Origin of the sequence: Arthrobacter sp. PAMC 25486, assembly GCF_000785535.1 — a bacterium.
In the GTDB taxonomy this organism is placed as follows: Bacteria; Actinomycetota; Actinomycetes; order Actinomycetales; family Micrococcaceae; genus Specibacter.
The window spans coordinates 1-461,373 of sequence record NZ_CP007595.1 but is presented as its reverse complement, the minus strand read 5'-3'; the positions used below and the strand labels follow the sequence as shown (position 1 = coordinate 461,373).

The following is a 461,373-nucleotide window of genomic DNA, read 5'->3' as shown; positions in this document are numbered from 1 at the left end:
GGGGTGCAGTGGCGCACCTGGATCGGAGTGTTCCTGCTGGCTGCAACGTCGGGCTTTGTCCTGGCCATCGGGGTCTCCGTGGCGGAGACAGGTGTTGTGCTGGGCGGGGAGTTCCTGTCGGGGCTTGCGGGCATGGCCGGGATGATCCTCATGTTCAGTGCGGTCAGTGCCATGGGTGTGCTCAGCAGTGTTGCGGCGTTGACAGTTTCGTTGCAGCAGCGCTCCTACGCGCTGTGGCAATTACTCGGCGCACGACCCTCCGCTGTGGCGAGTGTGGTCATGGCCCAGCTGCTGCCGGTGTCCGTGCTGGGGTCGCTGCTCGGCGTGGCTGGAGCACGGCCTGTTGCCGGATCACTGTTCTTCTGGGGTTTCCCGGCAGACTCCACCCTGTACGGCATCCCAACCAGCTTTGGACTGCCCACAGTGGCAGGCACCCTGCTGGCCGTCTGCGCACTGGTCTTGTGGGGCGGATGGCGGGCTGCCCGGCGGGCTGCGGCCACCCCTCCGCTGGAGGTGCTGCGAGAGGCCGAACCGCGGCGCAAGAAGATGGGCTGGCCCCGCTGGGTGCTGGCTGCAGGCGCTGCGGCTGGCGTCTACGGCATCTGCGCCGAGCTGTTCGTCCCGGACCTTACCCCTTCCATCACACCGCTGATCGCCCCGGTGATGGCCGCCGTCGTGCTTTTCCTTGGGCCATTCCTATACCCGCTGGTGCTGGCTGCCTGGACGGCGCTGCTGCCGGGGCGGGCGTCGTCGGCGTGGTTTCTGGCCAGGCACCAGGCACGGCATCGGCTCAGCTATGGCACGGCCGCCATCACGCCGCTTTTTGTGGGGATCAGCCTCACCGGCGGCCTGTTCACGGCCGTGGCGACCCAATTTGGCACCGCTGAGCAGGTGGAAACGGAGCAGGTGGTGATCCTGCTGGGCGGACCCATTCTGCTTGCGGCCGTGGCGTCGGCCATTGTGGTGTTCATGAGCAACCGCAGACGGGGCAGGGAGCTGGGGTTGCTCCAGGCGTCGGGGGCCACCCACGGTACGATCATTCGAACATCGGTGTTCGAAGCCCTCATTTACGTGGTGACCGCTTGCCTGCTGGCGCTCGCCGTCATTGTGTCCAGCGGGGTGGTCATTGCGGCGGGGCTGGCCGTCTCCACACCGGGTTCCGTGCCGCACTTTGCTTTCGGCGCTGGCTTGGTTGTGGCGGGGCTGGGCGGATCGTTGGTCCTCGTGGCGACCGTGCTGCCCACCGTTGCCGGACTGCGCAGGGACGTCATGCGGATGGTCGGGGCGGATTGACTGTCCTGTGGGGATCCGCAGTACCTGTTTTCCCAGAATGGCTCGAATCTGGGAAAATCTCCCCATGGCCGGCCTCGTTTGCCAGCAATCCTGAACACGTTGGACCTGCAGATACCACCACGCACACGAGCGCCGTCTGGCGCTGCGAAGTGCATGCGTGCAACCATGCCACGTGTAGCTCCAGACGCTCAATGGCGTCTAGTCATATTTGTGGCAGCGATGGCGGGTTAAGCAGGCAGATCGAGGGGAGCGGGCCCCTGTCAGTCCGCAGCCACTGAGGCCTATCCCGCAGCGGCAGCACCGATGGGGAAAATGAGCAGGCTGCCGGATGCTGTGGCAACGGTGCGCCCTGCGTTGTCCAGCACCTCCCCTTCAGCAAAGGACACCCGCCGGCCGGGCTTGGTGACCCGACCTGTGCAGCGCAGCGGACCGCTGGCTGCCGTGACCGGACGCAAATAGTTGACCTTGATTTCAATGGACGTGTATCCCATTCCCGCCGGCAGCAAGGTGTGTGTGGCACAGCCCAGGGCAGAATCCAGCAATGTGCACACCAAGCCCCCGTGGACGGCACCGATCGGGTTGTAGTGCGACTCGTTGGGCTGGCAGCTAAAGGTCACAGTACCGGGTTCGACCTCCACGAGGTCCATATCGAAATGCCCGGCAATGGGCGCGCCCGGCACTTCGCGGGCGGCCATCTTGCGCAGGTAGTCGATGCCGGACAGAGTGGGCAGGACCGCCATTGCCGCCTTCGTGTCCTCCCACCGGACAAGCATTTCCCGTTCGGCCATGTCAGTGCCTGTTGATTGCCATTTCTCCATCGGATGCCACCTTTGTTCCCGAGACCCGGGCGCTGCCGGCGCCTGCTTGCATGATGGCAGCAAGCTTATGCCACGGTGCCCTGCCGCTGTGGCTCCGTTACCGCCCCAGCAGGTCCCTCTTGATCTCGGCCTTGAGTACCTTGCCCACCTTGGACCGGGGCAGATCTGTCCACACCTCGATGACCTTGGGTGTTTTGACACTGCCCAGCTCACGCTTCACAAACAGCCGGAGCGCCTCAACATCCACCGGCACAGCAGGATCAATTTGCACCACGGCGGTCACCTGCTCACCCCACTTCGCATCGGGCAGTCCGATCACGGCGCAGTCTCGCACGCCCGGATACCGCATGATGGATTGTTCCACCTCGGCGGAGTACACGTTGAAACCGCCCGTGATGATCATGTCCTTGGCCCGGTCCACAATGAACAGGTACCCTTCCCCGTCGAGATAGCCAATGTCGCCCGTGTGGTGCCAGCCGAACCTGTTCACATCCGCCGTGGCCGCTGCGTCCTTGTAGTAGCCGGCCATGACCAAGGAACTCCGCACCACAATCTCACCGCGCTCCCCCTGCCCCAGCGCCCGCCCGGCGTCGTCCATCACGGCGACCGTGACAAGAGGTGCGGCGCGGCCAGCGGAGGCCAGGCGGGCCACGGCGATGGACCCGTCGGGCAGGAAGTGTTCCGCCGGGGACATCGTGGAAATCATCATGGGCGCCTCGGTCTGCCCAAACAGCTGCGCCATCATGGGACCGATCCGGTGCAGCGCCTCCTCCAGCCTGGAGACGGACATGGGTGCCGCGCCGTACCAGAAGCACTGCAGTGAAGACAGATCCCGGACGTCAAGGTCCGCCAGCCCGAGCAGCATGTAGATCAGCGTGGGCGGCAGGAACGTGTGCGTCACGCGGTGCCGTTCAAGCAGCACGGCAAATTCGGCGATGTCAGGCTGGGGCATGATGACGATCTCCCCGCCGCGCGCCAGGATCGGGAAGCACAGCACCCCGGCAGCATGCGTCAACGGGGCCAGCGCAAGGTACACGGGCCACCCCTCAAACGGATAGCTCATGAGCACGATGGCCGTCATGGTCTCCAGGTTGCGGGTGGTCAACATGACACCCTTGGGCTTCCCGGTGGTTCCACCGGTGCCGACGATCATGGCAAGGTCGCCAACGGGTTCCCGCTGCGCCGCTTCGTTCGGCACGCCTCCCTCGGGCGCATTGCCCTGCAGCACGACGCCGGGATCCCCGGCGTGCGAGGTACCGCCACCGTCCGCGGGGCTGCTTTGGGAGTCGCCGGCGGGGAGCCAGTCCTCGAAGGAGCAAGCGTCTGCTCCGCCCGCCTCCGACCCGTCGGCACCTGCTTCCGCCCGTCCGGCATCGGGCCTCCCCAGCGTGATTCTCAGCCGCGGCCTCGTTGCGGGCGCCTTCTTTGGTGCGGACGTCTACCTCCCCTACCTCCTGACCGTCCGATACGGCTTCCCGCCACTGGCAGCGGGGTTGTCGGTGACAGTCTCCGGAACGACCTGGGCGGGCGGGTCATGGCTACAGAGTCACATTAGGTGCCAGCCTGTCCCACGTGCGCAGTGTGCAGTGCGGCGCGCTTTGTCTGTCAGTGGCGATCACGGCGGCGGGCGCCACAGCGTTCCTTGCCCTGCCGCCCGCCGTCGGGATGGGCGGTTGGGGCGTCGCCGGGTTCGGCATGGAGCTGATGTCTCCGCGCACGAGTGTCTCAACGCTGGAGTACACCACCGTTGAGAACCAGGAGTTCAACAGTTCCGCGCTCAGCATCTTCGACTCCATTGGCGCGTCGATTTCGCTCACGGCCACAGCCATCGTGTTCAGCGCCCTCGACGAACTCGGCGGCTCCTAGCCGTTCGCCGTGTGTTTTGCACTCACTGCATTACCAGCCTTGGCCGCGTTGGCCCTGGCCCGGCGCATCCGCCAGCCACAGCAGCCCAGCTCCAGTGCAGGGACCCTCCAATTCGATCCGCTTGCCCCCCGTTCCAGATCAAACTAATGGGCCACAGGGGGTTCAAGGACGCTGAACTTGCAGTACTTGAAGCCATGGCCCGCAACCCCGGGGCAACTATCAGCGAGGTCACCCGGCGGACCAGGCTCGCCCAGAGCCTATTTGCCCGCATCACCCGTGTGATGGCCGACGCCGTCGTCGTCACCATGACCTCTGACGGCCGTGACCCCCCGGATGGTCCGCGCCGGACTCGATCCCAGGACCGCGCCCGGACCATCCAACGCGCGGGCGACAGCATCTCTGATGCCCCTGCCACGCACACGGCCGCGCTTACCCCCGATGGACGGGTCGAGCTCGAGCACCACCTCGGCGAAGCGGGGCCCTCGCTCCGCATGAACGCGGACCGCACGGATCGTCAGAAGGGCCTGGCTCCACAAGACGAGTAGGCTCCACGCGCCCATCCCCCGCGCGAAATTCTGGGAGTGCGGTGACCGCAAGGCCCCCAGAGTTGGGTCGTTTCGGGGCTATAGTGGCCACAGAGGGGATGTGGTCATGGCCAGTCGAAGCAGGTCCGGAATGCCCGTTGAACAACCGGTCGAGGCAGAATCAGCTGCTGCGCTGGGGGTTGAACGCAGAGCGGTGGACAAATTTTCACTGCGCAGGGCCGAACTTGCCGCGGCTGCCCTGGCGACCCTGTCGGAGTTCGGGTACGCACGCACCAGCCTGCGTGAAATTGCCCAGGGATCCGGCTTCTCGCACGGCGTTTTCCACTACTACTTTCGTGACAAGGTAGAACTGATCACGTACTGCGTGCGCGAGTACAAGATCGCCTGCATCGCGCACTATGAAGAAATTGCCGTAAATGCAAGCTCCGCCGAGCAGGTGCGGCTGGACTTTGCCGCGGCCCTGGCAGCGTCTGCCCGTGACGACACAGCCATGCACAGGCTCTGGTACGACCTGCGCAACCAAAGCATGTTTGGAAACGACTTCCAGGCCGATGTCGCCGAAGTGGACGGCAGCCTTGAGCAGATGATCTGGCGCATTGTCACTGCGTACGCAGCGTTCTCCCATGCCGAAGTGGCACTCTCCAGGAGCGCCGTGTACGCCGTGTTCGACGGGATGTTCCAACAGGCCCTCCTCGGCATCCACACCGGAAACAACGACGCCGTCGCGGCCCTGCAGGAAGGTGTCTGGCAGGTTCTGCCGCGGCTGCTTGACGGGTTCGCCCCCCCCCCCCCCCCGGCCGGCTGACCGCCGCAGAGCTGCCCGATCGACGGGCGCATCCATTCGTTGACGACCTTCCGCAGAGCCACTTAGCCTGAGGGTACAAAAGGCAACGGAAGGAGCCTCCTCCCATGCGCAAGTTGGTCTACTTCATTTCACTCACGCTCGACGGCTTCATTGCGGGACCGGGCGACGAAGTCGATTTCTTCAACGGATCCGCGGACTACATGCAGCGCATGATGGCTGACTACACTGACCTCCTTCCCCATCAGGCACGGGAACACCTGGGACTCGCAGACGCGCCACTCACCCGCTTCGACACAGTCGTGATGGGCCGGCGGACCTATGATCCGGCACTTCAATTGGGGGTCGCCAGCCCGTACTCCCACCTGCGCCAGATCGTTTTTTCCCGCAGCCTTGCCTCCACAAATCCGCAGGTGTTGGTCACGGACTCCGATCCGGTTGCCACCATTCGCGGGTTCAAGGGGGAAGACTCACGCTTGGACATTTATCTGGCGGGTGGCGGGCAACTCGCGGCCGTCCTGCTTTCTGAAATCGACGAGCTCATCATCAAGCGGTACCCCGTTGTCATTGGTTCCGGCGTGCCCGCCTTTGACCGGAAGTTCGCGCCGGCCCACTTCTCCGTGGTCGAGAACGTAGTTTTCGAGTCGGGGAATTCAATCACCAGATTCAAGCCGCTGGCCCAGGCCGGACCAGCAGGAAATTCACCAGGAGAAATGGCATGAAACTGACGTTGACGGAGTTTGTGAGCTTGGACGGGGTGTCGCAGGGCCCGGGGTCGCCCGAGGAGGACACCAGCGGCGGATTCACCCGGGGCGGGTGGTTCGTCCCGCACATGGACCAGGACTTCATCGACCAAGCCGCCGAATGGCTCGGCCAGGCAGATGCCCTCCTGCTGGGCCGGCGCACCTACGACGCGTTCGCCAGGGACTGGCCGCAGATCACCGATCCCCATGATCCGTTCACCGCCCGCATGAACAGCCTGCCGAAATACGTCGCCTCCACCAGACTGACGGCGGGCCCGTGGAAACCAACCACCATCCTGACCGGTGACACGGCGGCCGCGATTGCCGAGCTCAAGGCGGGCCCCGGCCGGGAGATCCAAATCCACGGCAGCGCCCGGCTGGCCCAATCGCTTTTTGCCGTCGGGCTGATCGACGAACTCCGGCTCGTGGTGGCCCCCGTCATCGTGGGCAGCGGCCGCCGCTTGTTCCCCGACGGCAGCACGCCCACCGGCCTGCGCCTGGTCTCCAGCCGCACCACCCCCGGCGGGCTGGCAATCCACAGCTACCAGGTCACCGGAAACCCAGATTTTGCCACGTACACCGGCGCCGCTGACGTTTCTTCATCCTGAAGCACGACGGCGTTGGGCGCCTGGGCCAGCGGAAGGCATGTCACGCCGTCGGACTTTGGGCAGACGGGTGGTACAGGACTCGGCACTCACCCAGGCCCGACGGCGGATTGGGGTCCAACCGCTGCGGTGGATCTTCGACCTGGTCCGCGGCACCCGCACGCACCATCATTGACACGGTCTTCGGGCCAGCCAGTATCGGGGAAACCACCTACACCCCGCGCCTGCTGCGCGGCATGATCATCCTGGCGGACAGGAGTTTCGCCTCAGTCGGGCTGCTGCATCAGATCCGCGATGTGGGCGCAGAATTCCTGGTGCGGGTGATCGGCGCGAGAATCAACCTGCAGCAAGGCAGCATGCTGCGTTCAAGGACCGGTCAACTCACACCGTCGCACTGAGCACGGCCAAGACCTGATCTTCCTCGGACCAACAGTCGAGTCCCGCCATCCGAAGCCATCGGGGTGGCGTGCCCTGGCCGGGATCATCGGTGCACACGTGGTGGACAGGTTGCTGCCCGAACGCGGGACGCGCACCGGCCCACGGACCGTGAAGCGGGGCAATTCCAGGTACCAGGCCCGGGCGAGCAAGCCCCACGGGCCAACGTTCAAGGGCGCGGTTGTGCGTCGAGATCGTGGACACCGGGACCGGGTTGACACCTTTGGCCGCGGCTTAACTGAACGGCGTTGAGACTAGCGGGTGGCCTTCGGGCACCGCAGCCGACCCATAAACCACGGCTACCGTGCCCGGGTGATCAGTCCGCCCGTGCCTGCTGCGGCCGAGGAGGAGAGGACATCCGCGGTGCTGAGTATCATCTCCTGCATGGCCAGCGCGGCTCGCGTCAACGTCACGTCCTTGCGGTGCGCAAGGCTGATCGAGCGCGTGAGTCGCGGGGCGGTGAGCCTGACCGAACGCAGTCCCGGGCGGTCGACCATGACCATGGCCGGAACCACCGCGACGCCCAGCCCGCGCTCCACGCAACGAAGCACGGCATCCATTTCCGCGCCTTCGAGGACCACCCTGGCGGCGAGTCCTGCGTCATGGAAGGCCTGCATCGTCGTGGCGCGCAGATCGTAGCTTTCATGGAACGTGATTTGCGGAAGCGCTGCAAGCTCCGCAAGGGTCAGGGACGCCACGCCATGCAGCAACGGACTGTCCTTCGCCGCGATAACCACAAGTTCCTCGGTGAGCAGCGGAGCACGCTGGAAGCTGGCCGAGGAAGCGGAACTGTCCTCCGAGGTCGTGACGAGCGCCAGGTCCAGGGCGCCGCCGGCCAGTTCATCAAGCAGGCCGCGCGACCCCTGCTCCGTCAGGTGCAGGTCGATTCCGGGGTATGCAGCGTGGAACGAGGTCAGCACGTCTGCAACGAGGCTGATGCACAGCGTCGGAGTGGCACCGAGCCGTACCCGCCCCTTCCGCAAGCCGGCCAGTTCCTGCATCTCGTAGCGGACGTTGTCGGCGTCGGCGAGCATGCGCCTGGCCAGTGGAAGTAGTGATTCGCCAGCGTCAGTGAGTGTGATGTTGCCCCGGGCCCGGTGGAAAAGCTCGGCGCCAAGATCCACTTCCAGTGTGGAAATTTGTCGGCTGAGCGATGGCTGGGCCAAGTGCAATTGTGCGGCGGCACGCGTGAAATGGCCGATGCGTGCTACTTCCACGAAGCTGCGGAGTTGTTCCAGGTTCATGTTGATAGCATATATGCATCGAGATGAGTCGAAGGATTCATTAGACTAATCGTGGCCATGTTCCTAGTGTTGAAACATGAGGACAACGAACCCGAACGAACAGCAAATCTCCACCACCGTCCTGGTCATCGGCACCGGCGGATCGGGCCTGCGGGCCGCAATCGAGCTGGCGGAAATGGGGGTCGACGTGCTCGCGGTCGGCAAGCGACCGCGCAACGACGCCCATACATCGCTCGCGGCCGGAGGCATCAACGCCGCCCTGGGCACCATGGACAAGGAAGATACCTGGCAGCAGCATGCCGCGGACACCATCAAGGAAAGTTACATGCTGGCCAACCCCCACACGGTGGCGATTGTCGCCCGCGGCGCTGCCCAGGGGATCCACGACCTTGAGCGCTACGGCATGGGATTCGCCCGCGAAGAGGACGGGCGCATTTCCCAGCGCTTCTTCGGTGCCCACACCTTCCGCCGCACCGCCTTTGCCGGAGACTACACGGGCCTGGAAATTCAGCGCAGCCTGGTGAACCGGGCCGAACAGCTGAAGCTGCCGATCCTCGACTCTGTCTACATCACCCGGTTACTCGTGCGCGACAACCAGGTTTTCGGTGCCTACGGCTTCGACATCAACACAGGCAAGCGCTACCTCATCCACGCGGACTCAGTCATCCTGGCCGCCGGCGGACACACCCGCATCTGGCGCCGCACCTCCTCGCGCCGAGACGAAAACACCGGGGATGCATTCCGCCTCGCCGTCGACGCGGGGGCCCGGTTGCGCGACCCGGAACTGGTGCAGTTCCACCCTTCCGGCATCATCCAACCGGAAAGCGCTGCAGGCACCTTGATCTCCGAGGCGGCCCGCGGCGAAGGCGGCATCCTGCGCAATGCACTCGGGGAACGGTTCATGGAACGCTACGACCCGATCCGCAAGGAACTCTCCACCCGCGATAGGGTGGCGCTGGCCGCCTACACCGAGATCAAGGAAGGCCGCGGGACACAGAACGGCGGCGTCTGGCTTGATATCTCGCACCTGCCGCGCGAAACCATCATGGAGCGCCTGCCTCGCGTCTATCAGACCATGCTTGAAGTGCAGATGCTCGACGTCACCGTCGAACCCATCGAAATCGCACCCACAGCGCACTACTCCATGGGCGGGGTCTGGGTCCGTCCGGAGGACCACAGCACCGATGTCAACGGACTCTATGCCATTGGCGAGGCTTCCAGTGGCCTCCACGGAGCCAACCGCCTGGGTGGCAACTCGTTGATTGAACTGTTGGTCTTCGGCCGCATCGTTGCGCAGGCCGCTGCCAAGTACTCGGCTTCCCTGGAATCCCAGCCGCGCTCTGCGGAGGCCATCACCGGGGCCCGGGCCGAGATCGATGACCTGCTGGCCGCGGACGGGCAGGAAAATGTTCGCGAACTGCAGCGTGCCATCCGCAATATGATGACCGACCATGCAGGCGTGGTGCGGGACGAAGAAGGCCTGTTGGCAGGTCTGGCGAAGCTTGGAGACATCGAAGGACGCATGGAATCCGTAGGGATCCATCCCGACATTGCCGGCTACCAAGACCTTGCCCATGCCTTTGACCTGAAGGGTTCGGCGTTGGCCGCCCGGGCCACCCTCGAGGCGGCTCTTGAACGCAGGGAGACCCGTGGATGCCACAACCGCTCTGACTATCCGCAGATGGATGATTCACTGCGGGTGAATTTGGTGTGGTCGCCAAGTGAGGGTGTGGTGCGCGAAGAGATCCCGGAGATCCCTGCGGAGATCTCTGAATTGATCAAGGAAGTCTCGTCGGCCGGCAAACTGGTCGAATAGCACCAGACGGATCGTTGGATGCCGTGTCTTCCGCTATTAACCGGATGGAGGCATGGCATCGAACAGGTCTGGCACCTTGGCCATCAGGCTCCGGAGAACTTCCAACGCCTCGGAAGCATCTTCTGCCGGGGCGAGGGATTTTGGGATGCAGGGTAATCTCCCGCGTTTCGAAGCCGTCGCATCCAAGCGAAATCGCGTAGTACATCACCGGGCCGTGGCACGAGCTGGGCGTGGAGTGCTTCTCCCACGGCAAGGTGCCCGCCACGCTGCATTCCTCGGATTCCTTGATTGACAAGAACGGCATCAAAAATCTTATGCATTGCATCGTATGAGGTCTGGAACGACGTCAACGGACTGACGGGGAGAATAATCTGGGCTGCGTTCATTTGTTCCGTTGCGATTTCTACAAGTCGGTCTGCCCAGCCGCGATTTACGGGAACACGTTGAAGCTTGCCGATGGTTAGCATTGCGTCTATTTACTGGCACATGGGCGCCACCCAGAGCCGGTTGCGCACGGTTATACCTCGGAGGGCGATCGGCTCAAAGTGGGAAGGCGTCGCGGGGCAGGGCTTCTTGTCTGTTGCAGGCCGCTTGTAGCGCCAGCACGCAATCGGCGCCGAGGATACCCCTGTACCCCCAAAGAAAGCGCGGGCCTTTGCTTTCCGCACGCACAAACGGCGCCTCCCTGCTGCGGTGCGCAGCTGGGAGGCGCCGTTGTTTCACGTTCCTGGGCGGCAGGCGGCCTCGCCGCATCACATGTGGACGGCGGCTTCACCCGTGGAAACGGCTGTGTGATCGCGGCCGCGGTACATCAGCGCCGTCACGATGGCACCAACCACCAAGAGGACGGCACAGGCAAGGTAGGCCCCCGAGTAGCCGCTCACAAGGGACTCAAGCCGGCCCTCACCACCGTCGAGCGCGGTAATGGTGGCCCCGGCAACGAGTGTGTTGAGCACGGCGAGGCCAATGGAGCCACCGAGTTGCTGAGAAGCGTTGACGGCCGCCGATGCGGCACCGGCGTGGTGGCGATCAACACCCAACGTGCCGACGCTCATGGCAGAGGAAATAATGGCACCGAGGCCGATGGCGACGATGAACATGGGCACGGCCACGTGGAGGGCGTAGCTGCTGTCGGCTTTGGCAGCCATGAGCAGGACGGAACCGATGGCGGAAACCATCATTCCGGCTGGCACCAGCAGCTTGGCGCCCAGCTTGGGCATGAGCACCGATGTGGAAATGATGGCGGAGATCATGATCCCCAGGCACAGTGGCAGCACGGCCAGCCCTGTCTGCAGCGGGGTGAAACCGAGCACGATCTGCAGGTAGTACACCAGGTACAAGTTCACGCCGAAGATCACTGCACCAGCTACAAAGATGGCCAGCATGGACGCGCCGCGGTCACGGTGAACCACGATCGGCAGGGGCAGCAACGGGGACTTTCCCTTGCGTTGCAACAGGACAAAGACGACGAGGAGCAGAACGCCAAGGGTCAGAAACCCCCAGGTGCCAACGGCAGCAAATCCGTGCTCTTCAGCATTCGCGAAACCGAACACCACGGAGAAGAAGCCCAGGGTGGCGAAAATCGCGCCGGGAACATCCAGTTTGACCCCGCGCTCCCGCATGGTCGGTGCGATGGCAATCAAGCCGATAACGAAGGCGACTGCGGCGAAGGCAATGTTCACGTAGAGGGTCCAGCGCCAGGTCATGAATTCCGTGAGGACGCCGCCCAGCAGAAGCCCGACGGCACCACCGGCACCGGCGAGTGCACCGTAGATGCCAAAGGCTTTGCCACGTTCGGCCGGATCGGTAAACGTGGTGGTGAGCAGCGACAGTGCGGCCGGGGCCAGCAGTGCTGCGAAAATGCCCTGCAGCACGCGGGCCGCCAGCAGGACTGCGAAGGTCGGTGCGGCGCCACCCAGTGCCGAGGCGACTGCGAAGCCGACCAAGCCAATGAGGAAGATCTGCTTGCGGCCCATGAGGTCCGCAATGCGGCCACCCAGGAGCAGCAGACCACCAAAGGCAAGTGCGTAGGAGGTGATCACCCACGGACGGAGCGTGTCCGAGAAGTTCAGTTCAAGCTGGGCACTGGGCAGTGCGACATTCATGATGGTGGCGTCGAGGACCACCATCAGCTGGGACATGCCGATGGCGAGCATCGACCACCAGCGCAGGGTGGTCCGCTGGGGATCCGGCGCGGCTAGTTTGGATTGCTTGGCCTTTTTCGTTTGCGTTGTAGTGCTCATATACCTTTTGCTTCTTGCGAGTAACGAAGCCGTCCGTGCGGAACAGCTATTCCCCATAGACTACCTCACACGGAACAGCTGTTCCGCGTGCCGAGTTTCACGTTACACTGGAGCTGATATCAAATAGACGATGCCCTCCCACCGAAAGCAAGCACTGCATGACACAGCTGCCGCATCTTGACACCCAGGCGAGCTCCACCAGTCACCCGCGTGAGGAATCCGGCGTCGACCACGCCAGTGCCCCGTCTCAGGATTTCGCCACCGACTTCGCCGGCGCACGTGACGAACAGTTGCGCCAAACGGCCCATGAACTCTTCGCTGCGAACGGGCTGGGCGTGCCTCTGGCTGACGTCGCCAAGGCGGCAGGCGTGGGCGTCGCCACCCTGTACCGACGATACAAGGACAAGGACATCTTGATCCTGGACGTTTACCGCCAACACATGGCTGCCGGTGAACGTTTTGCCCTCACAGCCAACGGCTACGAGGACTCCTGGGCGGGCATCGAGTACTTCCTGCGCCGCTCCACTGACCAGCTCCTGCGCGACCGCGGGATGCGTGAGCTGGTGCTGGGCGGCTACATCGGCGGTGCCGGCTGGGCCCGGGGCTCCACTCACAAGGAACTCATCGCCGCCCTTGACGAGATGGAGGCCAAGGTCACCGCCCAGCTGAAGGTCCTCGTGGCCAGCGCCAAGGCCGCGAAGTCGGTGCGCGAAGACTTCGAGCACCATGACCTGCTGCTCATCTCCGCCATGGCCCAAGCCGCCCTGCCGGTGGACCATCGGGGAGCCACGGCCGTGGGCCAGCGCGCCCTGCAACTTCTCATCGAGGGCATCCGTCCGGCCCCGGAACAGCCCCTGTAGACAGGATCCAGTCCGGCCGCGGATGCGCTGCAGGGCCGGCTCTGGACGCCCCGAATCTAGGTCGCGCCCAAGTACGCCAGGGCGGCTACAACGTGGGCTTGAACGCCCATCGAGAGAGTTGGATCTAGCACCGGCGCGAGGTACGGGGAATGATTCGCCGGAATGTCCTGGGCAACCGTGCCGCGTGCTTCCGCCGCACGGTAGGCCTCCGGTTCACACCCGCCCAGAAGCCAGTAAGTATAGGGAACCCCAAAGGCGTCGGGGATCCGGCTGAAGTCTTCTGATGCAGTCTGCCGCGATGCCTGCTCCACCGCGGCCGCGCCGAAGTGGCGCGTGAACGCTGCCGTGACCCTGTCCGTGGCCTTGGCGTCGTTGTTTGTGAGCGGAAATTGGTCATAAAACTCGAACTCGGGCCCCCTGGGCGACCCGGCGGCGGCGCATTCACCCGTGACGATCCGCTCAATGGCGGCCAGCACTCTTGTCCGCAGCTGGTTGTCGTAGCTGTGGATGTTCAACAACAGCACGGCCCTGTCCGGGATGATGTTGGACTTGCTCCCGGCGTTCAGGGCGCCCACGGTCATGACGGCAAACTCCCCCGGCTTGGTTTCGCGCGAGACAGTGGTCTGCAGCTTGATCACTATCGAGGCGGCCAGCACCACCGGATCCACCGACATGTGCGTCATCGATCCGTGCGAACCCTTCCCGTGTACCGTGACCTTGAGCGAGTCCCCGCGGACAAGACCGGCCCGGCTGTGGTGGCCGCAACCCCCGCCGGGAGCGGCATCACATGCTGTCCAAGAGCGACGTCGGGCCGTGGCACCTTGGCGACCAATCCGCCGTCGACCATGGTCTGGGAACCTCCGCCCAGTTCCTCGGCCGTCTGGAACAGGGTAACGAAGGTGCCAGACCAGCCGTCCCGGCCCTGGGCCATGAGCCGGGCCGCGCCGAGCAGGGCCGTGACATGCACGTCTTGACGTCCTCCTCTCCCTGAAGGAAGAGGATTCCCTTGGTGGCGGTCGTGGTTAGACGGCGTCCATCAGTTGGGTGGTTACTGTTTCTTCGAGAATTGCTTCGGCGAGCCGGAGTCTGATGTTCCCTCCACAGTCGTTTAGGCTCTCCACAAGTCCTGCGGCGAGCATGAAGTTCAATGCAGCGTTGTAGTCCCTGTCCAGGCGGGCCCCGCACTCCGGGCAGGTCCAGGCCCGGCTGTCCGGCGCCTTCCTGCCGGTTTTGATCCCCCAGACGGAGCAGGTCTGACTGGTGGGTTCCCATTGGCTGATCCCGATAATGGCGCACCCATACTTCTCTCCAGCGTGGGTGAGATCGTGGATGAAGGCGCCCCAGCCGGCGTCGTGGATGGATTTCGCGAGCCTGATGCGGGCCAGGCCTTTGATGTTGAGTGTTTCGACGGCAACCGTTTGGTTTTCGCGGGCCAGTGGTACTGCGATCTTGCGGGTGAAGTCTTGGCGGTCATCACGGATCTTCGCATGAACCCTGGCAACCTTGACACGGGATTTCGCCCGGTTCCTGGAGCCCTTCACACGGCGTGAGAGTTCCCTTTGAGCCCAGGCGAGTTTCCGTTGGGCCTTGCGGTAGAACCGGGGTGCCGGGAATTTCGCCCGTGTCCCGTCACTGTAGGTGATGGCGGCGAAATCGGTCAGTCCAAGGTCCAGCCCCGCCGTGCGCTCGGCCTCGTCAGTACTGGTGCTGGCAATCATAGTGCTGGGGTCCGGGTCCACGACGAAGGAAGCATAGTAGCGGCCGTCAGCTTCACGGATCAAAGTGACCGAGGTCGGTGCCGCCGGCACGACCCGGAAATACGCCAGGTGCAGCTCCCCAATCTTAGGCAGGGTCAGCAATGCTTTTCCGGTGTTGACTTGGCGCAGGCTGTACCGGGCACTGGTGGTGAAACGGGCAGAGCCCGAGGAGGACTTCTTCCGGAACCGGGGAGGGGAAACCCTGGAGCCCTTGCCAGTCACGGAAGAGAAGAAATTCTTGTACGCGGTGTCCAGGTCGCGAACTGCCTGCTGGAGCGGAATGCACGAGACCTCGTTGAGCCATTCCCGTTCCGGGGTGCGCTTGGAAGCAGTCAGTGCGGCGCTGACCACCCTTGATGACAGGTGCGTGCAGGTCTCGGCGTAGTGGGTCTTTCGCAGGGCCAGAGCATCGTTGAAAGCCACGCGCACACAACCAAAAAGACGGGCAATAGCCGCTTGTTGAACTGTGTCCGGGTACACCCGGTAACGATAACGAAGCATACATTCAGTCAAGCACCAGGGTCTGACACTATCCGACGCACACAGACCGGTCGACCGGTCGTGACAGTGTTTTCCTGCTCCACACGCACCTGGTGTTCGTAACCAAACACAGCCACCGCGGGTTGAACGCCAACCACCTGGTGCCCTTGGAGAAAATCCTACGGGGCGTGTGTGCCGACTTTAAGGTGGAGCTCATCGATTTCAACGGCGAAGGAGACCATGTTCACCTGCTCGTGCACTTCCCACCCAAGGTCTCCCCGGCCAAACTCGTCAACTCCCTCAAGGACATCTCATCCAGAGGACTCCGCCAAGAATTCCCCGACCTCGTTCAGCACTACCGGAGGGCCCAAAAACTCTGGTCAGCATCCTACTTCGCAGGATCAATCGGAGGCGCACCCCTGGACACCGTGAAGATATTTATTGAAAACCACAACAGGCCCACACACTATAAGCGATTCACCCCGGCCGTAAAGGACGGCGCCCCCTCGCCAACCAGGTGGCCGCAAGCGTGCATGACACCGTCCACCTCTGAGGCATACGGCAGGCCCGTGCCCTCTGTGACGGGCAGGGCATCCATGTCGGCGCGGGATAGGCCCGTCGGGCCGTCGCCATTGACCAAGACACCGACGACGCCGGTGCCGCCAATGTGCTGGACGGAATAGCCGCAAACCGCCAGCTTGTCAGCGACAAGCTTTGATGTCTCGTGCTCCTGGAAAGCCAGCGCGGGATGCCGGTGCAGCTGCTTGTACGTCTCCATCAGCCCGTCCAGCTCGGGGTCGAGGCCCGCCAGGACGGTGTCAACGATGCTCATGAGTTCACTCTTCCTCGACGGATCCAACACCAGTGCCTGCCCAAACCGGCCGCGCACCCCTGATCAGCCTCAGCTGAACGCAACAACTGATGGCCTGGGTGGGGCCAGGTCTACGGGTAGCCTTGCTGGAAAGTGCCACGCGCTTTTCCACAGCGAACGAAAGCAGACCCATGCCCCACTTCGACCTCGTCATCATCGGCACAGGATCAGGCAACTCCATCCCGGGCCCGGAATTCGATCATTGGAACATAGCCATCGTGGAGGACGGCCTGTTTGGCGGCACCTGCCTGAATGTTGGCTGCATCCCCACCAAGATGTTCGTCCACCCGGCGGAACTGGCCGACGCCGCCCGGCACGGAAGTGCGCTGGGCATTAACGCACAGCTGAATTCGGTGGACTGGCCGGGCATCCGGGACAGGATCTTTGGCCGCATCGACGCCATCGAGGACGGCGGTCGGAAATACCGGGAGGGTCCCGAATGCCCCAACATCACGGTCTTTGCCGGGCGCGGGCGGTTTACCGGGCACAAGGCCCTGCACATTGACCTGCACGACGGCGGCACCTCCGAAGTGACGGCCGACAGGTTTGTCCTTGCCGCGGGTTCCCATGCCGTGGTCCCCGACATTCCCGGCCTCGCCAGCGGTCCGGACGCGGCCGGCACCGCCGCCGCCGCCGCCGCCTTCCACACCTCGGACACGATCATGCGCCTGGAGCAGCTGCCCACCAGCATCGTCATTCTGGGCGGCGGATACATCGCCGCGGAATTCGCACACGTATTTTCTTCCTTTGGCGTGCACGTCACCCAGATTGCCCGCGGGAAGCGGCTGCTCAAGTCGCAGGACGCCGACGTCTCCGCCCAATTCACGAAGGAGGCCGCGGCGCGCTACACAGTCCTGCTCGAGACCAAGGTGACAGGCGTGGCAAACACGGCGGACGGCGTCGAACTTCAGCTATACGGGCCGGGCGGGCCGCACACCCTCCAGGCAAATGTGCTGCTGGTCGCCACAGGCCGCAAGCCCAATGGTGCGAGCCTGGACGTTGAGAAGACCGGGGTGCGTCTGGACGGCCATGGCCGGGTGGTGGTCGATGCACACCAGCAAACGGACGTCGAGGGCATTTACGCACTGGGCGACATCTCCTCCAAGTTCCAGCTCAAGCACGTGGCGAACCACGAGGCCAAGGTGGTCAAACACAACCTGGCGCACCCGGAAGCACCCCGCCGCTCCGACCACCGCTTTGTGCCGGCCGCGGTGTTCACCGATCCGCAGATCGCCTCCGTCGGTATCACCGAGGACCACGCGGTGAAGGCGGACATCCCGTATGCCGTAAAGGTGCAGCAGTATGCCGACATTGCGGCCGGCTGGGCGCGCGAGGACAGCGGCCACTTCCTGAAGGTGCTGGCCGATCCCGCCACGGGCCTGCTGCTGGGCGCCCATGTGATCGGGCCGGAGGCGGCCACCGTCATCCAGCCGCTGATTCAGGCCATGCACTTCGGCCAGAAGGCCCAAGACGTGGCCAGGAATCAGTACTGGATCCACCCGGCACTCTCCGAGCTGGTCGAAAACGCGCTGCTGGGTTTGCCTGAACCGCGGCGGGCCGGGTGACGGATTCACTATGGCCGTGAACGGCGCCGGTTCTGCCCCGACTTAGGCAGGGGCCAAAGGCTCGACGATCGATCCCTCAGCGGGAATCCCGGTGTGCCCGGCTTTCCCTGCCGGGGAGTTCCTGGAGCCACGGGACCACTCGCGGAACTCCTGGAACGCAACGCGCAGGCCCCGGGCCACGGAGAGATCGGCGCTGTCCATGGCTTGGAGGTGCACATGGGGCTGGGTCGAGTTGCCGGAGTTGCCACACTCCGCCAGCTGGGCTCCGGCCACGACCGTCTCCCCCACACCCACCCGCAGCGACCCGGCCCGCAGGTGGACCAGCGCAACGAACGCCCCGCTCTCTTTGAGGACTCCGGTGCCATTGAGCTCAAGAATCACGTAATTGCCGGCAACAGCCGCGACACCCTGGTGCAACCGTCCTGCCTGTCCGAGCATGTAAGCCACCAGCGCCAGCTGGGACCTGCGCGCCGAATGGTCGCTCTCGCCGTCGTGCGCCGCGACAACGACACCGTCGGCTGGTGCGAGTATTGCCCGTCCGAAGGAAAAGAACCGCTCCGGCGGCTCGGTGGCAAGCAGCGTCCGCCAGTCACGCAGGGGTGCGCTCCAGTGTGCGTTGTCCACGCCCACAAAGTCAATGGCCCAGCTGCTGCCCAGCAATTCCGTGCCGTGGCTCGGAACTCTCCGCAACGGACTGTTTTGGACCAGCCATTTCCCCGTGAATGGCAACGCCAGCAGGACGGCAGCGCTCACCTGCCCCCGGCAATCTTCCTGCTGCGCTGCTCCTGCGCCTTGGGCCCGTACGGATAAACGCCCACGCGCGGCTCGCTGACCCGAGTGAGCTGCTCGATTTCCCTGGCGGTCAGCACCAAGTCCGCCGCGCCAAGGTTGTCCGCCAGCTGTTCGGTGGTCCGCGCCCCAAGGAGCACCGACGTCACCGCCGGCCGTCCGGCCACCCAGGCCAGCGCCACTTGCGATGCACTGACACCCCGGGCAGCGGCAATGTCCGCAACGGCCCCCACCACGTCCCAGGTATGCGGATTCGCGTTTCGTTCCGTCCATGCCTCCATGCCGCGCTGCGGGTTTTCGCCCAGGCGGGTGGCACCAGCCGGAGCCTCGTCCCGCTTGTACTTGCCGCTCAGCCAGCCCCCTGCCAGTGGCGACCACGGCAGCAGCCCCAGCCCTGCGTCGAGTGAGGCGGGCACAATTTCCAGTTCGATTTCCCGCACCAATAGGCTGTACTGCGGCTGCAGCGTCACCGGCAGGTGCCACCCGTGGGCACGGGCCAGGTGCACGGCCTTCGTCAGCTGCCAGCCCAGGAAATTGGAGAAGCCGTAGTAGCCGATCTTGCCGCTCGTCACCGCATCATGCAGAAAGCGCAGCGTTTCCTCGATGGGTGTGATGGGATCCCAAGCATGCATTTGGTACAGGTCGATCTGTTCCACGCCGAGCCTTCGCAGGGAATCATCCAAGGCGCGGGTCAGATGCTTGCGGGACGTCCCGACGTCGTTCGGGTGGATTCCCATGGGAAAGCGGCCCTTGCTGGCAAGCACGACGGCGTCCCTCGCCCCGGGCCGGCTGGCGAACCAGCGCCCGATGATCTCCTCGGAGGCGCCCGCCGTGTAGACGTCGGCGGTGTCGATGAAGTTGCCGCCGGCGCCCACATAATTCTCCAGGATGGTGTGGGAGGTTCCCTCATCCGCCTCCGCGCCGAAGGTCATGGTGCCCAGTGCGTAATTCGACACGATCGTGCCGCTGTTGCCCAAAGTCCGGTATTCCATGGTGCTTCCTCAATTCCTGTTGTGTCTTTTGATCCCCCGCGTCCAACACCGCCCGGAGGCCGGCGGTTACTGCCGAGCTGTTCGCCAGCTGTGCTCGGGTTCGTAGCCGAGCAGGCGCCGGGCCTTGTCGATGCCGAGCAGGGTTTCGTGTTCGCCCAGTTCCCGGCGCACCTCGACGCTGGGAAAAACCTCGGCGGCGAGGCTGGTGCTGGAACGCGACATGACAGTGTCGGCGTTGGCGATGATGTACGCCTCGAACCCTGGGCGGCCATGTTCCAGCGCACATGCCACCGCCTGCGCGCCGTCGCGCCCGTCAATGTAGCCCCACAGGTTCCACTTGCGGGCGAGCGGGTCGGCGTCGTAGTCCGGGAACGCCGCATAGTCGGCCTCATCCATGACATTGGAGAACCGCAGCGCTGAAATGGACAGCTCAGGGTCCCAGCGCACCAGTTCCCGCGCCAGTGTTTCCTCCAGGTGTTTCACGAGCGAGTACGTGCTCTCGGGCCGCGCCGGGTACCCCTCATCGACGGGCAGGTAGGGAGGGGCGGCGTCGAACGGCAGTCCCAGCACCGTCTCACTGGAGGCGTAGACCACCTTCTTTATCCCTGCCCGACGCGCCGCCTGGAACACGTTATAGGTGGAGAGCATGTTGTTCTCAAAGGTCGCGGCGTCCGGCACCAGGCCAGGTGCGGGAATGGCGCCTAGATGCACGACGGCATCGATTCCGCTGTGTCGATCGTCCAGGCCGAGGAGCACGTCAAGGACCTGCCCGTAATTGCGCAGGTCCACGATTGCCAGGTTGGGGCTCCGCTCCCCTGCCCGGTCCAGGTTCAGCACCTTATGCCCGTCAGCTTCCAGCCGCCTCACCACATGGCGTCCCAGTTTGCCACTGCCGCCTGTTACTGCAATTCTCATGCGATCTCCCTCATTGCGATTGCTGCATCAGCTCCACTCTAGAACTCTGCAGTTGGCATGCGCGAGGATAAAACGTTCTAAGGCGCTGAACCGGCGGCAGTTTACGGTTGGCCGGTGGCGCCAACAATCGGGCCTCACACCTCCATGAACATCACGGCACCGGGGAACATTGCGTTGATGGCTCTCACCTCGGCGTTCTCTTCCAAGGGGGTACCGCCGGGATCCTTGAGCACCTCAACGGTTACCCGACTCGGAGAATCACGGTGGCCAACAGCCTGCAGGGTCGTTCGTTTTTGCACGGCAAGACCGTTGACGCTTTGGGGCTCATCGGCCATGAATTGCCTGACAATCTTCATTTGAATTTCTGAGAGTTCCGTCCAGGACCTCTCGACCTCTTCAACAATGAAGAGCTGGCTCTGACCGCCCAGCGTTGCGATCAGATCATGCAGGCCCTGCACGGCGGGGTCGGGCGCCTTCGCGATGCTCACACTGAAATGTGAGGAGTCAACGGAGATGTGCCCCCGGCAAACACGTCCTCGTTGGCTGCCAGGTATTCACTGACCTTGGTGCCAGCCATATCCAGTTCAATGCCGATCTCACCGGTATATGCAGTGTCGGTGTAGAGCATGATGTCGCCGGGTTCTTCATTTACAGAATGGCCTGCGGCTGTTCCGTCTGCTGTCATTTCGCACCTGCTCCCGTCTATGAAGATGGTGGGCTTCTCCTTGGATTGTGGATCAATGCCAGGCGCTTGTCCACACCGAGGTTCCGGCGTCTTGGTACAAATTCCCTACATGAGCCCTGCCAGCCGCTGCACCCCCGCCTGTATCTGCGGGATGGAGGCGGCACTGTAGGACAGGCGGATGAAAGGTGCCGGAGGCTCGTCAACGTAGTAATGCTTCCCGTCGCCGATCATGACCCCGGCACTGTTGGCTGCAGCTGTGAGCGCGGTGGAATCCGTACCCTCGGGTAGTTTTACCCAGAGGTGAATTCCGGCTGTGGGGATGGTTGCGACGCGGGAACCATACAGCGCCACGTTGACTTCGGCAACCATGGCTTCCCGGCGTTCCAGCAGCCCGGTGCGCAGGCGTTTCAGGTGCCGCGGCCAGGCTGCGGAGCTGAGTAGGGCCAACGCGATTTCCTGTGTCAGCGGCGGAACGCACATGTCGTCGGCACTGCGGGCAGTGCGAAGGCGCTCTCCTGCCGGACCCCGTGCGGCCAGGGCACCCACACGCAAGCCCGGTGCGGCCGGCTTGCTCAAGGTGGCGATGGTGACCACGTGCCCGTCAGGGTCCTGCATGAAAAGCTGCGGCGGAGCGCTGCCCTCCAGTGTGAGGTTTCGGGCCCAGTCGTCTTCGATGATGAAGGCGCCGTAGCGTTTGGCCAGGGCCAGCACCGCCACGCGCCGTTCGGGGCTGAGCACGGCTCCCGTCGGATTGGCACAGCCGGGCTGCAGGTAGATCAATTTCGCACGGGTGCGTTCCAGCGCGTCGGCCAGCTGCTCAGGGATAATGCCGTCGGCGTCGGCCTGCACCGCGGCCAGGTTCAGGCCGGCGGCCTGCGCGGCAATCGCCGCCCCGGGGTAGCTGGGACTTTCAGTGATCAACGTGGATCCGGGGTCAGCCAGGGTTCGCATGGCAAACGCCAGCGACTGCTGCCCGCCGGGCATGATGAGCACCTCATCCGCTTCGGCGCCCAGCTCGGCGGCAAAGGCGGCCCGCAAGTCAGGCAGCCCCATGGGCGGCGCCATGGTCCAGGCGCGGTGGCTCTTGGCACAGCGGGATCCGATGGTGCGCAGCTCATCAAAAGGCTGCAGCTCAGGGGCCAGATAGCCCCAGGAAAGTTGCACGTGCCCGGCCGTACCGGCGGCGCCGAGACGCCCGGCCTTCCCGGGGTCCACGCGTGAGCGGCCCAAGGCTGAGGACTGCCATGCATAATCTGGTTCCGGCATTCCTGAGGGGCCGTCCGGTTCGTCGCGGCCGGCCACGAAGGTGCCGCGCCCGGGTTCGGGCCGTAGCACTCCCAAGGCCGTCAGGGAAGCAATGGCTGCGGAAATCGTCGCGGCGCTGGCGCTGTGCGATTTGGACAACTCCCTGGCGGACGGGAACTTCGCCCCCACGCGCATCACGGCGGCCTGCTGTTTTAGTTTCTGCGCGATCTCACTTGCCCTGTTATTGCTCACAACGGCAATCCTAGATAGCGTTACCGACTTTGTCGCCTAAGTGTTACTGAACGTTGCAGGATACCTAACCAACCTCCGATTCTCTTGGCCGCCGGTTCGAGTCCGGCCCGGGGCACAACAGGCCTCTGACCTGCGGTTATACCTCGCAGGTCAGAGCTATTTAGGGCCAGCTCCCCCTTAGCTCCCCCAATTCGTCAAAATTTTCCTCAAATTCCACTCCCCCTTTTCAAAAGGACCAGCTCCCCTTTTTCGCTCCAAGACAGGCATTTGCGGCGACATCCCAGACGATTGCCGGGCCGCTCAGGCGGTCAAAGTACGTATTCGGCTCCGCTGCCGCCGGCCGGTCGACGAGACGCTTCGTTGACCTGAATTTCTGAGACGCTAGGGTGTTGCAGTTAGGGCACGCCGCGCATTAATTCGGGCGGGGTATACGCGAATCAGGCGAACGCGGAAGCACACGGATTGTTATTGCTGGGAATTTTGGTGGCCACTGGACCGGTGATGGACCGGCTTGCCGGACAGCTTCAATCGACAGTCTAAACAGAGCCCGCCTCTGGACACCTGCCATGATAAAGTCGAAACTGTGAATTACTTATTCTTCGTCTACTGGGGCTAACACCAGTCTGTTCCTTGTGATTTTTCCGAGGCTGCGGGCTGGTTTTTCATGCCATCCGTCACCGGCATTTCTGTCATGTGTGGCGTCCCAGCAGATCTGAGCGCATTTCCCGCTCCACATCGCGCCCATTACTTCTAACAATGGGTTTTTCTAAGCGAGCGGTTGCGCCTCCCTTTCGGAGGAATAATGACCATCACAATTACCTTGCCTGCACGCGCCCGCGCGCAGCTCATAGCTTCGACTATTCATGTTGTCCGTGGCGGGCGTAAGATCCTGACCAACGTTGACCTCACCATCACACCAGGAACCAGAGTGGGGATCGTAGGGGAGAACGGCCGAGGAAAATCAACCCTGCTTCACATCCTTGCCGAGATACTGACCCCTGACTCCGGCACAGTGCTACGCATTGGCACGCTCGGCATAGCCGAACAAGAAATGCCCACCGATGACTGCCGCACGGTCGGGGATCTCATCACCGAGCAACTTGCCGATTCCCGTGCTGCGCTGCGCGCATTTGATCTTGGCGCAGACGCCTTGGCGGCCCAGTCACCAGGCGCGGAGGAGATATTTGCCGAAGCCCTGAATGCGGCCGAAACGCTTGATGCCTGGGACGCGGATCGCCGGGTTGACGTCGCGCTCGAATCATTGGGAGCCGTCACCGACAGGGCGAAGCTGCTGTCTGAACTATCCGTGGGTCAGCGCTATCGCGTCAGGCTTGCCTGCCTGTTGGGCGCTGAAGATGATTTCCTTCTTCTGGACGAACCGACGAACCACCTCGATCAGCAGGGGCTGGACTATCTCACCGAGCAGCTGCGTGGCAGCCAAGGGGGAATCGTCGTCGTGAGCCACGACCGGGCACTCTTGACAGATGTTGCCACCCACATCCTGGACCTTGACCCGAGCCGAGACGGGATTCCGCGCCTCTACGGCGGAGGGTATTCGGGGTACACGGAAGGACGCAAAGCAGAGCGGGAACGGTGGGTCGATGAGTACGAACAGCAACAGGCCGAACATTCCCGACTGACCCAAGATCTGGCAACCGCTCAGAACCGGCTCGTGTCGGGATGGCGGCCACCCAAGGGAACAGGAAAACACCAGCGACAAACCCGCGCCCCAAGTCTTGTTCGTTCCGTCCACCGACGGCGCGATGACCTTGAAAATCACAGAATCACCGCTCCTGAGCCACCGCTTGAATTTCGCATGCCAGAACTTTCCGCGCGGCCTGGTGTCACACTGATCCAAGCGGTGGAGGTGGCAGTCGACGGGCGAATGCACTCAGTGACGACCCTCATCCTTGAGTCGGGCAGCAAGTTTGTGGTCTCAGGGCCGAACGGTGCCGGAAAATCAACCTTCCTTAGCGTGTTGGCCGGAACCCTTGCACCTTCCACGGGAGAAATCCACCATGCCCGTGGCGTAAGAATCGCCTACCTGTCACAGGAGTCACCTACCGCAACAACGATGCGGGCCCGCGACGCATTCAACACCCACCTCGCAACATTTACCAGCGCCGGAACGGTCAAAGAAGGCGAAATGATTTCCCTCAAGTCGCTCGGGATTCTATCCTCGGCCGATCTTAACCGTCCGGTGCGGGAACTATCCATGGGCCAACAGCGCCGTCTCGATCTTGCGATGGCACTGGCAACCAAACCCCATGTGCTGTTGCTCGATGAACCCAGCAACCACCTGTCCATCTCGCTTGTTGATGAACTCACCGAGGGACTGCACGCGACGAAGGCCGCCGTAATCGTCGCGACCCACGACCGTCAACTTCGCCGCGACCTTGCAAGCTGGCAGCACATCAACTTGGCAAACCCCAAAGAAGACTGGTCTGGAAGCTCAACCTTCGAAGGGCGCGCCTCATGAATACGTCACCACATCAAAAACCCGCGTCTGTATCAAAATGGCGGGCCTTGGCCCCGCTCCATCATCGTGACTACCGCCTGCTACTGGGAGCGGTGGGATTGTCACTTTTCGGAACCGGCATGTGGACCATTGTCATGGTTTTCCAGGTACTCTCGATCGACAACTCGACCACGGCACTATCAATGGTCGCGGCCTGCCTCAGCGGTGGCCTCTTCTCGTTCGCCCTGGTCGGAGGTGTCACCGCCGACCGCTTCTCGAAACGGACCATCATCATCACGGTCCAGGCAACGAACTTGGCGGCCGTGGCGATGGTGACCCTCTTAGCGTTCAGTGGCGGTATCCAGCTTTGGCACATGGCTCTTGCCTCAGCGATGCTCGGGGCTGGGAGCGCGTTCTTCTACCCGGCCTACAGTGCCTTTCTGCCCACCATCTTGCCCACAGAAGAACTCTTGGCGGCCAACGGGTTGGAAGGCGCACTCAGACCCACTATGCAGCAAGGAATCGGGCCTGCGACCGGAGGAATGATCGTGGGAGCATTTCTTCCGATGCACGGCGCACTGATTGTCGCCATGCTCTATGCGCTGGCACTGAGCCTGGTCGTCTGCATACGTCCTGACCCGAGAAACCCCAAAAAGCTAGATCCAGTCTCAGGACAACACGGCATCTTTGCGGATCTACGTGAAGGAATTTCCTTTACGGTGAAAACGAGATGGTTACTCTGGACCCTGGCCTTTGCATGCCTCATGACGTTGATCATCATGGGTCCCATCGAAGTGCTGATTCCCTTCATTGCACGAGACAACTTCGGCAATGGCGAGCAGGTTTTCGGGCTTCTCCTCACTGCGTTCGGGGTGGGAGGGGCGGTTGGATCACTGGTTGTTTCTTCCCTGCGGATGCCGCGCCGCTACCTGAGTGCCATGGTGCTGGGCTGGGGTGTCGGGACCATCCCACTAGCATTCCTGGGTATCACTACATCGTTCTGGGTGATGGCTGCTGCCCTGTTTATTGTCGGATTCAGCTCAGGTGCAGGAATGGTCATCTGGGGAACTCTTCTGCAACAGCGGGTTCCTGCAACCATGATTGGCCGGGTCGCGAGCCTGGACTTTTTCATTACGATCGCGCTGATGCCACTATCGATCGCTCTGGTCGGTCCCATCGCAATGATGGTACCTACCGCCGTCATCTTCGCCGTAGCAGGGACAACACCCGTATTGATCGCGGTACTTGCTGTTCTCGCCGGGAGAATGCGACGAGACGAAATGAAGCATCCCCTCGATTCCACAACGGAGAGCCAAGACCCCATCGAGTCGGTAAGTCAGGAGCACGAATAACCCCTCACAAGTGCAGGTGTGGATCACGTGGGCGTGGGAGCCCACTAAGGATGCTCCCACGCCCACGATGGGCAGGCAGGAGGCATTCCCTCCGCTGCGCTCCCGCTGCCAAGAATGGTATGTTCCGAATCGAGGTGAACCGTTCAAAGACACGTTCGCCAAAAAACTGTCCCAGTGGAGGTCCCCAAACGGTCACGAACCTGCCGTTCCGTAGCGATCTTTCTAAGACTGCGAGTTGGGGCACCAAATGGCGGCGCTACCGCATCTCTTCACGGTGCACAGCGAGTGCGCCACGGAGCAGGTTGTCGCGCGTTGCGGAGTTCGTGCAACTCCGCGGATCATTGCTTGAATGCGTCGATGTGTGCCCCGTGTGATGCGCTCCTGAGATCGACGCGAGTGGTGTTCTGTCCTCGACTAACGAACGCGACTTCCTGTTCCTCGGTGAACATGCCGCCGTCGCTGCCCGCAAAGGGCACAGGGCAGCGCACTGGCTCCGGGTGCGCCGCCGCGATGAGTCACGCGGTGTGGGCGCCCATAGGCTGGCCCACGAGGTCCACCGGATGAGGCCCTGCCAAAGCAATGATCTCCACAACATTGTTCACAAGTGTCCTACATGATGTGGACATTTAGGACGGTTGCGTGAACTGTGCTTCGAACTCTGCGCTCGGCGCGATCGGCGTGATGACATCAACCAATACGCCGTTGGGGTCTGCGGTAATGAAATGTCTCTGGCCAAAGTCCTCATCGCGTAGTGGCGTGATTATCGGTAGGCCTGCGGCAATGAATTTGGCGTATGTGGCGTCGACGTCATCAACTTCAAAGTTGAGCAGTAGGCCGGAAGCAGTTCCTCGGTGCGACTCGGGCACGGTCTCGTGCTGGCCATCCAAGACGGCCAAGGCATGTTCTTCACGTTGCAGGTGGATATACCAGCCGCTTGAAAACAGCTGTTCAAAGCCGAAATGTTGCTGGTAGAACGCAGCGGTGGCAGCCACATTTTCGGTCATGATTACGGGATAGGAGCTCGAAATGATTTGCATGCAAGAAAACTAACATACAGACTGTATGTATGCAAAAGATTCAAGCTCAAACAAACGCCCAGCGCAGCGCTCAGACCCGACGGGCGCTGGTTGTCGCAGCACGGTCGCTTTTCGTTGAGAAAGGGTTTGCCTCCACAACCACACCAGAGCTGGTTGAGCGTGCGGGACTGACCCGAGGTGCGCTCTATCACCACTTCAGGGATAAGGGTGAAGTCCTACATTCAGTGCTCGAGGAGGAGGCCCGCGAGGTCGCAGAGGAGATAGAGAAAGCTGCGCCGACCAACGCAAGCCCTGTCGATGCTTTACGAGGCGGTAGCGTCGCCTACCTAAACGCGATGGCTTTTCCAGGACGGACTCGCCTCCTGCTGATCGAAGGTCCGGCAGCACTTGGTGCCGCTAGGATGGCCGCAATAGATGAGGGACATGCTGCTGCATCACTGCGCGCAGGACTCGAAGAGGCAATGCCCGGCCACCATGTCGCCGCCCTAACGAACTTGTTGTCGGCGTCATTCGATCGGGCCGCGTTGGATATTGAGGGCGGAGGCGAAAAAGATGCGATCCGAGCAGCGATGCTTTTCCTCATTGACAGGGTAGTGACTTCCCCCTCATGACGAGACTCGGAGCAACAGGGCTTTGCGGTGGATAGACATTCTGGGAAGTCTTTCTAAAAGCCGTGGCAGTTCTGTCCCAGCGAGGGTTGGCCTGTGGAACGTACGGATTTCCCGCGCCGTGACGAAAAACGCGGGCAGGCGTAGGGCATCATGGACTGATGGATCCAATCACGATTGCACGCTCTTATGTCGAGGAAATGCATGCCGGAGCGGAAGCATCAATCCTGGGCGGCAGCGCAGCCTTGGGCAGATCAACTCCAACATCGGATCTCGACATAGCCATCCTCTATCGAGCTGGCGGCGCGAACTACGCGGAGACCCTCCGGTATCGCGGATGGATCGTAGAAGCTTTCATTCACACCCCCGAGAGTCTGGCCTTCTGGTACGAGAAGGAAAGATCCATACGCTGTGCCGTAATCGGCGACATCTGTGCGAGAGGACTGTTGCTGACCGACAACGGGGCCGGCAAGCAATGGCAGGATGAGGCGCGCCTCTACATGCGACAGGGGCCCATGCCGTTGACCGACGCCGAACGAGACCTCCGCCGTTACGACCTCAGCTGTTCAATGGATGACCTCCTGGGATCCGGCTCTCCAGCCGAAACGTTCGCCACTGCTTCGGACGTGTTCCGCCAAACCGCCGAACTTCTATTGCTCCGTCACCAAAAATGGTTGGGCAACGGCAAATGGGTGGTTCGGCGCCTGGAACAGCTGCCCAAAGACGAGGCCGCATTGGGGCTCTTGGCCTGGGCCGCTTCCAAGGACAACGACCCCCAGAAGCTGGCCGGGATCGCTCGAGATGTACTCGACCAAAATGGCGGCTACGCCATGGAGGGCTTCTTGCGGGGTGCCCGCTAGAGGTTCCCGTTACGGGCGCTCTAGCTCAGTGCAGAGGACTTTGGACACCCAGTGCAGTCGCCTTCGGAAAATGACAACCGGCTGACGGGACACTTCTTACAGGACGAAGCAGCAAAGAATCTGCCAGTTGATTTGCAGCAAGTAGGCTTGAAACATGCCTAACTTTGATGCAGTGATTTTCGACTGGAGCGGCACACTGGTGCACGATCCCAGTAACGAAGAGCGTGTTGCTTTAGCGTTCGCAAAGCTCGGTCGCACAGAACCCCATGGGATAGATCGCATTTGTGAATCCCTGCGCCGCTGGGAGACAGATCCTGAGGTCGTCGCCGCTCAAGTTGGTTCTGATACAAGTACCAGCAGATATTACGCAGCAGAGTCTTTGCATTTCCAACGGGCTGGGCTGGACCAGGAACTTGCAGAGGTCCTATTGCATGCCGATGAGTGGCCGGAAAGTCGGCCACTGTATCCCGATGCACTAGCCACACTCCGAACCTTGAAGAAGCAAGGATGTCGAATTCAAGTCCTCAGTGACATTCACTTCGACATTCGTCCTCTTCTGGAGGATCAAGGAGCAGGCGAATTCATAGACGACTACGTGTTGTCGTTTGAGCACGGCATACAGAAACCGGAAGCTGAGATTTTCGAGCTTGCGCTTGCTCGGCTAGAAGTGGCTCCCAATCGTGCCCTGATGGTGGGCGACCGCGCCACGCATGATGGTGCGGCTACGGAGAGTGGCATCACGAGTTTGCTCCTTCCACGTATTAGAACGCCAGACAATCGCAACCTCTCGATCGTAAACTTGCTAGTCGGCTGAACCTTCCCGGTTAGCGTTCCCTACGAACACCTGCCGCTGGCATGGCATCTATCGACAAGCCGCACCCTGCTGGGTACACGTCTCAGCGATGCCCTGGTGTTCGATTCTTCCGTTTCCGCGGCGCACCAAAATGAGGCTCACGGTCGCCGCCGTAGCAATTGCTGCAGCCATGACCCTGCAACTGACCTGAGCAGGGTGTGAACGCCAAGCGATGCCGCCTCACAAGGTAGACGGTGTACGAGGGGTCTTGACCTGACCCCCTCCAGACCACGTCCAGTCCAACAGTCGTCCTCTCTACCGCGATAGACTCCATCTGTGGACACCAAAGCGCAACTGACCCAGTCAGCAAAGTTTCGTGCGGACTTGCCCAGTATTTGTTGCTTGTTGCTCGGGCTCGGGGCCCTCACGGCCTTCTTCAACGGATGGATCCTGGTCATTGGTTCGCACGTTGTCCGCACTTGGATCGTCAGTTGCGTGCTACTTGTAGCCTCGCTGGTACTCCTGTGGGTCCGCGCCAAGAAACGTCGAGGTGAAAGCGCGAATGGTGGAGTATGGGGATGGTCGCGTTCCTTCGTCATTTTTTTGCTGGTCGCCGCCGTTGGGGTGGGCAGCGCAATGGGGGCGTTTTTCGATATGGGTACACATGACTTCATGCTTGATCCCCGTGGCCCGGACGGCTGCCAGCTCGTCGTGCGGGAGTCTGCTTTCCTCATGGCAGGCGGGGGTGAGGTATATACGGTTGGTACTGCCGGTATAGGCCAGCTGGCGGGTGAATGGGGCACCGACGATGGATACCGACCAATCGAAGCCGGTTCCTACACCCTGAAATGGAATGCCGATGGCGGAGAACTCACCGTCTATGAGGCTTTTGGCTTCAGGTCGCGCCAGGAAAATACACCGCAACATACCGTCGAATTCGGAGAAGTCACCTTTTCAGGAACTACCGGAGCGGGTCGAGTCGAGCAACAACCAATCAAATGCCGCTGACATCTGAAGTCTTCCGCTCGGCAACTAAGTCTGCAGCAATCGTCAAGCGTCCCTTCTGATACCAAAAGAGCGGATTGGATCCTTGGACTGTCCCGCTTAGGGTTCCCCTTACGGGCTCACCAAGGCTGTGCAGACGAGCACTGAAAATGACACCCCTTGCGGGAAGCTGCGACAGTTCAAAAGGTCTGAAGTGCATCCACTGGTTCCCGCTGCGGACCGGCCTGGGGTGGCTTCTATTGGCAAGCCGCAGTTCAGTGGGTACCTGGCTCCACGCGCCCCTATCGTACGATTTTTTCCGTTTTGGGTCAGTCGTTCGCCGAAGCCACGGGCTTTGCCGAGCATCCGTGGGTGATGGTCCGCCACAGGGCGGCCCACGTGCACATGGTCGCCTTCCGCGTGGGCGATTCGAGCGAGGTCTGGCATGGCCGCAACGACCGCCGGGCAGCGCAGAGCGCCTGCACGCGGCTGGAGCTCGAGCACGGGCTAGAGCAGGCTCCGCGGCGACGGGTTGAGCCGAAACTTTCGGTGATTGCCGAGCGTGAACAGGCCAGAGCCCAGGAGTTGGCCCTGGTGTCACACCGGGCGCTGTGCAAGAGGCTGAGCGCATCGCGGCGAAAAAGCTTCTAGAGGCACATTTGAGGATTCACCGGGCGAGTTTCCCGTATCCGCCCATGACATGGGTGCCGGGTCAGGAAACGCAACCCGTACGACGTGATTTCAAGCAGCCAGAGATTCACCGGGACCAAGGAATCGAACGGCAGGCGGGAGCTGGTACTTCCAAATGGGAGAATTCTTGATCGCTCTTTCACCGCTGGTCGCCCACGAACCTTCATACAGTTTTAGACTTTGAATGGCTCCAGAACCCTATTCACACAAGGGTAAGTCGGCCGGTATTTCCATGGTTTCAAGAACCTTACCCGTAGCAGTTTCGATCATCACGGCGTGGTTCTTCGGCCAGGACGGATCCACATTGACTTTGTAATCGACGTTCTCTGGTGCAACGGCCTCCGCTGTCCCGTCCGATGTCCTGCGCATGGCATCAAAGATCCGGCCCGTCTCCGAAACTACCGTCACGGTCTCCTGGGGCAATTCGGATACATTGCCGTCAACTGGGGTCGAATTCCAGATGGTCTCGAATCCCCCTGAGCAGTTTTCACCCGGTGAAGAGGTGATGCCCTCTGCAGCTTCAGCTGATGCATTTGCCTGTGCCGAGCAACCAGTCAGTGCCATCATGACCACTACTGCAGTCATTGCCAGAATATTTTTCAAGTTCATTTCCCCCACTTTTACGCCCAGACAGTTTCAAAACCGAGCCTACCAAGACCTCAGCTTACCTAGTGGCAACGATGATTAATAGCAATTGTGTTCGGTGATGGTTCCATTTTTGACAGTCCGGGGCAGTCTCACTTTGCAAGCGGCGTGCATGATTTCCCTTTTGGTCCTGGCCGTCCATAACCATTCCAATCATGGTCAGTTTCCACTTCAGATAGAATCCTTCGATGGGGACAGACGAGAAGAACTACCTGCCGGTCAGGTCACGAGTGTATTTGGCCAGCTTCGTTTCTCTGTTGCTCGGCTTCGGGGTGGTCGTTGGGTTCTTCAACGGATGGATCCTGGTAGTTGGCTTGCATGTCATGCGCGCCTGGATACTAAGCAGTGCCCTTTTGCTGGCTTCGCTGGTGCTCTGGGTCCTTTGGATCGTCCGTGGCAGCAGGAGGCCAGGCCCGAGAAGGGATGAGGGGTGCTGGGGACTGATGCGATCCGTTGCCTTCTTTATGCTGGTTAGCGTTGTTGGGACGGGCAGCGCGATGGCGGCGTTTTTCGATTGGGGTATGAGTAACTACATCCTGGATCCCCATGGACCGGACGGCTGTCGAGCGGTCGTACGGGAGCAGGCAACGTGGGGTGGTAATCAAGGGGAGGCCTACGCCGTCGGCATCATCGGAGTCGGCAGGTCGGCAGGAAAATGGCATACCTATGATCTACCTCGGCCAATCAATGCGGGCGACTACACACTGGTGTGGACTGCATCCGGCGGAGAGCTTACCATCGCCGACGCTTATGTTTTCAGGACACGTACGCAAAACATCGCAAGGCACAAGGCGTTGCAGCCGCTCATCGATAGTGGAGAATTCAGCATCGACAATTTGTACGATCCGGAACCATTTGATCGGAAACCGGTCAACTGCCGCTGATGCCGAGGTGGATTGGCTCGCGAACCAAGACTCCTGTGGGACAGTCCGATCCACGCACCACTCGAAATCCGGGCTCGCAGTGTTGGCTTTTGGGGCCATATCTTCGGCTAGCCCGGGTGCAGTTCCCGCCAGATTCCCCCTCCAGCCCGACATGATCCATCGCCAAGGATTGCAGAAATGTCCGGTAAGGGTCCCTGCTACGGACAGAGTCGGTTGTGCAGGGCACTTCTGACAAAAAGGTAAGTGAACACGACTTCTGACATTTGTGCACTCGACTCTTGAAAATGACAGTGTTCCTCTTGGGCGGGATAGTCAGTGTCGAGATCGGCTCCTGAGTGGCTGATCAATACTGAGATGGCAGACACCAGAACAACTCATGGAGTTCCCGTTACGGGTCGAGCCAAGTTGAATTGAGTGTATTGCCACGTTTGCGTCGTTGCCGGACATGAGTATTCTGACGAACGATTTCGCTGGGTATAGCTTGGACTTACGGGGGAAGAATGGACAACGAAACGGATGCAAGGCTTGAAACTGCATTGCGAGATGCAGATCCGGCCACCGGATGGACACTAAAGTCGGATGCGCTCGACAATGCTCTCAAGGAACTACGCTCGACGAGGATTGGTCAACCCATTCCACCACGAGCGAGAAATCGTAGAGGCTGGATTGCATTAGTCGTTGCAGGAGTCGTTGCCCTGGCGGGCGTTGGAGTGGCTTCTCCGGCCGCGGCCGGGTTCCTGAATTTCCTTGCCCAGACGAGCGAAATACCCCCGTCCCAGCCTTCCGCTTCTGGGACACCATCCTCCGCTTCTGAATTCATCCCTGGATCAGAGCTCATTCGCCCTCTTGCGCCAGACTATGCAGACTTTGCACGGACAAAATATGGTGATCTTCCACTGCCGTCTGGCTACGACGAAGCCCTGGTAAAGTCAGAATCCGCCGAGCTCGAAGCCGAGAGTTACCGCCGTTACAGCGGCGGAAATGACGTCATCACGCAGGACATCGCATCCACGGTTCGCTACGAAGGCGTAGTTCGTTGCCTATGGCTAAATGATTGGTTGGACAGCTATTCAGCCAACGTAGTCGATGCCCAGGCCGCCGCTGTCACTGTTTTGGAGGACTCACTTACTTGGCCTGCCACCGTTGCTACCGACGGTGGCGGGGCTGTTGATCACCTAGCCTTGATCGTCCGTGCTGCGGCCGACGGTGACTTGACGTCTGTGCAGACCGGCGTCAGCACTATGGAGTGCGCAACGCTGACCGAAGGCATCACGCGATGATGCCCACGTCGACAACGAATGTCTCCAAGACGGAGTTCCCGACTGTCATTGAAGGTGGGTTCGACGACAGTATCAGGATGCTTTCACCGGCTCTGTTTGGATACTTCCTTCGCCGGGTCGACACAGCAGATGACGCGGCGGATTGTCTCTCTGAGACTTTCATGGTCCTTTGGAGGCAGAGAGACGGGCTACCTGAATCGCCGGATGGACTTCGCGCTTGGAGCTTCGGCATCGCCAAAGGTGTGCTCTCCAACTACCGGCGGGGCAAAATCCGCCAAGGAGCCCTCTCCGAGAAACTGCGGGAAGGAATGGTCCATATGCCCGTAGTCATCGAGCCAGACGATCAGGATATCTTGGCAGTCCTGAATACATTACGGGCGCGAGATCGAGAGCTTGTCATACTCATTGTTTTGGACGGCTTCGGAGTTGCAGAAGCAGGGAAACACCTCGGGCTATCCGCCACAGCTGCACGGAGCCGCTATGCACGAGCCCGTGCCCGACTTCGTACCCTCATCGGGGACCCCTACGGAACGGACAAACGTTAAGCAACCTGAAGCCGACGTTTCCGGTTTCGACAGCCTGAATGTCACAATATGGGGTCGTTACGTCGCTGTGGCTGCTACCTACACTAGCTAGTCAGCATCGGTTGTCATTACTGTTCCGCAAAGGGTTCCCCTGCTGACAGGCTTGGACGCGCATACACCCGTCATCTGAAAATGACTCCCGGCGCATAAGTTGGAGACAATAGCTTCATGCGCCTCTATCTGTCTTCGTACCAGCTTGGTGACCATCCCGAAACGTTTACGGGCCTGGTCCAAGGCAAAAGGTGCGGGTGGGTCATCATGAACGCTTTCGACGGAGTTGATCCTGCGATGCGGCGTATCGAGACCGAATTCCAGCTTTTGAATCTCGCGAAAATTGGACTCACGGCATATGAGCTCGACCTCCGGGAGCACGACGCCGAGAGCCTTTTTGTGGCGTTTGGCCAACCGGACTTCGTCTGGGTTCGGGGAGGCAACGTCTTCACCCTACGGGCTGCTCTGGCCCGATCGGGAGCCGACTCGCTCATTGTGGATCGCCTCAGAGCGGACGCCCTGGTCTACGCCGGTTTCAGTGCTGGGGGTTGCGTCCTCGCACCGAGCTTGTTGGGCCTCGAAGAGTGCGACCCAACAGATGATGCACTCTCCATGTACGGAACCGTCGAGTTTGACGGTCTCCACATTCTGGATCGGCCCTTCATTCCCCATCTGGGATCTTCGGATCACCCGGAGAACAAGATCCTGACCCAGGTGGCTGCTGCTTACGCCCGACAGGGCGAGCCCTATTGGGCGCTTCGTGACGGTCAGGCGTTGGTGGTAGATGGCGGCAGCATTGCGCTTCTCTGAGAGACCAACAGGCTGAGAATGTCCCATAGAGGGCTGGCGGACACCGAACCGATCATTCCAAACTGCGAAGAACCTCCCCTAACGAGCTGAACTGAAAGCGCCGCAATCATGGCCGAGTATCAGCCGCCAGCCACCTCCGCCAGGTACGCCATCACGGAAAAGACGGGTACCGCCTCGACTCGCGGCTGAGGGGTAAAATAGTGAGAACGGTTGGCAGCATACGCCGCCTCGAGGTAAAACGCTGACAAGCCTGTTTTTACGGCATCGGGCGCCCAAACCAAAACAGTATCGGGAACGAAAAGCATGCGCTCCCCCTTTACTCCCCCTTTTCAACCAAGAACTATGGCAAAGCACGAGATGCCACGAACTTCGAAAACTATGAAGTACCGCAGAAACACGCGAATTTTGGCGGTCGACGACAACCGACAAAATCCAGATGGCTAGATTCTCTTGGCCGCCGGTTCGAGTCCGGCCCGGGGCACCAAATGTGGCTCTGACCTGCGGTTTTGCTGTTTCGGCCGGGTGCGTCGAGGGACCAAATCACGTTTTACTCACGTTTTTGATAGAAAAAGTACCCGAAAAAAGATGCGCCGGGGCGCCCGAACCCGGCACAAATCATGACCGAAATTTCCCCTGACAGCCTTACAATACCTGTTGACGACTGCCAAAAATGCTCAATGTGCCCCAAGCTTGGCCAGCTGCCGACGAACCCGATTATTTGACCCTCCGATCGCCGTATTCTCGGCCCTGAGCACCGTCGGCTAGCCACGAACTTCCTTTGAGACTGCAAGCAGCCCGGCGCGGCAGATTCGATCATCCAGCTCTGGCAATTCGGCAATACTTCCGTGAACCACCAGCCCAACGCTGGGCTGCAGCGGGTGCATTCCAACGCAATTGCCATCCGGCCGGCCAGACTATCAACTCCTCCCGCAAGAAGACCGTCAACAGGGCATTTGTGGCGCCGTCATCCACTCACCCATGCAGAACAAACTTCCCATCCGGACCTTCAGCGAAATCCCTAGACCCAGCCGCAGAGAATACACTCACTGACCACGGCGACTCAGTATAAAAAGGGCTGAGATGCCAGTCCGAGAATCGATGGGTCAGGGTCAAGCCCGACCCGGCCGCTGCTTTATCCTGGTCCACGGGGCCGCCCTGAACGCCTGTGGTGGTTCCAACGACAAAAATACCGCCAGCCTCCAGCATTTCCACACCCCGGATAAAGGTTTCACGCAGTTCATTCGGTGAAAGAAAGGACGGGACGTTCCCTGACATGAGTACAACGTCGTAAACCTGCGGAAGGCCGTTTAGAGACAGAGTCTCAGGCGTGAGATCGACAGAAGCCATACGGCGAAACCACGACGGGTCATAGAGCTCACCGGCAACATCGAGGACTTCAGGTGTGGGATCAATTCCGTAGGCCGTGTGGCCTCGGGCGCGCAATCCATTGACTGCATTGCCGATTCCGCATCCGATATCAAGGACACGGGAACATCTCCTGCTAATCATGTCAACGAAACGTACGTCGACTTTCATGTCCGTTCCGGCAACTACATGTTGCCGCATCTTCGCTGCATATCCCTCGTAGTCGCGGCCTGTGTTCATCGCCCCAGTCTGCCACGAAACGTACATTGGTTTGAGTAATCGCTGACACGAAGTCGAAAGCTACCCGCTTCGTTGTGTGCCACAAGGGAACGCCCTGCGGCTGTGACACCGTGGGGATGCCCTTCGATGTGCCACCGTCTCGGCGACCGGCCATGTGCCCACCGTTGATGCGAGGATACTCACGGTCGTCGCCGGAGCCTGCCGCGACCACCAACAGTTGAGGTTCGATTACCTGGCACGCGACGGTGTCGCCAGCAGGCGAGTTGTTGAACCGCACCGGCTCGTCTGCACAAGCCGGCGCTGGTACCTGCTTGCATGGGACAGTGACCGGAAAGACTGGCGCACGTTCCGAGCCGACTGCGTCCGTGTTCCCTTGCCGACCGGCCCAGGGTTTACCCCACGCGGACCTCCCGAGGACGCAGCGAACCACGTCTTGCGCGGGGTCGACTTGCTGGCATGGAAGCATGAGGGCCGTATCCAGTTCCACGGTCAGGTGCAGGAAATAGCCGACCTCGTTCCATCGTTGACAGGATTGCTGCACCCAGTCGATGAGCACGCCTTCATCCTGGAGACGGGGAGTGACTCCTTACACGATCTTGTCCGCTATCTCACGAACCTCAATACGTCATTCAAGCTGCTTGACCCGCCGGAACTTCGTACCCTGCTGCGTAAACTCGCCGAACACTACACCGCAGCAGCAATCGAACCAAGGCAGCTCCAGGATAAGCGAGCACAGACGGGCGTTGAGGAAGGCAATGCCGAGATTCTTCGACACTTCACGAGAAGCGCCCCGCAAACGGAACCATGTAGCGGACACTATCGCGCGAAAATCATGTTCCATGGTCGTGGGGGACGTCCTTCATTTCGCATCCGTCGCTTGGTCATCACAAGAATGAAGGATGCGGTGCTGTCCGGGAGGGGCGTGGCGGTAAGAGATGACCCGGCAGTGGCTAGGATGATCATGGACACCCCAGTGACTAGAGACGTCAGGTCTGCAGCTAATTGCCAGACGAGCACGGTGGGCGTTGACAAGGCTCCGAAGCTGGCAGTGGGCCTCCGGGCTTACTGTTGCAGCAGCAATCCCGATAGCTGAACGGGTGTATCCGTTACCGACATCTTCGGTGATGGACTGAGCAGACAATGCTGTAATCGAGCTGGGTCAGTAACCTACTGCCGGCTTCTGCTCGATGTAGTTGATGATGAAGAAGCCGTCGAAGGGCACCAGCTCCACGTACCAGCGGGTTGGCTTGGCCAGCCCGGCCCAGTCCGTTGGATCTGCCGGCGTGCCGGGGGCCGGACGGTAGATGGCATCAAATTTCAGGAACGTGCCGTTCACTGTGGCACTGGAAGAGATTTCCTTGAGCAGTTCAAAACGCCCTTGAACCCCTTGACCGTCATTATTGGCGGCTACGGCATTGCGCAGGGTCTGGGCGGTGAGCTCCTGCTGCCCGGCGTAGTAGTCCTGCCAAGCAACATCGGTATGCGTGGTGAAGATTGTTTGCGCGTAGGCAATCCGGCCTTGTTCGGCCAGCCCCTCCACACATGCGTCTGCCACGGTGTCCGCCGTGTCGGCCCAGCCCCTGAGTACGTCCGTTCCCGCATTCACCCATGAGCTGTAGGAATTCAAGACGCTGGCGATTGATTCTGCCGGCGTGCCTTGCGGGATCCTTTCGGCCTTGACCGTGTCTGGAGGCAGGATCGGGCAGCTGGCGTCAAGGACTGATTCCGGGGATTGGCTTGCGGTGGGCAGCGGTGGCTGCGTGTGTGGCGTGCATCCGCCCAGTCCGCCCACCAGCACAAGTCCGAGCACCGCCGTCGTAATTGTCCTGCAAAATCTGCCCATGACATTCCCCCAATACTGTGCCGACCGGTTTGGTCGACGCGAACCAGTCTAATGTCCGGCGTCAGCAGTACGTGACGCGAACCGTCGGCGCCGAACGTGGGGTTTTAGACGCTGAATGTCGCATCCCCAACCGCCAGGACTCGTCACGCTCACCGCTTCCCGGGGAGCCTTGAGCGGGACTCCTGCCACTGGAAGTGGACTATTTCCCGGTGCGGATCAGTTGCCGCACAGGTTCTTCTTCATGGCGTAGTTGGTTAGCTGCACTCCGCCCATCACAGGATGTTGTTGTGCCTCGACGATGAATCCGTAGCGCTCGAAGAAGGGTCGGGCTGTGATGCTGACATTGGCGGTCAGTTCTGTCAGGTGCTCGGCGCGCGCGTGGGACTCCACGTGGCCGAGCAGTTGCCGTGCCACCCCGAGTCGTAGGTAGCCAGGGGCCACGAACATCATGTCAATATACCCTTGCGGGTCTACGTCGGAGAAGCCTGCTGGCTGTCCATCCACGGTCGCCACGTAACTGTTCCGCGCGTGCATCGCGGCGTGCCAGGTGGCTAGTTCTCGCGCTTCTGGCCGTGCCCACGCCCGAATCTGTTCCGGCGAGTAATCGGCGGCAGCTGTTTCGGTCACCGCGGCAAGGAAGTTCACCAATGTGTCTGCAGCATCTGCGAGACGGTAAGGCCGAATGGCAAATACTTGCACACTGGTGTTTGTTTTCAAGTCCACAGAACTACCATCCCACCTCTGCTGATCGCGACCGAACTGCGTTTGTCGCGGCCCGTAGCCGAAGCTCACCGGCACGTCGACAGCGGTCGCGGTGAATCAGCTGAGTTCAAACGCGACGACCCCAACCTCATCTTCATCGGAAAGTTCGGGGTAGTGGGTCCGCAGGCCACGCCGAAACTCCTCTGCGGACGTTCCCGGCGCGAGACACGCCTGTTCTGCCGTCATCTTATCCAGTCGGTAATGGCGAACGCTAGTGACCAGTCCTTTCAACGTGCGATGCTCCGCATCGTCCTCGAACGCGAATATGTGGGGTCCGGGAACCACCGGATCATCAAATCGAACCGTCGTAGTTTTGGTTCCACTTGCGACGGTGTCGTAGTAACGCTTGTTGAATCTCAATATTCGCTGGGAATCCGCGTCCGGAAAGAAGTATGTGTCCGGGAGCATCTTTCGAATCGGCCGCATCCTTGGACCGCTTTCACCAGGTACGGCAACCATTACGTCCGGGTGAAGATCCAACATCGCCTGCCGGCATCTTCCGCACGGCGGTATGAGTCCACGCCCTCCGTCGCCCGCAGCCGCCATGGTCATCAACGGTCCAGCACCTGTTGTCGCCGCCAGCCCCATCACTACGAATTCCGCGCATGGTCCACCAGTGAAATGGTATACATTCACGGACCGATGAATAACCCCGTTCGTATCCATCGCTGCCGCCGCGACCGTGTGATTCTTATCGGCACCAAGTGTCGAGGCAAGTTCTTCAGCTGCTTCGATGACTCGCAGCTCTGACTCAAATGGATTCATGGGCTCAGTCTGCCTTATCGGCCATATCAGTCAAGACACCAGTTGGACAGGCGCGAAGACGGACCAGGCGGAGAACGATGACACCGAAATTCGAACGGACTGTCCCGTCAGCCGGTCCTCTACCGGATGAACCAGGCGCTGACCTGCATTTTTCATTTTGCAGCTCACGGAGCGTCCGGTGGACCCGTCCGGTAACTCTTCCGATGAGGGGGTACCATACGGCACGGTTCTAGCACTGACTGAATCGCGTTCCTGCCAACCCATTTTGAGTTCGCAGTTTGACCCCTCACGGCGATCGCAGTTCTTACCGCCTGTGCTGCATTGACGCTCCTGCGAACGGACCCCCACTAGGCACCTCGGCGAAATTTGGCAGACTCACGTCACGTTTTACTCACGTTTTTCAACGATAGCCCACGCCAACCATTGGGATGTCAACAGGTACCCACTGACCCATGGCGCCCTGGGACCATGCGGCTTTTGACGGTCAACAGCGACGATAGGCATGAGTCTCCTGAGTTTCTCGTGGCCCTGGGCCCACCTCCCGTCCGTGGCACACGGACGCCATCCACCGGCGCCCACCCCCGATCATGCCCGCCGTGAATTCGAGTACGCACTTGTTGGACCGAATTGGCCCATTATGAGCGTTTTCCGTCGAACAACTGCGTACTCGAATTCAAAGAGGATAGATAGGGGCCAGCCTGGGGCAGCCGGAGTGACTACGAAAAGACGACGAGACCGTAGACGGCGAAGACGGCCAGGTGGGCAGCGCCGTGCATCGCCGTGAGCTTCTTGGTGGCGAAGGTGGTGACGGAGAGCAGCAGGGTGACACCGAGCAGGAGCAGGTTGGACGGGGACTCCGCCAGCGTGACGGTTTGGCCCGTGAACAGCCCGATCAGCAGCACCGCCGGGATGGTCAGCCCCACCGTGGAGACCAGGGCTCCGTGGCAGAGGTTGCCGACGCGCTGCGCTTCACCCGCCAGCGCCGCACGCAGCGTGGTGATGGTTTCCGGGAGGAACACGATCATGGCGATCAGGATTCCGGAGAGCGCAATGGGGGCGCCGGCACGGCCCAGGCCGTCATCCAGGAGGGTGGCCATGTCATGGGCGAGCAGCACGATCGGCAGCACCGTGATGACAAGGACGCCCAGGCGCAGCAGCACCTCGGTGCGGTGCTCGGCAAGAATCGCGGTGATGGGCTGGCGCGGAGCGGGGGCATCGACACCTGAGGAGGCTCCGCCGTCGGACTTTTCAGCGGGGGCAAACAGACGGGGATCAACCTCGGTGAAGTCGCCGGCCTGGGCGCCCATCTGGCGGATCAGGAAGAAGGCGTACAACCCGAGGGAGAGCACGATGATCGGGATTTCCTGACCTGTTGTGTAGGACCCGTCAACGCCGATCAGCGCCGGAAGGGCAAAGGCCAGGGAGGTCAACACGATGATCATGGCCAGGTAGGCGGATGTGCCGGTCCGGTTATGGCGCAGGCTGCCGTGCTTGAGGCCGCCGACTAGTAGGGAGAGCCCGATGACACCGTTGAGGATGATCATGGAGACGGCCATGACCGAATCCCGCGCAATGGTGGCGTGCTCGCCGGGGCCCAGCATGACAGCGGAGATCAGCACCACCTCGATCAACACAATCGAGAGCGTCAGGACCAGTGAACCGTAGGGGTCGCCGAGGCGGCGGGCAAGGTGTTCGGCCTCGTGCACCACGCCGAAGGCGCAGACGAGAATGACGGCGATGATGACGGCAAGGGCGCCGATCAGCAAGGGTGTGGGCACCGGGGGTTCCAGGAGCGGCGCGGCGAGCATGAGCGCGGCGACAGCACCCCAGCCCACAAGAATCCGGATGATGGCAGTGCGTGTGAAAATTGAGCGTGTGGTTGAGGAGACCATGGGGACAACCTGTTCCACGGGGTCGTCCCCGTGTCGCATGAACAAACGGGCCGTCCCGTCCGTGAATCTGAGCAATGAGGCGTCCGGGGCTTTGGCCGCGGCGGCTGCCTCCACCCAGAATATGCCACGGGGCATTGGGAGGCCAGTCTGCGGCCGTTGGCGCCAACGGCGGCACCGGCGATGTCCGACGTCGCACTCGGGGACATTGTTACGCGGAACTCCATCCCAGGTCACGCGAAAGTCCCGCTGCCAAGGACTGCGCTGCTACCGTGAGCCCAGAAACTCCCCCACAACAGCTTTGGAGTCACTGTGCCTTACAACCCCGCGATGCAAAAAGTTTCCCTGGCCGACGCACCCGTCGAAGTCTTTGGCAGGATCAGCAAGAAAACCGCTGTGCTCGACGGCGTATCCGTCACCGAAGTGACGTTCGGCGTCGGGGCCAAGTGGTCGGAAGACCTGAAGAACTACGCCGGAACAGAGCTGTGCGACCTCCCCCATGTTTCCGTGGTCACCGCCGGCACGCTGGCCGTGGAGATGAAGGATGGCGGCTATGAGGAATTCCGCGCCGGCGATGTCATGCTGCTCCCGCCAACGCACGAGGCTTGGTCCGTCGGCGAGACCGCCTGTACGTTCATCGAGTTCTCACGCGGCAACGACTACTACGCCTGATTACGCCAGCGGGCCGCCGGCAGCATCCGCGGGCTAAAATCAATGGGCAGCCCCAACGGTCCCGGGAAAGTCCGGCTTCAACACTGACGCATGAAAGATCAACCATGATTCCTGAACGTATGAACGTAGAGTCGTTCAACCTTGACCACCGCACCGTTTCGGCACCTTATGTTCGCGTTGCGGACCGCAAGCAGCTGCCTCTGGGCGATGTCATTACCAAATATGACGTGCGCTTCACCCAGCCCAACGTGGCCCACCTGGACATGAAGTCCATCCATTCGCTGGAGCACCTATTTGCCGAGCACTCGCGAAACCACTCGCACGCCGTCATTGACTTCTCCCCCATGGGCTGCCAGACCGGGTACTACCTGATCCTGCAGAGCGAGCCGGACCTGCCCGCCGTAATGGCGTTGATCGAGGCCACGCTCACCGACGTGCTGGAGGCCACCGAGGTGCCTGCCGCCAATGAGATCCAGTGCGGCTGGGGCGAAAGCCACTCCTTGGCCGGCGCCCAGGGTGTGGCCCGGACCTTCCTGGCCCAGCGCTCCGAGTGGGAGCAGGTCACCGCGTGAGCACCGCCATCTCCAGCACCTCCGCATCCAACACCGCCGCCGCCGCGGTTGCCGCACCCGCCATGACCGCCGTGGAGGTCGTCATCATTGCGGCCATGGCGGAGGAAATCGCCCCCTTCCTGGCACGCGCCGATGCGGTCGCCGAGCCGGTTCCGGTGGGCAATTCCGTCCACCGGATGGGCCTGCTCAACGGCCACAACACCTTGTTCGTCCAGGGCGGCATTGGCCTGGTGAACGCGTCCGGCGCCGCGACCTCCGCACTGCTCTTTGCCAGCCGCAGGAACGACGGCGGCCGCACTCCGCTGGTGATCAGCGCCGGAACCGCCGGCGGTCTCGGCGACGCCGTCCGCGTAGGTGACGTGGTCATCGGCACCGACACCATCAACGCCGATGCCGACGCACAGGCCTTCGGCTACCAGCGCGGCCAGGTCCCGGGCATGCCCGTGTCCTATCCCGTGCCGGAGTTCCTGTTGGCTGCCAGCTTCGTTGACGTGACTGGTGCGAACCTTGTGGACACGGTGCACCGCGGGCTCATGGTGTCCAGCTATTCCTTCGTGGACCGGGACCGCGCCGTGGTCATCAAGGGCCATTTTGACCAGGTCCTGTCCACGGACATGGAATCCTCGGCCATCGCGGCGACCAGCCACGCCCACAAGGCCCCATTCCTGGCAATCCGCGGCATCTCCGATCTTTGCGGCCCCGCCGCCGAGGCGGACTTTGCCACGCACGTGGACGACGCCGCCGAACGCTCGGCGGAAATCACCGTAGCCGTGATCGACTCCTGGTTCGCAGCCGGTTCACCGCGCATGGACGCAGCGTCCGCCTACGCATAGCACGTAGCGGGCCCGGCGCTGGCCCTAGGGAGTGTCCGGCGCGGGGCCCGTCATGAGCACGATGACCCTGGCAACTTCGTCAATGAACTCCCGGGTTGGCTCGCGGTGGGAGGGTTCGGTCAGCACCCGCTGCACCAGGGCTTCGGTGATGCCGCCGATCAGGATCAAGCTGCTCAGCCCCTTGGGTGCCGACTCGACGAGTCCGGCATCGGCGAAGGCATCAAAGGCGGTGTCGACGGCGACCGCGAGACGCCGGATGGTCGCCCGGCGCTGTTGTTCCAACGCCGCCGAAACGCCGACCGCCTCGATTTCCATGACCCGCGCCTTCCGTTCGTCCGCCAGCATCGGCCCCAGCGCCGCGGACACCAGGCTTCGCACTGCCGTGAACAGGTCCGGCGCATGCTCAATGCCGCCGCCGTTGATGGTCGCCAAGACTTCATCGTTAAGTTCAAGGTAGAGGCGCGTCAACAGTTCCTCATGGTCGGCATACAGTTCGTAAAAGGACCGGGTGGATACCTTGGCCAGCTTGCACACGGTCTGCACCGTAGTGGAACCGTAGCCCAGGGTGCCATGGAGTTCGAGGGCCGCCTCGAGCAGGCGCCGCCGCCGCTGCTCATCACGGGCATTGCGTGCGGTGCCGTGCCACAGGCCTGAGCCGGCTTGGGAGTGCGCTGGTGAGTCCGCCGTCATGCGCGCTGGTCCTTTCGTCAACAAATCATTGAAAACGCATATTTTCAGTGTAATACTGCTCACATGTCATATCTAGTGAAGCCTGAACACCTCGCCGCTGCGGTGACCGGCGACATTGCCGTCAATGAATCCCTGCCCCGCACCGCCGTCATCGGCGCCGGATCCTCCGGGATCACCGCCGCCAAGGCCCTTTACGCTGCCGGTGTGCCGTTCGACTGCTTTGAACGCGGCAGCGCCATCGGCGGCAACTGGCTCTTTGCCAACCCCAACGGCCAGTCGGCGTGCTATGACACGCTGGAGATCAACACCTCCGGCCCTCGCATGGCGTTCTCCGACTTCCCCATGCCCAGCGACTACCCGCCCTATCCCCGGCATGACCTGGTGCATGCCTACTTTGAAAAGTACGTGGACCATTTCGGCTTCCGGCACAAGATCACCTTCAACACCACGGTGGAGGACGTCAGCCGTGATTCCGGAGGCGGCTGGCTCGTGCGCACCAGCGGCCCCGGCGGTGAACGCACGGAGAAGTACGCTGCCGTCCTGGTCGCCAATGGGCACCACTGGGATCCCAAATGGCCGGAGCCCGCCTATCCCGGCACCTTTGATGGCGAACAAATCCATGCCCACAACTACAACTCGGGAGACCAGCTCGAGGGGAGGGACGTCGTCGTGGTCGGCGCGGGAAATTCCGCGATGGACATCGCCGTCGAAGGGTCTTTCCGGGCCAAGAGTGTGGCGCTCTCGATCCGCCATGGGCAGTGGGTGCTGCGCAAGTCACTGCTTGGCAAACCCAGCGACCAGGTCGCCCTGCCCGGCTGGATGCCGTGGTGGGTGACGGGGCTGCGGCTGCGGATCGGGGCCCTCACCTCGGGCAGCCTGCGCAGGTACGGGCTGCCAACGCCGCCGCACAAGCCGGGGCAGTCGCACCCTGTGCAGTCCGACCAAATCCGCACCCGCATCGCCGCCGGGAAGATCGCCGTGCATCCGGGCATTGAGCGTTTCGACGGCGACTCCGTGGTATTTCTGGACGGCTCACGTGCTCCGGCGGACCTGATCGTGTGGGCCACCGGCTACAAGGTGAGCTTCCCGTTCCTGGACCCCGCGCTGGTCTCGGCCGCGAACAACGACCTGCCCCTCTGGAAGCGCACCGTCCACCCCGAGCTGCCCGGACTGTTCTTCATCGGGCTGGCGCAACCCGTGGGCGCCGTGATGCCCGTGGCCGAGGCGCAATCCGCCTGGGTCGCCGAGATGCTCACCGGCCGCTATGCCCTCCCGGCCGGCGCCGAGATCCGGGCGCAGCTGACCCGCGACCATGAACGCAACAAGAAGCAGTTCTACGCCTCTCCCCGGCACACCATGGAAGTGGATTTTGACCACTACCTTTGGGACCTCGGACGCGAACGACGGCGGGGCCAACAGCGGGCGGCCACCGGCGGCACCGCGTTCCCCCGGCACAGGGACGAGCCGCGGAGTGAAGGCGACGGGAGCAAGGCATGAACGCCCCAGTGAATCTCAAGGGGAAGGTCGCCGCCGTCACTGGAGGCGCCAATGGTATCGGCCGGGAGATCGCGCGGGCCCTCGCCCAGGCGGGCGCCAAGGTGGCGATCGGGGATCTCGACGGTGAAGCGGCACGGTTGACGGCGGAAGCGCTCACGGCGGCAGGGCTCGATGGTGCGGTGTTCGGCGTCGAACTTGATGTCACGAGCAGCTCCTCCTTTGCCGGATTCCTGGCAACAGCGGAAGCCCGGCTGGGCCCGGTTGATGTCCTGGTGAACAACGCGGGCGTCATGTGGGTGGGGCCGTTCGATGCAGAACCAGAGGCAGCGGCCGAACGCCAGATCACTGTCAATCTGCTGGGCGTCATCAGGGGCGTGAAGCTCGCCGCCCCGGCGATGGTGGCACGGGGTTCGGGCCACATCATCACCATCGCTTCGGCGTCGTCGATACTGACAACGCCCGGCGAGGCGAGCTACTCGGCGGGCAAGCACGGCGTTCTTGGCTATCTCAAGGCGGTCCGTGAGGAACTGCACCGCTCCCCCGTTCAGCTGTCGGTGATCATGCCCGCCGTGGTGGACACCGCACTGGCCGCCGGGACGGGAACGGGTGCCGCCAAGCTGCTGCAACCGGCAGACATCGCGGCGGCGGTACTGGCCACGATTGACCGGCCGCGTTTTGAGGTCACGATCCCCGCCTACATCGGGCCACTTATGCGGTTCATCAACGTGCTGCCTGGGCAGGTGCGCGATCTGCTGATGCGCCAGCTCGTACCAAACCAGGTCCGCGAGGTGGACCGCGGAGCCCGCGCCACGTACGAGGCGCAGTTCGGCGAGCCCGACTAGGACCAGCGGTGCGGAGACGCTCCACACCCAACACGGTTGGCAGCAAGGCTTAACCGACTAGGAATTCCTTAGTGCATCGATCAATTCCTGTTTGCGTTGGCGCGAATACCCCTTGAGGCCGATTTCCCGTGCCTTCCCGCGGAGCTGAGCAACAGTCCATTCCTCGTAGGGGCTGGACTTGCCACCCTTGCGGCCCACAGTCGCACGCCCTGCTTTGGCGGCAGCGTTGGATATCCGGGCGGCTTTTTGCTGGGAGGCCCCGTCGTCACGCAGCGCCTGGTACAGCTCGGGATCTTTTATACTGGGGTTCTTTTTCTCTGGCATGTCCGGACTCCCCTTCATCATCGGCACCCAATCGGTGCCTGAATCGCTACTGGTGGGTATTCAACGCTAGAGGCGTGGCAGCCCAGAAGCAAGGGAAGACCCCTCCAGCCACGGTTTCCGTCCACCATCCGCAAGCTGGGCTCCAGTGACAAAATTGGAGTGACATCCCGCACAAATGCGCTGCTCCTGCGACGATCTGAGTGCAAGACCATTAAAAGTCCTCTTGTGACTTTTCCGTGGGTGGGTTCACCGTTGCACCGTCACGTCTTCAAACCTTTTCGCTCAGCTGGCGGGCTGTTGTGGCGATCCATCGCTGAGATACCGGACACCGGCCCTGTTTCCTTGTGCGGGGTGCGGGAAACTCGTACGGGAGGGTGTGTGCTTCGTCGAGAATGACCCTGGGCCGTAGCGTGTGGCTTCTTGTTTCGCCGAGAATGGCCCGGAGCCGCGATATGCCACCAAGGTTGCGCCCTTCTCACGAGCCTGCACCATTTTCGACGAAACACGGTCAGAATGCTGCGAGTGTGGCCCATTCTCGGCATGTGTTTCCAGCTCAACCTCGGCGGAGCCGCTGGGATCGGATGATCTGGCCTGTCAAACACTGTCGCTAAGACCAGGACGGGGTGCCCTGCGCCCCTGCCGAAACCAGCCAAGGCAAAAACAGCCAGGGCGACAGCGGCTTGAACGCTGCCAGCCGGGATGGTGGGTCCCAGGCTGAAGCACCCACGAAAGAGCCACAAGAGCCACAAAAAGGACTTGAAAAACGCGGCAGCTGCGGCGGATGATGATGCGTCGAACTCGCGCGTGTTTGTCATCGCGGCCCGAACGAGCTTCGCTGTCAGCGGGTGCAGGCACATTCTCATTGGCGACATCGCCATACAGCCGACCTTCGGAGAAGCGAAGCAGGCTGACCGGGGCGGCGTCCTGGCAACGCTGACCAGGAACACCTGCGGGTGGGAGCCATTGACTGCGGTGATGTCACTCAGCGTCAAGGTTTCCGCCACGACGGCGTACAGCACCGGCTAGGCTCGGGCTCAGGCTCAGGCTCAGGCTCAGGCTCAGGCTCAGGCTCAGGCCCGGGCCCGGGCCGAAGCTAGCTGCCTTCCGCCGTCCGCCGATGCGCCGGCCCCTGCGAAGCGGAGGGGCCCTCCGTCGCAGGATCCGGCGCGGCACGGTCATGCTTCGGTTGTTCCTGCGGCGTCTGCTCCTGCACAACCGGCTCCTGCACTGCACGGTCAGGGGTCGAGCGTCCTTGTGGCCCTGGATGCGAACCATTCACGTCCGGATCCACCACGTCCGCTTCGTGCAGTTTCTCCTGCGAAGCTGCTGCATCGTTGGCGGCCTGAGAGCGCTGCCGCTCCGCCTCAAGCTTCAATCGCTCGGCTTCCACCGCGGCCTGCTCAGCGTCCGCGGCTGTCCGATCGGCCGCCACATGCCGTTCACGGGCATCGAGCGCAACTGCCTTCCCCTCGTCGCGCAGCTTCGCGGCATGCCCGCGCTCCTCCTCTTTCTGCTCTTCAACCAAGCGGCGGCGCCGTTTGGTACCGACTGCCAGCAGTAGGCCAATGACGGCCAAAATGACGACGATCGCGACAATTACCCAAATCAAAGCCGTGCTGTCCATGAAAACCCATCTCCTATCGTTGCCGTCAAAACAGTGCACACGAGCCGACGCTGATCACGCTGCACACCTGATAGCGGGGCACTTCCCATCATGCACCGTTAGCACGCAATTGCACAGCATCTTGAGGCAACACAGCACCCGATGTAAAGACAGGCCGCATGCTATGAGGATGGCCGCGACGAAAGCAATGGGCGCCCACTGCAAACCCTGCGGCATCGCCGGCAACCGGGACCAGGTAGCCGCGGTCAACATTGCCAAGCGCGTCATCACAGGACAAACAACCCTAAAAGTTGACCGGCTTACCGGACGCAAACGCATCAAGACAGCCATCCGCACTCCGGGCAAGCGGGCCCCACCGGATAAGAACGCACTAACACCCAAACGGACCAGACATAAACGTGTCAAGAGCTCCGCTGCGGCAACCATGACAACGGTCAAAACAGTAACGAACTAGAAACTTCGCCCTGCACCTCAAGCGTCGGTGTGGGACACGAACCAGCCAACAGGCACTCGTGAATAACCGACCCCTACCTCTGCTGCCCGGTACCAGAGGTAGGGGTCGGTAGACGCTTCACTTTCCGTCGGGCCAAGTCGTTCACATGCCAACAAACGAATTTGAGGAGGCCGTTGACAATCACGTGGTTTGCGGGGAGCACAACTACCTGGTGATCATGTGCGCGGAAGCTGTGCCGTGGCGCTGCAACCGTTCCATGTCCTGCGGTCCGTCGCTCGCGTTGACCACACCAACCTCAGCGATCCGCCCGAGCTGGCCGACCTGGACAAGAACTAGGCATAAACGTCGTGAAGTCGGCAAGAATTTGGCCGCATCAACTGTCGTCGCGCCGTCTTACCCGCGGGTATAGGTAAAGTCCACCAACAAGTCCGAGCGCGAAGACTAAGGCAACCACCGCGCTGCTGAGGCCTCCCACTACTATGTAGAAAATCAATGTCGTGGAACCGGCGATCAATACCCCAACCAGCACCAATACAGCCTTTAATATGCAATGGCCGGCAGCGACCACTTTCTCCTTTTGACGCAGCCTAAATAATTTGCGGTGCAGAGTCACGGGCACCAGCATCAGGCAAGTCGTTACAGCCGCTAAAACAACCAGGGCCAGGTAAATGGTGACGGCGGTGGAGTCCAGTTCAGCAAAGCGGCTCTGGAACGGAAGCGTCAACAAGAATCCTGCAATAATTTGAACGCCGGTTTGCAAGACGCGCAGTTCCTGCAAGATGTCATCCCAGTTGCGATCATGCTGTTCGTTCCTTGTCTCATTGCGACCGGTTGACGCACTGCCGGCTTCTTGCCCGCCAGCTTCGTGGGATTCCATGGTTGCTACTTTCCGTTGATGCTTCCCCAAACAGGCCGCCAGCATGCAAATGTCAGACTTTTTTCAGGGCACTGCCTTTATGCATGGCCACGTGCTCGGTTTTGTCGCTCTTGATTTCATATTGTGGTTCCTCAGTGCTGCACCGACGCATGTGGCCCTTGTAGTCAACGTCGCTCGTGTGGACTTTGGTGATTTTGCCTTCCACATACCCGGCTTCGGAATTCCAGCGCACGTGGTCCCCAACGGAGAATTCATGTGACATCTTGCTACTCCTTTCCTTCGCTCTCCCACCAACTGTCCCGGGCGGCGGCGGGAGGATGGCGGACTGTTTACTTCTTGGCCCTTGCGGCAGCGGTCTTTTCAGTTTCCGCACCTTCGTGGCTCAATGTTCCCTCGCTGTTTTCCAGATGGGCACGCAAGAACCACTGGAAAAGTTCCAGCTTGGCTGTTTGGCCGATCAGCATGTCTTCAGTAATCGGGTCAAGCGCCCCTGTTGCTGCGAGGGCGTCCCGGTGGCTTGAGACGACGCCATCGTAAACGATGTCCAATGCTGCCAGGTGCTCCGTGGTCGAGGCACGTCCCACAGCGTAGTCATCCCAGGCGCGTTCCCGGACCAAGGCCCCGGGCAGGCCATTGGGGGACATACCCAGTGTGGCAATGCGCTCGGCGGTTTCGTCAATCATGGCCCGGACAAGTTCAATTTGAGGATCCAGCATTTCATGGACCCCAATGAAATCGCGGCCCACGACGTTCCAGTGGGCGTGCTTCAACGTGAGCTGCAGGTCATTCAATGCATAAAGCCTGCCTTGCAGGATGACTGCTACTCGGCGCCCAGCCTTGAGTGACAGGCCAGGAACAGTATATTTGTTGGCGGAAGTTTTCTTGGAAGCCATTAGAACTCCTCTTCAATCAAAACGGTCGATCTTCAACGACCGTCGTAGATTCACCGTAACGAGTCAAACACCGGAATTCTAGTCTGGGCTCGGGCGGAACCGGCCGATGGCCCTGAAATTCCTGCCCTCGCCCCAATCTGACAAAAATGCAGCTGCTACACCGTCGGCCGCTACTTTCAAGGTGCCACGACGGCTGGCCCGTGGATTATCCGGACGCATGACTTCTGCCACTCAAGGAAGCGGTAGGTGCCCTCTGATTTGCGGTTCTAGCGGACGACATTTTTGTCCATGGTGCGGTTGGCTGCGGGCCAGCGGCAGCCGGTTAATGAGGTGGTGTCGGTACCGTTGCCTGCACACTGAACTGGTGCTGGCATGCAGCCCGCGCAAGGCATACGGTCAAAATACGGCGTAGCTGGTTCCATGCAGTGCCGACCGGGTCGATGCGAAGAACCATGTCCTTGCTGCGGGATTGTGGCCGTGCCCGGCTGACCGGTTTGTGGTCCCGCGGCCTCTGAAGGGAAGTGGTGCCATGCTGTACAACGACGAACGCTATCTCTCCACCCATGTGCTGGTGATCGGCACCGGGGGCGCCGGTTTGCGCGCCTGCATTGAGCTCGCGGAAGCAGGGCTGGACGTGTTGGCCGTGGGCAAGCGGCGCAAACACGACGCGCACACCACCTTGGCGGCTGGCGGCATCAATGCGCCCTGGGCACCATGGATCCGCAGGATTCCTGGCAGCAGCACGCCGCCGACACGTTCAAGGAGTCTATTCTGCTGGCCGACCCGTGAGTGGTGGAAACCGTGGCTCGGGGCGTGCCACAAGGCCTTGCGGATTTGGAACGCTGGGGTTGCCCGTTCGCCCGGGACGCTGACGGTAGGATCAGCCAGCGTTTCTTCGGCGCCCACACTTACCGCCGCACAGCCTTTGCCGGGGACTACACCGGGCTTGAAGTCCAACGGGCCTTGCTCCGGCGTGCCACTGAACTTCACCTGAACATCGTGGACACCATCTATGTCACCCGCCTACTGGTCCACGAGGGGCGCGTGTTCGGGTCTTACGGCTTTGACGTGACCAATGGCAGCCGCGTGAACATCCACGCGGCTGCAGTAATCCTCGCTGCTGGTGGGCACACTCGGATCTGGCGGCGCACCTCCTCGCGAAGGGATAAAAATACCGGGACACCTTTCGTCTTGCTGGCCTGGCCGGGGCGAGGCTGCGAGATGCGGAGCTGGTCCGATTTCATCCCTCCGGAATTCTGGAACCCGAGGACATGGCAGGAACGCTGGTTTCGGAGGCCGCCCGCGGTGAGGGCGGCATCTTGCGCAACGTCAACGGCTAACTCATCATGAGCAACTATGATCCGGATCGCATGGAACTCTCCACCCGGGACCGGGAGGCCTTGGCTGCCTTCACGGAGATCGTGGAAGGCCGCGGTACACCCAAAGGCGGCGTGTACCTGGATGTTTCCCATCTACCGCGAGAAACTATTCTGGCAAAGCGGCCGCGCGTGTATCGGACCATGCTGGACCTGCAAATGCTGGACATCACTACCATCCCCTTGGAAGTCGCGCCGACAGCGCACTACTCCATGGGCGGTGTCTGAGTGGAACCGGGGCGGGCAACCCTGGCGCCTTTTGCGCGTCCCGGTCAAGGAACAGAAGAAATTCGTGTCAGCGGCGTCCAGATCCCGAACAGCCTGTTGCAGCGGGACGCTGGAGACCTCGTTCAGCAACTCCCGTTCCGGCGTTCACTTGGAGGCCGTCCAAGCAGCACCCACATCCTTGCTGGACAGGTGCGTGCCAGTGTCTGCGTAGTGGGCTTTGCTTAGGGCCAGGGCATCGTTGAAAGCCACCCGGACACAACCAAAAAGAAAGACGGGCAATGGCCGCTTGTTGGCCTGAGTCCGGGTACACCCGATAACGGTAACGGCGCATGCCTCCAGTCAATCACCAGGGTCTGACATTATCCGACGAAAACTAACCGGGCGTCACCGTCTCCAGGTGCCGCTCACACGGCCAATGCTTGACAACAGATGCAGTGTCCGTGCTTTCCGCGACCGGCACCCAGCCCGGATGGCAGAAATACTGCCGGATCAATCGTCACTCAAAGTCTGGCAGGAATTGTGGTGACACTGTCAACACGCCAGTTCAGTCGTAACTATGGGCTGCAATGCCACAGACACCTTGAAAAACACTCAGCCAGTGACGGGATCGACGGTGTAGCGTAGCCACACGACACTGTCCCCAAGGTCTTCCACACTGGAGAGATGAAGGGCAACCGGGCTGACGGAACTGTACGGTTCACGGGCGGTAAAGAAGCGCGGGGCGTCCGGGTCGCCGTTGGCGATCGGGGCCAGCACCATGCTGACCTCGTCCACGAGGCCGTTTTGTAGGAAGGACCAGTTGATGGTTCCGCCGCCGCCCACCATGAGCCGCTTGATGCCCAGCCCATGAAGCTTGGACAGCATGAGCTCATAGTCGACTTGTTCGCCGCCGGCCATGATGTAGGAGATGCGTTTACGGCGCAGAAAGTCCTTGTAGGCGTTGCTTGCCTGATCCGTGAGCACCTCAAGGAAGTGGGCGGGCACGCCCCCATACCCGAACGTGTTGTCTTCCCAGGCCAGCTCGCCGCGCGGGTCGATTGAAACGTAGTACATGCCCGCTTCAGGTTCGGCTAGGAAGTCCCCGGCAGGGACGTCCGCGGCCTGCTCGTCCAGGCCTGGTTTGTTGTAGTGGGTGATGTTGTCTTCCGTGGACGTCTTGCCGTTGAGGTAGGCGTCAATATTGAGCACCTGCCGTTCCGGGGTCAGCGCAAGATCCTGGTAGTGCTGGCTGCCCGCTTCGAACGCCGGCAGGTCCATGCCATTGATGTTTCCATCAAGAGCGGTGTGAGTATGGATGATGACATACGGGCGGCTCACTTGAGCTTCTTTCCTGGAGTGTCAACAGTTGTGTCTCTGGTCGCTATATGGATACTGGTGGCGTCTGGGAGGTCCCGCAGCGCTTCCAGGTCGTAGCTGAAACGCCCCATCCGCACCAGCCCGGGCCACCGTCCGGGACTGCCATAGAAAAGAACAAATCCCTGTGTGGGTGCGTAATAGCCAATTTCCCCTGGCTGGGGAGCATCGGCATCCGGCACGCCATGCAGGGTCAGGGACCGGCCCAGAGACGCCACCTTCTCCACGTTGTTGAAATCATTAAAGATGAGATCCAGGGGAAGCATCCCGGCCAGTTCGCCCGCCACGGGATGGTCATACAGTTCTGCCTCAACATGGATGCCGTCAATGCTCAGTGCAATCTTCATGCGGTTCCTTAGGATTAGTGGTCGGTGGATTCCTGCGCCTTGATCGAGGAACGCGGGGCACCGTATTCGGTGGCCGCCCACGACGCCAGCAGCTGCAACGCCTGCTCGGAGGCGGATCCCGGTTCGGCCGCGTAGATGGTCAGTGTCAGGCCGGGCTCGGCTGCCATCTCCAGTCCTTCGTAGGCGAGGGTGACCTCGCCGACAACGGGATGATGAAAGGTTTTTGAGCCCGTGCCGTGATGGCGGACATTGTGCGCACCCCACCGGCGCCGAAACTCCTCAGAGCGGGTGGACAGTTCCCCGATAAGGTCGTGGAGTTCCTTGTTATGGGGGTCCCGGGCCGCTTCGGTGCGCAGGATGGCCACATTCACCTCCGCGAACAACTCCCAGTCCGGGTAGAAATCGTGTGCCCGCTCCTCAAGAAAGGTATGCCGGGCAATGTTCGGCGACTGGCCCGGCATGTCATAGACGTCCTTATAGAAGGCGCGTGCCAAATTGTTGGCGGCCAGCAGGTCCATGCGCCCGTTGCGCACAAAGGCAGGTCCGGCCGTCACGGCGTCGAGTGTCCACTGCAGGCTTGGGTGTGCCACCCATGTTTTGGTATTGCGGCGCCGGGGCGGCCTGGCGACCGGGCTTGCGGCGTGGGCGAGGTCGAACAGGTGTGCGCGTTCGGCGTCATCAAGGCGGAGCGCCTTGGCAATGCTGTCCAGGACTTCGGGTGAGGCACCGCTGATGGCACCGCGCTCCATGCGGGTGTAGTACTCGATGCTCACCCCGGCCAGGGTCGCCACCTCGTTGCGGCGCAGCCCCTTGACCCGCCGGTTGGTGCCTGCCGGAAGGCCGACCTGCTCCGGATTAACCAGGGCACGGCGTGAAATCAGAAATTCACGCACTTCAGCTCGATTGTTCATACCCTCCACAGTAGCCACGGACCGCCCGGACTGGGAGTCCCTGCCGGTACCCCTCACAACAGGGACTCCCCCACTGTCCGCAGCGGGTGTTAACTGGATGAACGACAGCCAGCCGCACCCCGCCTGTGGACGTGCACTGCCCCAACCACCAGGAAGAACCCCCGTACCTTGACTTCAGAATCTGCGCCGAACGGCCAGGGCTGCGTGCGCATCTTGGACGCTGCAGCAGAGAAGGGTCCCCGCCGGACGCAGGCGGTGCCGCTCAAGCAGGAAATCCGCGCAGCCCCCGTGGGGCGCCACCTGCCGTTGCCTGCACTGTTGGTCATGGCCCTGATGGGCTTCATCCTTATAGCCACCGAAACTATGCCGGCCGGACTTCTGCCGCACATTGCGGCCGGCCTGAACATTGCCGAAGGTACGGCTGGGCAGTTGGTGAGCGCCTATGCCTTGGGCACCGTCGTGCTCACGATCCCGGCCATTGCGCTCACCCGCGGCATGCGACGCAAACCAGTCTTCCTGGTCGGAATTCTGGGATTCCTGCTCGCCAACACCATAGCGGCATTCTCGGCTGACATCGTACTGACCTTGGCCGTCCGCTTTGCCGCAGGCGCGTTCTCGGGGCTGTTGTGGGGGATGCTGGCCGGGTACGCGCGCCGCATCACGGCCCCGGAACTTGCCGGCCGGGCCCTGGCCATCGCATCCATCGGCACGCCGCTGGGGTTGGCGCTCGGGACTCCGCTCGGTTCCTGGCTCGGCTCCACCTTCGACTGGCGTTGGTCATTTTGGGCACTCACCGGAATGGCAATTCTCACTGCCATTCTGGCCTGGCTGCTCGTCCCCGACGCCCCCGGCCAGCGGGCCGAGTCCCAAATCCCCATGCTCAAGGTCTTCGCCATCCCGGGTGTGTCAGTGATTCTCCTGGTGATCTTTGCCTGGATGCTCGCGCACAACACCGTCTACACCTATATCGCCGCCTACCTGCGCTCGGCCAATATTCCTCTGGGCGTCGATGTGGCTCTGGTGGTGTTTGGCGCATCAGCCTTGATCGGCATCTGGATTACCGGCGCACTCATCGACCGTGCCCCCTGGCTCCTTGTGCTGGTGAGCCTGTCAGTGTTCCTGACGGCCGGTGTGGTCTTCTTCGCCGGCGCACACTCCCTTGTCGCCGTGCTGATCGCCCTGGTCCTGTGGGGGGTTGCCTTCGGCGGTGCAGCGCCGCAGCTGCAGACGGCTATCAGCGAGGCCAGCGGTGAGAATGCCGACGTAGCGAATTCCCTGCTCGGCGTCGCCTTCAATGTCGCCATCTTCGCCGCCGGCGTCCTCGGGGCCGTGCTGATCACCAGCTTCGACGGCATGGTCCTGCCCCTCCTCATGATCGGCCTCGCCGCCACGGCCCTGATCATCGCCTTTACCGCACGCCGCGCTGCCTTCCCCGTCCATCGCTAACCCGACCCCACCTCAGGAGAACCATGTTCACCGTCAAGGCCTATGCCGCCCCCTCAGCCACCGAAGCACTCTTCCCCACCACCCTTGAACGCCGTCCCGTCGGTGCCCTTGACGTTCTCATCAACGTCAAGTTTGCCGGGATCTGCCACTCCGACATCCACACCGTCTGAGGCGATCGGGGCCAGCAAAGCTACCCCCTGCCCCCCGGCCACGAAATCGCTGGCATCGTCACCGAGGTCGGCACGGCCGTCACCAAGCACGCGGTTGGCGACCGGGTCGGCGTCGGCTGCATGGTGAACTCCTGCCGAGAATGCATCCACTGCCAGGCAGGTGAGGAACAGTACTGCCTGGCCGGCATCACCACCTTCTCCCCTCTCAACCATTGGGGCGCCGGACCGGGAAAGAAGGTCGCTATTGTTGGCCTCGGCGGGCTCGGCCACATGGCCGTGAAGATCGCCCACGCCATGGGCGCCGAGGTCACCATCCTGTCCCAAACCCTCAAGAAGCACGACGACGGACTCAAGCTGGGTGCCGACCATTTCCAGGCCACCAACGACCCGGAAACCTTCACCAGTCTGGCCGGCAGCTTCGACCTGATCATCAACACCGTCAGTGCCGCGATCGACATCAACGCCTACCTGCGACTGCTCACCCTCAACGGCGCACTCGTCAACGTCGGCGCCCCGGCGGAACCACTCCCTGTCCAGGCGTTTTCCCTCATCACCGGACGGCGGTCCTTCGCCGGTTCCCTGATCGGTGGCATCCTCGAAACCCAAGACATGCTCACCTTCTGCGCCGACCACGGCATCGGCTCAGAAATCGAAGTCATCCGGGCCGAACAAATCAACGACGCCTACGAACGTGTACTGGCCTCCGACGTCCGCTACCGCTTCGTCATCGACACCGCCACCCTCTAAGAACGCCACCTTCCAAAGCAGGGCAACCCGAACCCCGCCAGCCAACGCAACACCGCCTACAGAAGGGAATACACCATGCGGGGAAAGCTCTTCCTGGCCGCGCCACTGGCAGCACTGGTGGCTCTGGCCGGCTGCACAACACCCACCAGGGCAGAGTCGGGACCCACCAGGGCAGAGACGGGGACAGGGACCCTGCCACCACAGATACAAGGGGCCACCACTGCCTCCGACACTGCTCCGGCACCCGCGGCAGCCACTCCGGAACCTGCCGTTTCCCCTGACGAAGACGTACTCGTCCGCTTCACCGCCGGAGAAACAACCGTTGACGTGACCATCACTCCCGACAATCCCACCGCCAAGGACTTCCTGATCCTGCTTCCGCTGACCGTGCCTGTGCCTGTGCCTGTGGAGGAATTTGCGGGCATGGAGAAACTGGCCCATCTCCCCCGCGATCTCGAAACAGCAGGATCCCCCGGTTCCGGCCCCGAGAATGGATTCCTCATCTACTACATCCCGTGGGGAAACCTCGGCTTCCACTACACCACGGACGGCATCGGATACTCGGACCAAATCATCCATCTGGGCATCTACAACGCCACCACCGAACCACCAACCCAGCTTGAAGGCGACAATATCACCGTACACATCGTCAAATAGGCACGCCGCCCGGCCCGCGGACAGCGCGAAGCCCTGTTGCCGATCCTGGATGAGCTGAATATGCCACTGCGGTGAGAATCACCACGAGAATCGGGAGAAAAACAGCCTTGGGCTGGGAAGATTGAAGGGCAGCATTTACCACTGGAGGCCCCCATGAACACCCTGATCCAAAAATTTCTTGCCCTGTTTTCCACTTCCCGGGACGAACTCTCGGACTCTTCAGAGGCCAGGCCCGAACCAGGCGGGATGCCGCTGGCCAGTGCCACCTACTTGCGCGAGTTTGCTCAGCGGCTTGGGCTTGAAGTGGACGATCTCTCGCCCGCCGAACAGGCGGAATTGAAAAGCCGGCTGGATGAGTCGATGGACTTCCGGGAGAACAACTACGGTTTCCTGTACCACGAGGTCTACCGGCTTGGACATGGTTACTCCCTGGCCGACGCCAATCGCGTCAGCGCACGGATCAACGAAATCAGTGAAGAGCAGGCTGCCAGCGCCTACTTGGATTACCGCGAGAACGCTGTGGCGGCCGAAGCCTTGATGGCGGCTGGTGCGCTGCTGCAGAAGGAAGGCGAAGCGGTCGCAGCCCAACGTTTGTTCGGCCTGGCTGATGCCAGGCGCCACCGCAGTTCACGACTGGCCGTCAGAGTGGAGAACGCACTGGTCATCGAAACTGCCCAGAATGACGACTCGGCTGTGGCGGGCCAACCCCACTCAGTGACAGACAGCGCCGCCGACGAACAGGTCCCTGAGGCCGGGCTGGAGGGGCTCATGGAGGACGCGGGTGAGGCCGATGCCGCGGCTGAGACTGCAGCTGAGACCGACAAGCCGGCCCAGTAGGACCGCATGGGGCCGAGCTACGGAAAACAGGCGTGACGAGGCCGGCGACCCCGAGCGCGACGGCCGTTGCAGGAGGCACTGGCAGCTGCGGGAGGTCCCGCCGCCGCGCCTGGACTATCCTGAAGACGGCTGGCACCATGGAGACCGATGTGTCGGCGTCACAACCACAGCAGCGGGCCTGCCCTGACGGTGCCCAGGATGGAATAATTTTGGCACTGCGAGTCCTCGTCCCCACGGCCCGGTTCGCAGAGGAGATCAGCGGCCCGGGCATTGCACCCATCGTGTGGCACCTCAACGACGACCCCGCAGAGGCCCCCGCCGCGGACGTCCTGGTCACCGAACGGCCGCGTGAATTTGCCCGCCGCGCCCGGGTGGCCAACATTCCGGGCCTGCGCCACGTGCACCTGCTGTCGATCGGCTGCGAATGGGTCCTGGAGCATCTGCCGGCCGACGTGACGCTCAGCAATTCCCGCGGCGCGGTGGAGGATTCCACCGCCGAGCTTGGCATGGCCCTCATCCTTGCAGCGCTCAGGGAGCTGCCGGACGCGGTACGGCAACAGAGTCGGCACGAGTGGGCGCCACTCTGGACGACCTCCCTGCACGGTTCGGTGGTGCTTGTACTGGGACACGGCGGGGTGGGCAAGGAACTCCTCGCACGGTTGGAGCCCTTCCGTCCTGCCGCCCTGATTCCCGTTGCCAGCCGGGCGCGGGCGCTGAAAAACGGCGGCCAGGTCCACGGACCGGAGGAACTGCCGGGTCTTCTTCCGACGGCGGATGTGGTGGTGGTGACGCTCCCCCATGACAACTCCACCAGACACCTGGTGGATGCCGCCTTCCTGGCACACATGAAGGACGGGGCACTGCTGGTCAACATTGGGCGTGGGCCTGTGGTTGACACCGCCGCACTCCTGGCAGAGCTGGGAACTGGGCGGCTGCGGGCTGCCCTGGATGTCACGGACCCGGAACCGCTGCCCTCCGACCACCCTTTGTGGGATGCCCCCGGCGCCCTCATCACTCCCCACATGGCGGGCAACACGGCCGAATTCCTCCGCCTGGCGACGGAACTGACGGTCACCCAGCTGGGCCGGATGTCCCGGGGAGAGGCGCCGCTTCATCTAGTTCAGTGAGGCGGGTCGATGTCGTCGGCCACCCACCGGCCGCCGTCCCAGAGCACGTTGGCGGCCAGCGGCAGCTGGTGTGAGGCGCTCTCCACAATGTGCATAAGATATCCAGCCGTGTTGGGGAAGGCAACCAGGTCTCCGGCAGCCACGCCCCCGGGAAATTCGAAACGGCGGCGCAGCAGCAATTCTTCCTCGATGCAGTAGGCACCCACCAGGAATGCACTGTCGAAGGTTCTCTCCCGTTGCGGGTGCGTGGCGTGGACGAGGACCGGATCAACCAGGAAGTCTGCCGAGGTGGAGCGGCATTGTGTGCGGTTCATGTGCAACCCCACCAGCGGGACACCGTCGCTGCGGTGCTTGCTGAAGGCAACCTCGGCCAGCGTGAGTCCACAACCGTCCAGCAGCGACCGCCCCGGCTCGCAGCGCAGCTGAATCTGCGCCGCACGCAACGCGGAGGCGATGGAGGATTGCCCTGATTCGGGCTTGGTGGTGAGTATGTGATCCAGCCACTCCGCTCGAACAAGTTCCTGATGGTAGGGGTACACGCCAGCTGCCGGCGGGCCGCCGACGGCGCCGAGCCGATCTGACTTCCACGTGAGCGACTCATCCCCTGCCGGCAGGTGTTCCAACGCCGACCAGAATTGCCCCCATTCGCTCGCGCTGTCCAGATACGACATGGGGATTCCGCCACCCATGTCCACAAAACTGGGATCTTGGCCCAGCGTGCGCAACTGTTCAATGAGGCTCAGTGCCTCCGAGATCCCGAGGGCGCGGGATCCGGCGTCGTAGCCGTTGAGGTGGAAGTGAATACCCGCCACCTTGACACGGTGTTTCAGCCCCTCATCCCGCAGGACTGCCAACCATTGGGTGCTTGGGAGCCCGAAGCGTGTGGGCGGAATTGACGGGTGGGCCACGGCCAGCCGCAGGGCCGCCACGAGGGGCGGTTGCCGCTCACCAGATATCTCAAGGGCGTCACGCAGCTCATTCTCATTGTCGAAGCTGATGGTCACGTGGGACTCAATGGCCAGCCGCAGCAGCGCCCGGGATTTAACGGCAGCCGTGACGATGATCCGTTCCGGGGGCACACCCCGCTCAAGGCTTTGGCGCAGTTCATTGAGGCTGGCCACGTCGACGCCGCAGTCCTCGCGGACGGCCTGGTCGATCGCCCCCAATGTCTTGTTCGCCTTGCGGGCAAAATAGATTTCAAAGTCAATCCCGTGCGCGTCTGCCGCGGCGCGCAGCTGCGCAACGTTGCGCCCCATGGCGCTGAAGTCATGCAGGTTCACAGGGGAACCGTGGACATCAATGAGCTCCCGGCACAGGGCAGGGTTGGTCAGCAGTTCCTCCATCCACGGCTCAAGCCGGGCGGTCAACGGGGCGGTGCCATGCATCGTCTGGCGCATCTTTACTCCATGTGTCGGGGTGGTCGGTGGCAAGGGTGGCGATTCGCTGAGCCCACAGGAGGTGTTCCCCGTGCAATGCACGGTTGAGGGTGTCATGGCCCAGGGTGGGGCCCTCGGTGGGGCGTCCCACGACCGCCAGTGACTCGGTCCGGGAGCCGTTGCTGGCCAGGGCGGTGCCGTCCGGGTCTGCCAGCAGGCCCCGGTCGCCCCGCCGGATCGAGACGTGCCCGGCGTGCAGCAGCCCGGCAAAAAGGTCACTGCTGGGGCGGCCTTCCGGTGCTGGTGCACGAAGCACGCCGGGACCCGGGGTCACTGCGTCGATCAGGACGGCATCAGGAGGCGGGCTCTCCCCTGCTGCTGCAACGGTGAGCAGGCCGTCGTCAAAGAGTGCCAACAACTTGCGGGCCGTGAGTTCCGGAGGACCGAAGGCGAACCGTTCGAGGTTGCCTGCCACGCGGGCAAAGCGCCGATTCTCTCGGGTGCTCCGCGGCAGCCGGTCCATCGCGGTGACCAGCTCTGTATAAAGGCCCGACCACACCCTCGCCCATAGCCACCCCGTGGTGACAGGAGCCTTGTGGTGGTTCACCGCAAGGCTGTTCCGCAGATTATCTGCGGCGCCGCATGGCCTCGCCGGTGCGGCGGGCCCGCACTCGGCGTCCGCCGAGAGTCCGGTCACTGCGGTGCGCCACAGTGACAGGGCACCCACGGTTGCGCCCATGAGCCGGGCACAGTCCTGGGCACAGCAGAGCAGGACCACCCACAATCCCGCCAGCCGGGCGCCGTCGGGCAGGTCCTTGCGGACCTGGCGCCCCCACTGGCGCAGCTGTGGTTTGTACCGCTCCAGGCAGGCGGCAATCTCAGGCGGGACGGCTTCGCTCTTGGGGTCCAGGAGCAGGCCGCTGCGGGAGGAGAGAGTGATGCGCCGCGGCTCACGGCCGCTGGGCAGGTAGCGCACCCCTGTGCCTTCCGCGCCGTCGTTGGTGCAGTGCTGCCAGGAGCCTCCGCGGCCTTCCGTAAGGAGCAGCACCACATCGTAGGCCGTCAGCGCGGCGCCGCGAATCCACACGTTGGACCGCGTAGGGACGCCCTCCGTTGTGAGTGCAGAGTAGTCGCCGATCAGCGGGTGCGTATTCAGTGACCCGGGCAGCGGTTGCCAGGGCGCCGCATCGCCCAGCCCGTGTCCGGTTGCCACCAGCACCTCATCATAGTGCTGCTGTCCGAAGGGGCCGCTCACCAGCCACTGTGACCCGTGGCGTTCGACGCCGGTGACAACGAAAGGTGCATGGGCCACAGCAAAGTTCCCGCGCTGGCACAGCAGTTGGAACTGCTCCCGCAGGTAGCGGCCCACCACGGCGCGCGGCGGGTACTTTTCCCCCGACATTTCCGGGGCCGCGCGGGCCGCCCATCCGGCGAAGCTCTCCGCGCTGAGGGTCGAGGACGCGTCCACGATGCCTGCGTTCACATTCAAGCGCAGGACGTGGGGTTGGTCCGCCCGCCACACACTGCCGGACCCGGGCGGGAGGGGGTCGTAGACGTCAACCCGGATGGGGATGGCTGGGCCGGAGCCGAGGAGGTCGTGGAGTGCGAGCAGGGCGAAAAGGCTCTTGGGTCCCCCGCCAATCACGGCTACCCGGATCACGGGTGCGGGACTTCAACCGGATCAGCGGTGAAGCCCGGTTCCGGATCCGCACCCAGGGTGGCGCGAACCCAGTCATCGTCATAGACGGTCGGCAGGTACGGCACGCCGGTGTCATGGACCATGAAGGCGATACGGGCCCCGGAATCAAGGTCTGGCAGCAGCTTTCCCATGGCCGCGACGATGGCCCCCGTGGAGGCGCCGGCCAGAATGCCCTCACGGCGCGCCAGCAACCTGCACCCGTGCACCATCTCGATTTCCTCGATCTGGAACACCAAGTCGGGCTGTGCCGCGGCGGCAAGTTCCGGCAGCACGCCCGCGCCGAGTCCGGGAAGCCTGCGCGTACCGGACGCTCCGCCAAAGAGAACGGAACCGACGGAATCCACGGCCACTATTTTGGTGTCCAGGCCGTGCGCCCGAATGTACTGCTGGCAGCCAAGAAGGGTGCCGGTGGTGCTGGTGGCAATGAACAGATAATCCAGGTCCCCGCCGGAACCGGCCATGATTTCAGGCATGGTGGATGCAAAGTGCGCCCGCGGGTTGGCCGGGGACCCGTACTGGTTGGTGGTCACGGATCCGGGGTGCTCCGCCAACAGATCCTGGACGCGGCGGCGGCGTGCGGCGAGCTTGTTGCCGTCGGCGGGCGTGGCCACAAGCTCCACCGTCGCGCCGTACACCCGCATGAGGTTCAGGGCCAGCGGATTGGCGTTCTCATCGACAACTGCCGTGAAACGTAGGCCGCGCACCACACACTGCCGGGCCAGGGCAATGCCCAAATTACCGGAGGTCGATTCAACGATCATGCCTCCGGTGTGAAGCCTGCCTGAATCAAGCAAATCCTCAATCAGCCCCCTGGCGGTGCGTTCCTTGGTGCTGCCGGAGAGCTGGAGCAGATCCAGCTTGGCGTAGATGTGGGCCGCGTGTGGTGCAAAGAGGCGGCTGAGCTTCACCGTCGGCGTCACAAACGGAGTGAGCGTTCCCGAACTGTGCAACATCGTTTCTCCATTCCTGCCCTGGTGGCGCGCCACACCCGAAAGCAGCCAACGCCTGGACATTGGACAGCCTTGGAGCGTTTGAACGGCCCACTGGCAAACCGGCATTTTTCTGACGTCTGGCCAGTCTAGGGGCACCCGGTCCACAGCGGCACGGCACCGAGGGTGAATTTGCCGATTTTTTTTCGTGCAGACTGCGTGGCCCTGCCGAATGCGGGTCTGAAGTACGACGACGGCTGGTGCCGGGCGCGCGAAAGGCACCTCCCGCCGTCGTACTTCATACCCGGCGGACGCGGACATAACCGCCCGCACCCCTATGACGTGCCCCACATGTCCATGGGCGCCGCCCGCCACAAGGACTATGGTTGATGGCGGTGCCCGCCGACGCGTGCCTCATGGCCGGTGGCCCGAGGAACGGCAAGGATGGCACCCACGCATCGCTCCGCTTCACCGGTTCACCGGTCCACAGGAAGAAGTTCATGACTCTCGCCCGCCCCTTGGCCAACAGACTATTTCCGGCCGCAACGGCCCTGGCCGCCGCCCTGGTTCTCGCCGGCTGCACCCCCGGCACAACGACGTCGGACTCCTCCGACACTGCCGGCACTCCTGTGACCGGGGGAACCTTGGTCTATGCCTCCGGCGACGCCGAACCCAGTTGCCTGGATCCGCACGTTGGCGGCAACTATCCGCAGGCGCTCGTTGCCTCGCAATTCCTGGAAACCCTGTACACCAAAGACGCGGACGGCACACTGATTCCTTGGCTGGCTGAGGGCTCCACCGTCTCCGACGACGGGCTGACCCGCACCGTGAAGATCCGCCAAGGGATCAGCTTCACGGACGGCACTGCCCTGGATGCCGAGGCGGTCAAGGCCAACTTTGAGCACCTGCTGGATCCGGCAACCGCTTCCTCCACGGGTTACCTGGCATTGGGCAAGATCGCCTCCATGAAGGCCGTGGATGCCGCCACGCTGGAACTGGCGCTGAAGACCCCGGACAACTCGCTGCTCGAGTCCTTCTCCATGCCCTGGGTGGCCATCGAATCCCCCGCGGCGCTCAAGCGGACGCAGGCGGAAAACTGTGCCGCTCCCGTGGGCACCGGCCCCTTCAAGGTCGAGTCCTGGAAGAAACAGGATTCGGTCAACCTGGTCCGCAACGCCGCTTACGCAAGCCCCGACCCGGCGGCCGCACACGCCGGCACCGCCTACCTGGATGCCATCACCTGGCGCTTCATCCCCGAGGCCGCAACGCGCATTGCGGCGCTGCAGGCCGGTGAGGTGCAGGTTATCGACAACGCCCAGCCGGACGCCATTGCGGCTGCCGCCAAGAACTCCGCCATCAAGCACCTGGACGCGCCACGCCCCGGCGCCTCAAACCGGGTTGAGCTGAACTCCTCCAAGGCGCCGTTCAACGACGCCAAGGTCCGCGAAGCCTTCATCCATGCCGTGAACATCGATGCCAGCATCGACTCCCTGTTCTTCGGCACGGCACCGCGCTCTTACTCGCCGCTGTCCAGTGTGGAGCCGCTGGCGTACTCCGACGAATCCCTCTTTGACTACGATCCGGCCAAGGCCGGCGAGCTGCTGGACGCGGCAGGCTGGAAGGAACGCGACGCGGAGGGTTACCGCGTCAAGGACGGCACCCGGCTCTCCCTCTCCTTCCCGGTGAGCACCAGCCAGTCGATCCCTGCCGAGCAGTCGATCTTCGAGCAGATGCAGGCCACTGCCAAGGAATCAGGCATCGAGATCAAGATCAATCTGTTGGACATCTCCAGCTGGTACGGGGAGCTGGCCAAGAACGATTACAACCTCGTGTCCGCCCCGTACACGAAGGTGGGCCCCAGTGTCCTGTCCATCCTCTTCCACTCCGATTCGACGATTCCCGCCCCGTCCGGTTATTTCGCCAACCTGTCCCAGGTCAAGAATCCGGCCCTTGACGCACTGCTCGACAAGGCCGGCTCGACCTCTGATGAGGCCGAGCGCAAGGACCTCTACACGCAGGCGCAGAAGCTGGTGCTCGAGGGCCACTACCTGCTGCCGCTCTACGACCAGCAGAACCACTTCCTGTACTCGGAGAAGCTGCAAAATGTGGGTGCCACCAGCGCCGTCGCAACCCCGCTGTTCACCGACACCTGGCTGGCCAACTAGGACCGGCACACGCATCCCGCGCGCATGAGCACATCCACAGCCGCCGTCCGGTCGCCCCGCAAGATCGGGGCGCCCGTGCGCTGGCTGCTGGGAAAAATCGGCGGCGGCATCTTTGTGCTGTGGGCGGTTGCCACGGCCATCTTCTTTGGCATCCGGATGATTCCCGGGGACCCGGCGCAGGCCATCATGGGCGGCCCGGGCTCCCAGGCGTCGGCCGAGGCCCTGGCCGCGGCCCGCACCGAGTACGGCCTGGACCAGCCACTGTACCTGCAGTACTTTGGGCAGCTGCGCAGGCTGGCCACCGGCGACCTGGGCACCTCGTACTCACTGAAAACCCCCGTGGCCGACGTGCTCGGCGAGCTGCTTCCGCCAACACTGATCCTGGCCGGGCTTGCACTACTGGTGGCCTGGGCCATGGCGCTGGGCCTGGGCATCCTGTCCACCCGCAGCGGCGTCCTCGGTTCCGCGGTGGCTTCCGGGTTGGAAATCGTCTCGGCCGCCGTGCCGCACTTTTGGCTGGCCAGCGTGCTGATCATGGTCTTTTCCACCATGCTGGGCTGGCTCCCACCGGTGAGCACGAATACCCCGGCCGGCCTGGTGCTGCCGGTCATCACCCTGGCCCTCCCGCTGGCCGGGTTCTTGGGCCAGGTCATGCGCGACACCATGGAGACGGCCCAGCGTTCCGCTTTTGCCCTCTCGGCCCGCGCCCGCGGCGAATCGGAGGTCGGCGTCCTGCTGCGCCATTCGCTGCGGCACGCCGCGCTGCCGGGCATTGCACTGTCGGGGTGGGCGCTTGGCTCGCTGCTCTCCGGAGCGGTGGTGGTGGAATCCATCTTTGCCCGCCCCGGCCTGGGCCGTACGTTGCTCTCCGCCGTGACGGCCCGCGACATCCCCTTGGTCACCGGCGTCGCCCTCGTTTCAGCCGCCGCTTATGTGGTGATCATGGCGTTCTCCGACCTTGCCGAACGCCTCGTCGACCCGCGGATCGGCACCCCGTGACCGCCCCCATGGCTTCCCTGCCGGCGGGAGATCCCGTGTTGGCCCCCAAGAAATCCCGTGCACGACGGCGGGACGTCGCCTTGGTCGGGCGGCTCGCCGCGCGCGTGCCGCTGATTGCTGCCGCGGCCGTGCTGCTCTTTTTTGTTCTGGCAGCCATCGCACCGAACCTGCTGGCGCCGATTGACCCGCTGGCCATCAACCCCGCCGCTGCGTTCTCCGCCCCGGGTGCCGGTCACCTGCTGGGCACCGATGAATCGGGGCGCGACATTTATTCGCGCATCATCCACGGCGCCCGGCCCTCGCTGCTCATCGGAGCTGCGGCCACGGCGATTGGCCTGGGCCTGGCGCTGCTGCTGGGCACCATTGCCGGTTTTGGCGGGCGGTGGCTGGACTTTGGTGTGGGCCGCATCCTGGAGGTGCTTTTTGCCCTGCCCGGACTGTTGCTCGCCCTGGTGTTCATCGCCCTGGCCGGGCCCGGGGTGGCAACGACTGTCATTGCGGTGGGCCTGACCACGGCACCTGGCTATGCCCGGGTGATCCGGGCGCAGATCATCGCCCTGCGCACCTCCCCCATGGTCGAGGCCGCCACGGTGCTGGGGCGCAGCCGCCTGCACATTCTCCGGATCCACATCCTGCCCAACGCGCTGGGACCCATTGCGGTGCTGGCTACCCTGGGTCTGGGGCAGGCCATTCTCTGGGCGGCGTCGCTGAGCTTTCTGGGGCTCGGTTCGCCTCCACCGGCCCCGGAATGGGGCACCATGCTCTCAACCGGCCGGACTTACCTGGCCCTGGCCTGGTGGATGACCTTCTTCCCGGGCCTGGCGATCGTGCTGGTGGCCGCCGCCGCCACAGTGCTCTCGCGTTCTTTTAAGTCCGGGGGCAGCCGATGAACCCCATCGAGCCCATCCTGCGGGTGGAGGCGCTGAATGTCTCCTTTGGCGGGAGCCGCGTGGTCCGCGACGTTTCCTTTACCGTGCACCCCGGGGAATGTCTGGCCCTGGTGGGTGAATCAGGGTCGGGCAAGTCGGTGACCGCCAGGGCCCTAATCGGCCTGGCCGGGGCCGGCTCCCTGGTGCACGCCGACGCCTTGGACGTTGCCGGCCACGACGGCCAAAGGCTGTCACAGCGCGGCTGGCGCGCCGTCCGCGGCAAGAGAGTGGGGTTCATCCTGCAGGATGCCTTGACGTCTTTGGATCCGCTGCGCACCGTCGGCAAGGAAATCGATGATGCGCTGCGTCTGCACTCGGCAGGCTCCGGGGCGGAACGCGCTGCCCGCGTCATCGAATTGTTGGCGGCCGTGGGGCTGGATGACCCGGCACAGCGCGCTTCCCAGCGCTCGGGTGAACTTTCCGGCGGCATGCGACAGCGAGCCCTCATCGCCTCGGCCATCGCCCTGGCGCCGGCATTAATCATTGCCGACGAGCCCGCCACGGCACTGGACGCGACGATCGCAGCGCAGGTCATGGACCTGCTCGGCGGTTTGCGGCGAACGGGTTCGGGAATGCTCCTGATCAGCCACGACCTTGCCGCCGTGGCGAGTGTCGCCGACACGATTGCCGTCATGCAGGATGGGCGCATCGTGGAACGCGGCCCGCGCGAGCAGGTCCTTGCCGACCCTCAACACCCCTACACACGTGCCCTGCTCGCGGCCGTTCCCGCCGGCAAGCCCCGCTTCGCCCGGCTCTCCCCCACGCCGGACACCCCAGCACCTGCTGCGTCGTCACCTGCACCTGCACCTGGCATTGCAGGACGGCAGAACGTCTCAGCGCGAGAAACGGCAGCAGCGGTTGGTGAGGCGGTGGCAGCGGGTGGTGGGCCGGACGCCGTCGTGCGTCCTTTGCTGAGTGCCCACGGACTCGCCAAAAGTTTCGCTGTGGCCAAGTCAGCCGATTTCCAGGCCGTGCGCAATGTCAGCTTCGAGCTGCTGCCCGGGCGCACCCTGGGTGTGGTGGGTGAATCAGGTTCGGGAAAAACCACCACGGCCCGCATGGCGCTGGGCCTACTGGCGCCCGACGCGGGAACCGTTGAGCTGTTCGGTGAACCGTGGAGCCGGGTTCCTGAAGCTCAACGCCGCAGCCGCCGGTCGGCACTGGGGGCCATTTACCAGGACCCGCTGTCGTCCTTCGATCCGCGGCTGTCCGCCGGTTCCCTGCTGGCCGATGCGCTGAGCCGCGGCGCCACGCGCAAGCCACGCGCTTATGTTGAGCAGATCAAGGACTTACTGGCGATGGTTGGCCTGGAATCCGGCGTGGCAGAACGCAGTCCCGCCACACTCTCAGGCGGCCAGCGCCAACGCTTGGCCATTGCCCGGGCTCTGGCCCCGAACCCGCGGGTGCTGATCTGCGACGAGCCCGTTTCCGCGCTGGACGTCTCCATCCAGGCGCAGATCCTTGACCTGTTGGATGAGCTGCAGCAACGGCTCGGGCTGGGCTACCTGTTCATCTCGCACGACCTCTCAGTGATCCGGCACATGAGTGACGAGGTGTTGGTCATGCGTGCCGGGGCAGTTGTTGAATCAGGCCCAACCGAGCAGGTGTTCACCCATCCGCAGCACGACTACACCCGTTCCCTGCTGGCGGCGGCGCCTGCGCCTCTGCGCGGACGCTGACTGAGGCGTTGGCCGAACTTTCCTTCCGATGCCGAAGGGTGCATGGGCTACGGGGCCGCCCGGCATCCCGACGCTAAGAGACCGTCGCGTTCTCAATGGTCTGGATGGAACGGCTGGCCAGCCGCGGAATGATCTGGGCGGCTCCAATGCGCTCGATGTGCTCGTACCCGCGATGGGCGGCAAAACCGGCGGTATCTCTGTATCGTTCAAGGATCACGATCTGCGCAGGGTCCTCGACGCCCTGAAAGAAATCGTAGGAGAGATTTGCTTCTTCTGCGCGGGTTGCGGCGGCCATCTCGCCCAGCAGCGCCAGGACCGTGTCGGTTTCCCCGGGCTTCACCATGTAGCGGACAACAACCTGAAAAAATGTCTCTGTCATGAACGCATACCTTGTTTTTGAATTGTGTGGAGTGACGCATTCTAGAACAACCCTAACCGGCGGCAACCGAATGCATCACTCAGGCCGCAGGATGGATAGGCACCCCTGCCGTCCCAGGCATGGCAGGCGCCACTGTTGGCCCCAGCGTCATTCAAGGCCCTGGCCTCCGCCATGCTCTTGCCTCGAGCCCAGGATGATCCGCACGTTCTCGTCCGTGGTCTGCTCGAAGTCCTGATATGCCTGACCCACCGATCGAAAAGGAGCAGGAAGCCGCAAGCAGACCAGCTCGTCCACCAGCGCCTCGATTTCCCTGCAGGTATCTCGACTCCCTACGGGCACAGCAACATTGATGCGGGCGGGAAGTTGAGACTGCACGGCGGCGACTGCTGCCCGCATGGTCGCGCCCGTTGCCAGTCCGTCATCAACGAGAATGACCACACGGCCGGCAATGGGGACCGCTGGGCGAGCTGCCCGATAGCTTTGCTCGCGCCTGTGCAATTCGGCGAGCTCCTCGTTCGCAGCACGCGCGAACATGGCTTCGGCTTGTCGCCGGGATCCCAACATGTCCAGCACATTCTCGTTGCAAACCATCTCGATGTGTCCGGAGACGACCGCCAACGCTCCCATCGCAACCTCCGGATGGGAAGGAACTCCAATTTTGCGGACGACGACGATATCCAGTCGCGAGTGAAGCGCCCGGGCGACTTCAGCGGCCACGGGAACTCCACCGCGTGGCAACCCCAGCACCACGACCCCCTGCCGGCCTCGGTAATGTTGCAGCTCCCGGGCCAGCAGCTGACCAGCCTGTTGACGATTCAGATATCGCTTCATGTCACCACCTCACGGTTCCCCCGGCGGACGGTCCCAACGGCTCAACGTTGGCCTGCACAACCAGCCGATCTGTCTCATCGGGACATTCCCCAACTGATCACTTCAATGGGCCCGTCCCCGCCTGAGGCAGATGGCGACCATCTGACCCTCCCTGAACCGGCCAAGACGTCCGCCAGCATCGGCCGTCAGCCAAATTTTACGCCCGTGGCAACACCTAAACCCGAAACGCCCTGTCACCAGAGGTCTTCGTTGAAATGTGCCCGAGGTGGTCCTTGAAGCAGATTTGCGCCCTTGCAAACACTGGGCACCCGAGAAAACCTGCCGATCCTCGGTCGAATACGTCGCGACGCCAGCCCTCGCCCCTGCAATGCATTTGATTCGATTCGATTCGAGACACAGTCCTGCGCCGTCCATCGGCGGAGCGCCCGCTTTCATTTCTCTCCGGTTAAACCCTCCCACCACCGCCGCAAGAGGGATAAGCCCATCGTGATTTCGTATCAAGTCAACTTCCCGGTGGTATTGCCATGAGGGAACAAGGTCCGCCCTGTCAGCATGTTAATGGAATTCATTCGGGGGCAGACAGGTTAACCAATTCTGTGCTGACCTGCCAGAGCCGGGAAGCGGCGGCCTGGTCGTAGCTCCGGTCAGATGATTTTCTGGCCCTGGAGTTGGCAAAATAGCATCCCGTCACCTGCTCCAGTTCGGGGGCTGAAGCGACATGGATTGACGTTGCCGCGCCTCTGCGGGGTGTTTTCATGAGCGGCCGCATCAACGGGACAAACAGGCGTTGGATGGTTCCGGGGTCCTCCGCGCCGAACCTGGTATTGACCACGCCGGGGTGCAGGGCATTGGCGGTAACCCTGCTGCCCTGCAGCTTTCTGGATAATTCGTAGGTGAAGAGAACGTTGGCAAGTTTCGATTGGTTGTACGCCCGAGCGCCGGAATAATCGTACTCTCCCTGGAGGTCGTCAAAGTCGATCCTCCCGATGGCCTGAACGTTTGAGGATACCGCGACGACGCGTGCGGGCGCGCTGGCCCTCAGCCTGTCCAGCAGCAGGTTGGTGAGCAGGAACGGCGCCAGGTAATTCAGGGCGAACGTGTATTCCAACCCGTCCGGGCTCAGGTGCCGAGTCTCCCAGCAGCCGCCCACGTTGTTGATTAGCACGTCGAGCCGGGGAAGGTCTTGGAGTATTTCCCCGGCCAGGCGCCGCACCTCTGACTGGGAGGACATGTCCGCGATGAATGCTTCCACTTGCCCTCCGCCGGCGGCACGGATCTCCCGGACCGCGTCTTGGAGGCGGCCTGGGTCCCGCCCCGTGATGGCAACATGGGCACCCCTTTTGGCCAGGCCGACGGCGGTCGCCCTGCCGATTCCTCCGGTCCCGCCAGTGATAAGCACCGTTTTTCCGGCCATCAACATGCTGCGTGGCTCGTTCATGTCCGTGTTCCTCAGGAGTTCGCAGTGCTGTCTGAAACCGTGGTTAAGCGAGTTTTGCTTCTGTGGCACCGGCCGGCGGGTCGAACGGCCCCTGGTCCAGGCGGAACGGCGGATACTTGTCCGTCATGAGCGCCATGTAGGCCATGGTGCGAAGCGCCCAACGGTTGATGCCCATAAGCAGATTGAACACGCCGACGCGGTACACGCCCGTGAAAAGCAGAATAACTGCGGCAACCAGGACCAGTATGCCAACCAGCGAGAAGCCGGAGGCCGAGGAGGAAGCCCATGCGCCGCCTGTCAGCAGCGAGACGATCAGCAGTTGCGGCAGGGCAAAGAGCCAGGATTTCAGCAGGACCTTCCAGTGGGACAGGTGCTCGGGATATTCGACGTCGAAGCCTGCCGGGTAAGCGGTGTGGGCCAGGGTGAACGGCGGGTACTTGTCAGTTCCCAGCACACCGTAGGCGTAAAACGACACCCGCCAGTTCCAGCGCAGCACGCCGACCGTGAATTGGAACCAGGGTGCCGGATATCTGCCCGTGAACAGGATAGCCACGCCGGCGGCCACGGTCACGACCAGGAAGGCAACCCAGAGGACGACCAGAACGGCGTAGTGGGGAATGGCAAGGAGCCATTTGACAAGCCACTTCCACCGGGACAGCCCCGGGTCAAGCTGCCCGGTCAGCTGTGCCGGCATGTCCGAGCCGTCATGGCCGGCTTGCTGCGGCGCCCCGGCGGCAATGCCACGGCCAAGGCCGGCGGCTCCCAGCAGGATCAAAACGATCCCGACGCCGATCCCAGCCAGTGCCGCAGGGATCGACTGAGAGGACCCCAGCTCCCCCAGGGACGCGGCGCCGAGGAGGACGCCGACGATGAGCACGAACAGGTGCACCCCTGACATTCGTCCCGCGGGCGGACCGGCGTTGGAGGGCGTTTCAAACGGTATCGAAGTTGACATGGCTTTCTACTTTCACGAGGTGGTGCTTGATGGTGTCCTGGCACGGTGGCCTGTTGCCTGATGGGTGTCCTGGCACGGTGCCCTGTTGTTTGGTGCGTGCGGCGGGAAACCGGCTAGTGGGATGCCGGCATGGTGATGGCGATCTTTCCCCGCACCTTCCCGGCTTCGAGGTATCGCATGGCCTGCGCTGCCTGTGCCAACGGAAAAGTCCTGTCCAGGCACGGCTTGACCTTGCCGGCGTCGATGAATTCTGTGATCTGTGCAAGGTCCGCGGAGTGCTGCTTTGCCGCGAACATGGTCAGTCGTTGGGAGATGAAGGGTGAGAGTGCCACTGCGTGCAGCTGCCGGCCCATGCCGGTGAGGTTGCCGCCATGTTCGCCGCCTCCGACGACGGCGGTGCCGGATGCCGTCAGTGCTCGGCGGAGACGGGAAAGGGCCGGGCTGCCGGCGAAGTCAAGAATGAGGTCGTAGCGGCGGCTGCCGTCGGCGAAGTCGTCCAGGGTGTAGTCGATGGCACGGTCAGCCCCAAGGGAAAGCACCAGTTCCATTTTTGCTGTGCTGCACTCGGCGGTGACGTCGGCGCCAAACGCCTTGGCCAGCTGGATGGCGTAGCTTCCCACACCGCCAGAGGCTCCGGTGATCAACACTTTCTGTCCGGACTGGATCCGCCCCACATCACGCAGGCCCTGCAAGGCCGTGACAGCCGAAACGGGGACCACAGCCGCCTGTTCAAAGGTCAGTCCTGCTGGTTTCAGGGCGAGTTTGTCTTCCTTGGCCGTGGCGTAGTTGGCGAAGGAGCCCCTGCCGAATCCGAAGACCTCCTCCCCCACTTGAAACCGGGTCACGGACCCGCCCACGGCGACCACCGTCCCGGCCAGATCCAACCCGGACACCGGATTGTGCGGCCTGCGAAGCCCCAGGAACAGTCTCATCACATACGGGCGGCCGGTCATCAGGTGCCAGGTTCCCCTGTCGAGTCCGGCCGCACGGACCCTCACCAGCACTTCGTCGTCCTTGACAAGTGGCAGGCTGACCTGCGCCAGCCGCAGCACGCCTGCGTCACCGTAGCGGTCCCGGACGATGGCGGACATCACTTCAGGGCCTGTGGCGTCCGGCTGGCCACCGCCTGCCTGTTTGTTGCGTTTGTGTGTGCTTGCCATGACGTCTTCCCTTGCTTGCTGTGTTCTCGAAAACCCTGCCTTACTTAGTAAGAAAGCGTATCTTACGTCGTACGAAAATGCGATAGTCTGGGGCCATGACAGCGGAAGAAATTAGTGAAGAGGTTCAGGACCGTGTTCCACTGAGCCGCGAACGGGTGCTCCAATGTGCTGTCACGATCGCGGACGAGGCCGGAATCGCGGGGCTGACAATGCGTTCCCTGGCCCAAGCCCTGGGCGTCAAGCCCATGTCGCTTTACTACTACGTCGCCAACAAGGGCGAGATCCTTGATGCCATCATTGACATGGTCTTCAACGAGATCGATCCACCCTCAAGTGGGGGCGATTGGCAACGCGAAATGCGGCGCCGGGCCAACGCCATCCGCAAAGCGCTGCGCCGCCACCCCTGGGCCATCGGCCTGCTGGAGTCCCGCACCTCCCCCGGGCCTGCCACCCTCCGCCACCATGACGCGACCCTTGGCGTGTTGAGGAATGCAGGATTTTCCGTTGCCCTGACCGCGCATGCCTACGCCCTGCTTGACAGCTTCATTTACGGATTCGCCCTTCAGGAAGCAGCCCTGCCCTTCAGCGGTGCGGACACGGCGTCGGCTGTGGCCGAACCGATCGTGGAGTTGTTTTCCGCCGGCGACTATCCCCACCTCGTTGAGATCGCTGCCGAGCACGTGCTCAAGCCCGGCTACAACTTCGGCGACGAATTCGACATTGGCTTGAACGTCATCTTGTCGGCCCTGGCGCTATGGCTTCCACCGGCACCCAGGGCCAACATCGACGGGATGGACCCGCGGTAAGTTTCAGTGCGAGCCGCAATGGTTGTGCAGGCAGGAGAGGTGTTCCGATGGCGCGTGTGGTGATTGCAAGCAAACTGTGCGTACCAAAGTTGCGGCTCGGGCTGGTGCCGCGGCCACGGCTCGTTGAACTTCTGCACCGCGGCACCACGTCAAAATTGATTCTGTTGTCCGCACCTGCCGGGTTCGGCAAGACAACACTGCTGGCCGAATGGCTCGACAGGACATTCGATAAGAGCCATGCCGTTGCATGGCTCTCCCTCGACCCGGGAGACAATGAACCTGCAGCATTCTGGCCCGCCATGGTGGCGGCGCTCCAAACCTCGGTCCCCACCGTCGGCCAGGCTGCACTGGAGCTGTCCGCAAGCCGTCCTTTCCAGACGGAGCTTGTCCTGACCACCCTGTTAAATGAGCTCATGGAAATACCACACGACGTCGTGCTGGTGCTGGACGACTACCATCTGGTCGACAGCAGGGAGGTCGGCGACGGGATGGCGTTGCTGCTGGGGCATCTCCCGTCAAAACTGCACCTGGTGATCAGCACCCGCGCCGACCCCGCGCTGCCGCTGGCACGTTGGAGGGTGCGCGGCGAGCTGGTGGAGATCCGTGCAGCGCAGCTGCGATTTACGCCAGTTGAAACCGCCGCCTACTTCAACGGCACAACAGGGCTGGACCTCACTGAAAACGAGGTCGCTGCCGTGGAACAGCGGACGGAAGGGTGGGCAGCCGCCCTCCAGCTTGCCGCCCTTTCCCTGCAGGGACGGGACGACGCCGCAGAATTCATCGCCCGGTTTACCGGCAACGACAGATACGTCCTTGACTACCTGGTGCAGGAAGTCCTCCAGCAGCAAGCTGGGCCCGTCCGCGAATTCCTTTTGCTCACATCAATTCTTGACCGGCTCACCGGGCCGCTCTGTGACGCAGTGACCGGCCGCGACGACGGGAGCCACAGCCTCATCGCCCTGGAGCACGCCAACCTCTTCACCGTGCCGCTGGACGACGGGCGCGAATGGTACCGATACCACCGCCTCTTCGCCGACATGCTGCGGGCACGACTGCTCAGCGAGCAGCCAGGGCAGATTCCGCAGCTTCATCAGCATGCCAGCCGCTGGTATGAGGACCGCGGCATGCTGCCGGAGGCTGTCGGGCATGCCATGGCCGCCGGAGACTTTGAGCGTACGGCGCACCTCATGGAGCTTGCCGCACCCTGGATCCGGCGCGAACGGCTGGACTCGATGATGCTCGGCTGGCTTAAGGAGCTCCCCGACAGCGCCATCCGCAATAGCCCCGTGCTGAGCACCTTTTACGGATTCATGCTCATGACGGACGGTGATCTTAACAGCGTCGAACCACGCCTCAAGGATGCTGAACGAGCGATGGCCGCAATACCCGAAGGGGAGGCTTCTCCCTGGGCTGACATTGAAGAGTTCCATACATTGCCTGCCACCATCGCCATCTACCGCGCCGCACTCGCACAAGCCCGGGGCGATGTGGCCGGCACCCTAAGTCATGCCCGGCACGCCCGGCAGCTGTCCGGCCCCGCCGACCATCTCGCGCGCGGTGCGGCGGCCGGGTTTCTGGGCATGGCCGCGTGGGCGGAAGGGGACATTCCGGGTGCACTGCAGGAGTTCACGCAGGCGGTGGCAAGCCTGCACTCGGCAGGCAACACGGTCGACGAGCTCAGCAGCACCGTGGTCCTCGCCGACATGTGGCTCGCGGCCGGCCGGCCGGGCAAGGCGCGCCAGCTCATGCAGGCCGCGTTGCAACGTTCACAGGCTCACGGGACGGCGGTTGCGCGGGCAAGCGCAGAGCTGCACGTTGCCCTGGGCGAGATTGACTGCGAAACCGGAGACTTCAACAATGCCAGAAGCCACCTTGACGCCGCCGCACTCCTGCTGAAGGGCGTTCCGGCGAACGAGAGCCGCTTCCGCTGGTTTGCGGCAAAGGGGCTCCTCGCCCATTGTGAGGGGGAACTTGAGCAGGCCATCGAGTGCTTCGAGCAGTCTGAACCGCTCTACCAAAGGGGGTTCTTCCCGGAAGTGCGCCCCATCGCGGCAATGAAGGCCCGGGTTTTGATCGCACAGGGCAAGCTGTTGGAGGCGGGAGACTGGGCCCGGGAACAAGGTGACCCGATCATGGATGGTGCCCGCTACCTGGACGAGTTCAACCAACTCACCCTGGTCCGGCTGCTCCTTGCGCAGGACAGCGAAACGCAGCAACGCCCGCATCCCGGCACTGGCACTGGCACTGGCACTTGGACGGCTGGCACTGCCACTGCGACTGGCGCCCATGCTGCTTCACTGCTGGAGCGGCTGGCCGAAGCTGCCAAGGGCTCCGGACGCGCCGGCAGCCTGATGGAAATCCGCATGCTGCAAGCCCTCGTGCACGCAGCCCAAGGACGCAAGGCTCAGGCCCTCGAAACACTTGGCATGGCATTCACCGGAGCACCCGAACCCGGGGAATACAGGCAGCTCTTCCGCAACGAAGGCACCCCGATGACGGAGCTGCTGCACCACGCCACACAGCACGGCGTCGCCGTCGACCATGCCCGGCGCTTGCTCCGTCCCCGTCCCCCTGCCCAACTACAAGGGGACGGTTCAAGCCCACGTTTGGGACCGGCGTCGTCCGGTGAAATGTTGAGTGAACGGGAGATGCAGGTGCTCAGGCTGCTGGCCAGTGACTTGAGCGGGCCTCAAATCGCGCGCGAGCTCTTCATCTCCTACAACACCCTGCGCACCCACACCAAGCACATCTTTACCAAGCTCGGCGTCACCGACCGGCGCAGCGCCGTCCGAATGTCACGCGACCTCGGCATGTCGTGACCCTCCCCGCTGCCCAACCTCACCCTGACAACCACATCATTGGGTGAGGCGTGATCACCCACACCGCGCCTACCTTTGAGTTATCCCGCGGCACCCGCCACGAACACTCAAGACGTAGGAGTCATCATGTCCATCACCACAACAACCCTCACCCGCACAGCCGGGTTGTCCGCCGTCGCAGCGGGCCTGCTGTTCATCGGCATCCAGATCAACCACCCACACCTGGACGCCACCTTCGCCACCACCGCCGAGTACACGATCCGCCAATCCCTGAAGATTGCCATGGCCGTCCTCTCGCTCATCGGCATCACCGGCATGTACCTCCCCCACGTGAAAAAGATGGGCGTTCTCGGACTCCTCGGATACCTCGTGTTCGGCACCGGCTACCTGATCATGATGAGCGTGGAAGTCATCGGCGCAGTGGTCATTCCAACCCTGGCCACCAGGGCCCCGGCCTACGTCAATGACGTCTTTGCCGTCGCAACCGGGGGTCATGCGTCTGGCGACATCGGCCACTTTCAGCTTCTCAACGCGGCATCCGGGCTGACGTACATCGCCGGCGGCGTCCTCTTCGGCATCGCACTGTTCCGCGCCGGGGTCCTCGCCCGATGGGCTTCAGCCGTCCTGGCCCTTGGCACCGCCGCAACCATCGCCATCCCCCTGCTGCCCATGGTCAACGAGCGGCTGTTTGCCTTGCCCACCGGCGTCGCCCTGATCGGCCTTGGATCCTCGCTCTGGCGCAAGCAACACACAGCGTCCGCTACCGCACGCCGTGAGGCTGGCATGACGCTGGGATCAGGCGTAAAGTGATCCAGCTCGGCCCGATCCGCACCGACAGGATGGGACGGTGGGTGCCGTTCGCGCTCAGCGCAGTCATCCTGATCCCAACAGTGGCCGGCACGCTGCGATTGGTGGAGCTGTCCAGCGGCCCCCAACTCAAACCCGAAGATTCGCGCCTGACGGCGTCACCAGTCCCCGTCGTCGTTCATATCAGCAGAGCGATTCCCTACGCCGTCATTGGTGCATACCAGTTTTCCCCCTGGCTGCGGCGGCGCCACCCGAAATGGCACAGAATGGCCGGGCGCGCCCTGCTGCCACTGGGCTTGGCAGTAGCATTCACGGCCCTCTGGATGACACTGTTCTACGCCGGCCAGTCCGGAACCGGAGCCCCGCACTACGCATTCAGGCTCATGCTTGGTTCGGGCATGGTCGCCAGCATCCTGCTCGGATTCACAGCGCTCCGCCATGGGGATGTGGCACACCACCTGGCATGGATGACACGCGCCTGCGCACTCGCCCTTGGCGCCGGTACCCAGGTGTTCACACAAGGCTTTGGGAACACGGTCTTCGGCACCAGCGGACTCACCACCACGCTCATGATGGGCGCGGGTTGGGCCATACACCTGGCCACCGCTGAGTTCATCATCCGCCGCAGCCGCAAACATCTTCCGGCGGAGTCGAGGCCGTCATGATTCCGCCACATATCCGTAGCAGGCCTGCCGGCTACCGGGTTCGCGTCAATGGTCACCTTGACGCCCATTGGTCCGCCTGGTTTGGCGACCTCATGCTGGTCCATGAAAGCGACGGAACGACAACCCTGAGCGGCGTGGCCCCGGACCAAGCAGCACTGCACGGACTTCTCTCGAAGATCCGCGACCTCGGCATCACCCTGCTCTCAGTGGAGGCGGCTTGCCCATCAGCGAACAATGCCGGGACAGGGACGGATCAAACCGGTCCGGGAAAAACACTGTAGGCACCTCCCCGGATGTTCACCCAGTGCTGGCAACTGCAGTGAGGCGCCGAACCAGACAAAGAACAAGGGCCCCAAGAGTCCCCCGATGATGGTGAACAGCTGCCGGGCCAGCCGGCGGGGCTCCCCCAAAGCGGCAACGGCCAGTCCAAAGGAAAATCCGGCGGGCATGATCGACGCATGGCTCCACACAGCCAACCCGGCGAGGGCAAACAGGACGACCAGCTACAGCCGTAGCTTCAGGGCGAACTTCCGCTTTTCAGACGCTCTGTGGAGGCGCTGCTGAACACCCCTGCGTTCGCCTTCCCGCAAGACCAAATGGACGACGGCAGCCCCCGCCAGCACATCAATCTGGGGTTCGCAGCCGCCCAGCGCGGTCATTTCCCGACGGACCGTGTTTCCGGGGGAATAGCGGGGCCGGCGAGACCGTTGAATAGCGCATGACAACCATCGGAATCATCGGAGCAGGACATATTGGATCCCAGATCGCACGCAAGGCCGTGGACCTGGGATACGACGTGGTCATCAGCAATTCACGCGGGCCAGAAACCCTCGCGGACCTGGTGGCCGAACTCGGACCGCAGGCGCGTGCCGCCACCGCGGCCGAGGCAGGGGCGGCGGGCGACTTCGCAGTGGTCACGATCCCGTTGAAGAACTACAAGGCGCTTCCCGCGGAGGCATTGGCGGGCAAGGTCGTGATCGACACGATCAACTACTACTGGGAACGTGACGGGCATGTCGCAGCATTGGACGCCGGCGAGGCCACCACCTCCGGGTTGGTGCAGGAGCACCTGGCAGGATCGAAAATCGCCAAGGGCTTCAACCACGTTCGTGCGGCGGACATTACCACCGCAGGTTCCCCGGCCGGCACCGAGAACCGCAGGGCGCTGGCCACCGCCAGCGACCACAAGGACGCCTCGGCGCTTGTCGCCCGGCTCTACGACGAGTTCGGCTTCGACACCGTGGACATCGGCCCGCTGGCTGAAAGCTGGCGGGTTGAACGCGACCGCCCCGCCTACGTGGTGCCGCAGAACCTGGAAGAACTGCAAGAGAACCTTACCAAGGCTCCGCGGACCATCTGACGGGCCGCCACCCGGAGGCGTTGCTTGACAACAAAAGGGGAGGCTGCCACGACGGGACCGTGACGACCTCCCGAATTCAGGCCGCCTGCAGTCCAGGGGCCGGGGTGCCTGGGTGACTGGTGTTTAACGGCTGTCTGAGAGGTCCGCTTGCCCGGGAGAATCAATTTTTTGGTGCCAGAGAGCCGATCTTGGCCGCCATGTTCTTCCCGGAATCTGCTGTCGGTAACCGTTTTCGGGTCCGCAGGACGCACCTGCGGACCTGTAGGGCCGCTCCAACGGTCTTCGAGGGCCGGGCAGCGCACTCCCGCCCCTAATACCGGGACTCCAACCGGCGTTGAGGGGACGATTCGGCTGATTCCGAGCAGGCCAAACCGGGCGATGTTCACCGCTGCGGCCAACAACGAGAAATCGGCGTCCACCTTGGTCCGGCCGCGGTCCCTCGCCCGCTGCCCGCCGTGCTTTCGCCGCATCAGCGGCCCGGTCTTTCGTTCCACCTTCGGGCGGGTGGCCCGGTATTCGGCCCGCCACCCCGACTCCCGTTGGGTGGTCCGGGCCCGGACCAGTCCATCCTCGTGGGGGCTGATGGTGATGCTCCGTCCGGACTTCGCGGTGGTGTGGGGCGTTGCCAGCGGGCAGCTCGCGCACGCGGCACCGAAGGATGCGGTGCCGCCGTCCTTGGACGGGCGGACCCGCATGGTGATGTTCGCCGGGCAAGTCGCCACGGAAGCACCGGCACGATCCGCCGTTGCGGCACCATCATCCATGCCGGTATAGCCACGGTTGAGCGGAACCGCCGGAGTGTTTTCAGGGGCAGGAATCTCGGGAACTTCGCGGTTCTCCACGGCATCGAGGCTGGCCAGCTCCTCGGCAAGCAGCTCCTTGGCGCGTTCCGCATCCCCGGTGTTCCCGGCGGTGACATCGGTCGCCGTGATGATCTCGGAATCCGGGTTCATCGCCACATGACCCTTGTAGCCATCAAAGCCAAGAGCCGAGGTCTTGTGCCCATGCGTCGCCTCGGGATCCACGGTGGAAATCACCCGGTCCTTCGCCACTCGCCGGGCAATACGGTACACCCCCGCGACGCAATCAAGATCCTGGCCCACCAACGTTGCCGGCAACTCCCCCGGCCTGGGATACAGCCTTGTCGAGCTTCAGGCCCTCCAACACGGTAAGGGCCGCCATTGCGTCTTTTGCCAGCGCATCCACCAGTTCCTTGTGGGCCTCGGCGCCATCCCACGCGGAGACCGGCTTCCCGGCACCCGCGTAATCATCGTCGCGGGTGAGTGCAGCCCGCAGCTTGGCGTCCAACTCCTTGTCGGCGAGACGCAGCAGGCCCCGGATCCCCGAGCGCAACAGCGTCACGGTGTCCATCGTGGCGACCGCGCCATACAAGGGCGTCTAATCCAGGACCCGCTTGCGGCCCACCAGCCCGGCGGACGTCGCCGCCGCCAAGGTGACCTTGAAGATCCGGTCCGGGGCCGCCGATGCCGCCAACCGGTCCCGCATGTCAACCAGTACCGTACGCACGAACCCCGGGCAGCCAAGAACAGGCCACCGGCGGCGTACTTCTGGCGGGTGTCAAAGATGAAGCGGTCCACCGCCGCCCGGTCCGAGCAGCCCACGATGCGCTGCAGGACCATCACGAGCACCACGATTATCGGCGGCACCGAGCGTCGGTCCACATTCGTACATAGGTCCTCACAGAAAGTTGCCGTGGTGCGCAGCAAGTCGCGCTGAACCTGTGTCAGTCCCAGCGTCATCGCTCACTCCCTTGTTCCCCGTCAAACCACGTCCCACCACAATTTTCCCAAGCATGCGTCTCGTGTCTGAGGACCGCCACGCCATCCAATGAAAAATACCAGGCACGCTAGACCCACTCCACGCGGGACAGCCGCCAGGGTGCGTCCGGCCCCTCAGGGACTACGGAACGACGGTCGTCATCCACTGCCTGATCTGGCTCCAATCGAAGAGTAGATTCCCACGACTCAACACCGGGTCCATGCGAGCGACCACTAGGTCCAGGAGTTGCAGCTCCATGGACATGGTGAAGTCGTGGGCGACGGCTGCAGCCTGTTCCGAGGTCTTCCTACCGTCGATTTGGGCATAGAGGTGGATTCCTTTGCTCCCACTGAAGACAAGCAGACAATTGAGGCCAAGCTGGCCCAGGGCTTCCCGAGCGATTCGTGCGACCGCCGCCCACTCGGCCACGCCAGCTCCTTCGCCCGGGTCCAGCACCAATCACTCCGGGTTCTGGGATGGGCCCTGCCGCCAACAGTCCCTTGCGGCACATGCATTTCAAGACTGGACAACTGCGCCAACCACATAAGGGTCCTGGCATCGTTAACAACTGGATAAATATTGTCGTGTTCCCGGCGGTGCATGATGTGGCCCTGCACTCCATTCCGGCGTTCCGGGCCCCAAACCGTCGTCTTACCGGCAAGGCTCCTTGATGGCGGTCTTCGATGAAGGGACGAAAGACACTGTCCGGGCTGGCGGATGGCTGTCACGATAAAGACACCATTCATGGTTGGCAGCAGCGACGTCTCGTTCGTGCCATACGACCGGACTGGCACGAAAGGCAATGTGCACGATGGTTCAAACCAACAAGTTATCGAGTGGCTGTGGAGAAGTGGCGCCCCCGTGGTGCCACCAGTGCGAAACGGACCAGTTCCTGCTCATCGAGTCTGTGGCACCGTGCTCACGCGGCATTGCAGGAGTCGTGGGTCTGGGCTATTCCTGCCTGGAATGCGAAGGTTTCGCTGCCCACTGTGTGAGAGTCATTGACGTGGGGGATGCATTGTCGCTCATGGTGAGAGCGATGAGGCGATGAGACAGTGTCGAAACAATGAAGAAGAGCGGACACTGACGCAGGGACTCGGCGCGTACAGCCTGATTCTGCCAATACTGGCTAGTGTCAGGGCAAGAGAACTGCCCTTGTGGTGGGCGTCAGCGGTGGGCTTGATGGCCACGCTTTCAGACTCGAGCAGACTTGGATGAGGCAGATGTCCCCAATATCGTCCCAAGCCGCACCGTGGTGCCAGGTTCTCCCCACACCGTATTCTGGTGATCATCGCCGCTGTCATGCGTCTGTTCACCGGCTGACACCAGTGGGCACTCCTGGACCTGACCATGGGAGTCAACAGGTGTAGCCATTTATGTACTCCTGCTCCGGGACGAATATCCGCTGTTTAGACTGAACCAAGTGCCAGACGAACCGGCCGATGCAGATCACCAATGACGGGAACAATCCATGGGCAACCATTTTGAACGGTATGCCGAGGTAGCGGAAATTTTGGCGCGACATGGTTTCGGCTCCCTGGCCGCAAGGGTTGGTCTGGGACGATTGCATCTGGGCTCCGGACCTTGGCAGCCTGAAGATCTCACGAATCCTGAGCGGTTGAGGCGCGCGCTGGAAGAACTCGGACCGACCTTTATTAAACTCGGCCAAGTGCTGTCCACACGGCCAGACATCCTTCCACCGGACTTCCTCACAGAGCTGTCCAAACTTCAGAGCGAGGCGCCGCAGGTGCCGGCACATGTCATCCGTTCCCTCATCGAGCAGGAACTCGGGGCAACGCCCGAAGAGCTCTTCAGCACCTTCAGCGACGTTCCCCTGGCAAGTGCCTCGATTGGCCAGGCACACGCAGCAACACTGCATGACGGCACCGCCGTCGTGGTCAAGGTTCGACGACCAGGCGTCGTGGCCCAGGTTCAGGAGGACCTGGAGATCCTCCAAAACCTCGCCCACCAGGCTGGCCGCAACTGGGCTGCGGTGGCAGATTACAACCTTGAGTCCATTGCCACCAGGTTTGCTGCAACACTTCGCGCCGAACTCGACTACCTGCAGGAAGGCGCCAACGCGGAACGCTTCGCCAAGAATTTTGCCAATGATCCAAGCATCCATATTCCGAGAATCTTCTGGCCCACGACCACATCCCGGGTACTGACCATTGAACGAATCCATGGATTGAAGATCAACGACGCCGAAGTCCTGGCCATGCCTGCCGGCGACAGAAATCGCCTGGCGGACCTGGCAGCCAAGGCTGCCGTCAAAATGATCTTTGAGGACGGCTTCTTCCACGCAGACCCACACCCGGGAAATCTGTTTGTTGAATCAACTTCACGAATAGGCCTGATCGATTTTGGCATGGTGGGCGAAGTTGGCAATGAACTCCGCGGCCACCTCGGGAACCTATTGTTGGCATTCAGCTTCGACGACCCAGACAGAATCGCCCGGGCACTGCTGGAGCTCGCCGTCAACCGCCCAACCTCGGATCGTAACCATCTACGGCAAGACGTCTTGCACTTCATGGAGCAATATCAAGGACGTCAACTGGGCCAAATCGAAATCTCACCCCTGATCAGACAAATATTGGCCATTCTGCGCAATCACCATCTTCAGCTACCCAGCGAAATGGCGATGCTGACGAAAATGATCTTCATGACCGAAGGAATGGGCGCTCGATTGAATCCGGACTTCAATCTCGGCACAGTGATCAAGTCCTATGCCAGCAAGTTGGCCTTCAAAAGGGCGATTCCCCGCAATCTCCTACGCAACCTCTCCCAATGGGGTTTGGACGCCGCAGACCTGGGTGCCAATCTTCCCGATAAGGTACGACGACTACTTGACCTTCTGGACGACGGCGTCGAGGTCCACTTGCGTTCAGAGGAATTGGTGCCTTTGGTGGCCCGAGCTGAACGAATCGGCAACCGCCTCGTTGCCGGGATGATAGTTGCAGCATTTGTTCGAGGGATCGGAGAGCTTACAGCCGCAGACAGGGAACGGCTGCAGACATGGCAAAACGCCCTGGTTGCCGGCGGCGCTGGTGTTGTTGCTGCATTGGGCGGCTACTTGGCGTGGACCGCGCGGCGTAGCGCCGGGGGTAACCGTTAGTGCCGCTTTGGCTCCTGCCGCTGCCAGCGTCCTGGTCTCGGCCCCAGAGTTCGGGTCCTTGTACCCTGTTTCATGGGGCCCCTGAGCCATAGCGTCATGGGTATGACAAATACAAACGTGGTACCAAAACCAGAGATTCTTAACCTCCAGCAATGTTGGCACCTCCTTCAGCAAACGTCGATTGGACGCTTGGCGCTCACCGTCGAGGGTCGTCCTGATGTGTTCCCGGTTAACTACAAGGTGGATCAAGAGACAATCTTCTTCCGCACAGGGGGCGGAACCAAGTTCAGCTCCTTGGAGGGCGGCACCAACGTTGCATTTGAGGCCGACGCCGTGAGTGCGGAATTCGGCACCGCATGGAGCGTTGTCGTCAAGGGCCGCGCCGTGGTGGCGACCTCCACGAACACCAATCTCGACACCATCAGCGGGGCCCTCTTTCCCTGGCAAGGCGTCGAGCAGGAGCACTTGATCCGTATTGTTCCCGAAACGGTGACGGGTAGGCGTTACACGTTAACGGCTTCCATGTCGTGGCGGACACCCCTTAGGGAGGCAATCCGTGCCGGACTCGAATAGAGTCCGACCGGCTTTCCGAATAGCAGTTCCGGAACCTTGAACCGGTCATCGCCCCAGGCTGAGGCTACGGCGGGAAGAGCATGATCCGGGTCGACTCGGGCACCGTGGGCGTGCGCGGCAGGTCTTTGGACTCTATCGGCACCGCTCCAACCGATCTAGGATCGGTGCCATGACGAACAAATCAGCCACTGCCCCAACGGAGGAACTACCTGTCCACGAGTGCTGGGCGTTGCTTCGCGGCGTCTCCGTCGGACGGCTGGCACTCTGGGTCACGGACCATCCGGACATCTTCCCCATCAACTACGCAGTTGATCACGGCACCCTCGTCTTTCGCACCGGTCCGGGAACGAAACTTGATGCAGCGCTGGGCGAAACCCCGGTGGCTTTGGAAGCCGACGGAGTAGACGCCAGCAGTGGCGTTGCCTGGAGTGTTGTTGTGAAAGGCAGTACCGCGATTATCAACTCAACGCAGGAGGTTCTCGACAGTTTTTCAATCATGCTCTTCCCCTGGCACTCAGGCAGTAAGAACACATTTATCCGTATTACTCCGACGTCGATCACGGGTCGCAAGTTCACCGTGGCCGCGCCGGCCGAGTGGTGGACGGCCCAAGCGAATGCCCCCCACACTTCACCTGAATAAAATTCTCCGCAGCCCGGCTCCACCACAAACACGCATTCCCCTCTGAAAGGCCCTAAAGCCATGGAACAAATCACCATTATCGGCAGCGGAAATATGGCCCGCTCCATTGCCGTTCGCATGCTCCAAGCCAGGCATTCAGTGCAGATTTTGGGACGCAACGGGGGAAAGACCCGTGAACTCGTCGAGTTCCTCGGAGCCGGAGCCCAAGGCGGCGGAGAGGGGGCTGTCATTGAAGGAGGAATTGTCTTCCTGGCGGTCCCTTTTGAGGAGGCCAAGAAATCGGTGCTCTTCTATGGCGAAGCATTGGCAGGCAGGGTCAGCGTGGACATCAGCAACCCCGTCGACCTGGCCACCTTCGACAAGCTCTTGACCCCCGCTGGAAGTTCAGCAGCCGAGCAGACCGCCCTCCATGCAAGCCCTGAGGCGCTCGTGGTCAAGGCTTTCAACACCTGCCTGGCCAAGCCCTTGGAAGCCGGGACTGTGGCAGGGATACCGTTGGACGTGTTCATCGCCGGCGACTCCGAACAGGCAAAGGTCAAGGTAAGTGCCGTTGTTGCAGCCTCGGGGCTGCGCCCCATCGATGTGGGACCGCTCCGAAGGGCGCGCGAACTCGAGGCCATGATGCTGCTGGTCATGGGTCTGCAAGTCAGCCCCGCACACGAGAACTTCAACTGGGACACGTCATTGAACCTCCTCCCCTAAAGGGCACTTGCCCGGGGACCCAGCAGGTGAACCAGAAATTGTTCGCGGGCACGCTTTTGCGCAGGGCCGCATCACCTCTCATGCTGCTTGCCTTGGACCCGGCCGGACCCGCTGCCGTCCCGCGGGGCGCTTGCATGATCAGCGCCTTGCCCCATGGGCAGCAGCGCGGGCAGGAACACCCGCCGTCCCCTGGCACCATTCGAATGCCGCCCGCTCACCGCTGAAAATTTGCTTTGATGGCTTCAAAGGACTTTCGGCCCTTGTTGGTCCACGACGCGTAAGAGAGACTGACAGGACTGGTGCACCATAGGCAAGGGATGGGTAGTGCCTTGCGAGATCCCCAGGCAGGAACCACGATCACGGACGGAGAATGAGGACTATGGATCGGCTGGTTACCCCCGATGAAGTAACGACACCAACCCCTGTGGAGTCGATCACCGTCTTCATCCTCGACGATCACGAACTCGTCAGGCGGGGACTGAAAGAGCTGCTCGAGGGCGAGGGGTTCAGAGTCATCGGCTCCACCGGTTCCGCGCTGGCAGCGACCAGGCGCATTCCAGCCTTGCATCCAGACGTTTCAGTGTTGGACGCGCGCCTGCCCGATGGAACGGGGATTGAGGTCTGCCGTGATGTCCGGTCCGTGGATCCGTCCCTGCGGTGCCTGATACTCACCAGCTACGACGACGAGCAGGCCTTGCGTGGTGCTGTGCTTGCCGGAGCTTCCGGCTATGTGCTGAAGGAGATCGATGGCACGGACCTGCTGACGTCCCTGCGTCGCACTGCCAAGGGCGAATCACTTTTCAGTCCCGATGTTATGGAGAAGGTGGTTCAAGGCCTGGCCGAACCTGAACGGGCAGATCCACGGATCGCTGCCCTGACCCCGCAGGAGGGCCGCGTACTAAAACTTATTGGGCGCGGCTTGACCAATCGGGACATCGGCCGTGAGATGTTTCTGGCAGAGAAGACTGTGAAGAACTACGTATCCTCACTCCTGGCCAAGCTGGGTTTTGAACGCCGCACGCAAGCCGCCATTTTCATTACGGATACAACTTGGAAAACGCCTCCGGAGCATCATTGAGCAGCTGCCGCGGGAACACACCAGGCCAGGCGGGTCCCGGTGTGTGCAGTGCTCTCTATCTCAAAGGTTCCATGGAGAATTTCTGCCCGCTGTTTCATGTTCAGCAGCCCGCTTTGACGATCCGGATCGCCCACACCGACTCCGTCGTCGTCAATAATGACCGTCACGTTGTCCGCCGTCACCTCAACGGAAACGTCGATTGCCCCCGCGTCGGAATGCCGAACGGCGTTGCTCAACCCCTCGGTCAATACTGCCAGTAGATGTTTGGCCGTCTCCTCGGAGATTGCAGAGTCTATGGGGCCGGCCAAATTCAACCGGGGAGCGAAGGCGAGTGGCTTGGCAGCATTGCGAACTGCGCGCAAGATCAAGTCGCTGAGCAGCTCTGTTTCACCGGAGCTGACCCGCAACGAGTAAATGGTGTTCCGCAGATCCCGAATGGTCTCGTCAAGCTCCGTGGTGACGGCCCTGATCCGCCCTGACGCCGTCTTGTCCGTGATGAATCGCTGTAGGCTCTGAACGCTCAGGCCAGCCGCAAAGAGACGCTGGATGACGACGTCGTGCAAGTCCCTTGCAATACGATCCCGGTCGGTGAATACCATGATCTGTTCACGCAACCTGTGCGTCCGGGCCAGTTCCAGGGCCAAAGCCACGTGGGAGCCAAACACGGCGCTCATCTCCACGACAATCTTTGAATAGGTGCCTGAACCTTGACTCCGCGCCAAGATCAACAGGCCCTGATTCGTTCCTTGGGGGCCCAACGCAATCACAACGATGGGGCCAAAAGCCTTCCCGTCCTCATCGCCGAGCAGGTCAGTGGCGTCATCGAATACCGTCGGGACCCCCGTTCTCAAAACCTCCGAGATCGCCGGTGAATCCAAGGCCAACGAGCGGCCCGCCAGCAGCGGTGCCCGCTCCCCGGCCGCCGCTGCAACATACAATTCAGGTCGCGTGTCAGAAGAAACCCCGATCATGGTCAGGGCTGAGTCCGACTCCGCCAACGCAGTGGCCGCAATCATGTCCAGGCTGCTTTCAGTGATATTGCGTTCGTCATCCATCATTTTGCCAGTGACATCCATGCAGGCTTCCAGCCAGCGCGAACGTCGTCTGGCATCCTCAAACAAACGGGCATTTTCAATGGCGACGCCTGCGGCAGCAGCCAGGGCCACTGCCAGTTCCTCATCCTCCGTTGTGAAGTCCTCACCGCCTGCCTTTTCGGTCAGATAAAGGTTCCCAAAGACCTTGCCTCTCACCCTTACGGGAACACCGAGAAAGGTCACCATGGATGGATGGTGTTCCGGAAACCCATAGGAAGCGGGGTGCTCGTGCAAATCGTGCAGGCGCAACGGGTGCGGGTCACTTGTCAGCAGTCCCAGGACGCCGTGCCCCGTGGGCAACGGGCCAATCTTGCGAATGAGTTCTTCATCGATTCCAACGGTAATGAAATGACTCAGTGATTGGTCGTCGCCGATAACTCCCAACGCTGCGTAGCGGGCGTCCAGAAGTGTGCAGGCGGATTTCACCACCCTCTCAAGAACCGCATCCAGGCTGAGGTCTTCTGCTACGGAAACCACGGCGGCCAGTAAGCCGCGTATCCGTTCCTGTGTGGAGAGCAATTCGCCCGCCCGATCTACAAACTCCTTGAGCAAATCCTCAATCCGAGTACCTTCCGCGGCCGGCAACAACGGCACGTCCGTCCCCGCATCAGATTCCGTCACCAGATCCACCTTCGAACGAACTTGGGCCGCTGTGGCAATGGCCCAAAGACACGCAGCCAATGTTGACAGACTACGCCCGTTGCCAGGAGGACGTCTGTGACGGGGCAACCAAGGTCCACCAACCCAAGCACGGCAGGTGGGGACTTTGTACGCTGCATCTCCAAGACCCTAGGGACTACAGTCATACCATGACGAACAAGACGACAGCTTCAGCGGCCACACCGGATGTCCCGGACATTGAAACTCTGTCAAAGGATCAATGCTGGGAATTGCTGCGTGGACGGGTCGTCGGGCGCTTGGCTGTCGTCGTTGAGGATCATCCTGACATTTTTCCCATCAATTACGCGGTGGACAATGAATCACTCGTCTTCCGAACCGCCGAAGGCACCAAACTGTACGGCTCGACGAACAACACACCGGTCGCCTTCGAAATTGATGGCTATGACCCTAAAACAGAGCAGGCCTGGAGCGTTGTCCTGCGAGGCAGTGTTCTGGCGATTTGGTCTGAAACCGAACTTGCCGAGGCGCAAAGCCTGATACTGCAGCCGTGGCAGGGCGGCCCCAAGAACCACCTGATGCGTATCCTCCCCCTGAACCTCAGCGGGAGAAGATTTCACGTCACAAGACCCGATATTTGGACGACTCCCTTGGCGGATGCACGGCGCGCCTCCTTTGAGTGAGTGAATGGGCCATCTCGGTGTCACTGTCCTCCCACACGATCTGTGCTTGGAGGCAAAAACGCATTGCGACCGCTGATCTGGCCAGCGGTGTCGTCCACATGATCCTGCTGGATCAGGACAACGGGACAGGGAACCAGCAGAAGCAGGCCTTGTAGGACCGACGCCTTGGGCGCGTGTTGCACAACTCCCCTGCCACGGTTTCCAACCACGAGCATCTCAGCACCCTTTCCTGCATCGATCAAGGCCCGCGCCGGCACATCGCAGTGCTCGAATCGCTCGTCCATTGTGAGGCCTATATGACGGGCGCGCAGACAGGCGACAGCTGTCTCCAGGGTCATACGTCCCGCGGTCTCATCCTGTTCGGCGCTTGTCGCTTGGGCGGCGGTGAAGCAGGCGGCCATGGACTGTGAGGAACCATCAATAGCCACGACGACGCCGGCCCTCACGGCCTTCTGGGGAGTTGGAATGACAGCCACGGGGCATCGCCCGATCGTGGCGAGCTGCATGTTGACCGCACCGAATCCTTCTCCGTGCACATCGGCAGTCCTGTCCGTGCCGACCACCACCATGGCGGAACCTGAATAAAGTTCAGCCAGTACATGGGCAGGTTCGCCAAAATGAAGGCTGGTCCGCACCTCCACGGTCGGCGCAAACTCACGCGCCCGGCTGGCTTCGTTGTTCAGCAAGCCCCGAGAGCATCCCGCACACTTTGGCATTCAATGCGCCCGGGCGAGACCAGGTAGTCCGGGACGGCGTAAACCAACAGCAGGGACAGCGTTTGCCGCGGGGCCCGGAGTGCGGCCCACTCGAGGGCAGCCCTGCTACGGGGTGAGCCATCCACCCCCACCACAATCCGCGGTGCTACAACCATGGGTCTTCGCCGTTTCTACGTTCGGGCCACAGTCAGTTGGTCCGGACAATCCCGTAGGAATCTGCCTGTCCCTGTTCCGTACCGGCTGGAAGAGGGGCCGTGACGCCGACGGGGGTTCCCAGCGGGACGACGGGCGGATCTTGTACTGCCTTCGCTGACGCGGTTTCGCGGGCCAGGAAAGCGCCCAGCTCGCTGATGGTGCTCATCAGCGGCGCAGGGAAGACAACTGTGGTGTTCTTGTCAACGCCGAACTCCACCAGACTTTGAAGGTTTCTCAGTTGGAGGGCCAGGGGGGTGGGCCATCATGGCGTCCGACGCGTCGCCGAGCGCCGCTGCTGCCAACGACTCACCCAAAGCAGCAATGATCTTCGCCCTCTTTTCCCGCTCGGCTTCCGCCTGCCGGGGCCTGGCACGCTTCATGCTGTCAGGAAGTTGAATGTCCTTGAGTTCGACCAACGTCACTTCAACACCCGATTCCAAGGTGGTTACATCCAGAATTTCCCTGATCCCTGATCCCTGAGTTGATGGCATCCGTTTCGGCGAGTGTTTCATCGAGGGTGTGTTGGCCAACTACTTTTCTGAGCGTGGTCTGGGCTATCTGGTCGATCGCGGCGTAGACGTTTTCAATGGCCCCAACTGACTTCACAGCATCCATCAAACGAAAATAGGCGACGGCTGAAATGTCCACGCTGACGTTGTCCCTGGGACTGGATGGGCATGGTGATGATGCGCATCGAGACTTTGTGCAGCCTGTCTATCACCGGGATGATCACTGCCAGGCCAGGCGGCTTGATGCCTGTGACACGGCCCAGCCGGAAGACGACGCCGGATTCATACTGGTTCACCACGTGGATGGCCAACAGGGCAGCGAGAAGTAGCAGTACGACGGTAACTACAATGATGACAACGAGGAGTGTCATGGCGTGTCCTTAGCGATGAATAAGGCTCGTGAAGAATCATGAGGCTACGTCCAACGGTAAGGCTGGCTGTTCTCTGAGTGGAGAATCCAAAGACCCCAATTCAACCCCATTCCCGTGCGTCGACCCCGTCCATGTCGACAATGACGGCACCTTAGCCGGCGGCTGGAACCGTTCTTCCCGGGGACGGAGACTGGTGGTGGAGTTTCACGGTGACCTGAGCGGACGTGACACGCTGAACCGGGCCGCGCGGCGTTGAATGTGGGGGGCGCGGCCCCGCCGGCGCACTGTTGGGGATTGCTGGACGGGGCGGGAGAAGAACCACTGCTTGGCGAATTCGACCAGCACCAGATACACCACGGTCATGGCCAGGAGGGCCAGGAAGAAGGGCACCGGCAACGGGTCAAAGCCCAGGACTCCTGCCAAGGGGGAAAGCGGAAGGTAGATGCCCAGGGCGACCACGCCCAGTGATGCCCAGAGCAGCCCGGCCGACGGGCGGCTGCGGAAAAACGGCACGCGGCGGGTCCTGATGGCGAAAATGATCAGGGTCTGTGTGGCGATGGATTCAATGAACCAGCCGGCCCGAAATTCGCCCGGTGCAGCATTGAACACGAACAGCATCAAGCCAAAGGTGGCAAAGTCAAAAACGGAGCTGATGGGACCAAACAACAGCATGAACCGCCGGATGAAGGCGATGTCCCAATGCGACGGGGCCAGCAGCAGCTCCTTGTCGACCCGGTCACCGGGGATGGCCAGCTGTCCGGTGTCATAAAGCAGGTTGTTGAGCAGGATCTGGCCCGGCAGCATGGGCAGGAAGCTCAACACGACGGAGGCCGCGGCTGCGCTGAACATGTTGCCAAAATTGCTTGAGGTTCCCATCAGGACGTACTTGATGGTGTTGGCAAAGATCCGCCTCCCCTCACGCACCCCCTCCGCCAGGACACCCAGGTCCTTGTCCATCAGGACGATGTCCGCGGCGTCCTTGGCCACGTCGGTGGCGCTGTCCACGGAGATGCCGACGTCGGCCTGGTGCAGTGCCAAGGCATCGTTGACGCCGTCGCCCAGAAAGGCGACGGCGCGGCCTTGTTGGCGCAGCAGTCTGATGATGCGGGCCTTTTGTTCGGGTGACACGCGGGCAAAGATGCTCGCCTCCCTCGCAGCGGCACCAAGTTCGGGGTCCGTCAGGGCCCCGACCTGGATCCCGGTGAGGGTCCCGCCCGAGACCAGACCAAGGTCCCTGCACACTTTTTCGGCAACCTTGGCGTTGTCGCCGGTGGCGATTTTGACGGCAATGCCCAGGCTGGCCAAATCAATCAGGGATTCCTTGGCGTTGGCCTTGGGCTTGTCAAGGAAGATCAGGAACCCGGCCAGTGACAGCTCACGCTCATCGGCCGGCCCAACCGCGGTCATTCCCCCGGCGGCACGGGTTGCGACGGCGATGACCCGGGCTCCGGCGTCGTACTGTTCATCGAGCTGGGCCTGCGCCTGCGGCGGCACATCGCTGCAGAGCCGCAGCACGTCCTCCGGCGAACCCTTGGTGACGAGGCTCCGGGTTCCGGCACGGTCGGCCACCAGGACACTGGTCATCCGTCGCTGGTGGTCAAAGGGAATGATGCCCAAGCGTTTTTGGCTGCCGGGCTCAAAATCCTGGGCCAGCTGCGATTCCCAGAGCGCAGCGTCCAGGGGGTTCTGGCCGACGGTGGACACTGTGCCGTGTGAGTAGTCGGCCTCCGTTGATACCAGCCCCAAGGCAAACAGCTCGGCCTCGGAAGTCCCGGACTGAACGGGCAGCGCCGCCGTAAAGCTGATGCGGCCCTCCGTCAGCGTCCCGGTCTTGTCGGTGACCAGCACGTCCATGTCGCCCAGGTCCTCGATGCAGATCAGGCGCTTGACCAGCACCTTCCGCTTGGCCAGCGCCCGGGTGCCGGCGGCCAGGCAGGTGCTGACGACGGCGGGCAGCAGCTGGGGCGTGATGCCGACGGCTATGGCGAGGGAAAAGAGCAGGGAGTCGATCAGGGGCCTGCCCAGCAGCAGGTTGGCGATGAAAATCAAGGTGGTCAGGACGACCGCCACCTGCAGAAGCAGGAACGAGAATCGCTTCAGGCCCAGCTGAAATTCGGTTTGCGGCTGGTGCTCACCCAGTCCCAGGGCGATCCGGCCAAACTCGGCCCGGCCGCCGGTGGCCACGACGACGCCTGTGCAGCTGCCGGTTTGGACGATGGTCCCCATGAAAAGACAGCAACCCAAGTCCCCCAATGACGCGTCCCCGACGATTGGTGCCGGTTCCTTCTCCACTGGCAGCGACTCCCCCGTGAGAATGCTTTCGTCGCACAACAGGTTTTCGCTGTTGAGCAGCCTGATATCCGCCGGAACGATGGCACCCAGGGCCAACCGGACCACGTCACCGGGCACGAGATTCACGACGTCGATCTGGCGCGCGTTGCCATCCCGGAGGACAACGACGGTGTGCGTGACGCGTGAATGCAGTGCTTCGGCGGCCAGTTCGGCCCGAAATTCATTGCTGAACCCCAAACCGATGCTCACCACCAAAATGACGCCAATGACAATCGAATTTGTGGCGTCCCCAAGGAACAGGGACAATCCAGCCGTGATTATCAAAAGAATCAATATCGGGCTGCGAAGCTGCCGCCCCAGAACCGACCAAGGGTTGGCTTTGTGTGTTCGCAGGGCGTTGGGCCCCACCACTGTCAGCCGCCGTACGGCCTCCTCGCCGCTAAGACCTTGTTCCGTGGACTGAAGATTCTCCAGCACCAGCCCACCAGCCCGGTGGGCTGAATCAACCATGGACAACGGGGCTGCGCTGGCTGCCTCAGACGTTGTCGGCAGGCTCACAGGCAACCTCACGCTCAGAATCGCCACCGGCCGGCGCCTGCGAACCACTGTGGACCACGAGAACGGGACAGTTCGCGTGTTCTGTACAGGCCGAACTGACTGACCCCAGCAGCAGCCCTGTGAACCCGCCATGCCCGCGGGAGCCGACAATGAGCATCTGCGCGGATTTTCCCGCTTCCAGCAGAACTTGTGCCGGACGGCCCCGATCCACCTGGCTGCTGAGGCCGGCCGGGAGCTGGTCGCCAAAAGCTTCGGCCAGCGCATCCTGCAAGATTTTCTGCGCATCGGCTTCGGGATCCCACTCCGCAGCCGCATAGGGCCCAAGGGAGGTTTCAAAATGCCACGCAGTGACAGCAACGATGGTCGCATCAAGTGCGGGCGCCAAAGTTTTCGCCCAATTCAGGGCCAGCACGGACTCAGGGGATCCGTCGACCCCGACCACAATGTGCGAATCTTCGCGGGTTGTCTGGTCTTCCATGCGTTCAACCGTCCTTCATTTTCTTTGCAGCCACGATGCCCTCTCAGTTAAGGGCACGGGGTGCCACCGGTACCGTTTGGGCTCCAGACGGTCCTTCCATCTCAATGATCGGGGCCGGACGCGCAGGCTGCACAGGGTCCAAGGTCCCTAACTGCCAGGGCTGCATCGTGCCACTCTTGAGGGAACGGACGTAGACTACCTGCGTCAGTGAGTCAGTCACTTGGGCTCGCAGGGGACCAACGAGGACACGGAGTCAACCTTGAAGAACCGGCTCAATCAAGTCAGCACCAAAGCTCAAAACAATGCCGACGCTGTAGATGCCGAACCCATACTGGGGCCGTACGAGCTTGAGCTCCTCAACCGATATTGGGATGCTGCCAACTACCTGACAGTGGCGCAGATCTACCTGCAGGAGAATGCCCTGCTGCAGTCCCCCCTTGGAGCGGAACAAATCAAGCCGCGCTTGCTCGGCCATTGGGGAACCAGCCCCGGACTGTCCTTGATCTACGTCCATTTGAACCGGCTCATTCGCAATACCGGAGCCAAAATACTGTTCGTGGCCGGCCCCGGCCATGGCGGCCCGGCCGTGATTGCAAATCTCTATCTGGAGGGGACCTACTCTGAAATCTATCCCCGCGTCAGCCAGGACCCTGAGGGGCTTCGGCGCTTGATCCGCCAGTTCTCCACCCCCGGCGGCATCCCCAGCCATGTCGGTCCGCCGACCCCCGGGTCCATCCACGAAGGCGGGGAACTGGGCTATTCGCTGGCACATGCCGCGGGAGCAGCCATGGACAACCCGGAGCTCATCGTGGCCTGCGTGGTTGGCGACGGGGAAGCCGAAACCGGCCCCCTGGAGGGTGCATGGAAGGCTCCTGCCTTCCTCAACCCAGGCCGGGACGGAGCCGTCCTTCCGATACTTCACCTCAACGGCTACAAGATCTCCGGCCCCACAGTGCTTGGCCGCCAGTCCGACGAGCAGGTCATGGCGCTGCTGCGCGCACACGGCTGGGACCCCGTCGTCGTCTCCGGCAACGACCCCGCGCTGGTGCACCCCCAACTGGCAGAGGCTGTGGAGAACGCCCACGCCCGTATTCTCCAGATCCAGGAGCAGGCGCGCCGATGCGGCATCACCGGCCCCGCTCACTGGCCGGCGATTATCCTGCGCACGCCCAAAGGCTGGACCGGCCCCGGTGTTGTCGACGGAATTCAGGTGGAAGGCACGTTCCGCGCCCACCAGGTCCCACTGGCAGGTGTCCGTGAAAATCCCGCCCACCTGGCCCAGTTGGAGGCCTGGCTGCGCTCCTACAAGCCCGAAACACTCTTTGATGCTGCCGGCCGGCTGGTGCCGGAACTGGCTGCCCTCGCCCCGCAAGGTGACTTGCGCATGGGCGCCAACCCCTGGGCCAACGGCGGCGCGGACACGGCCCCGCTGCCTCTGCGCCCCCTTGAAAACTATGCCCTTGACGTGCCCGTTCCGGGGTCCCTCAAGCACGAGACCACCAGGCCCCTGGGTGAAATGCTCCGGGACATCTACACGGACACCTCCCACGATCCCCGTTTCCGGCTGTTCAGCCCTGACGAGACCAACAGCAACAGGCTGGGCGCCGTCTTCGAAGTCACCGACAGGTGCCAAATGGAGGCCATCCGGGACGGTGATGACCATCTGTCCCCCGACGGGCGCGTCATGGAAGTCCTCTCCGAACACCTCTGCCAGGGCTGGCTCGAAGGCTACGTCCTGACGGGGCGGCACGGGCTGTTCGCCACCTATGAGGCGTTTGCCATGGTCAGCGCCTCCATGACCATCCAACATGCCAAATGGCTCCAGCACGCCCGCGAACTGGCGTGGCGAACCCCCGTGCCCAGTCTCAACATCTTGCTCACCTCAACCTGTTGGCGCAATGACCACAACGGCTTCAGCCATCAGGGACCGGGCCTGATCGACACCGTCCTCTCACTCTCGGGTTCCGTCATCCGCGTCTACCTGCCACCGGATTCCAACACCTTGCTGGCCGCAGCCGAACATGTCCTGCTCAGCAAGGACTACGTGAATTTGGTGGTCGTGGACAAGCAGGCCCACCCCCAGTATTTGAACCTCGACGACGCCCGCAAGCATGCGGCTGCCGGTGCCTCGATCTGGCATTGGGCAGGAAATAACGACACACCCAGCGAAGAGATCACCCACAGGAGCGCCTTGTCCGGCACCGATTCCTCCATCACCACCCCTGACGAGCCGGCGGGGGCAACCGAACCGGACATTGTCATGGCCTGCGCCGGCGACGTCCCAACAGAGGAGACTTTGGCCGCCGCGTGGCTGCTCCAGCATCATGTCCCAGGGCTGCGGGTGCGCGTGGTCAACGTCATGGATCTGCTCGTGCTGCCGCCACGCGACACGCACCCCCACGGGCTCTCCGACGTCGACTTTGAAAAGCTCTTCACCGATGGCGGCGAGGTGATTGTGGCCTGGCATGGATATGCCCGGGCCTTCCACCAGCTGCTGCACGGCCGCCCGAACCCGGGCAGGTTCCACGTCCGTGGCTACAACGAGCAAGGCTCCACAACCACCCCGTTCGACATGGTGGTCCTGAACAGGATGAGCCGATACCACCTCGCTTTGGAGGCCCTGAACCGGGTGATCGGCCACTTTGACGGCGCACAGGAATTGGCGGACCACTGCCAGCAGATGCTTGCCAATCATGAGAGCTACATTCACGAGCACCTGGAAGACCTGCCGGAAATTCGCGACTGGGTCTGGACGCCGCCGGAGGACCGCAGGAATGCGCCATGACCACCGAGCACGGACCCGTCACCATCCTCGTGGGTGTCGACGGACCAGAGTCGTCCATTGAGGCCTGCTTCAAGCAGCATGGTTGGCGAACCCGCTCAACGCGCGCGTGACGGCCTTGACATGCTGGAACTACCCCAGCGCCTATGCAGTGCCCTACGCGTTAGATGGCTTCGATTTCAAGGGGGCTGCGCAAAAAATCCTCGACACTGCCGTTGAGAAAGTGTTCGGCCTGGACTGGCCCAGGACTCTCACGACCCAGCTTGTTCAGGGACCAGCCCGGCCACCACTGATTGAAGCCAGCAGGGATGCGGCGCTGCTGGCTCTTGGCCGGCGGGGCATGGGTGGTTTCCGGGGGCTGCTGATGGGTTCCGCCAGCACAGTCTGCACAGCCCACGCCCATTGCCCGGTGGTCGTAGTCCACGCGCCAAGGTGGGAGAACACCAGACATAGGCTGCCAGCGGCCGCCCCGCCCTTCACGGACAAGCTGGTGCAAGGGCCCGCCTGCTAGTTTGGGCCCATGAGTAACTTAACAGGGTCCCACGACAATGAACCGCACACGGCCAACATTGCGGGGCGCCTGAACTGGCTTCGGGCCGGAGTCCTCGGCGCCAACGACGGCATCGTCTCGGTTGCAGCCACCGTCGTCGGAGTGGCCGGCGTGACCAACGCGCCCACCCCGATTCTTGTGGCAGGCATTGCCGCCCTGGTGGGTGGCGCCGTGTCCATGGCATTGGGCGAATATGTCTCCGTCAGCAGTCAACGCGACAGCCAGCGGGCACTGATAGAAAAGGAACGCCAGGAGCTGGCCGAGGACCCGGAAGCGGAATTGGCCGAGCTCACCGGTCTGTACCTGGCCAAGGGGCTGAGCGCAGCAACGGCGGAGCAGGTGGCACTCGAGCTGACCGGCCACGACGCCCTGGCCGCCCATCTCTCCGCCGAACTGAACATCAACGAGCACGACGAGGCCAATCCATGGCAGGCCGCCTACGCCTCGGCGGCCGCATTCACCATCGGAGCCATACTGCCGCTGATCGCCATCCTGCTGCCGCCCGCCGGATTCCGGATCCCGGTGACGTTCGCCGCCGTCCTGCTGGCCCTTGCCCTCACCGGCACACTGAGCGCCGCCATCGGGGGCAGCTCGAAGACCACCTCGGCGACACGCCTTGTCATCGGCGGCGCCCTGGCCCTCGCAGCAACCTACGGCATTGGCCGCGCGCTTGGGGCAACCGGGATCATTTAGTGGCCTTCGGGCTGAGCGCCAGCTTCGGGCTCGGCTTGACCGCGTCCCTTGCGGCCTCAACGTCCATGGCACTGATCGCCAGGTTTGTACGGGCACCGTTGGGTCCTGCCTGTCAACTCAAACCGACCTGCGCAAGCTCCGCTGCTCTCGGCCTCTCCCTGATGCGGTGACCGGCGCGTGCACGGCTGATCCTGCCATGACGAAAAGCGGCCGGTACAGCAAGTACGCGAAGACCGATCCTGCACTGGCAAGTGCCGCCATGCCACCAAACTGGGCGACTGATGCGTCGGGGTCCCCGTTGAGCAGCATGCTAAACGCCATTCCGGCAACCGACCAAGCGAGCAGTACATATGCGCCAAGGATCCCGTACGCCGGTTTGCGGGCCCACAGGTAACGTCGAAGCAGGCCTACGCCAACGCACAATGCTGCCGGAGCAACGATACCCAAGTCGTAGAATTTGACCACCCAAAAAGTCACTGGTGTGTCTAGGTAGGCGGCGCCGGCCGGTTGCTCACTCATCGCATCAACCAGCGACCGCAGGTGCAGCCCAACCACGACAAACACCGCTATGACCACTAGCAAAATGCCGCTGCCCCGCCCGAGACGTCCGGACATCGGCGGCAGATTGCCGGGCACAATCTGGGTCCAACCAAGTAGCACCACAGCCGCAGAGACCAGAAACATGGCCAGCAGCAAGGGGAAGTACCGTTCAACGTTGCCTGGCAGCTTCAGGTATTCATTACCCAGGATCAGCTGAGAATAGGTGTACATCGCAAACAGTGCCGGTGCGAGAGCCAGCACGGGAGCGGCAGGATGGTTGCGCCATGCCAAGACGCCAACCACCACGCACACAGGGACGACGACGGCCAGTGCCGCCAGATCCCCGCCACGGATCTGGTTAAGACCCGAACTCGAGGTCCTGAAATGGATCTGATTCAGGATGAGCGGGCCCAAGATGGCATAGCTGACAACCAGTGCTGCGAGCAGCCCGAGGCCAGCGGCCAGACAACGATTGGTTCTCATTCCTTGAACATACGCCTGGGATTTTCCATGGGCCAGGGCCGAACGTCCCGCCCCGTGCGGGACGTTCGGCCCTTGCGGAAAGGACCAGGGCCAGCAAGCCTTGAAGCAGCACCCTGCCACCCTTCATCCGCAAGAAAGGCACTCAAGATGAGCATCGTCGTCGTCTATGAATCCATGTTTGGCAACACCCGCAGAATCGCGTTGGCCATCGCTGAGGGACTTGCACCCTTCGGCGTGGTGGTCACGGCAAATGTCAACGACAAGCTCGCCGAAGAAGCCGCACGTTCCGCCAACTTGGTGGTTCTCGGCGGCCCCACGCATGTGCATGGCATGACAAGGCCCGCCTCACGCGAAGAAGCAACAACCTGGGCGAACGACACATCAAGGAACCTCACGCTGGAACCCTCGGCGCCAGGAACGGGGGTGCGCGAATGGATCAAGGACCTTGAACTGGTTCCTGCCCTCTGTGCTGCCTTCGACACCCGAAGGGACATGGCGCGCATCCTCTCGGGAGCAGCATCAGGGCACATCGAGCACGCGCTCACGAAACGGGGCTCGCGCGCCGTCATTTCGGCGGAGAGCTTCCTGGTGTCCAAGGACAACACCCTTGACGACGGCGAACTGGCCCGGGCCCGCACCTGGGGCACGAGCGTGGGCAAAGCCATGGAAACGTTCATCCACCACTGAGCCGTGCTGGGACACACCACCCGCACACGGCCCGCCTGCCAGTAGAGTCGGCAGCAATGGTGGATGCCAAAACAGGAATCGCCGGAATCAGATAAGGAGCCAACCATGGGTGCACAGCAGACTTTCGTGATTGTTGGGGCCGGTCTTGCTGGTGCAAAAGCTGCGGAAGCACTGCGGTCCGAAGGGTTCAACGGGCGCATCCTGCTGTTCGGGGCGGAACCTGAGCGGCCCTATGAACGGCCGCCCCTGTCCAAGAGCTTTCTGCAGGGCACCTCTGAAAGGGCAAAGATCTACGTCCATCCGAAGCAGTGGTACGCGGATCATGACATTGAACTTCACACCAGCACCAAGGTCACAGCCATCGATCGCGCTCAGCGGGAAATTCAGTTGGGCAACGGAAATCGCCTCGCCTACGACAAGCTCCTGCTGACCACAGGCGCCTCCCCGCGTGAGCTGCCCGACGCCGGACCCCACAGCGTGTACTACCTCCGCAGGGTCGAGGACTCCATCCAGCTCCGCTTTGCCTTCACCCAAGCCAAACGCGTGGTCATCATCGGCGGCGGGTGGATTGGACTGGAAGTTGCCGCCGCGGCCCGCGCGGCCAACGTCGAGGTGGTCCTTTTGGAGCGCGGTGACGTCCCCCTAATGCGTATTCTTGGAAGGGAAACTGCCGCGGTTTTCGCCCGTCTCCACCGGGCTCATGGCGTGGATCTGCGGACAAGCACCCACCTCCGGCGCATCATCTCCAATGCTGACGGCAGGGCGACGGGCGTGCAGCTCAACGATGGCACACGGGTGGATGCGGATCTGGTGGTCGTTGGCGTCGGGGCACTGCCGAACACCTCCCTAGCCGAGGACGCAGGCCTTCATGTGGACAACGGCATCACCGTCGATGAGCACCTGCGCACCTCGGATCCGGATATTTTCGCAGCCGGTGACGTCGCCAACGCCTTCCATCCCATGCTGGGCCGGCACCTCCGCATGGAGCACTGGTTTAACGCATTCAGCCAGCCGGCCGTCGCCGCCAGGTCCATGCTGGGCCTGGCTGCCAGCTATGACGAGGTGCCGTACTTTTACAGCGACCAGTATGAGCTCGGCATGGAGTATTCCGGTTTTGTGGAGTCCGGCGGTTATGACCAGGTCATTGTCCGCGGCAACATGGACACCCTTGAGTTCGTTGCCTTCTGGCTCAAGGACCTCCAGGTCCTCGCGGGCATGAACGTTAATGTTTGGGATGTCACCGAGGTGATCAAGGACTTGGTGCGTTCGGGCCTGAAGGTCGACGGCGTGAAGCTCGCCGATGCGTCCATCCCCCTGGCCGAGGTTCTCGCCGACGCGAAGAATGCCGAGCCGAAGAATGCAGGCGCAGAGAATACAGTACCCACCCCGTTAGGCAGTGGGCAGGACCAGCCCCGATAGCCTTTCGCCACGCAGGTATCGGCGCAGGTTTGCGGTAAAGCGCTCCGTGTTGCGGGCGTTTTCCTGGCGTGTGTCGGCAGCCGCGTGGGGGCTGATCAGCACGTTGGGCATCGACCGCAGTGCACTGTCGCCCGGCAGCTGTGCGGCGGAATACGCGTCCAACAGAACCGCTGCCGGCTGTCCTTGTTCAAGCCCTTCGATGAGTGCCTGCCCGTCGAGAACCCCGCCGTGCCCCACATTGACCAGGATGGCGTCGTGCCGCATCTTGCGGATCGCCCCCGTGCCGAGCAAGCCTGTCGTTTGTTCGTTCTGCGGCAGGGCCAGCACGACGGCGTGGGAGACCGGGAGCATGTCCCCCAAAAAACGTGCTGGACGGAGCTCGTCCACATGGGGTGCTTGGCCATTTCCGGTCCGGGTCATGGCCATGACCCTCATGCCGAAGGCTTTGCCCAGGCGTGCGACTTCGGCACCGACGCGGCCCAGTCCCACGACGAGAAGCGTCTGGCCGGCAAGTTCTGACGGGCGGTCGGTTCCCGGCGATGCGCAGGTGCCGGGCTTGGCTTTTTGGCCTTGCTTGGCGAACGTAAGCAGGCCAAGCATGGCGAATTCGGCCAGCGCCGCGGCATGACTCCCCCCGGGTCCGGTGAGCTGGATTCGTTCGCGTGTTTCGTCGCTGAGATCAGCGTTCTGCAGCCGCTCAAGCTCGTCCTGATTTGTGGCGTGGACCCAGCGCAGTCCCGCATTGCCGTCCAGCAGCTCCTTCAATTGCGCGGGCGTGCCGGCCGGAATTCCAAAGATGACCTCCGCCTGTACCAGCATCCGCCTTAGCGCCGCCGGATCCAAGGGCCGGTCATGGCGAACATCAATGGTGCTGTCCACGTTCTTGATGGCACCGATCACGTGTTTATCCGCCGGGACGCCGACAACCACGGATATCCGCCGATCCGGTGATGACTGCTCGTGGGTGGTCATGGCTTCATCGTAGGTCACGGCACCAAACACACAAGTTTTCACGTTCGCAACGTTTCATGGTGCATTCAGCCAATGGTGTCTACAGTGGGGGCATGCCCGTCAACAGTGTTGGAGCACGGCAAAAGGCACTACGTTCCTCCGTGGTGCTGCACGCAGGGATGGCTGTTTCCGGACTGGTCATGCTCCTTTTCCTGCTGGCCCACATGTACGGCAACTTGAAGATCTTCGAAGGCCAGCAGGCGTTCGACGGTTATTCGGAGTATTTGCGTGAGATCGGTGAGCCGTTGCTGCCACACAGTGGGGCGCTGTGGATCATCCGCGTGGCCCTGCTGCTGAGCGTTGGCATCCATATATATGCGGCATTTACGCTGTGGTTTCGATCGCGGGCAGCAACACGCGGCAAAGGCGCGTGGCGTTATGAGAGTACAAAGAACCGCCGCGGCGTCCAGCGCAGCTACGCCTCCTTCACGCTGCGGTGGGGCGGCATCGTCATCGGCTTGTTCGTCGTTTACCACATCCTGCACCTGACTGCCGATGTCATCGCACCCGGCGGGACGTCGTCGAGCCCGTACCAGCGCATGGTCAACGGCTTCTCCATCGGGTGGGTGGTGCTCTCCTATGCCGTGGCACTGATCGCCCTCGGCTTCCATTTGCGCCACGGGGTGTGGAGCGCGTTCGCTTCCCTGGGCGCCAACACCTCTGTTGCGCGCAGGCGTGTCCTCAACGTGACGGCCACCGTGGTCGCCGCGATACTACTGGTGGGATTCCTCATTCCGCCGCTGGTGATTCTGGTGGGGTGGGTGCAGTGACGACAGGGCTGTTTACCGTTGGGGAGCCCATCCGGGACACCAAGGCGCCGGCCGGACCGGTCCAGGACCGCTGGGAGGCGCGCCGCTTCGGCGCCAAGCTGATCAACCCGGCGAACCGCCGCAAACTCTCCATCATCGTCGTCGGCACTGGATTGGCAGGGGCCTCGGCGGCGGCAACGCTCGGCGAGGCCGGCTACCAAGTCACGAGTTTTTGTTACCAGGACAGCGCCCGGCGCGCCCACAGCATTGCAGCACAGGGCGGCATCAATGCCGCCAAGAACTATCGCAATGATGGCGACAGCGTCCGCCGACTCTTTTACGACACCGTCAAGGGCGGTGACTACCGTTCGCGGGAATCCAACGTCTACCGCCTGGCGGAGGTCAGCTCCGCCATCATTGACCAGTGCGTGGCCCAGGGCGTCCCCTTCGCCCGCGACTATGGCGGGCTGCTGGATACGCGCTCCTTTGGCGGGGTCCAGGTTTCCCGCACGTTCTACGCGCGGGGCCAAACCGGCCAGCAGCTGCTGCTGGGCGCCTACCAGGCGCTCGAGCGCCAAGCCGCGGCCGGCACGGTGGAGGTCAACACCCGCCATGAAATGCTTGACCTGATTGTCATCGACGGCAAGGCCCGCGGAGTTGTTGTCCGTGACATGGTGACCGGAACGCTGGAGACCCACCTGGCCGACGCCGTCGTGCTGGCAAGCGGGGGCTACGGCAACGTTTACCATCTCTCCACCAACGCGATGGGGTGCAACACGACGGCGATCTGGCGGGCCCACCGCAGGGGCGCCTTCTTCGCGAACCCGTGCTTCACCCAAATCCACCCGACCTGCATCCCCGCCAGCGGCGAGCACCAGTCGAAATTGACGCTCATGAGCGAATCCCTGCGCAACGACGGCCGCATCTGGGTGCCGGCCACGGCCGGGGACACCCGCAATCCCAGGGACATCCCCGAGACGGAACGCGACTACTATTTGGAGCGCGCGTATCCGTCCTTCGGCAATCTCGTTCCCCGCGACGTTGCCTCCCGGGCCGCTAAAAACCAGTGCGACGCCGGACGGGGCGTGGGCCCCGGCGGCCGGGGCGTGTACCTGGACCTGGGCGACGCCATCGCCCGCCTGGGCCGTTCTTCGATCGAGGAGAAGTACGGCAACCTGCTGGACATGTACCAGAAAATCACCGACGAAGACCCCTACCAGGTGCCCATGCGCATCTACCCGGCCGTGCATTACACCATGGGCGGGCTGTGGGTCGACTACGATTTGGCGAGCTCCATCCCCGGGCTGTTCGTCATCGGGGAGGCAAACTTTTCCGACCACGGGGCGAACCGGCTCGGCGCCAGCGCCCTGATGCAGGGCCTGGCGGACGGCTACTTCATCCTGCCCAACACCATCGGCGACTATCTGGCGAAAACCCAGCCCTCCGGCGTCGTGGATGAATCCCATCCCGAGGTGGTGGCAACCATGGAGGAAGTCCGCGAACGCATCAACACGCTCCTGTCGATCAACGGTGAACGCACCGTTGATTCCTTCCACAAGGAACTGGGCGCCATCGTCTGGGAATACTGCGGGATGGAGCGCAATGCCGAGGGGCTCGTGCACGCCGTGGCGCTCATCCGGGCGCTCCGCGAGGAGTTCTGGAGCAACCTCAAGGTCACCGGCAGCAACGAGGAGCTGAACCAGAGCCTTGAGCGTGCCGGTCGCGTGGCAGACTTTTTTGGGCTGGCCGAACTTATGTGCATCGATGCGCTGCACCGCGGGGAATCCTGCGGCAGCCATTTCCGCACGGAGAGCCAGACCGGGGACGGCGAGGCGTTGCGTGACGACGACGCGTTCGCCTACGTCGCGGCCTGGGAGTTCGACGGCGAGAACGCCCCGCCCAGGCTGCACAGGGAACACCTTGACTACGAGTTCGTGGAGTTGACGCAGAGGAGTTACAAATGAAAATCACCCTGCGCATTTGGCGCCAGCACAACGTCCACTCCCCCGGCAGCATGGTCAGTTACGACGTCGACGGCATCAGCGCCGACATGTCGTTTTTGGAAATGCTGGACGTCCTGAACGAACGGCTCACTATCACCGGGGAAGATCCCGTCGCCTTCGACCACGACTGCCGGGAGGGCATCTGCGGCATGTGTTCACTGGCGATCGACGGCGTGGCCCACGGCCCGGAGGGGCTCACCACCACCTGTCAGCTGTACATGCGCCACTTCAGCGACGGTGACACCATCGACGTCGAACCGTGGCATGCCGAGTCATTCCCGGTCGTGCGGGACTTGATTGTGGACCGCAGCGCATTGGACCGCATCATCCAAGCAGGCGGCTACATCAGCGCGCCGACCGGTGCAGCCCCCGAGGCATCCGCCACACTCGTGCGCAAAGACGCAGCAGACAGGGCTTTCGATGCGGCCACCTGCATTGGTTGCGGCGCCTGTGTCGCCGCATGCCCCAACGGTTCCGCCATGCTTTTCACTGGGGCCAAAGCCACCCATTTGGGCGCACTGCCCCAAGGCCAGCCCGAGCGGGGCTCCCGGGCACTGGCCATGGTTGCCGCGCACGACGCCGAAGGCTTTGGCGGCTGCACGCAGATTGGCGAATGCACGGCCGTGTGCCCGGTCGGCATCCCACTGGACATGATCTCGCGGTTGAATGCCGACGTGCTTTCCGCACTGGGCGACCCGGGACTCTGAACTGCTTCCTGGATTCCGGCCTTTTAAGGGCCAAGGAGGGATACGCTCAGGACAACGGACGCTGTACGTGGCCCGGATCCGCGGGCGGGATCTTGTGACAGGGGCATGCCAAGGCGAACAAGCGCCTTCAGCTACTCGATCGGGCTGCTGCTGTTAGGGGTGAGCGCCCTGGTGGCGCTCGTGTTCACCCCCGCTGGCGGGCAGGACCGCACCGGGGCGGGTCTCGCCGAGTACGGAAGGTAGGAACCATGGATACAAGGATTGCCACCACGGCCGATGGGATCATGAGCCGCCCCGTCGTGACCGTTCCGCCCGGACTGGAGGTCGGCGCAATCGCCGGCCTCATACGCAAGCACCGGATCAGCGGCATTCCCGTCGTGGATCCGGAGGACCATGTGCTGGGGTTAATCAGCGAATACGACCTGCTGGCCAAGACCGGGGGCACCGCGGCGGAGATCATGACCACTGCCGTGATCAGCGTCAGCCCCGACACAGCCATCTCCGACGTCCGCCAGCTGCTGGTAAGCCAGCATATCGGCCGGCTGCCGGTATTGTCCGGCGGGCGCCTGGCCGGCATCATCAGCCGCGGCGACCTGGTGGCGCTGCTCGCCACCGAGTGGGTATGCGGCGTCTGCGGCGAACCTGCCCGCGGTGAGAGTCCACCGGCCAGCTGTCCAAAATGCGGCGGGGACACTGCCGGGTTCACGCTGCAGGAACAGCCCCCTGGGCCGTGAATGCCGCCACCGCGCCGCCCGCGGATGGACGCGCCGGATGCAGGCGGAAAAGCGCACCGGCGCGAACTCAGTACACAGCACACTTGGAGGAGAGCGCATGGCGGAGCGACGGAAACCTGCAGCGACGCGAGGGAAGGAGCCGGCAGCGGCGCAGAAGTTTGGGAACTCCGGGCTTTCCCCCGCGGACGACCCCCCTGAACGCCTTCTGTGCTATTACGCCGACATGGTCCTGATCCGCAAATTCGAGCTCATCGCCGACCAGATGTACAAACGCGCCAAGATCGGCGGCTATTGCCACTTGAACCTGGGCGAGGAGGCCACCGTCGTCGGGCTGATGGCAGCGTTGCGGCCCACCGATTATTTGTTTACCAACTACCGCGACCACGGATACGCCCTGATGCGCGGACTGGAACCGGGCCGGGTGATGGCCGAGCTCTTCGGCAAGTCAACAGGAGTGTCCAAGGGCCGGGGCGGATCAATGCATATGTTTGACACCGGGGCCCGGCTGATGGGTGGTTACGGCATTGTCGGGGGCCAGATTCCGCCCGCCACCGGCGCAGCCCTGGCCCTGACCTACCGCGGCGGGCCAGGGCCGGACGCCGAGGTCGTGATGTGCCAGATGGGCGACGGCACCACCAACATCGGCGCGTTCCACGAATCACTGAACCTGGCCGCCGTCTGGCACCTGCCCATCGTGTACGTGGTCGTCAACAACCGTTTGGGCATGGGAACCACCGTCGAGGCCGCCGCCGGTGAGCCGGAACTGTACAAACGCGGCAGTTCGTACAGGATCCCCGGTGAGCGCGTTGACGGAACCGATCCGGTGGCGGTGCGCGAGGGCGCCCAGCGTGCCCTGGACCGTGCGCGGCTGGAACGCGAGCCCGCACTGCTGGAAGTCATGAGCTACCGCTTGCGGGGGCACTCGGTGGTAGACCCGGCACGTTACCGCTCCGCGGCCGACGTCGAAACCGCGCAGGCCGCGGATCCTGTCCCCCTGCTGCGCCGGCACCTGCTGGATACAGGCCTGCTGGACGAGGCCCAGGCACAGGGCATTGAGGCCGACGCCGGCAAAAAGGTCGCCGCCGCCGTCGCCTTCGCCGACTCAAGCCCCGATCCCGCCCCGGGCCAGCTCTTCGACTACGCCTACGCCAGCCCGGTCGCAAACGCCGCCCACGCCCTGCCCGGAGACCCCGCGGTGGCGGTCCCATGACCAGTGAACCCAGCGCCGGTAATCCCATGCCCATCAGTCCCGCCGAGGGAAGTCCCAACCCCAGCGTAGGATCCACCATGCCCGTCATCACGTACCGCCAGGCGCTCAATGATGCCCTCCGGGCCGAGCTGACCCGGGACGACAACGTCATCCTGCTGGGCGAGGAAATCGGGATCTTTGAGGGCTCCTACAAGATCACCGCGGGCCTTCTGGCCGAATTCGGCCCCGAACGGGTGCGCGATACTCCGATCGCCGAGGAAGGTTTTGTTGGCGCCGCCATCGGTGCCGCCATGTTGGGGATGCGTCCGGTGGTGGAAATCATGACGCTGAACTTCAGTTTGATTGCGATGGACCAGATCATTAACCATGCTGCCAAAATCTATGGCATGTTCGGCGGCCAGACGCCCGTCCCGCTGGTAATCCGGATGCCTGGCGGCGGTGGCCAGCAGCTGGCCGCCACCCACTCACAGAATCTTGAGGTCTGGTTCGCGCATGTCCCAGGTTTGAAGGTCGTTGCTCCCTCCACCCCGGCCGATGCCAAGGCGCTGTTGCTCGCGGCAATCCGGGACAACGATCCGGTGATCTTCCTGGAAAACCTATCCCTTTACAACACCAAGGGCGAGGTGCCCGACGGCGAACACGTCGCCGAACTCGGCAAAGCCGCCGTGGCGCGGAAAGGGACCGACCTGACCGTGATTACCTACTCCCGCGCGACAACGGTGGCCCTGGAAGTGGCACGCCAGCTGGCGGAAGAAGGCATCTCCATCGAAGTAGTGGACCTGCGCAGCCTCCGCCCGCTGGACCGGGAAACGGTCTGCGCTTCCGTCCGCAAGACCAGCAGGGCCGTAGTCCTCGAAGACGACTGGCTCAGCTACGGTGTCGGCGCAGAAATCTCCGCCACCCTCATGGAGGGGGCCTTCGACTACCTGGACGCGCCGGTCCGCCGGGTGGCAGCGGCAGAAGTTCCCCTGCCCTATGCCAAACCCCTGGAACTCGCAGCGCTGCCCGATGCAAACGACCTAATCAAAGTCATCCGCGAGCTACTCGACGCCAGCCGCTTCAGCCCGGCAGCAACCGACCCCATTGCCCCCGCCACCCGATAGGAAGATTCCATGCCCGAAGTAGTCATGCCCAGGCTTTCCGACACGATGGAGGAGGGCGTGCTCAGCCGTTGGCTCAAGAAGGAAGGGGACGCGGTCCGGCAAGGGGACGTGCTCGGCGAGATCGACACCGACAAGGCCACGATGGAGTTGGAAAGCTTCGACGACGGCATCTTGGAAAAGCTGCTGGTCCAGGAGGGCACCACGGTGGCGATCGGCCAGCCCCTGGCGGTGATCGGCGACGGCCACAGCACCGCCCGCCCGGAACCCGCGGCTCCCGCACCGGACAGCATCATCCCTTCGGCTCAGGAGGTCACCTCCCCGGCCGCTTCGAAACCCGTCCCTGCGACGACCGGCGTCCAGCCGGGTGCCGGCTCGCGGCGGCTGCTGAGCTCCCCCCTGGCTCGGCGAGAGGCTGCCCGGCATGGACTAGACCCGGCAACGATCACCGGCACCGGCCCGGGTGGGCGGATTGTGCGCGCGGATGTGTCAGCGGCCATAGCCGCGGCGGAAGTGGACCGGTCACGCCTTGCAGGGCAAGCGCAGCCGACAGACCAGGGCACACAGCCGGTCAGGCCGCCGTCGTCCGTCCCAGATTCGGTGGAGGTCCCGCTGACCCAGGTGCGCAGGGTGACCGCGCGCCGGCTCACAGAAAGCGCGGCCGCACCGCACTTCTACCTGACCGTTGTAGTTGGCGTCGACGCAATGTTCCAATTCCGGAGCGAAGTCAACGAACGGTTCGCGGACCAAGGTATCAAGGTCAGCGTCACAGACTTGGTGGTACGGGCGTGCGCCGTCACACTCAGGTCACACCCGCAGGTGAACTCATCGTGGGCCGGAGACAGGATCCTGGCGCACCGGCGGATCAACATCGGTGTGGCGGTGGCCTTGAACGAAGGCCTGATTGTCCCCGTGGTCACCGGCGCCGATGCCAAGAGCCTGGACCAGATTGCCGCTGAAACCCGGTCCCTGGCGGAAAAGGCCCGCGCCGGGACACTGACCCTGCAGGAATTCAGCGGCGGAACCTTCACCATCAGTAATCTGGGAATGTTTGGCATCGATAACTTCACGGCGGTCATCAACCCGCCCGAGGCCGCCATCCTCGCTGTGGGGGCGGCCACCGAGGAGCCGTTCGTCGAGGACGGGGAGCTGCGCAGCCGGCGCATCCTGAAGATCACCATGACCTCCGACCACAGGGTACTTGACGGGGCCACCGCCGCGGCGTTCCTCAGCGACCTGAAGCGACGGCTGGAGGATCCGCTGCGGATTGTCATCTGAGCTGTGGAATCGCACTGCTTTCCCTGAAGTACGCGGACAGTTTGTCGCCTCATAGCGAGGCCTCCGGGAAGCTGACGGCGGTGTCTCATTTAGAAACCTCCGCAAAAGATTGTGGTTTCGCCAGGTGTTTCCAGGGCGTTTCACCGGCCCGGCCTCTTCGGCCATAGAGAGCTTCCCGAGCTCGTCTGTAAGACACAGGATGTTGCCTCGGAGCTGTGCTGTGCAAGTGCGGCCGGAATGGTGCCAGGTGTTGCGGATGCAATGGGCATCAGGTCATTATTCATCGCCTGTCCCTTTCAGGGGCGGGTGTTCCTCCGCGTGGCCTTTGCGATGCTCCCGACGGACCATCTGCGGACGCCGAGGAGGGAACGACCTTCGCATCCAGGGTCGTACATTTATCTCACTGCTTTGTTCTGGCATCGTCAAGGGCTAAGGCATAGGGCCTGGCCGTGGGGAACAACGAGCCAACCGGATAGGCCATGCCGGTTGCCTTCCCTTGGGGGTAAACTGGCGGCACAGAAGCTGGCCACAGTTTTTACACTTGGTGATCGAGGAGTCGATGGCTGCCTACCCTGTTGAGGGTCGTCCCGATTGGCGAAGAGCCGGGAAACGTCGCTGGCTTACCCGCCATTGGCGTCGGCGCTTCCTTGTCGCGACCGGAACCAACCCGGTTGACCGGTGCCGCCAAGTTACCGCTGGCGACGGGCAAACGCAACACCGGACACCGCAACGGCGCAGTCCCTGGCTTGGCGATCGCTTGGGCGGGATCTGGGCCACCGGGTCTGACGCGCCGCCGCAAGCGGTCAGCTGGCGTTGGGTTCCTAATCTACCCGACACCAGAGAACTCCACCGCGTCGGCGTCCACGCCGCGGCCGATCTGACGCTGCCACACGCACGCCAGCCGCGTGTCCCACGCGGATCAGTCACACAGGGGGCTGCGAGTCCTTTGCCGCCATGAGTGTGACTTTTTCACCACCGGTCCGGCTTGCACCGGCATTGTGACCGCCCAACGGTCCCCCAGTGCCGGTTCGCCGGCCTATCCCGCCACCATTCGTGAACCACCGCGGGCGATACACACACACCCTCGGCCCACTTGGCACGATGCGGACAGGGATGTCACTCCTCGACAGAACGAAAACTCCTCCAGTACGCGAAAGGTATGAACATGAACCCCAATCAGTCCAATACCACGGAACCAAATAGCCCCGATCAGTACGCGGCACTGGGCGCACTGGCCGCCCAGCTGCGCGTTGACTCCATCCGGTGCAGCACCCGGGCCGGATCCGGCCACCCCACCTCGTCGCTGTCCGCAGCGGACCTCATGTCCGTCCTCCTGTCCCGGCACCTGCGCTACGACTGGGACCAGCCGTCACTGGCCACCAATGACCACCTCATATTCTCCAAGGGACATGCGTCCCCACTGCTGTACTCCATGTACCGGGCCGTCGGGGTGATCGGGGAGGACGAACTGGTCAACACCTACCGACAGTTTGGCAGCCGGCTCCAAGGCCACCCCACACCAATCCTTCCCTGGGTGGACGTGGCCACCGGATCACTGGGACAGGGACTGCCGGATGCAGTCGGAGTGGCCCTGGCCGGCAAATATCTCGACAAACTTCCCTTCCACACTTGGGTGCTGTGCGGGGACAGCGAAATGGCCGAGGGTTCTATGTGGGAGGCCCTGGACAAGGCCGCTTACTACAAGTTGGGCAACCTCACCGCCATCATCGACGTCAACCGACTGGGACAGGACGGACCCACCGAATTCGAATGGGACATGAACAGATACGCCCAACGGGTGAAGGCCTTCGGCGCCCACGCCATCATCATCGACGGACACGACCTCACCGCCATCGACGACGCCCTCACCCGGGCGCGCTCCAACCCTGAGCAGCCCACGGTCATTCTGGCCAAAACCATCAAGGGCAAAGGTGTGCCCGAGGTCGAGAACAAAAACGGCTGGCACGGCAAGGCCATTCCAGCGGACATCGCCGAACTTGCCATAGCCGCCCTCGGCGGACCCACCGGCCTGCAGACCACCAGCCCCCTCCCAGACCCCGGGACCCCTGCAATCAGCCCCAACCCCCACGCCGACATCACACTGCCCCGTTGGGAGATTGGGGAGAAGGTCGCCACCCGGGCAGCCTTCGGCGCCGCCATCACCGCCCTGGCCGCCCGGCCCGACGTCGTGGTCCTTGACGGTGAAGTTGGAAACTCGACCCACGCCGGCGAATTCAAGGACGCCGCACCGGAGCGCTTCTTTGAAATGTTCATCTCCGAACAGCAACTCATCGCCTCCACCATCGGGATCTCGGTCCGAGGCTATGTCGCCTTCGCGTCCAGCTTCGCCGCGTTCCTGATCTCCCGCCCCTTCGACTTCATCCGCATGGCAGGAGTGTCCGAGGTCAGCATCAGGCTCGTCGGCACCCACGCCGGCGTTGAAATCGGCCAGGACGGCCCCTCCCAAATGGCACTCGAGGATATCGCCGCCATGCGGGCCGTGCACACCTCCACGGTGTTGTACGCCGCCGATGCGCCCTCCACCGCCCAACTCATCCGCACCATGTCCGACACCTCCGGGATCTCCTATCTACGCGCGACCCGCGGAGCGTATCCGGTGCTCTACGGACCCGATGAACAGTTCCCCATCGGCGGGTGCAAAGTCCATCACGCCGGGCCCGACGACGGCGTGGCACTCATCGGAGCAGGGGTGACCGTGCACGAATGCCTTACCGCCGCCCGGCAACTCGCCGAGGCCGGCATCAACGCCCGCGTCATCGACCTCTACTCCATCAAACCCCTCGACGCGCACACCCTGCGCCGGACCTGTCTGGACACCGGCGGTCGGATCGTCATCGCCGAAGACCACTACCCCCAAGGTGGCATCGGCGCCGCCGTACTCGAAGCACTCGCCAGCCCGGACACGCCGGAGCTGCACATCAAGCACCTTGCCGTCAAAGGGCTCCCCACCTCCGGCACCCCGGCCGAACTCCTCGACGCCGCAGGCATCTCCGCCCGCCACATCACGGCCGCCGCCCGGGAACTGCTCCAAGGAAATCCCTGACTTACTCGGCATGCCTATCGTCGGGTCCCGACACAGGGAGCACAGTGCCTGTAGCGGAGAGGAAATCTAGGTTCGTTAGGTCATGATGGGCGGAAGCTGACCCTTATGTCCCTGACCCGGGTATCCCACCCAACGCAGCGCTATCCCGGCAGATGATGATGATCTCCAACAACAAAGCACCGGCCGCCAGCGGGGGCCCACAGGTCACGGCCGGACTGGCCGGCAGCTCGCACCTTCAAGGTCCGGGGCTGTGAACCCGAGACTGTGCGTCCTGCCCCGCCCCATGCGCGGGGAGGGGAACCGATGAAATAGTATGGGCGAGCCTGGTTGTCGGTGCGCAGATTCCTTATGCCTATCAGGTTCTGCTTGGCGATCGTCGCCCACCCGTTGTCGATGACGATCACACTGTGGTGTGTGGCTGTCGGCTTCTGCGCAGTGGTGCCGTACTTCACCCATTCTCAAGATGTGAGCGGGGCGTTTACGTGGTGCAGTATGTTCCGTGGCGAGGCGATCAACGCCCTGGCCACGGGATGAGCGGTCCGCATTCCATTGGACATGATCTCGCGGTTGAATGCCGATGTGCTTTCCGCACTGGGCGACCCGGGACTCTGAATTGCTTCCTGGATTCCGGCCTTTTAATGTCCAAGACGGGATACGCTCAGGAGCATGGACGCTTCACCGAACGGCCAGCACGAACCCGCAGCGGACAGTGGCGCGGGCGGGCGCAGGGCGAGTTTTCGGGATGAGCTCGACAGCACGCGGTACACCGTGGTGGACGAGGACTGGGCCGGAGGTGTTCCCGCGCAGTACGGTGTTTCCCCGAGGGTCAGGATCGGGCAGGGCAAGTGGTTCAACCTGCTCTGGCTCATACCCATCGGACTGCTGCTGCTGATTGTGGGCATTGCCGTCGCCAAGGGCATCCGCGAACTGCCTGCCGTGCAGGACTTCATGCTCCGCTACCCTGGCACCTCGGAGCAGCCTGACAACGCACCCGTCGGATTCCCCGCATGGCTGGGCTGGCAGCACTTCCTGAACCTGTTCCTGATGATCTTCATCATCCGCTCAGGGCTGACCATCCTCTCCGACCACCCCCGCCTGTACTGGACCAGACACTCAACGCCTGGCAAGGAGTGGTTCCGCATCCAAAAGCCGGTCCCCACGGACCCGCTGTACACCGCGAAGCAGGATTCCATCACACTGCCCAACGGCGTGGGCCTGCCCGGCCGCCGCCACTCCATCGGCCTGGCCCGGTGGTGGCACCTGGGCATCGACACGCTGTGGCTGCTCAACGGCATCATCTTTTACATCCTGATCTTCTCCACCGGCCAATGGATGCGGCTGGTGCCGTTGAGCTGGGACGTCTTCCCCAACTCCCTCTCGGTTGCCATCCAGTACCTGTCCCTGGACTGGCCACTGGAAACCGGCTGGGTCAACTACAATGGCTTGCAGCTACTGGCGTATTTCATCACCGTGTTCATCGCCGCCCCCGCAGCCCTCATCACAGGGTTGGGGATGTCTCCAGCACTTTCCACCCGGTTCCGTGCCATCAGCACCGTCTTCAGCATCCAGGTCGCCCGCTCATTGCACTTCATGGTGCTCTGCTGGTTCGTCCTGTTCATCGTCATCCATGTGACACTCGTGCTGACCACAGGGGCCCTGCGCAATCTCAACCACATGTACGCAGCCCAAGACGCCGAGTCGTGGACGGGTTTCTGGATTTTCGCAGCCTCCATGGTCGTCGTGATCGTCGGCTGGGTGGCGGCCACTCCCTTCACCTACAGGCATCCGCGTGTTGTCCAGAAGGTTGGCTTCGCCCTGATCGGCCCGGCCCAGCGCCTTTTCGAGCACATTGATTCCAAGCCCGGCCAGTACACGGAGAAGGATATTTCCCCGTACTTCTGGCATAACGGAAAATACCCTGAAACCGAGGAATACAAGCAGCTTGAAACCGGCAACTTCGACGCTTACAAACTGCGCATCAACGGCCAGGTGGAAAATCCGGTGGAGCTGGACATGGAACAACTGCGGGCGCTCCCCCACCATGAGCAGATCACCCAGCACTTCTGCATCCAGGGCTGGTCGGGTGTCGCAAAATGGGGTGGCGTCTCCATGCAGACGATCCTCGACATCGCCAAGCCCAGGCCGGAGGCCAAATGGGTGATCTTCTACTCCTTCGCCGCTGGCCCGGACGGAGGAATCTACTACGACGCCCAGCCCATTGAGCAGATGAGCTACAAGCTGACCATGCTGGCGTACGACATGAACGACGAAACGCTCTCGTTCGGCCACGGCGCACCGCTTCGGCTCCGCAACGAGACCCAGCTCGGATTCAAACTCGTCAAGTGGATCAAGGGCATCGAGTTTGTTGAGGACTTCGACGACGTCGGCGGAGGACTGGGCGGCTACAACAACGATCACGAGTTCTTCGGCTACCGCCAATCGATTTAAGTCGGTGAATGCAGCCGCGGGCCGGCCCGCAACCGTCGCCTGCTCAAGGCCACGCTTGGAAAGTCACGGGCTGCCGATCATGGGCCATTGTGGGAAACTTCCCTGCAGCTCCTTAATAGCCTAGTGTCGTGAAAGTGCTGACTCCTGACACCGACATGCCCCAGTTTCCCGTCTTCGGTGAACCGTCCGACGGTTATGTCCGGGTTCGCGGTGCCCGTGAAAACAACCTCAGGAATGTCGACGTTGATGTTCCCCGTGACGCGATTGTCGCCTTTACCGGCATCTCAGGCAGCGGGAAATCGTCTCTGGCTTTCGGGACCATCTTTGCCGAAGCCCAACGCCGATATTTCGAGTCGGTCGCACCGTATGCCCGCAGGCTGATCCAGCAGGGCAACAACCCCCGGGTGGAAGCGATCACAGGCCTGCCGCCTGCAGTTGCCTTGCAGCAGCGCCGTGGCATGCCGAGCACCCGCTCCTCGGTGGGCACCGTGACGACGTTGTCAAACTCCCTGCGCATGCTCTTCTCCCGTGCCGGGCGCTACCCGGAGGGTGCGGGCATCCTGTATTCGGATTCCTTCTCACCCAACACGGTCGCCGGGGCCTGTCCGGAATGCCACGGCCTGGGCACCTCCCACACTGTCAGTGAACAGTTGCTCGTGCCGGATCCGCTTCTCACCATCCGGGAAGGCGCGGTCGCGGCATGGCCGGGCGCCTGGCAGGGCAAAAATTTGCGGGACATCCTCATCCAGCTTGGCTACGACGTCGACATGCCCTGGAACCAGCTGCCCCGGGAGCAGCGGGACTGGATCCTCTATACCGAGGAACAGCCGGTCGTGGATGTCACTCCGCAACGGGACCGCGTGGAAAAACCCTACAAGGGCAGGTTCTGGAGCGCGCGCAGCCACGTCCTGCACACCCTCGCCAATTCCAAGAGCCAGCCGATGCGGGAACGCGCACTGGCCTTCATGCATTCCGGGCCCTGCCCCAGCTGTGGCGGCAGCGGACTAAAACCCGACGCCTTGGCCGTGACTGTCGGGGGACGAAACATTGCCGCGATGAATGTGCTGTCCCTGACAGACCTTGCGGCCGTGCTGCGGGACCTCGGCGCCGCCCACCACGAGGCTGAAGGAACCAGCGAGGCTGTCGCGGCAGCCATTGCCAAGGACCTGCTCCAGCGGGTGTCGGTGCTGCTGGATCTTGGACTCGGCTATTTGAGCCTGGGCCGCGCCACCCCCACCCTCTCCCCCGGTGAGATGCAGCGGCTGCGGATTGCCACACAATTGCGGTCGGGACTTTTCGGGGTCATTTATGTGCTGGATGAGCCGTCAGCCGGCCTGCACCCCGCAGACGCAGAACCGCTGCTGGAGGTGTTGGAACAGCTGAAGTCTTCGGGCAACTCCGTGTTTGTCGTCGAGCACAACATGGACGTGGTGCGACGCGCGGACTGGTTGGTTGATGTGGGCCCCCAGGCCGGCGAGAACGGCGGGCGGGTGCTTTACAGCGGACCGGTGGCGGGCTTGGCGCAGGTGGAGGAGTCCGTGACCCGTCCCTTCCTGTTCGGGGCGAAGCCGCCGTCCGCAACATTCCCGTCCGGCGCATCAGGCGCGTCCGGCGTTGCCGACGGGGGCAGGGACCCGGCCCGCCGCCGTCGGGCTTCCCCAGGCTGGGTGCGGATGGAAGGCATCAGCCTGCACAACCTGACGAATGTTGCTGCCGACGTGCCGCTGGGGATCCTGACCGCGGTCACCGGAGTTTCCGGGTCCGGCAAGTCAACCCTGCTCCAGGTGCTGGCCAAGGCGGCAGGGACCCAAGTGCACACGGCCGATCCGGCGTCGTTGCCGGCGGATGGCGAGGTGACAGCTGTGGAGCCCCAGGAAAGGACGGGCGGTCCGGTTGTGAGCAAAATGGCCGGGATCGATCCCGTGGACCGGCTGGTTCAAGTCGACCAGCGTCCCATTGGCCGCACACCACGGTCCAATTTAGCAACGTATACCGGGCTGTTTGACTCCGTGCGCCGCGAATTCGCGGCAACGGCCGGCGCCCGGGCCCGCGGATTCGGCGCAGGACGGTTCTCCTTCAACGTCGCCGGCGGACGGTGTGAAAGCTGCCTGGGAGAAGGATCAGTGGCAGTTGAGCTGCTGTTTCTGCCCGGCAGCTACGGTCCCTGCCCGGTCTGCCATGGCTCCCGATTCAACGACGAAACCCTCGCGGTGGAATACCACGGGCGCAACATCGCCCAGGTTCTGGCGCTGAGCGTGGATGCGGCAGCAGGGTTCCTGGCCGAGATTCCGGCAGCCGCGCGCAGCCTGGCAACCCTGCGTGAGGTGGGGCTCGGCTACCTGCGTCTAGGCCAGCCCGCGACCGAACTGTCCGGAGGGGAGGCCCAACGCATCAAATTGGCGACCGAACTTCAGCGGGCCCGCCGCGGCCACACCCTTTACCTTTTGGACGAACCAACCACCGGCCTTCACCCCGCGGACGTGCGCCTGTTGTTGCACCAGCTCAACCGCCTCGTGGAAGCCGGAAACACGGTGGTGGTGGTCGAACATGACATGGACGTCGCTGCTGCCGCAGATTGGGTCATTGACATGGGCCCTTCCGGCGGGTCCGACGGCGGCCGCATCATGGCCGCTGGCACACCCGAACACGTGGCGTCGGTCAGCGGAAGCCGAACCGCCCCGTACCTCTCGAGGGCACTGACCCGGTCGGACGGAACTCGCCCGGCAAAACAAGTCCCTTAAAGCCGTTCTACGTAGGTGCGCCTCAGCCATCCAGTGCGGCTGTGAGTGCAGGACCCGCCGGCTCCGCAACATCGGCGATGACGACGGCGGCTGGCAGGCGCGCTCGAGGGGAGGGACGTCGTCGTGGATCAGTAAAACTTGCCACTGCGGCGAGTATCACCAACCCGCCTCTGGAGAAAGGCCGCCTGAGACTGGGTGGGACTAGAACTGTTAGGACGGAGCTTTTGGTAGCGGGTGGTGTGGGACGATCCGGTGTGTAACCTCGCAACATCGTGGACAACGAATCTCCTAACTTCGTAGGCGATGAGTCTCATGGCTTCGTCCCACACCCGCTACCGAAAGCCGCGTCTAAACACCTGAGCGAGCAAGCCGTCACAGGGATGTTGAAACTGGTCACTGAAGCCACTAAACGCAATTGCCCCGATGCCCTTGTGGATCCAGCTGATGCACAGCAATACGTTCTGGAGGAAGGTCCCTGCCTGACCCCATGGGTTACTTGCGAGACCGTGCTGGTTGACGTCGTCGGCCTAGACCCTCGCTGGACCCACAGGTCTGCAAGAGTTGGCGCACTTGAGACAATCGCTTCCATCACAATTTTTATGACGTCAGCTCTGCACTGTTGCGCCGGATCCGGTGAGCTTCCGGGGTCCCACTAGAAGCTCCTTGGTATTTCTGGTGATGCTGGCGTCAGCGGCGCACACGTGCCAGTGCAGACTGACCCCGTCTACCCGATCCTTCAAACATCAGCTAACAGCTCACGGGCCGGACTCAGCCATCCTGTCGCCGTCAGTGTCTCCGTGGGTGACACAACACCACCAGTTTCAAGACCGGTGATGGTGTCACGAGCACACAGGGCAAGCATCTAAAAGGGGCAGCCGGTATGTGGACCTGCTGCCCCTTTTCTTCTCGGGGTCCTGTGGGCCGAGCCGGACATCCTGTGTGTTTACGCTCCTCCGGTCGTCGAAGCGCCGCCCTCTGTGTCATCGGTGTGGATTTCAGTTGTGTCTTCCGTCAGGGGGACCCTGGCGTCGGCCAGCCTGTCCTTGGCCGTTCCCTTGGCTTGGTCAAGCTTGCCTTCCAGCACCTGGGACTTGTCATCGGTGGCCTTGCCAACGGTTTCCTTGATCTTCCCTGTTACCTTGTCCTTGGCTGCATCAAATTTGTCTGCGACACCCATGGCATTCCTCCTGTTATGTTTGCTTTTTCTTCTCCCGCCGAGTCTTCACCGGCGGGGAGTGCCACATGACTGGCACGCGTGGGGCGTCATTCCTTGGCGGGGCCAGCGTCCTCAACATACGTTTTGCCTTCTTCATCAGTCAGGATACGAAAATCCGACTGCGGCGTGTTCGCTCCGGCGTCCGCGGACCGCTTGGTGGGAGGCTCGTCAATGGCTGAGCGCTCCGCGTCTCCCAACACGGCGCCGAGACCTTGGGAGTCCTGCGTGCTCTCCCCCGCTGGAATGTTTTCCCCATGGCCGCGTGAATTCTCCGCTTCCACCGCGGTGCTTTGGCCCTGGCCCATGTTGGCGAACGTGTGCACTCCGGCATGCTGCCAGCTGACATGGACCTTGGCAGAGCCATCATCAGGCGTCTGTACCACGGTCTCAATTTCCTGCTCCGGCGCACCCATCTCCCGCAGCTTCTGCTGGTAGGAGCCCACCAATTCTTCCAAGGACTCCGCGGTCCATTCCCCGGGCCTCATGCGGGTGGAAATTTCTACAGGTTCAGTACTGTCATTCATGTCATCATCCTCTGTTTTGTTCAAGGGAGCCGCCTCGCGCTGCTCCCTTCCCAACTACGATTTGCGTAAAGCCTTGATAAGCTCGGACTTGCGCTTTTTTGAGTATCCCATGAGCCCGATTTTTTTGGCTTCGTCCTTGAGCTCGGGCACGGTCCAGTCTTCATAATCACGTGATTTGCCGCCCTTTCGCCCCACAACCGATCGTCCGTTCTTGGCAGCGGCGTTGGAGATTCTGGCCGCCTTCTGGACCGACGCCCCGTCATCACGGAGGGCTTCGTACATCTCTGGATCCTTCAGGCTGGGGTTGTCCATCTTGGGCATGGTGCGGTTCCTCTCCGTGCAGGGCCGAAACGGGACTAGATGGCGCCAGGCGGCAGGTACGGCGGTGCCCCAACTTCCGGCTCAGGAGCAGGGTCAGTCCGGGCCCGATCTTCCGCATTTGCCTGGACAATCCAATTCGCGGCTGTCTTGATCTTCTCAAGAGCGGATTGTTCCTGCAGCAGATTCTTGCTCAACAATTCAACAGTCCCTGCTGCCCCCAGCGCCTTGGCCTGGGTGATGAGGTTTTCGTAGACCGCCATCTCATGGTGTTCGGCCTCCAATAACGCTGCCAACACGACCGCGTCGACGAGAATCTCGTCCGTTTTCACAATGAACGACTTGGCGTCCTTGGCCAACCCCTTGGTGGCTGGCGAAGGCATCTGGTTAACTTCCTGCCCCAGCGACGCAAAACACCGTTTCAGGTTCTCAATCTGCTGGCGCGTTTCATGGGCATGTTCCCGAAAAATTTCTCTCAGTTCGCTGCGCATGGCTTTCTTTTCCATGTACTCGAGCATTTCGAGGGAATCATATTCCATGGTCAAAGCAGAACCCAGCTTGTAGCTGAAGATTTCTTCTGGAGTTGTGAAGTGTTCAAACATGGTTTTTCCTCCGCATTCGCGTTGGTACACGTAGTGCAACATTCCAGTGACGCAACGATGCCTCAGGCACCGCCACAGCTGGCACCGCCAGGGCTCCATGGGCCGATGGCTGCATCCGCCACTCCGACTCTAACGAGGACCAGTGGAAATATCTACACCCTCTGCGGTGGGCTGGCGGCGGCCCAGCGGCATCACTCGCCCAACGCGGTTGCCAATGCCATGGACGCGTCGTAGCAATCTCGCTAGCATGAGAAATACCCCGGAACTTGAGCAGATAAGTGCGGCGCACGTTCCACCGAAATGGGCCCGCGAGCAGAACTCATTGATGAGAGGGAACACACATGAACGAACAACAGCCCACCGAACCACAGCCAGTGGTTCCGGGACCAGTCCCGGGGACTCCGCAACCCGATTTCCCGGCGGATCCCACCGAACCAGCTGTCCCCAGTGAGCCTCCGACGCCTGTACCGGAGCCCAACACGCCCGGGCATCCGGATCCCTTCTTCCCAACGCCTCCTCCGGTTATTTAATCATCATCAACGACTGCCCCCGGAACCGCGCTGGGTCCCGGGGACAATTGTGTACGCTCAAGTACGTAAAACAAGCCAGCAGATTCCAGTGAATAGCGGCCTGATTGCGGATCAGCCCTGCGGAGGGCCCTGAGCGTTGCCACGGTGGCAGCGAAAGCCTGAACCGACCCCGGCTTCCTGCAACAGGCGCTGCAGGGAGCCGGGGTCTCGCTCATGACGTTCCGCACGTCGAGACTGTGGGGTTGAACGACGATCCTTCGCTTTCCAACGTCATCGAGGATCATGCGGATCAAATCCTGCTCGACGTCCCAGGCCCCTTCCACCCGTTCATTGTGCAAGGGTGCTAGCTAAATCTCAGCGCCACGCATGCTGTAGCGCACCTAGCACGCCAACCGTCCGGAGACGTAGCCCTCAGATTGTGACAGTGCCAAGTTGCGAACAAGGGCTAGGGCTGACATCCCCGCCAGGCCTGCCTCACCAAGGAAAATCATGGTTTCAGGCCTTCGACGTTGGATCCAAGGCGTGCTCATTTTTCAAACTCACTCGGCCCCGTGAACGCTAGTCCAATTCACGCCCTCCGGCGGCAATGCGCTTCACCAACCCTGTGCCCGATGCGGGCGTCGCCAATCATCACGGCTGCAGTCTCCGGCCTGAACGCACTGGTGCGCACTTCCAACTACTGCTGCAGCCGCCGCCGAGCAATACTGAACGACAGGCAATACGTCAACCGCTCCCACGGGAACGCCGAGGAGCCCGCTTTGACACACTATTTAGGGAATTCCTAGCCCGCCAACAAACAACCGCCCAAGTTCTCAACGACAAGCATCTTGGTATTTCATATGAATATTCTCTTTGCCGTGGAAAAGACAGCAGCAGCCCTTGTCACCGGGTCTGCATCGATCGTCGCGGAGGCCGCACATTCCTAGACCGACACGGCAACCTGATCTTCCTTATGGTTGCAGCTCGGAAGTCTGCAAAGCCCAACGACGCCGCACACCCCACGGGCCATGGCATGGCAGCCTTCGTATGATCGATGTTTGCCGCGTTTGATTTGTTCATGGCAGGCGCTGCCGAATCCATCATGCACGCGATCCAGCAACTCTTTTCCCCTGAACCAGCCGCGGACTTTGCCATGGCGTATATGGTGCTGGCACTAGCGTTTCTGCTCGAGCGGGCCACCTTCGCCCCAGCCTTGCGCCAAGTTCGTCCGGCAGCCCCGAAACAAGCCCGCCCTGACCTTGACCAAGTATTGAACAGTTCCAACACCACCATGAGGTCCGCTTTCGCCGGCAGTGTGGCACACCAACCCTCCGGCTCGGGCATACCCAACTCCATCGGCTCCAGGGCATTGGGGCTGCTGTTGGGGGCTCATCGCCGTCATCCTCATCCCAAAGAACAGGCGCTTCCTGGTTGGCCAGGCCGCCACGGCCGAACGCTGGCAGTCCGTGGCGCAGCAGCTCGTGGACCGTACGGAAAGCGTCCGCCTGGCCTACCTGCACCTGGAGTTTGCCGGACCAAACAGACTGTACCTGACGGCCATCTTCGACCTTGCCGGGGACAGCATCGAATCGGAAGTGGCCGTCAGGCTGCGCGCCATAGAGCGGCGCATTGCAAGCCACGAGTGCGTTCAAGAGGCACTCCTGACGCTCGCCACCGCGGTGGGCCTTCGCTGGGTTTCCAAGCCTTTTCTACGGTGCGCACAATCCGTCACGTCCGCCCGGACCCGGCCGCCTAGACCTCAGCCGGGTGCTGCTCCAAAGCAACAACGGCCTTGCGGGCCAACCGTTGGGTTACCACTTGGATGACGGCACCCGTTACGGCCGTGACCAGGGCGAACACGAGCACTCCCGGCAAAGGGTTTCGGAGGTCATCTGCCTTCTTGGGTGGTTCATGCCCGGCGCCTTTTCGCCACCCTACTTCCAGGGCCTTGCGGGCGGCGGCACCGGCTGCCACACTGGCGCCGAGGCTCAGTAATTTTATGAGTATTTTCATTGCAGGGTCTCCAAAATCTCGCAGGAACTTTAAGTATCGCCCCTCTCCACCGTGACCAACAGGGTGGGCTTCCGCAAGCGGCTGTCAGTGGTTACAGTGAGAGCAACGGGCCGCGGACTAAACGGTGGACATGCCCCATGGACCGGCGCCGAGACGGCGAAACTGCTTCTACAGCGGTCTCCGGCCCCGGAGAGGGGCACTGCACCCGTTACCAGGGCTACAGGCCGAGGCTCCGGGCACGAAACTTCCGAATGAGCGCATCAAAGCAATAACTAAGGAGATCATCATGAACAGCGACGAAGCCACCAATCCGGAACATCGCCGGGAACCAGCCGAGGCCGGCTACGGTTCACCGACCCCGGAACAAGAGATTCCCGAGGGTGCTGCAACCAATCCTGGCTCCCCCGACCCCACCCTTGGCCAAGAAGACGATGAAGCAGCGCTGAACGACGACAAGAGTTTAGGGGCACCTGACCGAAACTTTTTCGAGAATGAAGACGCGGGCAGCGATGGCGAACCAGGTGCCGGGCGTCTGGGCGGCACGGACGATCAGCTGCGCGAGGAACTCTCCCGCTCGGATGCCGAGGCGGCTCCGGTAGGCCCCGCCGATGCGACACCGCATGAAGCGCCATCCACGGAAGCCCCTCTGGAGGAAGGAAACTCCGGTCCCACGAGATCGGAGCGTGAGTCGTTTTCCTCTGAGTCGGACGAAGACGCCTCCGGTGCCCCGGCGTAACCTCCCATGAGGAGCGGCCCGTCCAGATGCTGCCTACGCCGCCCTGGCCGACCTACTCAATTTCTCGCGGGTCGTAATTTGATCCTCCGCATATCGCAGGAGGTGTTTCCATGATGGACGCCCCCCATCTAGGCCCGAGCCACTACCGCCCCTGGACCGGACGCCCCCGCCGGGTCCGGCGACCGCAGCCATGGAGGCCCCCATGAACCTCAACTATTCGACCTGGTCGGGTGCCCTGAACTGCGGAAGTACCTCTACGGCGGCCCCCTCCGGGGTGAACTATTCTCAAGGTGGACAAGCCGGTCAGTGTTGGCTCGCGCCAACTGACGGCTACGCCAGCACAGTGGTGTCGTACTGCCTGCACATCGCAGCAACCTGCCCTCGTTCAAACTACGCAATGACACGCGCATTAACATAGGAATACCTGGCAATGGCAGGGGTGTTGTGAAGCCATTCGGAGGCTTCGCGGATGGCAGAGGTAACGGCCATCAGGTGACATTGTGCCGGAACGTTGAGAGCGTGCCAGCGAGAGTGCCGCCACCACCGTGCCCTGCCCTGCCAGGTAGGGAAATCCTTGGCGGTGAACCCGGCCCCGGCGGCCCTGCCAACGGAGGCATTGACCTCCGAGTCGGCGATGGGCTGCCAGTTTGCGGCGGCCGGACATCACTGGGCTGCTGAGCGCAGGTGCATGACGCGGGGTGTGGGACATGGAGTCGACGTAGCCCCCGGCAAGTCGTCGGACAAATGCAGGTCCCACGCACCTACCGACCGCGGAACACCAACCGCAATTCCCAACCTGGCGCATGCACATGGCGCCGTTGCAGCGTGGTGGTGCCAAAGGACCCGTTTTCATCGGCATACGCCGCTCCTGCCACCCGCAGCCCGGCCCGGTCCATCAATCGGACGGCTGCGACCAACGCACAGCGTCTCGGATCCCGCTGCTGCTTGAGATCACGCGTGACTATCCTGCGCAGGGCGGGCAGGCTCTGGGCGAATGCTAGGGACCGGATGAACTTTTCGCCGTCCCGCAGTGCCCGTCAGCACCACGATCCGAGCCAGCAGTGCAGTGGACGTCACGCGCCACCCGATGCAGCTGCCCTGCCATTGGGTCCCCCTCCTGCTTTGGGTAGTCCCGCGCACCTCATGCGATCCTTTGCAGTTGCTAAGGCTGTGGCATGAACCGCTCCCAGACGCGGTGTTTTGCCAGCAACCTTGCCAGGCCCTCGACCACTTCCCCGGGGTAGCCGTGCACTATTCCAGGAGCGGCGGCGTCCACGCCGGCTGCCGCCAGCACTTCCCCAGCGCTGCCCCACCCGCCGATGGCCTTGGCATGCCGGAAGGCCTCTGCTACCAGCACTGCCACCCTCGGGTCCGGGCCGGTCCGTTCTTCCGTTGCCAGCACGACGGCGTCAAACTCCACCGAGCGGGCGGTTGCGTAACTCCTCTGTACAGCTTCGCCGGTTCCGGCCAGTGTGCCGGCGATTGGCGCGACGATCAAAGCCAACATGCCGGCAGCGGTGATGGCCTCGCGGGCCTGCAACACCTGCTCGGGATCACTGGCGGGGTCCGTCACAATGCCGATGACCCGGCCCTCTACCGGCCAGCTGTGGCCCAGCTGCGACACTGCCGGGCTGGGGGTCTGATCGGTGGGAGGTTCCGCCGCTTCCGGCACCGGCAATCCCAGTTCCTCTGCAACGGTCCGACACAGCTGGGCATCAATGTTGGCCAGGGCGGCCAGCTGCCGCTCGCGGATTGTTTGTTCGTAGCACTTGCCCAGTTCGAAAGCGTAGGCTCCGGCGACGTGCCCTTGTTCAGTGGCCGTCAGGCTCCGGTAGAACAAGGTTGCCTGGGAAAAATGGTCGCTGAACGTCGCCGGGTTGGCCCGCTCCTTGGTCCCGGCCTCCACTGCCTGGGGAAAGTCAATGAAGGCGGAGGAGTCCAGTCCGGCGCTGAAGGGACAGCCGCCGTCCAGCGAGTTTGGCTTGTACGGAGCGACGCCTGCGTAATCTGCGCTTTGGTGCATGCCATCACGCAACATGTCATTGACCGGTGCGTGCGGCCGGTTGATGGGCAGCTGGCCAAAATTGGGTCCCCCCAAACGGCTGATTTGGGTGTCCAGGTAGGAAAACAACCGTCCCTGCAGCAGCGGATCGTTGCTGACATCAATGCCGGGGACCAAATGTCCGGGGTGGAAGGCCACCTGTTCCGTCTCGGCAAAGTAGTTCTTCGGATTGGCGGTGAGCGTCATGCGACCCAGCATCTGCACGGGCGCCAGCTCTTCGGGCACAAACTTGGTGGGATCCAACAAGTCAATTCCTTGATACATTTCGTCCTCGACGTCGGGGAAGACCTGCACACCCAACTCCCAGGACGGGAAATGACCCGCCTCAATGGCGTCTGCCAGGTCACGCCGGTGGAAATCGGGGTCCACACCGTTCACTAGCTGCGCTTCTTCCCACACGAGCGAGTGCACGCCCAAGGCGGGCTTCCAATGGAACTTGACCAACGCCGTCGAGCCTGCATCGTTAATCAGACGGAAAGTATGAACGCCAAAGCCCTCCATCATGCGGAAGGAGCGGGGAATGCCGCGGTCGGCCATGAACCAGAGTGTGTGGGCCTGGGCCTCGGTGTGCAGGGACACAAAGTCCCAAAACGTGTCGTGGGCGCTTTGTGCCTGGGGGATCTCCCGGTCCGGGTGCGGCTTGGCCGCGTGGACCACGTCCGGAAACTTGATGGCATCCTGGATGAAGAATACCGGGATGTTGTTGCCGACCAGATCGAAGGTTCCTTCCTCGGTGTAGAACTTCACGGCGAAACCGCGCGTGTCCCGCACAGCGTCGGCAGAGCCGCGAGACCCCACCACTGTCGAGAAGCGAACAAACACCGGCGTCTCCACCTCGGGGGCCAGAAACCCCGCCCGGGTCAGTCCGGAGCCGGTCCCGTAGGACTGGAAGACGCCATGGGCGCCCGCACCGCGCGCGTGCACCACACGCTCCGGGATGCGCTCATGATCAAAATGGGTGATCTTCTCCCGCAGGTGGTGATCTTGGAGGAGGATGGGGCCACGCCGCCCCGCCTTAAGCGAATGGTCCGTATCCTGCAGCCTCGCCCCTTGGGCCGTGGTCAGGTAGTCGCCGCTCTGGCTCCGTGACCCCTCCGGCTCGCCGGTAGGCGTCCCCGTGGGGGAAACCAGTTCCGGCCCGTGCTGGTCGGGCTTCGGCGGCAGAGGCTTGCGCGGCTCGGTTGGCTCCGCAAACGACGGTGGTTCGGCGGACGGTGCCCCGGGAACGGGCGGGCTGGGATGTGCCATGGTTCCTCCCACAGGATGAAGTGGATTGCGTTGACACTTCCAACCTTGGACGCGTCAGCGGGAATGGTCAAGGGTTTGTTGGGCCGTGAAAGCCGGAGGATCGCCGCCGTGGAGGGGTGTGCGGGAATAAAAGTTCGCCGAGGTGGGCGCGGTTGGGTGCAGCAGGGTGCCCGCAGGAATGACGACAGCATGTACCGTGGTTTCCGCCGTGCATCCCGGCTGAATTGGAGACGTCAGTGTTGACCTTCGGCATGGAGGAAGAGTTTGTCGTTCTGGATCCCGCAACTTTGGCCCCGGTCCAGGTGGCCCCGGCGACCCAGCGTCGACTTCTGGCGGCCGGCTACGCTGCTGCCGTGGTCCATCGGGACATTCTTTCAGTCCCGAATTGAGTTTGCCGCCCCCGTTTTCCAGACCGGGGACGCTGCCGCAGCCGCTCTCGACGCATTTCGGGCCGCCCTGCTGGCCGCCGCCACGGAACACGGCGTGTTGGTCGCCGGAACGGGGACGCCGTTCCAGAAATCACCGGCACCCATCGTGACCGAGGGCCTCCCTTCATGCAGCATTGCGGGCCACGTGGGGCGCTCAGCGGTGAGCATGAAATCAATGGCCTGCACGTCCATACGGGCATTCCCGACCAGGAGAGCGGCGTCCACGCCTTGAACGCCGACCGCCGCTGGCTGCCGACCCTGTTGGCCATTTCCGCCAATTCCCCGTTCTGGTGCGGCAGCGACACCGGGTTCGCCAGCTGGCGCGCCATCCATTCAAGGCGCTGGACGACGGCGGGATGCCCACCCTGGTTTGCTGACGCGGCGGACTACCGTGCCCGGGTTGCAGCACTCATGGGGATCTGATGCGCGCCGGCCCCCGGCGCCATTGCGTGGTACGCACGGCTGTCCGAACACCAGCCCACTCTCGAGTTCCGCGTCGCCGACGCACAGCTCGAGCCGTCGAGATCGGTCCTGCTGGCTCTTCTGTGCCGGGCTTTGGTGGCCGGGCCTATGGCTCCGGCACCAAAACAAATAGCCACCCCGCACCCGGATTTTCTCGAGGCGGCCCTGTGGCATGCAGCCCGGTACGGGCTCGGTGCACAGCTGATCCACCCCGTGCGGCAAACCCTTGTGCCGCCCTCCAAGGTGGTTGCGGCACTGCTGGAGTTCACGGCTCCGACCTTGGATGCGGCCGGGGATCGCCGGGCCGTGACAGCCATGGTCCAGGGCTTGCTGGCAGTGGGGACTGGAGCCGGGCAACAGCGCGGGAGCTACGCCGACGGCGGCCGCGCCTCCCTCGCGAAGCTTATTGTGCAGCGCACTCCCAGCTGACCTGACCGGGTCTTGACAGGCGCGATTCGTGACCGTCGCGGCATCGCTGGGTCCAGGCATACACTTGCCCCGGCGGTGACAGCTGACGTGGGTGAGGAGTCATTGACGGGGCAAGGTCCGTGCGCTGCTGGCTCCCGGCCGGCGTTAGGTTGAGGACGTGGCCGGGCCGGCGGGTGTGGCACCCCCTTCATCGGTCCAGTCCTGACCCGCTTCGTCATTGAGCGCAGGATCCGATTCAACATCCTGCGCATCCTTGGACGGCACCGTTGCTGGTCCGTTCTGCATTCCTCCATTAATCACAGAACCGGTGCCGACTCCATTGCCGGCACTGTCGGCGTTATTGGCGTTGTCTCCGCTATTGGCGTTGTCTCCGTTGCCGGAGGCTTCGTGTGATTCCTTGTCCTGCATCTCTTGCTCCTTTTCTGGGGCCGCTGCCGCATCCGTCTCGCGATTCGCGGTCCCACACGTTGAAACGTCATGCTGGTGCCCCGGCCGGGCACTATCTACTATTTCTTGGCCTTGCCCGCAGCGCCCTTCTCCGTGGGCGCAGCGGTGTTGCTCAACACCCCTGCGTCATTTTCCAGATGGGCCCGCATGAACCACTGGAAGAGCTCCAGTTTGGCGGTGTGGCCAATCAGCATGTCTTCCGTCACCGGGTCCAGCTCGCCGGTGGCCGCAATGGCATCCCGGTGGCTTGAGACGACGCCGTCATACACACGGTCCAACGCCGCCAAATGCTCCAGCGTAGCTGCCCGCCCCAGACTGTAATCGTCCCAACTGCGATCTCTCACCAACGCTCCGGGGAGACCATTGGGAGAGCGGCCCAGCGTGGCGATGCGTTCTGCCGTCTCGTCGATCATCCCCCGGACAAGCTCAATTTGCGGGTCCAGCATCGTGTGAACACCAATGAAATCACGGCCCACCACGTTCCAGTGTGCATGCTTGAGCGTCAATTGAAGGTCATTGAGGGCATGGAGCCTGTCCTGCAGGATGGTTGCCACCTGGTGCCCTTCCTTGATGGAAAGCCCGGGAACAGTAAAATTTGCTGTGGAAGTCTTCTTGGTAGCCATGGGAACTCCTCTCGAAATCGGTCGATCTGCAACGACCGTCGTATCCTCCACGCTAACGATCAGACCACGACCGCGCCAGTCCCCCTGCACCCTGAACGCGCCCAGACGGGCGCCGGAGCCCGCCAGGGCAGGGTTCCGGAGCCTTTCCCAAGACCTGTTTCCAAGTGCAAAAATGCTGCAGACAGTCTCACCATCGCCGCCCTAACCATCATGTACGTTGCTGTCTCCATGCTTGGAATCAGGCACGAGCCGGCCCCGGAGAGCATTGAGTATCCGCTGCATATCCAGCGCCACGGCGCCCCCGGGGGCTAGTGCCGCAACATCAGATGACTGGGTCGCAGCGACCGCTTCCGTGAGCGCGGACAAGGACTTATCCGCGCCAGTGAATGTTTCCGGCCCGACAGTCCCCTCGTCCCACGCACGCAGTACAGCTGCTGTCGCCGACAGACACCGCTCCATGGGCTCCCGGAGTCCGTCCCTGAGCCAGAGGTCCAGCGGCCCCTCCCAGATCGCGCCGGCCAGGACCTCCGTCAGATCCCGAACGTAGAACGTAATGCTTTCCAGGACAGCCAAATCCTCATAACTGTCGGCGAGGACCCGGTGGCGCGAACGGCGGTAGGCCCGGGGATTGGCACGCTGGCTTTCCGCCGCCTCGTTGACCGATCGGCGAACCTCAACAACAGCGTCATCCAGCACATGCCGACGGCCCGCCCAATCTTCATGAGAAGGCGGCCATTGTTCAATGAGCGCTGCAGCGGCATCGTCGAGTTGGTCGATGAGTGTACCCCGGGCCCGGGCAATTCTGGCTTGGGCGGCATCCAGGACCACCGGAGGGAAGATCGACACATTGACGACCAAACCCACCAGTACGCCAAGCGCCATTTGCAGGCCGTATCCCAAGGAAAACGCATCGGCGTTGTTGCCGCCGATGATCAGAACCAGCAGCGTGGCCACTGGAACGTAGTCACTTCCAGCGCCCAGACGCGGCAGTCCGGCCAGCAACACTCCGGCTCCCACCGCAAGGGAAATTGACAGAACGTTGGGGGTCCCCAAGAGTAAAACCCCTGCCGCAAGCGCGACTCCCAGCAGAATGCCGACGAGTGTTTGCAGGCCCGTCCGCACCGATCCCATGAACGTTGGATACATGCTGACCAACACGCCCAGCGGCGCGTAATAGGGGTAGTCGTCCGCCGTCCCGGGCATGAGCGGGGCCAGCAGCCACGCTATGCCCACCGCCAAGGCAGCCTTGAGGGCGAGCAACACGCGTTGGCCGGTCACAGTGGACTTCACCCATGTCTTGCAGATTTCCACTATGCTCCCGCTTTCTGATGCCGCCATCGGCTGGTATCTCCCCCCCCAATGGTGTCGTCCACCTGCCTGAACCCGCCGACACGCACGGCTGCTGCGGTTGGAAAGAATTCGCAATTGGCAGGTTTCCGCGTGGTTCAAGGGATTCGCGCTGCCCCTGCTACAACAAATCAAGCACCTTTTGGCGATTTTGGCCATGAATGTGGTTAGGCTGTGGTCATCGGTCATTGCAGATCGATGACCGTATTTTCCGGAAAGCAGTTCCCGGATTCTCACCGTATAAATTCACCAATCTTTTCCAAGGAGGAATCATGGGTTTCATCGGATGGATCGTTTTGGGTCTCATTGTCGGAGTCATTGTCAAGGCAGTCATGCCGGGCAGGGTGGGCGGCGGCTGGATCACCAGTCTCATCCTGGGCGTGGTCGGTGCCATAGTTGGCGGGTGGATTGGAGATCTGCTCTTTGGCGGCGGCAAAATGGAATTTTGGAACCTCGGTTCCTGGATCCTCGCACTCGTGGGCGGTTTTGTCGTTGCCGGCGTTTATGGCGCAATTACCGGTCGCAACAAGTCCGCCGCATAGCCTGCACTGATCCAGCGCTGCCGGCATCCTTAGTCGTTGTCCGCAGCGCTGTTGATCCCTTCTGGCGCCAACCAGCCAAGTGGTGCTGTGCTGTGCTGTTCTGCACGTTCCCGGGCAGGCCGTTGATCGACTGATACCGACGTCATGTAGAGCCGGGACAGCACACCGTGAACCCGAGGCTGCATGTTGGTGCCCTGAACTCCGTTTTACAGAAGGAGAACATCATGAAAGCCAAACTATCTTTTCTTCTCGGCGCTGCAGCCGGATACATTCTGGGTGCCCGCGCAGGTCGAAGCAGCTACGAGAGAATCAAGGCCTCCGCGAAGTCGGCATGGGCCGCAGAGCCCATACAGGAAACCGTTGCCGCCGTGCAGGACAAGTTCAAGAAGCAGACCGGAAGTGCCGTGCACAAACTGGTCGACCAAGTCATCCCCTCCGCCAAGTCAGATACTGCCGGAGGGACGCCTGCGGACGGTCCCAATTCCACCGGCGCCAGCCCGCTGGACATCGTCCCGGAAGTGTCTGACGAATTTCCTGACGCTGCCCTGGACGGCGGCGAGTCGCAGCACTGGAGGGAGAAGCACAGGTCGCGGCGCGACCAGCCGAGAACTGAAGGATGAAGCTGGCCCGCTGCCACATTCCTTGCCAGCAGTATCAATCAGAAGCCCGTACGGGGAGCCGTTGAAAGGAATCCATGATGACAATCGATGACCAGTACACTTTTCAGAATCCCGTCACCCGGTACCCGAGCATCAGCCCACCAGTCCAAGACCAGCCCGAACCGGGTTTGGACCGGGACTTGGAGCCGCGCACGGATCGCGGTGAGGAGTCCTACCGCGGCACCGGCCGCCTGGCCGGACGCAAGGCGCTCATCACGGGGGCGGACTCAGGCATTGGTGCCGCAGTTGCCATTGCCTTCGCCAGGGAGGGGGCAGACGTGGCACTGTCATACCTGCCTGTTGAAGAACCCGACGCCGAGAGAATCTCGGCAATCATCCGGGACTGCGGTCAAAAGGCCGTCCCGCTGCCCGGCGATATCTCCGAAGCGCATCAGGCCCGCAAGCTGGTGGCGGACGCCGTCGAACAACTGGGAGGCCTGGACATCATCGTCAACAACGCCGGGCGGCAAATCGCCGTTGAGAAACTTGAGGACCTCAGCGACGAACAGTTCGAGGAGACCTTCAAAACCAACATCTTCGCGATGTTCTGGATTACCAAGGCAGCCCTGCCCCATCTCGCCCCCGGATCGACCATCATCAACACCACATCGATCCAGGCCTACAATCCGTCCGCCACGTTGATTGACTACGCATCCACCAAAGCAGCCATCAACAACTTCTCCAAGGGACTGGCCCAACAACTGGCACCACGGGGCATCCGCGTCAATGCTGTGGCCCCCGGGCCCATCTGGACCCCGCTGCAGGTCAGTGATGGCCAGCCCAAGGACGCCCTGCCCACGTTCGGCAAGAACACTCCCCTGGGCCGTGCCGGGCAACCGACGGAGCTGGCTCCCGCCTACGTTTTTCTCGCCTCCCCCGAGTCCAGCTATGTGACGGGCGAAACCCTCAACGTCAACGGCGGAACACCCTCACCCTAGGGCTCCTGCCGTGACGTACTGGAGCACCTCCGCACCCAGCTGCGGGCGTGCTCCAGGCACAGTGGCCCAAGAATCCCACCCAACAGATCAACGAGGAAGCTGCGACGATGAGCGAGGGATTGCAGTGAACACCCCCAGCCCGGCCCACCTGGACGAAGCTGCCTTGGCCTTAGCTGCTTCGATCTCGCGCAGTGCGACGAGACTCAACTAGAGTGCTCGCGAAATCCGATGCGTGCCTCATCTCGCGAGCACTTTAGTTGAGTCTCGTCGATCTGTTGTGTCAGTGGACGCCCGTCGATAGACTTGGAACGCGCTTACGCAGACGCAATCGTCGCAAGAAATGCTAGGACATGACTGGAAACAGCGGGCCCAAAGAGTCAGTGAAGCGGGCAGGCAGCGCGAACAGTCCCGAAACCACCAAGTCAGAAACAGATCACTACACCGAAGGTGACTATTCTGCAGCCGGGATACCAGACCCGGAGCCTGAGGCGGAGACCGAATCAGAGTACCCCGCGCACAGCTAAGAAGAGAACTATTTTTCGGCCACAGGGTGGAGCGCGAAAATGGCAGGACTGACAGGAGAAACGATGGCTCCGGATACTGACTTGGATCGATTCCTTGAGGGTCTTGACTATCCGATGTTCATCGTCACCGTGGCGTCGGAAACGGATTCTGGTCCGGCGTCCCGCTCAGGGTGCCTGGTCGGTTTCGTCACGCAGTGCAGCATCGATCCGCCACGACTCCTAGTGCTAATCTCCAAAAACAACCACACCTATCAGCTGGCGTCCGGCGCCCAGACCATGGGCGTGCATGTGGTGGGTTCGGGCCAGCGTGGGCTCGCGGAGTTGTTCGGTGGAGAAAGCGGGGACGACATCGACAAGTTCGCGGCGTGCAATTGGTTCGCCGGTTCCGGTGGGGTGCCACTGCTCGCCGACTGTCGGCGACGAATGATCGCTGACGTGCTTGACCGGGTCGATCTCGGCGACCATGTCGGCTTCATTATCACTCCGACAGAAGTCCAGAGTGAGGCCGATGCGGCCCCCTTGTATTATTCCCAGATCCGCGGTTTGCAGGCGGGACACGCTGCCTGAGGAGCGCCCAGGATCCGGGTATGAGGGAGCTAGGGTGTGTTTCCAAATGGTGGTCCCGTCTTTTTGAGATGATTTTCAAGTGAACTCTCGTTATTCCCCGCTCATCGATGCGCAGTGGGAACTAATTGCCCCATGTATGCCCAAAACCACTGGCAAGGCCCGTCGCTCAATGACCACCGCCTGATGACGATGGGAATTATTTACCGGTACCGGGCCGGGAGTCCTTGGCGGCGTGGGCCTGAGTACGCTTGCAACAATATCCCCATGACAGCTCGCCTATACGACCTCTCTTCCTCATGGACGCTTCCCACCAGTCAGCAGGAAGTCTGGGATGTCATTGCCTGTCCCAGTATGGCTATCCCAATATGGCTTGGCCGGATTGGTGGCCTGGCTGCTCGTTGGACGAACCATTGGAACGGGCACCCCTACGCTGGCGCATCAGCCGCGGCTGCACTTCTCGCAACGACCACCACGTTGAATTTCAAGGCGTCGCTCGGATACACACTGTCCGTCTCCTACCACCCAACTCTTGTCGGCAGCCCGAATGAAACCATCTTCGAGGCCGGCAGCGAAATGGAAGGCGAAGCCCGGGGCATCCTCTCATCAACCAACAACGGCCAACCCCAAGTGGACGGTGAATGGCGTGTACGGCCCACGCGCCGCTGGATGACATTCGCCAGCCCGATAGCAAGCCCGGCATTCACCTACGCCGACACCGCACGAATGTGACGCGGCGAGCGGGGCCTCAAGGATTACTTGGCACGGAAGACCGCGCAGAAATCTTTGGGAAAGTCAGGCCCACCTATGGTCAGCCGAATCGGACAGACTTAGCATGAATTACACAGCGAATCACCGCAACTCTTGAAGCATGCCGATGGGTTCCGGACATGAAAGGCCGCCAGCAACACCAAAAAAAGCTACACCACCACGGCTTGCAATGTGACCACGGAGCAGGCCGGCGGCAGGGCAACGGCCGCATCGTCAATGACCGGAAGATCCGCCACGAAGCCCGGAACGCCAACCGTCAACTCGGCGTCAGTGACCACCCTGAGCTGCACAGCATCAAGTCCTGGCTCGAGACCAAGCGCGGTCGGCCCATCACCATCGTGGAACTGCCAACCCTGCGCGGGGACGACCTCTGCGGAATATTTGTTTCCAACAAACATCTCGACGTCGTCGTCCATGCCCACCCCGCTCAACCTGGCACCAGCAGCAGATCATCCTACACGAATTTGCCCACCTGATCCTGAACCACCAACTCACTGCCACATCCATGGACCTCGTGCAGCTACCTCGCTGCCCCGGAAACCCTGTTGAAGGTACTCGGCCGCACCAGCTTTGACGACGAGGCCGAAGCAGCCGCAGAATACTTAGCTGACCTTCTCACGGCCCGCATCCGCCCCCATATCCAGGACCCGCAGGATGACCAATCAGGCTTCAACAAGGTCTTTGGGTAATGGACTACGTTCCGGCCGAAATGTTATGGCTGCTCACCATCATCAGGATCCCCACGCTCCTGAACAGTGAACGTGCCTCAGTCCTGCGCGCCACATTCCTCGCCGCCGTCGCCTGCACCTTGTTCATCCCCGCCGTCTACAACGCGGCAGATCCCATCCTCGGCGGCCGCAACCACGCGGGCGTGGTCCTGGTCGTGACGGTCATGGCCGGCTTTTTGGCAATTCCACACCGCTACTATCCTGGCTACTTGTAACGATGAAGCACGACGGCGGCGCCACCTCATGCGCGGACGCCTGACTGCCGCCGTAACTGGGACATGCGTTGTTACGGGAATTTCCGTCAGCCACGTCGAGGTCACCAACCAGAATCTGCCGCTGGTCTATGGCGATCAGCCTGGCATGTATTTGTTCCCCTGGATGGGAACGGCATTCATCATCGCAGGTCAACATCGTGTCAACACTTAAAACACGAAAACCCCTGAATTATCAGGATGTTTGTCGTGGAAGTGTGCCCGAGGTGGGACTTGAACCCACACATCTTTCGATACTGCATTTTGAGTGCAGCGCGTCTGCCATTCCGCCACTCGGGCCCTTGCTAAAAGTGTCATAAACAACACCGTTACAAAGATCACGCTCCCGTTCCTGAATCTCTTCTGAACGAGTGCGCGGAACTACTCTACATGCATATAGGCTGTTTTGTAGAACCGAAGCCCACGAAGGGCTAAAAAATTACATGATGTGGTGTAACTCACCTCTCACAAGGAGTCTTTGTGTCTGAACAAACGGAATCAACCCCCATCTCCCCCGCACGCCGTGTCATTGTTGCCGAGGATGAGACCCTAATCCGCCTGGACATCATGGAAATCCTCCGCGGCGAGGGCTACGACGTCGTCGGCGAGGCTGACAACGGCGAAAAGGCCGTACAGCTCGCCAAGGAGCTCAAGCCCGACCTGGTCCTCATGGACGTCAAGATGCCGGTCATGGACGGCATCACGGCCGCCGAGCACATCGTCAAGGCACGCATCGCTCCCGTCGTGCTGCTGACCGCGTTCAGCCAGAAAGAACTCGTGGAGCGCGCCCGCGACGCCGGCGCCATGGCCTACGTGGTCAAGCCTTTCACCCCCGCGGACCTGATCCCGGCCCTGGAAATTGCACTCTCACGCCACGAGGAAATCAAGGCACTCGAGGACGAAGTCTCCGACCTCCAGGAGCAGTTCGCCACCCGCAAGCTCGTCGAGCGCGCCAAGTCCCTGCTCACCACCAAGATGGGCCTGACCGAGCCCGAGGCCTTCCGCTGGATCCAGAAGACCTCCATGGACCGCCGCCTGAGCATGCGCGAGGTCGCCGAGACCATCATTAACCAGGTCAACTAGACCCGGCAGGGGCGGCCTTCGAACGTCCGCCAAGCGAAAATGCCACCGATCGCGCTTTCCGATCCCGGGGTTCCGGGCTCCGAAGGCGGGATGGGTGTCATTTCCCGTTAACTGGCCAACCAAGTACGACGGCGGCACCCACCGAACGCATTAAGGGCGGATTCTAGGAGTCGTTGCAACACGACTGGTGGTTAGGCTGTCAATAGTACGTCGCGTAGGCGCTCGGCTGGTGTATTCCAGTCGAGCGTTTTGCGTGGGCGGGCGTTGAGTTCCTGGGCGACGTGTTCGAGGTCTTCGGGACTGTAGACGGACAGGTCGGTGCCTTTGGGGAAGTATTGACGCAGGAGACCGTTGGTGTTTTCGTTGGATCCGCGTTGCCAGGGGCTGTGGGGGTCGCAGAAGTAGACGTCCATGCCGGTGGCGATGCTGAAGGCCTTGTGCTTGGCCATTTCCACGCCTTGGTCCCAGGTCAGGGACCCGCGCAGGTGGGCTGGCAGGGTGCTCATGGTCTGGATGAGCCCGTCACGGACGGATTCGGCGCCGTGGTCCCCGGGCAGGTGTACCAGCATGACGTAGCGGGTACTGCGCTCGACCAGGGTCGCGATCGCTGACTGGTTGTGGGCGCCGGTGATCAAGTCCCCTTCCCAATGTCCGGGCACGGCACGGTCCTCAACCTCTGCCGGGCGCTCGGAAATGTTGATCATCGGGTCCCGGAACCTCGATGTGCGTTGTTCCGGGTTTTTACGGGTTATTCGGCGGGTCCGCCCGCTTCTAAGTGCCGCGGATACCTCACGACGAAGCTCGCCGCGGGGTTGGAAGTAAAGGGCTTGATAGATCGTTTCGTGGCACACGCGCATGTCCTGGTCGTCGGGGAAGGTCAGAACAAGCTTGTGCGATATTTGCTCCGGTGACCAGCGCTGGCGCAGGCCTTCTTTAATGAAGGACTTCAGCCGCGGGCTTTGCGAGATTTTTGATGGTTTAGGTCGTGGTCGCCGAACCACGGATTTACGGTGTGCATCATAGGGTCGATAGCCACTGATCGGACTGCTGTTGCGCTTGATCTCCCTGCTGATCGAGGAGGGGCTTTTCTGTAAGGCGGTGGCTATTGTTCGGTGTGATGCCCCTGTGGAGAGCATGTCGTAAATGACCTCCCGATCGGCCAAGCACAGATACCGGCTGTCAATGACGCGGTCAAGTTGCTGCAACGTCGCTCGAGGGCGGCCGGAGGCGTTAGTGCGAGAAGTCATTTCCTTGTTATAGTCCACAGCCCGGCCATTGGGATAAACACGGCCGTTTTTTGTTCTGTGGATCCCGGCATCCCACTCCTGCGCGGTGGTGGAGTGAATGCCCAACCGTACGGTTGCTTCATAGCGTGTGAGCCCCTCGGAGCGAAGCCGCAGGAAATCCTCCCGGCTGGGCTGTTCGGACCGCTTACGAGCCAGTCCTGCCCGCCGCACCCACTGATAACAGGTATTCCGATTCAGACCCAGAACCTTGGCCGCTTCAGTCACACTGCCAACCGTCGCGAGCAGATCGAAGAACTCTTGCTGCTGCTCCGGGGAAGTCTTCACCTGCCGAACTGACGTTCCTGCAGCCTTCCTTGCCTGATAGGCCCACTGATCACAAGTGCCCCTATTCAAGACCAGCTTCGCCGCAGCCAAGGCGACGCTACCGGTATCTGCGAGCAGATCGAAGAACTCTTGCTTCTGCGCCGGCGAATACTTAGGCCCTCCCGATGGCTTCTGATTCCCACGGGCTTCTTTCGGTAAAACGTACTTTTCCGTTAAAGACGACACGGTCGTTGCAACTCCCAAAATAATTAGGTGTTGCAACGACCGCTAGAACTCGCCAAGCGAAAGGTGGGTGCCGCCGTCGTACTTTAACGCCCAAAGAAAACTGACCCGCAGGAAACGGCGAAAATTTCAGCGAAAGCGTGACTTTTCGTCGTTGTCTGCGGGTCAGCTGAAACAAAGGCTAGTCAGTCGGCCAGGGACCGATCTTTTCCTTGCCTGAACGGTCGCCGGCCTTGCCCAGGTCGGCGAGGTCTCCCACCTTGTGGACCTTGACCAGGTTCGTGGAACCTGCCTGTCCGGGAGGGGAACCGGCTGCGATGACAACCAGGTCGCCTTCGGTGACGACGCCCTTTTCCAGGAGCGCCATGTCAACCTGCTCGGTCATGGCGTCCGTGTGGGCGACCATGGGGACCAGGACGGGCTCGATGCCCCAGGCCAGGGCCAGCTGGTTGCGCACGCGCTCATCCGGGGTGAAGGCGAAGACCTGCTTCGACGGGCGCAGACGCGACAGACGGTGGGCCGAGTCGCCGGACTGCGTGAACGTGGCAATGTACTTGGCGTCCAGCTGGTTGGCGATCTGCACGGCAGCTGCCGTGATGACGCCGCCGCGGGTGCGGGGCTCGTTGGTGAGCTTCGGGATCAGCTTCATGCCGGCTTCGGCCTCTGCTGCCTCGATGATGCGGGCCATGACCTTGACCGTCTCGATCGGGAACGCACCAACGCTGGTCTCGCCGGAGAGCATGACTGCATCCGCGCCGTCGAGCACAGCATTGGCACAGTCGGAAGCCTCTGCGCGGGTGGGGCGCGGGCTCTCGATCATGGACTCGAGGACCTGGGTGGCCACGATGACGGGCTTGGCCCAGCGGCGTGCCATCTCAACACACTGCTTCTGCACCAGCGGGACATCTTCCAGGGGAAGCTCCACGCCCAAGTCGCCGCGGGCAACCATGATGGCGTCAAAGGCGTCAACGATGGCTTCCAGGTTGGCAACAGCCTGCGGCTTTTCGATTTTGGCGATGACCGGCACACGGCGGCCTTCTTCGTCCATGATCTCGTGGACGCGCTGGATGTCGGCAGCGTCACGCACGAAGGAAAGAGCTACGAGGTCCACGCCGCACTCAAGTGCCCAGCGCAGGTCGTCCTCATCCTTTTCGCTCAAGGCCGGAACGTTGACGGCAACGCCGGGCAGGTTGATGCCCTTGTTGTTGGAAACCTTGCCCGGAACGGTCACTTCGGTGACGACCTTGACGGCGTCAACGGCGGTTGCCCGTACGGAGACCTTGCCATCGTCGATCAGCATGATGTCGCCGACCTTGACATCCTCGGTCAGTGACTTCAAGGTGGTGGAGCAGATGTCCTTGGTGCCGGGGACGTCTTCGGTGGTGATGGTGAAGACATCGCCCACGGCCAGGTCGTAGCCCTCGCCATTGGCGAAGCGGCCCAGGCGGATCTTGGGACCCTGCAGGTCGGCCATGATGGCGACCGGCTTGCCCAGTGCCTCGGCGGCCTTGCGCACGTTCTCGTACGTGTTTTGGTGCACGGTGTAGTCGCCGTGGCTCATGTTCATGCGGGCTACGTTGACGCCCGCCTCCAGTACCGCAAGTGTGTTTTCATAGCTGGCAATAGCCGGCCCGAAAGTCGCAACAATCTTTGCGCGTCTCAATGTACCTACCTCATGTGTGGTTTTCAGCAGAAATCTTTGGTGCCCTCAGACAGCCTATCGTCTCGGGGCTAGACACTGATAGCCGAATCAGTGGGTGAGACGGGTGCGGGTAAAAATGTCTCGCCCATGAGGAACTTGTCCACGGCCGCCGCGCAGGCCCGGCCTTCCGCGATGGCCCACACAATCAACGACTGTCCGCGCCCGGCATCGCCCGCTGCAAAGACTCCTTCCCGGTCCGTCATGTAGTATCCGTCACGGTTAATATTGTTGCGTCCATCGAGGCCGACGGGCAGCTGGTGCGTCAGTTCCGCCGTCGCCGGGCCAGTGAAGCCCAGCGCCAGGAACACGAGGTCGGTGGGAATGATCCGCTCGGTCCCCTCCTTCGGCACCCTGCGACCGTCAACATACTCGGTTTCGGCAATCTTCAGACCCGTCAGCACCCCGTCCCCACCCATGAATTCAACCGTGGACGCCAGGTAGGTGCGTTCGCCGCCCTCCTCATGGGCGCTGGCAACCTCAAAAAGATTCGGAAACATGGGCCACGGCTGGTTGGTGGTCCGCTGCACCGGCGGCTGCTGGCCGATGGCCAGCGTTGTCACGGAGGCCGCCTGCTGGCGGTGCGCCGTGCCCAGGCAGTCGGCGCCAGTGTCCCCGCCCCCGAGGATCACAACATGCTTGCCGCGCGCATCAATCTGCCCCGGCACCTGGTCCCCCGCCACCACCTTGTTGGCCTGCACCAGGTAGTCCATGGCGACGTGCACGCCTTTCAGTGCCCGTCCCGGGATGGGCAGGTCCCGCGGCACCGTTGCCCCCGTGCAAATGACGACGGCGTCATAGCGCCTGCGCAGTTCCTCCCACCCGATGTCGCGGCCCACCTCGATGCCGGTGCGGAAACGGGTGCCCTCAGCCCTCATCTGGTCGACGCGGCGGTCCACGCTGTCCTTCTCCAGCTTGAAATCGGGGATGCCGTAGCGCAGCAGCCCGCCGATCCGGTCGTCGCGTTCGTACACGGCCACGGTGTGCCCGGTCCGGGAGAGCTGTTGGGCTGCTGCCAGACCTGCCGGGCCTGAACCCACGACGGCGACCGTCTTGCCTGTGAGCCGCGCCGGCGGCAGCGGGTGGACCCAGTCCTGGTTGAAGGCCTCATCAATGATGGAAACCTCCACCTGTTTGATGGTGACTGCGGGCTGGTTGATGCCCAGCACACAGGCGCTTTCACACGGAGCCGGGCACAGCCGGCCGGTGAACTCCGGGAAATTGTTCGTTGAGTGCAGGCGCTCGATGGCCTCCTGGCCCTTGTCGCGCCAGGCGAGATCGTTCCATTCGGGGATCAAGTTGCCCAGCGGGCAGCCCTGGTGGCAGAACGCCACGCCGCAGTCCATGCAGCGTCCGGCTTGGGACTTCAGCACGCCCTTTTCCTGTGCCTCGTAAACTTCCTTCCAGTCCATGATGCGCACCGGCACCGGGCGCCGGGCCTGGGTGATGCGTTCCCTGTTGTTCAAAAAGCCGTGTGGATCAGCCACCGGTGACCTCCAAAATTTTCTGCCAGACGGTTGCCCCGTCCGGGTCCTCGCCCAGCTCGGCAGCTGCCAAGCGGGTTTCCAAAACTGCCGCATAGTCGCGGGGAAGAACCTTCGTGAAACGGGCCAGCGCTGAAGGCAAGTCGCCCAGCAGGGCCGCCGCCACCGCGGAGCCCGTCTCCTCCAGGTGGCGGCGCAAAAGCGAGCCGACAATATCCTCATCAACGCCGTCGAGCATCAACAGGGACAACTCACCGGACTCCAGCGCACCCTTGTTCAGTTGCCGCGGGTCCAGGTCCAGGACGTAGGCCGTGCCGCCTGACATGCCGGCGGCAAAGTTGCGCCCCGCGGGCCCCAGGACGAGCGCCCGGCCGCCTGTCATGTATTCGCAGCCGTGGTCGCCGATGCCCTCAACGACGGCCGTGGCGCCTGAGTTGCGGACCAGGAAGCGCTCCCCCACGAGCCCGTTGAGGAACATTTCCCCGCTTGTGGCGCCGTAGCCGATCACGTTTCCGGCGATGACGTTGGCTGCGGCGTTGAGGCTGCTGCTGCGGTCCGGGCGCACCGTGATGCGGCCGCCGGAGAGGCCCTTGCCCACGTAGTCGTTGGCGTCGCCGAGCAGGCGCAGCGTGATGCCGGCCGGCAGGAAGGCGCCCAGGGACTGGCCGGCTTGGCCCGTCAGGGTCACGTCGATGGTGTCCGGGCCGAGCACGTCGATGCCGAACGTTTTCGTCACCCGCCAGCCGAGCATGGTGCCCACCGACCTGTCCGTGTTGACCACGGGGACGCTGATGCGGACCGGCTGGCGGCCGTTGAGCGCCTCGGCCGCCATGGTGATCAACTGCTGGTCAAAGTGGGCTTCCAGCTCGTGGTTTTGGCTGACCAGGTGCCGCAGCGGCGCGTCTGCCGGCACGCCGGCGTCGGAGAGAATGGGGCCCAGATCCAGGCCCTCCGTCTTCCAATGGTTGATGGCGGCCGCCAGCTCCATCACCTCCACATGCCCCACGGCTTCCTCGAGGCTGCGGAAGCCGAGCCTGGCCAGGATCTCGCGCACCTCCTGCGCCAGGAACTCAAAGAAGTTGACCACGAATTCGGGCTTGCCGGTGAAGCGGCTGCGCAGTTCGGGATTCTGCGTGGCCACACCCACGGGGCAGGTGTCCAGGTGGCACACACGCATCATGACGCAGCCGGAAACCACCAGCGGCGCCGTGGCGAAACCGTATTCCTCGGCGCCGAGCAGGGCGGCGATGACCACGTCGCGGCCCGTCTTCAGCTGCCCATCAACCTGCACCACCACACGGTCGCGCAGCCCGTTCAGGCGCAGCGTCTGCTGGGTTTCGGCCAGGCCGAGCTCCCACGGCATGCCCGCATGCTTGAGCGAGTTCAGCGGGCTGGCGCCGGTTCCGCCGTCGTGCCCTGAAACAAGCACGACGTCGGCCTTGGCCTTGGTCACTCCCGCCGCCACCGTGCCGATCCCCATTTCGGACACGAGCTTGACGTGGACGCGGGCCTCGGGGTTGGCGCGCTTGCAGTCGTGGATGAGCTGGGCCAGGTCCTCGATGGAGTAGATGTCGTGGTGCGGGGGCGGGGAAATCAGGCCGACGCCGGGGGTGGAGTGCCGTGTCTCGGCGATCCACGGGTAGACCTTTTTGGCCATGAGCTGGCCGCCTTCCCCCGGCTTGGCGCCCTGGGCCATCTTGATCTGGATGTCCGTGGCGTTGCTCAGGTAGAGGCTGGTGACGCCGAAGCGGCCCGAGGCCACCTGCTTGATGGCGCTGCGCCGCTCCGGGTCAAGGAGGCGCTCAACGTCTTCGCCGCCTTCGCCCGTGTTGGATTTGGCACCGAGGCGGTTCATGGCAATGGCGAGGGTTTGGTGGGCTTCGGCCGAGATGGAACCGTAGCTCATGGCGCCCGTGGAGAAGCGCTTGACGATGCTGCTGACCGGTTCCACTTCTTCCAGCGGGATAGGCTGGCGGTCCTTGAAGCCCAGCAGGCCGCGGAAGGTGTTCAGCTTTTCGGACTGGTCGTTGACGCCGTCGCTGTATTTTTTGAAGATGTCGTAGCGGCGTTCCCGGGTGGCGTGCTGCAGGCGGAACACGGTGTCCGGGTTGAACAGGTGCGGCTCGCCGTCGCGGCGCCACTGGTATTCCCCGCCGCCCAGAAGCGGGCGGTGCGGGACGTCGACGCCGTCGACCGGGTAGGCATTTTGGTGCCTTGCCGCGACCTCCGCCGCGATGACATCCAGGCCTACGCCGCCCAACTGGGAGACGGTGCCGGAGAAATAATCGTTGATGAACTCCTGCGACAGGCCCAGTGCCTCGAAGGTCTGCGCACCGCAATAGGAGGCCACGGTGGAGATGCCCATCTTCGACATGATTTTCAAGACACCCTTGCCCAGGCCCTTGATCAGGTTGCGGACGGCCTCCTCAGCGGTGACACCGGTGACGTCGCCGGTGCGGATCAGTTCCTCCACGGATTCCATGGCCAGGTAGGGGTTCACGGCGGCAGCCCCGTAGCCTACCAGGACGGCCACGTGGTGGACTTCACGGACGTCGCCCGCCTCCACGACGAGGGAAACCTTGGTGCGGTTGGCGCTGCGCAACAGGTGGTGGTGCACGGCGCTGAGCAGCAGCAGGGACGGGATGGGCGCCCAGCTGGCTGAGGAGTCCCTGTCCGAAAGCACAATGTATTGCACCCCTCGGTTGATGGCGCCGGATACCTGCTCGCAGATTTCGGTGAGCCGGGCACGCAAGGCGGGCTGTCCGCCGTCGAGCTTGTACAAACCGCGCACCTTCATGGAGATGTGCTCGCGGCCAAAACCGTCCTCCTGCGCGGCGGATTCCATGTTGGCGATCTTGGCGAGGTCGTCGTTGTCGATCACGGGGAAGGTCAGTGCCAGCTGCGGGGCGCGGACCTTGCGGCGCGAGAGCAGGTTGCCTTGGGGACCGATCGTGGTGTTGAGGGAGGTGACGAGTTCCTCGCGAATGGCGTCCAGCGGGGGGTTGGTGACCTGGGCGAACTGCTGGACAAAGTAGTCGAAGAGCAAGCGCGGGCGCTTGGAGAGGACGGCCACCGGGGTGTCGGTGCCCATGGCCCCGAGCGGTTCGGCACCGGTTTTCGCCATGGGGCCGAGCAGGACTTTCAGCTCCTCGGTGGTGTAGCCGAAGGTGCGCTGGCGGTGCACGACGGAGGCCGTCGTGTGCACGATATGCTCACGCTCGGGCAGCTCGGCGAGGCGGAGGGTGTTCTCCTGGGCCCAGTCCGCGTAGGGGTTGGCGGCCGCTGCCTGCGCCTTGATGTCGGCATCGCTGACGAGCACGCCCTTGTCGGTGTCGACGAGGAACATGGTCCCGGGCGCCACGCGGCCCTTCTTGACGATGGACTCCGGGGCCAGGTCAAGGACGCCCACCTCGGAGGCGAGCACCACCAGTCCGTCGTCGGTGACCCAGTAGCGGGCGGGGCGCAGGCCGTTGCGGTCAAGGGTGGCGCCGACCAGCGTGCCGTCCGTGAAGGACACGGCGGCCGGCCCGTCCCAGGGCTCCATCATGAGCGAGTGGTATTCGTAGAACGCCTTGCGGGCCGGGTCCATGGTGGCGTGGTTTTCCCAGGCCTCGGGGATCATCATCATGATGGCCTCGGTCATGGGGCGCCCTGACAGCCAGAGCAGTTCGGCGACCTCATCGAAGGAGGCGGAGTCCGATGCGCCGGGCGTGCAGATCGGGAAGAGTTCCTCGGGTGTGTCACCCAACAGCGGGTGCACCATGGTGGACTGGCGGGCGCGCATCCAGTTGCGGTTGCCCTTGACGGTGTTGATTTCGCCGTTGTGGGCGATGGTGCGGAACGGCTGTGCGAGGGGCCACGAGGGGAAGGTGTTGGTGGAGAAACGCGAATGCACCACGGCCAGCTTCGTGGCGAAGCGGTCATCCGAGAGGTCCGGGTAGAACGGTTCAAGCTGGGCAGTTGTCACCATGCCCTTGTAGACGATGGTTTTGGAAGACAATGAAGGGAAGTAGACGCCCAGCTTCTGTTGTGCCCGCTTGCGCAGGCGGAAGGCCTTGCGGTCCAGTTCGTTGGCCTCCTGGTGCTGCAATGGCGCTGTGGAGTCTTCCAACGCGACGAACAGCTGGCTGAAATGGGGCATGCAGGCTGCGGCGCTGGCACCGACAAGACCGTCGGTGATGGGCACTTCACGCCAGCCCAGGACGGTCAGCCCTTCGCTGGCTGCCAGGGATTCCAGCCCGGCCCTGGCAGCTGCCAGTTCCTGCGGGTTTGTCGGCAGGAATGCCGTTCCGACGGCGTAGTTACCCTGCTCGGGCAGCTCGATTCCCGCAACCTCACGGAAGAAGGCATCGGGAATCTGCGTGAGGATGCCGGCTCCGTCGCCGGTTCCCTCATCGGCGCCGACGGCGCCGCGGTGTTCCAGCCTGCGCAGTGCGGTCAGTGCCTGCTCCACAATGTCGTGCCCTGCCGTGCCGCGGAGGGTGGCGACGATGGCCAGCCCGCAGGCATCCTTTTCATTCTCAGGGCGGTACAGCCCTGCCGGCCCGGGCATCGCTGCGAAGCGGGTGAATGGCGAGGTGGCCGGTGGCTGGTGGGAAACACGTGCGAGGTGAGTCATTCCGTGTATGTCCTTCCCCTAGATAAGTGATGGTGGGGACGACGCTGGCCCGTGCGTTGGGGAGTGGCTCCCGCCCAACGATGTAGTTGAACACATGGTTCGCAGTGCATCTGCACAATGAACGCCAGCCTCTTGGGACCAACGTTTCTGCGCGGCGGTTTTTACTATATAGCGGCAAAATGAGGCGAAATATACATATCTCATATTTTGACACTATATGCAGGATCAGTACTATTTGAGTTCGAGCGACACTGTTCCCGGAGCCGTTCGCGTGGCAGGATCGCCTCGGTGGACGCGCATCGTGGGAGCCTGTGGGTGTCACTGGCGCATTGAGCCTCGAACTCGCAGTTGATGTCCTCTAATGGCGGCTTGAGAGCATCAACTGCGAGTTCGAGGCGGGTGGTTGAGCGCGACCTAGCCTGGAGCTGCTGGGCGTGTCACGACAGGAGCGGCGGCAAGGTTCCGGCCTGGATCAGTGCATACAAAAGGCGGCCCCGGGGTTCCGGGACCGCCTAATGTCAGTTCACTCGTGTCTGTGCAACGTCCGCTCACGCAGGCCATTGCGTGCCAAACTACTTGTCCTTTGTCGAACTGCTGTCGGTCTGTCCCGACTTCACCGATGCGGAATCAGCGCCAGCTTCGCTCGAGGAGGACTTCGCGGCGTCCGTTGCGGACGGTTCCCCAGCGGCACGCTCCGCTGCACGGCGCCCGGTTGGAACGGCGTCGTGCTTGGCCGTAGCATCCTCGGCAGCAGAAGCCTCGGCCGGCTCGGTCGCAACGGCACCTTCCTTGGCCGCGTCACCCTTGGCATCGGATACCCTGGCCGCACCTGTGGCAACCAGCTCAGCGGCAGGCTCGTGGCCGGGCAGGTAGACGGAGTCGTCGGACTTGCCGCGGCGCAGCATGCCGATCACGATGAACAGGACCAGGGCCACCACGAACACCAGGATGCTGGTCCAGACGTTGAGGCGGGCGGTGATGCCGAAGAAGGTGATCTGCTCGGCGGAATCGATGCGGAGCATTTCGATCCAGACGCGGCCGGCGGTGTAGATCATGGCGTAGAGCAGGAAGAGTCGGCCGCTGCGCAGGCGCAACTTGCGGTCGATCAGCAGCAGCGCCACAACACCCAGGACATTCCAGATGCATTCGTACAGGAAGGTGGGGTGGAACAGTGTGTCGGGGCTGAAGCCGGAGGGCACAAATTCGGGAGCAACGCTCAGGCCCCAGGGCAGGGTGGTGGGGCCGCCGAACAGTTCCTGGTTGAAGTAGTTGCCCCAGCGGCCTATGGCCTGGGCCAGCAGGATGCCGGGAGCAGCAGCGTCAATGAACGCTGAAATCTTCACGTTGGCACGCCGGCAGCCGATCCAGGCACCGACCACGCCCAGCACCACGGCACCCCAGATGCCGAGACCGCCGAGCCAGATTTGCGGGATCAGGGAGAGGTCGCCGGTGCCGTCAAAGCCGGGGCCGAAATACGCGTCCGGAGAAGAGAACACGTGGTACAGCCGGCCGCCGATGATGCCGAAGGGGATGGCCCAGATGGCGATGTCCCAGATGGAGCCTTCGGGCCCGCCGCGGCGATTCCAGCGCCGGTCGGTCAGCCAAAGCGCGGCGACGATGCCCAGCAGAATGCACAACGCGTAGGCGTGGATGCGCAGGGGGCCAATGTCAAAACCGGACCAGGCGGGTGCCGGGATGGCCGCCGCCACGCTGCCGGCCAGGCCGTGGGGTGCAAGTGTGGAGATCACTGGGCTGCTTCCGTGTTGGAATTGGAGGGCGCGTCGAACCCTGAGCTGAGTTCCTTCGTCAATGCGCCCACTGCGGGCACACCGCCGTCGCGCAGGGCTGCCACGAGGGCGGTGCCCACAATGACACCGTCTGCGTAGGCGGCAATTTCACGGACGTGTTCCGGACGGGAAACTCCCAGGCCCACGCAGGCACGCTCGGCGCCCGCATTGTGCGCAGCAGCCACAACAGCCTCCGCCGCGCTGGAGACGGTGGTGCGGGCGCCGGTGACACCCATGATCGAGACGGCGTAGACAAAGCCCCGCGTTGCCTCCACCGTCATGGCGACACGTTCGGACGTGGACGACGGCGCCACAAGGAACACCCGGTCCAGACCGTATTTGTCGGAGGCGGCATACCATTCCGCCGCCTCGTCCGGGATCAGGTCCGGGGTGATGAGTCCCGCGCCGCCGGCCTCGGCCAGGCGGCGGGAGAATTCGTCAACGCCCATGCGCATGACGGGGTTCCAATAGGTCATGACCATGACGGCAGCATCGGTTTCGGCCGTGATGGCGGCAACAATGTCGAAGACATCCGAGACGTGGAAGCCATTGGCCAGGGCCGCCGTGGTGGCGGCCTGGATGACGGCGCCGTCCATGACGGGATCCGAGTAAGGGATGCCGATCTCGATGATGTCGGCGCCGTTGCGGGCCACCGCGATGGCCGCGTCAATCGAGCCCTGCTTATCGGGGAAGCCTGCCGGCAGGTACGCGATGAGCGCCTTGCGCCCGGCAGCCTTGGCCCGGTCGATGGCGGCGGCCGACTTGCTCACGATGGCGCCGGTGTTGGTGGTCTCACTCATTGCTGGCGTCCTCTGCGTTGATATTTGCGCTCTCCGCAGCGGCCATGGGGTCTGCTCCGGCGCCGTGGGCTGCACCCTTGGCGGTCCGGGTGGAGAGCATCGTACCCTTGACGTTGCCGTTTTCATCCAGCATGCCGAACCAGTCGGCTGCCGTTTGGACGTCCTTGTCGCCGCGGCCGGAGAGGTTCACGATGATCACAATGTCCGACGGCGTGGCCTCACCTTCCGTGAGCCGCTGGCCGACCTTGAGGGCCCCCGCCAATGCGTGGGAGGACTCAATGGCCGGGATGATGCCTTCGGTGCGGCAGAGCAGCTTGAAGGCGTCCATCGCTTCGGTGTCCGTGATGGGCTCGTACGTGACACGGCCGATGTCGTTCAGGTAGGAGTGTTCGGGGCCGACGCCCGGGTAGTCCAGGCCGGCGGAGATGGAGTGGGACTCGATGGTCTGGCCGTCGTCATCCTGCATCAGGTAGGAGCGTGCCCCGTGCAGCACGCCGGGGCGGCCCAGCGTGATGGTGGCGGCATGGCGGCCGGTGTCGACGCCGTCGCCGCCTGCCTCAAATCCGTAGATTTTCACGGATGGGTCATCCAGGAAGCCGTGGAACAGGCCGATGGCGTTGGAGCCGCCGCCAATGCAGGCGCAGACGGCGTCGGGGAGCCGCCCGATCTGCTCGATGATCTGGCCGCGGGCCTCTTCGCCGATCACTTCGTGGAAGAAGCGCACCATGGCCGGGAACGGGTGGGCGCCGGCTGCGGTGCCGAGCAGGTAGTGGGTGTTGTCAACGTTGGCGACCCAGTCGCGCAGGGCGTCGTTGATCGCGTCTTTGAGCGTCTGTGAACCGTTCGTCACAGGCACCACTGTGGCACCCAGCAGCTGCATGCGCGCTACGTTCAGCGCCTGGCGCCGGCAGTCCTCAGCACCCATGTACACAACGCATTCCAGGCCCAGAAGGGCGGCGGCCGTGGCGCTGGCGACGCCGTGCTGGCCGGCACCGGTCTCGGCAATCACGCGGGTCTTGCCCATGCGCTTGGCCAGGAGGGCCTGGCCCAGAACGTTGTTGATCTTGTGCGAACCGGTGTGGTTCAGGTCCTCACGCTTAAGGAACACGCGGGCCCCGCCGGCGTGCTCGCTGAAGCGTTTGGCCTCGGTCAGCAGCGACGGCCGGCCCGAGTAGTTCTTGTTCAATTCGGCGATCTCGGCAAGAAATTCCGGATCGATCTTGGCCTTTTCAAAGGTGTCTTCAAGTTCATCCAGGGCGGCGATGAGCGATTCAGGCATCCAGCGTCCGCCGTAGCTGCCAAAGTACGGTCCTGGCGCGTGGCGCAGCGAATGCTCCGCGGCCGGGTCTGCAGGGGCATGGCCCTGCAGGAAAGCTGTTGCCGGATCCACCATGTCGGCGGGATCTTGTGTCGAAGCTGCTGGCATGTCAGCCATCAGTTCCACCGTCCTGTTCCTTGGATAGTTGTGCACTAATAATCAATCGGCGGCAGGACCCGCCAGGGTCCCGCCGCCTCCGCACTGCGCCACTGTGCAAAAGTTTCCCGACGCTGCCCGTGCGGGCCGTCTAGCGTGTGCTGATGGCCAGCGCCCCGGCAGCCTTGAATGCACCGATCCGCTCGCGCGGGGTGGCGTCCTTGACCAGAGCCTCCCCCACCAAAATGGCGTGGGCACCGTGTGCGCTGTAATGCTCGACGTCGGACACGTCGCGGACACCTGACTCGGCCACCACCACGGGACCTGCCGGGATATTGCCGGCAAGCGTGGCAAACACGCCGCGGTCCACGTCAAGTGTCTTCAGGTTGCGGACGTTGATGCCAATGATCTTGGCACCGACCGCCACGGCCCGCTCGATCTCTTCAGCGGTGTGCGTCTCCACCACGGCGTTCATGCCGAGCTGGTGGGTCAACGCCAGGTAGCCGGTCAAATCCTCGTCGGTCAGCGCAGCCACGATGAGCAGCACCAGGTCGGCGCCGTGGGCGCGGGCTTCCCAGATCATGTAGGGGTCGCAGGTGAAGTCCTTGCGCAGCACGGGGATGTCCACGGCTGCGCGCACAGCGTCCAGGTCGGCGAGGGAGCCGCCGAAGCGGCGCTCCTCGGTGAGGACACTGATGACGGAGGCTCCGCCGTCGCGGTATTGCTGTGCGAGCTCGGCAGGGTCGGCGATGCCGGCCAGCTCACCCTTGGACGGGCTGCGGCGTTTAACCTCCGCGATGACCTGCAGCTCGGGTCGCTGCGCCGACGGTCCGTCCAGCGCGGCCCAGGCATCGAGTGCCGGGGCCACGTGCGTGATTCGTTCCTGGAGGTCTGCCAGGCTCACCAATTGCTGGCGGGCCGCCAGGTCCTGACGGACACCGTCAATAATCTCCTGCAAAACGCTCACTGTCAGTGGCCGTTGCTCTTCAGCTTGCTTCCGCCGACGCCGTAGCCCGCCATTTTCAGGACGGGGCCCAGGATGACGCCAACAGCAATGACGCCGACACCGATCCAGAACAGCAGGGTTGCGCTCTCGCCCATGAGGAAGGCGACGCAGCCAATGAGCACACCAATCAGCATGACGGCGACGCTTGTCCACGCTGCCGGGCTGTTTCCGTGCCCCAGCTCAATGCTGTGGTCAATGGGTTCCTGCACGGATACTGAGGCAGCCGTCTTGTTGCTCATGGTAAATCTCCCTATTTTAACGCGGATACTAAAATTACATTCTGCCATTACTTGCCCGTGGAAGCCGAAAGCGGCGCACTCCGCGGACTCGTGCCCCACTCAGGCGGTGGGGTCCTCGCCCCGGCTGAGCTGGTCCCAGCTGTCAATCTCGTCCACGGGACCCGACGATTCCGCCTGCGGAGTGGTCTTGGCCGCATCATATTTGGTGCGCACATTCCAGGAGCGGCCAAACCACAGGATCAGCAGGGCGGCCAGGGCCAGCACTGCTGCGGCGGCAACGGCCAGCACCGGAAAAATGGTGGTGGTGGCATCCGAGGACTGGCCGTCGATCCCTGTCGCCAAGCCCACCTCCGCTGCCGCAGCACCCACCGGATCAGCCAGTACGCCAAGTACGACGGCGATGATCCCCGCCGCGCTCAGGAAGACTATGGTGCTGGTGATGATGCGCGCGATTTTCCCGGCGATGCTCGTGGCCAGGGCTCCTGCCAGGGCCACCAGTGCCAGGGCGGAGACGGCCACGGCAGCCTTGCTGCCGGGAATGTTCAGGTCGCTCTGGACCACCTCGCTGGGGCCGATGGCCACGTGGATCCAGGTCTGGGTAGTGGTGCCAAAAACTGCTAGTGCGGCCAGCACTGCCAGCAGCATCAGCGACGACTTGCGCCGCCATTTTGGCGTGGTGATGGCGCTGCTGTGGGGACGTTCTGTGCTCATGATTGCGTTCCTGCGTTCTGTCCAGGGACTGTGTCCTCGAGTGCGCGCAGGGAAGCTGCCGCATACACGGCCCGCAAGGGTGCGGCCGCCTTGTTCACGGTTTCTTCCGCTTCGGTCTCATTCACCGAGTCGGCGACGATTCCGCCACCGGCCTGCACATAGGCCTTGCCGTCGCGCAGCAGTGCCGAGCGGATGGCGATGGCCATGTCCATGTCACCGGCGAAGTCGAGGTAGCCCACGACCCCACCGTAGATGCCGCGGCGGTGCGGTTCCAGTTCATCCAGCAGGCGCAGCGCCCTGGGCTTGGGTGCACCGGACAGTGTCCCGGCCGGGAACGTTGCTGCAAGGACGTCGTAGGCGTTCTTGCCGGGGCTGAGGGTGCCAACCACTGTGGAGACCAGGTGCATGATGTGGCTGAAGCGCTCCACCTCCATGAACTGGGTGACGTCCACGGTGCCCGGCGCGCACACCTTGGAGAGGTCGTTGCGGGACAGGTCAACGAGCATCAGGTGCTCGGAGCGTTCCTTCTCATCGGCGAGCAGATCCTTCGCCAGCCATTTGTCGTCCTCCGTGGTGGCCCCGCGCGGACGGGATCCGGCGATGGGGTGCGTGATAACTTCCTGCCCAAGCACGCTCACGAGTGCTTCCGGGGAAGAACCCACAATCGAATACGGTTGGCCCTGGCCGTCCTCAAAGCTGTACAGGTACATATACGGGCTGGGGTTCGTGTTGCGCAGTACGCGGTACACGTCCAGGGCTGAGGCCTCACACACCATTTCAAAGCGGCGGGAGACCACCACCTGGAACACCTCACCGTCAACGATGGCTTCCTTGGCAAGATCAAGGGCCTTCAGGTATTCATTGCGGTCCCAGCGTTCCTGGACGCTGTCGGCAAAGCTGGCGGCAGGAACGTCCAGCACGGACATGGGCTGGGCCACCGGCGCGCTCAGCTGGGCCAGCATGGCCTGGACGCGGGCGACGGCGTCATGCCAGGCACCGTCCACGTTCTCATCCGTGCCGTTCGCGTTGATGGCGTTGGCGATCAACAGCACGGTGCCTTCGTTGTTGTCGTGGACGGCCATGTCGGCCACCAGATTCAACGCCAGCTCGGGCAGGTGCAGGTCATCCAGCGGCGGGGTGGGTAACTTCTCCCAATGCCGCACCGCTTCCCAGCCAACAAAGCCCACCAGGCCGGAAGTGAACGGCGGCAGTCCCTCAAAGCGTTCCGTGGCGAGCAACTTCAGAGTCGCCTCCATGGCATCCACCGGGTTACCTGCCAAGGGCACGCCCACGGGAGGCTCCCCCTGCCAGAACGCCCCGCCGTCGTGCGTGGTCAAGGTGGCACTGGAGCGCACACCGATGAAGGAATAGCGCGACCAGACGCCGCCCACGGCAGCCGACTCCATCAAGAAGGTGCCTGGCGCGCCGGCCGCGAGGGAACGGTAGAGGCCGATGGGGGTTTGTGCGTCGGCGAGGACCTTCAGGTGGACGGGGACGACCCGGCGGGTGCGGGCCAGTTCCCGGAACTCTGCCAGGGAGGGGCTGATGACACCTAGATCTTGCATGAATTGTTTGGCTTTCTTCTTATCAGTTACGAGGAACAGCGGCGGCTGTGCAGGCGAATTATGCGCCGCGGCTGCCCACGACGGCGTTCAGCGCCCGGGCATCAAAGCACGTGTGTGTGCCGGTGTGGCAGGGGGCGCCCACCTGGTCGACGTTGATCAGCAGGGCGTCACCGTCGCAGTCCAGGGCCACGGACTTCACATACTGGAAGTGCCCCGAGGTGTCGCCCTTGCGCCAGTATTCCTGGCGGGAGCGTGAGTAGAACGTCACCCGGCCGGAGGACAGTGTGCGGCGCAGGGCCTCGTTGTCCATCCAGCCGAGCATGAGCACTTCGCGGCTGTCGAATTGCTGGATGACCGCCGCCACGAGCCCGGCGTCGTCATGCTTGAGCATTGCGGCAACCTCGGCGGGCAACTCGAAGGCGGCATGGCTGGTGGCATCTGCGGATGTTTTCTGGGGGTCTGGACTTTGCTGCATCAAGGCCAATTCTAGTGCCACCGACGCCCGAAACGGGCCATCCTGACCGTTGCGTGGACGTCCGGGGCAAGGTATTGCGGAACAAGCCGTGCCAAAGTGGTGGTTCATGCTGCCGTCCGCAGCGAATACATGCTAATTTCACAAGTGATGCAATTTGTAGAACCTTCCCGTGAAGTCCTCGCCGAGACCCTGCTGGCCGCAGGGCCGGGAGCCCCCACGTTATGTGAAGGTTGGCGCACCCAAGAGCTGGCCGCGCACCTAGTCCTGCGCGAACACAACCCGCGCGTCGGCCTCGGCATGGTGCTCAAGCCCTGGAAGAAGGCGACCGACAAGGCCATCGCCGAACTCGCGGCTGCCTCCAGCACACCCGAAGCATTTGCGGCACTGGTGCAGAAGTTCCGGGCAGGTCCCCCCAAGCTCTCCCCGTTCGCGGTGAAGGCCATTGACCACAATGCGAACCTGACCGAGTTCTTTGTCCACACCGAAGATGTACGTCGCGCCCGGGACCGCTGGGCGCCACGGTCCCTCGACGCCAGCTACTCCGACGCGCTGTGGGCTGAACTGCTCAAGCGGGCAGCGTTCCTGTACCGCAGCGTGGACCTCGGCCTTGTTTTGGTCAACCCTTCCGGCCCGCGGCATGTGGCCAAACGGGCCCCGGTGTCTGTGGCCATCATCGGCGATCCCGGCGAGCTGCTGCTCCATGCCAGCGGTCGCACCGGTGAAGCCCTGGTGTCCTTCGAGGGCCAGCCGGACGCCGTCGCACTTCTGCAGACAGCCGACATAGGCCTGTAGCCCTCGCCTCGTTAAACATCTATGACGCAGTTGTTGCAGTGGAAAGCGCTTTCTGGGGCGATTTTCATGCAACAACTGCGTCATAGATCCGGAGAGCCACCCGTGAACATCAAATGGTGCGGTTACCGGACCTCGTAGCCTGCTTCGCGGATGGCCTTCTTGACGTCGGCGATGGCGCTGTCCGGGCCAAAGTGGAACACGGATGCGGCCAGCACGGCATTGGCACCGGCGGCAACAGCCGGCGGGAAGTGCTCGGGTTTCCCGGCGCCCCCCGAGGCAATGATCGGGATGTGGACGGCGGCACGAACGAGGCGAATGAGCTCCAGGTCGAAGCCCTCCTTGGTGCCGTCGGCGTCGATCGAGTTCAGCAGGATTTCGCCCACACCGCGGTCGGCCGCCTCCTTCGCCCACTCGATGGCGTCGAGGCCGGTACCCTTGCGCCCGCCGTGGGTTGTCACTTCAAAGCCCGACGGCGTGATCCCGTCCTGGGTGCGCCGCGCGTCTACGCTGAGCACCAGGACTTGGGAGCCGAACCGGCGGGTGATCTCATCGATCACGGACGGGCGGGCAATGGCTGCTGTGTTGATGGAGGCCTTGTCGGCACCGAAACGCAGCAGCTTGTCGACGTCGGAGACCTCGCGCACTCCCCCGCCCACCGTCAGCGGGATGAAGATTTGCTCGGCGGCGCGGGAGACGACATCGAAGGTTGTTTCCCGGTTGCCGGAGGATGCGGTGACGTCAAGGAACGTCAGCTCATCTGCACCGGCACGGTCGTACCGCTGGGCCAGCTCAACTGGATCTCCGGCGTCGCGCAGGTTTTGGAACTTGACGCCCTTGACCACGCGGCCGTTGTCAACGTCAAGGCAGGGAATGACTCGGATGGCAACACTCATGGCAGATACCTTCTTAAGCGAAAAATGATGGGCACTGCCGGACGCTGGATTAGATGCGGCAGGCGTGGATGTTGCTGACCAGGATGGCGCGGGCGCCAAGTTCATAGAGTTCGTCCATGATCCGGTTCGTGTCCTTGGCCAACACCATGGAGCGCACGGCCACCCAGTCGGTGTCGCGCAGCGGTGAGACGGTGGGTGATTCCAGGCCGGGGGTCAGCGCGGTGGCCTGGTCCATGAGCGTCTTGGGAACGTCGTAATCCAAAAGGACGTACTGGCGTGCCACCAAAACGCTGTGCAAGCGGCGGATCAGCACCTCGACGCCGGGGGGCGGGGTGACGCCGCGTCGGCCAATCAGCAACGCCTCCGAGCTCAGGATGGGCTCGCCGAAGATTTCCATGCCGGCGGCCTTGAGCGTGCTGCCGGTTTCCACGACGTCGGCGATGGCGTCTGCCACACCGAGACGGACGGAGGATTCAACCGCACCGTCGAGTCGGACCACCTGGGCGTTGATGCCCAATTCGGCGAGGTATTCGCGGAGCAGTCCGTCGTAGCTGGTGGCAAGGCGCTTGCCCTCCAATTCGGCGGCACTGGAGAAGTCACCCACCGGACCGGCAAAGCGGAAGGTGGATTTGGCGAAGCCCAAGGGCAGAAGTTCCTCGGCGTCGACCTGGGCGTCCATCAGCAGGTCGCGGCCGGTGATGCCCACATCAAGAGTGCCGGCACCGACGTAGACGGCGATGTCGCGGGGACGCAGGAAGAAGAATTCAACGTTGTTCTCGGGGTCAACCATGACCAATTCGCGGGAGTCGCGACGCTGGCGATAGCCAGCCTCCGCCAACATTGCAGAGGCGGATTCTGACAGGGAGCCCTTGTTCGGGACGGCAACACGCAGCATATTAGTAAGTCTTTCAGGTTGTTTCAAGCAAAGGTCCAGGCGTTGTGGGCAACGCCTTTTCAGGGTTGGTCAAGCAGCCACGGCAGGTGGCTAGAGATGCTTGTAAACGTCCTGAAGGGTCAAACCTTTTGCGATCATCATGACCTGCAGGTGGTAGAACAGCTGGGAAATCTCTTCGGCACAGGCCTCGTCCGATTCATATTCGGCGGCCATCCACACCTCAGCGGCTTCCTCAACCACTTTCTTGCCGATACCGTGGACGCCGGAATCAAGTTCGGCGACGGTACGTGAGCCAGCGGGCCGCGCTGCGGCTTTCGCACTGAGCTCATCAAAAAGGGAATCGAAGGTCTTCACGCAGTCCACCTTACTGGTTGGCGAGCGGGATCGCGGATTTTGAGACGATGCGTGTCCAACATGTGAACACATGGTGTGGTTGAACACCCTGCGCTCGTGCTGGTCTACATTTGGCAAGGTCCCGCCCATTCCTGCCGAGATGTAAGATGAGCCCTGTGCGTGCCGGCTTGAGAGGGCGTCATGTCACACCTCGGCAGTAGTGGAGGGCGTCATGTCACACCTCGGCAGTAGTGGAGGGCGTCATGTCATATCTCGGCAGTAGTGGCTAGACGCCCAGGCCGGCCAGTGTCAGGGCGGTTGCCACGGCGGCCGTGATGGCCTCGTGCCCCTTGTCCTCCACCGATCCGGGGAGCCCTGCACGGTCCAGACCCTGCTCCTCGGTGTCGCAGGTCAGCACGCCAAAGCCGACGGGGACCCCGGTACGCACGCTGACATCCGTCAGGCCCATGGTGGCGGCCTGGCAGACGTAGTCAAAGTGCGGAGTGCCGCCCCGGATGACCACGCCCAGCGCCACGACCACGTCAAAGGAAGCAGCCAGCCGTGCGGCTGCAACGGGCAGTTCAAAACTGCCGGGCACGCGCACCACAACAGGGACCGCAATGCCGGCATCGGCGGCCCCGCGCAGGGCCCCGGCCAGCAGCCCGTCCATGATTTCGGTGTGCCAGCTGGCGGCAACGATCGCCACCTTCAAGGAGGCAGCCTGTGCTTGGCCGGCCGCGTCAAAGCCTATGGTTGGTGCTCCGTGTCCGCTCATGATGAAAGTCCTTCCGGGCTGGTGTTGGTGGGGGTTTTGCTGGGTGTGCTGATGGTGAGCGCATGGTGCATGCGGTCCCGCTTGGTCTTCAAATAACGCAAATTCTCGGCCCGGGCGGCAATCTTTGTGGGCACCACCTCGAGCACCTCGATGCCGTGGCGTGAGAGGTCCGCCTGCTTCAGCGGATTGTTGCTCAGCAGCGCAATGCGGGTGAGTCCCAGCGCCTGCAAAATACCCGCCGCGGCCGCGTAATCACGGGCGTCAACGGGCAGCCCCAGCTGTTCGTTGGCCTCCACCGTGTCCGCACCGGACTCCTGCAGGCTGTAGGCGCGTATCTTGTTCGCCAGCCCGATGCCGCGCCCTTCATGTCCGCGCAGGTACACCAGGGTGCCGCCGCGCCGGTGAATATGCTCAAGGGCGTAGTCCAGCTGTTCGCCACAATCGCAGCGGTACGAGCCGAAAACATCCCCTGTGAGGCATTCCGAGTGCAGCCTGACAAGAGGCACGACGGCGGCCCTTGGCTTGGCGACGGCCGTGTCACCTTCCGGCCACTCACCGGGGGCGCTGAGGCTCAGGTGCTCGGCGCCTGTGGCCGAATCGATCCAGGCCTGGGCGGTGAAGGTGCCGAATCGGGTCGGCAGCGAAACCTGCGGCCCGCCGCTCACCGACGCTGCCGTCGCGTTCATTGCGACACCTCCCCGACAACCTCAGACACGCCCATGTGGGCAATGAGGTCGGCGATGGAGATGAGTACCAGCCCGTTGGCGTTGGCAAAGTCACGCAGCCCGTGCAGGCGCACCATTTCCCCGCTGTCGTCAACAACTTCGGCGATGACGGCCACGGGTTCGCACCCGGCCAGCCGGCACAAGTCCACGGATGCTTCGGTGTGCCCCGGGCGCTGCCGCACTCCCCCGGCCACAGCGCGCAGGGGGAACATGTGCCCGGGCCGGGTGACGGCGTCGTGCATGGAAGTAGGGTTAGCCAACACCTTGGCCGTCAGCGACCTGTCGGTGGCGCTGATCCCGGTGGTGACGCCGTGCGCGGCATCGCAGCTGACGGTGTAGGCGGTGCCCTTGGCGTCCTGGTTGTGCAAGACCATGGGCGGCAGGGCCAGGCGGTCGGCGTGGGTGTCGTCCATGGGGATGCAGATGACGCCGGAGCTGTGCCGGATGGTCCAACCCATGAGCGCGGGGGTGCTGTGCTGGGCGGCGAAGATGATGTCGCCCTCGTTTTCGCGGTTCTCGTCGTCAACCACCAGCACGGCCTCGCCGCGGGCGATCGCGGCAATGGCCAGCGGGACGGGATCCAACAATGTCAGCGGGTTCATGCCGCGCCTCCGGTGGTGAATTCGAGCAGGCGCCTGGCGTATTTTGCCAGGACATCCACTTCAAGGTTGACGCTCCCGCCCGCTGCCTTCTCGCCGAGTCCGGTGTTGACCAGGGTGACGGGGATGAGTCCCACCTCGAACCATTGTTCGGTGTCAGTGGCGGGGCTGACGGCGGTGACCGTCAGTGAGACGCCGTCGACGGCGATGGAACCCTTCTCCGCAATATACTGCGACAAGTCGCGGGGCACGGCAAAGCGCAGGGTGTCCCAGGCGCCCTGATTTTCCCGGCGCACCAGGGTGCCCACGCCGTCCACGTGGCCCTGGACAACATGCCCGTCCAGGCGCCCGCCGGCCAGCACACAGCGTTCAAGGTTGACGGTGTCGCCGGCGGCGAGGGCGCCGGTGGTGGTGCGCAGCAGGGTTTCGCCCATGACGTCCACGGAGACGGTTCCGGCAGCCAGTTCGACGGCGCTAAGGCACACGCCGTTGATGGCGATCGAGCCGCCCAGATCCAGCCCGTCAAGAATATCTCCGGCTTCGAGGACAAGCCGTGCGGTGTCTGATGCGGGCTGTTTTTTCAGGCTCAGTATGGTGCCGCGTCCTGCAACAATTCCAGTAAACATCTAGAGTCCTTCTGGTGCGGCCTTGGCCGGCATGAGCGTGAGCTTCAGGTCCGGGCCCAGAATCTGTACGGGACCGGTGGTGGTGGCGTCCCATTCCCAGCGCTGGGCCTGTTCGAGGGTGCCGATGCCAAGGTCGGTTAGGGCGGGAATGCCGGAGCCCAGCAGGGTCGGGGCCAGGTACACGACGAGCTCGTCGACCAGTCCCCGGGCCAGGAATGCGGCGTTGATCGTGGCGCCGCCTTCAATCATGAGGTGGCCCACGCCGCGGCTTTTCAATTCATTGACGACGGCGAGAGGGTCGTGCGTGCGCAGGGCCAGGAAGTCGTCGTCCCCCAGCCGGTCGGGGCTGCTGGGTGTGGCGGAGGTGCCCTTAACCGCAGCATCTTCAGGGATGTCACGCAGGCCCATGACGACGCGCAGCGGCTGTTTGGCCGAATCGCTGCCGTCCGCGGCACGTGCCGTCAGTCGTGGGTTGTCTGCAATGACGGTTCCGGTGCCCACCACGATCGCATCAACCCGTGCCCGCAGTTCGTGGGAGTCCTGGCGGGATTCCAGCGACGTGATCCACTGGCTTGTGCCGTCGACGGCGGCGATCCGCCCGTCAACTGTTTGGGCCAGCCGTGCGGTGATGAATGGGCGGTTTTCCCGCACGGCCACAAACCACTGCCGGTTGAGGTCTTCCGCCGCGGCGTCCATGAGGCCCATCCGGACGTTGATGCCTTCGTTGTGCAGGATTTCGGCACCGCCGGCCGCGGGCTGGTGCGGGTCGCGCACGGCGAACACCACATTGCCGATCCCGGCATCCAGGATGGCCTGCGTGCAGGGTCCGGTCAACCCAAAGTGGCTGCAGGGTTCAAGGGTGACGATGAGTGTTGCCGCCGAGAGGTCCCGTTTGACGCCGGTGCCCAGGAGCCGGTTGATGACGTCCGTTTCAGCATGGGCCGTGCCGGCTCCCCGGTGGTAGCCGATGGCCAGGAAGGTGCCGTCGGCGTCGATGATCACAGCGCCCACGAGCGGGTTGGCGCCCCTGACACCTTGGCGTGCGGCCGAGAGCGCTGTTTCCATGCCAAGGATCTCGGCATCGCTGAAAACCTCGGGCTCGTTGTTCATGGCCTCGGGGAACAGTTCACTGAAATTCATGGTTTGGCCTCTCTGTTGCTCACTGTGATGTCGGGAAAAGTGGTGTCCACGGACACTAGCCGGTCCTGGAGATCCTGGTTGTGCCGTACACGCCACCAGACAAAGAATCCGATCAGCGTGAAGGCCCCGTAGAAGACGTACATGAAAGCAGAGGCGTAATATCCTGCGCTGAACAGCAGCGGCACCCCGACAAGGTCCACTGCCACCCAGATCAGCCAGAACTCAACCCAACCCTTGGCCATGCCATAGGTGGCAAGCAGGGAACCCATGAAGATCCAGGCATCCGCCCAGACCGGTTCGTAGGAGCCCATTGCCGTGAAGATCGGGGTGAGTATGGCTGTGCCGGCGATCATCGCGCCCACCAGAAGCCAGCGTACGCGAACCCCGGCCCAGCGGGGCTCAACGGCATCGCCCACGTGGGTGTCGGCGTCGTTATTCCCGTGGCGGGTCTGGTTCCAGCGGTGCCAGCCGTAGACGGAGACGGCGATGAACATGATTTGACGCCCGGCCTGGCCCAACAGGTTGACATGCTCGGGCGAGCCGAAGACCGAGCCCATGAAGACCGTGAACAACAGGAGGTTGCCGATAATGCCGACCGGCCAGGCCCAGATTTTACGGCGCATGCCGCCGAGGGCGCTGGCGAGCCCAAAAAGATTGCCTATGACTTCACGCCAGAGGAGGAATCCACCGCCGGCGAATTCAAGCTTGGCGTCAAAGAGCCATCGCAGAAAGTCCATCGTTACCTATACCCTTTCGAGACCGCGATGGCTCCGGGGGTAACGTTCAGCGAGGCGCGCAGGGTGCAAGGATGCGCGGCGTTCATGCATGCCACCACACCCCTGACCTGACGGCCAAAGCTGTTCGTGCTTCTCCCATCCAGACTTTAACTGTCGGTTCCGGAATTTCACCAGATCAACCGTGCGCTGCCAGCTGTTTCCAGTGGGCTGCGCGCGGGTCGCGGACTATAACCGCCGGTTCGGAATTACACCGACCCCGGAGCACGTGATATTTCTGTTGCGCGCCCGCGATTGCGGGCGACTTCTATAATTATGGCACCTTTTCGGTGCCGCCTTGCTACTAGTGGAAGCGTGGGGGCGCCGGTTTCATTCCCGGCGCACCAACGGTTCCCCACTCCCCCTGAATTCGAGTACGCAGTTATTGGACGAAAAACGTCTCGGAAAGCGCCATCCGGTCCAACTACTGCGTACTCGAAAATTGGGTGTTGGCGAGGGGCTAGCCGAAGGCGAGCTGGCCCTTGGCGCGCAGTGCATCGATGGCCTCGGCCGGTGATGGCATGCCATAGACCGCCGAGCCAGCCACGAACACGTTCGCCCCTGCCTCTGCCGCACGGGTGATGGTCTCCTCGGTGATGCCGCCGTCGACTTGGATGGCAACGTTGACGCCGCTGCCCTCGATGGCCGCCCGGGCGCGCCGGATCTTCGGCAGTGTGATGTCAAGGAATGCCTGCCCGCCAAAGCCCGGCTCAACCGTCATGATGAGCAGCATGTCCAGTTCGGGGAGCATGTCCAAATAAGGTTCGACGGCGGTTGCCGGACGCAGCGCCATGCCTGCCTTGGCACCCCTGGCACGCAATTCCCTAGCCAGCTTGATGGGCGCGTCGGAGGCTTCCACATGGAAGGTGACCGAGGCGAGTCCGGCGTCGGCGTAGAGCGGCGCCCATCGGTCGACGTCGGAAATCATCAGGTGGGCATCCAACGGCACGGGGCTGATCTGCTGGATCCGCTCCACCACCGGCAGCCCAATGGTCAGGTTTGGCACGAAATGGTTGTCCATGACGTCGACGTGCACGGCATCGGCGTTGGCAATCCTGGCCAGTTCCGCTTCAAGGTTGACGAAATCGGCGGAGAGGATGCTGGGGTTGATGCAGCATGCAATGGCTTGGCTCACGTAAGTTACCTCATCATTTTCTGGTGGGATTCTTCTGCTGGGAACCGCTGCCGGCGGCAGGGCCGGCAACCGGCGGGGGTTAGTTTTTGCGAATCAGGGCCAGGAACATGGCGTCGCTTTGGTGGATGTGCGGCCACAGCTGGGCCATCATCCGGTGAGACGGCACGGCCGAGGTGGCATTTCCGGCCCCCAAAGCGCCGCTGATGCTGACAGCGTCAAGGGCTGCGCCGGCGTCGAGCAGTTCCAGGTCATCACGCTTGCGCATCACGTCCTCGACGACGGCGATGGTCTCGGCCACATGTGGTGAGCACGTCACGTAGGCGACGACGCCGCCGGGCTTGACGGCGGCCAGGGCGGAGTTGAGCAGTTCCCGCTGCAACGGACCGAGCTCGGCAACGTCCGAGAGCTTGCGGCGCCAGCGTGATTCCGGCCGGCGGCGCAGGGCCCCCAAACCTGTGCAGGGCGCGTCAACCAGCACCCGGTCGAAGGCTTCGGGATGTTCCTTGCCAATGTCGCGGCCATCGCCCGTGCGCACGGTCCAGCTGTCTGCTGGGACGGCGGCCAGTGCCTGGGAGACCAGCTTGGCGCGGTGGGGTGCGGGCTCGTTGGCCAGCAGCCACGCTTCCTGTTCGGCGGCCAGGGCGGCCAGCAGTGCGGCCTTTCCACCGGGTCCGGCGCACAGATCAAGCCAGCGTTCCTCGCCGTCGGGCTTCTCCGAGGAAATCATCACGGCCGCCAGCGCGCGGGCCACCAGCTGGGAGCCGGCATCCTGCACACGGACGGTGCCGTCCCGGACACTGTCCAGACGGCCCACATCGCCGCCGGAGGACAGTGCGGAATCGGCCACGAGTTCCCCCGGCGTGAAGCCGGCTTCCAATGCTTCGGCCAGGTTGCCCACACCGGGCAGCGCCACGAGGTTCACCACCGGGGCGGCGTTGTCGGCCTCCAGGAGTGCGGTGATCTCGCTGACGTCGCGGCCGTGGGCCACCAGGGCCTGGCGCAGGGAGCGCACAATCCATTCCGGATGGGCGTGCGTGATGGAGGCGATCTTGACCTCGTCAGTGAGTCCGTCGGTCAGTTCTGCCAGCCACTGCGGCAGTTCCTTCGCGGCAACCTTTCGCAGCACGGCATTGACCAGGCCGGACGGCCCGGCACCGATGACGGCACGGGCCAGTCCCACCGTCTGGTCAAGGGCGGCGTGGGTGGGCACGCGCATGGCCACGAGTTGGTGCACGCCGATGCGCAGGGCATCCAAAATGGCGGGGTCAAGTTCGCTGAGGGGACGGTCGACGCACTTGGCCAAGATGGCGTCGTACGTGCCTTGGGCGCGCAAGGCGCCGTAGGTCAGTTCCGTGGCGAAGCCGGCGTCACGGCGGTCAAGGCCGTGTTTGCGGATGCGCGTGGGCAGGACCAGGTTTGCGTAGGCATCATCGGCCGATACGGCGCGCAGCACCTCAAAAGCCACCAGGCGTGCGGGATCTGCGACGCGAGTTCGCTGCCCCGGCGCCGTTTCCGTCCTGTTGCGGCCCGTGCTGCGATTGCGTTCGCGTCCGGCGTCGTCACGACGCCGGACACCTCCTGAGCCTTGTCCCGCACCTGAGTTGAGGTGGCTCGAACGTCCGCCTTGCTCGCTGGTCATTCAAACACCACATCTTCCTTGTTGGCCAGGCCACGGGCCCAGTCTGTTGCTTTCATCATCTTCTTGCCGGCGGGTTGCACCTCCACCAGCTCCACAGCGTGCGAACCGGTTCCCACCAGCACCGCCTTGCCCTCAACCCGCAGTTGTGCAGGAGCCAAGTCAGTAACATCGGCGCGCATCGCAACCGGGCCCAGCTTGAACCGCTGGCCTCCCAGCATGGTCCAGGCCCCTGGCTCGGTGGTCACGCCCCGGACGCGGCGGTTGATGGCCAGTGCGGGATCGCCCCATTGGACATGGCCGTCCTCCAGCGTCAGTTTCGGCGCCAGCGTGATCTCACCTTGTTGCGGAACACCGGAGATTTGGCCTGCCGCGATGCCGTCAATGGTTTGTGCCAGCAGTACGGCGCCGCTGTGGGAGAGCCGCTGAAGCAGCACCTCACTGGTGTCGGACGCTGCAATGGACTCGGTCATGGTGCCGTACACGGGTCCGGTGTCGAGTCCCTTTTCCAGCAGGAACGTGGATGCCCCTGTGACTTCATCGCCGTTGATGATCGAGTGCTGGACAGGCGCCGCGCCGCGCCAGGCTGGCAGCAGGGAGAAGTGCAGATTGATCCAGCCGTGGGCGGGAATGCTCAGGGCGCTTTCCGGGATGAGTGCACCATAGGCGACGATGGCCGCCACGTCGGGGCCGGCTGCGGAGATGGCTGCGGCAGCTCCGGCGTCGATCTTGTCTGCCTTGATGACGGGCAAGCCGAGCTCCTCTGCCCTGGCGGCAACGGGCGACGGCGTCAGGACCCTTTTGCGGCCAAGCGGCGCATCCGGGCGGGTCAGGACGGCGACGATTTCATGTCCGGCAGCGCGCAGGGCCTCCAGTGACGGCAACGCAACAGCAGGTGTTCCGGCAAAGAGGACCCTCACTGGGCGGCACCGGCACCGAACGCCGAGCCGACGCTCAGGGACCGTTTGGCGACGGTTTGGGCGGTGACGTCATGGTAGTTGGCCATGCGGATGGCACGCAGGGCATCCTTGCGGTCCTCGCCCTCCAAGCGGTCAACGTAGAGTTTGCCGTTGAGATGGTCCGTTTCGTGCTGGAAGCATCTGGCCAGGGTGCCGGTGGCCTCGATGTCGATAGTTGCCCCGTGCATGTCGACGCCGGTCAACCGCACCCAGCGGTGCCGCGGGACCGTGTAGCCCAGCCCGGGGACCGACAGGCAGCCCTCGGGCTCGCCCGGGGCAAAATCGTCGCTGGCCACAAGAATCGGGTTGATCACATGGCCTTCTTCACCGTCGATGGAGTAGGTGAAGATGCGCTTGTTGACACCAATTTGGGGGGCCGCCAGCCCGGCGCCGCGCACGTCATGCATGGTTTCAGCCATGTCCGCCACAAGTTTGGCCAGTTCAGGGCCGAAGGTTGTCACTTCGTCGGCAACTGTCCGAAGGACCGGGTCGCCAATGATGCGAATGCTCAGGATGGCCATGGGTTGGCACCTCACTTTGGAATTGACGTGGACCAGTTCCGGTCCACTGACTGCTGGCGCCTTCCAGTCTAGTTGGACGGCTGGCGTGTGGGAGGCGCAATGTCCAGCAATGGCGTCCCGGCTTCGGCTGCCTCCAATGAGGTTTGCCACACACGCCGCAGCGAAGCGAACTTAAACCAGTGTGACTTGAGGACTTCAGGGTTGGCCCGCAACGTGCGAACCTCCGTTTCACCGATCGCCACACCGAGCAGGATGGGGTCCTGACCGAATTTCCACGGCTCCCATGTCCCGGCGGCCTCATCAACCACGGACTCTTCGGCCTTCATGCCGGCCACCAGCTGCATGACGACCTTGGCGTCCAGTGACTTCACCTGGCCGTTGCGGTCTGTGCCCTTGGTTTTGTAGTCGATGATGCACAGCTTGCCGCCAATGGTTGCCACCAGGTCAAGGGTTCCGGCATAGCCCAATGTCTCGTTCCAGACGGTAACCTCGGGTACCAACGGCTTGACGTCGTAGTCTTCCCACCACTGGTCAAAGCGCAGGGCAAAGTTTTCCTCACCGTTCTCGGCCAGGGCCTCGCGGGCCTCGGCCAGTTGATGCGGGCGCTCGAGGGCGCGCAGGGCTACTTGTTCACAGTATTGGTGGACCCTGTCGCCGCGGGCGGCTGCGGCGTCCCGGAACTGCTCGGCGGCGTTGGAGCTGTCACGGACCACCGTGCGCAATTGCCCGGGATTGCCCACGGCAGCGCCAAGATCAGGGTGCTTCGTCACTGCGGTTGCGGCCATGTAGCCGATCCACCCGTCGAGCGTATTGGCTTGCTGGCCGATGATGGTGGTGATGGAGGGGACTTTGGGCGGGTCCTGCAGGGAGCGGGCGTACATGCGCCCCAAGTCTGTGCTGTGGGCCAAGGCTGGTGCTGTCATGCCTCTACTATTCCACTGACCGCAGACACTTCCCAGCGCACTCGCCGCCACCTGTGGATAACCGGGCAGCATCGAGGCCGCCGCAGAGCCGCCCGGAGCCGCCGCCGCGTGATAAAAGCCGGTGTTTGCGGTTAAAGCCGGCGTTCTACCGCCGGCTTTAACCGCAAACCCCGGCCCTTTTCGGATCCAGGTCCCGGTCCGGTCCGGGCCGGTCCGAACCCCGTCCCTTGAACCTGCGCACCAATGGCGCACGACCATGCGCAGCTCTCCTGTAGTGGCGCACAGTTACGGCACAATCGTGCGCAGAAATAGTGCGGCCTTCGCAGGAGAGAGCCAGGAACGCAAAAAGCCCCCGCGTCGGCAGGGGCTGAAACTATGTGGGCGATACTGGGATCGAACCAGTGACCTCTTCCGTGTCAGGGAAGCGCGCTACCGCTGCGCCAATCGCCCAAAGCCGCCCCACACGTTCATGGGGCCGGCTGAGGATTGAACAAAGCTGCCGAAACGCGAGGGTTTCGGCAGCTTGTCATACATGCGAGCGGTTGACGAGATTCGAACTCGCGACATCCACCTTGGCAAGGTGGTGCTCTACCAGCTGAGCTACAACCGCATGTTACTGCTGCACTACACTAACTTATTTGCATCAGTTCAACGAACCGCCAGGTTCATTGCGTGGGCGATACTGGGATCGAACCAGTGACCTCTTCCGTGTCAGGGAAGCGCGCTACCGCTGCGCCAATCGCCCAAATGCATCTCGCCACAATATACAGCAAAATACTTTGGTTCAGCCAAATGGAGGTGGGAACGGGATTCGAACCCGTGTGCACGGATTTGCAGTCCGTTGCCTCGCCTCTCGGCCACCCCACCGTGAAAACTGAACGGTGTCCTACGAGCGGTTGACGAGATTCGAACTCGCGACATCCACCTTGGCAAGGTGGTGCTCTACCAGCTGAGCTACAACCGCATAAGCATCATTTCCTGCCGTTTGCGTTTCCGCTTCGGTAGTCCGTGTTGCTGCGGTGAAAACATTACCCGAGCCCTTTCCTAAACACCAAATCGTAAGCTCCCCCGCCAGCCTGCCCGGAGCCCGAATCGACTCCGTTCGTTGAATTGGCGCGGAAGTTGGCCACAATATTCGAATTACAGGCATGTCATTTAGGGCCCGTTTTGACCCTTTTTGGGGCTTTTCGGCGAAAACGAGTTCTGAGGTGCTCGTCACATTTATCCTTTAATGTCCGACGCCGGACACCCACCAACGGCGTTTTCGCCCCACTGGCGCCACTCCCCTTAGGCGACGGGAGCAGCGGGTGGTGCACCTTCGTACGTGGCCGCCATCCGACGTGGGGCATTCGAACACGGGAAATTATGCGAGTGGGAAACTTTGGGCTATTGTTTTGAACGCACCAAGGAAGGCGCACGATCCGCCCGCGGATACGTGGACTTCATTATTTGGGCGATTGGCGCAGTGGTAGCGCGTTCCGTTCACACCGGAGAGGTCACTGGTTCGAACCCAGTATCGCCCACCCAGAGAAAAGCCCCCTGACCAGCACAAACGCTGGCCGGGGGGCTTTTTCGTGCCTGGAATCAGAGGGCAGAACAGGCGGTGCGCACCAGGCGTGCATCAAACCCGCCAGTTGTTTCGCAATAGTCATTGACAATGTGAGTCGGGGCACTATGCTAAGAAAAGTTGGGGCAGCAATGGCCCCAGGGACGAAGGGAGGTGCCTGTTGTCTATTTTTGACGATATTAAGGGCAAGGCCGAAGGACTCATCAACGGCAAGGAAGATGCCATCAAGGGTGGCATTGAAAAAGTCGGTGACGTCATCGACAGCAAGACCGGAGACAAGTTCAAGGGCCAGGTCGACCAGGCCCAGAAGGCTGCTTCCGACTTTGTCGATGGTGCGAACAAAGTGCCTTAAGCCCTTCGCCCTGTAATTGGCGTCAAGAAAGGCGTCGGTCCCGTCGAGAGACGGTTCCGACGCCTTTTCGCTTTAATAACTTTTCGAGCCGGCGCCAGAGTCTGCAACGGGTATTGGATCATTGGGGTGGTTGGACCCCAATCCCGCTTCCGGACGCAGGGATCCCGGACCCCCAAGCGGAAGGCTTGATTATTGGCCCTCGCTGACGCCCGTCCCGCGGTTATCCCACGGGTGCTGGCACAGCGGTTTCCTGTGCCTCACGGGCCAGCGCTGTCAGGCGCGAGACAGCTCGGAAGTACTTCTTCTGGTAGCCGCCCGTCATCATTTCAGGGGTGAACAGCTGGTCAAGGGGTGCGCCGCTGGCAAGGATCGGCACGTCCTTGTCGTAAAGGCGGTCGGCCAGCACCACAAACCGCAGCGCAACAGACTGTTCGGTAATGGTGTGCACATTGCGCCACACAACAGCATCGATCCCGTCCAGCAGCTGCCTGTATCTGGAGGGATGCACACCGGCCAGATGGTCCACGAGGGTGGCGAAGTCGTCAACTGCCACGGTCCGGCCGGCAAAGTCTCGGCGCATGCGTGCGTCCAGATCGCTTGCGGCCACCGGTTCCGGAGGAGTGGGCAGGCCGCGGTGGCGGAAGTCCTCACCATCGATGTGCAGGATTTCAAATTGGTCAGCCAATACCTGGATTTCGCGCTGGAAGTCAACGGCAGCGAAACGTCCATCACCCAAGGCCCCCGGCAGGGTGTTGGAGGTGGCAGCCAACTTCACTCCGGCGTCGGCCAATTCCCGCATCAATCGGGACATCAGCACCGTGTCTCCCGGATCATCCAGTTCAAATTCGTCAATGCAGACCAGCTTGTAGCTGCTGAGCGCCTCAACGGTTTTGCGGAACGACAGGGCGCCCACCAGGTTGGTGTATTCCACGAAGGTGCCGATGGCCTTGGGTCCCTCAACCTGGTGCCACAGGGAGGAGAGCAGGTGCGTCTTGCCGACACCAAATCCGCCGTCAAGGTAAATCCCGGCGCGTTTGTCCGCACCGTTGGATTTGGCCTTGCCGCCAAACAATTTCCGCAGCCCGCCCGCCGGCTTCTTCTTGGCCGCACCGTTGGCAAATCCCTGCAGCAGGGTCACAGCCTCCGACTGGGACGGCTGCGAGGGATCCGGGCGGTAGGTGTCGAAGGAGACCTCGCCAAATCGGGGCGACGGGACAAAACCCTTCAACAGTTCTTCCACCGATACTGCCGGGCGGCGGGTGGAAAGTTGTTCAACGTTTACCAAGGCAGATTTTCCGATCATGGACGAAAGTTCATCGGGCCAGTGGCGTAGCGCCCACAACCCACGCCTACAAGAATACCCACGGCATATTGCGTTTCGTTAACGCCCGGGAAGTTAAGCGCACCCCAACTCGTTACGCTCATAGACAGGAATAGCGGCCGAACCCACTTTTGCGTCCGGCACGCTAATCTGCACCTCACGGCTACGGAACGGCCCCAGATTTTCCTGGGGAGGCCCCGGCCCGAGCAGTTTATTCAGAAAGGGGCATCATGCCTGTTGCAGTTGAATCAAATGAAAAGTTCGCGGCCTACGCACACCCGGAGCGCCTGGTATCCACCGCGTGGCTGGCCGAGGCTTTGGCAGGCGGCGCCACCCAGGACGGGCGCCTCGTAGTGGTTGAGTCCGATGAGGATGTGCTCCTCTACGAAACCGGGCACATTCCCGGGGCAGTCAAGATTGACTGGCACACTGACCTGAACGACGACGTCACCCGCGACTACATCGACGGCGCGGCTTTCGCGTTGCTCGCCCAGGCCAAGGGCATCTCCCGAGACTCCACGGTCGTTGTTTACGGCGACAAATCCAACTGGTGGGCTGCGTACGCGCTCTGGGTGTTCACCTTGTTCGGGCACGAGGACGTCCGCCTGCTCGACGGAGGCCGCGACAAGTGGATTGCCGAGGGTCGCGAGCTGACCACCGACGCCACCGATACCACCCCGTCCGCCGGCTACCCGGTGGTGGAGCGCAACGACGCCCCCATCCGGGCCTACAAGGACGACGTCCTGGCCCACCTGGGCAAGCCGTTGATCGACGTGCGTTCCACCGAGGAATACACGGGCGAACGCACCCACATGCCCGCCTACCCGCAGGAAGGCACGCTGCGAGGCGGCCACATTCCCACGGCGGCATCCATTCCGTGGGCCCGGGCGGCTGCCGACGACGGCACGTACCGTTCACGTGAAGAACTCGAAGCGCTCTACCTTGACGAAGCCGGACTCGTTCCCGGCGACGACGTCGTTGCGTACTGCCGCATCGGCGAACGCTCCAGTCACACCTGGTTCGCACTGAAGTTCCTGCTGGGCTTTGAAACTGTGCGCAACTACGACGGCTCCTGGACCGAATGGGGCAATGCTGTGCGCGTCCCGATCGCCGTTGGCTCCGAGCGCGGCGCACTGCCCACCTCAAACTAATCCCCAGCCTCTCCCCGTTGTTGGGTCGCTAGCGACCCAACAACGGGGCCCCTCGAGGCTGTGGGCCCAAACACTCGAGCCGTTCCTCGGGCGCGTGGGCCCCTACATATGGACTCGTCGCGGCGTGTGGGCCCTACAGTTAACCTGCGGGCAGGAAAGCCTGTCTGTTTCGCACCCATGAGAAAAGAATCGTACGCTTTAGGTGATGACTACTTCACAAGCACTCCCCCCAGCATTGGCTGAGATCGTCAACGATTTCAAGGAACTGGAAGAACGCGACCGCCTGACACTGCTGCTCGATTTCTCCCGGACGCTGCCTCCGCTGCCGGAACGGCTCAGCAACCACCCCGAATTACTCGAGCAGGTACTGGAATGCCAGTCGCCGCTGTTCCTGACGGTTGAGTCGGAAAAGACCGACGACGGCGACATCATCCGCCTGTACTTCCAGGCACCGCCCGAGGCACCCACCACCCGCGGCTTTGCCTCCGTACTCTTTGAGGGCCTGGACGGGCTGACCGCCGAGGAAATCATGGCCGTGCCGGACGACATGCCCGAACAGTTGGGCCTCACGCGCGCCATCTCGCCCCTGCGCATGCGCGGCATGTCCGCCATGCTGGGGCGCATCAAGCGCAAAATTGCCAACGGCGTCCGCCCCGCGGCATAGCTTCCACCGTGGCGAAGAAATCTGCGGCCGGGGCCGGAACCCCAGCAACTGTTGCACTCACCAAGGCCGGCATCGCCTTCGTGGGCCACGCCTATGAGCACGACCCCGCCACCACGAATTTCGGCATGGAGGCCGCAATAGTCCTGGGTCTCGAGCCGGGGCGGGTGTTCAAGACGCTCATGACCGATGTTGGCGGGACCCTGGCGGTGGCCATCGTCCCCGTCAGCGGCACCCTTGACCTCAAAGCACTGGCCCACGCACTAGGCCACAAAAAGGCCGCCATGGCGGATCCCGCGTTGGCGCAGCGACGCAGCGGCTATGTCCTGGGCGGCATTTCTCCCGTGGGGCAGCGCCAGCACTCCCCCACAGTCCTGGACGAATCGGCCCTTGCCCACGACAGCATCTTCGTCTCCGGCGGCCGCCGCGGTTTCGACATCGAGCTGGCCCCTGCAGACCTGATCACCATCACGAACGCCACAACGGCCCCCATCGGCCACCCGTCCGCTTAACAAACGGATACGCAGAAAAGGGCGCAAATCACCGCGAAATCGCATTTTTCGCCGTTTTCTTGGGCCACGCCGGCAGGGTTCCCTGGCCGAGGTACGAGGTTAGGGTGCCGGTGGGGGTGTCAGTTCGCATTCGCTTGGCCGCACGCGCCAGGCCTTAGTGGCGGGGCAGGCTGTGGCGCCCCAGACGCGGGCGCAGCCATGTTTCAACCACGTTTTCCCAGCGGTCGGGGTCCACGTTCCATTCCTTCGTGTGCCGGGCCTTGCTGAACGGTTCAAAGGTGACCATTTCCGGGTTGCGGCGGGCAAGTTCGGCGGTTGGTTCGTACGGTACAAAGTCGTCGTCGATGCTGTGCAGGATCAACGACGGCGTCCGCAGCTCGACTGCCCGGCTCACCCAGTCCATGGCCTTGAAATCGACGGGAGCGGCCAGCCCCGTGATGCGCCGCCCCAGTGGATGGCTGAGCATGAGTTCGCCGTATTTGCCCACATAGTTGGGGATCCTGTTGAGCTGTGCCTGGTGGGCCAGCACATCGACCCAGTTGATGACGGGGGCGTCGAGCACCATGGCCAGCACGTGCTTCCTGTTCCGGGCCAGGTCGGCGGCTTGCAGGCTGATGGCACCGCCCATGGAGTAGCCAAATAACACCACATCCTTGGCGCCGTGGGCGATGGCGTAGTCGATGGCCACTTCGACGTCGGCCCACTCGGTGACCCCGAGCCCATACCTGCCGTCGGGCGCATCGGGGGCATCGCCGTCGTTCCTGTAGGAGATCAGCAGCGCGTTCATGCCAAGCCGGTGCGCGGTGGGAACGGCGCGCAGACCCTCATTGCGCCGGGCGCCGCGCCCGTGCACCATGATGGCCCAGGTGGCGCAGGGATTTAGCACAGGAATGTACCAGGCGGGTGCCGGACCGCCGGGAAGGGACAGCTCCACCTCCGAGAAATCCAGGCCCAGCTGGCCCGGATCTGAGTACAGGCTGCCCGACCACCAGCCAGCAGTTGCCGTGCGCAGCTCGCCGCCATGGACGGAGAGAACTTCGCGGGTGACGCTGCCTTCGCGGGGCACATAGGAGAGGATCCGCCCGATGACGGCGTGGGCGCTGCTGTCGTTAAAGTAGAGCCCATACGTGCCGTCGATGATGGTGTCCGGCGTTGCCTCCAGCACCACCTGCAGCGCGGGTCCGTCGGCAATGACCGCCAGGATGGCGACGTCGTCGACCCGGTGTTTCTCGGGGGTGACGACCCGCCGCGCAAAGAATGCGGCAAGCCCCGAGGTGGCGGTGACCACCACGGCGGCGCAGGTGCCCGCTGCTGCGGCGCCCAGGGCACCCCACTTGAGCCATGAACGTGACTGCGTTTCTGAGGAAGCCATGCCCCCATTCTGCCCACGGTGCCGGGCCGCGTCGAGCGGCTCACCGGGCGTTTGCGTAACTTTCTTCGCACAACTTGGTCAACGGCAATGGTTTCTGGTGCAGGGGAGCCTATGCTGGTGCCATGAGCGAGGCGATCATTATCCTGACCGAAGAACCATTAACCTCCGTCGATGTCGGTAACATCACCGATTTATACGGGCCGGGTGACGACGTTGAGCTGGTGCTGCTTGTTCCATCGGACACCAAACGTAATTTGTTTGTGGATGTCATCGACCAGCTGACCATGCTTGATTTGCCCGGTGCACTGCGCGAATTCCGCGAACAGCCCGACGCCCAGGCCCGCCTCCTTGAAGCCCAAGACATACTGGCGCTTTCCCTGGCGGCCCTGGCCGAAGGTGGCGCGCGTGCCTCAGGCGCTGTTGCCGAGGGCGACGCCGTTGCCTCCCTCGTGGCCAAGGTCACCGACACCGGGGCCCGGCAGGCGGTGGTGGTCACGCGCCCGCATGCCGTCGCGGACACCTTCCGCCAGGACTGGGCGCACCAGGCACAGCGCAAACTGGGACTGCCGGTTTTGCATCTGTACTCGGATTCGGGATTTATTGGCGACTCCTGAGCGTTGTGCAATATATGAACTCTCCTGAATTTTCCCCTGCCGTAACCAAGACCGACGACGAATGGCGCGAAGAACTCAGTCCGGCCGAATATCAGGTACTTCGCCAGGCGGGCACCGAGCGCCCCTTCACGGGCGAGTACTGGGACTCCATGCAGGAAGGCGTGTACGCGTGCCGTGCCTGCGGCGCCGAACTGTTCACATCCAAGGAGAAGTTCTCCTCACACTGCGGCTGGCCGTCCTTCTTTGCACCCCTGGCAGATGGCACCGTGAGGTACCTGCACGACAAGTCCCTCGGCATGGAACGCATTGAGGTGCGCTGCACAGCCTGCGATTCCCACCTGGGCCACCTGTTCAAGGGCGAAGGCTACGACACCCCCACGGATGAACGCTTCTGCATCAACTCAGTCTCGCTGACGTTGAAGGAAGCCTGACCTTAAGCCTGCGGGAAGGCCCACGCCAGCTGGCGCCCACGCGGCCCACAAGCCTCCGAGCATGAGAGTTACTTATGCTCGGAGGCTTTTCTCATTAGTCCTACTCTTCCATTGCTACGCTCACAGGAAGGCCGTGAGGCACAGCCGCGGAAGGAAACGAACTATGAACATCACCATCGAAAACACCGACCAGGGCACCACCTTTGACTACTCCACTTTGACACTGGATCCGACCTGGCTCGGGCTCAAGCACGCGGCCACAGAGCTGCAGTCGATGCAGGCGAAGGACGGCTCCGTTCCCGAAACTGGCGACCACGCAGCGGCGGCTCAGCTCATCGACGACATCAAGGCCTCCATCGCGGAGCTTGCCCCGCACTTCCCCCACGATGCCCGCTACCTGGAACTGCTGGGCGCCGACTTCAGCAAGTGGGTGGACGCCGGGCTGGGCGTGCCGGACTTCCTTGACTCGCTGCTAGCCTTCCACCCGCAGGAGCACCGCATCAACGGCCTCGGTCACCTGGTGGTGTTCCCCATGTACACCCAAAACGGCTCCACCTCCCGCCTCGTGGAGGCGGTCCTGGTGGAGGTGATCTGGCCCGAATTCATTGGCGAACTCGAGGCCGAACACTACTCCAACAAACTCTTCGTGCCCCTGCGCTTCCTTGACTTCACGCCGGGCTACAACACCAACTCGGCCGTACTGTTCCCGGAAAGTGTTGCCGTCCGCGAAACTCCCAGCTTCACGTGGGGTGCCATCTTCCAGGACAGGGAAGCCGCCCGCTTCCGTCGCGTGGTCCGGGAGGCAGCTGCGGTGACGCGGCTCGATTTGCCGTCGGACGCCGTCGCACTTCTGGAAGACCAGGAACTGACGCAGGAAACGTTCGTCATGTGGGACCTCATCCACGACAGGACCCACATGCGCGGTGACCTGCCGTTTGACCCGTTCATGATCAAACAACGCATGCCGTACTTCCTGTACTCGCTCGAGGAACTGCGCTGCGACCTCACCGCATACCGCGAATCGGTGGCCGTGGAAGCTGACGCGACGGCGTCCCCCGAGGCACGCAGGCACGCGAAACTGGTCCAGTATGCCGTCATTTTCGACAGGATTTTCCGCTTCGCCATCACCGGATCGCGCGTGCGCAATTACGACGGGCTCGGCGGGCAGCTGCTCTTCGCCTGGCTGCACCAACACCATGTACTGCACTGGACAGACACGAAACTGACCATTGACTGGCCGCAGGTGCCGGAGGTCGTGATCGCGTTGGGGCACGAGATCGAGGAGCTGTACTGGCGCTCGATCGACCGCCCCAAGCTGGCACATTGGCTCGCCGCCTACGAGCTTGTCTCGGCCACCCTCACCCCGAACCCGGCCTCGACCTGGGCCAAGGGTCCTACCGCCCTGCCGCTGAGCGCCCCGCTGCGCGAAATCACCGACCAGGTCATGGACGACGAATTCCCGCTCTCCATGTTTTACGAGGCGCTGAACAAAAAAATGCGCGGCGTTATCGAATCCACCGCCGGCATTACCGGCACCAGTGCCGCCTAGCAAAGGTACTGTTGGAAGCATGAACAGTCCCTTGATTTTGATTGCCGGCGGCAGCAGCGCCGCCGGCGTCGCCGTGGCCGGTGCCCTATTGGGCGCCGGCATGCGCGTGCTCACTGTAGGGTCCGACGCCGGACGCATCAGTGCGGCGGCCGGTCTCACCCCCGGCGCCGTCCCCCTCGTGTGCAATTTGGCCGATCCCGAGGACGTTGCCGAGCTGGCCTCCGACATCCGGGAAGGCTACGGACCGATTGACGGCCTCATCCACCTGGTTGGCGGCTGGCGCGGCGGCGCAGGGCTCACCGGGCAGTCCGACGCCGACTGGGAGTTTCTGCACACCTCCGTGCTCACCACGCTGCGCAACACGAGCAGGGAGTTTTACGGCGACCTTTCCGCCTCCCCCGTGGGCCGGCTGGCCATCGTTTCCTCGACCACGGTGACCGCTCCTGGCGCCGGAGATGCGAACTACGCCGCCGTGAAGGCCGCGGCTGAAACGTGGGTGCGCTCGGTGGCGGCCGGGTTCACGCAGGACGCCCGCAACGCAGCGGCACCTGCTGTGGCGGCTCCTGGCGAAGGGGCCAGGGAAGGTGCCAGGGAAGGCGACGGGAAGGCGGAAGGCGGGGCGGCCGCCGTCGTACTCGTTGTGAAGGCACTCGTGGATGAGGGCATGCGCACGCGCTCCCCCGAACGGCGCTTCCCTGGATTTACCGACGTGGCGGTGCTGGGGCAGGCCCTCGTGGACCTGTTTGGCACGCCGGCGGCCGGCATCAATGGTGCACGGCTGCTTCTTGACACCATTTCCTGACATATTTCCACTGCAGAAAGACAACTAGTGAGCACTGGCAACAAATTTGAAATGCTTCATGACCCCGAGTTAATGAGCTTTGCCTCGGATAATTATTCGGGCTTCCATCCGGAGGTTCTGGCGGCGGTGGCCGCGGCGAACGGCGGGCACCAGGTGGCGTACGGCGAGGATGTTTACACGGCCCGGCTGCATGAGGCGATGGGTTCGCTGTTTGGGCGGCCGGTCGAGGTGTTCCCTGTTTTCAATGGCACGGGGGCCAATGTGGTGGGCCTGCAGTCGCTGCTGCCTCGGTGGGGTGCTGTTGTGTGCGCGGCAACGGCCCACATCAACATGGATGAAAACGGTGCCCCCGAACGCGTGGGCGGCATGAAACTGTTGGCCGTGCCCACACCCGACGGCAAGCTGACGCCCGCGCTCATTGACAAGGAGGCCTGGGGATTCGGCGACGAACACCGCGCCCAGCCCCTCGCCGTATCCATCACCCAGACCACCGAGCTGGGAACCTGCTACACCCCGGACGAGGTGCGCGCCATCTGCGAGCATGCGCATTCGCTGGGCATGAAGGTGCACATGGACGGTGCCAGGCTGGCCAACGCCGCCGCGTTCCTTGGTGTGCCGGTGCGTGAGTTCACCTCGGATGCCGGCGTGGATGTGCTCTCCTTTGGCGGGACCAAGAACGGGATGATGTTCGGCGAGGCGGTGGTGGCCCTGAACCCCTCTGCTTGTGACGGGCTGATCTACCTGCGCAAGATGAACATGCAGCTCTCCTCCAAGATGCGCTTCATCTCGGCCCAGTTCCTGGCCCTGCTCACCGACGACGTCTGGCTGCGCTCCGCCCGCCACTCCAACGCCATGGCGGCCAGGCTGCGGACGGCCGTTGCCAACCTGCCGGGCGTGGAATGCACCCAGGCCACTGAGGCCAACGGTGTCTTTGCCGTCCTGCCCGAGGGTGTGGCCGACCGGCTGCGCAGCACGTTCCGCTTTTACGACTGGGACGCTGCCGCGCGGGAGGTCCGCTGGATGTGCTCCTATGACACCTCGGAGGCCGATGTTGACGCGTTCGCGGCAGCCCTGAAAGTGGAACTGGGGGGCTGATCACCATGCAACAAATTCTCCCTGCCCTGGCCGGGCTCTTTGCTGTGGCCACCGTGGTGCTGGGTATTGTCGGCCTGTTCGGCGGTCAGGGAATCAGCCCCTTGGCACTCGTGAGCCTGCTGATCGCATTGGTCTTGCTGACGGTATTTTTCGCTGTCCGCCAAAAGGATGCCGCGAAAAAGTAACCGGGCTGCCGCCTTTCCCGTTGTGGCAGCCGCATTGAGGCGCGAACAGCTCCGCGGCCGAGCCGTGGAGCCAACACGGCTGCGCCGCTGCAGGCTCGCTCCGGCGCGCCTGCAGCGGTTTCCGCCGCCGCCGTCATAGCCTGCCAGTGTGAGCCCCCTACCTGAGCTGCCGGCTGAGTTCCACAGCGCCCTGGCCTCCTTGCGCGATGCCCGGCACCGCAGTGAATTGACGCTTGCCGAAGTTCCGGCGCCCGCCCGGCTGGCACCCTTTGGTGTCGCCATCGGCGCCGAAGTCCGCCTTGAGGGCGAGGAAATGGCCACGGGCCGCTTCATCCTGCTGCACGATCCCCACGGCTCGGAGCTGTGGGGCGGCAAGTTCCGGATCGTCACCTACATCCGCGCAGAGCTGGAATCCGACATTGGCAACGACGCCCTGCTGGGCAACGTGGCCTGGGCTTGGCTCGTCGAGGCACTGGAATCCCAAGGCGCCCAATACAGCAACGCCGGCGGCACGGCGACCAGGATCCTCTCCGAAAGCTACGGTGCACTTGCGGCCCGGCCTGACTCCATCGACCTTGAATTAAGGGCCTCCTGGACCCCCGAGGGCACCTCGATGACGAGCCAGCTTGAGGCCTGGGCCAACATTGTATGCACCTTTGCCGGCCTGCCGCCGGTGCCCGACGGCGTGACGCTGCTGTCACCGCGCCGCAGAAAATCCTAGCCGTTGCACCCCGGAAGCCGCCCGCACCCTTTCCCCTGCACCTTCCCAGCCCACCCTGCCACCCTGCCACCCTGCCACCCTGCAGACGCTCGCTCAGATCCGGGGCACTTTCCCCAGACGCTCGCTCAGATCCGGGGCACTTTCCCAAGACGCTCGCTCAGATCCGGGGCACTTCGACAGATCCTTCGTCACCTCGCTACGGGGTGTATCCCCAATCCCTCCCCCTCCCGGGCGCGGAAACTTCAGCACCCTCTGCGGGAGCCACGAACCGTACCCAGCACCGGCCGGGCACATGACAACCACTGATCAACATGCCATTGGACCGAATGCTTTGGCTGTTCGGTAGACTAAATACATCATGACTAACCCAACTTCAAGCGCCCACAGCCGCGCAAGGGCCAAAATGTCCACAACGCACCAGGGCACCCCTTCCGGCAAACACTCCGTCAGCACAGGCGGGACCAGCACGGAAGTGGCCGCAGAACCGCTCACCTCAGTCCTCATTGACGGAGTGCAGGTTGAATTGGGCACCCTCCCAGAGCTTGTCGACCTGGACATGCCCCGGGACGGGATTCCCGCCGTCGTGGATACCGAACCCGCCTTGCGCCGGTGCGCTGCGGCTCTCGCCGCGGGCCACGGACCGGCCGCCGTTGATACCGAACGGGCCTCCGGATTCCGGTACGGACAGCGCGCCATGCTCGTGCAAATCCGCAGAGAAGGCGCAGGTACCTGGCTGATCGACCCCGAGGCCTTCCCAGAACTGACCATCATTGACGAGGCCTTGCGCGGGGTGGAGTGGATCCTGCACGCCGCCAGCCAGGATCTGCCATGCCTTGCCGGGGTGGGCATGTGGCCGGACAAGCTTTTCGACACCGAACTTGCCGCCCGCATCGCCGGACTGCCTCGGGTCGGGTTGGGTGCTGTGGTCGAATCCCTGCTGGGATTCCACCTGGCCAAGGAACATTCAGCCGCCGACTGGTCCACCCGCCCCCTGCCCGAGCCGTGGCTGCGCTACGCGGCACTGGATGTCGAGGTGCTGGTTGATCTCGAGGAAGAACTGCTCGCCCTGTTGGAAGACAGCGGCAAGCTTGAGTATGCAGCCCAGGAGTTCCAACACCTGATCGACGCCGGCGTGCCAGCACCTCGCGTTGACCCGTGGCGCCGCGCGTCAGGCTCGCACACCATCCGCAACCGGGTCCAGCTGGCCGCCGTCCGCGAACTTTGGTACACCCGGGAAAAGCTGGCTGAGCACCGCGATATCGCCCCCGGGCGCCTCATTCCGGACTCCGCCATCATCGCCGCAGCCAAGGGCATGCCCACCACTGTCCCCGCCCTTCTCGCGTTGTCCGGTTTTCACGGCCGCGCCGCCAAGCGCGATGCCCCCAAATGGCTGCACGCCCTCCAGAGCGCCAAAAACAGCACCGACCTGCCACCCCTGCAGGTCTCCAACAACACTCCCCCTCCGCCGCGCGTGTGGGCCGAGCGCGACCCCCAGGCGGCTGCTCGTTTCTCCACCGCCCGCAACCGGCTGGCCGAGTTGTCGGAGGAATTGACCATTCCCGCTGAGAACATTTTGACTCCGGACTACCTGCGCCGCATTTGCTGGCGCCCGCCGGCCGAGTTCACGGTGGAGAGCATTTCCGGCGCCCTTGCTGAATTGGGCGCCCGCCCCTGGCAGATCGAAAAGATGACCCCGCTGCTGGCAGACGCATTCAACAACCCCGACGCGCTGGAGCCCAAAAAGCCCAAGCACGAGGACGAGTAGCCTCACCGCCCACCGCTCGCTCACATCAGGGGCAATATTCACCAACGCTCGCTCAACCACAGAGCGGGCGTTTGGCGTTAAAGCCCAGGGCCTGCGGGAGCATTTCGGCTGGATGCTCCATTGGAGAGCGAGCGTTTGGATTTTAACCCCCGGATGTGAGCGAGCGTTTGGATTTTAACCCCCGGATGTGAGCGAGCGTTGGTAGGGGGTAACGGAAGCGATTTGGCCTGCAAGTTACTGACAAGTAACATGAGATGCGACACATCCGCCGCAATGGCCTCTAGGCTGGCGGTATCCGTTGCACGCAATCGAGGAGCTAGACGTGAGCCAAAATCGGCAGATCAGGGACGTGGTCTTTGTTGACGGCGTTCGCACACCTTTTGGCCGGGCCGGCGAGAAGGGCATCTACGCAAACACCCGCGCCGACGACCTGGTGGTGAAATGCATCCGTGAATTGATGCGCCGCAACCCGTCCCTGCCCGCCGAACGCATTGATGAGGTCGCCATCGCCGCAACGACCCAGACCGGCGATCAGGGCCTGACCATCGGCCGGACCGCAGCACTGCTGGCCGGGCTGCCGCAGTCGGTGCCGGGCTTTGCGATCGACCGCATGTGTGCGGGAGCCATGACGGCCGTGACGACGACGGCGTCGGGCATTGGCTTTGGCGCCTACGACGTTGTCATCGCCGGAGGCGTGGAGCACATGGGTCACCACCCCATGGGTGCCGGCGCCGATCCGAACCCGCGCTTCATGTCCGAACGCATCGTTGACCCGGCCGCACTGAACATGGGCAACACGGCCGAAAACCTGCACGACCGTTTCCCGTTGATCACGAAGGATCGCACCGACGCATACGCCGTGGCCAGCCAGAACAAGCTCGCCGCCGCCTACACCAAGGACCAGATCCAGCCCGACCTGGTCCCTGTTGCCACACTCAAGCCCGGAGCCGGTTGGACCGTAAATTCCGTTGATGAGCCGCCGCGTCCCGGCACCACCCTTGAGGACCTTGCTGCGCTGCGCACCCCGTTCCGTGCCCACGGCCGGGTCAGTGCCGGCAATGCCGCAGGCCTGAACGACGGCGCGACGGCGGCCCTGCTTGCCTCCGCCGAAGCGGCCGCCGAGCTGGGACTGCCCGTCAAAATGCGCCTTGTCAGCTACGCTTTCGCCGGCGTGGCACCCGAGGTCATGGGGATCGGCCCTGTCCCCGCCACCGAGAAAGCACTGCGTCTGGCCGGTCTGGGCATCGAGGACATTGGCCTGTTTGAAATCAACGAGGCCTTCGCAGTCCAGGTGCTCAGCTTCCTCGACCACTTCGGCATCGCCGACGACGACCCCCGCGTCAACCGTTACGGCGGCGCCATCGCCGTGGGCCACCCGCTCGCCTCCTCCGGGGTGCGGCTCATGAACCAGCTGGCCCGCCAGTTCGAGGAAGACCACTCGGTGCAGTACGGCATCACCACCATGTGCATCGGCCTCGGCATGGGCGCCACCGTCATCTGGGAAAACCCGCACTTTACTGCGGCCGACGTCTCAGGCTCAAGCAACTCAACCGAAGGGAGCGCAGCATGAGCGCCCAGGACTTCTCAAGGCGCGCAGCAATGTTCCCCGACGAGGTGGTGACCCACTCGTACGTGCAGGACATTGCAATGCCCGGCGTTGACGGCGCCCCGAGCGCCGGAACTTTTGCCCTCATCACCCTCGACAACGGCTTGGACCACCGCCGCCCCACCACCCTGGGCCCCAACACGCTCGTGGAATTCGGCACCCTCTTGGAGGCCCAGCGCGAACGCGCCGCCCGAGGCGAGATCAAGGGCGTCGGCGTCACCGGCAAGCCCTTCTTCCTGGCAGCCGGCGCTGATCTTTCCGCCGTGAAGAGCCTCACGGACCCCAACGCAGCACTCTGGATGGCACAGCTGGGCCACGACGTCTACTCCACCCTGAATGATCTGGGTGTGCCCAGCTTTGTGTTCATCAACGGCGTTGCCCTGGGTGGCGGCCTCGAAATAGCGTTGAACGCCAACTACCGCACCGTCTCCTCCGGTGCCGGCGCCCTGGCCCTGCCCGAGGCGTTCCTTGGCCTGGTCCCCGGCTGGGGCGGGGTGTACCTGCTCCCCCGCCTGATCGGCCCGGCCAACGCCGTGCAGGTCATGATTGAAAATCCGCTGTCCAACAACCGCACGCTCAGCGGCCCGGCAGCCTTCAAGCTCGGCATCGCCGATGCCGTGTTTGAGCCCGCCGATTTCATTGAACAGTCGCTGAACTGGGCGGCCCGCGTCCTGGCCGGCGCCGAAAGCCCCAGCCGGCCCAACGCGGTGACCGAACCGCTGAGCGAGGAAAACAGCGCGGCCTGGGATGCCGCCGTCGTGCGTGCCAAGAAGTTTGTGGAGGCCAAGACCTCCAACGCGGCGCCCGCCCCGGCGAAGGTGATCGAACTGCTGGAAAAGGGCAAGCATTGGACCAAGGCGGAATCGTTCGCGGCCGAGGATGCGGCGCTGGCCGAGCTCATGGGCACGCCGCAGTTCAAGGACACCGTGTACGCATTCCTGGACCTGGTGCAGAAGCGGGCCAAGAAGCCGGCCGGTGCACCGGATCCGAAGCTGGCGCGCCCCGTCACGAAGGTCGGCGTGGTGGGTGCCGGGCTGATGGCCGGGCAGTTTGCGCTGCTGCTTGCCCGGCAACTGAAGGTGCCGGTGGTCATGACGGACATTGACCAGGAACGGGTGGACAAGGGCGTGGCGTACGTCCATGGCGAGGTCGACAAGCTGCTCGCCAAGGGCCGGATCAGCCAGGACGCGGCGAACCGCACCAAGGCATTGGTCACCGGTTCGGCCACGAAGGACGTGTTTGCCGACGCCGACTTCGTGATCGAGGCAGTCTTTGAGGAGCTGAACGTCAAGAAGGCCGTGTTTGCCGAGGTGGAGGCCATCGTCTCCCCCGAGTGCATCCTGGCCACCAACACCTCCTCGCTCTCTGTCACAGCCATGGCCGAAGATTTGAAGCACCCCGAACGCCTGGTGGGCTTCCACTTCTTCAACCCCGTGGCACTCATGCCGCTGCTGGAGATTGTGCGTGCTCCCAAGACCGACGACGCCGCCCTCGCCACCGCGTTCGCCACCGCCAAGGCGCTGCGCAAGACCGCCGTGTTGGTCAAGGATGCGGCAGCGTTCGTCGTGAACCGGGTGCTGCTGCGCCTCATGGCCGAGGTCTCCCAAGCCTTCGACGAGGGCACCGACGCGCACACCGCCGACACCGCACTGCGCCCCATGGGCCTGCCCATGACCCCGTTCACGTTGCTCGCCATGGTCGGCATCCCCGTGGCCCAGCACGTCACGGAGTCGCTGCACGCGGCGTTCGGCGACCGCTTCCACGTCTCCGCCAACCAGCAGGCGCTCATCGACGCCGGCAAGAAGGGGCTGTGGGAGACTACCGCGGACGGTGCCGTGGAGATCCCCGCCGACACCCTGGCCCTGCTTTCCTTTGGCGATTCTCCCTCCACGGGTGAGGAGCTGCTGGCCAAGACGCAGGATGCACTGGCCGAGGAGATTGGCCTCATGCTCACCGAAGGCGTTGTGGCGGCCCCGGAAGACATCGACCTCTGCATGATTCTCGGCGCGGGCTGGCCCATGCACCTGGGCGGCATCACGCCGTACCTGGACCGCGTGGGTGCCTCCGAGCGGGTCAATGGGAAGCCGTTCCACCCCGCCGTGTAGCTGTCCCAAAACCAGTACGACGCCGGCCCCCCGCCTTGGCTGCCAAGGTGCGGGTCCGGTGTCGTGCTGGGTTAAGCGGCGGTGGCCGGGTGGGCCGTTTGGCTTTCAGGCAGTCACAACTGAAAGAATGGGGCATGACTTTTGAGCCTTCCCTGACCCGCCGTTCCACCTTGCGCGCCACCACCGCGGTCACCGGCGCCGCCTGCGCGCTCGCCCTGGTGGGCTGTTCGCCGTCCGCTGCTGACATTAAGAAGAAGGGCAAGACGGCCGCCGACATCCCCACGGGCGGAACGCCGCACCAGGTGGGCAAACTGGCTGATCTGCCCGTGGGAACCACCGCCGCGGCGACCGCCGGCGACGTCGAGGTCATGCTGTTCCGCGCCGATGAAGAGACCGTCCTGGCGTACACCGACATCTGCACGCACGCCGGCTGCAAGGTGGCCCCGCATGGGGAAGACTTTAAGTGCCCGTGCCACAGCACGGTGTTCAAGGGCAGCGACGGAACGGTGGTGTCGGGCCCGGCGAAGGAAGCACTGCCGCGCTTTGCCGCAGCCATCGACGGCGAATGGATCACCGTTTCGGTGTAGCGCAGACCGGGCGGCCCGTCGGCACCCAGGGTGGGCCGGGCGCCGTCGAACTTCCTAAAATAGCGCGACGTGCGGGACCTTCGGGAAGATCGCGTCAAGTTCGGCGAGGTCCGCGGGAGTGGGCTGCCACGAGGCGGCGCGGGCGTTTTCGCGCACCTGTTCGGGCCTCGTTGCGCCGGCTATCACGCTGGCCACCGATTTTTGCGCCGCCAGCCAGCTGAACGCGACCTGCACCTCGGTGAGCCCGCGGTCGGCGGCAAAGTCACCAAAGGCCTTGAGCTGGTCCAGGTCGGCGCCTTCCACCATGTGCTGGCGCGTGTAGCTCAGCCGGCTGCCCTCGGGTGCCTGGCCGGCGCTGTACTTGCCTGTCAGCAGTCCGTTGGCGAGCGGGTAGTACGGCATGACGCCCAGCCCGTAGGCCTCAGCGGCCGGAGTGACTTCGAGTTCGGCGCGGCGGTCCAGCAGGTTGTAGTGGTTTTGGCTGGCGATGAAGCGGCTGCCGCCGGAGATCCGTGCCGTAAATTCGGCCTCGGCAATCTGCCAGCCGGCCATGTTTGAGTGTCCCAGGTACAGCACCTTGCCCTGCTTGACCAGGTCGTCCAGCGCTGCGAGCGTCTCGCTGACGGGGGTGAGCAGATCCGGGGAATGGTAGTAGTACAGGTCGATGTGCTCGGTGTTCAGCCGCCGCAGCGACGCCTCCACGGAGGCCAGGATGTACTTGCGCGAGCCGCGGCGGCCCCAGTCCACGCCGTTCGCGCCTCCTGCGTCGAGGCCAAACTTGGTGGCCAGCACAATGTTTTCGCGTTCCCTGCCCAGCGCTTTGGCCAGCATGGTTTCGCTCTGCCCGGCGTAGGAGCCGTACATGTCGGCCATGTCAAAGAGCGTGATGCCTTCTTCCAACGCGGCATGCACGACGGCGTCCGTGCCCTCCTGTGTCTGGGTCACCGACCCCGTGCGGCCCAGGTTGTTGCACCCGAGCCCCACGGTGGAAACGGTCAATCCGGAACGCCCAACCTGGCGGTACTCAATGTGGTTCTCAGTCATGTACCCACAATAGCCAACGCCGACTGCCTGCCCCACACGAACGCTCGCGCAGATCTGGGGGACTTTTGACGCTCGCTCGCTCATCCAGTGAGCGAGCGTTCGTCAAAACCCACCCTCTAGTGAGCGAGCGTTCGGGTAGAGTGCCCCGGATCTGAGCGAGCGTTGGGTTACAGGCTGAAGGCGGTGCCGCCCGTGGCACTGTGCTTGGCGCGCAGGGCAGCAGGTTCGTCGATGGGGCCGGTGGCGACAGTCAGCTTCGTGTAGTCGAGCTTTTCCTCGCGGATGCAGACCTTGACGTTGGCCACTGCGCGGGCCGCATCCGGGGCGATGATGTAGACGTTGAGCTTGCCCAATCCGTGCCCGGCCGCCGTGAACTCGATCTTTTCCAGCACACCGCTGCCGCGCCACGCCAGGTGTGCGGTCAGGGTCTCCTTCACCCGGTGGGCCAGGTGCTTGTCGCGGTCGCTGACGCGGTCGCTCTTGAGCGCAAACTGGGCCACCACAAGTGACTGTTCGTCCCTGGTGAGTTCGGCGTAGCCGTCCGCGGCGCACTGTTCCGCGAAGGCTGCCAGCATGGCCTCGGCGCCTTCCACGGTGTCCACGGGCGCGTCCTTGGACGTGCTGATGTGCCCCACGGTTCCGTGGTTGACAACAAAGAAAACCTCGGGCGCAGCGCCTCCGGGCTCCTCCGTCTCTCCGGCTCCCCCGGCGTCAACCCACGCTTCACGGAAAACCAGGGCTCCGTCGTCGTCCCTCTTGAACATGCGCACAATGTTGGGGTCCAAACCCGCCAAAATGGTCTCGTTAATCAGCTCGCTCATGCTGGTTGCAGCATCCTTCCTTGGGTGAACCAGGCCGCCTCGCGGCCGTCGAATGGGGCATGTCCGGCAGCCACGGCCTCGGCGAGGTCCGCGCAGGCGGCCAACATGGCCGTGCGCAGCTCTTCCGGATAGGAGAACTTCACGCTGTGCTCGGCAAACTCGTCCTCGTCATCGATGAACAGGCCTCGGGATTTGGTGCGGATGACGTCCAGGTCCATGTCGATCATGTGGAACTCGACGACGGACGGGCGGATGCGGTGCCAGGCCAGGTCAATGGCCAGGTCGATGTACAGTTCCACGCCGTTGGGGTGCGAGTCGTCGTAAAACGTGGCCACCCAATCGCCGGTGTACGGGATGAGCAGGATGGCGTCCGACTCGGTGTAGAGGGCCGCGCCCGGGCGGGAAATGAACTCGCCGGTGTCTTGGAATACCCAGTGCCCGTGTTCGTCGGCGCCTAGGTAACGGCCCGGGACGACCCAGTGGGCGCCGCCGTCGTACTTGCGATTGCGGGCCACCACCAGGTCCCCGGGCCGGGGCGCGTCCTGCAGCGGATCAGCCGTCGGCACAGTTTCGGACGCCGTCACAGGATTGGCATCTGCCCGGTGCGCGGGGCGGGCTGGCCGGGCAGGGGGCGGGCGAAGGGAACCTTGGTGCCAAGGACCTGTTCGACGACGTCCTGCGCCACCCGCTGTGCCGTTAGGCCCACACGGTCCAGAACTTCGCCGCGGCTGCCGTGGACCAGGAACTCCACCGGCAGCCCCACCTCATTCAGGGCCGTGTCGATGCCGGCCGCGCGCAGTTCCTGGCGGATGCGCGAGCCCACGCCGCCAACCCGGACGCCGTCTTCGATCACAATGACGATGCGGTGCTGGGAGGCGAGCTGCACGATGGATCGCGGCACGGGCATGACCCACCGCGGATCGACCACGGTGGAGCTGATGCCCTGGTGGCCAATCCGCTGCGCAACATCAAGGGCGAGTTCGCTCATGGCGCCCACACTGACAATGAGGACATCGGTCTGCGGGTCCCTGGCGGCACCCGGCATGTCGTGGTGGGAGCGGGCCAGGACGTCAACGCCGTCGTACAGGCGCTCAAGTGCCACCACTTCCGGACCAACCTTGCCCTTTGAGTAGCGCACAACGCTGGGTGCGTCGGCGATGGCCACGGCCTCGCGGAGCTCCTCCCGCAGCCTTTCGGCGTCGCGGGGTGCGGCAAGGTGCAGGCCCGGCACGATTTGCAGCATGGACAGATCCCACATGCCATGGTGGCTGGGGCCGTCGGGCCCTGTAACGCCGGCGCGGTCCAGCACTATCGTCACTCCGGCCTTGTGCAGGGCAACATCCATTAGCAGCTGGTCAAAGGCCCGGTTGAGGAACGTGGCGTAAATGGCCACGACCGGGTGCATGCCGCCGAAGGACAACCCCGCCGCCATGGTCAAGGCGTGCTGCTCGGCAATGCCAACATCGATGACCCGGTCAGGAAATTTCTCGGCAAACTTGTCCAGCCCCACCGGCAGCAGCATGGCTCCGGTGATGGCGACGATGTCATCACGTTCCTCGGCGATCCTGGTTATTTCCTCACCAAAAACACCGGTCCACGACTTGCCACCGGGCGCCTCGACCGACGCACCGGTCTCGGGGTTGATGACACCGACTGCATGGAACTGGTCGTTGACGTCGGCACGTGCGGGCGCGTAGCCGCGTCCCTTCTCGGTGAAGGCGTGCACGATGACGGGCCCGCCAAAGTTCTTCGCCGTGATCAGGGCTGCTTCCATGGCTTTTTCGTCATGGCCGTCAACGGGGCCAATGTACTTCATGCCCAGGTCGTCAAAGAGGCCCTGGGGGGCCCACCAGTCCTTCACACCCTTTTTCGCTGCGTGCAGGCTCTTGTAGATGAAGCGGCCGGCGGCGTTGCCGTCCTGCAGGCGCTTCTTACCCCAGTCCATGGACGCTTCGTACTTCTGGTGGGTGCGCACCTGGTCGATGGCAGGGCGCAGGGAGGCCAAATAGTCGGCGACGCCACCCACAGTTGGCGCGTAAGAGCGGCCGTTGTCGTTGACGACGATGACGACCTTGCGGTCCTTGTCAGCGGCGATGTTGTTGATGGCTTCCCATGTCATGCCGCCGGTCAGGGCGCCGTCACCAATGACGGCAACCACATAGCGGTCATGGTCGCCCTTAAGCTGGTGGGCGCGGGCTATGCCGTCAGCCCATGACAGGGACGAGGATGCGTGGGAGCTTTCAACAATGTCGTGGTCCGATTCGGCCCGGTCCGGGTAACCGGACAGACCGCCCTGCTGGCGGAGCGTGGAAAAGTCCTGGCGGCCGGTGACCAGTTTGTGGACATACGATTGGTGCCCCGTGTCGAACACGACGCTGTCGCGGGGCGAATCAAAGACCCGGTGGATGGCCAGTGTCAGTTCAACAACGCCAAGGTTGGGTCCCAGGTGCCCGCCCGTTTGGGACACATTGGCAATCAGGAAGTCACGAATTTCTTGGGCCAGGATTTCCATTTGGCCCTCGCTGAGCTTGCTCAGGTCACGCGGATGCGTGATGGTTTCTAAAAGTCCCATTGGTACCTCCCGGGTGCACAGTCAACGTCTAACAATATCGCGTCCCGCCGGGCTGCGTGTGCCGGGAACCGCCGGTGCGGGGAATAATGACACCGATCCCGCCATCTGAACCCGGGATCCCGGTGTCCGAAAGCGGGATCGGTGTCGGAAAGCACGTTGCCGTCGGCAGCTGTCACCCACAGTGTCCCGACGGGCCCTACTTTGCGGGTTCAAAGGACCAGGCCGGATCAACGGGCCCGTGGAGCATGCCCGGGTCCTGGGAAACGGTAGTGGAACGCTGTTTGGCACCACCAAAGTGGTGCCAAACAGCCCGTGTCAGATACAGCCGTCACAGCTCACTAGTGGAGATCGGACTCCGTAAACAGTTCACGGTGCCCTTCTACAGTCTGGGCACCTGCTGCTGCGCCCGGGCTTTTCAGCAGCGTCATTTTGGAAGCCGCGGCCGCCCCGGCAACACCCGTGGCCGCTGCAGCGCCGGTCTGTGCAACTGTTGCAGCCAGCTTGCCTGCAGCCGCCCCTGCAGCATCGCGCTTGTCCCAGACAGCCCGCATGGCCACGGACATCTTGCGCCGAAAAATGAAGGCAAACGCTGCGGCTGCCAGTAGGACCAGCACCAGGACGCCCAGGAAAATGAGTCCCGAGAGCGTGGGTCCAGAGATAACGACAGCAATTTTACTGGCTTCCTCGAGCCCGCTTACGATGAGCTTGTTGCCACTGAACTCCTTGCTTGGATCCGTCGATTCCGAAGACACAAAACGGTACATTGCGGGTAGCTCTAGGCTGGTTTTCACAGCTTCCGTGACACCGCCACTGGCCAAGCCATCGGCCAGGGGAAGATACTGCTGCACCGTGGAATCGGGCCACAACGCCCATCCTCCGGAAACGGTTCGTTCAAGCACGGCGCCAGGGACGTAGGACTGGATCTTTTTGTTATACACCTCAATGCTGTCGGCTTGCACGACAGCTTTGTAGGTGGTGGCATCCTCACCAGCAACAACTTCAAAAGTCCCGGTGTCGTCGTTTGGGGCAAGCAGATCCTCAAATGCGGTCCCGACTCGTGCCACGCTCTCTGCGGAAACCACAAACTCAAAGGTCTGTGTTACCCCGCCATTGAATCCCAACACGGTATTGACAACCATGGACTGCAGCGGAGTTGCCCGTTCGAACACGAGACGATAGTCCTGGCTCGACAGCGTGACTGTCTGCGGCTCCGGACCGTTTAGATTTTGTGCAGCTTCCGATGGACCGCTGACATAGTCCCATTCAGCCGGGACGATGAAAGTTTGTACTGCGGGTATTCCTGAAGGAGAGCAGATGCTTGCACAATCGGTGGTGCCCGTGAGTGTGGTCCTGAGCAATGTCGGATTCGAGGGCGCAGGGACCTCCTCAAGAGCGTAGTTGCTCCTTTCCGAGCCCAACGCCTGATTGGTTGCAGCGTTAAGTTCCGCAAGGCTGGCAGCCTTAAACGTCAAGGTCCAGCCATCCGCAAAGGATCCGGTGTCGAAGGTCTCGTCTAGGACACCCCCTTCGGGGGTCGCCTTGGCCAGGAACTCATCAAGTTTCTTGCCGAGGCTTGCCCGGCGCCCTTCGGCCATCAGATAGGTAATCACCTGGGAGAATGTTTTATCCGACGCGATGGTGGTCGCCAACTTGATCTGTCCGAATCCGTTGTCTGCCACTTCCGTGACTGACAACATATTGCCCGAACTGTATTTCTTACCGTTGAACAAGACCTGGGAATCGCCGGTGCTTGAAAGCACGCTGTCTTTATTGTCCAGCGAGATTACCCCGTCCCCAACCAAGCCGGCACCCAGCCAGCGGATGAGATCACTCGAGGTGAAATTCTCATCAATGGTCAGCCCGGAGACGAAAACAGAGTCTTCAATACCGATCCTGGTCTCGGGTTCAGTCTCGGAGTTGCTGGCGCGCAGCAGTGCCGTTACCTTCTCCACATAATTCTTCTCGGAATCAAAGTTCAGCGTAAAGGTGACCTGGACGTTTTCTGTCCCAACTTCGGTCCCCCCGTAGTTGAGTTCGGCCGGAAGGTGTTTGCGGATGCTGGCATCAATCGCGTCCACCCCTCCCGTAACATGCGATTCAATATCTGAGTTGGAGATCTTGGCTGTGATAGTCCGAGTCCCCTTGACCCCGTCCTGCAAATCAAACACGGTATCGACCTCGGCACCACAAGCGCTGATGAGGAAGACCAATGCGACCAAAAGTCCGGTATAAACACGTGCCCTGAAGCCTTGGTGACGTTTGCCTGTAGTTTTCATAGTGACATTCACGGGCTAGAACATGTTCTCGAGAGTCACGGTGAGGATGATTGCGTAAACGGTCAACGTCAACGCAATCCAGACACCGGTAAAGACTGCATGGGGAATCAACGAACTCTTCTCGAAACGAGCGGTCCGGTTAATGCCGATGTAAATCAATACCTCCGAAATCAAAACGAGGGGAACGCTGACAAGGCCGACAAGCAACAAAACCAGTCCGGAAATGACGGCACTTGGAATCATCAACAGGACAGTGGCCGCAAGCAGGACTGTCATCTGCATGACGTAGGAGGTGGTGATGACATTGCCAACGACCCCCATCGATTGCCGCACCCCGCGAATGGAAAATGTCCATTTCAGGCACAAAGCCCGCAGTACGAACGCAATCAGGGCCAGGATCAATCCGGTAATAAAGAGGGAAATCCAGTTTCCAACGGAAAGCCCAAATGTTCCCCGCGTGCTGTATCCGATGAAGCTGCTGGTCATGGATCCCAACATCTCGTCAGCACTGTCGACGGACCGGGCCACCAGCGTAGCCGTCAACAGGCCAAGGACAAGCGAATAGCTCAAGAATCCGACTACCCAGAACTTCTTGGTGCTCGCGCCGAGACGAAACGCCTCGACTGATTTACCCTTCCAAACACTGCCCAGCGACACCCAGAGTGCAGTAATGGTCCCGAGTATTTCAGCGCCGATTCCCTGCACCGGCGCTTGCGGAGCAGCCGCAGGATCGGAAATGGGAGCCGTGGTGGGCGTGGCGGGGATAGTGGCTGTTTCATCCCCAGGGAGCTCTGAGATCTGTTCGGTGGGTGGAATTGCGGAAGTCATTTATATTCCCTGAATCTATGGAGGCAAGTGAAGTGTTCCCTGAAAAGAGCGCATAAAACACTACAAATGCCTATCACCCCAGTCAAAGCAAATTCAAGGATAGTCCATCGATTCGAAGAAACGTTACCCGTGGTCGCCGTATGACGACTGGTCAACAACACTGCCGGTGTCGCAACACACCCCGGAATGTGCTGCAGCGTCGGGGCAAACACCCCGTCACGTGGCTCTTGTGACTCTTCCGTGGGTGATTAAGCCGGATACCCACCATCGCGGCTGTCAGGTTCCAAGTCGCTGTCGCCGTGGATGTCTTCGACCAGGGAGGCCGGGCGGGCCATCCTGGTCTTCCCGACGTTGTGTGACATGCCCGATCATTCGATCCCAGCGGCTCCGCCGGGGATGAGAGGTAAATGCACGCCGAGAAGGGGCCAAACCCGCATAGATCTGAATCTGTCTCGCCGAGAGTGATGCAAGCTCGCGAGAAGGGCGCAACCTTGGTGGCATTTCGCGGCTCCGGGCCATTCTCGGCGAAACAAGATGCCACACGATACGACTCAGGGTCATTCTCGGCGGAGCAGACACCCTCCGGCGCGGGTTTCCAGTACCCCTGCGAAAAGAAACGGGGAAAGGAAACAGAGACGGTGGCCGGTACCCGAGCGGTGATTCACCCAGCAGCCCATTTCCAGTGCAAGGGACTGAAGCCGCGTCGGGGAAAGCACCCCGGAAGGTGCTGCCGCATTCGGTGAAAACACCCGTAGTGCGTATCCGGTTAGCTCAGGTGTACGTTGGGCCCATGACACGTCCAGACTTTCCTCGGTCGATTCTGGAGTTCCAGGCAAGGTTCGGTGACGAGCCGTCCTGCTTGGAATATTTGTTTGCCTGCCGATGGCCGGAAGGCTTCGTTTGCCCGCGATGCCAGGGGCGTAAGGGCTGGCCCCTTTCAACGCGGATTCTGTGGGAATGTGCTCACTGCCACTGCCACTGCCACTGCCACCGCCAAACGTCACTCACGGCCGGGACTGTGTTGCACAAGACCCATCTGCCGCTCCAATACTGGTTTTGGGCGGCTTACCTGATGACCACGAGTACCCCTGGAATCTCCGCGGTGCAGCTACAGCGCCAGCTCGGGCTCAGCCGCTACGAGAGTGCCTGGACGATGCTGCACAAGCCGCGCCGGGCCATGGTCAGTCCCGAACGCACCATGCTGACAGGAGAGGTCGAGGTTGATGAGTGCGAGGTCGGCGGCGTCGAAAAGGGCCGCAGCGGCGGACGCAGCCGGATAGCCAAAGCGGCCCATGTTGTTGTTGCTGTTGAGGTCCGAGGCCAAGGCTCCGGGCGCACTCGCATGCAAGTCATTCCGGATGCCTCAGGATCGACGTTGTACAACTTCGTCCATGAGACCGTGGCACCGGGAGCGGTGGTCCACACGGACGGATGGGGACCGTATGTCCTGCTCGCAAAGAACGGTTACGACCACCGGCCGCGTTCCCAAAGGGCGGCCAAGCGCACCGGCGACACGGAACCCGTCATGCCGCGTGTTCACAGGGCCATCAGCGACTTCAAATCCTGGCTGCGGGGCACCCACCGCTCCGTTAGCAATGAACACCTGCAGGTTTATCTGGACGAGTTCGCCTTCCGCTACAACCGCCGGCGTTCACCCATGCCAGCCTTCCAAAGCCTGCTCGGGCTCGAGTCACACCATGACCCAATGACCTTCCGGGAAATCGTGGCACAAGGGCCCGGCACCACCCGGAGAACCTGAGCTAACCGGATACGCACTACACCCGTTATGTGAAGGAGCGTCTAAAGGGGCGGGTTAAATGCAGCGGGCGGGCACCCGGTTTCCCGGATGCCCGCCCGCTCAAATGCTGCCAGCGATGCGCTAGCTTGCGGTGATCTGACGCAGCACGTACTGCAGGATGCCGCCGTTGCGGTAGTAGTCGGCTTCACCGGGGGTGTCGATGCGCAGTGGCGCATCGAAGCTCACGGTGGTGCCGTCTTCAGCAACTGCTGTGACCTTCAAGGTGGCGGGTGTGGTGCCGTTGTTCAGTTCGGTCACACCTTCCACGGAGAAGGTTTCGGTGCCGCTCAGGCCCAGCGACTCGGCGTTCTGCCCAGCCGGGTACTGCAGGGGAAGGACGCCCATGCCGATGAGGTTGGAGCGGTGGATGCGCTCGTAGCTCTCGGCGACAACAGCCTTCACACCCAACAGTGCGGTGCCCTTGGCAGCCCAGTCACGTGATGAGCCTGAACCGTATTCCTTGCCGGCCAGGACAACCAGCGGGGTGCCGGCTGCCTGGTAGTTGATGGAGGCGTCGTAGACGTAGGCCTGCGGGCCGCCGGCCTGGCTGAAGTCGCGGGTGAAGCCACCTTCAACGTTGTCCAGGATCTGGTTGCGGATGCGGATGTTCGCGAAGGTGCCGCGAATCATGACCTCATGGTTGCCACGGCGTGAACCGTAGGAGTTGAAGTCCTTGCGCTCCACACCGTTGGCCAGCAGGTACTGTCCGGCGGGGGTGTCCGACTTGAAGGAACCAGCGGGGCTGATGTGGTCGGTGGTGACGGAGTCGCCGAGCTTCAACAGCACACGTGCACCGGTAATGTCCTCCACAGGGTCGGCCTCGGCCTTCATGCCCTCAAAGTATGGGGGCTTGCGGACGTAGGTGGACTTGGGATCCCATTCGAAGGTGTTGCCTTCGGGGGTTTCCAGGGCCTTCCAGCGGTCGTCGCCATCAAAGATGGTGGCGTAGGAGTTGGTGAACATCTCGCGGTCAATCGAGGCGTCCATGACTTCCTGGACCTCCACCGGGTTGGGCCAGATGTCCTGCAGGAAGACGTCGTTGCCGTCGGCATCCTGCCCCAGGGCGTCTGCCTCAAAGTCGAAGTCCATGGTGCCGGCCAGGGCGTAGGCGATGACCAACGGCGGTGAGGCCAGGTAGTTCATCTTGACGTCCGGGTTGATGCGACCCTCGAAGTTGCGGTTTCCGGAGAGCACTGCGGTCACGGACAGGTCGTTCTCGGCAATGGCTGCCGAAACTTCGGTGTCCAAGGGGCCGGAGTTGCCGATGCAGGTTGCGCAGCCGTAGCCCACGGTGAAGAAGCCGAGCTTCTCCAGGTAAGGCACGAGGCCCGACTTTTCGTAGTAGTCGGTGACAACCTTGGAGCCGGGGGCAACGGAGGTCTTGACCCACGGCTTGGACACCAGGCCCTTGTTGACGGCGTTGCGGGCCAAAACGGCCGCAGCGAGCATCACCGAGGGGTTGGAGGTGTTGGTGCACGAAGTGATCGAGGCGATCGAGACTGCACCGTGGTCCAGCTCGAATTCAACGCCTGATTCGTTCTTGACGTGGATCGGGTTTGACTGGCGGCCGTTGGCACCGGTGGCAGCGGAAACCACTGTGCGCGCGGTGTCGTGGGTGTGGTTGTCGGCGTGCGTGAACGACGGTGCGTCGGAGGCCGGGAAGGATTCTTCCAGGGACTCGTCCACCGTGTTGCCTTGAGCGTTTGCGTCGGCGGCAACGTAGTTGTTCAGGTCCGAGCGGAACTGGACCTTGGAGTTGGTCAGTTCGATACGGTCCTGCGGGCGCTTGGGTCCTGAGATGGAGGGAACCACCGTGGACAAGTCCAGCTCGAGGTACTCGGAGAACTTGATCTCCACCGAAGGATCGTGCCAGAGGCCCTGCTCCTTGGCGTAGGCCTCGACCAGCGCGAGCTGTTCCTCGGAACGGCCCGTCAGGCGCAGGTAGTCAACCGTGACGTCGTCGATCGGGAACATGGCAGCCGTGGAGCCGAACTCCGGGCTCATGTTGCCAATGGTTGCGCGGTTGGCCAGCGGCACACCGGCAACGCCTTCGCCGTAGAACTCGACGAACTTGCCGACAACGCCGTGCTTGCGCAGCTGCTCGGTGATGGTCAGCACGACGTCGGTCGCGGTGGCACCGGCCGGGATGGACCCGGTCAGCTTGAATCCGACGACGCGCGGGATCAGCATGGAGACGGGCTGGCCCAGCATGGCTGCCTCGGCTTCGATGCCGCCAACGCCCCACCCCAGCACGCCCAGGCCGTTGACCATGGTGGTGTGTGAGTCGGTGCCGACCAGGGTGTCCGGGTAGGCGCGCAGTACGCCGTCGACCTCGCGGGTCATGACGGTGCGGGCCAGGTACTCAATGTTGACCTGGTGCACGATGCCCATGCCCGGGGGGACAACCTTGAAGTCCTCGAAGGCGCTCTGGCCCCAGCGCAGGAACTGGTAACGCTCCCCGTTGCGCTGGTATTCGATTTCCATGTTCCGCTCAACGGCATCTGAGTTGCCGAAGACGTCAATCTGCACCGAGTGGTCAATGACCATTTCGGCCGGAGCCAGCGGGTTCACACGGCTGGGGTCTCCGCCGAGGTCCTTGACGGCCTCGCGCATGGTGGCCAGGTCAACGATGCAGGGGACTCCTGTGAAGTCCTGCATGATGACGCGGGCCGGGGTGAACTGGATTTCCGTGTTGGGCTCCGCACTCGGGTCCCAACCTGCCAACGCACGCACGTGCTCGGCCGTAATGTTCGCACCATCTTCGGTGCGAAGCAGGTTCTCCAGCAATACCTTGAGGCTGAACGGAAGGCTCTTTGCGCCTTCTACCGAGTTCAGTCGGAAAATCTCGTAGTCGGTTCCGCCTACATTAAGTACGCCTTTGGAACCAAAACTGTCCACATTAGTCATCGATGGACTCCTCTCGCCACTGCTTTTATCTTTGTCACGCACGGGACGGGATGCCAGTTAGGCACGCCTTACTCGCGTTCGGACACAGCTCCGCGCTTCTTTAAGAACCGGTAGAGCAGTTCGATCGCAATGCATCCTGTTGCTGTTACCGCCATCGTAGCCGTTAACAGGCCACCGCTTGGGATATCGAGTGCAAAGAAGCTGCGGGCGAACGGTACGGCCATGACGAGCACCAGGCCAAGGACCATGGCGGCCACCAGCAGCGCCCGCCACCGGTCGAACGGCCGGGCCAGGGTTCCAAGCACCCACATGGCCACCAAAAGCACCGTCATGGTGACGGCGGTCTGGGCCTCCCGGATCACGTGCTCCTCCCCCAGGGACGTGTTGGGGAACGCCTGCGCATAGGAATAAACAGCCATGATGCAGGCGGCGATGATGGTTCCGGAGGGAATCGCGAACATGAGCGTCCGGCGCAGGAATCCTGGCTGGTAGCGGCGGGCGTTGGGCAGCAGTGCCAGGAAGAACGCCGGGATGCCGATTGTCATGGAGCTCACAATGGACAGCTGGCGGGGCAGGAACGGATACCGCCACATCAGGATGCCGATGACGATGGAAATGATGATGGCGTACGTGGTTTTCGTCAAGAAAAGGTTGGCCACGCGCTCCACATTGGCAATGACACGCCGCCCCTCGGCCACCACAGACGGCAGGTGCGAGAACTGCCCGTCCAGCAGCACGAGCCGGGAGACCGCCTTCGTGGCGGCCGCCCCGCTGCCCATGGCGATGCCGATGTCGGCGTGCTTCAGGGCCAGGGCGTCATTGACGCCGTCGCCCGTCATGGCGACAACATGGTCGCGGCTCTGCAGGGCCAGCACGATGGATTTTTTTTGCTCCGGAGTGACGCGCCCCAGCACACTTTCGCGTTCCAGAACGTCGGCCATCGCCTCCAGCTCGTCAGGGAGTTCGCGTGCGTCGTAGCCGTCGCCATCAAATTCAAAGCCCACGTCACGGGCCACGGCTGCCACGGTGCGGGGGTTGTCGCCGGAGATGATTTTCAGCAGCACGCCCTGTTCGCGGAAATACGCCAGCGTCTGGGCTGCGTCGGGGCGCACCTTTTCACGGAACACGAGCAATGCCACCGGGGTGAGTCCGGCCAGGCTGAAGTCATCGGCCGACGGCGGATGGCCCACCTGCCGCTGTGGCCCGCGGTGGGCGAGCACCACGGCGCGCAGGCCGCGTCCTGCGGCCTCATCGGAGGCGTTCAGCGCCTCGGGGTGGTTTCCGCCGGCCAGGACCACCTCCGGGGCACCCAGCACCCAGTCACCGGCAAGGGAGCCGGCATCCGGCGGACCGCCGAACGTGACGGCACTGAACTTTCGGGCGCTGCTGAAGTGGACTTCGGCGACCGGCAGCTCGTGCGGCACGTCAGTGTACGTGGCGGCCAGCGCGGCGGCTGTGGCGTTCGCATTGGGGTGGGTGCCCTGCCAGGCGAGCACCTGTTCCCACCCGGGAACGGTGTCAAAGAGGCTGGTGCCGGCCAGTTCCATCCGCCCCTCGGTCAGTGTGCCGGTCTTGTCCAGGCAGACCATGTCCACGCGGGCCAGACCCTCTACGGCCGGCAGTTCCTGCACGAGGACCTGCTGCCGGGCCAGGGTCACGGCGGCCAACCCAAAGGAGATGCTGGTCAGCAGCACCAGGCCCTCCGGGATCATGGCCACGATGCTGGCCACGGCGCTCACCACGGCCACCCGCCAATCGCCGGAGGAGATGGCGGCGGACCAGCCTCCGTGGGCGCTCATCTGCCCGTTGATGACGAGCACAATGATGGGGATCAGCGCCCAGGCGATGTACAGGATGATGCGGTTGATAGAGTTGCGGATCTCGGAGTTGACGAGGGAGAAGCGCCGCGCCTCGGCCGTCAGCGCCGAGGCGTACGACTCCGCACCCACGCGGTGCACCCGGGCCGTGCCGTAGCCGGCCACGACGGCGGACCCGGAAAGCGCCAGGTCACCGGGCGCCTTCGTCACGGGGTCGGACTCCCCCGTCAGCAGCGACTCATCAATTTCCAGCGCCTCCGCGGCCAGCACTTTGGCGTCGGCCGGGATCTGGTCGCCGGTGCGCAGCAGCAGGACGTCGTCCTGGACCACCTCGGCAACGGCAATCTCCAGTTCCGCCCCGCCCCGGCGCACCCGGGCCCGCGGTGCATGCAACACCGCGAGCCTGTCCAGGGTGCGCTTGGCCCGGTACTCCTGCACCACACCGATGGCGGCATTGGCCAGCACGATGAAACCAAACAGCGCATCGCGCGGATCCCCCACCAGCAGCACCAGCACCAGGCAGCTGCCCAGCACCGTGTTGAACAACGTGAACACATTGGCCCGGACAATGGCCCAAATACTGCGGCTGCTCTCGTGCGCCACGGCGTTGCTGAGCTCGGCCGTGCGTCGTTCATGGATCTGGGCAGCGGACAGCCCGTCTTGTTCCAGCACGGCGGCGTCCACGGGCGCCAGCTTTTCGCGGGCATCCGCCATGGCTGCGCGGCGGTGTTCGTCGCGCCGCTCGGCCAAAACCGTGCCCTTGGGCTTGTTCCTGGTCAGGTCACGCCGCGGCGGGCGCACCTTTGCTGCCGGTTGGTTCAAAACGTTCCTACTCCGTCGCGGACGCTTTCACGGCGGGCACCAACAGCGCCACCGTCTCCACATGATGCGTGTGCGGGTACAGGTCAAAGGCGCGCAATTGCTCCACCTGCCAGCCCACGTTGGCAAAATATTTCACGTCGCGGGCAAAGGCGGCCGGGTCGCAGGAGACGTAGGCGATGGCCGACGGCGCAGTGGCCGCCAGTGCCCGGACCACGGCTTTTCCTGCTCCTGCCCTGGGCGGATCCAGCACGACGGCGTCAAAACTGTGCCGCTGTCCGCCTGCGGTTTGGGAGGCGCGGGAAGCAGTGCCGAGGATTTTCTCCACCCTGCCCTGTGCGATTTCAACCTGCTCGGCCGCGTGCAGGTTCTTGCGTGCGTCGCGGCTGGTGCCCGGCGAGCCTTCCACGGACAGGACGCTGCCGTCGGAGCCGACGGCGTCGGCCAGCGGCGCCGTGAACAACCCGGCACCGGCGTAGAGGTCGGCGACCTTGGCACCGTCGTTCAGGTAACCGCCCTGCAGAAGGTAGCCAAGCGCCGCGTCGGTCAGGACCTTGGGGGCCCGGCGGTGAATCTGCCAGAAGCCGTCGCCGGTGACCCGGAATTCGTGGTCGTCGGTGGTTTCCCGCACCCAGCCGCGGCCGTTGACAGCCTCGACGGCACTGTTTTCCGGGTTCCAGCGGGCCACGTTCGGAGGTGTTTCCAGGCCGGCCAGTGCGCGGGCAATGCGCTTGACGGCGGCACCGGCGGCTTTTTCACTGAGCCGGGCATCGGGTGCCAGCAGCACCAGGACGCCGGATCCGTTGGCCGGGGCGGCCACCTCAACGCGTTCCATGCCGGTAAAGTCCAGCTCCCACAAGCCCAGCTCGTTGATGGCGGGAACAGCCAGCGGCATGTCCTTGATGGGCAGCACGGTGCGTGAACGGTGCGCGTGCATGCCCAGCTTGCCCGACGGCGTCACGGCGAAGCCCACGCGGGTGCGCCAGCCCAGTCCCGCCTGCTGCTCGGGCGTGCCCTGCGTGTCGACGTCCTCGACGCCGGCGCTCAGCAGCGCGTCGATGCGCTCCTGCGACAGCCCGCCCAGGCGAGCCAGCTGCTCCCTGACCACGGCGGTCTTCAGCTCCAGCTGGCCCTTGCGGGAAATGTGGCCGAATTCCGCCCCACCCACCGGTGCGGTGTTGCGCGCGGCAGCCCGCAGGGAGTCGGCCTCGGCCCAAAAGTGGGGCACCCGCTCTGGCGAGGCGAGAACGACGTTGGTGACGTCTGCACGCCAAAACTTGGCATCGGCGTCGTGCTCGGTCAGGGAAATTTCCACCGTCTCGCCGGGGATACCGTGGCGGACGAAGATGACACGGCCCTCATGCCGGGCAACGCAGTGGCCGCCGTGGGCTACCGGCCCCACGGTCACTACAAGTCGCGGGGATTCGGTGCGGCGGGGCGTGTCGGCAGGGCTGGGGGTGGTGCTGGGCTGGCTCATATTGCTCTATTCCTGATATTTCTTCGCGTCGGTGGAGGACTTCAACTGCCATGGCACGCTGGCAACCACCACCCCTGGTTCAAAGTGCAGCCGCGTCTTGATGCGCAGGGCAGTCTGGTTGTGCACCAGCTGCTCCCACCATTTGCCCACCACGTATTCCGGGATGTACACCACGATCAAGTCCCGGGGCGCGTCCTGGCGCATGGTCTTGATGTGGTCGATCAGCGGCGTCAGCGTTTCCCGGTACGGGCTCGCCAACACAGTCAACGGTACCGGGATGGAGAGCCTCTCCCAATCCGCGATGGTTTGCTCGGTCTCCACGGGATCCAAATCAACGGTGATGGCCTCCAGCGTTGACGGCCGAGAAGCCCGTGCAAAGGCGACTGCTCGCATGACGGGCTTGCGCACGTGTGAGACCAAAATCACCGCGTGGATGCGGGCCGGCAGCGCCTTGATGGCGGAGTCCGTCTCGACGGCAAGTTCCTTGGCGACGTTGTCGTAGTGCGAACGGATGCTCCACATGATGACAAACAGCACCGCCATGGCCAGCAGCGCGATCCAGGCGCCCTGCTCAAACTTCGTGACCAGCACGATCAGCAGCACCGTCAGGGTCATGCTGAAACCGATGGTGTTGATGACCCGTGAACGCTTCATGCGGAAGCGCACGGTCTTGTCCTTGACCTTCAGCAGCTCCCGGGTCCAGTGCCGGATCATGCCGAGCTGGCTGGCGGTGAAGGAGATGAACACGCCCACAATATAGAGCTGGATGAGGCGGGTGACGTCGGCGTTGAAGGCGATAATCAGGACCAGGGCGCCCGCGGCCAGCAGCAGCACGCCGTTGCTGAACGCCAGCCTGTCCCCGCGGGTGCGCAGCTGGCGGGGCAGGTAGCCGTCCTTGGCCAGGATGGAGGCCAGGACCGGGAAACCGTTGAAGGCGGTGTTTGAGGCAAACACCAGGATGGTGCCAGTCGCGGCAACGATGAGGAAGAACGGGATGGAACCGGCACCAAAAATGGTGGCGGCGATCTGGCTGATCGACGGGTTCTGTACGTAATCCTGCGGCGGGGCCACCCCATTGACGAGGAATTCGGTGTGCGGGTCGGCCACAATGTGCACGCCCGTGGCGTTGGCCAGGAACAGGATGCTGGCCATCATCCCCGCCGCAATGGCACCCAGCAGGAGCAGCGTTGTGGCGGCATTTTTGCTCTTGGGCTTGCGGAAGTTCGGCACCCCGTTGCTGATGGCTTCCACACCCGTCAGGGCGGCGGCGCCCGAGGAGAAGGCGCGCAGCAGCAGGAACGCACCTGCCAGTCCCACGAGCCCCTGGTTGAACGCTGCCTCGGGGACAATTTCGAAGTCGGCCGACGGCGCCCGGCCAAGCGTTCCCGTCGCAGCCTGGAAGATCCCGGCGGCCGTCATGGCGAAGATGCAGAACATGAAGATGTAGGTGGGCACGGCAAATACCGTGCCGGCCTCCTTGATACCGCGCAGGTTCACGAGTGCCAGGATCATGACACCGACGACGGCGATCGCGGCCTGGGTGCCGTGCCAGCCGGGTATCGCCGTGGCCAGATAGTTCGCGGCGGAGGACATGGACACGGCAACGGTCAAGACGTAGTCGACCATGAGGGCCGAGGCCACCGTGAGACCGGCACTCTTGCCCAAGTTCACCGTGGCGATCTCATAGTCGCCGCCGCCTGATGGATACGCGTGGACGTTTTGGCGGTAGGACGCCACAACCGTGAGCAATACGACCATGACGGCCAGGCCCACCCAGGGCGAGAGCGACACCGCGGCCACGCCGGCAAGGGCAAGGGTCAGCAGAATTTCATCCGGGGCATAGGCCACCGAGGACAGCGCATCGGAGGCAAACACCGGAAGCGCGATGCGTTTTGGCAGCAGCGTGTGGGCGAGGCTGTCGTTGCGGAACGGACGTCCCACCAAGACTCGCTTGAACGCGTTGAAGAAATTCAGCACGCGGGTAACGCTAGCACCCATGGGGCCGCCGGTCCCGTATCGCCGTGGGGCCTTCTCCCTTGATGCTGTGGGCGCCTCCCCGTGACACACTGGAATCCACACAGCTGGAATCCAGAGCGCCGTGGCCGAAACACAATCCCAGACGACTTGACCAACGGGGCCCCGGCAACGTGAAATTGGATCCGCACCGCATGCCACACGCATGCGGGCCCAACAGTGGAACTGCGGCAGGCGCCGCAAGTACCGCAGGAGTAAGGAGCATCAGTGGCACACTTTGTGATCATGGGTTGCGGCCGTGTGGGGGCAACACTCGCCCACACCTTGGAGGACTCCGGACATTCGGTGGCCATCATCGACCAGGACGAGCGCGCGTTCCGGCGCCTGCGCACCGGCTTTGGCGGACGCAAGATCACCGGTGTGGGTTTTGACCAGGAGACCCTGAAGCAGGCCGACATTGAAAGCGCCTACGCCTTCGCGGCCGTCTCCAGCGGCGACAACTCGAACATCCTCGCCACCCGGGTGGCCCGCGAAACGTTCCATGTGGAGCACGTTGTGGCCCGCATTTACGATCCCGGCCGCGCCGAAATCTACCAGCGCCTGGGCATCCCCACGGTGGCGGCCGTGCGGTGGAGCGCCGACCAGGTGCTGCGGCGGATCCTGCCGGAGACCGCCATTAAGGGCGACTTCCGCGAACCCTCGGGCAGGTTGTTCCTGACCGAGCTTTCCCTGCATCCGGACTGGATTGGCCGGCACATCCTTGACATTGAGAATGCGGCGCGCGTGCGCGTGGCGTACCTGACCCGCTTCGGCGAGGGCATGCTGCCCGGGCCGGACACCAGCTACCAGCAGGGCGACACGGTGCACGCCATGGTTGTCGGGGCGCAGTCGGCCGAGATCGGCCACATCCTCTCCAACTCACCTCCGAAGGAGATTTAGCATGCTTGTTGTCATTGTTGGTGCGGGCAGCGTGGGTTGTTCCATCGCCAAGGAGCTGCTCTCGAACGGCCATGAGGTGCTGCTGATCGACCCCAAGCCGGAGGTCATCGGCAAGAGCGGGCTGCGCGGGGCACGCTGGCTGGTGGGCGATGCCTGCGAGATCAGCACGCTGCGCGAGGCGAAGCTGGAGGAAGCCGACGTGGTGGTGTCGGCCACAGGAGACGACAAGGTCAACCTGGTGGTCTCGCTGCTGGCCAAGTCCGAATTTGGGGTGGGCCGCACCGTGGGCCGGGTCAATAACCCCAAGAATGACTGGATGTTTGACGACTCCTGGGGAGTGGATGTGGCCGTGAACACCCCAAGGCTCATGACGGCCCTCGTGGAGGAGGCCGTGGAGATCGGCGACCTGGTCCGGCTGCTCACCTTGCAAGCCGGGGTGGCCTCCCTGGTCGAGTTCACGGTGCCCTCGGATTCGCACATTATTGGGCAGACGGTGGGCACCATTGCGTGGCCGCAGGATTCCACCCTGGTGGCCATCCTGCGCGATGAAGCCCCCATCACGCCCAGCCCCGACGACGTGCTGGAAAACGCCGACGAACTGTTCTTCATCACCACCATCGCGGCGGAGCACGAGTTGCGGGAGCTGCTCTCCACGCACTAACCGCAGCTGCATTAAATCGATTACGCACTTAGTGGACCGGAAACCGCCTTCCTGGCGGTTTTTCATCCAACAAGTGCGTAATCGAATTTTGCGGCAGGTTCAGGCTGCGGTTTTGGGGCTCGGTTCGGGCTCCCCGACGGGGCGGCTGATCAGCCAGGCGATCCACAGCCCGAAGGCGTACAGCGGCACACCCATGATCAGGCGCATCGCCCCGAGCGCGTCGACCTGCTCCGCCAGGTACAGCGGCAGTTGCACGGCCAGCCGCAGCGCCATGACACCCACCAGAATCCAGGTCGCCACCCGGTAGGCGCGCAGCCGTTCGGGCCTGCCGCGCCAGCCGACACCTTCGTTGCGCGCATAACCAAACAGCAGGCCCAGCACCGGCCAGCGCACGGCAATGGAAATCACCATCGCCACAATGTAGCCGGCGTTCGTCAGGAATCCCACCAGGTAAAAGTTCTCGGCCTTGCCGGTTTGCATCGCCAGAAATGCTGAAAGTGCGACGCCGGCAATTCCGGCCAGCGCCTGCGTCAGGGGTGTGCGCTGGATCAGCCGGGCAACGAGGAAGATGGCAGCCATGGCCACCGACCCCACCAAGGCGATTCTCAGGTCCCTGGTGAGCGTGAAAGCCACCAGGAACACCAGGCCGGGGAGGATGCTCTCGGCAATGCCCCTGACTCCCCCGGCCGCAGCCAGCAGGTCGATGTGCCCGTTTTCCTTGCGAACAAGAGCGTTCTTGGCGGCCATTTCCTGGGCGATCTGGGCGAAGCTGGCGGTGGAGTTCTCCGCCTGCGAGTCGTCTTCAGGGTTCTGTTGGCTCAATTAAATCTCCTGGATTCCAATGATTTCGTAGCGGGGGTTGTACATGGTGGGCAGCCCGTCACGCAGTGAAACCATGCCTTCAACGCGCAGCCGGGTCCCCGCCACGACGCCGGGCACCCGGCGTCGGCCAATCCACACCAGCCGCAGCCGGTGGTTCAGGCCATCGCTGGCCAGCCGCTCAGACTCCCGATCTGTCAGGATCACCAGGTACGACGGCGCAGCCGACTCCGGGAGGATCGTGACGGCACTGATGACTCCGGTGCACACGGCACGGCCGCGCACCGGCAGCTCGCTGATGGCGGTCGCCTCAGGCCATTCCCCCTGTTGCATGACTGCCAATGGTTAGCCGATCGCAGTGATTTCAGGGCCACGGCGGAACGGTTCCCCGCCCTGGGCAGGTGCTGCGTGGTCAGCCGCCATGGCGCCCTCGGGCCCGGCCACTGCGTCCTTGGGCAGGCGCAGCAACAGCAGGTCGCGCGGGGGCAGCGGTGTCTCGCCGCGCACCACAACGACGCCGCGGAACAGGTCCTCGAGCTCCGCTGCTGCCGCAGGGTCCACGGCAGCAGGGCCGCCCAGAACACCGCGCAGGAACCAGCGGGGGCCGTCGATGCCAAGGAACCTGGCCACCCGGAAGCCCTTGCTGCCATCGGTTCCCTGCGCCGGAACCTTGGCGAGGACTTCCTTGCCGAAGGTGCCGTCAAGGATCTCAATCTCGCCACCCTGCGAGCCGACCGACAGGCCGATTTGTTCGCGAATGTCGCGCCACAGCTGCTCCGAGCGGGAGGCGGCGAAAGCCTGCAGCTGCAGGCTCGAACCATTCAAGTCGAGCGTCACGGCGATAACGCGGTTCGTGCTTTCCTCCACTTCAAGGCGCAGCGACAGGCCCTCACGCGGGGTGACCATGAGCGCACCCAGATCGACGTAGCCCTCAATGCTGTCAACTTCCGACTCGTCGAGCGGGCCGTGCGTTGCACGGTCATAGACGGTGTCGGAGGGGTCCGGGGGGAGGTCAAGCGTCAGTGCCGCGCCGCCCTCAGGTGAGGAATCGGCGTCGTTCTTCCCGCCAGCGGTTTCATCCACGCCAGCGGTCTGAGCTGTCTCGTTGTTCTTTTTCTTACCAAACCCAAAAGCCATGGGATTTACGACTCCTTGTAAAGATGGATGAGTGGCTGCTTAGCCGTTGCTGGGTGCGGATCCTGCCTGCGGGGCCGGGGAAAACCCGCCCGTGGAACCAAAACCGCCCGTGCCGCGCACCGAGTCAGGCAACTGAGCCACCTCGATGAACTCAGCCGTTTCCACGCGCTGAATCACCATTTGTGCAATTCTATCGCCCCTTGACAGGGTGACGGAATGGTGAAGGTCCGTGTTTAGCAGAGTGACAGACAGTTCCCCGCGGTAACCGGCATCAACGGTTCCGGGGCTGTTGACAATGGTCAGCCCCTGCTTCGTGGCCAGGCCCGACCGTGGGTGGATCAAGGCAACAAAGCCAAACGGCAGGGCCATGCTGACACCCGTGGGAACCAGGGCTCGCTCTCCAGGGGCCAGCACAACGTCGATCCGGGTGCGCAAATCGGCACCGGCATCGCCGGGGTGGGCGTAGCTGGGAGGTTCGATCCCGTCGTCGAGCATGTGCAGCTGCACAGTCAACGTTGGCGGGTTATCACTGGGCAGGTTGGCGTTACTGGGCTGGTTTGCATTAAAAGTCTCGTGGCTCACAACAGGACACTCTATCGCGAACTGCTGGTGTCTTCGCTTTCCAGGCGCAAGATGAAAAGCGGGCCAAAAGATGAAAAGCTAGTGCCATGTCTTCCCCTACGCCCCAGAGCGCAACCTCCCCTGCCACGGCCAATTACACCGAAAAGCTATGGCCCAACTTCTGGGGCTGGGTGATTGTTGTTGGCCTCTCGGCGGCGGGGATCCTGATTTTCATGCCCATCAGTCCCATGGCCGGCTACGTTGCCTTCTTTGTGTTGCTGCTTGGCCTGTCGACTGCGCTCATCGCGTCGACCCCCACCATCAGTGTGACCCCCGACTCGCTGCAGGTGGGCAGGGCGCACATTGAGCGGGAATTTGTTGGTCAAGTGACTGCCTACCACGGCGATGCGGCCACCGAGCAGCGTGGCATCAAGCTCAACGGGTTGGCGTACCTGTGCATTCGCGGCTGGATCAAACCGGTTGTCAAGATTGAAATCACGGACCCGAACGACCGCACACCCTACTGGCTCACCTCCTCACGCAACCCCGAGCACCTTGTGGCAGCACTGGGCGGCACTGTGCACCGCGAGACCGCCGAGCAGTAGGTTTTGCGCTTTGACCGTTGCCCGGTCCTGTCTCGGGCATTCGTCCCCGCGGGTCAGCGTTCGCCGCGGGCCAGCGCGAACGGCGGGTCAGCCTTCGCCGCGGGTCAGCCTTCGCAGTCGCTGCAGAACAGCAAGTCGTTCTTTTCCCGTGCCAGCTGCGAACGGTGTCTGACGAGGAAGCAGGAACCGCAGGTGAATTCATCGGCCTGCTGGGCGAGAATCTCCAGTTCCAGCTCGTCGGGAGCCAACTCCGCACCCGGCAGTTCGTACGCCTCGGCCAGTTCGGCTTCGGCGATGTCGATCAAGGTGTCGCGAGGGTTTGCCCCGCGGTGCGGGTTTTTGGCGGCACCCGTCCGGTTGACTCGTTGATTGGTGCGCGGCTGCTGGTAGCCCGTGGTCATGGTTGCCCCCTTGGAATGAACTGCAGTTTTATGCTCTGCTGCGGCCAATAGTAAACACTGCCAACACCCTAAAATGGAAACCGGCGCCTCCGGACTGCACGGAAGCCACGTTCGCAACCGGCTTAAGGATGCCGCCTTGCCGGCACACAACTGCCCGCACGGCAGAAAAACCCGGTAATTCCCAAGCCATCTCACGCCACGCCTGCGGCGGTAGTAGGAAATCAGGCACATCGGTGGCAAAGTTTCGAAGTGAACGAACAGACTTTTGGGAGGACGGCATGGCTGAGCTTCGGCTAGTGGGTGTCCACGACGACGGCGGTCATCTGCTGCTCAGTGGACCCGACGGAGGCAACTACCTGCTGCCCCTGGATGAGGCATTGCGCACGGCTGTGGGCAAAAGCGCCATCCACAGCGCGCGGGTGCCGGCAGCATCAACTGCACGGATGAGCCCCCGAGAAATACAATCCATGATCCGCTCCGGGTCCACGGCTGCTGAAGTGGCGGAGGTTTCCGGACACTCCATCGACCAGATTCGCCGCTATGAAGGCCCTGTCCTGGCCGAACGGGATTACATCGCCAACCGGGCCCGCGCTGTCGAGGTGGCTCCTGCCACGACGCACCACGACAGCTACCGCACAGCCTTTGGCGACGAGCCGGTCACGCTGGATGAAATGGTGCGGCACCGTCTTGCAGAGTTCGGCATCGACGCGAAAACACTGCGGTGGGACGCCTGGCGTGATGAAGCAGGTTCGTGGACTGTCTGCGCCGATTTTGATCCCGGCAATGAACGGGCAGCCAGCAGCATTGGCGAGCCGGCCCCCGCACTGTGGCGCTTCCACTCAGGCCGCAAGGCCCTCCACAACGCCAACCGCTGGGCGCAACAGCTCAGCGAACTCGAACCACTGGACAGCCCCGTTCCTGAACGCCGGCTCAGCGCAGTGGTCGACCAGCCCTTTGACGTGGAAGCCAACGGTGAGACATCCGCCGTCGAGCTTGCCGAACAGCCCGCCGAGACACCTGAGGCACCGGAGTTCCCCGGCCACGGCCTCTTGGACATGCTCCGCTCACGCCGGGGTGTGCGCTTGGGCATCGATGAAGACGGCGACGACGAGCTGGCCGCCATGCTTGGCAGCCACGTCCCCGGCGCCCACCCTCGCGATGAAGCATTGTATGGTGCACCCGTCACCGACGTCACTGAGGACGCGCCAGACGATGAGGTCCAAGGAGACGACCGGCTCAAAAACGTGCCGTTCCTCCAATTGGCACCCAGCCTGGTTGACCAAGATGAACCCGTCGTGGACCGTGTCGACAGCGTCGCTGAAGTCAGCACCGAAACCCGCGAGGTGGTGCTCTCCGGGGAGCCTGTGACGCTCTTGCGTCCTGGGGTACCGAAGCCGGCTGCCCGTTCGTCCGTTGCTGCGGTGGAGCCTGCCGCCAGCGAACCTGAGGACGACGGCCCGTCAGACAGTGAAGTTGCCGAACGCCTCGAACGCAAGGCCGCAGCCAAGCCCAAACGCTCAAGCGTGCCCAGCTGGGATGAAATCGTCTTCGGCACCAAGGGCGACTGACTCAACATGGCCCGGCCATGACAGGCTCGACCGGCGGCCCTCGAGCCTCGGCCCCGCGCCTGACGCAAAGTTGGGGTGCACGTGGCGCCGGGCGACACCCCGCGGCACGTTGACCGCACGTTCACGGCGTACGCAGCGTAAAAGGAACCTCGCAACCCGAAGCTATGCGCATGCGGCGGGTTGCAGCAGGCGCATGGCAAATGCTGGTTTGGCTTATGAGCAGGGCCCCGTCGGCGGAGTGCGCATAGAGTTCAGGTGGCTTGGCGTATGCGCCTGCAGGGTGCCTAGCATGGCGCCTCTGTCGCTGTGGCACCATGGGAGCGGCCAGCCCGGAGCATGCGCAAAGCCACCCTGGCAAACGGGACCAACATGCGCCCAGCAAGATCCCAAGGTTGCGCGTCAGCTGCACACAGCGAGCTGCGCGGACCACAGCGAAGCGAAGGCGCCGGCTAGCGGCGCTTGGACTTCCTGCCCGGCGCCTTGGCCGTGACGGGGATGCGCAGCAGCGGCACCTCACGTTCGGCCTTCGTGATGGAGCCGTGCTGGCCCACCACTTCAATGGCCTGGGGGCGCACACGGCGCAGGTCGTAAAACGCCACAGATTCCCGGGCGACAATGAGCACATCACCGATGCGGGCGCTGACGCTCTCCGAGACCTCGCCGAAATAGCCGGCCGCGATCGCCTGCTCGCGGGTGATGACCCAGGCGAGCTTGCCGAAGCGCTCCAGCCACGAAGCCATGAGCTCCGCCCGGTTCGCCGCGGTGGCACCGGGCTCCAAGTACAGATGCACCATACGCGGCTCCCCCGCCGTGTGCCGAACGCCCTTCACCAGTTCAGGGAACACGGAAAAGTCGATGCGGTTTGAGCGCGGCACGTCCACCATGCCGTGGTCGGCTGTGAGCAGGATCAGCGTGTTGGCAGGTGCCGTGGCAGCCAGTCGCTTCATCCCGGCATCGAGCTCCTCCAACGCCCGCTCCCATTGGGGGGAATCGGCGCCGTGGGCGTGCCCGGCCTTGTCCAGTTCGCTCCAGTACAGGTACACCAGCGCCGTGGGTGTCGCGGCAAGTGCCTCCACCGCAGTCTCCACACGGGCGTGCGTGGACGTCGCTCCCCGGAATTCGCTGCCACGCAGGGCGGCACGCGTCATGGCGGAGGTGGCGAATTTTGGCAGGCTCACGGTAGTGGAGGGTACCGTGGTGCCAAGCTTTTCAAAGATCGTGGGGCAGGGCTGCCAGCGCAGCGGGTCAACGCCGCCGTCCCAGTTCCCCAGGAGGTTGACCACCTTGTCCTGGCGCGGGTCCAGGACGTCGTAGCCAACCATGCCGTGGCGTCCGGGCACCTCGCCCGTGCCCAGTGAACTCAGCGAGGTTGCCGTGGTGCTGGGAAAGGCCGCGTGCAGCGTGCGGGGGTGCTCGCCGCTGGAATCTGCTGCCATGACTGTGCGCAGAAAGGGTGCGTGGGCGCTGCGTTGCTTCAATAGCGACTTGCCCAGCCCGTCCACCAGGACCACACAAATCCGGGGCGCTGCGGGCAGTTTCAGGACGTTCTCGGCGCCGGAAAGTCCCAGTACCGCTGCGGCGCTGCGCAGGACGTCGCCAATGCTGGCCTTGCCGTACGACGGCGGCGACGGCAAGGGTGGTTGGGCCGCCAGGAGTGCCTCGACGGTTGTTTCAGTGGCGCCGACGGCGTTATCGGCGGTAATGTGAGCGGCCCAATCGTGCACCGAAAGCGGGGAACTTGCTGGCGGCGAGCTCCGCGTGGGCGGTTGAGCCGACGGCCGTGTTGACCGCGCGCAGGGCCCGGGCGAACGCCTTGGCGTCGGCCACTGCCTGCAACCCTTCGGCCTCGGCACTGATGCGCAGCACGATGTCTTCTTGGGCAATGTTGCCGGTGTAGCCGTGGTCCGCGTCGCAGTCGGGGTCCCCGCACGACGCCGGACCCATCTCCACCCGCTGTCCACCGGACCAGGCGATGGACAAGGTCAGTTCCCGGGCCGGGTCTGAGGGCTTGTAGTCCTGCGGCTGGGCGTAGATGTAGCTGAGCACCACGGATTTGATTTGGCTGACGGGCACGGACTCGGTGGACACTTGTGCCACCATCTGCTCCCCTGAGTCGTCCAGCTGGTGATCGTCGACATGGGTGATGACCAGCATTTCGCTGGTCAGCACCAAAACCGTAATGTGCCGCTGTATCTCGTTGTGGTCAAAGTGGGTTTCCAGGTGGACCAGGTGCGCAAGGCTCTCTTGCCCGTCCAGGGCATCGTTGACCACATCGGCGACTAGACGGGGATAAAAACCTGAGCGCTGCAGTGCTGCTTCCAACTCGCTACCTCTGGTATTGGCCGGGGCGCCGGCTCCGAAGCTGTTCATGTGCCCCATTTTCGCACTTTGGCGCCGCCGTTGCGAACTGGGCTCGACGCATCAGGAGATCATGGCACGCCGTGCACTGTCGGTGCGTTGGGCGGGGTTGCCGATGCGCAGGTCAACGGCCAGCACGGTCACGGTGGTGGGTCCCACCAGGATGGGCTTGAACTCGATCAAGGCGACTGCTGGATGGTTGTCCTTCAACAGGGCCACGCGGGCCGCCAGATCCTCCAGCGCTGCCACATTGCCGGCCGGCAGCCCCTCGTAGCCGAACAGTTTCACGGCGGCCCGCGGCGAACGCACCAGTTCGGCGGTGTCGGCGACGGACAGCGGCGGCACCCGGTGTGCCCAGTCATCGAGCAGGTTCACCGCGTCGCCGGAGAGCCCAAAGGACACGACCGGGCCAAGCAGGGGATCTTCGATGGCCCGCAGGGTGCAGGACTGTCCCACCTCGGCCATGGACTGCACCTCGAGCGCCTTCTCACCGTACGGTTTCAGGAACTTGCGCATTTGGGCGATGTTGCGCCGCAGCGACTGCTCGTCTTCAATGTTGATGCGCACCCCGCCCAGGTCCAGGCGGTGGCGCAGCGACGGGTCAAGGGTTTTGATGGCCACCGGCCAGCCGAGCCGTTCGGCCGCGGCCACCGCCTCGTCTTCGCTGCCAAACGGCACCGATTCCAGCACGTCAATTCCGTAGTGGCGCAACAGTTCCTTGGCTTGTTCGGGGTCCAGGGTCACCAGTTCGGTGCCGGAAACATTCTCCAGCCAGCCATCCAGCAGGGCCTCGGCCGCGTCGGAGTCAACACCTTCCGGCGGTTCAAGGACGGGGGTTTCCAGCGTGAGCCAGTGCGCGTACCGTGTCACAGCGGCCAGTGCGGCGATGGCTGCCCCCGGACTTGAATAGGCCGGCAGCGTGTCCGACATCTGCCGGTTGACGTGGATGCGCGGATCGACGATTCCGGTGAACACGGCGATGACGGGTTTGCCCGCTTCAACGGAGCAGGCATGCAGCGTCTTGGCAATGTTCTCAATGCTCAGGCCAATGACCGGCAGCAGCGTCACAATCGCCGAATCCACCCCTTCCCGGGCCAGCGCTCCCAGGACCGTGCGCTTGAGCAGTGGCAGCGCCTTGGACTGGCCGGTGTCCAGCGCCAGCATCGACTCGACGGCGGCCACGGTCAGTCCGTGCTGTTCGGCGGCGTCGGCCACCACCGTCCCCATGGCGCCCGAGTTGCCGATGATGGCAAGCCCCGGCCCCTGCGGCAGCGGCTGGCCCACCACCAGCTGGGCCACATCGGAGAGCTCCTCAATCGTGTTGACCCGCACGACGCCGGACTGCCGCAGCATGGCGTCCAGGGCACCTGCGGGGGCTTGGGTTGTGCGCACAACATGGCCGGGAGGCAGGCGCAGGCCCATGGCATCTGATTTGGCGACGATGACCGGCTTGGTGCGTGAGAGCCGCCGGGAGATGCGGGAAAATTTGCGCGGGTTGCCAATGGATTCCAGGTACAGCCCGCACGCCGTGGTGTTGGGGTCGTCCTCCCAGAACTGCATCATGTCATTGCCGGAAATATCGGCCCGGTTGCCGGCCGAGAGCACACTGGACATGCCCACACTGCGCCGCGACAGCGAGGCAAACAGGGACACACCCAGGGCAGCCGACTGGCTGAAGATGCCCAGCCCACCCTTGGCGGGCAGCTCCGGGGCCATGGAGGCGTTCAAGGAAATGGCGGGGTCGGTGTTGGCCAGGCCCAAGGAGGCTGGACCCACCAGCCGCATGCCGTTGGCTCGGGCGCTGCGCACCAACTCCCGCTGACGCGCCAAGCCGTGTTCGCCGTCGTCCGCAAAACCTGCCGTGGCAATCACCAAGCCCTTGACACCGGCGGCACCACACTGCTCCACCACCGACGGGACCTGGTCATAGGGGACGGCGATAATGGCCAGGTCCACGGGCCCGGGAACCTCGGCGATGCTGGCGTACGGCATCATGCCGGACACCTCCAGGGCCTCCTGGTTGACGGCGTAGACGGCCCCGGTGAACTTGCCCTCAACCACATGTTCCAGTAGTTGCTGGCCAATGCTCCCCCACGCCCGGCTGGCACCAATGACGGCAACGGAGGACGGTGCAAGCAGGCCGGCGACGCTGCGGGCATCGGCCCGGTGCTCGCGGGATTCCATCACCGCCCGGGACTTTTCGGTGGGGTCGATGTCGAAGGACAGGGAGATGACGCCGTCGTCAAAGCGCCGGTGGACCTCGTAGCCTGCCTCGGAGAAGACCTGGATCATCTTGCGGTTTTCCGGCAGCACCTCGGCGGAGAACTTGTCGATGCCGTTTTCGCGGGCCGCGACGGCCAGGTGTTCTAGCAGGATCGAGCCCAGGCCGCGGCCCTGGTTGGCGTCCGACACGTTGAACGCCACCTCTGCCTCGGTGGGGTCATCCAGCCTGTCGTAGCGGCCAATGCCAATGATTTCCTGCCCGCGCGTTATGACAAATGCCACACGGTCGCGATAATCAAGTTCGGTGAAGCGGCGCAATTCCTTCGGTGTGAGCTTCGATTTGTACGTAAAGAAGCGCATATAGATCGAATTTTGCGATTGGGCCATGTGAAACGCCTGCACGGCGTCGGCATCGGCGGCCGTCATGGGGCGCAAATGCCCCGTGGCACCATCACGAAGAACAACATCAGCTTCCCAATGCGCCGGATATCCGGGCGCTAGCTCTGGCTTCACCATAGAATCACTGTACCGACATGATGTGGCTTTTACCGATCATGAGCGTCCGCAACACCCCCATGCAGAAAAGGAACCACCGCAACCATGGCCAAGCGCCAACCTCCCGCCGCAGATGACTTCACCGAAAACATCGTCGATATTGATGTTTCGACTGAAATGGAAGGCTCCTTCCTGGAGTACGCCTATTCGGTGATTTACTCGCGCGCCCTCCCTGATGCACGGGACGGGCTCAAGCCGGTGCAGCGGCGCATCCTGTACATGATGAGCGAGATGGGGCTGCGCCCGGACAGGGGCCACGTCAAGAGCGCCCGCGTGGTGGGTGAGGTCATGGGAAAGCTGCACCCGCACGGCGACACCGCCATCTACGACACCATGGTGCGCATGGCCCAGGACTGGACGCTGCGCCTGCCGCTCATTGACGGGCACGGCAACTTCGGCTCGCTCGACGACGGCCCCGCCGCCCCCCGCTACACCGAGGCCCGGCTGGCCGCCGCCGCCCTGGAGCTGACGGGCAGCCTGGATGAGAACGTTGTGGACTTTGTGCCCAACTATGACAACCAGATGCTGCAGCCGTCGGTGCTCCCGGCCGCCTACCCGAACCTGCTCGTCAACGGGGCCAGCGGCATCGCCGTCGGCATGGCCACCAACATGGCCCCGCACAACCTGGGTGAGGTGATTGCCGCCGCCCAACACCTGATCGCGAACCCCGATGCAACGCTCGAAGACGTCATGGCGTATGTCCCGGGTCCGGACCTGCCCTCGGGCGGGCGCATTGTGGGCCTGCAGGGCATCCGCGACGCCTACGCCGGCGGCAGGGGATCATTCAAGACGCGGGCCAAGATCGCCGTCGAACAACTTTCCCCGCGCCGGGTGGGCCTGGTCGTCACGGAACTGCCGTACCTGGTGGGCCCGGAGAAGGTGAAGGAGAAACTCAAGGACGCCCGCAACGCCAACAAGGTGGTGGGTGTTGCCGACTTCATCGACCTCTCGGACCGCAAGCACGGGCTGCGCCTCGTCATTGAGATCAAGAACGGCTTCAACCCGGCCGCCGTCATGGAACAGCTGTACCGGTACACGCCGCTGGAGGAATCCTTCGGTATCAACAACGTCTGCCTCGTGGACGGGCAGCCGCAAACACTGGGCCTGCTGCCGCTGCTGCAGGTCTTCGTCAACCACCGCATCGACGTGGTGCGCCGCCGCACCGCGTTCCGCCTCGGCAAGAAGCAGGACCGACTGCACCTGGTTGAGGGCATGCTCATCGCCATCGTGGACATTGACGAGGTCATCCAGATCATCCGGACCTCGGACGAGGTGGCGGCCGCCCGTGAGCGGCTCATGGCCATTTACGACCTCTCCGAGATTCAGACCAACTACATCCTTGACCTGCAGCTGCGCCGGCTGACCCGCTTCTCCATGGTGGAGCTGGAAACCGAGCGGGACGAGCTGCGCCGTGAAATTTCCGCGCTCGAAGCCATTCTCGGCTCGCAGGAACTGCTCCGCCAGCTCGTCTCGGATGAGATGGGTGAGGTGGCCGCCAAATACGCCACGCCGCGCCGCACCGTGCTGCTGGAATCCGAGGCCATGGCCCCGTCCGTGGCGAAGGCCCTCGCGGCCGGGCCCGGCGGGAAGCCCGGCAGGGCCGCCCCGTTGGCCCTGGAAATCGCCGACGATCCCTGCTGGGTGCTGCTCAGCGCCACGGGCCAGATCGCCCGGACTTCCACGGCCGATCCGCTGCTGGAATCGGGCAGCCGCAGCAAGCACGACGTGTTCTCCACCGTCCTGAAGTCAACGGCCCGGGCCGAGATCGGTGCGCTGACGTCGCTGGGCCGGATGCTGCGCATGCAGGTCGTGGACATGCCTGTCCTGCCGCCTACGGCAGCCCTGCCGAACCTGGCAGGAGGTGTGGCCGCGAAGGACTTCATCACCTTGACCAAGGGCGAAACGCTCGTGGGCTTTGTCCCGCTCAACACCACGTTTGCGGTGGGCACGGCCGCGGGCGTCGTCAAGCGTGTCAGCCCCGACTACCCGCTGAACCGGGACGACTGGGAGTACATCGCGCTGAAGCCCAAGGACTTTGTGGTGGGTGCCGCGATTGCCACGGACGACGACGACCTCGTGTTCATCACGCAGGGCGCCCAGCTGCTCCGGTACAGTGCCGCCAACGTCCGCCCACAGGGCCGCACGGCCGGTGGCATGGCCGGCATCAAGCTGGCGGCCGGGGACACCGTCCTCTCCTTCAGCGTGGTCTCCCCCACTGATCCGCAGGCCGTGGTCGTGACGGTTTCCGGTGGGCAGGATGCACTGCCCGGAACGCCGTCGGGCTCGGCCAAGGTCACCGCCCTCTCCGAGTACCCGGCGAAGGGCCGCGCCACCGGCGGGGTCCGCGCGCACCGCTTCCTCAAGGGTGAGGACCACCTGATGGTCGCCTGGGCGGGCCACGGCCCGGCCAAGGCGTCCTCCAGTTCAGGCGTGGTGCGGGCGCTTCCCCTGGAGCATGGACACCGGGACGGCTCCGGTGTTGCGCTGACGGCTGGCATCGAGCTCGTGGGTCCCAGCTTGTCCGGCCCTTCCCCTGAAATGTCCGACGCCGGCCGCCCACCGGCCGCCGATTCGGCACCTTCCGCCGGGGACGGTCCCACCACGGGACACGTGCCGCCGGCTCCGACCCGTGACCCGAAGCCAATTCCGGACTCCACCCAGGAAGCGTTCGAGCTGCCCCTGGAATAGTCTTTTCGGGTTCGCCCTGAGGTATTCCGCTGGAGTTCCGCTGGCGCGGATCCCTCAGGGAGTGCTAGCTGAAACGGCCGTCGCGGACACTGAACGAGTTGCGTTTCTCGGCGTCGCTGGCAGCCGAGCGCAGGAAGCAGCCGGCCCGGCCGCTGCTGCTTGGCCAAATTTGACGCAGCAGCATCTTCCGGGGTGTTTTCTCCGACGCCGCAGCATCTTCCGGGGTGTTTTCTCCGACGCCGCAGCATCAACGCACCAGAACGCAACACCCTCCGGTCCGCGGCTGGACACCGAGAACCACCGAGGACGGCCGCGTTGGCTGGATCACCCCCACCGGCAGCTACCAGCTGCCCCTGGCCACCGACACGCCACGACCCAGGTACCCCAAACGGCTGAGAAAGAGGGCTCTTGTGACTGTTCCGTGGGTGGGTTCACCCTCACCCTTCAGACTTTCAGCCTGATAGGGGCTGGTGTGGCGAGCTACCGCCCAGGTACCGGCCACCGTCTCCGCTTGCTATCGCCGCTTCTTTTCCCCGCTTCCTTTCGCAGGGGTGCTGGAAACTCGTACCGGAGGGTGTGTGCTTCGCCGAGAATGGCCCTGGCCGTGTCGCGTGGCATCCGGTTTCGCCGAGAATGGCCCTGAGTCGTGTCGCGTGGCATCCGGTTTCGCTGAGAATGGCCCGGAGTCGCGAAATGCCACCAGGGTTGCGCCCTTCTGGCGAGCCTGAACCATTCTCGGCGAAATAGGTTCAAAACCATGCGGGTTTGGCCCCTTCTCGGCGCGCATTTACCTCTCAACCCCGGCGGAGCCGCTGGGATCGAATGATCCGGCATGTCACACAACGTCGGGAAGACCGGGATGGCGCGCCCGTCCTCCCCGGCCGAAGACATCCCGGACACCAGCGACTTAAAACCTGACAGCCGCGATGGTGGGTATCCGGCTGAATCACCCACCGAAGAGTCACAAGAGCCAAAATGCTCATCACCAAAACCACCCAAACACGCCGCGACTAAAACGTGTCGGGAAAAGTTTTCGCCTACCAGGGTCTTGCGTGGACTACACCCCAGACACTCTCAACCGGAAAACAGACACTCTCAACCGGAAAACGCAGGCCCGCACTGCCCTTTGAGCCGGCCAGGGCGGGCGACGCATAACGCAACGCGCAACCGCCCCGGCATAGACTGGCCGCATGGCTATCATTCCTGATCAAAAAGACTGGACTTGGGTGCTCGAGCGGCCGTGTCCAGAGTGTGGTTTCAGAGCAGGCAAGGCGACCCCCGCAACGGCGGCCACCATGTTGCCGGCGCTGCTGCCCCGCTGGCAGACGGCCCTACGCAGGGCAAATATCGAGGAGAGACCCGACCCCGGCACGTGGTCCGTCTTGGAATACGGCGCCCACGTCAGCGACGTCTTTGAGGTGTTCACGGCACGTCTGGAACTGATGCTGCGCGAGGACAATCCCACCTTCGCCAACTGGGACCAGGACCAGGCCTCCATTGACGGCAACTATTCGTCATTGGACCCGGAAGAGGTCTCCTCGGAACTCATCCAAAACGGCCTGGACGCGGCGGCGGCCTATGGCGCCGTCCCCGAAGAACACTGGGAGCGTCGGGGATTGCGCAGCAACGGCGCAGAGTTCACAGTCGTAACACTCACTGGATATTTCCTGCACGACGTTGTCCACCACCTCCACGACATCGACGCCTGACACCCCAGAATTTCCGGCCTGCACCGGGCCGAATCAGCGGGCCAGGTCCCACGCGACGCTTTGGCGCCCCGGCAGCGGCCGATACCCCAGACGCTCATACAGGGCCACCGCGCCGCTGGGATTCTCGGTGTCCACATCGAGGCACGCCCGCTCCATGCCCGCCGCTGCATACCGCGCCATGGCGTCAATCAACAGCGCAGGGGCGAGGCCGCGGCCCCGCCAAGCACGGCGAACTCCGAGCAGTTCCGTATAACCGTCCTTGAATCCACTCGCGTCCTCGACCGTGGGGTCAAACATGGAGATTTGATAGCCTGCCACCTCACCGGTGGTGTCGTCCACGGCGAGGGAGCTCCATTCGGGCCTGAAGTTTTCATGCGTGAGCAGCGACGCCCATTTAGTGACAGTACGTGGTTCCGAACCCCAATGGTCGGCAAAGGCCTCATTGTGGGCCAACCGCACAGCTTCGGCATATTCGGCCGTGAACGCCACGACCCTCACACCTTGGAGCGGCGGCGCTGCCGGCACATCGTCCAGGCCGCGGGCCAGTTCGGTGAAGGTCCGCACCGGCGCAAAGCCCACCGCCCGCAACAGCTTCGCGTGCCCGGGCGTCATTTTTTGGACGTAGCTTCGCACGACCGCGGCCGCCTGCCCGTCGGCCTCGGAGCGTTTCCCCAGCACCTCCCGCTGCCACGCCAAAATGGCCGAACCGATCCCTTGGCGCCGCAGCGACGGGTCCACCCCGCCAAAGGCATAGCCCACGAGGCTGGCGGGATTTTTGGACACATACCCATAGGCCGCCAGCACGCCGTCCACGTCGAAACCGGCCACCGTATTGTGTGCGGCCGGGTTTACGGCCGACTCAAGCACCTCCAACAAATCGGATAATTGCTCGTGCCACGGAGCCACGTCGGCCTGAGCAATCCGCCGCACCAGGGCCAGCCACGCCTGCGCGTCGGCGCCCGCCATGGGGCGAAACAGCAATCCCGGAGCTTCCGGCAGACGGATGGGCAGCATGGGTGAATCAGTAGTCATGGGACCAGCTTAAGCGCCCATGCCCGCTGTTTCGAGCGCACCCTGCCCCAGCGACAGGTGAGAGTCGGCACGTTGGGCAAGTTCGCCGTCGTGCGTCACCAAAACCACTGCGGCGCCGGAGAGGGCCTGCCGGAGGTCGTCGATGAGGGCGAGCGATTCGTCCTGACCAAGGTGCGCTGTTGGCTCATCGAGCAGCACGACGTCGGCCCCCGCCACGAGCGTGCGGGCCACCGACACCCTGGTGCGCTGCCCGCCGGAGAGGTGGTGCCCGCCGGGCCCCACGCGCGTGTCCAGTCCCAGCGGCAGTTCCGCCAGCCAGGGGCCGAGACCCACGGTTTCCAGGGCCTGCGCCAGCTCGGCTTCAGTCGGAGGGGTGGACGCCGGGCGGGCTAGGGACAGGTTCGCCCGCAGCGTGGAATTGAACAAGTAGGCGTCCTGCGGGCACCATGCGATCCGGCCCAGCGTGGCTGCCGTGGCGGGCGCGCCGTTTAGCACGTAGCTGCCGGCCTCGGGTTTCAGGAAGCCGAGCAGGACGGCCAGCAGCGTGGACTTTCCGGAGCCTGACGGGCCGCTGACGCTCCACCAGTGTCCGCGCTGCACACCGCCGCTGAGCCTGGTGAAGACGGGCCGGGCAGCGGAGGGGTAGCGGGCGGTGATGCCGTGGACGGCAAGGCCGTCGACCGGTTCCTCCACGGCCGGGTCCACTGCCTCCTCCACGGCTTCCTGGACTGTGGCAGGGGCATCGAGCAAGGGAAGCGTCCTGTTCATCAAGGTGACTAGAGCCGGAAGGGCACTGACGGCCTCGATGTACATGCCCAGGGGTTCGGCCAGCGCGAGCATGAGCAGTGCCGCAACGGCGGCGGCGCGGGGGTCAACCCCGGCGGCGATGGCCACCGAGGCAGCGGCCACGGCGGCCAGCGAGGTGAGCAGGGCGACCGCACCCTGGCCCAAGCCGTCGGCCCAGGCCAGGCGGCGCAGCGGCTTCGCGATGGTGGCGTCCGTTCGGCTGAAACGGGCTGCCTCGTTGGCACCCACCCCGTTGGCTGCCAGCTGTCCGGCCGCAGCAAACAAGGTGGTCACACGTCCGGCAAGCCATACCCTGTGGACGGCCGCTGCCGCAGAAGCGCGGCGCTGGGCTGCCAGCACAAGCATGGGCAGGAGCAGCAGGGCCAGGGCACCGAGCAACAGGACAATGCCGGTGGCTTCCGGCACCAACAGGAACACCGTCAGCAGCACGGCACCGTAAGAGATGAGGGCGGACGGGATGGGGACCACGACGCGGGGAACGGCGTCACGCAGCTCGTCAACGTCGGCCACCAAGGTGCCCAGCGCGCCTCCGGAGCGGGTCAGCCGACCCCAGTGCACCACCGAGGAACCCAACGAGTCCCAGAGCCTCAGGCGCAGTTCGGCGGCCCAGCGGAACACGGCGTCGTGGGTCAGCAGGCGCTCGGAATAGCGCAAGACGGAACGGCCGATCCCGAAGGCGCGCACGCCCACAATCAGGGTCAGCAGGTACAGGATGGGCGGCTGCGCGGCAGCCCACACGATGAGCCAGCCGGAGATGCCGGAAAGGGCCGCGGCGCTGAGCGTGGCCAGGGCAGAGACCAGCACACCGGCGGCAAACCGGGGCGAACGCAGGGGCAGCTGGCGCAGGTGGCGCCACCTGAACCGGGCGGGTTCGGGCAGCGTGGCTTGTTGACCGGGCCCGAAGGTTTCAAGTCCCGGCACCGTGGCTATATGGCCCGCGGCGGCCGGGAATCCATCAAGCGCCGCTTCCAAGGACACACCGGGAGCAGCAGCGTGCCGGGCGTCGGTGTGCTGTGCGCCGCCAAGCAGCTGAGCCAGGATCGGATCGTGGGTTGCCACCACCACGGCCACGCTCCCCCGCAGCGCCGCCAGCTGATGCCGAACGGCCTGCGCCGAGACGGGGTCAAGGTGGGCTGTGGGTTCGTCAAAGAGCGCCAGCTCCACGGCGGGGTCCACGGCGATGCGGGCCAGGGCGCGGGCTACTGCCACGCGGCGCAGCTCGCCGGGGCTGCAATCCACCACGTCACGCTGGGCCAGGTGTGCGGCGTTGACTGCCGCGAGTGCGTTGACGACGGCTGCATCGTCAACAGCGAGCCGCCCCGGGCCGGCGGCGTAAAGTACTACCTCTTCCGAAACTGTGTCTTCGGTGAAGACCGGGTGCTGGGAGACAAACACCACGGCAGCGGAATTTCGCACAGCCAGGTGCCCTCCCACAGCGGCAGCCCCGTCACCGGCAGCGGGCAGGATCCCGGCCAGTGCGGCCAGGATGGTTGACTTTCCGGTGCCGCTGGCTGTGGCCAGCACGAGCGCCTCACCTGGGGCCAGGGCTGCGGTGAACCCGGAGATTGCCGGCTCCGTCCGTCCGTGGTAGCGGACGCTGAAGTCCGAGGCCTCAAACACGGCGCCGGAGCCGACAGTGTTCGCAGCGCGCTGCGTTGCAAATGTGCCGACCTGGGCCGTCGTTCCAGAGGTTCCCACGGCACCCGCCGCACCCAGGGCACCAGTAGCACCAGCGGCGCCGACAGTTCCCACAGCGGCCGGTGCGGCCGGTTGGGAGGGGGATCCGCCGTCGAGAATGTCAGTGGCGCGGCGCAGGGCCTCCACACCGTCCTCGCTGCCGTGGTGGGCGGCGCCCAGGTCACGCAGCGGCTTGAAGCACTCGGGGGCCAGCATGAGCGCCAGCAGCCCGGCTTCCAGCGGCATGTCTCCGGCCACGAGCCGGACGCCGATGAACACGGCCACGACCGCAACGGAGATGGTGCTGATGAGTTCCAGGGCCATGGAGGACAGGAACGCGGTGCGCAGGGTGGCCATGGTGGATTTGCGGTAGGCCTCGCACACGTCGGCCAGGGCCTTGCGCTGGGCGGAGGCGCGGCGCAAGCCCACCAGGACGGGCAGTCCGCGGGCCAGTTCCAGGAGGTGGTTGGAGAGACGGTCCAATCCGCTGGCGGCTTCCTCAACGCGTTCCTGTGTGTGGTGGCCGATCAGGATCATGAACACCGGCACCAGCGGCAGCGTGAGCGCCACGATCAGGGCACTGACCCAGTCGGACATGAGGATCTGGAGCCCGAGCGCCAGGGGCAGCACGGCGCAGCCGACGAGTGCCGGAACGTAGGTGGCGAAGTAGTTGTCGAGGCCATCGAGCCCACGGCTCGCGAGCATGGCTTCGGCGCCGACGGCCCCGCCCTGCCCGCCGTTGCGCGGGTCGAGGCGGTGGGCCACCAGTTTGGCGCGCAGTTCTTCCTTGGCACCGAGTGCGGCGCGGCGGGCCAGGATCGACTGCCCCCACACGGCCGCGGCAAGCAGGAATGCGCCCACACACCCCTGCACCAGCAACTTGGTGCCGTCCAGGGCGCCGCCGCCGGCCCATTGGCTCAGGGCGTGGGCCAGCGCGCCGAGGGCGAGGACCAGGCCAACGGCCTTGAGGGCGGCCAGCCCGGCCAGGCCAGCCAAGGCCAGCTTGGTGGAGTTGCCGGGAGGGAGTGTGGGCTTCATGTTAGTGCCTGCTTCCTGCTGTTGCCTGCTCCGCCGAACCATTTCCGACGGCGGGGGCAAAGTCGTGCGGTTCCGGCAGGTGCGCCACACTGATGCGCTTGCGGAAGATCCAGTACGTCCACGCCTGGTAGGCCAGGACCAGCGGTACACCAACAGCTGCCACAATGGACATCAGGCCCAGGGTGTAGCTGGAGGATGAGGCGTTTTCAACTGTCAGGTTCCACAGCGGATCCAGTGTTGAGGGCAGCACCACGGGGTAGACGGCACTGAAGATCGCTGCGGCACCGGCCAACAGGAAGACGCCCATGGCCAGGAAGCTGAAGCCTTCACGGTCCGCCTTGTTGGCAATCCAGGAGGCCGCGGCGGCAGCGACGGCGACGGCGATCAGCAGCCAGCTGAACCACTTGCCGTGCTGCAGGGCCACGGCGATGGCCCACACAGCCATGGGCGCCAGTCCCACGGGCAACCACCGCCCGACCAAGCGGCGGGCGCGGTGGCGGATGTCGCCGTCGGTCTTCAGGGCCACAAAAGCTGCGGCGTGGATGAAGGCAAAGCCCACAATGGCGAGCCCGCCGACCACTGCGTACCAGCTGAACCAGGCGAAGGGGCCGCCCACGCGGTCACCGTTCTCGTTCAGCGGCAGGCCGGTGGTGGTCAGGGCGAGCATGGCGCCAATGCCGAAGGCGGCTGTGAAGGAGCCTAGGGCGATGGCCCAGTCCCAGACCGTGCGCCAGGTGTCGTGGTGCACCTTGCCACGGTATTCAAAGGCTACGGCACGGAAGATGAGGCCCAGGAGCACGAGGACCAGCGGGATGTAGAGCGCGGAGAACAGCGAGGCATACCAGAAAGGGAACGCGGCGAACGTGGCGCCGCCAGCGGTCAGCAGCCACACCTCGTTGCCGTCCCACACCGGACCCACGGTGTTGAGCAGGACGCGGCGTTCCTTCTCGCCGCGGGCGAACGTCTTCATGAGCATGCCGACGCCGAGGTCGAAGCCCTCGAGAAACAGGTAGCCGATCCACAGCACGGCAATCAGTATGAACCATAAAGTAGGCAGAAAATCCATCATCAATCCTCTTGCTTCAGCAGCGGGTCGGGGAGGTTGGCAGTGCCTGGGAAAGGCGGGAGGGGAAGGCGCTCGAGGTGCGGGTCATCAGTACGCAAACGCGAGTACATCGTCGTCCGCCTCCCCGCCCGGGCCGTTTTCGCCGTCGTCCTTCTTTTTCGTCTGGTCCAGCTCGGGCATGGCTGAGACCACGCCGCCACGGATGTATTTGGTCAGCAGGACCACCTCCACCACGAGCAGCACGGCGTACACGGTGGTCAGCGCCACTAGCGAGAAGATCACCTCGCCGGCTGAGACGCCGGGTGAGACCGCGGCGGCCGTGAACATGAAGACCTGGTCAATGCCGCTCATGGCCGGATTGGGCGCCACGACGAACGGCTGGCGGCCCATCTCGGTGAAGATCCAGCCGGCCGCGTTGGCGCCAAAGGGTGCCAGGATGCCGATGAGTGCAAGGCGCATGAGGCCCTTGGAGCGCGGCACGGTGCCCTTGCGGGTCAGCCACAGTGCCACGGCGGCGGCCGCAGCGGCGAGGCCGCCGAAGCCGATCATCATGCGGAAGCCCCAGTAAGTGACAGGCATGATCGGGACATAGTTGATTTCCTGGCCGGCGCGCGAGCCGTACATGGGATCATCCGGGAGGTACTTGCCGTACTTTTCCTGATACTCGGGAATGAGGGTGTTGACGCCCTTGATCTCGGTGGTGAAGTCGTTGTGCGCCAGGAAGGAGAGCAGGCCCGGGACTTCCATGACGGCCACGACGTCGGAGCAGTCGCGGCTGCCGAGATCCCCGACAGACAGGATGGAGAAGCCGGTGCCGTCATGGCAGGCGGCCTCGGCGGCGGCCATCTTCATGGGCTGCTGCTCAAACATAAGCTTGCCCGACAAGTCGCCGGACACGGCTGATCCAGCAAAGGCGATCATGGCGACAACCGCGCCGAGGCGCAGCGACTTGATCCAGACGGAGTGGTCCAACTTGCTCCGCCCCGGGATGGTGGCGGATTCGCCGATGATGACGCGTCCCTTGGCGTCCACGGTGTCGATGCCGTCCTTGCGGCGGCGCCACAGCTGGTACCAGGCGATGCCCAGCAGGAATCCGCCGGCCACGGCGAGTGCGCCGGCGATGGTGTGGAAGAAGGCCACAAGAGCCGTGTTGTTGGTAAAGACGGCCCAGGCGTCAACCATGACGGGGCGTCCGTCCAACATTTCCACGCCCACGGGGTGCTGCATCCACGAGTTGGCCACGAGGATGAAGTAGGCCGAGACAATGGATCCGGCCACGGCGATCCACAGGCAGGCGAGGTGAATCCTGGCGGGGAGCTTCTTCCAACCGAAGATCCACAGACCCAGGAACGTTGACTCAACGAAGAAGGCCAGCAGGGCTTCCATGGCCAGCGGCGCACCGAAGACGTCACCGACGAAGCGGCTGTATTCGCTCCACGCCATCCCAAACTGGAACTCCTGGACGATGCCCGTCGCCACGCCCATGATGAAGTTGATCAGGAACAGCTTGCCCCAGAACTTCGTCATGCGCAGATAGGCCTCGTTGCCGGTCTTGTGCCATCGCGTCTGCAGAATCGCCACCAATGTGCCCAGACCAATGGTGAGTGGCACCATCAGGAAGTGGTACACCGTTACTATTCCAAATTGCCACCTGGCAATGTCCAGTGCTTCCACCAGTTACCCCTCATCCACGAAAATTATCAGGCTCATGCGCAACTTCTACATGTTGTAGAACATACTATTTCTACCCTGTGTAGAACATTGCTGTCAAAAGCTGTACATTTGGTGGAGTGCGCGCAATTGGCGTACTCTCAAACTTTTGGTGCCCGCAGTGAAACAGAGGAATTTTATGGCAACGCTTGGAGAATTGGAAAGAGCTGTCATGGACCTCCTGTGGGCGCACCAGGAGGCCATCACGGCCAACGTCCTGCGCGACCTGCTCTCGCAGCGCCCCGCAGAAGTGGAGGCCGAGGCCCGTCCGCTGGCAGTCACCACAGTGCTGACGGTGCTGTCCCGGCTGGAAAAAAAGGGCCTGGTTGAGCGCGAACGCGCTTCACGCCCGCACCGCTACCGGGCCGTCACGAGCCGCGAAGAGCACACGGCGGAACTCATGATGGAAGTTCTGGGATCCGCGCCCGACCGTGAGGCTGTTTTGGCCCGGTTCATTGGCACCGTCAGTGCCGGCGAAGCGGAAACCCTGCGCAACCTGTTGGGACATTCCTAACTGTTGGGACATTCCTAACATCCGCACCCGCCAACTGCGTTGTTGCAGCTGGACACGGTAAGTTGTAGATCATGTTTTGGACCTCTTGGTTCCTTGCCGCACTGGCCGTGGTTTTGGCGTGGCCGGTTCCCGTATTCCTGTCCCGTGCAGCATGGCCCGCCCGGGCGCCTTTTGCTGCCATGGTGCTGTGGCAGTCCATCGCCCTCGCCGGTGGGCTGTCCATGATCGGCGCGATGCTTTGCTACGGTCTGGTCCCCTTGGGTGAAAATTTGCCCAGCGGGCTGCGGGGCCTGCTCCGGGTCTTTCTGGGCCGGGAATCCCTTGACACTTTGGGCGTATTGCATGCCTTCGCGCTGAGCGCAGCAGCCCTACTTTCGGCCCACCTGGTGTTCACGCTGTGGCTGACCTACTTCCGCATCCAGCGCCAGCGGCGCCGCCATCGAGACCTGCTGCAGCTGCTTAGCTCACCCTCCCACGACCGGCCAGACACCCTCGTCATCGATCATCAGGCGCCCGTTGCTTATTGTTTGCCAGGCGGTTCACGCTCCGTCACGGTGCTCTCAGAGGGGCTGCTGAAATTGCTCTCCCCCGACGAGTTGCGCGCCGTCCTGCTGCACGAACAGACCCACCTGGCCCAGCGCCACCATCTGCTGCTGTGGGCGTTTGCCGCCTGGCGTTCGGCGCTACCCTGGCTGCCCACCTCGAAACTTGCCCAGCAGGCGGTGTCGTCCCTCATTGAAATAATGGCCGACGACGTGGCCTTGCGTTCGGTGGACAAACCCACCTTGGTCACCGCCATCGCCTTGGTGGCCAGCGGCTCCGCCCAGTTACCTGCCGACACACTCATGGCGGACAACGCGGCCCAGATTGATACGCCCACCACCACATCGGCCAGGCTCGGCAAACTACTGACACCCGCCCCGGCACTGGCCCCAGGGATCCAGCTGCTCGTCATTGCGGGGGCATTGCTGCTGCTGGCAATTCCGACGGCCCTGTTGCTGGTCCCCGGCTTCTTCCCCTGACGCTCAAACAGCTGGCCCGCGGAAAACGGCGAAACTCACTGCGAAATCGCGTTTGTCGCCGTTTTCTGCGGGTCAGTTCGTGCGGGTCAGGCGTCGATGCGGTCCTGGTCCAGGTTCTCGCTGCCGGCCACAATGAATTCCTTGCGGGGTGCCACATCGGATCCCATGAGCAGTTCGAAGGTGTGCTCGGCACGGTCGGCGTCGGCACTTGTCACCCGACGCAGCGTCCGGTGGCGGGGGTCCATGGTGGTTTCCGCCAGCTGGTCGGCATCCATTTCCCCCAGGCCCTTATAGCGCTGGATGGGGCTCTTGTGCTTCTTGCCCGCCTTGTCCAGCTTGGCCAGGAGTGTGTGCAACTCTTTCTCGGAGTACGTGTACACCATCTCATTGGCCTTGGAACCGGAGTGGATGATCTCCACCCGGTGCAGTGGCGGGACGGCCGCATAGACGTTACCGGCGTCGATCATGGGGCGCATATAACGGAAGAACAGGGTCAGCAGCAGGGTGCGGATGTGTGCGCCATCCACGTCGGCATCGGTCATGAGGATGACCTTTCCGTAGCGGGCGGAGTCAAGGTCAAAGCTGCGGCCGGAGCCGGCGCCGACCACCTGGATCAGGGCGGCGCATTCGGCGTTGGCCAGCATGTCGCCCACCGACGCCTTTTGCACGTTCAGGATCTTGCCGCGGATGGGCAGCAGCGCCTGGAAGTCGGAGGAGCGGGCCATTTTGGCGGTGCCCAGTGCGCTGTCACCTTCCACAATGAAGAGTTCACTCTTGGCCACATCGTTGCTGCGGCAGTCCGCCAGCTTGGTGGGCAGGGAGGAGCTTTCCAGCGCGTTCTTGCGCCGTTGGGTTTCCTTGTGCACCCGGGCGGAGATGCGCGACTTCATCTCGGACACAACTTTTTCCAGCAACTGGGCCGACTGCGCCTTCTCATTGCGCTGCGTTGATTCCAGCTTTGCCTTGAGTTCCTTCTCGACAACCTTCGCCACGATGTTTTTCACGGCCGGTGTGCCAAGGATTTCCTTGGTCTGCCCCTCAAACTGCGGTTCCGCCAGGCGGACGGTCAGCACGGCTGTCAGGCCCGCCATGACATCGTCCTTCTCAATTTTGTCGTTGCCGGCCTTGAGCTTGCGCGCGTTCGCTTCGATGACCTTGCGGAACGTCTTTAGGAGCGCCTGCTCAAAACCTTCCTGGTGCCGGCCGCCCTTGGGCGTGGCAATAATGTTCACGAAGCTGCGCATGGTGGTGTCGTAGCCAACCCCCCAGCGCAACGCAATGTCCACCTCGCAATCGCGTTCGACGGCGGTGCTCTCCAGGTGCCCTTCCTGGTTCAGCACAGGCACCGTTTCGGTGAACGTGCTGTGGCCCTGCAAGCGCCAAATATCCGTCACCGCTCCCCCAACGGAGAGGAAGTCAACAAACTCCGACAGGCCGCCGTCGTGGTGGAACACCTCCTCGTGCGTGGCGAATTCGCCCGGTGTCCCGGCCAGCCGGCGTTCATCGACAACCCTGATTTTCAGGCCCGGAACCAGGAATGAGGTCTGCCGGGCCCGGCCCACCAGCTCGTCGTAGGAGAATTTGGCGTCCGCGGTGAAGATTTGCCGGTCAGCCCAGTACCTGATGCGGGTTCCCGTGACGCCGCGCTTGGTGGTGCCGACAATGTCAAGAACGGACTTCTCAGTAAATGGTTCAAACGTGACGTCCGGGCTCAGCGTCTTGCCGGTGTCCTTGAAGTGGCCGGGCTCGCCGCGGCGGAAGCTCATCTGATAGGTCTTGCCGCCCCGGTCAACTTGGGCGTCCATGCGCGCCGACAGCGCATTCACCACACTGGCCCCCACACCATGGAGACCACCCGAGGCCGCATAGGAACTACCGCCAAACTTACCGCCGGCATGCAACTTGGTGAGCACAACCTCAACACCGGTGAGCCCCGTCTTGGGTTCCACATCCACCGGAATTCCGCGACCGTCGTCGTGCACTTCGACGGAATTGTCCTTGTGCAGGATCACCGTGATGTTCTGACCGAAGCCGGCCAGCGCCTCATCCACCGAGTTGTCAATGATTTCCCAGAGGCAGTGCATGAGCCCGCGGGAATCTGTGGAGCCAATATACATGCCGGGCCGTTTCCGGACGGCTTCCAACCCCTCGAGCACAGAGAGGTGGCGTGCACTGTAATTGGAACTCTCGCGTGCCACTGTGGACATACTCCTTGCAGGTTTTGGTCGGCCGGTCACTACCTAGGTTAACGGTTCCCGGGCCAAAAGCTGGCAACGCGCGGCCGCGGTCAGCTGCGGGCCCAGACGGATACGCGGTTAGCGAAAGTCCCCCGCTCCATGGAAGGAAGTGCCCCGGGAGGTGGTTGTATAAAGTACAGGAACTAATGAAGGAGGCCATCATGACCACCACAGCCATCAGCAGCCCCCAGCTGACCACCCTCGATCGCTGCGACCGTTGCGGCGCGCAGGCATATGTGCGGGTAGTTTTGGAGTCCTCCGGCGGCGAGTTGCGCTTCTGCGGCCATCACGCCCGCGCCGTGGAAGCCACCCTGAAGCCGTTGGCGTCGGAGTGGCTTGATGAGACCAGCCGCCTGACCGAAAAAACTCCTGTGTCGATCGACTAGGAAATTTTTCCACAGCAAGGGTCCCGGATGAGTCCGGGGCCCTTACTTTTTTGCCCCACGTACGACGGCGGGACGTTGCCTTCCGCCGATCCCCGCCACGGCGCAGCCCCGCCAAAGCGTGCCGCCCCCACCCGACCCGCACCGTCCAGGGCGCACCGCCCGCCGCCGCTCGACTGTGTTGTCCAGACCGCGCCTCCCGACCGCACCGCCGCCACGGAAAACTGCCATCAGCTAAGGCAGCCTGGGCGCCTTAGGCAGGGCCGGCCGGGTCAAAGATAGGGCATTCACCCCATGTTCGCAGGCGTCTGGGACGGAAGACTTGAGTCATCACGAAGGCTCCACATCCGCAGGAACCTTCACGAACAAGGGGTGACCATGTCTGACTTCATAGCTTTGCTGATGTCCCACCAAAACGAACGGGAAATGGCGATTGCCTTGGAACGGCGCCGGCTGCAGAAGGAGGCCATGGCCGCCAAGGTGCCGGCCCGGCGGGCTTCCGGCCGGTGGCACCAGCTCCGGGCCAGGACCTTCCGCCCCGCCAAACCTGTAGGCGGCAGGGTGCAGGCCGGTTAGCGGCCCAAAATCCTCCCTGCCACTGCCGGGGTCACCGGATCGTGGCAGGATTGGGATATGCAAATGACCCCGGCAAGCACACAAATGATCGGGCGCGACGCCGAGCTGGCAGCCCTGATGGAGTCCTTCGCCGACGCCGCGGACAACAAGCCCCAGGCGGTCATCATCGGCGGGGAGGCCGGGCTGGGCAAGACCCGGTTGCTGGAGGAATTCCTGGCCGGCATTTCCCACCGGGCCCGTGTCATCAAGGGCCAGTGCGTCGACCTCGGCACGCTGGCCCCGCCCTACGCACCGCTCACCGGGGTGCTGCGCTCCCTTGCGGCACAGATCGGCCTTGACACCGTGCTGGACTTCGCCGGCCCGGGGCGGGACGCCTTGTCGCTATTGCTGCCGGAGGTCGGCGCGGAACTCGAGGGACTCCCCACCGCCAACCGCGTCCTGGAGGCGGTCAGCACCGTTTTGGAACGTGCCAGCGCAGGCCAGCCGGCCGTCGTCGTGGTGGAGGACCTGCACTGGGCCGACGATGCCACCTTGACCGTGTTGCGCTTTATTCTCCGCGCCTTCAATGGCGGGCAGTTCCTGCTGATCTTGAGCTATCGCAGCGACGACATCCACCGGGGGCATCCCTTGCGGGACTTCCTGGCCGAATCCGAGCGCGGCCGCTACGCCAAGTCCATCCGCCTGAGCCGGCTCACCAAGGACCAGGTGCGTGCCCTGGTCGAGGCAATCACGGGCCAGGATGCCGGTTACGAACTGGTTGAAAACGTTTTTGCGCGCAGTGAGGGCATTCCCTTCTTTGTGGAGGAGTTACTGGGACTTGGGGACTGCGGCCCAGCAGGGGACCTTCCTGCCACCCTGACCGACCTGCTCCTGGCACGGTACGAGCGCATGGTTGATTCCGCCCAGTATTTCCTGCGTGTCCTGGCTGCCGGGGGCCTGTCCGTGCCGCACACCCAGGCGTTGGCGGCTTATGACAGGTCCTTCGAGGAATTTGAGGCCTCCGCCCGTGCGGCACAGCGTGCCAACCTGCTGACGTTGGACGGGCGTTGCTACACGTTCCGGCATGCCCTGGTTCGTGAGGCCATCCATGCCGACCTGCTCCCCGGTGAGCGCACCCGTTTCCACACCCGTTACGCGCAGGCCCTGGAATCCACGGGCTCCGGTCACCGCGACGCCGTCGAAATTGCCTATCACTGGCATGCCGCAAACGCGCAGGAGAAAACATTCCGGGCCTCCATGGCCGCATTCGCGGAGGCAGAACGCAGCTACGCCTATTCAACGGCGGCCCGCATGGGTGAGCGTGCGCTGGAACTCTGGGACCGGGTTGAGGACGCAGCGACCCTGGCCGCCATGCCCCGCTTCGCCCTGATGGCACGCACCGCCTCCGCGCACAACCAGGCTGGCAACGGCGAAAGGTCACTGGCGGTCATCCGCCTGGCTGCGGCAGAGCCTGATGTAGACGGGACCGACTTGGCACGGTTGCTCGCCGACCAGGCACGGTATCTGGGGTTCAATGCACAACTGGGCTCGGCCGAATTGCTGCTGCGGGCCCTGGATTTCACCCCTCGCGGCAGCGACGACCGGCTGCGGGCAACCCTGTTGAATCATCTCGCCGCCCGGTACATGCTGGAGGCGCAGCCAAACCAGTCGATCAGCATGGCCAGCGAGGCACTGGAGCTGTCCAGAACGGGCGCGGACCGCACCGAACAGTCCATCGCCTTGAACCTGCGTGGCTGTTCGCGCGCCATTGCCGGTGACATCGACGGCTGGCGGACGGATCTCGAGGCCGCAAAAGACCTCGCACAGGGCGACGCCGCTGCCCTCCTGCGCTACCGCATCAATTATTCGGATGCCCTCAACCAGCTGGGCATGTATGACGAGTCCATCAGTGTCGCCGAAGAAGGCATCAGCCAGGCTCGCGAGCTGGGTGTGGAGCGAACAACCGGGGCCATCCTCTCATCCAACGCCGTGGAACCCCTTTTTGCCCGGGGCGACTGGGACAAGGCCCATGCCCTCCTGGAACGCAACCTGTCCCTGTCCCCGCCCAGTTCCTTCCACGCCTACCTACTACGTTCAAAGAGCTGGTCAACCCTGTGGGGCGGCGACACTGCCGGAGCGGTGGCCCTGTTCCAGCAATGGCAGCCGCTGCTGCACGAGTTGGCCCGCGTGGAGATGCAGTCACGGCTCCCCCTGGCGCTGTTCGCTGCGGAACTGGCGTGGGTGCGCGGGGACCTCGATGCGGCCTGGCACGAAGCATCGTTCCTCACGAGCCCGGAGTTCCGCTCACTCCCGGGCTACGACCTGCCATTGATTGCTGTCGCAGCCAGAATTCTTGCCGCCAGGCGCAACGCCGGGACAGGCCGTGACGATGCCGCCGAGGCGCGGCTGCGGAGCCAGTTGTCACGGGACGGTTTCTGGCCCACGCACGCGGCATGGTCAGCACTCTTCGAGGCCGAACTTGGCGGAGACGGGGGCACCGGCAATGATCCGGCCACCTGGCACAGGGCCGCGGAACTATGCCAGGCACTGCCAGCCCATCTGAGATGCTACATCTCACTTCGAAAAGGACAGGCCGAACACTTTGCCGGGCACAAGTCCGCAGCAGCCGCATCGCTCCGGGACGCCATCGAGGGGGCAGAGGCAATCGGGGCAGGCCTGGTCACGGCCCTTGCCAGGGACTTCGCCACCAGGTCCGGGCTGCACATTGACGGTCCCAGCCCACGCCCCAATACCTTGGAACTAACGGCGCGGGAGTCCCAGGTGCTGGGACTGGTGGCGGAGGGCCTGGGCAACAAGCAAATCGGGGAGCAACTGTTCATCAGCGCCAAGACTGTCAGCGTCCACGTCTCGGCAATCATGCGCAAGCTGAACGCGACGAGCCGCACCGAAGCCGCCAACCATGCCAGGGTGAAACACCAGCCCCGAGTCTGACCACGCGGGACCCCCGGCACACCACTAACCAAAAACCGACCTTCGAAGGTCCCCACTCAGTCGCAGAGAATCGCCTTAACGAAAAACTGACCCGCAGAAACGCCGAAAAACACACCAAAGTCGTGCATTTTCGCCGTTTTCCGCGGATCAGTTTCAAACATGTCAGTCCAGGTAGTCGCGCAGGACCTGTGAGCGCGACGGGTGGCGCAGCTTGGACATCGTCTTGGATTCGATCTGGCGGATGCGCTCACGCGTAACGCCGTAGACCTTGCCGATTTCGTCTAAAGTCTTCGGCTGGCCATCGGTCAAACCAAAGCGCATGGCGACCACGCCGGCTTCACGCTCGGACAAGGTGTCGAGCACCGAGTGCAGCTGTTCCTGCAACAAGGTGAAGGACACGGCATCGGCGGGAACAACGGCTTCGGAGTCTTCAATCAAGTCACCGAACTCCGAGTCACCGTCCTCGCCCAGGGGCGTGTGCAGGGAGATGGGCTCGCGGCCGTACTTCTGGACCTCGACAACCTTTTCCGGGGTCATGTCCAATTCCTTGGCCAATTCCTCGGGTGTGGGTTCCCGGCCCAGGTCCTGCAGCATCTGGCGCTGCACGCGGGCCAGCTTGTTGATGACCTCCACCATGTGCACCGGGATGCGGATGGTGCGTGCCTGGTCGGCCATGGCGCGGGTGATGGCCTGGCGGATCCACCAGGTGGCGTAGGTGGAGAACTTAAAGCCCTTGGTGTAGTCAAACTTCTCGACTGCACGGATGAGGCCCAGGTTGCCTTCCTGAATCAAGTCAAGGAAGAGCATGCCACGGCCGGTGTAGCGCTTGGCCAGTGAAACGACGAGGCGCAGGTTGGCTTCGAGCAAGTGGTTCTTGGCACGCTTGCCGTCATGGACGATTCGTTCAAGGTCACGCTTGAGCTGCGCATCCATCTTGGCTGAGGCGGCCTTGAGCTTTTCGACGGCGAACAGGCCGGCTTCAATGCGCAGTGCCAAGTCGACTTCCTGCTCAGCGTTAAGCAAGGCAACCTTGCCAATCTGCTTCAGGTAGTCCTTGACCGGATCAGCTGTGGCGCCGGCGGACATGACCTGCTGGACAGGGGCGTCGTCATCATCCGAGTCAGAGTAGACGAAACCTGTTCCGGTGGCAACAGGACGCTCCTTGGCGGGCTCGTCCTGATCGTCATCTTCGACAACAGTCTCCGCTGAGGAATCTTCGTCATCTTCCTTGCTCGCAGCCTTGCCACGACGGGCAGGCGCGGCCTTCTTGGCAGGAGCCTTCTTCGCGGCGGCAGCAGACGCTCCACCGGCCTCAGCCAGTGCAACCTTCTTGGCGGCGATGGTGGCAGCACGCTTCTGCGCTGGTGTCAGCGGCACATCAACTGACGATGCTGGGTCCTCGATCTCCTTGGTTTTGGAGACTTTGCTCTTGGCAGTAGCAGACACAGAAAACCTTTCTTACGGCGGTCTGTGGAGTTACCTTCGGGCAACACCACTATGACCCTGTCAAGTCCATGTTGCTTGGCGCAGCACATTTGCTTGGAGGGTCACTAGGTATAACTCCCGGTACGGCTGCGTTGTTCCCGCCGCCGTGGAAGAAAAATCTTCCGGCCCTTTTGTCCAACTCATGAAAACTGCATCAACACGGACCCAACCGGGTCTTAGCTACTAGTGTCTCACGACTTGACCTCTGCTCGTTGCCCATGAGGGCCCCTGAACACTGTGTTGTTGCCATGATCTTCACCGCACCTGCTGCGTTCCGCTGCGGCAGCGGCGGTGAGGCGAGCACCTCATGCCGCCTCATCCACGCCCTGAGGCTCGTCATCCTGCTGGCCGTGCCAGGCAGTGCCCGGGTTCTTGGCGCAGGCGGCGATGTATCCCACTGACAGCAACCGGTCCAGCAACTCGGCCAGCCGGTACCCCGGCTGCATTTGCAGGCACAGCTGGAAGTAATTTCCAGCCCACGTCCCCCGGCCCTTGCACCATTCAATCCAGCCCAGCAGGCACAGCACGGGAGCCTTGTCGGCCTCGTTCGTGGCCCCGGCCAGAAATTGCAACAGCTGCTCCGCCCGGCCGAGCCTCTGCCAGTCGGGCCCCAACAGCCCGCTGTTGTCCCCATTGGAAATCTCACCCACCAGGATGTTGCCAAAGTCGCGCGTGGCTTTCATGACCGCCTCATCACTGACGTCGGCAATGGTCGCCTGCCATCCCTCCGCCTGATTGCCGCCGTACCAATTCGCGGGGGCTTCGACGTTTCCACTGTCGGGCAGCAAGGTTCCCGTACCTGCTGCGCCGGCAAAGGCCGCGTTGGGATCCGTGGCGATGGCCACAATGACGGCATCACGGGCGGTGGATTCCCCCAAGCTGGCCAACAGAAATGCGGCCATGCCAGGGTCCGGCTTTTGCGGCCACTGGTGCAGCGCAAACTCCCACGCCCCCAACGTCACCGCCAGCTGGTGGGCGCCTGATCCCGTGAGAGACAGGGCCTCCCTGAAGCGCGCTCCGGCGACAACAACCTTGCCCGCAAATTCCTCATCCCCGACGGCGACCACCGCCTGAATCTGCTGCTGGGGACTTTCCCGCACCATGCTGCCCCGGAAGATGAACTCGGTGTTCACAAAGCTTTCCTTGATGGACGCATTGTCCTTGCCAGGCCAGGGACAGCAACTCTCGTCGGCGCACTCCATGCTGCGCCAATGCCGTGGACCCACATACCAGGCGTCACGGACCGGCAGCCGGAACTTTTCAAAGGCCCGTCGAAGCTCCTGGTACAGGACTGCCTGCGGCAGGTCCCTCGGCGCGTCCCAGTCTTCGATGCCGAAGATGGCCAGCAACGCGCCATCGGCCTCACGGTCACTGGCCAGCTGCGACGCGGCAAGGGCCGCAAAGCCGGCGACATCGTTCATGTCCTCAGGCGGCAGGTCCACACGCATGGTGGCTCGAAGGCTTTTGCCGCTCATGCCGATACACACGATGCTGCGCTCCGGCCAGTACCCCAGCATGTGGGGAATGAATGCCAGGAGATCCTCACCGGCACTGACTTTGATCTTGTCTATTTGCTTTCTCATGACTCAAGCGTGGCGCCCCACGCACCGAGAAAATAGGGCGTTTTGCCCAAACCGGCAAATCTGTGGATAACACAGGGCTGCTGCCGCATGTTTGCATTGTCTGGAGGCGTGCCGGAAACAAGCAGGAGCGTGCCGGAGGCTCGCGAACGAGCGGGCCGTGTGCCGCCGTGCGGGTCAGTGGGCGTCCCGAGCCACTTGTTCCAGCTTGCCGCGGTAGTCAGCCCACCATGCCCGGTCGCGTTCCGGAAGATTCGAGTTCCCGTTGCGCAGTCCGGCCGCGCCGTCGATGAGCTCGCGGAGAATGTCCGCGTGACCGGCATGCCGGTGCGATTCAGCAATCATGTGGATGAGGATCTGGTGCAGTGTGACATCCTGCCGGGCCGGGGCCCACCACGGCACCCGGCCAGCGGCGTCCAGGGGCAGTGCGGCGATCGTGGCATCGGTGTGTTCGCGGACCCGCCTGGACAAGGTGGTGATGGCTTCGATCGTTTCATCGGGTGCGGCCCACATGTCCGCGTTGTCATCGCCTTCTTCCTCCGACCAGGCAGGAACGGGGCCTGACGGACGGCCAAAGACATCCCCGAAATAGCCGGCCTCGGTGATCGCCACGTGTTTGAGCAGGCCCAACAGATTGGTGCCGGTAGGTGTGAGCGGGCGGCGGGCGTCATACTCGGAGAGCCCCTCCAGTTTCCACAGGATGGCCTCGCGTGCGGCGTCGAGATAACGTTGCAACACGGTTTTCAGCTCAGCTTCGGACATGTCGGAAGCCTACAGGGCAGGCAGCGGCCCGAATAGGGTCAGAGGGCGCGAGTCCCCCGACAAGGCCAATGGGGCGCTAGTTGGGAGCCGCTCGCCTCTGCCTCCGCATCTTAACAAGCTTTCCCACATCTCAGTCCTTGCGCGACTGGCGTTCCTGGTGCTGTTCCGCCCGAAATTGCCGGCGGCGGCGCTGGTTGTCCGCCAGCACGTCACGCAGCGCCGGGACCAGCTCACCGCGCTCGGCCATGGTGCGGCGCACCTTCCGGCGGGTGGCTATCACGGCAAAGACACCGATACCCAGGACAATGAATTGGAAGGAAAAAGCCACCCGGAACGCGTCAAGTGAGTACAGTCCGCCACTGAACACGCCAGCCCCGTTGAGCAGGTCGAGGATCAGGCCAATCATGTACATCGTCACCAGCGCGGCAAAGAAGCCACCTACATTCACGATCCCCGTGGCGGTGCCGATCCGGTGCGAGGGATTGAAGGTGCGTGCGAAGTCGAAGGCGATCATGGAGGCCGGTCCGCCGATGGCCAGCACCAAAACCAGCAGGACCAGCAGCCACAGCGGTGCCGGCCGCGCAGGCAGCAGCACGGCAAGCCACACGGCGATAATGGCAAAGGTTACGGCCAGCACCATGGTTGAGCGGCGCAGCGGATGCCGCCCCACCCAGCTGCCAAGAAAGGGCCCGAAAATGATCCCCACAACAACAAAGAGGCTCAGCAGCACACTGGCGGTGGCCGTGGACAGGCCCTGCCCGGAAACAAGGAATGGGTAACCCCACGTCAGGACAAAGACGGTTCCGGAGAATTGGGTGGCAAAGTGGCTCCATAAGCCCAGCCGCGTCCCCGGCTGGCGCCACGCCGTGCCCAGGTCGCTGCCGGTTTCCCTGAAGCTTCGCTTGGTGGTTGCCGACGGCGCACCCACGGGTGAATCACGGAGCAGCGACGCAGCCAGCACACAGGCCAGCACGCCCAGCGCGGCAAGCCCCAGAAAGGCCGGGCTCCACCCCGCCGAATGCAGCACGAAGGCGAAGGGGGCAATGCTGATGAGCTGGCCAAACTGCCCCAGCTGCCCGGTCAGCTGCGTCAGCACGGGAACCCTGCGGACCGGAAACCACAAGGGAATGAGCCGGATGACGGCGATGAATGTCATGGCGTCGCCGGCGCCAACAAATACCCTGCCCACCACACCGGCGGGCACAGTGGTTGCGGCCGCCAGCTGAAGTTGGCCCACGGCCATCAAGGCGGCCCCCGTGGCGATCATGATTCGCGGCCCAAACCGGTCCACCATGACACCAACAGGAATTTGCAGGCCGGCGTAGACAACCAGTTGAATGACGGTAAAGGCTGAAAGGGCCGATGCCGTGGCGTCGAAGCGTTCGGTGGCGGCCAGGCCGGCCACACCAAAGGAGGTCCGCTGGCTGATGGCAATCAGGTAGGCGAAAACGCCCACTCCCCACACTAACCAGGCACGTTTACCATTCACTCAATCAGCTTATGCCAGTTTCCGGGCCACTGTGCGGCTTGGCGTCACGGCTGGCCAGGTACGCCTCGACGGCGGCACCCAGCTCGTCGGCGTCGGGCAGTTCGTCATTGTCCCCGGCCAACAGGGAACGCCGGGCCACTCCGTCGCTGTGCTCGTCATACTGCTTTTCCAGGTTGCTGACAATGGTGGCGACCTCGGCGGAACCCTCAACCTGTTCGGTGATCTGGCGTTCCACGGCACGGCCTGCCTCGCGAAGACGTTCGCTGGGGAGCATAAGTGAGGCGGCGGCACCCAAGTATTCCAGACCGGCAACAGCGGCAGGCGGGTACTCGGCGTCGGAAAGGTAATGCGGGACATGGATGGCATAGCCGACCACGTTGCGGCCGGTCTCGGCGAGCTTGATCTCCAGCACATGGCCAATCGCGGCCGGAATCTCCATGGTGGTTTTCCAGGCGGAGATGCCGTCGATGAGGTCTGGCCGGTTTCCGTGGACGGTGGCACCGATGGGGCGGGTGTGCGGGACGGGCATCGGGACCGAATGCACCCAGGCCACCAGGTTCACGTCGAGGCGCTCAACGAGGCCCAGCACGGCGCGGGAGAACCGCTCCCATTGCAGGTCCGGCTCGCTGCCGGTCAGGTACAGAAACGGCGTGCCCAGCGCGTCAACCATGCGGTAGAGCACCAGCGAGGGTGCCCGGTAATCGCTGAGGCGGTCCTCCGTGAACGTGATGCGGGGCCGGCGCGAACGGTAGTCAATGAGCTGGTCAATATCAAAAACCGCCAGTGGCTCAGCAGATAGCTGCTCCTTGAGTTCCTTGGAAATCTGGGAGACAACCTGGCCGGCATCGGAAAATCCGGTGAAGGACATGAGCAGATTGGCACCCTGAAGTTCCTCATCGGCAATCAGCTCTTCATTGACGACGTAGAGGGATTCCGGATGGTGAAAAGGGGTGTACTCAGTAATATTCATGTTCTTCCTCGGCAGCTTACAACTCTGAACAGCACAACACCGCAAGCGCCCCGATCATTCCATGACGGCCTGATCGACGGCGGCTTGCGGTGCCCGTGGTTCGTTACGCCTTGACGTTGACCTGCACAAACGGCGGCTTGACCACGGTGACGCCCAGGCGGCGGCCGCGGATGTCAAGGGCCAGCGCATCTCCGAGCGCGATGGTCGGATCCACCAGGGCAAGTGCGACGCCGTTGCCCAAGGTGGGCGAAAATGTTCCGGAGGTTGTGTGCCCCACCACGGTGCCGCCGGCATCGAGAACATCGACACCCGCCCGCGGCACGCCACGGTCTGTGGCCAGCAACCCCACGGACTTGCGGGGTGCGCCGTCGGCCTTCTGCGCAGCGAGCGCATCCTTGCCCCAGAAGGACTCCTTCTTCCAGCCCACAGCCCAACCCACACCGGCCTCGACGGCGGTGATCCCGGTGGACAGCTCGTGTCCGTGGAGGGCGTAGCCCATTTCGGTGCGGAGGGTGTCGCGGGCGCCCAGCCCGGCGGCCCTACCGCCCGCATTCTCCACCGCCTCGGCCAGGGCGGCCCACACCACGGCCGTGTCCGCCCAGGCGGGGACAACCTCGTAGCCGATCTCGCCCGTGTAGCCGGTGCGGCATACGGTCAAGGAAATCTCCTGGCCACCGATGGTCACGGTGGTGTCCACGAAGGACATGTAGGCGGAGGGCTGCGGCAGGCCGACGGCCTCCATGACGGCGTTGGCCTGGGGCCCCTGGACGGCAAACACGCCAAATTCGTTGTGCAGGTTCAGAATTTCCAGCTCCGCACCCTCGGCGTCGCGGGCGGCGACGAGGGCGGCCACAACGGCGGTGTTGTTAGCAGCGTTGGGCATCAGGAACAGGTCATCGTCGGCACGCAGGTAGGCGATCAGGTCATCGGTGACGGTGCCTTCAGGTGTCAACGCCAGTGTGTACTGGGCACTGCCGGGAGTGATGCGGGACAGGTCGTTGGACAGGCAGCGGTTGGCAAAGGCAACGGCACCGGCCCCACGAATTTCAGCCTTGCCCAGGTGCGAGACGTCAAAGAGGCCAACCGACGTGCGAACTGCCGTGTGCTCGGCAACTACACCTCCGCCGTCGTACTGCAGCGGCATCAGCCAACCGCCAAAGTCGGCCAGCTTCGCGCCGTGGTCAACATGCCACTGATGCAGCGGTCCAAGCAGCAGTTCTTCGCTAATTTCACTCATGGCTCATACGGTACCGCAGGCAGGGCGCCCGGTTCAGCCCGGCGAACACGGCCAGCGGGCAAACGCGGCGCGATGGCGATACGATCGGAAGGCAGCTCCACCCATTTACGCCGTAACTCAAAGTGAGGACAAAATTTCAGTGAGTGCGAAAGAACCCATCAGCTTCCATGTGGTCAGTTCAGATTTGTCGAAGGTGTCCGCCGACGCCCTCGTCATCGCCGTCAGCAAGGGTGCAGACGGCCCCGTCATCCTGGACGCCCCCATCTCCCCCGCGGCACTGACGTCCCTCAAGGCGTCCCTGTCGGCCTTGGGCGTTACCGGCGCCGCCGACCAGGTGGTCCGGCTGCCGGGCCTGCCCGAGACCGGTGGCAAAATCTTGGTCCTTGCCGGCATAGGCAAGCTCAAGGACGGCACGGCCAACGACGAGGCACTGCGCCGTACCGCCGGGGCTGCCCTCCGCCAGCTCTCAGGGCTCAAGCATGTCGTCTTTGCCCTGCCGACGACGTCGGTCGCCCAGTTGGGTGCCATTGCGGAGGGTGCCGCCCTGGGTGCGTACCAGTACGCCAGCCTGCACTCGAGCACCGAGGGCAAGCTGGCCCCCGTGTCCAAGGTCACCATCCACTCCACCTTGGCCAAGGACCCTGCCCTGGCCGCCGCCCTGGAGCGTGCCGCCATCGTCGCGAAGGCCGTCAACGCCACCCGGACCCTTGTCAACGAACCCCCAAGCAAGCTGTATCCGGCAACATTTGCCGAAGCAGCGAAGGACCTTGCCAAGGGCCTGCCTGTCAAGGTCACCGTGCTGGATGAGAAGCGCCTCCTCAAGGAAGGCTGGGGCGGCATCATGGGCGTAGGCCAGGGCTCCTCGCGCCCGCCACGCATGGTCAAGCTTGAATACAAGTCCGAGCGCTCCGTCGCCAACCTTGCCTTCGTTGGCAAGGGCATCACGTTTGACTCCGGCGGCATCTCCATCAAGCCGGGCGCCGGCATGGTGACCATGAAGTGCGACATGGCCGGTGCGGGCGCCGTCCTGAACGCCGTTTTAGCTGTTGCCGCCCTGGGCCTGCCGGTAAATGTCACGGGCTGGCTGTGCATTGCCGAAAACATGCCGTCCGGCACCGCCATCCGCCCCTCCGATGTTTTGACGATGTTCGGCGGCAAGACCGTTGAGGTCTTGAACACCGACGCTGAGGGCCGCCTGGTCATGGCCGACGGCCTCGTGGCCGCCTCACAGGAATTCCCCGACGTGATCATCGACGTGGCGACCCTGACAGGCGCCCAGATGATGGCCCTCGGCAACCGCACCGGCGGTGTCATGGGTGATGAAGGCGTCAGCGCTGCACTGAAGGCGGCCGCCGACCGTTCCGGCGAACTCATTTGGCCCATGCCCCTGCCCGAAGAGCTACGCCCCTCACTGGACTCCCCCGTGGCGGACATGGCCAACATTGGCGAACGCATGGGCGGCATGATGACCGCTGCCGTGTTCCTGCAGGAGTTCATAGGCAAGGGCAAGGACGGGGAGACCATCCCCTGGGCTCACCTCGACATTGCCGGGCCCGCCTTCAACGAAGGAGCGCCCTATGGATACACGCCCAAGCAGGGCACCGGCATGTCGGTGCGCACCCTGGTGGCCTACGTCGAGGACGTTGTGGCCCGCAGCGCCTAATCCGTTTCGGGCACTGCAACGTGCGGCGCTCCAACGCACAGCAGCCGGCGCATTCCCCCGCCCGTTCACGGGCGGGGTAATGCGCCGGCTGCTTGTAGAAGTGAGTATGACCACATTCACCTTTACTGTGACAGCCGTGACGGTACAGCACGGACCAACTAACGTAAGGTAAATGCTGAAAGTATTTGTCTTTGACTTCGAAGAAGTTTGAGTGTTCCAACAGGAATCTCAGGCTTTTCTCAAAAATTGATGAGATGACGCGCCAAAATGAGCGCGTCACCCGAACGCGAGGGAGCGTCTAAGTGGCCGAACAGGCAGCTGGGCAAGAATTCGATATTTTGGTTCTCGGCGGTGGCAGCGGCGGATACGCAGCTGCACTGCGCGCAGTCCAATTGGGCATGACCGTTGGTCTCGTGGAGAAGGGCAAGTTGGGCGGCACCTGCCTGCACAACGGCTGTATCCCCACCAAGGCTCTGCTGCATGCAGCAGAAGTTGCAGACCACGCCCGTGAAGGTGCTTCCATTGGTGTAAACAGCCAGCTGAACAGCATCGACCTGGTGGGCGTCAACAAGTACAAGGACGGCATCATTGCCGGCAAGTACAAGGGCCTGCAGGGCCTCATCAAGGGCAAGGGCGTCACCGTCATCGAGGGCGAAGGCCGCTTGACCGCGGCCAACACCATCACCGTGAACGGCGTGAACTACACCGGCAAGAACATCATCCTGGCCACCGGCTCCTATTCGCGCAGCCTGCCCGGCCTGGAAATTGGCGGCAAGGTCATCACCTCCGACGAGGCACTGTCCATGGAGACCCTGCCCAAGAGCGCCATCGTGCTCGGCGGCGGCGTCATCGGCGTCGAATTTGCTTCCGTCTGGAAGTCCTTCGGCGTGGATGTGACCATCATCGAAGGCATGGCCTCACTGGTGCCCAACGAGGATGCCTCCATCATCAAGGTCCTCGAGCGCACGTTCCGCAAGCGCGGCATCAAGTTCAACACCGGCACCTTCTTCCAGGGTGTTGAGCAAAATAACGACGGCGTGAAAGCCACCCTGGTGGACGGCAAGACGTTCGAGGCGGACCTCATGCTCGTGGCTGTCGGCCGCGGCGCATTCACGGCCGGCATGGGCTTTGAAGAGGCTGGCGTCACGATTGACCGCGGCTTCGTCATCACCAACGAACGCCTGCACACCGGCGTCGGCAACATCTACGCAGTGGGCGACATCGTCCCCGGCGTGCAGCTGGCACACCGCGGCTTCCAGCAGGGCATCTTCGTCGCCGAGGAAATTGCCGGCATGAACCCCGTCATCGTTGAAGACATCAACATCCCCAAGGTCACCTTCTGTGACCCGGAGATCGCTTCGGTGGGCTTGAACGAGAAGCAGGCCAAGGAAAAGTTCGGCGACGAGAATGTCGAATCCACCGAATACAATCTGGCCGGCAACGGCAAGAGCGCCATCCTGGGCACCGGCGGCATCATCAAGTTCGTCCGCGAAAAGGACGGCCCCGTGGTGGGTGTTCACATGATCGGCAGCCACATTGGCGAGCAGATCGGTGAAGCACAGCTCATCGTGAACTGGGAAGCCTACCCGGAAGATATTGCGGGCCTGATCCACGCACACCCCACACAGAACGAAGCCCTGGGAGAAGCGGCAATGGCCTTGGCCGGACGCCCGCTCCACGGCTAGCAACAATCCTGGCTTAGTGCACCCGGCGTCCACGCCGGGTGCACTAAGCTAAAAAACAATACTTAGAATTCACAAGCTTTTCGCAGGCGATGCACAAGTGGGCATCAACAGCGAATGCAGCGCATATGAAGGAGAACGGGGACGAAATGTCTGAATCCGTGAACTTGCCCGCCTTGGGTGAAAGCGTCACTGAAGGCACCGTCACACGGTGGCTCAAGCAGGTTGGGGACCGCGTCGAAGTCGACGAGCCCTTACTGGAAGTTTCCACCGACAAGGTTGACACCGAGATCCCGTCGCCCTTCGCCGGCATCCTGGAGGAAATCCTGGTACCCGAAGATGAGACCGCAGAAGTAGGCGCCGCCTTGGCACGCATCGGCACCGGAGCTGCTGCTCCCGCCGAGGCCCCTGCCGCACCGGCAACTGTCGCCGAAGCGCCTGCTACCCCGGAGGCTGCACCTGCCCCTGTTGCCGAGGCACCCGCCGCGGCTCCGGCTGCTTCCGAGGCACCGGCCGGCGATGCGCACGAACTCGTGCTGCCCGCCCTCGGCGAGTCCGTCACCGAAGGCACCGTCACCCGCTGGCTGAAGGCTGTTGGCGACTCCATCGAGATCGACGAGCCGCTGCTTGAAGTGTCCACCGACAAGGTCGACACCGAGATCCCCTCCCCCGTGGCGGGCGTCCTGCTGGAAATCCGCGTCCCCGAGGACGAGACCGCAGAAGTGGGTGGCGTCCTGGCATTGATCGGTGCCGCCGGCTCAGCTGCCCCTGCCGCTCCGGCACCCGCGGCCGCTCCCGCACCAGTTGCAGCACCGGCACCCGCTGCACCCCCGGCCGCTCCCGCACCAGTTGCTGCTCCGGCACCCGCAGCTGCCCCGGCCGCTCCCGCACCGGTTGCAGCACCGGCTCCCGTTGCAGCCCCGGCTGCGCCGGCACCCGTTGCAGCACCCGCAGCCCCCGCCGCAGGTGCCGAGTCCAACTACGTGACCCCGTTGGTGCGCAAGCTTGCCAACCAGCAGGGCGTTGACATCGCCACCGTCACCGGCACCGGTGTTGGCGGACGCATCCGCAAGCAGGATGTTGTTGCAGCAGCAGAGGCCGCCAAGGCCGTTGCCGCACCGGCCCCCGCAGCTGCTGGCGCTTCGGCACCCAAGGCCGCTCCCGCCGTCGTCCCGTCTTCATTGCGCGGCACCACGGTCAAGGCACCCCGCATCCGCCAGGTCATCGCCCGCCGCATGCGCGAGTCGCTGGAAGCCTCCACGCAGCTCACGCAGGTACACGAGATCGACATGACGCGCATCGTCAAGCTGCGCAACCAGGCTAAGGGACCGTTCCAGGCTGTCAACGGCACCAAGCTGACGTTCCTGCCGTTCATTGCCAAGGCTGTGACCGAGGCGCTCAAGCAGCACCCCAAGGTCAATGGTGAGTACAACGAGGAAACTCAGGAAATCACCTACCACAACGCCGAGCACCTCGCGATTGCCGTGGACACCGACAAGGGCCTGCTGGTTCCCGTCATCTCCAACGCGGGCGATCTGAACCTGGCCGGCCTGGCCGGCAAGATTGCCGATGTTGCCTCACGCACCCGCAGCGGCAAGATCGGTCCGGACGAGCTCTCCGGCGGCACGTTCTCCATCACGAACATCGGCTCCGTCGGCGCCCTGTTCGACACCCCCATCATCAACCAGCCCAACGTTGCCATCCTGGGCACCGGCGCGATCGTCAAGCGCGCAGTGGTTGTTGCTGACGCTGACGGCGATGACACCATCGCCATCCGTCACATGATGTACCTGTGCCTGACGTACGACCACCGCCTGGTGGACGGCGCGGACGCCGGCCGCTTCCTGCAGACCTTGAAGGTCCGCCTGGAAGATGGCGCGTTTGAGGCTGATCTGGGCCTGTAACACCCTGATGTTCGACGGCGGCCGGCGGCTTGGATTTTTCAAGTCGCCGGCCGTCGTTGTTCTCTCAGGCGGTGTTGTCTGCCTGTCATGTTTTTTGCCGCCCTGTCATATTTGCCACATAAGGCAGCCCTTGATAGACACTGTGTCAGTAAATTGCATAAGCTGGGGTCATGGACTTTTTACGCTTAGTGCTCGTGTTTTTGCATATTCTCGGTGCCGCTGCGATCGTTGGCGGTTGGCTCGCTGCGTTCAAGACGCCGACCGTGACTCAGTGGCAGTGGATTGGGGCGTTGACGCAGCTCATCACCGGAATTTTGCTGGTTGGCCTGGCCTCCATGGGAGATGGTGATGGCCCCAACAACACGAAGGTGGCCGTCAAGCTGATCATCGCCCTTGTTGTTGCTGTGGCAGCCTTCATTGGCCGCCGCAAGGCCAAGAACAACGAGGTTGTTCCGAAGGGCCTGGCCCACGCGGTCGGCGGCATGGCGCTGATCAACATCGGTGTAGCCGTTTTCTGGGTCTAATTCCCCCGAGCTGCAGGGCCTAACGGCGCTGTGTCCGCTTGACAGCACGTTTCCCGCGTTTTGGGTGGTTACTCAACCACCGACACGCGGGGACCGTGCTGTTTTGCGTTAACCGGTCCACTTTCGGGCGCCAGGAGCCTGGCACAACGCCCCATTCCTGGGTCAACTTCGAAAATGACGGCGAGAACGGGGCCCAGCAGCACGCCCCCGAAGCCGGCACTTTGAGGCCCGTGGCAACCCTGCAAGGGCTTCATCCCGCGCCAGCTCAGTCGAAGCACACCGGCCTGAGGCGGGCAGCGATGTAAGGCCACCCCACGCCGTCGTACTTGAGATGAAGGTGCTCTCAGGTGACTAGCCGCTAACCGTGGTCTGGGGCGATGCAGAACTCGTTGCCATCGGGATCCGCCAGCACCACCCAGCGAAAGTCGGGGAAGGTGTGCTCCTCGAGGCGGGTGGCACCGAGCGAAATGGCCCGCGCCACTTCGGTGTCCACGTCATCGGTTGCAAAGTCCATGTGCAGGCGGCGCGGCCCTTCAGATGGATACATGACTTCCTGCAGCGCAATGCGAGGTCCGCCATGCACCGCCTTCAACCAGGTGAATCCCGGCGCAGTGGACTCCACTTCGGTGCACATAAACGCGGTCCAAAAGTTTGCCAAAGTGGCCGGATTTTCGGTATTGATGACTATCGTGGCGAGCCTGATCATGTGCCCAGTGTAAATGGTGCCCGGGGATGCCGGTCAAGGCATAGGGTGGAGATACCTGCCCCGTGAAAACTCTCCGGGGCAAGGATGAAAGCAATCTTCATGAGGAGTGAACATGGCAACAACTCGCAACGCCCATGCAGGCTGGGTCGGAGACCTTCCAACAGGTGCCGGTCAGGTCACCTTGGACAGCTCTGAACTTGGCACCTTTGACATCACCTGGAAGGCTCGCACCGAGACCGCCGAAGGCAAGACCAGCCCCGAAGAGCTCATCGCAGCAGCGCACTCTTCATGCTTCGCCATGGCCTTCTCCCACGAACTGGCCGGCGCCGGCCACGCTGCCGAATACGTCAACACCAGCGCCGCAGTCACGTTCGTGCCCGGCACCGGCATCACCGGCAGCCACCTGACACTGGCTGCCAAGATTCCCGGCATCAGCCAGGAGGACTTCGAGACGATCGCCAATGCTGCAAAGGCCGGTTGCCCGGTTTCGGCAGCACTTGCCGGCGTTGAAATCACACTCGAGGCAACGCTGGAGGCATAGTCCCCACCTCCGCCCCGACGGGAGGTCGCAAGCGATCTCCCGTCGGGGCCCTTGGAGTTATGGGCCCACCCAACCGCTGGTGAGCGTGGGACCTCCCTCTCGCTAGACAGGCCGCGCGGGCTGGTGGCACGGAACTTGTCCGTGCCACCAGGCCACGCGGCTTTCTGCTTTATTGCGTGCCGGTTGATTGGATCTGCTGAATCCGCCACCGGACACCGATATTGGCCATGACAATCTCCAGTTCCTGAACCTGTTCCTCACTTTGGTGATGGACCAGCACCCCGGCCTGATCCTGTTCCGCGAAGGCACTGGTTGTAATGGTGGCCTGCACCGTAGCGGTGGCACCGGCCGTGGGCAGTGCACCTCCCTGGGACCGCGTTCCGGCAGAACTGGTGCCGGATGCGGTCAGACTGCTTGTAGTGCTCGCCTGCGATACTTTCATCTCCAGGCCCGTCAGGGTGTGGGCGCGGTCCACGAGTTCCTGCACGATAGTGCTGTCTGCTCCGAGCGCTGCGGATCCCGGGGCGTTGACCATGTCGATGAGTGCCTGGTTGGCATTGGACAGGGCGTAGCTGCGAACCCAGGCCAAGGCATGCAGTGCAGCCACCGGCTCCACTGCGGTGAGGCCCCGCTGAATTTCTGCCGGCAGCCCCGCCGCCCAGGCCATGTCTGCTTCCACAGCGGGCACACCGTGAGATTCCGTGGCCGTTCCCTGTGGGGTCTCGCCGGAACCGAACCCTGCCCAGCTTCCGCCAAACACCATCGCCGCCACCAGCACCGCTGCCACCACCGCTGTGGAGCCGGCGGCAAGGATGGCAATGGCGATTCTCTTGCCGCCACGGCCGGCCCGACCGGCACGACCGGCACGACCGGCAGGCTGTGGCCCGCTGGCCCACAAATGCGCCAGCCTTCCGGGTTGGCGGGGTGCGAAGTAGTTTGGCAGCCGCCACCACCCACCTCGGGCGGGCTCTTGCCGCCGTCGTGCCTGTCGGAGAAGCGCCTGTCGGGGATGTGCCTCATGGGCACGGACCCGACGGCGCCACGACCGCCGGATCTTGCGGCCACCCCGACCGACAGGGGCATGCCGGGTTGGCAGTTGGGGCACGATGCTTGGGTGGACAGCGTTCCCCAACGCCAGCGCCTCTGCCGGGGAGCTGCGAAAGACCGCTTGGGCGAAGGCTGCCGCGGAGGGCCGTTGGGCCGGGTTTTCATTGAGCCCGGCCTCCAGGGCGGCGACCAGCTCAGCGGGCACGTCCCTGGCAAAAGTCCCAAGGGGCAGTCGCTCGCGCGTGGGTGGGGCGGTCCGTCCTGTCAGGGCGAACCACCCGATGGCGGCCAAGGCGAACACGTCCGCTGCCTCGTCACGCGAGGCGTCCTGGGGGCAGTGGAATCCGGGCGTCCCTGTGGGCGCGCCCGCCTCCTGTCCAAGTAGTCGGCCGAAACCAAAGTCGGCCAGATATGGCTTCCCGGCGGCGCTGAGCAAAATATTTCCGGGTGAAATGTCCCCATGGATGGCGCCTCGCCCGTGCAGGAACGCCAAAACCTGCCCCATGGGCGTGAGCACGGTGACGGTCTCCCCCACCGTGAGAGGCCCCCTGGCCTGGATGATCTGGCTCAGGGAACCGCCGGCGGCAAAGTCCATGAGGAGCACCTGCCCGCCGTTGGAATCCTGCACGAGCCGGTGCACGGCGATAAGGTGCTCGTGCCGAAACTGTGTCAGCACCCGCCATTCGTGTGTGATCTGAGTTTCATTGTGACGTGCCGCTACGGTGTTCATGTCGTCTGGGCCGGCACCTGCTGGAGGTGCCAAAAACTTGGCCGCGACCGGCGACGAACCATTGTGCGGGCCCATCAACCAAACCTGGCCCTGGGCGCCGCTTCCCAAGCAGCGCACAGCATCGTAGCCGGGGATGTCCGGAGGCCGGTCCGGCAGCGCCTGCGAGTCAAAAGTCTCCATATATAAGTAGTAGACCTGTTTGGACTTTTCCGCTTGAAGTTATCCACAGGCTGCACGGGCGGCGGTCAATTCTGATTTAGGCGAAAATGCATCATCCCCTAAAGTGTTCCCTATGAGTCTTCAGTTTTCAGAGCTCGGATTTGAACCCAATTTCATCGACTACATCGGCGCCTGGGAACAACAGCGCGAACGCCATGCTGCTGTTGTTTCCGGCGCCGCACCCAACTCTGTGCTGCTGCTGGAACACGCCGCTGTGTACACGGCCGGTAAACGCACGGAAGAGCATGAACGCCCCTTCGACGGAACACCCGTCGTCAATGTTGACCGCGGCGGCAAGCTGACATGGCACGGCCCCGGCCAGCTGGTCATGTACCCCATCGTACGTTTGTCGGATGCCCACAGCATCAGGGCCTATGTACACGCCCTCGAAGACATCATCATCGAGGTGCTGGCCCATTTTGGCGTCGACGGCGTACGCGTCGACGGCCGGGCAGGCATCTGGCTGTTGGCGGATGCCAAGGGTGGGGACCGCAAGATTGCCGCCATCGGCATCAGGGTCCACGACGGCGTGACGATGCACGGTATCGCCATCAACGCCAACAACAGCCTGGCCCCCTACACCCAAATTATTGCGTGCGGCATCCAAGATGCGGGCACCACGACCTTGGCGGCCGAGACGGGCCGCGACATCACCCCCCGGGAACTGTTGCCGGTGCTCAAAGAAGCCACCCAGAAGTTCCTTGTACCCCTGATCACCGACATTCAGCCTGAAGAGGCAACAACCACCGGTGCCGTTGATACGGGCCGGTCAGAAGGAGCACTGCTGTGACGTTGGCACCTGAAGGACGCAAGCTGCTGCGCATTGAACAGCGCAACGCGGCCGTCCCCGTTGAGCGCAAGCCCGACTGGATGAAGACCAAGGTTTCCATGGGCCCCGAATACATCGCCATGAAAAACCTGGTCAAGGGCCAAGGCCTGCACACCGTGTGCGAAGAGGCCGGTTGCCCGAACATTTTCGAGTGCTGGGAAGACCGTGAGGCCACGTTCCTCATTGGTGGTTCCGAGTGCACCCGCCGCTGTGACTTCTGCCAGATCGATACGGGCAAGCCGTCACCGATCGACAGGTTTGAGCCCACCAAGGTGGCCCGCTCCGTCGTGAAGATGAACCTGCGCTACGCCACCGTCACGGGTGTGGCCCGCGATGACCTCGCCGACGAGGGTGTCTGGCTTTATGCCGAGACGGTGCGCAAGATTCACGAGCTCAACCCGAACACCGGCGTGGAGTTGTTGATCCCCGACTTCTCCGGCAGACCCGAGCACATCACGGCCATCTGCGAGTCCAAGCCGGAAGTGTTCGCCCACAACGTGGAGACGGTGCCGCGGATCTTCAAGCGCATCCGCCCCGCCTTCCGCTACGACCGCTCCCTGGATGTCCTGACCCAGGGCCGCGATGCGGGCATGGTCACCAAGTCCAACCTGATCCTGGGCATGGGTGAGACCCGTGAGGAAATCTCGACCGCCCTGCAGGACCTGCACGACGCCGGGACCGACCTGATCACGATCACCCAGTACCTGCGCCCCTCCGAACGCCACCTGCCGGTGGACCGCTGGGTCAAGCCGCAAGAATTCCTGGACATCTCCCAAGAAGCAGAGCAAATTGGTTTCCTGGGCGTCATGTCCGGACCGTTGGTGCGCTCTTCCTACCGGGCCGGGCGCCTCTGGGCCACGGCCATGCGCAAGAAGGGCCGCGACATCCCCGAACACCTCGCCCACATCGCCGACGGCATCGAGGATTCCGGCTTCACCCGCCAGGAAGCCGCCTCCCTGCTCGCCGCACAATAATTTCACCCAAACCCGCTAGAATTGAATCACTATGGCCAAAACTGACTCCACATCCAGCAACGCTGACGAGACCAAGCGTTCCCTTTTCGCGCGCAAGCCCAAAGCTGACAAGCCGAAGAAAAACAAAAAGCCCAGCCGCATCAAGCAGATGGTGGACATCTTCAAGATGACCCGCAAGTCTGACCCGATGATCACCTGGCTGATGATCGGCGCCTTCCTGCTGCCCATCGCCGTGGGCCTGGGCATCGGGTTCTGGCTGGACAACTGGATCACCGGCCTGATGGTCGGCATCCCCCTGGGTTTGCTGTGTGCACTGTTGATCATGTCCCGCCGGGCCGAGCGTGCCGCCTACGCCCAGATTGAGGGCAAGGCAGGTGCCGCCGGTGCCGCACTGAGCTCGCTGAAGAAGGGCTGGATCTTTGACGAGCAGCCCGCCTCGGTGAACCCGCGCACGCAGGATGTGGTGTTCCGCGCCATCGGCAAGCCGGGCATCGTCCTGGTCACCGAGGGTCCTTCCACCCGGGTCAAGGGCCTGGTTGATGCCGAACGACGTCGTTTGAACAGGATTCTGCCCAACGTCACCGTCACCGTGTTGGAAACCGGCAAGGGTGAGGGGCAGGTCCCGATCGCCAAGGTCACCAAGAAGATGGGCAAGCTCAAGAAGGAACTGACCAAGGTTGAGGTCAGTGCCGTCAACAAGCGCATCACCTCGATGGGCAACAAGCTGCCCATCCCCAAGGGCATCGATCCTTACAAGGCGCGCCCCGACCGCAAGGCTTCACGCGGACGCTAGAACTTTCTTACACATGATGCCCGGTGGGATTCTTCCCGCCGGGCATCATTGGTTTAAGGCCTGGTACGGCTTCGATGACTACTTCGGCGGGTGTTGAGGGAATCGGCCCGTGCCAGGCCACCCGCTTTTTGTGCAAACACCCGCCGAATCCGCATGGCGACGTCACGGACGAAGGTGGCCAGCGCTGGCCCAGGCGGGCACAGCGTAAACCACGCCGTCGAGCAGGCCGTGAGGGCCGCCGTCGGACTTCACCAGCTAAACCACCAGAGGAACAGCAGCAGCTGCGCCTCGACCCTGAAATTCACCGTCTGGCTTAAACAATCGTCTGGATTAAACAGCAGCACCCCCGGCGGACCAGGGGCACAATGCAGGACGGGTTTGCGGTTAGCGGCGGATCAGGATCGACTTGATGGCCCTGTCGTGGAGGCCGCGGTGGTCGGCGTCGACGATGATGACCGGGATCACCAGGCAGAGCAGCACGGCGCGGATCACGCCGTCGAGCAGGCTGGGCTGGCGGCCGTCGAGCCGCACCACCTCGATGCCCATGATCCGGTGGCCCACGCTGTAGCCGAGCAGGCCCACCAGGAGCATTTGCTCGGCGGCAAAGATGGCAAGGATGGCGTTCGGGTTGGCGTCAAAAAAGGCGATCGCGATCAGGTACGACAGGCCCCAGTCGATGCAGATGGCAAGGATGCGCCGGCCGGCTCGGGCCATGGATCCGCGGCCGGATTCGGGCTGACCCAAACGCTCGCCCGGAAATTTGGATATATTGGAAGTGTCCGGGCCGCTGAGCCAAGAACCGATGTCTTTACGATTTACCACCCCTCCAGCCTACCGGTGTCCGCCCTACCCGGCGGAACCTGGGAAAACTGGAGACTTGTAACGTGCCGGAAACATTTCCGACATGGTGAAGTAATGGCCCTGTTCTAAGCTTGTGTTCGTTGCACAGGCACCATGGCCGCACCCGAGCCGGCAAAATTCCCCAGCGCCAAGGAGCGTAGATGTTCAAGAACGCGGAAGAAGTCCTCCAGTTCATCAAAGACGAAGACATTAAGTTCGTCGATATTCGATTCACCGATCTCCCCGGCGTCCAGCAGCACTTCAATGTGCCCGCCAAGACCGTTGACCTTGACTTCTTTGTCAACGGCCAACTGTTTGACGGCTCCTCCATCCGCGGCTTCCAGGGCATCGCCGAATCAGACATGCAGCTGATACCGGATCCCAAGACCGCTTTCGTTGACACGTTCCGCCTGGAGAAGACACTGGCGTTGAACTTTTCGATTGTGAACCCGCGCACGGGCGATCCGTACCACCGTGACCCGCGCGGCGTGGCCGAAAAGGCCGAGGCCTACCTGGAGTCAACAGGCATTGCCGACACCGCGTTCTTTGGTGCCGAAGCCGAGTTCTTTGTCTTTGACAACGTCCAGTACGAGTCCTCCGCGAAGGGTTCCTTCTACAAGATCGACTCCGAAGAGGCGTACTGGAACACGGGCCGCAAGGAAGAAGGTGGCAACCTCGGCTACAAGACCCCCCAGAAGGGTGGCTACTTCCCCGTTGCCCCGATCGACCACCAGGCTGACCTGCGCGATGCGATGTGCCTTGAAATGGATGCGGCCGGCCTTGAGGTTGAGCGCTCCCACCATGAAGTTGGCGCCGCCGGCCAGGCCGAGATCAACTACAAATTCAACACCCTGGTCCACGCTGCCGATGACCTGCAGAAGTTCAAGTACGTCGTCAAGAACACCGCCTGGGCCTGGGGCAAATCCGTCACGTTCATGCCCAAGCCCGTCTTTGGCGACAACGGATCCGGCATGCACTGCCACCAGTCGCTGTGGAGCAACGGCGACCCGCTGTTCTACGACGAGAAGGGCTACGCCGGCCTGTCCGACATGGCCCGCTGGTACATTGGCGGCCTCCTCAAGCACGCCGACGCCGTCCTGGCCTTCACCAACCCCACCGTGAACTCGTACCGCCGCCTCGTCAAGGGCTTCGAAGCCCCGGTCAACATGGTTTACTCGCAGGGCAACCGCTCCGCCGGCATCCGCATCCCGATCACGGGCTCCAACCCGAAGGCCAAGCGCCTCGAGTTCCGTGCACCGGACCCCTCCTCCAACCCTTACCTGGCCTTCTCCGCCCAGCTGATGGCCGGCCTTGACGGCATCAAGAACCGGATCGAACCACCGGCACCCATCGACAAGGACCTGTACGAGCTGCCCCCGGAGGAAGCCAAGGACATCCCCAAGGCCCCCGAGTCGCTCGAAGAGGCCCTGATTGCACTGGAGAACGACAACGACTTCCTCCAGGCCGGCGGGGTCTTCACCCAGGACCTGATCGACACCTGGATCGACTACAAGCGCGAATACGAGATCAAGCCGCTGCAGCTGCGCCCGAACCCGTATGAGTTTGAGCTCTACTACGGCTGCTAGCTAGAACACGCGGCGAAACTGGGGTCAGTCCGCAACCAGTCCGCAAGCGTTTTATCTTGATGCAATAAAGAAGGACCGGAACGCAATGTTCCGGTCCTTCTTTTCCTTGCCCGGAATGTCATGTCCCAGACTTCTCGCCCTGTCCGCTGAGGGACTGTTTGCGGGCAGCGAGGACGCCGGCCACGGCTGTCCGCGAGGCTTCGTCTTTGTCCGGCCACATGTGGCTGTACGTGTCCAGAGTCGTCTTGGCTGATGCGTGCCGCAGCCTCGCTTGGACAACCTTCACATCGAGCCCCTCGGAGATGAGCAGTGACGCGAAGTAGTGGCGGAGGTCGTGGAAGCGGAAACCCTCAGGTAGTCCATCGATCATCACTCGAGCTTCACGGAATCGCGTTTCAAACGTGTAGGGTGCCATCGGCCTGCCGTGTTCAGCCGCAATGATCGTTTCGGCGCCGAGGATCGAAGGGTTGCGATTCAGCATCACAGCCAGTTCCTGTGGGATGGGGACAGGCGTCTTTGACGTCTCGGACTTGAGCGGCTCTTCCGGGTATTGGATGGCGGGTGAGATGACGCCTCGCATGAAGTCCACATCTTCAACCCGGAGCGCGACTGCCTCTGCAACGCGGAGTCCGGCGAACGCACCCAGGAGGATGCCCGGCCGAGTCCATGCGTCCATAGCGTCAAAGAGCGCCCACACTTGCTCCGTGGTGGCCACGTAGGGGCGTTGCTTTCCCATTGGCGGCGACGTGCGCCTACTTAGTGGCGACTTGGGTAGAAGGCCGTCGTGAACTGCATCGGAATAGATGTGCGACAGTCGGGCATGCAGTGCGTAGATGGTGGAGTCTGCAAGACCTTCGGCCTTGAGTCTCGCCGTCCAGGCTTTCACCTCGGATGGGCGCACACTACTCAACACCCGATTCCCGAATGCTGCCTCAATGCGCTTCACATGGGTTCGCGCCTGCCGCACTGACGATGGGCGGTTGTTCGCGTATCCCTTCAGCCATATGTCACACCACTCCCCCACTGTCAGCTTCGCGTTCTTCGGATCAACATAGGTGCCGGCGACCATCGACGCGGTGACTTCATCCAACCACTCTTGCGCACTCATCTCGCCAGGCTTCGCAGTGTCACTCTTGTTCTTCAGTCGAAAATGGCGGGAGTGTTCCTTGCCGTCGGCGTCCCGATACCTGGCACGCCACTTGCCATTAGAGCGCCTCTTGATCGATGCCATTATCTGCCTCGTCGTCATCGGGGACACCAATATGCAAGGCAATCAATTGCATGAAGACGTTGAACATGGCATCTGTTTCTTCTTGCGACTCTGTACGTACGAAGTCATCCTCCACTACTTGCCACTTGGCGACACGCTTGGCGATCCAGCCCAAATATTCGTTCACGTCAGTAGGTGACCCTAGGTCTGGATCGCCAAGTTCGGTCAGAAGTTCTGGGTGCTCCCTCAAATGATAGTCGGCCGCCCACAAGTCATAGGCGGCAGCAGCAATTGGCTCCCGCAATTGCCTCAGTGAGTGATCGAGCCGCTTGCGGATAGTGCGAAACTCCTGCGTAGGTGTCTTGGATCCGCTGATCAAGAAATCTAGCTCCACATCCAACACTTCTGCGATTGTCAGCGCTTCGACAAGCCTTATAGAGCGAGTGCCCTTTTCAATCCGCGACACCGCGGACGCATCAACGGCCATGCCCTTTTCGGTCAGTCTTGAGGCGAAGTCACGCTGACTTAGATGGCGGGCGTTACGAAGCATGGACACCGCCAGGCCGAAATTTACTTCAGGAGACACTGGTCCGACTGTTGTTTGTTGCATGATGAACATCGTATGCGCTTGACAGCAACTCTGCCAACACCTATCGTTAAATTGTTCGCAACGACAAGCGTTGTCAACCAGAGCAATTGGAGAATGGGATGAACCAACTCATGGCCGCAGCCGCAGTCGCAAAGCTACTCACACTAGACGAAGTGGCTCAGATGCTTCGCAAAACTCCGGCGTCGTTACGTTGGATGATTCATGTCGGAACCGCGCCGGCATCCGCACTTATTGGAAACCGGCGAATGTTCCGTGAGTCCGATGTTGAGGCATACATAAACGCCGCGTTTGACGGGGCAGCCAGGTAATGGGGTTCAGCACCGGGGATCAGGTAGCGAATACCGCTACCAAGATCACAGGAACAGTAGCAGGCCACTCTCGCGGGCCGATAAAAGCCGAGGGCGCCGACTGGCCCATCGTTGATTGGGAGGGTTGGGGACTCGTTCTGACAGATCCATCCACAATCGAAAAAGTAAATGACCGTGACGCACTCGCCAAAGTAATCGTCACGGCCGAAGAAAATACACCTTACAAGGAGCAGATTCACTTGCAGTCTAGCAACAACACCACCATTCCCGCAGGTTACACACAGGCTGAGCCCGGTTCGCCGGTCTTCTTGGCGGATGCCACCGAGGGTCGCGGGCACCATATCTACCGCGAGTTCGACCGCAGCACTAACGAGTTCCAGCTGCACTTCGAGCTAGACCTTGACCGGGACATGTCGCCTGCCGAAGCTATCGGGTTCGCGCAGAACATCCTGAAGCTCGCCGTTCCGATGCAGGAAGATCAGCTCACCCGGGCAACCGCAGTAACGGGCTTCCCTTCGTGGGCAGAGACCTCCCACTATGACGAGGAGACGAACACCTTCTCAGGCCGCGGCCCCAGCATCCAGCTGAATGACGACCGCCAAAAGTGGGACATTCACTCGAACTGGTTCGAGGGCGGTGATGAACAATTCACCCTTGCCAAGCGCTACACAGACTTGGACGACCCGACCGAAACGCCTGGCGAGTACTTCTCATTCTCTTCTCGTGACGAGGTTTTGAGCGTAATGGCCGGTCTCGTCAATCTTCTGGCAGCAACCACGGAGGGTACGAAGTGAACGCGACTGCCCTCTCCCCCAGCCCCGCCCATGAGTACTTCGCCGAGCTGTCTGCAGTACCCGTAGAGTCCCTGACGGACGAGCTCGAATCACGCCTCCGGGCACGACACGGCGCACCCTCTGGCTTCCACTTGAACCTGACTGCTGGCGATATTACAGACATGCTGGCTAACCACGACTGGTCCGGCGAATGGGACGGCCCCACCATACAGCTCGACGGCAGCAAGATCACTACGGGCTGGAACCCTGACGCGGGCACCTACTTCTTCATTGACCATGACGGCGACGACGCGTGGCCCATCAGCCAAGCAGGAGCCCTCAGCGCAGCTATCCAGTCGCTGGCCACGATCTTCGCACCTGACGACGCATCCGAACGGCCGGAGGCTAGCAAGTGAGCGGTAGTTGCTCTGCCAGCCTCAAGTCCAAGGCGACGGAACATGACTTCAACCCCACGGTGTACCACTACGTCAAGAAAGCCAGCATCGCCCGGTCAATGACTCACGGAGCGACGGCCAAGGCCCTCTGCGGTGACCGTAGCGTGTACTCACACCCCATTGCAGGAAAGTCCGTGGACGCGACCAAAGGGCGTGTGATCTGCCCTCTCTGCAAGATGGTTTACGACAGCCTGCCCCAGAAGAAGGTGACGCCCAATGGCTAGGGACCGCGCAAACATCCGCACTGACATGCTGGGAGCCGACGCCTACCGCAGCCTCTCAATGGCAGAACAGCACCTGTACAAGCTCCTGATGATCCACTCCACACTTTCATACGCAGGAGTGGCTGAATGGAAGCCTGGCAAGCTCGCAGCGACAGCAAGTGACCTCACGAAGGAGTCGGTTCGTGCAGCCGGTAACGGCCTTCAGTCGAAGCACTTCATCTACGTGGACGAGGAAACCGAGGAGGTGTTTATTCGGTCGTTCGTTCGCCATGACGGGCTCCTGAAGCAGCACCGCTTGCCGGTCTCCATGGCCAATAACTACACGGACATCTCCTCATCAGAGATCCGTCAGTTCTTCGTTCACGAACTGCGGCGTCTCTTCGAGGAATATCCCGAGTACAAGTGCTGGGAGATTGATCGAGTCAAGCGACTCTTGAAGAACCCGTCAAAGGACATGAAGTCCATGAGCCATGCCGATGCCCACGGCGCCACCCATGCTATGCCGGATGCCGCGGGCTATGCCATAACCGAAGAACCGGGCTATGGGTCGCGAACAGCTACTGCTACTGCTACTGCTACATCTTCTAAAGAAGATAAAAGAGAGGCGCCGCAAAAACGCGGCACCCGCATCCCAGAAGATTTCCAACTGACAGCGGAGATGTCCCAGTGGGCAGCCAGCAACGCCCCGAACGTGGACATCAATCTGGAAACCATGAAGTTCAAAAACCACTGGGAGTCCAAAGCTGGCCGAGACGCCACCAAGCTCGACTGGATCAAGACGTGGCGCAACTGGATCCTCAACAGCCGGTCCAACGCCGCTACGACCAGCAAGCCTTCCACCATGGACCGGATCCGCAACACCGTTGCCGCAGGGCAAGCCCTGCAAGCGCAATCAAACCAAAACCCTCTGCTCGAGCTAGGAGAATGACCATGGAAATCCAAGACACCTCAAAAGTTCTAGCAAAGGTCCAGTCCTTCGACAACCGCAATGTCGACGAAGCGAACATCCTGGCATGGCACGAGATCCTGGCGCCCTATACGTTGCGGGATTGCCTGATCGCAGTCAGCAAGTACTTCGCCAAGTCGACAGCCTGGATTATGCCAGCCCACATCATTGAGCATGTTCGGAGCATCGAGGCGGCGCGCCGGAATAGGTTCCACAACGGCGTGTACCCCACCCAGAACGACGAGCAGTCCGGGAACTGGGTCGAGGTGACCCGGCGCCTGAACCGGGCCATAGCGACCGGAGAACTCTCACCAGCGGCCTACCAGCGCTACCACGACCAGAACCTCACCTTGAGCGCTGCGCTCGGCCTGGTGGCCATCCAGTGACCCCGGCAGAAGAAGAAATTCTCAGCGCCGCGATCATCACCAACGGCGAATGCCTCGAAGGTGTCAACCTGACCGGGCGAGACTTCAGCACCATGGCGGGCGGATTGCTGTTCGACCTCATCAAAGCCATCGCTGAGTCTGGTGGCCACGCAGACCTGATCACCATCACCAAGGCAATCAACGAGCTGCCTGCAGATGAAAAGCGCGGATACCCAGCCATCTCAGTGATGAACGCATTGTTCGCGAAGGGAGCCAGTGGAGCGGCCGCCTCGTTCCACGCCGAGGTGGTTGCCGAGGAAGCGGCTCGTCGCCGACTGATCGCTGTAGGCCAGTGGCTAGTCCAGTACGGCACCGAGGGCATGGACGTTGATGCCCTCGCCGACAAGGCCATGGAAGCCGTGCAAGGCGCTGTTGCTGGCGTCTCCACCACCGTTGACTCCATCGGCGCAACACTCGCCGACACGATCAACTCCTTCGGCGAACCAGTCACCTACTCAGCAACCCCGTGGGACAGCATCAACCACCTCATCCAAGGATGGCGACCAGGCGGGCTCTACATCATCGGCGCCCGCCCATCAGTCGGCAAAACCATCGCCGGACTGCAAGCGGCGGTCAAGCTCACAGATTTGGGACCGGTGGCGTTCATCTCACTGGAGATGTCCGAGGTTGAACTGCAAAAGCGGATGATCTCGCTTGATGCGAAGGTGGACATCGGCCACATCACCAGGAACAACATCACCGATGACGACATGCGGCGCATGAGCCCGGCCATCCATCGCTGGGAAGCCATGCCGCTGTACGTCGATAAGACCCATGGTGCGAAGTTTTCCGACATCAGCCGGCACGTCTGGTCTGTGAAACGGCAGCACGGTCTGGCTGCCGTCGTTATCGACTACCTGCAGCTCATGGAACCTTCTGACCCGAAAAAGAACGAGTACCAGACGGTCACGGAGAACTCACGAAAACTGAAGCTCCTGGCCCAGCAGCTCGAAGTCCCAGTCATAGCCCTGTCGCAGCTGAACCGCAGCTCTGAACAGCGAGACGGAAAGGTCCCACAGCTGTCCGACCTGCGTGCATCAGGCGGCGTCGAACAGGACGCTGACGTGGTTATCCTGCTGCACCGAGACCTCATGAAATCACCACATGAGATTGACCTGATCGTCGCCAAGAACCGGCACGGCATCACGGGAACCGCGGACATGGACTTCGTCGGCCACAACTCCGAGATCAGGGACCGCTACCAACAAGCGGCATAACACCAGGGGTACGCGATTATGCGTACCCCTACCAAAAAACCACTCGACAGGCTGACACCACCCGGTGTCCAGTCATTCAACCAACCCAGAAAAGAGAAAATCATGACCATCCAGCACAGTGAACTCACTTGGCAGATCCCCAACGAAGCACTCGAGATCCCGTGGAGCCCGTCAGACAGGCCACGCCTGTACCGAGTCCACATCACCACCTACCCCGCAGGCAGCTGGGCCCAATACGGATTCCCAGACGGCACAGACTGCACGCCAACACTGCGTACCAGCTGGAAGCCCGAAGGCTGGGAATCAGATCCTCGCTCTACGGACCGTGACGGCAACACCGCTGACTTCTGGTGGCCGTCCACCAGCCGGACGTATGCGTCCCGCTCAGCAGCCCAAGAACGTGCCGCACTGATCGAGTCTTACGGGGCCACCGCCCTCGTGCTCGAAACGGAAGCTCACTGGGTCCCTCTCGATGAGGCCGCTGCCAGCCGCAAGACGGAACGCGATCAGGCACGGATCCAAAAACTGGAAGCCAAGATCGAACAGATCAAACAGGCGTAGCGCCTTGAATTAACCGGCCGGCACCCAGCCGACCGATAAAAAAGTGGTGGCCACCTCGCACGGTGGCCACCACAGAAAATCCATCCAACCAGAAAGAAATTCATTGACCACCTTAGTTCAGATCCCCTTCCACGGCACACGCATTGAGGCACACCTCGCAGAAGACGACCTGCACGTGGTGTTCCGGCCCATCGTGGAATCCCTCGGCCTCGAATGGTCCTCCCAGCTCCGACGTATCAAACGCAGCCCATGGGCCAGCTATGGCCATATGAACACAACTGGCTCGGACGGCAAGAACTACGACATGGTGACCGTGTCGCGAAGGACTTTGACGATGTGGCTTGCGACTATCCAGGCAAGCCGGGTCAATCCAGACTCGCAAGAACTGCTGGCCGCATTCCAGAACGAATCTGCTGATGTGCTCGACCAGCATTGGCATAAGGGAGCCCCAGCCAGCGTTGAGTCGGCACCAGTGCCTGCACTGACACTGTCGCAAAAGACCCGGGACCAGATCGAGCTTCTTGGCATGGCTCGTGGTCTTGTGGATAAGAACTGGCTTGAGGGGAAGGCCCGCATTGTCTTGGCCCGGGCGCTCGACGAAGCCCCCGAGATCCCCGACGCGCAGGTTCCCCTCTACGTAGAGTCCTACCTGAACGAGAAGCCCGGACTGACCGCGGTACAGACCAAGGCTCTCCGCTCCCCCTTTGGCCGCAAGGTCTCGGCAGCCTACAAGGCGCACCACGGCCGAGTCCCGCAGAAGTCCCCTGGTGAAGTTGGCTCACGCATCCGAGAAATCAACGCCTACATCGAAGCGGACCGTTGGCTGTTCGACCAAGTATGGAACGACGACTACGAAGCCGTCTTCGGCGCCACACTCTTCCAGGCACTCTCAGCATGAGCGTCACCCCCGCAACGTTGCCGAGCCACCAATCACCCAAGCACCCTGATTCTGTGGGCCTAGTGAGGGCCATCAAGGACTCTATGAAATCCATAGGTACAACTCGGGCTGAAATAGTGGCCGGCACCCATCTGAGCTCCCGCGCCTTGGGCAAGAAGCTGAACTACCAAAGCGTGCTGAACATCAGGGATTTCTTTGCCATCGCGAGAATTCTAGATGTTAGTCCCAGCTCGCTGATCGCCGCGGCCGAAAGCCGCTAAAGCCCGCTCGCAGGAGGCGGGGTGCGACCAGCAGTCCGCCCCGCCTCACTGAGATCGGCCAGCCGGCATGGGACGATTTCAACGTCAATAAGTACTCAAACTCAGCGCTCATGAGACCGACCGATGCCCGAGAATGAAGAAGTGGTCCAGTACCTAACCCCCACCGACCTGTCAGCACGCCTGCAAATTTCCCTCAGCACCCTCGGTACGTGGCGATCCGTTGGCAAGGGCCCCAAGTTCTACCGAATGGGCGGACTAATCCGATACCACCCCGACGAAGTTGCCGCATGGGCCCGAGAACAAGCCAGCCAAAAATAACCCGACTCCGGACAGAATCAGACACACGAATGGAGATAAGTTGACCAGCCAGAAGATAAACTACGCTGCAGGACTCACGAACTACATAATTGCCAAAGACCCGGTCACCGGGCATAAGGCACCACGGCTCAAGGACAACCCCGGACAGGTCCACGCGGTCTACAACGACTCGCGCCGACCGGCTATGCAGGAACCATTCTTCGTTGAAGAAACCTGGGACTACCGGGCAGCGGTCTGCGGAAAACTGATCCGAGTGATCATGCCACTGTCTTTCAAGGAGACCGAGGAAAACGCCTGCCAAAGATGCGTAGCCAAAATGGCGACCATCGATGCCTCTCAGCCCCTTCGATTTGAAGGAATAATATCAGAACAGTTCCACCTTGGCTGGCGACCACGCTGGGCTCGACGCTCCACACAACAGCGCCCAACGCGACCCAATAGAGACCCGCAAAACCCCTAGAACAAAGGCCTCACCATCTTTGTGGGAACACCTGAACGTGTTAAAATTAGCTCAGCCGAACAAGTCTTTGGAGGACACGGAATGCAGACCGCTGACTACGAGCACATCCAGCTGAAGAACCGACTTACCACCCACCTCAACCGGATCCCCGAGCTTCTCCGCGACCTCGACATTACAATCACCATGCAGGCCAAAACAGGCGAACAGGTCGGGGGTGGCGGCATTGCCCCCAAGGAGCGCAACGTGTTCCATTTCGGCGCAAGTGAGATCCGCAGCAGGTATCACGCACTGCTGTCCGGGCTCTGCATCATCATCGACAAAGATCTCGGCCGGTACGAATACGTCACCGACACCACGAAGCTCGCGCAGAAGGCCAAGGCCCACGCAGGCTGGCTCGCAACCCACGAAGAAGCAAACGACTGGGTGCGAGACCTCGATGGCCTAGCTAGGGAACGCAACCGCGTAGTGGACCGCCAAGCCGAAGGACGCGTCTTCGCAGGTCAATGCCCCACCGAGGCGGACGGAGTAGCCTGCAACACTCCCCTATTCACCAACAAGGGTGAACCTAACGCCCGATGCCCCAAATGCAAAGCAGTCTGGGACGCCACCACCTGGCGACAAGAAGCACTCCAAGCAGCAAGGATGCACCAAGGCACCGCCGCAGAGATCAGCCGCGCAGTATCCGACCCCGTCACCATGGAAGGCATCAAACCAGCCACCATCAGACAATGGGCATCCCGTGGCAAACTCGCACCCATCGGACACAACCACCTCGGCAAACCCGTCTACCAAATCCGCAAAGTCCGAAACCTCTGGACCAGGATGAAAGCCAACAGCTACGCCAAGGCAGCGTAGACATTTTCGGGAAGCAATTTGACTTCTCGAACACTGTCACATAGATTGTTCTTAGCGTCGAAACAAATGACGAAAGGCTCGAAGCAAAATCAATCGCTTCGAGCCTTTGCCATTCCCAGATTCTCCTTCGCAACCAAGCCGCTGGGCTCGCCGTTTTGAGCCAGCATGCCAAAGTGACTGACGATGCCAATCCCATCCAAGAAAATATTGCTTTCCATCCCGCCTCGCTTTCAATTCGAATGAGCGCCTACGAGCGACACCAAGGAGCACCATGGAACGGACCTTCGATCATTCATCGTTCTTGTTGGACGTCCCTCGCTGGCTGTTCGTCATGTGGCCCGGTCCAAAGCGTAAGGAGATTCTAAGCCGTCAGGTTGAGCCACTGGAAAATAAAGGCTCCGAGAAGACCGATTGCCAACGAGCTAAGAACCCAGGCGAATCCTTTGAGTAGCTTTTGGGAAAATCTAGGCTCGTCAGTGATCTGTATGTTTGGCAGGAAGTAGTTTTTAGGCACGATGAGAACCATGGAAGTGACTGCTAATAGCAGAAACCCGGACAAGTCGCTGGGGTAAATATTCGTCAGCAGAAGCAGCGAGCTCACTGCAGCTACCGCCAGGCCTACGAGTGCCGCCCCTCCATAGGCGAAAAGCCAGCTCAGTGGATGGCTGACTCTCTTGAGGGAATGAGGGATTTTCAGTTTGGCAATCTCATAGAACTGCATGTCCCCTGTTTCGAGAGCTACAGTGACACCCAAATTCCTGTGCAATGAAATGTCAATACTTGGGAAAGACATTCGTCCCGATGGCCGAACAGAAACTGAACTGTACTTCGAAATAACATTCTCGCGAACAAACTCCTCCGGTGTTCCCGTGTACCTTTCGGATCTATTCCCATTGCCACGCAACGAAACAGTCATCTCCACGCTTCTCACCACGCTGTCAATATCCCGGCTGAGCTGCTCCTTCGCATCGTCGATTTGCTTCTCCGCCGCCCCTCTGATGTATTCGTTGTCCGAATCCAAATCGGTCTCTAGGCGCGCAACTGCTGACCGCACGCTGGCGGTCATTTGAGTCACATACTGCTGTCGCTTTTCGCGTTCAAGTTCGCGCATTTCCTCCAAAAAAATCTGCAGCCCGGCACTGTCAGTTCGGAGCAAGTTTCGCCTGAAATTCTCACTGATATGTCTTGATCCCATCAGGCAATCCTAAGCTGACCCAACTCGCTACGGAGAAAGACCATGACCACTGATGGGTGCACGGGGAATTAGCTCACTTGGTAGAGCGCCTGCCTTGCAAGCAGGAGGTAGCCAGTTCGACCCTGGCATTCTCCACTCTCCACCCGCTGTCTAGTTGCACGCTCCCGTAAAAGGGCACTGTGCGATGCAACGTCAAGGTGTGAGACAGCCAAGCCATTGGCTGCTAGTGACCGGATCGCTACCGGAAATGGCACCGAGTACGTGCCCCCAGCACGGGCGCCGCTCATCATCCGGCACTCACAGATGATGCACACTTCCCGCGCCGCCACGGGATCGCATCCCACACTGTTGAGAATGAACGTGTTCAGATCATGATGTTGGCAGAACACCCTGCCCGCATCAAAGAAATGAGCGACAAATGTCCCAGCAGCCAGTGACTTACCAAAATCATGACCGCGTGAGAGTAATTTCATCGGGTGAGCTTGGCAACATCGCATATCGGACTGGAACCAAGATGTTCTATATGGACACCGTCGCAGGTGGCCTGAACACGAAAACTGTGGTGGTTCACATGGACGGCACCGGAGAATTCAAGGCCTACGCCCTTTCTGCGCTAGAAAACAGTGACGATAAGAACTAATCCGTCCGTTCAGCAATGAATCAACCGGCCACCGTCTCAGGCAAACCGGAAGCACAACCCGAGACGCCACTTCTCCACACCCCGACACAGCTACAGCAGCGAGCGGGCAGATGTGGGGCATTACTTCGGGTAGGTGAGTAAGTGGCCTACAAGGTTTGCTCACGCCCCGGCTGTCACAACATCTTCGATGGCACAGGCAGATGCGCTGACTGCAAGCAGCAGTCGAACCGTGGGCGCCGCGCATCCAACGCCCCATACAAGACCAAGGGTCACCAAGGGTTCCGCCTCGCCGTCCTCGACCGCGATCCAATCTGCGTCAACTGCCACATACGCCCCAGCACCGACGCCGACCACTACCCAAAGGACCGACCAACACTCGTAGCGCTCGGCTTCGACCCAAACGATCCAGTCCACGGCCGCGGCCTCTGCCACGGATGCCACTCCACCTCCACCGCCCAAGAACAACCAGGCGGATGGAACATGCGGGACGAATAGCCACCGAACAACAGGCGACAGCGAGCGCACCGAACAGTGGCCCACCGAACACCACCCCAGCACACGCCACCCACCACCGCGACCCAGCGCAATACCAAACCAGCGGCAAGAAGGTAGTGGCCACCGGCAACGACGCCACCCCACCACATACACCGCGCACCACGCTGACAAACAAGCCGACTTCAACGTCAACAAAGAAGCTCCACAAGCTCACCACGCGACACCGAATAAAACCAAGGCAAACAAGCCTCACAAACACCTCCCGCCGCGCACACGCAGCCCACAACAAGCCGCACAACACCAAACCAGCGCAACGACAAGACCAACCCCCAACAAAAGAGGGGGGAGGCCCCATCAAGGCCTAGGGCAGAGGACCGCGGGAGAGGTCGGAAAAACCCCGGGAGGGTTCAAACGCTTTTCGGGGTGACCCGATTTTGCCGTTCAGCGCAACGCTGTCCGGCTTTCAACGCCCGCGCAATGCGGGATTGGAGGGAAAGTATGGGTAGGGGTGGAGCTCGTCCGCGCAGTGGCCCTGCCGCTGACCTGGATGCTTTTGCGCGTGAGCGTGACAAGGGCGATTGGGTCCTTTTGCCGATGTCTTGGGATCATCCAGCGCCGGAATGGCCGCTGCTTGATCCTGTTGACACTGAGACGGGCGGTTCTGAGTACAACAATGTGCGTGAGGCCGAGATTTGGGAGCAGTTGTGGTCTCAGGGGCAGGCGCCGGCTTGGATTCTTGATGCTCAGGAGTTCGCTGTTGCGCTTTATGTGCGCCTGGTCGTGGTTGTTGAGTCCACGATTGGCACGAAGTCTGCACCGCTGCTGGCGGAGATGCGCAGGCAGCAGGAAATGCTTGGCCTGTCTCGTGATGGGCTGCTGAAGAACAAGTGGCGATTCCGTGACCACGACGGCATGACCGTCGCTGCCGATGAAGGCCAGCCAGAAGCGCCGCAGGGTGCGGGGACGGTGGTTGACCTGTTTGCCGGAGTCAAGGTTCGTGGGGCCTGAGTACTCCATCCCGAAACTGCATCTGGGCCGGTTGGTCACGGGGTGGATTCAAGCTCATTGTGTGATTCCGGAGGGCGACAAAGCGGGGGAACCGTTTGTGCCGACTGTGGACCATGCGGTGTATTTGGCGAACTTTTATGAGGTGCGGCCGCAGGCGCAACTTGGCGAGCTGAACGTTGCGTTCACTCACCGTGCTGGCTTGTGGATGGCGGCTCAGAAGGTTGGCAAGTCTCCCGGCATCGCTACCCAGTCGCTGGTCGAGTTCATTGGCCCGTCGCTATTTGCGGGGTGGGCCAAGGCTGGCGACATGTTCAAGTGCATCGATCATGATTGCCCTTGCGGCTGGGTGTACTGGTACACGCCGGGCGAGCCTATGGGCCGTCCGAGACCGACGCCACGTATCCAGATTGCGGCTGTTGTTGAGGATCAGGTGGAGAACACTTGGGGCGCTCTTGTCCCGATGATCGACAACGGCCCGCTGGCCAACATTCTTCGTACTGGTGAAGCGTTCATCAAGCACCCGAACAAAAACCGTGATTCCCGCATTGAAACGGTGACATCGAAGGCTGACGGCCGACTTGGTGCCCGTATTTCTGCGGCGTTCCCGGATGAGATCGGGCTGTGGACTGACAGCAACAAGATGAAGAAGTTCTACCGCACCCTGTCCCGTGGCCTAGCGGGTATGGGCGGGCGGATGTCCTGTTCCACGAACTGCTACGACCCTGCGGAGAGCTCGCAGGCTCAGTCGTTGCATGAGTCGCGGCAGAAGGACATTTACAAGCACTATTTCCCGCCACCGGCCACGCTGGACTTCAAGCTGAAGGCTGACCGTAAGAAGATCTTCACGTTCAACTATCAGCACTCGCCTTGGGTGGACATCAGGTCCATTGAGGCTGAGGCTGCGGCGTTGATGGAGGAAAACCCTGGCGAGGCTGAGCGGTTCTTCGGTAACCGCATCGTTGCTGGTTCACAGTCTTGGTTGAAGGTTGGCCAGTGGGAGAAGAAGTTCGCCTCTACGTCGGTCCGGCCGCGCACGAAGGTGTGTGGCGGGTTCGACGGTTCTGAGACGAATGACCTTTCCGGGATCCGGCTGGAAACACTCGACTTCCACCAGTTCACACCGACCTACCACCGCGGGGAACGCAAAACGATTTGGGACCCTCGCGAGTGGAATGGGCGCGTGCCTCGCAATGAGGTGCACGCTGCTTGGGCTGACCTCAACAACCAGTACGAGTTTGTGCGCGTCTACTGTGACCCTTTCAAGTTTGAGACTGAGCTTGACGAGTGGAAAGCCCTCTACGGAGAGAAAACTTTCTTTGAGTGGAGGACTAACCGTGTCAGTCAGATGCACGCCTCGTTGGAGGGGTTCAAGACTTCCATTGTGGAGCCTGATTCGAAGTTCTCCCATGACGGGTGTGAGACGACTGAGTTTCATATGCGGAACGCGGTTGAGCGTGCCCGGCCTGGGCAGAAGTACATCCTGGGCAAGGCGTCCGAGTTGCAGAAGATTGACCTTTCCATGTCCTCGACTCTTGCGCATGAAGCCACTGGTGACGCCGTTGCCTCTGGTGCAAACAACAACGCTGATGAGCATGTTTACGTGATGTAAGGGGGCAACATGGCATTGACTCCTGAACAGGCCGTGCGGATTGCAAACAGGCTGGCCTCCGAACTTTCGCAGCGTAGGCCTGAGGCGAAGCAGCTGAAGGACTTCTTCCTTGGCGAGCAGCCTTTGGCGTACGCGACGAAGGAATGGGCTGAGTCTCATGGTTCCCGGTACAAAGGGTTTTCGGACAACTGGTGCGGCGTCGTCGCATCATCGTCGTCTGAGCGTCTCGGGGTTATCGGGTTCAAGCTGCCTGGCAGTGAAGGTGCTGAGTCTTCGGATATTGAAAAGAAGATCTGGGATCAGTGGCTACTCAACGAGCAGGACTCGCTTTCCTCCCAAGGTTTTCTTGATGCTGGGATTGCTCGCCGTTCGTTCTGCCATGTGTGGGGAGACGGCGAGGGCGACGCGATTATCAACTGGCGCACCGCGTCGGAGGCGATTGTTGAGTACGACGCCGAGACTGGCCGTAAACGCGTCTATGGGCTGAATACGTGGGTTGACCGTGAGCAGGGTTTCGAGTTCGCGACCTTGTACACGGCCGATGAGGTGTGGAAGCTCCGTAAAAGCATGATTGGCGGGTCTACCTCGCTGATTCTTCCGGCGAAGGTTCTTCTGGCGCTTGGCGGCTGGGATTTGGTCCCTGGCGATGAGCGCTACGGTGCGAATCATCTTGGCATGGTCCCGATTGTTGAGTTCCTGAACCGCCCTGTGTTGGGTGAGGGGCCGCTGTCGGACATTGCTGGCGTCGTGTCGATGCAGAACGCCATCAACCTGTTGTGGGCGTACCTGTTCAATGCTGCTGACCATGCGTCGATGCCGGCGCGTGTGGTGATGGGCCAGTCACCGCCGTCAATCCCGATCCTTGACGACAAGGGCGTGAAGATCGGCGAAAGGCCGATTGACTCGAAGGCGCTGACCGAGGGCCGCATGCTGTGGCTCACCGGCCAAGCAACAACTGTCAGCCAGTGGGATGCGGCGAAGTTGGATGTGTTCACGGCCGTCATCGAGCAGGCTGTGGGGCATATTGCGGCACAGACCCGCACGCCACCGCATTACCTTGTGTCAAACAAGGGCCTGTCCAACCTTTCTGGCGATGCCTTGAAAGCTGCTGAGACTGGGCTTGTGCAGAAGGTCTATCAGGCGCAGGAGTTCTTTGAACCTCGCTTGCGGGACGTGTTTGAGCTGATGGCCATCCAGATTGGTGAGGATGATGCGGCGAAGGCTGCACGTCTTGGCCAGGTGCGGTGGAAGGACGCGGAGAACCGTTCGGACGCGCAGACTTCCGACGCGATGGCGAAGGACAAGCAAGCCGGTTACCCGTTCGAGTTCCTGTTGGAGAAGCGCGGTCACAGTCCTACTGAGATCACGCGGATCATGGCGATGCACCGGATAGAACTTGAAAATGATCCGTTGCTGGTGGCTCAGAGGACGATGCAAGAGGCGGTCTGATGTCTGCTGAATCGTTGGCTGTGCTGCATTATAACTACGGCAAGCTTGTCACTGCGGCGGTCGCGGCCCGGCTCACTTCTTTGTGGGTTGGGGTGGATCAGTCGAACATTAGTGGTTCGTGGGCTGAGCGGTTGCCGTCTGCTGTTGCGGCGGTCACCACTGGCCAGTCGGCTTTGGCTGCCGATGCTGGCGGGTACGTGAATGCTTCGCTGATCTCGCAGGGAATGAGTCCTGAAGGGTCAGCGCTGGTTCCTGCCGCGTTTGCTGGTGTTGCGTCTGATGGGCGGGCGCTGGCGTCGTTGCTTTCCTTTCCGGCGTTCACAGCTTTGCAGGGCATTCGCCACGGGGCTCCTGTGGGGCGCTCCATGGGCGCTGGCCTAGATCAGTTGCTGAGGATTGGGCAGACGCAGGGGGCGGACGCCCATAGGGCGGCTACGGGCGTTGGGATGACTTCCCGGCGCGCACGGACTGGCTATGTTCGCATGGTTGACCCGCGGGCCTGCAGTCGCTGCGTTCTGCAGGCGGGTAAGTACTACCGGTGGAATGACGGGTTTCTCCGTCACCCGGGCTGCAACTGCCGCCACATTCCAACCAGCGAGAACATAGCTGGCGACATGATGACCGACCCTTACGAGTTCTTCAACTCCCTTTCCGAGGAAGAGCAGGACCGGCGATTCACAGCCGCCGGCGCGCAGGCTATCCGTGACGGCGGCGACATGTTCCAAGTCGTCAACTCGCGGCGTGGCATGGACGTGGCCGGCCTGACTACCAACGAGGGTACGTCGCGGCGGGGCTCTTATGGTGAGGGCCGAGAGCCGAGAATGACCCCGGATGCGATCTATAAGGCGAACGGCAATGACCGGCCTGGCGCTCTCCGTGACTTGGAAAAGTACGGGTACATCCTGCCGGGCGGGCAGCAGCCGGAAGGCGTTTTGCGCGGCACGGGCTACGGCTTCACATCCAAGGAAACTATGACGGCGGCTCAGAAGCGTGTGCAGAGGTCGCAGCTGAACTGGGATGCCGTGCAGCAGGGCCGGAACCCTTACGGGCGGGCTCGGCTTACTCCACAGATTTCGGCGATGGTCGAGGCTGACTATCGCCGCTGGTTGGCCACAAACGGCCAGATTTTCATCAAATAACCCCCTACGCCCGCAATGGGCACTCGCAATGAGAAGGAAGTAATCCCATGGCAAAAACAATTCACGGCATTGACTTGGCAGCGCCCGGTGGCATCGCTGCGCTGATGGCGTTCCATCGGCTGACGTTCGGCGATGCCGTCATGGAGCTGGACCCCGAAGCGCCGGCAGATGCGGTGACCGCCGTTGATCCTGCCGCCGATCCCGAGGCTCCCGCGGTTGACCCCGCCGAGGACCCGGACCCGGAAGGTGCCGAGGCGCTGGGCGATCCCGGCAAGCGCGCACTTGACTCCATGAAGGAGAAGCTGCGGGAGGCCCGTGCCACGCTCAAGGAACGCGACTCGGAGCTGTCCACGCTGCGTAAGCCCGCCGAGCCGTCCACGGACCCGGAAGCGATCCGTGCCGAGATCCGCGCAGAGCTGACCAAGGAGAGCAGTGGGAAGCTGCTGCGCGCCGAGGTGAAGGCTACAGCGGCCGGCGCGTTCCAAGACGCCGAGCTTGCGCTCAGTCTCGTGGACCTTGAAGCCATCCATGTTGGGGCGAACGGTGAAGCCGACCCCGACGACATTCAGGACGCCATTGATGCTGTCCTGGCGAAGTACCCATATTTGGCCGCGCAAAGCGGTTCGAAGAAGCGCGTGCCCAACGTACCCGCTGATCCCGCCAAGCCTGACACGAAGGCGCCGACGTTGGCTGAGCAGATCAAGTCTGCCGAAGCTGCGGGTGACTTCCGGAAGAGCATGGCACTGAAAAGTCAGCAACTCGCTGGCATCGCAACCAAGTAACAAGGAGGCCATAAATTGGCTGGAATTACCGGTATGGGCACAACCTTTGAACTGCCCAACTACACGGGTGAGCTGTTTCAGGTCACCCCGAACGAGACCCCCATCCTGTCCGTCATTGGCGGGCTGACTGGCGGCGAGTCCGTCAGCTCCACGCAGGTGGAATGGCAGGAGTACGACCTTCGCACGCCGGCTGCCCGGCAGAAGAAGGAAGGCCAGGATGCGCCCGCGGGTGAGGGGCGCAAGCGCTCCAACGTCACCAACGTTCTGCAGATCCATCAGGAAGCTGTTTCCGTGTCCTACACGAAGCAGGCCGCGACTGGGCAGAAGGCCGGGCTGAACACCAGCGCCACCAACCCGGTGCAGGATGAGCTTGGATGGCAGCTGACGCAGGAGCTGAAGCAGACTGCCCGCGACGTGGAGTGGTCGTTCCTGAACGGCACCTACCAGCTGCCCACGGACAACACCAAGGAGCGCCGCACCCGCGGCCTGCTGCAGGCCATCACCACGAACAAGAAGGCCGCTGCCGGTGAGCTGCTTTCGCTGGAACTGTTCGGCGACCTGTGCCAGATGGCCTACGACAACGGCGGACTGGCCGAGGGTGACACGGCGACCATCATCGTCAACTCAACCCAGAAGCGCGCCCTGTCGTGGATCTTCTCCAAGGGCGGCACGCAAAACCAGCCGGATTCACGGAACTACTTCGGCGTGAACTTGCAGACCATCGAGACGGACTTCGGGAAGCTGAACATCATGCTTCACCGTGACATGCCCGCCGACAGCCTCGTGGTTGCCTCGCTTGAGCAGCTGGCCCCCGCATTCCTGGCGATCCCGGGCAAGGGCCACTTCTTCGCGGAGCCGCTGGCGAAGACCGGCGCATCCGAGAAGGTGCAGGTCTACGGTGAGATCGGCCTGAAGTACGGCAATGAGCGCACCCACGCCAAGCTCACGGGCTTGGCCACGGATCTGGGCCCGCTGTTCACCCCGCCCGTTACGCCCCCCGTAGGCGGCTAGACCTGAGAGGGGTTTGACATGGAAGCGTTCGCGACGATTGATGACCTCTCAACGAGGGTCAAACGGGTTTATGAAGACGATGAGGTCCCGTCAGTGGAGGCAGCGTTGGAAGACGCTAGCGAATACTTGCGGGACCTCATTGGCCAGAACGTTTACCCGCAGCAGACAGCCACGTTTCGCACGCGAGTGCGTGCCGGGGACTTGCTGGACCTCCCGCAGCAGCCGGTGGTCGCCGTTGATTCGGTGACCATCGGCGGCTCGGCCGTCGTGGCCGATATGGCTGATGGCGGCTTCTATGTGCACACGTCCGGTATTGCTGAGGTGACATTCACCTACGGCTTTTCGGAAGTGCCAGGCGCTTTGAAGCTCTGGACGTGTGTTCTGGCATCCCAAGCCATTGAGCTTGTGGAGACACTGGGCACGCTGGGCACTGGCGGGCTTAGCTCGACGGGTGTTGATGACTTCCGCAGGGCATGGGCTGACGCTGGCGCAAACGCCGGTTATGCACTGCCTGAGCGGCAGGAGGTCAAGCTTGTCGAGCGTTACGGGCGGGCCGTGTTCGTGACTGGTGAGCGATGAATATCGCTGGCGAGGTGCGGGCTGGCCGGCGTCTGGCTGAACGGCTCATGATTGACCGGTTCCGGTTCACACGGGCTGTGCTTGGCCCGCCCATTCGGGATGATGAAACCGGTGATCTTGTGTATCCGCCGCGTGAAATTGTCTACGAGGGCAAGGGCAAGGTGCAGACCTATGAGGCGCACGAGGTTGGCATTGGTTCCGCTGGCCGGCTGTTCACTGTTCAGCGGTATCAGATCCATGTTCCTGTGGCGTCTGGCCGGTTCATGATCGGTGACGTTGGCGAGTGCACCAAGGCGACCCTTGACCCGGAGCTGCTTGGTCGTGAATACGTCGTGGCCGCGCTGCTGCACAAGACTGCGGCGACGGCGCGGCGGCTGCAAGTGGATGAGGTGACAGCGTGAGCGACTTCTCCCAGCTGCGCGGTTTTGCGAATGAGCTGCTTAGGTCCGAGGGGCCCGTTGCTGAGGGTGGGCGTGCTGCTATCAAGCGTGGCGCTACGAATGTGAAGCGAAAGAGCGTGTCCACGATCATTGCTGCTGTGGGTGCGCGTCACGCCAAGCACTATGGCAAGTCGATCACTTTCGACATCTTCAACGATGGCATGTCAGCGGAAATCGGCCCGCAAGTCGGGAAGAAGCAGGCGTTCCTCGGGAAGATCCTGGAGCACGGGACTTCCACGAGCGCGCCTCACCCACACCTGTTCCCCGCTGCTGACGAAGAGCAGGAACTGATTGAAGAAGGCGTCATGAAGGCCGTGGCGAAGGCGTTGAAACTATGAGCGCCCAAGACACACTGCTGGCGATGGTCAAAGCGGCGATCCCGTCCGTCACGGTGTACGACGGGATTATCACGGACAAGGAAGATTCCCTTCCTGCCCGATATGCGGTCCTGTACGCACCGCCCGGCCTAGCTGTCGCTGGAGATGTTGGCGTGACGGCGACCGGCCGGCACTATGACTGGTCAATCACGTTCGTTGCTGCTGCCCCCGATGTTCACAATGCGGCTGAGCTGCGCTGGCAAGTCCAGTGGGCACAGCAACGTGTCCGCGACTACCTGACGGCGCGCAAGCTCACCGTAGGCGGGCAGAAGATCGAACATGTCCATGCTGAGCTGCCAGGACGGGATGAACAAATCCCGGCCCGCGTAGTCCTCTACGCGTCCGATAAGTACCGGGCGCTCACCTAACCAAACCGAAAGGCACTCAGTGATGGGGGTCTTTTTCATGCCTGAAAGGTGGCCAAATGGCTGCACGCGAATGGGTGAAAGTCCGGGACACGCGGACTGGTCGAATCCTGCCGAGCAAGGTTCTCCGGTCCCATCTTGGGCTTGCCCCGTATCTGAAAGAAGTCCCGTCGTCTCGGGCAAAGAACAACCCGCCTGCGGGTGACAGCGGCCCGGTGTCGCGGAAAGTGAGTAAGAAATGAGTGCACGGCTCGTTGACTCCGACATCACACTGCTGATCGCAGTGCTTGGCGGCGTTGCAGACATCAGCAAGCCCACTGTTACGGAACTGACCGCGGGGGTGAACATCACATGTGCAGTCGTGGCCGGGTATGACCTGGGCATGGACGCATCGGAAGAAATCACCGGCAAGGGCGTTTGCGACAAGGGCAAGGTCGTCAACTTCGGTGACGCGAATTACAAGGGCTCCCTCCAATTCTTCCTTGAGGCTGAGGATGACGCGACGGCGGCAACGTCCGCGTACATCGCGGCTGAAGAGTTCTTCACCACGCGAGGGATCAAGTTCGACCTGTTCCGCCGCATCGGCAAGGCCTCTGATGTTCCGATCACCGCCACGGACAAGGTTGAAGGCTATGGGTTCGTCACTGACTACCCACAGTTCGCTTCCGGCGCCGACGCTTCCGGTTATGCAATGTTCACGCAGCCGTTGGCGCAGCAGTCACGTTTCACTGACGGCAAGGTCGCGGTCGTCGGTCCGTAACTGGCTGACCCATTTGACTGGCGGCGCGGGATGCTCACAGGCTCTCCCGCGCCGCTGCACCACCTCTGAGCCTGTGACCCGCAAATTTAGGAGCCTGTGAAGCCATGCAAAGAATACCGCTCAACAGCCAGAAAGCCCCGAACGCGGACGTGATCGCTTTCGTCGCAGCCAACGGCATTGACCCCAACGAGGTCATTGCTGACCAGCTGGCGTACATCGCCAACAGCCAGCTGACTGTGGACGTTTTTGTGCGACGCGATGACGGCACCAAAGTCCTTGACCACAGCGGTGACCGGTACACCAGGGGAAGCCTGACAGTGCCGCTGCTGTCCGCCCCCGAAAACCATAACCTTAGGAGCCTGTGATGACTGAAATTACTGAAGAAACGTTTGACCTTGAAGCATGGATCGGCGGGGCAACCACCAAGGAACGCCGAGTGACGGTCTACCAGAAGTCTGGACTGATCGGCCAGATCGACATCCTCAAGGAAGAACTGACCATCGCCCGCCGCATCCCGACCGGCCAGCGCGGCATCTCCGACCGTTCGCCCGCGAAGATCGAGGCAGAGATCCGCACCTTGGCACAGTCGTTCGCTGACTCTGCCCTGGTCGTGCGAGTGAAGGGCCTCACTGAGGACCATTCCTCCCGGCTGCGGAAGAACGCCGTCGTGGACGCCGAGAAGAACCGGCGCAAACTCTCTGATGAGGCCCGCAGCGCCTTGGGCATGCGTGCTGTCCTGCTGGAATCCATCGTCTTCCCGAAGTTCACAGACGAGAAGCAGCTCAAGACATTCGCCGAAGCTATCGGTGATGGCCAGTACGTGCAGATCATCGAGGCGTACCAGGATGCATCCTTCATGCCGTCCGAGGTGAACCCGGGTTTTTTGCTCGAGTCCTCCGACGAGGAAGATGGAGCCGACTCCTACTCGGGCTAAAAACGTCCCGCACCTATGGGGTGGCACCGCTGGTCTGGCTCGGGATCACCAAGAAAGGGTGGACCGAGACAGACCGGCTACTGACCATGGGCCTGCAGGTGTTGGAGCAGTCCACATGCTCGGGCTGCGGGCACTCTGTGGACAGCACGGTAGGCGCTCAGAACGCGGGCTGGTTCAAGGTCGAGACATTCAGCTGTCTCGGGTGCGAGGCCAAGGACAGGGCATCAAGCACTGCCGATCATGACCCAAAAACACGGGTACGTATGCAAGTGATTGACGACCGGTTGAAAGACACCTAGAGGCCCGCGGATTCCATCTCAGCGCCAGCTTCTTGGCACGCTTCAATAATGTCCGGAACTGACATGTAGTAGGCAATGGCCGCGTCTCTTGTGGCCTCGGTAGCGTCCATTCGTGACGCCATGCCGGCGAGGGTTTGAAAGTCTGACGCAAGTTCCCCTTCGGACTGCTCGTATGCCTTTTTGATCAGTCCTGGCCGCTTGCTGGACGCAACCTGCGCAAGGTTCTTGTAGTAGTCGTCATGCTCGTTTGCAATTGCCAAGGCTACGGTGTCTTCGACGTTCTTGTGCGCGAAGTCGAATGTTTCACAGGCCGATATGTTGGCTTCTGAAACGCCGCTTCCGCATGAAGACGCCAAGAATGCCATGACAACAATAACCCCAACTGAAAATGATTTACGCATAACCGAATGATAGCTGAGCGCCCCGACCCGGGCGCTTTTTTGATGCCCCTTGGAGGTGCGATGTCTGCCAGCGAGAGGACACTATCGGTTCGGCTTGATCTGATGATCGGCGACTATAAGGCGAAGGCTGGGCAGGCCGCTCAGGCAACAACTCAGATTGGCGACGCCGGGGAAAAAGCTGGCTCTCGAACTGGTGCCGCGATGGGGTCAGCGACCAAGGCAGTCGGTGCACTGACAGCAGCCGCTCTCGTTGGTGGCGTGGCTCTGCTGAAGAATGCCATGAAGACTGGCATCGCTTACAACCAGTTGGAACAGACTGCCCGGATCAGTTACAAAACTATCCTGGGTTCGACTGAGGCTGCGGCCGAAATGATGGAAAAGGTTGCCGCGTTTGCGAAGACCTCACCTTTCCCGCGCCAGGCTTTTATCTCCGGTACTCAGCAGCTGCTCTCCTTCGGCATGCAGGCGGAGAAGGTCATCCCAACCCTGTCAGCAATTCAGGATGCGGTGGCCGCCTCCGGTGGCGGCGCCCAGGACATTGACGAGATCGTGCAGATCCTTGCCAAGATCACTTCTACTGGCAAGATCACGGCCGTTTCGCTGAACCAGCTCGGCCTACGCGGCGTTGACGCTGCAAAGCTCATCGGCGAAGGCATGGGCCAGACCGGAAACGAGATCCGCGAGGCCATCACTGATGGTGCGCTGGACGCTGGCGAAGCTGTTGATGTTCTGGTTGCTCAGATGTCGAAATCCTTTGCTGGTGCAGCTGCTGGCGTGAAAGATACCTGGGTTGGGTCTGTTGACCGCATCAAGGGTGCTTGGCGAGATATTTCCAGCATCATTGCTGAGCCGTTTGTTCACAAGGCTGGTGGCGGTCTCGCACTGGACTGGGCCAACTCACTGGCTGATGCTTTGCGCGCCGCCGAGGGTAAGACTGGGCCGCTGGTTGCTGTCATGATGGACCGCCTCAAGCCTGCCTTTGATCAGGTACTGCCTGCCATTGGACGAGTGAAGGACGGCATCAACTCGTGGGATGTTTCCGCCGTTGATGGGCAGCTGGATAGCCTCGCGAAGAACGGGCCCGTGCTGGGTGCAATCACGGCGGCATTTGTTGCCATGGGTACCCAAATCCCGATCCTGCAGAAACTTGGCTTGGCCATGAATCCGCTGGTGGCTGGAATTGTGGCTCTGATTGCTTTGTCCCCTGAATTGCGGGGGGCGTTTGGCGATTTCATTGGCGCTCTTTCCCCGTTGCTGCCGGTGGCAAAGCAGACGGGACAGGCGCTCATTGACACTGCCACGGCCGTGCTGGTTACGCTGGCTCCTGCACTGCGGGATCTGCTGTTGGCCGTCGCTCCGGTGGCTGTCCAGCTGGGTGAAGCTCTAGGGCCGGCTGCTGTCGTAGTGGCTCAGGCGCTTGTGCCGGTGGCGCAGGTTGTTGCTGATGTGGCGTCTGCGATCTCCAAAATGCCCACCCCTGTCATGGCCGCTGTCTTGGCGTTCGCCGCTGTGGTGGCCTTGCGTGGACCGATTGGGGCCGCACTGGGTTCGATGGGCACAGCGTTTGGTGTCATGCGGGCCCAGATGGCTACTTCACGTGCGATTGCTGTTGAGACTGGCGGAGCTATCTCGGTCATGTCAGCCACAACGGCAGCAGCAACTGCTGGGGTGACCGGGCTTGGAACAGCACTGAAGGTCGCGTTCCTGACTAACCCCATCGGGCTAGTCATCACTGGTGTTGGGCTGGCTCTTGGCGGGCTGGCTATGTACCAGTCCGGTGCTGCCGAGAAGGCGCAGGAGCACAAGACCGCTGTGCAACAGCTGACGGATGCGCTCAAGGAATCCAACGGCGTCATGGATGAGAACGTGCAGAAGGTTCTCAACCAGCAACTGGCAGACGAAAAGGGCACGCGATCTAAGGAAAACGCGCTTGCTTTGTTCCAGCAGCTGGGGATCTCTCAAAAGGATATGAACACCGCCATACTCGAGGGCGGTCCGGCGCTGGATATCTTGCGGGACAAGCTCACGGCAATTGCTGAGAACGACACGGTTCGCAGCTACGGAGGGTCAGGAACTTACGGCGGAATAGCCAAGAAAGCCCACGACGCACGGGACGCTCTGGATAAGTACTCAGGCGCATCCACTGAAGCTGTCCGAACTGCAAAGGATCTTGCGTGGGCGAACAAGGGAACTAAATCTGCGATTGAGGGTGAGACGGCTGCGCTCGAGGCGAACATTGCTAAGAAGCAGGAAGCGGCCGGGACCACCCTGTCCCAGTCTCAAGCTGAGCTGCGCTACGCGGAAACCAAGAAGCGGTCCGCGGAGCAGATCCAAGAGACCACGGACATGTGGAACTACGAAGCTGACACGCTGAACATCCACACGGAGGCGCAACAGAATAATGCTGGCGCTTTGCTGGAAACGGCAACGAGTGCTCAGCAGGTCATTGACGCGCAGAAACGAAACAATGTTTCTGGCGAGGAACTGCGGAAAACTGTTGACGGTTTGCGTGATGACTTTGTTCAGCAAGCCATTGCATCCGGTGTCGCTGAACACCAAGCGAATGTCCTGGCTAACGCGTATGGGCTCATTCCGACCGATGTTGTCACTGATATTCAGATCGAGAACGCGGCGGCTGAACAGGCTCTCAACGATTTGGCGAAGCAGATTCAGGAGACGCCGGATAAGACGATCACGATTGATGTACCTGATTCGCCCGCCATTGTGGAGGCGATGAAGCTTCTCGGATACGAGATCGAGCACCTACCGAATGGGCAGATCAAGGTCACTGAAACTGGTGCTGTTGAGGCTGGCGACAAGATCGATGGGATCGCCAGCAAGAAGCGAACGGCGGAGATCCTTGCCGAGGCCAATACGAACGTTGCGGAATCCTGGCTGAATGATCTGACTCGTCCACGGTATGCGTCGATCATCGTTTCTGAGAACCGCATCAGCACTGGGCAGGGCGGCGCTGGTGGCCTGACTGGCAACTACGCAGGTGGACGCTTGCCGAAGCACTCGGGCGGCGGACGCTTGCCGCGGTCTGGCCCGGGGACCAACAAGGTTGATGGGATCTTGGGTCTCGGCACTGATGGCATCCCCACCTCGTGGGTGGACAAGGGTGAATGGGTCATCAACGGCCGATCTTCGGAACGGTACGACAGTGAGCTTGCGGCGATCAATGCTGGGACGTTCCCGCAGGGGGTGAGTATGGCGCACGCTTCCGTACCGCAGGCTGCGCCGTCTGGACCATCTACACAATCAGGTGGTGGTGGCGGCGTCAATATTGACATGACCGGCGCGCAGTTCACGTCCCTTGACCCATCCAGCCTCAAACGTGAAGTAGTCGATGAGATCTCGTACAGGCTGGGAGAGCAGGGGGTGCGTCTTGGTAGCTGATCGAATCGAGTGGGCCGGTCGGCTCCTTTCGGGGACCGACCGGTTCGGCACCTGGACCACTAACAGCATCGATGGCTGGTGGGATTCACCTGACGTCAAGGGTGAGACCGTGGACCGCGAGAACTCAGACGGCGAGTATGATCTGCCGACGTACAACGCGGCACGGGTGGTAACGGTCACCGGCAACCTGCAAGCACGGTCGCATATGGACATGCACGAGGCCATGAACTTCCTCACGGGTCCGATGCGTGGCCGCTTGCAGGTGTCTGGGCACAGCTCCACTCAGTGGGCGGACGCTAAGCGCAACGCCGGCGTGAAGTTCACTCCGATCACCGACACGTTGGCGACGTGGCAGGTCCCTTTGAGGTGCCCTGACCCGGCCAAGTACGGGGACCGGCACACCTACGACTTGGCCCCGAATGTTGCGGTTTCCGCTTTTCATCGCGGGAACTATGCGGCGTCTCCGGTGGTGCAGGTGAATGGTCCGCTGGTTGGCGGTTTCACGATTACGCATCCTGGTGGCTTGTATACGGCGCTGGGTGACCTTGGCGCTGGTGGTTGGGTGCGGGTTGATTTCGCTACTGGCCGGCTGCGGCTGAACGGCAATGACCGCAGTGACCTTGTTACCCGCGCCGATCTTTTCAAGGTACTGCCGGGCAATAACGCATCGGTGAAGATTTCCAAGGGCACCGGCTATGTCGAAGTGATCGACACCTACATGTAAGGAGGCGCCGTGGCGTGGTTGGTGCGTGTGGTGCATACGGAGACTGGTAGACGTGAGGGGATTCTTCCTATTGAGAATCCGCCGTGGGCTAGGAAGCTGAACGCGTCCGGCAGCGGCCAGGCGTCTTTTGTGGTGGGTGATGTTGACTCATCGGGGATGCCTGGCCGCTATTTGTCGGAACCGATTCTCCGCACACTGGTCTTTGAAGAGTCTGGTGTGCCGGTGTTTGCTGGTGTGATTTGGACGAGGACGTATGACCGTGAGGCCGGGAAAGTGACCGTCTCGTATACGGACATCAATTCCATCTTCGGCAAGCGCATGTGTGCCGCGTACTCGTCCGCGGGGATGCAGGGCACTACGGTGGGTTGGTCGAACCTGGATCTGCAAACGCAGTTGAAGCGGGTAATCCAGCAGGCAACGACGGGCACCAAGTTCGCTTTGCCGATCATCTTCCCTGCTGACAAATCAGGGTCTGCGGAACGTGAGTACAAGGGCTATCACATGCCTATTGCGGCTGACGCGATGCGGGATCTGATCGATACGCAGTATGGGCCGGATGTGGACTTCATCCCGGAGTACGCATCGAACGGGGAGCTGCGGCACCGGCTCGTAACAACCCCTGCGCCGTCGTTACTGGTCTGGAATCTGACGGCGCCGAAGGATGGTGCCATCGGGCTGACCGTAACCGAGGACGCGGGCAACGTCGCCAACCATGTCATTGCCACCGGCGAGGGTACCGAGGTGGACATGCTGGTCCGGTCCGCGATCTCTGGTGCGTCACCTTACCCGGCGCTGGTGAAGACGGTGGCATTCTCGCAGGTGAAAGATGCCGGGGAGCTGCAAGCCCTAGCCAATGCGGAGCTGGCTGCGTCACTGAAGCCGGTGGAGCAGTGGTCCTTCAGTGTGGTCATCGGGGAAGAATACAAGCTCTCTCAGCTCTTCCCGGGCGCTGGGGTGAGAGCTTATATGCAGAACGATCCGTGGATGGACGACGGCTTCTACCGCCTGCGCCTGATTGGTTTCTCTGGTGATTTCGGGGCGAAGGTCAAGCTTGAATTCCAGCCGATGGAGGCATGATGGGCAAAATCATTGACCTCTCCAAGGGGAACATGGGCGAACCGGCCCGGCAGCAACGCAGGGACCAGTACGCGACGCCGCTCAACGGGTCGTCTGTCGGCCATGGTGGTCAAAGGTTCTACGGCACGGGCAGGCTCACAGTGCAGAACGAGGGCCTGTACGTCACTGGTGTGGCGTCAATCTCCGGCACCTTGACTGTCGCAGGCACGTCGCGCTTCTCCGGGCAGACATTCATCTACGGTCCGCTCGAAGTCACTGGCGATACCATCCTTGACGGCAAGACCGACATCGGAGGCAACACCAGGATCACGGGCACGCTGGACGTTACAGGCGTGACCAAGCTTGGCGGCAACACCACGGTGTCCGGGAAGCTGGACGTCACTGGCGCCATGGCCACCAAGGGCACGCTCTCTGTTGAGGGTACTACCACGCTCAAGAGTGACCTGAACGTCACGACTGGCGGGAAGATCACGGCCGGAGGTATGGTCATCGACCCGATAGCAAACGGCGGCTCCCTGCGATTCCCAAGCGGTCACGTGCTTTACGGCTCAGCAAGCGCTCTCAATTCAACGAGCCTCAATCTAACTGCCAACCTAACCGTGGCTGCCGCAGTTCGATTCACGGGGCTTACTTCGATATCGAAGCCAGCAAATGTCTTCTTCGATGTTTCAAGTCAGAGGCTCTATTACACCGTCTAGTCGTTGTCTGGGTTGTACTCGATGCAGTAGTTTCGGCCAGCATAAACTGCCAGCCGGTCGGTGTTGCGAATATCTTGCCCGCTATCACCTTCGATAAGGCCCATTTCTATGCGCGGTATGCCCGCCGCATATTTGTCGCAGGCAAGCATCGCTGCAGACACGAGAGCATCGTCAGAAGGCACAACACCTTCCCAGCCTGCCTTTACTCCAGCAAGAAAAGCAGCATCTGTAGCGGGGTCTCCGAACTCGCCACTCAAGGCGACCGTTGTTTCTTTCGGTGCCGTTTGAGCCGGGATGGGTGCCGCGGTGATTGTCTCGGTCTCAGTTGGGGCCGTCATCTCGACCTTGGCACTCACGGACGGCGCCGGCGACGTCTCAACGGGTGCACTGCACGCGGTCAACGCCAGCAACCCAATGGCGAGTATTCCCCCAAGTTTTCTCATGCCCGGAGTCTACCGGACACCACCCACACGATAGGAGCCCGCCTTGGACGCTGACGAACAGATTTTCCACGAGCACATCCACGCCGCCAACCGCAGTGACGTTGACTCGCTGCGGTGGGAGCTACTGCAGGAGCGGGCGCGGGGCAGGGTCAAGGACGCGCAAATTGCCGAGCTGACCGCGCTACTGGATGCCGCAACCGACCCGGGCGAATAAGCCCCCCAGATTCTTTCTAGCCGTCACGAAACCGTGGTGGCTTTTTCTATGCCCTGAAAGGGGGACCGTATGTCTACAGTTTCGGGGAATATCCGTGATGTTGGTGGCATCTCCATGGTCGGCAAGCAGGTGCAGCTGGTGTTCACTTTGAACCGGCCGAACCTTGTTGCTGCTGGTTATGCGGCGGGACGTGTTCTGCCGACTGAGCCGGTGAAGGTTAAGCCTGATGCTCTGGGTGAGTGGACCACCGTACTGAACGATACGGATGTGATGTTCGATGACGCTTGGTACTCGCTGCAGATCGAGTGGATCAATGGCGAGTATGGTCCGGTTGATTTCCCGGATTGGCGGATCGCGGTCCCGGCCGGTGGTGGCATGCTCCAAGACTTGGTTCTCGGTCCGGGTGGCGTCGGGCCTGGTGGTGGAGGGTCGAATCAAAATCTTGTCTGGGTGTCGTTGACCGCACCGAAGAACCCCAAGCCGTTCCAGCTTTGGCTGCATCAAAACCCTGACGACCTCAAAGACCCACGCAACACCAGCATTCTTTACCGATGGGAGAAAAAGCATATGGGAGGGGTATGGAAACGACTCGCTGATTTGACCGGGGCGCCCGGTGACGCTGCAGCAATGGGCAAGTTTGCTGCCATCGAAGCTGCCCTGGCGAAGGCTGTCTACGACGGTGACGACCGGCTGCTGACACACGTGGACCAGGGCGAAGGGTGGGCAACCCCGTTCGTCATCGAGAACAACCGTGTTGCTGGAGGTATTCGCACTGACGGTACTGCGGAGTTCTTCAAGATGCGCGCACCAGTCACCCGATCAGATCGGAAGCGTGTTGTGTGCATCGGTGACTCGCTCGTTGCGGGCGGGTCCCTTGGCGTGCTGTGGCCTGCCGGGCAGTCATTCCCGGCCAAGCTGGCCGGCGCTCTCCCCGACGTGGCCGTTTTCAACCGTGGCATTAGCGGCGCCCCTGTTGATGAGATCCTCATTCGGCTGGGTGCAAAGCCGCTCTTGCTTACCGGAACAATCCCCGCCATTGGGCGCGAGCTGATGACTACCAGTCAAGAGATTGGGTGGTATGCGGGGCGGTCCTTTATCCAGTCGGGAACACTTGCCGGGGTCCCTGGTGATCTGTGGCGCAGCGAGGCTGAGGGCCTTTCGTTTAAGCGCTCCGACACGGGCACGGCCATAGCGATCAAGAATGAGCCGTTCTTGTCATCCACATCTGATCACTTCTCTGACACGGCCATTATCTTCATGGGCCGCAACGACGTGACAGCGAATATCAAGGGCATGTCCGCCACGGTTGCTGACCATGTGGTGGACGCGTTCGTGCAGATGGTGGAGTTCCTTACGCCGAACGTACGCCAGTTCATCGTGGTGGGCACGACGACCCGCACCGATGAGGAAACGGGCAGCGCCGGTCATTCCACGGTGGTGGAGATCAATAGCCGTGTCAAGGCGCTCTACCCTGGCCGGTTCTTTGACATGCAAAATTATTTGCGCACAAAAGCGATGGTGGACCTTGGCATGACTCCAACTGCTGACGACCTAGCAAAGATCGCGGCTGGCACCCTGCCACCCTCGATCATGGACGACGTCACCCACTACAAACCCATTGTCGCCCCAGCGATTGCTACGAAGGCGCTCGCGCCGCTATTGAAGAAGAAGGGGTACGTCTGATGGCTGTTCTTGCTAAGGGCATCCGGACTGCTGCTGGTAAAGCAGACCCGGCTTTGCCTCATATCAGCATGAGGCTTACGAGCCCGGTTCCTGGTGCGGTCTTGTATTTCTCTGCGGAGCGTTCACCTGTTGGGCCTACCCCTATTTGGCGCGACACGGTTTCCGGCGCGGAGTGGAAATCGAACGACGCTGCCGGGGCGCCTGAGATCATGGTCGACTCGGTCGGGAAGAAGGTCCTCTTCTTCGACGGAGTGGACGACATGCTCACCATGCCACTCGCTTTGAGCCAGCCCAGCACCACCATTGTGGTGGCCCGGTTCCGCGAGGTTCGAGACTCGTCCGTGGTGGTATCCGGCGCGTCTGGTCCAGTGACAAGCATTGGCGCCAATAGTGCCTCCACGTATTGGATCTTAAATGCGGGCAAGGGCCTCGCCGCCCCGGGGACTGCTGCGGTGGATACCGGCACGCACATCTTCATGGGTGTTGCCAACGGTGCGAACAGTGTGATGCGCGTGGACACGAGCGAGAACACCGGTGACGCCGGATCGAACAACCGCACACTCATGCGGGTTGGTTATGGGGCCGGATACGAGCGCCTGAACGTTTATGCCGTCATCGTCTTGCCCTACGCCGCCGATAAGGCTGAGCGCGACAGGATCTATGCCCAGCTGCGCACGGACTACTTCGGCACGTAACGCCGACACAACCCTTCGCTGACTGGCTCTACGCCATCCCAAACTTTTAGGAGACTATTTTGAAGCCATCAAACATGGGCACTGGCCGGGTTGTTGGTCAGTTCGGCATCGGCCGCGTGGACGGACCTGACGTGGATAATGAGCCGGAAGTTGTTCCCCTCAGCGGATCAATCACCTTCACACCGTCTGTGCCGTACTTTCCAAACCGGACTTCCAGCCCGAACCCGATCACGGTTCTGACGGCACCCATCACGGCTGTACTGGACTATGACGGCTACGTGTGCACACCGGCTGCGGATGGCGTGACGCCGCTATACCGTGGCATTCAGCTATTCGCAACGGATGACCCTGACATGTCGGTGGAGAACTGGACGTACTCTGTCGTCTACCGTTTCAACGCGGTGAACGGTGCAGCGCCCACTATCAAGGCGCATTCCATGGCGCTGCCGGAGGGTGCTGAGATTGATTTGACGAAGGCAGTGGAGGTGCCGTCATCTCCGGGCGTTGGTACTCCGCAGGCGTTGGCGTTGCTGGCTGAGGCGGAAGCGGCGGCCAGCGCTTCTGCACAGTCCGCAAGGGTTGCCATGTCCGTGCGTGATGATGCTGACGCTGGACTGTTCGACGGCAAGCCTGGCCCTCCCGGTGATCCGCTAAACCAGGCAGGCGCCGACTTCATGGTGAAGAATTACGACTTCCTCACCGGCTGGGACCGACGGGCCCCGATACTCGGAGGTGACGGACACCTTTTTGTCGCTACGGATCGAACCTCGCGTGAGACCTGGATAGGGGCGCGGCGCGAGGATGGTGGGCCCACGGACCTATCCCTGTGGCACATGCAGAACCGGTTAGGCATTCATCAACACGCTGATGCGTCGGTAAGTTGGGCGGTCCTCGATGCTGCATGGCGATACACCGAGATGCAGCTAAACAACGACGGCAACGTCCCTGATGAGGTCTTGCGACGGTGGGCATCTAGGATGGGTGCCGCCACTGGTAGCGGTCTGGCAGTCGGCGACCGGTACGTGAATTCCGATAGCTCATTATCGCCGGTATTCCCTGACGTGAAGAACATTACGATCTGGGGATCATCTAGTGCTGAGAGGATCGGCACTGCCTTGGCTGCGGCACTGGCAGGCACAGGTGCGACGTTCCACAATGAAGGTAAAGGTGCTGAGACATCCCAGCACATTAGCGCCCGTCTCGGCTCTGTGCCGGCATCACTCACCGTCTCCGGCGGCTCAATCCCTGCAAGTGGTGCCGTGACTGTAACGGCAGCAAACATGCCCAATAGTGCCGAGATGAAACCGTTCACTGGCACGCTAAACGGTGTCCGAGGGACACTGAGCAGCACCTCAACGGTGTTTTCTTTTACCCGCACGACGGCTGGCGCTGCTACCCCGGTAACTTCGGGCACTGCGTTTATTCCTATCGTTGGCACAGCGTCACGCCAGCACGTCACGCTTCTATGGACGGGCAAGAATAATCTGTCCGGCGCCGGGTCCGCGCCGCTGGTCACAGATCAAACACATGCAGCGTTCAATTACCTGTCCCCTTTGGTTAAGCGTGTTCTCGTGCTGGGGCATTTCGTGGATACCGCCCAAACCAGCGGCTCAACACAATGGACAAATGTCCGTACCGTCAACGCCGCACTGGCCGCCCTGTACGGCGATCTATTCCTTGACGTGGACGCATATCTTTGCTCCCCGCAGCTCTGGGTGGACACTGGCATTTCCCCAACCCCCACAGATTTGCAGCACCAAGCAGACGGCATCAAGCCACCAAGCATTGCCCATGATAGCGGGCATATGAACGCCGCAGGCTACACGTCCGTGTCGGCGCTGATCCGCACCAAACTGATCAGCCTCGGCTGGTACTAAGGAGACCTAGAATGTCTATCATCATCCGCTCAAACCAGCTCATGGGGAGTGCGCCCATGGTCGCGCCATACGCTCCGGGGCGGCAGCTGTACAGGGCGAACTTCAACGACGGAAACAAGGCCAGCCTCGCGGGCGAAGTAACAGCCACCGATGTTGGGCTGGTCCGAGGCACATGGGAAGGCAATGCAAATAACTTCGCCGTCCAGAACTCCACAGTGGTTCGAGGATCTACAGCCGGATCAATAGGCGTGGGGCTGCCGCTGCTGGGTGCGGGTGCCATGATGTCGTGGGACGTGATCACCGTGCCTCAAGGTGCGCCCGTGTATTTGGACTTGTTCGCCTCCACGGTCGGTGGTTCCCCGGACGTCTACCGTCTAGGTATCGGCACAACCGCCTCGAGCCTTTCCCAGCGTGTGGCTAACGCGAGCACCGTCCTATCCCCATTGTTCGCCACATCTAACGGTGACCGCGTTGGCATCCGATGGGTTGGTGGCCTGCTGACCGCCTTCGTTAACGGGATTGCGGTTGCCGAGGCGGTAACGAGCGCAGTCAACCCGAACGGTTTCGCACGCCTCAGCGCAGGCAGCGGCGCCACAGGGTTCGCACTGGACACCATGGCCATCGAAATCTACTAAGGACGCGGCCATGACTAAAAATCACTGGACCCTCGCGGTCTGGCTTCGTATCCAGGAGCCGCGGATCGTGACTGTAATTCAGTTCTTCATCTATCTGGCGGCGACGGCTGGGGGCCTCTCTGCTGTCCTGTTCCCGCCGCGGTCGATTGAGGCGACGGCGGGCGCGGGCCTGACCCTGTATTGGGCCTGGCTGCTGCTACTGGGGGGTGTGCTGGGTGCTGTTGCGGTGTTGCCGGGCATTTGGTGGCTGGAACGGTCTGCCGTCATTGCCTGTATCGGCGCGTCCTTGATTTACGGGGTGAACATCCTTGCGCTGCACCTCAGTGAATCCGGCAACCGGCTCGTTCAGTTCTTCATGATCGTCATTGTTGCGCTTCACTTTGGGGCGAGGTGGTTCCGTATACGGCGGTACGCCTACGACCCGGAGAGGTGACCGGGTGGACACGGCACAGATAGTTATCACCGTCCTGGGGGCGGGTACAGGTGGCGCGATCCTGACTTCCCTTGTGAATGGTCTCATCAAGTACTGGACCGGCACGGCTGGTCGGGAGCGGGCGCGTAACGCTGACATGCGCACGCAACGTAACGAGGCGTGGGCCGACGCCGAGCGGGAACGTGCACGGGCGAACCGGTCCGACCGCAACCGTGGCCGGCTCGCAGAATACGCCGCCCGCTGCCGCCGCATGCTCATCGAAGCCCAATGCGTCGAAGAAACCGGCATCCCACCCTGGCCCAACCTCGAACCAGAACCCCCACAAGCCACCTAACCCGGGTGGCTCTCTACTTTAAGGAGGGCCTATGGCTTTCAATCAAGCTGCCATGTCTGCGTTTGCGGACTACACGGTAGCGAACTGCAATGGCCGCTACCAAGATCTTGCTGGCCGCGATCTGAACGTTGATGGCCGGTTCGGCTACCAGTGTATGGACCTGTTCATCTGGTTCCGGTACCGGCTCGGCTTCTTCGACAACCTGCCGACCCCGACAGCTGCGGCTGTGTGGGAGATGAACTGGACCGACCCGGGCAGCACCATGTGGCAGGTGTTCGACGGCATCACCCCGGACCAGCCGGCAATGCCTGGTGACACGTTCATCATGAACCGCGGCTTCTTCGGCAACGGTGTCGGCCACATTGGTACGGTCCTCGCTGATCTGGGTGACGATATCCGTGTGCTGGAGCTGAACGGGCTTGGTGACGGGTACGAGGACGACAATGGCGGCCAGCACGGCTCACCTGCCCGCATCCATGTATGGCCCAAGACCTACCTGTACGGCTACCTGCGCTGGATCGGTCCGACCCCGGCCGTGTCCGGTCAAGCCATCATCATTGAACCGATTGTTCCCACACCCCCCAAGGAGGACACCTTGTCCGCAGCAGAAGTGAACACCATACTGAAAGCCATTGGCAGCACCGAGGCAGGGCTGCGCAAGTACATTGCAGACCACATGTTGCATGGCACGGTCTCCGGCGGCACATGGCGTCCGGGTGCCACCGCTCTGGCCATCGAGAACCAGCGCCGGATAAACACCGCGAACGCCGGCATTGGTGCACTCGAGTCCCTTGTTGAGCAGCTGGCCAAGAAGAACGGCACCCCGGTCGACTACGACAAGATCACCGCCTCGATCAACAAGGCACTCGCTGACGGCATCGAGATCACCGGCACCATCGCCGCCAAGGACGGTGCCAAGTGACGGGGCAGCGTGTGGCGACCCTCGATAAGGCGGACGCGGTACAGCGAGCCTTCCGCACGCTCTGGCAGGGGTTCGGCTTCGATGCTGTGGCGGCGATCGGCGCTGGCCTATTGCTGCTGCTGGACGGTGGCGACGTTCTCTCGCCCGTGTTCTGGGCAGCGGTCGGCGTGCTCGTGGTCAAGTCCGTCCTGGTAGCGTTTGCCAGCTACCTACAACGCCTCCGCAAAGCACCCAAACCACTGCCGGAACCGCCATTGCCGGAGCCGGACCCTGCACTCACCGCTGACTACCACAAGGCCGTGGACCGCGACCGTCAAGCCATCTACGGCGTCGACGGCAAATAGCGCACAAGAAAAGCCCCCACCCTTCAACGGGTGGGGGCCTCTCGTCGTTTAAGTCATGATGACGTTGGGTACTGTCGGTGCGGGTAGGTTATGTTCATGCCTGAAGGACGCCCCGAGATACCTGCCCAGATGAAAAGAGACCTACTCGAAGAGGTCGGACACAGGTGCGCAATCCCCACCTGTAAGTCGACAGAAGCGCTTCAATTTGCACACATCGATCAATGGGCGAAAGTCCAGGATCATACGTTCGACAACATAATCGTGCTCTGTGCGAATGACCACTTCAGATACGACAACAAGAAGATCTCCCGCCAGTCAATGCTCGCCTACAAGCGAAATTTGGCGACCCTCAATGGCCGGTACTCAGATTTTGAGCAGCGGCTACTGAGGCTCCTTACTCAACTGCCGACAGTGCTTCTGGAGGGCGGGAATGTCCTGTTGATAAATACGATGAACCTCGAGGACGACGGCCTGGTGGAGACCGTCCAGACACGCGGCAACATCTCCATTACGAATGCCCTCATGGATGACCAAGGCAACCGTATGGGGCTATGGAGCACTCCACACCCCGTCCAGTATTCGCTGAGCGATAGGGGCAACGAGTTTGTTGACAAGTGGTTCAACGCTCAAGAGCTGGAGTGACCCGTTCATCGCGAATGAACTGTGCCCCAAACTTCAATACCGCCGCGGTCCGGTTCATTTCACCAAACTGAGCTTCGTACTCGGACGCCTCGGCCACGAGCGTTCTAGCTGCTGACTCGCGGCCGGCCAGAAATGCTTGCTCCAAAGTATCCATACAAAGATTTTAATCTTGGCAGTCTGCAAATGGAAGTCAAGGCTGAAACTTTAGTACTCCGGCCGGACGCTGAGCAGGCGCATACCCGCGGGCACTGTGCGTCGTAGCTGTTCGAAACCTGAGGTGTAGTCCTGGCACTCGACAGTGGTTTCCTCGACGGCGCCGGTCTCGATGGTTTCCAGCATTGCTTTGATGATCATGGGGTAACCATAGCCCGACCACTGACACGATAATCACTCGGCCTAGTAGTCCTCGCCGTACGCCTCGTACTTGTCGTACACGTACTGCCAGGACGATTCACTGCGCCGGATGCGGGTCACCCGGTCCACGGTCACCCAGATATTGTAGGCACCCTCTGGCGTCTCCCAATGAACCAGGACGTGCGTGTCCGTCCACCGCTGCACCTTCGCATCCTGAACATCCTCCCCACCACCCACCAGCGGCACACGCGCCCGCACGTACGGTTCGCGCCTGTCCTCGAAAGAATGCGCCGGATGAGAACCAAAGTCCGGACGCGCTGACACATACCGACCAGCTGCCGGATCACCCAACAAACCCATGCCAGCAGGATACGCCGACGGTCTGACAAAGTGGCCGTGAGCGAGTTGACGAGGCGGGTAACGGCAACGGTCCTGCACCACCTGCACAAAACGAACGCACCTGCAGGCAGCACAAAACCCCACCCACTTAAGCGGACGGGGCCTGGGGGTGTTTAGTTCACAGTCTGACCACGGCGCAGCAAATGACGACTACGGGTTATAAGCTGCGGGAACCGGCGTTGAAACCTGTTGGACAGTTTTCACATAGGCCCTCCCGTTGTGATTCTCAATCAACTTGACGGCTCCGCTCATGGACAATGTGTGATTGACAATATGATACGCGGACAGCACAGCGTCCTGCAGTGCAGAGTCATCTTCAAGATGTTCGATCACTAGAGCAGGCAAGTCTTGGATCAGCTGGTCCCGGGCGATCCCTCGGCTATGAGAGATGTGCCGTTCCGTGTCAGCGAAGAAATCTGCGGCTTCTGAGGCAAGCTGCTCACGCTCAGGTAGGCCCTTGAACATGTACTTGGCCAGCCACTCGCTAACCATGGCCCGCGACAGCTTTTCCGCGTCAGAGCAGATCTCTAGTAGTCCCGGAAAAAACTGCTGTAGCGTCGGTACCCAAGCGCTTAGCTTTGCTGGGTCGTCCGCACACTCGGATTGAGCCGTCTTGAACTGCTTCCGAATTGCGGCCGCCGGGACCATGTACCCCATAGGGTTTGGAAGTTGTGGATCGATGGGACCAAGCTGAGAATGCTTGCCCATAAGGATGCGGTCGGCAGACAGCGCCCACATTGTTGCAGCCGACATGGCGGCTACCGGGACTATGACTCGAACATCATCAAACTTGCTTCTGGTGTACTGGACTAAACTAGCGGCTGCGGTGGGGTCGCCTCCGGGACTATGGAGGATTAGATCAAGGCCAGCTGACTTATCCAAATCCCTAAAGACTTCCATGAGACCTTGGATGTCTTGCAGATTTATGGAGTGTGTCTGCCCTGGGCCCTTCGGCTCTAGCCAGTCGGTCGCGTAAACCACAACGTTGCGCCCAGTCAGTTCATGTAACCCGCCTAGGTAGGCGCGCCTCATGCCGTCAAGATCAACGTTTCCATCGTTTTGTGCCGCTGACGCCTGGATCTCGTTAAGAATATCCCCCCAACTTGGCATGACTACCGCAGGCTGGTTGACGTAGAGAAGCTAACGGAAACACGCTGCGCCGTGAGAGTCGGAACCCGTGGGGCCGCTGCGAGATAAATACGCATCGCTTCGGCAACCGCCGGGATTTCGAACGACGACTCAACGAGCCGATCCCGTGCAGCGTCCATTGGTGATGTAATTTCGACAGTCATGTTTGGATTGTAGCCCATGATAGATGCCCCAGAGCTTGGATCCCGCGCCGGCAAGCTCTATCAGCGCCGAGTTACCATGCCTGGCCACCACGTACGAATCTCACGAGCGCACCCTCCATCGCTTCTAATTCCACGCTCTCGATGTCCGGCACACTACAGCTAGCCACCGACAAAGTCCGTCGTCGTCCTTTAGGGTGGGGTCATGCCGGACTGGGAGACTTCACTGCACCCCTCATGGGACCGCATGTATCTGTCGGGCATGACAGTGCGTGAAATCTCGGACTACACGGGCCGTCCGAGGTCGACAGTGCACCGGCATTTGCAAGTCCGTGAGCAGTACAGCGACGACTTCCGGGCCATGCACGACGCGGCGAAGGCGGCGCGGGGTCCGGGCTGGCCCACCATCAGCTGGCAACACCGCTACAAAGAACTGCAGGACTTTACCCGGGAGCACGGCAGGCTCCCCCGGCGCGACGGCGACCTTGCCGAGCGGTTGCTGGCCGGGTGGCTGGCAGAGCAGCGGCGAGAGCACCGCCGCGAGACTCTATCTGACACCAAAGCCGCGCTGCTGGGCGTACTCCCAGGCTGGGACATACCGCCACGGCAACGGGCCGCTGATAAACAATGGCGGAAACGACTAGCCCAACTTGTGGCCTACGTTGCCGAGCATGGACACTTGCCCCGCTACAGGCGTCACACCACCGAGCACGAGCGCATCCTTGGCGTCTGGCTCCATACCCAGCACCAGGCCCGGGCAGAAGAACGACTCCAAGACTGGCGGGTGGACACCCTCGACCAAGCACTACCCCGCTGGCACAGCACGATGTGACTACTGCAGCTGTTCTTTCTGCAGATTCTTAATCCAGTCGGGCGTTTTCCCGAATGCCCGACCTGCTTCCTTGCGAAGGCGGTTGGCACTGTGCTCATCTCCTGCCCGTTCAAGGGCATCAAGTGCCCTTCCCAGAATCTCTGAGAGGCGAGCATTGTCAGCTCTCACCCGCGATAATGTTGACCATCGAGCAAGCGCGCTCTCCCCGCACCAGCCACGGACAATGTCCCATGCAGTCTTTTGCGTCTCATATTCTGGCCAAGGCTCCTCTAATTCGATGACTTGTCGTGAGCTCATGGGCTTGTAGTATCCAAATTCCTCCGCAGAATCACCCCAGGATTCGACGTCTCGCTCAACTGCGTCAAGTACAGCCTCGGGTTTCAATCGACATTTGGCCATGGCGACTGCCTTCATTGCGGGCCAGGGCAAATAGGTAACCCCTTGCTCATCAAAGCTGCCCTCAACAAATAGCTGAGATTCAGTGAGCTGCAAGAGTTGGCGGAGAAGAGGTGCGTCATTTGTCTGGAGGATCCCATGGTCACGGTCGCGGGCTAGGGCATCGTCCATGGTTTCTGTTATTACTAAAGCTGCCGCACAGGTGAGTCCGAGTGGCACGTCCCAGTATCCACTTTTAGCATTGGCCCATCTTTGCTCTCGATCAACGAATGCCTGGCGTTCATCCCATTTAACTTTCAGGTACGGCCGGCCAACCCATTGGGTCTCCCCCGCGTTGGGCCCATCTTCGAACTGCACACTGACTTTGCGATGGCCGCTCTGCGAAACGACTTTCACAATCGTGACATCTTCGAATGGCAGGCTTCCCTTGCGGTAAGCCCACCGCTCGCCCTCAGCTATCGGTGCCATTGCCATGTGCGTAGCCTATCCGCGCTCCGGCAGAGATTACCAGCAGTAGTATCGAAAAGATGAGCAAATGGAAGATCGCCTACACGTTCGACGAAGCGGCCGCACAAAGCGGCTTTAGTTTGCCAACTCTCACCCAACACATTGCAGAAGGACGTCTTCTGGCGCGTTTCGCGAACAATGAGAGCGCAATCCGACACGAAGATCTAGCCGCATGGTTGGACGCCCTGCCCACTTGTCCGATTGGCGGTGCCATCCCAGAACCTACGCCCACCGGCCCAAACGAAGCTGCCGTGGAACTCAGCCAGACAGTGACCGCGGAGCACAATTTCCGCAGCCCAGATGACGTGGCCCCGGAGCTTGGGATGACCAAGACTGAACTGCGCCGCTACTGCAAGGAATCTGGCCACTACACCAAGCTCAGCATGCGCCGTGTCATGCTTGATGCCGAGAACATCACGGCACTTGTTGCCTGGGTAAAGACCCGCGACGCCCCGGTCGCCGAGACTGGCGAGAAAGACCCCTTCGCCTAGTCTCAGTCCGCAAACAGTCCGCAAGAGGTCCACAATAGCCCGGTTTCCACCAATCACTAACAACGTAAAAATGCCCTAGAACACACGGCAGACAGCCATTCTCAACCTCACCCAATTGCAGTCTTGGACTTTGAGCTGTACTACGGCTGCTAATCGCTTTTGAATGATGGAGGGCCGGAACATTGCGTTCCGGCCCTCCACTGTTTTAATGGTCGACGGCGGCCCCTGGCTTGGGCGCCCCCCCGCCGCTCCGGCTAAGCCTTCCCCAGGCCAAGATAGCTGCGCAGATGTTGGGCGGTGAGAGTTGAGGTGCAGGAACGTGGAACGCCTCTCTCGCCTGCGCGGCTCAGCGAGCGGATCGGACTCACCTCCGGCGCAACGTCGTCACTGCTCAACCGGCTCGAGGCCAGCGGCCACATCGAGCACAGCCGTGTGCACGCCGACAAGCGCATTGTTGCCCTGCACACCGCACCCGGCGTCCAGGAGGTCGCCAGCGTGTTCTTCGATCCGCCGGGAATACGGCTGGGCTCAACAATGAGCGCCTACCCGGATGAGCTGGTGGAGCAATTGGAAACACTCCTGACCCAACTGCGCACCACGACGGAAGCCTACCTTCACGAGCTGCCCTCCTGAGGATTCCGCACGAGGTACGGCACTGGACCCTGCTGGCAGGGGCGGCACGAGGGCAAGAATCACGGTGCACAGGACTTCAGCGACGCCACCGTCAAGACCCGTGCAACGCCCTCTTCAGGGAAAGCCGTTGCCCCGCATTTTGGACTACCGCTCAACCGCCTTGCGGCGCACCCAGCCAATGGCGGCGGTTGCGACGAACAGGATGACGGCAACAATGGCCAGCCACATCAGGCCCTCGAAGACGAACCCAATAACCGCCAGAATCAACCAGACCGCGAGAAGTACAATCACGAGAGTAACCATGCGCCGAGCCTACTACCGTCTCCCCATGAATGGAACGGGGCCCGAAGGCCCGGAATCCACCACTTCTGAAGGGGCGCACCCTTGCATTCCATCCCGCCACAGTTTGCACGTTCGGTCGCTTAAAGCTCGACGCCGACCCCTCCTGCCACTTTCGGCCCGCCCCCGCTTCCTCCCGGACCGGTTGGTGGCGTTGAGTACTTCCGGCCCCTTGCTGGTTCCAGTACGGTTGAGGCATGACACTTAGACCGTTCTTGATGTTCACGGGCCAGGCTGAAGAGGCCATGAACTTCTACGTTGAGGCCTTCCCCGATGCCGAAATCCTCACCATGGACCGCTATGGAGCAGAGGAGCCCGACCGGGAAGGTACCGTGAAAACGGCAAGCTTTCGGATCGCCGACCAGACACTGCTCTGCATCGACAGCCCGGACGTGCACGCCTTTGGATTCACCCCTTCGGTCTCATTCTTTTTTGACTGCCCCGACGAAGCATCCCTCGACGCGCTGTTTGACCTGCTGTCTAACCAGGGGCAGGTCATGATGCCACCGGGTGAGTACCCTTTCGCCAAGAAGTACGCCTGGCTCAGCGACCGGTTTGGCGTGTCCTGGCAGTTGAGCGTCTCAGCCCGGTAAGGGCGTCAGGCGTGATCACGGCAGATCCCGGCCCGCTACCGCTTCCCGAACTTCTTGTGAACTGCCTGCTTGCTCACACCCAGGCACAAGGCAATCGCTTCCCAGGAAAGGCCTGCGGCACGGGCACGCGCCACCATTTCCGACTCCATGCGTGCCAGTTGCTTGCGGGATTCCGCCACGGCGTACAACGCCTCGACCGGGCCCATTCCGTCCATGTTTCCCACTAGTGTTTTCATGACCACCACCCTCAAAAGTCAACTTTAGTTGACCCTGTCGGGCACGTCAATGAATGTTGACGTTACCGGCTGCGGGAACGGACTGTACAGGATCCGTCGCGGTCCGGACCTGCCGCCCAAGTGCCGGCCCCTGTCCATGAAACCGGCCTTGCGGTACGCGTGCTGCCCGGCTACATTGCGCTCATCGACGCTCAACACCACCCCGAGCGCAGGCAGTTGCAGTTCGGCAACCAGGCTGTGAGCAAGTTCGACGGCGGCCATGGTCGCCTCGGTGCCGTACCCCAGACCCTGCGCGCGGCGGTCAATAAGGAATCCCCGCAAGAGAACGGCGCTGTCATCATCGGGCCAGCTTGTGTCAGTGGCCGCGCCGACGTGCAGAATGCCCATGCCGACAACCTTGAGTACCGGCCCCGGCACGATGATGGCGAAGAGATGGCGCCGGGGATCATCCAGGGCTTTTTCGGCCATGGGCCACGGTTCACCGACAAATCCTTCTTGATCCGGCGCCAGTTCCAGTGCGGAAATTCCAGCCAGCAAAGTGGAGCGGGCCGGCTCCGACGCCTGCTCGACGGGCACGAGGGTCACGGAGGTAGAAATCTTCACGGAATAGAGCCTATGGCACGGCAAAGGGGGTTCGACCAGCCACGCCGCCCGCTGCGGAACCCTGAACTTATGCGCACCAACCGCCATGAGTGGTGCGCCCTGATGCCTAGACGCGCCAGTAGCGGTGAACAGTACGCATGAGCATGGCTGCCGGTCCGCCGGCGCACCAGTCGACAGCTGTAGCTGGGAACGCGCTGCGGCGTCGGGAAAAACACCCCGGAAGGTGCTGCGGCGTTCGCCTTGACCAGGACCGGCGGCGGCTAGAAGATGGACCAGCCCGTGCGGGCCGTGAACTCGTCCAACGCCGCGATGCCGGCCACCGAGTTGCCGTTGGGGCCCAGCGCCGGACCCCACACCGTGATGGAGCAACGCCCGGGCACGATGGCGACGATGCCGCCGCCCACACCGCTCTTGCCGGGCAGGCCCACGCGGTAGGCGAACTCCCCGGCAGCGTCGTATGTTCCGCAGGTGAGCATCACGGCGTTCACGCGCTTGCTCTGGTTGGGGCTCAGGAACGGCGTGCCGCCGGCCGCGACGCCGTGACGGGCCAGGAAAAGTGAGGCCTTGGCCAGGTCTTCGCAGCTCAAGGCGAGGGCGCATTGCTTGAAATAGCTGTCCAGCACATCGTCCACGGAGTTTTCAAGGTTTCCGTAGCTGGCCAGCAGGTGCGCCATGGACGCGTTGCGGTGCCCGTGGTCGGCCTCCGAGGCTGCCACCACTGCATCGATGTCCACGGAGGGGTTGCCGGACTCAAGGCGGAGCAGTCCCCGAATGGAGGCGGAGGCGTCCCCCGTCAGCGTCAGCAGCCTGTCGGTGACCACGAGGGCGCCGGCATTGATGAACGGGTTTCGTGGAATGCCGTAATCCGCCTCGAGCTGGATCATGGAGTTGAACGGCGTGCCGGAGGGCTCCCGGAAAACACGCTTCCAAATCGAGTCGTAGTCGTACGACATGACCAGGGCCAGCGAAAACACCTTCGAGATGCTTTGGATGGAGAAGGACTCCTGCCAGTCCCCTGCCCCGTAAACTTCCCCATCAGCCATGGCAACACAGATGCCAAATTTCTCCGGGGAGACCTCGCCGAGGCTGGGAATATAGGAGGCAACGTCACCCCCGCGGCACAGCGGCGCCACGTGCTCCGTGATCTCCTCAAGCACCTCCTGCAAATCTTTCACCTGCGCTCCCATCTTTTGAAACGGCGTCGTACACTAAATTCCATTAAGCACTTGTTGGACCAAAAAGGCCGAAAAATGGCCAAATCAGTCCAACAAGTGCGTAATAGATCCGGTTGAAGCGCTAGAGCACCTTCGCCAGGAACTCCTGCAGGCGGGGCTGCTGGGCATTGGAGAAGATGGCCTCGGGGCTGCCTTCCTCACAAATGTACCCGGCGTCCATGAAGATGACGCGGTCGGCGACCTCGCGGGCGAAGCCCATCTCGTGCGTGACAACCACCATGGTCATGCCCTCGGCGGCGAGGTCGCGGATGACCTGGAGGACCTCGCCCACCATTTCGGGGTCAAGGGCGCTGGTGGCCTCGTCGAAGAGCATGATGTCGGGGTTCATGGCCAGCGCACGGGCAATCGCCACACGCTGCTTCTGCCCGCCGGAGAGCGAGGCGGGGCGCGCATCAGCCTTCTCGGCCAGGCCGACGCGGCGCAACAGGTCCATGGCCTGGGCACGGGCGCCCGCCTTGTCGGACTTCTTCAGCTCCACGGGTGCCAGCATGATGTTCTGGATGACGGTCATGTGCGGGAACAGGTTGAAGTGCTGAAAGACCATGCCAATGTTTTGGCGGACAGCGTTCAGGTCGGCCTTGGGATCCGTCAGGTCAAAGCCGTTGACGGTGACGGTGCCGCCGGAGATGTCCTCGAGCTTGTTCAGGCAGCGCAGGAACGTTGATTTTCCCGAACCCGACGGGCCAATAACGCAGACCACCTCGCCCTCGGCAATGTCAACGTCGAGCCCCTTGAGCACCTCGTTGGCCCCAAATGACTTCTTCAGGCCACGGACAGCAATTTTCACGTTCGTCTCGCTCATTTGTTGAACTTCCTGTCAAGGACGTTGGACAGCTGGGTCAGGATGGAGATCACGATGAAGTACAGCGCCGCCACGATCAGCAGGGTTTCACCTGTACGGAAGTTGGACGCGTAGATCTGCTGTCCCTGGTAGGTCAGTTCCGCGAAGCCGATGACGGCCAGGAGGGAGGTGTCCTTCAAGGTGATGACGAATTGGTTGATGAACGACGGCGTCATGATCTTCACCGCTTGCGGCACCACTACACGGCGCATCGAGGTGACGTAGCCCAGGCCGAGGCTGCGGCTGGCTTCCAGCTGGCCGGGATCCACTGACTGGATGCCACCGCGGACGATCTCCGTCATGTAGGCGCCGGCGTTAAGACTCAACGTGATGACACCGGCGGTGAGCACGTCCAGCGGCTGGCCCGTCATCTGCGGCAGGCCGAAGTAGAAGAAGAACGCCTGGACCAGCAGCGGGGTGCCGCGGAAGATCGCCACATAGGTGGTGGCGATGCCGCGCATGATCCTGCTTTCGGAGACCTTGAAGAAGCCGAAGAGGACACCGAGCACCAGTGCGATGGCCAGTGACAGCACGGTGGCCACCATGGTCAGCCAGAGGCCCTTCATGAGTGCCGGGAAGCTGTCCTTGACGAGCTGGAAGAAGCTGCCCTGCTCCTGCACCTCGGTCTTGGCCAGGTACTTGTCCAGGATCGCATCGTACTCGCCGTTCGCCTTCAGATTGGCCAGGCCGGTGTCGAACGCTGCCAAAAGGTCCGCGTTGGCGCCCTTGTTGACGGCGAAACCGTAGGAGCTGCCCTGCTCCTTCTCCGTGACGATCTTCAGCCCGTTGTTCTGGCTGACACCGTAGGCAAGCACCGGGTAGTCATCGAACACGGCCACAGAATTGCCGGCCTTGACGTCGTCGTACATGGTGGCGGAATCGGCGAGGGCCTTGACCTTGAAGCCGTACTTGTCCTTGATGGAGTTGGCGAAGGTCTCGCCCTCGCTGCCGCGCTTGGCGGTGACGGTCTTGCCGCGGAGGTCCTCGTAGGACTTGATGTCCTGGTTGTTCTTGGCAACGGCCATCTGCACGCCGGAGTCAAAGTACGGTGCCGAGAAGTCGAAGATCTTCTTGCGCTCATCCGTGATGGACATGCCGGCGATGACGCCCGCCACCTGGTTCGACTGCAGCGCCTGCAGCGCAGCGTCGAAGCCGAGTGACTTGATGTCAACCTTGAAGCCCTGGTCGTCGGCGATGGCGTGCAGCAGGTCCATGTCGATGCCCACAAGTTCGCCGCTGCCGTCGCGGAACTCAAAGGGGGCGAAGGTGGTGTCGGTGGCAACGGCGAAGGTCTTGCCCTTGACGTCGGCCGACTGCATGGTCGCCGCGACGGGGGCGGCAGGCGCACTCAACGCCGAGGCGCCGCCGATCCCCAAGAACATGATGGCAACAGTAAAAAAGGCGGCGAGGGCAGCAAAGATGCCGCCTCTGCGCCGCCGTATGGGTGAGTGCCTGCGCATATATTTTCCCTTACAACGTCTGATTCGTCCGTGTCCAGGCGAATGAAGTACCCCCAAGACGTTACAGCCTTAAGGACCATCAGGCGAGACGAAATGGTCATCCGGAAACTAAATCGTCCCTTCGGACGTACCCGTTCCGCCGGGTCCGGCCCTGATTTCGCATAGGCTGTTTGTGGTCCAGGTTACCCTGCCGGGTCCGGCCCTCCCTGCCGAAAGCAGTCCATGAACAGACCCCACGTGATCTTCATTTGTGTCGACGAGTGGCGCGGTGACTGCCTCGGCGCGGCAGGGCACCCTTTTGTGCAGACCCCGCACCTGGATGAGCTGGCGTCCAGGGGGCCCGCTTCCGCCACCCCCACCTGCGTCCCTGCCCGGGTTGCCTTGTTTATCGGCCAGTCCCAGGAGCGCCATGGCCGGGTGGGTTATGAGGAAGGCGTGAAGTTCGACGACGTCGATCCCGTCACGCTGCAGGGAGAGTTCCGCCGCGCCGGCTACCAGACCCAGGCCATCGGCAAGCTGCATGTGTATCCGGAGCGCTCCCGGGTGGGCTTTGACGACGTCGTGCTGCATGACGGTTTCTTGCACTATGCCCGGAAGGAACACCGCCGCGACTACAAGTTCTTTGACGACTTCGTGCCGTGGCTGCGCCGCCAGCCCGGGGTTACGGCGGATGAGGAGCATTTCGACCACGGGGCCGGGTGCAATTCCACCGTGGCAAGGCCGTGGGACAAGGCCGAGCGGCTGCACCCGACGTCGTGGACCGGATCGCAGGCCGTTGAGTGGCTGTACCGGCTCGACCCCCCCCGCCCCTTCTCCCTGTACCTTTCCTTCCACCGCCCGCACCCGCCCTACGATCCCCCGGCCTGGGCACTGGAGAGTATCTCGACCTGCCGGCTTCTGAGCGCCGACTCGGCGATTGGGAACACCATTACGAATCGGTGCGCACCAACGGCAACCACCAGCTGGCGTTCGGCACCCTCGCCCCCGCAGTGACGCACCGTGCACGGGCAGGCTATTACGGGTTGATGACCCAGATCGATCTGCAGCTCATGCGCGTCTTTGAGGCACTGAATGAGTTTGGCCTGGCCGAGGACACAGTTATTGCTTTTACCTCCGACCACGGCGAGATGCTGGGCGACCATGATTTCTACCGCAAGGCGGTGGGCTATGAGGGCTCGGCCCGGGTGCCTTTCATGGTGGCGCCGGCCCCCCACGACACCGTCGCGCTGCGCGGGACCGTGGTGGATGAGGTGGTGGAACTGCGCGACATCATGCCCACCCTGCTGGAGTTGGCCGGCGTGCCGGTGCCCGAAACGTGCGACGGGAAGTCGCTGGTGAGGTTCCTGCGGGAGGTGCCGGCCGCCGTCGAGCATCCCGCAGGAGAGCATCCGGCCAAGGCGCACTCCGCCGATGCGCTGGAGCCGTGGCGGGAATGGCTGCACGGCGAGCACGTGTACTTTGGCCAGTCGCTGCAGTGGGTCACGGACGGGTGTGTGAAGTACTTGTGGGCGTCTGGCTGGGGCACCGAGGAACTCTTCGACTTGGACGCCGATCGCGGGGAACTGCACAACCTCGCCCCCCTTGCCCGCACGTGCCGATTTGTTGGCGCTGTGGAAGGGCCGACTGATCCCCACCCCTGCCAACCCTCGCTCAGATAAGGGGCGATTCCGGTCAACCCTCGCTCAGATACGGGGCGATTCCGGCCAACCCTCGCTCTCTCCCACCCTAACGACGACGGGGATGTGCCGAGCAGTGCGCGAACGTTTCAAAATAGTGCCCCAGATGTGCGCGAGCGTTCCCAAAAAGGCACCCACAACTGCAGGAGCGTTGGGAAAGGGGAAGGGGTTAGCCGTAGAACAGGCGCTCGAAGACTGCCCGGGCGCGGCGGGTCAGGCCCAAGTAGTCCTCTTCAAAGGCGGCGGCGTTGCCTGGTTCGTAGCCGCACCATCTGGCCACCGCCTCCAGATCACGCCGCGCGGACGGCAAAAGGTCCGACGACTTGCCCGTCCACATCACATTGGCGTTGCGGATGCGGCTGGCCAGGCGCCAGGCCGCTTCCAGGATGGCGGCGTCCTCGACGTCCACGAGGCCCAACCGTGTGGCGGCATGCAGGGCCGGCAGTGTTTGCGTGGTTTGCAGTTCCGGGTGGTTGCGGGCGTGCTGCAGCTGCAGCAGCTGCACGAGCCATTCGACGTCGCTGAGCCCGCCGCGGCCCAGCTTCACGTGCCGGGCCGGATCTGCCCCGCGGGGCAGCCGTTCGGACTCCATACGGGCCTTGATGCGTTTGATCTCCCGCAGGTCGGCCTCGGCAAGGGTCGCGGGATAGCGGATGGGATCGGCCATGGCGATGAAGGCTTCGGCCAGGGCATCCGCACCGGCCATGGGCCGGGCCCGCAACAGGGCCTGCGCCTCCCAGGCCGAGGACCAGCGCTGGTAATACTCGCGGTACGCGTCCAAGGAACGGACGAGCGGGCCGTTGCGTCCCTCGGGGCGCAGGTCCGCGTCAACACTGAGCACCCGTTCGGCCTGGATGGCAGGCTTCAAGGGGGCCGTCAGCAACGCCGTCAGTCTTTGCACGATGGCCTTGGCCTGCTGCGTGGCCAGCCCCTGATCTGCCTCGGCCAGCCCGGCAACCGGCTGCTGCACAAACAACACGTCAGCGTCGGAGCCGTAGCCAATTTCGCGTCCGCCCTGCCGTCCCATCGCCACCACCAGCACCCGGGTCAACGGCGCATCCCCCGCATAAATCTCATTCTCCGCCACCAACAAGGCGCCAAGGACGGCCGCCCTGTCGGTGTCACTCAACGCCAGCGCCACCTCGTCCTGGTCCAGCAGACCGCAGGAATCCGCGATGGCAATGCGCAGGATCTCGCGCTGGCGCAGCAGCCGGATCAGGCGGATGGCCTCTCCACTTGATTTGTGGCGGGACAATTTGGACTGGATTTCCGCCCATTGGGCATCGAAGCTTTGCGGCACCAGCTCCTTTGAGTTCCCCAGCCAGGCTGTTGCTTCCGGGGACACCGCCAGCAAATCGGCCACGAGGGACGAGCTGGACAGCAGGTGGCACAGCCGTTCGGCAGCGGCCTGGTGGTCGCGCAGCATGCCCAGGTACCAGTGCGAGGTTCCCAGCGCATCGCTCACACGGCGAAAGGCGAGCAATCCGGCGTCGGGGTCAACGCCGTCGGCCAGCCAGCCCAGCAGCACCGGCAGGAGCTGGCGTTGCAGGGCGGCACGCCGGCTGATCCCGGCGGTGAGGGCCTCAATGTGCCTGACCGCACCCGCCGCATCACGGTAGCCCAGCGCGGCAAGGCGTGCTTTGGCGGCATCGGTGGTCAGCGCGGCATCCTCGGCGCTGAGGTTGGCGGCGGTGGCCAGGATGGGCCGGTAGAAGATGTGTTCATGCAGTGAGCTGACGGAGCGCTTGACCTTGGCCCAGTCCGCCAGCAGGGAATCGGCGCTGGGCCGCTTGACGTTCAGGGGCCCGGTCACCGAACGTGCCAAGGCCCGCAACTGCTGCGGATCACTGGGCATGGTGTGTGTCCGGCGCAACTGCACCAGCTGGATCCGGTGTTCCAAAACCCGCAGGTACGTGTAGTGGTTGAGCAGCAGTGCAGCATCCGTGCGCCCGATGTAACCGCCCTTCGTCAGGGCGTCGATGGCCGCCGTCGTGGCACGGGTGCGGATGCCGGGGTCGGTCTTGCCGTGGACCAGTTGCAGCAGCTGCACGGTGAATTCAACATCCCGCAACCCGCCCTTGCCGAGCTTGATCTGCCGGTCGGCATCGGCGTCGGGAATGTTGGCCGCCACCCGACGGCGCATGGCCTGCACGGCCTCCACGAAGCCGTCACGTTCCGACGATGCCCAAATCAGCGGGGCGACGGCCTCCTCGAAGGCGGCACCCAGCGCGGCATCACCGGCGACGGCCCGGGCCTTCAACAAGGCCTGGAATTCCCATCTTTGCGCCCACCGGTGATAGTAGGCCAGGTAGGAATCCAGGGTCCGCACCAGGGGCCCGTCCTTGCCTTCGGGGCGCAGGTTGGCATCGACCTCCCACAGCCCGGGCTCGCGCTCGGGGGCATAAATGGTACGGGAAATGGCCCCTGCCAGGGCGTTGCCCACCCTGACCGCGGCAGCCTCGTCCAGGCCCGCACCGAACGGCCCGGGGGCACCGGAAAGTCCATTGGCAGCCGTGGCGGAACCAGGCGTCCCCCGGGAGCCGGACGGATCAGCGGTACCGGACGGCCCGGCGTCGTACCGGTGCGCCACAACATACATGACGTCCACATCCGAAATGTAGTTCAGCTCCCGCGCCCCGCACTTGCCCATGGCGATGACGGCGAAGTCCAGTGCCGCCACCTTCTCCGCACCCATCGCGGCACCCACCTCGGTGCGGGCAACGGCCAGCGCGGCTTCCAGTGCCGCCGCCGCCAAGTCCGCCAATTCGGCCCCGACCAGCGGCATGGCCTCCTGCGGTGACGCGGCCGCCAGATCCCGGATCACCAGCTCGCACAGATGCCTGCGGTACCTGGTGCGCAGGGCTATCCGGGCGGCCTTGCCCTGCATGCTTGAGGCCGGGATGGCCGACGCCGGGTCCGCACCCACCGCACGCAGCAGCGAGTTGCGCAGCACCTCACCATCGGTGGGAACCGGTTCGGGGGAAGGAACGGCGTCGAGCACGTCCAGATGCTCCGGATGGCGCATGAGGAAGTCTGCCAGCGCTTCGGAGGCGCCCAGCAGCCGAAAGAGCGATTCGTTCACGACCCGCCGGCCCGTGTCCGGATCAAGCACGTGCAACTTGTCGTAGCTTTCCGGAACGGCGCACAGCAGCCTGACCAGGGATTGCAGGGCCATGTCGGGGTTGTCGGCCAGGGCCAGCGCATCAAGCAACTGCGTTTGATCAAGACCGAGCCTCTCGAGGTTGGCCAGCTCGGGGAAGCCCAGGAACCTCTCACACATTTCTAGGTCGGAAAAGCCCCGGGAGATCAAGATGCGGGTGAGTGAACTCATGGTGGTCTTTAGAGCACTCCCAAGTAGCGGTTGATTTCGTAGGGGGTGACCTGGAGGCGGTACTCCTGCCATTCCTCCCGCTTGTTGCGCAGGAAGTTTTCAAAGACCTGCTCGCCCAGGATTTGGGGCATGAGCTCCGACTCTTCCATTTGGCGCACGGCATCGTGCAGGCTGGAGGGTAGCGGGTCGTGGCCCAGTGCCCGGCGTTCGGCGTTAGTCAGCGCACTGATGTCCTCGACGGCGGCCGGCGGCAGTTCGTACCCTTCCTCGATCCCCTTCAATCCGGCACCCAGCAGCACCGCGTAGGCCAGATACGGGTTGGCGGCCGAGTCGATGCCGCGGTATTCAATTCTTGAAGCCTGGCCCTTGCCTGGCTTGTACAGCGGCACACGCACCAGGGCGGAACGGTTGTTGTGCCCCCAGGAGACGTAGCTGGGGGCCTCTCCCCCGCCCCACAGGCGCTTGTAGGAGTTCACAAACTGGTTCGTCACGGCCGTGAATTCCGGGGCGTGCTTGAGAATGCCGGCCATGAACTGCCGCGCCGTCGTGGACAGCTGATATTCGGCGCCGGGCTCGTGGAAGGCATTGCTGTCACCTTCAAACAAGGAAAAGTGGGTGTGCATGCCGGATCCCGGGTGTGCGGAGAACGGCTTGGGCATGAACGTGGCGTAGGTGCCCTGCTGGATGGCAACCTCACGGATCACGGTGCGGAACGTCATGATGTTGTCGGCCGTGGCCAGGGCGTCGGCGTAGCGCAGGTCAATTTCGTTTTGCCCGGGCCCGCCCTCGTGGTGGCTGAACTCGACGGAAATTCCCACATCCTCCAGCATGGTCACGGCCGTGCGCCGGAAGTCCTGGGCCACCCCGCCCGGGACGTGGTCAAAGTAGCCGGCCTGGTCCACGGGCACGGGGATGCCGTCGGGTCCGGGCGTATCGCTCTTGAGCAGGTAAAACTCAATTTCGGGGTGCGTGTAGCAGGTGAAGCCCATGTCGGCGGCCTTGGCCAGGGTCCGTTTGAGAACGTTGCGCGGATCGGCTGCGGAGGGTTCGCCGTCGGGCGTCAACACATCACAAAACATGCGGGAGGTCTGCTCGGATTTGCCGTTGCCGCGCCAGGGCAGGATCTGGAACGTCGAGGGGTCCGGCTGGGCCAGCATGTCGGACTCAAAGATCCGTGCCAGTCCCTCAATGGCCGAGCCGTCAAAGCCCAGACCCTCCTCGAAGGCACCCTCAACTTCGGCAGGCGCCAGGGCAACGGATTTCAGCGAGCCCACGACATCGGTAAACCACAAGCGCACAAACCGTACGTCGCGCTCTTCAATGGTGCGCAACACAAATTCCTGTTGACGGTTCACGTAGCTGCCTCTTTTCTAATGACGCCCGCACACCATCGATGGCCGAGTGGCTGCGGGCAGCTAAGTTCCTGCAGTGTTCACTCTACTAAGGACTACACCGCACCGGGGGCAAATCGCGTGCGGGGCCGTAACGGCGCAAAGTCGTAATAAGCTGGTGCCATGGCACCCACAAACACCCCTGAATCCCCCGTGTCCGCGCAGGACGCGCCTTCCAGCGAACCGGCCCTCGCCGCAGAGCTGCCGGCACCCTACGGTGCCCCGGCCGCAACCGGCGTTCCGGCCAAGGCCACGAAGGTCCGCACCCACCATTTGCAGGCGGCCAAGCGTGCCGGCGAGAAGTTCGCCATGCTCACCGCCTACGACCAGTACACGGCGCAAATTTTTGATGAGGCAGGCATCGAGGTGCTCCTGGTGGGCGATTCGGCCTCCAACAATGTCCTGGGCAATGAGACCTCCCTGCCGATCACCCTGGATGAGATGATCGTCTTCTCCCGCGCCGTCACCAACGGTGCCACGCGCGCCCTGGTCGTCGCCGACCTGCCCTTCGGCAGTTACGAACAGTCACCGGAGCAGGCCATCGCCTCATCGGTACGGCTTATGAAGGAGGGCCTGGTCCACGCCGTCAAGATGGAGGGCGGCGCCTACTACGCACCCACCGTCCGTGCCCTGACCCAGGCCGGCATTCCCGTCATGGCGCACATTGGTTTCACCCCACAGGCCGAGCACGTGCTGGGCGGCTACCGGGTCCAGGGCCGCGGTGAGCTGGCTCAGACAATGATTGACGACGCCGTTGCGCTGGTTGACGCCGGAGCGTTCTGTGTGCTGATGGAAATGGTTCCGGCCGACACGGCTGCCGCCGTGGACGCCGCCATTGCCGTGCCCACCGTGGGCATTGGCGCCGGCAACTCCACCACCGGACAGGTGCTGGTGTGGCAGGACATGGCCGGGCTGCGCACCGGAAAGATGGCGAAGTTCGTCAAGCAGTACGCACAGTTGAGCACCGTTCTTGCCGATGCTGCCAAGGAATACGCCGACGAGGTCCGCTCAGGTACGTTCCCGGGTCCCGAGCACACCTTCTAAAGCCCACTCCCTCAAACTGTGTGGCAGTTATTTGACGAAAACCATGACGAAAACCGCGCCAGAAAGCGCTGTCCAATCGTGCTGTCCAGTCGAGTAACTGCCACATGGATTATGGGGATGCGGCGTGGGAGTGCTGCGGCAGGATGGCCTGGTGAGACTATTCGTCGTCGTCCTCGTCATAAGCGTCAGCAGCCTCGTTGCGCGCACGCACCTTGTCGAGCGCTTCTTCGGCCTGCTCACGGCTCTCGTACGGGCCGATCAGGGACTGCCAGCCCGACTGGGCATCCTTTTCAACCTCTTGGGTTTCCACGTTGTACCAGTACTGCGCCATGTTTTTCTCCTTGGAACCGTGCGCAACGCATGTTGCCTTAGTCATCATCTTAGGCTCAGCCACCACGGCACCGGCGGAACCCTGCGGCTCGGAAAAACTTATAGGATGGATGCATGTCTTCCTCAGCACCTACGGCCCCCATCGGCACGCTTGTTCCCGGCACCATCAGCCCGCAACTGCCTGTTCCCGTCTCAATTCCGCGCCCCGAATATGTGGGCAAGGCCGGTCCGGCACCGTTCAAGGGCTCGGAGGTCAAGGACGCCGAGACGTTGGAGAAGATCCGCATCGCCGCCAAAATCGCCGCTCAGGCCATCGTCGAAGTGGGCAGGCACATTGTCCCCGGCGTCACCACGGATGAGCTGGACCGCATCGGGCACGAATTCCTGCTGGATCACCAGTCCTACCCGTCAACGCTGGGCTACCGCGGCTTCCCAAAGTCGCTGTGCTCCTCCATCAACGAGGTCATCTGCCACGGCATCCCCGACACCACCGTCGTTGCGGACGGGGACATTATCAACATCGACATCACGGCCTTCAAAAACGGCGTCCACGGGGACACGAACTGGACATTCTGTGTAGGCGACGTTGATGAGGGGTCCCGCCTGCTGGTGGAACGCACCCAGGAGTCGTTGCGCCGGGCCATCCGCGCCGTTGCTCCGGGCCGTGAAATCAATGTCATCGGCCGCACGATCGAGTCCTACGCCAAGCGTTTTGGCTACGGCGTGGTGCGCGACTTTACCGGCCACGGCGTCGGCGAGGCGTTCCACACCGGGCTGATTATTCCGCATTATGACGCCGCCCCCGCGTACAACACTGTGCTGGAGGAGGGAATGGTGTTTACCATTGAACCCATGCTGACCCTCGGCACCATCGATTGGGACATGTGGGCCGACGACTGGACAGTTGTCACCCGTGACCGCAAGCGGACAGCACAGTTTGAACACACCATGGTGGTCACCGCCACCGGCGCCGAAGTGCTGACGCTGCCGTAACGTCCCTTGTCCTTTCGCCATTGAACCACTTCTAATTTTTGGAGCCTGCATGTCTAAGAAGCACTCATCAGCCGCAACAGTGATCGGCATTGATATTGGTGGCACCGGCATCAAGGGTGGCATTGTTGAGCTGAAAACTGGCGAGGTCCTGGGTGAGCGCTACCGCATTGACACCCCATCACCCTCCACCCCGGAGGCTGTGGCCAAGGTTGTCAAGGCCATCGTTGATGAACTCTCCACCCGGTCCCACGCACCCGGTCCGGACGCCCCCGTCGGCATCACCTTTCCGGCCATCATCTCCCACGGCATCTCACTCTCGGCAGCGAACGTGGACCAGTCATGGATTGATGCCAACGTTGATGAGATCTTCACCAAGGAGCTTGGCCGCGACGTCCAGGTCATGAACGACGCCGACGCAGCCGGACTTGCCGAGGCCCGTTACGGCGCCGGCAGGGGCGTCAAGGGCACCGTCCTTGTCATCACGCTCGGTACCGGCATCGGCTCGGCCTTCATCCATGACGGCGTGCTCATACCAAACGTTGAGCTGGGCCACCTGGAACTTGACGGCTTTGACGCCGAGACGAAGGCATCCGCCAGCGCCCGCGAACGCGATAACCTGACCTGGGACGAATACGCTGTCCGGTTGCAACGCTATTTCTCGCATGTCGAGTTCCTGTTCTCTCCCGAGCTGTTCATCATCGGCGGCGGCATTTCCAAGCGCAGCGAGGACTACCTCCCACAGCTGAAGCTGCGCACCGAGATCATTCCGGCCGAACTGGCCAACAATGCTGGAATCGTCGGTGGCGCCCTGCAGGCAGCCATCCACTTCAAGCTGACGAAGTAGTAGTCCCTGGTGGGCGGACCCAAGACTGTCGGATCCCGGGGGGTCGCGATCGTGACAGGTGCCAGCAGGGGCATCGGCGCTGCCACAGCCGTCCTGGCCGCCCAAGCAGGGTACACCGTCGTCGTCAATTACAGCACTGACGACGACGGCGCCGCCCAGGTGGTCCAGCGGATCACCGCAGATGGCGGCACCGCCCGGGCCGTCAAGGCCGATGTGAGCAACCCCGACGACGTCCGGATGCTCTTCGATGCTGCGGAGGCCTTCGGCGAGGTGAGGGCTGTGGTCAACAATGCAGCCGTCACCGGCGATCTCATCGCACCGCTCGTCGATGTTCCGCCGGAGACGATCAAGCGAGTCCTTGACGTCAATGTGGCGGGCGTGCTGTTCATGTGCCAGGAAGCCCAGCGGCGCATGTCCACCACAACCGGCGGCAGTGGCGGCGGCATAGTGAACATCTCATCCACGGCCGTCAAGGCCGGTTCCCCCGGAACCTGGGTGCACTACGCTGCTTCCAAAGGGGCGGTTGACGTCCTGACGGTGGGTTTCGCCACCGAGGCCGCCGCCCATGGCATCCGCGTCAACGCCGTGTCCCCCGGCAGCACCAACACGGGGCTGCATGCTGCCGCAGGAATGCCTGACCGGGTGGCACGCCTCAACCACCTCATACCACTGGGACGCGGCGGGGAACCTGAAGAGGTTGGCGCCGCGGTCCTGTGGCTGCTCAGTGCTGAGGCGTCCTACGTCACTGGCGCCATCCTGCCGGTGGCCGGCGGCCGCTAGGTCCTCCCACGACGTCTGTGTCGCAGTTGTTGCATCCAGCAAGCGCTTTCAGAGCGTTTTTGGGCTGTTTTTGATGCAACAACTGCGACACAGATAGTTAAGCGGGTTACATCTCCGCAACAGCAGCGGAGGCGGCCACGGCCTGGGCCTCGCTGCGCAGTTGCGCAATGGACGCCTCAAAGTCCTCCAACGACTCAAACGCCTGGTACACGCTGGCGAAACGCAGGTAGGCGACCAGGTCCAGGCGACGCAGAGGATCTAGGATTGCCAGGCCAACATCGTTGGCATCGATCTCGGCCGCACCGCTGGCCCGGATGCTCTCTTCCACTTCCTGCGCCAGCTTGGCCAGATCGTCATCGGTGACGGGCCGTCCCTGGCAGGCCTTGCGGACGCCGCTGATGATCTTGGAGCGGCTGAACGGCTCGGCAACGCCTGAGCGTTTGCTCACCGAGAGGCTGGCAGTTTCAACGGTGCTGAAACGGCGGCCGCATTCGGTGCACTGCCGGCGGCGCCGGATGGATGAGCCGTCGTCCGACAGGCGCGAATCAACCACCCGTGAGTCGGGATTACGGCAAAACGGGCAGTACATGCGTTTCCCTTCGGGTCGTGGTGCTCCCCAGTCTAGGACTAGAAATGAGCAAATTACAATCGCGTAACTACCCCCTGCCCGTCGCCGGGTCAAGGGGTTTCACGAAAAAGTTATGGGAAGCGGACGGCCACCGCGTCGCCGTGTGCCGGCAGCCCCTCGGCCTTGGACAAGGTGATGACGTGCCCCGCCACCTCGGCCAGGGCGTCCTTGGAGTAGTTAATCAGTTGGACGGCGCGCAGGAACGTCGTCACGTTCAGGCCGGAAGAGAACGCCGCAGTGCCGCTTGTGGGCAGCACATGGTTGGAGCCCGCGCAGTAGTCACCGAGGCTGACGGGGCTGTACTCCCCCACAAAGATGGCTCCGGCACTGGTGATTCGGGCAGCCACCACCGCCGCATCCGCCGTCACAACCTCAAGATGCTCGGCCGCGTAGGCGTTGCACACGGCCACGCCCTGGTCGATGCCGTCCACCAACACGATGCCGGATTGCGGGCCGGACAGCGCAGTTTCCACCCGTTCCCGGTGCGTCGTCGCCGCCACCTGCCTGCCCAATTCACGTTCGACGGCGTCCGCCAGCTCGGGCGAGTCCGTCACCAGGACGGAGGCCGCGTTGGGATCGTGCTCGGCCTGGCTGATCAGGTCGGCGGCAACAAAGACGGGGTTGGCGCTGCCATCGGCCAGGACGGCAATCTCGGTGGCGCCGGCCTCGGAGTCGATGCCGACAACGCCCTTGACGAGGCGCTTGGCCGTGGCGACAAAGATGTTCCCGGGACCGGTGACAACATCCACCGGTTCGATGCTCTCGCCGGCTCCGTGGGCCCCGCTGCCGGCGGTGACACCGTAGGCGAACGCGGCAATGGCCTGGGCGCCGCCCATGGCGTACACCTCGTCAATGCCCAACAGCGCAGCCGCTGCCAACACCGTCAGGTCGGGCAGCCCGCCAAATTCCTTCTGCGGCGGGGAGGCAAGGGCCACCGAGCCCACACCGGCGGCCAGGGCCGGGACGACATTCATGATGACCGAGGACGGGTAGGCGGCGAGGCCGCCCGGGACGTAGAGTCCTACGCGGCGCACGGGAATCCAGTGGGAGGAGACAACGGCGCCGTCGGCCACCGGGTAATCAACGTTGGCCGGCTTCTGCGCGTGGGCAAAGGCCTGCGCCCTGGCAATGGACTCCTCCAGGGCGGCACGCACCTGCGGGTCAAGGTTTTCAAGTGCCTGGGTGAGTGCCGCGGCAGGGACCCGGGGATGTTCTTGGCTCACGCCGTCGAACTTCAGTGCAAGGTCTGAGAGGGCGGCATGGCCGCGCCCGCGAACATCGGCGATGATGGCCGCCACAGCATCCTGTGCCGTGGTGACGGTCGATTGTGCCGTGCGGGGAACCGCGTTTTTCAGCTCGGCAAGGCTCAAGGTGAGCCCGCGCAGGTCTGTGCGTTGCAGGGTCAGGGGTGCCACTGGGGATTCAAGGTTGCTCACAATGCTCAAGTTTACCCGCGTAGGAGGTCATGGCTGCGCAGCGGCTCGGCCTTGGGTTCGGCCAGGAACGAATATGCGAAGAGTTTGCTCGCGAAAATGACGAGGCTGGTGCTGAGGGGCCACAGCATCAGCACTGTGGGGCTGCGCAGGGAGAACAGCATGCTGGGACTGGCCATGTTGGCCGGCGGCGTTTGGAAGAGATCCCCGGCAAACACGCCGATGCGCCACGCGAGGACGGAGGCCGCCAAGCCGCCCAGCAGCAACCCAAAGTACAGGGGCAGGGATGGCTTCTCGGCCGTGCCCGGCCGCCGCGTCCGCCAGGGTACGCGCGACCCACGCAGGGCAAGGACGGCGCTGAGCACGCCGGCCAGGGTCAGCAACAGTGCCAGGGTTGCGTCGCGGGGCAGCCACACCTTAAAGTCGCTACCGTCGCCGTAGAACGCGCCGCCGGGTGCCAGCAGCCACCACAAGACGCCTGCGCCGGCGCCCGTCACGGCGAAGAAGAACGGCCAGGAGCTCCACGGGGCGGCCGCCGTTGCGCGGCGGTGGCGGCGTGTGAGTCCGTCGACCGGTTCAAGGGCAGCGTCGGGCCCGGTATGAGCCATCAGCCTTCCAAACAGGTGGGTCCGAGCAGCACTTTCAGATCGCCGAACAGGGCCGGTGTGGGGTTCACCCTGTGGTGCAGCGGCAGCTGCATGATTTTCACCGAACGGCTGCCGGCCAAATGCATTTTGACCTCAGTGTTGCCGCGGTGGTCGTTGAGCACCGATTTCAGAGATTCCAGGACTTGTTCATTGGCTTTGTGCTCCGGCATGGAGATGACCAGCGGTCCCGACAGGCCTTCGCTGAGGTCGGGGACCGATAATTCCATGGCGTTCAGGGTGATGGCGCCGTCGTCGCGCTTTTGCAGCCTGCCCTTGATGACCACAATCAAGTCCTCGGCCAAGACGTTGGCGATGGGTCCGTAGACCTGACCAAAGAACATGACTTCGAGGGAACCGCCCAAGTCCTCGACCTCGCAGCGTGCGTACGGGTTCCCGCTGCTCTTGGCGATGCGCCGCTGCAGGTTGGTGATCATCCCGGAAATCGTGATGATGTGCCCATCCTGGGGGCCGTCGTCGCCCAGCACCTGTGTGATGGACATGTCCGCGTTTTGGCTCAGGACACCTTCCAGGCCCCGCAGTGGGTGGTCGGAAACGTACAGGCCAAGCATGTCGCGTTCAAACGCCAGCTTGTCCTTCTTCTCCCACTCGGGCAGGTCTGGGATCTCCGTGATCAGTGCCGATTCCGGCTCGACATCGCCACCGAGACCGGCGAACAGGTCAAACTGCCCCACAGCCTCGTTGCGTTTGATGGTGATGACCGAATCCACGGCCTCTTCATGGATCATCGCCAGGGCGCGGCGGTGATGCCCCAGGGAGTCAAAGGCACCGGCCTTGATCAGCGATTCGATGGTGCGCTTGTTGCACACCACAACGGGGACTTTCATGAGGAAGTCGGAAAAGTTCTCAAAATTTCCGCGCTCATTCCGGGACTCCACCAGGCCATTGACAACGTTGGCACCCACATTGCGGATGGCACCCATGCCGAAGCGGATGTCGCTGCCCACAGGGGTGAAGTTCAACGCTGATTCGTTGACGTCCGGGGCCAGGACGGTGATGCCCATGCGGCGGGATTCGTTCAGGTACAGGGCCAGCTTGTCTTTGTCGTCGCCGACGCTTGTCAGCAACGCCGCCATGTACTCTGCCGGGTAGTGGGCCTTCAGGTACGCGGTCCAGTAGCTGATGACACCGTAGGCGGCCGAGTGGGCCTTGTTGAACGCATAGTCGGAGAAGGGCAGCAGGATCGCCCACAGGGTGGTGACTGCCGCGTCGGAGTAGCCGTTGTCCAACATGCCCTGGTGGAAGCCGGCGTACTGCTTGTCCAGCTCGGACTTCTTCTTCTTGCCCATGGCACGGCGCAGGATGTCGGCCCGGCCCAGGGAATATCCGGCCAGTTTCTGGGCAATGGACATGACCTGTTCCTGATACACGATCAGCCCGTACGTGCCGCCCAGGATTTCTTCGAGGGGTTCCTCCAGCTCCGGGTGGATGGGCGTGATCGGCTGCAGGCCGTTCTTGCGCAAAGCGTAGTTGGTATGCGAATCAGCACCCATGGGACCCGGCCGGTAGAGGGCCAGGACGGCGGAAATGTCTTCAAAGTTGTCAGGGCGCATGAGCTTGAGCAGCCCGCGCATCGGACCTCCGTCAAGCTGGAACACGCCCAATGTGTCCCCACGGGCCATCAGCTCGTAGGACGCTACGTCGTCATACTCCAAGCCTTCAAGGTCAAGCTCAAGGCCTGTGTTGGCCTTGATGTTCTCCAGGGCGTCGGTGATGATGGTGAGGTTGCGCAACCCCAAGAAGTCCATCTTGATCAGGCCGAGGCCTTCACTCGTGGGGTAGTCGAACTGGGTGATGACCTGCCCGTCCTGGATGCGCCGCATGATGGGAATGACGTCGATGATGGGATCTGAGCTCATGATTACACCGGCGGCGTGCACGCCCCACTGGCGTTTGAGACCCTCCAGCCCCTTGGACAGCTCAAAGACCTTGGCCGCCTCCGGGTCGGAGTTCATCAGGTTGCGGAAATCCGCTGCCTCGCTGTAGCGCTTGGCCTCGGGGTTTTCAATGTCATTGAGCAAAATGTCCTTGGCCATGACGGCAGGCGGCAGCGCCTTGGTCAGCATTTCCCCCATGCTGAAGGGGTGGCCCAGGACGCGCGAGGCATCTTTCAGCGCCTGCTTGGTCTTGATGCTGCCGTAGGTGACGATCATGGCGACACGCTCGTCGCCGTACTTTTCCGTCACATACTTGATGACCTCGTGGCGGCGCCGATCATCGAAGTCCACGTCAAAGTCAGGCATGGAGACGCGTTCCGGGTTGAGGAAGCGCTCAAAGATCAGCCCGTGCCGAATGGGGTCCAGATCGGTAATCCGCATGGCGTACGCCACCATGGAACCGGCACCGGAACCACGTCCCGGGCCTACACGAATGCCATGTGCCTTGGACCAGTTGATGAAGTCGGCCACCACAAGGAAGTAGCCGGGAAAACCCATCTTGATAATGACGCCAAGCTCATAGTCCGCCCGTTCCCGAACATTGTCGGGAATGCCTGCCGGATACCTGTGCTTCAGACCGGCCTCGACCTCCTTGACCAGCCACGAGGTTTCGTCTTCGCCTGGCGGGCAGGGGAACCTGGGCATGTAGTTGGCGTCGGTGTTGAAGGACACGTCGCAGCGCTCGGCGATCAGCAGGGTGTTGTCGCAGGCTTGCGGCAGTTCGGCGAACAGTGCACGCATTTCTGCGGCTGACTTCAGGTAGTAGCCGCTGCCGCTGAAGGCGAAGCGCTTGCCGCCTTCGTCGTAGGTCGGCTCAGTCAGGGTGGATCCCGATTGCAGGGCAAGCAGCGCCTCATGCGCCTTCGCATCATGCTCGTGGGTGTAGTGCAGGTCGTTGGTGGCGACCAGCGGAATCTCAAGTTCCCTGGCGAGCCGCAACAAGTCCTTGGTCACCCTGCGTTCAATGTCCAGGCCATGGTCCATGAGCTCGCAGAAGTAGTTTTCCTTGCCAAAAATGTCTTGGAATTCGGCTGCTGCCGCCTTGGCCTCGTTGTATTGGCCGAGGCGAAGCCGTGTTTGCACCTCCCCTGAGGGACAGCCTGTTGTGGCGATCAGCCCCGGGTGGTATTCGTTGAGCAGTTCCCGGTCAAGGCGGGGATACTTACCCATGGGGGAATCAAGGGAGCCCAGGGATGATGCCCTGAACAGGTTCCGCATGCCCTGGTTGTTGTAGCTGAGCAGGGTCATGTGCGTGTAGGAGCCGCCGCCAGAGACGTCGTCCCGGCGCTGGGACTCATCGGTGCGCCACTTCACCCTGGTTTTGTCGGTGCGCGCCGTGCCCGGGGTGACATAGGCTTCCACGCCAATGATGGGCTTGATGCCGGCATTGGTTGCTTTTTGCCAGAAATCAAAGGCCCCGAAAAGATAACCATGATCGGTGGTGGCCAGGGCCGGCATTTCAAGCCGCTTGGCCTCGTCAAACAATTCGGTCAGGCGCGCGGCACCGTCCAGCATTGAGTATTCGGTGTGATTATGGAGATGGACAAAACTGTCAGTCGATGAGCTAGCCACCCCACCATTCTACGTGCCGAAAATGGAACGCCTCCCAGCCGCGCCGGGCGCCGTCCCCCATCCGCCGAGATGTGAGATCGCGCCCTCCGACCGGACGTTTGTCAGCACGGTCGTGTAGCCAACGAACCTTCAGTTGATTTTCCTGCCCTCCAGGTGCTGGTATCCGGACCTTGCGACTTATTGTTGTCCTCAGATCCGCAACCACCAAAGGGCACCCATAGAAAACACCCCAAAACAGTCGCCGAGATGAAGGAGGAACTGGCCGCAGCCGTCCATGAATACCAGGACTTGGCCGCACGCATCCTTGGGTTCGGGCTCATCCACCACGGCACTTGAGTGCACCGCTACGCGAATCCAACGCTCGGCACCACCAGCCGGGCACCGCTCTACCAGAGGAGCAGCAAAGTCAACGGCGAAACCACCATCCGGATCCTCACCGAAGACCATGCCGAGCGCTACAAGGAATAGATCGACAACGACCGCGAACTGCGCACCATCTTCAAGGCCAGGTTGATTGACGAAGCGAACGATGATCCTTCGAAACTGCCCGTTAAGTGAAGGAGCGTTTGGCGCTAGTGTTCGCCGCGGAGGTGGTCCAGGGCGTAGTTCAGGTCCTGCGGATACGGGCTGGTGACGCTGACCCACTCCCCCGACGTCGGGTGGGTGAATCCAAGCTTGTGGGCGTGCAGCCATTGTCGGGTCAGGCCCAGTTCGGCGGCGAGCGTGGGATCTGCACCATAGGTCAGGTCGCCCGCGCAGGGGTGGCGCAGTGCGGAGAAGTGGACACGGATCTGGTGGGTGCGCCCCGTTTCCAGGTGGACCTCCACGAGGGTGGCCTTGCCAAATGCTTCAAGCACCTCATAGTGCGTGATGGAGGGGCGGCCATCTTCGATGACAGCAAAACGCCAGTCATGGCCCGGGTGGCGGCCGATCGGTGCGTCGATGGTGCCCTGCAGAGGATCGGGCAGGCCCTGCACCACGGCATGGTAGATCTTCTCCACCGTTCGTTCACGGAAGGCCTGTTTCAGCAGCGTGTAGGCGTGCTCGGTCTTGGCGACCACCATGGCTCCCGATGTGCCGACATCCAGGCGGTGGACGATTCCAACACGCTCCGGCGCGCCTGAGGTGGAGATGCGGAAGCCGGCCGCGGCCAGCCCGCCCACCACTGTCGGGCCCACCCAGCCGGGTGAGGGGTGTGCGGCCACACCTACGGGCTTGTCGACCACCACGAAATCGTCGTCGTCGAGCAAAATGTTCAGGCCTTCAACGGGTTCAACGACCACTTCCAGGGGGTCGCGCCGCTCGGGGATGGTGACCTGGATGCTGGCTCCGGACTGGAACTTTTCGCTCTTACCCAGCACAGCACCGTCCTGGCGCACATTGCCTTCCGCACATAACAGGGCTGCGGCGGAACGGGAGATGCCCAGCAAGGCTGCCAGTCCGGCGTCGGCCCTCCGCCCTGCAACCGCCTCCGGAACCAGGAAAGTCTCAGTCATTGTTCTCACCTTTTTCTTCCTGCGCACCGGCTTTGGTTTTGGGCGCATCAACCACCTTGGTGCCGTCCAATCCAACGCCCAGCAGGGTCAGGAGACAGATGACGATGACGCCGCCCACCACGCCCATGTCGGCCATGTTGAAGATGGCGAAGTTGGGGAAGGAGATGAAGTCAACCACGTGTCCCATGCCGAACGACGGCGGACGGAACAGCCTGTCTGTCAGGTTGCCCAGGGCGCCGCCCAGGACGAGGCCCAGGCCGATGGCCCACCAGACGGAGCGGATCCGCCGGGACATGACAATGATGACGACGGCCACGAGCGCCATGATGATGCTGAATACCCAGGTGAAGTTCTCACCGATGGAGAACGCAGCCCCGGAATTGAGTATGTGATACCACTGCAGCACGCCCGGGATCACGGGGATGGTTTCGCCGATCTCCATGGTGGAGCTGACCCACCACTTGGTCACTTGGTCGCAGGCATAGGCAAAGGCGGCAACACCGAGCCAGAGCAGCCAAAAGGACCATCGGAAGGGTTTGGCTGCGGCCTTCTGGCTGGGCAATGAATTCTCGCTCATGATGCTTTCAGTTGGTCTCGTCAAAAGGTTCTTCTCAATCATAGGCGGCTATTTTCACCCGGCTGCCACCGCCTCCATGCCGGAAGGTGCTGCGGCGTCGGGACAAATATGCCGGAAGGTGCTGCGGCGTCGCGACAAATACCCCGGAAGGTGCTGCGGCGTTAATAAACGAAAGGCCGGTGGTGCAAGTTTCCTTGCTCCACCGGCCTTTCATTCAATGCTTAGGAATCCGAGTTGCTCTCGGAGAAATCCGGTGCTGCCACCGATCCGCGGGCATCCAAGTCACGCAGCTGACCTTCAATGTAGGTCTTCAGGCGTGTGCGGTAGTCGCGCTCAAAGCCGCGCAGCTGCTCGACCTTGCGCTCGAGCACCGAACGCTGCTGTTCCAGGGCACCGAGCGTCTTACGGCTCTTCTCCTGGGCGTCGTTGACAAGCGTGCTGGCTTCGATCTGTGCCTCGGCAATGATCTTCTCGCGCTGCTCAACACCTGCATTGACGTATTCGTCATGGAGGCGCTGCGCCAAGGCGATGACGCCTGTGGCTGATTCAGCAGTGCTTGCAGCAGCTGCCGGAGCAGGAGCAGGGGCAGCCACAACAACTGGTGCCTTTTCAACAACCGGCTTGGCCTCGGCCACAACAGGCTTGGGGGCCTCGGGCTCGGGCGCAGCAGGCTTCTCCTCGACGGGAGCTTCCTTGGCAAGCAGCGGAGCTGCCTGGGCAGGAACAGTGCCCGTGTTGGATGCAGCTTGAGCAAGTTGCTTGCGCAGGTCATCATTTTCTTGATGCAAGCGGCGTAGCTCTACGACGATCTCGTCAAGAAAGTCGTCGACTTCGTCCTGGTCGTAGCCTTCACGGAACTTGGTCGGCTGGAACCGCTTGTTGACAACGTCTTCTGGCGTTAGCGCCATCTAGTCACCTCATTGGTCTTAGTGAGTCAGCAACCGGCCGAAACCATACCGACTACGGTGCCGAATACAAATCTGGAGATCTGCACTGGGGGTCTATCGCTTTTTACAATATAACTTTTCCGCGGCGAAAACGAACGACGCGGCGCTAACTTGCCAAACTTCTTGTGACACTCATCCCAATGCCCACCACAATGATCAAAAGCAGGAAGCCAATATCGAGGGCAACCTGCCCAATTCGAAGGGGAGGAAGCATGGCCCGGAGCTTACGCAAGGGTGGGTCCGTGAGCCGGTAAACCACGGAGGCGCCCACGAGTGCTGCACCTTTGGGCCGCCAGTCGCGGGCAAAGACCTGGACCCAGTCGAATGCCATGCGCAGCAGGAGCACCAGGAAGTACAGGAACAGCAACAAATATAGGAGAGCGAAAACAATTGTCACGCGGGTGCACACAATCTCTAGGTTGAGAAACGACGGGGACTTTAGACCAAGAATAGACCAAGCTGCTCACGATTGGCTGGGAGGCCTCATGAACGCCTTGGACGTGGTGGACGTTAAGTTAAACGAACTGCCCGGGCAGTTTGTGCCCGGGCAGTTCAAATAAGTGTGTGGCGTTCGCTAACTCTGGTTGAAGAAGCTGGCCTGCGTGTCGGAGATCTTCTTATCGTCGCCGAGCACCTCAATATAGGACGGGGACAGCAGGAACACCTTGTTGGTCACGCGCTCAATGGAGCCGCGCAGGCCAAACACCAGGCCGGCGGAGAAGTCCACGAGCCGCTTGGCGTCCGCTTCGCCCATGTCCGTGACGTTCATGATGACCGGGATGCCATCACGGAAGCTCTCGCCAATGATTTTCGCGTCATTGTAGGAGCGGGGGTGAACGGTGGTGATCTGACGCAAACTAACTGCCTCTTCCCGATTTGATGCGGCACGCTTGATGGGGGTTACCGGAGCCCGGTATTCTTCGTCGCCAGCCTTGGGTGCGGCGGCTTCCTGGACCGGGGCTGGAACCGGTGCACTTTCACGCACGGGTGACTCAGCGTAGTCGTCATCCTTGGGCAACGACGGCGCATGCTCGGCATCGTAGTGCTCGTCACCGTCGGCGAGCCCAAGAAAGATCATTGTCTTGCGCATAGCGCCAGCCATGGTTGCTCCTCATTAGTTATGCAAAGCACAAAACTCTTTATTGATACGTTGTGCGGGAAATTCCGTTGTTGCCAACACCCAAAACGCTACAGCACCGCCGGGCGGGGGCCGAGTATATCGGAACCGACACGCAGGTGTGTCGCCCCGCAGGCAATGGCGGCCTCCAAATCGTGGCTCATGCCGGCTGAAATCCCGGTGGCCTGGGGATGGGCGGCAACAAGTTTCGCCGACAGTCTGGCGAGCAGCTCAAAGGCTGGTTCGGGGGCGACACCCAGTGGCGCCACCGCCATGACTCCGGCCAGGTTCAGCCCGGCACTGGCGGCAATCTTGTCCGCCATCTTTTCCATGTCCGACGGCGTGAGCCCTCCCCTGCCGCCTTGGGCGTTGTTGGCTTGCGCTGCCAGCTCGGGGTAGGCGCTGGACAGGTCAAGCTGCAGAAAGCAGTCAAGGTTGGCGCGTCCTGTTTGCTGCTGTTCCACCACCATGGTCTTCTCCAATGCCGCAATGAGCGATGCCCTGTCAATGGAGTGCACCGCATGGGCATAGCCGACCACCGATTTGGCCTTGTTGCTTTGGAGCTGGCCGATGAAGTGCCAGCGCAGGTGCGCGTCGGCCACCTCGGCTGCCTTGGCAGCGGCTTCCTGGTCCCGGTTTTCACCCACGTCGGCCACACCCAGGCGCCGGAGCCTGAGCACGTCGGCGCCGGGATGGAACTTGGTGACAACAATGAGTGTGGGATCCGCGGCGGCACCACCAGTTGCGGCAGTGGCGGCGACGGCTGCGCCAATGCGCTGGCGCACAGCAGCCAGGCGCTCCGCCAGAATACCTGTGCGGGGATCATCAAGTGTCATGGTGTGTTGCTCTTTCGCAGTATGCACCCGGTGGTGCGGTGAATGGTTGGCACCGGCTTAGGCCGCAGGGCAGAGCCGCAGGGTCCAAGCGCAGGGTCAGCGCGGTGTTGCGGCAACAAATCCGATGAAGCGCCCTTCCGGCTCGCCGTCGCGTTGTGACCGGCGGTGGGAATAGTAGCGGGGGTCTTCGAGGGTGCAGATGCCGCTGGCGTGGGCGCGCACCCCGTTGGCGTTGAGTTGGGCCAGCACCGCGGCCGGCAGGTCCAGGGCGGGCGTCCCCCACGAGGTGGTGGCAAACGCCTCCGGGACATGGAGTGAGACCTGGGCACGCATGCCCTCCGGCACCTCGTAGCATGCACCGCACACGCTGGGCCCCAGCCAGGCCTCCACGGAGCTTGCCCCGGATGCGCGCAGGCGGGCCACGACGGCGTCAATGACCCCAGCCTCCACGCCCGGGCGGCCGGCGTGGGCCACGGCTAGCAGCGGCGCTCCCCCGGGCTTCTCCCCGATGAGCACCACCGGGACGCAGTCAGCCACCATGACCGCCAGGCCGCAGGCCTGCCCGTCAGGCTCAAGGACCATGGCATCCGCGGTGGGCGCCGCGGCACCCCGTTCCCCGCCGGACACCATGGCCACGTGGGCGCCATGCACCTGGCTCATGTAGGCCAGGGCCACACCGGGGCTGCCAACGCGGGCGTCAACGGCTGCCCGGCGGCCGGCTACCAGGGCGGGGTCATCAGAAACGTGAAAGGCCAGGTTGCCGGCCGTGGTGTCGGTGAAGCCGACCCTGATGCCGGGGCGGACTTCCGTGATGGACCACATGCAAACAACCTGACCAATCATGATGCGCCGGCAGCTGTGCGCTGCCGGCTGGGACGTGCTTACTTCAGGAAGTCGGGGACATCCAGGTCATCGGCGCGGTGGCCGGTGAGATCGGGCTCGACAATGGCGGGCAGCTCAACGTCAAAGCCTCCGTCGGCGGGCACGTGGGCGCCCGACTGGGTGCCCCACTGGTTCAGGTTCGTCACCGTGGCGCTGGCCGGATCCGCTGACGGCGCCGGAGGGGCGACGGCGGCTGCCGGCTCCACTGCCGTGGTCTCGGCCTCGGGTGCGTCAAAGCCTGCGGCAATGACCGTCACGCGGACCTCGTCACCCAGGGCGTCGTCGATGACGGCACCGAAGATGATGTTTGCCTCGGGGTGCGCCACCTCCTGGACCAGGCGGGCGGCCTCGTTGATCTCGAACAGGCCAAGGTCGGAGCCGCCCTGGACTGACAGCAGCACGCCGTGGGCGCCGTCGATGGACGCTTCCAGCAGCGGGGAGGCGATGGCCAGTTCCGCAGCCTTGACGGCACGGTCCTCGCCGCGGGCCGAGCCGATGCCCATGAGGGCCGAGCCGGCACCCTGCATGACCGACTTCACATCGGCAAAGTCAAGGTTGATCAGGCCGGGGGTGGTGATCAAGTCGGTGATGCCCTGGACGCCGGACAGCAGCACCTGATCGGCGGAACGGAAAGCATCCATGACGGAGACGTTGCGGTCACTGATGGACAGCAGGCGGTCGTTGGGGATGACGATGAGCGTGTCAACCTCGTCGCGCAGCGCCTCAATGCCGTTGTCGGCACTGGAAGCACGACGGCGGCCCTCGAACGTGAACGGGCGGGTCACCACACCAATGGTCAGGGCACCCAGGGTGCGGGCGATGCGGGCAACAACGGGCGCTCCGCCGGTTCCGGTGCCGCCACCCTCGCCTGCAGTCACAAACACCATGTCAGCCCCGCGCAGGACTTCCTCGATCTCTTCCGCATGGTCCTCCGCAGCCTGGCGTCCAACGTCGGGGTTGGCGCCTGCACCGAGGCCGCGGGTCAGTTCCCGGCCGACGTCGAGCTTGACGTCGGCGTCGCTCATCAGCAACGCCTGGGCGTCGGTGTTGATGGCGATGAATTCCACGCCGCGCAGGCCCACGTCAATCATGCGGTTAACTGCATTTACGCCGCCGCCGCCGATACCGACGACTTTGATGACTGCCAAGTAATTCTGGGGTGCTGCCACGTTACGTGTCCCTTGTTCGTTTGTTGCTTCGAAGATCAAAATTGGTGCTGTGCCGGCAAGCTGACGGTGACTGAAAGTCCCAGCGTCGATTCTGGGAAGCGTCAATCCTGGGCAAACCTTTCAGTGTCACTTGAAGCTTTGCCAGCTTAACCTTCAGGTTGAAGGTTATAGTTATGTCAACTAACTCTTGTCAGTGACGCTATGGTGCATCTGCCCCGCATGCAATTACCACTGCCGCGTGTCGCGTGAATCCGCCCAAAAAACCTGTCAAACACCTCATTATGTGGTGCAGTCGGCATATTCTTCACGGCTCCCGCCGACGTGGCACTTTCCACCACGCCCTGTCGTGCCACCTCTACCGTCACCCTATCGAGTCACCGGGCGGCGCGGGGCGCTCACGTCAAAGACCTTGACAGGTGCCGGGGCAGGAGCCCCGGCCTCCGGTGCTGGCACCGGGGCATTCAGCAACGCCTCCAGCACCACTGCCTTCAACTCCATGTCGCTGGCATCACCCCAGATGACGCTGCGGCCATCCACGAGTTTCAGCTCAACAGCATCCGGGGATGCCGCCGAGGCGTTGGCCAGCTGCGCCAGGATGGACTGCGGCAAATTGGCCAGCACCGCCGTCATCGCATTGAAGGTGTCCTGGCCAATGACAGCCTTGCCGCCGTCGATCAACGGCAGCGACACGGATGCCGGATCCGTTGTGGTTCCCAGCTCCACGCCTTCCTGGTCTACGAGCAGATACGTGTCCTCGTTTTTCAGCAGTGCCACCGGGATCCGCTCCACGATGCGCACGTGCAGCGTGGACGGCGGCCTGGCCTCAATGCGTGAGCTCTTGACCTGGACCACCTGGCCCAGCAGCGCTTGGACCTCCTCCGCCGTCACCTGCGGCAGGGGCTTGCCAAAAATGGGCGCCACGGCGTGTTCCAGGATCTTGGGATCAACAAGCTTTTGCCCGTCAAAAACAACTGTCTTGACGGCAAGCACAGGGGAAAAAAGTGCGAAGGACATGACAAGAGCCAGGACGGCCACAATTCCCGCCACCGAGTACACAATGGTGCGGCGCCTGCGCTTGAAACGAGGCACGGGGAACGCCAGGACCTGGGCATGGGGCGCGTCCTGTCCGTCAGCAGCGTTGGACGGGCCAGTCCTTGGTGGCATGGACGCCGCTGCCTTTGGTTTCCGGGGTTTTGGCCGCATGGGCGAACCAGTCTTTAACGACGGAAGCCCTGACCGCGCAGCTTTTGGCGACGCGCGTTTAGCCGGAGCAGGCGTTGAATCAGCAGCCTTGTCGCTCGGCAACGGTTCCACGGACACCTTTGAGCTGGTGTGCCGGACCGCACCGGCTGCAGGCTTCGCCGCAGCTTCAGCGGCGGGCGTCACAGGGGTGGACTTCGCCGCGGGAGGTTTCGCGGTGGCCAGCGCCTTGTCCTCAGCCGGCGCGGTTGCAGCAGCCGCACCCCCTTCGGGAGGTGTGGCGCGGGGGCGCGTCTTGATGACGCGCGGTTTGCGCGGTTCAGCCATCGCCGTGCCCCTGCAGGGCGGCCACAAGCGCCGACCCCAGGTCGGTGACATCCCCGGCTCCCACCGTCAGGATCACATCACCGGCAACGGCACCGCCGGCCAGTTGGGCCACGGCGGACGCACTGTCCGGGGCGTAACCAAACGGCGTGTGCAGTTCCGCGGTGATGAGTTCGCTAGTGACACCGGGGATGGGGTCCTCACGGGCGGGGAAGATGTCAAGGACGGCCACAGTATCCGCCAGGTCCAGGGCTTGGGCAAATTCCTTGGCGAACTCGGCCGTGCGGGAGAACAGGTGGGGCTGGAACAGCACATGGACCCTGTGGTCGCCGGCGACAGTCCTGGCAGCGAGCAGTGCGGCCCTGACCTCGGTGGGGTGGTGGGCGTAGTCGTCAAAAACGGCAACACCGCGCCCCTCCCCCTTGGCCTCAAAGCGGCGGGCGGCACCGCTGAACGTGGCCAGGGCGGCGACAGCCGCAGCGACATCAACACCCAGCCCCACGGCGACCGCAAGGGCGGCCCCGGCGTTGCTGAGGTTGTGGTCGCCCGGAACGCCGAGGTGCAGCGTCACGGTGCGTCCCTCCCCGTCCGGGAGCAGTCCGGCACGCACTACGACGGTGGCGCTCGTGCGCAAACCCTCCTGAGCTTCGGGGACCAGGCGGATGTCCGCCGTTGGGGCGAAACCGTAGCTGAGGCAGCGCTTGCCCGTGGCGGCGGCGTGGGCAGCCAAGGCGGCGGATCCGGCGTCGTCGGCGCAGGCGATCAAGGTGCCATCGGCAGGCAGCAGCGCCACAAACTGCTCAAAGGCGGCAAAAACAGCCTCGGCCGTGCCGTAGTGGTCAAGGTGGTCGGCCTCAAGGTTGGTCACCACGGCAAGGTGCGGGCGGTAGTTCAGGAAGGAGGCGTCGGACTCGTCGGCCTCGGCCACAAACACGCCAGCGCTGCCGTGGGCCGCGTTAACTCCCAGCCCCTGCACCGTGCCGCCCACCGCGAACGAGGCGTCAACGCCGGCGCCGCGCAGCATGACGGTGATCATGGAGGTGGTGGTCGTCTTGCCGTGCGTTCCGGCCACGGCAACAACAACGTCATCCGCCATGGTGGCGGCCAGGGCTTGGGAACGGTGCAGCACCCGGAGCCCTGCGGCCCTGGCGGCTGCCAGTTCGGGGTTGGCTTCGCGGATGGCGGTGGAGACCACGACGGTGTCTGCCCCGGCAACGTTGTTGGCGGTTTGGCCGATGAAGACGGTGGCACCGAGTCCCTGCAACTGTCCCAGCCCGGCGGAGTCCTTGGCGTCGGAGCCGCTGACCGGAATGCCTTGGCCCAGCATGATCCGGGCGATTGCCGACATGCCGGCCCCGCCCATGCCGATGAAGTGCACGCGGCCCAGCTCGGCCAGTGTTGGTGGAATATAAGCCACGGGGGTTGTTTCCTTTCTCATGCGCCCGGCGTCCCGCCAGCGGCGAATACCATGTGCGCCATGCGTTCGGCGGCATCTCGAATCCCAAGACCTGCCGCGGCTTCGCCCATGCGGGCCAGCCGCGGTGCATCAAGGCACAACGGCACCAGTTGCGTTTGAATCCAATGCGCATCCAACTCGTCATCGGCAACGAGCAGGGCGGCCTGGGCCTGCACCAACTCGTCGGCGTTGCGGGCCTGCTCGCCGTTGCCGATGGGCAGTGGGACAAATACTGCGGGAAGCCCGACGGCGGCCACCTCCGACACCGTCCCGGCACCTGAGCGGCATAACAGCAGGTCCGCAGCGGCGTAGACATCGGCCATGACGTCCACGTATTCGCGCTGCTGGTACAGGGGTGCGGTGAGCGGGGTGCCGTCGGCGTTGAGCACCGGCTTGCCCTTGCCGGTGATGTGCAGGGTTTGGATCCCGGCCGCGGCCAGGGCGTCCACGGCCCCGGCCACGGCACGGTTCAGGCGCAGGGCGCCGAGGGATCCGCCCGTGACGATGAGCGTTGGCCGGTTGGCGTCCAGGCCCAGGCGTTCCCGGGCACCGGCCCGGTCGGCGGCCCGGTCCAGGCCTGCGATGTCTGCCCGCATGGGCATGCCCACGAGGTGTGCGTGGCGGATCTTGGTTGCGGCGAAGGCGGTGCCCACGTGGCTTGTGTACCGGGCGCCGACCTTGTTGGCCAGTCCCGCCTTCGTGTTGGCCTCGTGGATGACGATCGGCACGCCCAGCGACTTGGCCGCCAGGTACATGGGGGTGCAGACATAGCCGCCAACACCGACGAGCACGTCTGCGTTGGCGTCGGTGAGGATCGCCTTGGCTGTGGTGATTGCCTGACGCATGCGCACCGGCAGCTTCAGGAGGTCCCTGGATGGTTTGCGGGGCAGCGGGATGCGCTCGATGAGCGCCAGTTCGTAGCCGGCTGCGGGCACCAGGGTTTCCTCCAAGCCCCCCTTGCTGCCCACGGCCACGATGGCGGCCTCGGGTGAGCGTTGGCGGATGGCGCCGGCAATGGCCAGCAGCGGGCTGACATGACCTGCGGAGCCGCCGCCGGCCAGGACCACCGACAGCGGCTGGTTTTGCTTGTGGGTCATGTTTTGCTTCGGCGTCATCGGGGTTTCGTGGTTCTTTCTGGTTCAGTGCGGGAAAAGGAGAGCACGACACCGACCGCGGCAAGCACCATGATCAGTGCCGTACCGCCGTAGGAGATCAAGGGCAGCGGGACGCCGATCACCGGCAGCAGGCCGACAACAACGGCAATGTTGACGGCGGCCTGGCCGATGATCCAGGTCAGGATCATCCCGCACACAATCCTGGAGAAGGTGTCGTTGCGCGTGTTGATGACGCGGAAGATGGAGAAGGCGAGCACCGCGTACAGGCCAACGATGATGATGGTGCCCATCAGGCCGAACTCTTCTCCGATGATCGCGAAGATGAAGTCGTTGTGGGCTTCGGGAATCCAGTTCCACTTCTGCCGGCTCTGGCCGAGCCCCACACCAAACCAGCCCCCCGAGGCCAGCGCGTAGGCGCCGTTCAGGTACTGGTCGCAGGCGCCGGGCTGGCTGCAGTCGCCCAGCCAGCTGGCGAAGCGGCCGGTCCGGTTTTCACTGGTCAGGTTTGAGATTATGGCAACGGCGCCGCCGGCGGCCACGGCAAGGGCCAAGGTCCACCAGCGCACGCCGGCAAACATCAGCCCGGCCAGCACCATCATGCCAATGATGACGGCCGTGCCAAGGTCGTGACCTAGCAAAATCAGTCCCAGGATGATGGCCGCCCCCACACCAACAGGCACGATCACATGCCAAAATTCGCGCACCAGCCTGCCTTTGGCTGCAAGCACGGCGCCCATCCACACGGCCAGGGCAAGTTTTGCCGCCTCAGATGGCTGGAACTGCAACGGACCAAACGCCAGCCAGTTCAGGTTGCCGTTGACGTTGACGCCAAGTGGGGTGAAGATCAGCACCAGCAGGACCACTGCCAACAGGAAGAGGAACGGGGCAGCCTTTTTCCAAAACGTCGCCGGCATGCAGGACAGCACAAACATCAGCAACAGGCCAAGCGCGGCAAAGCCCGACTCCTTGATGAACAGGTCGTACGGATCCTTACCCTGCGAGATCGTCTCGGCCGTGGAGGCCGAGAGCACCGTCATGCGCCCGATCAGGGTCAGGGCCACCGTGGTGCCGATGATCCAGTAGTAGGAGACGGTGGGTCGGCCCACCCTAGAGTTGAACCGTTGGCGGTAGCGCTGAAATGGGCGTTGGCGACCGGGCTTGGCTGCTGTTGGTGCGCCGGCCTTGGAGGCGGCCGGTGCGGCCTGGTCGCCTTTGGCCGGATCCACACTCTTCTTGGCTCGTGCTGCGCTGGTGGCAGCCTTACCTGGCTGTGTGGGGGTCCTGGCCACTATGACTCCCTTGAGGCGCTTGCCCGTGCTTCCAACAGCTCCCGGACGGCGTCGATGAACGCTTCGCCACGGTGCGCGTAGGAGGTGAACTGGTCCATGGAGGCCGACGCCGGTGCCATCAGCACCGTGTCCCCGTCACGTGCCAGTGACGCCGCCATGGCGACGGCCTCGGCCATGACTGCGTCCCCGCGCAGTGCGGAGGCGTCGGCGTGCCGTCCGCCTTCGGCGCGGGTTTTCAACAGTTGCACGCCGGGTGCGTGCCGGGCCAGCGAGCCTTCCAGCGCGGAACTGTCGGTGCCGATGAGCACGACTGCCTTCAGCCGGGCCGCATGGGTTTTGATGAGCGCGTCGTAGTCGACGCCCTTGGACAGTCCGCCTGCGATCCAGATGACGGGGTTGAAGGATGCCAGTGAGGCTGCTGCCGCGTGCGGGTTTGTGGCCTTGGAGTCGTTGACCCAGAGCACGCCCTCGGAGGTGGCGACAGGCTGGATCCGGTGTTCGCCGTTGTGGTAATTGACCAGGCCTGCACGGACATCCGCCGGCTTGAGCCCGTAGGCAAGCACCAGGGCTGCCGCGGCTGCCGCGTTGGCCACGAGGTGCCGGGGCACAAGTTCGCCAATGTCGCTGACGTTGGCCAGTTCGGCCGCCGAGTCCTTGCGTTCTGCGATGAAGGCCCGGTCAACGAGCAGACCCTCAACCACGCCGATCATGCTGATCGCCGGCATTCCGGTGGTGAAGCCCACGGCGCGGCAGCCTTCGCGCACATCGGCGTTTTCAACCATGCGTTCGGTTTCCAATTGTTCCGCGTTGTAGACGCAGGCAACTTTGGTGTTGGTGTAGATCTTGGCCTTGTCGGCGGCGTAGGCGTCGAAGCTGCCATGCCAGTCGACGTGGTCCTCCGCCAGGTTCAGGCACACGCTGGAGACGGGCTCCAGGGATTCGCACCAGTGCAGCTGGAACGTGGATAGTTCCACGGCGAGTGCATCCCAGCCCTCAGGGTCGCGGACGGCGTCGAGGATGGGCGTGCCGATGTTGCCGGCGGCGATGGCGCGCAGCCCGGCAGCCTGCAGCATGGACTCGACCATGGTGGTGGTGGTGGTTTTGCCGTTGGTGCCGGTGATGGTGATCCATTCCGCCGTTTTGCGGCCTTCCTTCACCCGGACACGCCAGGCCAGCTCCACATCGCCCCAGATGGGGATGCCCGCCTCCGCTGCAGCGGCCAGCAGTGGGTGGCTCGGCCGGAAGCCGGGGCTGGTCACCACCAGTTCCGCACGCTGTCCGTCAACCAGGGGCAGGACGGTGGAGTGCTCCGGTCCAAGGATGACCTCCTTGACCCCCACAATCTTGAGGGTGTCGGCGTTGGCCAGCGCCTCGGCGTCGTCCGCGGCGGCAACCACCACAACGTGGGCACCTAACTCGGCCAGGGTGTCCGCCACGGAGAAGCCGGTCTTGCCTAAGCCGGTGACAACAACGCGCAGGCCGGCCCAATTTGCGTCCCAGCTGGTCAGCGCATCAAGTCGGTTGTCCACGGCGCTCACAGTCGCACAATCCATTCAGCGTAAAAAGCGCCCAGACCCACGGCCACCATCAGCCCGGCCAGAATCCAGAAGCGGACCACAACGGTCACTTCCTTCCAGCCCTTGAGCTCAAAGTGGTGCTGGAGCGGTGCCATGAGGAAGACGCGCTTGCCCTTGGACAGTTTGAAGAAGCCCACCTGGATGATGACGGAGCAGGAGATCAGCACGAACAGGCCGCCAATGATGGGCAGCAGCAGTTCGGTGCGGGAGAGGATGGCGAAGCCGGCGATGGCACCGCCGATGGCGAGGGAACCGGTGTCGCCCATGAAGATCTTGGCCGGGGACGTGTTCCACCACAGGAAGCCGATCAGGGCCGCGAACATGATCGCGGCCAGCAGGGCCAGGTCCAGCGGGTCGCGCACCTCGTAGCAGACCGAGTCCGAGGGCACCTTGCGGGAGCCGCAGGCCTGGCTGAACTGCCACATTCCGATCAGCGTGTAGGCGCCGAAGACCAGGATGGCGGCGCCCGTGGCCAGCCCGTCCAGTCCGTCGGTGAGGTTCACACCGTTGGTGGCGGCCGTGATGATCAGGTTGGACCAGAGCACAAACAGCACCACGCCCAGGCCTGCCCCGGCAAAGGCCAGGTTCAGCGAGGGGATGTCGCGGGCAAAGGAGATGAACGTACTGGCCGGGGTGAGCCCGGCACTGTTCGGGAAGCCGAGGGCCATGATGGCGAAGGAGATCCCCACCACCGCCTGGCCGATGAGCTTGCCCTTGGGGTTCAGCCCTGTGTTGTGCTGCTTGGTAATTTTCAGGAAGTCATCAAGGAAACCAACCAGCCCCATGCCCACCATGAGGTAGATCATGAGGAGTCCGGACGCGGTGGGCCCGGTGGATTTGTCGTTGATGAGCCACACAATCAAGTGCGTGATGAAGTAGGCCGCCACTACGGAACCGACAACCACGGTGCCGCCCATGGTGGGGGTGCCGCGCTTGATCTGGTGCGAGGTGGGCCCGTCTTCACGAATGATCTGTCCGTATCCCTGCTTAACAAGGAAACGGATGAAGATGGGGGTCCCGATCATGGCAAAGGCCAGGGCCAAGCCGACGCCGATGAGCAATGCAATCATGGCTGGGCAGTCCTTTCGCCGGTGGTGGTGTCGCTGGGCTTGGTGGGGTCATTCCCCGTGGGTAATGCTATCCGATCACCCAGGAAGCGCAGGCCTGCGCCATTCGAGGACTTGAACAAAACTATGTCGCCGGGGGCGAGCTCGGCGCGCAGGATCTCCTCGGCGGCGTCGGCGTCCGGGAGGAACATTGACTCGTTGCCCCAGGAACCCTCCATGACGGCCCCCACGTGCATGGCCCGTGCGCCGGTGCCCACCACGAGCAGGCGGGAAATGTTCAGCCGCACTGCCACACGGCCCACCGCGTCGTGTTCCAGGACCGAGTCGTCTCCAAGTTCGAGCATCTCCCCCAGCACCGCCCAGGTGCGGCGTGCGCCGCTGCCGCCGAGTTCGGCGAGGGTGCGCAGTGCTGCGCGCATGGATTCCGGGTTGGCGTTGTAGGCGTCGTTGATGATGCTCACCCCGTCGGAACGGTCGGTGCGCTCCATCCGGTGCCGGCTCGTGGCAGTTTGGCTGTTGAGCGAGGCCGCTATGGCCTCGGGGGCCATGCCCAGGGCGTGCGCCGCAGACGCTGCGGCCAGCAGGTTGGTCACATGGTGCAGGCCCAGGAGTTTGCTGCTGACCTGGAAGGCGCCGTCGACGCCGGGGAAGGTCAGCTCAAACTCGGGCTGGCCGTCCTCGTTGGTGCGCACCTTGCGGGCCTGAACCGCGTCCGCCGGGGCGGCGCCTTCGGCGGCGTCGGCGCTGCTGAAGAACGTCACCGGCGCACTGGAACGTGCCGCCATGGCACGGACGCGGGCGTCGTCGTAGTTCAGCAGGGCGCGGCCGTTGGGGGCCAGGGCCGCAACCAGTTCACCCTTGGCTTGGGCGATGTTGTCGATGGAGCCGAATTCGCCGGCATGCGCGCTGCCAACGCACAGTACAACGCCGAGGTCGGGGTGCACAATATTGCTCAGGTAGCTGATCTGCCCCATCTTCGTGGCGCCCATTTCAATGATCAGGTAGCGGGTGCTTTCCACGGCGCGGAACACCGTCAACGGCACACCGACCTCACCGTTGTAGGAACCCACCGGGGCCACCGTCTCCCCTGCGGCGGACAGGATGCCGGCCAGGAGGTCCTTCGTGGTGGTCTTGCCGGCCGAGCCGGTGATGCCAATGACGTCAAGGACGGAGTGCTCGCGGATGCGGGCCACCACGGCGGCGGCGAGCGTCCCCATGGCGAGGACGGCGTCGGCGACGATGACAGCCGGGAAGGGAGTTCCGGCGTCGTCCATGGCAACCTCGCGCTCGGCGAGGGCCAGCACGGCACCGGAGCCGAACGCGGCGGCCAGGAAGTCGTGGCCGTCGGCATTTTCGCCGGCCTTGGCCACGTACATGCCGCCGGGGACCAGCTCACGCGAATCGGTGGCAATCGTGGCCATATTGATGCGTGTGGCGGGGTCGGTGCCGGCAGACAGCGTGCCGTTGGTCAGTTCGGCAATCTGTGCCGCGGAAAAATCAATCATCAGTTGAGGACTCTATCGTGCTTGCATTGGTGAGCGGGAATCCGCGGGCGGCCAGGGCGGCGCGCAATTCAACCCGGTCGTCGAGGGAAATATTGATTCCCTTGACTTCCTGGAAAACTTCATGGCCGCGTCCGGCGACGAGGATCACGTCGGCCGGTCCGGCCAGTTCGACGGCGCGTGCGATGGCGTCGGCACGCTGGCCAAACTCTTCGACAACGCGCCCCAGCGACTCCTTTTCATTGGTCTCACGGGCGCCGGCCAGGACGTCGGCGCGGATGGCGGCAGGGTCCTCGTCGTGTGGGTCGTCGTCGGTGATAATGACCACGTCGGCACCCCTGGCCACCACGGCACCCATGATGGGCCGCTTTGTGGCGTCCCGCTCCCCCGTGGCGCCAAAGACCGCTATCAGCCTGGCGCCTGCCTCAACGGGCCTCACTGCGTTGAGGGCGCGTTCCAGTGCGTCGGGGTTGTGGGCAAAATCAACCACGGCAACGGGGGCGGTGCCCACGAGCTGCATGCGCCCGGGCACCTCGATCGTGAACGGGTCGTGGGTGTCGAGAACGGCCTGCAGGCGGGCCAGCACGGCTTTTTCGCGCCCCTCTTCAACACCTCCGACGGCGGAGTCCCCCTGCCCTGCCTGCGCCAGCAGCGCTGTCGTCACCATGAGCAGCGCAAGGGCGGCGTTGGCAACGTTGAAGTCCCCCGGCAGTCCGGTGCGGGCATGCAGCGCGGCATTGTTGGGGCCGCGCAGGGTGAAGGCGGATCCGATGCCGTCGCGGCGCACGTTGTGCACCTGCCAGTCGGCGGCGGGGCCGGATGTGGTGTCCGGGCCGTCGGCTGTTTCCGTGGCGGCCGATGTGGACAGCGTGGTGGTGGGGACCGTTGCCGCAGCCGCCATGCGCGAGCCCCACTCATCGTCGACCGTAATAACGGCCGCTTTCGTGTGGGCCGGGGTGAACAGGGCGGCCTTCGTGGTGAAATAGCCTTCCATGCCGCCGTGCAGGTCCAGGTGGTCTTGGGTGAGGTTCGTGAAACCTGCAACGTTGAACTCCACGGCATCGACCCGGCCAAACGCCAGGGCGTGCGATGAAACTTCCATCGAGGCGGCGGCCAGGCCCTTTTCCGCCATGAGTGCCAGCAGGCCGTGCACATCCGTCGACTCAGGGGTGGTCAGCTTGCTCGGGATGGCTTCGCCGCCGGCCAAAATCTCAATGGTGCCGATCAGCCCGGTGGTTTTCCCCAGCGCCTGCAGCAGGGAGTTCAAAAAGTAGGTGGTGGTGGTTTTGCCGTTGGTGCCCGTCACGGCAAAGAGCTCGAGGGCGGCCGTGCCGGCGCCACCGTAAATCGCGGCAGCAACGGCACCGGTGACGGCCCGGGCATCTGCCACGGTGAGCACCGGAACACTGTATGCAGCCCCCAAAAGCCGGGATCCGGCGTCGTCCGTCAACACCGCAACAGCACCTGCCGCAATGGCCGGACCCGCAAACTGGGCGCCGTGTGCCTTGGCCCCGGGCAGGGCAAGGTACAGGTCGCCGCGCTGAATGGTGCGCGAATCCAGGCTGGCCCCCGTCACCCGGAGGGAGTCCTCGCCGCCGTTCAGGGCAGGATGGGGCGCGCCCACAAGGTCGGCCAGCTGCGCCAGCGTGGCACCATGGGGATGCGCGGGACGCAGCGGGGCGGGCGGGTTGTTCACAGGCACGTGCTTGAAATCCTTTGGTTGGTTCGGTGCGCGGTAGGCACGCGGCGGGGCGTGCATTGCTTACTCGAAAAACTTGGGCAGCTTGACGGGTTCGGTGGTGGACGGCGGTACATCGAAGCTGCGCAGCACCTGGCCCATCACCTGATTAAAGGTATACCCCTGCGTGACGCCGTAGATGTCGCCCTGCGGCCGCTGGACGGTAATGCCCACCACATACTGGGGATCCTCCATGGGTGCCATGCCGATGAAGGAGGCGGTGTAGCCGTCAAAACCCACCCCGTTGTCGGCGGGGGCTTCGGCGGTGCCGGTCTTGCCGCCGGTCCGGTAGCCGGGGATGCCGACCACCTTATAGTCGGCCATGGTGACAACGCCTTCAAGCATGTCGCGGGCGTCCTGGGCGGTTTTGGGGCTCAGCACCTTCACACCGGGGGCCTGCGGCAGCTTGTCCACTGTGCCGTCTGCCTTGGTGAAGGAGTCCACGATGGTGGGCTTGAGCCTGACACCGTCATTGGCCACCGTCTGGAAGACCATGGTGGTTTGCAGCGGGGTTTGGGCCACGCCCTGGCCAAACAGCACGGTGTACTGCTGGCGGCCGTCCCACGTGGGCCAGTCGGCGAGGATGCCGGGGCTTTCGCCCGGCAGCTGGATGCCTGTCTTTTCGCCGACACCGAACTTGCGCATGTAGTTGTAGCGCTGCTCCGGGGTGAGCTTGGAGCCGGCCTGGACGGTTCCGGTGTTCATGGAATCGGCGATGATGCCAGCCAGCGTGCGTTTCTCGGTACCGTGTTCGAAGGCGTCCGTAAACGTCTGCCCGTCGATCGTGTAGGACGGCTCCACCACGTACTGGCTCATGGGCGTTGCCAGGCCTTCTTCCACCAGGGCGGCGGCCGTCATGATCTTGCTGGTGGAGCCCGGTTCAACCACGGAGCTCACGGTGCGTGAACCGATGTTGGCCGGGTCTGCGGCGCCCACGTTGTTGGGGTCATAGGAGTCGCTGTCGGCCAGGGCAATGACCCTGCCTGTGGCAACTTCAATGACGGAAATGCTGGCCCATTGGGCGCTGTACTCTTCCTTCTGCTGCTGCGCGGCTTGTTGCGCGTAGTACTGGAGGTCCTTGTCGATGGTCAGTTGGACGGTTTGGCCGTCAATCGCGGGAACCGTGCGCACGGGTGCCGTGGGGATGATGATCCCGTTCTTGCCGGCCTGGTACGTCCTGGTGCCGTCCGTTCCGGTGAGCTTGTCGTTCATGGTCTGCTCAATGCCGGCCAGCGGGTTTCCGTCCGAGTCAACAAAACCCACGATGGGGCCACCCACGGCACCCGTGGGATAGACGCGCTTTGTGACTGCTTCGGAATAGATGCCGGGTATGCCCAGCTCGGCAACCGTTTTCTCCACCAGCGGGCTGACATCCTTGGTGATGTAGTTGAAGTTCTTGTCTCCCGTAGCGGCCGTCTTCACATCCTCAACAGGCAATCCCAGGACGTCGGCGAGTTGCTGGAGTCCCTCGTCGCTGGTGTATGTCACGGTCGTCGTCTTGCCGGTCTTCGGATCGGTGGTCCCGTGTTTGTACTCCGGGTACGCCTTGAAGTTAATCTGCGAGACGGTGATGTTGTAGCGGACAATGCTTTCCGCCAGGACGTTGCCCTTGGCGTCAATGATCTTTCCGCGCACAGCCGGGAGCGTCTGCACCACCATGCGCTGGTTTTCAGCAGCCTGGGCCATGTTGCCCGTATCCAGGCCCTGCACCATGACCAGGCGCCCCGCGATGACCAGCAAGGTGACCATCATGACGATGAAGCCCAGGCGCATGCGTCCGCGGCCAACTTTATTCAGTTCTTGGGCAGTTGCACCATGTGCTGACTGGGCGGAATTTTGTGCCACTGCTGTTCCTTGCTTTTTCGCTGTGCGCGTTGCCGTTGCCTGCTGTGGGCACGTTGTGTGGGTTAAAGACTAACTGTCCTTTTGGGCCGGGGCCGGGATGGTGCCGCCGTGGAGATCTGGTGTCACGGGTGCGGGCGGCACCTCGGCCACTGGAGCCTTGTCCTGCTGTTGCGCCGCTTTTTCGTCCTGGGCGGCAGTGGCTGCGGGACTCACCGGAGCATCTCCGGCAGCCTTGCTTTCGGCATTCGGGGTGACCGCAGGCGGTTTGTCGATGAGTGCCGGCGGAATGTTGACGAGACCCTTGGTGTCGGCCTTGGCGGGCTGCGGCGATCCGCTGACAGTCTTGGTCCGCACATCAATCTGGCCGGTGGTCCCGGCAGGGACCATGCCCAACGCAGCGGCGTTGGCAACTAGTTCCTGGGGTGCCGACTTGGCAGCAATTTCCTGCTCCAGCGATTGGTTGGCCTTGAGCAGGTCGGTCTGGTGGTTCTTCAATCCCACCAATTCGTACTGCCCCTTGGACACCGAGATGCTCATGACGAGAACCACTGCCAGGGCAGCAACAATCACCATGAAGAAGATCACCACCAGTTGCTGTCGGCCCCGCTTCGGGGTGGAAACCACAAGTGAGAGCGGGGTTCGGGGCTTGGTGCGCTCCGGCGCCGGGGTGTCTGGGACCAGATCAGGATCAAGCAGAGGCATCGTCAACGCGCGCGCACTCGTGCCCTCATTGATGGGAATGGTGCGTCGTGCTGCCTTGCTCATATGGCACTCCTGACCCTGATCTTTTCCACTGCCCGCAATCGTGCTGATGCGGCGCGGGGATTTTCTGCTATTTCTTCGGCTGTGGGAATTTCGGTGCCCTTGGTCAGCCGCTTCAAGGTGGGCTTGTGTTCTTCCAGTTCCACCGGGAAGCCTGCCGGGGCAGACGATGTTGAGCCGGCGGCAAAGACCGCCTTGACGATCTTGTCCTCCAGCGAGTGATAGGACATGACCACGGCCCGGCCGTGCAGCGCCAGTGCATCGACGGCCGCAGGGATGGCAGCTTCCAGGACGCTGAGTTCTTCATTGACTTCAATGCGCAGGGCCTGGAAGGTGCGTTTGGCCGGGTGTCCGCCGGTCCGTGCCGCACCGGCCGGGACCACGTTGCGGATGATGTCCACCAATTCACCGGTGCGGGTCAGCGGCGCCTTGTCCCGTGCGGCAACGATGTGGTTCGCAATGCGGCCGGCAAACTTTTCTTCGCCCCATTTGCGGATGATCCGCACGAGCTCTTCCTCGGAGTAGCTATTGACAACATCCGCGGCCGTCTGTCCACGGCTGGTGTCCATGCGCATGTCCAGGGGCGCGTCGAAGGAGTAGGCAAAACCCCTGTCCCGCTCATCCAACTGCAGGGACGAGACGCCCAGGTCCATCAAAATTCCATCAATCGCGGGAACGCCAAGATCGGCCAGGACCTCAGCAATCTCGTCATACACCGCGTGAACCAGGTCCGTGCGGTCCGCGAACTGTGCCAACCGCTCCCCTGCCAGGCCCAAGGCTTCGGTGTCCCGGTCGATGCCAATCAAATGAAGGTCGGGGTAGCGCTGCAGCATTGCTTCACTGTGGCCGCCCATGCCGAGGGTTGCATCAATGACAATGGGGGTACGCCCGGCCGCTCGTGCCACGTCAAAGGCAGGGGCAAGGAGGTTGATGCAGCGATCTTTTAGAACTGGAGTGTGGCGTTCGGACGTAGGTGGCGTGGGGTTTTCCGACGTCATCACGACTCCGTTTCTCTTCGGTCAAAACCGGGAGGGAAATTCTTATCCCCCGTGGCAATGCAATTCTTCGACTAATACTTGTTGCTGCTGTTGCTTGTTGCTCTTTTATGCTTTGGCCCAAACTGCCCCTTGCGTCGTTGCAAGGTGCTTTCTTGAACCAGATCCCCCTCCGCGCCACGCCGTACCACGCCTGGCACCGGGGAAGGTGAGCCAGGATTGGCCTTGCGGGGCGGCTGGAGATCTCATACAAGATCGCCGTCAGTGCCCAGGAAAGAGGTGCGAAACGTCTTACCTGCCGTGCTTGTTGCTGGTGTTGCCGGTAGTGCTGCTAGGGCCAGACCTGTTGGACGGCTTGCTAGTTGATGCCCGGGATGCCTTGTTCATCAGTTGCTGAGAACGCACCTTCCTTGGCGCTGAGGTACTGCGCCCAGGCTGCGGCATCCCAGATCTCTGCCCGGCTGCCGGCACCAATGACCACCAGTTCCTTCTCGAGACCTGCATACGCACGCAATGGTGCCGGAATGGTTACCCGGCCCTGCTTGTCAGGAACTTCGTCCGATGCTCCTGAAAGAAAGATTCGAATGTAGTCCCGGGCCGCCATGTTGGACAGTGGTGCATCCTGCATTTGGGCCAGAACTTTTTCAAACTCCCGTGCGCTGAAGACGTAAATGCAGTTTTCCTGGCCCTTGGTCAGGACAAGTCCACTGGAAAGTTCCTCCCGGAACTTTGCGGGAAGGATGATCCGGCCCTTCTCATCAAGGCGCGGAGAGTGTGTTCCGAGAAACATTCCCCACCACCTTAATTGTCGAGACCTGGAGACTCATCCAGCCCCATTCCCCTCCTACGTGCTCCACATTACTCCACAATCCTCCACCGTCAACTTCATTTGTGGGCGTGTTCGATGCAGTTCACATTAAAGATTGGCGCGATGCCGCGGTTTTCGGCAGGTGGACCATGGTGGAGGGAAAATTCCACCGCGGCGCGGCTTGTGCGGCCGGCGTTGACTCAAACACCCCTCGAAAGCACGTTTGGGGCGTCTGGAAGTCCTACTGTGGGGGAAAGTGGAGGCGATGGGGGCGCCCTGTGGAGCGGCTGGCGGGTCAGCCGGCGGGCCATCCTCGGCGCCGGTGCGCCACGCCCGGAACCGGCGGGCCACGATGGAAATTGATACTGGTCCCGCTTTCGGTACCCGGGATCCCGGCATCGAAAAGCGGGATCGGTGTCATTTCCTGCCACCGGACACACGTCCACCTCCGCACACTCCGATTGTGTGCAAAAAGGACGGCGTTCGCGGAAAAGGACGGTGTCCTACGCCCGTCTTTTTGCGCGAACGCCGTCCTTTTTGCACTGAAAGTGTCCGGTGGCACCACGAAAGTGAATCATGTCACGAAAAAAGCCCCCGGTTGGGGGCTCTTTGGCTTCGTGGTGGCGCTCCGCGGTGCGACTGTCCAATGGGGGGCTGACATTCGAGGCCGTGCGTTCAGTCCGCAGCGCGTTCCATCCGGCCAGCGAGTTCCGCCTTAGGCCGCAGGTCTCCGTTCAGGCACCATGTGCTGACCCGGGACGCGACTACTGCCAGCCACGGTCCACAGCTACTGTTCGCGTCGGCGCTCTTCCCACTTTTCTTCCAGGCCGTTCATGAAGCCGCTCTTTTGCTTGGCGCCGGCTCCGTGGCCCGTCTTGTTCACAGATTCTGCTTCGGCAGCAAACCGTGGCCGGGATATGGCCACGTAAACGCCGGCACCCATGACAAGGAAGCCCAGGATGCCTAGGACAATCAGGTGGGTTGCGACACCGCCCAACAGGACCAACAGTCCGGCGATGCCGATGAGCACACCAATGACGATGTTGCGTGTCGACATTGCTCGCGACGGTGCTGCTGACAGGGCGTGGGCAAATTTGGGATCTTCTTCGTGCAGCTGCTGCTCCAGTTGATCCAGCAGCCTCTGCTCGTGCTCAGAGAGGGGCATGACGACCTCCTTCAGGTCAGGGCCATCGGCGTCTTAACTCGTTAACGTTTCTTGCACTTCATTTAGTTCCCACGGCGCCCGCAGCATCTCCGGCACCCTCGCCGAATGCTGCAAACACCGTGAAAACCAACAAACTTGGAAGTCATCAATGAGTCAACTCCTACTACTAACAATAGGCTTGATTCCACTGAACTAAAAGCCGTGTCGCGAACCCCCGACATACTGCCAGGAAGGGCACATTTTTAGCGCAGCTCCGGCGGCTTCAACAGGCGGGCCGGGACAATTTTTGCGCTGCCAAAACGGGCCGCGATGGCATCACCCACCACCTCGGCGGTGCGGGAATTGTCTTCGCGCGGATCGAGGCTGAATTGCAGCGGGGCGCTGTCCACGGAATCCAGCCGTTCCACCCGGACCCCTATCAGGCGAACACTTTGCGGCCGCCGCCCCAAGGCCTGCAGCAGGGCCACGGCGCCCGCATAGATCTGCCCGGCACTGTCGGTTCCGGCACCGAGCGCCTTGGACCGGGTGATGGTGGAAAAGTCACTGTACTTAATCTTCAAGGCCAGGGTCCGCCCGCTGAGTCCTGCCTCACGGAGCCGGCCGGCCACCTTGTGTGCAAGTCTCAGCAGTTCCCGGGTGAGCAGTTCGTCGTCGAACGTGTCCTGCGCAAAAGTCTCCTCGGCACCGATGCTCTTTTCCTGGTGCCAGGACGTCACGGGCCGCGGGTCGATCCCCCAGGACAGCGCATGCAGCGCCGCCCCGGTGCTACCCAGCGCCTTTTGCAGGGAACTGACCGGCGTTGCCGCAACATCCGCCACGGTGAAGATGCCCAGCCGGGCAAGCACCTCCCGCGTTTTGGCACCCACACCCCACAACGCCTCAACCGGCAGCGTGTGCAGATACGCCACCGTCTGTTGCTTCTCGATCAGCAGCATGCCGTTGGGCTTGCACCTGGTCGAGGCGACCTTGGCAACAAACTTGCTGGCGGCAATGCCCACCGACGCCGTGATGCCAATTTCCGCGGCAATGCGCGTACGGATCAGCGCCCCAATTTCCAGCGGCGTGCCGAGCCTGCGCAGCGATCCGCTGATGTCCAGAAAAGCCTCATCCACGCTGAGCTGCTCAACCGTGTCGGTGATCGAATGAAAAACGGCCATGATCTGGGCCGAGACCTGCTGGTACAGCCCGTGTGTCGGGGCAATGACGACGGCGGAGGGCGCCATCCGCATGGCCGTCACCATGGGCATCGCCGACCGTACGCCAACGGCCCGCGCCTCGTAGGATGCGGAGAGCACCACCGAGCGGCCCTCGGGCTGGCCAACGATCACCATCTTTCCGATAAGTTCCGGGCGCGTGCGCAATTCGACGGTGACAAAGAACGCATCCATGTCTACATGCATGATGGTGCAGCCGTCCTGCACGGGCGTTGTGCCGTGTGGCGGAGGCTGGATGGGGTTCATGCTTCAATTCTAGTGAGCTGGCGGGCGCTTCACGAACATACTTTCGTGAGCCGCATAACAGGTGCCCCGGGGTGGCTGCCCAACATGGCTAAACTTAGTGCTGATGCCATCGCGTCCGCACCATTGACCCCACAGCAAGGACCCCTGAAAGCATGAACGCAACGCCTGTCCCCTCTGGCGCCACCATTGCTGCCGCCCATGATGCCTTCATTGCCGCCGTAGCCGAGACGTTGCATGACTTCCTGTCACAGAAACGTGAACTGATGGCCACGATTTCCCCGGCCACGCTGGTTCTTGTGGACTCGATCAAGACCCTTGTTACCGGTGGGAAGCGGATGCGGGCGTTGCTGTGTTACTGGGGTTGGCGCGGTGCCGGGGGCGCCCCGGATGCCCTGGCCATCGTTCAGGCCGGTGCTGCGTTGGAGCTGTTTCAGGCCGCAGCGTTGATTCACGACGACATCATTGACCGCTCCGACACCCGCCGCGGCGGTCCCAGTGTGCACCGTCAGTTCAGCACACTCCACAGTGACAGCGGCTGGGCCCTGGACGACGAACGTTTTGGGCATGCGGCAGCCATTTTGACAGGGGATCTTTGCCTGTCATTGAGTGAGGAAATGTTTGCCAGCATTGGGGCGGGTGCCGACAGCCGTGCCCGTGCCGTCTTTAACCTCATGCGCACCGAGGTCATGGCCGGGCAGTACCTGGATATTTTGGAAGAGGTGGCCGGGCCGTCCAAACCGCATGAGACCGCTGTGGCCCGCGCGTCGTCCATCATCCGTTTCAAGAGCGCGAAGTATTCATCCGAACATCCCCTGGTTTTGGGCGGCGCCCTGGCCGGGGCATCCAGGGAACTCCTCGCAGGTTACAGCGCCTTCGCACTGCCGCTGGGCGAGGCCTTCCAATTGCGCGACGACGTCCTGGGCGTGTTTGGCGACCCGGCCCAGACGGGCAAGCCGGCAGGCGATGACCTGCGCGAAGGCAAACGCACGGTGCTGGTGGGGCTCACGATTGACGGGGCAGGGGAAGCCGACCGCAGCTTTGTTGACAGCAACCTTGGCCGGCAGGACCTCAGCGATGAAGAGATCAGCCGCCTGTGCGCCATCATGGTTGACTCCGGGGCGTTGGCGCGCACGGAAGACATGATCACCGAGCTCAGCGACACTGCCTTTGCAGCCCTGGCCCAGCTGCCGATCGAGCCGTCCGTTGCCGGGGCGTTGTCGGCACTGGGCCAGGGAGCAGTTTCAAGGACTTCTTAGGCGCCTTACCAGCCCAGGGCTGAGGCGCGGCGGCGGATTTCGGTCTTGCGTCCCTCGCGGAGCGCGTCGATGGGGCGTCCGGGCAGTGACTCATCCGCTGTGAAGAGCCACTCAATGGCCTCTTCATCTTCAAAACCTGCGTCTTGCAGGACTGAGATGGTCCCACGCAGGCTTTCCAGGATGTGGTCCTCCACAATGAAGTCCGCCGGGACAGCCTTGATGTTGCGCTCCCCCACGCGTGCAGCCAGCAAGGAACCATCCTTGACAAGTGCGTGGACCTTGGTGACGGAGACGTCAAGCTTTTCGGCCACGTCGGGCAGGGGCAACCATTCATTAACTATGTTTTCAACTTTGCTCACCCTCAAAGGTTCCCACATATTGGGTCCGGGCGTATAAATATTGTGCCTAAATCCACAGGAACCGCCCACTTCTTCGGCATTTAGTGTAAATTCACACATAGTCACACTAGTAACATCATCCCCAATGGCATCATCTGTTACGGAAAATTGAGGTATCCACCCATGACTCCCCCACGCCCTCCATCAGCCACCGGCAAACAATTAGTAGCCGTTGCCACCGCAGCAATTCCTGTGGTTATGCTTTCTTCGCTGGCACTGGCCAGCCCGGCGGCAGCCGCCCCGGCCAAGGCTGAAATGAAACCGGCGGGCCTCCACGGCGCCCTTGACGGCCAAAAGGTCCTCGCCGCCGTGCAAGCCCGCACCCTCGGCAACAATATTTCGGCAGCAGCCGTTGCCAGTTCAGTGCCCCGCGCCGTCACCGCCATGAGCCCCGGCCAGCAAGCCTCTGTGAAGTCCATGCTGAGGGCACAATCCGCAACCGTACACACCGTGGTTGCAGGAGACACCGTCTCCGACATCGCGGCCAACTACGGCGTTTCAATGCAATCGGTGCTTGATCGCAACAAGATTTCAGCGGCCGGCCTGATCCACCCCGGCCAGCTCCTGACCATTTCCGGGTCAGAGACCGCCGCCGAGCCGGCAGCGGAAGCCGCGGCCACGTCGTCGTCGGACTACATCGTCAAGGCCGGGGACACGCTCAGCGGCATTGCTGCAGAGCAGGGCGTCGGCCTGTCGAGCTTGTTCTCCCTAAACGGTCTCACCGCAGATTCCGTGATCCATCCGGGTCAGGTCATCAAGGTCGGCGGGAGTGTTCCACCGGCACCCACCGAACAGCCCGCAGCCGACTCACAACAGAGTCCGGCCCCCTCCGCGAACTCCCATGTCATCAAGGCCGGCGACACCCTGTCTTCCATCGCCGCTGAGAACAATGTCAGCCTGGGCGCGCTGGTGGCCGCCAACAGTCTTGATGTGAAGGCACCCATCTACCCGGGCAAGACGCTGTCCATCCCCGGTGTGAACGCCGCCGCCAGCACCATCACGCCGATCACGGCCGTGCCCGAAACAGCACCCCCGGCAGACCCGGTGGAACTGACAGCGGAGCAGCAGGTGCCCAGCACTTTCCTGCACTATACCTACCCGCAGGCGGTGGTCAGTGACGCCAACAAGAACAAGGCGGCCTTGCTGGCGGCTCCCTCTCCCGACCGGGAGCAGATGAAGGAGATGGTGGCCCGCACAGCGGCCAGCATGGGTGTTGACCCGGCACTTGCCCTGGCGTTTGCCCAGCAGGAATCCGGCTTCAACCACCAGTCGGTGTCCCCGGCAAATGCCATCGGCACCATGCAGGTCATCCCCGACGCCGGAGACTGGGCCTCCGGGCTCGTGGGCCGGGACCTGAACCTGCTGGATCCCGAGGACAACGTCACGGCCGGTGTAGCCATCATCCGGGCGCTGCACCAGGGCGGAGTCGGCGAGGATACCGCCATTGCGGGCTACTACCAGGGCCAGTATTCGGTCAGCCTGTACGGCATGTTCCCCGACACCGCCAACTACGTTGCCGGCATCAAGGCCAACCGCGAACTGTTCCGCTAAACCCGACCGGGCATTCCGGCGCGGTCAACCCGCACCAAAGTACGCTCTCAACGAAAAGAGGCCCCGGCACGGTGTTGCTGGCGGCCCCTGCTCAATTCAACTCCTAAGCTGGAAGAGTGCAAGAAGTCTCCGCTGACCCGCTGATCGGGTCCACTGTCGATGGCCGCTACCTGGTGTTGTCCAAGGTGGCGGATGGTGGCATGTCCACGGTCTACCGCGCCAAGGACCTGCGGCTTGGGCGGAACATCGCGTTGAAGATCCTGCCCGCGAGCCTGGCCAATGACAAGGCGTTCATTGCGGCGCTCAGCAGCGAGGCAGCCAGTGCCGCCAGCCTGTCGCACCCCCACGTGGTGCAGATCCACGACCATGCGGTCAGCCCCGAGCATGCGTACCTGGTCTATGAATTCATTGACGGCCACACCCTGCGCACGGTCATTGATCAGCAGGGTCCGTTGAGCCCCCGTCACGCCCTTGACCTGCTGGATCCCGTTGTCGAGGGGCTGGCCGCCGCCCACAACGCGGGGATTGTGCACCGGGACGTCAAGCCCGAGAACGTGCTAATCTCCCGTCAGGGCTGGGTCAAGATCGGTGATTTTGGCTTGTCGCACGCCGTCAACGCCGCCAACCATACCGGCGAGTTGCTGGGCACCGTCCACTACCTTGCCCCCGAATTGGCCCTGCGCCAGGGCAGTGATGCGCGCAGTGACATTTATTCGGCCGGCATCATGCTCTATGAGCTGCTGACGGGCCGCAAGCCCTTCCACGGCAACCAGATCGCCGTCGCCACGGCCCAGGTCCATGAGGAGGTCCCGGCCCCGTCCCTGCTGGTTCCGGGCCTGCCCGCCGTCATGGATGAGCTGGTCCGCTACATGACCGAGAAGGATCCGGACCATCGCCCTGCCGACGGCGCCGCGCTGCTGGAGGATTTGCGCCACATCCGCCAAACCCTGAGCCCCGCCGAACTGGATTTTGGCGCCCCCGCCGCCGCTCCCCCACAGGCCGCAAATCCCGGCCACTTCACGGAAGTCATCTCCGTCCAGGACGCCACGAGTGTCATCTCCGCCCCCACTTTTCCCACTTCGGTGCTCCCCCTGCCCGCCAGTCTGTATCCCGATGGGATGGTGCAGGACAGGGACGACGGCGGACCCGGCGCCACCGCGCCCATCGCCGGCACCCTGGTCCCCGCCTCGGCAGACGAGCAGCCGGCGTTTAGGCTGTCCAAGCGCCAGGCTGCCAGTCTGGCCAAGGCCGACAAAAGGGAACAGGTCAGGGTGGCGTCCACCCCGCGGACGACGTTGGGACCTGCCCATCCCCGCCGCCGCGCGCTGCTGTGGACGGCGCTCGTGGTGTTCCTTGTCGTGCTCGCCGCAACGGCCGGCTGGTTCCTGGGCTTTGGCCCTGGCGCCCTGGCTGTCGTCCCTGACGTGCACAACAAAACCATCCCGCAGGCAACTGAGTTGCTCCGAACGGCCGGTTTTGAACAACTCCCCACGTCCGAGATCTTTGACGAAAAGGTAGCGGAAGGTTTCATCGTCGCCACCGACCCCACGGCTGGGGAATCGGTGCGCAAATTCAACTCAATTACCTTGCTGGTCTCCCGCGGACCGGTGCTTTATCCTGTGCCGCAACTGGTGGGCACAGCCCTTGCCGCCGCAACGACCGCCCTCACGGACGGCAGCCTGGCTGTGGGAGACGTGAGCGAGCATTACGACGAAAAGGTGCTGGCCGGCGTCGTGCTTAGCCAGGATCCGGCGGCGGGCAAGGAGTTCCGTGCCGGAACCACGGTCAACCTGGTGGTGTCGAAGGGGCCCAAGCCGGTGCCCGTCCCCGCTGTGACAGGCCTGGCCGAGGCCGACGCCGTTGCCGCACTGCAGGCAGTTGGCCTGGTCGCCGCTGTTGCCCCGGAGCAGCAGAACAGTGTGAGCGTGCCGGCCGGTGCTGTGCTGGCGCAGAGCCCCGAATCGGGTGACTTGAAGGCCGGGGACACCGTCACCCTGACCCTGTCCATGGGCCCGAAGATGATCGATGTGCCAAGCATGGTGGGCAAGCAGGTCGGCGCCGCCACCTCAGAATTGAAGGCGCTGGGCTTTGATGTCGAGGTGAAGAACCTGTTGGGTGGCTTCTTCGGCACCGTCCGCTTCCAGACGCCCAATGGCGGACAGGCCCCCGAAGGTTCCACGATCGTCCTGCAGGTCATCTAGCCACACGCGCTGGCAGGCCAAGACCAAACCCTCCTGCAGATAAGGGGTTGTTTTCACAGACGCTCCTGCAGATCCCGAGATCAGGGGTGTTTTGCGAATCCCTACCGCACGTCTTGCGGGCGGCTGTTGGAATACCCTGACCCGCCAGTGCGCTGCCCACATCTCCCGAGTGTCTGTTAAATAACCACGGCAGCAATCGCCGTGGGGGCAGACAATATGAACAGATGACGCCCCACAGGGGCGAATCATCTTATCTGCCCCCGAACATGCAACGCAACGACGGCGGCCCCCACATAGAAAGGTGAGGGCCGCCGTCGTGCATTGTGGGAGGGCGTGGGGACTAGACCGACTTGCGCAGTTCCTCGGAGACGAGGAACGCCATTTCCAGGGACTGCTTGTGGTTCAGGCGGGGGTCGCACACGGACTCGTAGCCGGTCAGGAATGCTTCCTGGTCGATGGGGTCGGCGCCGCCGAGGCACTCTGCGACGTCGTCGCCTGTCATCTCCACGTGCAGGCCGCCCGGGAACGTGCCTTGCCCCTGGTGGACCTCAAAGAAGCCGCGGACCTCGTCGATGACATCGTCAAAGTTGCGGGTCTTGTAGCCGTTGGGTGAGGTGACGGTGTTCCCGTGCATGGGGTCGGTGACCCAGAGGACCTGGGCACCTGAGGCGGTGACCTTCTCGACGAGGTTCGGCAGCTTTTCACGAATGTTCTTCGCACCCATCCGGGTGATGAACGTCAGCCGGCCGGGCTCGCGGTTCGGGTCAAGCTTCTCGATCAGCCGCAGCGCGTCGTCGGGGGACGTGGTGGGGCCAAGCTTCACACCGATGGGGTTGCGGACACGTGAGAGGAACTCAACGTGGGCCTGGTCGAGGTCGCGGGTGCGTTCACCGATCCACAGGAAGTGTGCCGAGGTGTCGTATGGCAGGCCGGTGCGTGAGTCGATGCGGGTCAGTGCACGCTCGTAGTCCAGCAGCAGGGCCTCGTGGCTGGCAAAGAACTCAACGGTCTTCAGCGCATCGAAGTCTGCGCCGCAGGACGCCATGAACTTAATGGCACTGTCGATGTCCTTGGCCAGGCGCTCGTAGCGGCTGTGCGCCGGGTTGGAGGTGAAGCCTCGGTTCCATTCATGCACGCTGCGCAGGTCGGCGAAACCGCCCTGCGTGAACGCGCGGATCAGGTTCAGCGTGGAAGCAGAGGTGTGGTACGCCTTGAGCATGCGCTCGGGGTTGTGCTGGCGGGATTCGGGGGTGAAGTCGAACCCGTTGACGATGTCTCCACGGTATGCCGGGAGGGTCACGCCGTCGCGCGTTTCATCATTGGAGGAACGCGGTTTGGCGAACTGGCCGGCCATGCGCCCCATCTTGATGACGGGCAACTGGGCGCCATAGGTCAGCACGACAGCCATCTGCAGGATGGTCTTGACGCGGGCGCTGATCTTGTCGGCTGTGGCGGCCTCGAAGGTTTCGGCACAGTCACCGCCCTGCAGCAGGAAGGCCTCACCCTGTGCGGCCTGGGCCAGGCGGGAACGCAGCACATCGACCTCGCCGGCAAACACCAGCGGGGGGACGGAGGAAAGCTCCTTGACCGTGGAGGCAAAGGACGGGTGCTCGGACCAGGTGGGCTGCTGCGCAATGGTCAGTTCGCGCCAGTCGTCAAGGCCTGGGTAGACGGCGGCACCGGGGACGGAGATTGCGGCAGCGGGTGCGGGAGCAGCGTTGAAAGTTAGATCAGTCACCCCTTAAGCCTATCCCTGAAAGGGGCGCCCCACTAACCAGTCCATTGCATGAGACAACGACGCTCTCCTAGTCAGCGTCGCCTTCCGGCTTCGGCTCGTCCTTTTTTGCACCAATGACGGTCACCGCGCCGGGGGCAATGACCGCTTGTGGGTCGATCCGCACGGCGTCAGCCGTGTTTTTGCCAGTCTTGTCGGCGGCCATCTTGTCCTTGACAGTGGTGGCGTAGGAGTCCACATATTCCTGGCCGGAAAGGCGCATGAGCTCGTACATGATCTCGTCCGTCACGGAGCGCTGGACGAACCTGTCATCGGCCATGCCCTGGTAGCGGCTGAAGTCCATGGGTTCACCAAAGATGACACCGAGGCGGCGGATGGTGGGGATGCGCCGGCCGATGGGCTGGACCTTGTCGGTGCCGATCATGGCGACCGGGATGACGGGAACGTTGGCGCTCAGGACAAGTTTGGCCACGCCAACCTTGCCGCGGTAAAGCCTGCCGTCGGGGCTGCGGGTGCCCTCCGGATAAATGCCCAACAGGCCGCCACCTTTAAGCACGTCAACGCCCGTGTCCAGGGAGCCTGCCGAGGCGGCGCCGCCGGAGCGGTCCATGGGCAGCTGGTTCGTGAGCTTGAAGAAGGCGGCCGTCAGCCGGCCCTTGATGCCGCGGCCGGTGAAGTAGTCGCTCTTGGCCAAAAACACCACGGGCCGCGGGACCATCAAGGGCATGAAGATGGAATCGGAAAATGACAGGTGGTTGCTGGCCAGCACGGCGGGGCCATCCACAGGCAGGTTGTCCAGGCCCTTCGTCCAGGGCCGGAATAGCACCTTAAGGACAGGGCCAAGAAAAATCTTCTTCAATACCCAATAGATCATGGTGGTGCTTCTCCTCGTGGCGCCGGGTGGCCAACTATCCCGGTTCAGTGCTGTGCCCCGCTGTGGGCTTAACAACAGTAGTCTAGTGAAAGCTAAACATTACAGCGGCAGGAAGGGCTCACCAGCATGGCGCAATCTTTTGCTTCCCCGGCATCGTTCCGTTCTCAGGGACGCGGAGACCTGGCCCGGGTGGGTGTGGCCGTGTGCCATGGCTTCACCGGCTCCCCCGTCAGCATGCGAGCCTGGAGCGAACACCTGGCCGACGCCGGCTTTGCCGTGAACATGCCGCTGCTGGCGGGCCACGGCACCTCCTGGCAGGAATTATCCAAGACACCCTGGGAGCATTGGTACAGGGATTTCGAAGCCGCGTACCTGGAATTGGCCGCCCGCTGCGACACCGTTTTTGTCGCCGGCATGTCCATGGGCGGCGCCCTGGCCCTGCGCGTGGCAGCACTGCACCCCGTAGCCGGCATTGCCGTGGTCAACCCGGGCCTGACCTTTGATGACCCGCGGGCCAAGTACTCGGGGCTGCTCAAGCATGTGATCAAGAGCGTGCCGGCCATTGGCGATGACATCAAGGTGCCCGGGATCAGCGAAGGCGCCTACACCCGCACCCCTGTTGCTGCGGTCCACGAACTGTCCCAACTGTTCACCGACACCATTTCCCTGCTGCCCCGCATCACAGCACCCACCGTCGTGTTCCGGTCGACCGTGGACCATGTGGTTCCCGATTCAAGCCTTGAGATTCTGCAGCAGCGCATTGGCAGCACCGACGTTCAGGTGATCTCCCTGGAAAACAGTTACCATGTAGCCACCGTGGACAACGACGCGCCGCTGATCTTTTCCGAGTCTGCGGACTTCTTTCGAAGGAACCTTCATGCAATCTGACCCCGGAGCGGGCGTGCCGCACACCGGCGGAAACGACGACGAGGTGTGGCGTGACCTGGTGGCGCGCCTGGAAGAACCCGACGACGCATTCCTGGACAGCCCGCAGTCTCTGCCCGACGCCGACACGGACACTGACCCCCACGCCGACGCCGGGAGTGGCGTGCCAACTGGCACCGATACGAAAAACAATGACCCGAAGAGCGTCACTGATTTTGATCCGCTCGGTGTCTGGCAGCAGTTGTCCGGGCCGGCACCTCACGAACCTGCGGCGCCCGGGCAGCGGGGGGATTCCGACTTTGGCCCCCGCGATTATGCGGTGGAGGACGACGAAGGCGAGTTTGTTCCGGAGGAACTTCCCAGCCTGAGCCAGTCCGATCCAGCCATCATGGCGTCCTGGATCGGAGCCGCAGGCGGGCCGCTATTCCTGGTCTTTTCAGCCATTTTTTGGCGCCAGGCCCCCCTGCTGCTGGTCATAGCCGTCATTGTCGCCTTCATTGCCGGCACCGGCTACCTGCTGTACCGGCTGCCCAACCACCGCGACCACGACAGTGGCGACGGCGCCGTCGTCTAGGCCGTCGCTGTTCCGTGTCCTAGTCCTTCTTCTGGGCAGCTAGGCTTGCGCGGCCGGGCGGCCCTGGCCAGCCGTCAAGCGTCAGCGTCAAGCGTCAGCGTCAGCGTCAGCAGTCAAGCGTTGGCGGGCCAGGTCCGCGGCCCCGACCAAGCCCGCCACCGGCCCCAGCTGGGCCGCCGTGATAAGTGCCTCCTGGCGGTAACCGCGCCCCGTCAGGTTTCGTGAAAAAGCACGACGCGCGGGCTCAAAAATGAGGTCCCCCGCGGCACTGAGTCCGCCTCCCACGATGAAAAGTGCCGGGTCAAGTGCCGCCGCCAGGTTGGCTATGCCCAGGCCGAGCCAGTCACCCACCTCGGCAACCAGTTCCATGGCCGTTGGCTCACCCGCCAGGGCAAGTTCCGTGACCACGTTCCCGGTGATCTCCTTGTGCCTGCCACCAACGGCCGTCAGGAGCCCTGCCGCCATGGGCGATTGCTTCTTGGCCAGCTCCCGGCCCTCACGGCCCAGTGCATTCCCTGAGGCGTACTGTTCCCAGCAGCCCCGGTTGCCGCACTCGCACCGGTGCCCTCCGGGCATGATGATCTGATGCCCAAACTCCCCCGCCATGCCAAAGCTGCCACGCTCGATGCGTCCGTCAATCATCAGGGCGCCGCCAATTCCTGTGCCCAGTGTCAGCATGATGAGCCGGTTGTGGCTGCGGCCCGCGCCAAACCGCCATTCCGCCCACGCCGCAGCATCGGCATCATTGCTGATCAACACGGGGCGTTGCAGCAAGGTCTCCATGGTGTCCCTCAGTGGTTCGTCACGCCAAGCCAGATGAGGGCTGAACACCACGTTGTCTCCGGCGAGATCCATCCAACCGGCAGCCCCGATGCCCACGGCGCCGATGTCATGGCGGGCGGCCAGTTCAGCGACCAGCTCCACGATGACCTGCTCAACAGCGCGGGCGTCACGTCCCGGCGTCGAACGTCTTAATTCGGCCAATATTTCGCCGTCACCATTGACAACGCCGGCGGCAACTTTTGTCCCACCAATGTCGATGCCAATGGCCAGAGGTTGCTGAGCGCCACGGACTGGACCTGAAGCGGCACTGTCAATAGTTGCGGGATGAATTGCAGGGAACGGTAAGACCATGGTTTCGAGTCTAGTTGTCCTCGTGGCGCGGTCTGCTCAAATTGAAACTGTGAGCTGGACAACATAATGTTACTCATCAGTAACAAAATGTTCCCGCTGGATCGGCCGCTTCGCAGATAGAGTGAAGCAACACGATCGCACGCCCACATATCAAAGGAGCTATTGTGCAAGAGATTTCCGTTCCGGCCAAGGTAGTCAGTCCCCGAACCATGAACACCACCGATTTTGTGCTCCGTCAGGCGAAATTGGCCACCAACCCGGCGCTTTTTGCCCGGCGGAACGAAGACAATGTGTGGGTTGATGTCTCCGCCAAGGAGTTCCATGCGGACGTTTGCGCCATAGCCAAGGGGCTGATCGCCTCCGGCATCAACGTAGGCGACCGTGTTGGCATCATGGCCCGCACCCGCTATGAATGGGCGCTGGTTGACTTCGCCATTTGGTTTGCCGGCGCCGTGTCCGTGCCGATTTATGAAACATCGTCGCCGTCGCAGGTGGCCTGGAACCTGGGCGATTCCGAGGCCGTGGGCGTTTTTGCTGAAACCGGCTCCCACGAAAACATTATCCGCCAGGCGGCCCACAATGAGGCTCTCACCACTCTTGCCCACGTCTGGCAGCTCGAAGGCGATGGCTTGGACGTCCTGCGTGAAGCAGGCAGGGATGTCGCCGACGACACGCTCGAGGCAGCCCGCACGGCGAACGGCCTGGACGACGTGGCGACCATTATTTACACGTCCGGCACCACGGGCCGCCCCAAGGGCTGCATGCTCATGCATCACAACTTTGTGGAACTCAGTGAAAATGCCCTTGCTGTGCTTGGCGACAGCGTAGTGCCGCCAGGCTCGCAGACAATCATGTTCCTACCCATGGCGCATGTTTTTGCCCGGTATATTTCAGTTCTGGCAGTGGCCGGCGGCGCCAAGGTCGGCCACACCCCCGACATCAAGCACCTGCTCGAGGACCTGCAAAGCTTCAAGCCAACTTTCATTCTGGCCGTCCCGCGCGTCTTTGAAAAGGTCTACAACTCTGCCGCACTCAAGGCTGAGGGCGAAGGCAAGGGCAAGATCTTCGCCGCAGCCACCAAGACCGCCGTCGAGTACTCCCGTGCCGTCCAGGACGGCAAGGTTGGCCTGGGTCTGAAGGCCAAGCACTTTGTCTTCGACAAGCTTGTCTACGTTAAGCTCCGCAATGCCATGGGCGGCAATGTCCGCCACGCCGTTTCCGGCGGCGGCCCCCTCGGGGAGCGTCTGGGGCACTTCTTCCAGGGCATCGGCCTGCAGATTTTGGAGGGCTACGGCCTGACCGAGACTACGGCCCCGATCACGGTGAACCGCCCCGAGCGCATCAAGATCGGTACGGTGGGCGCCCCTCTGCCGGGCAATGCCGTGAAGATCGCGGACGACGGCGAAATCCTCGCCAAGGGTGTTTGCGTCATGAAGGGCTACTTCGGCCGCGATGACCTGACGGCCGAGAACTTCATCGACGGCTGGTTCCGCACGGGAGACATCGGGGAACTGGACGATCAGGGATTCCTGAAGATCACCGGGCGCAAGAAGGAAATCATTGTCACCTCGGGCGGCAAGAATGTTGTTCCAGCACTATTGGAAGACCAGATCCGGGCCGATGCCATCGTCTCCCAATGCGTTGTCATCGGCGAACAGCGCCCGTTCATCGCGGCCATCATCACCATCGATGAGGAAGCGCTGCCGCAGTGGGGGAAGGCGCACGGTCTGCTCACGGGCATCACGGTGGCCGAGGCTGCCAAGCACCCAAACGTCATCGCAGCCGTGCAGGCAGCTGTGACCAGGGCCAACTCCTCGGTATCGTCCGCTGAAGCCATCAAGCAGTTCCGGATTGTTGACTCCGACTTCACCGAAACGTCGGGTCACCTGACGCCTTCCCTGAAGGTCAAGCGGGCCCAGGTGATGAAGGACTTCGACGCTGTGGTGGAAGAAATCTACCTGAGCAAGAAACCAGCCTAGCCACGCCAAGTGGGCCGCAGCACGGCTGCGCACATACATCGGCGCAGAAATGCCGCCGTTTGACGCAAATGCCACAGTTTGATCCCTGGCATTTGTGTCAAACGGCGGCATTTCTCGTTTCGGTGTACGCGGTCCATCGTCAGGCGGCGGGTTGATGCAAAAAGGACGGCGTTGGCGGAAAGAGACGGTGTTAGACAACTGTCCCTTTCCGCAAACACTGTCCCTTCTTGCGGGATGGCGCGGATGCTAGGAGATGACCACCAGGAGGTCCCCGCCCTGCACCTGGGCGACCCCGGCGACGGCGAGACGGGACACGGTGCCGCCGACCGGCGTCGTGATTGACGCCTCCATTTTCATGGCCTCGATGGTGGCGATGGTGGCACCAGCCTCAACCACGTCGCCGACGGCCACCTTGACGGATACGGCACCGGCGAACGGCGCGGCAACCTGCCCGGGCACGGACTCATCGGCCTTCTCGGTTGCCTTGACGGTGCTTTCGATGCTGCGATCGCGCACCGTGATCGGGCGGCTCTGGCCGTTGAGCTTGCACGTCACCGTACGCATGCCCTTCTCGTCCGCTTCGGAGATGGTCTCCAGGGCAGCGATGAGGCGCACACCCTTGCCCAGGTCGATCGCGTGCTCCACGCCGCGGCGCAGCCCGAACAGGTAGTCGCGGGTGTCCAACACCGAAACGTCACCGTACGTCTTGCGCACAGCCTCAAATTCCTTCGTGGGCCCGGCAAAGAGCAGCCGGTTCAGCGCCGCACGGCGGGTGTCGCTGTCGCCGGCAAGCTGCTCGCTGTCCGCCTGGGTGAGCGTGCCCATGCGGTCCACGACGGTGCGCCCTTGCAATGCCTTCGTGCGGAACGGTTCGGGCCAGCCGCCGGGCGGGGTGCCCAGCTCGCCGCCAAGGAAGCCCACCACCGAGTCGGGAATGTCGTAGTTCTGCGGGTTCTCCTCAAAGTCGGCCGGGTCGGCCTTGATGCCAACCAGGTGCAGGGCCAGGTCGCCCACCACCTTGGACGACGGCGTGACCTTGACCAGGTGCCCCAGGATCTTATCCGCTGCCGTGTACATGTCCTCGATTTCCTCGAAGCGCTCCCCCAGGCCCAGCGCAATCGCCTGCTGGCGCAGGTTGGACAGCTGGCCTCCGGGGATCTCGTGCTGGTACACGCGGCCCGTGGGCGAGGCAAGGCCGGACTCGAACGGGGAGTACAGGCGGCGCACGGCCTCCCAGTACGGCTCGAGCGAGCTGATGGCAGCCAGGTCGATGCCGGTGTCGCGGTCGGTGTGCGCGAGGGCGGCGACCAGGGCCGAGGCCGAGGGCTGGCTGGTGGTGCCGGACAAGGCAGCCGAGGCGACGTCGACGGCGTCGACCCCTGCATTGATGGCGGCCATCAGGGTGGCGAGCTGGCCGCCGGCGGTGTCGTGGGTGTGCAAGTGCACGGGCAGGTCGAAGCGCTCGCGCAGGGCCGTGACCAGCTTGGCCGCGGCGGCCGGGCGCAGCACGCCGGCCATGTCTTTGATAGCCAGGATGTGGGCTCCGGCGTCGACGATGCGCTGGGCCAGCTCGAGGTAGTACTCGAGGGTGTAGATGGTCTCGGCCGGGTCAAGGAGATCACCGGTGTAGCAGAGGGCGACCTCGGCCACGGCAGTGCCGGTGGCGCGCACGGCCTTGATGGCGGGCTCCATCTGATCCACGTCGTTGAGCGCGTCAAAGATGCGGAAGATGTCAATCCCGCTGGCCGCGGCTTCGGCAACGAACGCGTCGGTGACCTCTGCCGGGTACGGCGTGTAACCCACCGTGTTGCGCCCGCGGAGCAGCATCTGCAGGCAAACATTGGGCAGAGCCTCGCGCAGCTGCGCCAGCCGCTGCCACGGGTCCTCACCGAGGAAACGCAGGGAGACGTCGTAGGTGGCGCCACCCCAGGCCTCGACCGAGAGCAGCTGCGGGGTCAGCACCGACACGGCCGGGCCTGCGGCGAGCAGGTCCCGGGTACGCACCCTGGTGGCCAGCAGTGACTGGTGTGCATCGCGGAACGTGGTGTCCGTGACGGCCACGGCGGTTTGTGCGCGCAGCGCCGCGGCAAAACCGACCGGTCCAAGTTCGGCCAGCTGCTGGCGGGATCCGGCGGGAGCATCGGCAAGGTCGACGGCGGGCAACTTGCGGGCCGGGTCTTCCAGCACCGCCAGCTCACCGTGGGGCTTGTTGACAGTTGTCTCAGCCAGCCAGGTCAGCAGCTTGGTGCCACGGTCCGAGGACACGTGCGAGTTCAGCAGTTCTGGACGCTCGTCGATGAAGGAGGTGGCCACGTCCCCGGCGTTGAACGCCGGGTCGGCAAGAACCGCCTGCAGGAAGGAAATATTGGTAGAGACGCCGCGGATGCGGAACTCGGCCAGTGCGCGGCGGGCACGGGAAACTGCTGACGCATAGTCGCGTCCGCGGCAGGTGAGCTTGACCAGCATGGAGTCAAAGTGCGGGCTGATCTCTGCACCTGCGTAGATGGTGCCGCCGTCGAGCCTGACACCGGCACCGCCAGCTGAACGGTAGGTGGTGATCTTGCCGACGTCGGGGCGGAAGCCATTGGAGGGATCCTCCGTGGTGATGCGGCACTGCAGCGCAGCACCCTTCACCTGGACGGTGTCCTGGCTTAGTCCCAGATCGGCCAGGGTTTCCCCGGCGGCGATGCGCAGCTGGGCCTGGACCAGGTCCACGTCGGTGATTTCTTCGGTGACGGTGTGCTCAACCTGGATGCGCGGGTTCATTTCAATGAACACGTGCTGGCCGGCGCGTTCGCCCACGGTATCAACAAGGAACTCGACGGTTCCGGCGTTGACGTAGCCCATGGCCTTGGCAAATTTCACGGCGTCGGAGTGCAGCGCCTTGCGGATGTTCTCGTCCAGGTTCGGGGCCGGTGCGATTTCCACCACCTTTTGGTGGCGGCGCTGCAGGGAGCAGTCCCGCTCAAACAGGTGGATGACATTGCCCTCGTTGTCGGCCAGGATCTGGACCTCGATGTGGCGCGGGCGCAGTACGGCCTGCTCCAGGAACATGGTGGCGTCACCAAAGGCGGCGTCAGCCTCACGCATGGCGGCCTTGAGCGCCTCTTCGAGGTCTTCGGCCTTTTCCACGCGGCGCATGCCGCGCCCGCCACCGCCGGCAACAGCCTTGGCAAAGATCGGGTAGCCGATCTTTGCGGCAGCGCCCAACAGGTATGCAAGGTCGTCACTGGGCTCGCTCGACTCAAGGACGGGAATCCCGGCCTTGCGGGCTGCGTCAATGGCGTGGACCTTGTTGCCCGTCAGCTCCAGCACTTCGGCGGGCGGACCCACAAAGGTGATCCCGGCGTCGCGGGCGGCAGCGGCCAGGTCGGGGTTTTCGGAGAGGAAGCCGTAGCCGGGGTAGATGGCGTCGGCGCCGGCTTCCTTGGCGACGCGAATCACCTCTGCCACGTCCAGGTAGGCCCGTACGGGATGGCCTTCCTCACCGATCAGGTAGGCCTCGTCAGCCTTTTGCCGGTGGATGGAGGTGCGGTCCTCATAGGGGTACACCGCAACCGTTTTGGCACCAAGCTCGTAGCTGGCACGGAATGCCCGGATCGCGATTTCGCCGCGGTTGGCAACCAGAATTTTCGAAAACATCCCACTCCTGTGTGAACGATGGTGGTGCGGGCCGTACGCCACATGCTGTTGCGTACGGCCCGCCTTCGAAGGCAGCGACGGGCTTCCAAAGGAACCCGGGCCGTCTCTCTTTGTAAAAACCTGTACAGCTACTGTGGCCGGAACTCGCGCCGCTACTGGAACGACGCCGACCCTTGCCCTTATGCCGGAGCATAAAGTTGTGCCAGTTTCGCCCCACAGGCCATGGTGCACCAAATCGTGTGGCGCAGCTCACGGATGTCAGCGTAACAAAGCATATGCTGCGAACACCCTGGCCGCCGTCACGGCCGGCCAGGGGTCCGGCATGTTAGAACACTTCTGCCAGCTCCTCCAAGGACGGGCAGGAGCAGACCAGGTTGCGGTCGCCGTACGCCTGGTCGATGCGGCGCACCACGGGCCAGTACTTGGCGCGCGGGTCCACACCTGCCGGGAAGACTGCCTCTTCACGGCTGTACGGGTGTTCCCACTCCTGCGTGATGCTCTGGGCGGTGTGCGGGGCGTTGACCAAGGGGTTGTCCCCGGCCGGCCACAAACCGTCCTGGACTGCGGCAATTTCCTTGCGGATGGCGATCATCGCGTTGATGAACCTGTCGATCTCACCCAGGTCTTCCGACTCGGTAGGCTCCACCATCAAGGTGCCGGCCACGGGGAAGGACATGGTGGGTGCGTGGAAGCCGTAGTCGATGAGGCGCTTGGCCACATCGTCCACGGTGACGCCCGAGTCGGCAGTGATGCCGCGCAGGTCCAGGATGCATTCGTGCGCCACGAGGTCGTTGGCGCCGGTGTACAGCACCGGGAAGTGCTCGCTGAGGCGGCGGGCAATGTAGTTCGCGGACAGGATCGCGGTCTGGGTGGCCAGGCGCAGGCCATCCGGGCCCATCATGCGGATGTACGCCCACGAGATCGGAAGGATCGACGCCGAACCATACGGTGCGCTGGAAACCAGGCCCACCGAGGTGTCGGCTCCGAGCTCGCGGGCGGGGAGGTGCTTGGCCAGGTGCGCACCAACAGCGACGGGTCCCACTCCGGGTCCGCCGCCGCCATGCGGGATGCAGAACGTCTTGTGCAGGTTCAGGTGGGAAACGTCGGCACCAAACTTGCCCGGTTGGGCCAGACCGACCAAGGCGTTGAGGTTGGCGCCGTCAACGTAAACCTGCCCTCCGGCGTCGTGAATCATGGCGCAAATGTTGCTGATCTCCGTCTCAAACACGCCGTGCGTCGAGGGGTAGGTGACCATGATGGCGGCAAGATCATTTTCATGGATGGTGATCTGGCGCTTGAGGTCGTCCATGTCGACGTTGCCAAAACCGTCCGTGGCGACCGGGACAACCTTCAGCCCGGCCATGACGGCGGAGGCGGCGTTCGTGCCGTGCGCCGAGGTGGGGATCAGGACGATGTCACGGTCCGGGTTGCCGTTCTCAACATGGTAGGCGCGGATGGCCATAAGCCCGGCAAATTCGCCCTGCGAACCGGCGTTGGGCTGGACGGAGACGGCGTCGTAGCCGGTGATCTCGGCCAGCCAGGCCTCCAGCTGCGTGGCCATTTCCACAATGCCCACCGTGTCGGTGGCAGGCGCGAACGGGTGCAGCTTGGAGAACTCCGGCCAGGTCACGGCGGCCATCTCGGCGGTCGCGTTCAGCTTCATGGTGCACGAACCCAGCGGGATCATGCCACGGTCCAGCGCATAGTCGGCGTCGGAGAGCTTGCGCAGGTAGCGCAGCATCTGGGTCTCGGAGTTGTGCGCCTGAAACACGGAATTTTCCATGTAGGCGGTAGCCCGGGACGGTGTGGGAAGCACGACGGCGGCCGCATCCTTCGCGGTTTCCGGCGCCTGGGTGCCGGCAGCCTGGGCACCGAGCAACCGGGCCAGAGCGGCGACGTCGGCGTCCGTGGTGGTCTCGTCCACGGCGATCTGCAGGTGCTCGTGGTCCACCTGGCGCAGCAGGTAGCCGGCTTTGTGGGCGGCGGCAACGAGTTCGGCGGCAGAGTGTCCGCTGCCGGCGGCGATGCGGACCTTCACGGTGTCAAAGTAGTTGGCGTGGACCACGGTGTGGCCTGCCGCCGTTGCGGCTTCCGCCACGGCCTGGGCCATGGCGTGGACGCGGGTGGCGATCCGCTTCAGCCCTTCGGGGCCGTGGTAGACGGCGTACATGCCGGCCATGACGGCCAGCAGCACCTGGGCGGTGCAGATGTTGGAGGTGGCCTTCTCGCGGCGGATGTGCTGCTCGCGGGTCTGCAGGGCCAGGCGGTAGGCCTGGTTGCCGGCGGCGTCCTTGGAGACGCCCACCAGGCGTCCGGGCAGGGAACGTTCCAGGCCCTCGCGGACGGTCATGTAGCCGGCGTGCGGTCCGCCGAAGCCCATGGGCACGCCGAAACGCTGTGAGGTGCCCACGGCCAGGTCTGCGCCGAGCTCGCCGGGAGATTCCAGCAGGGTCAGTGCCAGCAGGTCGGCGGACACTGCGACCACGGCCTTCTTCTCGTGGGCGGCGGCAATCACGGGGGCGATGTCGCGGATCCGGCCGGAATCGCCGGGGTATTGCAGGAGCACGCCAAAGAACTCACCGTCTGGGAGTCCGGCGTCGAAATTGTGGGAGCGCACGGGGATGCCCATGGCCTTGGCGCGGGTGTTGACCACGGCGAGGGTCTGCGGGAAGACATCGGCGTCAATCAGCAGGACGGCGTCGACCGATGCGGTGCGGTTGGTGCGGCGCATCAGGGCCACGGCTTCGGCGGCGGCCGTGCCCTCATCCAACATGGACGCGTTGGCGGTGACCATGCCTGTGAGATCGGCCACAACGGTCTGGAAGTTCAGCAGCGCCTCGAGGCGGCCCTGGGAAATTTCGGGCTGGTAGGGCGTGTAGGCCGTGTACCAGGCGGGGCTCTCCAGCACATTGCGCTGAATCACACCGGGAGTGTGCGTGCCGTAGTAGCCCTGGCCGATGAAGGACTTGTTGACGGTGTTTTTTCCCGCCAACTCCTTCAATTCGGCGAGCATGGCCTCTTCCGACACGGCAGCCTGCAGCTTCATTGGCTCAGTGGTGTAGATGGATTTTGGCAGGGCAGCCGTTGAAAGCTCCTCCAAAGAACCAAATCCTAGGGTGCTCAACATATGATGAATGTGGGGCTGTGCAGTAACCCCAATGTGTCGATCACTAAAAACGGCCGACACAAGGTTGTTTGTGTTCTGGCGCCCGGGCAAAATATGAGGGGTGTTTGTCAATGGGTTCTCCAAGTCGCGAACGTTCCACAGCTATTGTATGTGTCAGAGCAATTGAGGGCAGCACATGATTGAGTCGGCAAGGCAAAGGGTAATGGTTTCTCCGTGCAAGTAGTGAGTATCAGCAGCCTCAAGGGCGGCGTAGGCAAGACCTCGGTCACGCTCGGGTTGGCCTCCGCAGCGTTGGCCGCCGGGATCCCCACGTTGGTGATTGACCTTGATCCCCACGCCGATGCCACCACGGGCCTTGGCGTTGCGGCCCGGGACCAGCTCGACATTGGCCAGTTGATCAAGGCCTCCCGCAAGGCCGACCTGGGCGCCAACGTTGTGCCCAGCGGGTGGCTCGCCGCACACGAGAACGACGGCGCAACTCCCCCTACGCTCGACGTCGCCATGGGCTCCGCGTTCAGCGGGATTTACGACCGGCCCGATCTTGGCAAGCGTGATTTGCGCCGTCTCGCCACGATCCTGGCCAATGCCGACCGTGACGGTACCGCGCCCTACCAGCTGGTCTTGATCGACTGCCCGCCCTCGCTGAACGGACTGACACGGATGGCGTGGACAGCAAGCAGCCGGGTGCTGTTGGTGGCCGAGCCCGGCCTGTTCTCCGTGGCCGGGACACAGCGGACGCTGCGCGCGATTGAGCTGTTCCGCACCGAATTTGCCCCTGCCCTGGTGCCGGCCGGGATCGTGGCCAACCGTGTCCGCCCCGGCTCCAGCGAGCACGCATACCGCCTGGCGGAGATGAAAACCATGTTTGGCGAGCTGCTGCTCTCCCCCACCATCCCGGAGCAGGCCAACTGGCAGCAGATCCAGGGTGCCGCGCATCCTGTCCACCAGTGGCCCGGCGACTCAGCCAAGAACGCTTCGGCCCTCTTTGACCGCCTGCTGGACTCCGTGCTGACGCAGAGCGCCACAAGAAGCCGCCTCTACCGCGGCTAGCCTTTACCAGTCAGCCCGCCCCTGTGGTTGCCGAGTCAGTGTTTAGGGCTGGTCAGAGGGCGCGGTGTGCCCGACTTATGCACCGTGCCGCCAGCCAGCGCCGCGCATAATGCAAAGCGACTTTACTCATGCGCTGCCGGGACTCCGGCAGAGGCGCCACCATGAGAGCTGCGCAGGCCAGGCCCCCGATGTTGCGCAGCACCCTGCGACGCTTGGGCATGCGCCCACCAGCGGGCGCGAGCGACGCAGAAGTCAAGGTCGGAGACGGGACCGAAGCAGCCCTGCAGTGGGAGAGAAAGAAGCGCCTGGTGCGGGCCGTCGTCGTCCGTTCACGTCCGGCCCGGCACCACAGGGTTAGGCCGTAGCAACGGCCCTGCGGCAGTGCCATTCCAGCGCCCAACGGGTGGAGTTGCGTGCCATCGGCGCCCGAAAAGGTGACGCATCTGCCGCTCCGCAGTGGGAGGGTGTGGGCGTCAGTTGAAAACGGTTAGGAGATTTTGCGGGCTTCGCGGCGCTTGCTCAGCTCATCGTTGGCAAACGTGGCAACGGGCGCGTGTTCGCTGGGAAGTGCGGCCAGGCTGCCTTCAACCTCGCGCCAGACACGGCCGACGGCGATGCCGAAAACGCCCTGTCCGCCCTGGACCAGATCGATGACCTCATCGGCCGAGGTGCATTCGTAGACGGAGGCGCCGTCGCTCATCAAGGTGATCTGTGCGAGGTCTTCAACACCGCGCTCGCGCAGGTGCTCAACAGCCGTGCGAATCTGTTGCAGGGACACCCCGGTGTCCAAAAGCCGCTTGACAACCTTCAGCACCAAAATGTCGCGGAAGCCGTACAGGCGCTGGGAGCCGGAACCGGCGGCACCGCGTACGGCGGGCTCCACCAGGCCGGTGCGTGCCCAGTAATCCAGTTGGCGGTACGTGATGCCAGCCGCCTTGCAGGCAGTGGGCCCGCGGTAGCCGGCGTGTTCGTCAAGAACGGGAAGGTCCTCTGTGAACAGCAGGCCCTGTGAGCCTGCACCCAAGGCAGCGCTGGGCACAGCTGCTGTGCTCATTCCGCCGGCGTCACTCTTGGCAGTCACGTAGTTCCTCCTGTTCACAGTTCCCCGAACGGGTGTCTTGCCTGCGAGCAGCCAAGACACAAGACATCATGGGTGAGCTGCTGGGGCCCTAACCTCAAGTGTGCCTGTGCCGGCCGAAGCATGCAATGGGGAACTCAATACTTTGACGTTAGAGCGGTGTGGGGACAAGGTCAAAGACGTCCGCACAACTATTTAAGCGTGTCGAAAGTTTCAGCCTCAGCTTTAACGTTAGAGATGGTCCCAAAACGGCGGGAAACAGGGACTTTACTTCTCAAAATCTTCGGGTTCAACGTCGTTCAGGAATTCTCTGAATTGACGAACCTCACGTTCCTTGGCCTCATCGTCAGGAACACCCGCGGTGTGCTCATGGCCGTCACCGTGATCCCCAATCACCACGCCGGCTTCCTCGACCAGCTCTTCGGTCGCCCAGATGGGGCACTGTGCCCGTTGAGCTATGGCGATGGCATCCGAGGCCCGCGAGCCGATGCTGGTGCCATTGTCGAAAACCAGTTCGGCGTAAAAGACGGCGTCCTCCACCTTTGTCAGGTTAACGCGCACAATGCTGTGTCCCAGTGCCTGGACGACGCCGCACAGCAGGTCATGGGTGAGTGGCCGCGGCGGGACCACGCCTTGTTCGGCCAAGGCGATGGCTGTGGCTTCCGCTGCACCGATCCAGATGGGGATGTGCCGCTCGCCCAGGAGTTCGCGCAGCAGGACCAGTGGCTGGTTTGAGGGCATCTCGATCCGCACGCCCACGATCTTGACCTCGATCACGGCGCTTCCATCTCCGCAATGCGTGCATGCACCAACGCGCTGTGCAGGCTCAGGCACTGCTCGGCAATTTCCCTGGCGGTCTCTGCAGCACGCATCACCGAGGTGCCGTCACGCTTGGCTGAAACAGGCCCGACGGCGCGCTCCACGAGACCGAATTCTCGCTCCGCCGCAGCCTGGAAGGGCCTGAGATGCCGAGGCTCAAGTCCGTGTGCGGCCAGTGCAGTGCAAGCCTGGGCGACCTTGAGTGCGTGGTCGTCGAAGCCTCCGTCGCGCAGTTCCAACAGACCAAAGCTGAGCATTGTTTCGTAGAGCTGTTCATCGGCGCCGGATTCGGTCCGTAATTGCTCGGGGGTGAGCCGGCGTGCGCGGCTCTTGAGTTCATTCGCCAGTTCATCCGAAACCATGCGGGGGGCGATGGAAACGCCCGGCGGAAGATTGGCCGGGGTGCGCCCCTGGTCAATGGCGGCAAGGTACTCGCCGATGACCTTCAAGGGGAGGTAGTGGTCGCGTTGCAGCGCCAAGACAAACCTGAGGCGTTCGACGTCGGGCTCCCGGAATTGGCGGTAACCGGCCGGCGTGCGCTGTGGGGTGATCAAACCCTTTTCTTCATAAAAGCGGATCTTGGATGCGGTCACCGACGGGAAGTCTGCGCACAGCAGCGCCAAGACTTCACCAATGTTCAGGACTGCGGCAGCACCGGCCCGCCGGTTGGTGGCGTGTACATCCACCAATCGACGTCCGGCGCCGGAGTTCATACTCGCCACAGCGCCCTTAGGAATCCGCGGCGGGGCTGTTGGCGCTGAAGTAGTAGGTCAGTCGGAACTTGCCGATCTGAACTTCATTTCCAGTCTGCAGGCGAACAGCATCCACCCGGTCCCCGTTGACGTACGTGCCGTTAAGGCTGCCGGCGTCGAGAACTTCAAAGCCGCCGTCATACTTCATGAAGTTCACATGGCGGCGGGACACCGTGACATCGTCAAGGAAGATGTCGGCGTCTGGATGGCGCCCTGCCGTGGTGACCTGACTATCTAGCAAGAAACGTGCACCTGCGTTCGGCCCCTGATGCGCAATCAGCAGTGCCGAACCCGCAGGAAGCGAGTTCACCGCATTTTGCTCATCGGGTGCCAGTACCGGAATCGATGTTGGTCCGGTCTGGACGGGAGGGAGCTGAATCGAGGTGGTATCTGATGCACCGGGCTGATCCTGGGTGCTCGCCTGATCATTCACCCCGGCGCTGTTACCCCTGTCAACCATTGGTACTCCTCCTTGCTGGGTTAGTGACTGGAGCGCAATTGCGTCCCAGCGTCGAAAACGTAAGAGCCATCATTGTGAAAGCTCTGGGCGGGGGCTCAAACGTTGTTATGCATTGGTGCCCACCGGTGAAACCTTGCTGCCTACTAGCCTACCTTTTCCTGATAGTCGCCTGCGCTGAGCAGGGCACCGTAGCTGGCCGCGTCGCTGAGCGTGATTTCCACGAGCCAGCCGGCGCCGTAGGGATCCGAGTTGATCAAGGACGGGTCGGTGTCGAGGGCCTCATTGCGTGCTGTGACGGTGCCGGTCAACGGCGCGTAAATGTCACTCACGCTCTTCGTGGATTCAACCTCACCGACCACCGTGTCTGCGCTGACCTCGGTGCCAACCTCGGGCATTTGGACGTATACAACGTCGCCCAGTGCGTCTTGTGCAAAGTCGGTGATGCCAACGCGCACGACGCCGTCAGCTGTAGGCGCCACGACCCACTCGTGCTCTGCTGTGTAGGACAGATCTGCGGGAATGTTGCTCATATTGCGCACCTTTCGGGGTTCATCGCTGCCGCGCGAAGAAAACGTGAAGTCTAAAGTCAATCATGGTCCGGAGCCAGATTTCGCCCACAAACCACAACCAGTCTTTAGTGTGCAGGCGTTCTTGACAAGTCGAAGGTAGTTTCTAGCCTATTTTCACCAAATTGCACCCGTCCGGACCGCCGACTCTGACATGATTCAACTATGACTGACTCAACAACGCCCGATTCCCCGGACACGGGGGCGGCCCCTGCCACACAAGGTGCCGGCACAGCGGGGAGCCCTGCCGTCAAGGTGCCCAAGGCCAAAATGCCCGTGTGGCTGTTCCGGACTATTCTCGGTGTAGGTGCTGCTGTGCTGCTGGTGGTGATCTACCTGATCGCCTCCGTGACGGTGCCGCTAATGTGGGCCAACACCATCCGGGACCAGGTGGCCGGCCAGCTGGGCAACAGCATCCCGATCGGCATGTTTTACGGTTTCGTCTTCACGTTTTTCCCCATCCTGATTGGTTGGCAGGCGCACCGGCGCAACCTGAACAAGTGGGTGCGGATTTCCCTCGTTGCCATCGGCATCCTGCTGCTGATCCCCAACCTGCTGACCCTCGGCGTCATCTATGGCACCACCCAAACCGCCGCCGATGCCCGCTCCATTTGGGCCAACACCGCCAACTGGTTTGGCACCTGGAGCCAGATCTTCATGGTGGTTGGCGTCGTCGCCGCCGTGGCCGGAATCATCCTGGGCCGCATGTGGTTGCGCCGCGGCAAGAAGATTCGCGAAATTAAGGCCGCGGAAAAGCTGGTGCGTGAAAACCAGCAGGCAAAGGATCGTGTGGCCAGGGATGAGGCCAAGGCGGCTGAAAAGGCCGCTGCCCGGGCCGCCCGCGGCAAGCCGGCCGCGCCGGTTGATGCCGCCGGACCTGCCGACGCCGGACCGTTTGACACTCCGCAGGCCTAGATGCCCGAGCCCTGCGTCCTTGCCGGCGTCTTCCCCGGCCAGTCCCCCGCCGTCGTGCAGGCGGCGGCCCGGCTCGCCGCAGCCCTGGGCCAGCAGCTGGTCTGCGCCTACGTCAACCCTGCCAGATACCTCGTCGCCGAGGCCGCGGACGGCACTGTGACATCGGCGCCCGTGGATCCGGATTTCCTGGACGACGCCGGAGCATCCTTCCCAGCCCAACTCGCCTCAGCGCTGGAGCGGGAGTTGGCAGGGCTCCCCTGGCGCCCACTGCTGTTGGCCGGCGACCCGGCCCAGGCCCTGGGTCGCTGCGCCAATACGCTGTCGGCCGGCCTGATCGTGGTGGGCACCCACGGCGACAGCCACGCGTCACTGCGTGAGATCCTGAACCATTCAGTGGCAACCCAGCTGGCCCGCAAACAGCTCCGCCCCGTCCTTGTGGTGCCCACCCACCATGGGCACGATGGACAGGACGGGTTGGGCGGGCGGCCAGGGCTGGGCAGGCTGTGACTTCGCAGCTCATCCGTTCACTGCCCCTTGTGGCCCTCGGCGGTGCCGCGGGTGCTGCTGCTCGTGAGGCCCTGATCCTGGGAATGCCCGCCACGGGGTCCTTGCCGTGGGCCATCATCGTTGCGAACATTGCCGGGGCCTTCCTGCTGGGCCTGCTTTATGCGGGCCTGGACCGCCCGGGCGGACCCGGCCGCCAGGTAGCCCCCAATTCTCCCGGAGTTGCCTCGCACACCGTCCTGCTGCGCAACCGCCGGCTGCGGTTGCTGCTTGGAACGGGGTTCTGTGGCGGTTTCACCACGTACAGCACCCTTGCCGTGGGTGTGCTGCTGCTTGCCGGTTCCTCGGGTGTGGTGTGGGCTGCCGCCTATGCAGCCGGGACCGTTTTTGTGGGTGCGCTGGCCACATGGGCGGGAATCGCTCTGGGTATCGGCTCCAGTGCCGGCCCTCATCAGCACCCCACCCTCCGGAGAGGGCAGCAGCCGTGACACCTCTGGTGTTTGCCGCGCTGGCTGCCGCGGGCGGGTTGGGCGCCGCCGCCCGCTATGCCCTCGATGCCGCCATCGGCAGCCGCTTGCGCACCGTTTTCCCGTGGGCAACCTTCATCATCAATGTTTCCGGTTCCCTGGCACTTGGCCTCGTGACAGCGTTGGCGGCCGGGCACCTGCTCCCCCAGGAATGGGCATTGGTCGTCGGCACCGGCTTTCTGGGCGGCTACACCACCTTCAGCACCACCACCTATGAAACCATCCGTTTGCTCCGCGAAGGGCGCCTTGCCGCATCATTGGGGAATTCCCTGGGAACCCTGGCCGTCACAATCTGCGGTGCAGCGCTGGGCTATTGGTTCGGCTCCCGGTTCTGAGCCACACCACGTGTTAGAGGGCCGTGCCGGTGCCGCCGTGGCCAGCTTCCCATCGCAGGTGAACCAGCGGGTGCGGGAAACCATTGGCGTCGGTTTCCGAACGGCCCACGGGGATGAAGCCGCGCCGGACGTAAAAAACGGCAGCTCGCGGATTTTGTTCATTCACATCCAGTGTCAGGGGCCCGCCTTGGTCCTTGGCCCAGTCCAGCAGCCTGCTGCCAACACCCATTGAGCGTGCCTCATCGGCCACAAACAACATGGCAACGTGCCGGCCGTCCATGCCGATGAATCCCAGTGTGCAGCCGTTTATCTCGGCCACCTGAATCCGCAGGCCCGGCAGGTGCTGATCCCTGATGAGGGGTTCAAGCCTGTCGATGGCCTCGAGGGACAGGAAGTGGTGTGTGGCCTCGACGGCGTCCCGCCAAACATTGGTCAGTTCCTCAATGTCATCGGCGCGTCCAGGACGCAACAGCAAGGCAGGGGCAAGGCGCATGGTTCACCGCTTCTTCCGCCGGCAGTTCCGGGCATGATCACGGATGATTTCTGCTCCAACCATCCTCGGGCAATCCTCAGCCTACTTCCACTCAGCAGGGCTCCGCGGGGAAGTGATGGAAACGTTATGGCTTCTCGATAAATCGTTGCAGAGCCCGTGACCTGCCGCTGCAGCCCGGAGTGGTGCGCCTTCCGGCGCCTTCACAGTGCCACCGCCGGAAACCCGTTTAAATAAGTCAGCCCGCAGGAGCATCGGCGAGATACTCAAGCGGGCCTAACCGCGGCTGACTCTGAGAAGAGCGCCTTGGCTACCAAGAACATTACCTGCCGCCTCGCCAATGTGCCGCATCGAAGTGCGCTGGTGAGCTGTACTTCACATCTCAGCGGGGTCGGCGAGTGAAACAGCCATGGCACGCCCGGAGGTGGTGCCGGGTTCCATGACGTCGGGCCACTTCGCGGCCATGACCAGCAGCGTGTTGGCGTCCTCCCCGCCGACGGTGCAGGAGAAGGCTCCCCTGTCCAGTTTAACTGTGCGCAGCACCTCGCCGCCGCGGGCCACCAGGACACAGTGCCGGTTGGGGACGTCGGCGTACCAAATGCCGCCGGCACCTTGGCAGATCCCATCCGGTGCACTGCCCGGCACGGCCGCCCACACATGCCGCGTGCCCAGCGTACCGTCGCCATGAATATCGAAAGCCGAGAGGCACCCGGCGTTAGATTCGGCAACAACCAAGGTGCCGCCGTCGTCCGTCACGACCATCCCATTGGGGAAGGCGAGGCCATCAGCCACAACGGTTGCGCCGCCGTCGGGCACCACAAGCGCGATCAACCCGGACGACTGCGCAGGCCCGGAGTAGTCGTAGCCGATGCAGTTGACATACGTGTTCTCACCGTGGGTGACCACCTCGTTCCAGGGAGTGGGCGAGAGCCGGGCAAGGTTCGCCACATGCGCAAAATCGCCGGCCGGGGTCAGTGTCAGCAGTTCGCCGTCCGCGCCGGAAACCACCAGCAGCTCACCATCAGGGCGCCAGTCGAAGGTAATGGGGAAGGACGGCACGGAGAAGCGCTGGTGCTCGGTGCCGTCGGGATCGATCGCGTGGATGCGCAGCGTCTTCCAGTCGGCGAACCAGAAACGACCCCCGTGCCAACGCGCCGACTCCCCCATGCCGATCCCTTTTGTGATGACGTGCTGGCGTTCCATGGCTCTCCCTGCATGCTGCATTGGATGGGGAATAGAGCCAGTTTAAGCGTCTTGTCCGGGCGAAGGAAGAGCCAGGGTGAGGGCGTGGGCAAGTACAGCTGCACTGGCACAAACTTGTCGGTGGAGTCCGACGGCGGAGGTGTGGCCGTGTTCCCCGCGTTGGCTGAGCCCTGGGTCAGGACGGTGACGTAGCCGTCAGTTGCTGCTTCCCGTTGCCGGTCTGCACCGCTGCTATGGGGCGAGTGCCACGATTCCCGTGATGGTGGCCGCCGTGGCGCCACCGTAGGCGAGCACCACCATCAGGATGCGCGCCTTGCTCGGCGCTATCGACTTGGCCAGCACCTCCCCTGCCACCAGGCCGGCAATGATGGCCGCGCCCACGGCCACCCACTCCCACGGTTCCATCACGGGCATGGATGACGGCGCGGCCACATACTTGGCTACAACGGAGGCAATACCCAGGGTGAGAAAGTAGGGCTGCATGGTTGCCGCAAATGACCGCTGGTCCCACTTGGCGGCGACGGCGTAGACGCTCATGGCCGGCCCGCCCACCCCGGCCGTGGTGTTCATGACGCCGCTGGCCGCTCCGGCAACCAGCATGGGTTTCACCCCTGATTCCGGAGGGAACGACTTCATCCGCAACGACACCGTGAGGCTGATCAGCACAACGAGGCCCACTCCGACCTGCAGCCAGGCCCCGGGCACGTACTTCACGACGACAGCCCCGGGCACAACCCCCACCAACGCAGCCGAGACCAGGATGAGATATTTTTTCCAGTCAACATGCCGAAACACCCTGAACAGCACGAGCAGCGAGGCTGCCACTCCGCAGACGTTAACCAGAACAATTCCGGTGACGGGCCCCATGAGCAGCACCAGGAAGGGTGCGGCCACCAGGGCGAATCCCATGCCTGTCAGGCGCTGCATGGCGGCACCAACAAAAATTGCAAGCATGAGGAGCACAGCCACCGCCACCGCCATGCCCCTCTCACTTCATGTCCCGCTTACTTCACGTCCCGGCCGATTGTGCCACAAGTGGAGGCGGGGATGCTCCCGCCCGGCCCCATTCGAGCACATCCCGGGCAGTGATCCACGCAACATTACTGGTTAGTAACAAATTTCCACCACAAACAGCCCTTCCCACGGTACGCTGACGATTATGAGCCAATACCAGCCTCCCATTGCAGACATTGCCTTCGCCCTTGAGCACGTTGTGGGTTATCCGGACATCGCCAAGCTGCCCGGTTTCGAACACGCTGACCTGGACACCGTCGTCGAACTTCTTGAACAGTGCGGTGAGTTCATGGCCGAGGCCGTGGCCCCCCTGAACCAGCAGGGCGACGTCCAAGGTTCCCACCTCCAGCCCGACGGGACGGTGGTCACCCCCGACGGTTTCAAGGAGGCCTACCAGCAGTACGTCGACGCCGGATGGGGTTCCGTGCCGCTGCCGGAGGAATACGGCGGCGGCGGTTTCCCGCGCACCATTGGCCTCGCCATCCAGGAAATGTTCAACAGCGCAAACCTGGCCTTCTCGTTATGCCCGCTGCTGACCCAGGGCGCCATCGACGCACTTCTGCACTACGGTGACGAGGCGATGAAGAACCGCTACCTGCCCAAGATGGTCAGCGGCGAGTGGACGGGCACCATGAACCTGACCGAGCCGCAGGCAGGCTCGGACGTTGGTGCCCTGACCACCAAGGCCGTCAAGAACGCGGACGGCAGCTATGCCATCACCGGTCAGAAGATCTTCATCACCTACGGTGACCACGACATGGCCGAGCAGATCGTGCACCTGGTCCTGGCACGCACCCCCGGCGCCCCGGAGGGCACCCGCGGCATCTCCTGCTTCATCGTGCCGAAGTTCCACATCAACGACGACGAGTCGCTGGGTGAACGCAATGGCGTGCAAACTGTGTCATTGGAACACAAGATGGGCATCCATGCCTCCCCCACCTGCGTGCTGTCCTACGAGAACGCCACCGGCTATCTCATCGGCGAAGAGAACAAGGGCATGCGCATCATGTTCGTCATGATGAACGCCGCCCGCCTGGGCGTCGGCGCACAGGGCCTGGCCGTGGCCGAACGCGCCTACCAGCAGTCACTGCAGTACGCCCAGCAACGCCAGCAGGGCCTGGCCCCTGGTGCCACCGGCACCAGCTCGGCCATCATCGACTTTCCGGATGTGCGCCGCATGCTCATGACCCAGCGCGCCAGCATCGCCGCCCTGCGCTACCTGATCCTGCTGGATGCCAGCTATGTGGACCACAGCACGAACGATCCCGACCCGGGCGTCCGCGCACGGGCCGATGAGATTGTGGGCCTGCTGACCCCGATTTGCAAGTCCTTCGGCACGGACCTCGGCAACGAACTGACATCTCTGGCCCTGCAGATCCACGGCGGCATGGGTTTCATCGAGGAAACCGGCGCAGCCCAGCATGTGCGCGACGTTCGTATCGCCGCGATCTACGAAGGCACCAACGGCATCCAGGCCGCGGACCTTGTGGGCCGCAAGCTGGGCGTCCGGGGCGGTGACTCGGTCCTGGAGTTCCATGCCACCATGCGTGAAATCGATGCCGAGCTGGCTGCGGCGGGTGCCGACTTCGCGGGGATCCGATCAGAGCTGGACCGCCAGTTCACGACACTGGAAACAGCGACCAAATGGATGCTGCGGACCGGCCAGGGCGATCCGAACTCCGTTCTGGCAGGTTCCACACCGTACCTGCGCATGTGGGGGCTGTGCACGAGCGCCTGGATGTTGGCACGCGCGGCGGTTGCGGCGGCGAAGACCGATGACGCGCGGCTGGCAAACGAGCAGTTGGTGCTGGCCCGCTTCTACGCCCAGCAGCTGCTGCCCCAGTGTGCAAGCCTGCTCGGTGCCGCCACAGCCGGCGCCGATGACTTGTTCGCCCTGGATGCGAACTCTCTGGCAGGCACCGGCCACAAGGTCAGGAGCTAGGAGCCGACTCGTTGGCGGCTGCGGCAGGGTCCGCGCTGCTGGCGGGCGCCACCGGCTGGCGGAGAATGGTTTTGAGCTTCTCCGGGGACGAACGGCGCGGATCGCTCAGGTAGATCTCATGGTGCTTGCCGTTGAAGGCAAGGTTGTTGGCGGGCATGAACTCATGGTGCAGCCGCGCCAGGACGGGGCCTTCGTTGTCGTAGGGGCCAATGTGGAGGATCTGGACACTGAGGCCTTCGTACAACTCGTCAATACGCAGGCGCGACAGCCCCGGCAGCTCCTTCTTCGCGGCCACCTGCGCCAGAATGTCCGTCACAAGTTCGGTGGTGATCCAGTCCGGCTGGCTGATCATCATGGTCCAGTCCCAACCGGCTTTGTCCCGGCTTGCGCCGTCCGTGCCCCCAGCACCGCCGGCGGTGAAGGCGGCCATGTCTTCCGCCCACCACAGGCCCTCCAACGGCGCCACCACATAGTCGCGGTCCAGCTCTTTCTTGCTGTGGAACTTCAGCGCATAGGAGGAGGCGTACAACGCCTCGACCGCCTCGGCGTATGCGGCGGAGACGTTGGGATCACCGTGCCCGTCGATGGCCAGAAAGCGCATGGGCGGAACCTTGACGAGGCTGAAATTTTTGGCCGAGGGCGCGTATAGCGGCCTGAGCGCTCTTTTGACATCGTATTTTTCCATGGCTGTCCCCATCCCCGCTGGTTCATTGTTGTCCAGCCTAAATCGTTTACCGCAGCGGCGACAGGTGGCCGCTGCAGGCAAGGAGTCCCATGTCTGCTGAATTGACCGTGCGACGGCGGCACTCCCGGCCTTTGTGGTGGGGTTTTGTGCCCTTTGTGCTGGCCTCCGCAGTCCATGTTTTCGCGCTGTTTGCCGCGAATGAGGCCGTTGCGGGGCCCACCAAGTTGCTGCTCATGCCGGCACTGGCCTTGGCCGCGGTGTGGGGCATGCGCCGGTTCACCAGCACGGTGGTCCTGTGGTTGCTCCTGGCCGGGCTGTTCTTCTCATGGTTGGGCGACGGTGCCGGCACCTTCTTCCCGTTTGCCCCGACACTGCCACTGATGCTGCTGTGCTTTGGCATTGCCCACCTTTGCTATATGGGGGTGTTTTGGCGCCATCTCGCCGTCAGGCCGCTGCCGTGGTGGGCGCTGGTCTTTGCGGCCTGGTGGGTGGTGCTGCTCATCTTCCTGTGGCCCCGTGCTGGTGGGCTGGCCTTCGCCGTGGCAGCCTATGGCCTGGTGCTGGGCGGCACGGCGGCCCTGTCCACCCGCTGCCATCCAGTCATCTTGTGTGGCGGCATCTTCTTCCTCGCCTCGGACACCATACTGGCGTTTCGGATCTTTGCCCTGGAGCTCATGCCTGGATGGAGCAGCGCCATGGTGATGCTGACGTACACGGTGGGTCAGGGCCTGATCATTGCCGGCGCACAGCTCAGCGGCAAACCTGCCACGATCCGCAGCTAGCCGCACACGTTGGCGCCGGTTCACGGCGCGCTTTCACTGCTCTCGGTTACGAACGCACCCACGTGCCAAGGCCGAGCGAGTCAAAGAATTCGAGCCGCAAAGTTGTGCTGCCGCCTGCACCGACCCCAAAAGCCGCCGAAGACAGTGAACCCTCCGGCGCGTTCTCACCTGTTGGCACAAAGGAAAAAACGTTGGCATCCCAGTGGCGCAAGGGCAGCGCATAGTTACCTTCGGGCCCCAGCGAAACCGTGAGCTTGCCGGCGTCGAGCTGCACCGACGCGGGCCCGTGATAGGCGTTGGCATACTTCCCTGCCAGCCCTTCCAGGGAGTCCGACGGCGCGGGCCGGGACGGTGCGGCAGCGCCGGCCAGGTCTCCCTCGGGCGCGAAATACCCGGCCATCGCCATGCCATAGTCGGCCACCCAGTCCCGTCTGACGGCACCAAATTGGGCGCAGTCCAGGAACTCGGCCCCCACGGCCTCCGCAGCACCAATGGGACCGGCGTTGGTCAGCACCACGATCCCGACATCCAGGGATGGAATGAGGGACGTGCAGGTCCCCGCACCGAGGAGGAAGGCACCCGAATGCGAGAGGCTGACCCTGCCGCCGGGCTGTGTGCCCACCCCGAATCCATAGCCGTAATGGCTGGCACGGTCATCCGCGGAGGATGAGTGGGCGGCAATCATGTGCGCCGTCACCGCTGGCAGCAGCGCCTCCGGCTTGATGAAATCTTGTCCTTGCAGCGTCCCCTGGCCCAAGATCAGCGCCATCCATTTCGCAAGGTCTTCAACGTTGGAGCTGACCCCGCCGGCCGGGGACTGGGCATCGGCGTTGCGTTCAAAGAGTGCAGCAAATCCTGTGGCTGTTTTCGCATGCAGCGCCGCCCGATTGGCACGGGCAAGGAAGCCTGCATGGGTGGAACTTGTGGAGTCCATGCCCAGCGGCGTGTACAGCTCGCGTTGGGACAGCTCTACCCAGGGCAGGCCCGCCTGCTGCGCCACGGCTTCCGCCGCCGCTGTCAGGCCAAAGTTCGAATAGTTGTAACTGCTTCTGAAGGGCTGCAGTGGAACCAGGGCCAGGCGGCGCAGAACCGTACTGCGGTCATGGCCGATGTCTTCCAGGCTGTCGCCGGCCGCCTTGGGCAGCCCCGACCGGTGCGAATACAGGTCACCCACGGTCAGGGTTCCGCTGATGTAGGGGTCGTTGAGTGCAAAGCCGGGCAGCAGGGCGGAGATCGGGGTCTCCCAGCTGAGGGCTCCGTTGGAAACTTGCGAGGCCACCACGGTGGCCCCCACCGGCTTGGACAGTGAGGCGATTTGAAATACTGTTTGGGCATCGATCGCCGCGGTCCCGCCCAGCTTTTTCACCCCGTATCCCTGGGCGAATACCGTTTTTCCGGCATGCACCACGGCAACTGCCATGCCCGGAATTTTAGTCCTCTTCAGGTTTTCCTCAATGATCCCGGGCAGCTTCTCCAGCGCGGTTTCGATGCTGTTCGCGGGCGCCTCCACGACATCTTGGCTGGGAAATGCTCCGGTGGTGATCTTCACGTGCTGCTGCGTGGCAGTTCCTTGCTTGGCGAGCCGGGTGGGGCTTGGCGCCCACTTCACAGTAGAACAGTGATCGCCGGGCCTGTCGAGGGCGGGTTCACTGCGTTGCATCCCACACCCCCCTGTCCCGTGCTGCGGCCACGGCGGCGGCCCGGTCCCGCAGGGACAGCTTGGCCAGGATGGTGGCCACATTGTTCCGCACGGTCTTCTCGGAAAGGTACAGCCTCCTGGCGATCTCATAGTTGCTGCGGCCGGCAGCCACGTGGGACATAACCTGGTTCTCCCGTGCGGTGAGCTCAGCAAACACCTGTGGGGCAGCCCCCGAACCGGAGGCGCCCTGCAGGGAAATGTCCGCCATTCCGACACCCCGCAGCAGGTGCGCCGTAACCCGCCTGCCCACATCACTGCCAAACACGGTGTCCCCCGCGGCAACCGTCAGGACCGCCCGCACAATCTCGTCCCTGCCCGCGCCCTTGAGCAGGTAGCCTCTGGCACCGGCCCGAATGGCACCCAGAACTGCAGCGTCGTCGGCGTGCATCGTCAGGACCAGCACGCCGATGTCGGGGAAGGTGTCGCGAATGTTCGCAATGGCACTTGTGCCGTCCACACCCGGCATTTCCAAATCGGTCAGGACGACGGCGGGACGTTCCGCGGCCACCACACGGGCCAGCGCTTCCCCGTCCCGGGATTCCCCCACGACCGTCACTTCGGTGCTGCCTGCGAGCGCAGCACCGAGTCCGTAAAGGAACATGGGATGGTCGTCGGCAATGACGATGCGCACGGGGTCGTTCATGGCACCGCCTCCAGGGGGCTGACAGCCGCGCGGTCCCCCTCCGGCAGCGGCAGCGATAGGGGCGAGGACAGCGCCGGCGATGGAGGCGGGGACAACGGCAGGGACAACGTCACCGTAGTCCCGTCGGGCGAGGAGGCACCGTCCACAGTCCCTCCCAGAGTCGCCGCCCTTGCCCGCATGGAAGCCAGCCCAATGCCGGGGATTGCGTCGGCTGGAATTCCCCGGCCGTCGTCGTGCACCCTCAACGTCAGGAGCCGGGCAACGGCCGTGACCTCGACGGTGACCGCTGTGGCGTGTGCGTGCCGGGCCGCATTGGCGACGGCCTCGCTGGCGACGTTGTACACAGCCTCCTCAAGGCCTGGCGGAAGGACCGGCAGGGCGCCGATCTTGACCTGGCTGGGCAGGTGACCGGCCACGGCGTTGATGCGTTGCGGCAGAGCCCCCGCCAACGTCCCGTCCGCGAGCGCGGCCGGAGCCAGATCGTCAAGGATCCGCCGCACCTCGGCGACGGCCGCCGTGACCTCCCTGTGCAGCACGTCAACCAGTTCGCGCGGGCGTGCATCGCCCACGGCATCGCCGAGCCCCTGCAACCCCAGGCCCACCCCGGTGAGCAAGGGACCGAGCCCGTCGTGCAGGTCCCTGCGCAGCCGTTCCCGTTCACGGCCGGTTGCCCCCAGCACGGCGTCACGCTGCTCCTGCACCTGTGTTGTCAGCGCCAGGGCATGCACGACGGCGGCCAGCTGGGGCGCCATGGCCCGGAGCAACCGCTCGTCCCGACTTGGGTAACGCTCCCCCGGCGTCCGCCCACCCACCTCCAAGTCGCCAACAACGACGCTGCCCAGGGAAAGCCGGGCAGTGAAGTCGGCCGTTCCGGCACCCCCGTCCGTGTCCGGATCAATGGCCGGTCCTGCACCTCCGACTGCCGGGGCGCCACCCACATGGGCGAGGGTCACGCCGTCGGGCTTCACAATGCGCACATAGGTCGCCTTGACGGCATCCTGCACTCCGGCAAGGACCACGTGGAGGAGTTCACCCTCCCGCGCACCGGCGGCGAGGGTGCCGAGCTGGGAAACTGCGCTCATGGGATCGGACCGGCGCCCGTACAGGAGCACGTCGACGCCGCGCTGCAGCCACGTGCGCAGTGGACTGAGCCCCACCGCCACGAGGGCCGCGCCCACCACGGCCACGAGCGGCTCGCGCGTGAGCTGGACCCCGGCAGCCGCCAGGGCCGCTGCATACACTGCAATGATGCACGCGGTCAGCAGCCCGTACACGAGGCCGCGGCGCAGCACGGTCTCGATGCCCAGCAGCCGGTACCGGAGGATGCCTACGGCGATCGCGGCGGGGAACAGGTACAGCAGAGGGCCAGCAGCCAGCGGCCGGGAATGCTGCCTCCGGCCAACTGTGTGGCCAGAAGAGCAGCCACGGTGACCAACAGCCACAGCAACTGTGCACGCTCGGGCGCCCGGGCCCGGACCAGGCGCACCACGCACATGGCCCACACTGCCAGCACACCCAGGGCAAAGGTGGCTCCCGGGACCAGCACCATCCAAGCAGGCGGCCCGTCCAGGGACGCAATGCCCGCGGGGCCCGGAACCGAGAGTGCCGCCGAGGCCAGCACCCCAGCGGTCCACTGGATCTGGAGCAGGATCGCACCCGCAATGACGGCCGCCGCAGGCAGCAGCCAAGCACGCCCCGGCCACCGGCCTGACGGATACAACACGGGCAGCAGCCCAATCATCACGTAAATGGCCAAGCCCGTAACTATGGAGAGCACCAACCCTCCGGCCCGACCCTGCCAGGGGGCGTTGGGATCCAGCACGCCGTACCAGCCAGCGTTGGCAACACTCTCCTCCGCCAGCCCCACCTGGGCCAGCGTCCCCACACCCAGCATGATCCAGCCGAGCACGTTGCCTGGCCGCAACCAGGCCAACACCCCTCCCACAGCTGCCCAGCCCAGTCCGGCAACAGCCTCCGCGACCGCGGGGATGAGGCGCAGCAGCGCGGTGTCTGCAACCGAGCGGTGTTGCCACTCGGCGATGCCGGCCACGACGGCTGCCGCTACGGCAAGCAGCAGCAACGAGCCCGCCACCGGCTTGCTTCGTGCCATGCACAGCTTCACCACCCCATGCAGTGTCATGGCCTTAGTCTCCCTGCCCCCGGACAAACGGACAAGGGCGGATTATCCCGTCCATCCGGGCAAAGTGCCCGTCCTGCCGGGTCTCCCGTCCCTGACGCCTGCGAGGTCGGGCAGGCCACCATGGAGGGAGCAACACGTCGGATACACGCTAGAACACTTGTTCTAATTCTTGTTCCAACACTTAAGGAAGGGTCAACCATGTCCAGCCATTCCAACCGCATCACTGCCCCAGAAACCGCGTACGGCGCCGACGAAACGGACGCCAGCCTGACCACAGTGAACGCAGGCCCTATCCCAGCCCGGGCCGGCGCATTCCGGGTGGTCATGTTCAGGGTCACGGCAGCTGTCATCGCTCTGCTGCTGCTGGTGGGTTTTGGCGCCTGGCAGTCGATTCTCACCCCGTGGCTGGCACTGGCTGATTCTGGCGGCCACGGCTGGGAGCGCACGCCGGAACTGCACCGGCTGGCCGACTCCGCCTCCGCGCTCCTCATGGCGGGCGTTGGCCTGGCCGCCCTCTTCCTGGCCATCCGGCCCGCAGGCCACACGGCGCTGGTGTCCTGGACGGCTGCCACGCTCGGTGCCATCGGGGCCGTCGGCACTGTTTCGGCAGCCATCCAGGGCCAGGACGTACTCAACGCGCTCCTGTTCACCGTGGTGTGGATTGCCGTGCTGGTCGTGCCCTTTGTGCTGCTGCACCCGGAGCGAGCGGCCGTGTTGCGCGGCGGCCCCTTCGGCGGTTCCTTCGCCACCACACTCGGCGGCCCGTCCCCGTTGGCCAGGGCTGGGCTGCTGGTCCTTGGCGCCGCGGGACTGGCCATGGCAGCCGCCGTCGTGCTCTGGCGTGTGGGCGGCGGCATCTTCGAGAACCCGCAGGAGGACGACGTCGTCGGGCTGGCCCTGCTCGGCCTGTCCCTCACCCTGGGCGCCTTCCTGTGCGTTCGACGCCGGACCGGCTGGCGTGCGCTGGCCTGGCTCCTGTGCGGGATGGGCGCCTATTGCGTGGCGGCCGGGGTCACTATTGCCCTCGGCTGAGGGCCGGCCGCGGCTAGTGTGGTGCCATGAAGATTCATGCTGCCGCCCCCGGCAGGGCCTTGCGGACGTTCACCGTTGATGCGCTGCTGTTTGATCTGGACGGGACACTGATTGATTCGACCCCGGCCACCGAGCGGGCCTGGCGACTCTGGGGTGAGCGGATGGGACTGGAAGGTTTCCGCTACGGCAGCCACGGTATGCCGGCCCAGGCCCTGGTGACCCGCCACATTGAGCCCAAGCGGCAGGCTGAGGCGTTCGAACTAATCAAGGCCCTTGAGCTCGCCGACACCGGTGGCGTGGTGCGCAAGGACGGGGCCGTTGAGCTGCTGGCGTCACTGCCTGCAGGCTCGTGGACCATCGTCACCTCATGCACCCTGGACCTGGCGCTTGCTCGCATGGCCGCCGCCGGGGTGGCCAGACCCGAGCACCTGGTCACCGCTGACCAGGTGCTCGACGGCAAACCGCACCCGGAGCCATTCCTGCTCGGGGCCTCCCGGCTCGGCGTGGACATCAGCCGCTGCCTCGTGGTGGAGGACGCACCCGCCGGGCTGACCTCCGGGCGGGCGGCCGGTGCGGTGACGCTTGCCGTGGTTGGGACGCAAATGGCCAGCGAGCTCGACGCCGATCATACGGTCCACAGCCTGGCGGATGTGAGCGCCACTCGCCTTCCGGACGGGCGGATCCAGGTCAGCCTGCGTCCGGCTGGCTGACCCGCTAAACAGGCTGACCCGCTGCACACGCTCCGGGCTTTGCGGAACCTGCTTTAAAATTTCAGCCGGTCAAGTTCCCGCAGCAGCCTTGGACGGTTGCGGTTCGCCTCCCGGATTGCAGCGAGCAGGGTCGCTGTCGCCTCGGGGCGCCCGGCTGCGGTGGATATGGCGCGGTGTTTTCGCAGGCGCGCCGTTGCGGTTCTATAGTTGCGGGCATCCGCAACAGCGAGGCCCCCGACGATGAGTTTTTCGAGCACGAACAGGACGGCTGCGGGATCATGGACCCGGTGGGCGTCGATGAGCTTTTCCCAGAGGTCACCCCGGTCCAGGCCCACCCGGTACGCTTCCGCCCAGGCCAGGGGAACGTCCTTCAATGTCAGCAGCAGGAACTGAACATAGTCATCCGGCCGTCCAGCCAATGTTGCCAGCACCTCTGCGCGCATCGACGGCCAGGCCCCCGTTGGCACTGCGGCGTCATGGAGCCGGGATGCCTGAACAAAACTTGGCCACCGCTCAAACACAGCGAGGCGGGCAGCCAGTTCCTCCCCGGGAGCATGTTCGTGCAGCAGCGCGCACCAATATTCCCCTGCGGCTTCGCCTTGGTGGCCGTTTTCCAGCAGCGCGCCACGCTTCGCCCAGTCCATGGCCAGACCCGTCTCGCCAATTTCCGCGAGCGCTTTCGCCGTGTTGTGCAGCTTGTAGGAGCGTGATTGGTCCCCTGCGTGGGTCTCGATGATCCGGGGCACGTCCCTGTGGGCCACGGCAAGCCGTTCGGCGTTGTACGCCAGCACGAATCTGGCATGCGTGTGTTCGCTGAACTGTTCCCAGGCGGCGGGATCGTCGAGGTAGAGCCTGCGCGCAGCTTGTTTCTGGGCCTCGTCCATCTCGGGCGGGATTCCCGCAGCCACCTTGTCGAGTTCGGCCCTGTACTTTTCAAGCCCCTTGGGGCCAAGGGCCGCCGCGTAGTCGACCGGATCGGGCATGACGAAATCCTGCCCGTCGCCGAACTGGAACTGGATCGTCCACGACACCAACCGGCCCGGCGCCGGAGGCGCTTCCCGGCACAGTCTGGCGTGGAGTGTCATCAGGCGTTCGAAGGTGCCGCCGATGCTGCCATTCGAGTCGTCGGCGTGCAGCATGACCCGTCCCATCGCTGCCAGAGCTTTTTGAACCACCGGGAGCACCACGGCCGCCCCGTCTCGTCCTACCGCTTCTTCCAGCAGCCCAATGCCATCCTCGGCCTGTCCGCAGTATCGACGGACCGCATCCCATCGATGCAGATTTGCCCGGCTGCGGAACAGCGGCAGCACCTGCTTGCCCAACGTTGCACCACTTAATTCCACCATGGCACCATCCTTCCATCGTTGCGGTGCCCACTTCGACCCAACTGGCCGACGTCACAGGGGCAAGGTGCCGCCGTCGTTGGTTTCTTGCCGCTTTTCCTCCGGCGGATACCAGAGGCGCGTTCCCTTGGTCCGGGCGAAGCGGGTCAGGGCATGCGGCTTGACGGACGATTTACCCATGATGTCCATGACCGCGATCTCGCGGACCAGCAGGGCGTCACCGATGAGCGAGCGGTGGCAGCGCCACGGTACAGCCTCGGCGCACATGATCACCACCACCTGCTTGGCTGCTGCGTCGATCAATTCCCCCACAGCTGCGGTGAATTGGGTGGTTTGCATGTAGTCGGCATAATTTCGGAAACTTTTATTCCGCCACGCCCCGTTGATGGACTGCGCTGCAAGGGCCGCGGGCGTATGCCGCAGCCCGCCGAGGTCCTTCATCTGCCGGTACTCGATGCCATGCCTGGGCATGCTGGCGGCCAGCGCATCCCCGCCGAATTGCGGATTGTGCCGGGAGCCGGGCACGGTCCGCACGTCAATCAGCAGCTCAATGCCGCTGACCCCGAGGATGTCGACGAACTCCTCGAGGGGATGCGTCGAGTGTCCAATGGTGAAAACTGTTGTCGCGCCCATGGCTGCCTCCCGTAGTGCCCATGGTAGCCGCACTCCTGCCCACCCGCTTTGGGCATGAAACAGCCGAACGTAGAGTATCCCTGCGAAAATGACACCGGTCCCGGGTAACCCGGGCGCATTGCCCAGATGGCCGGGACCTGGTCCGCTAGCGGACCGTGCGTACCTGCTTAAGCAGGGAAGAACCCCCACATCGGCCGGCGTGCCCGGCCGCTGTTTCCGAGTCGGTAAATAGTCAGGAGTCCACTCATGTTGACGCACTCGGCCAGAACCTCGCGCAAAGGTCGGCGTTTTCCTTGGTCGATGTTGGCGTTTCGCTTCTTTGCCGCTTTGGGGGCATTCATCTTCCTGGTCCTGTTTGGGGAGGGGCGCAAGATGCTCAGCCCGGGGATCTCCCAACCGGAAAGCGACAGCCTTGACTTCGGCTGGGACAGGCATGCTGATTTGTTCCTGATTCCAGATGCTGCCGCCACTCTTTTTCAGTTCACTTTGGGAATAGCAGCATTGATCCTGGTAGTCCGCCCGCTGGGGCGCTCGGCGTTGTTCCACCCGCAGCGCAAGGCAATCATCCGGGGTGGGCTGCCCGAGAAAGAAGCGGCGCCCGGAAACCTTCTCGGGCTTGACGTTGGGGTGATCGGCCTTGCCGGGTTGGGGCTGCCCGCCGCCTCGACCCTGTGGCGGGCGGGCGGCGGCGTCTTCGAGAAGCCACACGAAGACAGCGTTCTTTCACTCGTGATGTTCGGCCTGGCCTTCGCATTGGGAGCGCTTCTTTGCTGGGTGGGGAGGGAAGACTGGAAGACGCTGGCTTGGATCCTCAATGGCATGGTTGCGTTTGCCGTGGTGGCGCTGTTGACCATCACAGTCTCGTAAGACTCCGCTGATTATTTACGATGGTTGTGGCGCGCCTCCTTGGTTTTCGGTGGGGTCTCTAGGGCATGTTGCATGCAGGGCATGCAGGTCTCGCAGCGCTGATTTCTGGATGTAGAGGCACTGGCCGGAGAGTTATTGGCTCCGGACAGCGCTTTCGCTTTTGTGGCGCAACATCAGGGGCGGTTGTTTCCGGACTCGATGACGAAGGATATGTTTCTCTCCCACCGAGGAACGGCCCGTGGCGGCACCAACCCAGTTCCGGGGCAGCCATGACGATTCGAAGTGTGTCTACACGGTATCCGGCCGGCTGAGGCAACATCGGGCAGTTCCAACGGGCGCCTCCACGAAAGGGACGGCGTTTGCGGTTAAAGCCGGCGTTAGAACACCGGCTTTAACCGCAACCGCCGTCCTTTTTGCAAAAGGGCAACAAAAAACCGCCCAAACTCCGGGTGTTCCCAGTGTTTGAGCGGTTTCGTATCGGTCGGGCTGACAGGATTTGAACCTGCGACCCCCTGACCCCCAGTCAGGTGCGCTACCAAGCTGCGCTACAGCCCGATCGTTCATCTTGGGAAACTATCTCCCGCGGCTGAACCACCGGAAAAAGTTTACCCCATATTTTGTACCACTTTGACCACTTTGGCTGTGATCGCCATCTCATGCCCGGCCGGAAGCCTGTCCGCACCGGGCATGAGGCATGGAGCTACTTCTTCTTACTGCGCTTTTCACGCACGCGCATGTTGACCTCGATGGGCGTGCCCTCGAAACCGAACGTCTCACGCAGGCGGCGCGTGATGAAGCGGCGGTATCCGGGGTCCAGGAAGCCTGTGGTGAACAGGACGAACTTGGGCGGACGGTTGGAGACCTGGGTGCCGAACAGGATACGGGGCTGCTTGCCACCGCGCACGGGGTGCGGGTGCTCGGAGACGAGTTCGCCCAGGAACGCGTTCAGGCGGCCCGTGGGGATGCGTCGGTCCCAGTTTTCCAGGGCCAGGTCCAGGGCAGGCACCAGCTTGTCCTTGTGCCAGCCGGTCTTGGCCGAAATGTTCACGCGGGGTGCCCACTCCACGTGGGCCAGGTCGGTTTCAATTTCGCGTTCCAGGTACTTGCGGCGCTCGTCGTCCATCAAGTCCCACTTGTTGAACGCCAGCACCAGTGCCCGGCCGGATTCGATGGCCAGCTGCAGGATGCGCACATCCTGCTCGCTGAGCACCTCATCCACCGCAATGAGCACAACGGCGACTTCGGCCTTTTCCAGGGCTGTCTGGGTGCGCAGTGAGGCATAGAAGTCAGCACCCTGAGCCATGTGGACGCGGCGGCGGATGCCTGCCGTGTCCACGAAGCGCCAGGTGCGATCGCCCAACTCGATGAGCTCGTCAACAGGGTCGCGGGTGGTGCCTGCAACGTTGTCGACCACCACACGCTCGGTCCCGGCCAGCTTGTTCAGCAGCGAGGATTTACCCACGTTCGGACGTCCCAGCAGCGCGATGCGGCGGGGTCCTCCGGTGCGTTCCAGTCCGGCGACGGCGGAGAACTCCGGCAGGACCTCCATGACACGGTCGAGCATGTCGGCAACACCGCGGCCGTGCACGGCGGAAACCGGCATCGGCTCACCCAGTCCGAGGCCCCACAGCATGGCCGCGTCGGCTTCCTGAACGAGGTCGTCAATCTTGTTGCCGATGAGGATGACCGGCTTCTTGGCCTTGCGCAGCATCCGCACAATGGCTTCGTCCGACGCGGTGATGCCAACAATCGCATCCACCACGAGCAGCACGGCATCAGCCATTTCAACGGCGATCTCGGCCTGTTCGGCCACGCGCAGGTCCAGGCCGCGGGCATCGCGTTCCCAACCGCCGGTGTCCACGAGGGTGAAGTGGCGCCCGTTCCAGTTGGCCTCGTACTGGACGCGGTCGCGGGTGACACCGGGGGTGTCCTCCACAACTGCCTCGCGGCGGCCAAGGATACGGTTCACCAGCGTGGACTTGCCCACGTTGGGCCGTCCCACGATGGCCAGCACCGGGTTCTGACGGGTCGGATCAAAGTCGGAACCGTCCTCGAACTCGCCGGACAGCAGTGCTGCATCATCGGCGTCGAGCTCGTAGTTCGCCAGGCCGGCCAGCAGCCCGGCCGCGCGGGCGTCGGCGTCCTCGTCGGAGATGGCCGCCACCCGCTCAGCGATCTGGTCGGTGCCGGTGGGCACGTATTCCTGGTCCTCGCCGGATGTGGCTGACTTGGGGTCGCTCATGGTTGCTGTCCTTTATGCTTTGAAGATAGGTCATCGTCCGCAGGCAAATCCTGCCCAGTTGCGGTCTGTGCGGCGGCAATGTGACCCGCCAGCCGCAGGCGGATTTGTTCGGTTGCTCTGTCCATTGAAACACGCCCGGAAACTCCCGGCTCACGCGTGATCATCAACGGCTCCCCAAACACCACGTGCAGCTTGCGCCGCGGTGCCGGAATCTTGTTGCGGTGTTCCCCGCTGCGCCGGGTGCCCAGAATGGCAACAGGCACGACGGCGGCCACCGAGTTAAGTGCCAGCCACGCCACTCCGCTGCTCACGGTTGCGGCGTGCCCACTCCCCCGGGTGCCTTCCGGCAGGATTCCCACGCAGTCACCCCGGTCAAGGACGGCTTTGGCGTATTGCAGCGCTGCCCGGTCCCCGTCACGGTTCACGGGGATCTGTCCGGAGGCGTGCAATACCCGGCCCAGTATTCCCTTGAACATGTCGTGGCGGACCATGACGTGCATGTAGCGGTTGCTGGCGCCCACCATGACGGGTCCGTCAAGGTAGCTCAGGTGGTTGGCGGCAAACACCACCGGGCCACCTGTTGGAATGTGCTCTCGCCCCGTAACAGTGGTTGTGTACACCACATGGTCAATGACACGTCCCAACGGCCTGCTCCAGCGGGTTTTCCAGGGCGGCGGGGCGCCCGTCAAAACACGCAACGGTTTTTCCTTGGTGCTCATCCAGCCGGGCCTGCTTTGACGGCCTGGCGGATAACGCCAATGACGGCGTCGACGGTCTGTTCGAAGTCCAGGTCGGAGGAGTCAACCGTGTATACGCCGTCGGCGGCGCGCTGGAAGTCAACGACCGTTGCGTCCTTCGCGTCGCGTGCGAGGACCTGTTCGGCGAGCTGTTCGGCACTCTGGGTGCCGCCGAGCTGCAAGCCGCGGCGGCGCAGGCGGGCTTCTTCGCTGGCAGTCAGGATCAGGCGGGCCTCGGCATTGGGGGCGACCACGGTGGTGATGTCCCTGCCTTCAACCACGATGCGGTGGCCATGTTCTGCAATGAGTTCCTGCTGGCGGCGCACCAGCTGCGCCCGGGCACCCAGGTTGGTGGCGACGGCGCTGACAGCCTCGGAAATTTTGGGTTCCCGGATGGCCTCGGTGACGTTGATGCCGTTGACCCTGACCAGTTCGGTCTCGGGAACCATGCTCTGTTCCATGACGATGGTGCGTGCGGCGGCCTCGACGGCGGCGGTGTTGCTAAAGCTGATGCGCCCGTTCAGGCAGTGCCAGGCCACGGAACGGTACATGGCGCCCGTGTCCAGGAAGGCCAGGCCGAGGCGCTGGGCAACGGCCTTGGACACACTGGATTTGCCGGATCCGGACGGGCCGTCAACGGCGACGACCAGGGACTTGCCCTGGCGCAGCGCACGCTCGTCGGCGCTGTCCGCATCGGTGTTGTTCAGTTCAGCGTTGTTCAGTTCAGCGTTGTTCATTGGATTACCTTCCAGCCACGTTCCATCAAATCTTCCACGAGGGCCACACGCTTGGCGGGCAAGACCGAAAGCTCCACCATGCCCACCTGCAGCCCTGCCGAGTGGTCAAGGCGCAGGTCTTCAACGTTGACGCCAATCTCACCAATCTCCGTCAACAGGCTGGCGATCTGCCCGGGCTTGTCATCAACGAGCACCGTCAGCCACGAGTATTGCTGGGCGGGGCCGCCGTGCTTGCCCGGAATCCGGCTTTGGCCTTCGTTGCCTTCTGTCATCAGCTGCGCCAAATCCAGCCGCGCCCCCGGAGCGGTGGGTGCAGTGAGCGTGTTGATCAGCCGGTCCAGGTCCGTCCGAACCCCTTGCATGATCTCCAGTAGTTTCGGTGCGTTCGCACCAAGAATCTGCACCCACAGGGCGGGGTCGCTGGCTGCAATACGGGTCACGTCCCGCAGCCCGTTTCCGGCCAGGGACAGCGAGGCCGACGGTGTTTCCGCCAGCCGACTGGCCATGAGGGAGGCCATGACCTGCGGCAGGTGCGAGACGAGAGCCACGGCGCCGTCGTGCTCGTCCGGAGTGAAACGGAAGACGACGGCGTCCAGGTCAATCGCCAGCGAATGTGCCACCTTGAGGGCGTGCGCGCCGCTGGCCTCCGACGGGCACAACACCCACGGCATGGAGTTGAACAGCTCGCCGCGGGCCGCCACCGGCCCTGAACGTTCCCGCCCGGCCATGGGGTGCGTGCCCACATAGCGTTCAAGGGAGTCCGCCGGCAAGGCATCCATGGCCTCAAGTTCGGCCAGGATGGCGCCCTTGACGCTGGCAATGTCAACCACGACGGCGGACGGGTACCGCAGGAGCGCGGCCGCCACTACCTGGGCGGTGACATCAGGCGGTGCCGCCACAACCACCAGCTCGGGGTGCAGCTCCTCGGCGGTGCTGAAGGCGCGCCCGGCGCCAATGTCTACGGCCACTGCCTGGGCAGAGGGTGAGGGGTCGCTGAGCACCACGTCAATGCCGCGGGCGCGCAGCCCCAAACCAATGCTGGCCCCCAGCAGCCCGCTGCCAAGGACCAGCACAGGCCCGCTCAAGTGCGAAGGATTCATCTACTTGCTTACATCCCCACGTCGGAGCGGAGGTAGCCCACCTCATGGCGGCCGAGGAGGCGGATGCTGCCCTGGCGCTGGTCACCCAGTGCGATGGGGCCAAACTTCACGCGGACCAGGCGCTCAACCGGGTAGCCGACAGCGTCAAACATACGCCTGACAATGCGGTTCTTGCCGGAGTGCAAAACAACTTCAGCCAGGACGTGGCCGGGCGTTGAGTCGACCAGGCGGAAGGAGTCAACCTTCTGCCAGCCGTCCTCCAGCTCCACACCGTCCTTGAGCTGGGCACCAACGCCGTGGGCCATCGGTCCGCGCACCTGGACGAGGTAGGTCTTGGGGATCTCGTATTTGGGGTGGCTCAGGCGGTTGGCAAGCTCGCCGTCGTTCGTCAGAATCAGCAGGCCCTCGGTGCCGGTGTCCAAACGGCCTACGTGGAACAGGCGCTCATTGGTCTGGCGCCTCTTGAGGTAGTCGCTGATGCAGGGGCGGCCCTCGGGGTCTTCCATGGTGGAGACGACGCCGCGCGGCTTGTTGAACACCATGTAAACCATGGAGTCGTTGGTCTGGATGGTCATGCCATCAACCACAATCTCGACGGCGTCCGGGTCAACGCGCAGGCCCAGCTGGTTCACGGTGACGCCGTCAACCTGAACGCGGCCTTCGATGATCATGTCCTCACACAGGCGGCGGGAGGCAACCCCGGCCATGGCCATGACCTTTTGCAGGCGCACGCCCTCGGCATTGTGAATGTCAATGTCGTCGGTGGTGCGCAACGGGCGGCGGTTCTGCTCGGTGGGGCGGTTCTTGCTTGGGCTGACGGTGCGGCCGTACTGCTCGTTCTTGAACGGGCGGGCGCCGGTCTGGGACGGCTTGCGGGCACCCGGCTTGTTGGTGGCCGACTTGGGGCCGCCCAGCTTGGGTGCGCCGGACTTGTAACCGCCCGCGCTGGCCGCATTAGCCCTGTCGGCGTTGTAACCTGCGGCGCGCAAAGCGCCCGGCTTGAGGTTTTTCTCGTTGTCGTTGGACTTGGATCCCGACCTGGGGCCGCCTGACTTGGGTGCGCCAGACTTAAAGCCACCGGATTTAAAGCCACCGGATTTGGGGGCGCCGGAGCGGGGATTGCCGCCACGCGGCTGGTTCTGCCCGGAAGAACTTCCGGAGCGGGGCGACGGTGTCATGAGTTTGTCCTTAAAGTGCTAAATATTGTGGTCATGCTAAAAGTGTGAATCGTCAAAATCTTGGAGGTTTTCAAGACCGGGCAGGTGCGGTGCAATTTGCGGCAACTCGTCGACGCTGCCCATTCCCAACCGTTCCAAAAAGTACGCCGTGGTCCGGTACAGGAATGCCCCGGACACCGGATCGGTGCCCACTTCCTCAATCAGTCCGCGCTGCGCAAGCGTCCTCACTACGGAGTCCACGTTCACACCACGAATGGCGGAAACGCGGGCCCGTGAGACCGGCTGGCGGTAGGCAATCACCGCCAAGGTTTCCAAGGCCGCCTGCGTGAGCCGGGCCGTTTGGCCGTCCACAACAAACTGTGACACGATCTCGGCGTACGCGGCACGTGAATAAACACGCCATCCCCCGGCCAATTGCCGAAGTTCAAAGCCGCGCACCGGTACAGTGCCACCTTCCCTAGTATAACCGTCGTACTCCCGTGCAAGTTCGTGTAATTGCTCACGTATGACGGCCACGGGAACGGCCGTGACGGCGGCCAACTGTTCTTCCGAAACAGGCTCGTCAACCACCATCAGCACGGCTTCCAGGGCAGCCTTCACCCCTGCGATGTCCTCACTGTTGTCACTCGCCACTGTCTCCGCCTCCCCCGCCAGCCGGTGCAAGACTGCCAGTTTCGTTGTCAAAATCACTCGCCGCCGCCTCAGCCACATCCGCATCGGTGTTCCAGCGCACCAGCAGTTCACCCAGCGGGTTCAGCTGGTCAAAGGAGATAAATTGGTCCCGGAACAGTTCAAGGAGCGCCAAAAAACGGGCAATGACCACCATGGCCGAGTCGGCGTCGGCGGTCAGGGTGGCGAAGGAAAGCGGCGCTCCCGCCTTGAGCAGCGTCATCATGAGAGCTGCCTGCTCCCTGACGCTGACGGGCGCCACATGCAAATGCGCCAAACCAATTTCGGTGCTGGGCGCCTCTCTGGCCTCCATGGCCTTGGCCGCCAGCTGGGCGAATTGTTCCGGGGTGTGGCGCCAGACAAGTTCCGGCAGTAGCGCGGCAAAATGGGGTTCCAACCCTACTTGGCGGGGGAAGCGCCTCGCCTCGCGGTCAAGTTCACCACCCATCAGGGTGGCCACTTCCTTGAAGGCCTTGTATTGCAAAAGCCGTGCGAAGAGAAGGTCACGGGCCTCCAGAAGGGCCAGGTCGTCGTCGTTCTCCACCTCACCGGCGGGCAGCAGACGGGCGGCCTTCAGGTCCAAGAGGGTGGCGGCCAGCACAAGGAATTCGCTGGCCTCATCCAGGGCCCACTCTTCGCCGATGTCCTGCAGCGCCTTGAGGTAGCTGATGAACTCGTCGGTGACGGTGGCGATCGCGACGTCCGTGATGTCCATTTCATGTTTGGAAATCAGGCCGAGGAGCAGGTCGAAGGGACCGGTGAAGTTCTCCAGCCTGACCTCGAAGCGCCTGGCGCCAGGTTGCGCATCGTCCGGTACTGCTGCGTCCGGTTCTGCGCCCTCGTGTGTGGCGCCTGCCGCGATCCCCGCGACTTCTTGTGGTGACTTCAAGTTAGGGCGAGCCGCCGCGTGCGATCAGTTCCTTGGCGAGCCGGCGGTAGGACTCGGCGCCCTGGTGGTTGCTCGCGTAGGACGTGATGGGTTCGGCGGCCACGGACGCGTCGGCGAACTTGATGGTGCGCTTGATCACTGTTTCGAAAACCTTGTCGCCAAAGGCTTCCACCAGGCGGGCCAGGACTTCACGGCCGTGCAAGGTGCGGGAATCATACATGGTGGCCAACACGCCGTCGACCTGCAGGCCGGGGTTCAGGCGGTCCTGGACCTTGTCAATGGTCTCCACCAGCAGGGCGACCGCGCGCAGGGCGAAGAATTCGCAGATCAGCGGGATGATGACACCGTGGGCAGCCGTCAGGGCGTTGACTGTTAACAGGCCCAGGGAGGGCTGGCAGTCGATGAGGACGACGTCGTAGTCGTCTTCCACCTTGCGCAGCGCACTGGCGAGGACCTGCTCGCGGGCCACCTCGTTGACGAGCTGCACTTCCGCTGCGGAGAGGTCAATGTTCGCCGGAAGAATGTCAATGTTCGCAACGTCGGTGTGGATGATGGCGTCACGGATGTCCACCTTCCGGTCCATCAACACGTTATATACGGTGACGTCCAGCTCGTGGGGGTTGGTGCCGAAACCAGCCGACAGGGCGCCCTGCGGGTCGAAGTCAACCAGCAGGACCTTGCGCCCAGCTTCTGCGAGTGCGGCACCCAAGTTGATGGTGGACGTGGTCTTTCCCACGCCGCCTTTTTGGTTGACCATGGCGATGATGCGCGCCGGGCCGTGGGATGAGAGCGTGGGAGGCTCGGGGAATTCCGTCAGGGGACGCCCCGTGGGGCCCAATACGTCCTCGCCGGCGAGTGCTGTTGCACCCTGCTCGTTGCTCACCTGTCAGTCCACGCTTTCGTTTCTGGCCACTGTGTCGCCGCCATTTTGTCTCACCACTGCCATGTACTACGTTACCGGCTGCGGGGTGCATGTTTTGGACATTTGCCGCTGATGGGTTTTGAGCCTTGACCCTCAAGCTGAAGTTGAATGTTCCACAAAGCCTATACTTTGCAATGATGAGCAAAGCTACCAGCCCTTCCCCCAGTAAACCCCCGCGGCGCCAGGATGTGGTGCGCGCAGAGAAACTGCAGGCCGGCTATTCCGGCAAGGCCGTGTGCGGGGTGGTCAGTTTCAGCCTGCACGCGGCGCAGTCGCTGGCCTTGGTGGGGCCCAACGGTGCCGGCAAGTCAACGGTGGTCAAAACGGTGGTGGGCCAGCTGGAGGCGGTGTCGGGCACCACGATGATCAACGGTGCCGAAGTTGACGACCGGACCCTGGATTTCCGCCGCGAAGTGGCTGTGGTGTTTGATGACGACGCGTTCTTCCCCGCCCTCACGGTTGAGGAGCACCTGGCCATTGTGTCCGCCGGACACGGCGTGGAGGATGTGGAAGAGGTGATCGCCTCGGAGCTGGAGTTCTTTGGCCTGACGGAGCAGGCCAAATCACGGCCCTACAACCTGTCCTCCGGGCAGCGGCGGCGCATGCTGCTGGCTTCCGCGTTTGTGCGTCCCCGGTCCCTGCTGGTGCTCGATGAACCGGAGCAGCGCCTTGACACCAACATGAGACACCGGCTGGCCGCCCGGCTGCGCGCCGAGGTGGACGCCGGACTGGCACTGCTGGTTGTCACCCACGATCCCGATTTCCTGTCCGCCGTGGCCACGAAGGCCCTGTTCATTGCCGACACCATCCACACGATGACGCCGACGCAGGCAGCCGTGGCCATCGCCTCCGAGAACCCACACGCGGACTAGACCATGAAAACCAGTGAGCGCTTCAGCGCCAGGGAAATCCGGCAGTACACGTTCCGGGCAGGGTTGAGCCGCACGGAGGGCGGGCTCATGGAGCTGGTCTCCGAGGTCTACACCTCCATCCTCGGCGGCCTGACGCTGCTGACCATGGCAGGGGCGCTCATCGTTGCCCTGCGCCACAGTCTGGGAGTGGGCGATGAATCGGCACTGGTGGCATCCGCCGTCGCACCCGGTTTTCACTCCGTCACCTTGCTGCAGGCCAGCGCCACAGTGCTGCTCACGCTTGCGGCCGCCCTGTTGAGCGTGGAGATGACCATGGGGCCGGTGGCCATGACCCTGCCCCAAACGGCCTGGTGGCTGGGACTGCCTGTCCGCCGTCGGGGGTTCATCCAGCCAGGTTTCCTGAAGTCGCTGATTTGGCCGTCCCTGGCCGCCACCATCGTGGTGCTGCCCATGGCCCTGGGCATGTCCGCCTCGCCGACGCCGGGCAGGCTGGCCCTCTCCGTGCTGTGCGGGCTGGGACTGGCGTGGCTGCTGTACGGCATTGCCTCCTGGTGCCAGATCACCGGTTCGGGCGTGTGGCTGAAGAAGCTCATGGGCGCCATTACGCTCTTGGCGCCACTGACGCTGGTGGCCACGGCCCTGTACAACAATGTGGCCGGGGTGGATGCCATTACGGCGTCGCAGACGGCCTGGATGGAGTACCTGCCCACGAGTTGGCCGCTGCTGGTGGCCGACGGCGCCACCTGGCCCCTGCTGGTGGTGGCCCTTGCACTGGGGCTGCTGGTGCTGGTGTACAGCAACCTTGAGCGGATCACTACCTCCGCTTTGAAGAAAAGCGCTGCGGCAGGCGCCTATGCGGCGAGCTCGCTGCTGTCGATGGATGCCACCGAGTTGTCGCGCTCACTCAGCGCGGGCCCCTCCACCGGCACCAGCAGGGTCCGGCTCCCCGTGGTTTTCAAGCGTGGCACGGTCATGGCCCGCAGCGTCAAGACCTTGGCCAGCACGCACGCCACCATGACCCTGCGCTCCCCCGCCGTGCTGCTGCGGGTGTTGGTGCTGGCCGCGATTCCGGCCTCGTTGGCGTCGGTGGAGTTTCTTGGCAACGCCGTGCTGATTGCCGTGGCACTGTATTTGTGTGCACACTTTGCGGCGACGGCCCTGGGCGCCACAGCACGCTTTGCCAATGGCAACCCGGCCGTGGACACGCTCATGCCGCTGCCGGCCAAGACGGTGCGCCAAGTGCATTTTTTGGTGCCAGGCCTTGTCATGACGCTGTGGGCGCCGGTTTGTTTCGGGCTGCTGCTCGCCTTGGGTGTGGGCTCCCCGGCGTTGTTGGTGCTGGCCGTCCTGGCAGGTCCGGGCCTCGGTGCGGCAACCCTGCGCGCATCGTTCAGGCCGGCACCGGATTGGAACATGCCGGCTGTGGCGTCCCCCACCGGCCCCATCCCCACGGGCGCGATCCGGGCGTTTTTGATCGGCCCCGACCTGACACTGATTGTGCTGCTGCCGGTGCTGATCTGCCTGATTTCCGGCGGAGTGCCCTCCATTGCCTTCCCCATACAGCTGACGCTGACGTTCCTGGCGTACTTGTGGGGCACGCACATCCGCAAGCCCAAGTCGGCGAAGGACGGCAGCCTGTTCGGCATGCCGGCGGCGGCCGGCCAGCCGGCCAAGTAGCCAGGCCCGACGCCAGACTAGCCGAGGTGTGAGATGACGCCCTGCCCCACGAGCCCTCGCCGGCGTGGAGCGGGCGCGATCTCACACCTCGGCGAAGTGGAGCGGGCGCGATCTCACACCTCGGCGAAGTGGGCTAAGTCTTTGGCGCTGCTGTGGAATCCCTGACGACGAGCTCCGTGGCCAGTTCCACGTGCTGCGAGTCGAGCACTTCCCCGCCCGCCAACCGCAGCACCGACCGCAGCGCCGCGCGCCCCATTTCCTTCAGCGGCTGGGCCACCGAGGTCAGCCGCGGCAGTGTCTGCTCCGTCAGGTTCGTCCCGTCAAAACCCACCAGGCTCAGGTCCTCCGGGATCCGCAGGCCCTGGCGCCTGGCCTCTTCCAGGACGCCCAGGGCAATGGTGTCGGAGCCGGCAAAGATGGCCGTGGGCGGCTCCGCCAGGGCCATCAGCTGCTTCGTCCCTCTGACACCGAATTGGTGGTAGAACTCACCCGCAAGCATGTAGTCGGGGCGGGCCGGGACGCCGTGCCCCATGAGTGCTGCCAGGTAGCCGTGCTGGCGTGCCACACTGCACTCCGCGGCTTCGGGTCCTCCCAGGTAGGCGATGCGCCGGTGCCCCAGAGCCAGCAGGTGCTCCGTGGCCACCTTTCCACCGGCCCAGTTTGTTGCCCCCACGCTGACAATGCCGCTGTGCGGTGGATTCAACGGGTCAATCACCACCACGGGAATGTTGCGTCGGCTGAAGGAGTCGAGCTGCTTGTCGGTCACCTCGGAGGTGACAAGGACCAGCCCCTGGCGCCCCCGTTCCAGCATGTGCTGGGCCCATTGCTCATGGTTGGTACTGCGCAGCTTGCCCGGGGTCATGTTGCCCAGCACCACCTCCACACCCGCAGTGGCGGCGTAGTCAAGGATGCCGGTCAGAACCTCCTGCGAGTAATGGGTGTTCACCCCGTCAATCACCAGGTCCACCATGGCCGGCCCTGATGAGCGGGCCCGGCGCTGCACCGGCGATTCATACCCCAGCCTGTCCAGGGCCTCTTGCACCCTGGCGCGGGTGCCGGCCGCAACATCGTCACGGCCGTTGATCACCTTGGAGACCGTAGGTGCGGACACTCCGGCCAGCGCCGCCACGGTAGCCAGCACGGGCTTCTTCCCTCTGTCAGCCACCACCAAGGCAAGCCTCTCATCCCCATCGATTTTCCGAAATGTTTCTATTCCGAAAGTCTGGCGCAATCCCGGCAGTTCGTCAACTTCCTCAACTAGACCGTTGACATGTGACGCGAAGCACGATTAGATACGTAACGGAATCAGAATTAATTGCGAAATGTTTCGAACTGCCGCTTTCAGCCCTTATCAATGGAGACAAGATGAAGCACCAGCCCACGTCACGCCGTTCCTTCCTCTCACTGGCAGCCCTGCTGCCGCTGGCCGCCGTCGGCATCAGCGCCTGCGGCACCTCCGGACCCGCAGGGACCACCACAGGCACGTCCATGTGGTCCGTCAGCGGAGACCCGAACGAGACCATCCGCAAGAACTCCGTGGACGCCTTCGGCAAGGCCAATCCGGACGACACCATCAAGGTCACGTTCTTCCAGAACGACGCCTACAAAACCAAGGTCAAGACGGCCATCGGCGCCGGCCAGGCCCCCACGGTCATTTATGGCTGGGGCGGCGGGATCCTGAAGTCCTACGCGGAGGCTTCCCAGGTGGAGGACCTGACCGGCTGGTTTGCAGAGAACCCCGAGGTGAAGGACCGGCTGTTTGCCTCCTCCTTTGGGGCAGCCACGGTGGATGGCAAGATTTATGCGATTCCCGCCACCACCGTCCAACCGATCGTGTTCTTCTACAACAAGGAGCTGTTCGAGAAGGCCGGCGCCCAGCCGCCCAAGACCTGGGATGACCTTTTGTCCCTGGTGGCGACGTTCAACGGCATGGGCATCGCCCCACTTTCACTGGGAGGGCAGTCACGCTGGACGTCCATGATGTGGCTGGAGTTCATGTTTGACCGTGTGGGCGGACCGGAAGTTTTCAATGACATCTTCGCGGGCAAGGCCGATGCCTGGTCGCACCCGGGCGCCCTTGAGGCCCTGACCAAGATTCAGGAACTCGTTGCCGCCGACGGGTTCATCAAGGGTTTTTCATCCATCACGGCCGACAGCAATGCCGACCAGGCGCTGCTGTTCACCGGAAAGGCCGCCATGATGCTGCACGGTGCCTGGACATACGGCGGCATGAAGAACGACGGCGCCGGGTTCGTCCAGGACGGCAAACTGGGCTGGGTCGACTTCCCCACAGTGGCCGGCGGCAAGGGCGACCCCAAGAACACCGTGGGCAACCCTTCCAACTACCTCTCCATCTCAGCCAAGGCCACGGATGCGGAAAAGGCCTCGGCGAAGAAGTTCTTCAAGGAAGGCCTGCTGGCCAAGGATGAGATTGCCGCCTACATTGCCTCCGGCGGTGTGCCGGTCGTCAATGGCATCGAAGACCAGCTGGCTGCCACCGACGACGCGGATTTCCTGGGCTACCTGTACAACGTCAGCAAGGAGGCGCCAAACTTCCAGCAGTCCTGGGACCAGGCCCTGAGCCCCGTGGCATCCGAAGCTCTGCTGAACAATATCGACCAGCTGTTCGTCAAGTCGATTACACCCGAGCAGTTTGCCAGCAACATGAATGCGACACTCGGCAAATGAGCACCGGACAGATGGCAGCCACGGTGGCACCTCCGCAACGCCGGCAACGTGCTCCAGAGATCTCCAAGGGCAAGACTGGTTCACTGGGATGGCTGGCCGTCCCGGCCCTGGTCTTCTTCATCGCATTCGCCATCATCCCCCTGGCCGGCGTACTGGTCCTCAGCTTCACCAACTGGGACGGCATCGGCGCCATCACGCCGGCCGGCATCGCCAATTGGCTCAGTGTCTTTGTTGACCCCGGCATGTACCACGCACTGTGGCTGACGTTTGTGGTGATGATCGTTTCCTGGCTGATCCAGACCCCGCTCAGCCTGCTGCTGGGCGTCTTCACGGCGGGCAGCCAAAAGTACCGGGCGATCCTGGCCGTGCTCTACTTCCTGCCCCTTCTGTTGTCCTCGGCCGCGATCGCCATCGCCTACAAGGCACTGTTGGACCCGAACTTCGGACTGGCCGCCGGGCTGAGCATGCCCATCCTGGCGCAGGACTGGCTGGGAGATCCGAGCCTGGCCCTGGGTGTGGTCATTTTTGTCATCGCCTGGCAGTTTGTCCCCTTCCACACATTGATCTATCAAGGCGGCGTACGCCAGATCCCGCGCTCCATTTATGAGGCTGCCGAGATTGACGGAGCCGGGAGGGTCAAGCAGTTCTTCTTCATCACGGTCCCGCAGCTGAAGTACACCATCATCACCTCCTCAACCCTGATGACAGTGGGTGCGCTGACCTACTTTGACCTGATTTTTGTCCTGACCGCCGGCGGGCCCGGCAACGCCACCCGCATCCTGCCGCTGGACATGTACCTGACCGGGTTCCGGGCAAACCTGATGGGACCCGCCAGCGTCATCGCCGTGATCCTCGTAGCCATTGGCTTGTTCCTGGCCCTGTTCCTGCAGCGCCTGGGCGGCAAGGACCGCACCGGCAGCCAACTGGAAGGCATGTGACATGGCAACAACACTGACCCCCGCCGCCACAGAGCGCAAGGAAACCCTCCCGCCGTCGGGCATCAAATTGGGAAGCAAGCTGCGCAGGCTCAACCTGCCCGGCGGCACGGCCGGCTGGCTGTGGCTGGCCGTCACCATCGTCCCGATTTACTACATTGTCATCACCAGCCTGAAGACACAGGCCGGCTACTTTGGGCAAAACCCTCTCGCACCACCCAGCTCGCCCACCCTGGAAAACTACAAGATGGTGCTCGAGGCGGATTTCACCCGCTACTTCTTCAACAGCGTCATCATCACCGTCGGCGCCGTGATCCCCACCCTGGCCGTGGCATTCATGGCTTCCTTCGCGATCGTCCGCGGCAACGGAAAATTCCTCAAAGGCGTCAACGCCTTGTTCTTGATGGGGCTGGCCATTCCGCTGCAGGCCACCATCATCCCGATCTACCTAATGATCATCAAGATGAACCTCTATGACAGCCTGCTGGCGATCATCCTGCCCTCCATCGCCTTCGCCATCCCGCTGAGCGTGCTGATCATGTGCAACTTCATCCGCGACGTGCCCAACGAACTGTTTGAGTCAATGCGGCTTGACGGTTGTAGCGAATGGCAGACCATGTGGCGCCTGGCCCTGCCCCTGACCAAGCCGGCCATCGTCACGGTGGGCATCTACAACGGCCTGGGCGTGTGGAACGGCTTCCTGCTGCCGCTGATCCTGACCCAGAGCCCGGAACTGCGTGTCCTGCCCCTGGGCCTGTGGACGTTCCAGGGCGAATTCAGTGTCAACATCCCGGCCGTCCTGGCATCAGTAGTGCTGAGCACCCTCCCCGTTGTGGTTCTTTACATCGTCGGCCGCCGCCAGCTCCTGAGCGGACTGACCGCCGGATTCAGCAAATAATCACGCCCCGCACCAACCCCGAAGGAAAACCTCAATGTCACAGCAATCTCCCCCCGCCTTGCGGGTGGGCATGGCAGGCTACGCATTTATGGGCGCCGCCCACTCGCATGCCTGGCGCACGGCACACCGCTTCTTCGACCTGCCGCTCACCCCGGAACTGACGGCGATCGCCGGACGCAACAGGGCCGGCGTCGAACAGGCCGCCCAACGCATGGGATGGGGTTCAGTGGAAACGGACTGGCGCGCCCTGATCGAACGCGACGATATCGACCTCATCGACATTTGCACCCCCGGCAACACTCACGCTGAAATCGCCATAGCCGCCCTGGAGGCCGGCAAGCATGTCCTGTGTGAGAAGCCCCTCGCCAACAGCGTGGCAGAGGCCGAAGCGATGACAGCCGTCGCCGAAGAGGCCGCCAAAAAGGGTGTGTTCGCCATGTGCGGCTACTCCTACCGGCGCACCCCGGCCCTCGCCCTGATGAAACGCATGGTCGACGACGGCCGGCTTGGCACCATCCGCCACGTTCGCGCCCAGTACCTGCAGGACTGGCTGACCGATGACAATGCACCGTTGACCTGGCGCCTGGACAAGTCCACGTCGGGTTCCGGGGCGTTGGGCGACATAGGCGCCCACATCATCGACGCCGCCCAGTATGTCACCGGGCTGAACATCACTGGTGTCTCCGCCCTGCTGGAAACCTTCACGAAGGAGCGCCCCGTGGACGGTGAATTGGTGGGGCTCGGCGGGCACGGCGACGTCACCGCGGACACGCCCCGCGGCCCGGTGACGGTGGACGATGCCGCCCTTTTCACGGCCAGGTTCGACGGCGGCGCCATCGGCATGTTTGAAGCCACCCGCACCGCACTGGGGCGGAAGAACGCGAACCGCCTAGAGGTCAACGGCACCCTCGGCTCCGTGGCATTCGACTTTGAGGACATGAACTTCCTGCAGTTCTACGACGGCACGGACGCCGAAGATGCCCGCGGCTTCCACCGCATCATGGTCACCGAACCCGTTCACCCGTACGTGGGCAATTGGTGGCCCACGGGGCACGGGCTCGGCTATGAACACGGCTTCACCCACCAGGTCGTGGACCTCGTGACCGCGCTGGGCAACAAAACCCAGCCCACGCCGTCGTTCAGGGAAGCCCTCGGCGTCCAGAAGGTGCTCGCCGCCGTGGAAGACAGTGCCACCAACAACAGCCAATGGACCACCATCAAAGGAAACAACCCATGAGCAACAGCAAAAATGCGCTCGTCGTCCGCGGCGGCTGGGACGGACACCAGCCTGTCGAGGCCACCGAGCTCTTCATCCCCCACCTGGAGGCCAACGGCTTCACCATCCGCGTCGAGGAGGGCCCAGCCGTCTACGCCGATGCTGCCTACCTGGCCGGCGTGGACCTGATTGTCCAGTGCAACACCATGAACACCATCGAGAAGGAGGAGTTTGAGGGCCTGCGGGCCGCGATCGAGGCCGGCACCGGCATGGCGGGCTGGCACGGCGGCATCGCCGATTCCTACCGCAACAACTCCGACTACCTTCACCTGATCGGCGGCCAATTCGCCTGCCATCCCGGCAAACACCCCGACGAGCGCACGGGCGGGCAGCCCGACAACTATGTCCCCTACACCGTAAATATGGCGCCCGCTGCCGCGGCGCATCCCATCACGGCGGGCATCGGCGACTTCGAACTGGTCACCGAACAGTACTGGGTGCTGGCCGACAGCTACATCGACGTCCTCGCCACCACCACCCAAAAAGTGCGCGAGTGGGACCCATGGCACCGCGAGGTCACCTCCCCCGCCATTTGGACGCGCCAGTGGGGCAAGGGCCGGATCTTCGTCGCCACCCCGGGCCACAATGTTGACGTCCTGCAGGATTCCAACGTCAAAACCATCATCGAAAGAGGCATGCTTTGGGCCAGCCGCTAAGCACCAATTCCATCCCCATGAACATTGGCATTGTGGGCTGCGGCAACATCATTGCCCAGTACGTTGCCACCCTCCCCGCCCTCGACGCCCTCCGGCTGGTGGCCGTGGCCGACCTGGACCTGGACCGCGCCGAGGCCGTGGCCGCCGGGCTGCCGGGTGTGCGTGCCCTGTCAGTTCCGGAGTTGATGGACGACGCCGAGGTGGACTTGGTCTTGAACCTCACCATCCCTGCCGCGCATGCGCAGGTTGCGCTGGCCGCCATCGCGGCAGGCAAGCACGTGTACGGCGAGAAACCCCTGGCCGCCACGACGGCCGAGGGCGGTGAGGTGCTGGCGGCGGCCGCCGCAGCCGGCGTCATGGTCGGTTCTGCCCCCGACACGGTCCTAGGCACGGGAACGCAAACCGCGCGGCGGGCCATCGATGATGGATTAATTGGGCGGCCCATCTCGGCCACCGCCACCATGGTGTGCCCCGGGCACGAGCGCTGGCACCCGAACCCGGACTTCTACTACGTTCCTGGTGGCGGCCCCTTGCTGGATATGGGACCCTATTACGTTTCGGCCCTGGTGACATTGTTGGGTCCGGTGGCCTCGGTCATTGGGGCTGCCAGCCACACGCGTACCGAACGCACCATCGGCACTGGCCCACGCGCCGGGGAAAACATCCCGGTGAGCACCGACACCCACGTCACGGGCGTACTGATCCATGAGTCCGGGGCGCTCTCAACCCTGGTGATGAGCTTTGACGCTGTGGCAACGCAGTCGGCCAACATTGAGGTTCACGGCGAAACAGGTTCATTGATCGTGCCGGATCCGAACCACTTTGACGGGGATGTGTTGCTTCGCCAGCTCGGCGGCCCAGCATGGGAGGTGCTGCCCGTTTCCGGCGGCTACGTGGATTCCGGCCGTGGCTTCGGCGTGCAGGACCTGGCGCTCACAGAGCCCGGGCAGGAGCCGCGTGCCGGGGGAAAGTTGGCGTTCCACGCCTTGGAAATCATGGAGTCTGTGCTACAGTCCGCCCATACCGGGCAGGCCGTTGCCATCACCAGCACCTGCGAAAGGCCCGCCGCCGTGCCACTCACACAGCCGGCAGTGGTGGCGCACTAGCCAGTCGCCAAGGACCAGGGACGGGCACCCCCGATTAGCACTCCGGGGCGCCCCACCCCTGTCGAGGTGTGAGATGACGCCCTGTCGATCAATGCCTGGACATTGCGCACCGGGCGTCATCTCACACCTCGGCGAAGGTAAGACGACCGGAAGGAGGCGGCGGTGGCGAGCAGTAACCGCCACCACCGCTGGCGGTCAGTCGCCGAACACCGTGCGCTTCAGGAAGCCGTTGCGGAGCCTGCCCTGCGGATCCAGCCGGCCGGCCAGCGCTTTGAAGTCCTCGAATCGAGGGTACAGCGGAGCCAGGGTGGCGGCATCGGCGTCAAACACCTTGCCCCAGTGCGGGCGGGCGCCAAAGGGTGCCAGTGCCGCCTCAACAACTTTCACCACATCCTCCACCGCTGCCTGGTCGCGGAACCAGGTGAAGTGGAAGGCAACGCTGTCGCGCCCTTGGGCCGTGCTGAGCCAGAGGTCGTCGGCGGCCACGGAACGGACCTCTGCCACCTGCAGCAATGGCGTAATGACATCCGTCAGGGCGCGCAGTACGTTGATGGCCGGGACGGCGTGCACCCGGTCCACTAGGTATTCGGACTGGATTTCCTCCCCCGCGCTGGGCATGAACTCCATGCGAAAGTGGGACAGCCGGTCCTGCCACGGACCGGGCACACCGAGTTGCGCCGTGCAGTTCAGTGCCTCGACGCCCGGAAGCGGGTGCTCGGCTGCAGTCGCCGCCCGGCCGCCGAGCAGTTCCGCCGGGAAGTCGCCGCCACGCCCGTCACCGATCCGCTGCTTGAACCAGGCCTGGCCCACGGTGTCCCCGCTCCAGTCGGTGAACAGGCTGACCGAATAGGCCCGGCCGGTCACGGCGTCGTAATCGGCCAGCACCTGCTCCCACTCGATGCCGCGATAGACATGCTGGGCCACGGCAAATGCCGGCTCAATGGCCAGGATGGCCTCCGTGACGATTCCCAAAGCACCGAGACCCACAACCCAGCCGGCAAAGTCGGGGGTGTCGGCCCGTGTCACCTCATGCAGTGTTCCCGTACCGTCCACCAATTTCAGGCCAACGACGGCGGCCGCCAGGTTCATATTCCCGTCGCCGGAGCCGTGGGTCGCCGTCGCGATGGCACCCGCCACCGAGATGTGCGGCAACGAGGCGAGGTTTCCCAGGGCAAAACCGCTGGCCGCCAGTGCCACGGCCAGTGCCCCGTAGCTGCTGCCGCCGTCCACCGTCACCGTCAGGGCTTGTGCATCGATGGTCAGGACCGGAGGCATCCTGTCCAGGCAGATCTGCACGCCGTCGCAGTCGGCGATGGCGTTGAACGAGTGGCCGGACCCCAAGGCCTGAACCGACAACGAGCCACGCACCAGCTCCTGAAGTTCCTGCACGCTCTCCGGGAAATGGACCGCTGAGGCCCGATAGCGGTAATTGCCGGCCCAATTATTTTCCCGGCTCCGGCGTTCCGCCTGCTGCTGTGTCATGCCTGGCCTCCCATAGCGCCCAACGATTTTGATGTGACTAACAACATATCAAATGCGGCCTGCCACCGAAGGCGTTTCCGCTGCCTGCGCACGGGTTGGTTCACCGTGGCCGCGAACCGGGGCACCCGCCGGATTTCGAGGAACGGCCCGCACAGCCTACGATTGCTGAGGCGTGTCCTGCGCCACACCTAAGCTGCGCATACCCGCGCACCCCGATCCCATCACCCTGAGGACGACAATGAAGTTGCTGAAATCAATCCCCCTGCTCGGCTGGATCATCATAGCCATCGTTTTGGGCATTCTGACCGGCCCGGTCATGCCCGTGTGGCTCGGCGGTGTGTTTCTGACCTACAACTCGATCTTCTCCGGATTCTTGGGCTTCATTGTGCCGCTGATCATCCTAGGGCTTGTCATGCCCGCCATCGCCGAGCTCGGCAAGGGCGCCGGGAAGTGGCTGGGGATCACCGCCGTGATCGCGTACGGCTCCACAATCCTCGCGGGGTTGCTCGCTTACTTCGTGAGCCGGTGGCTGTTCACCTCGACGCTGGCCGGTGGCGGCCTGGACGCGTTCGGCGAAGATTCCGGATCGGGCTTCACCCCCTACCTCACGGTGGTGGCCAGCGCCGGCGACTCGGCGACCGAGATCGTGCTCCCGCCGGTGATCGGCGTCATGAGCGCACTCGTGCTCGCATTCGTGCTCGGCATCGGCCTCACCGCTTTCCACAGCAAGGTGCTCTTTCGCGGAGCCGTCGAGTTCCGCACCATCATCGAGTCCGTGATTCGGCGCATCATCGTGCCTGCACTGCCACTATTCATCTTCGGCATCTTCATGGATCTTTCAGCCAGCGGCTCCGCCATGACCGTCGTCACGAAGTTCCTGCTCGTCGCCATCGTTTCCTTTGCCCTGACGTTCATCGTCCTGCTCGCGCAGTACTCGGTGGCAGGGGCCATGTCCGGCATCAACCCGTTGAAGGCACTGTGGAACATGCGCGATGCGTACTTCACGGCACTGGGCACCTCATCCTCGGCCGCAACGATTCCGGTAACGCTCGCCTCAGCAAAGAAGAACGGGGTCTCCGACTCGGTTGCAGGCTTCGTGGTCCCCCTGTGCGCCACGATCCACCTTTCGGGTTCGATGGTGAAGATCACTTGCTTCTCCATCGCGGTGCTGCTGCTCACCGGCGGTGACATCTCCTTCGGCGCCTACCTGCCGTTCATCCTGATGCTCGGCGTCATGATGATCGCCGCCCCGGGCGTTCCAGGCGGTGCGATCGCCGCGGCCGCGGGCCTGCTCGCGCAGATGCTCGGTTTCGGCGAGGTTGAGGTGGGCCTCATGTTCGCGGCGTACATTGCCTTGGACAGCTTCGGCACGGCAACGAACGTGACCGGCGACGGTGCGATCGCCCTGATCATGAACAAGCTCACGCGCGGCCACCTCGGCACGCAGGCGCAAGATCCGGCGGACGAGAAGGTGGATGCGGGAGTGGGCAGCGAGACAGAATTGCACGCCCTGGCCCAGTAGGCAACACTCCGCTTACGGCCCCATCTGCATCACCACCAGCCCCAAGTACGACGGCGTGAGGTGCCTTCCGCTGCCCTGCTGCTGGGCATCGAGTCCCCTCCCGCCGGGCGCCCCGGTTGCGCGGTTCCCGGAAGGAAAAGTTCGACGCCGGCCACCCGCCCCAGGCGCGCGGGTGGCCGTTCCGCTCCGCCCGCCAGCAAAACCCTGGAATCCCTGGCGCTGCCTGATTCACTGCGGGAACTGCTGCGCAGCGGCCGCACCGCCACGGACGAGGTCCACCTCGCCGGCGACCGGCTGCTGGTGGTCAGCCAGCGCCCCGCCCGGGCCCGGGGCAGCAGCACGGCTGCGGGAACAGTGGTCACGCTGCGCGACCAGACGGAGCTGACCCGCCTGGCGGGGAGCCTCAGCAGCACCGAGACGCTGGTAGAGGCACTGCGCTCCCAGACCCATGAACACGCCAACAGGCTGCACGCCATCATTTCCCTCATTGAACTGGGCCGCCCCGGGGAGGCCCTGGAGTTTGCTGCCGCGGACCACGCCGCCACCGTGGCGCTGGGCGCCGAATATGTCAGCACCCTGAACGAGCCCTACCTGGCCGCCCTGTTGCTGGGCAAGGCGGCACAGGCGGATGAGCGGGGCGTGAAGCTGGAGATCAGCGGCGCCGGCATGCTGCCGCCGGACACCCTGGATGCCCGCGAGCTCGTCACCCTGCTGGGCAACCTGGTCGACAACGCATTGGAGGCTGCGGCCAGCCACACCTCCTCCCCCACCGTGTGGGTTGACCTGCTCGTGGCCGACGGCGCCCTCACCATCACCGTGGCGGACAACGGCCCGGGACTGCCCACCACGGACCTGGACGTACTGGACCGCATCGGCACAACCGGCAAGGAGTCCGTGGCCCCGGGCGGGCGCGGCTACGGGATCGCGCTGATCCGCCGTGCCACCGCCGCCCTGGGAGGCACCGTCACCGGTGAGAATGACGGCGGCGCCCTCATGACCGCCATCGTGCCCCTCCACCACGGACCCCAACCCCAACGGCAGGATGAAGCATGAACGCAACGGAACCCATCCGGGTGCTGGTGGTGGACGACGAACCCATCGCACTTGCGGCGCATGTCGACTATGTGCGCCGGCTGGGCGGTTTTGAGGTGGCGGCGCAGGCCCACGGCACGGGTGCGGCGCTGGCGGCCCTGAACGATCCCGCCGTGCCGCCGGTGCCGCTGATCCTGCTGGACATGAACCTGACCGACGGTCACGGCTTGGACCTGCTGCGGCGCATCCACGGACTCGGCCTGATGCCAGACGTCGTGGCGATCACGGCCGTGCGCGACATCCATGTGGTGCGCTCGGCCATTGCGTTGGGCCTCACGGCTTACCTGATCAAACCCTTCACATTCGCCGCGTTCCGGGAAAAGCTGGAAAGCTACCAAAATTACCATACGGCGCTGGCGGACACGGCCCACACCTCGCAGGATGCGATTGACCGGGCGTTGTCAGCACTGCGACCCTCGGGGAAAGTGACCTTGCCGAAGGGCATGCTGCAAGAAACACTGCGTGGCGTGTCCGATTGGCTGCGGGCGCAGTCCGGTGCAGCATCTGCCACGGAGACTGCTGCGGGTCTGCCCATGTCCCGGGTCACCGCACGGCGCCACCTGGAGCATCTGGTCGAAACCAACTCGGCTGTGAAGGCGCCGCGCCACGGCTCGCCCGGACGCCCCGAACTGGAGTACAGCTGGTCCGGTCCCCGGCAAGCGTGAGGGCCCGGCAGTAACGGCGCCGCACCGAGGCCCCGGTACCAACTGCGCGGCACACGCCAGGGTCAGACGGCGGAGAAAGCCACCACGCAGTTTTGCCCGCCAAAGCCGAACGCGTTCGTGACTGCGTTCCGGTCCGAGGGATCTGCACGGGTGAACGCCGCCATCTCAACTGCGGCACGGTCCTCTTCCCAACCGACAATTTGATCGAGTTCAACATCTTCAACGACCCTAAGTACCACCTCTCCCACTCACCATAAATAGCCGTAACCTGGACGGTCAATAGGCACGGGAGCGGCGTGAAATCAACCGCGTCACAGCCTGACCTGGGATGCCCACAAGCCGAGCGGCTACCAGGCATGGCGGTACTGCTGCTCCGGCGAGGTCAGTGCGTGCCGACCTTTGAGCCCTCAATTACCCTCGACTCTCTCGATGTTCGAGACAGCCACCGGGAGCTTATGGAGAAACGCCGTGATACGGGACCTTGTAGGACACTGAGGCCACCGCTGGCTACGAGAGCTCGGCTACAGGGCTGAGGAGAGTACGCAGCTGTTCGACCTGCTCACGCGGAAGGCGATCGAGTAGCCAGTTCTCAACGGAGTCGTCAGCGAGGCGGGCTGCTTCATCCACGAGTAATGTGCCGCTGGAGGTCAGCTGGAATAGACCGTCATCCGTACGTTGAAGCCAACCGAGCTTCTCCAGCGGGCGCACCAAACGAATGGTCTGCGATTGGGTTGCGTGCATTCGTTTCGCTAGTGTGACACGATCAACGCCGGTGATGCCGGCGGCTGTAAGAAGTTGGAGATCGTCAACGCTGATTCCGATCTGGGCGAGTCTATTATTAGCTGCCGCGGCAGCCGCTGACTGTGCCGCGGTGAGCAGCATCACTAACTCGAGGCCAACCGTGGCGCTTGTACCCGAGTAGCTCTTGCCGTAGGACTCTGGTGGTGTCATCGTCACTGCGATGCTCCTTTTCTGAAACGCATGTCATTGACGCATTCGGCCGATATCTCGACGATCCGTCCTTGGTAACCAAGGTTCTCCAAGTCGGTGGTCGCGCTTTCCTGCGCCTGCATCCGGGCGAGCAGCTCTGCGCCATCGGGGCTCGGCTCCTCGACCAGGACTTCGTATCGGAACTGATAGCCGACAAGTTCCGGGCCGTACAGGAACGTTCCCTCGGGGCTGAAGCGGGCACTGAACATTCCGTGGTCATTCTGCTCAGCCAGCAACTGAGCACGCTGATCCGATCTCAGGTTGGTGAATCGGCCCCGAACGGTCATCCGATAGGTGTGCTCCATTAGCGAGTCTCTTTCCGTGTTGCCAGTTCAAATATGGTGACGATCTCACCGATCGTCTCGTCCACCGAAGTCGGCAGCGCCCTCGCCGCGAGACGGGCCGCAGCAGCATCCAGCGTTGTGCGGAGCATGTACGCCATGAGCCAAGGGTCGAAGGGCCGCATTTCGTCGCGCTGTTGGCCGTCTTTGAAGAGCCCGATGATGCCGCGGAGCGACTCTTTCATCCGGGATTCGAACCGCACCGTATCGAAGCGACTCTGGAAGCCGACCACGGCGATCAACGCGCTCGTCTTGAGTGGCTCGTCCGCGCAGAAGCGCAGGTAGCTGCGAATGTAATCCTCGAGTCGCGCGCCACTTGCAATTGGGCTGACCAGTAGTGCGTCGATCGTCGGACCGATCATTGAGGTCGCGCTGAGCGCCACGGCTTCTGCCAGTTCCGCTTTGTCGCCGAAGTTGCTGTGGAATGCGCCCCTGCTATACCCGGCATGCTCGGCCACCGTGTTAAGTGAGGTATCGGAGACGCCGAACTGGGTGAAGAGCTCTGTTGCGGCATCAACTAGCCTGCGTCGAGTCTGCTCGCGACTCTCATCGCGCGATAATCGGGCTCGACCGTCCGGGATTTGAATCATCATGACCACAAGGATACCACGTGGTATTTCGATGTTCCTCGGTATCACGCATGGTGCTTGTCACCGCCCGAAGGCGACTGCTCTGAATGTGAGAAGTCATCTGCACCGCCTAGATCTGTTCGCGGGCGGAACGCTCCACGGGACGAGATCAAGCGCCAGCTGCCTAATTTTGGTTCCACGAGTGGGAGCTCGAAGCCGATTGCTTTGACTACGCCAGTGTCTGTTCTAGGTATTGGTCTTTTTCGTTAAACACCAGGTGGCCTTGGGCTCCGTTGACGATTGGGAGTTGCGGCGGAACGTGGCCGCATTCCACATTGCCGATGATGGGTATGCCGAGCACTCCCAGGGCATCGAGGACTGCCTCGGCCTGGGAGAGGGTCGCAGAGTCGGGGGCTCCGGTGCGTCCGACGAGAATGGCTTTGGCGCCGTCGAAGAATCCGGCCAAGCGCATGCCGTGGAGATGTCGGCAAATCGTCGTGGCATCAACGCTGGACGCTTCTACATAGACGATCAAGGAACCGCTTCGACCAGTCCGCAACACCTCGGTGCTGAGATACGGGGTACCGGCAAGGTTGACCATGGTCTCAATGCAGCCGCCGATCAGACGGCCTGTAACGCTCACCTCGCCCTGGCCCTTGTCGAGTCTTTCCCAGGCCCCGCTGCCGTTCCATGCTTGGTCAGTTACTTCGGGCTTGTTTTCCCAATCGTCCCAGTCGTTGACACGATAAATGCCCGGCGATGCTTGTTTGAAACTTGCTCCTGCGGGGAGTGAAGCGATATCGATCCAGGACATCAACAATTCCGGGACACGATATGGAGTGTCCATGAGGTTGCTCCCGTGGAGCGTTGCCATTCCCGTCCGAAGCGTGATCGGGGTGAGCAACGTTGAAATATCGGAATATCCCACGAACCAAGTCGGTTCCGCGGAAGCGAGTGCATCAAAATCAAGATAAGGAATAAGGTCAATGGCGGTTGCTCCTCCCCACGGAGGAACAATGGCCTTGATCGTGGGATCCAAGAGCATCCTCATTAGTTCCCGGGCGCGCTGTTCAACAGATGCGCTGACGTGCGTGGAACCGTCCATGCAGTCGCCCATATCCACCGCGAAACCTCGGTCTCGCAATTGCTGTACGGCAAAGTCCATACGTCCCACAAGCGATTCGGGTACTCCGCTCGACGGGGATGTAACGCCAATGAGGTCGCCTGATGCTAGCGGCTGAGGGTATCGAATCTCCATGAACTCATACTTGCATGCAAAAGTGACTAGCGGAAAAGTCTTCGCGAGCGTCGTGGTGCTAGAGCCACCCGGCATCAGCAACACCCAAACTATGACTACCCATCGTCATATCTGGGGTCGACTTCATAGCGGATAGATGCCGTCACGTTGCCGAAAGGGGCGTCCCATTGTGACGCGGGTGCGGCGTGCCGTAAGCCGGCCCGGGACCGGTCAGGTTGCAGCCCGAAGTTACAGCGGTGTCAACATCAATGGCACTGTCCGCATGGGAACCTGAAACGGGACCATATGCCCGTTTGTAGTCAGGAATTGTTGATTCCGAAGCGGATTGGCTACTCGCTCTCAGCATCCTCACCGTTCGCTGTTTGCTCTATCCAGTCGGTTGCCTCATCCGAGAGGGTAAGTCCTTCGCGCCCGTCGTCGCCAACCCAAGAAGCGTCTGCCGTGGGTTGTCCTGCCACAGCCATGATCTGATCCAAGATGCTTGGTGGCACGATGTCACCATTGTTGTTGATCAACCATTGCTGGGTTGAAGAGTCAAGTAGTGGCCACCAGTCCTGAATGTTCATGGCTTCATTCTGACACCGAACCGCCCGTAACTGGGATGCTCTACGGGACGCCGGCTCTTTGTAGTCGTTCTGGTGCCTGCCAGGTGAGCGCGTCCAGTGCGACCGGCGGGGACTGGAAGAGACTTTCGCCGCGGGCGTTATGCAGCGCAGGCCACAGGCTTGCGGCCCAGGCAACCTCTCGCTCTTCCTCGGTAAACGATCTACCCCGTGATTGCTGGTAGGTGTCGATGAATTTTTCCGAGCTTTCGATGGTTGCCAGCGTTGGGACGGCGGTGCTGGCAAAGGCGCCTGATGCTGCGCCGACGATGGCTGCTTCCGGGAGGGCAACGAGGCTGTCCCAGTCGTGGACCGCCCAGGGGCGGTCCCCCTGCCAGCGAAGATTTTGGCTCTCCCAGTCACCGTGCCCAACAACCAGGGGCAAAACGCCTTGTGCCAGCCGTTCCGAAACGGCGCGGGCAATAGCGTGAACGTGCCCTGGTACGAGGTCTTGGTCCATGGCGTCAACCACAGGATTTGTTGGCCATAAGCCGCCCGTTGGGGGATTCCAATGCATCCACGGAGGTGGTGTGCCAAGCCCGGTTGGAGACTGTGTTTGAAGAATCTCCATCAGGTCCGCCAAGAGTTTGGCGGACCGGTCGGCAAAGCAAAGGTCTCCACCGGGGTACATTTCACCGCCGGGAAGCCACGTCTCAGCACTGACAACCAAACCCGGTTCGAGTAGGTCAGCCCTGGTCAGCGGCCGGGCACAGGGGAATTCAGCATCCGCTGCAACGCGCTGAAGTTGAAGGCATCGATTGATTTTTTCGGCGGAATCAGGCCGGACTTTGACGGCAACAATGCAGTGCTCGTCGGAGTCGTATTGGAACTGATGAGACATTTGACCGCCAGCTTCTGCACGCAACGACGTGAGGGCACCATGGCCGAACACGCGAACACACCACGCCTCAACTTGAATGGATATTGCTCTTATCGCCATTGTCCGATTCTATAAACAGGGCCCCGCAGCACGTTCCACCGTTGGCCATTGTTCTCAGGTGTGGCGCCTACTACCGCCCCGGAAGCGGAACCTTGGCCGGCACAGCATTTGCTTGGCGGGGCCAACCTATTTGGCAGGAGCACCGCGTGCGTGCACGCGTGCGTGCAATCGAGGCAACTTCATTCTTGGTAGCCTCGATCAGAAGCTGAATGTACCAGCGGAGAATCATCCAACCGTCTTTGAACCTAGGAGAAGAATGATCAGCGTTTTGGTGGGATCTTCGGTCGCGCCGGGGAATCTCGAAGAGGCTCTCAGCGCCTATCGAGAGCTGGCTGCCGCAACACTTAAAGAGCCCGGATGCGTAAGCTACGAGCTCCTTCAGCTTCGCGATGATCCTTGTGAATTCATGCTTGCGGAACGATGGCTCTCGCAAGAGCATCTGGACGCGCACACACGAACAGATCACTTCATTGAAGCCATGCACAAGCTCGAAACTCTGGAGACGGCTGCGCCAGCGCTGATCTACACCAGCGCGGTCTAGTTCAGGAAACTACCGACGGTTGCTTCCATTGCGTGCAAATGGTGGACACAGAGTGGGGTCAGCCCGTAGCGCCAACGGTCCACGGGACAGGGATCACCAGTTTTGATTGATGCTGGATGCTTGGCAAGATGTCAGCATGATCCGTGCCGTAGTTTTCGACCTTGATGGAGTCATTCGCCACTTCCTTCCGGACCACGCGGCCGAAATTGAGCGTCGTCATGGTCTCGATATTGGTAGCCTCGACGCCACAGCATTCGCTCAGCCCCTTCTCACTGAAGTTACAACGGGCCGCATCTCACGAGCTGAATGGGTGCGCGAAATCGGTCGGGCACTGGCTGCCTACGCCGCAGCGGAAGAATGGGGCAAACTGACTCCTCGGCCTGATCCTGCCATTTTAGAACTAGCCGATGCACTACGGAGTCGTGGAACTACCGTGGCAATATTGACGAACGGCACAGACACAATCTCCGACGAAGTTGAAGCCCAGGGTGTCCGGCAACACGTCGACCATGTCTTCAATTCGGCAACCATCGGCCACATCAAACCAGATCAGCGCATATTCCAGCATGTTATTGACGCCTTAGGGATCGATGGGCCAGAGATCTTCTTCACTGATGATTCCTCATCCAAACTTAGCGGCGCCATTGACCTTGGCTTTGTCACGCATCATTTCAAAGGCGTTCAACGGCTTCGTGAGGCGTTGATCTGTACTGGAGTCCTATAGCGAACTGGAGTCCTATAGCGAACGTCTACTGGGACAGTTTTTTGGCGAACTTGTCTTTGAGCGGTTCACCGCGATTCGGAACGTACCATTCGTGGCAGTGTGATCGTGAGTTCTGCACTCGTGGCATCGGGAGCGCAGCGGCGGGAATGCCTCCTGCCTGCCCGTCGTGGGCGTGGGAGCATCCTTAGTGGACTCCCACGCCCACGTGTTCCAGACTTACGCCTGTGAGGGGCTATTTGTATTCCTGACTTATCGACTCGATGGGGTCTTGGTTCTCAGTGGTGGCATCGAGGGGATGCTTCATCTCGTCTCGTCGCATTGTCCCGGCGAGTACGGCGAGTACCGCGATCAATACCGGTGTTGTCCCTGCTACGGCGAAGATGACGGCTGCAGGTACCACCATTGCGATGGGACCGACCAGGGCAATCGAAAGTGGCATCAGCGCGATCGAGATGAAAAAGTCCAGGCTTGCGACGCGGCCAATCATGTTTACCGGAACCCGCTGTTGCAGAAGCGTGCCCCAGATGACCATTCCTGCCCCTGAGCTGAATCCGACAATGAACAGGGCAGCCGCCATCACCCAGAACGATGTAGTGATACCCAGGAATGCTAGTGGGATGGTCCCGGCACCCCAGCCCAGCACCATGACACTCAGGTAGCGGCGCGGCATTCGCAGGGAAGAAACAACCAGCGATCCAACCGCCCCTCCCATCCCGAACGCAGTGAGGACAAACCCAAAAACCTGCTCGCCATTGCCGAAGTTGTCTCGTGCAATGAAAGGAATGAGCACTTCTATCGGACCCATGATGATCAACGTCATGAGGCACGCAAAGATGAGTGTCCAGAGCAGCCATCTCGTTTTCGCTGTAAAGGAAATGCCTTCACGCAGATCGGCAAAGATACTTTGTGGCGCTGCGGCTCGATCTATTTCTTTGGGCCTTCTCGGGTCTGGACGTATGAAGACCACCAGGCTCAGTGCTATCGCATAGACCGCGGCGACGATCAGCGCGCCGTGCATCGGAAGGAACGCTCCCACGATCATTCCTCCGCTTGCCGGCCCGATTCCTTGCTGCATGGTTGGTCTTAGCGCGCCTTCCAAACCGTTGGCCGCCAAGAGTTCTTCTGTGGGCAAAATGATGGGCAGGAAGGCACTGTACGCCGGGTAGAAGAACGCGCTCCCAGCCCCGAGCATTGCTGAGGCAAGGGCCATGTGCCAAAGCTGGATACCGCCACTGAACGCCAAGAGGGTCACCATTGCCACGGCAGCCAAGTTCGTTGCCTGGACCGTGATGATGATGGTCCGTTTCGAGAAGCGGTCGGCGGTGACACCTCCGACCAGGGCGAACGCGAAGAGGCCACCGCTGAGGCAGGCCGCGACCATTGATAGTGCCGTGGGCGAATTATCGATCGAGAGTACCTGGAAAACCATGACAATGGTCCACATGCCGGTTCCGAAAAGTGACAATCCCACCGCTCCCAGTAGCAGGCGGTAGTCACGATGATGGAGCGGCGCCAAGGCCCGCCATTTTGATGCAGACACGGGTTTTTGATGTGGTGACGTATTCATGAGGCGCGCCCTTCGAAGGTTGAGCTTCCAGACCAGTCTTCTTTGGGGTTTGCCAAGTTGATGTGCTGCCAGCTTGCAAGGTCGCGAAGAAGTTGACGGTCGTGGGTCGCGACGATTACGGCGGCCTTCGTCGCGTGCAGCCCCTCGGTGAGTTCATCAACAAGCGAGATGGACAGGTGGTTGCTGGGTTCATCGAGCAACAGCACATGAGGCTTGGTTGCCAGTGCCATCGCAAGATCGAGACGGCGCTGTTGGCCCATGGATAGCTCCCGTACCGGACGATTGACATCGGCCGAGGATAGAATCCCGAGCGACTTGAGGGAAATCATTTCGCCTTCTTTGAGCGTTCCGGCGCTGGTCAAAGTGCCGAGGTGGGCGTTGAATGCGTCGCGGGCCCGCAGCGTCGTTGCGGTAGGTGACTCCTGTGACAGGTAGGCGATTCTTGCTCCACGGGCATGATGGATTTCTCCCGTGGAAGGTGCAAGGGTTCCGGCCAACACGCTAAGGAAGGTTGATTTTCCGGCACCGTTCGGCCCTGAGACCACAAACTTGCAGCCCGACTCAACGATGAGGGTCATAGCTGAGTGCATTCGCCCGTCGACTGCCACCCGCACCGCTTGGATCAGTGTGACACCAGGCCGCGCGGAAAGTTCTGGCATGCGAAATTCAAGCGGTGGCTCAGGAGCGGTGATTCTGTGATTTTCAAGGTCATCGCGCCGTCGGTGGACGGAACGAACAAGGCCTGGGGCGCGGGTTTGTCGCTGGTGTTTTCCTGTTCCCTTGGGTGGTCGCCATCCCGACACGAGGCGGTTCTGAGCCGTTGCCAGGTCTTGGATTAGCCGGGAATGTACGGCCTGTTGCTGCTCATGCTCATCGACCCACCGTTCACGTTCTGCTGCGCGTCCTTCCTGGTACCCCGAATACCCACCGCCGTAGAGGCGTGGAATCCCGTCTCGGCTCGGGTCAAGGTCAAGGATGTGGGTGGCAACATCTGTCAAGAGTGCCCGGTCGTGGCTCACGACGACGATTCCCCCTTGGCTGCCACGCAGCTGCTCGGTGAGATACTCCAGCCCCTGCTGATCGAGGTGGTTCGTCGGTTCGTCCAGAAGAAGGAAATCATGTTCAGCGCCCAATAGGCAGGCAAGCCTGACGCGATAGCGCTGACCCACAGATAGTTCAGACAGCAGTTGCTCCCTGTCGGTGACGGCTCCCAACGATTCGAGCGCGACGTCAACCCGGCGATCCGCGTCCCAGGCATCAAGCGTTTCGGCCGCATTCAGGGCTTCGGCAAATATCTTCTCCGCGCCTGGTGACTGTGCCGCTATAGCTTCTGCGCCAAGATCAAATGCGCGCAGCGCAGCACGGGAATCGGCCAATTGCTCGGTGATGAGATCCCCGACCGTGCGCCCGTCATCAGTGGGCATTTCTTGTTCGGCAATGCCGAGAGTGCCAATGCGTAGCACTGTGCCCGAGTCAGGTGTCAGTATCTCGGCAAGGACGTGAAGCAGGGTTGATTTTCCACGGCCGTTTTCGCCGACGATCCCCACTCGGGTTCCTGGTGTAATGGTGAGGTCAACGTTGGTCAGGACCTTACGCCCGCCACGAACAACATGAATAGTGGATGCTATGAGCTGCGCGCGGGCGCGTGCAGGCAAGGTAATTGTGATGGTCATTATTCCTCCGAAAGGGAGGCGCAACCGCTCGCTTAGAAAACACCCATTGTTAGAAGTAATGGGCGCCATGTGGAGCGGGAAATGCGCTCAAATCTGCTGGGACGCCACACATGACAGAAATGTCGGTGACGGATGGCATAAGAGCCAGGCCGCAGCCTCGGAAAACTCACAAGGAGCAGACTGGTGTTAGCCCCAGTAGACGAAGAATAAGTAACTCACAGTTCGAACTTTACCATGGCAAGTATTCAGAGGCGGGCTCTGTTTAGACTGTCGCTTGAAGCTGTCCCGCAAGGCGGTCCGGCTCCGGGCGTTTGGTTCGCCCAAAGCAATGGCGGCAGCGAGATCGTTGAGCTGTCCACAGGGGAACGCTCACTGGGGCAGGGCTAATTAAGGCCATTGTCCCTCCAGCATCCCTGCGAGCAGCAGAAAAACGGTGCTGTGTAGGACAAGGGACTACGCAGTGGCGGGAGAGGCCACCATGCGTACATCCCTATTTGCTACAAGCAGGGCGGTGTCATCCGGCAGCATCGTCAGTCCGAGCATTCCGCCCAGGCGACGTGCCACCTCAGCGATTGCCTCCGGCGAGTACGGCGACAGCTGCCCATCAGCATGAGGCAGAATCACCGCATCCAGGAGTCCGAGACCGCTGAGATTGTCCAAGGATGTTCCGTCCGTGTGGCCGTCGAGTGCAATCGCAGTATCAATGCTTTTCCGCATGATTACAGCGCCGGCGGTGGCTCCGACATAAGGCAGCCCTGCGCGGACCCGCTCGATCAGGACTTCGTCAGCGCCCGTGCTGCGCAGAACAGCCATCAGCCATACCACCGGCTACATAGACCGCGTCGACGGTATTGAGTGCGGTAGAAATATCAGCAGCAGTACCGTCTCCGATCGTCAGCGGGACGAGCGTGTATCCCAAACTTTGAAGCTGAAGACGTTCCCGCTCAACAAATGGAGCATCACCGAGCGGCTTGGCTGCGTCGTTGATATAAGCGATACGGATGTCCGAGAGGGAGTCTGATTTCAATGTGCTGAGGAAATCTGGAACAGCTCCGAGAAATCGGGACGGTAGGAGAAGCTTCATGTCATCACTGTGGGCGGAGCCACTGACAGGCTCTGCGCCAGATGGATCGTCGCACACGTGGGGATCATTTTCTAGGATCGCATTGAGACGACTTCAAAGTCCCGAAGGCCGGACGCCAAGCGAAGCGGGGACCAGGACGTCCATCGTCGCGATTCACGGTGCTCACCGCCTTCGTGTCGGAATCAATCAGTTTCGGGCGGTCACGGATTCCAGCAAACAGGTCGGCACCATGGCACGAGATCCCCACATTGACAGAGGTCACCCTCGGCGGTTCGGGGGTGACTGAGTCATACGGAGTGGGAGAATTGGGTGCAGCTCGGCATCGACGGGGATGCTCATCCCAACCCACCTCATGAAAGAAGTGTGCATGATCTCGTTGTCCGCCGCGGCCGGCATCGCTCTCATCGAGCTTGGTCTCGCCCTCACCCCCGGGCCGAACATGATGTACCTGGTCTCTCGCAGCATTAGCCAGGGATGGCGTGCCGGGATGATGTCGCTCTCCGGCACGGCAGTTGGCTTCGTCGTGTACATGGTGATGGCAACCCTCGGGCTAGCAGCGGTGTTCCTCGTTGTCCCGTGGCTGTTCATCGCACTGAAGGTCGCTGGTGCGGTCTACCTCCTCTGGCTCGCCTACAAGACGCTTCGCCCGGGAGGAAAGTCGCTGTTCGAGACCAGCGAGCTCCCGCGCGACTCGTTCGGCAAGCTCTTCCGCATGGGACTCCTGACAAATCTTCTCAACCCAAAGGTCGCGATCCTCTATCTCGCGCTCATCCCCCAGTTCATCGACCCCGCCGCCGGCAGCATCGTCGCGCAAGGCTTTCAGCTCGGCGCGATCCAGATCCTCGTCGGCGTCGCGGTCAATGGTGCGATTATTGTCGCCGCAGGCTCGGTCGCCACATTCCTGCAGCGTAAGCCGACGTGGATGCGGTGGCAGAAGTGGGTCACCGGCACGCTCCTCGGTGGGATCGGCGTAAAGCTCGCGATTGAGGCCCCCACCCCCGCTGTCGCCCCGTAGCGTCGAGGCCGCCGTTTCGCGCGCTGTGAGGCGCGTGCGTGCGTCCACTCCCTACCGGAACATCATGTATGGGGCCCTCGTCCCTGTAGTCGCAATGACATTTAGTGCCGAGAGAATGCCGCCATTTACAGTTGCGATTTACACGCAAGTGGCGCAAGGGGTCTGTCCGGATAGGAGTCCAGAGCTGTCCCGTAGGCCGGTCCCTCACCGGACAAATAGCCCTCTGACCTGCGCCTTCGACCTGGCAGGCCCTGGAGCGTCCCGTAAGACCTGCCCGGTGATCTGTCCGGTGAAGCGCGGCGGCCCCATACGGGGCAGAACTTCAGTCCCCCGCGGGCCCATTCACCTGGCTCCGACGAGCACCAGCCCGGCCTTGGCAAATGCCCGCCTGATCCCAAGTGACTGGGTTGTCCCGCTTGGCATCGCGAGCCGTGGTATTCATCGGCGATGACGCGCATCGCAGGAAATGAAGCAAACGGGGATTTCCAGAGTTTGAGATCCGGACATCGTCGAAGGCCGGCGTGCTCCGCTGGCGACAGACAGCTCGGGATCCGGCGCGCCTGTCCCCCGCGCCAGGCCTCCGCCGAACGTAGACTTGGCGCCCGTACTTTAAGGCCGCTTGCCCGTGAGGACTGGGATAAGCGCATCAATCACCGAGCGGTCCTCAATGGTTGAGGGCACCACATAGTCGTCGCCGTCGGCAATCTGCCGCATGGTCTTGCGCAGGATCTTCCCCGAACGGGTCTTCGGCAGGGCCTCCACCACCACGGCTGCCTTGAAGTCCGCCACCGGCCCGATCTCCCGGCGCACCAGCGCAATAAGTTCCTTCTCCAGCTCCGCAGCCGCCATCGAAACCCCGGCCTTGAGCACCACGTACCCCACAGCCTTCTGCCCCTTGAGCGCATCGGCAACCCCGATCACGGCGCACTCGGCGACGGCGGCATGCGTGCCCACCACCTGCTCGATGGCGCCCGTGGACAGCCGGTGGCCGGCAACGTTAATGACGTCGTCGGTGCGGCCCATGACAAACACGTAGCCACCCTCATCTACATAGCCCGAATCTCCCGTGGCATAAAAGCCGGGGAAGGCACCCAAATATGAATCCACAAAGCGCGCATCGTCCCGCCACAGCGTAGGCAGCGTCCCCGGCGGCAGCGGCAGGCCCAGCACAATGTTGCCCTCCTCCCCCGCCGGTACGGGAGCGCCCAACCCGTCAACAATGCGCAGGTCGTAACCCGGCATGGGCAGCGTGGGCGAGCCGGCCTTCAACGGCAGCAGTTCCATGCCGCGCGGATTGCCCACAATGGCCCACCCGGTCTCCGTCTGCCACCAATGGTCCACCACCGGCACACCAAGCACCCGCCCGGCCCAGTGGTACGTGTCGGTGTCCAGCCGCTCGCCCGCGGTGAACAGCGTTTGGAGGTGTCCGACGTCGTACTTCTTCAGCAGCGCTGCCTCCGGGTCCATCTTGCGGATGGCGCGCAGGGCGGTGGGCGCGGTGAACAGGGCCTTCACCCCGTGCTGCTCGATGACGCGCCAGAAGGCGCCGGCGTCGGGGGTGCCCACGGGCTTGCCCTCGTACATGACCGTAGTGGCGCCGGCCAACAGCGGCCCGTACACAATATAGGAATGCCCCACCACCCAACCCACATCCGACGCCGTCCACCACACGTCGCCCGCCCGGATGTCGTAGAGGTTCGCCATGCTCCACAGAAGTGCGACGGCGTGTCCCCCGTTATCGCGCACCACCCCCTTGGGCGTGCCGGTGGTTCCGGAGGTGTAGAGGACGTAGAGCGGGTCCGTCGCCTTCACCGGCACGGGCGCCGCGGGCTCGACAACGGCGATGGCGGCGTCCCAATCCGTGGCATTCCAGTCGAGGGACGCGGGGTCAGTGGCGAAGCCGTCGCGATGCTTGATGATGACGGGAAGCGTTTCCATCCCGGCCTTGGTCAGGGCCTCATGGACCGCGGGCAGGTACTCGATGGCGCGGTTAGGCTCCAGGCCTCCCGACGTCGTCACCACCACCTTGGGTGCGGCGTCCTTGAGCCGGGTGGCCAACTCGCTCGCGGCAAAGCCGCCGAACACGACGGAATGGATGGCCCCGAGCCGGGCTGCGGCCAGCATGGCGATGGCAGCCTCGGGGATCATGGGCAGGTAGATGACCACGCGGTCCCCCTTGCCCACACCCTGGGCGCGGAGCACGCCGGCGAATCTTGAGACGAGGTCCGTCAGTTCGCTGTAGCTGTACGTGCGCTGCTCACCGGTCATCGCGGAATCATGGATCAGGGCCGGCTGGTCCCCTCGGCCGGCGGCAACGTGGCGGTCAAGGGCGTTGAAGCAGGTGTTGAGCTCGCCGTCAGGGAACCAGCACCCGGCAGGCGACGGCTCGCCATTGGGTGCTTTGCCGTCAAATGCCCGCGTTGGCGGCACCGTCCAGTCCACCGCCTGCGCCGCCGCCAGCCAAAACCCTTCCGGGTCGCTGAGACTGCGTTGGTACTCTTCCCGGTAGTTCCTGTCCTGCAATCCGGTCTCCTGCAATGCCATGGCACCACTCCATCCGCGTTGATGTGATGTGAGCCATAATATCGTCTCCGAACGGACAAAAACAAGCACCAATGTATACACAGAAACGGATACGTTAAACAATCACAGCAAATTCATGCAAAAACATTGATCTTTGTATACAATGGAGAGGTAGTCTTCAATCAACGCGCCAAGCCAACACGGCGGAATGGGAGGAACCATGCGAGCCAGCGACCGTGCCTATGCAACGCTGCACAGCGACATCATCAACTGGCGCCTGACCCCCGGCACCATTCTGGGCGAGGTTGAACTCTCGGAACGCCTGGGAGTTTCCCGCACCCCCATCCGGGAGGCGCTGGCGAAACTGATGGCCGAGGGCCTGGCCGAACCGCAGAGCGGGCGCGGCATGGTTGTCAGCGAGATCTCCCTTGACCACCTGGATGAACTGTTCGAACTGCGCTCGGCCCTGGAGTGCCGGGCGGCAGAGCTGGCTGCCCGGCGCGGGGACCGCGAGGTCTTCCTGGAACTGCATCGCAAGCTCGCCAACGCGGGTGAGCTGATCACCGAAGCTGACCCCAGCCGCAGCGACTATTACCGGCTGGCAGGCGAGCTGGACAGCGCAGTGGATGCCGCCGTCGCAAATCACTACCTGAACCAGGCGCTGAAAAACCTGCGCGTCCACCTTGTACGGGTGCGGCGCCTGGGCAAGGACAACCCCGCCCGACTACGCGACGCGGCCCGGGAGCATGCCAGCATTGCCTTGGCTATCGCCAACGGCAACCCTGTCGTGGCCAACGCGGCCACCACTGTGCATCTGGACAACAGCCTGCGGCACCTGCTAAGCACCGCCCCCGAACTTTCCCCTGCACCACATAGCTGAACAAAATAACCGATCCACCAAGATTTGAACCCCCGGATTTGAACCCCTGTGAAAGGAACACCATGACCATCGATCACAACGTTCGCGTGTACAAGAGTGAAGAGAACCTGGCCCACGAGGACCAGCTGGCGTACAAGATCGCCAAGGTTGCCGCGGACCCCGTCGCCGTGACGGCTGAGGTCACCGACATGATCATCAACCGTGTCATCGACAACGCCTCCGTGGCCATCGCCTCCCTGAACCGCGGCCCCATTGTTGCGGCCCGCGCCCAGGCCCTAGCCCATGCACCCTCAACGGGCGGCTCCGGCGCGTCTGTCTTCGGCATCACGGAGAAGGTTTCCCCCGAGTGGGCTGCCTGGGCCAACGGCGTGGCCGTCCGCGAGCTTGATTACCACGACACATTCCTGGCGGCAGACTACTCCCACCCGGGCGACAACATCCCGCCGATCCTGGCAGTCGCCCAGCACACCGGCGCATCCGGCGCTGACCTGGTCCGCGGCCTGGCCACGGGCTACGAAATCCAGGTGGACCTGGTCAAGGCCATCTGCCTGCACGCGCACAAGATTGACCATGTGGCCCACCTCGGCCCCTCGGCCGCCGCCGGCATCGGCACCCTGTTGGGGCTTGAAGTGGAAACCATCTTCCAGGCCGTAGGCCAGGGCTTGCACACCACCACCGCCACCCGCCAGTCTCGCAAGGGCGAAATCTCCACCTGGAAGGCGCACGCACCTGCCTTCGCCGGCAAGATGGCCGTCGAGGCGGCAGACCGTGCCATGCGCGGACAGACCTCCCCCGTCCCGATCTACGAAGGCGAAGACGGCGTTATCGCCTGGCTGCTCGACGGCCCGGACGCGCAATACACCGTGCCGCTGCCGGCCGAGGGCGAAGCCAAGCGCGCCATCATGGACACCTACACCAAGGAGCACTCGGCCGAATACCAGGCACAGGCGTGGATCGACCTGGCCCGCAAGCTGCACGGCGAACACCCCGAAGCCACCGACCCGGCCAACGTGAAGTCCATCCTGATCAAGACCAGCCACCACACCCACTACGTGATCGGCTCCGGCGCCAACGATCCGCAGAAGTACGAGCCCACCGCGTCACGGGAAACCCTTGACCACTCCATCCCGTACATCTTCGCCGTGGCCCTGCAGGACGGTTCATGGCATCATGTGGACTCCTACTCCCCCGAGCGTGCCGGCCGCCCCGACACTGTGGAGCTGTGGCACAAGGTCACCACGGAAGAGGACACCGAGTGGACGCGCCGCTACCACTCCCTGGACATCGCCGAGAAGGCCTTTGGCGGTTCCGTGGAGATCACACTGAACGACGGCACGCTCATCACCGATGAAATCGCTGTGGCCGACGCCCACCCGCTGGGCGCCCGCCCCTTCGCCCGTGAGCAATACATCAACAAGTTCCGCACCCTGGCCACCGGCCTGGTCACGGAAGCTGAGATCAACCGCTTCATCGCGGCAGCAGAGAACCTTCCCAACCTGGCCGCAGGGGAACTGAACCAGCTGAACATCACGGCAGCTCCCGGCGTCGTCGATCTGGCAGCCGCACCCAAGGGCCTGTTTTAACATGCTGTACTCCAAGAAAACGCCCGAGCAGAAGCGCCGGGACCTGCGCGCCATGCTGGTCCCGGGCGCTGCCCGCCAATTCCCGGGCGCCTTCAACCCGCTCTCGGCCCGCCTCATTGAGGAAAAGAAGTTCGACGGCGTCTACATCTCAGGCGCCGTCCTCGCCAACGACCTGGGCCTGCCGGACATTGGCATGACCACGCTGACCGAGGTGGCCGCCCGCGGCGGGCAGATCGCGCGCATGACGGACCTGCCCTGCCTGATCGACGCCGACACCGGCTTTGGCGAGCCCATGAACGTGGCCCGCACCATCCAGGAACTGGAAAACGCGGGGCTGGCTGGTTGCCACATCGAGGACCAGTTCAACCCGAAGCGCTGCGGCCACCTGGACGGCAAGAACATGGTGGACCTGGACACGGCGGTCAAGCGCATTGCCGCAGCCGCCGACGCCCGGCGGGACCCGAACTTTTTGATCATGGCCCGCACCGACATCCGCGCCGTGGAAGGCCTGGATGCCGCCATCGACCGGGCCAAGGCGCTCGTCGACGCCGGCGCCGACGCGATCTTCCCGGAAGCGATGAAGAGCGTGGCGGAATTTGAGGCGGTATGCAAGGCCGTGGATGTCCCCGTTTTGGCGAATATGACGGAGTTTGGCAAGAGCGAGCTGTTCACCCGTGACCAGCTTGCCGCGGCCGGCGTGGCCATGATCATCTACCCCGTAACACTGCTGCGCAGCGCCATGGGTGCGGCCGAACGGGTCCTGGACGCGATCAGCGCGCACGGCACGCAGGAAACTGCTGTCCCGGAAATGCTGACGCGGGCCCGACTTTATGATCTGGTTGACTATGAGGCGTACAACCAATTCGATACGGGCATCTTCAACTTCCAGATCCCCAGCCTGGACATCGACGGCAACAACTCAAACCTCTAGGCCTGCAAAGAACACCAGAAGAAGGAGTGCACACTGTGAGCGAAGAAGAAGTACGCAAGGGCCTTGCCGGGGTCGTCGCCGACTACACCGCTATTTCCAAGGTCAACCCCGAGTCCAACTCGCTGCTGTACCGCGGTTATCCGGTGCAGGAATTGGCCGCCGGCAAGTCCTTTGAGGAAGTGGCACTCCTGTTGTGGACGGGCGAGCTGCCCACGGAGGAAGAGCTGACGCTCTTTGAGGCCTTTGAACGGGCCAACCGGGCACTGGACTCGCAGGTCAAGGCGGCCATTGACCTGCTGCCACTGGACTGCCACCCCATGGATGTGGCTCGCACAGCCGTCTCGGTCATGGGCGCGGTGCATGCCCTGGCGGAGGACTCCTCACCGGAAGCGGAGTTGGATAAAGCCCAGTCGCTCTTTGCGCACTTCCCGGCCGTGGTCGCCTACGACCAGCGCCGCCGGCGCGGCCAGCCGCTGGTGGAACCGCGCACGGACCTGGACTACTCCGCGAACTTCCTGTGGATGGCCTTTGGCGAGGAGGCGGCGCCCGAGGTGGTGGACGCCTTCCGCGTGTCCATGGTGCTGTACGCGGAGCACTCCTTCAACGCCTCCACGTTCACGGCCCGGGTCGTCACCTCAACACTGTCGGACCTGCATTCGGCCGTGACCGCTGCCATCGGCGCGTTGAAGGGCCCGTTGCACGGCGGTGCCAACGAGGCCGTCATGCACACCTTTGACGAGATCGGCATCCGTGCCGAGGAGTCCCGCGAGGAGGCCGCCACCCGCGCCAAGGCGTGGATGGAGGATGCCCTGGCCGCGAAGAAGAAGGTCATGGGTTTCGGCCACCGGGTCTACAAGAACGGCGATTCCCGCGTGCCCACCATGAAGGCTGCGCTGGAACGCATGATCACCCATTACGACCGCCCGGAAATGATGGGCCTGTACGACGGGCTGGAACAAGCCATGGCCGAGGCCAAGGCGATTAAGCCGAACCTCGATTACCCGGCCGGCCCCACGTACCACCTGATGGGCTTCGACACGGACATGTTCACGCCGCTGTTCATCGCCTCGCGCATCACCGGCTGGACCGCGCACATCATGGAACAGCGCGCCGCGAATGCGTTGATCCGCCCCCTGAGCGCCTACAACGGTGTTGACGAGCGCCACCTGAAGTAGTTCCTGGACACCTGGGTGGGCCCACGGCCGCGAGGGTCCCGCTGCGAGCTTGCGAGCAGCTGGGTGCGTCTGGGTGGGCCCACGGCCGCGAGGGTCCCGCTGCGAGCTTGCGAGCAGCTGGGAGCGGCTGGGGAACGACGGCGGGAGGTCACCTTTTGGAAAAAAGGGGACCTCCCGCCGTCGTACTTTTTGCACCCCACCCCCATCGATCCCTCACCAATTGGGCCTTTTCGTGATCGTTCCCTCACTTCCTGCGAAGTTGGCGGTACTGTGAAGAAACGTACCTGCAACCGCTACAAAGGAGCATCGTGGAAAAGTCATCCCTGACAGCACTGGCCCGGGAACTCCTGGCATCCGCCAAGACCAAAAGCAGCGGGCGCAGTGCCCGGACGGTTTATGGCGGGCACGAGCGGGTCCTGCGCCAGACAGTGGTGGCCCTGACGGCGGGATCCAGGCTGGACGAGCACGACAACCCCGGTGAGGCAACGGTGCAGGTGCTCAGCGGCAAGCTCGTATTGAAGGCCGGTGACGTCGCCTGGGAGGGCTCCCCCGGTGACCACCTGGTGGTGCCGCTGGCCCGCCACTCCGTCGATGCATTGGAGGACTCCACGTTCCTGTTGACGGTGGCGAAGCCCTAACTGCCCGTCTGGGGGCCAGGGGTCTAGCTGCCCTGGTCTTCCGTGGGGACCGGTCCGCGGGGTGGGGTGTGGGTGCTTGAGGCGACGGTTTCGTTGTCGTCGTTCAGGACCACGCGCCAATGCCCGCGTTCGCCGGCCAGGAAGGCGGGCAGCCAGTGGCTGGCGTCGGCCCACATCTGTGCGTGCGGCAGGCGGTTCACCGGGTACCATTGGGGCCGGATCTCATCGCTCTCAACGGCGTGGCCGGCGAATTTTCGGCACAGGAATACTGTGGTGAACATGTCCCATGCCGGCTGGGCCGGGAACACAAATTCCACCGTCCCCGCAGGGATCAGGTCCAGGGCTTCCACCGTGAGGCTGCTTTCCTCGGCAACCTCGCGGCAGATTGCCGCCACCACGCTCTCACCGCGCTCCACGTGACCGCCGATCCCCACCACTTTCCCCACGCCGAAACCTGTTTTCTTCAGGCCCAGCAGCACCTGGTTCTGACTGTTGTGGGTGCGGAGGAGGAAACACAGGGTGACGGAAGCGCTCATAAATCCAGCGTAGGGCATGGCGGCGACCCAGGCCGGTCGCCGCCGCCACGATCGTCGCTTCTAGCGCAGCAGGGCCGTAAACGCAGCAGCCCTCGCCGTGATGTCGGCCCAGTCCCCTGCCGCCACAACAGCCGGCGGGACCACAGCCGTGCCGCAGCAGACCGCGAGCGCGCCTGCGGCCAGGTAGTCGTTGGCATTGGCCGCGTCAATGCCGCCCGAGGGCAGCAGCTTCACACCCGGGTAGGGGCCCTGCAGGTCCTTGAGGTAGCCGGGCCCCAGTGCGCGGGCGGGAAAGATCTTTACGACGGCGGAGCCCAGGTCCAGCGCCATCGCCACCTCGCTGGGAGTCAGCGCGCCGAGCGCAAAGGGGATGCCGGCGTCGGCGGCCACCTTGGCCACCTCGGGACGGATGCCGGGGGTGACCAGGAATTGGGCGCCGGAGTCAATGGCGGCCTTGGCCTGTTCACGAGTCAGTACGGTGCCCACACCGACCACGGCACCGTGTTCGGCTGCCGTCTCGGCGGCGCGGGCCACGTGCTTGAGCAGATGGGGGGTGGTGTAGGTCAGCTCGACGCCGCTGATCCCGCCTGCCACGAGGGAGCGGCACAGCTCTGCCGCGTCGGCGATGGCGGGGGCACGGACCACGGCGATGGTGCGGTCTGCTTCAATCCGGGCGATGAATTCTGTGTTTTTCATGGGATGCTGCGGGTTCCTTCCTGGGTGTGGCGCAAGGCCCGTCCGGCAAGTGCGCCGGTGGGTTTGCCAGCCATGATGGCGGCAACGCCGTTGACAAAAACGTAGTGGATTCCCGCTGCTGCCTGGCGGGGGTTGGTAAAGGTGGCCGTGTCGGTGACGGTCAGCGGGTCAAAGAGGACGAGGTCGGCGGCATGGCCGGCCTTGACGTGGCCCCGGTTGCGGAGCTTCAGCCGTGTGGCCGGTCGACCGGTGAGGTGGTGGATGGTTTCTTCCAATGTCATCAGCCCCAGGTCACGGCAGTAGTGGCCAAGGTAGCGTGGGAAGGTGCCCCACGCCCGTGGGTGTGGCTTGCCGCCCACAAGGATGCCGTCACTGCCGCCGGTGTGGGCGCGGTGGACCATGATGGTCCGCACGTTTTCCTCGTGGCCCACATGTTGCAGGATTCCGGTGCCCAGCTTGTCGCGGCGCAGGATGTCAACAAACACGTCAAAGGGGTCTGTGCCGGTGTCAGCGGCGATGCCGGCTACTGTGTGGCCCACGAGCGGCTCAAGTTCTGGGTTGCCGACACCGGAGATCTCTATGCTGTCCCAGTCGGCCACCACCCCGTGGCAGCCGTCGGAGCCGTTGACTTCCAGCTCTTCCCGGATGCGCCCCAGCAGCTCAGGGTGGTGGAGCCTGTCAAGGGTGGTCCCGTTGCCGTCGGCGGAGGCCCAGCCGGGCAGGATCGCGGACAGGGTGGTGGCACCCGCCAGGTAAGGGTACGAGTCCAGGGTGAGGTCCACGCCGTCGTCCATTGCCTCATCCAGCAGGGCCAGCAGTTCCGGCGCACGGTCCTTGTTGGGGGCGAAGTTCATGGTGGCATGGGCCAGGTGCAGGGCGCAGCCGGTGTCGCGGGCCAGGTCGATCATCTCCGCGTACGCCTCCAGGGCGCCCTTCCCGTAGGAGCGGTGATGCGGGGCGTAGAAGCCGCCACATTCGGCAACCGTGGCGCACAACCGGGCGAGTTCCTCGGTGGTGGCGTACATGCCGGGCGTGTAGCTGAGTCCCGAGGACAGGCCCACGGCGCCCTCCGCCATGCCGGTGCGGACCAGCTGCTGCTGCGCGTTGATCTGGGCCTCTGTGGCCCCGCCGTCACCAAATCCGCAGACCAGGGCCCGGACGGTGCCTTGCGGGATAAGGTAGGCGGCATTGACGGCAATGCCGTCATCGAGCCGGTCCAGGTACTCCCCCACGGTGCGCCATGTGAAGTCGAAACCGTCCGGGTCCCCGTTCCAGCCGGCGATCTTCTCCCTGATCCCGGCCAGCGTTTCCTCATCCACCGGGGCATAGGACAGACCGTCCTGGCCCAGCAGCTCGGTGGTGACGCCCTGACTGAGCTTGGCGTAGTGACCAGGGTCCGCCAGGAGCGCCAGGTCCGAGTGGGCATGCATGTCGATGAAGCCCGGGCTCAGCACCAGCCCCGCCGCGTCGATGGTGCCCGGCTCCCCCGCGTGACTGCCGGGGGCGTCGATGCTGGCGATGGCGCCATTTTCAAGCACGACGTCGGCCGCGTATCGTGGTGCGCCCGTCCCGTCCACGACGGTGGCGTTGCTGATGGTGGTCCGCGCGGTGGAGGCGGCGGCTTCTGCGGTGTTGTCCGGCATGGGGTTAGAAGAACGTGTGGATGAGATCCACCAGGGCGTTGTCGTTGCCGGTGTCGGCCAGCACCGGGATGAGCGTCCACTTGTCAAAGGCGGTGCAAGGGTGGGACAGGCCCAGCCGGACCACGTCGCCCATGCCCACGGTGGTTTCCGGGGTGCAGCGCAGGTAGGCGTGCTGGTCGTTGACGGCGCTGATACTCGCCCCTTCCAGCACCTCCATGGGTCCGCCAAGTTCACGGCCCAGCAGTTGGGGTTCGGGCATTCCCTCGTCCACGGGCATGTCGCGCTTGCCGGCGTCGAGGATGGCCAGCCCCGGTTCGGGTACCGATACGACGCGGGCCCAGACATGCATGGCGGACACGAACGGCCGCTCCGTTTTCCCTGCGTGCGAACCGCGGGCGAAGGGGGAGATGCCCCGGTAGAAGCCGTCATCGTGCACCATGTAAGCGCCGCTGCGCAGGATCACATCAACACGGCGGCCACCATCCACCCGGTCCGATGCGCAGCCGGCGAGAACGTCCACGACGTCGTCAAAGTAGGCGCTGCCGCCCGCCGTGATGATCGTTTCGGCACCCTGTGCGTAGAGGTCTTCGGCGAGCAGTTGTTCGTGCAGTTCCTTGACGCCGGCGAGGTAGCCGCGCACTGTGGCGAGGGCTCCAGGCTCGGCGGAGTGGGCCAGGGATCCCTCATAGCCGCCCACGCCCACCAGTCGGTGGTGCGCGGAGGCACTAACAGCCCGGGCAATCTCCACGGCCTGCGCAACGGTGCGGGCTCCGGTTCGCCCACCCCCGCTGCCCAGCTCCACGATGACGTCCAGGACGGAGTCCCGCTTATCGGCGAGCGGCTTGTCGGCGAGCGTGGCTGCCTGCAGGGCAACCGTCTGCACAGAATCAACCCACGACACCACCTTGAAGTCGGGGCCTTGGCGCTCCGCCAGCCAGCTGACGGCTTGCGGATCGGTCAGGCTGTTGGCCAGCATGACCCGTCGCACCCCAAAGGCGTGGCCCACCCGCAGCTGGGACGCGTTGGCCAGGGTGATGCCCCAGGCCCCGTGCACGAGCTGCTCGCGCCACATTTGCGGGGCCATGGTGGTTTTGCCGTGGGGCGCCAGCAGCACGCCCTTCGCTTCACACCAGTCCGCCATCTGCGCAACATTTGAGGCCATGGCCTGCGCACTCAGCGTCAGCAAGGGGGTTTGCAGCTGCGCCAAGCCAACACCCGAGGCCACATAGCCGGCAGCCGTCTGGCCGTGGGCCGCAGCAGGGACGGCCTTGTAGCGCCACGACAGCTCCACTGCGTCAAGCCCGTCCACGAGCGTGGAGTCAATGCCGGGTGCTCCGCCGTCCATATTCCGTCCCTTCACGGACCCCCAAGGCCCGGCTGCGTTGCGCTATCTGCAACGACTGTTGCAAAGTTGTTCAATGCATGTCTAACATGGTCAGGATTCGCCAGTCAAGGCGGGCCGTGCCAACCCCTGAGAGGAAGTGCCGCAAGCCCATGCTTTCGGTTGTATGCATCGGAGAGACGATGGTAATGCTCACCCCCACCGGCCAGGTCCCCCTGTCGCAGGCCCCCGAACTCTTTTACGGCGTCGGCGGCGCCGAGTCCAATGTGGCCATGGGCCTGGCCGCCATGGGTGTTGACACCCACTGGGTCAGCCGGGTGGGCAGGGACGGGTTCGGCACCCGCATCCTCAACGACCTCCACGACCACGGCGTCGGTGTCGGGGCGGTGGAAATTGATGCGGACCGCAACACCGGGTTGTACGTCAAGGTTCCTGCCGTTGCGTCGGCAGACGGCTTCGAAGCGTCGGACGCCTCCGTGATTTATTACCGCAAGGGTTCGGCCGCCTCAGCCATGGGCCCTTCCCTGCTGGAGCTCCCCGCTGTGGCGCCCTTGCTGGACCAGGCCTCCCTGATCCACCTCAGCGGCATCACCGCCGCCCTCTCCCCCGAGTGCCGGGCCATGCTTGCCGCCGTCATGGCGGCACCCCGCAACAGCCGGCTCATCTCCTTTGACGTCAACTGGCGCGAACCGCTGTGGAGCCACGCCGACAAGGGGGTGCTGCGCACCTTGGCCAACCAGGCCGACGTCGTGCTTGTCGGGACCGATGAGGCGCTGCCGGCCTTTGGCACGAACAACGAAGCCGAGCTGCGCGCCCTGCTGCCGGATCCGGCTGTCATCGTGCTCAAGAATGCCGACATTTCAGCCATTGCACTGCTGCACGACGGCTCTCGGGTTGAGGTGCCGTCGCTGAATGTGAGCGTGCTGGAACCTGTGGGTGCCGGGGACGCATTTGCCGCCGGCTATCTGAGCGGCATGCTTTTTGGTCTGGACCAGCGTTCCTCACTACGCCGCGGCCATGTCAGTGCCGCCTGCACGCTGACAGTGCCCGGTGACCGCGGCCCACTCCCCGAGCCGGATGTGTTGTCGAAGATACTGGGCTGCACCGAGGAGGAATGGGCGGCAACGCAGGTGACCCCCGGGTGGTTCCACTCCCCCGCACTGGCTGGAAACGCGCACACCTACGACTCCTCCATCAGCGTCGCCTCCACTGGCGGTGCCCGGTGAGCCAAAGCCTTGTCCGCGCCTTGGGGCTGTTGTCCCAACTGGCGGAACGCCCCGCCACGCTGGATGAGCTGGCGGCCACCGCGAACGTCCACAAGACCACTGTCATGCGCCTTCTGCACTCGCTCGAGGCAGAGCATTTTCTGGTGCGCAACGGGGCCGGGCAGTTTCAGCTGGGACGCAAGCTTTTTGAGCTGTCGTCCAAAGCACTGGAGCAGCGCGACATTCGGGCGGTGGCGCGGCCGCACCTGGCCAAGCTGAACGATGCCACCGGTCACACCGTCCACCTGGCCGAGTGGGAGGGCTCGGAGGTGGTGTACATCGACAAGTACGAATCCCACCACCCGGTGCGCATGTACTCAAGGATCGGCCTGACGGCAGCGCTGCATTCGGCCGCTGTCGCGAAGGTGATCCTGGCGGATATGCCCCGATCCCGGCAGGAGCACATCGCCGCCGGCCTGGACTATGTCAGACTGACGGAGAACACGCTGGGGACACCGGAGGAACTGCTGGCAGAACTGGCACAAGTCCGGGAACAAGGGTGGGCGCAGGACAAATCGGAACATGAATCGTTCGTGCACTGCATTGGCGCCCCCATCCGGGACGCCTCCGGCCGTGTTGTGGCTGCGGCGTCGTTCTCGGTGCCGGTGGTACTGCTCAGCTATGAGGAACTGTTGAAGCTGCTACCCACGTTAATGAACGGAACACAGGCCATCTCCAAGGATCTGGGCTGGGCTCCCCAGAAAGAGAGACTCCATGACTGACAAGACTGTTGTATTAACCGATGATGCCCCGGCACCCGCCCATGTCTTCTCCCAAGGAGTGAAAAAGGGCAATATGTTCCAGGTGTCCGGCCAGGGCGCCGTGGATCCGGCCAGCAATGAGTACATTGGCACCGGTGACGTCCGCGCCCAGACACGCCGCACACTGGAAAACGTCAAGGCCATCCTGGATGCGGGCGGCTCCTCCGTGGAGGACGTCATCATGTTCCGCGTCTACCTGACCACGCGCGACGACTTCCCCGCCATGAACGAGGTGTACGGCGAGTTCATCAGGGAAAACGTCCCCAGCGGCGCACTGCCCTCACGCACCACGGTCTTTGTTGACCTGCCGCACGAGGTCATGCTGGTGGAAATCGACGCCCTCGCCGTCACTTCCTAACGCCGTCACTTCCTAACCCACGCCCCGGCCAAGGAAGAATGTGGTTCTTGTGACTGTTCCGTGAGTGAGTTCACCGTCACGCCTTCAGACTCTCCCCCTGATAAAGGGCTGCTGGGTGGACTACTGCTCGGGTACTAGCCACCGTCTCCGCTTCCTTTCCCCTGCTTCCTTATCGCAGGGGTACGGGAAACCCATGCCGGAGGGTGTGTGCTTCGCCGAGAATGGGCCTGAGCCGTATCGCGTGGCGTCCTGTTTCGCCGAGAATGGTCCCAACCCGTGACCTGGCGTCAAAGCAACGCCCTGCTCGCGAGCCTGCACCATTTTCGGCGAAACACGCTCAGATCTATGCGATTTTGGCCCCTTCTCGGCGCGCATTTACCTCTCATCCACGGCGACAGCGGCTTGATACCTGACAGCCGGGAAGGTGGGTGTCCGGCTCAATCACCCACGGAATAGTCACAGGAGCCAAAAAATTCCCCCGTTTGGGACGAATGCCATAGCTCAAAATCTGGCATTCTTCCCAAACGGTGGTGATGCTGTCGAAGGTTTCCACGGGCAGGCCGTTCCTGGCCCAGTATTCTATGCCACCGATCATTGCTGGCATCGGGTAGCCCAATTCGGCAAAGGCCAGGGCGGCAAGGGTGCTGCCGTTGCAGCCCAGACCCCACGAATACACCACCACGGGCGTGCCCGCTGGGATGAGCACATGGGCCTGGTTGGGGATGAGCACGGTGGGCAGGTGCAGGGCACCGGGGATGTGGCTGTGCTCCCACGAGGCGTGCCGGCGTGTGTCCACCAGCACAAATTTGCCGGCGTCCAAGCCGGCACGGACGTCCGTGACGTCAATCTCCAAACTGCAGCTGGGTGCGAAAGAACTCAGCGGCGTCGCTCATGTACCCAGTTTAGGACGCCAAGCTGGCGGCCGGCAGATCTCGAAGCGTCACGTCCCGGACCTCATAGGTGGCGGTGTGAATCTCGCCGAACTCAAAGTTCGAGCAAGGTGATGACTTCCTCCGTCAGCAGCACACGGTACGGCAGCTCTCGCAGTGTTGCCTCGTCGACATCGATCCCGCGCTTCCGGGCCGTTTCTGCAAGCTCGTCCCATGGATGTTCACCCGGGCGGTCCGCATCATCCACCTGCACCAACGTCAGGATCTCTGCGATCAGATTATCCGCCGACCGCTTCCAGGAGACAACCTCGCTGATTCCGTGCTTGACGGAGGTGACTCCTCGATCCATGTCGAGTCGTATCAAGGATTCGTCGGATAGGCGGAGGTACTGCGTGACCTTGATACTCATGTTCGGCCGTACGTTGGCCGTAGGAGTCTTATCGACCTCGCAAATGGCGTCCGTCCCGATCACACTGAGGGTGGACGTGTCGAAGGGGAGACTTTGAGCGTAGAACCCTGGTTCTGGTGTTCCGTGGAGCGGGACGTAGTGAAACTGCTCGTGATTATCGGTCATGCCGGGGCACATGGGAGCTCTTTCGCTGTCGCATAGTCGCAACCGAATGGGTCGGCCTGCCATCTCAGACCCACGTCCATCGAAGTCGTCAGCGGAGAAGCGACGACCCTCCCCGATACCTTTGTCCAGTTCTTCATCGAACGTGCACCTACCCCCTTCTCTTGTGAACGGTTCCCACGATCATGGACGGGTTCGAGGGGTGGCGTCAAGGCATCTTTCAGCGCACTGCGGCGTCCCCTGAAAATCTGTGTGGCAGTTGTTGGGCGTGGACAACAGGACGTGAACAACGGTTTCCAGCCGTTTTTGGTCCGTTTTTGGTCCAACAACTGCCACACAGATCCAATAGCGCAGGGCGGGTCAGCCGAGGGCGCGGGGGTGCGCCGCCGCGTAGACCTCGCGCAACGTCTCCGCCGTGACCAGCGTGTACACCTGCGTGGTGGTCACGGAGGCGTGGCCCAGCAGTTCCTGCACGACGCGCACGTCGGCGCCACCCTCCAGCAGGTGGGTGGCGAAGGAGTGCCGCAGCGTGTGCGGGGAAACATCCGCCTCCACCTGCGCACGCTCGGCCACGGTTTTCAGGATGGTCCACACACTTTGCCGGCTGATGCGTCCGCCCCGGGCGTTCAGGAACAAGGCAGGCGTGCCCGTTCCCTTCGCGACCAGGGCCGGCCGCCCCCGCACCAGGTAGGCGTCCAACGCTCTCAGTGCGTAGGAACCGATCGGCACGATGCGTTCCTTGGAGCCCTTGCCGAACAGCCGCACCAGGGAGGGTCCATCGTGGGACGCGTCCGGGAACACCAAATCGTCAACGTCGAGCCCCACGGCCTCGCTGATGCGGGCGCCGGTGGAGTACAGGAATTCGAGCATGGCGGCATCGCGCAGCCCGGTGGGGGTATCGGTGCCTGCCGCTTCCAGAATCCGGGTCACGTCGTGGACGCTGATGGCCTTGGGCAGGCGCCGGCCAGGCTGCGGCGGGTGGATGTCGGCGGCGGGGTCAGCATCGCAGACTCCCTCGAGCGCCCAGAATTTGTGCAGTCCGCGCACAGCAACAATGGTCCGCGCCACCGACCGCATGCCCAGGGCGGAACCGCCATCGGCGCCGTCGGACAGGCCCTGCGCAAACTCGCTGACCTGGCGCCGGGTAACCCTGCCCGGCTCGCTCACCCCGGCCGCGGCCAGAAAGGCTCCGTAGCGGCGCAAATCCCGCTGGTAAGCCGCCAAGGTGTTGGGGGCCAGGCCGCGTTCAACACCGATGTGCTGTACATAGTCGGCCATGGCCTGTGAGAGCGCGGTGGGCGCTCCCCCGTCGTCCGTGCTGCCCGTGGCGGTCACTGTTGGCGCTGGGAGGGGTGCTCGGGCCACGGCGCATTGCCGGGACGCAAGTCCGCAAAGCCAGTGCGCACGGCCTGGGCTGCTGCCAAAATACCGACGACGGCGGACGGGTTGTGTATGCGCCCGCCCAAAACCGCCGCGGCCGCCTCCTCGAGGTCAACCCAGGCAAACTCGATCTCGGCTTCCTCGTCGGTGCGCACATGGCGCAGCTCTTCGGGAACCTCGGTGATGCCGCGTGCCAGATAGATCCGGATCGCCTCGCTCGAGGAACCCGGGGAGTTGAAGAAGTCGGTCAGCACGTCCCATTGGGCCGCCGCAAGATCGGCTTCTTCGGCCAATTCGCGGGCGGCGCCCACAACAAAGTCCTCACCCTTCACATCCAGCAGACCGGCAGGAATCTCCCACAGGTTCATTTGGACGGGGTGGCGGTATTGGCGCAACAGCAGCACTTGGTGGCTCTCGTTGAGCACCACCACAGCCACTGCCCCGGGATGGTCAATGTAATCCCGGGTCAGCGGCTCGGAGCCGGGTGTCAGTGAAAACGTGTCTGAAACAATGTTCCAGATTCGCCCTTGGTACACCGTGGACTGTGAATGCAGCGTCCGGTAGCTTTCTTCATCCGCAACTGATGAAGTCCAGCCGGCGGAGGAAGTTTCATCAGCGGCACGCGGCTCTGCTGTCCCCGATGCACCAAGGTTTCCCACTTAGACCTCCAGCAGCCGTGTGGCGTTCTGGCGGTCCAGGGCTGCGGCAACAAGCCCGGCAAAGAGCGGGTGCGGCCGGGTGGGACGCGAGCTCAGTTCGGGGTGCGCCTGGGTGGAGACGTAGTACGGGTGGACCTCGCGGGGAAGCTCCACGTACTCAACCAGTTTGCCGTCGGGTGAGGTGCCTGAGAAGACAAGCCCGGCTGCTGCAATCTGCTCGCGGTACTTGTTGTTCACCTCGTAGCGGTGCCGGTGGCGCTCGGAGACATCCGTGGTGCCGTACGTTTCCGCTACGACGGAGCCTTCGGTCAGCACTGCCGGGTAGAGGCCCAGGCGCATGGTGCCGCCCAGGTCACCCAAGCCGGCCACAATGTCCTGCTGCTCTTCCATGGTGGCAATGACGGGGTACGTGGGGTTCTCATCAAATTCCGAGGACGATGCCCCTTCGAGGCCCACAACGTTGCGTGCATATTCAATGACCATGGACTGCAGGCCAAGGCACAGGCCCAGGGTGGGGATCTGGTTTTCGCGGGCGAACTTCAGCGCACCCAGCTTGCCTTCGAGTCCGCGGATGCCGAAACCTCCGGGAACACAGATGGCATCAACGTCGGCAAGTGCCTTGCGGGCACCAGCCTCGCTGGCGCAGTCATCGGAAGGCACCCACCTGATCTTGACCTTGGTGGCGTTGGCGAAGCCGCCGGCGCGCAGGGCCTCGGTCACGGAGAGGTAAGCGTCAGGCAGCTCGATGTACTTGCCAACCAGGGCAATCTCAATGTGGTGGGCGGGGTTGTGCACCACTTCTAGGAGCTTGTCCCACTTGGTCCAGTCAACATCCTTGAACGGCAGGTCAAGGGCACGCACAATGTAGGAGTCCAGGCCCTGGGCATGCAGCGTCTTGGGAATGTCGTAGATGCTGGAGGCATCGGGGCAGCCGATGACAGCTTCGACGTCCACGTCGCAGGCACGGCCAATCTTGGCGTGCATGGCGTCGGGCAGGACCCGGTCCGAGCGCAGGATGATGGCATCGGGCTGGATGCCCAGGGAGCGCAGCGCAGCAACCGAGTGCTGGGTCGGCTTGGTCTTCAGTTCCTGGGACGGGCCAATGTAGGGAACCAGGGAGACATGCGCGAAGAACACGTTGTTGCGGCCCACGTCCTGGCGCACCTGGCGTGCTGACTCCAGGAACGGCTGGGACTCGATGTCGCCCACCGTGCCACCAATTTCGGTGATGATCACATCGGGCGCGTCGGCACCTTCAGAGGGCAGGCGCATGCGGCGCTTGATCTCATCGGTGATGTGCGGGATGACCTGCACGGTGTCGCCCAGGTATTCGCCGCGGCGTTCCTTGGCGATGACGGTGGAGTACACCTGACCTGTGGTGACATTGGCTGAGCCTTCGAGATTCTCATCGAGGAAGCGCTCGTAATGGCCAATGTCCAGGTCAGTTTCGGCGCCGTCGTCGGTGACGAAGACTTCTCCATGTTGGAAAGGATTCATTGTGCCTGGATCCACATTGAGATAGGGATCGAGTTTTTGCATTGTGACCGACAGGCCGCGTGCACGGAGTAGGTGACCGAGGCTGGAAGCCGTCAGTCCCTTGCCGAGCGAGGACGCGACTCCGCCGGTGACGAAGATGTGTTTGGTCGTCTTGGACTGACCACTGAGCCGGGAATTTGATCGTTGCACCACGGAGTTCGAGCCTATCATCTAATGAGCCGATTATCTGTTGTGAGAGGCCGTGAATTTTCTCCACCGCCACCCAAAATACTATTGAAGGGGGCGTGCTGCCTGCGCCAAAAGTTCCTTGGCGTGGGCCTGCGCCGTCGCAGAATCCTCCTGCCCTGCCAGCATTCGGGCCAATTCCACTACCCGTTCCTCGTACGTCAAAAGCTTGACATTGCTGGTGGTGATGCCTGTTGAGTTTTTGCTCACAGAACTCTTGGTCACCAACACGTGCTGGTCGGCAAATGCTGCCACCTGGGGCAGATGCGTGACCACCAAAACCTGTACGTGTTGGGCCAGCATGGCCAGTCGGCGGCCAATTTCCACGGCTGCCTTGCCGCCCACGCCGGAGTCAACTTCGTCGAAGACAAATGTTGGGACAGGGTCGACGGCGGCCAGCACCACTTCCAGCGCCAGCATGACCCGGGAAAGCTCACCACCGGAGGCACCCTTGCCCAGCGGGCGCGGTGAGGCGCCCGCGTGCGGGGCCAGCAGGAAGGCAATGTCGTCTTCACCGTGGATGCTGCGTTCTGCGGCGGAGATCTCGATGACGAGCCTGGCATCCGGCATGGCGAGGGCCTTCAGTTCGGCACTGACTGCCTTGGCGAGTTTCTCGGCTGCCTTGCGGCGCAGGGCCGTCAACTCCCCGGCACGCACGCCCAGGTCGGCCAGGGCGGCAATTTCCTCCGCCTCCAGCGCCTCAATCCGGCCCGAATCATCGCTGAGCTCGGCCAGCCGCACCCGCGCCGCATCGGCCCATTCAATGACCTCGTCAATGCTGGGTGCATACTTGCGCACCAAAACAGCCAGTTCCCCGCGCCGGTCCTCAACCTCGGCCAAGCGGCCGGGCCCCTCGGAGTCCAGGGAGGTGGCGTAACTTGCCAGGTCGCGGGCGATGTCGGCCAGCAAATAACCAACTTCGGAGAGCCGCTTGGTGGTTTGCAGCAATTCCTCGTCGGCCTCCGAGACGGTTTCCACAAGCCGCTTGGCCGTGTCGACCAGGCTGGCAGCATCGGGGCCGTCGCCATAGTCGGTTGCACTCAGCGCCTCATGGGCGCCCAGTGTGGCCTTGCGCAGCTCTTCCACGTTGCCAAGTTTCACCGCCTCCGCCTTGAGCAGTTCATCCTCTGCGGTGAGAGGTTCGACGGCGTCAATCTCGGCCAGCGCCGTGGTCAGGGACTCCGCCTCCCGCAGCCGCTCCCGGCTCGCAGAGCGCAGCTGTACCAATTCCGCCTGGACGGCACGCCACCGCTCAAACACGTCCCGGTAGTTGCGCACAGTGGCGGCAAAGCCCTTGTGCGCCTCGGCAGCAAACTTGTCCAGGGCAAGCCGCTGCGCCGACGGGTTTTTCAGCCGGATCTGGTCCGACTGCCCGTGCACGGCAACGAGCGCCTCTCCCAGCTCATTGAGCACACCGATGGGGGCGCTGCGCCCGCCAACATGCGCCCTGCTGCGCCCATCGGCGTTGACGGTGCGCGCCAGAATCAGCTGCGCACCGCCGTCGAACTCGTCAATGTCGGCACCGGCCTCCAGCGCACGCACCAGGGCAGGGTGGCCCGCCGGCAGGGTCAGCGTGGCCTCGGCCGAGGCGCTCTTGGCACCATTGCGCACGGCCCCCGCATCTGCCCGGTTGCCCAGCAGCAGTCCGACGGCGGTCACCACCATGGTCTTTCCGGCACCGGTTTCGCCGCTGACGACGCTCAGGCCAGGTCCCAGCGGAAGGGTTGATTCGGAGATTACCCCGAGATCCCGGATCCGGATTTCCTCGATCACGTGCGGTCCTCTTCGTAGAAGGAGGTGGTCCCCGAATACGTGGTGGTGGGCGGCGGAACTGTCAGGTCAGGCAGTTCGGGGATGCGGTTCACGGGCGGGCCGCCCAAGGGGGTCTTCGGTTTGGCCGGCTTGATGATGGGCAGCTGCGTGGTGGGCGGTTCGGATTGTTCCGGGGACGGGCCGCGCCAGCCCTGGACTGGCAGCTCGAATTTGCGCACGAGACGCTCGGAAAACGTTGACTGCTGTGTGCGGGCCAGCTTCACCGGCGTGGGTGACCGGGTGACCTCGATGCGGGCGCCGGGCAGCAGGTCCACGGTGCGGCGGCCGTCGCACCAGATGACGCCGTAGGCGCCGTTGCGGGTCAGCACCTCCACCGCGAGTGTTGATGAGGGTGAGACGACGAGTGGCTTGGCAAAGAGGGCGTGGGCGCTGATGGGCACCATGAGCAAGGCCTCCACTCCGGGCCACACGACGGGACCGCCGGCGGAAAAGGCGTAGGCCGTGGAGCCTGTAGGGGTGGCCATGACGACGCCGTCACAGCCGAAGGAGGTGAGGGGGCGCCCGTCCACTTCGGTGACGACCTCAATCATGCGTTCGCGGTTTCCTTTTTCCAGGGCCACCTCGTTCAGGGCCCAGGTGTGGGCCACCACCTTGCCCGCAACCCTGACAATGACATCCAGGCACATGCGCTCCTCAACCGAGTATTTGCGTTGCACCACGGCAGCCACGGTCTGGATCAATTCCTCGCGCTCACTTTCGGCCAGGAATCCCACATGGCCAAGATTCACGCCCAATAGCGGAACGTCGTAGTCGCGGACGATCTCGGCCGCACGCAAAATGGTGCCGTCCCCGCCCAGGACCATGACCAGTTCAATGTCGGCGAGCGTCACATCACGGTCGAGAATCTCCATCTTGACCCCGGAAACGCCCAGGTAGCCCGTCAAATCTGCCAGTTCTTCGGCATACATGACGGGGACTATGGCGTTTGCGTGAAGCTCGACGCACGCCTCCAGGGCGGCCAGCATCGACTCTTCGCGGCCCGTGTGGGCCAGAATCAAAACGCGCCGTGTCATGTATATTTTCCTATCTTTGCGGCCAGATCCCGGCCAGCAATGTGTCCACTGCCAGCTCTTCCTCTTCGATCTTATGCGCAGGCTCCGACACTACCCGCCTGGCGAGCAGAAAATACTCAACATTGCCGTCCTGGCCCGGCAGCGGGCTGATGCCCAGGCCCTGCAATGCCAACCCGTTGGCGACTGCCGCCTGGGCAACCAGGGCGACTGCCCGGCGTCGTTCATTCTCACTGCTGACGACGCCGGTGCGTGCCAACCGTTCCCGGCCCACCTCAAATTGTGGCTTCACCATGAGCAACAGTTCCCCGCCCACTTTGGTGGCCAAGGCCAAGGGCGCCATGACGAGGGTGAGCGAGATGAAGGAGAGGTCGCAGACGGTCAGGTCCACGGGCCCGCCGATGTCGTCTGCGGACATATAACGGATGTTCAGGCCTTCGTGGACCGCCACGCGCGGATCCTGGCGCAGGGAATCGACGAGCTGGCCGTGGCCAACATCGACGGCCACGACGCTGGCAGCCTCTTGGCGCAGCAAAACGTCGGTGAAGCCGCCGGTGGAAGCGCCGGCGTCAAGACAGCGTTTGCCGGCGACGGTGACCTGTGGGAAGTGCGCCAGTGCGCCGGCCAGCTTGTGGCCGGCCCGGGAAACGTAGTCCTCTTCGTTGCCGGGCAGGAGCTCCAGAAGTGTGTCCGCCGTGACGGTTTGGGCGGCCTTGAGCGCCGGGTTTCCGGACACGGTGACCCGCCCGGCCTTGATCAGGGTTGCCGCGACGGTGCGGGAGCGAACGAGCCCCCGGGTCACCAATTCGGCGTCGAGGCGGCTCACTGTTCGCTGCCCTGGACCGGAACAGTCCCTTGGCTGGCATCTGGTCCGCGCAGTGCGGCCACAGGATCGGCGTCGAGCTCACGTTCCAGCCCTGCCAGCACCTCGGTGTAGCGTCCCTGGTGCTCCCCCGCTGGCAGCTGGGCCGCCTGCGCGGCCAGTGCCACGAGCGCGTCAACGCCTGGATCGCCCGTGGGCCCGGCCTGCTCAGGCTGGAGCTGCCCGGCTCCGCTCTGCTCAGGCATGCTCGGCCGCCGACCAGCTCACGACAGGGTTGGTTGCGTCAGCGACGTTGGGCACGGCGGCCCACCAGGCGGCACAGGCGGCACGCCATGCGTCACTGTCGGCCGGGTCGCCCGCAATATGCAGTCTCTGCTGTCCTTCTGCGTTGGTGACGGTGGCGGCAGCGGCACCACAGGTGACCCGGGCGCCGTCGTGCTTGATCTTCGGATACGGCTGGTACAGCTGGGCCAACGTGTCGATGATGAAGTGCGGCCGCTCGGCGGTGCAGGCCCGCAGCGCTGTCTCGCCGGAGTCGACGCCGGTGAGCACCAGTGCGGTGGTCATGCCGGCATTGTTGCCGCCGAGAATGTCGGTGTCGAGGCGGTCGCCCACCACCAGGGGGCGCTTGGCCCCCAGGCGGTTTGCGGCCGTGTGGAACAGCGGCGCCTCCGGCTTGCCGGCCACCAAAGGATCATGCCCGACGGCGGTCCGCACCGCTGCGACCAAGGTCCCGTTACCGGGGGCGATGCCGCGGTCCCGGGGAATGGTCATGTCGGTGTTGGTGGCGATCCAGGTGGCGCCTGCATTGATGGCGTACGTGGCTTCCGCCAGATCCGCCCAGCCAAGTGTCGGGTCAAAGCCCTGGATGACAACGTCCGGTGCGTCGTTGGCGCTCTCCACCACGGTCATGCCCAGGGCCGTCACTTCCTGGGCCAGTGCGGCACTGCCCGTGACAAGAACCTTGGAACCGGCAGGAAACTTCTGCGCCAGCAGGGCAGCGCCCGCCTGGGCGGAACTGACAACCTGGTCATCGTTGGCGGGAGCGCCCAGCTGACGTAAATGGGCGGCAACCTGCGCCGGCGTACGTGAGGCGTTATTCGTCACGTACGCCAGCGACACATTGGCGCCGGCCAGGCCGGTCAAGGCCTCGATGGCACCGGGAATGGCATCCGGGCCGGCATAAACCACGCCGTCCAGATCCGCCAGAACCGCATCAAAATGGTTCAGCAAGGATTTAGCGCTCACTGTTGAAAGCGTCGCCGGATTCCTCGTCTGCAGCACCCTCGTCGTCAGCTTCGGCACCGTCTGCGTCCGCGCCGTCTTCATCGGCGCTGTCTGCATCGGCGCTGTCCTCGTCCGACTCGGCATCATCGGATTCAAAGTAGGAGGACTCGGCGTCGTCCGTATTTGTCTCGTCCTGCTCGCCATCCTGGGCATCAGCTGAGGTGAGCTCGGCAGCTGCCAAGGTGTCGTCGTCGTTCTTCACAGGCGCGACGGCCGGTTCCATAACATCGGCGACACGCACGCGCGGGGAGTCCAGGGGAATGTCCTCGTCGTCGCCGAGGTCCATGATGATCTGGTCGGTGCCTTCGTCTATGCCGAGGGCATCCTCGGCAACCAGCGCCTGGCGTTCCCAGGTCTTGGCCTCATCCTTGCGGTCGGCCGCGCGCAGCACCATGCCATAGGCACGGAACAGGCGGGGGCTGAAGGAGAACGCGCGGTTGAGGTCCAGCTGCGGGATCTCGAGTGCGGACAGTGCTGCATCCAGGTCACCAAGATCCCCGCGGGCACCGGACTCAACAATGGCCAGTTCGACCTTGCCGGCCGTGTCCAGGGTTTCTGCATCCTCGGACTTGATCAGGTCAAGGGCGCGGTCGGGACGGCCCAGGCCGCGCTCACAGTCAGCCATGAGGGGAAGGTGGACGTTGGAACCGCTGATGCGGCGGAAGGTGCGCAGCTCGCGCAGTGCCTCGCCGTACTTGCCTGCCGCGTAGGCAGTCATGGCAACAGCTTCGCGGACACAGGCCAGGCGGCCACCGCGACGGCTGGCAGCCAGTGCGTGCTCAAAGGCGAGCTCGGGAACGAAGTCGATCAGGCGCCCGGCCATGACCAGGTGCTTCGACACCCACTCGTTGTTGCGTGAATCAAGAATGCGCAGCTGGGCGCGGGTTACCTTGTCCAGCTCCTCACCGGTGACGTCGGGATCGATTTCCGGGGAACGGTCGCGATCGGGACGGTTTGAGCTGCGCAGGTCTGCCGCGTTGCGTTCAGGGGCAACGCGGGGGCCGCGGTCTTCACGTGAGCCGTGGTCGCGTGAGCCACCGCGGTTGTCCCGGTCACCGTAGGACGGGCGGTCGTTGCTGCGTGCCGGACGGTCGTCACGGTTGCCGTAGGACGGGCGTGAATCACGGTCACCGGACGGACGGCCACTGTTACCGGCGGGACGGCCACCCTGGCCACCGCGGTTGTCCCGGTCACCGTAGGAGGGGCGGTCGTTGCTGCGTGCCGGACGATCGTCGCGTGCACCATATGAGGGACGGTCATTGCTGCGCGCCGGCCGGTCACCGTATGAAGGGCGTGAGTCACGGTCACCGGATGGACGGCCACCCTGGCCACCGCGGTTGTCCCGGTCACCGTATGAGGGGCGGTCGTTGCTGCGTGCGGGACGATCGTCGCGTGCACCATATGAGGGACGGTCATTGCTGCGCGCCGGACGGTCACCGTATGAAGGGCGTGAGTCACGGTCACCGGACGGGCGGCCACCCTGGCCACCGCGGTTGTCCCGGTCACCGTATGAGGGGCGGTCGTTGCTGCGTGCGGGACGATCTTCACGTGCACCGTAAGACGGACGTGAGTCACGGTCACCGTAGGGGCGGCCGCTGTTGCTAGCGGGGCGTCCACCCTGGGCGCCGCGATCATCGCGTGCACCATATGCGGGACGGTCGTTGCTGCGCGCCGGACGGTCACCGTATGAAGGGCGTGAGTCGCGGTTGCCGTAAGAAGGGCGTGAGTCGCGGTCACCGGACGGACGTCCACCCTGGCCACCACGGTTGTCGCGGTCACCGAAAGGCTTGCGGTCTTCACGACGCCCGTCGACCATGGGACGGTCGGCACCACGCTTGTCACGATCGCCGAATGACGGGCGTGAGTCGCGGTCACCATAGGAGGGTCGGTCATTGCTACGTGCGGGACGGTCATCACGGTTGCCGTACGACGGACGTGAGTCACGGTCACCGTAGGGACGGCCACTGTTTCCAGCCGGACGCCCACCCTGGCCACCGCGGTTGTCGCGGTCGCCATATGAAGGGCGGTCGTTGTTGCGGGCGGGACGGTCATCGCGTGAACCGTACGACGGGCGTGAGTCGCGGTCACCGTAGGGACGGCCACTGTTGCCAGCTGGGCGTCCACCCTGACCTCCACGATTGTCACGGTCACCTGCTGGGCGTCCGCCCTGATTGCTGCGTTCGTTGTAGGGGCGTGCCGGCTGGCGGTCATTCGTTGCCGGGCGGTCGGCGTAAGGCCTGCCGCTGTTCCCCTGGTTGTCGCGTCCGCGGGAATTGTCCTCGCGCTTACCTTCGTACTGCTCAGCCATGCCGACTCCTAAACCTTCGAGCGCACTAACTGGCACAGTAACAGCCGCTCTTCACTATTGATGTACTACGAAAAAATCTCTGGACGCTTTGGTCCATCTACCAGTCTAGTCGAGCTGAACGGCTCCACCCATGAATCTGGCGTATCTGGACAAGATGAGTGACCAATCACAAGCAAATGTGCCATCTTCAGCTGCTTCGGCACCCGGGTCGTGATCGTAAGTGACGCTGACCTTGGTCATGCCACCATCTGCAAGCTCAAAAGAAATGTCCACTTCTTGGTGATTCTCGGAAACGTTCCCCGAGACCCACTGCAGGGCGAGGTGGCTGGGCGATTCCCAAGCAGAAATGTCGGCCCACACGATCTCTTCCCCATCGGCTGATTCCTCTACGAGATGATCGCGAAGCAGCGCCACGTGGCTCCCCTCGCCAAATACGCTTTGCTCCGACACAGGCCACCATAGATGGATCCCGTCAGTGAAACCATCAAAAGCCTGATCCATGGGGACATCAATGAGCACGACGCCCTCAAGCTGTTCAGTCTCGCGTGAAGCGACGTAGTCCGGCTCGTGTGCGTGGGAAAAAAGATTCTGCATCAGGCCACCCTACCGTTGAAGTGAGTAGCAGGTCTGCCCCAACTACTAGTGACTATCACCTCTATGGGCAGTCAACCATGTGCGACGGCGGTGCCTGGGTAGACGGTGAGGGTCGCCTGTGTGGGTGGTTGGTGGGGTGGGTTAAACAGCTGTGGCCACCGGGTGGGGTGGCCGTGGTGGTGGGTTGGGTGTGTTTAATGCAGGGAGGCCCCCCCACTGGTGGTGTGGGGCCTCGACCCTGTTTATGTGTTGTCCGGCGGTGTCCTACTCTCCCACATCCTCTCGAATGCAGTACCATCGGCGCTGTGGGTCTTAGCTTCCGGGTTCGGAATGGGACCGGGCGTTTCCCCCACGCTATGACCACCGTAACTCGTTCCCCAAGACCAAGTGATTGGTTGGGTGGCTTGTTGGGTGTTCTGTGATGAACAACAGTATTTTATTATACGGGATGTTCCTGTGGGTGTCCCGCCACTGTGGGGTGGGGGTTATCACAGGTGTTGATCCCTGGTTTGGTTTCCATTAACAAACGGGTGGGTTTGTTGTTTGGGAACCACATAGTGAACGCGAGCAGTCTTTTTAGTTATAAGAGTGTGTGGTGTAAGTTATCGGCCTATTAGTACCGGTCAGCTTCACGAGTCTTTAGTCCTCGCTTCCACGTCCGGCCTATCAACCCAGTGGTCTAGCTGGGGGCCTCTCACACATAACTGTGTATGGAAATCTCATCTTGAAGCGGGCTTCCCGCTTAGATGCTTTCAGCGGTTATCCCATCCGAACGTAGCTAATCAGCGATGCACTTGGCAGTACAACTGACACACCAGAGGTTCGTCCGTCCCGGTCCTCTCGTACTAAGGACAGCCCTTCTCAAATTTCCTGCGCGCGCAGCGGATAGGGACCGAACTGTCTCACGACGTTCTAAACCCAGCTCGCGTACCGCTTTAATGGGCGAACAGCCCAACCCTTGGGACCTACTCCAGCCCCAGGATGCGACGAGCCGACATCGAGGTGCCAAACCATGCCGTCGATATGGACTCTTGGGCAAGATCAGCCTGTTATCCCCGAGGTACCTTTTATCCGTTGAGCGACGGCCATTCCACAATGTGCCGCCGGATCACTAGTCCCGACTTTCGTCCCTGCTCGAGGTGTCCCTCTCACAGTCAAGCTCCCTTGTGCACTTACACTCGAAACCTGATTGCCAACCAGGCTGAGGGAACCTTTGGGCGCCTCCGTTACTTTTTAGGAGGCAACCGCCCCAGTTAAACTACCCATCAGGCACTGTCCCTGACCCGGATTACGGGCCGAAGTTAGATGTCCAAAGTGACCAGAGTGGTATTTCAACGATGACTCCACCACAACTAGCGTTGCGGTTTCACAGTCTCCCACCTATCCTACACAAGCCACTCCGAACACCAATACCAAACTATAGTAAAGGTCTCGGGGTCTTTCCGTCCTGCTGCGCGTAACGAGCATCTTTACTCGTACTGCAATTTCGCCGAGTTTATGGTTGAGACAGCGGGGAAGTCGTTACTCCATTCGTGCAGGTCGGAACTTACCCGACAAGGAATTTCGCTACCTTAGGATGGTTATAGTTACCACCGCCGTTTACTGGGGCTTAAATTCTCAGCTTCGCACACAAGTGTGCTAACCGGTCCTCTTAACCTTCCAGCACCGGGCAGGAGTCAGTCCGTATACATCGTCTTGCGACTTCGCACGGACCTGTGTTTTTAGTAAACAGTCGCTTCCCCCTGGTCTCTGCGGCCCACACCCGCTCACGGAACGCTAGGTTCCTTCACGGGGCAGGCCCCCCTTCTCCCGAAGTTACGGGGGCATTTTGCCGAGTTCCTTAACCATAATTCTCTCGATCGCCTTAGTATTCTCTACCTGATCACCTGTGTCGGTTTGGGGTACGGGCGGTTGGAACCTCACGTCGATGCTTTTCTAGGCAGCATAGGATCACCGAATTCCCCCGTACGGGGGTCCCATCAGATCTCAGAATCGTCATCAAAGACAACACAACGGATTTGCCTATCGTGTTTCCTACATCCTTAGACCGGGACTACCATCGCCCGGCTCGGCTACCTTCCTGCGTCACACCTGTTAATACGTTTACCTCCCCGGTTCAGGTCCCACGCTCCCCACACACCCTGGTCCCGAAGGACACGCAGTGGTGGTTTGGGTGGTTAGTATCACCGGTTCAATAGGGGCGGTTCTTCACCGGTACGGGAATATCAACCCGTTGTCCATCGACTACGCCTGTCGGCCTCGCCTTAGGTCCCGACTTACCCAGGGCAGATTAGCTTGACCCTGGAACCCTTGATCATTCGGCGGACGGGTTTCTCACCCGTCTTTCGCTACTCATGCCTGCATTCTCACTCGTGTGGGCTCCACTGCTAGTTCACACTGCAGCTTCAATGCCCACACGACGCTCCCCTACCACTCCAAACCCCTGAACCAAAGCAAGCTTTGGCTAGGGCAATGTTTGAAATCCACAACTTCGGCGGTGTACTTGAGCCCCGCTACATTGTCGGCGCGGAATCACTTGACCAGTGAGCTATTACGCACTCTTTTAAGGATGGCTGCTTCTAAGCCAACCTCCTGGTTGTCTAAGCAATCCCACATCCTTTCCCACTTAGCACACGCTTAGGGGCCTTAGTTGGTGGTCTGGGCTGTTTCCCTCTCGACTATGAAGCTTATCCCCCACAGTCTCACTGCTACGCTCTGACTTACCGGCATTCGGAGTTTGGCTGACGTCAGTAACCTTGTAGGGCCCATTAGCCATCCAGTAGCTCTACCTCCAGTAAGAAACACGCAACGCTGCACCTAAATGCATTTCGGGGAGAACCAGCTATCACGAAGTTTGATTGGCCTTTCACCCCTACCCACAGCTCATCCCCTCCATTTTCAACTGAAGTGGGTTCGGTCCTCCACGCGCTCTTACACGCGCTTCAACCTGGCCATGGGTAGATCACTTCGCTTCGGGTCTAGATCACGCCACTACACTCGCCCTATTCAGACTCGCTTTCGCTACGGCTTCCCCACACGGGTTAACCTCGCGACGTAACACTAACTCGCAGGCTCATTCTTCAAAAGGCACGCCATCACAAGAACAACTACACCCCAAAGGATGCACGCTTGCTCTGACGGATTGTAAGCACACGGTTTCAGGTACTATTTCACTCCCCTCCCGGGGTACTTTTCACCTTTCCCTCACGGTACTTGTCCGCTATCGGTCATTAGGTAGTATTTAGGCTTATCAGGTGGTCCTGACAGATTCACACGGGATTTCTCGGGCCCCGTGCTACTTGGGATACTCACCAGGGAGTGCACTGCATTTCAGTTACGGGACTCTCACCCTCTACGGTCGGCCATTCAAAACCGTTCACCTATACATGCACCATTCCCCTTCCTAGTCCGGCAGAACTAGATCGGTAAGTCCCACAACCCCGCACCATGCAACGCCCGCCGGCTATCACACATGACACGGTTTAGCCTGATCCGCGTTCGCTCGCCACTACTAACGGAATCACTATTGTTTTCTCTTCCTGTGGGTACTGAGATGTTTCACTTCCCCACGTTCCCTCCACACATCCTATATATTCAGATGCGGGTCACCACCTGGTCTTGCAACCGGTGGCGGGGTTCCCCCATTCGGACACCCTCGGATCAAAGTTTGGTTATCAACTCCCCGAGGCTTATCGCAGATTCCTACGTCCTTCTTCGGCTCCTAATGCCAAGGCATCCACCGTGCGCCCTTAAAAACTTGACCACACACATGCAGTCAAACACAACACACCACACCAAAGCGGGTGCATCATGATTTTTGATTATCGAGAAAACCATGGAAACCAGCACCACCCCAAAAGGTGGTGTCAGATCCAGGTTTTATTTCATATTCTCAAAGAAATTGCTTTCTTATAAAAGATGCTCGCGTTCACTATGTAGTTCTCAAACAACAACCCCTTCACACACGTTCCCCAACCACCAGACACACAAAAATGTGTGTCACCCAGTGACCGGTTCAGTTATGTGAGGGAAACCAGAAATCAACAACGATCGACGATCCCCACGAAGGAAATCGATGACCCGTTGTTGTTTCAGGACCCAACAGTGTGCCAAACACCACCCACCAGAACACACCAATCCTTGATGAACTTTTCCCCACAACCCCAAAAGGTTGTTGTACTCGATTCAGATTGGCCCGTGCCGGCAGGCACCTATTTTATTGATATTCCACCCTTGAGCAGCACGCCGGGAAACTTTCGTTCCCGCTACGTACTATTCTCCTACCACGCAACGCTCAACACCCATGCGGGGTTGTGTTGGTGATTGGTGCTCCTTAGAAAGGAGGTGATCCAGCCGCACCTTCCGGTACGGCTACCTTGTTACGACTTAGTCCCAATCGCCAGTCCCACCTTCGACAGCTCCCTCCCCACAAGGGGGTTAGGCCACCGGCTTCGGGTGTTACCAACTTTCGTGACTTGACGGGCGGTGTGTACAAGGCCCGGGAACGTATTCACCGCAGCGTTGCTGATCTGCGATTACTAGCGACTCCGACTTCATGGGGTCGAGTTGCAGACCCCAATCCGAACTGAGACCGGCTTTTTGGGATTAGCTCCACCTCACAGTATCGCAACCCATTGTACCGGCCATTGTAGCATGCGTGAAGCCCAAGACATAAGGGGCATGATGATTTGACGTCGTCCTCACCTTCCTCCGAGTTGACCCCGGCAGTCTCCTATGAGTCCCCACCATCACGTGCTGGCAACATAGAACGAGGGTTGCGCTCGTTGCGGGACTTAACCCAACATCTCACGACACGAGCTGACGACAACCATGCACCACCTGTAAACCGACCGCAAGCGGGGCACCTGTTTCCAGGTATTTCCGGTTCATGTCAAGCCTTGGTAAGGTTCTTCGCGTTGCATCGAATTAATCCGCATGCTCCGCCGCTTGTGCGGGCCCCCGTCAATTCCTTTGAGTTTTAGCCTTGCGGCCGTACTCCCCAGGCGGGGCACTTAATGCGTTAGCTACGGCGCGGAAAACGTGGAATGTCCCCCACACCTAGTGCCCAACGTTTACGGCATGGACTACCAGGGTATCTAATCCTGTTCGCTCCCCATGCTTTCGCTCCTCAGCGTCAGTTAATGCCCAGAGACCTGCCTTCGCCATCGGTGTTCCTCCTGATATCTGCGCATTTCACCGCTACACCAGGAATTCCAGTCTCCCCTACATCACTCTAGTCTGCCCGTACCCACCGCAGATCCGGGGTTGAGCCCCGGACTTTCACGGCAGACGCGACAAACCGCCTACGAGCTCTTTACGCCCAATAATTCCGGATAACGCTTGCGCCCTACGTATTACCGCGGCTGCTGGCACGTAGTTAGCCGGCGCTTCTTCTGCAAGTACCCTCAACCAGACAACGTCTGGCCTTGTTCCCTACTGAAAGAGGTTTACAACCCGAAGGCCGTCATCCCTCACGCGGCGTCGCTGCATCAGGCTTTCGCCCATTGTGCAATATTCCCCACTGCTGCCTCCCGTAGGAGTCTGGGCCGTGTCTCAGTCCCAGTGTGGCCGGTCACCCTCTCAGGCCGGCTACCCGTCGTCGCCTTGGTGAGCCATTACCTCACCAACAAGCTGATAGGCCGCGAGTCCATCCAAAACCAATAAATCTTTCAACCAATCCCCATGCGAGGAAAAGTCAATATCCAGTATTAGACCCCGTTTCCAAGGCTTATCCCAGAGTTAAGGGCAGGTTACTCACGTGTTACTCACCCGTTCGCCACTAATCCCCCCGCAAGCGGGGTTCATCGTTCGACTTGCATGTGTTAAGCACGCCGCCAGCGTTCATCCTGAGCCAGGATCAAACTCTCCGTTAATAACTAAACAGACACACACGAAACCACCGGAAAATGGTGAGCAACGCATGCACTAAATTCGAAACCAGCTAAACGATCATGCATCACCACAGGGGCGGCAACACACAACCAAATAACCAATTCAATATAAATAAATTGGTATCAATAAAACTTGGCACACTATTGAGTTCTGGCGATCAGCGCCGAGGCAACTTTTCAATCTTACCCCCAAACATTCAGCAATGCAAACCCGGTCAAACCCGATCCACATCCCTCAACACACGGCAGAACAACCGGCAAAAATACCGGCTCAAATACCAGGGAGTCCGCCGCTCCCGCATCAAGCGGGGCAACTCGAAAAACAATACACACCTTTACCCGCCAACACCAACTCCACACCCTGTGACACCCACCACCACACCCTGGCGCCCCGAAACCCCGCGGAAACTCCCCGGAAAAGCCCGGGGTAACGGCCCGGAACACCACCCCACCCACGGCCCGGGCACCCCCGCCCGGCCACCCATCAGGCCACCCACCACCCGATACTGTGCCCAGCACCACACCCCGAACCCCCTCAACAGCCAGCGTCCACCCCACCAACCGACAACGCCATCACGCCATCTCATTTCCCTACCACCACGGCGCCGTCGAACTTCCCTGCCATCAAGCTCCCTGGCTGCCTGGCTGCCGCGAGGATCTGGAGGTGGGCCGCTTCCACGGCATCCCCGTCAATGCCCGGGACCGGCACCACCACATCAAAAAAAGTGCGACAAGCACCAGTTGGTGCCCGGCGCAGCCGGCCCCGGCAATCCGCACCAGCACACCATCGCGACTTCGCGGCATCGCAGGGTTGAGTGAACACCACCTGGCCCCGGTCTCCAACATCCCTGGCCGGGCACTGCGACCCTGCCACACCGACGGCGCGGTGACTCCAGGGCGCCGGCAGGGAAGAACACACCGGCGGGACGACGGTGCCGACCAACGGCACCACACACCCAACCATGGCCTCCACCCGGCCGGCCCGGAACCAGCAGATCCCCGCCCCAGGTCATCACTGACGTGATCCAGGAAGTTACCTCCATCAATGCCCCTAACACCAACAAGGAACGAGTGACATCTGATGCGCTGTCAGGAACCACCCCGCACGGTGATCAGGGCTGGGCTACTCAACACTGGGTTGTTAAACAAGGACGGCCACTGGGTGGGGTGGCCATGGTTTCGGGGCCCGGTCATTTCCGTCCCCGGACGTTTCCGTCCCCGGACGTTTCCGTACCCGGTCGTTTCCGTACCCTGTCGTTTCGGTGGATCGGTGGCTTCGGAACGTGAGGGAGGATCCGTCGATATGGCCCGGAACGTGAGGGAGCGTTCTGGTGGGTTAAACAGCTGTGGCCACCGGGTGGGGTGGCCGTGAGGGTAGGGGGTGGTGTTTGGTGGTGGTGTGGTGGGTTGGGTTGTTAATGCAGGGAGGCCCCGCACCTGGTGGTGTGGGGCCTCGACCTGTTTTTATGTGTTGTCCGGCGGTGTCCTACTCTCCCACATCCTCTCGAATGCAGTACCATCGGCGCTGTGGGTCTTAGCTTCCGGGTTCGGAATGGGACCGGGCGTTTCCCCCACGCTATGACCACCGTAACTCGTTCCCCGGGACCAAGTGATTGGTTGGGTGGCTTGTTGGGTGTTCTGTGATGAACAACAGTATTTTATTATACGGGATGTTTCTGTGGGTGTCCCGCCACTGTGGGGTGGGGGTTATCACAGGTGTTGATCCGTGGTTTGGTTTCCATTAACAAACGGGTGGGTTTGTTGTTTGGGAACCACATAGTGAACGCGAGCAGTCTTTTTAGTTTATAAGAGTGTGTGTGGTGTAAGTTATCGGCCTATTAGTACCGGTCAGCTTCACGAGTCTTTAGTCCTCGCTTCCACGTCCGGCCTATCAACCCAGTGGTCTAGCTGGGGGCCTCTCACACATGACTGTGTATGGAAATCTCATCTTGAAGCGGGCTTCCCGCTTAGATGCTTTCAGCGGTTATCCCATCCGAACGTAGCTAATCAGCGATGCAC

General features: G+C 62.9%; 435 protein-coding genes, 9 tRNA genes, 4 rRNA genes, 5 pseudogenes, 1 riboswitch and 1 other annotated feature (1 of these 455 only partly in view). Of the genes and pseudogenes, 209 read left to right on the top strand and 244 right to left on the bottom strand.

Features of this window, described 5'->3' with window-relative positions:
- On the top strand, nt 1-1,293 hold the 3' portion of the coding sequence (locus art_RS02170) for an FtsX-like permease family protein (protein WP_038462202.1). 27 nt of this gene lie to the left of the window's left edge; only the last 1,293 of its 1,320 coding nucleotides appear in the window; the start codon falls outside the window, past its left edge; it ends in the stop codon at nt 1,291-1,293.
- Between the two features lie 281 nt (nt 1,294-1,574).
- On the opposite strand, the gene art_RS02165 is transcribed toward art_RS02170, so the two are convergent.
- On the bottom strand, nt 1,575-2,111 hold the full coding sequence (locus art_RS02165) for a PaaI family thioesterase (RefSeq protein ID WP_038462200.1): 537 nt from the start codon (nt 2,109-2,111) through the stop codon (nt 1,575-1,577).
- Between the two features lie 97 nt (nt 2,112-2,208).
- Nucleotides 2,209-3,309 (bottom strand): AMP-binding protein, encoded by a 1,101-nt coding sequence (locus tag art_RS02160; RefSeq protein ID WP_253901447.1) that lies wholly within the window; start codon nt 3,307-3,309, stop codon nt 2,209-2,211.
- 410 nt (nt 3,310-3,719) lie between these two features.
- Between art_RS02160 and art_RS20765 the strand changes: the two genes are divergently transcribed.
- From art_RS20765 to art_RS22810, 6 genes are all read left to right on the top strand, one after another.
- A complete protein-coding gene (locus tag art_RS20765) occupies nt 3,720-3,977 on the top strand; it encodes a hypothetical protein (RefSeq protein WP_052135916.1) in 258 nt (85 codons plus the stop codon).
- Nucleotides 3,978-4,123: 146 nt separating this feature from the next.
- On the top strand, nt 4,124-4,522 hold the full coding sequence (locus tag art_RS02150) for a MarR family transcriptional regulator (RefSeq protein WP_038462198.1): 399 nt from the start codon (nt 4,124-4,126) through the stop codon (nt 4,520-4,522).
- 130 nt (nt 4,523-4,652) lie between these two features.
- Complete coding sequence (locus art_RS02145; protein ID WP_052135914.1) at nt 4,653-5,327, top strand: TetR/AcrR family transcriptional regulator; 675 nt, start codon at nt 4,653-4,655, stop codon at nt 5,325-5,327.
- Between the two features lie 104 nt (nt 5,328-5,431).
- The gene (locus art_RS02140) at nt 5,432-6,046 is read left to right on the top strand and encodes a dihydrofolate reductase family protein (protein WP_038462196.1); all 615 of its coding nucleotides are present in this window, start codon (nt 5,432-5,434) and stop codon (nt 6,044-6,046) included.
- The gene (locus tag art_RS02135) at nt 6,043-6,675 is read left to right on the top strand and encodes a dihydrofolate reductase family protein (protein ID WP_038462194.1); all 633 of its coding nucleotides are present in this window, start codon (nt 6,043-6,045) and stop codon (nt 6,673-6,675) included. Before art_RS02140 ends, art_RS02135 begins: the two co-directional genes overlap by 4 nt.
- Before the next feature lie 107 nt (nt 6,676-6,782).
- Nucleotides 6,783-7,070, top strand: coding sequence for a transposase (locus tag art_RS22810; RefSeq protein ID WP_038462193.1), 288 nt, complete (start codon nt 6,783-6,785; stop codon nt 7,068-7,070).
- Nucleotides 7,071-7,406: 336 nt separating this feature from the next.
- Here the strand turns inward: art_RS22810 and art_RS02125 are convergent, their stop codons facing one another.
- A complete protein-coding gene (locus art_RS02125) occupies nt 7,407-8,351 on the bottom strand; it encodes a LysR family transcriptional regulator (RefSeq protein ID WP_038462191.1) in 945 nt (314 codons plus the stop codon).
- A 76-nt stretch (nt 8,352-8,427) separates the two neighbouring features.
- On the opposite strand from art_RS02125, the gene art_RS02120 reads away from it, so the two are divergent.
- Nucleotides 8,428-10,167, top strand: a complete 1,740-nt coding sequence (locus tag art_RS02120) for an L-aspartate oxidase (RefSeq protein WP_038462190.1) — start codon at nt 8,428-8,430, stop codon at nt 10,165-10,167.
- 752 nt (nt 10,168-10,919) lie between these two features.
- Here the strand turns inward: art_RS02120 and art_RS02115 are convergent.
- The gene (locus art_RS02115) at nt 10,920-12,410 is read right to left on the bottom strand and encodes an MFS transporter (protein WP_052135913.1); all 1,491 of its coding nucleotides are present in this window, start codon (nt 12,408-12,410) and stop codon (nt 10,920-10,922) included.
- A gap of 158 nt (nt 12,411-12,568) precedes the next feature.
- Between art_RS02115 and art_RS02110 the strand changes: the two genes are divergently transcribed.
- Entirely contained in the window at nt 12,569-13,270 is a 702-nt protein-coding gene (locus tag art_RS02110; protein WP_052135912.1) for a TetR/AcrR family transcriptional regulator, read from the top strand.
- A gap of 56 nt (nt 13,271-13,326) precedes the next feature.
- Here the strand turns inward: art_RS02110 and art_RS02105 are convergent, their stop codons facing one another.
- From art_RS02105 to art_RS02100, 3 genes are all read right to left on the bottom strand, one after another.
- Complete coding sequence (locus art_RS02105) at nt 13,327-13,953, bottom strand: peptidase dimerization domain-containing protein (protein WP_052135911.1); 627 nt, start codon at nt 13,951-13,953, stop codon at nt 13,327-13,329.
- The gene (locus art_RS23235) at nt 13,950-14,201 is read right to left on the bottom strand and encodes a hypothetical protein (protein ID WP_367643781.1); all 252 of its coding nucleotides are present in this window, start codon (nt 14,199-14,201) and stop codon (nt 13,950-13,952) included. The genes art_RS02105 and art_RS23235 overlap by 4 nt, the downstream gene beginning before the upstream one ends.
- Nucleotides 14,202-14,292: 91 nt before the next feature.
- Complete coding sequence (locus art_RS02100; protein ID WP_038462189.1) at nt 14,293-15,528, bottom strand: RNA-guided endonuclease TnpB family protein; 1,236 nt, start codon at nt 15,526-15,528, stop codon at nt 14,293-14,295.
- A gap of 56 nt (nt 15,529-15,584) precedes the next feature.
- On the opposite strand from art_RS02100, the pseudogene tnpA reads away from it, so the two are divergent.
- A pseudogene (tnpA, locus tag art_RS21435) lies at nt 15,585-15,953 on the top strand (IS200/IS605 family transposase); the annotation flags it as partial.
- Between the two features lie 20 nt (nt 15,954-15,973).
- Here the strand turns inward: tnpA and art_RS22800 are convergent.
- The gene (locus tag art_RS22800; protein ID WP_038462188.1) at nt 15,974-16,339 is read right to left on the bottom strand and encodes a M20/M25/M40 family metallo-hydrolase; all 366 of its coding nucleotides are present in this window, start codon (nt 16,337-16,339) and stop codon (nt 15,974-15,976) included.
- Nucleotides 16,340-16,509: 170 nt separating this feature from the next.
- Between art_RS22800 and art_RS02090 the strand changes: the two genes are divergently transcribed.
- Entirely contained in the window at nt 16,510-17,943 is a 1,434-nt protein-coding gene (locus art_RS02090) for a mycothione reductase (RefSeq protein WP_038462187.1), read from the top strand.
- 42 nt (nt 17,944-17,985) lie between these two features.
- On the opposite strand, the gene art_RS02085 is transcribed toward art_RS02090, so the two are convergent.
- From art_RS02085 to art_RS02060, 6 genes are all read right to left on the bottom strand, one after another.
- Entirely contained in the window at nt 17,986-18,696 is a 711-nt protein-coding gene (locus tag art_RS02085; RefSeq protein WP_038462186.1) for a M23 family metallopeptidase, read from the bottom strand.
- A complete protein-coding gene (locus art_RS02080) occupies nt 18,693-19,724 on the bottom strand; it encodes an aldo/keto reductase (protein ID WP_038462184.1) in 1,032 nt (343 codons plus the stop codon). The genes art_RS02085 and art_RS02080 overlap by 4 nt, the downstream gene beginning before the upstream one ends.
- A gap of 66 nt (nt 19,725-19,790) precedes the next feature.
- Nucleotides 19,791-20,639 carry an NAD(P)-dependent oxidoreductase gene (locus tag art_RS02075; RefSeq protein WP_038462183.1) on the bottom strand — a complete coding sequence of 283 codons (849 nt, stop codon included), beginning with the start codon at nt 20,637-20,639 and terminating at the stop codon, nt 19,791-19,793.
- Nucleotides 20,640-20,773: 134 nt separating this feature from the next.
- Complete coding sequence (locus tag art_RS02070; protein WP_038462181.1) at nt 20,774-21,127, bottom strand: hypothetical protein; 354 nt, start codon at nt 21,125-21,127, stop codon at nt 20,774-20,776.
- Nucleotides 21,124-21,324: a hypothetical protein gene (locus art_RS02065; RefSeq protein WP_038462180.1), complete on the bottom strand. Its 201-nt coding sequence runs from the start codon at nt 21,322-21,324 to the stop codon at nt 21,124-21,126. Before art_RS02065 ends, art_RS02070 begins: the two co-directional genes overlap by 4 nt.
- A 105-nt stretch (nt 21,325-21,429) precedes the next feature.
- Nucleotides 21,430-22,821, bottom strand: a complete 1,392-nt coding sequence (locus art_RS02060; protein WP_216699576.1) for a PLP-dependent aminotransferase family protein — start codon at nt 22,819-22,821, stop codon at nt 21,430-21,432.
- 802 nt (nt 22,822-23,623) lie between these two features.
- Between art_RS02060 and art_RS02055 the strand changes: the two genes are divergently transcribed.
- Both art_RS02055 and art_RS02050 read left to right on the top strand, forming a co-directional pair.
- The gene (locus art_RS02055; protein WP_038462179.1) at nt 23,624-25,300 is read left to right on the top strand and encodes an ABC-F family ATP-binding cassette domain-containing protein; all 1,677 of its coding nucleotides are present in this window, start codon (nt 23,624-23,626) and stop codon (nt 25,298-25,300) included.
- Nucleotides 25,297-26,631, top strand: a complete 1,335-nt coding sequence (locus art_RS02050) for an MFS transporter (RefSeq protein ID WP_052135908.1) — start codon at nt 25,297-25,299, stop codon at nt 26,629-26,631. The genes art_RS02055 and art_RS02050 overlap by 4 nt, the downstream gene beginning before the upstream one ends.
- Before the next feature lie 626 nt (nt 26,632-27,257).
- Here art_RS02050 and art_RS02045 read toward each other — a convergent pair.
- A complete protein-coding gene (locus art_RS02045) occupies nt 27,258-27,635 on the bottom strand; it encodes a VOC family protein (protein WP_253901445.1) in 378 nt (125 codons plus the stop codon).
- Between the two features lie 62 nt (nt 27,636-27,697).
- Here art_RS02045 and art_RS02040 point away from each other — a divergent pair, with 62 nt between their 5' ends.
- The 5 genes from art_RS02040 to art_RS02015 all read left to right on the top strand — a co-directional run bounded on the left by art_RS02040 (nt 27,698) and on the right by art_RS02015 (nt 31,564).
- The gene (locus art_RS02040; protein ID WP_038462177.1) at nt 27,698-28,279 is read left to right on the top strand and encodes a TetR/AcrR family transcriptional regulator; all 582 of its coding nucleotides are present in this window, start codon (nt 27,698-27,700) and stop codon (nt 28,277-28,279) included.
- Between the two features lie 158 nt (nt 28,280-28,437).
- Nucleotides 28,438-29,136 (top strand): nucleotidyltransferase domain-containing protein, encoded by a 699-nt coding sequence (locus art_RS02035; RefSeq protein WP_052135907.1) that lies wholly within the window; start codon nt 28,438-28,440, stop codon nt 29,134-29,136.
- 154 nt (nt 29,137-29,290) lie between these two features.
- A complete protein-coding gene (locus tag art_RS20755) occupies nt 29,291-29,950 on the top strand; it encodes an HAD family hydrolase (RefSeq protein WP_082000053.1) in 660 nt (219 codons plus the stop codon).
- 315 nt (nt 29,951-30,265) lie between these two features.
- A complete protein-coding gene (locus art_RS02020; protein ID WP_038462176.1) occupies nt 30,266-30,937 on the top strand; it encodes a hypothetical protein in 672 nt (223 codons plus the stop codon).
- A 300-nt stretch (nt 30,938-31,237) separates the two neighbouring features.
- On the top strand, nt 31,238-31,564 hold the full coding sequence (locus art_RS02015; RefSeq protein ID WP_038462174.1) for a relaxase/mobilization nuclease domain-containing protein: 327 nt from the start codon (nt 31,238-31,240) through the stop codon (nt 31,562-31,564).
- A 237-nt stretch (nt 31,565-31,801) separates the two neighbouring features.
- On the opposite strand, the gene art_RS02010 is transcribed toward art_RS02015, so the two are convergent.
- A complete protein-coding gene (locus art_RS02010) occupies nt 31,802-32,212 on the bottom strand; it encodes a hypothetical protein (RefSeq protein ID WP_157875100.1) in 411 nt (136 codons plus the stop codon).
- A 224-nt stretch (nt 32,213-32,436) separates the two neighbouring features.
- On the opposite strand from art_RS02010, the gene art_RS02005 reads away from it, so the two are divergent.
- The 4 genes from art_RS02005 (at nt 32,437) to art_RS01990 (ending at nt 35,797) form a co-directional block, all read left to right on the top strand.
- Entirely contained in the window at nt 32,437-33,132 is a 696-nt protein-coding gene (locus art_RS02005) for a hypothetical protein (RefSeq protein ID WP_038462172.1), read from the top strand.
- 500 nt (nt 33,133-33,632) lie between these two features.
- The gene (locus art_RS22020) at nt 33,633-34,412 is read left to right on the top strand and encodes a hypothetical protein (protein ID WP_157875099.1); all 780 of its coding nucleotides are present in this window, start codon (nt 33,633-33,635) and stop codon (nt 34,410-34,412) included.
- A complete protein-coding gene (locus art_RS23230) occupies nt 34,409-34,957 on the top strand; it encodes a sigma-70 family RNA polymerase sigma factor (protein ID WP_052135906.1) in 549 nt (182 codons plus the stop codon). Before art_RS22020 ends, art_RS23230 begins: the two co-directional genes overlap by 4 nt.
- Before the next feature lie 297 nt (nt 34,958-35,254).
- Nucleotides 35,255-35,797 (top strand): Type 1 glutamine amidotransferase-like domain-containing protein, encoded by a 543-nt coding sequence (locus art_RS01990; RefSeq protein ID WP_162182021.1) that lies wholly within the window; start codon nt 35,255-35,257, stop codon nt 35,795-35,797.
- A gap of 119 nt (nt 35,798-35,916) precedes the next feature.
- On the opposite strand, the gene art_RS01985 is transcribed toward art_RS01990, so the two are convergent.
- Together art_RS01985 and art_RS01980 are read right to left on the bottom strand one after the other, a co-directional pair.
- Nucleotides 35,917-36,102: a hypothetical protein gene (locus art_RS01985; protein WP_038462169.1), complete on the bottom strand. Its 186-nt coding sequence runs from the start codon at nt 36,100-36,102 to the stop codon at nt 35,917-35,919.
- A gap of 667 nt (nt 36,103-36,769) precedes the next feature.
- Complete coding sequence (locus tag art_RS01980; protein ID WP_038462168.1) at nt 36,770-37,402, bottom strand: methyltransferase; 633 nt, start codon at nt 37,400-37,402, stop codon at nt 36,770-36,772.
- Between the two features lie 154 nt (nt 37,403-37,556).
- Here art_RS01980 and art_RS23225 point away from each other — a divergent pair.
- Nucleotides 37,557-38,027 (top strand): annotated as a pseudogene (locus tag art_RS23225) (helix-turn-helix transcriptional regulator); the annotation flags it as partial.
- On the opposite strand, the gene art_RS22795 reads toward art_RS23225, so the two are convergent.
- The 5 genes from art_RS22795 to art_RS01955 all read right to left on the bottom strand — a co-directional run bounded on the left by art_RS22795 (nt 38,028) and on the right by art_RS01955 (nt 42,664).
- Nucleotides 38,028-38,243: a hypothetical protein gene (locus tag art_RS22795; protein WP_253901444.1), complete on the bottom strand. Its 216-nt coding sequence runs from the start codon at nt 38,241-38,243 to the stop codon at nt 38,028-38,030.
- Nucleotides 38,244-38,561: 318 nt separating this feature from the next.
- Nucleotides 38,562-39,245: a hypothetical protein gene (locus art_RS01970; protein WP_157875098.1), complete on the bottom strand. Its 684-nt coding sequence runs from the start codon at nt 39,243-39,245 to the stop codon at nt 38,562-38,564.
- 216 nt (nt 39,246-39,461) lie between these two features.
- Nucleotides 39,462-39,968, bottom strand: coding sequence for a GNAT family N-acetyltransferase (locus tag art_RS01965; protein WP_253901443.1), 507 nt, complete (start codon nt 39,966-39,968; stop codon nt 39,462-39,464).
- A gap of 96 nt (nt 39,969-40,064) precedes the next feature.
- Nucleotides 40,065-40,772, bottom strand: a complete 708-nt coding sequence (locus art_RS20745; RefSeq protein WP_052135904.1) for an ASCH domain-containing protein — start codon at nt 40,770-40,772, stop codon at nt 40,065-40,067.
- Nucleotides 40,773-41,488: 716 nt separating this feature from the next.
- Nucleotides 41,489-42,664 (bottom strand): calcium:proton antiporter, encoded by a 1,176-nt coding sequence (locus art_RS01955; RefSeq protein WP_038468303.1) that lies wholly within the window; start codon nt 42,662-42,664, stop codon nt 41,489-41,491.
- A 309-nt stretch (nt 42,665-42,973) separates the two neighbouring features.
- On the opposite strand from art_RS01955, the gene art_RS01950 reads away from it, so the two are divergent.
- The 3 genes from art_RS01950 (at nt 42,974) to mtnN (ending at nt 44,738) form a co-directional block, all read left to right on the top strand.
- Entirely contained in the window at nt 42,974-43,333 is a 360-nt protein-coding gene (locus art_RS01950; protein WP_216699575.1) for a hypothetical protein, read from the top strand.
- Nucleotides 43,334-43,437: 104 nt separating this feature from the next.
- Nucleotides 43,438-43,905, top strand: coding sequence for an S-ribosylhomocysteine lyase (locus art_RS01945; protein WP_038462164.1), 468 nt, complete (start codon nt 43,438-43,440; stop codon nt 43,903-43,905).
- Nucleotides 43,902-44,738, top strand: a complete 837-nt coding sequence (gene mtnN, locus art_RS01940) for a 5'-methylthioadenosine/S-adenosylhomocysteine nucleosidase (RefSeq protein WP_052135903.1) — start codon at nt 43,902-43,904, stop codon at nt 44,736-44,738. Before art_RS01945 ends, mtnN begins: the two co-directional genes overlap by 4 nt.
- A 24-nt stretch (nt 44,739-44,762) precedes the next feature.
- On the opposite strand, the gene art_RS20740 is transcribed toward mtnN, so the two are convergent.
- Nucleotides 44,763-45,428: a TetR/AcrR family transcriptional regulator gene (locus art_RS20740; RefSeq protein ID WP_052135902.1), complete on the bottom strand. Its 666-nt coding sequence runs from the start codon at nt 45,426-45,428 to the stop codon at nt 44,763-44,765.
- Nucleotides 45,429-45,491: 63 nt separating this feature from the next.
- Between art_RS20740 and art_RS01930 the strand changes: the two genes are divergently transcribed.
- Together art_RS01930 and art_RS01925 are read left to right on the top strand one after the other, a co-directional pair.
- Nucleotides 45,492-46,925: an NAD(P)/FAD-dependent oxidoreductase gene (locus art_RS01930; protein WP_082000052.1), complete on the top strand. Its 1,434-nt coding sequence runs from the start codon at nt 45,492-45,494 to the stop codon at nt 46,923-46,925.
- A complete protein-coding gene (locus art_RS01925; RefSeq protein WP_038462163.1) occupies nt 46,922-47,767 on the top strand; it encodes an SDR family oxidoreductase in 846 nt (281 codons plus the stop codon). Before art_RS01930 ends, art_RS01925 begins: the two co-directional genes overlap by 4 nt.
- A 57-nt stretch (nt 47,768-47,824) precedes the next feature.
- Here art_RS01925 and art_RS01920 read toward each other — a convergent pair whose 3' ends face one another.
- Nucleotides 47,825-48,091 (bottom strand): Rho termination factor N-terminal domain-containing protein, encoded by a 267-nt coding sequence (locus art_RS01920; protein ID WP_038468293.1) that lies wholly within the window; start codon nt 48,089-48,091, stop codon nt 47,825-47,827.
- 756 nt (nt 48,092-48,847) lie between these two features.
- Between art_RS01920 and art_RS01915 the strand changes: the two genes are divergently transcribed.
- Nucleotides 48,848-49,117 (top strand): hypothetical protein, encoded by a 270-nt coding sequence (locus tag art_RS01915; RefSeq protein ID WP_157875097.1) that lies wholly within the window; start codon nt 48,848-48,850, stop codon nt 49,115-49,117.
- A gap of 67 nt (nt 49,118-49,184) precedes the next feature.
- On the opposite strand, the gene art_RS01910 is transcribed toward art_RS01915, so the two are convergent.
- Nucleotides 49,185-49,715, bottom strand: coding sequence for a hypothetical protein (locus art_RS01910; RefSeq protein WP_052135901.1), 531 nt, complete (start codon nt 49,713-49,715; stop codon nt 49,185-49,187).
- A gap of 169 nt (nt 49,716-49,884) precedes the next feature.
- Here art_RS01910 and art_RS01905 point away from each other — a divergent pair, with 169 nt between their 5' ends.
- Nucleotides 49,885-50,169, top strand: coding sequence for a hypothetical protein (locus tag art_RS01905; protein ID WP_157875096.1), 285 nt, complete (start codon nt 49,885-49,887; stop codon nt 50,167-50,169).
- Between the two features lie 373 nt (nt 50,170-50,542).
- Here art_RS01905 and art_RS01900 read toward each other — a convergent pair whose 3' ends face one another.
- From art_RS01900 to art_RS01890, 3 genes are all read right to left on the bottom strand, one after another.
- On the bottom strand, nt 50,543-51,046 hold the full coding sequence (locus art_RS01900) for a DUF6328 family protein (protein WP_052135899.1): 504 nt from the start codon (nt 51,044-51,046) through the stop codon (nt 50,543-50,545).
- A 52-nt stretch (nt 51,047-51,098) separates the two neighbouring features.
- Entirely contained in the window at nt 51,099-51,308 is a 210-nt protein-coding gene (locus art_RS01895) for a DUF2945 domain-containing protein (protein ID WP_038462161.1), read from the bottom strand.
- 67 nt (nt 51,309-51,375) lie between these two features.
- A complete protein-coding gene (locus art_RS01890; protein WP_038462160.1) occupies nt 51,376-51,939 on the bottom strand; it encodes a Dps family protein in 564 nt (187 codons plus the stop codon).
- A gap of 529 nt (nt 51,940-52,468) precedes the next feature.
- Here art_RS01890 and art_RS01885 point away from each other — a divergent pair.
- Nucleotides 52,469-53,540 (top strand): annotated as a pseudogene (locus tag art_RS01885) (FAD-binding protein); the annotation flags it as partial.
- Nucleotides 53,541-53,687: 147 nt separating this feature from the next.
- Here the strand turns inward: art_RS01885 and art_RS23220 are convergent.
- From art_RS23220 to art_RS01870, 4 genes are all read right to left on the bottom strand, one after another.
- The gene (locus art_RS23220) at nt 53,688-53,792 is read right to left on the bottom strand and encodes a hypothetical protein (protein ID WP_157875095.1); all 105 of its coding nucleotides are present in this window, start codon (nt 53,790-53,792) and stop codon (nt 53,688-53,690) included.
- Nucleotides 53,793-54,134: 342 nt separating this feature from the next.
- Nucleotides 54,135-54,860 carry a dihydrofolate reductase family protein gene (locus art_RS01880; RefSeq protein WP_038462159.1) on the bottom strand — a complete coding sequence of 242 codons (726 nt, stop codon included), beginning with the start codon at nt 54,858-54,860 and terminating at the stop codon, nt 54,135-54,137.
- Nucleotides 54,857-55,243: a cyclophilin-like fold protein gene (locus tag art_RS01875; protein WP_038462158.1), complete on the bottom strand. Its 387-nt coding sequence runs from the start codon at nt 55,241-55,243 to the stop codon at nt 54,857-54,859. Before art_RS01875 ends, art_RS01880 begins: the two co-directional genes overlap by 4 nt.
- A gap of 14 nt (nt 55,244-55,257) precedes the next feature.
- Nucleotides 55,258-56,154 (bottom strand): helix-turn-helix transcriptional regulator, encoded by an 897-nt coding sequence (locus art_RS01870; protein ID WP_038462157.1) that lies wholly within the window; start codon nt 56,152-56,154, stop codon nt 55,258-55,260.
- A 168-nt stretch (nt 56,155-56,322) separates the two neighbouring features.
- Between art_RS01870 and art_RS01865 the strand changes: the two genes are divergently transcribed.
- The 5 genes and pseudogenes from art_RS01865 to art_RS01845 all read left to right on the top strand — a co-directional run bounded on the left by art_RS01865 (nt 56,323) and on the right by art_RS01845 (nt 61,138).
- Nucleotides 56,323-57,600, top strand: coding sequence for an MFS transporter (locus art_RS01865; protein ID WP_253901442.1), 1,278 nt, complete (start codon nt 56,323-56,325; stop codon nt 57,598-57,600).
- A 23-nt stretch (nt 57,601-57,623) separates the two neighbouring features.
- A pseudogene (locus art_RS01860) lies at nt 57,624-58,517 on the top strand (NAD(P)-dependent alcohol dehydrogenase).
- 75 nt (nt 58,518-58,592) lie between these two features.
- The gene (locus tag art_RS01855) at nt 58,593-59,174 is read left to right on the top strand and encodes a cyclophilin-like fold protein (protein WP_038462156.1); all 582 of its coding nucleotides are present in this window, start codon (nt 58,593-58,595) and stop codon (nt 59,172-59,174) included.
- A gap of 153 nt (nt 59,175-59,327) precedes the next feature.
- The gene (locus art_RS01850) at nt 59,328-60,011 is read left to right on the top strand and encodes a hypothetical protein (protein WP_038462155.1); all 684 of its coding nucleotides are present in this window, start codon (nt 59,328-59,330) and stop codon (nt 60,009-60,011) included.
- Between the two features lie 137 nt (nt 60,012-60,148).
- A complete protein-coding gene (locus tag art_RS01845) occupies nt 60,149-61,138 on the top strand; it encodes a 2-hydroxyacid dehydrogenase (protein ID WP_162182020.1) in 990 nt (329 codons plus the stop codon).
- Here art_RS01845 and art_RS01840 read toward each other — a convergent pair.
- The 3 genes from art_RS01840 to art_RS01830 are packed head-to-tail and all read right to left on the bottom strand — an operon-like array spanning nt 61,132 to nt 65,166.
- Complete coding sequence (locus tag art_RS01840) at nt 61,132-62,535, bottom strand: alanine racemase (RefSeq protein ID WP_038462154.1); 1,404 nt, start codon at nt 62,533-62,535, stop codon at nt 61,132-61,134. The two genes, art_RS01845 and art_RS01840, sit on opposite strands and share 7 nt — an antisense overlap.
- Complete coding sequence (locus art_RS22790) at nt 62,489-64,174, bottom strand: FAD/NAD(P)-binding protein (RefSeq protein WP_038462153.1); 1,686 nt, start codon at nt 64,172-64,174, stop codon at nt 62,489-62,491. Before art_RS22790 ends, art_RS01840 begins: the two co-directional genes overlap by 47 nt.
- Nucleotides 64,171-65,166 carry a pyridoxal-phosphate dependent enzyme gene (locus art_RS01830; protein WP_052135897.1) on the bottom strand — a complete coding sequence of 332 codons (996 nt, stop codon included), beginning with the start codon at nt 65,164-65,166 and terminating at the stop codon, nt 64,171-64,173. Before art_RS01830 ends, art_RS22790 begins: the two co-directional genes overlap by 4 nt.
- A gap of 168 nt (nt 65,167-65,334) precedes the next feature.
- Between art_RS01830 and art_RS22010 the strand changes: the two genes are divergently transcribed.
- The 5 genes from art_RS22010 to art_RS01810 all read left to right on the top strand — a co-directional run bounded on the left by art_RS22010 (nt 65,335) and on the right by art_RS01810 (nt 70,914).
- Nucleotides 65,335-65,532, top strand: a complete 198-nt coding sequence (locus tag art_RS22010; protein WP_157875094.1) for a hypothetical protein — start codon at nt 65,335-65,337, stop codon at nt 65,530-65,532.
- Between the two features lie 110 nt (nt 65,533-65,642).
- Nucleotides 65,643-67,307 (top strand): ABC transporter substrate-binding protein, encoded by a 1,665-nt coding sequence (locus art_RS01825; protein WP_038468276.1) that lies wholly within the window; start codon nt 65,643-65,645, stop codon nt 67,305-67,307.
- A gap of 24 nt (nt 67,308-67,331) precedes the next feature.
- Nucleotides 67,332-68,306: an ABC transporter permease gene (locus tag art_RS01820; protein WP_038462152.1), complete on the top strand. Its 975-nt coding sequence runs from the start codon at nt 67,332-67,334 to the stop codon at nt 68,304-68,306.
- Nucleotides 68,303-69,196 carry an ABC transporter permease gene (locus art_RS01815; protein WP_038462151.1) on the top strand — a complete coding sequence of 298 codons (894 nt, stop codon included), beginning with the start codon at nt 68,303-68,305 and terminating at the stop codon, nt 69,194-69,196. Before art_RS01820 ends, art_RS01815 begins: the two co-directional genes overlap by 4 nt.
- The gene (locus art_RS01810; protein ID WP_038462150.1) at nt 69,193-70,914 is read left to right on the top strand and encodes an ABC transporter ATP-binding protein; all 1,722 of its coding nucleotides are present in this window, start codon (nt 69,193-69,195) and stop codon (nt 70,912-70,914) included. Before art_RS01815 ends, art_RS01810 begins: the two co-directional genes overlap by 4 nt.
- A 73-nt stretch (nt 70,915-70,987) precedes the next feature.
- Here art_RS01810 and art_RS01805 read toward each other — a convergent pair whose 3' ends face one another.
- The 5 genes from art_RS01805 to art_RS01785 all read right to left on the bottom strand — a co-directional run bounded on the left by art_RS01805 (nt 70,988) and on the right by art_RS01785 (nt 75,677).
- Nucleotides 70,988-71,293: a putative quinol monooxygenase gene (locus art_RS01805; protein ID WP_038462149.1), complete on the bottom strand. Its 306-nt coding sequence runs from the start codon at nt 71,291-71,293 to the stop codon at nt 70,988-70,990.
- 147 nt (nt 71,294-71,440) lie between these two features.
- Nucleotides 71,441-72,124, bottom strand: coding sequence for a phosphoribosyltransferase (locus art_RS01800; RefSeq protein ID WP_052135896.1), 684 nt, complete (start codon nt 72,122-72,124; stop codon nt 71,441-71,443).
- Between the two features lie 565 nt (nt 72,125-72,689).
- Entirely contained in the window at nt 72,690-73,562 is an 873-nt protein-coding gene (locus art_RS01795) for an SDR family oxidoreductase (protein WP_253901441.1), read from the bottom strand.
- Between the two features lie 43 nt (nt 73,563-73,605).
- Nucleotides 73,606-74,517: a DUF4389 domain-containing protein gene (locus tag art_RS01790; protein WP_082000051.1), complete on the bottom strand. Its 912-nt coding sequence runs from the start codon at nt 74,515-74,517 to the stop codon at nt 73,606-73,608.
- A gap of 113 nt (nt 74,518-74,630) precedes the next feature.
- Nucleotides 74,631-75,677 (bottom strand): NAD(P)-dependent alcohol dehydrogenase, encoded by a 1,047-nt coding sequence (locus art_RS01785; RefSeq protein ID WP_253901440.1) that lies wholly within the window; start codon nt 75,675-75,677, stop codon nt 74,631-74,633.
- A gap of 95 nt (nt 75,678-75,772) precedes the next feature.
- Here art_RS01785 and art_RS01780 point away from each other — a divergent pair, with 95 nt between their 5' ends.
- The 6 genes from art_RS01780 to art_RS01755 all read left to right on the top strand — a co-directional run bounded on the left by art_RS01780 (nt 75,773) and on the right by art_RS01755 (nt 82,134).
- A complete protein-coding gene (locus art_RS01780) occupies nt 75,773-76,483 on the top strand; it encodes a TetR/AcrR family transcriptional regulator (protein WP_052135894.1) in 711 nt (236 codons plus the stop codon).
- Between the two features lie 59 nt (nt 76,484-76,542).
- Nucleotides 76,543-79,302: a LuxR C-terminal-related transcriptional regulator gene (locus art_RS01775; protein ID WP_162182019.1), complete on the top strand. Its 2,760-nt coding sequence runs from the start codon at nt 76,543-76,545 to the stop codon at nt 79,300-79,302.
- Nucleotides 79,303-79,428: 126 nt separating this feature from the next.
- Nucleotides 79,429-80,112, top strand: coding sequence for a hypothetical protein (locus tag art_RS01770; RefSeq protein ID WP_052135893.1), 684 nt, complete (start codon nt 79,429-79,431; stop codon nt 80,110-80,112).
- Entirely contained in the window at nt 80,109-80,774 is a 666-nt protein-coding gene (locus tag art_RS01765; protein WP_216699573.1) for a DUF2306 domain-containing protein, read from the top strand. Before art_RS01770 ends, art_RS01765 begins: the two co-directional genes overlap by 4 nt.
- The gene (locus art_RS21430; protein ID WP_082000049.1) at nt 80,771-81,055 is read left to right on the top strand and encodes a hypothetical protein; all 285 of its coding nucleotides are present in this window, start codon (nt 80,771-80,773) and stop codon (nt 81,053-81,055) included. The genes art_RS01765 and art_RS21430 overlap by 4 nt, the downstream gene beginning before the upstream one ends.
- Nucleotides 81,056-81,492: 437 nt before the next feature.
- Nucleotides 81,493-82,134 (top strand): NADPH-dependent F420 reductase, encoded by a 642-nt coding sequence (locus tag art_RS01755; RefSeq protein ID WP_038462146.1) that lies wholly within the window; start codon nt 81,493-81,495, stop codon nt 82,132-82,134.
- On the opposite strand, the gene art_RS22640 is transcribed toward art_RS01755, so the two are convergent.
- The 4 genes from art_RS22640 to art_RS22465 all read right to left on the bottom strand — a co-directional run bounded on the left by art_RS22640 (nt 82,068) and on the right by art_RS22465 (nt 84,369).
- Nucleotides 82,068-83,207, bottom strand: coding sequence for a transposase (locus tag art_RS22640; protein ID WP_216699572.1), 1,140 nt, complete (start codon nt 83,205-83,207; stop codon nt 82,068-82,070). The two genes, art_RS01755 and art_RS22640, sit on opposite strands and share 67 nt — an antisense overlap.
- A 13-nt stretch (nt 83,208-83,220) precedes the next feature.
- Nucleotides 83,221-83,496: a hypothetical protein gene (locus art_RS22635; RefSeq protein ID WP_216699571.1), complete on the bottom strand. Its 276-nt coding sequence runs from the start codon at nt 83,494-83,496 to the stop codon at nt 83,221-83,223.
- Nucleotides 83,497-83,532: 36 nt separating this feature from the next.
- Nucleotides 83,533-83,661 carry a hypothetical protein gene (locus art_RS23105; RefSeq protein WP_301537948.1) on the bottom strand — a complete coding sequence of 43 codons (129 nt, stop codon included), beginning with the start codon at nt 83,659-83,661 and terminating at the stop codon, nt 83,533-83,535.
- A gap of 393 nt (nt 83,662-84,054) precedes the next feature.
- A complete protein-coding gene (locus art_RS22465) occupies nt 84,055-84,369 on the bottom strand; it encodes a hypothetical protein (RefSeq protein WP_367643754.1) in 315 nt (104 codons plus the stop codon).
- Between the two features lie 1,213 nt (nt 84,370-85,582).
- Here art_RS22465 and art_RS01740 point away from each other — a divergent pair.
- From art_RS01740 to art_RS01720, 5 genes are all read left to right on the top strand, one after another.
- Complete coding sequence (locus art_RS01740; protein ID WP_253901439.1) at nt 85,583-87,028, top strand: AarF/ABC1/UbiB kinase family protein; 1,446 nt, start codon at nt 85,583-85,585, stop codon at nt 87,026-87,028.
- A 102-nt stretch (nt 87,029-87,130) separates the two neighbouring features.
- Nucleotides 87,131-87,601, top strand: coding sequence for a pyridoxamine 5'-phosphate oxidase family protein (locus art_RS01735; protein ID WP_038468253.1), 471 nt, complete (start codon nt 87,131-87,133; stop codon nt 87,599-87,601).
- A 169-nt stretch (nt 87,602-87,770) separates the two neighbouring features.
- A complete protein-coding gene (locus art_RS01730; RefSeq protein ID WP_038462141.1) occupies nt 87,771-88,241 on the top strand; it encodes a pyridoxamine 5'-phosphate oxidase family protein in 471 nt (156 codons plus the stop codon).
- A 60-nt stretch (nt 88,242-88,301) separates the two neighbouring features.
- A complete protein-coding gene (locus art_RS01725; RefSeq protein ID WP_038462139.1) occupies nt 88,302-88,943 on the top strand; it encodes an NADPH-dependent F420 reductase in 642 nt (213 codons plus the stop codon).
- Between the two features lie 379 nt (nt 88,944-89,322).
- Nucleotides 89,323-90,021 (top strand): response regulator transcription factor, encoded by a 699-nt coding sequence (locus tag art_RS01720; RefSeq protein ID WP_052135890.1) that lies wholly within the window; start codon nt 89,323-89,325, stop codon nt 90,019-90,021.
- Here the strand turns inward: art_RS01720 and art_RS01715 are convergent.
- On the bottom strand, nt 90,015-91,736 hold the full coding sequence (locus tag art_RS01715; RefSeq protein WP_253901438.1) for a GAF domain-containing protein: 1,722 nt from the start codon (nt 91,734-91,736) through the stop codon (nt 90,015-90,017). The two genes, art_RS01720 and art_RS01715, sit on opposite strands and share 7 nt — an antisense overlap.
- A 188-nt stretch (nt 91,737-91,924) precedes the next feature.
- Here art_RS01715 and art_RS01710 point away from each other — a divergent pair, with 188 nt between their 5' ends.
- Nucleotides 91,925-92,416 carry a pyridoxamine 5'-phosphate oxidase family protein gene (locus art_RS01710; protein WP_038462138.1) on the top strand — a complete coding sequence of 164 codons (492 nt, stop codon included), beginning with the start codon at nt 91,925-91,927 and terminating at the stop codon, nt 92,414-92,416.
- A 20-nt stretch (nt 92,417-92,436) separates the two neighbouring features.
- Here art_RS01710 and art_RS01705 read toward each other — a convergent pair whose 3' ends face one another.
- From art_RS01705 to art_RS01690, 7 genes and pseudogenes are all read right to left on the bottom strand, one after another.
- A complete protein-coding gene (locus art_RS01705) occupies nt 92,437-93,102 on the bottom strand; it encodes a universal stress protein (protein ID WP_038462136.1) in 666 nt (221 codons plus the stop codon).
- Nucleotides 93,096-93,287, bottom strand: a complete 192-nt coding sequence (locus art_RS21420; RefSeq protein WP_082000048.1) for a universal stress protein — start codon at nt 93,285-93,287, stop codon at nt 93,096-93,098. Before art_RS21420 ends, art_RS01705 begins: the two co-directional genes overlap by 7 nt.
- A 32-nt stretch (nt 93,288-93,319) precedes the next feature.
- On the bottom strand, nt 93,320-93,544 hold the full coding sequence (locus art_RS22785; protein ID WP_253901437.1) for a hypothetical protein: 225 nt from the start codon (nt 93,542-93,544) through the stop codon (nt 93,320-93,322).
- Nucleotides 93,528-93,839 (bottom strand): SPFH domain-containing protein, encoded by a 312-nt coding sequence (locus tag art_RS22780; protein ID WP_253901619.1) that lies wholly within the window; start codon nt 93,837-93,839, stop codon nt 93,528-93,530. The genes art_RS22785 and art_RS22780 overlap by 17 nt, the downstream gene beginning before the upstream one ends.
- Nucleotides 93,751-94,207, bottom strand: a pseudogene (locus art_RS23215) (SPFH domain-containing protein). Before art_RS23215 ends, art_RS22780 begins: the two are co-directional and overlap by 89 nt.
- Nucleotides 94,208-94,411: 204 nt before the next feature.
- Entirely contained in the window at nt 94,412-97,057 is a 2,646-nt protein-coding gene (gene mgtA / locus art_RS01695; RefSeq protein ID WP_253901434.1) for a magnesium-translocating P-type ATPase, read from the bottom strand.
- On the bottom strand, nt 97,035-97,535 hold the full coding sequence (locus art_RS01690) for a universal stress protein (protein WP_038462135.1): 501 nt from the start codon (nt 97,533-97,535) through the stop codon (nt 97,035-97,037). Before art_RS01690 ends, mgtA begins: the two co-directional genes overlap by 23 nt.
- A gap of 220 nt (nt 97,536-97,755) precedes the next feature.
- Here art_RS01690 and art_RS01685 point away from each other — a divergent pair, with 220 nt between their 5' ends.
- The 3 genes from art_RS01685 to art_RS01675 all read left to right on the top strand — a co-directional run bounded on the left by art_RS01685 (nt 97,756) and on the right by art_RS01675 (nt 101,560).
- On the top strand, nt 97,756-100,320 hold the full coding sequence (locus art_RS01685) for a phosphoketolase (protein WP_367643753.1): 2,565 nt from the start codon (nt 97,756-97,758) through the stop codon (nt 100,318-100,320).
- Between the two features lie 106 nt (nt 100,321-100,426).
- Complete coding sequence (locus art_RS21415) at nt 100,427-100,828, top strand: universal stress protein (protein WP_367643752.1); 402 nt, start codon at nt 100,427-100,429, stop codon at nt 100,826-100,828.
- Nucleotides 100,829-100,837: 9 nt separating this feature from the next.
- Nucleotides 100,838-101,560: a VIT family protein gene (locus art_RS01675; protein ID WP_038462131.1), complete on the top strand. Its 723-nt coding sequence runs from the start codon at nt 100,838-100,840 to the stop codon at nt 101,558-101,560.
- Nucleotides 101,561-101,677: 117 nt separating this feature from the next.
- Here art_RS01675 and art_RS01670 read toward each other — a convergent pair whose 3' ends face one another.
- Nucleotides 101,678-102,583, bottom strand: a complete 906-nt coding sequence (locus art_RS01670; protein WP_038462130.1) for a hypothetical protein — start codon at nt 102,581-102,583, stop codon at nt 101,678-101,680.
- Between the two features lie 147 nt (nt 102,584-102,730).
- Between art_RS01670 and art_RS01665 the strand changes: the two genes are divergently transcribed.
- Nucleotides 102,731-103,270, top strand: coding sequence for a flavodoxin family protein (locus art_RS01665; protein WP_038462129.1), 540 nt, complete (start codon nt 102,731-102,733; stop codon nt 103,268-103,270).
- A gap of 105 nt (nt 103,271-103,375) precedes the next feature.
- Entirely contained in the window at nt 103,376-104,689 is a 1,314-nt protein-coding gene (locus art_RS01660; RefSeq protein ID WP_082000047.1) for an NAD(P)/FAD-dependent oxidoreductase, read from the top strand.
- Here art_RS01660 and art_RS01655 read toward each other — a convergent pair.
- Nucleotides 104,660-105,661, bottom strand: coding sequence for an NAD(P)-dependent oxidoreductase (locus tag art_RS01655; RefSeq protein WP_157875093.1), 1,002 nt, complete (start codon nt 105,659-105,661; stop codon nt 104,660-104,662). The two genes, art_RS01660 and art_RS01655, sit on opposite strands and share 30 nt — an antisense overlap.
- Before the next feature lie 92 nt (nt 105,662-105,753).
- Between art_RS01655 and art_RS01650 the strand changes: the two genes are divergently transcribed.
- The 11 genes from art_RS01650 to art_RS01600 all read left to right on the top strand — a co-directional run bounded on the left by art_RS01650 (nt 105,754) and on the right by art_RS01600 (nt 121,734).
- Nucleotides 105,754-106,470, top strand: coding sequence for a succinate dehydrogenase cytochrome b subunit (locus art_RS01650; RefSeq protein ID WP_173425214.1), 717 nt, complete (start codon nt 105,754-105,756; stop codon nt 106,468-106,470).
- Entirely contained in the window at nt 106,458-108,413 is a 1,956-nt protein-coding gene (locus art_RS01645) for a fumarate reductase/succinate dehydrogenase flavoprotein subunit (RefSeq protein ID WP_216699570.1), read from the top strand. The genes art_RS01650 and art_RS01645 overlap by 13 nt, the downstream gene beginning before the upstream one ends.
- On the top strand, nt 108,410-109,159 hold the full coding sequence (locus tag art_RS01640) for a succinate dehydrogenase/fumarate reductase iron-sulfur subunit (protein ID WP_038462126.1): 750 nt from the start codon (nt 108,410-108,412) through the stop codon (nt 109,157-109,159). The genes art_RS01645 and art_RS01640 overlap by 4 nt, the downstream gene beginning before the upstream one ends.
- Nucleotides 109,160-109,264: 105 nt before the next feature.
- Entirely contained in the window at nt 109,265-109,402 is a 138-nt protein-coding gene (locus art_RS22005; RefSeq protein ID WP_157875092.1) for a hypothetical protein, read from the top strand.
- 5 nt (nt 109,403-109,407) lie between these two features.
- Complete coding sequence (locus art_RS01635) at nt 109,408-109,893, top strand: CBS domain-containing protein (RefSeq protein ID WP_038462125.1); 486 nt, start codon at nt 109,408-109,410, stop codon at nt 109,891-109,893.
- Nucleotides 109,894-109,990: 97 nt separating this feature from the next.
- Nucleotides 109,991-111,103 carry a pyruvate dehydrogenase (acetyl-transferring) E1 component subunit alpha gene (gene pdhA / locus art_RS01630; RefSeq protein ID WP_082000498.1) on the top strand — a complete coding sequence of 371 codons (1,113 nt, stop codon included), beginning with the start codon at nt 109,991-109,993 and terminating at the stop codon, nt 111,101-111,103.
- A gap of 77 nt (nt 111,104-111,180) precedes the next feature.
- The gene (locus art_RS01625) at nt 111,181-112,206 is read left to right on the top strand and encodes an alpha-ketoacid dehydrogenase subunit beta (RefSeq protein ID WP_038462124.1); all 1,026 of its coding nucleotides are present in this window, start codon (nt 111,181-111,183) and stop codon (nt 112,204-112,206) included.
- A 9-nt stretch (nt 112,207-112,215) separates the two neighbouring features.
- Complete coding sequence (locus tag art_RS01620) at nt 112,216-113,481, top strand: dihydrolipoamide acetyltransferase family protein (RefSeq protein ID WP_173425213.1); 1,266 nt, start codon at nt 112,216-112,218, stop codon at nt 113,479-113,481.
- Between the two features lie 1,165 nt (nt 113,482-114,646).
- Complete coding sequence (locus tag art_RS01615; RefSeq protein ID WP_082000046.1) at nt 114,647-116,545, top strand: transketolase; 1,899 nt, start codon at nt 114,647-114,649, stop codon at nt 116,543-116,545.
- 666 nt (nt 116,546-117,211) lie between these two features.
- Nucleotides 117,212-118,993 carry a molybdopterin-dependent oxidoreductase gene (locus tag art_RS01605; RefSeq protein WP_082000045.1) on the top strand — a complete coding sequence of 594 codons (1,782 nt, stop codon included), beginning with the start codon at nt 117,212-117,214 and terminating at the stop codon, nt 118,991-118,993.
- Between the two features lie 155 nt (nt 118,994-119,148).
- Entirely contained in the window at nt 119,149-121,734 is a 2,586-nt protein-coding gene (locus tag art_RS01600; RefSeq protein WP_052136862.1) for an excinuclease ABC subunit UvrA, read from the top strand.
- 943 nt (nt 121,735-122,677) lie between these two features.
- Here the strand turns inward: art_RS01600 and art_RS01595 are convergent.
- From art_RS01595 to art_RS01570, 5 genes are all read right to left on the bottom strand, one after another.
- Nucleotides 122,678-122,911: a CsbD family protein gene (locus art_RS01595; protein ID WP_038462122.1), complete on the bottom strand. Its 234-nt coding sequence runs from the start codon at nt 122,909-122,911 to the stop codon at nt 122,678-122,680.
- 86 nt (nt 122,912-122,997) lie between these two features.
- The gene (locus art_RS22765; protein ID WP_253901433.1) at nt 122,998-123,474 is read right to left on the bottom strand and encodes a hypothetical protein; all 477 of its coding nucleotides are present in this window, start codon (nt 123,472-123,474) and stop codon (nt 122,998-123,000) included.
- A 54-nt stretch (nt 123,475-123,528) separates the two neighbouring features.
- A complete protein-coding gene (locus art_RS01585) occupies nt 123,529-123,795 on the bottom strand; it encodes a Rho termination factor N-terminal domain-containing protein (RefSeq protein WP_038462120.1) in 267 nt (88 codons plus the stop codon).
- A gap of 35 nt (nt 123,796-123,830) precedes the next feature.
- On the bottom strand, nt 123,831-124,394 hold the full coding sequence (locus art_RS01580; protein WP_052135889.1) for a ferritin-like domain-containing protein: 564 nt from the start codon (nt 124,392-124,394) through the stop codon (nt 123,831-123,833).
- Nucleotides 124,395-126,655: 2,261 nt separating this feature from the next.
- Nucleotides 126,656-126,916: a DUF4235 domain-containing protein gene (locus art_RS01570; protein ID WP_038462116.1), complete on the bottom strand. Its 261-nt coding sequence runs from the start codon at nt 126,914-126,916 to the stop codon at nt 126,656-126,658.
- Nucleotides 126,917-127,202: 286 nt separating this feature from the next.
- Between art_RS01570 and art_RS20725 the strand changes: the two genes are divergently transcribed.
- Nucleotides 127,203-127,652 (top strand): hypothetical protein, encoded by a 450-nt coding sequence (locus tag art_RS20725; protein WP_052135887.1) that lies wholly within the window; start codon nt 127,203-127,205, stop codon nt 127,650-127,652.
- A 761-nt stretch (nt 127,653-128,413) separates the two neighbouring features.
- Here the strand turns inward: art_RS20725 and art_RS23210 are convergent.
- Nucleotides 128,414-128,626, bottom strand: a complete 213-nt coding sequence (locus art_RS23210; RefSeq protein ID WP_367643780.1) for a hypothetical protein — start codon at nt 128,624-128,626, stop codon at nt 128,414-128,416.
- 188 nt (nt 128,627-128,814) lie between these two features.
- A complete protein-coding gene (locus art_RS01560) occupies nt 128,815-130,962 on the bottom strand; it encodes a catalase (RefSeq protein WP_038462114.1) in 2,148 nt (715 codons plus the stop codon).
- A 236-nt stretch (nt 130,963-131,198) separates the two neighbouring features.
- On the opposite strand from art_RS01560, the gene art_RS22000 reads away from it, so the two are divergent.
- The 3 genes from art_RS22000 to art_RS20710 all read left to right on the top strand — a co-directional run bounded on the left by art_RS22000 (nt 131,199) and on the right by art_RS20710 (nt 132,281).
- Nucleotides 131,199-131,351 carry a hypothetical protein gene (locus art_RS22000; protein WP_157875091.1) on the top strand — a complete coding sequence of 51 codons (153 nt, stop codon included), beginning with the start codon at nt 131,199-131,201 and terminating at the stop codon, nt 131,349-131,351.
- Between the two features lie 165 nt (nt 131,352-131,516).
- Nucleotides 131,517-131,813, top strand: a complete 297-nt coding sequence (locus art_RS20715) for a glutamate-cysteine ligase family protein (RefSeq protein WP_082000042.1) — start codon at nt 131,517-131,519, stop codon at nt 131,811-131,813.
- A 147-nt stretch (nt 131,814-131,960) separates the two neighbouring features.
- Nucleotides 131,961-132,281: a hypothetical protein gene (locus art_RS20710; RefSeq protein WP_052135884.1), complete on the top strand. Its 321-nt coding sequence runs from the start codon at nt 131,961-131,963 to the stop codon at nt 132,279-132,281.
- Between the two features lie 144 nt (nt 132,282-132,425).
- Here the strand turns inward: art_RS20710 and art_RS01550 are convergent, their stop codons facing one another.
- The 3 genes from art_RS01550 to art_RS01540 form a co-directional block, all read right to left on the bottom strand.
- Nucleotides 132,426-132,689, bottom strand: a complete 264-nt coding sequence (locus tag art_RS01550; protein WP_038462111.1) for a hypothetical protein — start codon at nt 132,687-132,689, stop codon at nt 132,426-132,428.
- Between the two features lie 98 nt (nt 132,690-132,787).
- Nucleotides 132,788-133,351: a Dps family protein gene (locus art_RS01545; protein ID WP_038462109.1), complete on the bottom strand. Its 564-nt coding sequence runs from the start codon at nt 133,349-133,351 to the stop codon at nt 132,788-132,790.
- 201 nt (nt 133,352-133,552) lie between these two features.
- A complete protein-coding gene (locus art_RS01540; protein WP_157875090.1) occupies nt 133,553-134,629 on the bottom strand; it encodes an aromatic acid exporter family protein in 1,077 nt (358 codons plus the stop codon).
- Between the two features lie 341 nt (nt 134,630-134,970).
- On the opposite strand from art_RS01540, the gene art_RS01535 reads away from it, so the two are divergent.
- From art_RS01535 to art_RS01515, 5 genes are all read left to right on the top strand, one after another.
- The gene (locus tag art_RS01535) at nt 134,971-135,240 is read left to right on the top strand and encodes a GlsB/YeaQ/YmgE family stress response membrane protein (protein WP_038462105.1); all 270 of its coding nucleotides are present in this window, start codon (nt 134,971-134,973) and stop codon (nt 135,238-135,240) included.
- Between the two features lie 224 nt (nt 135,241-135,464).
- Nucleotides 135,465-135,860, top strand: coding sequence for a hypothetical protein (locus art_RS20705; protein WP_052135883.1), 396 nt, complete (start codon nt 135,465-135,467; stop codon nt 135,858-135,860).
- Nucleotides 135,861-135,943: 83 nt separating this feature from the next.
- The gene (locus art_RS01525; protein WP_038468208.1) at nt 135,944-136,837 is read left to right on the top strand and encodes an SDR family oxidoreductase; all 894 of its coding nucleotides are present in this window, start codon (nt 135,944-135,946) and stop codon (nt 136,835-136,837) included.
- A 563-nt stretch (nt 136,838-137,400) separates the two neighbouring features.
- A complete protein-coding gene (locus art_RS01520) occupies nt 137,401-137,928 on the top strand; it encodes a flavin reductase family protein (protein WP_253901432.1) in 528 nt (175 codons plus the stop codon).
- Between the two features lie 264 nt (nt 137,929-138,192).
- The gene (locus art_RS01515; RefSeq protein WP_157875089.1) at nt 138,193-138,657 is read left to right on the top strand and encodes a hypothetical protein; all 465 of its coding nucleotides are present in this window, start codon (nt 138,193-138,195) and stop codon (nt 138,655-138,657) included.
- A gap of 188 nt (nt 138,658-138,845) precedes the next feature.
- Here art_RS01515 and art_RS01510 read toward each other — a convergent pair whose 3' ends face one another.
- Nucleotides 138,846-139,112: a hypothetical protein gene (locus tag art_RS01510; RefSeq protein ID WP_038462099.1), complete on the bottom strand. Its 267-nt coding sequence runs from the start codon at nt 139,110-139,112 to the stop codon at nt 138,846-138,848.
- A 129-nt stretch (nt 139,113-139,241) separates the two neighbouring features.
- Here art_RS01510 and art_RS21995 point away from each other — a divergent pair, with 129 nt between their 5' ends.
- Together art_RS21995 and art_RS01505 are read left to right on the top strand one after the other, a co-directional pair.
- Entirely contained in the window at nt 139,242-139,385 is a 144-nt protein-coding gene (locus art_RS21995) for a hypothetical protein (protein WP_157875088.1), read from the top strand.
- The gene (locus tag art_RS01505; RefSeq protein ID WP_038462097.1) at nt 139,385-139,639 is read left to right on the top strand and encodes a hypothetical protein; all 255 of its coding nucleotides are present in this window, start codon (nt 139,385-139,387) and stop codon (nt 139,637-139,639) included. The genes art_RS21995 and art_RS01505 overlap by 1 nt, the downstream gene beginning before the upstream one ends.
- 255 nt (nt 139,640-139,894) lie before the next feature.
- Here art_RS01505 and art_RS01495 read toward each other — a convergent pair.
- A tRNA-Leu gene (locus art_RS01495) sits at nt 139,895-139,975 on the bottom strand.
- Nucleotides 139,976-140,155: 180 nt separating this feature from the next.
- Between art_RS01495 and art_RS01490 the strand changes: the two genes are divergently transcribed.
- Nucleotides 140,156-140,758, top strand: coding sequence for an ANTAR domain-containing response regulator (locus art_RS01490; protein ID WP_038462093.1), 603 nt, complete (start codon nt 140,156-140,158; stop codon nt 140,756-140,758).
- Nucleotides 140,759-140,949: 191 nt separating this feature from the next.
- On the opposite strand, the gene art_RS01485 is transcribed toward art_RS01490, so the two are convergent.
- The 12 genes from art_RS01485 to hisI form a co-directional block, all read right to left on the bottom strand.
- Nucleotides 140,950-142,005: an IS30 family transposase gene (locus art_RS01485; RefSeq protein WP_157875396.1), complete on the bottom strand. Its 1,056-nt coding sequence runs from the start codon at nt 142,003-142,005 to the stop codon at nt 140,950-140,952.
- Nucleotides 142,006-142,732: 727 nt separating this feature from the next.
- The gene (gene pyk / locus art_RS01480; RefSeq protein ID WP_038462091.1) at nt 142,733-144,214 is read right to left on the bottom strand and encodes a pyruvate kinase; all 1,482 of its coding nucleotides are present in this window, start codon (nt 144,212-144,214) and stop codon (nt 142,733-142,735) included.
- Nucleotides 144,215-144,282: 68 nt separating this feature from the next.
- Entirely contained in the window at nt 144,283-145,737 is a 1,455-nt protein-coding gene (locus art_RS01475) for a glutamate synthase subunit beta (protein WP_038462089.1), read from the bottom strand.
- The gene (gene gltB, locus art_RS01470) at nt 145,730-150,352 is read right to left on the bottom strand and encodes a glutamate synthase large subunit (RefSeq protein WP_038462087.1); all 4,623 of its coding nucleotides are present in this window, start codon (nt 150,350-150,352) and stop codon (nt 145,730-145,732) included. Before gltB ends, art_RS01475 begins: the two co-directional genes overlap by 8 nt.
- 572 nt (nt 150,353-150,924) lie before the next feature.
- On the bottom strand, nt 150,925-152,100 hold the full coding sequence (gene lgt, locus art_RS01465; RefSeq protein WP_052135882.1) for a prolipoprotein diacylglyceryl transferase: 1,176 nt from the start codon (nt 152,098-152,100) through the stop codon (nt 150,925-150,927).
- The gene (trpA, locus tag art_RS01460; protein WP_052135881.1) at nt 152,097-152,939 is read right to left on the bottom strand and encodes a tryptophan synthase subunit alpha; all 843 of its coding nucleotides are present in this window, start codon (nt 152,937-152,939) and stop codon (nt 152,097-152,099) included. The genes lgt and trpA overlap by 4 nt, the downstream gene beginning before the upstream one ends.
- Entirely contained in the window at nt 152,932-154,374 is a 1,443-nt protein-coding gene (gene trpB, locus art_RS01455) for a tryptophan synthase subunit beta (protein ID WP_082000496.1), read from the bottom strand. The genes trpA and trpB overlap by 8 nt, the downstream gene beginning before the upstream one ends.
- 130 nt (nt 154,375-154,504) lie before the next feature.
- Nucleotides 154,505-155,320, bottom strand: coding sequence for an indole-3-glycerol phosphate synthase TrpC (trpC, locus tag art_RS01450; protein ID WP_038462085.1), 816 nt, complete (start codon nt 155,318-155,320; stop codon nt 154,505-154,507).
- A gap of 2 nt (nt 155,321-155,322) precedes the next feature.
- The gene (locus tag art_RS01445) at nt 155,323-155,598 is read right to left on the bottom strand and encodes an HGxxPAAW family protein (RefSeq protein WP_052135880.1); all 276 of its coding nucleotides are present in this window, start codon (nt 155,596-155,598) and stop codon (nt 155,323-155,325) included.
- A gap of 99 nt (nt 155,599-155,697) precedes the next feature.
- Complete coding sequence (locus art_RS01440) at nt 155,698-156,309, bottom strand: Trp biosynthesis-associated membrane protein (RefSeq protein WP_038462083.1); 612 nt, start codon at nt 156,307-156,309, stop codon at nt 155,698-155,700.
- Nucleotides 156,306-157,874 carry an anthranilate synthase component I gene (locus art_RS01435; RefSeq protein WP_038462081.1) on the bottom strand — a complete coding sequence of 523 codons (1,569 nt, stop codon included), beginning with the start codon at nt 157,872-157,874 and terminating at the stop codon, nt 156,306-156,308. Before art_RS01435 ends, art_RS01440 begins: the two co-directional genes overlap by 4 nt.
- Nucleotides 157,875-157,932: 58 nt before the next feature.
- A complete protein-coding gene (gene hisI / locus art_RS01430; protein ID WP_038468190.1) occupies nt 157,933-158,349 on the bottom strand; it encodes a phosphoribosyl-AMP cyclohydrolase in 417 nt (138 codons plus the stop codon).
- A 147-nt stretch (nt 158,350-158,496) separates the two neighbouring features.
- Here hisI and art_RS01425 point away from each other — a divergent pair, with 147 nt between their 5' ends.
- Complete coding sequence (locus art_RS01425) at nt 158,497-159,141, top strand: TIGR03085 family metal-binding protein (protein ID WP_038468188.1); 645 nt, start codon at nt 158,497-158,499, stop codon at nt 159,139-159,141.
- 122 nt (nt 159,142-159,263) lie between these two features.
- Here the strand turns inward: art_RS01425 and hisF are convergent, their stop codons facing one another.
- The 19 genes from hisF to art_RS01330 form a co-directional block, all read right to left on the bottom strand.
- Nucleotides 159,264-160,034 (bottom strand): imidazole glycerol phosphate synthase subunit HisF, encoded by a 771-nt coding sequence (gene hisF, locus art_RS01420; protein WP_038462079.1) that lies wholly within the window; start codon nt 160,032-160,034, stop codon nt 159,264-159,266.
- Nucleotides 160,035-160,083: 49 nt separating this feature from the next.
- On the bottom strand, nt 160,084-160,929 hold the full coding sequence (gene hisG / locus art_RS01415; protein ID WP_038462077.1) for an ATP phosphoribosyltransferase: 846 nt from the start codon (nt 160,927-160,929) through the stop codon (nt 160,084-160,086).
- A gap of 90 nt (nt 160,930-161,019) precedes the next feature.
- Nucleotides 161,020-161,283, bottom strand: coding sequence for a phosphoribosyl-ATP diphosphatase (locus art_RS01410; protein ID WP_038462075.1), 264 nt, complete (start codon nt 161,281-161,283; stop codon nt 161,020-161,022).
- Nucleotides 161,284-161,548: 265 nt separating this feature from the next.
- Nucleotides 161,549-162,037, bottom strand: a complete 489-nt coding sequence (ribH, locus tag art_RS01405) for a 6,7-dimethyl-8-ribityllumazine synthase (RefSeq protein ID WP_038462073.1) — start codon at nt 162,035-162,037, stop codon at nt 161,549-161,551.
- Complete coding sequence (locus art_RS01400) at nt 162,034-162,723, bottom strand: GTP cyclohydrolase II (protein WP_052135879.1); 690 nt, start codon at nt 162,721-162,723, stop codon at nt 162,034-162,036. Before art_RS01400 ends, ribH begins: the two co-directional genes overlap by 4 nt.
- Nucleotides 162,720-163,364, bottom strand: a complete 645-nt coding sequence (gene ribB, locus art_RS01395; protein ID WP_038462071.1) for a 3,4-dihydroxy-2-butanone-4-phosphate synthase — start codon at nt 163,362-163,364, stop codon at nt 162,720-162,722. The genes art_RS01400 and ribB overlap by 4 nt, the downstream gene beginning before the upstream one ends.
- On the bottom strand, nt 163,361-163,987 hold the full coding sequence (locus art_RS01390) for a riboflavin synthase (protein WP_038462069.1): 627 nt from the start codon (nt 163,985-163,987) through the stop codon (nt 163,361-163,363). Before art_RS01390 ends, ribB begins: the two co-directional genes overlap by 4 nt.
- Nucleotides 163,988-165,127 (bottom strand): bifunctional diaminohydroxyphosphoribosylaminopyrimidine deaminase/5-amino-6-(5-phosphoribosylamino)uracil reductase RibD, encoded by a 1,140-nt coding sequence (ribD, locus tag art_RS01385; RefSeq protein WP_052135878.1) that lies wholly within the window; start codon nt 165,125-165,127, stop codon nt 163,988-163,990.
- Entirely contained in the window at nt 165,124-165,864 is a 741-nt protein-coding gene (pnuC, locus tag art_RS01380) for a nicotinamide riboside transporter PnuC (protein WP_038462067.1), read from the bottom strand. Before pnuC ends, ribD begins: the two co-directional genes overlap by 4 nt.
- A gap of 123 nt (nt 165,865-165,987) precedes the next feature.
- Nucleotides 165,988-166,132, bottom strand: a riboswitch (FMN riboswitch).
- A gap of 228 nt (nt 166,133-166,360) precedes the next feature.
- On the bottom strand, nt 166,361-167,035 hold the full coding sequence (rpe, locus tag art_RS01375; RefSeq protein ID WP_038462065.1) for a ribulose-phosphate 3-epimerase: 675 nt from the start codon (nt 167,033-167,035) through the stop codon (nt 166,361-166,363).
- Between the two features lie 79 nt (nt 167,036-167,114).
- Entirely contained in the window at nt 167,115-168,674 is a 1,560-nt protein-coding gene (locus art_RS01370; protein ID WP_038462063.1) for an RsmB/NOP family class I SAM-dependent RNA methyltransferase, read from the bottom strand.
- Nucleotides 168,671-169,591 (bottom strand): methionyl-tRNA formyltransferase, encoded by a 921-nt coding sequence (gene fmt, locus art_RS01365; protein ID WP_038462062.1) that lies wholly within the window; start codon nt 169,589-169,591, stop codon nt 168,671-168,673. The genes art_RS01370 and fmt overlap by 4 nt, the downstream gene beginning before the upstream one ends.
- On the bottom strand, nt 169,588-170,151 hold the full coding sequence (gene def, locus art_RS01360; protein ID WP_038462060.1) for a peptide deformylase: 564 nt from the start codon (nt 170,149-170,151) through the stop codon (nt 169,588-169,590). The genes fmt and def overlap by 4 nt, the downstream gene beginning before the upstream one ends.
- 68 nt (nt 170,152-170,219) lie before the next feature.
- Nucleotides 170,220-171,074, bottom strand: coding sequence for a hypothetical protein (locus tag art_RS01355; RefSeq protein ID WP_038462057.1), 855 nt, complete (start codon nt 171,072-171,074; stop codon nt 170,220-170,222).
- A 378-nt stretch (nt 171,075-171,452) separates the two neighbouring features.
- Nucleotides 171,453-171,524, bottom strand: a tRNA-Val gene (locus art_RS01350).
- Between the two features lie 87 nt (nt 171,525-171,611).
- A tRNA-Gly gene (locus art_RS01345) sits at nt 171,612-171,684 on the bottom strand.
- Between the two features lie 63 nt (nt 171,685-171,747).
- A tRNA-Val gene (locus art_RS01340) sits at nt 171,748-171,819 on the bottom strand.
- A gap of 48 nt (nt 171,820-171,867) precedes the next feature.
- Nucleotides 171,868-171,941 (bottom strand) — tRNA-Cys (locus tag art_RS01335).
- Between the two features lie 24 nt (nt 171,942-171,965).
- Nucleotides 171,966-172,038 (bottom strand) — tRNA-Gly (locus art_RS01330).
- A 487-nt stretch (nt 172,039-172,525) separates the two neighbouring features.
- On the opposite strand from art_RS01330, the gene art_RS01320 reads away from it, so the two are divergent.
- Together art_RS01320 and art_RS01315 are read left to right on the top strand one after the other, a co-directional pair.
- Nucleotides 172,526-172,597 (top strand) — tRNA-Val (locus tag art_RS01320).
- Between the two features lie 204 nt (nt 172,598-172,801).
- Nucleotides 172,802-172,993, top strand: a complete 192-nt coding sequence (locus tag art_RS01315; RefSeq protein ID WP_038462053.1) for an antitoxin — start codon at nt 172,802-172,804, stop codon at nt 172,991-172,993.
- A gap of 220 nt (nt 172,994-173,213) precedes the next feature.
- On the opposite strand, the gene zapE is transcribed toward art_RS01315, so the two are convergent.
- Nucleotides 173,214-174,278 (bottom strand): cell division protein ZapE, encoded by a 1,065-nt coding sequence (gene zapE / locus art_RS01310; RefSeq protein ID WP_038468182.1) that lies wholly within the window; start codon nt 174,276-174,278, stop codon nt 173,214-173,216.
- 266 nt (nt 174,279-174,544) lie between these two features.
- Here zapE and art_RS01305 point away from each other — a divergent pair, with 266 nt between their 5' ends.
- From art_RS01305 to ybaK, 3 genes are all read left to right on the top strand, one after another.
- Nucleotides 174,545-175,465, top strand: a complete 921-nt coding sequence (locus art_RS01305) for a sulfurtransferase (RefSeq protein WP_038462051.1) — start codon at nt 174,545-174,547, stop codon at nt 175,463-175,465.
- Between the two features lie 205 nt (nt 175,466-175,670).
- Nucleotides 175,671-176,129 carry a SufE family protein gene (locus art_RS01300; protein ID WP_038462049.1) on the top strand — a complete coding sequence of 153 codons (459 nt, stop codon included), beginning with the start codon at nt 175,671-175,673 and terminating at the stop codon, nt 176,127-176,129.
- An 8-nt stretch (nt 176,130-176,137) separates the two neighbouring features.
- Nucleotides 176,138-176,638, top strand: coding sequence for a Cys-tRNA(Pro) deacylase (ybaK, locus tag art_RS01295; RefSeq protein ID WP_038462047.1), 501 nt, complete (start codon nt 176,138-176,140; stop codon nt 176,636-176,638).
- Nucleotides 176,639-176,792: 154 nt separating this feature from the next.
- On the opposite strand, the gene art_RS01290 is transcribed toward ybaK, so the two are convergent.
- Nucleotides 176,793-178,010 (bottom strand): S9 family peptidase, encoded by a 1,218-nt coding sequence (locus art_RS01290; RefSeq protein WP_052135877.1) that lies wholly within the window; start codon nt 178,008-178,010, stop codon nt 176,793-176,795.
- A gap of 122 nt (nt 178,011-178,132) precedes the next feature.
- Between art_RS01290 and art_RS01285 the strand changes: the two genes are divergently transcribed.
- The 11 genes from art_RS01285 (at nt 178,133) to art_RS20700 (ending at nt 189,470) form a co-directional block, all read left to right on the top strand.
- Nucleotides 178,133-178,624: a hypothetical protein gene (locus art_RS01285; RefSeq protein ID WP_038462045.1), complete on the top strand. Its 492-nt coding sequence runs from the start codon at nt 178,133-178,135 to the stop codon at nt 178,622-178,624.
- Nucleotides 178,625-178,638: 14 nt separating this feature from the next.
- Complete coding sequence (gene msrB / locus art_RS01280; RefSeq protein ID WP_038462042.1) at nt 178,639-179,055, top strand: peptide-methionine (R)-S-oxide reductase MsrB; 417 nt, start codon at nt 178,639-178,641, stop codon at nt 179,053-179,055.
- 163 nt (nt 179,056-179,218) lie between these two features.
- Nucleotides 179,219-180,604: a DUF6421 family protein gene (locus art_RS01275; protein WP_253901431.1), complete on the top strand. Its 1,386-nt coding sequence runs from the start codon at nt 179,219-179,221 to the stop codon at nt 180,602-180,604.
- A gap of 19 nt (nt 180,605-180,623) precedes the next feature.
- Nucleotides 180,624-181,406, top strand: a complete 783-nt coding sequence (locus tag art_RS01270) for an SDR family NAD(P)-dependent oxidoreductase (RefSeq protein WP_038462040.1) — start codon at nt 180,624-180,626, stop codon at nt 181,404-181,406.
- A 51-nt stretch (nt 181,407-181,457) separates the two neighbouring features.
- On the top strand, nt 181,458-182,501 hold the full coding sequence (locus art_RS01265) for a low specificity L-threonine aldolase (RefSeq protein WP_038468174.1): 1,044 nt from the start codon (nt 181,458-181,460) through the stop codon (nt 182,499-182,501).
- A 5-nt stretch (nt 182,502-182,506) separates the two neighbouring features.
- A complete protein-coding gene (locus art_RS01260) occupies nt 182,507-182,686 on the top strand; it encodes a hypothetical protein (protein ID WP_038462038.1) in 180 nt (59 codons plus the stop codon).
- A 148-nt stretch (nt 182,687-182,834) separates the two neighbouring features.
- The gene (locus art_RS01255) at nt 182,835-183,407 is read left to right on the top strand and encodes a DUF3000 domain-containing protein (RefSeq protein WP_038462035.1); all 573 of its coding nucleotides are present in this window, start codon (nt 182,835-182,837) and stop codon (nt 183,405-183,407) included.
- Nucleotides 183,408-183,765: 358 nt separating this feature from the next.
- A complete protein-coding gene (locus art_RS01250) occupies nt 183,766-185,172 on the top strand; it encodes an HRDC domain-containing protein (RefSeq protein ID WP_253901430.1) in 1,407 nt (468 codons plus the stop codon).
- A 322-nt stretch (nt 185,173-185,494) separates the two neighbouring features.
- A complete protein-coding gene (locus art_RS01245; RefSeq protein WP_038462033.1) occupies nt 185,495-186,742 on the top strand; it encodes an acetyl-CoA C-acyltransferase in 1,248 nt (415 codons plus the stop codon).
- Nucleotides 186,739-188,883, top strand: a complete 2,145-nt coding sequence (locus art_RS01240; protein ID WP_038462031.1) for a 3-hydroxyacyl-CoA dehydrogenase NAD-binding domain-containing protein — start codon at nt 186,739-186,741, stop codon at nt 188,881-188,883. The genes art_RS01245 and art_RS01240 overlap by 4 nt, the downstream gene beginning before the upstream one ends.
- 134 nt (nt 188,884-189,017) lie before the next feature.
- Nucleotides 189,018-189,470: a Rieske (2Fe-2S) protein gene (locus art_RS20700; RefSeq protein ID WP_052135876.1), complete on the top strand. Its 453-nt coding sequence runs from the start codon at nt 189,018-189,020 to the stop codon at nt 189,468-189,470.
- Nucleotides 189,471-189,524: 54 nt separating this feature from the next.
- On the opposite strand, the gene art_RS01230 is transcribed toward art_RS20700, so the two are convergent.
- The 6 genes from art_RS01230 to art_RS01205 form a co-directional block, all read right to left on the bottom strand.
- The gene (locus art_RS01230) at nt 189,525-190,514 is read right to left on the bottom strand and encodes an aldo/keto reductase (RefSeq protein WP_038462029.1); all 990 of its coding nucleotides are present in this window, start codon (nt 190,512-190,514) and stop codon (nt 189,525-189,527) included.
- Between the two features lie 167 nt (nt 190,515-190,681).
- Nucleotides 190,682-191,335: a hypothetical protein gene (locus art_RS01225; protein WP_052135875.1), complete on the bottom strand. Its 654-nt coding sequence runs from the start codon at nt 191,333-191,335 to the stop codon at nt 190,682-190,684.
- Complete coding sequence (locus art_RS01220) at nt 191,332-191,919, bottom strand: DUF402 domain-containing protein (RefSeq protein WP_253901429.1); 588 nt, start codon at nt 191,917-191,919, stop codon at nt 191,332-191,334. Before art_RS01220 ends, art_RS01225 begins: the two co-directional genes overlap by 4 nt.
- Entirely contained in the window at nt 191,916-193,907 is a 1,992-nt protein-coding gene (dxs, locus tag art_RS01215; protein WP_038462027.1) for a 1-deoxy-D-xylulose-5-phosphate synthase, read from the bottom strand. The genes art_RS01220 and dxs overlap by 4 nt, the downstream gene beginning before the upstream one ends.
- A gap of 338 nt (nt 193,908-194,245) precedes the next feature.
- On the bottom strand, nt 194,246-196,183 hold the full coding sequence (locus tag art_RS01210; protein WP_157875087.1) for a hypothetical protein: 1,938 nt from the start codon (nt 196,181-196,183) through the stop codon (nt 194,246-194,248).
- Nucleotides 196,184-196,198: 15 nt separating this feature from the next.
- The gene (locus art_RS01205; protein WP_038462023.1) at nt 196,199-197,011 is read right to left on the bottom strand and encodes a hypothetical protein; all 813 of its coding nucleotides are present in this window, start codon (nt 197,009-197,011) and stop codon (nt 196,199-196,201) included.
- Between the two features lie 790 nt (nt 197,012-197,801).
- Between art_RS01205 and art_RS01200 the strand changes: the two genes are divergently transcribed.
- A complete protein-coding gene (locus art_RS01200; protein WP_038462020.1) occupies nt 197,802-198,770 on the top strand; it encodes an IS1595 family transposase in 969 nt (322 codons plus the stop codon).
- 120 nt (nt 198,771-198,890) lie between these two features.
- Here the strand turns inward: art_RS01200 and art_RS01195 are convergent, their stop codons facing one another.
- The 4 genes from art_RS01195 to art_RS01180 all read right to left on the bottom strand — a co-directional run bounded on the left by art_RS01195 (nt 198,891) and on the right by art_RS01180 (nt 207,827).
- A complete protein-coding gene (locus art_RS01195) occupies nt 198,891-201,716 on the bottom strand; it encodes an aconitate hydratase (protein WP_038462018.1) in 2,826 nt (941 codons plus the stop codon).
- Nucleotides 201,717-201,784: 68 nt separating this feature from the next.
- The gene (locus art_RS01190; RefSeq protein WP_367643751.1) at nt 201,785-204,355 is read right to left on the bottom strand and encodes an HAD-IC family P-type ATPase; all 2,571 of its coding nucleotides are present in this window, start codon (nt 204,353-204,355) and stop codon (nt 201,785-201,787) included.
- A 7-nt stretch (nt 204,356-204,362) separates the two neighbouring features.
- Entirely contained in the window at nt 204,363-205,829 is a 1,467-nt protein-coding gene (locus tag art_RS01185) for a class I SAM-dependent RNA methyltransferase (RefSeq protein WP_038462016.1), read from the bottom strand.
- Nucleotides 205,830-205,835: 6 nt separating this feature from the next.
- The gene (locus art_RS01180; RefSeq protein ID WP_052135873.1) at nt 205,836-207,827 is read right to left on the bottom strand and encodes an APC family permease; all 1,992 of its coding nucleotides are present in this window, start codon (nt 207,825-207,827) and stop codon (nt 205,836-205,838) included.
- Between the two features lie 243 nt (nt 207,828-208,070).
- Between art_RS01180 and art_RS01175 the strand changes: the two genes are divergently transcribed.
- Together art_RS01175 and art_RS01170 are read left to right on the top strand one after the other, a co-directional pair.
- On the top strand, nt 208,071-208,742 hold the full coding sequence (locus art_RS01175; RefSeq protein WP_038462014.1) for a TrkA family potassium uptake protein: 672 nt from the start codon (nt 208,071-208,073) through the stop codon (nt 208,740-208,742).
- 1 nt (nt 208,743) lies between these two features.
- Entirely contained in the window at nt 208,744-209,403 is a 660-nt protein-coding gene (locus tag art_RS01170; protein WP_052135872.1) for a TrkA family potassium uptake protein, read from the top strand.
- A gap of 99 nt (nt 209,404-209,502) precedes the next feature.
- On the opposite strand, the gene art_RS01165 is transcribed toward art_RS01170, so the two are convergent.
- From art_RS01165 to dut, 4 genes are all read right to left on the bottom strand, one after another.
- Complete coding sequence (locus tag art_RS01165) at nt 209,503-210,150, bottom strand: DUF3159 domain-containing protein (RefSeq protein ID WP_082000494.1); 648 nt, start codon at nt 210,148-210,150, stop codon at nt 209,503-209,505.
- Nucleotides 210,151-210,225: 75 nt separating this feature from the next.
- Nucleotides 210,226-210,555 carry an OB-fold nucleic acid binding domain-containing protein gene (locus art_RS01160; protein WP_038462010.1) on the bottom strand — a complete coding sequence of 110 codons (330 nt, stop codon included), beginning with the start codon at nt 210,553-210,555 and terminating at the stop codon, nt 210,226-210,228.
- 12 nt (nt 210,556-210,567) lie between these two features.
- Nucleotides 210,568-211,359 carry a DUF3710 domain-containing protein gene (locus art_RS01155; protein ID WP_038462008.1) on the bottom strand — a complete coding sequence of 264 codons (792 nt, stop codon included), beginning with the start codon at nt 211,357-211,359 and terminating at the stop codon, nt 210,568-210,570.
- A gap of 39 nt (nt 211,360-211,398) precedes the next feature.
- Nucleotides 211,399-211,896 carry a dUTP diphosphatase gene (gene dut, locus art_RS01150; protein ID WP_253901565.1) on the bottom strand — a complete coding sequence of 166 codons (498 nt, stop codon included), beginning with the start codon at nt 211,894-211,896 and terminating at the stop codon, nt 211,399-211,401.
- A gap of 131 nt (nt 211,897-212,027) precedes the next feature.
- Between dut and art_RS01145 the strand changes: the two genes are divergently transcribed.
- On the top strand, nt 212,028-212,525 hold the full coding sequence (locus tag art_RS01145) for a DUF3093 domain-containing protein (RefSeq protein ID WP_038462005.1): 498 nt from the start codon (nt 212,028-212,030) through the stop codon (nt 212,523-212,525).
- Nucleotides 212,526-212,629: 104 nt separating this feature from the next.
- Here art_RS01145 and art_RS01140 read toward each other — a convergent pair whose 3' ends face one another.
- On the bottom strand, nt 212,630-212,926 hold the full coding sequence (locus art_RS01140; RefSeq protein WP_038462003.1) for a DUF4193 family protein: 297 nt from the start codon (nt 212,924-212,926) through the stop codon (nt 212,630-212,632).
- Nucleotides 212,927-213,204: 278 nt separating this feature from the next.
- Between art_RS01140 and sepH the strand changes: the two genes are divergently transcribed.
- Nucleotides 213,205-214,494 carry a septation protein SepH gene (gene sepH, locus art_RS01135; RefSeq protein WP_038468154.1) on the top strand — a complete coding sequence of 430 codons (1,290 nt, stop codon included), beginning with the start codon at nt 213,205-213,207 and terminating at the stop codon, nt 214,492-214,494.
- Between the two features lie 449 nt (nt 214,495-214,943).
- Here sepH and art_RS01130 read toward each other — a convergent pair whose 3' ends face one another.
- Genes art_RS01130 through art_RS01120 form a run of 3 tightly spaced genes read right to left on the bottom strand, consistent with a single transcriptional unit; the run spans nt 214,944 to nt 219,591 of the window.
- The gene (locus art_RS01130; protein WP_038468151.1) at nt 214,944-216,128 is read right to left on the bottom strand and encodes an alkaline phosphatase family protein; all 1,185 of its coding nucleotides are present in this window, start codon (nt 216,126-216,128) and stop codon (nt 214,944-214,946) included.
- A gap of 55 nt (nt 216,129-216,183) precedes the next feature.
- Nucleotides 216,184-216,873, bottom strand: coding sequence for a DUF5998 family protein (locus art_RS01125; protein WP_038462001.1), 690 nt, complete (start codon nt 216,871-216,873; stop codon nt 216,184-216,186).
- Between the two features lie 42 nt (nt 216,874-216,915).
- Complete coding sequence (locus art_RS01120; RefSeq protein WP_038461999.1) at nt 216,916-219,591, bottom strand: GNAT family N-acetyltransferase; 2,676 nt, start codon at nt 219,589-219,591, stop codon at nt 216,916-216,918.
- An 84-nt stretch (nt 219,592-219,675) separates the two neighbouring features.
- On the opposite strand from art_RS01120, the gene art_RS01115 reads away from it, so the two are divergent.
- Nucleotides 219,676-222,318 carry a DNA topoisomerase (ATP-hydrolyzing) subunit A gene (locus art_RS01115; RefSeq protein WP_082000040.1) on the top strand — a complete coding sequence of 881 codons (2,643 nt, stop codon included), beginning with the start codon at nt 219,676-219,678 and terminating at the stop codon, nt 222,316-222,318.
- 1,190 nt (nt 222,319-223,508) lie between these two features.
- Nucleotides 223,509-224,027 carry a DinB family protein gene (locus art_RS01110; protein WP_038461997.1) on the top strand — a complete coding sequence of 173 codons (519 nt, stop codon included), beginning with the start codon at nt 223,509-223,511 and terminating at the stop codon, nt 224,025-224,027.
- Between the two features lie 33 nt (nt 224,028-224,060).
- Here the strand turns inward: art_RS01110 and art_RS01105 are convergent, their stop codons facing one another.
- The 4 genes from art_RS01105 to art_RS01090 form a co-directional block, all read right to left on the bottom strand.
- The gene (locus art_RS01105; RefSeq protein ID WP_038461994.1) at nt 224,061-225,059 is read right to left on the bottom strand and encodes a GNAT family N-acetyltransferase; all 999 of its coding nucleotides are present in this window, start codon (nt 225,057-225,059) and stop codon (nt 224,061-224,063) included.
- Between the two features lie 9 nt (nt 225,060-225,068).
- Entirely contained in the window at nt 225,069-228,581 is a 3,513-nt protein-coding gene (cydC, locus tag art_RS01100; RefSeq protein WP_052135869.1) for a thiol reductant ABC exporter subunit CydC, read from the bottom strand.
- 1 nt (nt 228,582) lies between these two features.
- A complete protein-coding gene (gene cydB / locus art_RS01095; protein WP_038468143.1) occupies nt 228,583-229,647 on the bottom strand; it encodes a cytochrome d ubiquinol oxidase subunit II in 1,065 nt (354 codons plus the stop codon).
- Nucleotides 229,648-229,734: 87 nt separating this feature from the next.
- A complete protein-coding gene (locus tag art_RS01090) occupies nt 229,735-231,321 on the bottom strand; it encodes a cytochrome ubiquinol oxidase subunit I (protein ID WP_038461992.1) in 1,587 nt (528 codons plus the stop codon).
- Between the two features lie 175 nt (nt 231,322-231,496).
- Here art_RS01090 and art_RS01085 point away from each other — a divergent pair, with 175 nt between their 5' ends.
- Together art_RS01085 and art_RS01080 are read left to right on the top strand one after the other, a co-directional pair.
- On the top strand, nt 231,497-231,871 hold the full coding sequence (locus art_RS01085; protein ID WP_038461990.1) for a BlaI/MecI/CopY family transcriptional regulator: 375 nt from the start codon (nt 231,497-231,499) through the stop codon (nt 231,869-231,871).
- A 71-nt stretch (nt 231,872-231,942) separates the two neighbouring features.
- A complete protein-coding gene (locus tag art_RS01080; RefSeq protein WP_038461988.1) occupies nt 231,943-232,893 on the top strand; it encodes a M56 family metallopeptidase in 951 nt (316 codons plus the stop codon).
- Nucleotides 232,894-232,979: 86 nt separating this feature from the next.
- Here art_RS01080 and art_RS01075 read toward each other — a convergent pair whose 3' ends face one another.
- Complete coding sequence (locus art_RS01075; RefSeq protein ID WP_038461986.1) at nt 232,980-235,100, bottom strand: type IIA DNA topoisomerase subunit B; 2,121 nt, start codon at nt 235,098-235,100, stop codon at nt 232,980-232,982.
- Nucleotides 235,101-235,291: 191 nt separating this feature from the next.
- Between art_RS01075 and art_RS01070 the strand changes: the two genes are divergently transcribed.
- The 3 genes from art_RS01070 (at nt 235,292) to art_RS01060 (ending at nt 239,020) form a co-directional block, all read left to right on the top strand.
- On the top strand, nt 235,292-235,516 hold the full coding sequence (locus art_RS01070; RefSeq protein ID WP_038468140.1) for a hypothetical protein: 225 nt from the start codon (nt 235,292-235,294) through the stop codon (nt 235,514-235,516).
- A 375-nt stretch (nt 235,517-235,891) separates the two neighbouring features.
- Entirely contained in the window at nt 235,892-236,089 is a 198-nt protein-coding gene (locus art_RS01065) for a hypothetical protein (protein ID WP_038461984.1), read from the top strand.
- A 63-nt stretch (nt 236,090-236,152) separates the two neighbouring features.
- Nucleotides 236,153-239,020 carry a helix-turn-helix transcriptional regulator gene (locus art_RS01060; protein ID WP_162182018.1) on the top strand — a complete coding sequence of 956 codons (2,868 nt, stop codon included), beginning with the start codon at nt 236,153-236,155 and terminating at the stop codon, nt 239,018-239,020.
- A 162-nt stretch (nt 239,021-239,182) separates the two neighbouring features.
- Here the strand turns inward: art_RS01060 and art_RS01055 are convergent, their stop codons facing one another.
- From art_RS01055 to gcvT, 6 genes are all read right to left on the bottom strand, one after another.
- Complete coding sequence (locus art_RS01055; protein WP_301537947.1) at nt 239,183-240,466, bottom strand: RNA polymerase sigma factor; 1,284 nt, start codon at nt 240,464-240,466, stop codon at nt 239,183-239,185.
- A gap of 344 nt (nt 240,467-240,810) precedes the next feature.
- Entirely contained in the window at nt 240,811-242,088 is a 1,278-nt protein-coding gene (locus tag art_RS01050) for a DUF4192 domain-containing protein (RefSeq protein WP_038461982.1), read from the bottom strand.
- Nucleotides 242,089-242,262: 174 nt separating this feature from the next.
- Nucleotides 242,263-242,847, bottom strand: a complete 585-nt coding sequence (locus tag art_RS01045) for a DinB family protein (protein ID WP_038461981.1) — start codon at nt 242,845-242,847, stop codon at nt 242,263-242,265.
- A 130-nt stretch (nt 242,848-242,977) separates the two neighbouring features.
- Nucleotides 242,978-244,336 carry a nitrate/nitrite transporter gene (locus art_RS01040; RefSeq protein ID WP_038461980.1) on the bottom strand — a complete coding sequence of 453 codons (1,359 nt, stop codon included), beginning with the start codon at nt 244,334-244,336 and terminating at the stop codon, nt 242,978-242,980.
- A gap of 4 nt (nt 244,337-244,340) precedes the next feature.
- Nucleotides 244,341-245,306 (bottom strand): proteasome assembly chaperone family protein, encoded by a 966-nt coding sequence (locus art_RS01035; RefSeq protein ID WP_038461979.1) that lies wholly within the window; start codon nt 245,304-245,306, stop codon nt 244,341-244,343.
- Between the two features lie 103 nt (nt 245,307-245,409).
- On the bottom strand, nt 245,410-246,543 hold the full coding sequence (gene gcvT, locus art_RS01030) for a glycine cleavage system aminomethyltransferase GcvT (protein ID WP_038461977.1): 1,134 nt from the start codon (nt 246,541-246,543) through the stop codon (nt 245,410-245,412).
- Between the two features lie 139 nt (nt 246,544-246,682).
- On the opposite strand from gcvT, the gene art_RS01025 reads away from it, so the two are divergent.
- The 4 genes from art_RS01025 to art_RS01010 all read left to right on the top strand — a co-directional run bounded on the left by art_RS01025 (nt 246,683) and on the right by art_RS01010 (nt 252,316).
- On the top strand, nt 246,683-248,206 hold the full coding sequence (locus art_RS01025; RefSeq protein WP_038461975.1) for a leucyl aminopeptidase: 1,524 nt from the start codon (nt 246,683-246,685) through the stop codon (nt 248,204-248,206).
- A 302-nt stretch (nt 248,207-248,508) separates the two neighbouring features.
- Nucleotides 248,509-249,891 (top strand): dihydrolipoyl dehydrogenase, encoded by a 1,383-nt coding sequence (gene lpdA, locus art_RS01020; RefSeq protein ID WP_038461973.1) that lies wholly within the window; start codon nt 248,509-248,511, stop codon nt 249,889-249,891.
- A gap of 146 nt (nt 249,892-250,037) precedes the next feature.
- Entirely contained in the window at nt 250,038-251,792 is a 1,755-nt protein-coding gene (gene sucB, locus art_RS01015) for a 2-oxoglutarate dehydrogenase, E2 component, dihydrolipoamide succinyltransferase (protein ID WP_038468132.1), read from the top strand.
- Nucleotides 251,793-251,962: 170 nt separating this feature from the next.
- Nucleotides 251,963-252,316 carry a hypothetical protein gene (locus art_RS01010; RefSeq protein ID WP_038461971.1) on the top strand — a complete coding sequence of 118 codons (354 nt, stop codon included), beginning with the start codon at nt 251,963-251,965 and terminating at the stop codon, nt 252,314-252,316.
- 358 nt (nt 252,317-252,674) lie between these two features.
- Here art_RS01010 and art_RS01005 read toward each other — a convergent pair whose 3' ends face one another.
- Nucleotides 252,675-253,022, bottom strand: coding sequence for a VOC family protein (locus art_RS01005; RefSeq protein WP_038461969.1), 348 nt, complete (start codon nt 253,020-253,022; stop codon nt 252,675-252,677).
- 112 nt (nt 253,023-253,134) lie between these two features.
- Between art_RS01005 and art_RS01000 the strand changes: the two genes are divergently transcribed.
- Complete coding sequence (locus tag art_RS01000) at nt 253,135-253,563, top strand: OsmC family peroxiredoxin (RefSeq protein WP_038461967.1); 429 nt, start codon at nt 253,135-253,137, stop codon at nt 253,561-253,563.
- A gap of 169 nt (nt 253,564-253,732) precedes the next feature.
- On the opposite strand, the gene art_RS00995 is transcribed toward art_RS01000, so the two are convergent.
- Nucleotides 253,733-255,520: a serine/threonine-protein kinase gene (locus tag art_RS00995; protein ID WP_038461965.1), complete on the bottom strand. Its 1,788-nt coding sequence runs from the start codon at nt 255,518-255,520 to the stop codon at nt 253,733-253,735.
- A 112-nt stretch (nt 255,521-255,632) separates the two neighbouring features.
- Between art_RS00995 and lipB the strand changes: the two genes are divergently transcribed.
- From lipB to art_RS00980, 3 genes are read left to right on the top strand one after another with little or no spacing between them, the layout of a single operon-like run.
- Nucleotides 255,633-256,349 (top strand): lipoyl(octanoyl) transferase LipB, encoded by a 717-nt coding sequence (gene lipB / locus art_RS00990; protein WP_038461964.1) that lies wholly within the window; start codon nt 255,633-255,635, stop codon nt 256,347-256,349.
- On the top strand, nt 256,346-257,362 hold the full coding sequence (gene lipA, locus art_RS00985; protein ID WP_038461963.1) for a lipoyl synthase: 1,017 nt from the start codon (nt 256,346-256,348) through the stop codon (nt 257,360-257,362). The genes lipB and lipA overlap by 4 nt, the downstream gene beginning before the upstream one ends.
- A 31-nt stretch (nt 257,363-257,393) precedes the next feature.
- Nucleotides 257,394-258,155 carry a DUF4191 domain-containing protein gene (locus art_RS00980; protein ID WP_038461961.1) on the top strand — a complete coding sequence of 254 codons (762 nt, stop codon included), beginning with the start codon at nt 257,394-257,396 and terminating at the stop codon, nt 258,153-258,155.
- A gap of 384 nt (nt 258,156-258,539) precedes the next feature.
- On the opposite strand, the gene art_RS00975 is transcribed toward art_RS00980, so the two are convergent.
- On the bottom strand, nt 258,540-258,977 hold the full coding sequence (locus tag art_RS00975; RefSeq protein ID WP_038461959.1) for an RDD family protein: 438 nt from the start codon (nt 258,975-258,977) through the stop codon (nt 258,540-258,542).
- A gap of 179 nt (nt 258,978-259,156) precedes the next feature.
- On the opposite strand from art_RS00975, the gene glnA (art_RS00970) reads away from it, so the two are divergent.
- The gene (gene glnA / locus art_RS00970; RefSeq protein ID WP_038461957.1) at nt 259,157-260,581 is read left to right on the top strand and encodes a type I glutamate--ammonia ligase; all 1,425 of its coding nucleotides are present in this window, start codon (nt 259,157-259,159) and stop codon (nt 260,579-260,581) included.
- A gap of 118 nt (nt 260,582-260,699) precedes the next feature.
- Here the strand turns inward: glnA (art_RS00970) and art_RS00965 are convergent, their stop codons facing one another.
- Together art_RS00965 and art_RS20695 are read right to left on the bottom strand one after the other, a co-directional pair.
- The gene (locus art_RS00965) at nt 260,700-261,689 is read right to left on the bottom strand and encodes a site-specific integrase (RefSeq protein ID WP_253901428.1); all 990 of its coding nucleotides are present in this window, start codon (nt 261,687-261,689) and stop codon (nt 260,700-260,702) included.
- 97 nt (nt 261,690-261,786) lie between these two features.
- Nucleotides 261,787-262,401 (bottom strand): helix-turn-helix domain-containing protein, encoded by a 615-nt coding sequence (locus art_RS20695; RefSeq protein ID WP_157875086.1) that lies wholly within the window; start codon nt 262,399-262,401, stop codon nt 261,787-261,789.
- A 98-nt stretch (nt 262,402-262,499) separates the two neighbouring features.
- Between art_RS20695 and art_RS23100 the strand changes: the two genes are divergently transcribed.
- The 12 genes from art_RS23100 to art_RS00900 all read left to right on the top strand — a co-directional run bounded on the left by art_RS23100 (nt 262,500) and on the right by art_RS00900 (nt 270,101).
- Nucleotides 262,500-262,709, top strand: a complete 210-nt coding sequence (locus art_RS23100; RefSeq protein ID WP_052135865.1) for an AlpA family transcriptional regulator — start codon at nt 262,500-262,502, stop codon at nt 262,707-262,709.
- Nucleotides 262,709-263,503: a hypothetical protein gene (locus art_RS00950; RefSeq protein ID WP_038461953.1), complete on the top strand. Its 795-nt coding sequence runs from the start codon at nt 262,709-262,711 to the stop codon at nt 263,501-263,503. Before art_RS23100 ends, art_RS00950 begins: the two co-directional genes overlap by 1 nt.
- Nucleotides 263,500-263,898, top strand: coding sequence for a hypothetical protein (locus art_RS00945; protein ID WP_038461950.1), 399 nt, complete (start codon nt 263,500-263,502; stop codon nt 263,896-263,898). Before art_RS00950 ends, art_RS00945 begins: the two co-directional genes overlap by 4 nt.
- Entirely contained in the window at nt 263,895-264,161 is a 267-nt protein-coding gene (locus tag art_RS23205; RefSeq protein ID WP_038461948.1) for a DUF3039 domain-containing protein, read from the top strand. The genes art_RS00945 and art_RS23205 overlap by 4 nt, the downstream gene beginning before the upstream one ends.
- Nucleotides 264,154-265,089 (top strand): hypothetical protein, encoded by a 936-nt coding sequence (locus art_RS20690; protein ID WP_052135864.1) that lies wholly within the window; start codon nt 264,154-264,156, stop codon nt 265,087-265,089. Before art_RS23205 ends, art_RS20690 begins: the two co-directional genes overlap by 8 nt.
- A 2-nt stretch (nt 265,090-265,091) precedes the next feature.
- Entirely contained in the window at nt 265,092-265,493 is a 402-nt protein-coding gene (locus art_RS00930; RefSeq protein WP_038461946.1) for a hypothetical protein, read from the top strand.
- A complete protein-coding gene (locus art_RS20685) occupies nt 265,490-266,749 on the top strand; it encodes a DnaB-like helicase C-terminal domain-containing protein (protein ID WP_052135863.1) in 1,260 nt (419 codons plus the stop codon). Before art_RS00930 ends, art_RS20685 begins: the two co-directional genes overlap by 4 nt.
- 102 nt (nt 266,750-266,851) lie before the next feature.
- The gene (locus art_RS20680) at nt 266,852-267,310 is read left to right on the top strand and encodes a hypothetical protein (RefSeq protein WP_052135862.1); all 459 of its coding nucleotides are present in this window, start codon (nt 266,852-266,854) and stop codon (nt 267,308-267,310) included.
- 103 nt (nt 267,311-267,413) lie between these two features.
- On the top strand, nt 267,414-268,208 hold the full coding sequence (locus art_RS00915; RefSeq protein ID WP_052135861.1) for a phage antirepressor N-terminal domain-containing protein: 795 nt from the start codon (nt 267,414-267,416) through the stop codon (nt 268,206-268,208).
- Between the two features lie 83 nt (nt 268,209-268,291).
- Complete coding sequence (locus art_RS00910) at nt 268,292-268,468, top strand: hypothetical protein (RefSeq protein WP_162182017.1); 177 nt, start codon at nt 268,292-268,294, stop codon at nt 268,466-268,468.
- A gap of 123 nt (nt 268,469-268,591) precedes the next feature.
- Nucleotides 268,592-268,786, top strand: a complete 195-nt coding sequence (locus art_RS00905; RefSeq protein WP_038461942.1) for an AlpA family transcriptional regulator — start codon at nt 268,592-268,594, stop codon at nt 268,784-268,786.
- 541 nt (nt 268,787-269,327) lie between these two features.
- Complete coding sequence (locus tag art_RS00900; protein WP_038461940.1) at nt 269,328-270,101, top strand: hypothetical protein; 774 nt, start codon at nt 269,328-269,330, stop codon at nt 270,099-270,101.
- A gap of 89 nt (nt 270,102-270,190) precedes the next feature.
- Here art_RS00900 and art_RS23095 read toward each other — a convergent pair whose 3' ends face one another.
- Both art_RS23095 and art_RS00895 read right to left on the bottom strand, forming a co-directional pair.
- Nucleotides 270,191-270,319 carry a hypothetical protein gene (locus tag art_RS23095; protein WP_301537946.1) on the bottom strand — a complete coding sequence of 43 codons (129 nt, stop codon included), beginning with the start codon at nt 270,317-270,319 and terminating at the stop codon, nt 270,191-270,193.
- Nucleotides 270,320-270,462: 143 nt separating this feature from the next.
- Entirely contained in the window at nt 270,463-271,212 is a 750-nt protein-coding gene (locus tag art_RS00895) for a hypothetical protein (protein ID WP_162182016.1), read from the bottom strand.
- A 146-nt stretch (nt 271,213-271,358) separates the two neighbouring features.
- Here art_RS00895 and art_RS00890 point away from each other — a divergent pair.
- Nucleotides 271,359-271,431: transfer RNA gene (locus tag art_RS00890), tRNA-Ala, on the top strand.
- Nucleotides 271,432-271,753: 322 nt separating this feature from the next.
- The gene (locus art_RS21990; protein WP_157875085.1) at nt 271,754-271,936 is read left to right on the top strand and encodes a hypothetical protein; all 183 of its coding nucleotides are present in this window, start codon (nt 271,754-271,756) and stop codon (nt 271,934-271,936) included.
- A 159-nt stretch (nt 271,937-272,095) separates the two neighbouring features.
- On the opposite strand, the gene art_RS21985 is transcribed toward art_RS21990, so the two are convergent.
- Complete coding sequence (locus tag art_RS21985) at nt 272,096-272,377, bottom strand: hypothetical protein (RefSeq protein WP_038461936.1); 282 nt, start codon at nt 272,375-272,377, stop codon at nt 272,096-272,098.
- 648 nt (nt 272,378-273,025) lie between these two features.
- Here art_RS21985 and art_RS20675 point away from each other — a divergent pair.
- The 13 genes from art_RS20675 (at nt 273,026) to art_RS00820 (ending at nt 282,884) form a co-directional block, all read left to right on the top strand.
- The gene (locus tag art_RS20675) at nt 273,026-273,439 is read left to right on the top strand and encodes a hypothetical protein (RefSeq protein ID WP_052135860.1); all 414 of its coding nucleotides are present in this window, start codon (nt 273,026-273,028) and stop codon (nt 273,437-273,439) included.
- A gap of 61 nt (nt 273,440-273,500) precedes the next feature.
- Nucleotides 273,501-275,048, top strand: a complete 1,548-nt coding sequence (locus tag art_RS00875) for a hypothetical protein (RefSeq protein ID WP_157875084.1) — start codon at nt 273,501-273,503, stop codon at nt 275,046-275,048.
- 9 nt (nt 275,049-275,057) lie between these two features.
- Nucleotides 275,058-276,497 carry a phage portal protein gene (locus art_RS00870; RefSeq protein ID WP_052135858.1) on the top strand — a complete coding sequence of 480 codons (1,440 nt, stop codon included), beginning with the start codon at nt 275,058-275,060 and terminating at the stop codon, nt 276,495-276,497.
- Nucleotides 276,497-277,636, top strand: a complete 1,140-nt coding sequence (locus art_RS00865; protein WP_052135857.1) for a hypothetical protein — start codon at nt 276,497-276,499, stop codon at nt 277,634-277,636. Before art_RS00870 ends, art_RS00865 begins: the two co-directional genes overlap by 1 nt.
- A 47-nt stretch (nt 277,637-277,683) precedes the next feature.
- On the top strand, nt 277,684-278,418 hold the full coding sequence (locus art_RS20670) for a hypothetical protein (RefSeq protein WP_052135856.1): 735 nt from the start codon (nt 277,684-277,686) through the stop codon (nt 278,416-278,418).
- 15 nt (nt 278,419-278,433) lie between these two features.
- On the top strand, nt 278,434-279,429 hold the full coding sequence (locus art_RS00855; RefSeq protein WP_052135855.1) for a DUF5309 family protein: 996 nt from the start codon (nt 278,434-278,436) through the stop codon (nt 279,427-279,429).
- 18 nt (nt 279,430-279,447) lie between these two features.
- The gene (locus tag art_RS00850; RefSeq protein WP_038461934.1) at nt 279,448-280,008 is read left to right on the top strand and encodes a hypothetical protein; all 561 of its coding nucleotides are present in this window, start codon (nt 279,448-279,450) and stop codon (nt 280,006-280,008) included.
- Nucleotides 280,005-280,409 carry a DUF6093 family protein gene (locus art_RS00845; RefSeq protein ID WP_038461932.1) on the top strand — a complete coding sequence of 135 codons (405 nt, stop codon included), beginning with the start codon at nt 280,005-280,007 and terminating at the stop codon, nt 280,407-280,409. The genes art_RS00850 and art_RS00845 overlap by 4 nt, the downstream gene beginning before the upstream one ends.
- Nucleotides 280,406-280,786, top strand: a complete 381-nt coding sequence (locus tag art_RS00840) for a hypothetical protein (protein WP_052135854.1) — start codon at nt 280,406-280,408, stop codon at nt 280,784-280,786. Before art_RS00845 ends, art_RS00840 begins: the two co-directional genes overlap by 4 nt.
- Nucleotides 280,783-281,193 carry a hypothetical protein gene (locus art_RS00835; RefSeq protein WP_038461930.1) on the top strand — a complete coding sequence of 137 codons (411 nt, stop codon included), beginning with the start codon at nt 280,783-280,785 and terminating at the stop codon, nt 281,191-281,193. The genes art_RS00840 and art_RS00835 overlap by 4 nt, the downstream gene beginning before the upstream one ends.
- A 235-nt stretch (nt 281,194-281,428) precedes the next feature.
- Nucleotides 281,429-281,950, top strand: coding sequence for a hypothetical protein (locus art_RS00830; RefSeq protein ID WP_038461928.1), 522 nt, complete (start codon nt 281,429-281,431; stop codon nt 281,948-281,950).
- Nucleotides 281,951-282,054: 104 nt separating this feature from the next.
- Nucleotides 282,055-282,315 (top strand): hypothetical protein, encoded by a 261-nt coding sequence (locus art_RS00825; RefSeq protein WP_038461926.1) that lies wholly within the window; start codon nt 282,055-282,057, stop codon nt 282,313-282,315.
- Nucleotides 282,315-282,884 (top strand): hypothetical protein, encoded by a 570-nt coding sequence (locus art_RS00820; protein ID WP_038461924.1) that lies wholly within the window; start codon nt 282,315-282,317, stop codon nt 282,882-282,884. Before art_RS00825 ends, art_RS00820 begins: the two co-directional genes overlap by 1 nt.
- Before the next feature lie 295 nt (nt 282,885-283,179).
- Here the strand turns inward: art_RS00820 and art_RS00810 are convergent, their stop codons facing one another.
- On the bottom strand, nt 283,180-283,584 hold the full coding sequence (locus tag art_RS00810; RefSeq protein ID WP_157875082.1) for a hypothetical protein: 405 nt from the start codon (nt 283,582-283,584) through the stop codon (nt 283,180-283,182).
- A 60-nt stretch (nt 283,585-283,644) separates the two neighbouring features.
- Here art_RS00810 and art_RS00805 point away from each other — a divergent pair, with 60 nt between their 5' ends.
- The 4 genes from art_RS00805 to art_RS00790 all read left to right on the top strand — a co-directional run bounded on the left by art_RS00805 (nt 283,645) and on the right by art_RS00790 (nt 289,482).
- A complete protein-coding gene (locus art_RS00805; RefSeq protein ID WP_157875081.1) occupies nt 283,645-286,983 on the top strand; it encodes a tape measure protein in 3,339 nt (1,112 codons plus the stop codon).
- Nucleotides 286,984-287,092: 109 nt separating this feature from the next.
- Nucleotides 287,093-287,707, top strand: a complete 615-nt coding sequence (locus tag art_RS00800; RefSeq protein WP_157875080.1) for a hypothetical protein — start codon at nt 287,093-287,095, stop codon at nt 287,705-287,707.
- A gap of 9 nt (nt 287,708-287,716) precedes the next feature.
- A complete protein-coding gene (locus art_RS20665) occupies nt 287,717-288,784 on the top strand; it encodes a hypothetical protein (RefSeq protein ID WP_052135853.1) in 1,068 nt (355 codons plus the stop codon).
- Entirely contained in the window at nt 288,781-289,482 is a 702-nt protein-coding gene (locus art_RS00790; protein WP_157875079.1) for a hypothetical protein, read from the top strand. The genes art_RS20665 and art_RS00790 overlap by 4 nt, the downstream gene beginning before the upstream one ends.
- On the opposite strand, the gene art_RS00785 is transcribed toward art_RS00790, so the two are convergent.
- Nucleotides 289,479-289,925 carry a hypothetical protein gene (locus art_RS00785; protein ID WP_157875078.1) on the bottom strand — a complete coding sequence of 149 codons (447 nt, stop codon included), beginning with the start codon at nt 289,923-289,925 and terminating at the stop codon, nt 289,479-289,481. The genes art_RS00790 and art_RS00785 overlap by 4 nt on opposite strands.
- Before the next feature lie 43 nt (nt 289,926-289,968).
- On the opposite strand from art_RS00785, the gene art_RS21980 reads away from it, so the two are divergent.
- From art_RS21980 to art_RS20660, 10 genes are all read left to right on the top strand, one after another.
- Nucleotides 289,969-290,139 carry a hypothetical protein gene (locus art_RS21980; RefSeq protein WP_157875077.1) on the top strand — a complete coding sequence of 57 codons (171 nt, stop codon included), beginning with the start codon at nt 289,969-289,971 and terminating at the stop codon, nt 290,137-290,139.
- Nucleotides 290,140-290,208: 69 nt separating this feature from the next.
- Nucleotides 290,209-291,822: an SGNH/GDSL hydrolase family protein gene (locus art_RS00780; RefSeq protein WP_038461909.1), complete on the top strand. Its 1,614-nt coding sequence runs from the start codon at nt 290,209-290,211 to the stop codon at nt 291,820-291,822.
- Nucleotides 291,823-291,890: 68 nt separating this feature from the next.
- A complete protein-coding gene (locus tag art_RS00775) occupies nt 291,891-292,517 on the top strand; it encodes a hypothetical protein (protein WP_162182015.1) in 627 nt (208 codons plus the stop codon).
- A gap of 59 nt (nt 292,518-292,576) precedes the next feature.
- Nucleotides 292,577-294,394, top strand: a complete 1,818-nt coding sequence (locus art_RS00770; protein WP_157875075.1) for a hypothetical protein — start codon at nt 292,577-292,579, stop codon at nt 294,392-294,394.
- Nucleotides 294,395-294,405: 11 nt separating this feature from the next.
- On the top strand, nt 294,406-295,029 hold the full coding sequence (locus art_RS00765) for a hypothetical protein (protein WP_038461903.1): 624 nt from the start codon (nt 294,406-294,408) through the stop codon (nt 295,027-295,029).
- Between the two features lie 10 nt (nt 295,030-295,039).
- Entirely contained in the window at nt 295,040-295,462 is a 423-nt protein-coding gene (locus tag art_RS00760) for a hypothetical protein (RefSeq protein ID WP_038461901.1), read from the top strand.
- A 4-nt stretch (nt 295,463-295,466) separates the two neighbouring features.
- Nucleotides 295,467-295,796 (top strand): hypothetical protein, encoded by a 330-nt coding sequence (locus art_RS00755; RefSeq protein WP_038461899.1) that lies wholly within the window; start codon nt 295,467-295,469, stop codon nt 295,794-295,796.
- Nucleotides 295,797-295,827: 31 nt separating this feature from the next.
- Entirely contained in the window at nt 295,828-296,718 is an 891-nt protein-coding gene (locus art_RS00750; RefSeq protein ID WP_038461896.1) for a hypothetical protein, read from the top strand.
- Nucleotides 296,715-297,062, top strand: coding sequence for a hypothetical protein (locus art_RS00745; protein ID WP_038461893.1), 348 nt, complete (start codon nt 296,715-296,717; stop codon nt 297,060-297,062). The genes art_RS00750 and art_RS00745 overlap by 4 nt, the downstream gene beginning before the upstream one ends.
- Before the next feature lie 96 nt (nt 297,063-297,158).
- Nucleotides 297,159-297,704 (top strand): HNH endonuclease signature motif containing protein, encoded by a 546-nt coding sequence (locus art_RS20660; RefSeq protein ID WP_157875073.1) that lies wholly within the window; start codon nt 297,159-297,161, stop codon nt 297,702-297,704.
- Here art_RS20660 and art_RS21975 read toward each other — a convergent pair.
- From art_RS21975 to art_RS22460, 5 genes are all read right to left on the bottom strand, one after another.
- Nucleotides 297,682-297,858, bottom strand: a complete 177-nt coding sequence (locus art_RS21975; RefSeq protein WP_157875072.1) for a hypothetical protein — start codon at nt 297,856-297,858, stop codon at nt 297,682-297,684. The genes art_RS20660 and art_RS21975 overlap by 23 nt on opposite strands.
- Nucleotides 297,859-297,908: 50 nt before the next feature.
- A complete protein-coding gene (locus tag art_RS21970; RefSeq protein ID WP_157875071.1) occupies nt 297,909-298,058 on the bottom strand; it encodes a hypothetical protein in 150 nt (49 codons plus the stop codon).
- A gap of 42 nt (nt 298,059-298,100) precedes the next feature.
- Nucleotides 298,101-298,418, bottom strand: a complete 318-nt coding sequence (locus art_RS21965) for a hypothetical protein (RefSeq protein WP_157875070.1) — start codon at nt 298,416-298,418, stop codon at nt 298,101-298,103.
- 189 nt (nt 298,419-298,607) lie between these two features.
- On the bottom strand, nt 298,608-299,489 hold the full coding sequence (locus art_RS00730; protein ID WP_052135851.1) for a hypothetical protein: 882 nt from the start codon (nt 299,487-299,489) through the stop codon (nt 298,608-298,610).
- 80 nt (nt 299,490-299,569) lie between these two features.
- Complete coding sequence (locus tag art_RS22460; protein ID WP_162182014.1) at nt 299,570-299,749, bottom strand: hypothetical protein; 180 nt, start codon at nt 299,747-299,749, stop codon at nt 299,570-299,572.
- A gap of 202 nt (nt 299,750-299,951) precedes the next feature.
- Between art_RS22460 and art_RS20655 the strand changes: the two genes are divergently transcribed.
- Entirely contained in the window at nt 299,952-300,578 is a 627-nt protein-coding gene (locus tag art_RS20655) for a Helicase associated domain protein (protein ID WP_082000032.1), read from the top strand.
- On the opposite strand, the gene art_RS00720 is transcribed toward art_RS20655, so the two are convergent.
- Nucleotides 300,579-301,448, bottom strand: a complete 870-nt coding sequence (locus art_RS00720; protein WP_038461888.1) for a hypothetical protein — start codon at nt 301,446-301,448, stop codon at nt 300,579-300,581.
- Between the two features lie 53 nt (nt 301,449-301,501).
- On the opposite strand from art_RS00720, the gene art_RS22455 reads away from it, so the two are divergent.
- Together art_RS22455 and art_RS00710 are read left to right on the top strand one after the other, a co-directional pair.
- Complete coding sequence (locus tag art_RS22455) at nt 301,502-301,972, top strand: helix-turn-helix domain-containing protein (RefSeq protein WP_162182013.1); 471 nt, start codon at nt 301,502-301,504, stop codon at nt 301,970-301,972.
- 297 nt (nt 301,973-302,269) lie between these two features.
- Nucleotides 302,270-302,605, top strand: a complete 336-nt coding sequence (locus art_RS00710) for a helix-turn-helix domain-containing protein (protein ID WP_253901427.1) — start codon at nt 302,270-302,272, stop codon at nt 302,603-302,605.
- A gap of 144 nt (nt 302,606-302,749) precedes the next feature.
- On the opposite strand, the gene art_RS22575 is transcribed toward art_RS00710, so the two are convergent.
- Nucleotides 302,750-302,908 (bottom strand): hypothetical protein, encoded by a 159-nt coding sequence (locus art_RS22575; RefSeq protein WP_038461884.1) that lies wholly within the window; start codon nt 302,906-302,908, stop codon nt 302,750-302,752.
- A gap of 233 nt (nt 302,909-303,141) precedes the next feature.
- On the opposite strand from art_RS22575, the gene art_RS00700 reads away from it, so the two are divergent.
- Nucleotides 303,142-303,537, top strand: coding sequence for a VOC family protein (locus art_RS00700; RefSeq protein WP_038461880.1), 396 nt, complete (start codon nt 303,142-303,144; stop codon nt 303,535-303,537).
- A 35-nt stretch (nt 303,538-303,572) separates the two neighbouring features.
- On the opposite strand, the gene art_RS00695 is transcribed toward art_RS00700, so the two are convergent.
- The 5 genes from art_RS00695 to art_RS00675 all read right to left on the bottom strand — a co-directional run bounded on the left by art_RS00695 (nt 303,573) and on the right by art_RS00675 (nt 307,912).
- Nucleotides 303,573-303,773, bottom strand: a complete 201-nt coding sequence (locus art_RS00695) for a hypothetical protein (protein ID WP_038461878.1) — start codon at nt 303,771-303,773, stop codon at nt 303,573-303,575.
- A 24-nt stretch (nt 303,774-303,797) separates the two neighbouring features.
- Entirely contained in the window at nt 303,798-304,376 is a 579-nt protein-coding gene (locus art_RS00690) for a GNAT family N-acetyltransferase (RefSeq protein ID WP_052135848.1), read from the bottom strand.
- A gap of 260 nt (nt 304,377-304,636) precedes the next feature.
- Nucleotides 304,637-305,551, bottom strand: coding sequence for a glutaminase (locus art_RS00685; RefSeq protein WP_253901426.1), 915 nt, complete (start codon nt 305,549-305,551; stop codon nt 304,637-304,639).
- A 121-nt stretch (nt 305,552-305,672) separates the two neighbouring features.
- Nucleotides 305,673-306,413: an amino acid ABC transporter ATP-binding protein gene (locus art_RS00680; RefSeq protein WP_038461873.1), complete on the bottom strand. Its 741-nt coding sequence runs from the start codon at nt 306,411-306,413 to the stop codon at nt 305,673-305,675.
- Complete coding sequence (locus art_RS00675; RefSeq protein ID WP_082000031.1) at nt 306,410-307,912, bottom strand: amino acid ABC transporter substrate-binding protein/permease; 1,503 nt, start codon at nt 307,910-307,912, stop codon at nt 306,410-306,412. Before art_RS00675 ends, art_RS00680 begins: the two co-directional genes overlap by 4 nt.
- 222 nt (nt 307,913-308,134) lie before the next feature.
- Between art_RS00675 and art_RS22750 the strand changes: the two genes are divergently transcribed.
- Together art_RS22750 and art_RS22745 are read left to right on the top strand one after the other, a co-directional pair.
- Nucleotides 308,135-308,905, top strand: coding sequence for a sulfatase-like hydrolase/transferase (locus art_RS22750; RefSeq protein ID WP_253901425.1), 771 nt, complete (start codon nt 308,135-308,137; stop codon nt 308,903-308,905).
- Nucleotides 308,851-309,570 carry a sulfatase-like hydrolase/transferase gene (locus art_RS22745; protein WP_052135846.1) on the top strand — a complete coding sequence of 240 codons (720 nt, stop codon included), beginning with the start codon at nt 308,851-308,853 and terminating at the stop codon, nt 309,568-309,570. The genes art_RS22750 and art_RS22745 overlap by 55 nt, the downstream gene beginning before the upstream one ends.
- Before the next feature lie 187 nt (nt 309,571-309,757).
- On the opposite strand, the gene art_RS00665 is transcribed toward art_RS22745, so the two are convergent.
- Together art_RS00665 and glnA (art_RS00660) are read right to left on the bottom strand one after the other, a co-directional pair.
- Complete coding sequence (locus art_RS00665; protein ID WP_038461871.1) at nt 309,758-312,919, bottom strand: bifunctional [glutamine synthetase] adenylyltransferase/[glutamine synthetase]-adenylyl-L-tyrosine phosphorylase; 3,162 nt, start codon at nt 312,917-312,919, stop codon at nt 309,758-309,760.
- A gap of 8 nt (nt 312,920-312,927) precedes the next feature.
- Nucleotides 312,928-314,274, bottom strand: a complete 1,347-nt coding sequence (gene glnA, locus art_RS00660; RefSeq protein WP_038461869.1) for a type I glutamate--ammonia ligase — start codon at nt 314,272-314,274, stop codon at nt 312,928-312,930.
- Between the two features lie 159 nt (nt 314,275-314,433).
- Here glnA (art_RS00660) and panB point away from each other — a divergent pair, with 159 nt between their 5' ends.
- A complete protein-coding gene (panB, locus tag art_RS00655) occupies nt 314,434-315,354 on the top strand; it encodes a 3-methyl-2-oxobutanoate hydroxymethyltransferase (RefSeq protein WP_038461866.1) in 921 nt (306 codons plus the stop codon).
- A gap of 157 nt (nt 315,355-315,511) precedes the next feature.
- Here panB and art_RS21960 read toward each other — a convergent pair whose 3' ends face one another.
- The gene (locus art_RS21960) at nt 315,512-315,685 is read right to left on the bottom strand and encodes an SPOR domain-containing protein (protein ID WP_157875067.1); all 174 of its coding nucleotides are present in this window, start codon (nt 315,683-315,685) and stop codon (nt 315,512-315,514) included.
- A gap of 113 nt (nt 315,686-315,798) precedes the next feature.
- Here art_RS21960 and map point away from each other — a divergent pair, with 113 nt between their 5' ends.
- Genes map through art_RS00640 form a run of 3 tightly spaced genes read left to right on the top strand, consistent with a single transcriptional unit; the run spans nt 315,799 to nt 318,301 of the window.
- Nucleotides 315,799-316,677: a type I methionyl aminopeptidase gene (gene map / locus art_RS00650; protein ID WP_038461863.1), complete on the top strand. Its 879-nt coding sequence runs from the start codon at nt 315,799-315,801 to the stop codon at nt 316,675-316,677.
- 49 nt (nt 316,678-316,726) lie between these two features.
- The gene (gene ppgK, locus art_RS00645) at nt 316,727-317,521 is read left to right on the top strand and encodes a polyphosphate--glucose phosphotransferase (protein WP_038461860.1); all 795 of its coding nucleotides are present in this window, start codon (nt 316,727-316,729) and stop codon (nt 317,519-317,521) included.
- Nucleotides 317,522-317,530: 9 nt separating this feature from the next.
- A complete protein-coding gene (locus art_RS00640) occupies nt 317,531-318,301 on the top strand; it encodes an SDR family oxidoreductase (protein WP_082000030.1) in 771 nt (256 codons plus the stop codon).
- Between the two features lie 106 nt (nt 318,302-318,407).
- Here art_RS00640 and nrdR read toward each other — a convergent pair whose 3' ends face one another.
- The 4 genes from nrdR to dnaE form a co-directional block, all read right to left on the bottom strand.
- Entirely contained in the window at nt 318,408-318,890 is a 483-nt protein-coding gene (gene nrdR, locus art_RS00635) for a transcriptional regulator NrdR (protein WP_038461857.1), read from the bottom strand.
- 110 nt (nt 318,891-319,000) lie between these two features.
- Complete coding sequence (hisD, locus tag art_RS00630; protein WP_253901424.1) at nt 319,001-320,365, bottom strand: histidinol dehydrogenase; 1,365 nt, start codon at nt 320,363-320,365, stop codon at nt 319,001-319,003.
- A gap of 11 nt (nt 320,366-320,376) precedes the next feature.
- Nucleotides 320,377-320,970 carry a hypothetical protein gene (locus tag art_RS00625; RefSeq protein WP_052135845.1) on the bottom strand — a complete coding sequence of 198 codons (594 nt, stop codon included), beginning with the start codon at nt 320,968-320,970 and terminating at the stop codon, nt 320,377-320,379.
- Entirely contained in the window at nt 320,970-324,536 is a 3,567-nt protein-coding gene (gene dnaE / locus art_RS00620) for a DNA polymerase III subunit alpha (protein WP_038461853.1), read from the bottom strand. Before dnaE ends, art_RS00625 begins: the two co-directional genes overlap by 1 nt.
- A gap of 336 nt (nt 324,537-324,872) precedes the next feature.
- On the opposite strand from dnaE, the gene art_RS23090 reads away from it, so the two are divergent.
- The gene (locus art_RS23090) at nt 324,873-325,004 is read left to right on the top strand and encodes a hypothetical protein (RefSeq protein WP_301537945.1); all 132 of its coding nucleotides are present in this window, start codon (nt 324,873-324,875) and stop codon (nt 325,002-325,004) included.
- 104 nt (nt 325,005-325,108) lie between these two features.
- On the opposite strand, the gene art_RS00615 is transcribed toward art_RS23090, so the two are convergent.
- The 22 genes from art_RS00615 to dinB all read right to left on the bottom strand — a co-directional run bounded on the left by art_RS00615 (nt 325,109) and on the right by dinB (nt 349,863).
- A complete protein-coding gene (locus art_RS00615; protein WP_038461851.1) occupies nt 325,109-326,032 on the bottom strand; it encodes an RluA family pseudouridine synthase in 924 nt (307 codons plus the stop codon).
- Complete coding sequence (gene lspA / locus art_RS00610) at nt 326,025-326,609, bottom strand: signal peptidase II (RefSeq protein WP_082000492.1); 585 nt, start codon at nt 326,607-326,609, stop codon at nt 326,025-326,027. The genes art_RS00615 and lspA overlap by 8 nt, the downstream gene beginning before the upstream one ends.
- 221 nt (nt 326,610-326,830) lie before the next feature.
- The gene (locus art_RS00605) at nt 326,831-327,517 is read right to left on the bottom strand and encodes a DivIVA domain-containing protein (protein WP_038461846.1); all 687 of its coding nucleotides are present in this window, start codon (nt 327,515-327,517) and stop codon (nt 326,831-326,833) included.
- A gap of 145 nt (nt 327,518-327,662) precedes the next feature.
- Entirely contained in the window at nt 327,663-327,953 is a 291-nt protein-coding gene (locus art_RS00600; RefSeq protein WP_038468072.1) for a YggT family protein, read from the bottom strand.
- A 177-nt stretch (nt 327,954-328,130) separates the two neighbouring features.
- Nucleotides 328,131-328,658, bottom strand: a complete 528-nt coding sequence (locus art_RS00595; RefSeq protein WP_038461843.1) for a cell division protein SepF — start codon at nt 328,656-328,658, stop codon at nt 328,131-328,133.
- An 86-nt stretch (nt 328,659-328,744) separates the two neighbouring features.
- Nucleotides 328,745-329,509, bottom strand: coding sequence for a YggS family pyridoxal phosphate-dependent enzyme (locus art_RS00590; protein ID WP_038461840.1), 765 nt, complete (start codon nt 329,507-329,509; stop codon nt 328,745-328,747).
- A 96-nt stretch (nt 329,510-329,605) separates the two neighbouring features.
- Nucleotides 329,606-330,331 (bottom strand): polyphenol oxidase family protein, encoded by a 726-nt coding sequence (locus art_RS00585; protein WP_038461837.1) that lies wholly within the window; start codon nt 330,329-330,331, stop codon nt 329,606-329,608.
- A gap of 59 nt (nt 330,332-330,390) precedes the next feature.
- Entirely contained in the window at nt 330,391-331,560 is a 1,170-nt protein-coding gene (gene ftsZ / locus art_RS00580; RefSeq protein WP_038461833.1) for a cell division protein FtsZ, read from the bottom strand.
- Between the two features lie 366 nt (nt 331,561-331,926).
- Nucleotides 331,927-333,087: a cell division protein FtsQ/DivIB gene (locus tag art_RS00575; RefSeq protein WP_082000029.1), complete on the bottom strand. Its 1,161-nt coding sequence runs from the start codon at nt 333,085-333,087 to the stop codon at nt 331,927-331,929.
- A complete protein-coding gene (gene murC / locus art_RS00570) occupies nt 333,080-334,492 on the bottom strand; it encodes a UDP-N-acetylmuramate--L-alanine ligase (RefSeq protein WP_301537959.1) in 1,413 nt (470 codons plus the stop codon). Before murC ends, art_RS00575 begins: the two co-directional genes overlap by 8 nt.
- A 26-nt stretch (nt 334,493-334,518) precedes the next feature.
- A complete protein-coding gene (gene murG, locus art_RS00565; RefSeq protein ID WP_038468069.1) occupies nt 334,519-335,637 on the bottom strand; it encodes an undecaprenyldiphospho-muramoylpentapeptide beta-N-acetylglucosaminyltransferase in 1,119 nt (372 codons plus the stop codon).
- A gap of 14 nt (nt 335,638-335,651) precedes the next feature.
- Nucleotides 335,652-336,944: a putative lipid II flippase FtsW gene (ftsW, locus tag art_RS00560; RefSeq protein WP_052135842.1), complete on the bottom strand. Its 1,293-nt coding sequence runs from the start codon at nt 336,942-336,944 to the stop codon at nt 335,652-335,654.
- Nucleotides 336,944-338,497, bottom strand: a complete 1,554-nt coding sequence (gene murD / locus art_RS00555) for a UDP-N-acetylmuramoyl-L-alanine--D-glutamate ligase (RefSeq protein WP_038461825.1) — start codon at nt 338,495-338,497, stop codon at nt 336,944-336,946. Before murD ends, ftsW begins: the two co-directional genes overlap by 1 nt.
- The gene (mraY, locus tag art_RS00550) at nt 338,479-339,591 is read right to left on the bottom strand and encodes a phospho-N-acetylmuramoyl-pentapeptide-transferase (RefSeq protein ID WP_038461822.1); all 1,113 of its coding nucleotides are present in this window, start codon (nt 339,589-339,591) and stop codon (nt 338,479-338,481) included. Before mraY ends, murD begins: the two co-directional genes overlap by 19 nt.
- Nucleotides 339,588-341,093 carry a UDP-N-acetylmuramoyl-tripeptide--D-alanyl-D-alanine ligase gene (gene murF / locus art_RS00545; RefSeq protein ID WP_038461820.1) on the bottom strand — a complete coding sequence of 502 codons (1,506 nt, stop codon included), beginning with the start codon at nt 341,091-341,093 and terminating at the stop codon, nt 339,588-339,590. Before murF ends, mraY begins: the two co-directional genes overlap by 4 nt.
- Nucleotides 341,086-342,726 carry a Mur ligase family protein gene (locus art_RS00540; RefSeq protein ID WP_253901559.1) on the bottom strand — a complete coding sequence of 547 codons (1,641 nt, stop codon included), beginning with the start codon at nt 342,724-342,726 and terminating at the stop codon, nt 341,086-341,088. The genes murF and art_RS00540 overlap by 8 nt, the downstream gene beginning before the upstream one ends.
- Before the next feature lie 126 nt (nt 342,727-342,852).
- Nucleotides 342,853-344,673 (bottom strand): peptidoglycan D,D-transpeptidase FtsI family protein, encoded by a 1,821-nt coding sequence (locus tag art_RS00535; protein WP_367643750.1) that lies wholly within the window; start codon nt 344,671-344,673, stop codon nt 342,853-342,855.
- Between the two features lie 69 nt (nt 344,674-344,742).
- Nucleotides 344,743-345,438: a hypothetical protein gene (locus tag art_RS00530; RefSeq protein WP_038461817.1), complete on the bottom strand. Its 696-nt coding sequence runs from the start codon at nt 345,436-345,438 to the stop codon at nt 344,743-344,745.
- A complete protein-coding gene (gene rsmH, locus art_RS00525) occupies nt 345,435-346,433 on the bottom strand; it encodes a 16S rRNA (cytosine(1402)-N(4))-methyltransferase RsmH (protein ID WP_038461814.1) in 999 nt (332 codons plus the stop codon). Before rsmH ends, art_RS00530 begins: the two co-directional genes overlap by 4 nt.
- Before the next feature lie 355 nt (nt 346,434-346,788).
- A complete protein-coding gene (gene mraZ / locus art_RS00520; RefSeq protein ID WP_038461811.1) occupies nt 346,789-347,220 on the bottom strand; it encodes a division/cell wall cluster transcriptional repressor MraZ in 432 nt (143 codons plus the stop codon).
- 805 nt (nt 347,221-348,025) lie between these two features.
- Nucleotides 348,026-348,403: a DUF3040 domain-containing protein gene (locus art_RS00515; protein WP_038461806.1), complete on the bottom strand. Its 378-nt coding sequence runs from the start codon at nt 348,401-348,403 to the stop codon at nt 348,026-348,028.
- Nucleotides 348,404-348,645: 242 nt separating this feature from the next.
- Nucleotides 348,646-349,863, bottom strand: coding sequence for a DNA polymerase IV (gene dinB / locus art_RS00510; RefSeq protein WP_052135841.1), 1,218 nt, complete (start codon nt 349,861-349,863; stop codon nt 348,646-348,648).
- Between the two features lie 152 nt (nt 349,864-350,015).
- Between dinB and art_RS00505 the strand changes: the two genes are divergently transcribed.
- A complete protein-coding gene (locus tag art_RS00505; RefSeq protein WP_052135840.1) occupies nt 350,016-351,119 on the top strand; it encodes a polyprenyl synthetase family protein in 1,104 nt (367 codons plus the stop codon).
- A gap of 5 nt (nt 351,120-351,124) precedes the next feature.
- On the opposite strand, the gene art_RS00500 is transcribed toward art_RS00505, so the two are convergent.
- Nucleotides 351,125-351,478: an Rv2175c family DNA-binding protein gene (locus tag art_RS00500; RefSeq protein WP_038461804.1), complete on the bottom strand. Its 354-nt coding sequence runs from the start codon at nt 351,476-351,478 to the stop codon at nt 351,125-351,127.
- Nucleotides 351,479-351,640: 162 nt separating this feature from the next.
- Between art_RS00500 and art_RS00495 the strand changes: the two genes are divergently transcribed.
- Both art_RS00495 and pknB read left to right on the top strand, forming a co-directional pair.
- Nucleotides 351,641-353,068 carry a LysM peptidoglycan-binding domain-containing protein gene (locus tag art_RS00495; RefSeq protein ID WP_038461801.1) on the top strand — a complete coding sequence of 476 codons (1,428 nt, stop codon included), beginning with the start codon at nt 351,641-351,643 and terminating at the stop codon, nt 353,066-353,068.
- A gap of 116 nt (nt 353,069-353,184) precedes the next feature.
- Nucleotides 353,185-355,269, top strand: coding sequence for a Stk1 family PASTA domain-containing Ser/Thr kinase (gene pknB / locus art_RS00490; RefSeq protein WP_038461798.1), 2,085 nt, complete (start codon nt 353,185-353,187; stop codon nt 355,267-355,269).
- Nucleotides 355,270-355,609: 340 nt separating this feature from the next.
- On the opposite strand, the gene art_RS00485 is transcribed toward pknB, so the two are convergent.
- Both art_RS00485 and art_RS00480 read right to left on the bottom strand, forming a co-directional pair.
- A complete protein-coding gene (locus art_RS00485) occupies nt 355,610-357,007 on the bottom strand; it encodes a class II 3-deoxy-7-phosphoheptulonate synthase (RefSeq protein WP_038461795.1) in 1,398 nt (465 codons plus the stop codon).
- Between the two features lie 67 nt (nt 357,008-357,074).
- Nucleotides 357,075-357,878 carry a 1-acyl-sn-glycerol-3-phosphate acyltransferase gene (locus art_RS00480; RefSeq protein ID WP_038461792.1) on the bottom strand — a complete coding sequence of 268 codons (804 nt, stop codon included), beginning with the start codon at nt 357,876-357,878 and terminating at the stop codon, nt 357,075-357,077.
- A 126-nt stretch (nt 357,879-358,004) separates the two neighbouring features.
- On the opposite strand from art_RS00480, the gene art_RS00475 reads away from it, so the two are divergent.
- Together art_RS00475 and art_RS00470 are read left to right on the top strand one after the other, a co-directional pair.
- A complete protein-coding gene (locus art_RS00475; RefSeq protein WP_038461789.1) occupies nt 358,005-358,766 on the top strand; it encodes a carboxylesterase in 762 nt (253 codons plus the stop codon).
- Nucleotides 358,756-359,337, top strand: a complete 582-nt coding sequence (locus tag art_RS00470) for a hypothetical protein (protein WP_052135839.1) — start codon at nt 358,756-358,758, stop codon at nt 359,335-359,337. The genes art_RS00475 and art_RS00470 overlap by 11 nt, the downstream gene beginning before the upstream one ends.
- A gap of 87 nt (nt 359,338-359,424) precedes the next feature.
- Here art_RS00470 and art_RS00465 read toward each other — a convergent pair whose 3' ends face one another.
- On the bottom strand, nt 359,425-360,471 hold the full coding sequence (locus tag art_RS00465; protein WP_052135838.1) for an ROK family glucokinase: 1,047 nt from the start codon (nt 360,469-360,471) through the stop codon (nt 359,425-359,427).
- A 164-nt stretch (nt 360,472-360,635) separates the two neighbouring features.
- On the opposite strand from art_RS00465, the gene art_RS00460 reads away from it, so the two are divergent.
- Nucleotides 360,636-362,450, top strand: coding sequence for a long-chain fatty acid--CoA ligase (locus art_RS00460; protein WP_038461786.1), 1,815 nt, complete (start codon nt 360,636-360,638; stop codon nt 362,448-362,450).
- 246 nt (nt 362,451-362,696) lie between these two features.
- Here the strand turns inward: art_RS00460 and art_RS00455 are convergent, their stop codons facing one another.
- Nucleotides 362,697-366,092 carry a pyruvate carboxylase gene (locus art_RS00455; RefSeq protein ID WP_038461783.1) on the bottom strand — a complete coding sequence of 1,132 codons (3,396 nt, stop codon included), beginning with the start codon at nt 366,090-366,092 and terminating at the stop codon, nt 362,697-362,699.
- 325 nt (nt 366,093-366,417) lie between these two features.
- Nucleotides 366,418-369,279 carry an aminomethyl-transferring glycine dehydrogenase gene (gene gcvP / locus art_RS00450; RefSeq protein WP_216699595.1) on the bottom strand — a complete coding sequence of 954 codons (2,862 nt, stop codon included), beginning with the start codon at nt 369,277-369,279 and terminating at the stop codon, nt 366,418-366,420.
- A gap of 153 nt (nt 369,280-369,432) precedes the next feature.
- On the opposite strand from gcvP, the gene art_RS00445 reads away from it, so the two are divergent.
- A complete protein-coding gene (locus tag art_RS00445; protein WP_038461777.1) occupies nt 369,433-370,269 on the top strand; it encodes a ParA family protein in 837 nt (278 codons plus the stop codon).
- 487 nt (nt 370,270-370,756) lie between these two features.
- Here art_RS00445 and art_RS00440 read toward each other — a convergent pair whose 3' ends face one another.
- The 5 genes from art_RS00440 to gcvH all read right to left on the bottom strand — a co-directional run bounded on the left by art_RS00440 (nt 370,757) and on the right by gcvH (nt 373,908).
- Complete coding sequence (locus art_RS00440) at nt 370,757-371,323, bottom strand: MerR family transcriptional regulator (protein WP_253901557.1); 567 nt, start codon at nt 371,321-371,323, stop codon at nt 370,757-370,759.
- Between the two features lie 291 nt (nt 371,324-371,614).
- The gene (locus art_RS00435) at nt 371,615-372,124 is read right to left on the bottom strand and encodes a bifunctional nuclease family protein (protein WP_038461772.1); all 510 of its coding nucleotides are present in this window, start codon (nt 372,122-372,124) and stop codon (nt 371,615-371,617) included.
- Nucleotides 372,121-372,879 (bottom strand): MerR family transcriptional regulator, encoded by a 759-nt coding sequence (locus tag art_RS00430; protein ID WP_082000026.1) that lies wholly within the window; start codon nt 372,877-372,879, stop codon nt 372,121-372,123. Before art_RS00430 ends, art_RS00435 begins: the two co-directional genes overlap by 4 nt.
- A 16-nt stretch (nt 372,880-372,895) precedes the next feature.
- A complete protein-coding gene (locus tag art_RS00425) occupies nt 372,896-373,378 on the bottom strand; it encodes an FHA domain-containing protein (RefSeq protein ID WP_038461768.1) in 483 nt (160 codons plus the stop codon).
- Nucleotides 373,379-373,521: 143 nt separating this feature from the next.
- On the bottom strand, nt 373,522-373,908 hold the full coding sequence (gcvH, locus tag art_RS00420; protein ID WP_038461765.1) for a glycine cleavage system protein GcvH: 387 nt from the start codon (nt 373,906-373,908) through the stop codon (nt 373,522-373,524).
- A 201-nt stretch (nt 373,909-374,109) separates the two neighbouring features.
- Between gcvH and art_RS00415 the strand changes: the two genes are divergently transcribed.
- From art_RS00415 to crcB, 4 genes are read left to right on the top strand one after another with little or no spacing between them, the layout of a single operon-like run.
- Nucleotides 374,110-374,859 (top strand): hypothetical protein, encoded by a 750-nt coding sequence (locus tag art_RS00415; RefSeq protein ID WP_038461762.1) that lies wholly within the window; start codon nt 374,110-374,112, stop codon nt 374,857-374,859.
- Entirely contained in the window at nt 374,860-375,366 is a 507-nt protein-coding gene (locus tag art_RS00410) for a universal stress protein (RefSeq protein ID WP_052135837.1), read from the top strand. It abuts the gene before it with no gap.
- Nucleotides 375,363-375,851, top strand: a complete 489-nt coding sequence (locus tag art_RS00405) for a CrcB family protein (RefSeq protein WP_216699569.1) — start codon at nt 375,363-375,365, stop codon at nt 375,849-375,851. The genes art_RS00410 and art_RS00405 overlap by 4 nt, the downstream gene beginning before the upstream one ends.
- Complete coding sequence (gene crcB / locus art_RS00400; protein ID WP_038461759.1) at nt 375,848-376,225, top strand: fluoride efflux transporter CrcB; 378 nt, start codon at nt 375,848-375,850, stop codon at nt 376,223-376,225. Before art_RS00405 ends, crcB begins: the two co-directional genes overlap by 4 nt.
- Before the next feature lie 13 nt (nt 376,226-376,238).
- Here the strand turns inward: crcB and art_RS00395 are convergent, their stop codons facing one another.
- The 3 genes from art_RS00395 to art_RS00385 all read right to left on the bottom strand — a co-directional run bounded on the left by art_RS00395 (nt 376,239) and on the right by art_RS00385 (nt 378,872).
- Nucleotides 376,239-376,718 carry a GNAT family N-acetyltransferase gene (locus art_RS00395; RefSeq protein WP_052135836.1) on the bottom strand — a complete coding sequence of 160 codons (480 nt, stop codon included), beginning with the start codon at nt 376,716-376,718 and terminating at the stop codon, nt 376,239-376,241.
- A 372-nt stretch (nt 376,719-377,090) separates the two neighbouring features.
- The gene (locus tag art_RS00390) at nt 377,091-377,918 is read right to left on the bottom strand and encodes an SMP-30/gluconolactonase/LRE family protein (protein ID WP_038461756.1); all 828 of its coding nucleotides are present in this window, start codon (nt 377,916-377,918) and stop codon (nt 377,091-377,093) included.
- A 231-nt stretch (nt 377,919-378,149) separates the two neighbouring features.
- A complete protein-coding gene (locus art_RS00385) occupies nt 378,150-378,872 on the bottom strand; it encodes a sulfite exporter TauE/SafE family protein (protein WP_253901422.1) in 723 nt (240 codons plus the stop codon).
- A gap of 205 nt (nt 378,873-379,077) precedes the next feature.
- Here art_RS00385 and art_RS00380 point away from each other — a divergent pair, with 205 nt between their 5' ends.
- Entirely contained in the window at nt 379,078-380,874 is a 1,797-nt protein-coding gene (locus tag art_RS00380) for an acyl-CoA dehydrogenase (RefSeq protein ID WP_038461750.1), read from the top strand.
- Here the strand turns inward: art_RS00380 and art_RS00375 are convergent.
- The gene (locus tag art_RS00375; protein WP_082000488.1) at nt 380,864-381,559 is read right to left on the bottom strand and encodes a GyrI-like domain-containing protein; all 696 of its coding nucleotides are present in this window, start codon (nt 381,557-381,559) and stop codon (nt 380,864-380,866) included. The genes art_RS00380 and art_RS00375 overlap by 11 nt on opposite strands.
- Before the next feature lie 89 nt (nt 381,560-381,648).
- On the opposite strand from art_RS00375, the gene art_RS00370 reads away from it, so the two are divergent.
- A complete protein-coding gene (locus art_RS00370) occupies nt 381,649-382,341 on the top strand; it encodes a lysoplasmalogenase (RefSeq protein ID WP_038461747.1) in 693 nt (230 codons plus the stop codon).
- Between the two features lie 46 nt (nt 382,342-382,387).
- Here art_RS00370 and art_RS00365 read toward each other — a convergent pair whose 3' ends face one another.
- Genes art_RS00365 through art_RS00350 form a run of 4 tightly spaced genes read right to left on the bottom strand, consistent with a single transcriptional unit; the run spans nt 382,388 to nt 386,823 of the window.
- On the bottom strand, nt 382,388-383,950 hold the full coding sequence (locus art_RS00365; RefSeq protein WP_216699568.1) for a serine hydrolase: 1,563 nt from the start codon (nt 383,948-383,950) through the stop codon (nt 382,388-382,390).
- A 37-nt stretch (nt 383,951-383,987) separates the two neighbouring features.
- Complete coding sequence (locus art_RS00360) at nt 383,988-384,683, bottom strand: response regulator transcription factor (protein ID WP_038461741.1); 696 nt, start codon at nt 384,681-384,683, stop codon at nt 383,988-383,990.
- A complete protein-coding gene (locus tag art_RS00355) occupies nt 384,680-386,125 on the bottom strand; it encodes a sensor histidine kinase (RefSeq protein ID WP_157875066.1) in 1,446 nt (481 codons plus the stop codon). The genes art_RS00360 and art_RS00355 overlap by 4 nt, the downstream gene beginning before the upstream one ends.
- Nucleotides 386,011-386,823 (bottom strand): hypothetical protein, encoded by an 813-nt coding sequence (locus tag art_RS00350; protein WP_038461735.1) that lies wholly within the window; start codon nt 386,821-386,823, stop codon nt 386,011-386,013. Before art_RS00350 ends, art_RS00355 begins: the two co-directional genes overlap by 115 nt.
- Before the next feature lie 198 nt (nt 386,824-387,021).
- On the opposite strand from art_RS00350, the gene art_RS00345 reads away from it, so the two are divergent.
- On the top strand, nt 387,022-387,855 hold the full coding sequence (locus art_RS00345; RefSeq protein WP_038461733.1) for a hypothetical protein: 834 nt from the start codon (nt 387,022-387,024) through the stop codon (nt 387,853-387,855).
- A gap of 26 nt (nt 387,856-387,881) precedes the next feature.
- A complete protein-coding gene (locus art_RS00340; protein WP_052135834.1) occupies nt 387,882-388,565 on the top strand; it encodes an HAD-IA family hydrolase in 684 nt (227 codons plus the stop codon).
- Nucleotides 388,566-388,618: 53 nt separating this feature from the next.
- On the opposite strand, the gene art_RS00335 is transcribed toward art_RS00340, so the two are convergent.
- Together art_RS00335 and art_RS00330 are read right to left on the bottom strand one after the other, a co-directional pair.
- Nucleotides 388,619-389,911 (bottom strand): DUF6880 family protein, encoded by a 1,293-nt coding sequence (locus tag art_RS00335; RefSeq protein WP_052135833.1) that lies wholly within the window; start codon nt 389,909-389,911, stop codon nt 388,619-388,621.
- Between the two features lie 51 nt (nt 389,912-389,962).
- On the bottom strand, nt 389,963-390,541 hold the full coding sequence (locus art_RS00330) for a DUF488 family protein (protein ID WP_038461731.1): 579 nt from the start codon (nt 390,539-390,541) through the stop codon (nt 389,963-389,965).
- A gap of 246 nt (nt 390,542-390,787) precedes the next feature.
- Here art_RS00330 and art_RS00325 point away from each other — a divergent pair, with 246 nt between their 5' ends.
- On the top strand, nt 390,788-391,408 hold the full coding sequence (locus art_RS00325; protein WP_038461728.1) for a hypothetical protein: 621 nt from the start codon (nt 390,788-390,790) through the stop codon (nt 391,406-391,408).
- A 481-nt stretch (nt 391,409-391,889) separates the two neighbouring features.
- Here the strand turns inward: art_RS00325 and art_RS00320 are convergent.
- The 9 genes from art_RS00320 to art_RS00280 all read right to left on the bottom strand — a co-directional run bounded on the left by art_RS00320 (nt 391,890) and on the right by art_RS00280 (nt 399,843).
- Nucleotides 391,890-391,963 (bottom strand) — tRNA-Pro (locus art_RS00320).
- 145 nt (nt 391,964-392,108) lie between these two features.
- Complete coding sequence (gene der, locus art_RS00315; protein WP_038461726.1) at nt 392,109-393,650, bottom strand: ribosome biogenesis GTPase Der; 1,542 nt, start codon at nt 393,648-393,650, stop codon at nt 392,109-392,111.
- On the bottom strand, nt 393,647-394,369 hold the full coding sequence (locus tag art_RS00310; RefSeq protein WP_082000023.1) for a 1-acyl-sn-glycerol-3-phosphate acyltransferase: 723 nt from the start codon (nt 394,367-394,369) through the stop codon (nt 393,647-393,649). Before art_RS00310 ends, der begins: the two co-directional genes overlap by 4 nt.
- Complete coding sequence (gene cmk / locus art_RS00305; protein WP_082000022.1) at nt 394,366-395,124, bottom strand: (d)CMP kinase; 759 nt, start codon at nt 395,122-395,124, stop codon at nt 394,366-394,368. The genes art_RS00310 and cmk overlap by 4 nt, the downstream gene beginning before the upstream one ends.
- Entirely contained in the window at nt 395,121-396,224 is a 1,104-nt protein-coding gene (locus art_RS00300; protein WP_038461724.1) for a prephenate dehydrogenase, read from the bottom strand. Before art_RS00300 ends, cmk begins: the two co-directional genes overlap by 4 nt.
- Nucleotides 396,225-396,232: 8 nt before the next feature.
- A complete protein-coding gene (locus art_RS00295; RefSeq protein WP_038461721.1) occupies nt 396,233-397,402 on the bottom strand; it encodes a pseudouridine synthase in 1,170 nt (389 codons plus the stop codon).
- Nucleotides 397,403-397,438: 36 nt separating this feature from the next.
- Complete coding sequence (scpB, locus tag art_RS00290; RefSeq protein WP_038461718.1) at nt 397,439-398,035, bottom strand: SMC-Scp complex subunit ScpB; 597 nt, start codon at nt 398,033-398,035, stop codon at nt 397,439-397,441.
- On the bottom strand, nt 398,025-398,843 hold the full coding sequence (locus art_RS00285) for a ScpA family protein (RefSeq protein ID WP_253901554.1): 819 nt from the start codon (nt 398,841-398,843) through the stop codon (nt 398,025-398,027). The genes scpB and art_RS00285 overlap by 11 nt, the downstream gene beginning before the upstream one ends.
- 118 nt (nt 398,844-398,961) lie before the next feature.
- Nucleotides 398,962-399,843: a ParA family protein gene (locus tag art_RS00280; RefSeq protein WP_038461716.1), complete on the bottom strand. Its 882-nt coding sequence runs from the start codon at nt 399,841-399,843 to the stop codon at nt 398,962-398,964.
- A 173-nt stretch (nt 399,844-400,016) separates the two neighbouring features.
- On the opposite strand from art_RS00280, the gene art_RS00275 reads away from it, so the two are divergent.
- Nucleotides 400,017-400,754 (top strand): ABC transporter ATP-binding protein, encoded by a 738-nt coding sequence (locus art_RS00275; RefSeq protein WP_253901421.1) that lies wholly within the window; start codon nt 400,017-400,019, stop codon nt 400,752-400,754.
- Between the two features lie 3 nt (nt 400,755-400,757).
- Nucleotides 400,758-402,431: a DUF6297 family protein gene (locus art_RS00270; RefSeq protein WP_157875065.1), complete on the top strand. Its 1,674-nt coding sequence runs from the start codon at nt 400,758-400,760 to the stop codon at nt 402,429-402,431.
- A 133-nt stretch (nt 402,432-402,564) separates the two neighbouring features.
- On the opposite strand, the gene art_RS00265 is transcribed toward art_RS00270, so the two are convergent.
- Nucleotides 402,565-403,599, bottom strand: a complete 1,035-nt coding sequence (locus tag art_RS00265; protein WP_253901420.1) for a LacI family DNA-binding transcriptional regulator — start codon at nt 403,597-403,599, stop codon at nt 402,565-402,567.
- Nucleotides 403,600-403,796: 197 nt separating this feature from the next.
- On the opposite strand from art_RS00265, the gene art_RS00260 reads away from it, so the two are divergent.
- From art_RS00260 to art_RS00235, 6 genes are read left to right on the top strand one after another with little or no spacing between them, the layout of a single operon-like run.
- The gene (locus art_RS00260) at nt 403,797-405,119 is read left to right on the top strand and encodes an extracellular solute-binding protein (RefSeq protein WP_038461705.1); all 1,323 of its coding nucleotides are present in this window, start codon (nt 403,797-403,799) and stop codon (nt 405,117-405,119) included.
- 11 nt (nt 405,120-405,130) lie between these two features.
- A complete protein-coding gene (locus tag art_RS00255) occupies nt 405,131-406,057 on the top strand; it encodes a carbohydrate ABC transporter permease (RefSeq protein ID WP_052136849.1) in 927 nt (308 codons plus the stop codon).
- Between the two features lies 1 nt (nt 406,058).
- The gene (locus art_RS00250) at nt 406,059-406,952 is read left to right on the top strand and encodes a carbohydrate ABC transporter permease (protein WP_038461702.1); all 894 of its coding nucleotides are present in this window, start codon (nt 406,059-406,061) and stop codon (nt 406,950-406,952) included.
- A gap of 34 nt (nt 406,953-406,986) precedes the next feature.
- Nucleotides 406,987-408,189 (top strand): Gfo/Idh/MocA family protein, encoded by a 1,203-nt coding sequence (locus art_RS00245; protein ID WP_038461700.1) that lies wholly within the window; start codon nt 406,987-406,989, stop codon nt 408,187-408,189.
- Nucleotides 408,186-408,884, top strand: coding sequence for a ThuA domain-containing protein (locus tag art_RS00240; RefSeq protein ID WP_038461698.1), 699 nt, complete (start codon nt 408,186-408,188; stop codon nt 408,882-408,884). The genes art_RS00245 and art_RS00240 overlap by 4 nt, the downstream gene beginning before the upstream one ends.
- A gap of 17 nt (nt 408,885-408,901) precedes the next feature.
- The gene (locus art_RS00235) at nt 408,902-409,990 is read left to right on the top strand and encodes a Gfo/Idh/MocA family protein (RefSeq protein WP_173425212.1); all 1,089 of its coding nucleotides are present in this window, start codon (nt 408,902-408,904) and stop codon (nt 409,988-409,990) included.
- A gap of 195 nt (nt 409,991-410,185) precedes the next feature.
- Here the strand turns inward: art_RS00235 and art_RS00230 are convergent, their stop codons facing one another.
- Nucleotides 410,186-411,472: a D-arabinono-1,4-lactone oxidase gene (locus art_RS00230; RefSeq protein ID WP_038461693.1), complete on the bottom strand. Its 1,287-nt coding sequence runs from the start codon at nt 411,470-411,472 to the stop codon at nt 410,186-410,188.
- A 238-nt stretch (nt 411,473-411,710) separates the two neighbouring features.
- On the opposite strand from art_RS00230, the gene art_RS00225 reads away from it, so the two are divergent.
- Genes art_RS00225 through art_RS00215 form a run of 3 tightly spaced genes read left to right on the top strand, consistent with a single transcriptional unit; the run spans nt 411,711 to nt 414,751 of the window.
- A complete protein-coding gene (locus art_RS00225) occupies nt 411,711-412,994 on the top strand; it encodes a dicarboxylate/amino acid:cation symporter (protein WP_038461691.1) in 1,284 nt (427 codons plus the stop codon).
- A 60-nt stretch (nt 412,995-413,054) separates the two neighbouring features.
- Entirely contained in the window at nt 413,055-414,047 is a 993-nt protein-coding gene (locus tag art_RS00220) for a sensor histidine kinase (RefSeq protein WP_052135832.1), read from the top strand.
- On the top strand, nt 414,044-414,751 hold the full coding sequence (locus art_RS00215) for a response regulator (RefSeq protein WP_038461688.1): 708 nt from the start codon (nt 414,044-414,046) through the stop codon (nt 414,749-414,751). The genes art_RS00220 and art_RS00215 overlap by 4 nt, the downstream gene beginning before the upstream one ends.
- Before the next feature lie 62 nt (nt 414,752-414,813).
- On the opposite strand, the gene art_RS21955 is transcribed toward art_RS00215, so the two are convergent.
- From art_RS21955 to art_RS21390, 7 genes are all read right to left on the bottom strand, one after another.
- A complete protein-coding gene (locus art_RS21955) occupies nt 414,814-414,990 on the bottom strand; it encodes a hypothetical protein (RefSeq protein ID WP_157875064.1) in 177 nt (58 codons plus the stop codon).
- A 268-nt stretch (nt 414,991-415,258) separates the two neighbouring features.
- The gene (locus art_RS00210) at nt 415,259-415,708 is read right to left on the bottom strand and encodes a MarR family winged helix-turn-helix transcriptional regulator (protein WP_038461686.1); all 450 of its coding nucleotides are present in this window, start codon (nt 415,706-415,708) and stop codon (nt 415,259-415,261) included.
- Nucleotides 415,705-416,046 carry a DUF6204 family protein gene (locus tag art_RS00205; RefSeq protein WP_052135831.1) on the bottom strand — a complete coding sequence of 114 codons (342 nt, stop codon included), beginning with the start codon at nt 416,044-416,046 and terminating at the stop codon, nt 415,705-415,707. The genes art_RS00210 and art_RS00205 overlap by 4 nt, the downstream gene beginning before the upstream one ends.
- A complete protein-coding gene (locus art_RS20640; RefSeq protein WP_052135830.1) occupies nt 416,046-416,675 on the bottom strand; it encodes a TetR/AcrR family transcriptional regulator in 630 nt (209 codons plus the stop codon). The genes art_RS00205 and art_RS20640 overlap by 1 nt, the downstream gene beginning before the upstream one ends.
- 205 nt (nt 416,676-416,880) lie before the next feature.
- Nucleotides 416,881-417,909 carry a S66 peptidase family protein gene (locus art_RS00195; RefSeq protein ID WP_038468011.1) on the bottom strand — a complete coding sequence of 343 codons (1,029 nt, stop codon included), beginning with the start codon at nt 417,907-417,909 and terminating at the stop codon, nt 416,881-416,883.
- Nucleotides 417,910-418,238: 329 nt separating this feature from the next.
- Complete coding sequence (locus tag art_RS00190) at nt 418,239-418,475, bottom strand: hypothetical protein (protein ID WP_038461684.1); 237 nt, start codon at nt 418,473-418,475, stop codon at nt 418,239-418,241.
- A gap of 40 nt (nt 418,476-418,515) precedes the next feature.
- The gene (locus tag art_RS21390) at nt 418,516-419,352 is read right to left on the bottom strand and encodes a phosphotransferase (RefSeq protein WP_157875062.1); all 837 of its coding nucleotides are present in this window, start codon (nt 419,350-419,352) and stop codon (nt 418,516-418,518) included.
- Between the two features lie 355 nt (nt 419,353-419,707).
- Between art_RS21390 and art_RS00180 the strand changes: the two genes are divergently transcribed.
- Together art_RS00180 and art_RS00175 are read left to right on the top strand one after the other, a co-directional pair.
- Nucleotides 419,708-419,992, top strand: coding sequence for a putative quinol monooxygenase (locus art_RS00180; RefSeq protein WP_038461682.1), 285 nt, complete (start codon nt 419,708-419,710; stop codon nt 419,990-419,992).
- A gap of 136 nt (nt 419,993-420,128) precedes the next feature.
- Nucleotides 420,129-420,716 carry an HAD family phosphatase gene (locus art_RS00175; RefSeq protein ID WP_038468004.1) on the top strand — a complete coding sequence of 196 codons (588 nt, stop codon included), beginning with the start codon at nt 420,129-420,131 and terminating at the stop codon, nt 420,714-420,716.
- A 232-nt stretch (nt 420,717-420,948) separates the two neighbouring features.
- Here art_RS00175 and art_RS00170 read toward each other — a convergent pair whose 3' ends face one another.
- The 4 genes from art_RS00170 to art_RS21950 form a co-directional block, all read right to left on the bottom strand.
- A complete protein-coding gene (locus tag art_RS00170; RefSeq protein ID WP_052135827.1) occupies nt 420,949-422,283 on the bottom strand; it encodes an MFS transporter in 1,335 nt (444 codons plus the stop codon).
- Complete coding sequence (locus art_RS00165) at nt 422,280-423,956, bottom strand: ABC-F family ATP-binding cassette domain-containing protein (protein WP_038461679.1); 1,677 nt, start codon at nt 423,954-423,956, stop codon at nt 422,280-422,282. The genes art_RS00170 and art_RS00165 overlap by 4 nt, the downstream gene beginning before the upstream one ends.
- 453 nt (nt 423,957-424,409) lie before the next feature.
- Nucleotides 424,410-424,769, bottom strand: a complete 360-nt coding sequence (locus art_RS20630) for a Type 1 glutamine amidotransferase-like domain-containing protein (RefSeq protein WP_052135826.1) — start codon at nt 424,767-424,769, stop codon at nt 424,410-424,412.
- Nucleotides 424,741-425,040 carry a Type 1 glutamine amidotransferase-like domain-containing protein gene (locus art_RS21950; RefSeq protein WP_157875061.1) on the bottom strand — a complete coding sequence of 100 codons (300 nt, stop codon included), beginning with the start codon at nt 425,038-425,040 and terminating at the stop codon, nt 424,741-424,743. Before art_RS21950 ends, art_RS20630 begins: the two co-directional genes overlap by 29 nt.
- Before the next feature lie 367 nt (nt 425,041-425,407).
- On the opposite strand from art_RS21950, the gene art_RS00155 reads away from it, so the two are divergent.
- The gene (locus art_RS00155) at nt 425,408-426,055 is read left to right on the top strand and encodes a LysE family translocator (RefSeq protein ID WP_038467998.1); all 648 of its coding nucleotides are present in this window, start codon (nt 425,408-425,410) and stop codon (nt 426,053-426,055) included.
- A gap of 609 nt (nt 426,056-426,664) precedes the next feature.
- Here the strand turns inward: art_RS00155 and art_RS00150 are convergent.
- On the bottom strand, nt 426,665-428,599 hold the full coding sequence (locus tag art_RS00150; RefSeq protein ID WP_038461676.1) for an AMP-binding protein: 1,935 nt from the start codon (nt 428,597-428,599) through the stop codon (nt 426,665-426,667).
- Between the two features lie 199 nt (nt 428,600-428,798).
- Between art_RS00150 and art_RS00145 the strand changes: the two genes are divergently transcribed.
- The 5 genes from art_RS00145 (at nt 428,799) to art_RS00125 (ending at nt 433,785) form a co-directional block, all read left to right on the top strand.
- Entirely contained in the window at nt 428,799-429,458 is a 660-nt protein-coding gene (locus art_RS00145) for a GntR family transcriptional regulator (protein WP_038461674.1), read from the top strand.
- Between the two features lie 62 nt (nt 429,459-429,520).
- Nucleotides 429,521-431,041: an MmgE/PrpD family protein gene (locus tag art_RS00140; RefSeq protein WP_038461671.1), complete on the top strand. Its 1,521-nt coding sequence runs from the start codon at nt 429,521-429,523 to the stop codon at nt 431,039-431,041.
- Nucleotide 431,042: 1 nt separating this feature from the next.
- Entirely contained in the window at nt 431,043-431,972 is a 930-nt protein-coding gene (prpB, locus tag art_RS00135) for a methylisocitrate lyase (RefSeq protein WP_038461669.1), read from the top strand.
- Nucleotides 431,973-432,007: 35 nt separating this feature from the next.
- Nucleotides 432,008-433,147, top strand: a complete 1,140-nt coding sequence (locus art_RS00130) for a bifunctional 2-methylcitrate synthase/citrate synthase (protein ID WP_038467995.1) — start codon at nt 432,008-432,010, stop codon at nt 433,145-433,147.
- Nucleotides 433,148-433,455: 308 nt separating this feature from the next.
- Nucleotides 433,456-433,785, top strand: coding sequence for a cupin domain-containing protein (locus art_RS00125; protein WP_038461666.1), 330 nt, complete (start codon nt 433,456-433,458; stop codon nt 433,783-433,785).
- A gap of 23 nt (nt 433,786-433,808) precedes the next feature.
- Here art_RS00125 and art_RS00120 read toward each other — a convergent pair whose 3' ends face one another.
- Genes art_RS00120 through art_RS00105 form a run of 4 tightly spaced genes read right to left on the bottom strand, consistent with a single transcriptional unit; the run spans nt 433,809 to nt 438,005 of the window.
- Nucleotides 433,809-434,321, bottom strand: a complete 513-nt coding sequence (locus art_RS00120; RefSeq protein ID WP_038461664.1) for an 8-oxo-dGTP diphosphatase — start codon at nt 434,319-434,321, stop codon at nt 433,809-433,811.
- A gap of 60 nt (nt 434,322-434,381) precedes the next feature.
- Nucleotides 434,382-435,017, bottom strand: a complete 636-nt coding sequence (locus tag art_RS00115; RefSeq protein ID WP_038461662.1) for a bifunctional 4-hydroxy-2-oxoglutarate aldolase/2-dehydro-3-deoxy-phosphogluconate aldolase — start codon at nt 435,015-435,017, stop codon at nt 434,382-434,384.
- Nucleotides 435,014-436,660: an amidohydrolase family protein gene (locus art_RS00110; RefSeq protein ID WP_052135825.1), complete on the bottom strand. Its 1,647-nt coding sequence runs from the start codon at nt 436,658-436,660 to the stop codon at nt 435,014-435,016. Before art_RS00110 ends, art_RS00115 begins: the two co-directional genes overlap by 4 nt.
- A gap of 4 nt (nt 436,661-436,664) precedes the next feature.
- Nucleotides 436,665-438,005 (bottom strand): alanine racemase, encoded by a 1,341-nt coding sequence (locus tag art_RS00105; protein ID WP_038461661.1) that lies wholly within the window; start codon nt 438,003-438,005, stop codon nt 436,665-436,667.
- Nucleotides 438,006-438,154: 149 nt separating this feature from the next.
- Here art_RS00105 and art_RS00100 point away from each other — a divergent pair, with 149 nt between their 5' ends.
- Genes art_RS00100 through art_RS00090 form a run of 3 tightly spaced genes read left to right on the top strand, consistent with a single transcriptional unit; the run spans nt 438,155 to nt 440,386 of the window.
- Nucleotides 438,155-439,228, top strand: a complete 1,074-nt coding sequence (locus art_RS00100) for a sugar kinase (protein ID WP_082000018.1) — start codon at nt 438,155-438,157, stop codon at nt 439,226-439,228.
- Nucleotides 439,225-439,989 (top strand): IclR family transcriptional regulator, encoded by a 765-nt coding sequence (locus art_RS00095; protein ID WP_038461658.1) that lies wholly within the window; start codon nt 439,225-439,227, stop codon nt 439,987-439,989. The genes art_RS00100 and art_RS00095 overlap by 4 nt, the downstream gene beginning before the upstream one ends.
- Complete coding sequence (locus tag art_RS00090; protein WP_038461655.1) at nt 439,982-440,386, top strand: RidA family protein; 405 nt, start codon at nt 439,982-439,984, stop codon at nt 440,384-440,386. The genes art_RS00095 and art_RS00090 overlap by 8 nt, the downstream gene beginning before the upstream one ends.
- Before the next feature lie 382 nt (nt 440,387-440,768).
- Here the strand turns inward: art_RS00090 and art_RS00085 are convergent, their stop codons facing one another.
- From art_RS00085 to rrf (art_RS00010), 16 genes are all read right to left on the bottom strand, one after another.
- A complete protein-coding gene (locus tag art_RS00085; RefSeq protein ID WP_253901417.1) occupies nt 440,769-441,239 on the bottom strand; it encodes a rhodanese-like domain-containing protein in 471 nt (156 codons plus the stop codon).
- A gap of 131 nt (nt 441,240-441,370) precedes the next feature.
- Nucleotides 441,371-441,850 carry a hypothetical protein gene (locus art_RS00080; protein WP_157875060.1) on the bottom strand — a complete coding sequence of 160 codons (480 nt, stop codon included), beginning with the start codon at nt 441,848-441,850 and terminating at the stop codon, nt 441,371-441,373.
- 357 nt (nt 441,851-442,207) lie between these two features.
- Nucleotides 442,208-443,125 (bottom strand): site-specific tyrosine recombinase XerD, encoded by a 918-nt coding sequence (xerD, locus tag art_RS00075; protein ID WP_082000485.1) that lies wholly within the window; start codon nt 443,123-443,125, stop codon nt 442,208-442,210.
- 53 nt (nt 443,126-443,178) lie between these two features.
- Nucleotides 443,179-443,763, bottom strand: coding sequence for an NUDIX hydrolase (locus art_RS00070; RefSeq protein ID WP_082000486.1), 585 nt, complete (start codon nt 443,761-443,763; stop codon nt 443,179-443,181).
- 123 nt (nt 443,764-443,886) lie between these two features.
- On the bottom strand, nt 443,887-445,593 hold the full coding sequence (locus tag art_RS00065) for a CTP synthase (protein ID WP_038461650.1): 1,707 nt from the start codon (nt 445,591-445,593) through the stop codon (nt 443,887-443,889).
- A gap of 60 nt (nt 445,594-445,653) precedes the next feature.
- On the bottom strand, nt 445,654-447,381 hold the full coding sequence (gene recN, locus art_RS00060) for a DNA repair protein RecN (RefSeq protein WP_038461648.1): 1,728 nt from the start codon (nt 447,379-447,381) through the stop codon (nt 445,654-445,656).
- On the bottom strand, nt 447,378-448,454 hold the full coding sequence (locus art_RS00055) for an NAD kinase (RefSeq protein ID WP_052135824.1): 1,077 nt from the start codon (nt 448,452-448,454) through the stop codon (nt 447,378-447,380). Before art_RS00055 ends, recN begins: the two co-directional genes overlap by 4 nt.
- A gap of 10 nt (nt 448,455-448,464) precedes the next feature.
- A complete protein-coding gene (locus art_RS00050) occupies nt 448,465-449,277 on the bottom strand; it encodes a TlyA family RNA methyltransferase (RefSeq protein WP_038461647.1) in 813 nt (270 codons plus the stop codon).
- Nucleotides 449,274-449,519, bottom strand: coding sequence for a hypothetical protein (locus tag art_RS00045; RefSeq protein WP_038461645.1), 246 nt, complete (start codon nt 449,517-449,519; stop codon nt 449,274-449,276). Before art_RS00045 ends, art_RS00050 begins: the two co-directional genes overlap by 4 nt.
- Entirely contained in the window at nt 449,512-450,522 is a 1,011-nt protein-coding gene (locus art_RS00040; protein WP_038461641.1) for an HAD-IIA family hydrolase, read from the bottom strand. Before art_RS00040 ends, art_RS00045 begins: the two co-directional genes overlap by 8 nt.
- On the bottom strand, nt 450,512-452,869 hold the full coding sequence (locus art_RS22740) for a hypothetical protein (RefSeq protein WP_253901416.1): 2,358 nt from the start codon (nt 452,867-452,869) through the stop codon (nt 450,512-450,514). The genes art_RS00040 and art_RS22740 overlap by 11 nt, the downstream gene beginning before the upstream one ends.
- A 105-nt stretch (nt 452,870-452,974) precedes the next feature.
- A complete protein-coding gene (locus art_RS00030) occupies nt 452,975-453,463 on the bottom strand; it encodes a hypothetical protein (RefSeq protein ID WP_038461638.1) in 489 nt (162 codons plus the stop codon).
- 251 nt (nt 453,464-453,714) lie between these two features.
- A 5S ribosomal RNA gene (rrf, locus tag art_RS00025) occupies nt 453,715-453,831 on the bottom strand.
- A 224-nt stretch (nt 453,832-454,055) separates the two neighbouring features.
- Nucleotides 454,056-457,226: ribosomal RNA gene (locus art_RS00020) — 23S ribosomal RNA — on the bottom strand.
- A gap of 574 nt (nt 457,227-457,800) precedes the next feature.
- Nucleotides 457,801-459,336 (bottom strand): 16S ribosomal RNA (locus art_RS00015).
- 1,491 nt (nt 459,337-460,827) lie between these two features.
- Nucleotides 460,828-460,944, bottom strand: a 5S ribosomal RNA gene (rrf, locus tag art_RS00010).
- The 16S, 23S and 5S rRNA genes sit together here, the layout of an rRNA operon.
- A gap of 227 nt (nt 460,945-461,171) precedes the next feature.
- Nucleotides 461,172-461,373, bottom strand: a sequence feature (23S ribosomal RNA rRNA prediction is too short).

Bases quoted from the DNA above. Each gene is read 5' to 3' on its own strand.
- art_RS02165 (WP_038462200.1), bottom strand. From the start codon at position 2,111: ATGGAGAAATGGCAATCAACAGGCACTGACATGGCCGAACGGGAAATG.
- art_RS02150 (WP_038462198.1), top strand. From the start codon at position 4,124: ATGGGCCACAGGGGGTTCAAGGACGCTGAACTTGCAGTACTTGAAGCC.
- art_RS02145 (WP_052135914.1), top strand. From the start codon at position 4,653: ATGCCCGTTGAACAACCGGTCGAGGCAGAATCAGCTGCTGCGCTGGGG.
- art_RS02140 (WP_038462196.1), top strand. From the start codon at position 5,432: ATGCGCAAGTTGGTCTACTTCATTTCACTCACGCTCGACGGCTTCATT.
- art_RS02135 (WP_038462194.1), top strand. From the start codon at position 6,043: ATGAAACTGACGTTGACGGAGTTTGTGAGCTTGGACGGGGTGTCGCAG.
- art_RS02125 (WP_038462191.1), bottom strand. From the start codon at position 8,351: ATGAACCTGGAACAACTCCGCAGCTTCGTGGAAGTAGCACGCATCGGC.
- art_RS02120 (WP_038462190.1), top strand. From the start codon at position 8,428: ATGAGGACAACGAACCCGAACGAACAGCAAATCTCCACCACCGTCCTG.
- art_RS02115 (WP_052135913.1), bottom strand. From the start codon at position 12,410: ATGAGCACTACAACGCAAACGAAAAAGGCCAAGCAATCCAAACTAGCC.
- art_RS02110 (WP_052135912.1), top strand. From the start codon at position 12,569: ATGACACAGCTGCCGCATCTTGACACCCAGGCGAGCTCCACCAGTCAC.
- art_RS02105 (WP_052135911.1), bottom strand. From the start codon at position 13,953: ATGACGCACATGTCGGTGGATCCGGTGGTGCTGGCCGCCTCGATAGTG.
- art_RS23235 (WP_367643781.1), bottom strand. From the start codon at position 14,201: ATGGCCCAGGGCCGGGACGGCTGGTCTGGCACCTTCGTTACCCTGTTC.
- art_RS02100 (WP_038462189.1), bottom strand. From the start codon at position 15,528: ATGCTTCGTTATCGTTACCGGGTGTACCCGGACACAGTTCAACAAGCG.
- art_RS22800 (WP_038462188.1), bottom strand. From the start codon at position 16,339: ATGAGCATCGTTGACACCGTCCTGGCGGGCCTCGACCCCGAGCTGGAC.
- art_RS02090 (WP_038462187.1), top strand. From the start codon at position 16,510: ATGCCCCACTTCGACCTCGTCATCATCGGCACAGGATCAGGCAACTCC.
- art_RS02080 (WP_038462184.1), bottom strand. From the start codon at position 19,724: ATGGAATACCGGACTTTGGGCAACAGCGGCACGATCGTGTCGAATTAC.
- art_RS02075 (WP_038462183.1), bottom strand. From the start codon at position 20,639: ATGAGAATTGCAGTAACAGGCGGCAGTGGCAAACTGGGACGCCATGTG.
- art_RS02065 (WP_038462180.1), bottom strand. From the start codon at position 21,324: ATGACAGCAGACGGAACAGCCGCAGGCCATTCTGTAAATGAAGAACCC.
- art_RS02055 (WP_038462179.1), top strand. From the start codon at position 23,624: ATGACCATCACAATTACCTTGCCTGCACGCGCCCGCGCGCAGCTCATA.
- art_RS02050 (WP_052135908.1), top strand. From the start codon at position 25,297: ATGAATACGTCACCACATCAAAAACCCGCGTCTGTATCAAAATGGCGG.
- art_RS02045 (WP_253901445.1), bottom strand. From the start codon at position 27,635: ATGACCGAAAATGTGGCTGCCACCGCTGCGTTCTACCAGCAACATTTC.
- art_RS02040 (WP_038462177.1), top strand. From the start codon at position 27,698: ATGCAAAAGATTCAAGCTCAAACAAACGCCCAGCGCAGCGCTCAGACC.
- art_RS02035 (WP_052135907.1), top strand. From the start codon at position 28,438: ATGGATCCAATCACGATTGCACGCTCTTATGTCGAGGAAATGCATGCC.
- art_RS20755 (WP_082000053.1), top strand. From the start codon at position 29,291: ATGCCTAACTTTGATGCAGTGATTTTCGACTGGAGCGGCACACTGGTG.
- art_RS02010 (WP_157875100.1), bottom strand. From the start codon at position 32,212: ATGAACTTGAAAAATATTCTGGCAATGACTGCAGTAGTGGTCATGATG.
- art_RS02005 (WP_038462172.1), top strand. From the start codon at position 32,437: ATGGGGACAGACGAGAAGAACTACCTGCCGGTCAGGTCACGAGTGTAT.
- art_RS22020 (WP_157875099.1), top strand. From the start codon at position 33,633: ATGGACAACGAAACGGATGCAAGGCTTGAAACTGCATTGCGAGATGCA.
- art_RS23230 (WP_052135906.1), top strand. From the start codon at position 34,409: ATGATGCCCACGTCGACAACGAATGTCTCCAAGACGGAGTTCCCGACT.
- art_RS01990 (WP_162182021.1), top strand. From the start codon at position 35,255: ATGAACGCTTTCGACGGAGTTGATCCTGCGATGCGGCGTATCGAGACC.
- art_RS01985 (WP_038462169.1), bottom strand. From the start codon at position 36,102: ATGCTTTTCGTTCCCGATACTGTTTTGGTTTGGGCGCCCGATGCCGTA.
- art_RS01980 (WP_038462168.1), bottom strand. From the start codon at position 37,402: ATGAACACAGGCCGCGACTACGAGGGATATGCAGCGAAGATGCGGCAA.
- art_RS22795 (WP_253901444.1), bottom strand. From the start codon at position 38,243: ATGGAACATGATTTTCGCGCGATAGTGTCCGCTACATGGTTCCGTTTG.
- art_RS01970 (WP_157875098.1), bottom strand. From the start codon at position 39,245: ATGGGCAGATTTTGCAGGACAATTACGACGGCGGTGCTCGGACTTGTG.
- art_RS20745 (WP_052135904.1), bottom strand. From the start codon at position 40,772: ATGAATCCATTTGAGTCAGAGCTGCGAGTCATCGAAGCAGCTGAAGAA.
- art_RS01955 (WP_038468303.1), bottom strand. From the start codon at position 42,664: ATGGTCTCCTCAACCACACGCTCAATTTTCACACGCACTGCCATCATC.
- art_RS01945 (WP_038462164.1), top strand. From the start codon at position 43,438: ATGATTCCTGAACGTATGAACGTAGAGTCGTTCAACCTTGACCACCGC.
- art_RS20740 (WP_052135902.1), bottom strand. From the start codon at position 45,428: ATGACGGCGGACTCACCAGCGCACTCCCAAGCCGGCTCAGGCCTGTGG.
- art_RS01930 (WP_082000052.1), top strand. From the start codon at position 45,492: ATGTCATATCTAGTGAAGCCTGAACACCTCGCCGCTGCGGTGACCGGC.
- art_RS01925 (WP_038462163.1), top strand. From the start codon at position 46,922: ATGAACGCCCCAGTGAATCTCAAGGGGAAGGTCGCCGCCGTCACTGGA.
- art_RS01920 (WP_038468293.1), bottom strand. From the start codon at position 48,091: ATGCCAGAGAAAAAGAACCCCAGTATAAAAGATCCCGAGCTGTACCAG.
- art_RS01910 (WP_052135901.1), bottom strand. From the start codon at position 49,715: ATGGACAGCACGGCTTTGATTTGGGTAATTGTCGCGATCGTCGTCATT.
- art_RS01905 (WP_157875096.1), top strand. From the start codon at position 49,885: ATGGCCGCGACGAAAGCAATGGGCGCCCACTGCAAACCCTGCGGCATC.
- art_RS01900 (WP_052135899.1), bottom strand. From the start codon at position 51,046: ATGGAATCCCACGAAGCTGGCGGGCAAGAAGCCGGCAGTGCGTCAACC.
- art_RS01895 (WP_038462161.1), bottom strand. From the start codon at position 51,308: ATGTCACATGAATTCTCCGTTGGGGACCACGTGCGCTGGAATTCCGAA.
- art_RS01890 (WP_038462160.1), bottom strand. From the start codon at position 51,939: ATGGCTTCCAAGAAAACTTCCGCCAACAAATATACTGTTCCTGGCCTG.
- art_RS01875 (WP_038462158.1), bottom strand. From the start codon at position 55,243: ATGAAGATTGCACTGAGCATTGACGGCATCCATGTTGAGGCAGAACTG.
- art_RS01870 (WP_038462157.1), bottom strand. From the start codon at position 56,154: ATGAACAATCGAGCTGAAGTGCGTGAATTTCTGATTTCACGCCGTGCC.
- art_RS01855 (WP_038462156.1), top strand. From the start codon at position 58,593: ATGCGGGGAAAGCTCTTCCTGGCCGCGCCACTGGCAGCACTGGTGGCT.
- art_RS01850 (WP_038462155.1), top strand. From the start codon at position 59,328: ATGAACACCCTGATCCAAAAATTTCTTGCCCTGTTTTCCACTTCCCGG.
- art_RS01845 (WP_162182020.1), top strand. From the start codon at position 60,149: ATGGAGACCGATGTGTCGGCGTCACAACCACAGCAGCGGGCCTGCCCT.
- art_RS01840 (WP_038462154.1), bottom strand. From the start codon at position 62,535: ATGCGCCAGACGATGCATGGCACCGCCCCGTTGACCGCCCGGCTTGAG.
- art_RS01830 (WP_052135897.1), bottom strand. From the start codon at position 65,166: ATGTTGCACAGTTCGGGAACGCTCACTCCGTTTGTGACGCCGACGGTG.
- art_RS01825 (WP_038468276.1), top strand. From the start codon at position 65,643: ATGACTCTCGCCCGCCCCTTGGCCAACAGACTATTTCCGGCCGCAACG.
- art_RS01820 (WP_038462152.1), top strand. From the start codon at position 67,332: ATGAGCACATCCACAGCCGCCGTCCGGTCGCCCCGCAAGATCGGGGCG.
- art_RS01810 (WP_038462150.1), top strand. From the start codon at position 69,193: ATGAACCCCATCGAGCCCATCCTGCGGGTGGAGGCGCTGAATGTCTCC.
- art_RS01805 (WP_038462149.1), bottom strand. From the start codon at position 71,293: ATGACAGAGACATTTTTTCAGGTTGTTGTCCGCTACATGGTGAAGCCC.
- art_RS01800 (WP_052135896.1), bottom strand. From the start codon at position 72,124: ATGAAGCGATATCTGAATCGTCAACAGGCTGGTCAGCTGCTGGCCCGG.
- art_RS01795 (WP_253901441.1), bottom strand. From the start codon at position 73,562: ATGAACGAGCCACGCAGCATGTTGATGGCCGGAAAAACGGTGCTTATC.
- art_RS01790 (WP_082000051.1), bottom strand. From the start codon at position 74,517: ATGTCAACTTCGATACCGTTTGAAACGCCCTCCAACGCCGGTCCGCCC.
- art_RS01785 (WP_253901440.1), bottom strand. From the start codon at position 75,677: ATGGCAAGCACACACAAACGCAACAAACAGGCAGGCGGTGGCCAGCCG.
- art_RS01780 (WP_052135894.1), top strand. From the start codon at position 75,773: ATGACAGCGGAAGAAATTAGTGAAGAGGTTCAGGACCGTGTTCCACTG.
- art_RS01770 (WP_052135893.1), top strand. From the start codon at position 79,429: ATGTCCATCACCACAACAACCCTCACCCGCACAGCCGGGTTGTCCGCC.
- art_RS21430 (WP_082000049.1), top strand. From the start codon at position 80,771: ATGATTCCGCCACATATCCGTAGCAGGCCTGCCGGCTACCGGGTTCGC.
- art_RS01755 (WP_038462146.1), top strand. From the start codon at position 81,493: ATGACAACCATCGGAATCATCGGAGCAGGACATATTGGATCCCAGATC.
- art_RS01735 (WP_038468253.1), top strand. From the start codon at position 87,131: ATGACAAATACAAACGTGGTACCAAAACCAGAGATTCTTAACCTCCAG.
- art_RS01730 (WP_038462141.1), top strand. From the start codon at position 87,771: ATGACGAACAAATCAGCCACTGCCCCAACGGAGGAACTACCTGTCCAC.
- art_RS01725 (WP_038462139.1), top strand. From the start codon at position 88,302: ATGGAACAAATCACCATTATCGGCAGCGGAAATATGGCCCGCTCCATT.
- art_RS01720 (WP_052135890.1), top strand. From the start codon at position 89,323: ATGGATCGGCTGGTTACCCCCGATGAAGTAACGACACCAACCCCTGTG.
- art_RS01710 (WP_038462138.1), top strand. From the start codon at position 91,925: ATGACGAACAAGACGACAGCTTCAGCGGCCACACCGGATGTCCCGGAC.
- art_RS21420 (WP_082000048.1), bottom strand. From the start codon at position 93,287: ATGGTTGTAGCACCGCGGATTGTGGTGGGGGTGGATGGCTCACCCCGT.
- art_RS22780 (WP_253901619.1), bottom strand. From the start codon at position 93,839: ATGAAACACTCGCCGAAACGGATGCCATCAACTCAGGGATCAGGGATC.
- art_RS01690 (WP_038462135.1), bottom strand. From the start codon at position 97,535: ATGGAAGACCAGACAACCCGCGAAGATTCGCACATTGTGGTCGGGGTC.
- art_RS01675 (WP_038462131.1), top strand. From the start codon at position 100,838: ATGAGTAACTTAACAGGGTCCCACGACAATGAACCGCACACGGCCAAC.
- art_RS01670 (WP_038462130.1), bottom strand. From the start codon at position 102,583: ATGAGAACCAATCGTTGTCTGGCCGCTGGCCTCGGGCTGCTCGCAGCA.
- art_RS01665 (WP_038462129.1), top strand. From the start codon at position 102,731: ATGAGCATCGTCGTCGTCTATGAATCCATGTTTGGCAACACCCGCAGA.
- art_RS01660 (WP_082000047.1), top strand. From the start codon at position 103,376: ATGGGTGCACAGCAGACTTTCGTGATTGTTGGGGCCGGTCTTGCTGGT.
- art_RS01655 (WP_157875093.1), bottom strand. From the start codon at position 105,661: ATGACCACCCACGAGCAGTCATCACCGGATCGGCGGATATCCGTGGTT.
- art_RS01650 (WP_173425214.1), top strand. From the start codon at position 105,754: ATGCCCGTCAACAGTGTTGGAGCACGGCAAAAGGCACTACGTTCCTCC.
- art_RS01640 (WP_038462126.1), top strand. From the start codon at position 108,410: ATGAAAATCACCCTGCGCATTTGGCGCCAGCACAACGTCCACTCCCCC.
- art_RS22005 (WP_157875092.1), top strand. From the start codon at position 109,265: ATGCCAAGGCGAACAAGCGCCTTCAGCTACTCGATCGGGCTGCTGCTG.
- art_RS01635 (WP_038462125.1), top strand. From the start codon at position 109,408: ATGGATACAAGGATTGCCACCACGGCCGATGGGATCATGAGCCGCCCC.
- pdhA (WP_082000498.1), top strand. From the start codon at position 109,991: ATGGCGGAGCGACGGAAACCTGCAGCGACGCGAGGGAAGGAGCCGGCA.
- art_RS01625 (WP_038462124.1), top strand. From the start codon at position 111,181: ATGCCCGTCATCACGTACCGCCAGGCGCTCAATGATGCCCTCCGGGCC.
- art_RS01620 (WP_173425213.1), top strand. From the start codon at position 112,216: ATGCCCGAAGTAGTCATGCCCAGGCTTTCCGACACGATGGAGGAGGGC.
- art_RS01615 (WP_082000046.1), top strand. From the start codon at position 114,647: ATGAACCCCAATCAGTCCAATACCACGGAACCAAATAGCCCCGATCAG.
- art_RS01605 (WP_082000045.1), top strand. From the start codon at position 117,212: ATGGACGCTTCACCGAACGGCCAGCACGAACCCGCAGCGGACAGTGGC.
- art_RS01600 (WP_052136862.1), top strand. From the start codon at position 119,149: ATGCCCCAGTTTCCCGTCTTCGGTGAACCGTCCGACGGTTATGTCCGG.
- art_RS01595 (WP_038462122.1), bottom strand. From the start codon at position 122,911: ATGGGTGTCGCAGACAAATTTGATGCAGCCAAGGACAAGGTAACAGGG.
- art_RS22765 (WP_253901433.1), bottom strand. From the start codon at position 123,474: ATGAATGACAGTACTGAACCTGTAGAAATTTCCACCCGCATGAGGCCC.
- art_RS01585 (WP_038462120.1), bottom strand. From the start codon at position 123,795: ATGCCCAAGATGGACAACCCCAGCCTGAAGGATCCAGAGATGTACGAA.
- art_RS01580 (WP_052135889.1), bottom strand. From the start codon at position 124,394: ATGTTTGAACACTTCACAACTCCAGAAGAAATCTTCAGCTACAAGCTG.
- art_RS01570 (WP_038462116.1), bottom strand. From the start codon at position 126,916: ATGAAAATACTCATAAAATTACTGAGCCTCGGCGCCAGTGTGGCAGCC.
- art_RS20725 (WP_052135887.1), top strand. From the start codon at position 127,203: ATGAACAGCGACGAAGCCACCAATCCGGAACATCGCCGGGAACCAGCC.
- art_RS01560 (WP_038462114.1), bottom strand. From the start codon at position 130,962: ATGGCACATCCCAGCCCGCCCGTTCCCGGGGCACCGTCCGCCGAACCA.
- art_RS20715 (WP_082000042.1), top strand. From the start codon at position 131,517: ATGCAGCATTGCGGGCCACGTGGGGCGCTCAGCGGTGAGCATGAAATC.
- art_RS20710 (WP_052135884.1), top strand. From the start codon at position 131,961: ATGGCTCCGGCACCAAAACAAATAGCCACCCCGCACCCGGATTTTCTC.
- art_RS01550 (WP_038462111.1), bottom strand. From the start codon at position 132,689: ATGCAGGACAAGGAATCACACGAAGCCTCCGGCAACGGAGACAACGCC.
- art_RS01545 (WP_038462109.1), bottom strand. From the start codon at position 133,351: ATGGCTACCAAGAAGACTTCCACAGCAAATTTTACTGTTCCCGGGCTT.
- art_RS01535 (WP_038462105.1), top strand. From the start codon at position 134,971: ATGGGTTTCATCGGATGGATCGTTTTGGGTCTCATTGTCGGAGTCATT.
- art_RS20705 (WP_052135883.1), top strand. From the start codon at position 135,465: ATGAAAGCCAAACTATCTTTTCTTCTCGGCGCTGCAGCCGGATACATT.
- art_RS01520 (WP_253901432.1), top strand. From the start codon at position 137,401: ATGGCAGGACTGACAGGAGAAACGATGGCTCCGGATACTGACTTGGAT.
- art_RS01515 (WP_157875089.1), top strand. From the start codon at position 138,193: ATGACAGCTCGCCTATACGACCTCTCTTCCTCATGGACGCTTCCCACC.
- art_RS01510 (WP_038462099.1), bottom strand. From the start codon at position 139,112: ATGGACGACGACGTCGAGATGTTTGTTGGAAACAAATATTCCGCAGAG.
- art_RS01505 (WP_038462097.1), top strand. From the start codon at position 139,385: ATGGACTACGTTCCGGCCGAAATGTTATGGCTGCTCACCATCATCAGG.
- art_RS01485 (WP_157875396.1), bottom strand. From the start codon at position 142,005: ATGACTTCTCGCACTAACGCCTCCGGCCGCCCTCGAGCGACGTTGCAG.
- gltB (WP_038462087.1), bottom strand. From the start codon at position 150,352: ATGACTCACCTCGCACGTGTTTCCCACCAGCCACCGGCCACCTCGCCA.
- trpA (WP_052135881.1), bottom strand. From the start codon at position 152,939: ATGAGTGAGACCACCAACACCGGCGCCATCGTGAGCAAGTCGGCCGCC.
- trpB (WP_082000496.1), bottom strand. From the start codon at position 154,374: ATGGCTGACATGCCAGCAGCTTCGACACAAGATCCCGCCGACATGGTG.
- art_RS01445 (WP_052135880.1), bottom strand. From the start codon at position 155,598: ATGAGCAACAAGACGGCTGCCTCAGTATCCGTGCAGGAACCCATTGAC.
- art_RS01440 (WP_038462083.1), bottom strand. From the start codon at position 156,309: ATGAGCACAGAACGTCCCCACAGCAGCGCCATCACCACGCCAAAATGG.
- art_RS01435 (WP_038462081.1), bottom strand. From the start codon at position 157,874: ATGCAAGATCTAGGTGTCATCAGCCCCTCCCTGGCAGAGTTCCGGGAA.
- hisI (WP_038468190.1), bottom strand. From the start codon at position 158,349: ATGCAGCAAAGTCCAGACCCCCAGAAAACATCCGCAGATGCCACCAGC.
- art_RS01425 (WP_038468188.1), top strand. From the start codon at position 158,497: ATGCAATTTGTAGAACCTTCCCGTGAAGTCCTCGCCGAGACCCTGCTG.
- hisF (WP_038462079.1), bottom strand. From the start codon at position 160,034: ATGAGTGTTGCCATCCGAGTCATTCCCTGCCTTGACGTTGACAACGGC.
- hisG (WP_038462077.1), bottom strand. From the start codon at position 160,929: ATGCTGCGTGTTGCCGTCCCGAACAAGGGCTCCCTGTCAGAATCCGCC.
- ribH (WP_038462073.1), bottom strand. From the start codon at position 162,037: ATGAGCGGACACGGAGCACCAACCATAGGCTTTGACGCGGCCGGCCAA.
- art_RS01400 (WP_052135879.1), bottom strand. From the start codon at position 162,723: ATGAACGCGACGGCAGCGTCGGTGAGCGGCGGGCCGCAGGTTTCGCTG.
- ribB (WP_038462071.1), bottom strand. From the start codon at position 163,364: ATGAACCCGCTGACATTGTTGGATCCCGTCCCGCTGGCCATTGCCGCG.
- art_RS01390 (WP_038462069.1), bottom strand. From the start codon at position 163,987: ATGTTTACTGGAATTGTTGCAGGACGCGGCACCATACTGAGCCTGAAA.
- ribD (WP_052135878.1), bottom strand. From the start codon at position 165,127: ATGAATTTCAGTGAACTGTTCCCCGAGGCCATGAACAACGAGCCCGAG.
- pnuC (WP_038462067.1), bottom strand. From the start codon at position 165,864: ATGGACTTTCTGCGATGGCTCTTTGACGCCAAGCTTGAATTCGCCGGC.
- art_RS01370 (WP_038462063.1), bottom strand. From the start codon at position 168,674: ATGACCAGCGAGCAAGGCGGACGTTCGAGCCACCTCAACTCAGGTGCG.
- def (WP_038462060.1), bottom strand. From the start codon at position 170,151: ATGGCCATCCTGAGCATTCGCATCATTGGCGACCCGGTCCTTCGGACA.
- art_RS01355 (WP_038462057.1), bottom strand. From the start codon at position 171,074: ATGACAGCACCAGCCTTGGCCCACAGCACAGACTTGGGGCGCATGTAC.
- art_RS01305 (WP_038462051.1), top strand. From the start codon at position 174,545: ATGCCTGTTGCAGTTGAATCAAATGAAAAGTTCGCGGCCTACGCACAC.
- art_RS01300 (WP_038462049.1), top strand. From the start codon at position 175,671: ATGACTACTTCACAAGCACTCCCCCCAGCATTGGCTGAGATCGTCAAC.
- art_RS01290 (WP_052135877.1), bottom strand. From the start codon at position 178,010: ATGGCTTCCTCAGAAACGCAGTCACGTTCATGGCTCAAGTGGGGTGCC.
- art_RS01285 (WP_038462045.1), top strand. From the start codon at position 178,133: ATGAGCGAGGCGATCATTATCCTGACCGAAGAACCATTAACCTCCGTC.
- msrB (WP_038462042.1), top strand. From the start codon at position 178,639: ATGAACTCTCCTGAATTTTCCCCTGCCGTAACCAAGACCGACGACGAA.
- art_RS01275 (WP_253901431.1), top strand. From the start codon at position 179,219: ATGAACATCACCATCGAAAACACCGACCAGGGCACCACCTTTGACTAC.
- art_RS01270 (WP_038462040.1), top strand. From the start codon at position 180,624: ATGAACAGTCCCTTGATTTTGATTGCCGGCGGCAGCAGCGCCGCCGGC.
- art_RS01265 (WP_038468174.1), top strand. From the start codon at position 181,458: ATGCTTCATGACCCCGAGTTAATGAGCTTTGCCTCGGATAATTATTCG.
- art_RS01260 (WP_038462038.1), top strand. From the start codon at position 182,507: ATGCAACAAATTCTCCCTGCCCTGGCCGGGCTCTTTGCTGTGGCCACC.
- art_RS01250 (WP_253901430.1), top strand. From the start codon at position 183,766: ATGACTAACCCAACTTCAAGCGCCCACAGCCGCGCAAGGGCCAAAATG.
- art_RS01240 (WP_038462031.1), top strand. From the start codon at position 186,739: ATGAGCGCCCAGGACTTCTCAAGGCGCGCAGCAATGTTCCCCGACGAG.
- art_RS20700 (WP_052135876.1), top strand. From the start codon at position 189,018: ATGACTTTTGAGCCTTCCCTGACCCGCCGTTCCACCTTGCGCGCCACC.
- art_RS01230 (WP_038462029.1), bottom strand. From the start codon at position 190,514: ATGACTGAGAACCACATTGAGTACCGCCAGGTTGGGCGTTCCGGATTG.
- art_RS01225 (WP_052135875.1), bottom strand. From the start codon at position 191,335: ATGAGCGAGCTGATTAACGAGACCATTTTGGCGGGTTTGGACCCCAAC.
- dxs (WP_038462027.1), bottom strand. From the start codon at position 193,907: ATGGGACTTTTAGAAACCATCACGCATCCGCGTGACCTGAGCAAGCTC.
- art_RS01210 (WP_157875087.1), bottom strand. From the start codon at position 196,183: ATGAAAACTACAGGCAAACGTCACCAAGGCTTCAGGGCACGTGTTTAT.
- art_RS01205 (WP_038462023.1), bottom strand. From the start codon at position 197,011: ATGACTTCCGCAATTCCACCCACCGAACAGATCTCAGAGCTCCCTGGG.
- art_RS01200 (WP_038462020.1), top strand. From the start codon at position 197,802: ATGACACGTCCAGACTTTCCTCGGTCGATTCTGGAGTTCCAGGCAAGG.
- art_RS01195 (WP_038462018.1), bottom strand. From the start codon at position 201,716: ATGACTAATGTGGACAGTTTTGGTTCCAAAGGCGTACTTAATGTAGGC.
- art_RS01185 (WP_038462016.1), bottom strand. From the start codon at position 205,829: ATGAGCCAGCCCAGCACCACCCCCAGCCCTGCCGACACGCCCCGCCGC.
- art_RS01180 (WP_052135873.1), bottom strand. From the start codon at position 207,827: ATGGGTGCTAGCGTTACCCGCGTGCTGAATTTCTTCAACGCGTTCAAG.
- art_RS01170 (WP_052135872.1), top strand. From the start codon at position 208,744: ATGCTTGTTGTCATTGTTGGTGCGGGCAGCGTGGGTTGTTCCATCGCC.
- art_RS01165 (WP_082000494.1), bottom strand. From the start codon at position 210,150: ATGGCCGCCAAGAACGCTCTTGTTCGCAAGGAAAACGGGCACATCGAC.
- art_RS01160 (WP_038462010.1), bottom strand. From the start codon at position 210,555: ATGCAACAGGGGGAATGGCCTGAGGCGACCGCCATCAGCGAGCTGCCG.
- art_RS01155 (WP_038462008.1), bottom strand. From the start codon at position 211,359: ATGGCTTTTGGGTTTGGTAAGAAAAAGAACAACGAGACAGCTCAGACC.
- art_RS01145 (WP_038462005.1), top strand. From the start codon at position 212,028: ATGTCTTCCCCTACGCCCCAGAGCGCAACCTCCCCTGCCACGGCCAAT.
- art_RS01140 (WP_038462003.1), bottom strand. From the start codon at position 212,926: ATGACCACGGGCTACCAGCAGCCGCGCACCAATCAACGAGTCAACCGG.
- sepH (WP_038468154.1), top strand. From the start codon at position 213,205: ATGGCTGAGCTTCGGCTAGTGGGTGTCCACGACGACGGCGGTCATCTG.
- art_RS01125 (WP_038462001.1), bottom strand. From the start codon at position 216,873: ATGGGGCACATGAACAGCTTCGGAGCCGGCGCCCCGGCCAATACCAGA.
- art_RS01120 (WP_038461999.1), bottom strand. From the start codon at position 219,591: ATGGTGAAGCCAGAGCTAGCGCCCGGATATCCGGCGCATTGGGAAGCT.
- art_RS01115 (WP_082000040.1), top strand. From the start codon at position 219,676: ATGGCCAAGCGCCAACCTCCCGCCGCAGATGACTTCACCGAAAACATC.
- art_RS01110 (WP_038461997.1), top strand. From the start codon at position 223,509: ATGGCTATCATTCCTGATCAAAAAGACTGGACTTGGGTGCTCGAGCGG.
- art_RS01105 (WP_038461994.1), bottom strand. From the start codon at position 225,059: ATGACTACTGATTCACCCATGCTGCCCATCCGTCTGCCGGAAGCTCCG.
- cydC (WP_052135869.1), bottom strand. From the start codon at position 228,581: ATGAAGCCCACACTCCCTCCCGGCAACTCCACCAAGCTGGCCTTGGCT.
- cydB (WP_038468143.1), bottom strand. From the start codon at position 229,647: ATGGATTTTCTGCCTACTTTATGGTTCATACTGATTGCCGTGCTGTGG.
- art_RS01085 (WP_038461990.1), top strand. From the start codon at position 231,497: ATGGCAACGCTTGGAGAATTGGAAAGAGCTGTCATGGACCTCCTGTGG.
- art_RS01080 (WP_038461988.1), top strand. From the start codon at position 231,943: ATGTTTTGGACCTCTTGGTTCCTTGCCGCACTGGCCGTGGTTTTGGCG.
- art_RS01075 (WP_038461986.1), bottom strand. From the start codon at position 235,100: ATGTCCACAGTGGCACGCGAGAGTTCCAATTACAGTGCACGCCACCTC.
- art_RS01070 (WP_038468140.1), top strand. From the start codon at position 235,292: ATGACCACCACAGCCATCAGCAGCCCCCAGCTGACCACCCTCGATCGC.
- art_RS01065 (WP_038461984.1), top strand. From the start codon at position 235,892: ATGTCTGACTTCATAGCTTTGCTGATGTCCCACCAAAACGAACGGGAA.
- art_RS01060 (WP_162182018.1), top strand. From the start codon at position 236,153: ATGACCCCGGCAAGCACACAAATGATCGGGCGCGACGCCGAGCTGGCA.
- art_RS01050 (WP_038461982.1), bottom strand. From the start codon at position 242,088: ATGAGAAAGCAAATAGACAAGATCAAAGTCAGTGCCGGTGAGGATCTC.
- art_RS01045 (WP_038461981.1), bottom strand. From the start codon at position 242,847: ATGTCCGAAGCTGAGCTGAAAACCGTGTTGCAACGTTATCTCGACGCC.
- art_RS01035 (WP_038461979.1), bottom strand. From the start codon at position 245,306: ATGAATATTACTGAGTACACCCCTTTTCACCATCCGGAATCCCTCTAC.
- gcvT (WP_038461977.1), bottom strand. From the start codon at position 246,543: ATGAGTGAAATTAGCGAAGAACTGCTGCTTGGACCGCTGCATCAGTGG.
- sucB (WP_038468132.1), top strand. From the start codon at position 250,038: ATGTCTGAATCCGTGAACTTGCCCGCCTTGGGTGAAAGCGTCACTGAA.
- art_RS01010 (WP_038461971.1), top strand. From the start codon at position 251,963: ATGGACTTTTTACGCTTAGTGCTCGTGTTTTTGCATATTCTCGGTGCC.
- art_RS01005 (WP_038461969.1), bottom strand. From the start codon at position 253,022: ATGATCAGGCTCGCCACGATAGTCATCAATACCGAAAATCCGGCCACT.
- art_RS01000 (WP_038461967.1), top strand. From the start codon at position 253,135: ATGGCAACAACTCGCAACGCCCATGCAGGCTGGGTCGGAGACCTTCCA.
- art_RS00995 (WP_038461965.1), bottom strand. From the start codon at position 255,520: ATGGAGACTTTTGACTCGCAGGCGCTGCCGGACCGGCCTCCGGACATC.
- lipB (WP_038461964.1), top strand. From the start codon at position 255,633: ATGAGTCTTCAGTTTTCAGAGCTCGGATTTGAACCCAATTTCATCGAC.
- art_RS00980 (WP_038461961.1), top strand. From the start codon at position 257,394: ATGGCCAAAACTGACTCCACATCCAGCAACGCTGACGAGACCAAGCGT.
- glnA (WP_038461957.1), top strand. From the start codon at position 259,157: ATGTTCAAGAACGCGGAAGAAGTCCTCCAGTTCATCAAAGACGAAGAC.
- art_RS00965 (WP_253901428.1), bottom strand. From the start codon at position 261,689: ATGAGTGCGCAAGAGTGGTTGGATGAAGTCACCGCGTCGATGGTCGCC.
- art_RS20695 (WP_157875086.1), bottom strand. From the start codon at position 262,401: ATGCAACAAACAACAGTCGGACCAGTGTCTCCTGAAGTAAATTTCGGC.
- art_RS23100 (WP_052135865.1), top strand. From the start codon at position 262,500: ATGAACCAACTCATGGCCGCAGCCGCAGTCGCAAAGCTACTCACACTA.
- art_RS00950 (WP_038461953.1), top strand. From the start codon at position 262,709: ATGGGGTTCAGCACCGGGGATCAGGTAGCGAATACCGCTACCAAGATC.
- art_RS20690 (WP_052135864.1), top strand. From the start codon at position 264,154: ATGGCTAGGGACCGCGCAAACATCCGCACTGACATGCTGGGAGCCGAC.
- art_RS00930 (WP_038461946.1), top strand. From the start codon at position 265,092: ATGGAAATCCAAGACACCTCAAAAGTTCTAGCAAAGGTCCAGTCCTTC.
- art_RS20680 (WP_052135862.1), top strand. From the start codon at position 266,852: ATGACCATCCAGCACAGTGAACTCACTTGGCAGATCCCCAACGAAGCA.
- art_RS00910 (WP_162182017.1), top strand. From the start codon at position 268,292: ATGAAATCCATAGGTACAACTCGGGCTGAAATAGTGGCCGGCACCCAT.
- art_RS00905 (WP_038461942.1), top strand. From the start codon at position 268,592: ATGCCCGAGAATGAAGAAGTGGTCCAGTACCTAACCCCCACCGACCTG.
- art_RS00900 (WP_038461940.1), top strand. From the start codon at position 269,328: ATGCAGACCGCTGACTACGAGCACATCCAGCTGAAGAACCGACTTACC.
- art_RS23095 (WP_301537946.1), bottom strand. From the start codon at position 270,319: ATGGAAAGCAATATTTTCTTGGATGGGATTGGCATCGTCAGTCACTTT.
- art_RS00895 (WP_162182016.1), bottom strand. From the start codon at position 271,212: ATGCGCGAACTTGAACGCGAAAAGCGACAGCAGTATGTGACTCAAATG.
- art_RS20675 (WP_052135860.1), top strand. From the start codon at position 273,026: ATGTCTTGGGATCATCCAGCGCCGGAATGGCCGCTGCTTGATCCTGTT.
- art_RS00870 (WP_052135858.1), top strand. From the start codon at position 275,058: ATGGCATTGACTCCTGAACAGGCCGTGCGGATTGCAAACAGGCTGGCC.
- art_RS00865 (WP_052135857.1), top strand. From the start codon at position 276,497: ATGTCTGCTGAATCGTTGGCTGTGCTGCATTATAACTACGGCAAGCTT.
- art_RS20670 (WP_052135856.1), top strand. From the start codon at position 277,684: ATGGCAAAAACAATTCACGGCATTGACTTGGCAGCGCCCGGTGGCATC.
- art_RS00850 (WP_038461934.1), top strand. From the start codon at position 279,448: ATGGAAGCGTTCGCGACGATTGATGACCTCTCAACGAGGGTCAAACGG.
- art_RS00845 (WP_038461932.1), top strand. From the start codon at position 280,005: ATGAATATCGCTGGCGAGGTGCGGGCTGGCCGGCGTCTGGCTGAACGG.
- art_RS00835 (WP_038461930.1), top strand. From the start codon at position 280,783: ATGAGCGCCCAAGACACACTGCTGGCGATGGTCAAAGCGGCGATCCCG.
- art_RS00830 (WP_038461928.1), top strand. From the start codon at position 281,429: ATGAGTGCACGGCTCGTTGACTCCGACATCACACTGCTGATCGCAGTG.
- art_RS00825 (WP_038461926.1), top strand. From the start codon at position 282,055: ATGCAAAGAATACCGCTCAACAGCCAGAAAGCCCCGAACGCGGACGTG.
- art_RS00820 (WP_038461924.1), top strand. From the start codon at position 282,315: ATGACTGAAATTACTGAAGAAACGTTTGACCTTGAAGCATGGATCGGC.
- art_RS00810 (WP_157875082.1), bottom strand. From the start codon at position 283,584: ATGCGTAAATCATTTTCAGTTGGGGTTATTGTTGTCATGGCATTCTTG.
- art_RS00805 (WP_157875081.1), top strand. From the start codon at position 283,645: ATGTCTGCCAGCGAGAGGACACTATCGGTTCGGCTTGATCTGATGATC.
- art_RS00790 (WP_157875079.1), top strand. From the start codon at position 288,781: ATGATGGGCAAAATCATTGACCTCTCCAAGGGGAACATGGGCGAACCG.
- art_RS00785 (WP_157875078.1), bottom strand. From the start codon at position 289,925: ATGAGAAAACTTGGGGGAATACTCGCCATTGGGTTGCTGGCGTTGACC.
- art_RS00780 (WP_038461909.1), top strand. From the start codon at position 290,209: ATGTCTACAGTTTCGGGGAATATCCGTGATGTTGGTGGCATCTCCATG.
- art_RS00775 (WP_162182015.1), top strand. From the start codon at position 291,891: ATGAGGCTTACGAGCCCGGTTCCTGGTGCGGTCTTGTATTTCTCTGCG.
- art_RS00765 (WP_038461903.1), top strand. From the start codon at position 294,406: ATGTCTATCATCATCCGCTCAAACCAGCTCATGGGGAGTGCGCCCATG.
- art_RS00760 (WP_038461901.1), top strand. From the start codon at position 295,040: ATGACTAAAAATCACTGGACCCTCGCGGTCTGGCTTCGTATCCAGGAG.
- art_RS00750 (WP_038461896.1), top strand. From the start codon at position 295,828: ATGGCTTTCAATCAAGCTGCCATGTCTGCGTTTGCGGACTACACGGTA.
- art_RS20660 (WP_157875073.1), top strand. From the start codon at position 297,159: ATGCCTGAAGGACGCCCCGAGATACCTGCCCAGATGAAAAGAGACCTA.
- art_RS21975 (WP_157875072.1), bottom strand. From the start codon at position 297,858: ATGGATACTTTGGAGCAAGCATTTCTGGCCGGCCGCGAGTCAGCAGCT.
- art_RS21970 (WP_157875071.1), bottom strand. From the start codon at position 298,058: ATGATCATCAAAGCAATGCTGGAAACCATCGAGACCGGCGCCGTCGAG.
- art_RS21965 (WP_157875070.1), bottom strand. From the start codon at position 298,418: ATGGGTTTGTTGGGTGATCCGGCAGCTGGTCGGTATGTGTCAGCGCGT.
- art_RS00730 (WP_052135851.1), bottom strand. From the start codon at position 299,489: ATGAGGCGCGCCTACCTAGGCGGGTTACATGAACTGACTGGGCGCAAC.
- art_RS22460 (WP_162182014.1), bottom strand. From the start codon at position 299,749: ATGACTGTCGAAATTACATCACCAATGGACGCTGCACGGGATCGGCTC.
- art_RS20655 (WP_082000032.1), top strand. From the start codon at position 299,952: ATGCCGGACTGGGAGACTTCACTGCACCCCTCATGGGACCGCATGTAT.
- art_RS00720 (WP_038461888.1), bottom strand. From the start codon at position 301,448: ATGGCAATGGCACCGATAGCTGAGGGCGAGCGGTGGGCTTACCGCAAG.
- art_RS22455 (WP_162182013.1), top strand. From the start codon at position 301,502: ATGAGCAAATGGAAGATCGCCTACACGTTCGACGAAGCGGCCGCACAA.
- art_RS22575 (WP_038461884.1), bottom strand. From the start codon at position 302,908: ATGGTTACTCTCGTGATTGTACTTCTCGCGGTCTGGTTGATTCTGGCG.
- art_RS00700 (WP_038461880.1), top strand. From the start codon at position 303,142: ATGACACTTAGACCGTTCTTGATGTTCACGGGCCAGGCTGAAGAGGCC.
- art_RS00695 (WP_038461878.1), bottom strand. From the start codon at position 303,773: ATGAAAACACTAGTGGGAAACATGGACGGAATGGGCCCGGTCGAGGCG.
- art_RS00680 (WP_038461873.1), bottom strand. From the start codon at position 306,413: ATGAGCGAGACGAACGTGAAAATTGCTGTCCGTGGCCTGAAGAAGTCA.
- art_RS00675 (WP_082000031.1), bottom strand. From the start codon at position 307,912: ATGCGCAGGCACTCACCCATACGGCGGCGCAGAGGCGGCATCTTTGCT.
- art_RS22750 (WP_253901425.1), top strand. From the start codon at position 308,135: ATGAACAGACCCCACGTGATCTTCATTTGTGTCGACGAGTGGCGCGGT.
- art_RS00665 (WP_038461871.1), bottom strand. From the start codon at position 312,919: ATGAGTTCACTCACCCGCATCTTGATCTCCCGGGGCTTTTCCGACCTA.
- panB (WP_038461866.1), top strand. From the start codon at position 314,434: ATGGCACCCACAAACACCCCTGAATCCCCCGTGTCCGCGCAGGACGCG.
- art_RS21960 (WP_157875067.1), bottom strand. From the start codon at position 315,685: ATGGCGCAGTACTGGTACAACGTGGAAACCCAAGAGGTTGAAAAGGAT.
- map (WP_038461863.1), top strand. From the start codon at position 315,799: ATGTCTTCCTCAGCACCTACGGCCCCCATCGGCACGCTTGTTCCCGGC.
- ppgK (WP_038461860.1), top strand. From the start codon at position 316,727: ATGTCTAAGAAGCACTCATCAGCCGCAACAGTGATCGGCATTGATATT.
- nrdR (WP_038461857.1), bottom strand. From the start codon at position 318,890: ATGTACTGCCCGTTTTGCCGTAATCCCGACTCACGGGTGGTTGATTCG.
- art_RS00625 (WP_052135845.1), bottom strand. From the start codon at position 320,970: ATGGCTCATACCGGGCCCGACGCTGCCCTTGAACCGGTCGACGGACTC.
- art_RS00615 (WP_038461851.1), bottom strand. From the start codon at position 326,032: ATGACTGAGACTTTCCTGGTTCCGGAGGCGGTTGCAGGGCGGAGGGCC.
- lspA (WP_082000492.1), bottom strand. From the start codon at position 326,609: ATGAGCGAGAATTCATTGCCCAGCCAGAAGGCCGCAGCCAAACCCTTC.
- art_RS00605 (WP_038461846.1), bottom strand. From the start codon at position 327,517: ATGGCGCTAACGCCAGAAGACGTTGTCAACAAGCGGTTCCAGCCGACC.
- art_RS00595 (WP_038461843.1), bottom strand. From the start codon at position 328,658: ATGGCTGGCGCTATGCGCAAGACAATGATCTTTCTTGGGCTCGCCGAC.
- art_RS00590 (WP_038461840.1), bottom strand. From the start codon at position 329,509: ATGACACTTGATGATCCCCGCACAGGTATTCTGGCGGAGCGCCTGGCT.
- art_RS00585 (WP_038461837.1), bottom strand. From the start codon at position 330,331: ATGTGGTCCATCACGGAAGTCCGCCCCGGCATCAGGGTCGGCTTCACC.
- art_RS00575 (WP_082000029.1), bottom strand. From the start codon at position 333,087: ATGGCTGAACCGCGCAAACCGCGCGTCATCAAGACGCGCCCCCGCGCC.
- murG (WP_038468069.1), bottom strand. From the start codon at position 335,637: ATGACCCACAAGCAAAACCAGCCGCTGTCGGTGGTCCTGGCCGGCGGC.
- murD (WP_038461825.1), bottom strand. From the start codon at position 338,497: ATGGATTGTGCGACTGTGAGCGCCGTGGACAACCGACTTGATGCGCTG.
- mraY (WP_038461822.1), bottom strand. From the start codon at position 339,591: ATGATTGCATTGCTCATCGGCGTCGGCTTGGCCCTGGCCTTTGCCATG.
- murF (WP_038461820.1), bottom strand. From the start codon at position 341,093: ATGATTGATTTTTCCGCGGCACAGATTGCCGAACTGACCAACGGCACG.
- art_RS00530 (WP_038461817.1), bottom strand. From the start codon at position 345,438: ATGAGCAAGGCAGCACGACGCACCATTCCCATCAATGAGGGCACGAGT.
- rsmH (WP_038461814.1), bottom strand. From the start codon at position 346,433: ATGACGTCGGAAAACCCCACGCCACCTACGTCCGAACGCCACACTCCA.
- mraZ (WP_038461811.1), bottom strand. From the start codon at position 347,220: ATGTTTCTCGGAACACACTCTCCGCGCCTTGATGAGAAGGGCCGGATC.
- art_RS00515 (WP_038461806.1), bottom strand. From the start codon at position 348,403: ATGCCCCTCTCTGAGCACGAGCAGAGGCTGCTGGATCAACTGGAGCAG.
- dinB (WP_052135841.1), bottom strand. From the start codon at position 349,863: ATGAACCCCATCCAGCCTCCGCCACACGGCACAACGCCCGTGCAGGAC.
- art_RS00505 (WP_052135840.1), top strand. From the start codon at position 350,016: ATGAACGCAACGCCTGTCCCCTCTGGCGCCACCATTGCTGCCGCCCAT.
- art_RS00495 (WP_038461801.1), top strand. From the start codon at position 351,641: ATGACTCCCCCACGCCCTCCATCAGCCACCGGCAAACAATTAGTAGCC.
- art_RS00480 (WP_038461792.1), bottom strand. From the start codon at position 357,878: ATGATCTATTGGGTATTGAAGAAGATTTTTCTTGGCCCTGTCCTTAAG.
- art_RS00475 (WP_038461789.1), top strand. From the start codon at position 358,005: ATGGCGCAATCTTTTGCTTCCCCGGCATCGTTCCGTTCTCAGGGACGC.
- art_RS00470 (WP_052135839.1), top strand. From the start codon at position 358,756: ATGCAATCTGACCCCGGAGCGGGCGTGCCGCACACCGGCGGAAACGAC.
- art_RS00465 (WP_052135838.1), bottom strand. From the start codon at position 360,471: ATGGTCTTACCGTTCCCTGCAATTCATCCCGCAACTATTGACAGTGCC.
- art_RS00455 (WP_038461783.1), bottom strand. From the start codon at position 366,092: ATGTTTTCGAAAATTCTGGTTGCCAACCGCGGCGAAATCGCGATCCGG.
- art_RS00440 (WP_253901557.1), bottom strand. From the start codon at position 371,323: ATGAGCACAGCAGCTGTGCCCAGCGCTGCCTTGGGTGCAGGCTCACAG.
- art_RS00430 (WP_082000026.1), bottom strand. From the start codon at position 372,879: ATGAACTCCGGCGCCGGACGTCGATTGGTGGATGTACACGCCACCAAC.
- art_RS00425 (WP_038461768.1), bottom strand. From the start codon at position 373,378: ATGGTTGACAGGGGTAACAGCGCCGGGGTGAATGATCAGGCGAGCACC.
- gcvH (WP_038461765.1), bottom strand. From the start codon at position 373,908: ATGAGCAACATTCCCGCAGATCTGTCCTACACAGCAGAGCACGAGTGG.
- art_RS00415 (WP_038461762.1), top strand. From the start codon at position 374,110: ATGACTGACTCAACAACGCCCGATTCCCCGGACACGGGGGCGGCCCCT.
- art_RS00410 (WP_052135837.1), top strand. From the start codon at position 374,860: ATGCCCGAGCCCTGCGTCCTTGCCGGCGTCTTCCCCGGCCAGTCCCCC.
- art_RS00395 (WP_052135836.1), bottom strand. From the start codon at position 376,718: ATGCGCCTTGCCCCTGCCTTGCTGTTGCGTCCTGGACGCGCCGATGAC.
- art_RS00390 (WP_038461756.1), bottom strand. From the start codon at position 377,918: ATGGAACGCCAGCACGTCATCACAAAAGGGATCGGCATGGGGGAGTCG.
- art_RS00385 (WP_253901422.1), bottom strand. From the start codon at position 378,872: ATGCTTGCAATTTTTGTTGGTGCCGCCATGCAGCGCCTGACAGGCATG.
- art_RS00380 (WP_038461750.1), top strand. From the start codon at position 379,078: ATGAGCCAATACCAGCCTCCCATTGCAGACATTGCCTTCGCCCTTGAG.
- art_RS00375 (WP_082000488.1), bottom strand. From the start codon at position 381,559: ATGGAAAAATACGATGTCAAAAGAGCGCTCAGGCCGCTATACGCGCCC.
- art_RS00370 (WP_038461747.1), top strand. From the start codon at position 381,649: ATGTCTGCTGAATTGACCGTGCGACGGCGGCACTCCCGGCCTTTGTGG.
- art_RS00360 (WP_038461741.1), bottom strand. From the start codon at position 384,683: ATGAACGACCCCGTGCGCATCGTCATTGCCGACGACCATCCCATGTTC.
- art_RS00350 (WP_038461735.1), bottom strand. From the start codon at position 386,823: ATGACACTGCATGGGGTGGTGAAGCTGTGCATGGCACGAAGCAAGCCG.
- art_RS00345 (WP_038461733.1), top strand. From the start codon at position 387,022: ATGTCCAGCCATTCCAACCGCATCACTGCCCCAGAAACCGCGTACGGC.
- art_RS00340 (WP_052135834.1), top strand. From the start codon at position 387,882: ATGAAGATTCATGCTGCCGCCCCCGGCAGGGCCTTGCGGACGTTCACC.
- art_RS00335 (WP_052135833.1), bottom strand. From the start codon at position 389,911: ATGGTGGAATTAAGTGGTGCAACGTTGGGCAAGCAGGTGCTGCCGCTG.
- art_RS00330 (WP_038461731.1), bottom strand. From the start codon at position 390,541: ATGGGCGCGACAACAGTTTTCACCATTGGACACTCGACGCATCCCCTC.
- art_RS00325 (WP_038461728.1), top strand. From the start codon at position 390,788: ATGTTGACGCACTCGGCCAGAACCTCGCGCAAAGGTCGGCGTTTTCCT.
- der (WP_038461726.1), bottom strand. From the start codon at position 393,650: ATGAGCGACCCCAAGTCAGCCACATCCGGCGAGGACCAGGAATACGTG.
- art_RS00310 (WP_082000023.1), bottom strand. From the start codon at position 394,369: ATGAGCACCAAGGAAAAACCGTTGCGTGTTTTGACGGGCGCCCCGCCG.
- cmk (WP_082000022.1), bottom strand. From the start codon at position 395,124: ATGAACAACGCTGAACTGAACAACGCTGAACTGAACAACACCGATGCG.
- art_RS00300 (WP_038461724.1), bottom strand. From the start codon at position 396,224: ATGAATCCTTCGCACTTGAGCGGGCCTGTGCTGGTCCTTGGCAGCGGG.
- art_RS00295 (WP_038461721.1), bottom strand. From the start codon at position 397,402: ATGACACCGTCGCCCCGCTCCGGAAGTTCTTCCGGGCAGAACCAGCCG.
- art_RS00275 (WP_253901421.1), top strand. From the start codon at position 400,017: ATGATGAGCAAAGCTACCAGCCCTTCCCCCAGTAAACCCCCGCGGCGC.
- art_RS00270 (WP_157875065.1), top strand. From the start codon at position 400,758: ATGAAAACCAGTGAGCGCTTCAGCGCCAGGGAAATCCGGCAGTACACG.
- art_RS00260 (WP_038461705.1), top strand. From the start codon at position 403,797: ATGAAGCACCAGCCCACGTCACGCCGTTCCTTCCTCTCACTGGCAGCC.
- art_RS00255 (WP_052136849.1), top strand. From the start codon at position 405,131: ATGGCAGCCACGGTGGCACCTCCGCAACGCCGGCAACGTGCTCCAGAG.
- art_RS00250 (WP_038461702.1), top strand. From the start codon at position 406,059: ATGGCAACAACACTGACCCCCGCCGCCACAGAGCGCAAGGAAACCCTC.
- art_RS00245 (WP_038461700.1), top strand. From the start codon at position 406,987: ATGTCACAGCAATCTCCCCCCGCCTTGCGGGTGGGCATGGCAGGCTAC.
- art_RS00240 (WP_038461698.1), top strand. From the start codon at position 408,186: ATGAGCAACAGCAAAAATGCGCTCGTCGTCCGCGGCGGCTGGGACGGA.
- art_RS00235 (WP_173425212.1), top strand. From the start codon at position 408,902: ATGAACATTGGCATTGTGGGCTGCGGCAACATCATTGCCCAGTACGTT.
- art_RS00230 (WP_038461693.1), bottom strand. From the start codon at position 411,472: ATGACACAGCAGCAGGCGGAACGCCGGAGCCGGGAAAATAATTGGGCC.
- art_RS00225 (WP_038461691.1), top strand. From the start codon at position 411,711: ATGAAGTTGCTGAAATCAATCCCCCTGCTCGGCTGGATCATCATAGCC.
- art_RS00215 (WP_038461688.1), top strand. From the start codon at position 414,044: ATGAACGCAACGGAACCCATCCGGGTGCTGGTGGTGGACGACGAACCC.
- art_RS00205 (WP_052135831.1), bottom strand. From the start codon at position 416,046: ATGGAGCACACCTATCGGATGACCGTTCGGGGCCGATTCACCAACCTG.
- art_RS20640 (WP_052135830.1), bottom strand. From the start codon at position 416,675: ATGATGATTCAAATCCCGGACGGTCGAGCCCGATTATCGCGCGATGAG.
- art_RS00195 (WP_038468011.1), bottom strand. From the start codon at position 417,909: ATGGAGATTCGATACCCTCAGCCGCTAGCATCAGGCGACCTCATTGGC.
- art_RS00190 (WP_038461684.1), bottom strand. From the start codon at position 418,475: ATGAACATTCAGGACTGGTGGCCACTACTTGACTCTTCAACCCAGCAA.
- art_RS21390 (WP_157875062.1), bottom strand. From the start codon at position 419,352: ATGTCTCATCAGTTCCAATACGACTCCGACGAGCACTGCATTGTTGCC.
- art_RS00180 (WP_038461682.1), top strand. From the start codon at position 419,708: ATGATCAGCGTTTTGGTGGGATCTTCGGTCGCGCCGGGGAATCTCGAA.
- art_RS00175 (WP_038468004.1), top strand. From the start codon at position 420,129: ATGATCCGTGCCGTAGTTTTCGACCTTGATGGAGTCATTCGCCACTTC.
- art_RS00170 (WP_052135827.1), bottom strand. From the start codon at position 422,283: ATGAATACGTCACCACATCAAAAACCCGTGTCTGCATCAAAATGGCGG.
- art_RS00165 (WP_038461679.1), bottom strand. From the start codon at position 423,956: ATGACCATCACAATTACCTTGCCTGCACGCGCCCGCGCGCAGCTCATA.
- art_RS20630 (WP_052135826.1), bottom strand. From the start codon at position 424,769: ATGGCTGTTCTGCGCAGCACGGGCGCTGACGAAGTCCTGATCGAGCGG.
- art_RS21950 (WP_157875061.1), bottom strand. From the start codon at position 425,040: ATGAAGCTTCTCCTACCGTCCCGATTTCTCGGAGCTGTTCCAGATTTC.
- art_RS00155 (WP_038467998.1), top strand. From the start codon at position 425,408: ATGATCTCGTTGTCCGCCGCGGCCGGCATCGCTCTCATCGAGCTTGGT.
- art_RS00150 (WP_038461676.1), bottom strand. From the start codon at position 428,599: ATGGCATTGCAGGAGACCGGATTGCAGGACAGGAACTACCGGGAAGAG.
- art_RS00145 (WP_038461674.1), top strand. From the start codon at position 428,799: ATGCGAGCCAGCGACCGTGCCTATGCAACGCTGCACAGCGACATCATC.
- art_RS00140 (WP_038461671.1), top strand. From the start codon at position 429,521: ATGACCATCGATCACAACGTTCGCGTGTACAAGAGTGAAGAGAACCTG.
- prpB (WP_038461669.1), top strand. From the start codon at position 431,043: ATGCTGTACTCCAAGAAAACGCCCGAGCAGAAGCGCCGGGACCTGCGC.
- art_RS00120 (WP_038461664.1), bottom strand. From the start codon at position 434,321: ATGAGCGCTTCCGTCACCCTGTGTTTCCTCCTCCGCACCCACAACAGT.
- art_RS00115 (WP_038461662.1), bottom strand. From the start codon at position 435,017: ATGAAAAACACAGAATTCATCGCCCGGATTGAAGCAGACCGCACCATC.
- art_RS00110 (WP_052135825.1), bottom strand. From the start codon at position 436,660: ATGCCGGACAACACCGCAGAAGCCGCCGCCTCCACCGCGCGGACCACC.
- art_RS00105 (WP_038461661.1), bottom strand. From the start codon at position 438,005: ATGGACGGCGGAGCACCCGGCATTGACTCCACGCTCGTGGACGGGCTT.
- art_RS00100 (WP_082000018.1), top strand. From the start codon at position 438,155: ATGCTTTCGGTTGTATGCATCGGAGAGACGATGGTAATGCTCACCCCC.
- art_RS00090 (WP_038461655.1), top strand. From the start codon at position 439,982: ATGACTGACAAGACTGTTGTATTAACCGATGATGCCCCGGCACCCGCC.
- art_RS00080 (WP_157875060.1), bottom strand. From the start codon at position 441,850: ATGACCGATAATCACGAGCAGTTTCACTACGTCCCGCTCCACGGAACA.
- xerD (WP_082000485.1), bottom strand. From the start codon at position 443,125: ATGGCCGACTATGTACAGCACATCGGTGTTGAACGCGGCCTGGCCCCC.
- art_RS00065 (WP_038461650.1), bottom strand. From the start codon at position 445,593: ATGATAGGCTCGAACTCCGTGGTGCAACGATCAAATTCCCGGCTCAGT.
- art_RS00055 (WP_052135824.1), bottom strand. From the start codon at position 448,454: ATGACACGGCGCGTTTTGATTCTGGCCCACACGGGCCGCGAAGAGTCG.
- art_RS00045 (WP_038461645.1), bottom strand. From the start codon at position 449,519: ATGCCTGAGCAGAGCGGAGCCGGGCAGCTCCAGCCTGAGCAGGCCGGG.
- art_RS22740 (WP_253901416.1), bottom strand. From the start codon at position 452,869: ATGGCTGAGCAGTACGAAGGTAAGCGCGAGGACAATTCCCGCGGACGC.
- art_RS00030 (WP_038461638.1), bottom strand. From the start codon at position 453,463: ATGCAGAATCTTTTTTCCCACGCACACGAGCCGGACTACGTCGCTTCA.